This window comes from Snodgrassella sp. M0351 (genome assembly GCF_016100575.1).
Taxonomy (GTDB): domain Bacteria; phylum Pseudomonadota; class Gammaproteobacteria; order Burkholderiales; family Neisseriaceae; genus Snodgrassella; species Snodgrassella alvi.
This window is the reverse complement of the sequence record NZ_JACFSG010000001.1, coordinates 1078445-1539817: the sequence shown is the minus strand read 5'-3', so window position 1 is coordinate 1539817 and position 461373 is coordinate 1078445. Positions and strand designations below refer to the sequence as shown.

The 461373-nt window shown below is 40.9% G+C and carries 377 protein-coding genes, 12 tRNA genes and 3 pseudogenes (1 of these 392 running past the window's edge); 206 read left to right on the top strand and 186 right to left on the bottom strand.

Going from position 1 to position 461373, the window contains the following annotated elements:
* Positions 1-110, bottom strand: a pseudogene (locus H3V01_RS06840) (hypothetical protein) (its annotated part extends 241 nt beyond the left edge of the window); the annotation flags it as partial.
* 305 nt (positions 111-415) lie between these two features.
* On the opposite strand from H3V01_RS06840, the gene rplU reads away from it, so the two are divergent.
* From rplU to obgE, 3 genes are all read left to right on the top strand, one after another.
* Entirely contained in the window at positions 416-724 is a 309-nt protein-coding gene (rplU, locus tag H3V01_RS06835; RefSeq protein WP_025331258.1) for a 50S ribosomal protein L21, read from the top strand.
* A gap of 20 nt (positions 725-744) precedes the next feature.
* Positions 745-1017, top strand: a complete 273-nt coding sequence (rpmA, locus tag H3V01_RS06830) for a 50S ribosomal protein L27 (protein WP_025331257.1) — start codon at positions 745-747, stop codon at positions 1015-1017.
* A gap of 176 nt (positions 1018-1193) precedes the next feature.
* Entirely contained in the window at positions 1194-2327 is a 1134-nt protein-coding gene (obgE, locus tag H3V01_RS06825) for a GTPase ObgE (RefSeq protein WP_198186329.1), read from the top strand.
* Between the two features lie 88 nt (positions 2328-2415).
* Here obgE and H3V01_RS06820 read toward each other — a convergent pair whose 3' ends face one another.
* Positions 2416-2970 (bottom strand): hypothetical protein, encoded by a 555-nt coding sequence (locus tag H3V01_RS06820; RefSeq protein ID WP_084552083.1) that lies wholly within the window; start codon positions 2968-2970, stop codon positions 2416-2418.
* 322 nt (positions 2971-3292) lie between these two features.
* Here H3V01_RS06820 and H3V01_RS06815 point away from each other — a divergent pair, with 322 nt between their 5' ends.
* The 6 genes from H3V01_RS06815 (at position 3293) to argJ (ending at position 9759) form a co-directional block, all read left to right on the top strand.
* Entirely contained in the window at positions 3293-3802 is a 510-nt protein-coding gene (locus H3V01_RS06815) for a HugZ family pyridoxamine 5'-phosphate oxidase (RefSeq protein WP_025331254.1), read from the top strand.
* Positions 3803-3888: 86 nt separating this feature from the next.
* The gene (gene ubiB, locus H3V01_RS06810; RefSeq protein WP_198186328.1) at positions 3889-5418 is read left to right on the top strand and encodes a ubiquinone biosynthesis regulatory protein kinase UbiB; all 1530 of its coding nucleotides are present in this window, start codon (positions 3889-3891) and stop codon (positions 5416-5418) included.
* A gap of 237 nt (positions 5419-5655) precedes the next feature.
* Positions 5656-6417, top strand: a complete 762-nt coding sequence (locus H3V01_RS06805) for a phosphatidylserine decarboxylase (protein WP_041878867.1) — start codon at positions 5656-5658, stop codon at positions 6415-6417.
* Positions 6418-6492: 75 nt separating this feature from the next.
* The gene (gene hflX, locus H3V01_RS06800; RefSeq protein ID WP_198186327.1) at positions 6493-7671 is read left to right on the top strand and encodes a GTPase HflX; all 1179 of its coding nucleotides are present in this window, start codon (positions 6493-6495) and stop codon (positions 7669-7671) included.
* A 27-nt stretch (positions 7672-7698) separates the two neighbouring features.
* Positions 7699-8481: a CDP-diacylglycerol--serine O-phosphatidyltransferase gene (gene pssA, locus H3V01_RS06795; protein WP_041878862.1), complete on the top strand. Its 783-nt coding sequence runs from the start codon at positions 7699-7701 to the stop codon at positions 8479-8481.
* 60 nt (positions 8482-8541) lie between these two features.
* Positions 8542-9759: a bifunctional glutamate N-acetyltransferase/amino-acid acetyltransferase ArgJ gene (gene argJ, locus H3V01_RS06790; RefSeq protein WP_084587133.1), complete on the top strand. Its 1218-nt coding sequence runs from the start codon at positions 8542-8544 to the stop codon at positions 9757-9759.
* Between the two features lie 52 nt (positions 9760-9811).
* Here the strand turns inward: argJ and H3V01_RS06785 are convergent, their stop codons facing one another.
* A complete protein-coding gene (locus H3V01_RS06785; protein WP_110414466.1) occupies positions 9812-10171 on the bottom strand; it encodes a RidA family protein in 360 nt (119 codons plus the stop codon).
* Between the two features lie 259 nt (positions 10172-10430).
* Here H3V01_RS06785 and ybaK point away from each other — a divergent pair, with 259 nt between their 5' ends.
* Entirely contained in the window at positions 10431-10919 is a 489-nt protein-coding gene (ybaK, locus tag H3V01_RS06780) for a Cys-tRNA(Pro) deacylase (RefSeq protein ID WP_198186326.1), read from the top strand.
* A 67-nt stretch (positions 10920-10986) separates the two neighbouring features.
* Here the strand turns inward: ybaK and H3V01_RS06775 are convergent, their stop codons facing one another.
* Together H3V01_RS06775 and H3V01_RS06770 are read right to left on the bottom strand one after the other, a co-directional pair.
* Entirely contained in the window at positions 10987-12024 is a 1038-nt protein-coding gene (locus H3V01_RS06775; RefSeq protein WP_174832080.1) for an NADH:flavin oxidoreductase/NADH oxidase, read from the bottom strand.
* A 244-nt stretch (positions 12025-12268) separates the two neighbouring features.
* The gene (locus H3V01_RS06770; protein WP_370570117.1) at positions 12269-13453 is read right to left on the bottom strand and encodes a class I SAM-dependent methyltransferase; all 1185 of its coding nucleotides are present in this window, start codon (positions 13451-13453) and stop codon (positions 12269-12271) included.
* 253 nt (positions 13454-13706) lie between these two features.
* Between H3V01_RS06770 and mraZ the strand changes: the two genes are divergently transcribed.
* The 20 genes from mraZ (at position 13707) to H3V01_RS06670 (ending at position 38381) form a co-directional block, all read left to right on the top strand.
* The gene (mraZ, locus tag H3V01_RS06765) at positions 13707-14162 is read left to right on the top strand and encodes a division/cell wall cluster transcriptional repressor MraZ (protein WP_025331245.1); all 456 of its coding nucleotides are present in this window, start codon (positions 13707-13709) and stop codon (positions 14160-14162) included.
* Entirely contained in the window at positions 14159-15103 is a 945-nt protein-coding gene (rsmH, locus tag H3V01_RS06760; RefSeq protein WP_198186325.1) for a 16S rRNA (cytosine(1402)-N(4))-methyltransferase RsmH, read from the top strand. Before mraZ ends, rsmH begins: the two co-directional genes overlap by 4 nt.
* Positions 15104-15127: 24 nt before the next feature.
* Entirely contained in the window at positions 15128-15403 is a 276-nt protein-coding gene (gene ftsL / locus H3V01_RS06755) for a cell division protein FtsL (protein WP_084552075.1), read from the top strand.
* Positions 15404-15469: 66 nt separating this feature from the next.
* Entirely contained in the window at positions 15470-17212 is a 1743-nt protein-coding gene (locus H3V01_RS06750) for a peptidoglycan D,D-transpeptidase FtsI family protein (protein WP_198186324.1), read from the top strand.
* Positions 17213-17288: 76 nt separating this feature from the next.
* Complete coding sequence (locus H3V01_RS06745) at positions 17289-18767, top strand: UDP-N-acetylmuramoyl-L-alanyl-D-glutamate--2,6-diaminopimelate ligase (RefSeq protein ID WP_198186323.1); 1479 nt, start codon at positions 17289-17291, stop codon at positions 18765-18767.
* A gap of 22 nt (positions 18768-18789) precedes the next feature.
* The gene (locus H3V01_RS06740) at positions 18790-20148 is read left to right on the top strand and encodes a UDP-N-acetylmuramoyl-tripeptide--D-alanyl-D-alanine ligase (RefSeq protein ID WP_198186322.1); all 1359 of its coding nucleotides are present in this window, start codon (positions 18790-18792) and stop codon (positions 20146-20148) included.
* 150 nt (positions 20149-20298) lie between these two features.
* Entirely contained in the window at positions 20299-21384 is a 1086-nt protein-coding gene (gene mraY / locus H3V01_RS06735) for a phospho-N-acetylmuramoyl-pentapeptide-transferase (protein WP_198186321.1), read from the top strand.
* 64 nt (positions 21385-21448) lie between these two features.
* Positions 21449-22795, top strand: a complete 1347-nt coding sequence (gene murD / locus H3V01_RS06730) for a UDP-N-acetylmuramoyl-L-alanine--D-glutamate ligase (protein WP_198186453.1) — start codon at positions 21449-21451, stop codon at positions 22793-22795.
* Positions 22792-23946, top strand: coding sequence for a putative lipid II flippase FtsW (gene ftsW / locus H3V01_RS06725; protein WP_174833859.1), 1155 nt, complete (start codon positions 22792-22794; stop codon positions 23944-23946). The genes murD and ftsW overlap by 4 nt, the downstream gene beginning before the upstream one ends.
* Before the next feature lie 37 nt (positions 23947-23983).
* The gene (murG, locus tag H3V01_RS06720; RefSeq protein WP_198186320.1) at positions 23984-25051 is read left to right on the top strand and encodes an undecaprenyldiphospho-muramoylpentapeptide beta-N-acetylglucosaminyltransferase; all 1068 of its coding nucleotides are present in this window, start codon (positions 23984-23986) and stop codon (positions 25049-25051) included.
* Between the two features lie 78 nt (positions 25052-25129).
* Positions 25130-26542 (top strand): UDP-N-acetylmuramate--L-alanine ligase, encoded by a 1413-nt coding sequence (gene murC / locus H3V01_RS06715; RefSeq protein WP_232332607.1) that lies wholly within the window; start codon positions 25130-25132, stop codon positions 26540-26542.
* Positions 26543-26607: 65 nt separating this feature from the next.
* Positions 26608-27519, top strand: a complete 912-nt coding sequence (locus H3V01_RS06710) for a D-alanine--D-alanine ligase (RefSeq protein ID WP_198186319.1) — start codon at positions 26608-26610, stop codon at positions 27517-27519.
* Entirely contained in the window at positions 27503-28279 is a 777-nt protein-coding gene (locus tag H3V01_RS06705; RefSeq protein WP_198186318.1) for a cell division protein FtsQ/DivIB, read from the top strand. Before H3V01_RS06710 ends, H3V01_RS06705 begins: the two co-directional genes overlap by 17 nt.
* A 42-nt stretch (positions 28280-28321) precedes the next feature.
* Positions 28322-29557 carry a cell division protein FtsA gene (ftsA, locus tag H3V01_RS06700; protein WP_198186317.1) on the top strand — a complete coding sequence of 412 codons (1236 nt, stop codon included), beginning with the start codon at positions 28322-28324 and terminating at the stop codon, positions 29555-29557.
* 114 nt (positions 29558-29671) lie between these two features.
* Positions 29672-30850: a cell division protein FtsZ gene (gene ftsZ, locus H3V01_RS06695; protein ID WP_025331232.1), complete on the top strand. Its 1179-nt coding sequence runs from the start codon at positions 29672-29674 to the stop codon at positions 30848-30850.
* 345 nt (positions 30851-31195) lie between these two features.
* Positions 31196-33514: a DNA topoisomerase IV subunit A gene (gene parC / locus H3V01_RS06690; protein ID WP_198186316.1), complete on the top strand. Its 2319-nt coding sequence runs from the start codon at positions 31196-31198 to the stop codon at positions 33512-33514.
* Between the two features lie 6 nt (positions 33515-33520).
* Positions 33521-35095 (top strand): two-component system sensor histidine kinase NtrB, encoded by a 1575-nt coding sequence (locus tag H3V01_RS06685; RefSeq protein WP_198186315.1) that lies wholly within the window; start codon positions 33521-33523, stop codon positions 35093-35095.
* Complete coding sequence (locus H3V01_RS06680; protein WP_198186314.1) at positions 35088-36572, top strand: sigma-54-dependent transcriptional regulator; 1485 nt, start codon at positions 35088-35090, stop codon at positions 36570-36572. The genes H3V01_RS06685 and H3V01_RS06680 overlap by 8 nt, the downstream gene beginning before the upstream one ends.
* On the top strand, positions 36572-37333 hold the full coding sequence (locus H3V01_RS06675) for a class I SAM-dependent methyltransferase (protein ID WP_096766172.1): 762 nt from the start codon (positions 36572-36574) through the stop codon (positions 37331-37333). The genes H3V01_RS06680 and H3V01_RS06675 overlap by 1 nt, the downstream gene beginning before the upstream one ends.
* 70 nt (positions 37334-37403) lie before the next feature.
* Complete coding sequence (locus tag H3V01_RS06670; RefSeq protein WP_198186313.1) at positions 37404-38381, top strand: hypothetical protein; 978 nt, start codon at positions 37404-37406, stop codon at positions 38379-38381.
* A 70-nt stretch (positions 38382-38451) separates the two neighbouring features.
* Here H3V01_RS06670 and amgK read toward each other — a convergent pair whose 3' ends face one another.
* Entirely contained in the window at positions 38452-39456 is a 1005-nt protein-coding gene (amgK, locus tag H3V01_RS06665) for an N-acetylmuramate/N-acetylglucosamine kinase AmgK (protein WP_084565505.1), read from the bottom strand.
* 59 nt (positions 39457-39515) lie between these two features.
* Between amgK and H3V01_RS06660 the strand changes: the two genes are divergently transcribed.
* The 12 genes from H3V01_RS06660 (at position 39516) to H3V01_RS06605 (ending at position 49888) form a co-directional block, all read left to right on the top strand.
* Positions 39516-41852, top strand: a complete 2337-nt coding sequence (locus tag H3V01_RS06660) for an LPS-assembly protein LptD (RefSeq protein ID WP_198186312.1) — start codon at positions 39516-39518, stop codon at positions 41850-41852.
* Positions 41852-42811, top strand: a complete 960-nt coding sequence (locus tag H3V01_RS06655; protein WP_025331224.1) for a peptidylprolyl isomerase — start codon at positions 41852-41854, stop codon at positions 42809-42811. Before H3V01_RS06660 ends, H3V01_RS06655 begins: the two co-directional genes overlap by 1 nt.
* Positions 42812-42946: 135 nt before the next feature.
* On the top strand, positions 42947-43939 hold the full coding sequence (pdxA, locus tag H3V01_RS06650; protein ID WP_198186311.1) for a 4-hydroxythreonine-4-phosphate dehydrogenase PdxA: 993 nt from the start codon (positions 42947-42949) through the stop codon (positions 43937-43939).
* A 75-nt stretch (positions 43940-44014) separates the two neighbouring features.
* Positions 44015-44815, top strand: coding sequence for an ABC transporter ATP-binding protein (locus tag H3V01_RS06645; RefSeq protein ID WP_084552135.1), 801 nt, complete (start codon positions 44015-44017; stop codon positions 44813-44815).
* Entirely contained in the window at positions 44815-45591 is a 777-nt protein-coding gene (mlaE, locus tag H3V01_RS06640) for a lipid asymmetry maintenance ABC transporter permease subunit MlaE (protein ID WP_078475685.1), read from the top strand. Before H3V01_RS06645 ends, mlaE begins: the two co-directional genes overlap by 1 nt.
* A 24-nt stretch (positions 45592-45615) precedes the next feature.
* Entirely contained in the window at positions 45616-46125 is a 510-nt protein-coding gene (gene mlaD / locus H3V01_RS06635; protein WP_084547255.1) for an outer membrane lipid asymmetry maintenance protein MlaD, read from the top strand.
* A 57-nt stretch (positions 46126-46182) separates the two neighbouring features.
* Positions 46183-46779 (top strand): MlaC/ttg2D family ABC transporter substrate-binding protein, encoded by a 597-nt coding sequence (locus tag H3V01_RS06630; RefSeq protein WP_025331219.1) that lies wholly within the window; start codon positions 46183-46185, stop codon positions 46777-46779.
* Positions 46780-46781: 2 nt separating this feature from the next.
* Positions 46782-47066 (top strand): STAS domain-containing protein, encoded by a 285-nt coding sequence (locus tag H3V01_RS06625; RefSeq protein ID WP_084547256.1) that lies wholly within the window; start codon positions 46782-46784, stop codon positions 47064-47066.
* A complete protein-coding gene (locus tag H3V01_RS06620; protein ID WP_025331217.1) occupies positions 47063-47983 on the top strand; it encodes an MlaA family lipoprotein in 921 nt (306 codons plus the stop codon). The genes H3V01_RS06625 and H3V01_RS06620 overlap by 4 nt, the downstream gene beginning before the upstream one ends.
* Positions 47984-48061: 78 nt before the next feature.
* The gene (locus tag H3V01_RS06615) at positions 48062-48424 is read left to right on the top strand and encodes a hypothetical protein (protein WP_025331216.1); all 363 of its coding nucleotides are present in this window, start codon (positions 48062-48064) and stop codon (positions 48422-48424) included.
* 222 nt (positions 48425-48646) lie between these two features.
* A complete protein-coding gene (locus H3V01_RS06610; RefSeq protein ID WP_084547259.1) occupies positions 48647-49270 on the top strand; it encodes a lytic transglycosylase domain-containing protein in 624 nt (207 codons plus the stop codon).
* An 84-nt stretch (positions 49271-49354) separates the two neighbouring features.
* Positions 49355-49888, top strand: a complete 534-nt coding sequence (locus H3V01_RS06605; RefSeq protein ID WP_174832060.1) for a single-stranded DNA-binding protein — start codon at positions 49355-49357, stop codon at positions 49886-49888.
* A 252-nt stretch (positions 49889-50140) separates the two neighbouring features.
* On the opposite strand, the gene H3V01_RS06600 is transcribed toward H3V01_RS06605, so the two are convergent.
* Positions 50141-50575, bottom strand: a complete 435-nt coding sequence (locus H3V01_RS06600) for a hypothetical protein (protein WP_084586104.1) — start codon at positions 50573-50575, stop codon at positions 50141-50143.
* 648 nt (positions 50576-51223) lie between these two features.
* Here H3V01_RS06600 and greA point away from each other — a divergent pair.
* A complete protein-coding gene (gene greA / locus H3V01_RS06595; RefSeq protein ID WP_025331212.1) occupies positions 51224-51700 on the top strand; it encodes a transcription elongation factor GreA in 477 nt (158 codons plus the stop codon).
* A gap of 86 nt (positions 51701-51786) precedes the next feature.
* Here greA and yhbY read toward each other — a convergent pair whose 3' ends face one another.
* The gene (gene yhbY, locus H3V01_RS06590; RefSeq protein ID WP_041881436.1) at positions 51787-52077 is read right to left on the bottom strand and encodes a ribosome assembly RNA-binding protein YhbY; all 291 of its coding nucleotides are present in this window, start codon (positions 52075-52077) and stop codon (positions 51787-51789) included.
* A 298-nt stretch (positions 52078-52375) separates the two neighbouring features.
* On the opposite strand from yhbY, the gene H3V01_RS06585 reads away from it, so the two are divergent.
* The 6 genes from H3V01_RS06585 (at position 52376) to H3V01_RS06560 (ending at position 59706) form a co-directional block, all read left to right on the top strand.
* Positions 52376-52930, top strand: a complete 555-nt coding sequence (locus H3V01_RS06585; RefSeq protein WP_143555283.1) for a hypothetical protein — start codon at positions 52376-52378, stop codon at positions 52928-52930.
* 178 nt (positions 52931-53108) lie between these two features.
* Positions 53109-53729 carry an RlmE family RNA methyltransferase gene (locus H3V01_RS06580; RefSeq protein WP_041880460.1) on the top strand — a complete coding sequence of 207 codons (621 nt, stop codon included), beginning with the start codon at positions 53109-53111 and terminating at the stop codon, positions 53727-53729.
* A gap of 85 nt (positions 53730-53814) precedes the next feature.
* A complete protein-coding gene (ftsH, locus tag H3V01_RS06575) occupies positions 53815-55857 on the top strand; it encodes an ATP-dependent zinc metalloprotease FtsH (protein WP_084552053.1) in 2043 nt (680 codons plus the stop codon).
* A gap of 749 nt (positions 55858-56606) precedes the next feature.
* The gene (folP, locus tag H3V01_RS06570; RefSeq protein WP_198186310.1) at positions 56607-57467 is read left to right on the top strand and encodes a dihydropteroate synthase; all 861 of its coding nucleotides are present in this window, start codon (positions 56607-56609) and stop codon (positions 57465-57467) included.
* Positions 57468-57650: 183 nt separating this feature from the next.
* Positions 57651-58994: a phosphoglucosamine mutase gene (glmM, locus tag H3V01_RS06565; RefSeq protein ID WP_198186309.1), complete on the top strand. Its 1344-nt coding sequence runs from the start codon at positions 57651-57653 to the stop codon at positions 58992-58994.
* A gap of 37 nt (positions 58995-59031) precedes the next feature.
* Positions 59032-59706, top strand: coding sequence for a DedA family protein (locus tag H3V01_RS06560; RefSeq protein WP_025331204.1), 675 nt, complete (start codon positions 59032-59034; stop codon positions 59704-59706).
* Positions 59707-59776: 70 nt separating this feature from the next.
* Here the strand turns inward: H3V01_RS06560 and plsY are convergent, their stop codons facing one another.
* On the bottom strand, positions 59777-60379 hold the full coding sequence (plsY, locus tag H3V01_RS06555; RefSeq protein WP_078475673.1) for a glycerol-3-phosphate 1-O-acyltransferase PlsY: 603 nt from the start codon (positions 60377-60379) through the stop codon (positions 59777-59779).
* A 58-nt stretch (positions 60380-60437) separates the two neighbouring features.
* On the opposite strand from plsY, the gene folB reads away from it, so the two are divergent.
* Positions 60438-60797, top strand: a complete 360-nt coding sequence (gene folB, locus H3V01_RS06550; RefSeq protein ID WP_198186308.1) for a dihydroneopterin aldolase — start codon at positions 60438-60440, stop codon at positions 60795-60797.
* 33 nt (positions 60798-60830) lie between these two features.
* Positions 60831-61451: an NAD(P)H-hydrate epimerase gene (locus H3V01_RS06545; protein ID WP_198186307.1), complete on the top strand. Its 621-nt coding sequence runs from the start codon at positions 60831-60833 to the stop codon at positions 61449-61451.
* On the opposite strand, the gene H3V01_RS06540 is transcribed toward H3V01_RS06545, so the two are convergent.
* Together H3V01_RS06540 and hemN are read right to left on the bottom strand one after the other, a co-directional pair.
* Complete coding sequence (locus tag H3V01_RS06540; protein WP_198186306.1) at positions 61448-61939, bottom strand: NUDIX hydrolase; 492 nt, start codon at positions 61937-61939, stop codon at positions 61448-61450. The two genes, H3V01_RS06545 and H3V01_RS06540, sit on opposite strands and share 4 nt — an antisense overlap.
* 567 nt (positions 61940-62506) lie before the next feature.
* Complete coding sequence (gene hemN, locus H3V01_RS06535; protein ID WP_198186305.1) at positions 62507-63892, bottom strand: oxygen-independent coproporphyrinogen III oxidase; 1386 nt, start codon at positions 63890-63892, stop codon at positions 62507-62509.
* Positions 63893-64155: 263 nt separating this feature from the next.
* On the opposite strand from hemN, the gene fnr reads away from it, so the two are divergent.
* Entirely contained in the window at positions 64156-64896 is a 741-nt protein-coding gene (gene fnr, locus H3V01_RS06530; protein ID WP_025331198.1) for a fumarate/nitrate reduction transcriptional regulator Fnr, read from the top strand.
* Between the two features lie 128 nt (positions 64897-65024).
* Here the strand turns inward: fnr and H3V01_RS06525 are convergent, their stop codons facing one another.
* The 5 genes from H3V01_RS06525 to H3V01_RS06505 form a co-directional block, all read right to left on the bottom strand.
* Positions 65025-65807 (bottom strand): hypothetical protein, encoded by a 783-nt coding sequence (locus H3V01_RS06525; RefSeq protein WP_025331197.1) that lies wholly within the window; start codon positions 65805-65807, stop codon positions 65025-65027.
* A 67-nt stretch (positions 65808-65874) separates the two neighbouring features.
* Complete coding sequence (locus tag H3V01_RS06520) at positions 65875-67191, bottom strand: NAD(P)/FAD-dependent oxidoreductase (RefSeq protein WP_232332606.1); 1317 nt, start codon at positions 67189-67191, stop codon at positions 65875-65877.
* A gap of 77 nt (positions 67192-67268) precedes the next feature.
* Entirely contained in the window at positions 67269-68150 is an 882-nt protein-coding gene (locus tag H3V01_RS06515; RefSeq protein WP_025331195.1) for an ABC transporter permease subunit, read from the bottom strand.
* Entirely contained in the window at positions 68143-69111 is a 969-nt protein-coding gene (locus tag H3V01_RS06510) for an ABC transporter permease subunit (protein ID WP_078475665.1), read from the bottom strand. Before H3V01_RS06510 ends, H3V01_RS06515 begins: the two co-directional genes overlap by 8 nt.
* Before the next feature lie 19 nt (positions 69112-69130).
* Complete coding sequence (locus H3V01_RS06505; RefSeq protein ID WP_025331193.1) at positions 69131-70261, bottom strand: ABC transporter ATP-binding protein; 1131 nt, start codon at positions 70259-70261, stop codon at positions 69131-69133.
* A 539-nt stretch (positions 70262-70800) separates the two neighbouring features.
* On the opposite strand from H3V01_RS06505, the gene coaBC reads away from it, so the two are divergent.
* Both coaBC and dut read left to right on the top strand, forming a co-directional pair.
* Positions 70801-71982 (top strand): bifunctional phosphopantothenoylcysteine decarboxylase/phosphopantothenate--cysteine ligase CoaBC, encoded by a 1182-nt coding sequence (gene coaBC / locus H3V01_RS06500; RefSeq protein WP_198186451.1) that lies wholly within the window; start codon positions 70801-70803, stop codon positions 71980-71982.
* 82 nt (positions 71983-72064) lie between these two features.
* The gene (gene dut, locus H3V01_RS06495) at positions 72065-72526 is read left to right on the top strand and encodes a dUTP diphosphatase (RefSeq protein ID WP_198186304.1); all 462 of its coding nucleotides are present in this window, start codon (positions 72065-72067) and stop codon (positions 72524-72526) included.
* Between the two features lie 146 nt (positions 72527-72672).
* On the opposite strand, the gene ppk1 is transcribed toward dut, so the two are convergent.
* The 9 genes from ppk1 to aroQ all read right to left on the bottom strand — a co-directional run bounded on the left by ppk1 (position 72673) and on the right by aroQ (position 81385).
* Positions 72673-74733 carry a polyphosphate kinase 1 gene (ppk1, locus tag H3V01_RS06490; protein WP_084586115.1) on the bottom strand — a complete coding sequence of 687 codons (2061 nt, stop codon included), beginning with the start codon at positions 74731-74733 and terminating at the stop codon, positions 72673-72675.
* A gap of 86 nt (positions 74734-74819) precedes the next feature.
* Positions 74820-75434, bottom strand: a complete 615-nt coding sequence (locus H3V01_RS06485; protein WP_198186303.1) for a serine acetyltransferase — start codon at positions 75432-75434, stop codon at positions 74820-74822.
* Between the two features lie 6 nt (positions 75435-75440).
* Positions 75441-75713 (bottom strand): oxidative damage protection protein, encoded by a 273-nt coding sequence (locus H3V01_RS06480; RefSeq protein ID WP_078475662.1) that lies wholly within the window; start codon positions 75711-75713, stop codon positions 75441-75443.
* A 62-nt stretch (positions 75714-75775) separates the two neighbouring features.
* Complete coding sequence (gene argA / locus H3V01_RS06475) at positions 75776-77113, bottom strand: amino-acid N-acetyltransferase (RefSeq protein ID WP_198186302.1); 1338 nt, start codon at positions 77111-77113, stop codon at positions 75776-75778.
* Entirely contained in the window at positions 77110-77910 is an 801-nt protein-coding gene (locus H3V01_RS06470; RefSeq protein ID WP_084547888.1) for a hypothetical protein, read from the bottom strand. Before H3V01_RS06470 ends, argA begins: the two co-directional genes overlap by 4 nt.
* A gap of 121 nt (positions 77911-78031) precedes the next feature.
* Positions 78032-78928, bottom strand: a complete 897-nt coding sequence (gene prmA, locus H3V01_RS06465) for a 50S ribosomal protein L11 methyltransferase (RefSeq protein ID WP_198186301.1) — start codon at positions 78926-78928, stop codon at positions 78032-78034.
* 91 nt (positions 78929-79019) lie between these two features.
* Positions 79020-80378 (bottom strand): acetyl-CoA carboxylase biotin carboxylase subunit, encoded by a 1359-nt coding sequence (accC, locus tag H3V01_RS06460; RefSeq protein WP_198186300.1) that lies wholly within the window; start codon positions 80376-80378, stop codon positions 79020-79022.
* 45 nt (positions 80379-80423) lie between these two features.
* Positions 80424-80885, bottom strand: a complete 462-nt coding sequence (gene accB / locus H3V01_RS06455; RefSeq protein ID WP_025331183.1) for an acetyl-CoA carboxylase biotin carboxyl carrier protein — start codon at positions 80883-80885, stop codon at positions 80424-80426.
* A gap of 41 nt (positions 80886-80926) precedes the next feature.
* Positions 80927-81385 carry a type II 3-dehydroquinate dehydratase gene (aroQ, locus tag H3V01_RS06450; protein ID WP_198186299.1) on the bottom strand — a complete coding sequence of 153 codons (459 nt, stop codon included), beginning with the start codon at positions 81383-81385 and terminating at the stop codon, positions 80927-80929.
* A gap of 253 nt (positions 81386-81638) precedes the next feature.
* Here aroQ and queA point away from each other — a divergent pair, with 253 nt between their 5' ends.
* From queA to pntB, 6 genes are all read left to right on the top strand, one after another.
* Positions 81639-82679, top strand: a complete 1041-nt coding sequence (queA, locus tag H3V01_RS06445) for a tRNA preQ1(34) S-adenosylmethionine ribosyltransferase-isomerase QueA (protein ID WP_025331181.1) — start codon at positions 81639-81641, stop codon at positions 82677-82679.
* A 22-nt stretch (positions 82680-82701) separates the two neighbouring features.
* Positions 82702-83088 (top strand): lactoylglutathione lyase, encoded by a 387-nt coding sequence (gene gloA / locus H3V01_RS06440; RefSeq protein ID WP_078475657.1) that lies wholly within the window; start codon positions 82702-82704, stop codon positions 83086-83088.
* Between the two features lie 239 nt (positions 83089-83327).
* On the top strand, positions 83328-83645 hold the full coding sequence (sugE, locus tag H3V01_RS06435; protein WP_198186298.1) for a quaternary ammonium compound efflux SMR transporter SugE: 318 nt from the start codon (positions 83328-83330) through the stop codon (positions 83643-83645).
* Positions 83646-83787: 142 nt separating this feature from the next.
* Complete coding sequence (locus H3V01_RS06430) at positions 83788-84729, top strand: siderophore ABC transporter substrate-binding protein (RefSeq protein WP_198186297.1); 942 nt, start codon at positions 83788-83790, stop codon at positions 84727-84729.
* Positions 84730-85076: 347 nt separating this feature from the next.
* Positions 85077-86612 (top strand): Re/Si-specific NAD(P)(+) transhydrogenase subunit alpha, encoded by a 1536-nt coding sequence (locus H3V01_RS06425; protein WP_096765349.1) that lies wholly within the window; start codon positions 85077-85079, stop codon positions 86610-86612.
* 12 nt (positions 86613-86624) lie between these two features.
* Positions 86625-88004: a Re/Si-specific NAD(P)(+) transhydrogenase subunit beta gene (pntB, locus tag H3V01_RS06420; protein ID WP_198186296.1), complete on the top strand. Its 1380-nt coding sequence runs from the start codon at positions 86625-86627 to the stop codon at positions 88002-88004.
* A 213-nt stretch (positions 88005-88217) separates the two neighbouring features.
* On the opposite strand, the gene mog is transcribed toward pntB, so the two are convergent.
* The gene (gene mog / locus H3V01_RS06415) at positions 88218-88793 is read right to left on the bottom strand and encodes a molybdopterin adenylyltransferase (RefSeq protein ID WP_025331175.1); all 576 of its coding nucleotides are present in this window, start codon (positions 88791-88793) and stop codon (positions 88218-88220) included.
* Between the two features lie 71 nt (positions 88794-88864).
* Between mog and moaC the strand changes: the two genes are divergently transcribed.
* The gene (gene moaC, locus H3V01_RS06410) at positions 88865-89350 is read left to right on the top strand and encodes a cyclic pyranopterin monophosphate synthase MoaC (protein ID WP_174830514.1); all 486 of its coding nucleotides are present in this window, start codon (positions 88865-88867) and stop codon (positions 89348-89350) included.
* Positions 89351-90630: 1280 nt separating this feature from the next.
* Positions 90631-91392: an XRE family transcriptional regulator gene (locus tag H3V01_RS06405; RefSeq protein ID WP_198186295.1), complete on the top strand. Its 762-nt coding sequence runs from the start codon at positions 90631-90633 to the stop codon at positions 91390-91392.
* Positions 91393-91614: 222 nt separating this feature from the next.
* Here the strand turns inward: H3V01_RS06405 and H3V01_RS06400 are convergent, their stop codons facing one another.
* The gene (locus tag H3V01_RS06400; protein ID WP_037475833.1) at positions 91615-91887 is read right to left on the bottom strand and encodes a DksA/TraR family C4-type zinc finger protein; all 273 of its coding nucleotides are present in this window, start codon (positions 91885-91887) and stop codon (positions 91615-91617) included.
* Between the two features lie 448 nt (positions 91888-92335).
* On the opposite strand from H3V01_RS06400, the gene H3V01_RS06395 reads away from it, so the two are divergent.
* On the top strand, positions 92336-92665 hold the full coding sequence (locus H3V01_RS06395) for a four-helix bundle copper-binding protein (protein WP_025331171.1): 330 nt from the start codon (positions 92336-92338) through the stop codon (positions 92663-92665).
* 180 nt (positions 92666-92845) lie between these two features.
* Here the strand turns inward: H3V01_RS06395 and dapB are convergent, their stop codons facing one another.
* Both dapB and H3V01_RS06385 read right to left on the bottom strand, forming a co-directional pair.
* Entirely contained in the window at positions 92846-93658 is an 813-nt protein-coding gene (gene dapB / locus H3V01_RS06390; protein ID WP_025331170.1) for a 4-hydroxy-tetrahydrodipicolinate reductase, read from the bottom strand.
* A 3-nt stretch (positions 93659-93661) separates the two neighbouring features.
* A complete protein-coding gene (locus H3V01_RS06385) occupies positions 93662-94021 on the bottom strand; it encodes an outer membrane protein assembly factor BamE (RefSeq protein WP_025331169.1) in 360 nt (119 codons plus the stop codon).
* Positions 94022-94150: 129 nt separating this feature from the next.
* Between H3V01_RS06385 and fur the strand changes: the two genes are divergently transcribed.
* From fur to dapD, 3 genes are read left to right on the top strand one after another with little or no spacing between them, the layout of a single operon-like run.
* Positions 94151-94585: a ferric iron uptake transcriptional regulator gene (gene fur, locus H3V01_RS06380; RefSeq protein ID WP_025331168.1), complete on the top strand. Its 435-nt coding sequence runs from the start codon at positions 94151-94153 to the stop codon at positions 94583-94585.
* 29 nt (positions 94586-94614) lie between these two features.
* On the top strand, positions 94615-95403 hold the full coding sequence (aat, locus tag H3V01_RS06375; RefSeq protein WP_198186294.1) for a leucyl/phenylalanyl-tRNA--protein transferase: 789 nt from the start codon (positions 94615-94617) through the stop codon (positions 95401-95403).
* A gap of 15 nt (positions 95404-95418) precedes the next feature.
* Positions 95419-96237: a 2,3,4,5-tetrahydropyridine-2,6-dicarboxylate N-succinyltransferase gene (gene dapD / locus H3V01_RS06370; protein ID WP_084547880.1), complete on the top strand. Its 819-nt coding sequence runs from the start codon at positions 95419-95421 to the stop codon at positions 96235-96237.
* 73 nt (positions 96238-96310) lie between these two features.
* Here dapD and H3V01_RS06365 read toward each other — a convergent pair whose 3' ends face one another.
* The 3 genes from H3V01_RS06365 to H3V01_RS06355 all read right to left on the bottom strand — a co-directional run bounded on the left by H3V01_RS06365 (position 96311) and on the right by H3V01_RS06355 (position 97412).
* Positions 96311-96598: a hypothetical protein gene (locus tag H3V01_RS06365; RefSeq protein ID WP_198186293.1), complete on the bottom strand. Its 288-nt coding sequence runs from the start codon at positions 96596-96598 to the stop codon at positions 96311-96313.
* A complete protein-coding gene (locus tag H3V01_RS06360; protein WP_198186292.1) occupies positions 96595-97011 on the bottom strand; it encodes a phage holin family protein in 417 nt (138 codons plus the stop codon). Before H3V01_RS06360 ends, H3V01_RS06365 begins: the two co-directional genes overlap by 4 nt.
* A gap of 86 nt (positions 97012-97097) precedes the next feature.
* Complete coding sequence (locus H3V01_RS06355) at positions 97098-97412, bottom strand: DUF883 family protein (protein ID WP_025331163.1); 315 nt, start codon at positions 97410-97412, stop codon at positions 97098-97100.
* Positions 97413-97634: 222 nt separating this feature from the next.
* On the opposite strand from H3V01_RS06355, the gene H3V01_RS06350 reads away from it, so the two are divergent.
* The 6 genes from H3V01_RS06350 to H3V01_RS06325 all read left to right on the top strand — a co-directional run bounded on the left by H3V01_RS06350 (position 97635) and on the right by H3V01_RS06325 (position 102847).
* The gene (locus H3V01_RS06350) at positions 97635-98498 is read left to right on the top strand and encodes a phosphoribosylaminoimidazolesuccinocarboxamide synthase (RefSeq protein ID WP_198186449.1); all 864 of its coding nucleotides are present in this window, start codon (positions 97635-97637) and stop codon (positions 98496-98498) included.
* Positions 98499-99075: 577 nt separating this feature from the next.
* Positions 99076-99873: a polyamine aminopropyltransferase gene (locus tag H3V01_RS06345; RefSeq protein WP_198186291.1), complete on the top strand. Its 798-nt coding sequence runs from the start codon at positions 99076-99078 to the stop codon at positions 99871-99873.
* 64 nt (positions 99874-99937) lie between these two features.
* Complete coding sequence (locus H3V01_RS06340) at positions 99938-100273, top strand: (2Fe-2S) ferredoxin domain-containing protein (RefSeq protein WP_198186290.1); 336 nt, start codon at positions 99938-99940, stop codon at positions 100271-100273.
* A 5-nt stretch (positions 100274-100278) separates the two neighbouring features.
* Positions 100279-100914 (top strand): alpha/beta hydrolase, encoded by a 636-nt coding sequence (locus tag H3V01_RS06335; protein ID WP_198186289.1) that lies wholly within the window; start codon positions 100279-100281, stop codon positions 100912-100914.
* Between the two features lie 186 nt (positions 100915-101100).
* Positions 101101-101979, top strand: coding sequence for a helix-turn-helix transcriptional regulator (locus H3V01_RS06330; RefSeq protein WP_198186288.1), 879 nt, complete (start codon positions 101101-101103; stop codon positions 101977-101979).
* A gap of 10 nt (positions 101980-101989) precedes the next feature.
* On the top strand, positions 101990-102847 hold the full coding sequence (locus tag H3V01_RS06325; RefSeq protein WP_174832039.1) for an FRG domain-containing protein: 858 nt from the start codon (positions 101990-101992) through the stop codon (positions 102845-102847).
* Between the two features lie 148 nt (positions 102848-102995).
* Here the strand turns inward: H3V01_RS06325 and purM are convergent, their stop codons facing one another.
* The 5 genes from purM to rpsP form a co-directional block, all read right to left on the bottom strand.
* A complete protein-coding gene (gene purM, locus H3V01_RS06320) occupies positions 102996-104030 on the bottom strand; it encodes a phosphoribosylformylglycinamidine cyclo-ligase (protein WP_198186287.1) in 1035 nt (344 codons plus the stop codon).
* A 382-nt stretch (positions 104031-104412) separates the two neighbouring features.
* Positions 104413-104778, bottom strand: coding sequence for a 50S ribosomal protein L19 (rplS, locus tag H3V01_RS06315; protein WP_025331156.1), 366 nt, complete (start codon positions 104776-104778; stop codon positions 104413-104415).
* A 13-nt stretch (positions 104779-104791) separates the two neighbouring features.
* Positions 104792-105538, bottom strand: coding sequence for a tRNA (guanosine(37)-N1)-methyltransferase TrmD (gene trmD, locus H3V01_RS06310; protein WP_025331155.1), 747 nt, complete (start codon positions 105536-105538; stop codon positions 104792-104794).
* On the bottom strand, positions 105538-106050 hold the full coding sequence (gene rimM / locus H3V01_RS06305; RefSeq protein ID WP_078475139.1) for a ribosome maturation factor RimM: 513 nt from the start codon (positions 106048-106050) through the stop codon (positions 105538-105540). Before rimM ends, trmD begins: the two co-directional genes overlap by 1 nt.
* Positions 106051-106066: 16 nt before the next feature.
* The gene (gene rpsP / locus H3V01_RS06300; RefSeq protein WP_025331153.1) at positions 106067-106315 is read right to left on the bottom strand and encodes a 30S ribosomal protein S16; all 249 of its coding nucleotides are present in this window, start codon (positions 106313-106315) and stop codon (positions 106067-106069) included.
* 405 nt (positions 106316-106720) lie between these two features.
* Between rpsP and H3V01_RS06295 the strand changes: the two genes are divergently transcribed.
* From H3V01_RS06295 to groL, 5 genes are all read left to right on the top strand, one after another.
* Positions 106721-107680 (top strand): acetyl-CoA carboxylase carboxyltransferase subunit alpha, encoded by a 960-nt coding sequence (locus H3V01_RS06295; protein ID WP_025331152.1) that lies wholly within the window; start codon positions 106721-106723, stop codon positions 107678-107680.
* Complete coding sequence (tilS, locus tag H3V01_RS06290) at positions 107658-108971, top strand: tRNA lysidine(34) synthetase TilS (protein ID WP_198186286.1); 1314 nt, start codon at positions 107658-107660, stop codon at positions 108969-108971. Before H3V01_RS06295 ends, tilS begins: the two co-directional genes overlap by 23 nt.
* A gap of 80 nt (positions 108972-109051) precedes the next feature.
* Positions 109052-109648, top strand: a complete 597-nt coding sequence (locus H3V01_RS06285; RefSeq protein ID WP_025331150.1) for a sigma-70 family RNA polymerase sigma factor — start codon at positions 109052-109054, stop codon at positions 109646-109648.
* Positions 109649-110145: 497 nt separating this feature from the next.
* Positions 110146-110433: a co-chaperone GroES gene (gene groES / locus H3V01_RS06280; protein WP_025331149.1), complete on the top strand. Its 288-nt coding sequence runs from the start codon at positions 110146-110148 to the stop codon at positions 110431-110433.
* 61 nt (positions 110434-110494) lie between these two features.
* Positions 110495-112141: a chaperonin GroEL gene (gene groL / locus H3V01_RS06275; RefSeq protein WP_078475142.1), complete on the top strand. Its 1647-nt coding sequence runs from the start codon at positions 110495-110497 to the stop codon at positions 112139-112141.
* Between the two features lie 624 nt (positions 112142-112765).
* Here groL and H3V01_RS06270 read toward each other — a convergent pair.
* Positions 112766-114040, bottom strand: coding sequence for an MFS transporter (locus tag H3V01_RS06270; protein ID WP_198186285.1), 1275 nt, complete (start codon positions 114038-114040; stop codon positions 112766-112768).
* Between the two features lie 143 nt (positions 114041-114183).
* On the opposite strand from H3V01_RS06270, the gene H3V01_RS06265 reads away from it, so the two are divergent.
* Positions 114184-115065: a LysR family transcriptional regulator gene (locus H3V01_RS06265; protein ID WP_198186284.1), complete on the top strand. Its 882-nt coding sequence runs from the start codon at positions 114184-114186 to the stop codon at positions 115063-115065.
* Between the two features lie 50 nt (positions 115066-115115).
* On the opposite strand, the gene H3V01_RS06260 is transcribed toward H3V01_RS06265, so the two are convergent.
* From H3V01_RS06260 to H3V01_RS06240, 5 genes are all read right to left on the bottom strand, one after another.
* A complete protein-coding gene (locus H3V01_RS06260; RefSeq protein WP_198186283.1) occupies positions 115116-116645 on the bottom strand; it encodes a class I adenylate-forming enzyme family protein in 1530 nt (509 codons plus the stop codon).
* A complete protein-coding gene (locus H3V01_RS06255) occupies positions 116645-117451 on the bottom strand; it encodes an SDR family NAD(P)-dependent oxidoreductase (protein ID WP_232332646.1) in 807 nt (268 codons plus the stop codon). Before H3V01_RS06255 ends, H3V01_RS06260 begins: the two co-directional genes overlap by 1 nt.
* A 331-nt stretch (positions 117452-117782) precedes the next feature.
* The gene (locus tag H3V01_RS06250) at positions 117783-118244 is read right to left on the bottom strand and encodes a hypothetical protein (protein WP_084547868.1); all 462 of its coding nucleotides are present in this window, start codon (positions 118242-118244) and stop codon (positions 117783-117785) included.
* A gap of 451 nt (positions 118245-118695) precedes the next feature.
* Positions 118696-119130, bottom strand: coding sequence for a ribonuclease HI (gene rnhA / locus H3V01_RS06245; protein WP_078475184.1), 435 nt, complete (start codon positions 119128-119130; stop codon positions 118696-118698).
* 31 nt (positions 119131-119161) lie between these two features.
* Complete coding sequence (locus tag H3V01_RS06240; RefSeq protein WP_198186281.1) at positions 119162-120568, bottom strand: FAD-binding oxidoreductase; 1407 nt, start codon at positions 120566-120568, stop codon at positions 119162-119164.
* Positions 120569-120697: 129 nt separating this feature from the next.
* On the opposite strand from H3V01_RS06240, the gene H3V01_RS06235 reads away from it, so the two are divergent.
* The 6 genes from H3V01_RS06235 (at position 120698) to purF (ending at position 126216) form a co-directional block, all read left to right on the top strand.
* Entirely contained in the window at positions 120698-121057 is a 360-nt protein-coding gene (locus tag H3V01_RS06235) for a hypothetical protein (protein WP_078475149.1), read from the top strand.
* Between the two features lie 6 nt (positions 121058-121063).
* Positions 121064-121549 (top strand): protein YgfX, encoded by a 486-nt coding sequence (locus tag H3V01_RS06230; RefSeq protein ID WP_110414416.1) that lies wholly within the window; start codon positions 121064-121066, stop codon positions 121547-121549.
* A 4-nt stretch (positions 121550-121553) separates the two neighbouring features.
* The gene (gene folC, locus H3V01_RS06225; RefSeq protein ID WP_198186280.1) at positions 121554-122858 is read left to right on the top strand and encodes a bifunctional tetrahydrofolate synthase/dihydrofolate synthase; all 1305 of its coding nucleotides are present in this window, start codon (positions 121554-121556) and stop codon (positions 122856-122858) included.
* Positions 122859-122901: 43 nt separating this feature from the next.
* Positions 122902-124083 (top strand): SPOR domain-containing protein, encoded by a 1182-nt coding sequence (locus H3V01_RS06220; protein WP_198186279.1) that lies wholly within the window; start codon positions 122902-122904, stop codon positions 124081-124083.
* Positions 124084-124097: 14 nt separating this feature from the next.
* Positions 124098-124595, top strand: coding sequence for a CvpA family protein (locus tag H3V01_RS06215; protein ID WP_025331135.1), 498 nt, complete (start codon positions 124098-124100; stop codon positions 124593-124595).
* 85 nt (positions 124596-124680) lie between these two features.
* Positions 124681-126216, top strand: coding sequence for an amidophosphoribosyltransferase (gene purF, locus H3V01_RS06210; protein ID WP_198186278.1), 1536 nt, complete (start codon positions 124681-124683; stop codon positions 126214-126216).
* Between the two features lie 180 nt (positions 126217-126396).
* On the opposite strand, the gene H3V01_RS06205 is transcribed toward purF, so the two are convergent.
* Together H3V01_RS06205 and H3V01_RS06200 are read right to left on the bottom strand one after the other, a co-directional pair.
* Positions 126397-127467 carry a zinc-dependent alcohol dehydrogenase family protein gene (locus H3V01_RS06205; RefSeq protein ID WP_198186277.1) on the bottom strand — a complete coding sequence of 357 codons (1071 nt, stop codon included), beginning with the start codon at positions 127465-127467 and terminating at the stop codon, positions 126397-126399.
* A gap of 305 nt (positions 127468-127772) precedes the next feature.
* Positions 127773-128354: a ferritin-like domain-containing protein gene (locus H3V01_RS06200; protein ID WP_025331132.1), complete on the bottom strand. Its 582-nt coding sequence runs from the start codon at positions 128352-128354 to the stop codon at positions 127773-127775.
* 619 nt (positions 128355-128973) lie between these two features.
* Between H3V01_RS06200 and H3V01_RS06195 the strand changes: the two genes are divergently transcribed.
* The 4 genes from H3V01_RS06195 to H3V01_RS06180 all read left to right on the top strand — a co-directional run bounded on the left by H3V01_RS06195 (position 128974) and on the right by H3V01_RS06180 (position 134568).
* Entirely contained in the window at positions 128974-132006 is a 3033-nt protein-coding gene (locus H3V01_RS06195) for a S8 family serine peptidase (RefSeq protein WP_198186276.1), read from the top strand.
* A gap of 242 nt (positions 132007-132248) precedes the next feature.
* The gene (locus tag H3V01_RS06190) at positions 132249-132704 is read left to right on the top strand and encodes a YcxB family protein (RefSeq protein WP_198186275.1); all 456 of its coding nucleotides are present in this window, start codon (positions 132249-132251) and stop codon (positions 132702-132704) included.
* 753 nt (positions 132705-133457) lie between these two features.
* A complete protein-coding gene (locus H3V01_RS06185; protein WP_198186274.1) occupies positions 133458-134159 on the top strand; it encodes a phosphoadenosine phosphosulfate reductase in 702 nt (233 codons plus the stop codon).
* On the top strand, positions 134146-134568 hold the full coding sequence (locus H3V01_RS06180) for a hypothetical protein (protein ID WP_198186273.1): 423 nt from the start codon (positions 134146-134148) through the stop codon (positions 134566-134568). The genes H3V01_RS06185 and H3V01_RS06180 overlap by 14 nt, the downstream gene beginning before the upstream one ends.
* 78 nt (positions 134569-134646) lie before the next feature.
* Here H3V01_RS06180 and hrpA read toward each other — a convergent pair whose 3' ends face one another.
* The 9 genes from hrpA to H3V01_RS06135 form a co-directional block, all read right to left on the bottom strand.
* Complete coding sequence (hrpA, locus tag H3V01_RS06175) at positions 134647-138669, bottom strand: ATP-dependent RNA helicase HrpA (protein ID WP_198186272.1); 4023 nt, start codon at positions 138667-138669, stop codon at positions 134647-134649.
* A 286-nt stretch (positions 138670-138955) separates the two neighbouring features.
* Positions 138956-139195 (bottom strand): hypothetical protein, encoded by a 240-nt coding sequence (locus tag H3V01_RS06170; RefSeq protein ID WP_037475112.1) that lies wholly within the window; start codon positions 139193-139195, stop codon positions 138956-138958.
* A gap of 11 nt (positions 139196-139206) precedes the next feature.
* Entirely contained in the window at positions 139207-139965 is a 759-nt protein-coding gene (locus H3V01_RS06165) for an iron ABC transporter ATP-binding protein (RefSeq protein WP_096765594.1), read from the bottom strand.
* 59 nt (positions 139966-140024) lie between these two features.
* Complete coding sequence (locus H3V01_RS06160; RefSeq protein WP_051506563.1) at positions 140025-140981, bottom strand: iron chelate uptake ABC transporter family permease subunit; 957 nt, start codon at positions 140979-140981, stop codon at positions 140025-140027.
* A 7-nt stretch (positions 140982-140988) separates the two neighbouring features.
* Complete coding sequence (locus H3V01_RS06155; RefSeq protein WP_198186271.1) at positions 140989-141957, bottom strand: ABC transporter permease; 969 nt, start codon at positions 141955-141957, stop codon at positions 140989-140991.
* A gap of 92 nt (positions 141958-142049) precedes the next feature.
* Positions 142050-143018: a siderophore ABC transporter substrate-binding protein gene (locus H3V01_RS06150; RefSeq protein WP_198186270.1), complete on the bottom strand. Its 969-nt coding sequence runs from the start codon at positions 143016-143018 to the stop codon at positions 142050-142052.
* Between the two features lie 81 nt (positions 143019-143099).
* Positions 143100-143906, bottom strand: a complete 807-nt coding sequence (locus tag H3V01_RS06145) for a siderophore-interacting protein (protein ID WP_198186269.1) — start codon at positions 143904-143906, stop codon at positions 143100-143102.
* A 1-nt stretch (position 143907) separates the two neighbouring features.
* The gene (locus H3V01_RS06140; protein WP_198186268.1) at positions 143908-144849 is read right to left on the bottom strand and encodes an alpha/beta hydrolase; all 942 of its coding nucleotides are present in this window, start codon (positions 144847-144849) and stop codon (positions 143908-143910) included.
* Between the two features lie 316 nt (positions 144850-145165).
* Positions 145166-147394 (bottom strand): FepA family TonB-dependent siderophore receptor, encoded by a 2229-nt coding sequence (locus tag H3V01_RS06135; protein WP_198186267.1) that lies wholly within the window; start codon positions 147392-147394, stop codon positions 145166-145168.
* A gap of 415 nt (positions 147395-147809) precedes the next feature.
* Between H3V01_RS06135 and H3V01_RS06130 the strand changes: the two genes are divergently transcribed.
* The 5 genes from H3V01_RS06130 (at position 147810) to H3V01_RS06110 (ending at position 152038) form a co-directional block, all read left to right on the top strand.
* Positions 147810-148571 (top strand): hypothetical protein, encoded by a 762-nt coding sequence (locus H3V01_RS06130; protein WP_198186266.1) that lies wholly within the window; start codon positions 147810-147812, stop codon positions 148569-148571.
* 281 nt (positions 148572-148852) lie between these two features.
* A complete protein-coding gene (locus H3V01_RS06125; RefSeq protein WP_084585931.1) occupies positions 148853-149302 on the top strand; it encodes a pilin in 450 nt (149 codons plus the stop codon).
* A gap of 151 nt (positions 149303-149453) precedes the next feature.
* Positions 149454-149915, top strand: coding sequence for a pilin (locus H3V01_RS06120; RefSeq protein WP_110414402.1), 462 nt, complete (start codon positions 149454-149456; stop codon positions 149913-149915).
* A 147-nt stretch (positions 149916-150062) separates the two neighbouring features.
* Positions 150063-150524: a pilin gene (locus tag H3V01_RS06115; protein WP_084552005.1), complete on the top strand. Its 462-nt coding sequence runs from the start codon at positions 150063-150065 to the stop codon at positions 150522-150524.
* A 524-nt stretch (positions 150525-151048) separates the two neighbouring features.
* Positions 151049-152038 (top strand): sulfatase-like hydrolase/transferase, encoded by a 990-nt coding sequence (locus tag H3V01_RS06110; protein ID WP_198186265.1) that lies wholly within the window; start codon positions 151049-151051, stop codon positions 152036-152038.
* 186 nt (positions 152039-152224) lie between these two features.
* On the opposite strand, the gene waaA is transcribed toward H3V01_RS06110, so the two are convergent.
* The 3 genes from waaA to H3V01_RS06095 form a co-directional block, all read right to left on the bottom strand.
* Positions 152225-153514 (bottom strand): lipid IV(A) 3-deoxy-D-manno-octulosonic acid transferase, encoded by a 1290-nt coding sequence (gene waaA, locus H3V01_RS06105; RefSeq protein ID WP_198186264.1) that lies wholly within the window; start codon positions 153512-153514, stop codon positions 152225-152227.
* A gap of 135 nt (positions 153515-153649) precedes the next feature.
* Positions 153650-157129, bottom strand: coding sequence for a chromosome segregation protein SMC (smc, locus tag H3V01_RS06100; RefSeq protein WP_198186263.1), 3480 nt, complete (start codon positions 157127-157129; stop codon positions 153650-153652).
* Between the two features lie 125 nt (positions 157130-157254).
* Positions 157255-157662, bottom strand: a complete 408-nt coding sequence (locus H3V01_RS06095) for a MerR family DNA-binding protein (RefSeq protein WP_096765990.1) — start codon at positions 157660-157662, stop codon at positions 157255-157257.
* A 110-nt stretch (positions 157663-157772) separates the two neighbouring features.
* Here H3V01_RS06095 and H3V01_RS06090 point away from each other — a divergent pair, with 110 nt between their 5' ends.
* The 4 genes from H3V01_RS06090 (at position 157773) to H3V01_RS06075 (ending at position 164031) form a co-directional block, all read left to right on the top strand.
* The gene (locus H3V01_RS06090) at positions 157773-157979 is read left to right on the top strand and encodes a heavy-metal-associated domain-containing protein (RefSeq protein ID WP_025331110.1); all 207 of its coding nucleotides are present in this window, start codon (positions 157773-157775) and stop codon (positions 157977-157979) included.
* Positions 157980-158017: 38 nt separating this feature from the next.
* Complete coding sequence (locus H3V01_RS06085; RefSeq protein ID WP_198186262.1) at positions 158018-160228, top strand: heavy metal translocating P-type ATPase; 2211 nt, start codon at positions 158018-158020, stop codon at positions 160226-160228.
* A gap of 294 nt (positions 160229-160522) precedes the next feature.
* Positions 160523-162274 (top strand): ABC transporter ATP-binding protein, encoded by a 1752-nt coding sequence (locus H3V01_RS06080; protein WP_198186261.1) that lies wholly within the window; start codon positions 160523-160525, stop codon positions 162272-162274.
* Entirely contained in the window at positions 162274-164031 is a 1758-nt protein-coding gene (locus H3V01_RS06075; RefSeq protein WP_198186260.1) for an ABC transporter ATP-binding protein, read from the top strand. Before H3V01_RS06080 ends, H3V01_RS06075 begins: the two co-directional genes overlap by 1 nt.
* A gap of 423 nt (positions 164032-164454) precedes the next feature.
* Here the strand turns inward: H3V01_RS06075 and H3V01_RS06070 are convergent, their stop codons facing one another.
* On the bottom strand, positions 164455-165060 hold the full coding sequence (locus H3V01_RS06070) for a TetR/AcrR family transcriptional regulator (protein ID WP_025331106.1): 606 nt from the start codon (positions 165058-165060) through the stop codon (positions 164455-164457).
* A gap of 205 nt (positions 165061-165265) precedes the next feature.
* Here H3V01_RS06070 and H3V01_RS06065 point away from each other — a divergent pair, with 205 nt between their 5' ends.
* The gene (locus H3V01_RS06065; protein WP_100126227.1) at positions 165266-166276 is read left to right on the top strand and encodes an SDR family oxidoreductase; all 1011 of its coding nucleotides are present in this window, start codon (positions 165266-165268) and stop codon (positions 166274-166276) included.
* Positions 166277-166745: 469 nt separating this feature from the next.
* On the opposite strand, the gene bla is transcribed toward H3V01_RS06065, so the two are convergent.
* Positions 166746-167600 carry a class A beta-lactamase gene (bla, locus tag H3V01_RS06060; RefSeq protein ID WP_198186259.1) on the bottom strand — a complete coding sequence of 285 codons (855 nt, stop codon included), beginning with the start codon at positions 167598-167600 and terminating at the stop codon, positions 166746-166748.
* Between the two features lie 421 nt (positions 167601-168021).
* On the opposite strand from bla, the pseudogene H3V01_RS06055 reads away from it, so the two are divergent.
* The 3 genes and pseudogenes from H3V01_RS06055 to H3V01_RS06045 form a co-directional block, all read left to right on the top strand.
* Positions 168022-168108, top strand: a pseudogene (locus H3V01_RS06055) (ATP-binding protein); the annotation flags it as partial.
* 355 nt (positions 168109-168463) lie between these two features.
* The gene (locus H3V01_RS06050; RefSeq protein WP_198186258.1) at positions 168464-169603 is read left to right on the top strand and encodes an MFS transporter; all 1140 of its coding nucleotides are present in this window, start codon (positions 168464-168466) and stop codon (positions 169601-169603) included.
* 840 nt (positions 169604-170443) lie between these two features.
* Positions 170444-171538 (top strand): SIR2 family protein, encoded by a 1095-nt coding sequence (locus H3V01_RS06045; RefSeq protein ID WP_198186257.1) that lies wholly within the window; start codon positions 170444-170446, stop codon positions 171536-171538.
* Positions 171539-171569: 31 nt separating this feature from the next.
* Here the strand turns inward: H3V01_RS06045 and rimL are convergent, their stop codons facing one another.
* On the bottom strand, positions 171570-172121 hold the full coding sequence (rimL, locus tag H3V01_RS06040; protein WP_086309040.1) for a 50S ribosomal protein L7/L12-serine acetyltransferase: 552 nt from the start codon (positions 172119-172121) through the stop codon (positions 171570-171572).
* A 138-nt stretch (positions 172122-172259) separates the two neighbouring features.
* Between rimL and H3V01_RS06035 the strand changes: the two genes are divergently transcribed.
* Positions 172260-172418, top strand: coding sequence for a hypothetical protein (locus tag H3V01_RS06035; RefSeq protein ID WP_174833757.1), 159 nt, complete (start codon positions 172260-172262; stop codon positions 172416-172418).
* 134 nt (positions 172419-172552) lie between these two features.
* Here the strand turns inward: H3V01_RS06035 and H3V01_RS06030 are convergent, their stop codons facing one another.
* The 6 genes from H3V01_RS06030 to H3V01_RS06005 all read right to left on the bottom strand — a co-directional run bounded on the left by H3V01_RS06030 (position 172553) and on the right by H3V01_RS06005 (position 180430).
* Positions 172553-176383 carry a DUF3683 domain-containing protein gene (locus tag H3V01_RS06030; protein ID WP_198186256.1) on the bottom strand — a complete coding sequence of 1277 codons (3831 nt, stop codon included), beginning with the start codon at positions 176381-176383 and terminating at the stop codon, positions 172553-172555.
* 295 nt (positions 176384-176678) lie between these two features.
* Positions 176679-177365 carry a DUF799 domain-containing protein gene (locus H3V01_RS06025; RefSeq protein WP_025331100.1) on the bottom strand — a complete coding sequence of 229 codons (687 nt, stop codon included), beginning with the start codon at positions 177363-177365 and terminating at the stop codon, positions 176679-176681.
* Positions 177365-177721 (bottom strand): DUF4810 domain-containing protein, encoded by a 357-nt coding sequence (locus H3V01_RS06020; protein WP_198186255.1) that lies wholly within the window; start codon positions 177719-177721, stop codon positions 177365-177367. The genes H3V01_RS06025 and H3V01_RS06020 overlap by 1 nt, the downstream gene beginning before the upstream one ends.
* A 32-nt stretch (positions 177722-177753) precedes the next feature.
* Positions 177754-178416: a CsgG/HfaB family protein gene (locus H3V01_RS06015; protein ID WP_198186254.1), complete on the bottom strand. Its 663-nt coding sequence runs from the start codon at positions 178414-178416 to the stop codon at positions 177754-177756.
* Positions 178417-178529: 113 nt separating this feature from the next.
* Positions 178530-179276, bottom strand: coding sequence for a pseudouridine synthase (locus H3V01_RS06010; protein ID WP_198186253.1), 747 nt, complete (start codon positions 179274-179276; stop codon positions 178530-178532).
* Positions 179273-180430, bottom strand: a complete 1158-nt coding sequence (locus tag H3V01_RS06005) for a THUMP domain-containing class I SAM-dependent RNA methyltransferase (RefSeq protein ID WP_198186252.1) — start codon at positions 180428-180430, stop codon at positions 179273-179275. Before H3V01_RS06005 ends, H3V01_RS06010 begins: the two co-directional genes overlap by 4 nt.
* Positions 180431-180631: 201 nt before the next feature.
* Between H3V01_RS06005 and H3V01_RS06000 the strand changes: the two genes are divergently transcribed.
* The gene (locus tag H3V01_RS06000; RefSeq protein ID WP_198186251.1) at positions 180632-180916 is read left to right on the top strand and encodes a YciI family protein; all 285 of its coding nucleotides are present in this window, start codon (positions 180632-180634) and stop codon (positions 180914-180916) included.
* A gap of 121 nt (positions 180917-181037) precedes the next feature.
* Here H3V01_RS06000 and H3V01_RS05995 read toward each other — a convergent pair whose 3' ends face one another.
* On the bottom strand, positions 181038-182096 hold the full coding sequence (locus H3V01_RS05995; protein WP_198186250.1) for a bifunctional transcriptional activator/DNA repair enzyme AdaA: 1059 nt from the start codon (positions 182094-182096) through the stop codon (positions 181038-181040).
* A gap of 334 nt (positions 182097-182430) precedes the next feature.
* Between H3V01_RS05995 and H3V01_RS05990 the strand changes: the two genes are divergently transcribed.
* The 6 genes from H3V01_RS05990 (at position 182431) to H3V01_RS05965 (ending at position 191010) form a co-directional block, all read left to right on the top strand.
* Positions 182431-184029 carry an SEL1-like repeat protein gene (locus H3V01_RS05990; protein ID WP_198186249.1) on the top strand — a complete coding sequence of 533 codons (1599 nt, stop codon included), beginning with the start codon at positions 182431-182433 and terminating at the stop codon, positions 184027-184029.
* 6 nt (positions 184030-184035) lie between these two features.
* On the top strand, positions 184036-184509 hold the full coding sequence (locus H3V01_RS05985) for a tetratricopeptide repeat protein (RefSeq protein WP_304944968.1): 474 nt from the start codon (positions 184036-184038) through the stop codon (positions 184507-184509).
* Positions 184510-184677: 168 nt separating this feature from the next.
* A complete protein-coding gene (locus H3V01_RS05980; protein WP_025331090.1) occupies positions 184678-186072 on the top strand; it encodes a tetratricopeptide repeat protein in 1395 nt (464 codons plus the stop codon).
* Between the two features lie 269 nt (positions 186073-186341).
* Positions 186342-187415 carry an A/G-specific adenine glycosylase gene (gene mutY / locus H3V01_RS05975; RefSeq protein ID WP_198186247.1) on the top strand — a complete coding sequence of 358 codons (1074 nt, stop codon included), beginning with the start codon at positions 186342-186344 and terminating at the stop codon, positions 187413-187415.
* A 440-nt stretch (positions 187416-187855) separates the two neighbouring features.
* Positions 187856-190546 carry a magnesium-translocating P-type ATPase gene (gene mgtA, locus H3V01_RS05970; RefSeq protein ID WP_232332604.1) on the top strand — a complete coding sequence of 897 codons (2691 nt, stop codon included), beginning with the start codon at positions 187856-187858 and terminating at the stop codon, positions 190544-190546.
* Positions 190547-190767: 221 nt separating this feature from the next.
* The gene (locus H3V01_RS05965) at positions 190768-191010 is read left to right on the top strand and encodes a helix-hairpin-helix domain-containing protein (RefSeq protein WP_198186245.1); all 243 of its coding nucleotides are present in this window, start codon (positions 190768-190770) and stop codon (positions 191008-191010) included.
* Positions 191011-191111: 101 nt separating this feature from the next.
* Here the strand turns inward: H3V01_RS05965 and H3V01_RS05960 are convergent, their stop codons facing one another.
* From H3V01_RS05960 to H3V01_RS05925, 8 genes are all read right to left on the bottom strand, one after another.
* On the bottom strand, positions 191112-192380 hold the full coding sequence (locus tag H3V01_RS05960) for a glycerate kinase type-2 family protein (protein ID WP_198186244.1): 1269 nt from the start codon (positions 192378-192380) through the stop codon (positions 191112-191114).
* A gap of 31 nt (positions 192381-192411) precedes the next feature.
* Complete coding sequence (locus H3V01_RS05955) at positions 192412-193269, bottom strand: LysR family transcriptional regulator (RefSeq protein ID WP_198186243.1); 858 nt, start codon at positions 193267-193269, stop codon at positions 192412-192414.
* 572 nt (positions 193270-193841) lie between these two features.
* On the bottom strand, positions 193842-194294 hold the full coding sequence (locus tag H3V01_RS05950; protein ID WP_198186242.1) for a hypothetical protein: 453 nt from the start codon (positions 194292-194294) through the stop codon (positions 193842-193844).
* 582 nt (positions 194295-194876) lie between these two features.
* Complete coding sequence (locus H3V01_RS05945) at positions 194877-195275, bottom strand: DUF3592 domain-containing protein (RefSeq protein WP_025331083.1); 399 nt, start codon at positions 195273-195275, stop codon at positions 194877-194879.
* 219 nt (positions 195276-195494) lie between these two features.
* Positions 195495-195692, bottom strand: a complete 198-nt coding sequence (locus H3V01_RS05940; protein ID WP_198186241.1) for a hypothetical protein — start codon at positions 195690-195692, stop codon at positions 195495-195497.
* Between the two features lie 154 nt (positions 195693-195846).
* Positions 195847-196296, bottom strand: a complete 450-nt coding sequence (locus tag H3V01_RS05935) for a DUF3592 domain-containing protein (RefSeq protein WP_198186240.1) — start codon at positions 196294-196296, stop codon at positions 195847-195849.
* Between the two features lie 149 nt (positions 196297-196445).
* Positions 196446-200339: a translocation/assembly module TamB domain-containing protein gene (locus tag H3V01_RS05930; protein ID WP_198186239.1), complete on the bottom strand. Its 3894-nt coding sequence runs from the start codon at positions 200337-200339 to the stop codon at positions 196446-196448.
* Complete coding sequence (locus H3V01_RS05925; RefSeq protein ID WP_232332603.1) at positions 200339-202222, bottom strand: autotransporter assembly complex protein TamA; 1884 nt, start codon at positions 202220-202222, stop codon at positions 200339-200341. Before H3V01_RS05925 ends, H3V01_RS05930 begins: the two co-directional genes overlap by 1 nt.
* Before the next feature lie 293 nt (positions 202223-202515).
* Here H3V01_RS05925 and kdsA point away from each other — a divergent pair, with 293 nt between their 5' ends.
* Positions 202516-203355, top strand: coding sequence for a 3-deoxy-8-phosphooctulonate synthase (gene kdsA, locus H3V01_RS05920; protein WP_198186447.1), 840 nt, complete (start codon positions 202516-202518; stop codon positions 203353-203355).
* 81 nt (positions 203356-203436) lie between these two features.
* Here kdsA and H3V01_RS05915 read toward each other — a convergent pair whose 3' ends face one another.
* Positions 203437-204003, bottom strand: coding sequence for an adenine phosphoribosyltransferase (locus tag H3V01_RS05915; protein WP_025331077.1), 567 nt, complete (start codon positions 204001-204003; stop codon positions 203437-203439).
* Between the two features lie 195 nt (positions 204004-204198).
* Here H3V01_RS05915 and H3V01_RS05910 point away from each other — a divergent pair, with 195 nt between their 5' ends.
* Positions 204199-206409, top strand: a complete 2211-nt coding sequence (locus tag H3V01_RS05910; protein WP_084586664.1) for a RelA/SpoT family protein — start codon at positions 204199-204201, stop codon at positions 206407-206409.
* A 129-nt stretch (positions 206410-206538) separates the two neighbouring features.
* On the opposite strand, the gene H3V01_RS05905 is transcribed toward H3V01_RS05910, so the two are convergent.
* Positions 206539-207315 (bottom strand): N-acetylmuramoyl-L-alanine amidase, encoded by a 777-nt coding sequence (locus H3V01_RS05905; RefSeq protein WP_084553019.1) that lies wholly within the window; start codon positions 207313-207315, stop codon positions 206539-206541.
* A gap of 433 nt (positions 207316-207748) precedes the next feature.
* Between H3V01_RS05905 and H3V01_RS05900 the strand changes: the two genes are divergently transcribed.
* Positions 207749-209659 carry a phosphoethanolamine transferase gene (locus H3V01_RS05900; RefSeq protein WP_096765879.1) on the top strand — a complete coding sequence of 637 codons (1911 nt, stop codon included), beginning with the start codon at positions 207749-207751 and terminating at the stop codon, positions 209657-209659.
* A 1784-nt stretch (positions 209660-211443) separates the two neighbouring features.
* The gene (locus H3V01_RS05895) at positions 211444-211611 is read left to right on the top strand and encodes a hypothetical protein (protein ID WP_198186238.1); all 168 of its coding nucleotides are present in this window, start codon (positions 211444-211446) and stop codon (positions 211609-211611) included.
* Positions 211612-212127: 516 nt separating this feature from the next.
* Here H3V01_RS05895 and uvrC read toward each other — a convergent pair.
* Both uvrC and H3V01_RS05885 read right to left on the bottom strand, forming a co-directional pair.
* On the bottom strand, positions 212128-213990 hold the full coding sequence (gene uvrC, locus H3V01_RS05890) for an excinuclease ABC subunit UvrC (protein WP_198186237.1): 1863 nt from the start codon (positions 213988-213990) through the stop codon (positions 212128-212130).
* Between the two features lie 104 nt (positions 213991-214094).
* Complete coding sequence (locus tag H3V01_RS05885; protein WP_198186236.1) at positions 214095-214541, bottom strand: DUF4124 domain-containing protein; 447 nt, start codon at positions 214539-214541, stop codon at positions 214095-214097.
* A 181-nt stretch (positions 214542-214722) separates the two neighbouring features.
* On the opposite strand from H3V01_RS05885, the gene guaB reads away from it, so the two are divergent.
* The 4 genes from guaB (at position 214723) to carB (ending at position 221657) form a co-directional block, all read left to right on the top strand.
* Complete coding sequence (gene guaB / locus H3V01_RS05880; RefSeq protein WP_198186235.1) at positions 214723-216183, top strand: IMP dehydrogenase; 1461 nt, start codon at positions 214723-214725, stop codon at positions 216181-216183.
* 308 nt (positions 216184-216491) lie between these two features.
* Positions 216492-217625, top strand: a complete 1134-nt coding sequence (gene carA / locus H3V01_RS05875; protein WP_198186234.1) for a glutamine-hydrolyzing carbamoyl-phosphate synthase small subunit — start codon at positions 216492-216494, stop codon at positions 217623-217625.
* Between the two features lie 57 nt (positions 217626-217682).
* On the top strand, positions 217683-218363 hold the full coding sequence (gene leuE, locus H3V01_RS05870) for a leucine efflux protein LeuE (protein ID WP_198186233.1): 681 nt from the start codon (positions 217683-217685) through the stop codon (positions 218361-218363).
* 72 nt (positions 218364-218435) lie between these two features.
* Positions 218436-221657, top strand: coding sequence for a carbamoyl-phosphate synthase large subunit (gene carB / locus H3V01_RS05865; RefSeq protein ID WP_198186232.1), 3222 nt, complete (start codon positions 218436-218438; stop codon positions 221655-221657).
* 178 nt (positions 221658-221835) lie between these two features.
* Here carB and H3V01_RS05860 read toward each other — a convergent pair whose 3' ends face one another.
* The 3 genes from H3V01_RS05860 to H3V01_RS05850 form a co-directional block, all read right to left on the bottom strand.
* Positions 221836-227658, bottom strand: coding sequence for a calcium-binding protein (locus H3V01_RS05860; RefSeq protein ID WP_198186231.1), 5823 nt, complete (start codon positions 227656-227658; stop codon positions 221836-221838).
* 12 nt (positions 227659-227670) lie between these two features.
* Entirely contained in the window at positions 227671-228486 is an 816-nt protein-coding gene (locus tag H3V01_RS05855) for a hypothetical protein (protein ID WP_078474742.1), read from the bottom strand.
* Between the two features lie 325 nt (positions 228487-228811).
* On the bottom strand, positions 228812-229636 hold the full coding sequence (locus tag H3V01_RS05850) for a hypothetical protein (RefSeq protein WP_198186230.1): 825 nt from the start codon (positions 229634-229636) through the stop codon (positions 228812-228814).
* 274 nt (positions 229637-229910) lie between these two features.
* Here H3V01_RS05850 and H3V01_RS05845 point away from each other — a divergent pair, with 274 nt between their 5' ends.
* The 4 genes from H3V01_RS05845 (at position 229911) to H3V01_RS05830 (ending at position 232699) form a co-directional block, all read left to right on the top strand.
* Positions 229911-230663, top strand: coding sequence for a Nif3-like dinuclear metal center hexameric protein (locus H3V01_RS05845; protein WP_198186229.1), 753 nt, complete (start codon positions 229911-229913; stop codon positions 230661-230663).
* 158 nt (positions 230664-230821) lie between these two features.
* A complete protein-coding gene (locus H3V01_RS05840; RefSeq protein ID WP_025331062.1) occupies positions 230822-231427 on the top strand; it encodes a glutathione S-transferase N-terminal domain-containing protein in 606 nt (201 codons plus the stop codon).
* A 24-nt stretch (positions 231428-231451) separates the two neighbouring features.
* A complete protein-coding gene (locus H3V01_RS05835) occupies positions 231452-231901 on the top strand; it encodes a ClpXP protease specificity-enhancing factor (protein WP_198186228.1) in 450 nt (149 codons plus the stop codon).
* A gap of 510 nt (positions 231902-232411) precedes the next feature.
* Entirely contained in the window at positions 232412-232699 is a 288-nt protein-coding gene (locus tag H3V01_RS05830; protein ID WP_025331060.1) for a hypothetical protein, read from the top strand.
* A 122-nt stretch (positions 232700-232821) separates the two neighbouring features.
* Here the strand turns inward: H3V01_RS05830 and H3V01_RS05825 are convergent, their stop codons facing one another.
* On the bottom strand, positions 232822-233421 hold the full coding sequence (locus H3V01_RS05825; protein ID WP_198186227.1) for a DUF2238 domain-containing protein: 600 nt from the start codon (positions 233419-233421) through the stop codon (positions 232822-232824).
* 430 nt (positions 233422-233851) lie between these two features.
* On the opposite strand from H3V01_RS05825, the gene ahpC reads away from it, so the two are divergent.
* Both ahpC and ahpF read left to right on the top strand, forming a co-directional pair.
* Positions 233852-234418, top strand: a complete 567-nt coding sequence (gene ahpC, locus H3V01_RS05820; RefSeq protein WP_025331058.1) for an alkyl hydroperoxide reductase subunit C — start codon at positions 233852-233854, stop codon at positions 234416-234418.
* A gap of 158 nt (positions 234419-234576) precedes the next feature.
* Positions 234577-236145: an alkyl hydroperoxide reductase subunit F gene (gene ahpF / locus H3V01_RS05815; RefSeq protein WP_198186226.1), complete on the top strand. Its 1569-nt coding sequence runs from the start codon at positions 234577-234579 to the stop codon at positions 236143-236145.
* A gap of 266 nt (positions 236146-236411) precedes the next feature.
* Here ahpF and cueO read toward each other — a convergent pair whose 3' ends face one another.
* The 10 genes from cueO to gmk form a co-directional block, all read right to left on the bottom strand.
* Positions 236412-237962, bottom strand: a complete 1551-nt coding sequence (gene cueO, locus H3V01_RS05810) for a multicopper oxidase CueO (protein ID WP_198186225.1) — start codon at positions 237960-237962, stop codon at positions 236412-236414.
* A gap of 171 nt (positions 237963-238133) precedes the next feature.
* A complete protein-coding gene (locus H3V01_RS05805; protein WP_198186224.1) occupies positions 238134-244769 on the bottom strand; it encodes an autotransporter outer membrane beta-barrel domain-containing protein in 6636 nt (2211 codons plus the stop codon).
* 969 nt (positions 244770-245738) lie between these two features.
* Positions 245739-245814, bottom strand: a tRNA-Ile gene (locus tag H3V01_RS05800).
* Positions 245815-245915: 101 nt separating this feature from the next.
* Positions 245916-247871, bottom strand: a complete 1956-nt coding sequence (rpoD, locus tag H3V01_RS05795) for an RNA polymerase sigma factor RpoD (RefSeq protein ID WP_025331054.1) — start codon at positions 247869-247871, stop codon at positions 245916-245918.
* A gap of 60 nt (positions 247872-247931) precedes the next feature.
* The gene (dnaG, locus tag H3V01_RS05790; protein ID WP_078474752.1) at positions 247932-249716 is read right to left on the bottom strand and encodes a DNA primase; all 1785 of its coding nucleotides are present in this window, start codon (positions 249714-249716) and stop codon (positions 247932-247934) included.
* Positions 249717-249798: 82 nt separating this feature from the next.
* On the bottom strand, positions 249799-250242 hold the full coding sequence (locus tag H3V01_RS05785) for a GatB/YqeY domain-containing protein (protein ID WP_198186223.1): 444 nt from the start codon (positions 250240-250242) through the stop codon (positions 249799-249801).
* A gap of 173 nt (positions 250243-250415) precedes the next feature.
* Positions 250416-250628 carry a 30S ribosomal protein S21 gene (gene rpsU, locus H3V01_RS05780; protein ID WP_025331051.1) on the bottom strand — a complete coding sequence of 71 codons (213 nt, stop codon included), beginning with the start codon at positions 250626-250628 and terminating at the stop codon, positions 250416-250418.
* 278 nt (positions 250629-250906) lie between these two features.
* Positions 250907-253435 carry a RelA/SpoT family protein gene (locus H3V01_RS05775; protein WP_198186222.1) on the bottom strand — a complete coding sequence of 843 codons (2529 nt, stop codon included), beginning with the start codon at positions 253433-253435 and terminating at the stop codon, positions 250907-250909.
* Positions 253436-253450: 15 nt separating this feature from the next.
* A complete protein-coding gene (rpoZ, locus tag H3V01_RS05770) occupies positions 253451-253654 on the bottom strand; it encodes a DNA-directed RNA polymerase subunit omega (protein WP_025331049.1) in 204 nt (67 codons plus the stop codon).
* Positions 253655-253704: 50 nt separating this feature from the next.
* Positions 253705-254316: a guanylate kinase gene (gmk, locus tag H3V01_RS05765; protein WP_025331048.1), complete on the bottom strand. Its 612-nt coding sequence runs from the start codon at positions 254314-254316 to the stop codon at positions 253705-253707.
* Between the two features lie 157 nt (positions 254317-254473).
* On the opposite strand from gmk, the gene H3V01_RS05760 reads away from it, so the two are divergent.
* The 3 genes from H3V01_RS05760 to H3V01_RS05750 all read left to right on the top strand — a co-directional run bounded on the left by H3V01_RS05760 (position 254474) and on the right by H3V01_RS05750 (position 257391).
* Positions 254474-256099, top strand: coding sequence for a CTP synthase (locus H3V01_RS05760; protein WP_084547392.1), 1626 nt, complete (start codon positions 254474-254476; stop codon positions 256097-256099).
* A 146-nt stretch (positions 256100-256245) separates the two neighbouring features.
* A complete protein-coding gene (locus tag H3V01_RS05755) occupies positions 256246-256743 on the top strand; it encodes a DUF3465 domain-containing protein (protein ID WP_232332601.1) in 498 nt (165 codons plus the stop codon).
* Between the two features lie 72 nt (positions 256744-256815).
* Complete coding sequence (locus H3V01_RS05750; RefSeq protein ID WP_198186221.1) at positions 256816-257391, top strand: HdeD family acid-resistance protein; 576 nt, start codon at positions 256816-256818, stop codon at positions 257389-257391.
* A 98-nt stretch (positions 257392-257489) separates the two neighbouring features.
* On the opposite strand, the gene H3V01_RS05745 is transcribed toward H3V01_RS05750, so the two are convergent.
* The 9 genes from H3V01_RS05745 to pilM form a co-directional block, all read right to left on the bottom strand.
* Entirely contained in the window at positions 257490-258683 is a 1194-nt protein-coding gene (locus tag H3V01_RS05745) for an amino acid aminotransferase (RefSeq protein ID WP_198186220.1), read from the bottom strand.
* 108 nt (positions 258684-258791) lie between these two features.
* Positions 258792-259499, bottom strand: coding sequence for a tRNA (guanosine(46)-N7)-methyltransferase TrmB (gene trmB / locus H3V01_RS05740; protein WP_174833726.1), 708 nt, complete (start codon positions 259497-259499; stop codon positions 258792-258794).
* 61 nt (positions 259500-259560) lie between these two features.
* Positions 259561-260643 carry a 3-dehydroquinate synthase gene (gene aroB / locus H3V01_RS05735; protein ID WP_198186219.1) on the bottom strand — a complete coding sequence of 361 codons (1083 nt, stop codon included), beginning with the start codon at positions 260641-260643 and terminating at the stop codon, positions 259561-259563.
* A 6-nt stretch (positions 260644-260649) separates the two neighbouring features.
* Positions 260650-261192, bottom strand: coding sequence for a shikimate kinase (locus H3V01_RS05730; protein WP_037394431.1), 543 nt, complete (start codon positions 261190-261192; stop codon positions 260650-260652).
* Positions 261193-261438: 246 nt separating this feature from the next.
* Positions 261439-263622: a type IV pilus secretin PilQ gene (pilQ, locus tag H3V01_RS05725; protein ID WP_198186218.1), complete on the bottom strand. Its 2184-nt coding sequence runs from the start codon at positions 263620-263622 to the stop codon at positions 261439-261441.
* A gap of 36 nt (positions 263623-263658) precedes the next feature.
* Complete coding sequence (locus H3V01_RS05720) at positions 263659-264198, bottom strand: pilus assembly protein PilP (RefSeq protein ID WP_110414359.1); 540 nt, start codon at positions 264196-264198, stop codon at positions 263659-263661.
* A 51-nt stretch (positions 264199-264249) separates the two neighbouring features.
* The gene (locus tag H3V01_RS05715; RefSeq protein ID WP_025331038.1) at positions 264250-264900 is read right to left on the bottom strand and encodes a type 4a pilus biogenesis protein PilO; all 651 of its coding nucleotides are present in this window, start codon (positions 264898-264900) and stop codon (positions 264250-264252) included.
* 14 nt (positions 264901-264914) lie between these two features.
* Positions 264915-265562, bottom strand: coding sequence for a PilN domain-containing protein (locus tag H3V01_RS05710; protein ID WP_025331037.1), 648 nt, complete (start codon positions 265560-265562; stop codon positions 264915-264917).
* Position 265563: 1 nt separating this feature from the next.
* Entirely contained in the window at positions 265564-266610 is a 1047-nt protein-coding gene (gene pilM, locus H3V01_RS05705) for a type IV pilus biogenesis protein PilM (RefSeq protein ID WP_179300415.1), read from the bottom strand.
* Between the two features lie 180 nt (positions 266611-266790).
* Here pilM and H3V01_RS05700 point away from each other — a divergent pair, with 180 nt between their 5' ends.
* From H3V01_RS05700 to H3V01_RS05640, 13 genes are all read left to right on the top strand, one after another.
* The gene (locus tag H3V01_RS05700; RefSeq protein ID WP_096766094.1) at positions 266791-269139 is read left to right on the top strand and encodes a penicillin-binding protein 1A; all 2349 of its coding nucleotides are present in this window, start codon (positions 266791-266793) and stop codon (positions 269137-269139) included.
* A gap of 338 nt (positions 269140-269477) precedes the next feature.
* Positions 269478-270404, top strand: coding sequence for a polyphosphate kinase 2 (ppk2, locus tag H3V01_RS05695; protein ID WP_025331034.1), 927 nt, complete (start codon positions 269478-269480; stop codon positions 270402-270404).
* Between the two features lie 161 nt (positions 270405-270565).
* Positions 270566-271825: a glutamate-5-semialdehyde dehydrogenase gene (locus H3V01_RS05690; RefSeq protein ID WP_370570116.1), complete on the top strand. Its 1260-nt coding sequence runs from the start codon at positions 270566-270568 to the stop codon at positions 271823-271825.
* Between the two features lie 221 nt (positions 271826-272046).
* Entirely contained in the window at positions 272047-272901 is an 855-nt protein-coding gene (gene htpX, locus H3V01_RS05685) for a protease HtpX (protein ID WP_198186217.1), read from the top strand.
* Positions 272902-273247: 346 nt separating this feature from the next.
* The gene (locus H3V01_RS05680; RefSeq protein WP_198186216.1) at positions 273248-274435 is read left to right on the top strand and encodes an acetylornithine/succinyldiaminopimelate transaminase; all 1188 of its coding nucleotides are present in this window, start codon (positions 273248-273250) and stop codon (positions 274433-274435) included.
* A gap of 11 nt (positions 274436-274446) precedes the next feature.
* Positions 274447-275163, top strand: a complete 717-nt coding sequence (locus H3V01_RS05675; RefSeq protein WP_084552907.1) for an SIR2 family NAD-dependent protein deacylase — start codon at positions 274447-274449, stop codon at positions 275161-275163.
* A gap of 78 nt (positions 275164-275241) precedes the next feature.
* Positions 275242-276174, top strand: coding sequence for a hydroxymethylbilane synthase (gene hemC, locus H3V01_RS05670; RefSeq protein ID WP_037394410.1), 933 nt, complete (start codon positions 275242-275244; stop codon positions 276172-276174).
* Positions 276171-276899, top strand: coding sequence for a uroporphyrinogen-III synthase (locus H3V01_RS05665; protein WP_198186215.1), 729 nt, complete (start codon positions 276171-276173; stop codon positions 276897-276899). Before hemC ends, H3V01_RS05665 begins: the two co-directional genes overlap by 4 nt.
* Positions 276900-276955: 56 nt before the next feature.
* Positions 276956-278335: a uroporphyrinogen-III C-methyltransferase gene (locus H3V01_RS05660; RefSeq protein WP_232332600.1), complete on the top strand. Its 1380-nt coding sequence runs from the start codon at positions 276956-276958 to the stop codon at positions 278333-278335.
* Entirely contained in the window at positions 278332-279534 is a 1203-nt protein-coding gene (locus H3V01_RS05655) for a heme biosynthesis HemY N-terminal domain-containing protein (RefSeq protein WP_198186214.1), read from the top strand. Before H3V01_RS05660 ends, H3V01_RS05655 begins: the two co-directional genes overlap by 4 nt.
* A gap of 60 nt (positions 279535-279594) precedes the next feature.
* Positions 279595-280659: a uroporphyrinogen decarboxylase gene (hemE, locus tag H3V01_RS05650; protein ID WP_198186213.1), complete on the top strand. Its 1065-nt coding sequence runs from the start codon at positions 279595-279597 to the stop codon at positions 280657-280659.
* Positions 280660-280860: 201 nt separating this feature from the next.
* Positions 280861-282354 carry a cardiolipin synthase gene (cls, locus tag H3V01_RS05645; RefSeq protein WP_198186212.1) on the top strand — a complete coding sequence of 498 codons (1494 nt, stop codon included), beginning with the start codon at positions 280861-280863 and terminating at the stop codon, positions 282352-282354.
* Positions 282355-282617: 263 nt separating this feature from the next.
* Complete coding sequence (locus H3V01_RS05640) at positions 282618-284714, top strand: TonB-dependent receptor (protein ID WP_198186211.1); 2097 nt, start codon at positions 282618-282620, stop codon at positions 284712-284714.
* Between the two features lie 76 nt (positions 284715-284790).
* Here H3V01_RS05640 and H3V01_RS05635 read toward each other — a convergent pair whose 3' ends face one another.
* The 6 genes from H3V01_RS05635 to H3V01_RS05610 form a co-directional block, all read right to left on the bottom strand.
* Entirely contained in the window at positions 284791-285906 is a 1116-nt protein-coding gene (locus tag H3V01_RS05635) for a Tim44 domain-containing protein (protein ID WP_198186210.1), read from the bottom strand.
* A gap of 498 nt (positions 285907-286404) precedes the next feature.
* A complete protein-coding gene (locus H3V01_RS05630) occupies positions 286405-287046 on the bottom strand; it encodes a trimeric intracellular cation channel family protein (protein ID WP_078474362.1) in 642 nt (213 codons plus the stop codon).
* Between the two features lies 1 nt (position 287047).
* The gene (locus tag H3V01_RS05625) at positions 287048-287746 is read right to left on the bottom strand and encodes a 16S rRNA pseudouridine(516) synthase (RefSeq protein WP_198186209.1); all 699 of its coding nucleotides are present in this window, start codon (positions 287744-287746) and stop codon (positions 287048-287050) included.
* A 37-nt stretch (positions 287747-287783) separates the two neighbouring features.
* Entirely contained in the window at positions 287784-289241 is a 1458-nt protein-coding gene (locus H3V01_RS05620; RefSeq protein WP_198186208.1) for a sodium:proton antiporter, read from the bottom strand.
* A 163-nt stretch (positions 289242-289404) separates the two neighbouring features.
* A complete protein-coding gene (locus H3V01_RS05615; protein WP_198186207.1) occupies positions 289405-289980 on the bottom strand; it encodes a DUF1415 domain-containing protein in 576 nt (191 codons plus the stop codon).
* 103 nt (positions 289981-290083) lie between these two features.
* Positions 290084-290566, bottom strand: a complete 483-nt coding sequence (locus H3V01_RS05610) for an Lrp/AsnC family transcriptional regulator (protein ID WP_025331019.1) — start codon at positions 290564-290566, stop codon at positions 290084-290086.
* A gap of 633 nt (positions 290567-291199) precedes the next feature.
* Between H3V01_RS05610 and H3V01_RS05605 the strand changes: the two genes are divergently transcribed.
* The 3 genes from H3V01_RS05605 to H3V01_RS05595 all read left to right on the top strand — a co-directional run bounded on the left by H3V01_RS05605 (position 291200) and on the right by H3V01_RS05595 (position 295071).
* Entirely contained in the window at positions 291200-292387 is a 1188-nt protein-coding gene (locus H3V01_RS05605; protein ID WP_198186206.1) for an MFS transporter, read from the top strand.
* Positions 292388-292689: 302 nt separating this feature from the next.
* Complete coding sequence (locus H3V01_RS05600) at positions 292690-293871, top strand: FAD-dependent monooxygenase (RefSeq protein ID WP_198186205.1); 1182 nt, start codon at positions 292690-292692, stop codon at positions 293869-293871.
* 42 nt (positions 293872-293913) lie between these two features.
* A complete protein-coding gene (locus H3V01_RS05595) occupies positions 293914-295071 on the top strand; it encodes an FAD-dependent monooxygenase (RefSeq protein WP_232332599.1) in 1158 nt (385 codons plus the stop codon).
* 620 nt (positions 295072-295691) lie between these two features.
* On the opposite strand, the gene H3V01_RS05590 is transcribed toward H3V01_RS05595, so the two are convergent.
* From H3V01_RS05590 to msrAB, 7 genes and pseudogenes are all read right to left on the bottom strand, one after another.
* A tRNA-Leu gene (locus H3V01_RS05590) sits at positions 295692-295782 on the bottom strand.
* A gap of 42 nt (positions 295783-295824) precedes the next feature.
* Positions 295825-295899, bottom strand: a tRNA-Cys gene (locus H3V01_RS05585).
* 19 nt (positions 295900-295918) lie between these two features.
* Positions 295919-295992 (bottom strand) — tRNA-Cys (locus H3V01_RS05580).
* 44 nt (positions 295993-296036) lie between these two features.
* Positions 296037-296112 (bottom strand) — tRNA-Gly (locus H3V01_RS05575).
* Between the two features lie 32 nt (positions 296113-296144).
* Positions 296145-296220, bottom strand: a tRNA-Gly gene (locus H3V01_RS05570).
* Between the two features lie 107 nt (positions 296221-296327).
* Positions 296328-296900, bottom strand: a complete 573-nt coding sequence (pgsA, locus tag H3V01_RS05565; protein ID WP_041879843.1) for a CDP-diacylglycerol--glycerol-3-phosphate 3-phosphatidyltransferase — start codon at positions 296898-296900, stop codon at positions 296328-296330.
* 238 nt (positions 296901-297138) lie between these two features.
* Positions 297139-298131 (bottom strand): annotated as a pseudogene (gene msrAB / locus H3V01_RS05560) (bifunctional peptide-methionine (S)-S-oxide reductase MsrA/peptide-methionine (R)-S-oxide reductase MsrB); the annotation flags it as partial.
* A 146-nt stretch (positions 298132-298277) separates the two neighbouring features.
* Between msrAB and H3V01_RS05555 the strand changes: the two are divergent.
* From H3V01_RS05555 to rfbD, 5 genes are all read left to right on the top strand, one after another.
* Positions 298278-298766 (top strand): GNAT family N-acetyltransferase, encoded by a 489-nt coding sequence (locus H3V01_RS05555; RefSeq protein WP_037394376.1) that lies wholly within the window; start codon positions 298278-298280, stop codon positions 298764-298766.
* Positions 298767-299163: 397 nt separating this feature from the next.
* Positions 299164-299619 carry a transcriptional regulator NrdR gene (gene nrdR, locus H3V01_RS05550; RefSeq protein ID WP_025331013.1) on the top strand — a complete coding sequence of 152 codons (456 nt, stop codon included), beginning with the start codon at positions 299164-299166 and terminating at the stop codon, positions 299617-299619.
* 105 nt (positions 299620-299724) lie between these two features.
* Positions 299725-300321, top strand: a complete 597-nt coding sequence (locus tag H3V01_RS05545; RefSeq protein WP_143555239.1) for a cytochrome C — start codon at positions 299725-299727, stop codon at positions 300319-300321.
* A gap of 3 nt (positions 300322-300324) precedes the next feature.
* Positions 300325-301467, top strand: coding sequence for a bifunctional diaminohydroxyphosphoribosylaminopyrimidine deaminase/5-amino-6-(5-phosphoribosylamino)uracil reductase RibD (gene ribD, locus H3V01_RS05540; RefSeq protein WP_198186202.1), 1143 nt, complete (start codon positions 300325-300327; stop codon positions 301465-301467).
* A gap of 175 nt (positions 301468-301642) precedes the next feature.
* Positions 301643-302503 (top strand): dTDP-4-dehydrorhamnose reductase, encoded by an 861-nt coding sequence (gene rfbD, locus H3V01_RS05535; protein ID WP_084584993.1) that lies wholly within the window; start codon positions 301643-301645, stop codon positions 302501-302503.
* Positions 302504-302559: 56 nt separating this feature from the next.
* Here rfbD and H3V01_RS05530 read toward each other — a convergent pair whose 3' ends face one another.
* Complete coding sequence (locus H3V01_RS05530; protein WP_198186201.1) at positions 302560-303003, bottom strand: DNA polymerase III subunit chi; 444 nt, start codon at positions 303001-303003, stop codon at positions 302560-302562.
* A 10-nt stretch (positions 303004-303013) separates the two neighbouring features.
* The gene (locus tag H3V01_RS05525; protein WP_198186200.1) at positions 303014-304423 is read right to left on the bottom strand and encodes a leucyl aminopeptidase; all 1410 of its coding nucleotides are present in this window, start codon (positions 304421-304423) and stop codon (positions 303014-303016) included.
* Positions 304424-304556: 133 nt separating this feature from the next.
* Here H3V01_RS05525 and lptF point away from each other — a divergent pair, with 133 nt between their 5' ends.
* Positions 304557-305666 carry an LPS export ABC transporter permease LptF gene (gene lptF / locus H3V01_RS05520; RefSeq protein WP_041879817.1) on the top strand — a complete coding sequence of 370 codons (1110 nt, stop codon included), beginning with the start codon at positions 304557-304559 and terminating at the stop codon, positions 305664-305666.
* Positions 305666-306754 (top strand): LPS export ABC transporter permease LptG, encoded by a 1089-nt coding sequence (lptG, locus tag H3V01_RS05515; RefSeq protein WP_198186199.1) that lies wholly within the window; start codon positions 305666-305668, stop codon positions 306752-306754. The genes lptF and lptG overlap by 1 nt, the downstream gene beginning before the upstream one ends.
* Positions 306755-307401: 647 nt before the next feature.
* On the opposite strand, the gene H3V01_RS05510 is transcribed toward lptG, so the two are convergent.
* The 3 genes from H3V01_RS05510 to H3V01_RS05500 are packed head-to-tail and all read right to left on the bottom strand — an operon-like array spanning position 307402 to position 312348.
* Positions 307402-308721 (bottom strand): TolC family protein, encoded by a 1320-nt coding sequence (locus H3V01_RS05510; protein WP_198186198.1) that lies wholly within the window; start codon positions 308719-308721, stop codon positions 307402-307404.
* Complete coding sequence (locus H3V01_RS05505) at positions 308721-310148, bottom strand: HlyD family type I secretion periplasmic adaptor subunit (protein WP_198186443.1); 1428 nt, start codon at positions 310146-310148, stop codon at positions 308721-308723. The genes H3V01_RS05510 and H3V01_RS05505 overlap by 1 nt, the downstream gene beginning before the upstream one ends.
* Positions 310149-310182: 34 nt before the next feature.
* The gene (locus H3V01_RS05500; protein WP_096766112.1) at positions 310183-312348 is read right to left on the bottom strand and encodes a type I secretion system permease/ATPase; all 2166 of its coding nucleotides are present in this window, start codon (positions 312346-312348) and stop codon (positions 310183-310185) included.
* A gap of 470 nt (positions 312349-312818) precedes the next feature.
* Here H3V01_RS05500 and H3V01_RS05495 point away from each other — a divergent pair, with 470 nt between their 5' ends.
* The 3 genes from H3V01_RS05495 (at position 312819) to H3V01_RS11200 (ending at position 322975) form a co-directional block, all read left to right on the top strand.
* Positions 312819-315485, top strand: coding sequence for a calcium-binding protein (locus H3V01_RS05495; RefSeq protein WP_198186197.1), 2667 nt, complete (start codon positions 312819-312821; stop codon positions 315483-315485).
* 350 nt (positions 315486-315835) lie between these two features.
* Positions 315836-316747: a hypothetical protein gene (locus tag H3V01_RS05490; RefSeq protein ID WP_198186196.1), complete on the top strand. Its 912-nt coding sequence runs from the start codon at positions 315836-315838 to the stop codon at positions 316745-316747.
* Between the two features lie 84 nt (positions 316748-316831).
* Positions 316832-322975, top strand: coding sequence for a calcium-binding protein (locus tag H3V01_RS11200; RefSeq protein WP_198186195.1), 6144 nt, complete (start codon positions 316832-316834; stop codon positions 322973-322975).
* Between the two features lie 435 nt (positions 322976-323410).
* Here the strand turns inward: H3V01_RS11200 and H3V01_RS05480 are convergent, their stop codons facing one another.
* The 4 genes from H3V01_RS05480 to H3V01_RS05465 all read right to left on the bottom strand — a co-directional run bounded on the left by H3V01_RS05480 (position 323411) and on the right by H3V01_RS05465 (position 328575).
* Positions 323411-324931 carry a catalase gene (locus H3V01_RS05480; protein ID WP_198186194.1) on the bottom strand — a complete coding sequence of 507 codons (1521 nt, stop codon included), beginning with the start codon at positions 324929-324931 and terminating at the stop codon, positions 323411-323413.
* A 292-nt stretch (positions 324932-325223) separates the two neighbouring features.
* Positions 325224-325571, bottom strand: a complete 348-nt coding sequence (gene erpA / locus H3V01_RS05475; protein ID WP_025330995.1) for an iron-sulfur cluster insertion protein ErpA — start codon at positions 325569-325571, stop codon at positions 325224-325226.
* A gap of 54 nt (positions 325572-325625) precedes the next feature.
* Complete coding sequence (gene argC / locus H3V01_RS05470; RefSeq protein WP_198186442.1) at positions 325626-326672, bottom strand: N-acetyl-gamma-glutamyl-phosphate reductase; 1047 nt, start codon at positions 326670-326672, stop codon at positions 325626-325628.
* A gap of 31 nt (positions 326673-326703) precedes the next feature.
* Entirely contained in the window at positions 326704-328575 is a 1872-nt protein-coding gene (locus tag H3V01_RS05465) for a potassium transporter Kup (protein ID WP_232332596.1), read from the bottom strand.
* Between the two features lie 441 nt (positions 328576-329016).
* On the opposite strand from H3V01_RS05465, the gene rimP reads away from it, so the two are divergent.
* The 4 genes from rimP (at position 329017) to rbfA (ending at position 334421) form a co-directional block, all read left to right on the top strand.
* The gene (rimP, locus tag H3V01_RS05460; protein ID WP_084585112.1) at positions 329017-329499 is read left to right on the top strand and encodes a ribosome maturation factor RimP; all 483 of its coding nucleotides are present in this window, start codon (positions 329017-329019) and stop codon (positions 329497-329499) included.
* A 47-nt stretch (positions 329500-329546) separates the two neighbouring features.
* Positions 329547-331034, top strand: a complete 1488-nt coding sequence (nusA, locus tag H3V01_RS05455) for a transcription termination factor NusA (RefSeq protein WP_037392462.1) — start codon at positions 329547-329549, stop codon at positions 331032-331034.
* Positions 331035-331044: 10 nt separating this feature from the next.
* A complete protein-coding gene (gene infB / locus H3V01_RS05450) occupies positions 331045-333969 on the top strand; it encodes a translation initiation factor IF-2 (protein WP_198186193.1) in 2925 nt (974 codons plus the stop codon).
* A gap of 80 nt (positions 333970-334049) precedes the next feature.
* Positions 334050-334421 carry a 30S ribosome-binding factor RbfA gene (gene rbfA / locus H3V01_RS05445; protein WP_025330989.1) on the top strand — a complete coding sequence of 124 codons (372 nt, stop codon included), beginning with the start codon at positions 334050-334052 and terminating at the stop codon, positions 334419-334421.
* A gap of 76 nt (positions 334422-334497) precedes the next feature.
* On the opposite strand, the gene H3V01_RS05440 is transcribed toward rbfA, so the two are convergent.
* Positions 334498-334983 (bottom strand): YbhB/YbcL family Raf kinase inhibitor-like protein, encoded by a 486-nt coding sequence (locus H3V01_RS05440; protein ID WP_038648930.1) that lies wholly within the window; start codon positions 334981-334983, stop codon positions 334498-334500.
* A gap of 217 nt (positions 334984-335200) precedes the next feature.
* On the opposite strand from H3V01_RS05440, the gene H3V01_RS05435 reads away from it, so the two are divergent.
* Entirely contained in the window at positions 335201-335893 is a 693-nt protein-coding gene (locus H3V01_RS05435; RefSeq protein WP_198186192.1) for an alpha/beta fold hydrolase, read from the top strand.
* 78 nt (positions 335894-335971) lie between these two features.
* On the opposite strand, the gene H3V01_RS05430 is transcribed toward H3V01_RS05435, so the two are convergent.
* From H3V01_RS05430 to eno, 3 genes are all read right to left on the bottom strand, one after another.
* Positions 335972-336349 (bottom strand): STAS/SEC14 domain-containing protein, encoded by a 378-nt coding sequence (locus H3V01_RS05430; protein WP_084564504.1) that lies wholly within the window; start codon positions 336347-336349, stop codon positions 335972-335974.
* A gap of 291 nt (positions 336350-336640) precedes the next feature.
* The gene (gene ftsB / locus H3V01_RS05425; protein ID WP_078474718.1) at positions 336641-336961 is read right to left on the bottom strand and encodes a cell division protein FtsB; all 321 of its coding nucleotides are present in this window, start codon (positions 336959-336961) and stop codon (positions 336641-336643) included.
* Positions 336962-336991: 30 nt separating this feature from the next.
* Positions 336992-338275, bottom strand: coding sequence for a phosphopyruvate hydratase (gene eno, locus H3V01_RS05420; RefSeq protein ID WP_198186191.1), 1284 nt, complete (start codon positions 338273-338275; stop codon positions 336992-336994).
* 459 nt (positions 338276-338734) lie between these two features.
* Here eno and H3V01_RS05415 point away from each other — a divergent pair.
* A tRNA-Ser gene (locus H3V01_RS05415) sits at positions 338735-338827 on the top strand.
* 303 nt (positions 338828-339130) lie between these two features.
* Positions 339131-341110, top strand: coding sequence for a ligand-gated channel protein (locus H3V01_RS05410; RefSeq protein WP_198186190.1), 1980 nt, complete (start codon positions 339131-339133; stop codon positions 341108-341110).
* A gap of 207 nt (positions 341111-341317) precedes the next feature.
* Here the strand turns inward: H3V01_RS05410 and H3V01_RS05405 are convergent, their stop codons facing one another.
* From H3V01_RS05405 to leuC, 12 genes are all read right to left on the bottom strand, one after another.
* Positions 341318-342085 (bottom strand): TatD family hydrolase, encoded by a 768-nt coding sequence (locus tag H3V01_RS05405; protein WP_025330982.1) that lies wholly within the window; start codon positions 342083-342085, stop codon positions 341318-341320.
* Between the two features lie 44 nt (positions 342086-342129).
* Positions 342130-342567, bottom strand: coding sequence for a ProQ/FINO family protein (locus tag H3V01_RS05400; protein WP_025330981.1), 438 nt, complete (start codon positions 342565-342567; stop codon positions 342130-342132).
* Positions 342568-342668: 101 nt separating this feature from the next.
* The gene (gene aroC, locus H3V01_RS05395) at positions 342669-343784 is read right to left on the bottom strand and encodes a chorismate synthase (protein ID WP_025330980.1); all 1116 of its coding nucleotides are present in this window, start codon (positions 343782-343784) and stop codon (positions 342669-342671) included.
* 253 nt (positions 343785-344037) lie between these two features.
* Positions 344038-344292 carry a hypothetical protein gene (locus H3V01_RS05390; protein ID WP_038648923.1) on the bottom strand — a complete coding sequence of 85 codons (255 nt, stop codon included), beginning with the start codon at positions 344290-344292 and terminating at the stop codon, positions 344038-344040.
* A gap of 401 nt (positions 344293-344693) precedes the next feature.
* Positions 344694-345230, bottom strand: a complete 537-nt coding sequence (locus H3V01_RS05385) for a PqiC family protein (RefSeq protein WP_025330978.1) — start codon at positions 345228-345230, stop codon at positions 344694-344696.
* On the bottom strand, positions 345230-346867 hold the full coding sequence (gene pqiB, locus H3V01_RS05380; RefSeq protein WP_198186189.1) for an intermembrane transport protein PqiB: 1638 nt from the start codon (positions 346865-346867) through the stop codon (positions 345230-345232). Before pqiB ends, H3V01_RS05385 begins: the two co-directional genes overlap by 1 nt.
* Positions 346854-348191 (bottom strand): paraquat-inducible protein A, encoded by a 1338-nt coding sequence (locus H3V01_RS05375; RefSeq protein ID WP_232332595.1) that lies wholly within the window; start codon positions 348189-348191, stop codon positions 346854-346856. The genes pqiB and H3V01_RS05375 overlap by 14 nt, the downstream gene beginning before the upstream one ends.
* A gap of 108 nt (positions 348192-348299) precedes the next feature.
* Positions 348300-349370, bottom strand: coding sequence for a 3-isopropylmalate dehydrogenase (gene leuB / locus H3V01_RS05370; protein ID WP_037392326.1), 1071 nt, complete (start codon positions 349368-349370; stop codon positions 348300-348302).
* 91 nt (positions 349371-349461) lie between these two features.
* Complete coding sequence (leuD, locus tag H3V01_RS05365; protein ID WP_198186188.1) at positions 349462-350103, bottom strand: 3-isopropylmalate dehydratase small subunit; 642 nt, start codon at positions 350101-350103, stop codon at positions 349462-349464.
* 66 nt (positions 350104-350169) lie between these two features.
* Positions 350170-350310 (bottom strand): entericidin A/B family lipoprotein, encoded by a 141-nt coding sequence (locus H3V01_RS05360; RefSeq protein WP_051506459.1) that lies wholly within the window; start codon positions 350308-350310, stop codon positions 350170-350172.
* Between the two features lie 18 nt (positions 350311-350328).
* Positions 350329-350454: an entericidin A/B family lipoprotein gene (locus H3V01_RS05355; protein ID WP_078474712.1), complete on the bottom strand. Its 126-nt coding sequence runs from the start codon at positions 350452-350454 to the stop codon at positions 350329-350331.
* Between the two features lie 95 nt (positions 350455-350549).
* Entirely contained in the window at positions 350550-351956 is a 1407-nt protein-coding gene (leuC, locus tag H3V01_RS05350) for a 3-isopropylmalate dehydratase large subunit (RefSeq protein ID WP_084548021.1), read from the bottom strand.
* Between the two features lie 606 nt (positions 351957-352562).
* On the opposite strand from leuC, the gene gshA reads away from it, so the two are divergent.
* The 11 genes from gshA to H3V01_RS05295 all read left to right on the top strand — a co-directional run bounded on the left by gshA (position 352563) and on the right by H3V01_RS05295 (position 361996).
* Positions 352563-353921 carry a glutamate--cysteine ligase gene (gene gshA, locus H3V01_RS05345; RefSeq protein ID WP_198186187.1) on the top strand — a complete coding sequence of 453 codons (1359 nt, stop codon included), beginning with the start codon at positions 352563-352565 and terminating at the stop codon, positions 353919-353921.
* A 95-nt stretch (positions 353922-354016) separates the two neighbouring features.
* The gene (gene trpS / locus H3V01_RS05340; RefSeq protein WP_084562248.1) at positions 354017-355027 is read left to right on the top strand and encodes a tryptophan--tRNA ligase; all 1011 of its coding nucleotides are present in this window, start codon (positions 354017-354019) and stop codon (positions 355025-355027) included.
* 70 nt (positions 355028-355097) lie between these two features.
* Positions 355098-356069 (top strand): glutathione synthase, encoded by a 972-nt coding sequence (gshB, locus tag H3V01_RS05335; protein WP_198186186.1) that lies wholly within the window; start codon positions 355098-355100, stop codon positions 356067-356069.
* A gap of 50 nt (positions 356070-356119) precedes the next feature.
* A complete protein-coding gene (locus H3V01_RS05330) occupies positions 356120-356527 on the top strand; it encodes a diacylglycerol kinase (RefSeq protein ID WP_084553459.1) in 408 nt (135 codons plus the stop codon).
* A gap of 147 nt (positions 356528-356674) precedes the next feature.
* Positions 356675-357601, top strand: coding sequence for an AEC family transporter (locus H3V01_RS05325; protein ID WP_198186185.1), 927 nt, complete (start codon positions 356675-356677; stop codon positions 357599-357601).
* Between the two features lie 162 nt (positions 357602-357763).
* Complete coding sequence (locus tag H3V01_RS05320; protein WP_096765951.1) at positions 357764-358696, top strand: DMT family transporter; 933 nt, start codon at positions 357764-357766, stop codon at positions 358694-358696.
* Between the two features lie 27 nt (positions 358697-358723).
* Positions 358724-359281: a LysR family transcriptional regulator gene (locus H3V01_RS11155; RefSeq protein WP_198186184.1), complete on the top strand. Its 558-nt coding sequence runs from the start codon at positions 358724-358726 to the stop codon at positions 359279-359281.
* Complete coding sequence (locus H3V01_RS11150) at positions 359242-359640, top strand: LysR substrate-binding domain-containing protein (protein WP_370570115.1); 399 nt, start codon at positions 359242-359244, stop codon at positions 359638-359640. Before H3V01_RS11155 ends, H3V01_RS11150 begins: the two co-directional genes overlap by 40 nt.
* Positions 359641-359934: 294 nt before the next feature.
* Positions 359935-360792, top strand: coding sequence for a diaminopimelate epimerase (gene dapF / locus H3V01_RS05305; RefSeq protein ID WP_198186182.1), 858 nt, complete (start codon positions 359935-359937; stop codon positions 360790-360792).
* Positions 360789-361442: a DUF484 family protein gene (locus H3V01_RS05300; protein WP_198186181.1), complete on the top strand. Its 654-nt coding sequence runs from the start codon at positions 360789-360791 to the stop codon at positions 361440-361442. The genes dapF and H3V01_RS05300 overlap by 4 nt, the downstream gene beginning before the upstream one ends.
* Positions 361442-361996 (top strand): hypothetical protein, encoded by a 555-nt coding sequence (locus tag H3V01_RS05295; RefSeq protein ID WP_025330963.1) that lies wholly within the window; start codon positions 361442-361444, stop codon positions 361994-361996. The genes H3V01_RS05300 and H3V01_RS05295 overlap by 1 nt, the downstream gene beginning before the upstream one ends.
* Before the next feature lie 109 nt (positions 361997-362105).
* On the opposite strand, the gene H3V01_RS05290 is transcribed toward H3V01_RS05295, so the two are convergent.
* Positions 362106-362321 carry a hypothetical protein gene (locus H3V01_RS05290; RefSeq protein WP_198186180.1) on the bottom strand — a complete coding sequence of 72 codons (216 nt, stop codon included), beginning with the start codon at positions 362319-362321 and terminating at the stop codon, positions 362106-362108.
* A gap of 1066 nt (positions 362322-363387) precedes the next feature.
* On the opposite strand from H3V01_RS05290, the gene H3V01_RS05285 reads away from it, so the two are divergent.
* Positions 363388-365043: an electron transfer flavoprotein-ubiquinone oxidoreductase gene (locus H3V01_RS05285; RefSeq protein ID WP_198186179.1), complete on the top strand. Its 1656-nt coding sequence runs from the start codon at positions 363388-363390 to the stop codon at positions 365041-365043.
* Between the two features lie 77 nt (positions 365044-365120).
* Here H3V01_RS05285 and H3V01_RS05280 read toward each other — a convergent pair whose 3' ends face one another.
* Complete coding sequence (locus tag H3V01_RS05280) at positions 365121-365372, bottom strand: NGO1151 family protein (protein WP_078474237.1); 252 nt, start codon at positions 365370-365372, stop codon at positions 365121-365123.
* A gap of 142 nt (positions 365373-365514) precedes the next feature.
* Between H3V01_RS05280 and H3V01_RS05275 the strand changes: the two genes are divergently transcribed.
* A complete protein-coding gene (locus H3V01_RS05275; protein WP_198186178.1) occupies positions 365515-366450 on the top strand; it encodes a hypothetical protein in 936 nt (311 codons plus the stop codon).
* Positions 366451-366616: 166 nt separating this feature from the next.
* On the opposite strand, the gene H3V01_RS05270 is transcribed toward H3V01_RS05275, so the two are convergent.
* The 3 genes from H3V01_RS05270 to H3V01_RS05260 form a co-directional block, all read right to left on the bottom strand.
* Complete coding sequence (locus H3V01_RS05270; RefSeq protein WP_198186177.1) at positions 366617-366949, bottom strand: carboxymuconolactone decarboxylase family protein; 333 nt, start codon at positions 366947-366949, stop codon at positions 366617-366619.
* Between the two features lie 100 nt (positions 366950-367049).
* The gene (locus tag H3V01_RS11195; protein ID WP_257012146.1) at positions 367050-367211 is read right to left on the bottom strand and encodes a sigma factor-like helix-turn-helix DNA-binding protein; all 162 of its coding nucleotides are present in this window, start codon (positions 367209-367211) and stop codon (positions 367050-367052) included.
* 62 nt (positions 367212-367273) lie between these two features.
* Positions 367274-367564 (bottom strand): RNA polymerase sigma factor, encoded by a 291-nt coding sequence (locus H3V01_RS05260; protein WP_198186175.1) that lies wholly within the window; start codon positions 367562-367564, stop codon positions 367274-367276.
* Positions 367565-368132: 568 nt separating this feature from the next.
* On the opposite strand from H3V01_RS05260, the gene H3V01_RS05255 reads away from it, so the two are divergent.
* Positions 368133-368208: transfer RNA gene (locus H3V01_RS05255), tRNA-Thr, on the top strand.
* 290 nt (positions 368209-368498) lie between these two features.
* Here H3V01_RS05255 and H3V01_RS05250 read toward each other — a convergent pair.
* A complete protein-coding gene (locus tag H3V01_RS05250; protein ID WP_198186174.1) occupies positions 368499-369476 on the bottom strand; it encodes a bile acid:sodium symporter family protein in 978 nt (325 codons plus the stop codon).
* Positions 369477-369778: 302 nt separating this feature from the next.
* Positions 369779-371374 carry an inorganic phosphate transporter gene (locus H3V01_RS05245; RefSeq protein ID WP_198186173.1) on the bottom strand — a complete coding sequence of 532 codons (1596 nt, stop codon included), beginning with the start codon at positions 371372-371374 and terminating at the stop codon, positions 369779-369781.
* Positions 371375-371491: 117 nt separating this feature from the next.
* Between H3V01_RS05245 and thiE the strand changes: the two genes are divergently transcribed.
* Positions 371492-372118 (top strand): thiamine phosphate synthase, encoded by a 627-nt coding sequence (gene thiE, locus H3V01_RS05240; protein ID WP_037392130.1) that lies wholly within the window; start codon positions 371492-371494, stop codon positions 372116-372118.
* 214 nt (positions 372119-372332) lie between these two features.
* Entirely contained in the window at positions 372333-373340 is a 1008-nt protein-coding gene (hemH, locus tag H3V01_RS05235) for a ferrochelatase (RefSeq protein ID WP_198186172.1), read from the top strand.
* Positions 373341-373413: 73 nt separating this feature from the next.
* Here the strand turns inward: hemH and trhP are convergent, their stop codons facing one another.
* A complete protein-coding gene (trhP, locus tag H3V01_RS05230) occupies positions 373414-374781 on the bottom strand; it encodes a prephenate-dependent tRNA uridine(34) hydroxylase TrhP (protein WP_078474241.1) in 1368 nt (455 codons plus the stop codon).
* 179 nt (positions 374782-374960) lie between these two features.
* On the opposite strand from trhP, the gene recO reads away from it, so the two are divergent.
* From recO to tssH, 9 genes are all read left to right on the top strand, one after another.
* Positions 374961-375692, top strand: coding sequence for a DNA repair protein RecO (gene recO, locus H3V01_RS05225; RefSeq protein ID WP_198186171.1), 732 nt, complete (start codon positions 374961-374963; stop codon positions 375690-375692).
* Positions 375693-376269: 577 nt separating this feature from the next.
* Positions 376270-376773 carry a type VI secretion system contractile sheath small subunit gene (gene tssB, locus H3V01_RS05220; RefSeq protein ID WP_025330951.1) on the top strand — a complete coding sequence of 168 codons (504 nt, stop codon included), beginning with the start codon at positions 376270-376272 and terminating at the stop codon, positions 376771-376773.
* A 21-nt stretch (positions 376774-376794) separates the two neighbouring features.
* The gene (tssC, locus tag H3V01_RS05215) at positions 376795-378327 is read left to right on the top strand and encodes a type VI secretion system contractile sheath large subunit (RefSeq protein ID WP_038648915.1); all 1533 of its coding nucleotides are present in this window, start codon (positions 376795-376797) and stop codon (positions 378325-378327) included.
* A 65-nt stretch (positions 378328-378392) separates the two neighbouring features.
* On the top strand, positions 378393-378656 hold the full coding sequence (locus H3V01_RS05210; protein WP_025330949.1) for a PAAR domain-containing protein: 264 nt from the start codon (positions 378393-378395) through the stop codon (positions 378654-378656).
* Positions 378657-378683: 27 nt separating this feature from the next.
* The gene (tssK, locus tag H3V01_RS05205; protein WP_096765962.1) at positions 378684-380027 is read left to right on the top strand and encodes a type VI secretion system baseplate subunit TssK; all 1344 of its coding nucleotides are present in this window, start codon (positions 378684-378686) and stop codon (positions 380025-380027) included.
* Positions 380017-380658 (top strand): DotU family type IV/VI secretion system protein, encoded by a 642-nt coding sequence (locus H3V01_RS05200; protein ID WP_025330947.1) that lies wholly within the window; start codon positions 380017-380019, stop codon positions 380656-380658. Before tssK ends, H3V01_RS05200 begins: the two co-directional genes overlap by 11 nt.
* Positions 380659-380666: 8 nt before the next feature.
* Positions 380667-382277 (top strand): OmpA family protein, encoded by a 1611-nt coding sequence (locus H3V01_RS05195; protein ID WP_025330946.1) that lies wholly within the window; start codon positions 380667-380669, stop codon positions 382275-382277.
* Between the two features lie 34 nt (positions 382278-382311).
* Entirely contained in the window at positions 382312-382797 is a 486-nt protein-coding gene (locus H3V01_RS05190; protein ID WP_025330945.1) for an Hcp family type VI secretion system effector, read from the top strand.
* A gap of 61 nt (positions 382798-382858) precedes the next feature.
* Positions 382859-385549, top strand: coding sequence for a type VI secretion system ATPase TssH (gene tssH / locus H3V01_RS05185; RefSeq protein WP_198186170.1), 2691 nt, complete (start codon positions 382859-382861; stop codon positions 385547-385549).
* A 455-nt stretch (positions 385550-386004) separates the two neighbouring features.
* Here tssH and H3V01_RS05180 read toward each other — a convergent pair whose 3' ends face one another.
* Positions 386005-387234 (bottom strand): hypothetical protein, encoded by a 1230-nt coding sequence (locus H3V01_RS05180; protein ID WP_198186169.1) that lies wholly within the window; start codon positions 387232-387234, stop codon positions 386005-386007.
* Positions 387235-387539: 305 nt separating this feature from the next.
* On the bottom strand, positions 387540-388727 hold the full coding sequence (locus tag H3V01_RS05175; protein ID WP_084553424.1) for a hypothetical protein: 1188 nt from the start codon (positions 388725-388727) through the stop codon (positions 387540-387542).
* A gap of 289 nt (positions 388728-389016) precedes the next feature.
* Between H3V01_RS05175 and H3V01_RS05170 the strand changes: the two genes are divergently transcribed.
* Positions 389017-389232: a DUF4177 domain-containing protein gene (locus tag H3V01_RS05170; RefSeq protein ID WP_025330941.1), complete on the top strand. Its 216-nt coding sequence runs from the start codon at positions 389017-389019 to the stop codon at positions 389230-389232.
* Complete coding sequence (locus H3V01_RS05165; protein WP_198186168.1) at positions 389225-389440, top strand: hypothetical protein; 216 nt, start codon at positions 389225-389227, stop codon at positions 389438-389440. Before H3V01_RS05170 ends, H3V01_RS05165 begins: the two co-directional genes overlap by 8 nt.
* Before the next feature lie 323 nt (positions 389441-389763).
* Here H3V01_RS05165 and xerD read toward each other — a convergent pair whose 3' ends face one another.
* The 8 genes from xerD to rph form a co-directional block, all read right to left on the bottom strand.
* Positions 389764-390663, bottom strand: a complete 900-nt coding sequence (gene xerD / locus H3V01_RS05160) for a site-specific tyrosine recombinase XerD (RefSeq protein WP_198186167.1) — start codon at positions 390661-390663, stop codon at positions 389764-389766.
* Positions 390657-391115 carry a methylated-DNA--[protein]-cysteine S-methyltransferase gene (locus H3V01_RS05155; protein WP_041880394.1) on the bottom strand — a complete coding sequence of 153 codons (459 nt, stop codon included), beginning with the start codon at positions 391113-391115 and terminating at the stop codon, positions 390657-390659. The genes xerD and H3V01_RS05155 overlap by 7 nt, the downstream gene beginning before the upstream one ends.
* Positions 391108-391554: a peroxiredoxin gene (locus tag H3V01_RS05150; protein ID WP_198186166.1), complete on the bottom strand. Its 447-nt coding sequence runs from the start codon at positions 391552-391554 to the stop codon at positions 391108-391110. The genes H3V01_RS05155 and H3V01_RS05150 overlap by 8 nt, the downstream gene beginning before the upstream one ends.
* 36 nt (positions 391555-391590) lie before the next feature.
* On the bottom strand, positions 391591-391974 hold the full coding sequence (locus H3V01_RS05145; RefSeq protein WP_037392960.1) for a hypothetical protein: 384 nt from the start codon (positions 391972-391974) through the stop codon (positions 391591-391593).
* A 73-nt stretch (positions 391975-392047) separates the two neighbouring features.
* Entirely contained in the window at positions 392048-393286 is a 1239-nt protein-coding gene (locus H3V01_RS05140; RefSeq protein WP_198186165.1) for an MFS transporter, read from the bottom strand.
* An 8-nt stretch (positions 393287-393294) separates the two neighbouring features.
* Positions 393295-394227 carry a tRNA 2-thiocytidine(32) synthetase TtcA gene (ttcA, locus tag H3V01_RS05135; RefSeq protein WP_084563865.1) on the bottom strand — a complete coding sequence of 311 codons (933 nt, stop codon included), beginning with the start codon at positions 394225-394227 and terminating at the stop codon, positions 393295-393297.
* A gap of 109 nt (positions 394228-394336) precedes the next feature.
* Positions 394337-395578, bottom strand: a complete 1242-nt coding sequence (locus tag H3V01_RS05130) for an aspartate kinase (RefSeq protein ID WP_198186164.1) — start codon at positions 395576-395578, stop codon at positions 394337-394339.
* A 203-nt stretch (positions 395579-395781) separates the two neighbouring features.
* On the bottom strand, positions 395782-396519 hold the full coding sequence (rph, locus tag H3V01_RS05125; RefSeq protein ID WP_041880383.1) for a ribonuclease PH: 738 nt from the start codon (positions 396517-396519) through the stop codon (positions 395782-395784).
* Between the two features lie 162 nt (positions 396520-396681).
* Here rph and H3V01_RS05120 point away from each other — a divergent pair, with 162 nt between their 5' ends.
* Positions 396682-397554 carry a YicC/YloC family endoribonuclease gene (locus H3V01_RS05120; protein ID WP_198186163.1) on the top strand — a complete coding sequence of 291 codons (873 nt, stop codon included), beginning with the start codon at positions 396682-396684 and terminating at the stop codon, positions 397552-397554.
* Positions 397555-397658: 104 nt separating this feature from the next.
* Here H3V01_RS05120 and dapC read toward each other — a convergent pair whose 3' ends face one another.
* Positions 397659-398846, bottom strand: coding sequence for a succinyldiaminopimelate transaminase (gene dapC, locus H3V01_RS05115; protein WP_198186162.1), 1188 nt, complete (start codon positions 398844-398846; stop codon positions 397659-397661).
* A 153-nt stretch (positions 398847-398999) separates the two neighbouring features.
* Complete coding sequence (locus tag H3V01_RS05110; RefSeq protein ID WP_025330929.1) at positions 399000-400169, bottom strand: NAD(P)H-dependent flavin oxidoreductase; 1170 nt, start codon at positions 400167-400169, stop codon at positions 399000-399002.
* 340 nt (positions 400170-400509) lie between these two features.
* On the opposite strand from H3V01_RS05110, the gene H3V01_RS05105 reads away from it, so the two are divergent.
* The gene (locus H3V01_RS05105; protein ID WP_174833642.1) at positions 400510-401040 is read left to right on the top strand and encodes a C40 family peptidase; all 531 of its coding nucleotides are present in this window, start codon (positions 400510-400512) and stop codon (positions 401038-401040) included.
* Positions 401041-401095: 55 nt separating this feature from the next.
* Positions 401096-402301, top strand: a complete 1206-nt coding sequence (locus H3V01_RS05100; protein ID WP_025330927.1) for an acetate kinase — start codon at positions 401096-401098, stop codon at positions 402299-402301.
* A gap of 127 nt (positions 402302-402428) precedes the next feature.
* Here the strand turns inward: H3V01_RS05100 and H3V01_RS11025 are convergent, their stop codons facing one another.
* Both H3V01_RS11025 and hemG read right to left on the bottom strand, forming a co-directional pair.
* Complete coding sequence (locus H3V01_RS11025) at positions 402429-407366, bottom strand: calcium-binding protein (RefSeq protein WP_304944967.1); 4938 nt, start codon at positions 407364-407366, stop codon at positions 402429-402431.
* Positions 407367-408297: 931 nt separating this feature from the next.
* Positions 408298-408867 carry a menaquinone-dependent protoporphyrinogen IX dehydrogenase gene (hemG, locus tag H3V01_RS05060; RefSeq protein ID WP_198186161.1) on the bottom strand — a complete coding sequence of 190 codons (570 nt, stop codon included), beginning with the start codon at positions 408865-408867 and terminating at the stop codon, positions 408298-408300.
* Positions 408868-408991: 124 nt separating this feature from the next.
* Between hemG and H3V01_RS05055 the strand changes: the two genes are divergently transcribed.
* The gene (locus H3V01_RS05055) at positions 408992-410710 is read left to right on the top strand and encodes a proline--tRNA ligase (protein WP_198186160.1); all 1719 of its coding nucleotides are present in this window, start codon (positions 408992-408994) and stop codon (positions 410708-410710) included.
* 149 nt (positions 410711-410859) lie between these two features.
* On the opposite strand, the gene nadE is transcribed toward H3V01_RS05055, so the two are convergent.
* Complete coding sequence (nadE, locus tag H3V01_RS05050) at positions 410860-411651, bottom strand: NAD(+) synthase (protein ID WP_084587088.1); 792 nt, start codon at positions 411649-411651, stop codon at positions 410860-410862.
* A 144-nt stretch (positions 411652-411795) separates the two neighbouring features.
* On the opposite strand from nadE, the gene H3V01_RS05045 reads away from it, so the two are divergent.
* The 4 genes from H3V01_RS05045 to H3V01_RS05030 all read left to right on the top strand — a co-directional run bounded on the left by H3V01_RS05045 (position 411796) and on the right by H3V01_RS05030 (position 415909).
* Positions 411796-412182 (top strand): gamma-butyrobetaine hydroxylase-like domain-containing protein, encoded by a 387-nt coding sequence (locus H3V01_RS05045; protein ID WP_232332592.1) that lies wholly within the window; start codon positions 411796-411798, stop codon positions 412180-412182.
* Between the two features lie 69 nt (positions 412183-412251).
* Positions 412252-412989, top strand: a complete 738-nt coding sequence (gene ubiE / locus H3V01_RS05040) for a bifunctional demethylmenaquinone methyltransferase/2-methoxy-6-polyprenyl-1,4-benzoquinol methylase UbiE (protein WP_025330921.1) — start codon at positions 412252-412254, stop codon at positions 412987-412989.
* Positions 412990-413061: 72 nt separating this feature from the next.
* Positions 413062-414504, top strand: coding sequence for an aminoacyl-histidine dipeptidase (locus H3V01_RS05035; RefSeq protein ID WP_198186159.1), 1443 nt, complete (start codon positions 413062-413064; stop codon positions 414502-414504).
* Between the two features lie 217 nt (positions 414505-414721).
* Positions 414722-415909, top strand: a complete 1188-nt coding sequence (locus tag H3V01_RS05030; RefSeq protein WP_100125374.1) for an LD-carboxypeptidase — start codon at positions 414722-414724, stop codon at positions 415907-415909.
* A 41-nt stretch (positions 415910-415950) separates the two neighbouring features.
* Here H3V01_RS05030 and H3V01_RS05025 read toward each other — a convergent pair whose 3' ends face one another.
* Entirely contained in the window at positions 415951-416400 is a 450-nt protein-coding gene (locus H3V01_RS05025; protein WP_198186158.1) for an RrF2 family transcriptional regulator, read from the bottom strand.
* A gap of 87 nt (positions 416401-416487) precedes the next feature.
* Positions 416488-417705 (bottom strand): NO-inducible flavohemoprotein, encoded by a 1218-nt coding sequence (gene hmpA, locus H3V01_RS05020; protein WP_198186157.1) that lies wholly within the window; start codon positions 417703-417705, stop codon positions 416488-416490.
* Between the two features lie 306 nt (positions 417706-418011).
* Here hmpA and lgt point away from each other — a divergent pair, with 306 nt between their 5' ends.
* A complete protein-coding gene (gene lgt / locus H3V01_RS05015) occupies positions 418012-418863 on the top strand; it encodes a prolipoprotein diacylglyceryl transferase (protein ID WP_198186156.1) in 852 nt (283 codons plus the stop codon).
* An 86-nt stretch (positions 418864-418949) separates the two neighbouring features.
* Here lgt and H3V01_RS05010 read toward each other — a convergent pair whose 3' ends face one another.
* From H3V01_RS05010 to H3V01_RS04990, 5 genes are all read right to left on the bottom strand, one after another.
* Positions 418950-421310, bottom strand: a complete 2361-nt coding sequence (locus H3V01_RS05010; protein WP_198186155.1) for a DNA translocase FtsK — start codon at positions 421308-421310, stop codon at positions 418950-418952.
* A gap of 112 nt (positions 421311-421422) precedes the next feature.
* A complete protein-coding gene (locus H3V01_RS05005; protein ID WP_198186154.1) occupies positions 421423-422538 on the bottom strand; it encodes an anhydro-N-acetylmuramic acid kinase in 1116 nt (371 codons plus the stop codon).
* Entirely contained in the window at positions 422538-423302 is a 765-nt protein-coding gene (gene xth / locus H3V01_RS05000) for an exodeoxyribonuclease III (protein WP_198186153.1), read from the bottom strand. The genes H3V01_RS05005 and xth overlap by 1 nt, the downstream gene beginning before the upstream one ends.
* 75 nt (positions 423303-423377) lie before the next feature.
* Positions 423378-424709: a M23 family metallopeptidase gene (locus H3V01_RS04995; protein ID WP_198186152.1), complete on the bottom strand. Its 1332-nt coding sequence runs from the start codon at positions 424707-424709 to the stop codon at positions 423378-423380.
* Between the two features lie 79 nt (positions 424710-424788).
* Positions 424789-426015, bottom strand: coding sequence for a YihY family inner membrane protein (locus H3V01_RS04990; RefSeq protein ID WP_198186151.1), 1227 nt, complete (start codon positions 426013-426015; stop codon positions 424789-424791).
* A 126-nt stretch (positions 426016-426141) separates the two neighbouring features.
* On the opposite strand from H3V01_RS04990, the gene wrbA reads away from it, so the two are divergent.
* Both wrbA and nfsA read left to right on the top strand, forming a co-directional pair.
* Positions 426142-426741 (top strand): NAD(P)H:quinone oxidoreductase, encoded by a 600-nt coding sequence (gene wrbA, locus H3V01_RS04985; protein WP_198186150.1) that lies wholly within the window; start codon positions 426142-426144, stop codon positions 426739-426741.
* A gap of 20 nt (positions 426742-426761) precedes the next feature.
* Entirely contained in the window at positions 426762-427502 is a 741-nt protein-coding gene (nfsA, locus tag H3V01_RS04980) for an oxygen-insensitive NADPH nitroreductase (RefSeq protein ID WP_198186149.1), read from the top strand.
* Between the two features lie 76 nt (positions 427503-427578).
* Here the strand turns inward: nfsA and H3V01_RS04975 are convergent, their stop codons facing one another.
* From H3V01_RS04975 to H3V01_RS04965, 3 genes are read right to left on the bottom strand one after another with little or no spacing between them, the layout of a single operon-like run.
* Complete coding sequence (locus tag H3V01_RS04975) at positions 427579-428739, bottom strand: SGNH/GDSL hydrolase family protein (protein WP_198186148.1); 1161 nt, start codon at positions 428737-428739, stop codon at positions 427579-427581.
* The gene (locus tag H3V01_RS04970) at positions 428729-429937 is read right to left on the bottom strand and encodes an SGNH/GDSL hydrolase family protein (protein WP_198186147.1); all 1209 of its coding nucleotides are present in this window, start codon (positions 429935-429937) and stop codon (positions 428729-428731) included. The genes H3V01_RS04975 and H3V01_RS04970 overlap by 11 nt, the downstream gene beginning before the upstream one ends.
* A complete protein-coding gene (locus H3V01_RS04965; protein WP_198186146.1) occupies positions 429924-431429 on the bottom strand; it encodes an MBOAT family O-acyltransferase in 1506 nt (501 codons plus the stop codon). Before H3V01_RS04965 ends, H3V01_RS04970 begins: the two co-directional genes overlap by 14 nt.
* A gap of 704 nt (positions 431430-432133) precedes the next feature.
* Here H3V01_RS04965 and H3V01_RS04960 point away from each other — a divergent pair.
* Genes H3V01_RS04960 through H3V01_RS04950 form a run of 3 tightly spaced genes read left to right on the top strand, consistent with a single transcriptional unit; the run spans position 432134 to position 434545 of the window.
* On the top strand, positions 432134-433123 hold the full coding sequence (locus tag H3V01_RS04960; RefSeq protein WP_198186145.1) for a cation diffusion facilitator family transporter: 990 nt from the start codon (positions 432134-432136) through the stop codon (positions 433121-433123).
* A gap of 44 nt (positions 433124-433167) precedes the next feature.
* On the top strand, positions 433168-433821 hold the full coding sequence (locus H3V01_RS04955; RefSeq protein ID WP_198186144.1) for an HAD family hydrolase: 654 nt from the start codon (positions 433168-433170) through the stop codon (positions 433819-433821).
* 25 nt (positions 433822-433846) lie between these two features.
* Positions 433847-434545, top strand: coding sequence for an aspartate/glutamate racemase family protein (locus tag H3V01_RS04950; RefSeq protein WP_025330903.1), 699 nt, complete (start codon positions 433847-433849; stop codon positions 434543-434545).
* Between the two features lie 188 nt (positions 434546-434733).
* Here H3V01_RS04950 and H3V01_RS11020 read toward each other — a convergent pair whose 3' ends face one another.
* The 10 genes from H3V01_RS11020 to H3V01_RS04900 all read right to left on the bottom strand — a co-directional run bounded on the left by H3V01_RS11020 (position 434734) and on the right by H3V01_RS04900 (position 448100).
* On the bottom strand, positions 434734-435399 hold the full coding sequence (locus H3V01_RS11020; RefSeq protein WP_198186143.1) for a tyrosine-type recombinase/integrase: 666 nt from the start codon (positions 435397-435399) through the stop codon (positions 434734-434736).
* Positions 435400-435517: 118 nt separating this feature from the next.
* The gene (locus tag H3V01_RS11260) at positions 435518-435673 is read right to left on the bottom strand and encodes a 2Fe-2S iron-sulfur cluster-binding protein (RefSeq protein ID WP_370570123.1); all 156 of its coding nucleotides are present in this window, start codon (positions 435671-435673) and stop codon (positions 435518-435520) included.
* Positions 435666-435917, bottom strand: a complete 252-nt coding sequence (locus H3V01_RS04935) for a hypothetical protein (RefSeq protein WP_198186141.1) — start codon at positions 435915-435917, stop codon at positions 435666-435668. Before H3V01_RS04935 ends, H3V01_RS11260 begins: the two co-directional genes overlap by 8 nt.
* An 11-nt stretch (positions 435918-435928) precedes the next feature.
* Entirely contained in the window at positions 435929-438574 is a 2646-nt protein-coding gene (locus H3V01_RS04930; RefSeq protein ID WP_232332591.1) for a heavy metal translocating P-type ATPase, read from the bottom strand.
* Positions 438575-439189: 615 nt separating this feature from the next.
* Positions 439190-440074: an NAD(P)H-hydrate dehydratase gene (locus H3V01_RS04925; RefSeq protein ID WP_198186140.1), complete on the bottom strand. Its 885-nt coding sequence runs from the start codon at positions 440072-440074 to the stop codon at positions 439190-439192.
* Between the two features lie 23 nt (positions 440075-440097).
* A complete protein-coding gene (glnD, locus tag H3V01_RS04920) occupies positions 440098-442662 on the bottom strand; it encodes a [protein-PII] uridylyltransferase (RefSeq protein WP_084550226.1) in 2565 nt (854 codons plus the stop codon).
* A gap of 2 nt (positions 442663-442664) precedes the next feature.
* The gene (locus H3V01_RS04915; RefSeq protein WP_198186139.1) at positions 442665-443903 is read right to left on the bottom strand and encodes a multifunctional CCA addition/repair protein; all 1239 of its coding nucleotides are present in this window, start codon (positions 443901-443903) and stop codon (positions 442665-442667) included.
* 253 nt (positions 443904-444156) lie between these two features.
* Entirely contained in the window at positions 444157-445470 is a 1314-nt protein-coding gene (locus tag H3V01_RS04910) for an SLC13 family permease (protein WP_198186138.1), read from the bottom strand.
* Between the two features lie 338 nt (positions 445471-445808).
* Entirely contained in the window at positions 445809-447137 is a 1329-nt protein-coding gene (locus H3V01_RS04905) for an SLC13 family permease (RefSeq protein ID WP_198186137.1), read from the bottom strand.
* A 780-nt stretch (positions 447138-447917) separates the two neighbouring features.
* Entirely contained in the window at positions 447918-448100 is a 183-nt protein-coding gene (locus tag H3V01_RS04900; protein WP_084563753.1) for a hypothetical protein, read from the bottom strand.
* Positions 448101-448407: 307 nt separating this feature from the next.
* Between H3V01_RS04900 and H3V01_RS04895 the strand changes: the two genes are divergently transcribed.
* Complete coding sequence (locus tag H3V01_RS04895) at positions 448408-449112, top strand: hypothetical protein (protein WP_198186136.1); 705 nt, start codon at positions 448408-448410, stop codon at positions 449110-449112.
* A 5-nt stretch (positions 449113-449117) separates the two neighbouring features.
* Complete coding sequence (gene ribA, locus H3V01_RS04890; RefSeq protein WP_096766269.1) at positions 449118-449741, top strand: GTP cyclohydrolase II; 624 nt, start codon at positions 449118-449120, stop codon at positions 449739-449741.
* A gap of 376 nt (positions 449742-450117) precedes the next feature.
* Here ribA and H3V01_RS04885 read toward each other — a convergent pair whose 3' ends face one another.
* Positions 450118-453546 carry a PilC/PilY family type IV pilus protein gene (locus H3V01_RS04885; RefSeq protein WP_198186135.1) on the bottom strand — a complete coding sequence of 1143 codons (3429 nt, stop codon included), beginning with the start codon at positions 453544-453546 and terminating at the stop codon, positions 450118-450120.
* A gap of 393 nt (positions 453547-453939) precedes the next feature.
* The gene (locus H3V01_RS04880) at positions 453940-457299 is read right to left on the bottom strand and encodes a PilC/PilY family type IV pilus protein (RefSeq protein ID WP_198186134.1); all 3360 of its coding nucleotides are present in this window, start codon (positions 457297-457299) and stop codon (positions 453940-453942) included.
* Positions 457300-458180: 881 nt separating this feature from the next.
* On the opposite strand from H3V01_RS04880, the gene H3V01_RS04875 reads away from it, so the two are divergent.
* From H3V01_RS04875 to H3V01_RS04860, 4 genes are all read left to right on the top strand, one after another.
* Positions 458181-458256: transfer RNA gene (locus H3V01_RS04875), tRNA-Val, on the top strand.
* Between the two features lie 32 nt (positions 458257-458288).
* A tRNA-Asp gene (locus H3V01_RS04870) sits at positions 458289-458365 on the top strand.
* A gap of 28 nt (positions 458366-458393) precedes the next feature.
* Positions 458394-458469 (top strand) — tRNA-Val (locus H3V01_RS04865).
* Between the two features lie 290 nt (positions 458470-458759).
* Positions 458760-458844 (top strand) — tRNA-Leu (locus tag H3V01_RS04860).
* Between the two features lie 402 nt (positions 458845-459246).
* On the opposite strand, the gene argS is transcribed toward H3V01_RS04860, so the two are convergent.
* Positions 459247-460968 carry an arginine--tRNA ligase gene (gene argS, locus H3V01_RS04855; protein WP_198186133.1) on the bottom strand — a complete coding sequence of 574 codons (1722 nt, stop codon included), beginning with the start codon at positions 460966-460968 and terminating at the stop codon, positions 459247-459249.
* Positions 460969-461373: the final 405 nt, after the last annotated feature.

Genomic DNA, 461373 nt, shown 5'->3' with positions numbered 1-461373 from the left:
GGCTGCGATAAAGCATCATGATAGTGAGTATCTAGTTGGTGATTATCCGGTAAGGTAAAACCGGTATTTGTCATATTTAAGGGAATGGTTATGGTGCTTTTTATTATTTCTTCTAATGACTGTTAAGTGACAGCAGTTAATACGCCATCTAAGACATCTATGCCATAGTTTGAGCGGGCTTGCTTTGGCTGTGACCAGTCAGTGAATGTAACGGGTCTTGCATATGCCCGGCGACACTATAAATAGCTTTCGGCGGGGCTTAATTTTTAATTGACTTAATTAATCTGAGCTATATATGCCATGAGATATTTATTATTGTTTTGACAGTAAAATCATGCGTTGATATAATCGCGAATTCCGTTTTTTGCGGAAATTTAATTTTTGTTTTTTAATTGAATTCCTATTGGAGTTGAGTATGTACGCGGTCGTAAAAACCGGCGGTAAACAATATAAAGTTGCCGTTGGCGAAAAATTAAAAGTAGAACAGATACCAGCAGAACTCGACAGCCAGATCGAACTGAATGAAGTTTTGATGATTGCTGACGGTGAAGCGGTGAAAGTGGGCACGCCTTTTATTGAGGGCGCTAAAGTAACCGCTAAAGTGGTTGCACATGGCCGTCACGATAAAGTACGTATTTTTAAAATGCGTCGTCGTAAACACTATCAGAAACGTCAGGGTCACCGCCAGAATTTTACCCAGATTGAAATCGTGGCGATTGCCTAATTGAGTGAAGGAATAACAGAATGGCACACAAAAAAGCAGGCGGTAGCTCCCGCAACGGTCGTGATTCAGAAGCCAAACGCCTGGGCGTTAAAGCCTTTGGTAATGAGCTGATTCCGGCTGGTTCAATTATTGTTCGTCAGCGTGGTACCCGTTTTCACGCAGGTGAAAATGTAGGTATGGGTAAAGACCACACTCTGTTCGCTAAAGTGGATGGTTATGTGGAATTTGCCGTTAAGGGCGCGCTGAACCGTAAAACCGTAAGTGTGCGTCCGTATACCGGCGCAGACGAGTAAGTTTTTACTGATGTTAAGCCCTGCCTTGTCTGGCAGGGCTTTTTTGTTATCAGGTCAGCTGGTGTGAAGAGGCAGCACAGATATTCTGTACTTTGGCTATAATCATGCTATGAGGTGTTCACAAGGGTATTACTGAGACTGGTTGCCCGGCATAAATATTGCAAACTGAGAATGATATGAAGTTTATTGATGAAGCAAAAATCGAGGTAGTTGCCGGCCGCGGCGGCAATGGTGCGGCCAGCTTCCGCCGCGAAAAATTTGTGCCTAAGGGCGGCCCCGATGGCGGTGATGGCGGCAGAGGCGGCAGTGTCTGGGCTGTAGCCGATGAAAATATTAATACCCTGGTGGAGTATCGTTTTGTTAAACGCTATCAGGCCAAAAACGGTGAAAAAGGTCATGGTTCAGACCGTTATGGTCGCGGGGCTGATGATATTGAGTTGAGAATGCCGGTAGGTACGCTGATTCGTGATGTTGATACGGAACAGGTTGTGGCGGATTTAACTCATCATGGTCAGAGGGTATGTCTGGCTAAAGGTGGTAAAGGCGGCTTAGGTAATATTCATTTTAAATCATCAGTAAACCGTGCTCCTAAGCAGGCCACACCCGGTGAAGAAGGTGAAGCACGCAGTTTATTGCTGGAGCTGAAAGTACTGGCGGATGTGGGTTTGCTCGGTATGCCGAATGCAGGAAAATCTACGCTGATTAGTGCAGTTTCGGCTGCACGGCCAAAAGTGGCTGATTATCCGTTTACAACGCTGCATCCTAATCTGGGGGTAGTACGCAGTGATGACAATCACAGTTTTGTTATGGCTGATATCCCCGGTTTGATTGAAGGAGCTGCTGAAGGTGCCGGTTTGGGGCACCGGTTTCTGAAACATTTGTCGCGTACCGGTTTGCTGCTGCATGTGGTGGATCTGGCTCCTTTCGATGAAGGTGTGGAACCGGCAGCAGAGGCGCTGGCGATTATTGAAGAGTTACGCCGTTATGATGAGGCTTTGCACGATAAGCCGCGCTGGCTGGTGTTGAATAAAATTGATATGCTGGCTGATGATGAGCGTGCCAAACGTGTGGCTCAGTTTCTGGCAGATATTGGCTGGGATCACCCGCAGCCGGATGATCAGTTTGAATTTGATCTGACAACCCCGCGGGTATTTCAAATCAGTGCACTGGCACGTGAAGGTACGCAGGAGCTGGTGCAGACCATACAGCGTTATTTGGATGTGAAGCATGAATTACTGGCAAAACAGCAGGCTGAACAACCTGTTGTGGCGGAAGTGCCGACTACAAACGGGTTGATACAGCCGGAATAATTATGCTATTCGGCTAATTGATGTAGCCACCTGTTACAGGTGGCTTTTTTGTATTGGAATGAATCAGAAAATTGATGGTACTGAAAAATTAGTTTGTCTTATTTCTGAAAGAACGGCGGCGGATAAAACGATATATCAATTGCAGGAGCAAGACGCTGACTAATGCCAGAACGGCAGCCATTGATATCTGATCTATTGTATATACCGTTGATTTTATCGGTGTGACTGTGCCGGCGGTAGCCTGATAGGTGGCAATGGTAATGCTGCGTGATGTACGCAGGCTGGTTCGTATCAGCTGTTGTTGTGCGTTTTGTTCAATAACTTTATAACTAAAGGTATCGTTATCATTTTTCTGTTTGCTGCCGTCAGGCTTTTTAGCCAGAAAAGTGGTATTGGCCAGTGTGTACTGCTGAACGTAAGAATAGGGCAGGGCAAGAAAGGAGCCGTCCGGTTCAAAGGCTGCAATAGTCAGATCGCGGTGCCATGGTTTGTGATTGGCCGCAGTTCTGCTGTCCTGACCGGCAAGCAGGAAAATAAATAAAATAAAGAAGCCGCAAAATAAAATCAGTTTAAGCAGTCGCTGTTTAAACTGACCGGAACGCTTCTGAGGCTGACTGGCTGCCGGATTATGCTGAGTACTCATGTAACTAACCACTGCTGATTGATTAAATTCAGTCTGAATAATGTCTGAAAGGTAATTTTACCTAATTTTTGGCCTGTGAAAGCTTATTATATTGTTATTAATACTCTGATACGGGTAAATAATTACCGATTTTATTGATTTTAATGGCATTCTGATTTGATGATTTATTTGTGTTCATCTTTTTTTCCGTGCCCGGTATGTTTGATAATGATGCCTCGCCGATGATAAATAATGGTATGACGGTCAAATGGAATTTGAATTTTCAGATGGAAATTATTATCATTAATTTTGGTTATTGTTAATCTGATACAGGAATGAGTGTATGAGTGAGCAACAGAATGTCGCTGAGCTTCAGGCTGCTGTAACACGTTTACAGCAATTAAATTCTCTGGTTCTGGCTACGGTAGCACAGGATGGTACCCCTCAGGCAAGCTATGCGCCTTTTGCTGAATATGATGGTTGTTTGTATATCTTATTATCCGGTCTGGCACCACATACACAGAATTTGCAGCAACAGGAGCAGGCTAGTGTGATGCTGATTGAAGATGAAGCTTCGGCACGCAATATTTTTGCCCGTGCTCGGTTGAATTATACGGTATCGGTTACGGTAATTGAAAAAAACACAGCTGATGGCATTGCCGCTTTACAGGCAATGAAAACAAAACTGGGCAATACAGTAGATGTGCTGTCTGAATTGCCGGATTTCATGCTGTTTCGTCTACAACTTGAAAAGGCTCGCCTTGTAACTGGCTTCGGCCGCGCTTATGTCTTTATGCCGGGTAAGGTTGATGGAGCAATACAGCTGACTGAAAAGAATGCTAAAACAGTGTGATACCGCTGTGCGCAGCGATTGCTCGGTAAAAATGGTTAAAATCCCGTACAATAGTCGTTTTATTCGGACAAACCGGAGCTGCGTGCATGTGGTGTTGGCCTAAACGAATTTGGGTAATTATCCATACGGTGTATGTATATGGTCTGCTGGATCTGGTTCAGCAGCATGTACATCCGTCATGGCTGCAAAGGCTGATACGTTTACTGCCGCGCGGACGCAAATACCGGCAGCTGGATGCAGCGGTACGGTTGCGTCTGGCTTTGGAAAGTCTGGGTCCGATTTTTGTTAAATTTGGTCAGGTATTATCCACCCGGCCGGATTTAATCCCTGCTGATTACGCGCGTGAGCTGGCCTTACTGCAGGACAGGGTGCCGCCGTTTGCCAGTGATGTGGCAATCCGGGTGATTGAAACTGAGCTGGGCAGGCCGCTGGCAGAAATTTACGCCCGCTTTAATCCGCAGCCGGTAGCCAGTGCGTCTATCGCTCAGGTTCATGAAGCCTATTTATTCAATGAGACCGGCGGTATCGGTCAAAAGGTTGCAGTAAAAGTTCTTCGTCCGGACATCGCGCCGGTTATTGATCAGGATTTAGCTCTGATGGCTGTAGGAGCGCGCTGGGTAGAATGGCTGTTTGCAGATGGCAAACGCTTAAAGCCACGCGAAGTAGTCGCAGAGTTTAAGAATTATCTGCATGATGAGCTTGATCTGATGCGGGAAGCCGCAAATGCCAGCCTGCTCGGGCGGCAGTTCAGTAAAAGCACTATGCTGATTATTCCGGCTGTTTACTATAATTATTGTGCGCGTCGGGTGCTGACAATTGAATGGATGGACGGTACTCCGGTTGCCAGTACCGATAAGTTGCGTGAAAAGAATATAGATTTGCACCAGCTGGCACGCTATGGGGTAGAAATATTCTTTACTCAGGTATTTGACAACGGTTTTTTCCATGCGGATATGCATCCGGGCAATATTATGGTCGCAGATGACGGCAGGTATATTGCACTGGATTTTGGTATTGTCGGCACGTTAACAGATTATGATAAGCGCTATCTGGCAATTAATTTTCTGGCGTTTTTCAATCGTGATTATCATCGGGTGGCTACTGCGCATGTGGAATCCGGCTGGGTACCGGCAGATACGCGGGTAGAGGAGCTGGAAGCAGCAGTGCGTGCTGTATGTGAACCGATTTTCAATAAACCGCTGGCAGAAATTTCTTTTGGTATGGTGCTGATGCGGTTGTTTGAAACCAGTCGTCGTTTTAATGTAGAAATTCAGCCGCAGCTGGTGCTGCTGCAAAAAACATTACTTAATATAGAGGGGCTGGGAAGACAGCTGGATCCTCAGCTGGATTTATGGGCAACTGCCAAACCGTTTCTCACCCGCTGGATGCATAACCAGATTGGTCTGAAAGCGCTATGGAAAACGCTAAAACAGGAAGCACCGGACTGGGCGCAAATGCTACCTGCACTGCCGCGTAAGCTTAATGCCCTTGTAGATGAAAAGCGTCAGCTTGAATGGCGTGATGCCTATATTCATCTGCTGCGTACGCAGCGGCAGCAGAATTTCTGGCTGGCGGTAATTGCTCTGGTGATGCTGGCAGTTTTTCTTTTTAAATAAAATTTAACTGTGTTTTCAATGTGAAGTTGTCGGGTATCAGCTTGCGGTGCTGAGATGGTAACCGTTATGGTTCAGCTGGTCTTTGGTTAATAATTGTACTGTTTTTATATTGTTCTTATGCTGAAATCTGCTTATAGTTATATGCGGTGCTTTAAGGTACGGATTTCGGGTTATAATTTTGTCATTGTTTTAGCTCGCGGTTCATCCGCATTATCTCATCTGTAAAGGAGTAGCCTTGTGTCGCGTGTGTATCCTTATCCTTTGATTGCTAAGGAAGGCTGGCCGTTTATTATTGGTAGCCTGGTGCTGAGCATATTAACTTTTTTCTGGTGCGGATGGTGGTCGCTGCCTTTATGGGTGCTGACAGCATTTGTGGTGCAGTTTTTTCGTGATCCTGCCCGTGATATTCCTGCAAATCCCGAAGATGTGCTGAGTCCGGCAGACGGACGTATTGTGGTTGTGGAAAAAACTACCGATCCTTACCGTGGTGTGAATGCTCTTAAAATCAGTGTATTTATGAATGTATTCAATGTACATTCTAACCGCAGCCCTATTGATGGCAAAGTGGAACGTGTAGATTATTTTAAAGGCAGTTTCCTGAACGCTGCGCTGGATAAAGCCAGTGCACAAAATGAACGTAATGCAGTTCTTGCGGTAACCAAAACCGGCCGGCCGGTAACATTTGTACAGGTTGCAGGTCTGGTAGCACGGCGTATTCTGTGCTACGTAAATGCGCATGATTTATTACATCGCGGTGACCGCTATGGTTTTATCCGCTTTGGTTCAAGGGTAGATGTTTATTTGCCGGAAGATGCTACTGCGCTGGTGGCTATTGGTGATAAGGTCAGTGCCAGTAGTACAGTACTGGCAACTTTGCCATTGCAGGCTCCTGATATCAGTGCTGAACCGCAAAGTAATACTGAAGAACATGCAGATCTGGTCACAGAAGCTGCTAATCGGGCAGCAGCTGCCGCACGGCATGTACTGTCTCAGGAATAAAGGCTATTAATTGTTATACAGGCTGTTTGTCCTTTGTAAGGTCAGGCAGCCTGTTGTCGTTCAAACCGGTAAATGATGAGCAGATTCGATAAGACCAATTTATCTGAGCAGCAGCCAGAACGGGTGCTGCTGGTAGGGGTATTGCTGGATAAGGATTTTCCGGTTGCTGCCGAGCGCCGGACAGTATTGTTTGAGTCGGCACTGGCTGAAGCTGAGGAGCTGGTACGTGCTACCGGAGCAGATTTAGTGGAAGTTGTTCCGTGTAAACGTCTTCAGCCGGACAGTGCATTGTTTGTGGGTAAAGGCAAAGCAGAAGAACTGGCACAAACAGTAGCTGAAGCCGGAATTGATCTGGTGGTCTTTAACCATGCGCTGACGCCTACGCAGGAGCGTAATCTTGAAAGGCTGCTCCAGTGCAGGGTATTGGATCGGGTTGGCCTGATTCTCGCTATCTTTGCCCGGCGTGCACAAAGTCAGGAGGGGCGCTTGCAGGTGGAGCTGGCTCAGCTGGTTCATTTATCCAGCCGGCTGGTGCGTGGTTATAGTCATTTGCAGAGCCAGAGAGGCGGTATTGGTTTACGCGGCCCGGGTGAGACACGTCTGGAAACTGACCGCCGTCTGATCAGGCAGAAAATTACCCGTCTGCGCCAGCAATTGCAGCAGGTGCGCCGGCAGCGGGCAACTCAGCGTAAAAGCCGGTATCAGGGTACACTGCCGGCCTTTGCGCTGGTGGGCTATACCAATGTAGGCAAATCCAGCCTGTTTAACCGTTTAACCAAAGCTCAGGTCATGGCAGAAGACCAGCTGTTTGCCACCCTGGATAATACAGTGCGCCGTTTGTATCTGAATGACCAGACCAGTGTTTTATTATCCGATACTGTGGGTTTTATTCGCGATTTACCGCACGGACTGGTAGCTGCTTTTGCGGCGACACTGGAGGAAACTGCGCTGGCTGATGTGCTGCTGCATGTGGTGGATATTACCCATCCGGAATTTGAGCGGCAAATAGATGCTGTAAATACGGTATTACAGGAAATTGATGCAGAAAACATACCGCAGCTGATAATTTATAATAAAATTGATAAATTGCCTGCTGAACAAAGAATGCAGGGGATTGTGCGTGATATACATGGTCGTCCGCAGGCTGTTTATATATCGGTACAGGATGGCAGCGGACTGGATGATTTACGTACAGCTATGATAGAAATGGCAGGTATGAAAAATGCACAACATAATAAACAGGATGAGTATTAATATTGCCTGTTGAGGATTTAGCTGAATATGACTCAAGAAAAAAATGATGTAATTAAACCAAATCGCCCCCATCGTCCGAACCGGCGCCGCCGGCTGCGTGATAACAGTATTTATTTGCTGCCTAATGCATTTACGCTGGCAGCACTGTTTGCCGCTTTTTATGCCATTACTCAGTCGATGCATGGTCATTATGAAGTTGCAGCGATTGCGGTATTTATTTCTATGCTGCTGGACGGTATGGACGGGCGGGTTGCCCGTCTGACTAACAGTCAGAGTGCTTTTGGTGAACAGCTCGACAGTCTGGCGGATATGGTAAGTTTCGGGGTGGCACCTGCCTTGATTGCGTATAAATGGCAGTTATTTCATTTTGGTAAAATCGGTTACTCGGTAGCATTTATTTATTGTGCCTGTGCGGCCTTGCGGCTGGCATTGTTCAATACTCTGATTGGTAAAGTCAGTAAGAAATGGTTTATCGGAATTCCCAGCCCGACGGCAGCTGCACTGGTAATCGGCTTAATCTGGGTAAGCCATACTTTTCAGGGTTTACCTCATGTAGACTGGCTGTGCCTGATTATTACTCTGTTTGGCGGTTTATCCATGGTGGTTCAGATACCTTTCTGGTCATTCAAGGAAATCAATGCTTATCGTAAAGTACCTTTTTTTGTAATGATTCTGGCTGTTATTGGCTTACTGGTAGTGACATGGGAACCATCAGTAGTACTGTTTGCCTTTTTCCTGCTCTATAGTTTGTCCGGTTATGTGATGTTTATCTGGCGCGTGCTGACTAAACGCAAATTTCAGCCAGAATAATGATGAGCACTTTCTATTGCTGAAAAAATAAGCTGATATATTGATTAAAGGAGAATAGTAATGGCAGTTAATTTGTCCGTGCCTGGTGATGAGCAGATTTTAGCCATTGACGGCGTGCAGGTATTTGTCGGACAGGCCGGAATCAAAAAACCGGAACACGATGATTTAACGCTTATTGTGCTTAACGGGATAAACAGTATCGGCGCTGTATTTACCCAAAACCGTTTTTGTGCTGCACCGGTACAGATTGCTAAACAGCATCTGGCTACAGACGCCGGAGTGCGTGCACTGGTAATCAATACAGGTAATGCCAATGCCGGTACAGGCAAACAAGGGCTGGATGATGCGCAGTTGATATGTGACAAGGTTGCACAGCAGATTGGTTGCAGTGCATCAGAGGTTTTACCGTTTTCTACCGGTGTGATTCTCGAACCCTTGCCGGTAGATAAAATTGTGGCTGCTTTGCCGAAAGTGAAAGTTGTACACTGGCCACGGGCTGCTGCTGCCATTATGACTACGGATACTGTTCCTAAAATGGCCAGCCGTACGGTTTATATTGACGGGCATAAAGTACGTTTCACCGGTATTGCCAAAGGTTCCGGCATGATTCATCCGAATATGGCTACTATGCTCGGATTTGTGTTTACTGATGCGGCTATAGCTCAGCCATTGTTGCAGCAAATGGTAGCTGAAGTGGCGGCTACATCTTTTAATGCGATTACTGTTGACGGAGATACTTCTACCAATGACAGTTTTGTGGTGGTAGCCACAGGTAAGTCTCAGCTGGGGCGGATAGAGTCAGTAGCCGGAAAAGATTACTTAGCCGTCAAAACTGTACTGGCTGATCTGGCACTGGAACTGGCACAGGCGATTGTACGTGACGGTGAGGGCGCAACCAAGTTTATTACTATTGATGTACGCAATGCTCTGACTGAAGCAGAGGCCAGACAGGTAGGCTATGCTGTTGCCCGTTCACCATTGGTAAAAACAGCTTTTTATGCCAGTGACCCGAATCTGGGGCGTATTTTGTGCGCAATCGGTTATGCAGGTATTGCTGATTTGGATGTGGCAGCAATTAAGGTATATCTGGGTGAAGTGCTGGTGGCAGAAAATGGAGGCCGGGCTGCCAGCTATACAGAAGAGGCTGGTCAGCAGGTAATGGCACAGAATGAAATTACAGTAACCATTGATCTGGCACGTGCGGAAGCACGGGCAAAGATTTACACCTGTGATTTATCCAGAGAGTATGTGACGATTAATGCTGATTATCGCAGCTAAGCTGTGCTGAATCAGCAATTACTGAACCCGCGTTTAACGCGGGTTCAGTGCTTTAAAGGATTTCTTTTTGTACAGCTGTTAGTTTGATTTCTACTTTCCAGTCAGGGTTAGCCAGCGCAGCCTGTATACAGGCTCGTGCCGGCGCTCTTCCCGGTGTAACCCAGCTATCCCATGCCTGATTCATGCCTTCATATTCCTGCATATTGCTCAGGTAAATTACTGCTTCACAAATATGTTGCTTGTCACTGCCACATGCTTCCAGAATAGTATCTATCTGTGCCAGAACATTGGCAGTTTGCGCTGTGATGTCGGCATCTTCATTAGTCGGAACTTGTCCGGCAAGAAATATCAGGCCGTTAACAATGGTGGCTTCTGCCAGGCGGTTACCGCTCTCGTAAAATTTAATACTCATAAAATTCAATACCCATATACTGGTTCTTGTGAAAATAGCCTGAACTACAATGTTATCTGTTAATGCAAGAATTTATTTTGTGGCCGAGCAATACTGGCCTGAAAAGAAAAAACAGACAGCAAAAGAATATAAGCAATGCCTTTTTATATCAATACTATCTTCTGAATTTATCGAGATATCGCTATATGATAACCATCATTTTTCACTAAGTAGTAAAATAATAATCCGTTATCTTTGCCTGAGTTGATGAGAATAATTGATGAGTAAAAGTAAATTTCCGGTTACTCCTGCTATCCGTTTTTTGCGTGCTCACCAGATACCGTTTGAACCGCGTGAGTATGCTTATGTTGAGCATGGCGGAACAGCACAGTCAGCATTAGCGCTTGGCGTAGACGAGCATGCAGTGATTAAAACCATTGTGCTGCAAAATGAGCATAAGCAAGGTCTGATTGTGCTGATGCATGGCGACCGGCATATATCTACCCGTCAGCTGGCACGTGAGCTGGGTATGAAGCATATAGAACCAGCCAGCCCGCAGCAGGCTAATAAATGGACTGGTTATCTGGTTGGTGGAACCAGTCCTTTTGGCAACAAGGCCGGATTACCGGTGTATGTTGAAAAAAGTATTTATTCTTTGCCATTGATTTATATTAATGGGGGTAAGCGTGGATTTCTGGTACAGATGCAGCCAGAATATCTGGCCTGCCTGCAGCCGCAATTAGTGCAGGTGGCAACAGAGACGGAATAATATTGACTAATGAACACAGGCCGGACGTGAAAGTCTGGCCTGTTTGTTTGCCGGCTAATAAAAATTTTTATTTAATTAGTCCGCGCTGATAAGAGTTATTAAAAGGCTGATAATTATGATCATGCAGCAGCTGGGCTGCTTCGGTTAACCAGTTGGTATTACGTAATAACACCCTTCCTTCCATAATCAAATCTGCCTGACCGGTTTGTAAAATATATTCAGCCAGATCAGGGCTGTCCAGCAGGCCAACGGTTGCTACCGGAATATTGACTACTTGCTTCATGGCAGTCGCAAAAGGTGTCTGATAACCGCCATGCACAGGGATATCCGGAGCATAATCCATAACACCGCCAGTGGAAACATCGATAACATCTATGCCGTCACGTTCTAGCCACTGACATATTTCCTGCCAGTCTGCAATACTGTTTTGCTGACCGGTTTTATCATAGTCGGATAAAGACATGCGTACCCATAATGAACCGGAAAATACTGCACGCATTTCGAGAGTAATTTCGTGCAGCAGACGATAACGATTCACTAAAGAACCGCCATATTCATCGGTACGCTGGTTGCTCAGCGGTGAAAGAAATTCACTGATTAGATAACCATGTGCAGCATGGATTTCAATTACATCCACACCGGCTTGCCGGGCTCGTCTGGCTGCAGCAATAAAATCTTCTTTGATTTGTGTGATTTCCGGTTTACTCAATGCTTTTGGCGTTTTCGAGCTGCTATTAAAAGGAATAGCACTGGGTGCAACCGGCTGCAATGCATCTGAAGCTTTGCGTCCGGCATGTGCCAGCTGCACACCTACTTTGCTGTTCAGATAATGTAGTGAATCAACCAGCTGAGAGAATTTTTCTGTCTGACTATCATCCCATAAACCTAAATCGTGTTTGGTAATCCGTCCGTCCGGCTGTACGGCAGTGGCTTCTATAATAATCAGACCGACATTGGCAATGGCACGTGCGCCATAATGTGCAAAATGAAAAGGTGTAACGATACCGTCTTCCTTTTTTACTTCATACATGCACATTGGTGCCATAACTACTCGGTTTTTCAGATTTAAATTACCAATGGTTATAGGAGATAATAATAATGACATTGATTGTTCCTTTTGATTATCTGATTCCTGATTGGGTGCAGTAAGTAATGTATAAAAACAATATTCAGATTATTTTTATTGATTTATTACTTCTTATCCAGTTCTCTGAATGATATCTGACAGGCAAATACAGCCTGCTATCAGCAAATATTTCATCAAGTTCATCATATAATAATATCTTGTTTGATAAACATAATTAATTATTATTTACTTACAAATAAAACTTATTTGTAATTTAAATTATTTATAATTTGTGACACAAATCCCCATACATGAATCCCTGCCAGTCTGCATCAATATCTTTTCCAAACGCGATGACTTTAAATAACTCGCCCATTTCATGTGCATCCAGCAGGGTATGACAGACCGAAGCAGTCTGAATGTATGCATTTTCTTCCGGTTTGCCGGTTTTTGCGAGTAATTCGGTTATACCCAGATTAAGCAGAAATGTTGACTGATTGGTATAACCAATTAAGTCCAGATGATTATCAATGCCGGCATCAGCAATACGGGTGAAATTAACATGAGCGGTTAAGTCAGTGAGTCCGGGATAAAAGAACGGATCATGAACGGTATGATGCCGGTAGTGGCCGATTAACGTACCCTGACGGCGCTGAACATGATAATACTGTGCTGCGTCAAAACCATAATCAATCCATATCATTGCTCCGCGTTTCAGCTTTTGTGCCAGTGTTGCTACAAAGGCATATTGTTGCGGATGCAGCTCAGACTGATAAGATTCTGCTGTATCAGGGAAAGTTTCCATGACCTGTTGTATTGCTGCGCTGGTAGCAGGTTTATCCTGCCAGACAAACTGGTTATTCAGCCAGCTAACGCCCATTTCTGTTATCTGATTTGCCTGACGGCGATAGACCGGAACAGGCATGGCATCCAGAACTTCGTTGCCTATCAGGATACCGTCAAACTGTTCAGGCAACTGAGTCAGGTGTGTAACTTTATGTATCTGATCAGGTGCATGAGTCTGAATATATTCCCTCTGACGCTGCGCCAGTTCTGCAGAAAGTTCAATAATGTAATAGTGCTGAAAGTGCTGGCTGTGCAGAGCTGGTAATACAGATGCTGCCAGATGACCGGTTCCTGCACCGAATTCATAAATATTGCCTGCTGTTTGTGGCAATAGTGCATCTAATTGATGCGCCAGCGTCTGCCCGAACAAAGGAGTCAGAACAGGTGCAGTAATAAAGTCGCCATCACGACCGAATTTTTGTGCTCCGCCGGTGTAATAACCATAGTCAGGTGTATACAGTGCCATTTGCATGTAGTCGGCAAAAGAAAGCCAGTTATTTTGCTGCCGGATTTTCTGCTGAATAAGTTCAGACAATTTCTGCGAACTGATTAATGCGGCATTTTCAGGAGTGGGTAAATTATCCATAGGATAGATGGTGGAAATTGTAAAGAAGATGGTCATTATAAACGCTGATTTTGGCTTATGTTGACCCTGGTCAAGTATCTGAAAAGGTACATAGGGACTGGATTGGATGATTAGTAAAATAATGATTTGATTTAAATATATTTTTGTATTTTAGATTACTTTTATTCGGCTTCGGAATTTGACTGGATTACATTGACCCTGTATGCAAAATTGCCTTATAGTGTGAATAAGTGTGTAAAGGTGTGGCGAAGTGGGGGATAATCCCGTTATATTGAATAGGAGCTGAACAGTGTTTGGCGGCGCGTATGAATTAAGTATAGACAGTAAAGGACGATTGGCGATTCCGGCCAAGTTTCGTGATTTGCTGGCGCGTCATTTCACTCCGGTACTGGTTGCCACACTGGAAAAGCGCACACATTTGTTACTGTATCCCGAGTCATCATGGCGCAGTGTGGAAGCTCAGCTGTTACAGCTTCCTGTGGCAGGCAACAGAGTATTACAGGCCTATCAGAATTTACTGTTGCATAATGCGGATACTTTGGATTTAGACAGTGCCGGCAGAGTATTGCTACCGGCACATTTGCGTCGTCTGGTGAATTTTGAGCGTGAAGTTTATGTTGTGGGTCGTGCCAACCGCATTGAAGTGTGGGGCAGGGCGCTATGGGAAGAGCAGAATAATGCTGCACTAGATATGGATGAAGATATGCTGGCGGCAGAGTTGGGTAAGACTCAACTGCAATTATGAGTGAACAGATAAATAATGGCGGTCATGTTACCGTTTTACTGAATGAAGCAGTTGCCGGTTTACAGGTACAGCCGGCCGGCGTGTATGTTGACGGAACTTTTGGTCGTGGCGGTCATTCGCGTTTGATTCTGTCTCAGCTCGGGAAAGACGGGCGGCTGGTTGTTTTTGATAAGGATCCGCAGGCGATTGCTGTAGCACAGGAACTGGCAAGGCAGGATGCACGGGTACTGGTTGTACATGAAGGTTTTTCTGCATTAAAGCGGTCGTTACAACAGCTGGGTATCAGCCGGATAAATGGCGCCTTGTTTGATCTGGGTATTTCCTCTCCTCAGATTGATGATGCAGGTCGCGGTTTCAGCTTCCGCTTTGATGCACCGCTGGATATGCGTATGGATACTACGCGCGGACAGTCAGCAGCCCAATGGCTGGCCGTGGCAGAAGAGCAGGATATACACGAGGTAATTAAAAATTATGGTGAAGAGCGGTTTAGTCGCCAGATTGCACGGACAATTGTGGCGCAGCGGGAACAAAGCCCGATTACCACAACCGGCCAGCTGGCGCGCCTCGTCGCACAGGTCGTCCGTACTCGTGAACGCGGACAGGATCCGGCCACACGTACCTTCCAGGCCATTCGCATCTTTATTAACCGTGAACTGGAAGAAATAACTGTGGTACTGCCGCAAGTGATGGAATGTCTGGTTGCCGGCGGACGGATGGCGGTGATTTCATTTCATTCACTGGAAGACCGGATTGTAAAAAGATTTATGCAGCAGCACAGCAAGCCAGCTCCTTTACCACGCTGGGCAGTAGTTAAAGAAGCAGAACGTGAGCAGCCGCCGTTGCGCCTGATAGGCAAGGCGCAAAAACCTGCTCTGGCAGAAATTGAAGTAAATCCGCGTGCCCGTTCAGCGGTATTACGGGTAGCCGAACGCAGTTATTAAACTAAGATTAATGATTGATTAATTATGAATAAAATCAACATTATTTTGCTTATATTGGTACTGGCTTCAGCTTTTGCTGTTGTAACAGTACAGGATCGTTCGCGTCAGTTTTTTATTGCGCTGGATAAAGCGCAAAAAGGGGAAAGTCTTTTGAACGAAGACTTTAGTCGCTTAAAGTTAGCGCAGGCAAAGTTATCTAATCATCAGTTGATTCAGGATGCTTCAGCCCGGCAGAATTTGCATTCGCCGTCATTGGCTGAAACGCAGATGCTGGATGCGCCGCGTTTGGTTAAGCAGTGATGTGAAGGGTCAGGGATTAATGGAGTACTGCTTCAGGCAGTATTTCCGGCAGTGGAACAAACTACTATGTTAATTAAAAACGATTATAAGCCACGCATGCTGCCCCGTGAGGTAAAACAGGCTAAGCCTGTAACCACTAATGGGCGGATTGTATTGGTATTAGGTGCTCTGGCTATAGCTTTTGCTATGCTAATCGGACGTGGTATCTACTTGCAGACTGAGAAACATGAATTTCTGAAAGAGCAGGGTGATCAGCGTTTTGTCCGTACTCTTCCGCTTACTGCTACCCGTGGCACAATTACTGACCGCAACGGAGCTGCACTGGCCATCAGTGCACCCGCAGATTCTTTATATGCTGTGCCCTCTGCCATGGAGCAGATGCCGACAGATACTCAGATTCAACAGTTATCTGCATTAATTGATGTACCGGCGGCAACCATTAAAAGCCGCCTTAGCCGTAATAAAGACTTCATTTATCTGAAAAGGCAATTATCGCCGGAGGTTGCTGAAAAGGTTGCTGCACTGAATATTAAAGGTCTTGCCTTTCAGCATGAAAGTAAACGCCATTATCCGATGGGACCGATTTTTTCCCATATTATCGGTTTTACCAATATTGACGGTAAGGGGCAGGAAGGACTGGAATTATCGCGTGAAGACAGTCTGCATGGTATTGATGGTGCTAAAGTTGTTTTGCGCGACAATAAAGGTAATATTGTTGATAGTCTGGATTCTCCGCGTAACCGTCTTCCTCAGAATGGTACGAATATGGTGCTGTCTCTGGATCAGCGGATTCAGTCAATTGCATATGAATCGTTAAATAAAGCAATGCAGTATCACACTGCATCAGCTGGTTCAGTTGTGGTTCTGGATGGTAAAACCGGTGAAATTCTTGCTCTGGTAAATTCACCGGGATATGACCCTAATAATCCTGGTGCCACCGATAGTGATGCACGCCGTAACCGTGCGGTAACTGATATGATTGAACCGGGTAGTGCGATGAAACCGTTTACCATTGCTAAAGGGCTGGATAGCGGAAAAATCAAACCAGGCAGCGGTTTTAATACTTTACCGTATAAAATCGGACCGGCGACAGTACGGGACACGCATAATTATCCTTATCTGGATGTGGGCGGCATTATTCAGAAATCATCTAATGTTGGTACAAGTAAAATTTCTGCAATGTTTACGCCCGAAGAAATGTACAACATGTATACTTCTGTCGGTTTCGGACACCGGATGCATTCCGGTTTTCCGGGTGAAACACCGGGAGTAGTACGTGACTGGCATAACTGGCGGCCGATTGAGCAGGCTACTATGTCTTTTGGTTATGGTATACAGATGAGTCTGCTCCAGCTGGCACGGGCATATACTATCTTTACCAATGACGGTGCGCTACTGCCAGTGAGTTTTCTTAAGCTGAACAGCGCCCCGCAGGGTGAGCAGATTATCCAGCCAAAGACTGCAAAGGCAGTACGCCATATGATGATTGCTGTAACGCAGCCCGGTGGTACCGGTTTGCAGGGAGCAATTGACGGGTATGATGTAGCCGCTAAAACAGGTACTGCGCGAATGCTGGTCGACGGACACTATTCTGATTCCAAGCATATGGCTACATTTATTGGCTTTGCACCGGCAGACAATCCGCGTGTTATTGTGGCAGTCAATATTCAGAATCCTACTACTAACGGTTATTACGGAGGGCCGGTTGCCGGTCCGGTATTCCATGATGTAATGGTTGGTACTCTGAATGTGCTTGGTGTTTCTCCGAGCAGACCGGTAAAATCCGCGCCACATTCTGAAACGCATTAATCTGAAGACAATCTGTGTGTTTGCACAGATTGTCTGTCTGTTTGTACCCGATAAAAATGTTTGAATCGACAGTATTATGTTTTCCCTGAAAAAAATTTTGCCTGAATATCATTTAAGTGCTGAAACAAGCCGGCTGATTGCTGGCCGTACACTGCGGGTGGATAGCAGAAAGGTACAGCCCGGAGATGTATTTGTAGCCTGTCAGGGTGAGTATAGTGATGGTCGTGATTTTATACAGGCTGCTATTGATAATGGTGCAGAATTTGTTTTCTGGGATGATGATGGTCAGTTTGTATGGCAGACCGGCTGGAAAGTAGCGAATGAGGCTGTAAAAGATTTACGTCAGCGTGCCGGACTGGTGGCTGCTGCCTGTTATGACTATCCGGGCAGAAAGCTGAGTGTCTGGGGAGTGACTGGAACTAATGGTAAAACGTCAGTGTCACAATGGCTGGCGCAGGCTTCCGATATTCTTGGCAAAAAATGTGCCATTATGGGTACGGTAGGGAATGGATACTGGCAACAGCTGAAAGATACTACCAATACTACTATAGACGCGGTATCTAATCAGACATGGTTACGTGATTTTGCTGAAGATAATGCTGTAGCCGTTGCCATGGAAGTGTCCAGTCATGGTCTGGATCAGAACCGTGTCGTTGGTGTCCCTTTTACCAGTGCTGTTTTTACCAATCTGACCCGGGATCATCTGGATTATCATCATAGCATGCAAAGTTACGGTGATTGCAAGGCTTCATTGTTTTACTGGCAGGGGCTGAAACACGCCATTATTAATATTGATGATGAGTTCGGCTATCGGTTATGGCAGGATTTATGCCGTGATTGTCCGCAGTTAACTGTACTGGCTTATGGTTTTCATGCTGATGCAGATATTCATATTAGTCAATTTCACGCTTCAGCAAGTGGTATGCAGGTGCATTTGCGTACGCCGTGGGGAAACGAAGTAGTACATACACGTTTACTGGGTCGGTTTAATGCTCAGAATCTGGCAGCCTGTATAGGTGTATTGTGTGCTAATGGTTTTACTTTTAATGAGGTAATTGCTGTCTGGCCGCAGATTAAGCCTGCTACCGGACGTATGGATTGTCTGATGGGAAGTAATCAGCCGTTAGTGGTGGTTGATTATGCTCATACACCGGATGCACTGGAAAAAGCATTATCGACTTTGCAGGAAATTAAACCTGACGGAGCGCATTTGTGGTGTGTTTTTGGCTGTGGCGGAGACCGTGATGCAGGTAAAAGACCATTAATGGGAGCCGCAGCCGCTGCAGGAGCGGATTATGTTGTCGTAACCAGCGATAATCCGCGTACAGAAAATCCTCAGGCAATTATTAATGATATTTTGCCGGCTATTGCTGAACCGGCACTGGTAGAAGCAGACCGTAAAGCTGCGATTAATTATGCTGTAAATCATGCAGCAGTTGACGATATCGTTCTTATTGCAGGAAAAGGTCATGAAACCTATCAGGATATCGGTGGTCAGAAACAGCATTTTTCAGACTTTGAAATAGCACGGTCAGCTTTGCAACAGCGAGTCTAAAATTTTGTAATTGCTTAATAATATGCCAAATTTAGATCTTAATTTTATTTATCAGACTTTTGGACAAGTGTTACCTGATAATAATCAGCCGGTCACACGGGTAGTTATTGATAGTCGCCAGATTCAGCCTGGTGATGTATTTGTAGCCATTCAGGGTGAACACTTTGATGGTCATGATTTTGTTGATGAAGTGCTCGCTCAGGGAGCACAGTTGTGTATTGTTAGTCGCTCAGAGTGGCAAAATAAGGCGAAATGTCTGGTAGTTGCAGACACAGAAAAAGCGTTGGGAAAGCTGGCACAGACATGGCGAATGCAGGTTAATCCGGCATTGCAGGTGTTTGGTATTACCGGTTCAGCCGGTAAAACTACGGTAAAAGAAATGCTGGCTGCAATTTTGCGGCATCATGCAGGTACTAGTGCGGTTCTGGCTACTGCCGGTAATTTTAATAATCATATTGGTTTACCGCTGACATTATTACAGTTAAAGCCGCAGCATCGCTATGCTGTGATTGAAATGGGTATGAATCATACCGGAGAACTGAGTTATTTAACTGGTCTGACCAAACCGGACTATGCTCTGGTTAATAACGCACTGCGTGCTCATATCGGCTGTGGCTTCTCAGATGTTGCTGATATTGCCCGCGCTAAAAGTGAAATTTATCAGGGTCTGAATGCGAATGGAACTGGTTTTGTTCCTACTGATGATGGTCAGTCAGAAATTTATATTTCAGCTTTGCAAGGTAAGCAATGTGTCCGCTTTGGTACAGAACAGGGTGATGTATATGCCAGCAATATTGTACTGCAGCCATTAAATATCAGTTTTGATTTGTGCAGCCCGCAAGGGGTGGTTAATTTACAAGTCCCGGTTCCGGGATTGCATATGGTACATAATGCTGTGGCCGCTTGTGCACTTGCTTTGGGTGCCGGTTTGCCCTTGGCAGCATTACAGGGATTGAATTCATTTGAGAATGCTAAAGGCAGATTGCAACAAAAGCGCAGTGTGCATGGCGCGTTGGTAATCGATGACACTTATAATGCTAACCCGGATGCCTTTAAGGCAGCTATCGATGTTCTGGCGGCTTTTCCTGCGCCACGAATTATTGTGATGGGTGCTATTGGTGAGCTAGGCAGTAATGCTTCTGCTCTGCATGCAGAGGTAGGTACTTATATACGGGCACGCGGTATTGATGCAGCATTTTTTATTGGTGACGAAGCGCGGTTTGCAGCAGAAGCTTATGGTGTACCGGATGCTTTTTATACGGATCGAAACAAACTAATTGATGATTTACGTGCATGGGATCAGCAGACAGCTACCATTCTGGTAAAAGGTTCAAGGTTTATGCATATGGAAGATGTAGTACAAGCAATAACACAGAAATAAATTATTGCTAACTCTCGTCAAGTAGTGCTGAACGACTTAAAATAGCCGTTTTTATCCGGCTCAGGCTATCTGGGTGATTATGCATCATTCATATAGCAATAAATTATTTAATAACGGTTATGGCTTTGGCTGTGACAAGGGAAAACAACCATGCTGTTGTGGTTAGCAGAAATTTTTCACTATTGGATAAATGGTTTCCATTTATTTCAATACACTACTTTTCGTGCCGTAATGGCGGCACTGACATCCATGGGGCTGAGTCTGGCATTCGGTCCGTGGATGATTCGTAAATTAACTCAGCTCAAAGTAGGGCAGGCTGTTCGCGATGACGGTCCCAAAACCCATCTGGTGAAAACCGGTACACCAACTATGGGCGGTACACTTATTTTACTGGCTATCACTGTTACAACATTATTATGGGCTAATATGGCCAACATTTATATCTGGATACTTTTGCTGGTTATGCTGAGTACCGGAGCTTTGGGTTTTTATGATGACTGGAAAAAGGTAGTTTACAAAGATCCGCACGGGGTTTCAGCCAGATTTAAAATGATCTGGCAGTCTGTAGTGGCTCTGGTAGCCGGTCTGGTGTTGTTTTATGTGGCACACTTAAGCTCTACAAATACTTTTATTGTACCTTTTTTCAAGGAAATTACTTACCCGCTGGGTGGCATTGGTTTTGTTATTCTGACGTATTTTGTCATTGTTGGTACTTCTAATGCAGTAAATCTGACTGACGGACTGGACGGACTGGCTGCTTTTCCTATTGTGCTGGTTGCTGCCGGTCTGTCAATTTTTGCTTATGTCAGCGGTCATGCTGAATTTGCTCATTATCTGCAGTTGCCGCATGTCCCCGGTGCGAATGAAGTTATGATTTTCTGCGCCGCTATTTGTGGTTCTTGCCTGGGATTCCTGTGGTTTAATGCTTATCCGGCACAGGTATTTATGGGAGATGTTGGTGCACTGGCTTTAGGTGCAGCTTTGGGTACGATAGCTGTGATTGTGCGTCAGGAAATTGTACTGGTAATTATGGGCGGCTTATTTGTTGTTGAGGCAATGTCTGTCATGCTGCAGGTAGGTTCATATAAATTACGGCGTAAACGTATTTTTCTGATGGCACCGATTCATCATCATTTTGAACAAAAAGGCTGGAAAGAAACTCAGGTTGTAGTACGTTTCTGGATTATTACCATGATTCTGGTACTGGTTGGTTTAGCTTCCCTGAAAATCCGTTAGTAGTCAGATAAGCAGGATCAGACGATATACATTTGGGTTAAATTTAGTGTAGGACTTAACCATGATTGACTGGCGTAATCAAAAGGTTTTAGTTGCAGGGCTGGGGCGTACCGGAATTTCAATGCTGGAGTTTTTAACTCAGGCAGGTGCTGATGTAGCTATTTATGATGTCCAGCCTGATGCAGAACAATTGCAGTCTTTAACTGAGCGTCATCAGGTTGCCGTATATACCGGAGAGCTGGCAACAGTGTTTGAACAGCACCAGTTTGATATTCTGGCTTTAAGCCCGGGAATCAGTCAGCGTCAGCCTGCTATTGTTGATTTTAAACGTGCCGGCGGTGTCGTACTGGGTGATGTGGCTATTCTGGCTGATTTACTTGAAAGCAGTAACAGTAAAATTATTGCAATTACCGGTTCAAACGGTAAAACCACTACTACCAGTCTGGTGGGTTTTTTATGTGCGCAATGCGGACTTGATACAGTGGTGGCAGGTAATATTGGTACCCCAGTACTGGAAGCCTATCTGGAGCGAGCAGGTAAAGCAGCAGATGTATGGGTTCTGGAATTATCGAGTTTTCAGCTGGAGACTACTCCCTGCCTGAATGCGACTGCTGCTACAGTGCTGAATGTATCAGAAGACCATCTGGATCGCTATGATGATTTTCTGGATTATGCACATAGCAAAGACCGTATTTTTCGGGGACAGACCATACAAGTGTTAAATGCCGATGATGTTTTTTGTCGCGCTATGGTACGGCATAACCGGCCGGTAAAATGGTTTTCTTTACAGCAAAATACTGATTTCTGGTTGAATAAAGATGTGTTGTGTGCCGGCAATGAACCATTGCTGGCCTGTGATGCCCTGTCTTTACAGGGTACACATAATGCGGCCAATGTTTTGGCTGCATTTGCTTTATGTGAAGCCATTGGCTTGGCGCGTGCACAATTGCTTCAATATGTATCCACTTTCAAAGGTTTACCGCATCGTGTGGAAAAAGTAGCCGAAGTGAAAGGTGTGACATTTATTGATGATTCTAAAGGTACTAATGTCGGTGCTACCTGTGCTGCATTGCTCGGGTTGGATAAACCTATTGTGCTGATTGCCGGCGGACAGGGTAAAGGTCAGGATTTTACTCCGTTGCAGGCTGCATTACAGGATAAGGCACGTGCAGTTTTACTGATTGGTGTGGATGGTCATCAGCTTGGAGCAGTTCTCGGACAAGCCTCCTATCCGGTAGAGTACTATGATGATTTGCCGCATGCTACTGAACGTGCTTTTGAACTGGCTCATCCGGGAGATATTGTGCTGCTTAGTCCGGCTTGTGCCAGCTATGATATGTTTAAGGGTTATGCACATCGCAGTGAGGTATTTATTGCCAGCGTCCGTCAATTGCAGGGTAGCGCAGCATGATAACTGAATCACGTCTGCTGGATCGCAAGCTATTACGACGCGGATATACTTTTGATCAGTCACTGTTATGGATGGTGGTATTGATGGCCAGTTTCAGCCTGATCATGGTTTACTCGGCCTCAATTGCGTATGCAAAGCATGATGGCGGCAGTACTTATTTTTATCTGATTCGTCAGGCTATTTTTCTATTGTGCGGCGGCGTACTTGGTTGTGTGGCTGCACGTATTCCTTTGCGAACATGGAAAAAGCTGACACCACTGGTGTTGCTGTTCAGTATCGTGCTGCTGATTCTGGTGCTGGTAATGGGAAGAGAAATTAACGGTGCCAAACGCTGGATTAATGTTGGGATGGTTAATATCCAGCCTACCGAAGTTTTTAAACTGGCGATAATTTTGTATTTATCCAGTTTTTTTACCAGACGTGCTGAAATCTTGAAAGAATTCAAAAAAGTCTGGTTTGCAGGTATTCCGGTAGGACTTGGTCTCGGGCTGATTATGCTGGAACCAGACTTTGGTTCATTTGTAGTGGTTTCTGTTATTGCGGTAGGCTTGCTTTTTCTGGCTGGTTTACCATTTCGCTGGTTTATGGCTGTAGTAGGTTTTGGTTTGCTGGCCATGGTTATGCTGGTGCTGTTTGAGCCTTACCGTATGGCACGTGTAGCCGGTTTTCTTGATCCGTGGGCAGACCCTCTGGGTAAAGGTTATCAGCTTACGCATTCATTAATGGCAATTGGGCGCGGTGGCTGGTTTGGTGTCGGATTGGGAGCCAGTCTGGAAAAACGTTTTTATTTACCTGAGGCTCATACGGATTTCATTCTTGCGGTCATTGGAGAAGAATTCGGTTTTGTCGGTATTCTGGTATTAATGTTTTGTTATATCTGGCTGGTAGTCCGGGCTTTTTCCATTGGTAAACAGGCTCGCGATTTAGAGTTGTTTTATGGTTCTTTCGTCGCCAAGGGTATTGGTATCTGGCTGGGTATTCAGAGCTTTTTTAATATTGGTGTGAATATCGGCCTGTTACCCACTAAGGGGCTGACTCTGCCTTTACTGTCATATGGTGGTTCAGCTGTTATGATTATTTTAATCAGTGTGGGTTTGCTGTTGCGAGTGGATTATGAGAACCGGCGTGTGATGCGTGGATTCAAAGTATAAATAATCACAGAACTCTGATAGTTTTGACGGGAAAATAATGAGTGTAAAAACTTTCATGGTCATGGCCGGCGGAACGGGCGGACATATTTTTCCTGCGCTTGCAGTTGCTCAGGCATTACAGGCACAGGGTCATCGTATTATCTGGCTGGGTAGTGACGGGGCAATGGAAACCCGTCTGGTTCCGCAGTATGACATACCACTGGAAACCCTGGCAATCAAAGGAATACGCGGTAACGGGCTAAAGCGTAAGCTAATGCTACCTTTTACCTTATTAAATACCATTGCGGCAGCACGTCAGATTATTCGCAGGCATCAGGTAGATGCAGTCATCGGTTTTGGTGGTTTTGTTACTTTTCCGGGTGGTATAGCCGCAAAGCTATGCGGTTTACCCTTGATTGTCCATGAACAGAATGCGATTGCAGGTTTATCTAATAAAGTGTTGGCTCGTTTTGCCAATCAGGTAATGTATGCATTTCCACAAGTATTCGCAAATGAAAACGGACTGGTAGGTAATCCGGTACGTGCTGATATTGCTGCATTACCACTACCGCAACAGCGCTTTAACGGTAGAAATGGTGAGCTGAATATTCTGGTAGTTGGTGGAAGTCTGGGTGCTGATGTATTGAATCAGATTGTGCCGCAGGCTGTGGCTTTGTTACCGGCTGAACAGCGTCCGCGACTGCTGCATCAGTCCGGACGAAATAAACTGGCACAGTTACAGCAGAATTATGCTCAGTGTGCAGTAAAGGCACAATGTGTTGAATTTATCACAGATATGGTATCAGCCTATCGTGATGCCGATTTGGTGATTTGCCGGGCAGGTGCACTGACAATTGCTGAATTAACCGCCGCCGGAGTCGGGGCAATTCTGGTGCCTTATCCGCATGCGGTAGATGACCATCAGACAGCTAATGCACAGTTTATGGTTAAAGATGGTGCGGCAATATTATTACCGCAGACGAATCTGAATGCAGAGACATTAATGGCTACGCTGGCCGATTTATCGCGCGAACGCTGTTTAGACATGGCGATTAAAGCACGTGCGCTGGCTCAGCCTGACAGTGCGGCTAAGGTTTCGGCAGCAGCCCTGGCGAGTATCCGTTAAATTTTGATTGAGCCGGATGAATTGTTGCAGACTCGAGCTGTCAATCGCAATTCAGACTGGCAGGAAAAGTTATAAAGTATGAAAGAAAACATGAAAGACCGTATCCGCCATATTCATTTTGTAGGGATTGGCGGAACCGGTATGTGCGGTATTGCAGAAGTTTTACATAATGAAGGTTATCAGATAAGTGGATCTGATTTGGCTGATAATGCCGCAACCCGGCATTTACGGGCAATCGGAGTGCATATTTGTTCTGGACACAGTGCTGAAAATATTACTGGTGCAGATGTAGTAGTGACATCAACAGCCGTTAAAAAAGATAATCCGGAAGTGGTAGCGGCGCAAGAACAAAAAATTCCGGTTATTCCGCGAGCCATGATGCTGGCTGAAATCATGCGTTTTGGTCGCGGTATTGCCATTGCCGGTACACATGGTAAAACCACAACTACCAGTTTAGCTGCTTCAGTACTGGCAGCAGCAGAGTTAGATCCGACTTTTGTTATTGGTGGTCGGTTAACTGCGGCCGGAACCAATGCCAAGCTGGGTAAAGGTGAATATATTGTTGCTGAAGCAGATGAATCAGATGCTTCGTTTCTGTATCTGACACCATTATTTACGGTCGTTACCAATATTGATACCGATCATATGGATACATATGATCATGATGTAGAAAAACTACATCAGGCGTTTGTGGATTTTGTGCATCGCATGCCGTTTTACGGCAAAGCCTTTTTATGTATTGACAGTGAGCATGTGCGCCAGATTTTACCGTTGATTCAGAAACCTTTTGTTACCTATGGTTTGGATGAAGGTGCTGATTTATATGCAACTAATATTGTTGCCGATGGTGCACAAATGCATTTTGATGTCCATACGCGTAAAAAAGGCATAAAACCGTTTAGTGTGACGGTCAATATGCCAGGGCGGCATAATGTTCTGAATGCACTGGCTGTCATCGGGATTGCACTGGAGATTGGTGTCTCAGTACCGGCAATTCAGCTTGGGCTGGAAAGTTTTGCAGGTGTGGGTCGCCGTTTTCAGCAGTACGGTGAGATTGCATTACCGAATGGTGGCGAAGCGTTACTGATTGATGATTATGGTCATCATCCTGTTGAAATGTCTGCAACCATAGCTGCTGCACGAGGTGCCTACCCTCAGCGTCGTCTGGTCGTAGCATTCCAGCCACACCGGTATACACGTACACGGGACTTGTTTGAAGATTTTGTTCAAGTTTTGAGTAAAGCTGATGGCGTGGTTTTAACGGAAGTATATTCTGCTGGTGAAGACCCGATTGTGGCTGCTGACAGTAAGGCATTAATGCGTGCGATCAGAGTGCTGGGTAAAGTTGAGCCGATTTATGTGGCAAACGTAGACGAAATGGCGCCCACGTTATTAAATGTCTTGCAAGATGGTGATGTTTTGCTCAATATGGGTGCCGGCAGTATTAACAAAGTACCTGCTATGCTTACCGGAATGTCTGCTGCAGTATAATGACTACAGTTTAATTATTTCACATACTGTTCTTATTAAAAGAAAAACAGGATTAATGACAAACAATGAGTGATTTTGGTAAAGTTGCCGTACTGATGGGCGGTTTCTCCAGTGAGCGTAAAGTCTCACTGGCTAGTGGTGCATCAATTCTTACTGCATTGAAAAGCCGAGGTATAGATGCACATGCATTTGATCCGTCTGAGCGGCCATTGTCTGAACTGGTCAGTGCCGGCTTTGAACGGGCTTTTAATATTCTGCATGGCTCTTATGGAGAAGACGGAGTTGTACAGGGGGCATTGGAAGCATTTGGTATTCCTTACACCGGTTGTGGAGTTGCGGCCAGTGCGCTGGGTATGGATAAATTCCGTAGTCGTCTGGTCTGGCAGGGAGTTGGTTTGCCTTGCGTACCATTTATTGTGCTGCATGATGATAGTGATTTTGCTGCAGTAGAAGAAGAATTGGGTTTACCTTTGTTTGTTAAGCCGGCAGCAGAAGGCAGTAGTGTGGGTGTGGTGAAAATCAGGCAGACTGGTGAGCTGGTACAAGTTTATCAGCAACTGAAACAGTACCATGGTGAAATTCTGGCTGAACGGGCAATCGAAGGTGGTGAATATACGTGTGGTATTCTTGGTGAACAGGTATTGCCAAGTATTCGCATCGTACCGGCAACGGAGTTTTATGATTATGAAGCTAAATACCTTCGCGATGATACCGAGTATCTGTGTCCGGCTGATCTGACACCGGCGGATGAGCAGTATATGCGTGATTTGACAGCCCGTGCTTTTAAAGCATTGGGCGGTCGCGGATGGGGGCGAGTAGATTTTCTGCGTGATGCGGACGGTACAATCTATATTCTGGAAGTTAATACTGTACCCGGTATGACCGGACACAGTCTGGTGCCTAAAGCTGCACGTGAAATTGGCTTGAGTTTTGAAGATTTGTGTGTTGAAATTTTAAGTCATGCGACTTTGGGATAATGCACAAGCCTTAAAACGGCTTTACCGGTGGTTATATGTATGTGTATTGTTCTGCCTGATGGCAGCAGGCGGATCGTGGCTGGTGCATTCGCCATATTTTCCGGTCCGGCAAATTCAGGTAATACATCCGTTGAAGCATTTGCAGTCGGCCGAAATTGAACAAATCAGCAGACAGTATTTGCAGGGTAATATTTTTACTGCAGATGTGAGTGCGGCACAATCTGCACTGGCTAAACTACCCTGGGTATATAAAGTACAGGTAAAACGAATCTGGCCGGATACGGTACAGCTTGATATCAGGGAACGGGACCCTGTTGCACGCTGGAATGACCAGCAGCTGGTGGATACTGACGGACAGATATTTAATGCAGTAGTTCATGAGCAGCTGCCGGTATTTGTTGGAAGCAGCGGTTCTGCTCGCTACATGACCGTACATTTGTTAACATTCGAAAATTTGTTGCAATCAACAGGTCTGCATATTCAGCAGTTGCAGTTAAGTAATCGTTCTGCCTGGCAGCTGACCTTAAGCAACGGAATAACCCTGAAACTGGGGCGGGAAAAGGTAGAACAGCGTTTGGCTCATTTTGTCTGGGCATGGCCACAGGTTTTACAGAAACAGGCCAGTAATATCGATTATGTAGATTTGCGTTATCCGGATGGTTTTGCGTTACGGTACAAAAATAAGGCTAATTCAGCTGCAAGTACCAGAACAGTAAATGCATCTGAAGTGGCGGATCAGTATGAAGCAAATCTGGATTGATCCGGACAGACCGATTGATTATTTGATTTTAAAGTGATGACCATGGTTAAAGGTAAAAAATACATCAGTGCACTGGATATCGGCACTTCAAAAGTAATCGCTCTTATTGGTGAGGTTCAGGAAGATAATGAAATCCACATTGTTGGTTTAGGACAGGCTCCGTCGCGCGGTTTGAAAGCAGGTATGGTGACCAATATTGAAACCACTGCACAAGCAATCAAGCAGGCCATGGAAGAAGCGCAGATGATGGCTGATGTACAGGTGGACTGTGTAACAACCGGTATTGCAGGTAATCATATTCGCAGTTTCAATTCACAGGGTGTGGTTAAAATCAAGGACGGAGAAGTCAGTCAGGCTGATATTGACCGTGCAATTGAAACGGCAAAAGCTGTCAATATTCCGCCGGATCACGATATTTTACATACAGTGGTACAGGAATTTATTATTGATAATCAGCCGGGTGTGCGTGAACCCATTGGCATGAGCGGGGTTCGTCTGGACACGCGCATACATATTATTACCGGTGCTATAACAGCGATGCAGAATATCCAGAAGTGTGTCAATCGCTGTGGTTTGCAAATCAATAAAATGATATTACAGCCACTGGCCAGTGGTCAGGCAGTACTGACTGAAGATGAAAAAGATCTGGGTGTCTGTGTTATTGATATCGGCGGCGGCACGACAGATATTGCCGTATATACTAACGGAGCTATCAGGCATACAGCCGTTATTCCGGTGGCAGGGGATTTGATTACCAAAGATCTGGCACAAGCGTTGCGTACACCCCACAGTGCAGCTGAATACATCAAAATCAATCATGGAGTGGCACTGGCAACCATGGACGGTCTTGATGATATGATTGAGGTGCCCAGTGTGGGTGACCGTAATCCGCGCCAGATTTCGCGTCGGACACTGGCAAGTGTAATTGGTCCGCGTGTGGAAGAGATTCTGGAACTGACACTGAATGAATTGCGCCGTTCCGGTTTTCCTGAGGATGTGCTGACTTCAGGCATAGTTCTTACCGGCGGAGCATCATTATTACCTGGAATGGTCGAGCTAGCAGAGGATGTATTTAATCTACCAGCCCGAATTGGTGTGCCGCAGGAAATGGGTGGTGTCTCAGAACGGATTCGCAATCCACGTTATGCTACTGCTATTGGTCTGTTACAGTCTGCCTGTGAAGAAGAAAACAAAACAGACATGCCTGTGGCAGCAGCTTCTGAACCGAAAGATTCATGGCTTAAAAAATTACAGACTTGGTTTAAGAACAATTTTTAACTCAACTCAAACATTAAATGACAGAACTTTTGCGCATTGTATATAACTGTCTATATAATGATAGCTATACAAGGGCAGATGACGTTTATGCATAGGTTTTGTCAGGAGACATAAATGCAATTGGTATATGATGTTGTGGAGACGGTAGTCGGTGCTGCAGTTATCAAAGTCATTGGTATCGGCGGTGGTGGCTGTAATGCTATTAACAATATGGTGGAAAATGCGGTTGCCGGTATTGAGTTTATCAGTGCCAATACTGATGCACAGTCTTTACAAAACAGTAAAGCATCTAAACGCATTCAGCTAGGCAATAATCTCACCCGTGGTCTCGGCGCAGGAGCCGATCCTGAAATTGGCCGTAACGCCGCAATGGAAGACCGCGAAGCATTATCTGATGCTATTCGAGGAGCGAATATGCTGTTTATCACCACCGGCATGGGTGGTGGTACAGGTACAGGTGCGGCGCCGGTAGTAGCTGAGCTGGCAAAAGAGATGGGTATTCTGACTGTTGCTGTTGTTACCCGTCCGTTTGAATATGAAGGAAAACGTATTCACGTTGCTAATAACGGGATTGAGATTCTTAAAAATACCGTTGATTCACTCATTGTGATTCCGAATGACAAATTAATGTCGGCACTGGGTGAAGATGTGAGTATGCGTGAGGCTTTTCGTGCGGCAGACAATGTATTGCGTAATGCAGTAGCCGGAATTGCTGAAGTCATCACTAATCCAGGTATTATTAATCTGGATTTTGCCGATGTGAAAAATGTCATGAGTATTATGGGTATGGCTATGATGGGTTCAGGCAGTGCACATGGTGTTGACCGTGCCCGTATTGCTACTGAACAGGCTATTGCCAGCCCGCTTCTGGATGATGTGACTTTAGATGGCGCACAGGGTGTGCTGGTTAATATTACTACCGCACCAGGCTGCCTGAAAATGTCTGAATACAAAGAAATTATGTGCATGATTGATGAATATGCACATGATGATGCCGCCCTGAAATACGGTACTTCTGAAGATGCCAGTATGGAAGAAGGCGAAATCCGCGTAACCATTATTGCAACCGGATTGCAGGAACAGAAAGTTTTACATCACCAGCAGCCGAGCAGTTTGCGTGTTTTGCAAACCGTACAGGCCACTGGTACTGAAGATGCCTATCCGGATATCGGAAGTGTGGTACGTTCAGGCCGCAGTGCCCGCGGGATGAATCTGGCTGCTGCTGATTTCTCAAATCAGTCTGTGCTGGATGACTTCGAAATTCCGGCAGTCATTCGCCGACAAGCTGATTAATTGATTAAAGTTATTAAAGCTGTCCGGGCTAAGCTCCGGACAGCTTTTTTATTTTAAAATCAATATATATAATTTAAATACGATATTGCTGGTATACGAAAATTTTTTTAAAAAATTAGATAATAGAGTCTATTCTTTAGAAAAAAGTGCAATTTCTGCAAAGTTTGTTTTGTACTAAAACCAACAATATTTTACTGAAATGATAATAGTTTTTATAACATGAATATCTTTTTTGTTATTTCATCAAACCAGAAACAGTAGTTTTGGGAATAAAAGCAAAATCCTTTACAATAGGTAGCTTAGATAATCTGTTTCACAGAAAAATTTAATTAAGTCAAAATAAGTATGAGTGAATCTATTCAACAATCAGACCGCAGTGATGATCACCTGTTACTTGGTCAGTATGCAGAACGTGCTTACCTTACCTATGCCATGAGTGTGGTAAAAGGGCGGGCATTACCAGATGTGGCTGACGGGCAGAAGCCGGTTCAGCGACGCATTCTGTATGCTATGAAAGATATGGGTCTGGCTCATGGTGCCAAACCGGTAAAATCTGCCCGCGTGGTTGGTGAGATTCTAGGTAATTATCATCCGCATGGTGATTCATCCGCTTATGATGCGATGGTTCGGATGGCGCAGGATTTTACCTTACGTTACCCTTTGATTAACGGTATTGGCAATTTTGGTTCACGTGATGGTGACAGCGCAGCAGCTATGCGCTATACCGAAGCCAGTTTAGCACCGATTGCTGAATTGCTGTTATCGGAAATCAATATGGGGACTGTGGATTTTGTACCCAATTATGATGACAAATCTTTTGAACCCTCTGTATTACCGGCACGCCTGCCAATGATATTGCTTAATGGCGCCTCAGGTATTGCAGTAGGTCTGGCAACTGAAATTCCTTCACATAATTTACGCGAAGTCAGTGCAGCTGTTGTGGCTCTGTTGAAAAAGCCTGAGCTGGATTCAGCAGCCTTAATGCAGTATTTACCCGGTCCTGATTTTGCCGGTGGTGGTCAGATTATTACTGCACCAGAGGATATTCAGGCAATTTATGCACAGGGTAAAGGCAGTATACGTGTACGTGCACGTTATGAAATTGAAAAACTGGCACGCGGACACTGGCGGGCTATTGTCACAGAATTACCTCCCGGTACCTCTGCGCAAAAAATTCTGGCTGAGATAGAAGAACAGACTAATCCCAAACCGAAAACCGGTAAAAAAAATCTCACTCAGGAACAGCAGAATACGCGCACATTAATGCTATCACTGCTTGATCGGGTGCGTGATGAATCAGATAGTCAGGCACCGGTGCGTCTGGCGTTTGAACCGAAATCCAGTCGTCTTCAACCTGAAGAATTTATGAATACTTTGCTGGCACAAACCAGTCTTGAAGGGAATGTGCCGGTCAATCTGGTTATGATGGGGCGGGATAATAAACCGGCACAAAAGAATTTATATCAGATTCTGCGTGAATGGCTGGATTTTCGGATACTTACTGTTACGCGACGTTTGCAATACCGTCTGGAACAGGTGGAAAAACGTATTCATATTTTGCATGGGCGGCAAACGGTATTTCTTCATATTGATGAAGTCATCAGGGTTATCCGTGAATCAGATGAACCCAAAAATGAATTGATGTCTGCATTCGGTTTAAGTGAGATACAGGCGGATGATATTCTTGAAATCCGTTTACGTCAGCTGGCCAGACTGGAATGGATTAAACTGGAAACAGAACTGAATAAACTACAGCAGGAACGTGATCAGTTAACCACCCTTCTGGAAGATGATAAAGCTAAAAAACGACTGATTATCAAAGAAATTGAGTCTGATACCAAAATCTATGGAGATGACCGGCGTACACTGATACAGCCGGCAGAGCGGGCTTCGCTTACCCGAACTACTGCAGATGAACCAGTTACGCTGGTATTGTCACAGAAGGGCTGGCTGAAAACGCGTGTCGGACACAATCTGGATTTAAGCCAGACTACTTTTAAGGAAGGTGACGGTCTGCTTCAGGCAGTAGAGGGACGTACAGTTTGGCCGGTAGTTTTACTCGATTCGCACGGGCGAGCATATAGTGTGGATGCTGCCAGTATTCCGGGCGGACGTGGTGATGGTGTGCCTGCAGGTTCATTGGTTGATTTAGATAAAGGTGCCAGAATTGTAGCTATGCTCAGTGCCTTGCCGCAACAGCATTATGTACTGAGTAACAGTGGCGGATATGGATTTGTGGTTGCATTTAAAGATATGGTCAGCCGTACTAAAAACGGTAAAGTTGTTATGACAGTTAATAGTGATGAGACATTGCTGCCGCCGCTTCCTGTACCGTCTGCCTGCCTGTCTGTAAACGGGCAGACTCAACTTATTGCCATTTCCAGTGCCAATCGCCTGCTGGCCTTTCCATTACATGAATTGAAAGTTATGGCTAAAGGCCGCGGTCTGCAAATTATGAGTTTACCGGCTAATGAGAAACTGCTTTATTTTACTCTGACAAATAAATCGGAATTTAAACTGGAGACTCAGGGTAAACGTGGCGGACGCTATCAGGAAACCTTACGCGTTCAGGATATTTTTAATAAACGCGGACATAAAGGTAAGGAATTAAGCGTTTCGGGTGATATCGTTGCCGTCTATGGTGATCTGGATAACGGAAACTAAGCCGGTATGAAAACGCATATAAATGGCTGGCCGCAATATCTGGACAGGCTTTCAGCTTTGCTGAATATTGCGCGTATAAGTCTGCTGTTTTCAATTATGACGTTTTATTTGCTGACCCGCAGCATGGATGAGCCCGGTCTGGCTGTACCCATATTCAATAAAATTGAACTGTATAGCTGGGCAGCGCTCTACGGTATTCTGATTGTCTTTTCCATGCTGGTGCCACGCTGGCAGAATCAGCCGGATGCACTACCAAATGTTAATTCTGCTGTAGACATTACCATGATAGCCTGGCTGATGAATATGGGTGGAGGAGTGGATAGCGGTTTTGGTATTTTACTCCTGCCATTTGTCGGTTCGGCCTGTTTGTTCAGCCGTGGCCGGTATCCGATGATTTATGCCGGTTATGTAACTTTACTGATTGTCATCATTACCTGGACGCAGCTAAGCCGTAATGGTTTTGCTAATCACAGTATGCGGATATGCATTATTGCCATCATGCTGATTGCCGCTGTCTTTCTTGTGGCCGGTCTGACTGCCTATGCCGCTACTTTACTGGCGCGTTCACAAAGTTTGCAAGATCAGCAGTCAAAAATGCTGGACAGTTACCGGAATTTGCTCGACCGTGCTTTTAATTATGTACAGGAAGGGGTAGTTGTACTGGATGAAAGCGGTCTGGTGTGGCTGATTAACCGGAAGGCGCAGAATTATTTCCCGATGCTGCTGGTTGATAAACAAACTGCTTTATTTCGTCAGGTTATGCATTACTGGCATACTGAACAGAAAAATATTTTCGAAATAAACTGTACACTGAATAATTGGCCGATGAGGGTGCATGCACGCTTGTTACAGGAAGCAAATACACCTTTACTGATGTTATCAATGCGTTCGCGTACTGAAATTGATAAGGAGGCTATGGCCATTAAACTGGCCTCATTAGGCCAGTTAACGGCTAATCTGGCTCATGAAATTCGCAATCCGATGTCTGCAATAAGACAGGCCAATGAATTGTTACAGGAAGAAAAATATGATTCGACACGACTGCGGCTGTTTAATATTATAGAAAATAATATCAGTCGTATTGATAAAATGCTTGAAGATATCAGTATGCTGAACAAGCGGGATAAAAAAAATAAGCAGGCAATTGATTTGCGGGTATTCTGGACTGCCTTTTTGCAGGAATTTATACTGATCAGGCAGCAGGCCGTAAATTGTATTGAACTACAAGCCGATAAAGGAGATTTAATCGTCTGGTGTGATTCGGTACATTTGCAGCAGATTATATGGAATCTGATGAATAATGCATGGCGTCATAGTTTGCAGAATAAAAATGCTATTCGTGTTATTTTTTGCATAGAAGAGCAAAATGAAATTTCCATTACTGTAATTGATAATGGGGCTGGTGTCAGTGCGGAAAATCAGTTGCAATTGTTTGAACCATTTTTTACGACTGAACCCAGTGGCACTGGTCTTGGATTGTATGTGGCGCGCGAGCTGGCTCAGGCTAATCATGGTCAGTTAATTTATCGCCCTGAAGTTAATGGATTTGAATTAACCTTGCCAAGGATGGTTGATGAATAATAATAATCAGATGGACTTAGAAAAGCCGGTACTGATAATAGATGATGAAGCCGATATTCGTGATTTAATGGAGTTAACCCTGATTAAAATGGGTTTGTCCGTAAAAACTGCCGCTGGCGTAGCTGAGGCAAAAAAGGCTTTACGTACGCATGCTTTCTCTCTGGTGCTAACGGATATGCGTATGCCGGATGGCTCTGGGCTGGAGATTGTTGATTATATTACTGCCCATAATCTGGATATTCCGATTGCAGTTATTACCGCTTACGGAAATGCAGCGCAGGCTGTACAGGCACTGAAAAATGGTGCTTTCGATTACTTACAAAAACCCATTACTCTGGCGCAGCTGCGTACTCTGGTTAAATCTGTTATTACAATCAATAATACTGCCGAAACCGAAATAGATAATAAAATGGTAACCGCATTTAAACAGTCTGAAAATAAACAAAAAAATGAAGATACTTCCGCAATGGTTAACGAACAGCAGGTACGTGAACGTTTACTGGGTAATTCTCCGTTAATAACAGAAGTACGTCAGTTGATCAGCAAGCTGGCTAAAAGTAACGTGCCGGTATACATCGCCGGAGAATCAGGCAGTGGTAAAGAGCAGGCAGCGCGCAGTATTCATGAACAGTCAGAACGCAGAGACAAGGCATTTGTTGCTGTAAATTGTGGTGCCATACCTGAAGCATTGATGGAAAGTGAGTTTTTTGGTTATAAAAAAGGCAGTTTTACCGGAGCAGAATCAGATAGGGCTGGTTTTTTTCAGCATGCGGACGGCGGAACATTATTTCTGGATGAAGTAGCTGATTTACCTCTATCGATGCAGGTTAAATTATTGCGGGCCATTCAGGAACGTGCTGTACGCCGGATTGGCGAAATGGAAGAAAAGCAGGTTGATGTCCGTATTATCTGTGCAACCCATAAAGATTTAAATGCTCTGGTTGAATCAGGTCAGTTTCGTCAGGACTTGTTTTATCGTCTGAATGTTGTATCTATTACCATGCCGCCATTACGTGAATTACGTGATGATTTGCCGCAGTTAATTCGGGTTTTACTGCAACGAATTTTGCATGATGAAACCATGACATTAACACCGGAAGCAAAAAAAGCACTGTTGCAATACAGTTATCCCGGTAATTTCCGTGAATTGGAGAATATTCTGGAACGTGCTATTGCACTGTCGAAAAATCATATTATTGAGGTAGATGATTTACAGATTCATAGCTATCAGCTGGATAATCCGCGTATTGAATCTGCAGAGAATGCCGGCAGTAATCTATCCGCAGATAGCAATGAGGAAATTGAGGATTACCAGTTCGGAAAAACTCAGATACAGGATTATCTGGATGAAATAGAGAGAAAAATCCTGGAACAGGCTTTGGCGCAAACCCGATATAACCGAACACAGGCAGCCAAATTACTGGGTATCAGTTTTCGTTCTATGCGTTACCGGATGGAACGGTTAGGGATTGTCTGATGGTAAAGCCTCTGATTTTAACCGGTCAGATAGCAGATAAAACTGATCTGATCACTCCTTTACAGAAATTGCTGGCCAGTAAAAATCTCTGTTATCAGCAACAACCACCCGAACAGGGATTATATCTGATATACGAAAATGACAGTCTTGCTTTAGCTAAAGCCGGGCAAAAAGGGGTCGTGCGGGTTGATTTTGTAGAAGGTACTGCACGACACCGGCGGCTTTTTGGCGGGGGAGAATTACTGGCACGTGCTATTCAGGCCAAAAACCGGCCGCTTGTCTGGGATGCTACCGGAGGTTTAGGTCGGGACGCTTTTGTAATGGCATCATTGGGACTGGAAGTTGTGGTATTTGAACAGAATCCTTATGTATATGTTTTATTTGCGGATGGACTGAAACGTGCGATGGTTGATGAACAGACTGCGCATATAGCACAGCAGATTCATCTGCATTATGGCAGTATCACTTTACCAGACGCGGAACAAAAGCAGATACCATTGCCTGATGTGGTCTATCTGGACCCGATGTATCCGCAAAAGCAAAAAGCAGCAGCAGTAAAAAAAGAAATGGCTTATTTTCATGAATTGCTGGGTAATGCAGATATAAATAATGATCAGGCTTTATTACTCGCAGCACAGAAATTAGCCCGAAAACGGGTTGTGGTAAAAAGACCAGCTAATGGGACAGTTTTAGCAGGAAAGACGCCGGCATTTCAGTATTTTGGTAAAACGACTCGATTTGACGGGTATATGCCTTTGTAGCTTTAAAAAGAAGTCAATTTTGTGAATCTGAATTATTTTATTTAAATTTAATACAGGGGGAGAATAACAAATGGCTAGAAAAGTCTGGGCATATGCTAAAGATAAAAATCAATGTTTTATCTGCGAAAATCAATCTTTGCAACCAAAAATTTTTTATATCTGGGATGTTCTGAGATTAAAAGAACAAAATTTTAAAAAATATCTGGAATTAACGTTTTATTCAACGGAACACGATGAAATTAATCGTCTGGAGTTAATTCCAACTGAACATGGCTTTTTTCGGTATAGATCCGACGAAATTGATGAAAACAATAAAGAGTCTATTTATCATTCTGCAGCGACAGTGATATTACTGGAAATGCCTGTAATTAAATTTACTATTGATAAAAATAAATATATTTTAAATTTTTCAAAATTTTTAGTTGAGCCGTGTCTTCGATTTAAGCATTTTGATCAAGATGAGGAAAAATATTATCCCGACCTTGTTGGCTATTTTTCTTCTGAGTGTGAATTGCAGGAAAAATGGAAAGGATGTCTGGCTATAGAGGTTGTTTATACTAATGCTTGTTATTCTAAAAAAATACACTCTTTTGAAAAGAATCATATACCGATCATTGAAGTGAGTATTTCAAAAAAATTAAAATTAGAGACAGAGTTTGGCGGTGAAATAAAATTTACAGTTGCAGATGTTGAAAACTATTATTTCTCACTAAAGAAGATTTTTGAGAAAAATGTATATGGCAAAATACGTTCAGATCCGGTGAATCATAAATTTTATACGGATAAGATTATTTCTCTTGAAGACGCATATAAGCGTGAATTAGAAAATAAGCAGCTATTAAATGATAATGAACAAGCAAATTTAAAAAGAGAGCTTAATTATATAAATCTAAAGTACGAAGAAATGAAATCTGAAGTATCACATTTACACAATTTACTTGAACAAATGAAACAACAGGAATGGCACTTAAATAACCGGTTAAATAATTATGCAGCAATGGGATTTTGGCAGAAACTAAAATTTTTATTTAATATTTCTGCAGATTAAATAATAAAGCTGCTTAGAAATTAAGGCAACTTTATTATTTTCTGGCAGATATTTAATCATTTTGATTTATTTAGAAGGTATAACCTGTCTGAACTTCTTCTGAGCCAATTAATTCAGTAATTAATTGCAGTAGCGGGCGCAATTCACCATAACGGCGGCTGGTTTTGCGTAAATATTTCAGGAAGCGATGAATTTCACCGCGATATTTATCTTTACCATCGCGGTAATATAAGCGGGCAAAGATACCGGCAACTTTCAGATGGCGCTGTACACCCATCCATTCAAAATCACGGTAAAACTGATCAAAATCGGTACGTACCGGTAATCCGGCAGCTCTTGCTTTTTCCCAGTAACGAATGACAATATCAAGTATAAATTCTTCGTCCCATTCGATAAATGCATCACGTAATAGTGATACCAAATCATAAGTAATCGGACCATACAATGCATCCTGAAAATCAAGAATACCAGGGCGGTCGCGGGTCAGCATAATATTTCGAACAATAAAATCACGATGTACATAGACCAGTGGCTGTGACAATATTACCGGTAATATATTGTTAACTGTCTGCTGCCATAACTGTTGCTGTTTCTCAGTTAATGATAAACCAAGTTCTTTCTGAACATACCATTCAGGAAAAAGTTGCATTTCCCTTTTTAGTACGGCTTCATCATATAATGGTAGTTGCTCCGGCTGGCTTGAAAGTTGTAGTTTGATGAGTTCATCAATGGCTTCCAGCAGCAATACTTTGTGTACTTCAGTACGTTTATCTTGTTGCAGTGCGGCCAGATAAGGGGTATTACCAAAATCTTCCAGAGCCATAAATCCTTGCTGTGTATCCAGATGATAGATTTCGGGAACATTAAGAGCCTGAAAAAGCTTTTGTACCTTAATATATGGCAGGATACTCATTTTATCCGGTGGGGCGTCCATACAGATTACTGTACGGTCGTCAGTAAAAGTAGCGCGGAAATAGCGTCGGAAATCAGCATCAGCAGCTGCAAAGCTAAGAACAAATTCCTGTTGCGGATAGCAGGTATGAAACCATTTTTTTAATTCAGATTCTCGTTGCATGACATTTTTCAGGTTAAAATAAACACTATTTTAACTGGCAAAGCCGTTTAGGTGATACTTTGTCCTACTTATTCTCTCCAAAACCATTAGCTCTGGCCTTAACAACGGTTTTTTGTACTTTGCCCGGGTTTGTTCTTGCGGCCTCACCTTTGTCTATGGGCGAAGGAAATGTTTGTACAGCGCCACAGCGTCCGAAAAATTTTGTTAAACCTGTACAAAGCAGCGGTGAAGCTAATCCGGGTACTGATGTTACCCGGGTTGTGGCTGACGATGTCAACGGGCAGTCACAGGTTCAGGTACATGCAAAAGGGAGTGTCATTATTGAGCGTAATGATGTCACTTTGAATTCAGACTGGGCTGATTATGATCAGGAAAGCCAGATTGTTAAAGCTGGTGATCACTTTACTTTAGATAATGGTAAGGGACGTGTTACCGGTGAACATGTTACTTACGACATGGCTAAAAGTACGGGTGTCGGTGATGCCGGCCGCTTTGAAATGGAAAATGATAACCGGCGTCTGCAAGGTGTCGGGGACGAGATACAGATGGGTGGTAAAAATCGCTATCGTCTGCAAAGTGCTAAATTCAACACCTGTAATCCGGGCGATGACAGCTGGTATATCCGTTCAGGCAGTATTGATCTGGATTATGATAAAAATGTCGGGGTAGCCCGTAATGCAACGCTGGTATTTGGCGGTGTTCCTCTGTTTTACACACCATGGATCGATTTTCCGTTAAACGGCAATCGTAAAAGCGGGTTTCTGACGCCTACACTTAAAGGAGGATCTGACGGTTTTGAAATAATGACTCCTTATTATCTGAATCTGGCTCCTAATTATGATGCAACTATCCGGCCGCATTTTATTAGTAGCCGTGGCATACAGCTGGGCGGTGATTTTCGTTACCTGCAGCCGACTTATCAGGGGCAGATTAGTGCTGACTGGGTGCCGAATGATCAGAAAAGCAGTCACAAAAATCGTGCAGAAATTGATTTTACCCATTCCCAGAGACTGGCAAAGGGATTAACCGGCGGTATTGACTATCATCAGGTCTCAGATGATGATTACCGGCGTGATTTTTGGAGCGGAGATAATGGCAGTTCTAATCTGAACCGGCAGGCATGGCTGAATTACCACCGGGATTTATGGGGCGGGACATTTGATGGCAGTTTAATGGTGCAAAAATATCAGACACTGGCCTCAATCAGTGGATATAAGGATCAGCCTTATTCACGTTTACCCCGTTTATCTGCTACGTGGAACCGTTATTTTGGTAATCATTACGCAGTCAATGTCTATGCTGAAGCAACCCGTTTTGAGGGCAGGGAAACTGGTCATAAAGACTGGTGGATACATAAATATCCCAATGGTACCCGTCTGGTGTTATTGCCAACATTTACTGCTGACTATTCCAATAACTGGGGGTATATCCGGCCAAAACTGAGTTTTCATGCCACTCATTATGATATGAACCGGCAGGATAATCAGGATAGCCGCAGTATGGATCGTGCCGTACCTTTACTTAGTGTGGATTCAGGCGTGACCTTTGAGCGTTTATGGAAAAACAATCGATTAAACAAGGGATATATTCAGACACTGGAACCACGTCTGTTTTATACCTATATACCGCGACGTAATCAGAATGATATGCCTTTGTTTGATACAGCCGAAAACAGTTTTACTTATGATCAGTTATTTCATGAAAACCGTTATTCAGGACAGGACAGAATCAATGCGGCTAATTTTATGACAACGGCGCTGCAATCTCGGATATATGATAGTACTAACGGTATTGAACGTTTCGCAGCCGGTATTGGTCAGCGCTTTTATTTCCGTGATGATAACGTCAAACTGAATGACAACACGCCTAAAAATAAAGAACGCAAACGCTCTGATATGGTGGCTTTTGGACGTGCTGCCCTGAGCGAGCACATCACAGCTGAAACTAACTGGCATTACAATCAGGATTTAAAAACATCTGAAAGTTATAACTTTGGCATCCGCTATACACCGAATGCAGGTAAAACTATCAGTGTTCGCTATAAATATGGTCGTTATGAAAATTTATACGATGATGTTTATGGCAAAATGCGTACAATAGATGTTGGTATTCAATGGCCGCTAACCCGTAATTACTATCTGGTTGCACGGCAGGATTATGATTTTAATAGTAGTACATCTCTGAATCAGACAGTAGGGATAGAGTACCAGAGTCCATGTCATTGCTGGAGTGCCGGACTGGTAGGTTCCCGCTATACAGATGATTACAAAAAACGCAAAACCGCCGTATTATTCCAATTGCAGTTGCGTGACCTGACAGGTATGGGAAATGGTTCCCTAAATCAGCTCACTTCACAAATTCCTGGTTACAGCAATACTTATGAGGTAAAACATTAATGAAAAAGATACATTCCTGGCTGGCAGCAACTATGCTGGCTGTAGTATTGCCTTCGGCAATGGCATTGGATATCAAACCAGTTGATAACATTGTGGCAGTTGTCAATGATGATGTAATAACACGTCGCGAGCTGGACTTAGTAGCAGCCCAGATGCGTTCACAGTTACCAAAAGGACAAAATATCAGTAATGCAGATTTACACGAGCAGGCACTTGCACAGCTGATACGTAAGGATTTACTGGTGCAAGCTGCCAAGCGCTCCAATATCCGCCTGACTAATGCCGATGTAAACGAAGCAATTGAACTGTTTGCTTCACAACGCCATATGACAGTTAAAGAGCTGATTCAGCGCATTGCTAAAGAAGGTGTGAATGAAGATCAGCTGCGCCGCACCATAACGGAAAACCTGCTGGCACAGAAAATTGAACAAAGTGAAGTAATGGGCAAAAGTCAGGTCAGTGATGCAGAGGTAGATGATGCTATTGCACGTGCCCAGCAGGAAGGACGACCTCTGCCGCCACCGGTTACAGCCTATTCCTATCATGTGCAACATATTCTGTTGAAAAACGATAACGATATCACACGAAAACTGATTGAACAGATTGCTCAGCAGGCACGTTCCGGTGCCTCATTCGATCAGCTGGCACGGCAGTATTCTCAGGATGGCAGTGCACAAAATGGCGGAGATCTGGGCTGGATTATCGATGGTGAGACTGTGCCGCCATTCGAAGCTGCGGTGAAATCATTGCAGCCGGGTCAGATATCCATGCCGGTGCGTACTCAGTTTGGCTGGCACGTAATCCGTCTGGTGGCTGTCAGAAGCAATGACAGCCCGCAAGAACGTCAGCGTAACGGGATGCGTGCAGTACTGGTACAGGAAAAACGCGAAATTCTACTGCAGAATTTCCTGAAACAGTTACATGATCAGGCCTATATCAGTATTCGTCCTTTGGATTAACTGCATAAAAACAACTTTTCTGCAATGCGTGCAGCCTGTATCAGTGTCGAAATGTCGAGTTTGTATATTCTGATAGCTAAGTATTTTTTATTGATTTTTCTGTGAAAAATATCATTATAATTCTGGCTTATTTTTATGAAGAATCAGTTAATTATTGCTGTTACTAGCGGAGAGCCGGCAGGTATCGGTCCGGATATCTGTCTGGATCTGGCCAGCCAGGACTGGCCGCAACGCATTGTGGTATTGGGAGATATGCAATTATTGCAGCAGCGTGCGGCACAACTGAATAAAAAAATTACCATACAGGCTTATCAGCCAGATAGTAACAAACCTGTATCCGGAGTACTGGAAGTTTGTCATATTCCAGTTCAGGTATCTGTTCAGGCAGGAAAATTAAACGTACAAAATGCTGCTTATGTATTGCAATTACTGGACAGAGCATATACTGGCATAGAACAGGGTGAATTTGCTGCTATAGTCACTGCTCCGGTTCATAAAGGAATTATCAACGATAGCGGTATTGCTTTTAGCGGCCATACGGAATATCTGGCTGCTAAAAGTGCTACTTCTCAAGTAGTAATGATGCTTACCGGTGGCGGTCTGAGAGTGGCTTTAGCCACTACTCACTTACCACTGCGGGCAGTAGCAGATACCCTGACACTTGAATTATTAACCGAAGTACTAACTATTCTGCATCATGATTTGCAGACAAAATTCGGGCTGATACAGCCGCGTATTCTGGTTGCCGGTCTCAATCCGCATGCTGGTGAAGGCGGTCATCTTGGAAATGAAGAAAATGATATTATTATTCCGGTAATCAGCCAGTTACAACAGCAGGGTATGCAAATAACCGGACCATTTCCGGCAGATACACTGTTTCAGCCTTTCATGCTTGAACAGGCTGATGCTGTTCTGGCTATGTATCATGATCAGGGATTGCCGGTATTAAAATATGCAAGTTTTGGAGAGGGCGTTAATATCACTCTGGGACTGCCTTTTATCCGCACCTCAGTGGATCATGGTACTGCGCTGAATCTTGCCGGTACTGGTGAAGCAACCTGCAGCAGTTTATTTGCAGCAATTCATGCTGCAGTGGATATGAGCAGACACTGGAAAGCAGAGCAGTAATTACGCACTTGTATTTGATAAATACCAACAGACATCATAAAATCTAAGTTGCTATACGGCATGGGAATTCTCAATATGGCTACGCCGTTTATTGAAATGAAAAATGTGGTTTTCGCTTATGGCGACCGACCCATTTTAAAAAATATTAATTTTAAACTGGAGCAGGGCAGTTTTACCGCTATTATGGGTAGTTCTGGAAGTGGTAAAACAACCTTGTTGCGTTTAATTACCGGTCAGATCAGTGCACAACAGGGGCAAGTATTGATCAATGGTCGTGATATTGCCGAATTCAGCCGCGAAGAACTGTATTACCATCGCCGTAACATGGGCGTACTGTTTCAGTTTGGTGCTTTGTTTACGGATTTATCAGTATTCGATAATGTTGCTTTTCCAATGCGGGAACATACTGATTTGCCGGAAAGCATGATACATGATCTGGTGGTCATGAAACTGAATGCAGTTGGTTTACGCGGGGTAGAGCAATTAATGCCGTCCGAGCTTTCCGGTGGTATGGCAAGACGAGTAGCACTGGCTCGTACAATTGCACTTGATCCGGCATTATTGCTATATGATGAACCATTTACCGGCCTGGATCCGATTTCACTCGGGGTAATAGCCAGTCTGGTGAGTAAGGTCAATAAAGCCTTACAAACTACCAGTGTAATGGTGACACATGATATCCAGCAATCTCTGGATATTGCCAGCCATGTGGTTTTTCTGGCACACGGTGAAATTATTTTTTCCGGTTCACCGCTACAAATGCGTGAACTGGATTCACCATGGATAAATCAGTTTATTCATGGTCAGGCAGACGGCCCGGTAGCATTTCGTTATCCGGCTACCACCACCTTACAACAGGATTTAGACATCGCGTGATGAAAGCAATCGAGCAACTGGGTGCAAAAACCCTGAGTTTTGTCCAGCATCTGGGGCGAGCAGCATTATTTCTGCTTGCCGCCTTGCTGCGCAGCGGAACAGTTTTACGCCGTCCGCGCCTGATGATCCGGCAAATGTATTTTTCCGGTGTTCTTTCTATTGTCATTATCGCAGTATCAGGACTGTTTGTCGGAATGGTACTGGGGTTACAGGCCTATACACAGCTGGCTAAATTTAAATCTGCTGATATTCTTGGTTATATGGTGGCTGCCGCCATGCTGCGCGAACTTGGTCCGGTACTGGCTGCAATACTGTTTGCCAGCAGTGCCGGTGGTGCAATGACCAGTGAAATAGGTTTGATGAAAACCACTGAACAACTGGAAGCCATGAATGTCATGGCTATTGATCCGGTGGCGAGAGTTATCGCCCCACGTTTCTGGGCAGGTGTACTTTCCATGCCTTTACTGGCTTCAATATTTAATGTGGCCGGCGTTTATGGTGCTTATCTGATTGGCGTAAAATATTTTGGCATGGATAACGGCGTATTCTGGGGTCAAATGCAGAATAATCTTGATTTTTACTACGATGTTGTAAATGGTTTAATTAAATCATTGGTATTTGGCGTAGTTGTTACTCTGATAGCTGTTTATCAGGGTTTTTATGCAAAACCGACATCAGAAGGTATTTTGCGCGCCAATACACGTACTGTTGTATCCAGCTCACTAACTATTCTGGCAGTGGATTTTATGCTGACCGCTCTGATGTTTACCAAATAGGGTGCAGATTAACAAGGTAATGATATGAAAAAAAACAGTCTGGAAATGCTGGTTGGTCTATTTGTTTTAATAGGCATAGTGGCAATTCTATTTTTATCTTTTCGGGTAGCCGGCGGTAATGGTATCGGCTCTTCCCAGCCTACATATACTTTATCGGCCTCGTTCAGCGATATTGGCGGTTTAAAAACACAGGCGCCTGTCAAAGCAGCCGGTGTTGTGGTTGGCCGGGTAGACAAAATTGTACTTGATCCGAAAACTTACTGGGCTAAAGTGACTTTAAAAATTGATAAACAGTACCAGTTTAGTACTGACACTTCAGCGCAGATTCTGACTTCAGGTTTGCTTGGCGACCAGTATATCGGACTGGAGCAAGGCGGCGACCCGGATAATCTGGCCGATGGGGATAATATTACTATTACCAGTTCAGCTTTGGTGCTGGAACAGTTAATTGGTAAATTTATGACCAGTTTTGCTGAGGGTAATGCCAAAAGCGATAATAAAAAAACAGATACTGCTGCTTCTGCAAGTGAATAAGTAAAAGTAACAGTAGATAAACAAATTTGATTTAATTAAAGGAATATATTAATGAAACTGAATAAATCTTCATTTTTCGGGGCGGTAAGTATTGCGATTATGAGCATTAGTATGGCATTTGCTTCACCACAGCAGGCAGTAAGCCAGCTTAAAGACAATGCTACTCAGGTATTGAATATTTTAAGTTCAGCCAATGGTAAAAATGATAATCAGGTACGCCGTCAGGCTGAAAACTATGCTATTCCGTATTTTGATTTTGAGCGCATGACTGCACTGGCGGTAGGTGCTCCGTGGCGTACCGCCAGTACTGCACAGCAGCAGGCATTAACTCAGGAGTTTAAAACCCTGTTAATCCGTACTTATTCCGGCACTATGCTGAAATTTAAAAATGCTCAGGCAAATGTATACAGTAATCCTGTCGTTAATAAGGGCGGACGCGAAATCATTGTGCGTGTAGATGTTACAACACCTAACAGTAAACCAGTACGTATGGATTACACCCTGTATCAGGCTGGCAATATATATCGTATTTACAATGTAGCTGTAGAAGGTGCCAGTCTGGTGACTGTATACCGCAACCAGTTTAATCAGACTATCAGCCAGAAAGGCATAGATGGTTTAGTAGCGGATTTACGTGCCAAAAACGGTAAATAATCATGCAAACCAACGTGCAGGGTAAAACCCTGATGATTCATGATAAGGTAACTATGGGTACAGTAGGAGAAAACGATTTCAAACGTTTCTGTGACTGTATCCAAACCGGACAAATAGAAAAAGTGGACGTCAGTGGTGTAACCGAAGCCGATTCTGCCTGCGTGGCATTGCTCGTGGCGGCTAAGCGGCTGGCGCACAGACAGAAATTTATGTTGCACATCGCCGGTGTGCCGGCGGGACTCATTACCCTGATGGCACTTTACGGTGTAGAGGAATCATTACAATGAGTAGTAAGAAAAAGTTGCTAACAGGCTGTGTATTGCTTGTGCTCAGTCAGGCTGGCTGGGCGGCAGCAGAACAGACCTATACTTATAAAGATCCGTATGAGGGTTATAACCGGGTGATGTTCAATATTAATGATCATCTTGATCGTTATATCATGACACCGGTTGCCCGCGGTTACCGAAAAGTCACTCCTTCACCTGTGCGTACAGGCGTCAACAACTTTTTCAATAATCTGCGCGATGTAGTAAGTTTTGGCAGTAATCTGCTGCGACTGGATATTGAGAAAGCCAGTACAGATTTCGTGCGCGTTGGTATTAATACTACATTTGGCCTGGGCGGTTTACTGGATATTGCTGATGCAGGCCGGATTCCGAACAACAAAAATACCCTTGGTGATACCTTTGCCTCATGGGGTTGGAAAAACAGTAATTACTTTGTTTATCCTCTTTTAGGTCCGTCGACAGTACGTGATAGTATCGGAAGTACCATTACTGATGTATTCCCGATAGAAAATGCTATTTTCAAGGAAGATGCTGTACGCTGGAGTCTTACCGGCCTGAATGGAGTGGCCTCGCGTGAAGCATTGCTGGATGTAACCGATAGCTTGAATGATGCTGCACTGGATCGCTATACATACATGCGTGATGTATATATGAAATTGCGTAACAATCAGGTAGGCGGCTCATTGTTTCCGGCAGATGATGACGATGATGACGATATAGATAATCTGGTAGCTCCGGGTAGTGATAATGCCGTTACCCAGCCGGCTTCTGTATCATCAAGTCAATCTGTTAAAAAAGTAACTGAATCAGATGATAATGTTCCGGCAACAACTGATTCAACACCAGATAAAAATACAGGCGACAACTTGACTGAATCTCCGGTTTCAGCAAGTCAGTCCTATTGGAATGTGCATTAAACGTTAGTATTTTATAACAGTAAAAAGTATCATTCCGAAAACTGAAATTCAGATCAGTATAAAACAAGGAATAAGACTATGTATGAAGTTAACCGCAGTGTATTTTTGCTTGTTCCGCTTGAACCATTCTGGGCCTGGTTGCAAAAATTGCCTGATATTGATCTGGAACAGTTATCTCTGGATATTCTGCAACAGGATGCCAATGCCTATCTGACTTCCGCCAGTGAAGATATAGATAGCTTGTGGGTTGAAATCGAACAGCGTTATGAGGATATCTTTGCAGCAGAACTGGCTGACTGGTGTGAGGATGAAAACTTGTGGCCTGATTTGAGCTTTGAAAATTTCAGAAACTGGTTTGGTGTACAATTTTCCACAGTAGTAACTGATCTGGCACAAGAAGAACTGGCGCGTGAAGCTTTTGTACCGATCGCCCTGAGTTAAGCAGTTCAGCTGTTATATCATGAAAAAAGCCAATATTGATATTGGCTTTTTTCTTTAAAACAGTTGTCTGATATGGATTCTGTGAATTGAAAAACTCATATTGTCATAAAAATTACTGTATAAATTTTAAAATATCTAACTATATTTAATATAATCAATTAAAATTACCTATCGTATTCTTGCAATCAGTTTGTATATGATGCACAAACGGAATTAAATTATATGCCGTACAGAAATAAATCTGTCTCGCGACGCCGGCTGTTACAGGCAGGCAGTGCTACCTTACTGGGGATAGCTGTGCCGCGTATAGTGCTGGCAGGTGCACAGCGTGAAGAAACCCTTTCTGATGATGTTGCTTCGATCATGCGCAATGCTGTTAATAATGCCAATCCTCCGCGCCTGATTTTTTCTTCGCCCGCAGAGGCCAGCCGCTGGCTAAATGCAATGTCGGGTCGCCTTGCTTCACATATTCCTGATGATTATGCACGTAAACGTTTATTAACCAATATTCAGTATGAATCAATGCGTGCCGGTCTGGATACACAGGTTATACTTGGCCTGATCGAAGTAGAAAGCCGTTTTCGTCAATATGCTATCTCCGGAGTAGGCGCCCGCGGTTTAATGCAGGTAATGCCTTTCTGGGTAAAACAAATTGGTCGTCCGGAACATAACTTATTCGATATTCGCACTAACTTACGTTACGGATGTACTATCCTGCGTTATTATCGAAATCGTGAGAATGGTAATATGGTAAGAGCGCTGGCGCGTTATAATGGTAGCTTAGGGCGTAGTACTTACTCGAATGCTGTTATCAATGCCTGGCAACGGCACTGGCAATGGGCCTGAATTCCCAGCATTTTGCGATATTTGTAATCTTTTAATTATGGGTTGTCATCTTGGACAGCCTGTATTCATTATTAGGAAACCACCATGTCTGTTAATAAAGTCATCCTGGTTGGCCGTCTGGGTCGTGATCCTGAAACACGATATATGCCCAGCGGAGATGCAATAACCAATTTTTCCATAGCTACCGATGAACAGTGGCGTGACCGTAATGGTGAACGCCAGACTCGTACTGAATGGCATAATATTACTCTGTTCGGTAAATTGGGTGAGATAGCCAGCCAGTATTTGCGTAAAGGCAGCCAAGTGTTTATTGAGGGCAGGATTCAAAGCCGTAAATATACCGGTAAAGATGGTATCGAACGCACCGCATACGATATTATCGGCAGTGAAATGAAAATGCTGGGTAGCCGCAATGACGGGGCTTCCGGCTCAGGTAATAGCTATGATCAGATGAATGGCGGAAATAACTATGCACAGGGAGGTAACTATAATCAGGATGGTTATGATGCTGCACCTGCTGCTTCCAGTCCGCCACCGGCAGCTCCACGCCGTCAGGCACCACGACCGGCTCCTACTCCTGCTCCGGTAGATGATATTGATGACGATATTCCGTTCTAATAACAAAGAATAGCATTGAATCTACTTTAAGCTGATAAAAACCTGATGATTTTTATCAATCAATTTTATACCTTTCAGAGAAATATCTTTGAAAGGTATTTTATTTAATGAAATATTAATACTTAGATTGGATAGTATATATTTTTATGTTGATTGGATACCGATCAGATGAAATAATTAAATTTAGCTCTTAAGATATAGTCTGGACTATTATTTATATAATAAATTAATATTTATTGATTAAGTAAATGTTTAAAATAAAGCATCTTTATGCCAGATGAAATGGTCTACCAGAACCCATTGATCCTGTTTTTTCTCATACCAGATAGTTAAATTTTCATCTTTATTGCTAGACCATGTAACTTCTCTGATTAGAATGTCTCTGTTTTCAATTTCTTTTTCTGTAAATGTGTTTCTTAAACCAATTCTGAATTCTGAAATCACACCATCTCCTTTGCCTAAAATAAAAGTACTATCTGTTAATGGCGGGTATTTTGATACTAAAGTATTAACTGGTATCTGTTGTATTTGATTTAAATTTATATTTTTTTCAGTAATAAATTCTGTATTTACATTCAGAGTATCTGTTTTATAGCTTTCTTCTAATGATTTGGTTTTATTACAGGCAGATAACAATATTACTAATAGCATAGCTACAAAATTTTTATTTGTTTTAAATAGATTCATATTGAAATAATTTTGGATTTTTAAACGGGATTATTTGATTAGATATAAAACAAGAGCGAAAGGATATACTAATAGCCTAATTTAAATCTAATTAGCGTAGTGATGTTGAATATTTTATTAACAAGCCAATCAATGTATATATTTTTTAAATGGTTAGCAGCAGTATTCTTTTGGTAAATTTGTTCTGATGAATTTTAGCAAAAAATTTATATCTGAGTGATTTTCCTTATCGGGCGAAACTGAATTTTTTAAACTTCATAAAAGCAAGCTGAATTGATTTACTGTATGTTATGAAATAACTAAAAGATTAGATAACCGAGGCATAAACTAATAAAATAATTAAAATATGTATATTTTTATTAAAATATATTTAAATGAAGTTTAGACTTCAGATAAATCTGGTGATGATTGGTTCGATTAATCAGATTAATGAACATACAAAGCCGCAGTATTGATGATGAATATTATGGCAAATTAAATTAGCTGATTATTCTATGAAATAGTCGTTATAAACGTTGCTATTTTATACCGGTCTGCTAAAATAGCACCTATGGAACAGCGCAAGCCGCCAAAATCGGGCGGCTTGCTTTTTGTTATTAATACGAAATACCGTTGATGCATTCTGCAGCGGTATCTTGGAGAAATATGATGCAAAAAATTCCGTTGACCGTAATTGGTGCTAATTTGCTGAAACAAGAGCTACAAGAGCTTAAAAGTGTAGCTCGGCCGGCTGTAATTGAAGCAATTGCTGAAGCACGTTCGCATGGCGATCTGTCGGAAAATGCAGAATATGAAGCTGCTAAAGAAAAACAGGGCTTTATTGAAGGCAGGATTGCTGAAATTGAGCACAAGCTTTCCCTGGCGCATATTATTGATCCAAAAGAAACCAATGCTGATGGTAAGGTGGTTTTTGGTGCTACAGTGAAAATGCAGGATCTGGAAACCGAAGAAGTAGTGAGTTACCAGATTGTGGGTGAAGATGAGGCAGATATTAAACAGGCTAAAATTTATGTCGGTTCACCTATAGCACGTGCTCTGATTGGTAAAGAAGAGGGTGATGTGGCAGAAGTTCAGGCACCGGGCGGTATTCGCGAATATGAAATTCTTGAAGTGTTTTATATTTAATTTATCTGCATTTAAAAAATTGTTTACTGTTTTACAGAAACTAGCCGGATAAAATAAAAGCGATTCATGTAATGAATCGCTTTTATTTATTCTGCCGGATTCTCTTTGCGGCGGAATAATATTAGTTGTTTGCCAATATGCTGAATTAATTCGGCATGAGTAGCTTTACATAGTTCTTCTGCAATGGCTATACGCGCTGCACGATCGTCACCTGCTACCTGTACTTTAATCAGTTCATGTGCATCAAGATTACGATTGGTTTCGGTGATTACTTCAGTAGTCAGTCCGTGCTGACCAATCAGTACTACTGCATGTAATTGATGTGCACGAGCTTTTAATGCCATTTTTTCTTTACTGTTTAATTTATCTGTTGCCATTTTACTTTCCGGATTAATTACGATCTGATTAGCCTGTTATTCAAGTTAGATTCAGAGTTGAGCTATTTTAAATGAGACAGACGATTTTTTATAGTTGAGAGGTCTTGTATATTTGTATTGAAAATAAAAATTCAAAATCAGTATATTAATAAGATATTTCTTATTTTAATTAAAATAGTAATTTATAAAACATTCAGGTATATTTAATTTCTGTGATATTTGTTTATTGTTGGTAATATTTATTCTATTTTAATTAGTTAGCAAAAATTAATATCTTTTTCGTTAAGTCATTATAATTATGAAATTTTCGCAGATTTTGTGCCTTGGCATACTGAGAGTTCTGGATACCTTTATTTTCAGATTAGTTGCAGGGCTTGGGTTGTGCGTGGTTTGTCTGCATTTAGTGTCGCATATATATACTAGAAGCAGCATCAAAAACCAATCTCATTATCCTTTTGAAGTTGCGGTATTTCAGTCTGATGGTACTTTTACTCAGGTAAATTATAGTACTAATAGAGATTTTAAACCGGAAAATACGTCATTTCTGGCCAAATTCCCCAGTGGGCAGGATAAATCATCAGATGGTAATTATTCCTTCAGTTATAAGGTACTTAAAGAGGAGCCACAGCTTCAATTGATTGAGATTGAAACTATTGACCTGGAAAATGATAGAAATACATGGGCAACATATGTTGCTACGGCCGATACTATCATGCCATTGAGTACCAGAATTGAAACCCCTGCTTATCTGCCGCTATGCGCTCTTATAGCTTTTATTCTGGTGCAGCTAATGAAACAATTTATCAGATATGTGCGCTGGTGTTTCACTATGTCAATCTATTCAGATGAATAACTTACACTACAAAAAAAGATTTGGAATAAAACCTGAGGAACAGGTCTGATTAATTGCTGAGTATAGCCGGCGGATAAAATTATTTATGCTGATGAATTTATCTTTTATATAAGGGGAAATGCTGTATTCTGCATCAATTTCACGATACAATGTGGTGATTTTTTCAAGAATTTGCATCATGGGTGTTCGCTCTAAATCTTCCAGTGCATGGCTCAACGAGCATGTTAACGATCATTATGTTCATCTGGCTCAAAAAGAAGGCTACCGTGCACGCGCAGCCTATAAGTTGCTGGAAATCAATGATAAGGATCATCTGATACGACCGGGTGCGGTAGTGGCTGACCTTGGCAGTGCTCCGGGTAGCTGGTCGCAGGTTGCGGCCAGGCTGGCTGGTGCGGCAGGACAGGTATTTGCACTGGATATTCTGCCTATGGAACCAGTGACGGGTGTACGTTTTATTCAGGGTGATTTTCGCGAGAATGACGTGCTGGCAAAGTTTGAAACTTTGCTGGATGGTTGTGAATTGGATCTTGTAATTTGTGATATGGCACCCAATATGTCTGGCAATAACATTACTGATCAGGCACGCAGTTTTTATCTGGCAGAATTGGGTCTGGAGTTTGCTCAGGCACATCTCAAACCGGGTGGTGATTTTCTGGTGAAGGTGTTTCAGGGAGCAGGTCTGCAAGAGTTTCAGCAGGCTATGAAGGATTGTTTTGCTCAGGTAATGGTTCGCAAGCCGAAAGCATCCCGTGACCGCTCGAGCGAAATTTATTTGCTTGGTCGCGGTAAAAAATAGTAGTTATAGCCAATGCTATGTGAGATGTTGGCTATATTAACTATTCTGAACAACAATTAATTAACCTCCTTAGGAGTTTCTGACAGTGCGGAATACCGTAAAGAATCTTTTGGTCTGGCTGGTGCTGGCGTTAGTATTAATGGCCGCATTCAATGCCATTACTGAGAAAAAAGAGAGTAAACAGCAAATTGAATACTCTCAGTTTATTCAGCAGGTTAACAAGGGTGAGATTGCCAGTGTAAATATTGAAGGTTCGGTGATTAATGGTCTGCAGCTGAAGGGCCAGCGTCATGATAAATCTTCTTTCATTACCAACGCACCGACACCGCTGGAAAATAATTTTGTTAGTAATCTGATAGCGAAAAATATTCGGGTTAATGTGATTCCGGAAGAAAAACCGGGTATTTTGACTAATATGTTTATCAGCATATTACCTATACTGTTGCTGATTGGTGTGTTTTTCTATTTCATGCGCTCCACACAAGGCGGCGGAGGCAAGGGTGGTGCCTTTTCTTTTGGTAAAAGCCGTGCCCGATTACTGGATAAAGAGTCTAATAAAACAACCTTTGCTGATGTAGCTGGTTGTGATGAGGCTAAGGAAGAAGTGCAGGAAATTGTGGATTATCTGCGGGCACCACAGCGTTATCAGACGCTTGGCGGGCGCGTACCGCGCGGTATTCTGATGTGTGGCAGACCGGGTACAGGTAAAACTTTACTGGCTAAAGCAATTGCCGGCGAAGCTCAGGTGCCGTTTTTCAGTATTTCCGGTTCTGATTTTGTAGAGATGTTTGTGGGTGTGGGTGCATCGCGTGTTCGCGATATGTTTGAGCAGGCAAAAAAGAATGCTCCCTGTCTGATTTTTATCGATGAAATTGATGCGGTAGGCCGCCAGCGTGGTGCCGGTTTGGGTGGCGGTAATGATGAACGTGAGCAAACACTGAATCAGCTGCTTGTGGAGATGGATGGTTTTGAAAGCAATACAACAGTTATTGTGATTGCGGCAACCAACCGTCCGGATGTGCTTGATCCTGCTCTGATGCGACCTGGCCGTTTTGACCGTCAGGTAGTGGTACCGTTACCGGATATCCGCGGACGTGAACAGATTCTGAAAGTACATGCTGCCAAAGTGCCTCTGGATAAATCAGTGGATTTACCTGTGCTGGCACGTGGTACACCTGGTTTTTCCGGTGCTGATTTAGCCAATCTGGTAAATGAAGCTGCTCTGTTTGCAGGTCGTCGGAATAAGACCAAAGTAGACATGAGTGACTTTGAAGATGCTAAAGATAAGATTTACATGGGTCCTGAACGTCGCTCCATGGTTATGCATGAGGATGAGAAAAAAGCCACTGCTTATCATGAATCAGGTCACGCTGTTGTTGCTGAGACACTGGATTTTACAGATCCGGTACATAAAGTAACGATTATGCCCCGTGGGCGTGCACTTGGTCTGACCTGGCAGCTGCCGGAACGTGACCGCATCAGTATGTATGAAGATCAGATGCTTAATGAGATTTCAATTCTGTTTGGTGGTCGAATAGCTGAACAGTTGTTTATTGGTCGTGTGTCTACTGGTGCTTCTAATGACTTTGAACGTGCTACTCAGATTGCGCGTGATATGGTAACCCGTTATGGTATGTCCAAAAAAATGGGACCTGTAGTATATGGTGAAAATGAAAATGAAGTGTTTCTCGGGCGCTCTGTAACGCAATCGAAAAATATTTCTGAAAAAACCATGCAGGAAGTAGATGCTGAAGTACGTCGCATCCTTGATGAGCAGTATGAAATTGCTTATAAAATTCTGGATGAGAATCGCGATAAGATGCATACCATGGCTAAGGCTCTGATTGAATGGGAAACCATTGACCGTGATCAGGTGCTGGAAATTATGGCCGGTAAGCAGCCTAGTCCGCCAAAAGATTTCAGTGAAAATATAGTTAAGGATGGCGATACTGAGCAGCCGTTAGCTGAGACTGAAACTGAAGCTAAGACTGATGCGGTAGCTGAAACCGAAACAGATGCTAAAGCGGATGGAGCAACTCAATCTGAAACTAAAGCTGATGCTGTGGCTGAGGATGTGGATAATACTGAATCTAAAGCATCTGCACCTGAACAGAAATCACAGGACTAATTAATGTAGTTATATGATTTTTAACGGCAGCAATAGCTGCCGTTTTTTCTATGTTTTATCTTAAAATAAGAGGCACAAAATATAATAGTAATATTGAAAATAGTTATTCTGGTATATAGGTATATGCTATTTTGGTTTATCTGAATTGTTGAAAAGCATGGTAATTTAAGGCAGGAAGATTCTGTATTATGTAAATGATAAAATACTGGTAAAAGCTGGTGTGATAAATTCAGCCAAACGGTTCATTCATGAAAGTAGTAAATCAATATTTCCCATGAGGCAAATATTCTTTCATTAATTAATTTGGCTGGCTTTAAAATAGGTGAATTTATAAATTGAATATTTCTTCATTATTATCAGTTATAAATGTGAAATCAGAGCAATTATGATGGTTATATTGGAGTCTGGATTATTTATATAACTCAGATAATGACAGGGTATTTAAATCTTGAGATTTATCAATTTATTTTACATCAAGGTATTCTGTCTTAGTTCTGATAGCAATTCTGGTTGTAGTTCAATATATCTTTGTTAATTTCAATATTTTTTGATTTGCAACGATTTTTAATAGATTTTATGTTTTTGTTATTTTAAGTGAGTCTGAATTTGTACTTTGCGGATAAAAAAATCAAGATGTGAAGAGAAATATCTTTATCTGGCTGAGCAGAATTTATTGCTAGTATTATGGGTTTAACCACAAATACAGGCTGTATGATTATTTGATAAATGTTAAGGGATTATGATTGAGTATGAATAATTCTGGTCAAAATTACTGGCAGTGCGGGCGTTTTCAAATTGATTTGGCGCAGCCGAAAATTATGGGAATCGTCAATTTAACGCCGGATTCATTTTCAGATGGTGGTAGTTACAGTACTTCTCTGACTCTGGCATTAAAGCATGCAGAACAGTTATTAAAAGATGGGGCGGATATTCTGGATATTGGCGGAGAGAGCTCCCGTCCCGGATCTGATTTTGTTTCACCTCAGGATGAGTGGAAGCGTATTGAGCCGGTATTAACAGAGTTGGTTACCTGGAATGTACCATTAACTGTCGATACACGCCGCACTTGGGTAATGCGTCAGTTACTTGAGCAGCAGCTGGCTGACGGAATAAATGATATTCAGGCACTGGAAGATGCTGGTGCAGTGGATTTACTTGCGCAGCAGCAGAATATTGGTGTGTGTCTGATGCATATGCAGGGACAGCCGGAAAATATGCAGCATAATCCTGAATATCAGGATGTGGTTACTGAAGTTGGTCAGTATTTGCAGCAACGGGTATCTGTGTGTGAACAGGCTGGGATTGAACGTTTGCGTCTGACAATAGATCCGGGTTTTGGTTTTGGTAAGAGTCTTCAGCATAATATTGCATTAATGCAGCACTTTGCAGACTGGCATGCGGCCGCGGGTTGTCCGGTACTGATTGGGGTATCACGTAAAACTATGATTGGTTTACTGACTGATGAAACTGAACCAAGACAACGGGTTGTTGGAAGTGTGGTGGCGGCAGTAGCAGCAGTGGCACGTGGTGCAGCAATTATACGGGTACATGATGTACGTGAAACACGTCAGGTTTTACAGGTATGGGCGGCCCTGGGCGGAAGTATTTAATAAGATAGGTTGCAGATTGCCAGCAGACGCGGGCTGCGGTTTTTATTATGTAATCTGAGTGGAATTTAATCGGATTCAGATTTATTGTGAACCGGATAGTTTTCAAATAACATTTTATTTACTGACTGAACAGCTATGCCTGTTCTACAATAATAGTCTTGAATTAATCGGTCGGAGCAGGTGATGGCAAAAAAATATTTTGGTACTGACGGGGTGCGTGGTGAAGTTGGTAAGTTTCCGGTAACCCCCGAATTTGTACTGAAATTAGCGTATGCTGCCGGACATGTACTGGTACAACATGGAACTGATCATCAGCCTACTGTGCTGATTGGTAAAGATACAAGAATTTCCGGTTATATGCTGGAAGCAGCAATGGAAGCGGGCTTTACAGCAGCAGGCGTAAATGTACTGCTTACCGGACCATTACCTACACCGGGTGTGGCTTATTTAACCCGTGCACTGCGTTTGGATTGCGGGGTGATGATATCTGCTTCACATAATGCTTATCATGATAATGGTATTAAATTTTTTGCAGAGGGCGGAGTCAAGTTAAGTGATATTCTGGAACTGGAAATTGAAGCAGAGCTGGAAAAGCCGGTAAAAACTGTCCCCTCCAGCGAGCTTGGCCGTGCACGGCGCATAAATGGTGCTGTTGACCGTTATATTGAGTTTTGTAAATCTACTTTTCCGAATCATTTGAATTTGCGTGGTTTGAAGCTGGTGGTAGATACGGCAAATGGTGCGGCATATGCTGTGGCACCTAAGGTGTTTCATGAGCTGGGTGCAGATGTGGTCTGCATCGGCGATCAGCCGGATGGTTATAATATCAATCTGAAAATCGGTGCGACATATACTAAGTCACTGCAGGCAGCAGTGTTACAGAATGAAGCCGATTATGGTATTGCGCTGGATGGTGACGGCGACAGGCTGATGATGGTGGATAAATTCGGCAAAGTCTATGATGGGGATGCGCTGATTTATGTAATTGCCAAAGCTCGTGCTGCAGCAGGCTGTCTGGATGGCGGTGTAGTGGGGACGGTTATGACCAATCTTGCTATGGAACTGGCGTTTAAGCGGCTGGGCATTGACTTTGTCCGCGCTAAAGTAGGTGACCGTTATGTTCTGGAACAGCTGCATCAGCATCAGTGGTCACTGGGAGGAGAAGCTTCCGGTCATATAGTTTGTCTGGATAAGCATAATACCGGTGACGGAATTATTGCAGCTTTACAGGTCTTTGCAGCCTTACAGGTTTTACAGCAGGATTTAGCCAGTATACTTACTGACTGGCAGCCTTTTCCGCAAACTATGATTAATGTTCATATTAAGCCTGATCAGGACTGGCAGAGTATTGCGGCGCCGGTAGCTGATGAGGTGATGAAACAGCTCGGAGATAATGGACGTGTGGTACTTCGCCCGTCAGGAACAGAACCGGTGGTGCGGGTTATGGTAGAAGCTCGTCAGACTGAAGTGGCACGTCAGGCAGCTGAAAAAATTGCCAATGCAATTAAGACAGGTTTGGCAGAATAAATCTGTCTGACAGGAATAAAAGAAGAACGGGCATTTTATGTTTGCATTGCTGGAAGCTTTTTTTACTGAGTATGGCTATGCAGCGGTATTTCTGGTATTGGTTGCCTGCGGCTTTGGTGTGCCGATACCGGAAGACGTAACGCTGGTTGCCGGTGGTGTTATTGCCGGACTGGGACATGCGCATATTCATACCATGTTTATGGTAGGTATGGCCGGTGTTCTGGTAGGTGATGGTATGATGTTTAGTGCCGGACGCGTATTTGGGCATCGTATTCTGAAATTTCGTTTTGTTCAGCGGGTAATGACGCCCAGGCGCTATGCTCAGGTACAGGATAAATTTGACAAATATGGTAGCTGGGTATTATTTATTGCCCGTTTTCTGCCCGGTTTGCGTACCCCGATTTATATTACCGCCGGTATCAGCGGGAAAGTTTCTATACCGAAATTTTTGCTGATGGATGGTCTGGCTGCAATGATTTCAGTACCCGTGTGGGTGTATCTGGGTGAATATGGTGCGGAAAATATTGACTGGCTGATGCATAAGGTGCATCAGTTCCAGGCAGTTGTGTATGTTGTGATTGGTGTTGGTGCACTGGCACTAGTCTATTACTGGTGGAAAAAGCGTCAGCGTATCCAGTTTTTTAAACGTAAAATTGCTGAAATTCGTCAGCGCAGGCGCAATCGTAAGCAGCAAAAACAAAATTTGAAGTAATACGCCTGAAATAAAGAAAAAGACAGTTGAGAAAACTGTCTTTTTTATTTATGGTCGCTATGTCAATTTATTATTTAGTTTCGCCAATTTTACCTTCACGACCGCTGAACAGGTTTTTGATATTGCTTTTATGCCGGTAAAGAACCAGTATATCAATCACTATAACAGCAATTACCCAGCTTAACTGAGGCATAAACCACCAGGCAGCAAACGGGCTGATCAGAGTAGCTATTAATGCGGCCAGTGAAGATACTTTGAAACCAAAGGCCATAATCAGCCATACTGCTGCACAAATAAGTGCAGTAGGCCATGATAAAGCCAGGAGTACACCCAGTGCAGTAGCTACGCCTTTACCACCTTTAAATTTGAAAAATACCGGCCACATGTGGCCAATGAGAACCACTACGGCAATTATGGCAATGGTATTGCTGTCCAGTTGCCAGACCGTCTGATAGTGTTTTGCCAGCCAGACGGCCAGCCAGCCTTTGAGTGCATCGCCTAACAGTGTAAGAGCAGCAGCACTTTTTTTGCCTGTACGCAAAACATTGGTAGCACCGGGATTGCCGGAACCATAGCTGTGCGGATCAGGCATACCCATACAGCGTGAAACAATAACGGCAAAAGACAGGGAACCCAGTAAATAGGCACCGATAATTGCAAGGTAATTGACCATAAAGCGGTTTCTTTAGTCTACAATCTGAGGGTTTGCATTTTAGCTCAGTAGGTTGGACATGGATACTATCTTTTTACACGGCATGACTGCGCAGACGCTGATTGGGGTATATCAGTGGGAGCGGCAGCAACAGCAAACATTGTTGCTGGATGTGGATATTGGTACAGATTTTCAGCAGGCAGCGCAAAGCGATAATATTGACGATACGATTCACTATGCCAGAGTGGCTGATGATTTGCGAGAGGCACTTGCTGAACAGGAATTTTTGTTACTGGAAGCACTGGCAGAGTATGTGGCGCAGTTTATATTGGACCGTTACGGGGCATTATGGGTGCGGGTAAAAGTGGTGAAGCCGGGTATTCTTGCTGGTATTAAGGAAGTGGGTGTACAGATTGAACGCCGGAATACCCAAGTATGATAATAATCTGTTTTTCCTGCTAAAGGACAAGATATGAATACGCCGGTCTGGACTGTGGCACAGATGAAAGCATGGGAGGATACACAGAATCGAAAAGGGTTGAGTTATGCCCGAATGATGGAACATGCAGGAAGTCGTGCAGCGAAGGATTTATTATGTCGGTTTCGTTCCCCGCAGCATACACTGATACTGTGTGGTAAAGGGAATAATGCAGGTGACGGGCTGGTATTAGCCAGAGTGTTGTCTTTACATGGCTGGCCGGTAACGATTATGTTTTTACAGGAACAGCAATTATCAGCTCTTGCAGAAGCCAACCGGAAATGTCTGCCGGTTACTGTAGATTGTATTGATGTTTCGCAATTGCATACTGTGCTGCCGTCTGTGCATCTGGTTGTGGATGCTGTTTATGGTACTGGTTTCCATGGTGAGTTGCCTCAGGCTATTGCACGTTGTTTTGATGCAGTCTCTCAGGCAGATGTGTTTAAGGTGGCGCTGGATATGCCCAGCGGTGTGGCTGGAGATGGCGAAGAAATAGCTGCCGGAAGTTTTCAGGCACAGCTTACTTATGCTTTTCAGGCCCTGAAACCGGCACATTGTCTGGAGCAGGTAAGACAGTTATGCGGAGAAATAGTACGAATTGATTTACTGGATTAGTGTTGATGGTTTTGCCTGCTCCATACCTGATAGCACTGAGCCAGGTGTAATAGCATGCATGCAGTAGCTCCCCAGATATGCCGGTTCTGATAGTGTAAATGATAAACCTTAAGCTTAAGCTGCTGATATTGAGTAATACTATGCTGGTATAGCTTGCTATCCAGAACAACAGGTAAGGGTACCGGGAATATTTCTCTGACTTCTGACGGGTTGAGCTGCCAGTGCAGAGATGAATTGGTCCAGGCCAGAACAGGAACAACTTTGAAACCGCTGGGCAGATAACATTGAGGTAAGGTTCCGACCAGCCGCCACTGATTACGGATTAGTCCGGTTTCCTCTTCGCTTTCGCGAAATGCTGCATTGATACTGCTTTCATTATTTTCCAGTTTGCCTCCGGGAAAAGCGATTTGTCCGCGGTGCTGGCGTAGTTGCTGACTGCGCTGAGTAAGCCAGATTTGCGCGTTACCATGATTCCAGTCAACAGGCATCAGCACCGCAGCGCAGCGAAAATTAACGGGCAGATGCTGTAATGCATCCTAGCGCTGATTAAGTATAGTAGGCAGTGTACTAGTGCATGTGTAATGTAAAAACTGTTTCAGCTTATCAGGTGTAGTAAACATTTCAATGATGCCAGACTGTTCTTTTTTCAGGATACTAAGTAATTTATATATCGTTCAGGCATAAATGACCAGAATAATTATAAAGAGGATTAACCAGTGGTTACCAGAGGGTGATTGAAGCACTGAAGTACTTAGGCGGAGTTGGCTGGCTAAGGATGTCAGTAAATAAATATGAGCAGGAGTTGAAAGCATCCGGAAGTATGCTTTAGACCTGGCAATATGATTTACGCTGGGCTGCTCAGCAATTGCGTAATGAGAAAAATTAAAACCAGTTCATAAACGGTGTGATTTACCGTGGGAACTGGTTTAATTTTAAACAGTAAAATTGGTTTGCAGTTAAGTAAATGGCGATGACGGACAGTTGCAGTATTTATTAATTTTGGCAACGTTATTTATCTTGCTGATAAAACGATGGTAACTGTTGCGGTTTGATTATTATAATGTACGCGAATACTGGGCTTCGGTGCGCTTCTGGCGCAAATAGCAGTCAAATACCATGGCGATATTGCGAATCAGCAGCCTCCCTTTGGGTGTTACCTGTAAATTCTGATCAGTAAGATTGAGCAAGCCAAGCTGTTGCAGGTGCTGTAAATCAGCCTGCTCAGCAGCAAAGTAAGTTTGAAAAGGCTGCTGCATGGCATGGCTATAATCAATGTAATTAAGCTGGAAGCGGCACATTAAATCCTGAATTACACGCCGGCGCAGTAAGTCGTCTGCATTAAGCTGGTAGCCGCGCATAACCGGCAGGCGGTTTTCATTCAGAGCCTGATAGTAGGCAGACAGTTCTTTTTCATTCTGGCTGTAGATATTGTTGATTTTGCCGATGCTGGATACGCCGATGGCGATTAAGTCACAGTCTGCATGGGTTGAGTAACCCTGAAAATTGCGTTGCAGACGGCCTTCAGATAAGGCAATGGCCAGTTCGTCATCAGGTTTGGCAAAATGATCCATGCCGATGAAGATATAGCCCTGCTGTAACAGATATTGAACGGTATTTTGCAGAATATCCAGTTTAACACTGCTGTCGGGTACGGCTGATGTGTCAATACGCCGCTGTGGTTTGAACAGATGTGGCAGATGTGCATAGTGATACATGGCAATGCGATCCGGCTGCAGAGTCAGTACGTGATCCAGTGTGCAGCGCATAGAGGCTTCAGTCTGGTGCGGTAAGCCATAGATTAAGTCGACACTGACAGAGTGAAAACCATTAGCTCTGGCTGCCTCAATAACTGTCCGGGTTTCAGCTTCGCTCTGGATGCGGTTAACGGCCTGTTGTACCGCCGGATTGAAATCCTGAATACCGACGCTCATCCGGTTAAAACCGAGTCTGCCCAGATGAGCTACAGTTTCAGCTGTTACTTTACGCGGATCGATTTCAATCGAATATTCACCCTGCTCTGACAGGGTAAAGTAGCGACTGATACTGGCAAAGATGTGACTGAGCTGGTCATCATTCAGAAAGGTTGGTGTACCTCCGCCGAAATGTAATTGTGCCAGCAGCGGTTTACCCTGCCAGTTTTGTGCCAGCAGTGCCAGTTCTTTATCCAGATACCGGATATATATATCGGCACGGCTGGTATCTTTGGTAATAATTTTATTACAGCCGCAATAGTAACAGATGGTATTACAGAAAGGCACATGTACGTACAGGGAGACTGGTTTGTCACCAATATTTTGCTGTAAAGCAGTTTGTAACTGAGTTGCGGTGAATGAAGTATTAAAACGGTCTGCTGTAGGGTAGGAAGTATAACGCGGGCCGGAAGACGGTAAGGAAGCAATAAGGGTACGGTCGAATTCTATGTTGATGCGTGGTGTGTTCATTGGATAATGATGGTTATTCTTGTGTTGGTCTGGTGAAATAGATAGGAGTGATAACTATTTATGGTAGAATACATCCGGCAGTAAAGTAAAGCAGTGAAAACATAATAAGCCAATTTTTTTATTAAATCAGGGTCTGAAGGAAATTCAATTCACTTTGTCTATAACAATACTATATTGGATAGTTTTTAAAAAATTGATTTATATCAATATGTTTGTTATATGATGTTCTGGGCAAAGTGTAATCAGTAATTATTAAATATATTATGATTAGATTGTATAAACAGGGTGAAATAGTACAGAAATTATGCGAAAAATGTTCTTTGCATATTCTCTGTATGCCGGTAATGCTTAAAGAGCGGGAACTAACCGATTTAGGAGCGATTATTCGTCAGAGTCGTCGTTTAAAAAAAGGGGAGTATCTGTTTCGTGCCGGTGAACCGTTTGATGCAATATTTGCCATACGAACCGGTTTTTTTAAAACCATGGTTAATAGCCGGGACGGACGAGATCAGGTAACTGGTTTTTTTATGTCAGGTGAATTGTTGGGGCTGGACGGTATTTGTCATAATGTTCATGGCTGTGATGCAGTAGCTCTGGAAGATAGTGAGGTATGTGAGCTACCATTCACTAATATGGAAGATGCCGGTAATATTTTGCCTTCATTACAAATACATTTTTATCGTCTGATGAGTCAGGAAATTCTGCGTACTCAGGAGCTGATGCTGATGCTGGGTAATATGCGTGCAGAAGAGCGTCTGGCTGCGTTTCTGGTGAATTTATCTCATCGTCTGAGTTTTCGTGGTTTTGCTGCAAATGATTTTATTTTGCGTATGTCACGTGAAGAAATTGGCAGCTATCTGGGGCTAAAGCTGGAAACAGTAAGCCGTACTTTGTCTAAATTTCAGCATGAAGGCTGGATAAAAGTTGAGCACAAGCATATTCAGTTATTAGAACCATGGATGTTGCAGAAAATGGTGATGCATTGTCAGCGGGCTGCAAGCTGAATTCAGTTAATGCTTAAAAAAGCTGTAGCATGTTATTGTTGCTACAGCTTTTTTGCTTGATGAGAAAAATTATTTTATATACCTGAGTTTGCAATATCGATCATGATTGTGCGTTAGCCGGGCTTATTTCAGGCGTATCCGGCCATCGCGGCAAGCTTAAGTGTGTCTTTACCATAAAATTTAGCCTTTAGATGACGCATCCAGCGGATTTTATGTAAGCTTTTGTTGACAATACTGCTTACTTCATCAGGTTGATTATGCAGTACGCTATGCCATAATTCTTTAGCCGGAACAGTTACGCCGAATTCCTGCATTAAACGTGCACCTGAGTGCAGATAGCATAGCCAGTCGCGGGAATGGCATTGCGTTAATGTCATCGCGGATAAAGGATCATCTTCGAAATCGATAAAGCCTATGCTGTCCTGATTAATGTAAATCATATTGCGCGCAAAAGTTTCACTCAGGTATTGCTTGCGTTTATGTACATCTTCGATGGCGTTAAGACCAAGCTGCCAGCGTTGCAACAGAAGTTCAGGCTGATGCTTACAGTGTTTCCATTCTTTTTCCAGATTGTGATCGCCAATATGACTAATCATCAGTGCATCCGGTTGTTGCGCCAGAATGGCAGGAACCCGCACTCCTGCTGAGGCCAGAGCCCGCAGACGGGATGCTTCGGTTTGCAGTGCAGGTATTCCACCCAAATTGGGTACAGGTTGCAGCATGTGAATACCACTTATTTTCTGAGCTATTTTTAATAAGTGATAGCGCCAGGCACTATTGCGTGCACCAGCTTGCCGTACCCATACTTTTTCGCCGTTAGTCAGTATATGGCTTTGCATCAGGCCGGTTTGTATGAGCAGGCACTGTTGTAATGCATGCTGATAAAAGGCAGAAGAGTCGGAAGCAGTCATGAAGCCTGTTGCTTGAATTCAAAAACGGGTATTGATTGTACTATAGTTAAGTTTATAACTCTTAAAATTAAGGTAATAAATCTTTTAGACGGTAATAACCTGTTCCTACCCATTGTATGGGCAGGCGCAGTAAACTGCCACCGGGAAAGTTGTGATGTATAATTTTTTCAAACATGCACAGGCGGCTGTCATCGCCGCTGATTGCCTCAGCAATAATTTGCCCGCTCATACCGGCAGCAGCCACGCCATGTCCTGAAAATCCTTGTAAAAAATAGAGTTGCGGGTTAAGACGCCCGAAATGGGGCAGGCGGTTCATGCTGATATCAACCAGACCTCCCCAGGCATAATCAATTTCTGCATCAGCCAGCTGTGGAAATACTTTAAGCATATCACGGCGCATACTCTGAATGAGTTGCTGCCGGCCGGGTTCACGACCGGAATAATTGACTTTACCTCCGAATAACAGACGTTTGTCTGCACTCAGGCGATAATAATCAAGTACAAAACGGGTATCACATACTGCCATGTTATTTTTGATGAGTTGCTGACCACGTTCCCCAAGCGGCTGGGTTGCAATCATATATGTACCTACCGGCAGGATTTTGGCTTCGAGCGCCTTTATAGGTGCCTGCCGGAGGCTGCGGGTGAAGGCATTGACGGCAATCACGAGATTTTTAGCAATGATATTTCCGTTTGGTGTGGTAATCCGGTATCCGTGCTGCCATGTTTCCAGCGAAAGCATAGGGGAATGTTCAAACAGCAATGCTCCGGCACGGGCAGCTGCACGAGCTAGTCCAAGTAAGTAGTTTAGTGGATGTAAATGTCCGGCCTGATGGTCAAAAATCGCGCCGGTATAGCGTTCACTGGCCAGTTGCTGTTGCAGCTGATTGGAATTCCATACTTCATAATCATGAAAATGATAGTGTTCGGCAGCTTCTTTCACCCATTCAGTTAAGGCACGCAGCTGGCGTGGTCGGATGGCTGCATGAGCGTAACCGCGTTGCCAGTCACAGCTGATTTGGTAGGTTTGAATCTGTTGTTCAATCAGAGTGACAGCTTCACGGCTCCACTGCCAGAGTGTTTGTGCGTTTTTCAGTCCGATCATGCCGGCCAGATTGCTCATTTCAGCAGCGTAACCATAAATGACCTGACCGCCGTTACGGCCGGAGGCGCCATAACCGATTCGGGCGGCTTCGATAAGTGCTACACTATGCTGCTGCTGTGCCAATGGCAATGCAGTACCAATTCCGCTCAGCCCGCCACCAATGATGCAGGTTTCAACTTCAACAGTACCTGTTAAACTTGGATAGTGGCTGTGGTCATTACAGCTGGCTGTATAGTAGCTGTCAATGCGTTCTGTATCTGGTGGCATATGGGTAGACATAGTTACATGATTAAACTGATTAGGAAGATGAAAAATTGGCAGCTAACCGAAATCAGATAGCTGCCATGTATGCATTTTTATTTGTTAGCCTCAAGTAACTGACTCTGTCGATAGGCTTCTGCCATTTCCCGTTCACGTCGGGTATTTTGCCGCATCATAAAGTAATTAATACCAATAACCAGTGTACCTACCAGTGCAATGATGATGGTGGCCAGTACATTCATTTGCGGATCCAGACCCAGTTTGATTTTTGAAAATATAATCATTGGTAAGGTTGAGGAACCCGGACCGGACAGGAATGATGTAATGACTAAATCATCCAGCGACAGTGTAATGGACAGCAGAAAGCCAGATGCAATAGCCGGAGCAATTGAAGGCAGTGTAATCAGAAAAAATACCTTTAATGGCCTTGCACCAAGATCCTTGGCTGCTTCTTCCAGTGACTGATTAAGCTCAGATAAACGTGAGCGGATAATAACAGTTACATAGGCCATACACAGGGTGGTATGACCAAGCCAGATAGTAAAAAAGCCGCGTTCAAAATACAGAAAGCTAAAAACACTGTTTTGCAACAATATCTGTACCTGAATAATTAACAGCAGCATGGACAAACCGGTAATGATGTCCGGCATAACCATTGGTGCAGAAACCATACCGGCAAACAAGGTATTACCACGGAAACGTTTGATGCGGGCTAGTGCATAGCCGGCAAGTGTTCCCAGAATGACTGCGGCTGCCGCCGAGCACAGAGCAATGCGTACTGAAAGCCACGCAGCATCAAGTATCTGTTCATTCTGTAATAATTTACTGTACCACTGAGTGGAAAAACCTCCCCAGACAGTGACCAGTCGCGAATTGTTGAATGAGTAGATAATCAGGACAACCAAGGGTATATACAGAAATGCCAGCCCCAGAAACAGCATTACTCTGAGAAACCAGGATGATATGTTTTTATGCATGGCTGGCTCCTTCTTCAATTTCCCGGTTTTCATAACGATGGAACAAGGTAATCGGAATCACCAGTAACAGCACCATAATGACAGCAACTGCTGACGCCAGCGGCCAGTTATTCTGATCGAAGAAAGCCTGCCACAGTACTTTACCAATCATCAGATTTTTTGGTCCGCCTATCAGTTCGGGTATCACAAACTCACCAACTGCCGGAATAAAGACCAGCATCGAACCGGAGATAATCCCGGCTTTGGATAGTGGCAGAGTAATGGAAACAAACGCTTTAATAGGACCGGCACCGAGATCGGCAGCGGCTTCCAGCAGGCGGTTGTCCAGTTTTACCAGCTGAGTGTACAGAGGCAGAATCATAAAGGGCAGATAGGTATATACCATAACCAGATTCAGTGAGAATGAGTTGTATAGCATATTCATCGGGTTGTTGATGAGTCCCCATTTGATCAGATAAGTATTAATAATACCGTTATGGCCGAGCAGGCTCATCCATGCATATACGCGCAGCAGAAATGATGTCCAGAAAGGCAGCATAATGGTAAGCAGCAGACCGTTACGGATTTTTTCCGGTGCCCGGGCGATGGCATAGGCTATCGGATAACCTGCCAGCAAACAGATAAGTGTCGTAGTGAAAGCTGTTTTAATTGATAACCAGTAAGTCAGCAGGTAAATATTATCGCCTAGATTGCCAATAAACATTTGTCCGAGAGAATGCCAGAAATCATTGAAAATGTCGGCATAATTCTGGTAGCTGACCAGAATATTTACCCGTCCCATTTCAGCATCTACATGATACAGCGGAGTATAGGGCGGGATAGCAATATCCTGTTCGGCAAAGCTGATTTTAAGTACGATAAAAAACGGGATAAGGAAAAGTACCAGTAGCCAGATATAAGGGATGCCGACAACCAGTCCCTGTGTCGGGCGCAAGCCTTTGAGGCGGTTAAACCAGTTCATGTTTAAGCTCCCGCGCCAATTAATGGGTCAGAGGACTGACCTGATTATCCGGCCAGCTGATGTAAACTTTTTCTTCCCAGGTGGGCATAGGAATGCTGTATTGTTCCCAGTATGAGGATAACACCTGACTTTTAATAATTTTGCCGGAAGGCAGCTGGATATGAAAAATACCAAAACTGCCCAGATAAGCAATTTCTTTGACAATTCCGGCTGACCAGTTATATTCCTGCTGAGGTTGCTCGCGATAGATGTTGATATCTTCAGGACGAATAGACAGCCAGATTTTCTGATCTTCCGGTCCGCTGATACCGTGACCAAGATAAACCAGTTGCTGCATTTCGGGGCAGTGAATAATGGTATGGTCGGCACCGTCTTCAGTCACTTTGCCTTCCAGAATATTGGTTTCGCCCATGAATTCAGCTGTAAAGCGGCTATTCGGATAGTCGTAAATATCAGAAGGTGTGCCAACCTGTTGCAACTGTCCGTCCGACATGATGGCAATACGTGAAGCCATTGTCATGGCTTCTTCCTGATCATGGGTAACCATAATACAGGTAGCGCCTACTTTTTCGAGAGTATTCACCAGTTCCAGCTGGGTTTGCTGACGCAGTTTTTTGTCCAGAGCGCCCAGAGGCTCATCCAGTAACAGCAATTTAGGGCGTTTTGCCAGACTGCGTGCCAGCGCAACGCGTTGCTGCTGACCACCGGAAAGCTGGTGAGGTTTGCGTTTGGCGTATTTGCTCATTTGTACCAGACGCAGCATTTCTTCCACCCGCGCACTGATTTCATCTTTGGGCAGTTTATCCTGCTTTAATCCGAAAGCGATGTTTTGTTCGACCGTCATATGCGGAAACAGGGCATAGCTCTGAAACATCATATTGATAGGACGGTCGTAGGGTTGCAGTTTAGTAATATCTTCACCATCAAGGATAATCTGTCCCTGAGTTGGTGTTTCCATACCGGCGAGCATGCGTAATAAAGTCGATTTACCGCTGCCGGAGCTGCCGAGCAAGGCGAATATTTCGTTTTTTTTGATGGTCAGATTAATATGGTCTACGGCGTAATTATCGCCATAGGTCTTGACGATGTCTTTAATCTGTAAGTAATGTGCTGGATCGGCACCGGGTCTGGTGATTGCGTTTTCGCTCATAATTAAAGGTTACTCCAGAAAAATCGTTCCAGCCAATGCTCGGCATATGGATGTTTACTGTAATGTTTAAAGAACGGTGCAAAAACGATTCTGCTCCTGCTTTAGGGGACGCATTGTATGCAAGCATTTAGTATGGGGCAATGAAATTTAAGTGTTAATACGTTTAAATTCTCCACTTAGAGTATAACTTTGTATGTAAACAGGGATTTAGCGGTACTTTTTAAATTGAATAAAATTTTGTTAGGATTGAGCTAAAGTACGGTCTGACAGAGAACATGCTGTCTGGCAGGCTGAATATTGCCTAGTGTATCATGTAATTATTGGCTGCTATATTCATTTAAACCTGATCTACTCAGCGGTTGTATCTGATAATGAGATTGTACTGATTTCAATTATAAAATGTGAATATGAGTATAAATGGATTATGCAAAAAATTTTCCTTATAATCAAATAGTTTGTTTTATTTTTTTCTGACTGGGTTAAATGAAAATTCGGTAGATATCTGTTTACGGCCGGTCATGACGATGGATGTAAAAGTAATGAAGAAAAAGGTGTTGCTGGGTATTTGTGGTGGTATTGCCGCATATAAATGTTGTGAACTGGTGCGGCTGCTTAAAAAAGCAGGACATCAGGTTAATGTTGTGATGACACAGGCAGCTACTGATTTTGTCAGTCCCACTACTTTTCAGGCACTGAGCGGAGAACCGGTATTGCTGGATACCCATGATGCTGCCGGCGGCAACGGGATGGCTCATATCAATCTGAGTCGTCAGGCAGATGTGATGCTGATTGCGCCGGCTTCTGCCAATACGCTGGCGAAAATTGCGCACGGAATGGCTGATAATCTGCTGACAACTCTGATAGCAGCCCGTACCTGTCCGCTGGCTGTTGCGCCGGCAATGAATGTACAGATGTGGAATAATCCGGCTAATCAGCGCAATCTGGCTTTATTACGTCAGGATCAGATAAAAATACTCGGACCGGCAGTCGGTGAGCAGGCCTGCGGCGAAACTGGCAGCGGACGCATGCTGGAAGCGGCTGAACTGGCGGAATTGCTGGCAGATGTCTGGACACTGCCGGTGCTGGCTGGTAAACGTGTGCTGATTACAACCGGGGCAACCTTTGAAGCCATTGATCCGGTACGCGGTATTACCAATATTTCCAGCGGACAGATGGGTATGGCTCTGGCACGTGCCTGCCGTGCGGCCGGAGCAAGTGTATCTTTGGTTTACGGACAGATTAATACGTCAGTGGCAGCAGGGCTGGCTTACACTGAACAGGCTGTCAGCGCAGATTCTATGCTGAATGCAGTCGAGCGTTTATTGCCACAGCAGGATGTGTTTATTTCTGTAGCAGCAGTGGCTGATTACAAAGTAAAAAACCGCAGTGTACAAAAACTGAAAAAACAGCCGGGGCAGGCTGTTCCTGTAATCGAACTGACTGAAAATGCCGATATACTGGCAACTGTAGCCGGCCGGCCGGATGCTCCTTTCTGTGTCGGCTTTGCAGCAGAAAGTGAGCATGTTCTGGAACATGCGCGTGTTAAACGGCTGAAAAAAGGTGTGCCGTTACTGGTAGCCAATGATGTGAGTCAGGCTATGGGTAAAACGACCAATCAGGTAATTTTACTTGATGACGAGCAGGAAACGGCTTTACCGCAAATGAGTAAAGCGGATACGGCTGCGGCTATTGTTGAACGGCTGGCACAATTATTGCCGTGACAGTAAAAGGCTGTTACTGATGTGTTATAAGGGCGTGCTGTCCTGATATTTTTAATGATCTATTATTTAAAGACTGGTTTTTATGAGTGCTTCTGAGTTATCTGTACAAATTAAAATATTACATCCGTCAATGGCAGAACAATTACCTGAATATGCGACGATTGGTTCGGCCGGGCTGGATTTACGTGCCTGTATTGAAGCACCGGTTACTTTGCAGCCGGGAGAAAGCTTTCTGCTACCGACCGGACTGGCCATACATCTGGCTGATCCGGGATATGCAGCTCTGATATTGCCGCGTTCCGGTCTGGGGCATAAACATGGAATTGTACTGGGTAATCTGGTTGGTTTAATTGATTCGGATTATCAGGGAGAATTAAAAGTATCGTTGTGGAATCGCAGTCAGGAAGCGTATGTGATTGAACCTCTGGCACGGATTGCTCAGATGATTATTGTGCCGGTTATGCAGGCAGCTTTTACTGTGGTTGATGAATTTGCGCAAACCAGCCGCGGAGAAGGCGGTTTTGGTAGTACCGGACATCAGTAATTTTTATTTAAGCAAACGAAAAGCAAGGTATCCGGATGGATAACCTTGCTTTTTTTTGCCATGGCACTGGCTAAAACTGCTTACTACACAATTAATTCAGCATTCTGACCGGCCATTCGGTAGTTTTAGGTTTGAAACCAGGATTATTACTGGCGATAACGCTCAATAAGCATATTCTGCATATTGGTTATTGACTCTTTCTCTGCTGGTTTAATGCGCTCATACTGACCATCCGGCTGCATCAGCCATGCACACTGATTATCAGCCAGCGCAAGCATCAGAGTTTCCTTGATTATACGTTGTTTTAGCTCAGGTGTTTCAATCGGTGTGCAAATTTCTACACGACGGAACAGATTTCTTCCCATCCAGTCGGCGCTGGATATCCATAGTTTAGAATCACCGCCATTTTCAAAATAAAATACCCGTGCATGTTCCAGCAGCCGGCCGACTATAGAACGTACCCGGATATTTTCTGATAAGCCTTTAACACCCGGACGCAGCACACATATTCCGCGTACTATCAGCTCAATTTGTACACCGGCCTGACTGGCTGCATACAGGGCATCGACAATAGAAGGCTCAACCAGTGCGTTCATTTTAGCAATAATACGAGCTGTTTTGCCGGCTTTTGCCTGCTCAATTTCGTTATTAATGCTGTTGAGAAGCATTTTGTGCAGAGTAAACGGGCTTTGCGCTATTTTATGCAGATTATTGGGTTGTCCCAGACCGGTGATTTCCATAAATACGGTATTAACATCCACGCTGATATCCTGATTGCAGGTCATCAGACCCAGATCAGTATAAATACGGCTGGTGCCCTGATGATAATTACCTGTACTGACATGAGCGTAGCGTTTCAGCCTGCCGTCTTCACGTCGGACTATCAGTGCCATTTTGGCATGAACTTTATAACCGAAGACTCCGTATACGACATGGGCGCCGGCAGCTTCGAGCTGACCTGCCCAGTTTAGATTAGTTTCTTCATCAAAACGGGCCATCAGCTCAACCACCACAGTAACCTGTTTGCCTGTCAGTGCTGCTTTCATCAGTGCTTTTACCAGGTCAGAGTTACTGCCAGTGCGGTAAATGGTCATTTTTATTGCAATAACCTGAGGGTCATCAGCTGCCTGCTGAATCAGACGAACTGTAGGTTCGAAAGACTGATAGGGATGATAGAGTAAAATATCGCGCTGGCTGATAATGCTAAACATATCGCGATTTTTATTCAGAATGGCCGGTGTGCCGGGAATAAATGGCGGAAATTTTAAATCATTGCGTTCAACCATATCCGGTACGGCCATTAGTCGTACCAGATTTACCGGACCGTTTACCCGGTACAATTCGTCGCGCCCCAGATGAAAATGACTAAGCAGGAAATCGTAAACGTGTGCTGGACAATTATCGGCTACTTCCAGCCGGACACCATCTCCATATTGTCTTCCCTGTAATTCACCGGCAATTGCCGTGCGCAGATTTTCCAGATCTTCTTCATCAACACTTAAGTCGCTGTCGCGGGTAAGGCGAAACTGATAGCAGCCTTTAACGCTCATTCCAGTGAAGAGTGTATGCACATGAGCATGCAGGATTGACGACAGAAATACAAAACCATCATGCCCGTCACATAATTCCTTAGGCATTTTCAGTACTCTTGGCAAAATACGCGGAGCCTGAACGATGGCCATGCCGCCGGTACGCCCAAAAGCATCTTTACCTTCCAGTTCTACTGCAAAATTCAGTGATTTATTCAGTAAGCGCGGAAAAGGGTGAGAAGGATCGAGTCCGATAGGGGTCAGAATAGGTAACAATTCATGCCGGAAGTAATCAGCCACCCACTGGCGTTGTGCCTCACTCCATTCACTGCGCGGATAAAAAGATATGCCTTCACTGCGCAGTGCCGGAATCAGCTCATCGTTAAATAATCTGTATTGTTCGGCAATAATGGCGTGAGCTTCTTCGGTTACATTGGCAATAACTGTATCCGGTAGTTCGCCATTGGCCAGAGGAATATGTGGTGAGAGTTCACGGGTACGCCGCAGCCATGCCATCCTTACTTCAAAAAATTCATCCAGATTGGAAGAAACGATACATAAAAACCGTAAACGTTCGAGTAAGGGTACCTGTGTATCCTGCGCCTGTGCCAGAACGCGACGATTGAAAGCCAGCAGGCTAAGTTCACGGCAAAGTAGATGTGGCTGAATTTCGGACATTGGCTATACCTGTAACTGTCATTAAGGGTAAGAATTTGTCAGTCTGGTGTTAATGTTACTAACATTGGCACTGTTTTGCTGTCAGGTCAAGCTTCATTTGTATTTTCTGGTGGCCAGCGGTTGTGGATATATTGTCCCGGGTTCTGGTAGTTCAGTACTTTAGCGTAATTGCCGGCAGCAGTGGCATTTGCCGGAATATTTTTAGTCACAACACTGCCGGCGCCAATAGTGGCATTGTCACCAATCTGTACATTTTCAATCAGATTACAGTTGGGTCCAATGTAGACGTTATTACCGATACAGGCTGCGGGTCCGTTGTTAGCGCCAATTACTGTGTAGGGAGAAAGATTGACATTGTTACCCAGTTGGGCACTGCTATTGATAATCAGCGGGCCGCCATGACCAATGTACAAACCATAACCCACTGCTGTGCGCGGGCTGATAATGATGCCGCTGCGGCGTTTTTGCCATGCATACATGGGATAGGCAAGTTTGCGCCATATTCCCGGTACGGAGGCCAGCCTGAGCCAGAAAGTAAAGCGGAAACCCCGGTTGAACAGATAATGACGAATAAAACTAGACCAGTCTGTACGGCCGCTATAACGAAACAAATCACTTTTAATAAGCTGGATAACCATAAAACAGTGCAAAAATGTCGGGAAAATAAAAGGCTGTTCGTCTCTGTGAAATCGAACAGCCATTAGTTTTTATTCCTGAGGCGGTGTATAACCACTGATTTGGTCGGCACCTTCGCCGAAGAAATAATTTTCCATTTGCTGAGTAATGTACTGACGGGCGCGGGGGTCGGCCAGACTAAGGCGGTTTTCATTAATAATCATGGTTTGATAACGTAACCAGCCATCCCATGCTTCCTGTGATACGTTATCGTATATGCGTTTACCAAGTTCATTGGGAAATGGCGGAAATTTCAATCCGGGCGCTTCTTTGCCCAGTTTAACGCAATGCACCATATGGCTCATGTGTTTTCCTTTGTGTCATTCAGGGAAAAATACAGATTGTAAAATATTTTGCAGGAGTTGGTTTAAAGCTGGCGGCAAAATATTTTCGACTGGCGTTTGTTACTGGTGTACTGTTGCTGCCGCTCTAATGGTAACTGTTCCAGATGAGCACTGATAAATCCGCGTTCGACAAACCAGTCACCAGTATGTGTGCTCAGAGCAAACAGTTCTTTTAGCTGTAATTGCTGTGCCTGTTTAATAACATGAGTCAGCAGCAGTTCTCCGTAGCCGCGGGCGCGGGCATTCGGTGAAACAATCAGACAGGCCAGCTCACCGGCATTTGCTTCAGGATAAACATGTAAAGCAACACAGCCATAAACATAACAATCCTGCTCAAGCACAGAAAATTCATGAATATGGTTTTCCATGTATTCACTGTCGCGCGGTAATAAAATACCGGCTGCTTCCAGTGGCGCAATCAGTTGCAGGATATCACCGATATCTTTATTAGCAGCCGGCCGGATACGCATAAAGGGCGCTTTAGCCATGGCTGTGCCGCTGCCTTCACGGGTAAATAATTCCTGTAACAGGCTGCCATCCTGTAGACCGGACAGTACATGCACCCGCTGAACACCGTGTTCAAGTACATGTGCTGCTGTCTGTAACAGCTCTGTCTGGCGTCTGCTTCCGGTGTTTTGTGCCAGCAGACTGGCAATTTCAACACAGTTCAGTTCACTGATGGTTTGTTGCTGTTCATCCAGTAAACCCTGCTGTGTGCCCAGAAAGATGAGTTTTTCTGCGCTGATGGCTTCTGCCACAGCCTGTGCAACTTCATTTACCTGCAAACGATATGACTGACCGCTAAGCGAATGACCGATCGGGCTAATTAATACCAGCTGATTGTGAGTCAGACGCTCTTCGATAGCGGCCGAATCTACTTTGCGAACACAGCCGCTGTAGCCCATATCTGTTCCGTTAATTACGCCCAGCGGCTTGGCGCGCAGGAAATTGCCGGCCGCAATACGCAGGTTCGGAGTGCTGTGCTCCATAACCTGTGTAGGTATCATAGATAGAGCTGCTTCCAGATTGAAGCGTGCAATTCCGCTGGCCTGTTTGACTAATTCCAGAGCAGCATTATCCGTAACCGGATTTTCATCTATGCTGATTGCAGTATCACTGCCGGCTATGGCCTGAATATACTGGCTGCACCCGTGAATAAGAACCAGCCTCATACCGAGGCTGGTTAATAAAAGTATATCGGCGGCCAGTGCTGCGAGTTTGTCGCTTACCAGAACATGGCTACTGATTGCTAAAACAAGCGTTTTACCATTCAGATGGTGGATATAGGGTGAAGCCTGACGAAAATCGTGAACAAACTGGTTACTTTTAAAAATTTCTTGATTACCTGCATGAATGTTCATTTTACTGCCATTAAATAAAATAACTGCATCATCAGTACAGTTAACGCAACAATGGTTGCCAGAGTCCAGTTAAATTCTTTGGACAGTTTATCCTGCTGATGATGTAAAAATTCGGTTTTGGCATGGATGGCATCGGTTTTTTCGATTGCATCATTAAGCAGCAATGGTACATCTGCCTGATTTGGATTGTCATTAGGCAGTAAGGTAAAAACAAGATTATTCAGGTTATTCACATTACTGTTCATGGAGATGCTGGTGGTGTTTTCTTCAGGCACATGGACTGGTGTATTGACTATTGGCGGAGCTTCTTTTACCGGCTCTGCTACAGGTGGCGGGTTGCGCAGTAATTCACTGCTGGCCAGCTGTGGCTGCGGCGCAGACGAGTGTTCCGGTTCCGGTTCAATTACCGTTGGCACGCGGATTTCAACTTTATTGGCTACTTGATTTAATAAAGTATTCAGATTCGGTCTTTTATCAATAACCGCAGTATTTTTTGGTGTTGGTGCACTGGTAAATATCTGACTCTGGGCATTTCTGCTGTTGGTCTGATTTAAATTCAGAGCATTTTGCAGTAAATCCATTACTTCACTGGCACTGGGTACCTGTTGTCCGGAAGCTGCCGTATTATTTTTGCTTCCGGCCGGCGGGGTGACATTTTTATTCGTACGGATTTTGGATACAACTGTAAATCTGTGCCGGCATTGTTCACACACAACACGTCCTCCGTCACGTGGCGGTGTTGCTACGATATTTTCTGCATGGCATTTAGGACAAATAACAGTAATTGTTTTAGACATGATTTTTCAGCAAACCAAATAGTTAAAAAGGAGGCAATTAAGTACTGTCAGAAGCAGATAGCCGTGTTATCGCATTAGTATGTCATGCCGGTATTTTCAGATAAATAGCAGAACCGGACAATTATGCTCTTTTACGACCACTAATACATACCCACCCGTCCAGTGTTTTAGGTGAGTTCAAATCAAACCACTGACGATATATTCCACTGAGTTCTTCTGTTTGTTCTGCCAGAATACCTGACAGGACAATTTCACCGCCGGTACGGGTACGTTCTGCCAGCATTTGAGCCAGCATGCGTAACGGATTAGCCAGAATATTTGCAACAACGATGTCAAATTTCTGACCGGCTGGCAAATTATCCGGAAGATAAAATTCAGCACTAACCTGATTTTGTGCAGCATTATCCTGACTGGCACGGATTGCCTGCGGATCAATGTCTACACCACAGGCACGGCCGACACCCAGTTTCAGTGCGGCAATCGTCAGAATACCTGAACCACAGCCATAATCCAGCAGAGTTTCACCGCTGCGCACATGCTTATCCAGCCATTGCAGACACAGCCGGGTAGTGGGGTGACTCCCGGTACCGAAAGCCAGTCCCGGATCCAGTTGCAGATTGATGACCCCCGGTTCAGTTGGCTGGTTATGCCATGATGGCGTAATCCATAAGCGTGAAGAAATCTGAATCGGATCGAACTGAGACTGGGTCAGCCGTACCCAGTCCTGCTCAGGAATGTTTTCAAGATAGTACTGTGGTTTAGCAATAGCACATTCCTGTGCCGCTGTAGAGACAACGGAATCAATATCAGTATTTTCATCAAACAGTGCCACAATGTTACTTTGCTGCCACACCTGTTCAGTGGGCATATCAGGTTCGCCGAAAATCGGCTGTTCATTATCATTGCCTGCATTGGCATCTTCAATGGCTGTACTTAATGCGCCGTTTTCAATCAGTGCATCGGAGAGCTTATCCACCTGATCTTGTGTAACTGTAATAACAACTTGTTGGTAGTGCATGGCTTTTTTACCGTAACTGGATGTTTTATAAAACTTCAGGCAGCCACCGCGGCTGCCTGCAAACAAAAGCGCAATGTATGCTTATTGTAAATTATTTTTGTGATTCTTTGTGTTTTTGTAACCATTGTTCAAGATAATGAATACTTTCACCACCATGAATGAAACCCGGATCAGCAAAAATATCACGGTGCAGGTTGGTATTGGTTTTAATACCGGTGATGGCCAGCTCCTGCAGGGCAACACGCATTTTGGCGATAGCTTCATTACGATCACGCCCGTGGGTACACACCTTACCAATCATGCTATCGTAATAAGGAGGTACGGTATAGCCCTGATAAATATGGCTGTCAATGCGTACTCCGTTACCACCTGGCTGGTGGCAGCTGGTAATCAGCCCGGGGCTGGGAACAAAAGTATACGGGTCTTCGGCATTAATCCGGCATTCAAAAGCATGTCCTTGTAAACGGATATCTGCCTGAGTGTAGGATAAGGGCAGACCGGAAGCTACACGGATTTGCTCCTGCACAATATCCACACCGGTAATCAGCTCGGTAATAGCATGCTCAACCTGTACACGGGTATTCATTTCAATGAAGAAGAACTCACCATCTTCATACAGAAACTCAAATGTACCTGCACCACGGTAGCCGATGCGCTGACATGCGGCTACACACGCGCTACCAATACGTTCGCGTTCTTCAGCGGTGATAAATGGTGCCGGTGCTTCTTCAATGACTTTCTGATGGCGGCGCTGCATTGAGCAGTCACGCTCACCCAGATAAATGGCATTGCCATGTTCATCACACAGTACCTGAATTTCAATATGGCGCGGTTTCTGCAGATAGCGCTCCATATATACGGCAGGATTACCAAAAGCAGCCCCGGCTTCAGTACGGGTCATTTCTACTGCGGCCAGTAAATCCTCAGCCTTTTCAACTACGCGCATACCGCGACCGCCGCCGCCGCCTGATGCTTTAATAATGACCGGATAGCCTACCGCAGCACCGATTTTTTCAATTTCCTGCGGATCTTCCGGTAATGCACCATCTGAACCGGGTACACAGGGGACACCGGCGGCCTGCATCGCCTTTTTCGCAGAAACTTTGTCACCCATCTGACGTATGGTTTCCGGACGCGGACCAATAAAAACGAAACCGGACTGCTCCACCTGTTCTGCAAAACCATCATTTTCTGCCAGAAATCCATAACCGGGGTGAATGGCATCAGCATCGGTAACTTCAGCAGCGGAAATCAGAGCAGGGATATTCAGGTAACTTTGGGTGGAACTGGCCGGACCAATACAAACAGATTCATCAGCCAGTTTAACGTGCAGAGCATCACTGTCGGCTTCTGAATGCACAGCCACGGTTGCAATACTCATTTCATGGCAGGCGCGCAGAATGCGCAGCGCAATTTCGCCACGATTGGCAATAAGAACTTTTTTTAACATGAGGCAGTACCTTGTAAAAAAGGGGAGTTATGACTGATATTAAGATTACTCAATAATAAACAGCGGTTCACCAAACTCCACAGGCTGCCCGTTGGATACGAGAATTTCTTTGACCACTCCACTGTGATCAGCTTCAATTTCATTCATCAGTTTCATGGCTTCGATGATACACAGAGTATCGCCGGCATTAACGGTTTGTCCCACTTCAACAAACGGTGCAGAAGTCGGACTTGCTGCCCGGTAAAAAGTTCCGACCATCGGTGATTTCATCGCTTTGCTCAGATCAGGACCGGCTGCCGGTACGGCTGCTGCGGGAGCAGCTTCTGCCGGAACTGCTGCTGGTGCAGCCATAACAGCCGGCTGTTGTTGTACTGGTGCAGAATATACTGGCTGAGCAGCAGTAGTGCGGGTAATGCGTACCTTTTCCTCACCTTCGGTCACTTCGATTTCAGCAATGCCTGACTCTTCTACCAGATCAATGAGTTTTTTAAGTTTACGTAAATCCATATTATGAACCCTTGTGTGATTGGACCTGATCGCAATAGGTATTAGTGTTGGCGATCTGTCTCTTGAATGTATTCAATTGCGCGGTGTAACGCTGCCTCATAACCATATACGCCCAGACCACAGATTACCCCCATGGCAATATCGGACAGATAGGAATAGCGCCGGAACGCTTCGCGTGCATGTACATTTGAAATGTGTATCTCAATAAATGGTTTGCAGGCAGCTGCAAAAGCATCACGAATGGCTACGCTGGTATGAGTAAATGCACCCGGATTAATAATAATAAACCGGGTATCATCAGTTAATGCAGCCTGAATGCGTTCTGTCAGAACATGTTCGGCATTACTTTGCAGTGTTTCCAGTGTTAGGCCGGCTGCCTGTGCCTGTACAAGCAGTTTCTGATTAATGTCTGCCAGTGTGGTATGGCCATATATATGCGGCTCCCGTAACCCTAAAAGATTCAGATTGGGGCCGTTTAAAACCAGAATTGAGGCACTCATAAATTAATTGTTTATCGCAAAATTGCGCCATTTTTGCCGAAAATGCGCGCAAATGTCCAGTATTTTCGTAAAAATTCACTATATAAACTACAACTGTTTTCCCGTATAACAGTCTGGCAGCCTTATTTTGCGTGCTTAATAAACTGATAAGCCGGATATTTAAACTGTGGCTGATAAGGGTAATATGCTACTGCTTCGCAGTCTGTGCAAGCCGGCTTATAATACGTCTTTTGCCTTTTTCGGGCACATATACATGCATATTAATGATTTTGATTTTGATTTGCCACCGGAACTGATTGCCCAGCATCCTCCGGCTGAGCGCGGCAGTAGCCGTCTGCTGGTGGCTTTGCCCGGGCAGTCTCCGGCAGACAGTGAATTTATCCGGCTGGCAGATTATGTGGCAGCCGGTGATGTTCTGGTATTTAACAATACCCGTGTAATGAAAGCCCGCCTTTTTGGCCGTAAAGCCAGTGGCGGTCAGATTGAAGCATTGATTGAACGAGTGCTGGATAACCATACTGCTCTGGCGCATGTGCGTTCGTCTAAGTCGCCCAAACCGGGTACAGAACTGATTTTCGAAGGCGGATTGCATGCACAGATGCAGGCGCGACAAGGTGAGTTATTTGTACTGCATTTTTCCGGCGACAAAACTGTATGGGAGCTACTGGAAGCGCACGGCCATTTGCCATTGCCACCATACATTACCCGTTCGGCTGATCATGACGATGATGAGCGCTATCAGACGATTTATGCTAAATATGAAGGAGCAGTAGCTGCCCCTACCGCCGGTTTGCACTTTACCGATACTATTTTGCAACAATTGCGAGATAAAGGCGTACACCTGACCGAAGTAACTTTACATGTGGGTGCAGGCACCTTTCAGCCGGTGCGGGTAGAAAATATTGCCGAACATCATATGCATAGTGAGTGGTATGACGTGAGTGAGGAAGTTGTAGCAGAGATTGAAGCGGCACAGGCGCGAGGAAATAAAATCTGGGCGGTAGGCACAACAGCAGTTCGCGCACTGGAGTCTGCAGCACGCAGCGGAAAATTACAGGCAGGCCAGGGCGATACCAATATTTTTATTACGCCGGGCTATGAGTTTAAGGTTATTGACCGCATGATTACCAATTTTCATCTGCCTAAATCAACTTTACTCATGCTGGTAAGCGCATTTAGCGGTTATGATGAAATTCGTGCCATTTACCAGCATGCCATTGGTGCCGGATACCGCTTTTTCAGTTATGGCGATGCCATGCTGCTGGGTAATCTGGCAAAAACAAAAACAGAATAAGATAAGATATAAGGAACATAACATGAGAATGTTGCATACTATGCTGCGAGTAGGTGATCTGGATAAATCACTGGCGTTTTATCAGGATGTGCTCGGTATGAAACTGCTGCGGCGGGAAGATTTTCCCGGCGGACGTTTTACTCTGGCTTTTGTCGGCTATGGTGAAGAATCTGACAGTACCGTACTGGAATTAACCTATAACTGGGATACGCATACTTATGATCTAGGTACAGGATACGGACATATTGCTATTGAGGTAGATGATGCTTATGCTGCCTGTGATGCTGTGCGCGCCAAGGGCTGTCGTGTAACCCGTGAGGCCGGACCCATGCAGCATGGCACTACTGTCATCGCATTTGTGGAAGATCCTGATGGCTATAAAATTGAATTCATTCAGAAGAAGAAATAAGTTCTCAGCATTATATTGATTATAACTGTGGCAGACTGAACTGCAATCAGTATCAATATCCTGACAGATGGTTTATAGCCATCTGTTTTTGTTCCAATGGAGTTTTGATTGCTTGACGCTGATTCAGACTGCCTATTATGATGCCATTATTCATATGCTTATTTATGCATCCGTTCGGGACGACCCGACCGGTAGATTCTCACGCAGGACGGCCTGCATCAGCCTTAACAGGAATCATTATGGCCTGGGTGTCATTATTGCTGGCCGGCATACTTGAAATAGTCTGGGCAATTGGTCTTAAGTATTCACAGAATTTTACTAAATTCACCCCGAGTATCATTACATTAGCTGCTCTGGTTGGCAGCTTTTTTCTGCTGGCACAGTCCATGCGTTCATTGCCGGTAGGTACAGCTTATGCAGTCTGGACTGGTATTGGCGCTGTTGGAGCAACCATTGTCGGTATCATTGCTTTTAAAGAACCGGCTGGTGCCATGCGTCTGATTAGCCTGACACTGATTATTGCCGGTATTATTGGTCTGAAACTGGGCGCACACTAAATTCATACTGTCCGGCAAGTTATAACATCCGATTATTAAATTTATATTAAGCCGGATTGTATTGCAAAGCTGGACATTTATATTAAATAATGATAATAATTATCATTATTTAATAATTTAAAATTCAAGGGGTAATTCAGTTATGAAAAAAATAATAACGCTGGCTGTGGCATCGGCTCTGATGATGGGGTTAAGTGCCTGTCAAAGCACTGCACCGTCAATTAACCTTACTCAGGCTGGCGAAGAAATTAAGATACCGGTACAACCGCAAAAAATTGTTGTGATGGATTTCGGTGCTTTAGATACGCTGGATGCGCTGGGTGCCGGCAACCGAGTTATTGCTGCGCCGGTAAGTAATATTCCGGCTTATCTGCAACAATATCATCATGCACAGGTACAGGATTCAGGCAAAATGAAGGAGCCGGATATTGCCGGTATTAAAGCTGCCAGTCCGGATCTGATAATCATGAGCGGAAGGCAGAATAATTTCTATAAAGATTTAAATGCCATTGCACCTACACTGAATTACTCAGTTAATGCCGGTGAAAATTATTATTCTGCGGTCAAGAATCAGATCAGAATGCTGGGGAAAATTGCCGGTAAAGAAGTACTGGCGCAGGAGCAGTTGAATGCACTGGATTTAAAAATGGATGCAGCCCGTCAGCTCGCACAGCAATCCGGTAAAAAAGCCATCGTGGTATTACATAATGATGGAAATGTGATGCTGATGAATCAGGGTAGCTATGCTGCGCTGATCTTCGATGAATTACATGTAAAACGAGCTGTAAATGCCAATGATCTGCCTGTACCGGATAAAGCTGAAAATGGCCGGCCGGCACGTATAATGGTTGATAATCAGTTTATTGCTCAATATCATCCAGATATTATTTACGTTGTTGACCGCAGTAAAGCAATAGGTAATACACCAATGCGCAGCGATTATTTTGATAATAAAGTTATGCAGAATGCAGGTACGCAAATCGTTAATCTTAGTGCTGACTTGTGGTATTTATCCGGCAATGGGCTGGAAAGTCTGAATCGTCAGATTGATGAAGTTATCCGGCCGCTGAACAGCATGAATTAAATTTTGTTCCTGTCAACATTACAGCCAGCCGTTATTACTAATGGCTGGCTTTTTTGTTGAAAACAGATAATAGCCTATCCTGATAATAGACATTACTGATAAAGACATATTATATGTAAATGTAATTGTTAAATTTTTTAAATCAGACACAAATAATGACCTGAATAAAGGTTTTATTGCTGTGTTTTCGATAATATAGTGGTTGTAAACAACAGAAAATATTATCTTCTGATAGTTATGAGTTAGGCAGGCAGTCTATACTGATTAACTCTGACCAAATATATCAGAGCAGATAAATATTTACAGTTACAACTATTTTACGGCACCTTCCTCGGAAAGGAATAAGAATGAAGATAGGTATTCCACGCGAATCTCTTGCCGGTGAAACCAGAGTAGCGGCTACGCCGAAAACCGTTACCCAGCTAATTAAATTGGGGCATGAAGTTGTTATTGAGCATGATGCCGGTAAGGCAGCCAGCTTGTCTGACGGTTTGTATCAGGAAGCAGGCGCAACAGTAGCCGATGCAGACACTGTCTGGCAGTGTCCGCTAATATTTAAGGTAAATGCACCGAATAAAGAAGAAATTGCCTCCATGCAATCCGGTACGATACTGGTCAGCTTCATCATGCCGGCGCAGCAGTCAGAGCTGGTACAGCAGTTACAGGCGAAAAAAATTACTGTGCTGGCAATGGACATGGTACCGCGGATTTCACGTGCACAGGCAATGGATGCATTGTCGTCAATGGCTAATATCAGTGGCTATCGGGCGGTAATTGAAGCTGCTGAAAACTTTGGCCGTTTCTTTACCGGTCAGATTACTGCTGCCGGTAAAGTTCCTCCGGCAGAAGTGCTGGTGATAGGTGCAGGGGTGGCCGGTCTGGCCGCTATTGGTACAGCCCGTCAGCTTGGTGCCGTGGTTAATGCATTCGATACCCGTCCTGAAGTTGCTGATCAGATTGAGTCCATGGGTGGTAACTTTCTGCAACTGGACTATCAGGAAGAAGAAAGCAGTAGTGGCGATGGCTATGCTAAAACCATGAGTGCTGCTTATATTGAAGCAGAAATGAAACTGTTTGCCGAACAAGCCAGACAAGTTGACATTATCATTACAACTGCAGCGATTCCGGGCAAACCTGCTCCCAAACTGATTACCCGGGAGATGGTAGACAGCATGCGTGAAGGTTCGGTAATCGTGGATCTGGCTGCTGCTACCGGCGGTAACTGCGAATATACCGAACCCGGTAAAATTATTACTACCGCCAATGGGGTGAAAATAATTGGTTATACCGATATGGCTAACCGTCTGGCCGGCCAGTCTTCACAGCTTTATGGCACAAATCTGGTTAATCTGGCACGCCTGCTTACACCAAATAAGGATGGTGAGCTGGCATTAAACTTCGAAGATGTGATTATCCGTAACATGACTGTTACTCATGAAGGCAACAGCATGTATCCGCCACCACCGATTCAGGTATCCGCCGCGCCAAAAGCAGAACCGAAAGTTGCAGCTCCGGCTCCTGTTGCGACAGCACAGCCGGCATCAGCAAACAAAAAAATCATCTGGGCAGCAATTGCAGTCATACTGATGTTGTGGATAGGTGCGGTTGCTCCGGTGGCTTTTCTGAATCACTTCATGGTATTTGTACTTGCCTGTGTAGTGGGTTACTTTGTGGTATGGAACGTTAACCACGCCCTGCATACCCCGTTAATGTCGGTAACTAATGCCATATCGGGCATTATTGTAGTAGGTGCATTGCTGCAAATCGGGCAGGGACATGGTTTTGTATCGTTGCTGGCCTTTATTGCAGTAGCGATAGTCAGCGTTAATATCTTCGGTGGCTTTGCTGTTACCCGCCGTATGCTCAATATGTTTCGTAAATAAAGGGGAAACGGTATGTCTCAAGGTATCGTAACTGCTGCATACATCGTTGCTGCAGTATTGTTTATTCTGAGTCTGGCCGGACTCTCACAGCAGGAAAGTGCCAGACGTGGCTGTTATCTGGGCATAGCAGGTATGGCTATTGCGCTGATTGCTACGGTTTTCAGTGAAAATGCGCACGGTCTGGGCTGGGTGATTATTGCCATGGTTATTGGTGGTGCAGTGGGTCTGCAACAGGCTAAGAAAGTGGAAATGACCCAGATGCCGGAGCTGATTGCTATGCTGCACAGCTTTGTCGGATTAGCTGCCGTACTGGTGGGTTTCAACAGCTATATCGACCCTCATGATGTAGACTCAGACATGTTCACCATCCATCTGGTTGAAGTATTTCTGGGGGTATTTATTGGTGCAGTAACCTTTAGTGGTTCATTAGTAGCATGGGGAAAACTGAATGGTAAGATTGCCAGCAGCCCCCTGCAACTGCCACACCGGCACCTGCTCAATCTGGGCGCACTGGTATTGTCATTTTTACTGATGCTGTGGTTCGTAGGTGTTGGCGGTTCCGGTTTTGCCCTGATTGTTATGACTCTGATTGCACTGGTATTCGGTTATCATCTGGTCGCTTCGATTGGCGGAGCAGATATGCCGGTAGTCATTTCCATGCTGAATTCTTATTCAGGCTGGGCTGCTGCTGCTGCCGGTTTTATGCTTGATAACGATTTACTGATTGTTACCGGTGCATTAGTCGGTTCGTCCGGTGCGATTTTGTCATATATCATGTGTCAGGCGATGAATCGCAAATTTCTGTCTGTAATTGGCGGTGGTTTCGGCTCAGCGCCGGTAGCCGCAAACAGTGACAATGTACCAGCCGGCGAAGTTCAGGAAATCAAACCGGAGCAGGTAGCAGATACACTGAAAAATGCACATAGCGTCATTATTACGCCGGGATACGGTATGGCGGTGGCTCATGCACAAAATGCAGTGGCCAGTATTACCGCCAAACTGCGCCAGCAAGGTATTAATGTCCGCTTCGGGATTCATCCGGTAGCCGGACGCCTGCCCGGACATATGAATGTATTACTGGCTGAAGCAAAAGTACCTTATGATATTGTACTGGAAATGGACGAAATCAATGATGATTTCAGCGATACTGATGTGGTACTGGTGATTGGTGCCAATGATACGGTCAATCCGGCAGCAGTAACCGATCCGAATAGTCCTATTGCCGGTATGCCGGTATTGCATGTCTGGGAAGCTAAAAACGTGATTGTATTTAAACGTTCAATGCAATCCGGTTATGCAGGCGTAGATAATCCACTGTTTTATGAAGAAAATGTCAGAATGTGTTTTGGTGATGCCAAAGCTACCCTAGATGAAGTGGATAAAAATATTTAACAGTGAAAAAACAGTCTGGTCATTTACCAGACTGTTTTTTTATAAAGCTCGATCAATACAAATCTTAAGAAATTCAAAATAAATCTAAATATTATCCTATCTGCTAAAGATTACAGAATGTTATTTATTGAATAAAGAATCACACCTTCCCCTTTTCCGCCAATCATATTCATTGCCAAATTAACTGGTCTGTGAACATCAGGCATTATTCAATCAGCGCTTGGGTAATACTACCGGACAAAAATCGGAATCTGTACGGATAAGCGGGCCGCCAACTGCATCTACTGCAATAGGTATTGAAGCAAAAATACCCGGTATCAGGGTTTTCCCCTGTTCATCTTTTACGCCCCCCAGCGTTTCTGCAATTGCAGATGGTTTACCGGGTAAATTCAGAATAAGACTATTGCCACGCAGTACCCCTACCTGACGCGATAAAATAGCAGTAGGAGTGAAATGCAGACTAATTTGCCGCATTAATTCACCAAAGCCCGGAATTACCCGATCGGCTACTGCCAGCGTTGCTTCCGGAGTTACATCGCGTAAATAAGGGCCAGTACCGCCGGTAGTCAGAATCAGAGGGCAGGCATCTTCATCGGCAAGCTGAGTCAGAATACTTTCAATCAGTGGCTGTTCATCCGGAATCAGGTGCTCAACAAATTCCAGAGGATTCAATACCGCACGCTGTAACCATTTTTTCAGTTCAGGCAAACCCTGATCCGTGTAGACGCCAGTAGAAGCCCGGTCACTGATAGAAACCAGACCAATTTTTAATAAAGACAATGTATCCATTTTCAGAGCTCATCCAGCATTACAAAGACAATTATTGTAATATAGACCCTTTAGCATGTCAGTGAAGCAAGATGAATTCAGACGAGTTAACTCATTTCAATAACCGTGGCGAAGCTCATATGGTAGATGTGGGAGCCAAACCCCACAGTAAGCGCATTGCCATTGCAACCGGTATTATCAGTGTCAATGAAACTGCGTTTAATAAAATACGCAATGGTGACAGTAAAAAAGGGGATGTGCTCGGTATTGCACGGATTGCGGCAATACAGGCATCTAAACAAACCAGTAATTTAATACCTTTATGCCATCCGATAGCACTTACCCGGGTTAATGTTGATTTCAGTCTTGATAATGAAAAACGCAGTATTACTATTTGTGTACAAACAGAAAATACGGGGCAGACCGGAGTTGAAATGGAAGCATTAACTGCTGCCAGTGTCGGACTGCTTACTATTTATGATATGCTCAAAGCAGTAGATCGCAGTATGATTATCAGTAATATCTGTCTGCAACACAAAGAGGGTGGACAGTCCGGTACCTGGCATCGCCTGCCCTGATACTGCTAAAATAAATGTAAACGAATAGTCACTGAAAAATAAATAGTTGCCTGAGCAATTTAGTCTCAGAAATATTCTGTCAGTGACTTTAAATAAGCAAAGTTACTATTAACAAAATAGCTGTGATGATAAACTATACTCAGATCGTCTATGACATTGAAGATAAATTGTCTTAGATCCTATTCTGCTACGGATGAATTGCATCAGTATTATCATTAAATCCGGCAAAGCCAATAATATATCTGTAAGTCACCTAAATTAATTCTCTGCTATTTGAAAGCTTCACCTGTCTTTTCGTATCTAATTTAATCATTATTAAATACAAAACGTGTTGATTAAACAGAACCCTGAATAAAAAAATTTCCGCTTATCTGAATCTTCAAATTTATACTGATAATGAGTTAATAGTTTGATTTCGCTATGATTTATCTATGCATTTGTAGGTTGTAACTTGATTTATAGTTACACATTAAAAAATTAATATAAAAAGTGAAGTGTTAACTTTATATATACTTTTTAGTTATAATAAAAAAATTTAATAGTATAATCAAAATCAATGAAAAATAAATGAATTTGCTGTTTTTGTTTACAATTTAATTTTCCAAAAAATTTTTGAAAGTTTTATTTGTATATTAAAGAAAATTTTAGTATTGGAAATATAAAACTATAAATATAAATATAAATTTACTGATTGAAATTTATTTAAAAATTAATCAAAAATTAAGTTTTAAAGGATTTTTATGGAGGTTTATTTTAAGAGTATTTATTTTGAAATAATAGTAAAATACTATATGTTTAACAAAAAATTCACATATAATGACTTGAAAAATATTGCCTTAGGTTAAACAATTGTTTCAGAAAATGTGATATTTTATTTTATTTGGTCATTTTTTTATACAAAAAAAGTACAAAGACACGAAGTCACCCATTTTCTGGCATTTCCTTGCGCATGACAAAATGGTATTATCCATTCCGTGCCAAGCAAGCAAAGTGAATGTTTAGCCAATGTGCGTTATTTAATATTAAATGCAATACTGTAAGTAAATAGTATAGCATTAACGTTAAAAAATTAACGTTTACTTTATTTATATTAAAGTAATTAGTTAATGCTCCTAATATATTTACAGACTAAATTATATAGTAAAAGTTATATTTTGCAAGTTTTAATTTAAAGAATGTACCAAAATGTTGCTTTTTTATAATTTTAAAATTGTAAATTATTGTTTGCAAATATATTTTAAATTTGACCTTACATATTTTTATTTGAAGGTAATTCCCATATGGAAAATTTTAACGTCGGCTTTGCCTCTAGAATGCAGGAAGTAGTAGATATTCTGAAAAGTGTTTCTGAATTAGCAAGAAGAGTAGGGGTTGCTTATCCGACTGCATCTAAATGGGTTAAAGATGGTGCGGAACCAGGTACCAAAAATTTAATTAAAATAGCTGATGCTGCACAGGTAAGTCTATTATGGTTAGCAAAAGGTCAAGGACCTAAATTTGAAAAGGACAGAGAAAATAATCAAAAAGATTGCTATGCAACGCTGTCCAATCCTTTATCTGTGAATACCGGTGCTCACCTCAGTGAAAGCAGTTGTGATTATGCCGGCCGCTCAAATGAAATATATGCCGGAGATTATGCATTTATTCCAGAGTATTCTTTGCAGAATTCATATGAAATCAATGCAAGTGAGAGTAATGTTTTATGCACATTTGCATTTAATCGTATCTGGCTGAAAAATATCCTGAATGTAGATCCGCAAAAACTGAGTACCTTTATTATCAAAGATGACAGTATGGCCGGAATACTTAATCACGGAGATCATGTACTGATTAATCATGATAAAAAAGAAGGTGGTGATGGTCTGTATGTATTGCGTATAGGAAATAATATACAGGTTAAACGTACGCAGCTAAAACCGAATAATCAATTACTGGTTACTTCTGCTAATAAAGAATACGAAGCATTTACTATTGATCTGAATAATCCTGAGGAAAATTTTGAAATCATTGGTAAAGTAGAATGGTACTGCAGAAAAATCTGATTGGTACTGATAATTCCGGCATTGAAATGCGGTGTTATTGTCCGACTCAATTTATATGGCGGTATTAATACAGAATCAGACCATCACCGGCAAAAAACTCTGTAAGAGGATTAAAATAGACAAACTGCTTTATTCTTACTTTTAATATCCAGTGCTATTTATTTTGTTCAATCAAATATACAAATTGGCAAATGTATTTTCATTGTGTTATTTATACTGAATTTAGCGTAACTGACTGTCTTTGCTGCCACGCCGGTTATATAAACTGAATGTTTTCTGCATTTCCTTATCCCGTTCGGCCTGACAGTGAACACAAAAACGAACGCCCTGAATAGCCTGACGACGCCCGATAGGAATTGCTTCGCCACATTCTTCACAAAATTCTGCGCTTTCATCTGCGGTATCTATTTGCTGGCGAACATGATTGATGGCATCTTCTATTGTGCTTTCAATCTGCTGATTTACCGCATCATCTGATGCCCAGCCGCTGGCCATAATAAACTCCTTCAAAATAATAGATTATTAATATGGAGTTATATTGTCTTATTTCAATATATTACTGATTAATATAGATATTTATTGATAATGTGAAGAGGGAACGAATCTGGATTACTGGATTTTATGATCAAACATAAAGTTAATCATTGAAACGGTTTTAATATTTTACTTTGAAAATAATCAATCTGCTTTATGAATGGCTAATCAGAAAATAAAAATTTATATTCTGAAATTATTTTTCTATTATATTTTGCTTACTTACGAGAATAAACAATTTTCACCTGTTATTTGGCATATGAAATACAGATTCGGATAAAACTTAAATTAATCTATCTAAATCATAATTTTATTTACCTGTAAATGGATTGCAATATGCGCTATGGTTTTATAGACTGATTTTGATTTCTCTTGTTAAATCAAAATATTGCTGAATAGGATATCAACCATGGATGCCCAGAAATTTAAAGAATGTATAGAAGCCTGTAACCGCTGTATTGCTTTATGCCAATATTGTTCTACTGCCTGTCTGCAGGAAGATGATGTCAAAATGATGGCTAAGTGTATTCATCTGGATATGCAATGTGCGGCGATGTGCACACTTGCTGTTAATTTTATGTGCATGAACAGTGCTTTTATCGTACAGGTGTGTCAGCTGTGTGCTGAAGTTTGCCGTGCCTGTGCTCAGGAATGTGGTCGTTTTAAGATGGATCACTGTCAGCGCTGCGCTGAAGCTTGTAATGCCTGCGCGGATAAATGTATGGCTATGGCTGCATAAATAATGAAGTATGTATTGCAAAATTTTTTAAGCCATTGTTTCTGACAATGGCTTTTTTATGGTTGTTATGTTATTGAAAATATAATTAATTTTATACCGTTTTTAGCTCTAAAATGTCTAAAATAAACAGGGTTAGCCAGATAAATAGCTAACCCTGTTTACTGTGTTAGTCAGATAGCTTTATTTCAGACCAAGTACATCCTGCATATCAAACAAACCATGTGGGTGCTGACGCAGCCACACTGCCGCCCGGACAGCACCATTAGCGAAAGTAGCACGGCTGGAGGCTTTATGGCTGATTTCTACGCGTTCACCATCAGTAGCAAACAATGCCGTATGTTCGCCGACAATGTCACCAGCGCGGATAGTTGAAAAGCCGATTGTCTGCGGGTCACGCGCTCCGGTATGTCCCTCGCGCCCGTAAACGGCACAGGTTTTTAAATCACGACCTAGTGCATCGGCAATTACTTCTCCCATGCGCAGAGCAGTACCAGAAGGAGCATCAACTTTATGGCGATGATGTGCTTCGATAATTTCAATATCGTAGCCTTCATTTAATACTCGAGCAGCGGTATTAAGCAGAGCAAAGGTCAGGTTGACACCTACACTGAAATTAGGGGCAAATACAATGCCAATTTTTTCAGCGGCTGAGGCAATGCGTTGTTTACCTGTTTCATCGAAACCGGTCGTGCCGATAACATCATTGACACCAAGCCGTTCACAGATAGCCAGATTATTCAGTGTGGATTCCGGTTTGCTGAAATCAATCAGTACATCGGTATTGTCCAGTACTTTTTCCGGGTCGTGACAAATACTAACACCCAGCTCCAGACCGATAGCAAACCCGGCATCTAGACCGATAGCAGGGGAAGCGTCGTGTTCCAGTGCGCCGCTCAGAACACAATCCTGGCGCTGACTGATGCTTTGAATAAGGGCTCTGCCCATACGCCCGTTGGCACCGGCTACAGCAATTCTTAAACGTGATGTAGACATGTTTTACTCCGTTACAGGTACAGGCTGAGCAGTTAAAGCATCACCTTCGGCATGTATCAGTTTTCCGTTGGCATCAAAGTAAAGAGTCAGCTTCTTCTCTTCCTGAATTTCATTAGCACGGGTTATAACAAACAGATAATCCCAGCGGTTGGCATGAAACGGATCACGGAGTAAAGGAGTGCCAAGCAGCATTTGTACTTGTTCACGGCTCATACCGGGCTGTAAAGAGTTCACAACATTCTGGTCCAGCTCGTTACCCTGAATAATTTTCAGTTTGTACGACGGAATTTGTGTCAGTTTTGCTGTGGAGCATGCGCTCAGGCCTAGAACGGCCACTGCCAGCAGGCAGTATATTTTTTTCATACTGATACCTCTGATCCGGGACGAAACAGTTAGCAATGGCGATGGCGACATTGTATGACACCCAGTGGGCAATTGCCTTAAAAGTGCGTATTATAGCGAGTATTATTACTTAGTGGTGAAATAAGCATCATGAATAGCAATGTAGCTCAATTAAAAGATAACGGTTTAAAGGTTACTGGCCCCAGACTGAAGATTCTGGAGCTATTTGAAGCCCAGCCTGAACTGCATATGAGTGCAGAAGATGTATACCGGCGCCTGCTTGATGAAGGCGTGGAAATCGGTGTGGCCACCATTTATCGTGTGCTTACCCAGTTTGAACAGGCCAATATTCTGTTACGCCATCATTTTGAAACCGGTAAAGCCGTATATGAATTAAATCGCGGCGGTCATCATGATCATCTTGTATGCATTAAATGCGGTAAGGTAACTGAATTTTGCAGTGAAGAAATTGAAAAGCTGCAAAAGAAGATTGCTGATGATAACGGCTACCGTATTGTTGACCATGCTTTGTATATGTATGGTGTATGCACTGAGTGCCAGCAGTTTGACAATAAATATCTCTGAAACTGAAATAAAGGGCAGGATATTCAAGTATGAACCAGCCTGAATACCGCTTACGTGTTCCGGTTCTGAGCAGGAATAATCTGGATTTTCCGGATATTGAAACTGCACAGCAACAACGTGACGGATTGGTGGCTGTTGGCGGCGATTTATCTCCTGCCCGAATACTGGCTGCATACCGGCAGGGTATTTTCCCTTGGTATTCACCTAATGAGCCTATTATGTGGTGGTCTTTTGCGCAGCGGATGGTACTATTTCCGGCAGAGTTGAAAGTCAGTCGTTCTCTGGCGAAAAATTTGCGCAATAAGCCTTATGCCGTGACCATGAACTATGCTTTCCGGCAGGTGATTGCCAACTGCGCCCAAACGCCGCGCCCCGGGCAGAACGGTACATGGCTGAGCGCAGAAATGCAGCAGGCTTACTATTCGTTACATCAGCAGCAGTATGCTTGTTCATTTGAATGCTGGTATCGGGATACAGATGGCAATACTATTCTGGCTGGAGGCTTATACGGCGTGCTGATTGGGCAGATATTCTATGGTGAATCCATGTTTGCTCATGCTTCGGATGCTTCCAAAATAGCTTTTGTGCATGCCGTGCATTATTTGCAGCAACAGGGCGTACCGCTGATAGATTGTCAGGTTTACACTGACTACTTAGCCAGCTTTGGTGCCCGTAAAATTCCTTATGCTGAATTTGCAGCTTGTCTGCATGAGTTTAATCCACGTTCACTGGCACAGCCAGACTCTTTCAAATCACAGATACTGGCAGATAATGGTGTTATACCCTTACCCAGAGATAATCCAGAACTGAATTATTGATTATAGGAATATTGTATGTCTTTACAACAAGTAATTGAAACTGCTTTTGAAAACCGCGCGGAAATTACTCCGGCTTCTGTAACTGCCGAAGTAAAGGAAGCTGTAGCTGAAACTTTACAGCAACTGGACAGCGGACATCTGCGTGTGGCTGAAAAACAGGGTAATCAGTGGCTGGTAAATGAATGGGCCAAAAAAGCAGTATTGCTGTCTTTCCGGATTAGTGACAATGTATTGGCAGATGATGCAGTCAATCGCTATTTTGATAAAGTACCTACTAAATTTGCCAACTGGACTGGCGCAGATTTTCAGCAGGCAGGCTTCCGTGCAGTTCCAGGTGCAGTAGTACGTGCCGGCAGTCATATTGGTAAAAATGTAGTACTGATGCCTTCATTTGTTAATATTGGTGCATTTGTTGATGAAGGTACGATGGTTGATACATGGGCAACGGTAGGTTCCTGTGCTCAGATTGGTAAACATGTTCACCTGAGTGGCGGGGTAGGCATAGGTGGTGTACTGGAACCTTTACAGGCAGCACCAACAATTATTGAAGATAACTGTTTTATCGGCGCCCGTTCTGAAATTGTTGAAGGGGTAATTGTCGAAGAGGGCAGTGTAATTTCGATGGGTGTATTTATTGGTCAGTCTACTAAAATTTATGACCGTGAAAGCGGTGAAATCAGTTATGGCCGGGTACCAGCCGGTTCTGTTGTGGTTTCAGGCAGTCTACCGGCAAAAGATGGCAGCCATAGCCTGTATTGTGCAGTAATTGTCAAAAAGGTAGATGCCAAAACCCGTGCTAAAACCAGTGTTAATGATTTACTGCGTGGAATTTAAGTTTATTCAGGTTTTATAAATAAAAGCCTCTTACTTGCTGGTAAGAGGCTTTATCTTTATTATCTGTTGTATTTTAACGTATATTGCGGCTAATTTTATTGGCTATCAGAGTAGCCGCTGTTAATACTGCACCCACCAGCAGCTTGTTGCGCCAGCGTTTGGGTTTGTTCGCCAGCTTAAGTGCTAAACCTCCTGCTGGAATTTTATCCACAATATTCAGCGAGCACTGCCATAAACGTGATTTATGGGTATTATCGCCATTCCTGAGCTGCTCTGCGAGTAATTTTAATCTCGTACCTTGTGCCTGTATGTCCAGCAATTCGCGTTGTTGTGCGATATTCAACTTATCAGATTTACTCATGGTCGTCTGTGTTCTCCATTGGCTTCATGCTTGCCGGTGTGTCTGAGATAGCTTAGATCTTCACTCATTGCATCCAATGTTTTTGTCATAAACTGGCTTTGCTTGCGTAACAATTTAATAATTAATATAGTCAGAAGCAGAATCAAAAGTAAAAACAGAATGGCAAGACCAAAAAATACCCATACTTTAGCCTGAGGGGAAAGTACAGTATTCAGACCGAATAATAAACTGATAAATCCCAGAAAAAACATTACTCCGGCAAGTACAACAAGTACCATCAGTACAATAATACTTTGCAGCTGGACAATCGCATCCAGACGCAGCATACGTAAGCGAATCCATAATAACTCAGTGCCGTAAGTCAGCCAGATTTTCAGCTGGCGCAGGTCACGACCAAGATTGCCTATACTCATGGTATATTATCCGTTAAAAAGTAAATTATATTCAGGCAACCGATCGTTAGACCAGATTGCCTGAATGAACTTATGCCGTAAGTTGTTTAGTGTCTGCAACGTCCCAGCAACACTCCGGCAAGAAAGCCGACTGCGGCAGCAACACCCATAGCATAGTATGGTTGTTCATGTACCAGCTCATCAGTGCGTTCTGCTGTAGCACGGGCTTTTTCTGCCAGTGTACTTTCGATATCGCACAGTTTGGATTTGGTATTGCTTAGTTTTTTACGAAACTGATCTTTCAATGCTTTGGCCTGATCAGACCCGTTGTCGCCGGCGTTTTCATATAAATCTTCAACTTCATCCAGTACAGAACGTACTTCTTTCATTAAATCTTTTTTTTGTGAATCAAAATCAGCCATGGCAATTCTCCTTCCAATTGGCGTGGAATTTATCTACGATTTAACATCAGCAACCGGCTTAACCCTTGCAGTACGGCAAACAGACTGTCTGTTGTATTGCAATATCGGTTAAAATAATCATTGGCTGCTAACATTTGTTGCACAATGATTACCTTAGCACAAGGTTATTGATTTGCACAGGTATATTATATTGGCGATTAACCGCTTGAATAGAGGTAGATGATGACTGAGCTGGCGCTGGAAAAAATATATTCGGGTAAAGTACGCGATTTGTATGCAATTGACGAGAAACGCATGCTGATGGTAGCTACAGACCGCTTATCGGCTTTTGATGTAATTTTACCTGAACCTATAACAGGAAAAGGCGAAATTCTTACCCAGATATCAAATTTCTGGTTTAAAAAACTGCAACATATTATGCCTAACCATTTTACTGGTGAAACAGTTTATGATGTGCTGCCACGCCAGCAGGCTGACAAAATTGCCAAACGGGCAGTTGTGGTAAAAAAATTAAGCCCGTTGAAAATAGAAGCTATTGTTCGCGGTTATCTTTCTGGCAGTGGCTGGCGTGATTACCAGCAAACCGGAGCTGTTTGCGGAATTAAATTACCAGCCGGATTGCGTGAAGCTGAACAGTTACCAGAGGTAATTTTTACTCCATCAAGTAAAGCTGCTGTAGGCGACCATGATGAAAATATCAGTTTGTCACAATGTGCTTCTCTGTTGGGAAAAGAACTGTCAGAGCAGGTAAGTGCTAAGGCGATTAAGCTATATTCAGAAGCCGCGGATTATGCACGCAGTAAAGGTATCATTATTGCCGATACCAAATTTGAATTCGGTTTGGATGAGAATGGTGTTTTAACGCTTATGGATGAAGTGCTTACCCCGGATTCCAGCCGTTTTTGGTCTGTAGACAATTATCAGGTTGGTAGCAATCCGCCTTCATTCGATAAACAGTTTATCCGTGACTGGCTGGTAGAGTCCGGTTGGAATAAACAACCACCGGCACCACATATACCGGCAGACATAATTGCCAAAACACTGGCTAAATATGAAGAAGCTCTGCATCTGATTGCCGGAGCATAAAATATTATGAATGGCAGGCAAGCGGTCCTGCCAGTATCATCCTATGTATATCAGCTCATACTTTTTCCGACAGGAATATTGAGTAGTGGGGATGGTTTGCCTGCTTTTATTGCTGATTTAGAGCACTATTATCTGATTGTGCTTTGCTTGTGATTTTGCTTATAACAGCACTAATCAGTCTATTGACCTTATTCTGTATCTGTACTTGTTAAATCTTACAACACAGATAGTTATTAAATTACCTCTTGGATATTTTACAAATCTCATGATAGGTAGTTTGTGATTCAGCAATACAAATGGAAACACCGGATTTATAGGTTGCAGTACCAGAAAATTGATTCAATAAACCATTTGCTATCAAAAGTGACATATTACTTTATAAAACAAAAAATCTGTTATAACTATATAATACACCACCAACTGGCCTCACTGTATTTGCTGTTTATTCCAGTCTTATCAGTGAGGCTAATATTATTTTTAAACGGTTTACTGCTAATCTGATATTGAATATTATCAGACTGCATATTAGCCATCCGGCCAATTGCTACTTTATTGTTATCTGATGACGGAAATTACTATGCCACAACACCCCTATCGTCGTTTACGTCCTGCGCACTATGAGTTACCCGAAGTAGGCATATCCGAATCAGGCAATATACGTTCTCTCCATCTGGGTACGTCTACTATACAAAGTTCTATGAATGTCGATGATCCGGCAGAACTGGTACTATCGTATAGCCGGGCTATGATGGCATGGCTATTGTTTGCCGACAGTATGCCCCGGCATATTACCCAAATAGGTTTGGGCGGTGGCTCATTTGCACGCTGGATAGATGCTTACCTGCCTGATACCTGTCAGACTGCTGTCGATATCAACCCTCAGGTTATCAGCATTGCCCGCAGTATGTTTGAGCTGCCATTTGAGGGCGAAAAATTCGAAATTATTGAAGACGATGGTGCCGAATACATCAAGATACTACGGGGTAATACAGATATCATTCTGGTTGATGGCTTTGATGGTGAGCAGATTATTGACAGTCTGGTTGCTGAACCTTTTTTTGAGGATTGCCGTCAGGCACTGAGTGAGCATGGCATCTTTGTTACTAACTGGTGGCAGGGTGACAAACGGTTTCAGACTTTTGTGCGCCGGTTGCGTAGTGTATTTGACAACAGAGTACTAATGGTGCCGGCTGAAACTCATGGCAATATTGCCGTACTGGCCTTTCAGCAGCCTCCTTCAGTACGTGACTGGGATAAACTGAAAAAACGGGCTGCACAGCGTGCAATTGAATTTAATCTGGATTTGCCTGCTATGCTGGCTTCAGTTAAAGCTCAGCAATCAAACAGTAATCGTGTGCTGACATTTAATGATTAAATATTTCATACTGGCAAAATGGATATTGCCGGTGTGAACAGAAACAAAGAATAAAGGAAAACCCGTGAGTTATTATGCTAAACATCTTTTTGTCTGCACCAATCGCCGAGATAATCCGTGTCGCCAGAGCTGTGGAGACGATGATGTTGGTGCAGATGCAGTTGATTATCTCAAAGGTCATGCTAAGGCCATGGGGCTGATGGGAGTAGGTAAGCTGCGTATCAGTAGTGCCGGCTGTCTTGGGCGGTGTGATGAAGGGCCGGTTATGGTGCTTTACCCGCAGGGGCGCTGGTATACCTATGTAGACGAAAGTGACCTGCAGGAAATATTGGATGAAGAACTGGCAAACGATCGTGTTGTTACCCGATTGTTAATGGATAAACCTGAATGTAATGAGTAAATCTGATGCTGAAGCAACAACCGAACATCTGGATTAACGGGCCGGCAGGACGGCTTGAAACTATTTATTTACCTGCGCAGGGTACCGCATGCGGTGTGGCTGTAATTAATCATCCCAATCCTTTACAAGGTGGGCTGAATACCAATAAAGTGGTACAGACAGCAGCAAAAGCACTTACAGGAATGGGTTTTCACTGTTATCTGCCTAATTTGCGTGGCGTGGGTAAAAGCGAAGGAGAGCATGATTATGGTCGCGGTGAAGTGGCAGACTGCCTTGCCGTGGTTGACTTTGCCCGTGCTCAGCATCCGGAAGTTAGTAAACTGGTATTATCCGGTTTTTCTTTTGGTGGCTATGTAGCCTTGTTCAGCGCGCTCACTGCAAGACCGGATGCCTTATTGCTGATGGGTCCGGCTATAGGTATGTACACTATTGATGCACCCAGTGCCTATAATCCGGCTACTACATTACTGATTCATGGTGAAAAGGATGAAGTGGTACCGTTGCAGAACAGTCTGAACTGGGCTGAAGGGCAGGACTTGCCTGTATTGGTTGTACCCGGTTCCGGCCATTTTTTTCATGGCAAACTGATTTTACTGCGTCAATGGATTGAAAGGCTATTCCCTGCATTATTGACGAAATAAACGATAATATGTCTTTTGCCGGCAATTATCTGATGTTGGCAAAAGGCTATATTTAATTATTACAGTTTTTAATAGAAATATAAGCCATTGCCATTGTTTTAATTAGCTTAAATATGTAAATATAACAATAGAAATATAAATTGTTCACTATTTTATTTAATTAATTTAACTGCTATTCGTACTTATATGGAAAAATTAAAAATTTTAAGAAAATCATGTAATTATACACAAAAATATTTAGCTGATCTTCTGGGGGTAAAAACGAAAGATATAAGTGATTGGGAATCGAATAAATCTCAACCAGAATTAAAAACACTAAGGGATCTTGCGGTAATTTTTGGTACAAGCGTTCTTGATATTTTAAGTAATGACACAGTTTCAACAACACATTGGCAACCATGGCAAAAAGAAAAAATAATTGATTCTTTTTGGGGGCATATTGGCATTCTTTTATGCAATTCTACTAATATTAAATGGTATCCGATTACCTCTGCTACAGCTCAAAGAATTCAAGAAAGCTTGTGTTATGATCAAGATATACATGACCAATTACTTTCTGTTGATACACTAAATAACCACTTCCTTATTATTAATACTAAATCAATAAAAAAAATTTCACTTCTCGATGATTCATGCGGTGCCCCGGAAAATTGGGAAATACCTTGGGATGGATATCAAGGCTTAGGAGCTGAAGAATATTACAACCTTATAGAAGAATATTTTTGGGATGAGGAGTACTTTTATGAGAATACTTCAGAAAAATTACAATTAGTTATTAAGGATTTGATCGAAGAGAATAATTTTACTGAAGAAAATGTTGATGAGATAACACACAATATAAATATTTATTTTTCTGATAATACATCCGAATCCATCTCTATAGAATATGATTCTAAATTTGTTGATACTATTATGGATATTGAATTAGGAGTCAGTAGTAGATTTCGTTGCTTTGAAGATTTAAACGGTGAAAAACATTTTATATCTGAAGAAAATATTGGGTTAATTGATATACCTCTTTATTTATATAAGAAACAGCTTCAGCAATTTTTTGATAATGAATAGGTAATTTATTATGTATACACAACAAGAGAGAAAAGATATTTATATTGGGGAAATATTCGAATTTATTCAGCAAATTTTGGATTTAAAAAAACACAAAAAACATATATTTTATCGCGGACACTCAAGTGAGCGGTATCGCTTAGTACCCTCACTTTTTAGAAAAAATAGTCAAGGTCGTTCTATATATAGTTCGCAAGAACATATTTTATATCGAGAATTGTACATGTCTGAATATAAAGAATTTATCAATGATAGATATACATTAGATAAATTGGTTAGAATGCAGCATTACTCAATGCCGACACGATTACTTGATTTAACTACTAATCCACTTATAGCCCTTTATTTTGCATGTAAATCAAGTGTAGATATGGATGAAGGTATAGGGGAAGTGATTATATTTTTTATAGATGATAAGCATGTCAAATATTATGATTCTGACACGGCGAGCTGTATTGCAAATTTGGCAAGATTATCCGATCAAGAAAAAGAATCAATTAAGTTTAACTTTGATCGTGAACGTTTTAATCAACAGACCAGTATAAAAAAACTTCTTCATTTTATTCGAGACGAGAAACCTTTTTTTGAACCGAGAATTGATAAATACGATTTACAAAATATTATTTGTATTAAGGGAATTAAAAATAATGAAAGAATAACTTCTCAGTCGGGTGTCTTTCTTTTATTTGGTTTAAATGCTAGTTTAGAAGAAATTGGAAATGATTTTATTCAAATCAAAAGAATTAAAATTAAGAATAGAAAAAAAATATTAAACGAACTAGACTTACTTAATATCAATGAAAGTACAGTTTTTCCAGGTATCGAAAGTTCTGCTAGATATATTTCTTTCAAAAATAAAGTTGACTAAAAATTTGAATCTGAACTCGTTATTTTAATTATAAATTTTTAATTGATAGATAATTATATAATTTATTAATTGTAATGAAAAGCTTAGAATAATTAAATTAATTCTAAGCCTTTATATATTAATATTGGAATTAATTTTTAATTACTATCTAATTTACTTGGGTTTGATGTTCATCCCCTTGACGAGAACGAATACGACCTATCTGATAAACAATTTCGCCTTGTTGCTGCAAAAATTTCTGTATCGCATCTGCATCTTCTGCATTCACTACCAAAACCATACCAATACCGCAATTAAAAGTGCGGTACATTTCCTGAGTTTCTACATTTCCAGCTTGTTGCAGCCATTGAAAAAGTTTGGGTAATGGCCATGATTGAGAATCAATGGCTGCAACGGTGTTTTCAGGAAGAATGCGGGGTACATTTTCACTGATACCGCCACCGGTAATATGAGCCATACCTTTGATGGTAAATTGTTTTAGTGCCGCCAGAATAGGTTTTACATAAAGCCGGGTCGGGGCAATGATTGCCTGGCGCAATGTTTTACCCTGATTAAATTCAGCATCAAGTTCAGGCTGGGCACGTTCGATAATTTTACGAACCAGTGAGTAGCCATTGGAGTGAATACCGTTTGAAACCAGACCTAATACAACATCACCTGCAACAATGCTGCGTCCGTTAATTACCTGTTCTTTTTCTACAACGCCAACTGCAAAGCCGGCCAGATCATATTCGCCATCGGGATACATGCCCGGCATTTCTGCAGTTTCACCACCAATCAGTGCACATCCGGACTGTTCACAACCGGTTGCAATGCCTTTAATAACAGCGGCGGCACGTTCAACATCCAGTTTGCCGCAGGCAAAATAATCCAGAAAGAATAATGGTTCTGCCCCTTGCACCAGAATATCATTGACACTCATGGCTACCAGATCAATGCCTACGGTGTCGTGCTGATCCCATTCAAATGCCAGTTTCAGTTTGGTACCTACACCATCGGTACCAGAAACCAGTACTGGGTGGCGATATTTCTGGCTGATTTCAACCAGGGCACCAAATCCGCCCAAATCACCTAATACTTCAGGCCGCATGGTACGCTTAGCAAATGGTTTAATTCTTTCAACCAAAGAATCACCAGCATTAATATCAACACCGGCATCACGATAACTCAGGGACTGGCTCATTTGGTGTGTTTCCTTTGGGTAAGACGAAGCAAGTTAAATTAAGATGGAGTAAACTAAAAACCGGATAATTTTAACATTTTTCACCTTTTGCCGGTGTGTAAATTATTAGAGTTTGTGAGCAGAGGATAGGCGTGGCTGGCATTCACAGATTTGGATTATTTCTGTCAGAGAAATTAATTTTTAAAAATTCAATTATCTATTCAGTATTTTTTATATAACACTATTTCAATAAGTATTTATTGATTATTTCATGCTATTTACAAGCTCTGATATTTTCTGTTTTGCCAGTTTGACCGAAAACATAAAGAAAAAGGCCGAATCTGATGATTCGGCCTGAGTATTAGCTCTGCCGCAGGCAGCTAATAGTAATTGTAAATACTGCTTAGGCTTTACGAGCCGGCAGTTTTTCACGGATACGGGCAGCTTTACCGGTTAAGCCACGCAGGTAGTACAGTTTGGCACGACGTACATCACCACGACGTTTAACTTCGATTTTTTCAACGGCTGGAGAATATAACTGGAATGTACGTTCTACACCTTCACCGCTGGAAATTTTACGAACGATGAAGTTACTGTTCAGACCACGGTTACGACGGGCGATTACAATGCCTTCATAGGCCTGTAAACGGGTACGGCTACCTTCAGTAACACGTACAGAAACAACCACGGTATCACCTGGTGCAAAAGCCGGAATTTCTTTATTCAGGCGAGCGATTTCTTCTTGCTCTAATTGTTGAATTAAGTTCATATTAAGCTTCCTATTATAATGGGATATCCCGTTCCTCTTGTCTGATCGTCTGCAAGAGTCTGGATTCCTCTGGGGTTAATTCACGATCGGCCAGTAAATCCGGACGGCGTGTCAGTGTGCGCCTGAGCGCCTGAGTTAATCGCCACTGTGCGATTAAAGCATGATTACCGCTACGTAGAACGTCGGGAACTGTCTGCTGACGAAATTCTACCGGACGGGTGTAGTGTGGGCAATCAAGTAAACCATTGGCAAATGAATCTTCTACTGCTGAGCGCGTATCGCCAAGTGTGCCGGGTAACAAACGGATTACTGCATCCATTAACATCATTGCCGGCAATTCACCGCCGGAAACCACAAAGTCACCAATACTGATTTCGGTTACTTCGTTGCTGGTCAGGATGCGTTCATCAATACCTTCATAGCGGCCGCACAGTACAATCAAAGCTTTTTCTCTAGCCAGATTTGCTGTCTGTGCATGATTCAGTGGCTTGCCCTGCGGACTCATATAAATCAGCCGTCCTTCGGGACAAGTCTGTCTGGCTGTATCAATGGCTGCCTGTAAGGGCGGAGCCATCATAATCATTCCCGGGCCACCACCAAACGGCCGGTCATCAATATAACCCAATGGGTTATCAGCGAACTGGCGCGGATTAATGGTAGCAAATTCCCATATACCTTTTTGTAATGCACGACCGGTTACGCCACTGCCGGTAAGGGCGGTAAACATTTCCGGAAACAGGGTAATGGCCTGAATGTGCATCAGTAATCACTGCCCCAGTCAACAACAATTTGCTGTTGAGGCAAGTTAACTTCATCAATGTACTGTGAGACAAAGGGAATCAGTTTACGGCCAAAAGCACCATCTACTACCAGTACATCATGCGCACCGGTTTGCATTAATGAACTGACAGTTCCCAGATTTTCCTGTGTACGGTTATGTACCTGCATTCCGATCAGGTCTGTCCAGTAATATTCATTGTCATCGGTTTCGGCAAAGCTGGCGCGGTCTATTTCGATGGTAAAGCCGCGCAGTAATGCTGCGCTGTCACGATCGGTTATGCCGTCAAATCTTACCTGTAATTCATCGCCGCTGATTTTGCTTTCGGCTATGCTTACAGTTTTAATCTGGCCATCTTTACTCAGCTGCCATTGCGGATAGTCGAGCAGGCTATCGGTATATTCAGTATCAGAATGGACTTTCACCCAGCCTTTTACTCCGAACACACCTTTTATATAGCCCATTGCTACCCATTGTGGCTGTGTACTATTCATTTGCTTTACTGCTAAATCAGGCCGCAGCCTTTTGTTCTTTAACCAGCTTGGCAACAGCTTCGCTTAATTGCGCGCCCTGACCAATCCAGTGGTTCAGACGGTCTGCGCTCAGACGTACGCGTTCCTGTTTCTCATTGGCAACAGGATTGTAAAAACCAACGCGTTCGATAAAGCGGCCGTCACGACGGTTGTGAGAGTCTGCTACGACAATGTTATAGAAAGGACGGTGTTTAGAACCACCGCGAGCCAAACGGATAACTACCATAGTGTATTCCTTAGTGAAAAAATCGAAGTAATTTTATTCTGCCAAGATAACAGAAAATCGCTAATTTTAGTGGGTAATTCCTAGTCTTGGCAAGCTGTTAATGCATATTTGTTGCGTATATAGTGTTTCGAATCTGCTTGTTATCGGATGTTTATTTAATTAGCATTGCTGCTGAGGCATGTGGTTTAAGTTGTTGCTATATCTGTTTAAATTGATAGAAAACGCTAAAGTGTGATTCGGATGCGCAGGTGGCTGTAGAGATGTTTTTTTATAATTATATTATATAAATCATATTGTTATTATTATAATCTATAATTGTGCTATCAGGTTTTTATTAATAAGGGCTGCATAGCTTCATTTCTTCGCGTATCATAGCTGATACATGTTTTTGCGGATATTTTAACAATGAAACAGATTTTTTTGGATTTTGAACAACCTATAGCTGAACTGGTACAGAAAATTGATGAATTGCGCTTTGTACAGGATGAATCAGCTGTGGATATATCCGAAGAAATCGCGCGCCTGAAAAAGAAAAGCGACGATTTAACCAAAAATCTTTTTGCCAAACTGACGCCGGTGCAAATTTCGCAGGTATCCCGTCACGCACAGCGTCCGTATACCTTAGATTATATTGATGCTCTGTGTACAGATTTTGAAGAATTGCACGGGGATCGTGCGTTTGCTGACGATGCCGCCATTGTTGGCGGTTTGGCACGCTTTAATGGTGAAAGCGTAATGGTTATTGGTCATCAGAAAGGCCGTGATACCAAGGAAAAAATTCGCCGTAATTTTGGGATGCCTAAGCCCGAAGGATACCGTAAAGCTTTGCGTCTGATGAAGCTGGCAGAAAAATTTCAAATTCCTCTGCTAACCTTTATTGATACACCGGGAGCTTATCCGGGCATCGGAGCGGAAGAAAGAGGGCAGTCTGAAGCCATCGGCCGTAATTTATACGAGCTGGCACGGCTGCGTGTACCGGTTATCTGTACAGTGATTGGTGAAGGCGGTTCCGGCGGGGCTCTGGCAATCGCTGTAGGTGATTACATCAATATGCTGCAATTTTCGACTTATTCAGTGATTTCACCTGAAGGTTGTGCATCTATTCTATGGAAAACGGCTGAAAAAGCTCCGGAAGCTGCTCAGGCTCTGGGGATTACTGCCAAACGCCTGCATGATTTGAAATTAATTGATACTGTGATTGAGGAACCTCTGGGAGGAGCACATCGTAATTATCCGGAAATTATGCAACGGGTAAAATCGGTGCTAACCCGTCAGCTGCAAGATGCTAAAGGCAAACAGTTGTCGACATTGCTAAGCCGGCGTTTTGATCGTCTGATGAGCTATGGTCAGTTCAGCGGTAAGTAAATTATGTGAGAGTATTGCACAACAATGGTCAGCCTCTATGGCTGACCGTTGTATTTTGGCAGTAGGTCTCAGCGGCGGGTTGGATTCAGTGGTATTGTTACACGCGCTGACTCAGTTGCGTGATAGTCTGCCGATACAGATATCTGCAATTCATGTGCATCATGGTTTAAGCAGATATGCGGATGAGTGGGCTGCATTTTGTGAGCAATTATGCGCATTGTGGTCAGTTCCGCTGCAACTGGTCAGAGTAGATGTGCGTGCGGCCGGAGAGGGATTGGAAGCCGCTGCGCGTAAAGCACGTTATCAGGTTTATGCTGATAGTGAAGCTGATGCGGTAGTACTGGCGCATCACAGAAATGACCAAATTGAAACCTTTTTTTTGGGGGCTCTGCGCGGTGGCGGTTTACGTTCGCTTTCAGCTATGCCGGCGATACGTTCATTAACTGAAAATACTGTTATCTGGCGTCCGCTATTGCATTTTTCCCGGCAACAGCTCAAGGCATATGCAGATGCCGCAGGACTTGGGCATATTGAAGATGACAGTAATAGTAATTGTGCCTATTTACGCAACTGGCTGCGTCTGGACGGTTTGCCATACTGGCGCACACATCTGCCACACCTGGATACCCAGATAGAAGCGGCAGTAGAACGTTTACAGGATGAACTGTCCTTATTAAATGAAATAGCTGAAGCTGACTGGACTATGCTGCATGCACAGCAAAGGGGGTTTCAGATACCTTTATGGCGTAATTTAAGTGAATCACGCCGTCGGCAGCAATTGCGTTTATTTACGCAAAAGCATTGTTTGGGAATGTCTACGTCTGCGGCTCTAACAGAATTTGCACGACAGTTGATGGAAGGCAAAACCGGTGCACAATGGGCTTTACCGCATGCACGTGTGGTCTATTATGATTCCAGATTATGGATTGATAAGTATGATGTAAGCGGGCAGTGGCACTGGTATGGATTGTTACCGGTATCCAGTCAGAAACTGGTTACTGCCCGTTATCTGCAATGGAACCGGCATCCTTTTGGTTTGGCGGAAACTGATGCTGCGTGGATAGTGCGTCAGGCAGATAATGAAGATACTATTGTTCTGAGAGGAGGAAGAAAAAAAGTTAGAAAATTATTACAAGAAAGGAAGATCCCTCCTTTTATGCGTGCTGTCTGGCCGGTTTTATGTGACTCAGACAATCAGTGTGTCGCTGTTATTAATGTTGCTGTTGATATTGACAGAGGTATAACTGACGGATGGATGCCAATTATGGAGGACTTGCCTCTAAGGCTGTAAAACTTTAAGGCAGATACTAGATTTATCGCAGATTCAGCTGCTGATTGATGCAACAACAATAATGACTAGAGGATAACAAAATGCATGATGATTCTACCCGGCAGGTGGAAGAGCAGGTGTTGGTGCGAAGGGCTCAGCAGGGTGATGCTCAGATTTTTAGTTTGCTGGTCAGAAAGTATCAGCGTCGTTTAAAACACTTTCTGCGTCGTTTTACTCATGATGAGCAAACAACGCTGGATGTGGTACAGGAAACATTTCTTAAAGCTTATAAAGCTATGCCGCAATTTCGTGCCGGAAGTCAGTTTTATACGTGGCTTTGCTGTATCGGTATGAATACGGCTAAGTCTATGGCAGCTGTTTACGGACGTGAACCGCAAATGATTACTGAGATTATGGATGAGGACGGAGATGAAACTGATGTACTGGAACATTTGTCAGATTATCAGACTCCGGAGGATTTATTACTTAATCGTGAGCTGATTGATGCTGTTGATGAAGCAATTAATCAATTGCCGGCCAATCTGCGTCAGCCGATTATTTTATCAGAGATAAATGGTCTGACCTATGAAGAAATCGCTCAGGAATTAGGCTGTCCGGTAGGTACAGTGCGTTCACGTATTGCACGTGCCCGCGAAACGTTATCAGCCCAGATTGATACCAGATTTGAAAGAAAATAAGTCCCTCTGTAAATTGAAATTCTGATTTTCAGAATTTGGTAAAATAATTCTGGTAATTAAGTTAATCAGCATTATTTGGCATTTCGCCACTTATATTTTAATCTGGTATATATACTTAATATTATGCAAAAAACAGTTTATCTGTAATTAGCAGATAAACTATCTTTTTTCTTGATGTGTTACCTGTGTCCGGAATCTGTCCGGCGGGCTGAGGTAATATATTTGCTCTGTCTCAAATTAATTTATCGGGTCGAACTGGGATGCAGGAGATTTGCTTGTAATTGCAGCTATCTGTCTGTAATGACTAAGATAATTTGTCAAATTTGCTAAGTATTTGTAAGAGTAAGGAAAAAAATTATTTCACTTACTCTTGAATTGCGGCGAGCCAGCCCTACTTTAAGTAACGAATAAATTTATATTTACGCCCCGCTGAAAATGCGGGTTTGTATTAACCAACTTTGCTGTGCCTCGGGCACTAAAGATGTGGAGAAGATAATATGACTATTCGTCCTTTGAATGACCGCGTTGTCGTAAAACGTCTGGAAGCTGAAGAAAAAACTGCTTCTGGTATTGTGTTACCCGGTTCTGCTGCTGAAAAACCTGATATGGGTGAAATAATTGCCGTAGGTAATGGCAAACTGCTGAAAAACGGTGACCGTCAGAAACTGGATGTTAAAGTTGGCGATAAAGTAATTTTCGGAAAATACAGCGGCCAGACTGTTAAAGTAGACGGTGAAGAGTTGCTGGTAATGCGCGAAGAAGATATTTTCGGTATCGTTGAATAAATTATTTATCCAGAAATTTAATTTTATTGCGTAATTAATTATTAAAGATTAGGAGTTGCAAATGGCAGCAAAAGACGTGAAATTCTCTGACGAAGCCCGTCAGAAAATGGTTGCTGGTGTCAATGTATTGGCTGAAGCAGTAAAAGTAACTTTAGGCCCTAAAGGTCGTAATGTATTGCTGGATCGTGCCTTTGGCGGACCGCACATCACTAAAGACGGTGTGTCTGTTGCTAAAGAAGTAGAATTGAAAGACAAATTCGAAAATATGGGCGCACAGCTGGTTAAAGAAGTGGCTTCTAAAACCAATGACGTGGCTGGTGACGGTACCACTACTGCAACTGTTCTGGCTCAGGCTATTGTTACTGAAGGCATGAAATACGTTACTGCCGGTATGAATCCGATGGATTTGAAACGCGGTATCGATAAAGCTGTTGAAGCTGTTATTGCTGAACTGAAAAATATTTCTAAACCGGTTCCGGAAAAGTCTAAAGAAATTTCTCAGGTTGCTTCTATTTCTGCCAATGCAGATGAATCTATCGGTGAAATCATTGCCAAAGCCATGAATGAAGTGGGTAAAGAAGGCGTGATCACTGTTGAAGACGGCAAATCACTGGAAAATGAAGTAGAAGTTGTTAAAGGTATGCAGTTTGACCGCGGCTACCTGTCTCCTTACTTTGTTACTGATGTAGAAAAACAGATTGCCGGTCTGGACAGCCCGTATATTTTGTTGTTTGATAAAAAAATCTCTAACATCCGCGATTTGCTGCCTGTTCTGGAACAAGTGGCAAAAACCAGCCGTCCGTTGCTGATTATTGCTGAGGATGTTGAAGGTGAAGCTCTGGCTACTCTGGTAGTAAACAACATTCGCGGTATCCTGAAAACCGTTGCTGTTAAAGCTCCGGGCTTTGGTGACCGTCGTAAAGCCATGTTGCAGGATATTGCTATCCTGACCGGTGGTACTGTTATTGCTGAAGAAGTTGGTCTGTCTCTGGAAAAAGCCACTCTGGAAGATTTAGGTCAGGCTAAACGTGTAGAAGTTGGTAAAGAAAATACTACTGTGATTGACGGACTGGGTGACAAGGCTGCTGTTGAAGCACGTGTTGCTGAAATCCGCAAACAGATTGAAGTGGCTACCAGCGACTACGATAAAGAAAAATTGCAGGAACGCGTGGCTAAACTGGCCGGCGGTGTGGCAGTAATTAAAGTTGGTGCTGCTACTGAAGTTGAAATGAAAGAGAAAAAAGATCGCGTGGATGACGCCCTGCATGCTACCCGTGCTGCGGTAGAAGAAGGTGTGGTAGCCGGTGGTGGTGTTGCCCTGCTGCGTGCCCGTGCTGCGATTAAAGACCTGAAAGGTGCTAATGCCGATCAGGAAGCCGGGGTGAAAATCGTACTGAAAGCAGTTGAAGCACCATTACGCCAGATTGTTGCTAATGCCGGTGATGAACCAAGCGTTGTAGTAAACAATGTGCTGAATGGTTCTGGTAACTACGGCTATAACGCAGGTACCGGTGAGTATGGTGATATGCTGGAAATGGGTGTACTGGATCCGGCTAAAGTTACCCGCACTGCTTTGCAGCATGCTGCTTCTATCGCTGGTCTGATGCTGACTACTGACTGCATGATTACTGAATTACCGGAAGATAAACCTGCTGCTCCTGATATGGGTGGCATGGGCGGTATGGGTGGCATGGGCGGCATGATGTAATAGTCGTGTCTGGCTAACTAGTCAACATATAGCTAATAGTGAGCATAACTGGTGTTATGCTCACTATTTTTATATTGAATGGTTTAACTATAATAATGGCCAGATGCTTCAGATTTTATCACCCACATATCAGACAAAGTAATCATTCTTTTGCTGTTAAATGTGTTGAGGATGATATTGTGTAAAAGTATAGTATTAACCACATTTCTTTTGTTAGTAATTGCTTATTATTAATTTTTCAATGTGTTAACTATGCTTTAGTTTAAAGCAGATTTATAAGCTTTATACCTTTTATTGTAGCTATTAGTTTTTTACGTCTGTGGAAAATATCTTTATTTCGATTTGATTTTTTCAATAAATCTTAGTCAATAAGAATGTTATATAGCTGAAATATTGTTAAATGAAACTTTTATCAATATTTCAGCTCATTTCATAAAATGACTAATTATCATAATGTGAAAAATGAAATTTCAAATCTAAAAAACTGTTTGGCTATTTTCAAAATAATCTTCATAAATCAATTCAAAATTTGATAAATTAAATTTATTGGTAAAATCACCAACAAAGAATTCAGTCTGTTTTATGCAGAGTAAAGCAGGGTGATACATTCCTATGAATAAAAAATTATTTTTCAGATGATGGATTTTCAAATAAGAAATAGCTTATTGCGCAAATAACAGCCATGACTACCCAAACGCCAACCCAAGAGAATTGATGTAATAGCCATGGAATTATGGCTGGGGTTGCAAACAGAATGAAAAATACTACTGTATTAGCCATGGCTAATACAGTTGCAACACTCTTTTGTCCGGCAACGGTAGCCAGTTCGGTATATCCGATTCCATGCCAGGAAGAAATTGATATACCAGATATAAGAATAATGAAACTAGCAAAGTAGGCAAAATGATGTATATTGAATTTATATGAAAAATAAGTAAATACGGTAAGGGCTGCGAATAAGATGAATGAAAGGGCTGTAACCGCTTTCAGAAAAAATTTTCTATTTCCCTTTTTATCTGTATAAAAGCCACTACCGATACGTGTTGGTATTGAACTGATTTGTATGAAAAATAGTAGGATACTGATATATCCAATACTTAATCCGGCAAAATCGTGCAAGAAAAGCATTGAAAATGTCATCAATGCAAACTGTGGCGCACATAAAATACCCACAGCTAATACGATGCGCCATACTTTCAATGATTTCATTGGCTGAGTTGATTTATTTTTTAGTGATTGTGTTATATCCGGTGTTTTGCGTTCACTCTTACTATCCGGATCAATAATCCATAGATAGCTGAATAATGCAGCCAGAATACAAATAAATGCCGATATAAATAGTGTGGTCGAGAATCCATAATGAATTGATATATAAGGGTAGAATAATGCTCCTAATGCATAACCAAGTGGTACAGCTGCCTGCCTTACACTCATTGCTAAGCCGCGTTGCTGTGGTTTAAACCATTGTATGATCGCTTTGCCACTGGAACCATTTACACTGCTCCCAAAAAGACCGACTACTAGTAAACCGGCACATAAGATGATACTTATTGAATTGTGTGATGATATTCTTGCAAAATAAGCAAGGATGAAAAGAGCTATGGCAGTCGTAGACAATCCTGCAATTAATATCGGCCGATCTCCGAAGCGATCGGTGGCAATTCCCCAGGGTAATTCACTTACAGCAATTCCAAAACCTACAATTCCCATTAAAAGCCCTAATACAGATGTTGGGATATGGTAATCATTACGTAGAATAATGGATGCAGCAGGTACGCCCCCGATAACAAAGGTAAAGCATGTATTAGCGAATGCACCTGTAAATAAAACTTTCCATTTATGGTTATCAGAAAAAAAATTTTTATTTTTATCCGGCAATTTGTTTGAATTTAAAGACATTGATGAACTCCTGTTGTTTTTCCAGAAAATAATAGCTAGAATTTTTTATATCTGTAAAACAGGATTTTTTGATTTATTTATAACGGAAAATCCGATATATTAAAGAAATCTAATGACACTAACTGATGAAGACTGATTACACTATGGAAAAACTTGATTTAGAAATTCTTCACACATTTGTTGTCATTGTAGAAATGGGCAGCTATACAAAAGCTTCGAATATTTTATTTAAATCTCAATCGGCTATCAGTGAACAAATCCAAAAGCTTGAGGTATTTTGCGATGCACAACTGCTACATCGTGGCAGATACGGCGCGAAACCGACAGCTATCGGTGAAAAAATGTATAAGCATGCAAAAAAGATATTATCTTTAAATGATAATATCATAGCTGATATTAGAAACCATGATTCGGTATATGAGCTGACACTTTCAATTACGGATTATTTTATGCCTGCCACGATAGCATCTGTATTAAGAGGGCTACGTGACCAATGTCAGAATATTCAATTTAATGTCTCAATTCAGAGCAGTTCAAAAATGCTTCTTGAACATACTCTGGAACAATATGATATCGCCTTATTTATTCATTTAAACGGACAGCGATTACCCGATAATGATAATTTTATGGTTGTAGGGCATGAACCGCTCTGCTGGGCTGGCTCGAAAGATCTTAGTATAACCGGATCTGTTCCGCTGCCAATTATAACTTTGCCAAAAGGCTGCTTATTACAAAAATCAGCTATAGATAAATTAGAAAATAATAAAATATCTTATAATTTATCTCATTATGCTTCCAGTGTTATTGGTATGCAGTCTGCTATTGAGGCTCAATTAGGCATAGGCTGTCTGAACAGATCGTCAATGTCTAAGAAATTTATCGATTACACCGATATCCTGAAACTTCCGACATTACCAGATATTGATTATATTATGTATTATAAATCGGAGAAAAATCCTTTTATAAATACGATAAAAGGATTAGTTGAGCGGGTAACAAGCAATGATAATGCTTTCGAAAAATAAAAATTTTTAAAAATATTATTATGCTTATCAATACTGGTGTTTTCGCTAACTCAGATCTTAGATAATTCATAATATCGATTGATAAGTTGTTTTCTGTCAACTTTGCCAATATGAGTCATGGGTAATTCGTCAATGATATATATTTTTTTTGGCATCTGGTAACGTGCAATTTGTGGTTTTAACCAGTCTATTAAAGTATCTTCGGTTTGTTCAGTATGTGCTGCTAATACCACAAATGCCACTAATCTCTGTCCGAATTCCTCATCATTAACACTAATAACGGCTAAGTCGTTAATGTCAGGATGGTTAACTAAACATTGTTCGAGTTCGAATGGGTAAACATTTTCACCGCCTGAAACTATCATGTCATCAGCCCGGCCATTTAGATAATAATTATTTGTACTGTCTTTTTGAACTATATCACCAGTAGCTGTCCAGTTTTTGCCCTGAGTGGACCACGCACATTTGATATAGAGTTCACCTTTTATCGCATCCTCTTTGCCATTGTTCATTAATTTGGCTGATAGTCCTTTAACCGGCTTACCTAGAGTTGATGGGTGAGTGATCAAATCATCCGGCGTTGCAATCAGGCATATTCCAGCTTCCGATGTGCCATATAAGTTAAATAACACTTTACCAAGTTGATTAATTGTTCGTCGAACCAGTGTGACAGCAATTGGTGCACCGCCGGTGATGATGCATCGTAAACTGCGTAACTGCGTTACAGAATGGTTCATCATTCGACTGAGCATTAAGGGAACGAGGGTGATCACTTCAATGTTATGTTTGTTAATAAGTTGACAAATTTTGGCGGCATCAAAGCGTTTATTGATAAATATAGTGGCACCTAATAGTACCGACATACACAATGTCGCAATACCAAAACCATGGTAAATCGGTGTTGCTATATAGATTCTGTTATATTTGCTCAGGTTTAATTTCATCAGCAATTGATAAAAAGGACTGATAAAATTTTGTGCTTTACTATTGCGTCCTGCCATTTTAAAACGTCCAGTTGTACCACTGGTTAACACAGTAAGTTTATTAAAATGGGTAACTTTAAGATTGCCGGAATTGGGAGGCATCTTATCATTTAAGAGCGAGTAAATGGAAATTTGCTCCGGATGATCTGTCGGTAATGATTTGACATCAATTAAGATAGGAATTTGAGGATCATGTATGATCCAATCAAATTTTACCGCATCTTGTATATTTTGTAATTGCTTGGCTGATAGTTCTGTATTGAGTAAGTAAATATCTGCACCTAGCCGGGCAATAGCAAAGAGAGTTTGAATCATAATAGTATGATTACTTGCCATTATGGCTATTTTTTGATGCGGTTTTATGTCACAATGCGCTGCTAATTTTTTGGCTAAATGCTGTGACTGCGTATAAAGTGTACGATAATTTATACAATTGTCATTTTCATTAATGGCGATTTGGTCTGGGCTCAGCTTCTGACGTACATAGAGCAACGCCATTAAATTCATTCCAACCGAACGAAAACTCATTAATAAATAAAAAATTCCTTTAAATGTCAAAAGTTTAATGGTGTAAAGCGCTTTGATTGTTTTTATCATCATTTTCTCTTAATGTAATAACAATTTAATTTAAACCAGATGCCATTAAACAGGACGCCGGCCAATTGCACTATCATCGCCCACCATGGTTTATATTGGCGTTTTTGTGTTTGTAATAAATAACTTATAATTGTAGCAGCTTGCTTTGGCTGTAATGCAGGTAAGTTCTGATAAGCTCTGGTCGGCTCGATCATCCTTGTTTTTACTAAAGGTAAATATGCTGTCGATACTTTAATTTGCCGGTTTTGTAATTCAGGCATTGCTGAACGCAGCCATTGATCGAATGCCGTTTTTGAGGCTTGATATGCTGACCAATTCACCGCTGGCGCAAACAACACATTGACAGCCGAAACGTTAATGATATGTCCTTTACTTTGCTGTAATTTGGGGATAAGTGCAAGGCATAATTGTACCGGAGTCAGGTAGTTTAATTTTATGGTTCGTTCAAAATCATGCTGGCGGTCTAACGATTGCATGACCGGGCGACAAATCGATTTACCGGCATTATTAATAAATATGTCAACAGGTAAATTTTGTATATATTTTATGAATCCATCAAGTTGTTCCTGATCACGCAAATCAGCTGCATAAATGTCAATTTTAGCTTTGCTCATAGTAAGCCGTTGCTTTAATTCGCGCAGTTTATCAACTGTGCGCGCAACCAATATTAAGTTGCAATCAATATCGGCTAAAAGATAACAAAGCGACTCACCAATGCCATAACTGGCGCCTGTTATAATGATAGTTTTATGTTTTAACCGCTGTGTTAAACGGCGGATATTAGGTTTATGTACATAAAACAGCAAAAAGTTAAGCAGTTTAATCAAAGCAACGGATTTCAATTGTAAATAATATGAACAGCAGCATGAAGGTAGTAATTAATAAATCAATAGGTTATTTATTTTTGTTACGTCATCATTTTAATTTCATATGTTAAATAATTAGTATGGTTAAACCTTGTCCTTAGCATGGATCAATAAAGCAGGCTATCATCATGACAGAATAAATAGCGGGAATGTAAATCATCCTGGAATATCATATATTCCAAAAAGATAAACAAACCTTGCCAAAGATACAATAAAAAATTAATGCTACAAGTTTAATTGATAAATTTTATAGATTTAGTAAATGAAAAAGTTATATGCCTATAATATAGAATGAACCATACTTTTGTATAGTTACATCAATCCAGACTATAAAATCGATAATCATCTGAGAAAGCAAAGGTTTGGATTTAGAAAACTTGTGAGCCGTTTCTTTTAAATAATCGTCTTCCAGCATACAGACAAAACGAAAATCAAATAAATCACTTTTAAGTTCTTTTAAATTCTGGGCTTGATCAACTCTGGTCTTAAGCCTTAATAGTGCCGGTTTTATAAGTAGCCATTGTTCTGTATTAACTTCGGTGATTCCCCAATGCCCATATTCCCCGTATTTAGGAACATACTCGTATATAATGCCCTCAATAAAGCTGAACGCTCCTTCTGTCAGGTATTTAGATGTAGTACTGTAGACGGCTTTTTTATTAGGAGGTATGGCGAATTCAAAAATAAGCCCGCCTATGTTTTTATAATATGATTGTAAATTAAAATTAATCATGCACACACTATTATAATTCTCAAATAAGATTAAAACTGTATTAAATACAGGTACACTGAATATATTTTTAATTCAATTAATATATTATTTTAAATGGAAATTTGATTTATTTTAAAAAAAATCAACTAGATACTAAGTTATATTTTAGGTAAAAAATTAGGTATTTTATACATGTATTTATAGCTTAATTATAAATAATCATTGCAGTTGTGTTATTGTCTTTTCAATAATATTAGAATATTTTAGCATGAAATAAAAAAAACGGTTTAATTGAATTAATCTGTTTTTTCCATAAAATTTCTTCTCATCCACAGCTACCGGTTTAGGCTGAGTATTAAATTTTTCTAAGCCGATACCAAAACTTACCAAACAGTATGCTTCTAGGCATGATAGCACTATTATGGTAGCTGAGAAGTGGGTAGTTGATAATAATTTATAAAAAATTAAAGCTTTATTTAACCAGTTCTACGCCGCGATTAGCCAGTTCATCAGCTTTTTCATTTCCCGGATGTCCGGCATGGCCTTTAACCCAGTGCCAGTGTACCTGATGCTTACTTACTTCGCTGTCCAGTGCCTGCCACAGTTCAGCATTTTTTACCGGCTGTTTTGAGGCAGTTTTCCAGCCGCGTGCTTTCCAGTTATGAATCCATTCCTGCATGCCGTTTTTAACATATTGTGAATCTGTATAGATGTTAACAATACACGGGCGTTTTAATGCTGCAAGTCCTTGAATTACAGCTGTGAGCTCCATGCGGTTATTGGTGGTATTAGCCTCTCCGCCGAAAAGCTCTTTACTGTGGCTGCCGGATTGTAAAAATGCCCCCCAGCCACCCACGCCGGGATTGCCTTTGCAGGCACCGTCGGTATACAGAGTAACTTCACTCATATTCATAGTTGATTTAAAAATGCTTACTATATCACGTATGCACAGGTAAAACTTTTCCGGGATTCAGGATACCTTCGGGGTCGAGGTTATGCTTTTGTGCCTGCATCCATTTGATTTCTGCATTACTGCGAACACGTGGCAGCCATTGATTTTTTAACTGACCGATGCCATGTTCGGCAGCTATACTGCCATGGTAATTTAATACCTGTTCATATACGACTTTATTGATGTTTTCTTCATATTGATAAACATCATTATTCATAATATCAGCAATAAAAACGTTGTAATGCAGACTGCCATCACCGAGATGGCCGAATAAAATGGTCTTGGTTTGCGGAAAGGTTTTAATCAGTTGTTGCTGGCAGTTTTCGACAAAGTCAGCAACATGTTCAATCGGAACGACAATATCATGCTTGATACTGGCTCCGAGACTGCGTTGTGCAGCAGATATGTTTTCACGCAAGCTCCATAAATGCTGACGTTCTGTTTCAGACTGAGCAATAACTGTATTAAGCCAGTTACCTTGTTCCAGTACGCTGATTAAGGGATCGGTTAAATTTTGTGCCGGCAGGCTATCGCTCAGTTCTACCAGAATATGCCAGCTCGCATGAGTTGGTTCGCGTAACTGACTATAGCTGGCTGACAAACTCAGAGCCGCTTGACTGATCAGTTCAAAGCTGGACAGGCGCTCGGCAAAGTAATTTTTCAGTGCGGCTAACAGACTGGTGGCAGCGTGAATATTGTCTACGCCAATCCAAGCTGTTAATACACTTTGCGGCGGAGCAAACAGTTTTAGTGTGGCTGCGGTAATAATCGCCAGTGTGCCTTCACTGCCAATGATTTGCTGACGCATTTCATAGCCACTGGTGTTTTTATGCAGTGGATACAGGTGACTGACCAGTTCGCCATCAGACAGGACATATTCCAGACCCAGTACCAGATCACGCATTGTGCCATAACGCACTACATTCAGACCGCCGGCATTACAGGCAATATTTCCGCCTATCTGACAGGAGCCTTCACTGGTCAGACTCAGGGGAAAATAGCGATTGGCAGTTTGAGCGATTTTCTGTACTTCAGCGAGTATCATGCCGGCTTCTACAGTAATGGTGTTGTCAGCCAGATTGAGTTTGCGTATGCGGTTAAGTTTACTTAACGACAGGATAATTCCTTTACCGGCAACAGAAGCATGCGGTGTAGCACCGCCGCACAAGCCGGTATTTCCGCCTTGCGGAGTAACAGGAATATGCTGCTGATGGCAATAGCGCATAATTTCCTGTACAGCGCTGACAGTATGCGGTTGTAATACTGCAAAAGCCTGTCCATGATAACGGCCGCGCTGGTCGGTACAAAATGGTTCGATAAGCTGATTGTCAGTGAGGATTTCATCAGGCGTAAGGATTTGCTGAAACCGGGCTAGATGAATGGTGTGAGGCATGGCAGTTAACCCTGTAGACACAATAAGCTGATTGTACGGTAATTAAAAATTGCGGGGCGGTAAATATACGCTATCGCTGAACGTTTACAGTACAATATGGTTATTCAGTAATATTAGTAAGGATAGGGCATGTATTTTGTTGATCGCAGTGCTGTTGTGCTGAAACCTGCTCAGGCTTTTCTCGACTGGCTGAAAAGTACCAGTGATGATTTGCCTGAGTTAACTTTGTCACAGCTACAGAGTAATTGTACTACATTGCTGGTACCGGAATTTGAAACTCCGGAACAGGTCATTGGTTATATTGGTGAACGCTTTAATCTGATTTTTGAGGCAGAGCTGTCTGCATGGGAGGTTGAGCGTAAGCTGTGGCCGGTATTGGATATTGATCAGTTCTGGAATTTTTTTACAGTAGAAGTACATGATATGGTACTGGATCTGGTAGATACAGATATACATATATCTCCGGTATATGGTGAAGAACAGGTTTAGTATCTGATGATGGCGTGTGTTGTGCGGCTGAAGCCATCCCGATGTGCTTTTTATCTGGCGGTGATTATGCATGTACTGACACTAGTGGCTATTGTGTTCTACAGCACAGGCTGGTTGTGTCTGGTATGGCTGCTGGTATGGTTATTATCTGCATTATGGGCAGGTTATGGCTTGCGGCAAGGTAGAGTCAAAAAAATTGAAATCAGTCCACAGGGGCAGGCTTCACTGCTATTTACACAGGGCAAAGCTGCTGTACCGGCTAAACTGTGTTGCAGTGGTATTGTTATCAGAGCAAATATGATGGCTTTACACTGGCAAACTTCGCGCGGCTGCGTATACCAGCTTTTGCTACCGGATATGACCGATGCGCAGGCATGGCGAAGATTACAAGTATGGGTACGTTGGTGTCAGCCAAACAATACACAATCTGTTTTGAGGCAATCAATCTTGAATAAGGTAATCCGCAGGCTCGGGCTGAAGGATAAGAATTAAAATAATGGCAGAAAAATTTCATGCAACTGGTTTGTCTTCATGGCTGCAACATCTGGAAAATGGTGTGGCCGGCGGCGAAATTGAAATGGGGCTGGCCAGGGTAGGCGCTGTTCGTGACCAGATGGGTTTAAAGCCGGTATGTCCGCTGATTGTTGTTGGCGGAACCAATGGTAAGGGTTCTGTGTGTGCCTATCTGACACAGATTTATCATGAAGCCGGTTATCGGGTTGGTACCTTAACCAGCCCGCATTTGTTACGTTTTAATGAACGTATTGCGATTAATGGTGAAGCTGTTGCTGATGATTTGATTGTCAGTGCGTTTGAGCATATAGAGACAGCACGGGCTGAGATACCGTTAACCTATTTTGAGTTTAATACGCTGGCTGCCGTAGATGTATTTATACGTCAGCAGGTAGACGTAATGATACTGGAAGTAGGGCTGGGCGGGCGGCTGGATGCTGTCAATATATTTGATGCCGATGTGGCAGTGATTACCAGTGTTGATTTGGATCATGAGGCATTTCTTGGTGATACAGTAGAAAAAGTGGCATTTGAAAAAGCAGGCATTATGCGTGCTGGAAAGCCTGTAATTTGTGCTCAGATTCCTGTACCGCACAGTCTGTCATCGCATGCGGCAGAGGTAGGAGCAGATTTACTTTTGTTTGGCCGAGATTTTGATTGCCATAAGATGGAAATGCAGCAGTGGTCGTATCGTTTTCATCCACAAGAAAGTAGTTTATATACAGGTGAACATGCCCGTCATGCTTTACCGATACCAGTATTGCGCGGTAATTTTCAGCTTAGTAACGCGGCTTGTGCATTAACTGTACTGGAATGCTTGTCTGAACGTTTGCCTCTGGATATTGGTGCAATTAAACGCGGCTTGTTGCGCGTACGCCATCCGGGAAGATTTCAGGTGTTGCCCGGACGACCGGTTACGGTACTGGATGTGGGGCATAACCCTCATGCAGCAAGGGCATTGCGCAGCAGTTTAATTGCTTTACCCTATGCAGAAAAACGCATGGCTGTATTCAGTATGCTGGCTGATAAAGACATTGATGCGGTTCTGGAAATTATTAAAGATCAGTTTGATTGCTGGCTGATAGCTCCGCTTGCTTTGCCGCGCGGTATGACTGTACAGGCTTTACAACAAAAATTTATTCAGCATAATATTACTGCTGTGACAGCTTATCCTGATGTTAAAGAAGCTTATCAGGCTGCTTTATCAGAGGCCGGTGAGAATGATAGAATTGTTGTATTTGGTTCGTTTCATACAGTAGCAGAAATAATAGATTTATCTTCAAGGTAAATTCTGAAAATAGAAACGATAAGGTCAGAGGAGTTAGTGATTAATGAATGCACAGGAAAATTATGAACAGCTGAAACGGCGCAACAGGCGCCGTTTGGTAGGTGCATTAATTATGGTAGTCATTGCTGCTATATTGCTGGTTATTATGCTGAGCCGTCGCACGCCTCAGTCTGTACCGGCACCGCAGCTTGAAGTCAGAACTGCTTCGTCAGAAACAGCTTCCGGCACAGCAGGTATGGTGTCTCAGGCGAGTGTTGTGGCGCAGGCACAATCTGCTTCAGCTATAGTACTGGAACCGGTAACGGCGGCAAGATCATCTGCGGTAAATACAACTGTCGGTTCGGGTAATGCATCTGCGGCATCTGAACATAAACAGGAAAACAGTATATCCAGACCTGTGATGCGTGAAGAAACAACACATCCTAAACCTGTCTTGCCGGCTAAAATAAATGATACACCGGTAAAAACTCCGGTACCGTCAGAGCGACGGCCAAATGATACTGATTCAGCAGGTATCAAACCGTTTTCTGAAAGAAAGATTGTTGAAAAAAATAACAGACAACAAGTACATACTGAAGCAGCACCAGTTGTTAAACCAAAACCGGTTATTAACAGAACTCCGGTAGAAACAACAGAAAAAACTAAACAGGTTCCTGTTAATACGGTAAGCAGTAACCGCCCTAAAACTGAACCTGTAACAGTAAAGCCGGTGAATAAAACACCAGCCAGTACAGTTGATACTACACCTGTAGTAAAAAACAGAAGCGAAGTTGCTAATACAGAAAAAAAACCTGTGTCTGCAACACCTAAACCAATAAATAAAAATCCAGTACCCGTAAAACCGGCATCGACAGCAAAACCGGCAAATAATACGGCAGGCGGTAAACTGACACCGCAGCAGATATTGGAAAATAAAGCTGCCGGTACGGTATCTAAAAATTCTGCTTCCGGTCAGAATCGAGGCAGTGCTACCAGTAGCAATAATAAATTGCCTGTTGAAAGAACGGTGATTCAGATTGGTGCCTATACCACTGAGGCGCAGGCTAATCTGGTACAGCAAAGGCTGGCTGTTGCCGGTGTCACTACCAGTATCAGTAAAAGTCAGACTAGTAAAGGCACACTGTATCGGGTACGTAGCCAGGTTTATAATAATCGCAGTCAGGCTTTGCAAAATCTGGATAAAGTGCATGCTGCAGGACTGGACGGACTGGTAATTGGTTTATAGGAAGTTGGTATTGCATGACCCTTTTTGATGTGCTGGCTCTCGGCCTGATATTGTTAACAACTCTGGTTGCTATGATGCGCGGGCTGGTGGGCGAAATAGCTTCACTGTTATGCTGGGTGGTCGCTTTTGTTGGAGCCAAGTTGCTGGCCGCACCTGTGGCTGATATGGCTTTTACGACTATGCAGCCACGGGCACTGGCTGTTTCATTATCATATGTGATGGTATTCGGTGTTTTGTGGATTATTCAGCGCCTGATGCGCACAGTGATTACTTCAGCATTGAAATCAATCGGGCTTGGCGGAGTTAACCGTATGCTGGGCGCCTGTTTCGGTGCAATTAAAGGAATTATTATTGTCACTTTGGTGGTGCTGATATGTTCTTTTACTGATTTGCCGAAATCTCCTGTGTGGCGGGATTCATTTACAGCAGGCATGTTTGAAAGGCTGGCGATGGTGGCGGTGCCTTATCTGCCGTCTTTTCTTGCTGATAAGCTGAATTCACCATCGGTATAACAGCATGAACATAAGTAACCGAATACAACGCGCGTTTTTAATAACAAAAAACGCGCGTATTTATTTGTCTTGAATGGAGAAAGTAATGTGTGGTGTATTGGGTATTGTGGCACATGAACCGGTAAATCAGCTTTTATATGATGGTTTACAGATGCTGCAACATCGCGGACAGGATGCTGCCGGAATTGTTACCGCTGAGGGTAATATGTTTCACATGCATAAAGGTCGCGGTATGGTACGTGATGTATTCCGTACCCGTAATATGCGTGAACTGATAGGTAATGTTGGTATTGCTCATGTCCGTTACCCGACAGCCGGAAATGCCAATTGCAGTGCTGAAGCACAACCTTTTTATGTAAATTCCCCTTTCGGAATTGTGCTGGCACATAATGGTAATCTGACCAATACTGAGGAGTTATTTAAAAATGTCTGTTTTACTGAATTACGCCATGTAAATACCCGCTCTGATTCTGAAGTGCTACTTAATGTATTGGCACGAGAGCTGGAAAATCAGGTTGGTAATCGTACTGCACTGGCTTTATCGGATATTTTTGCTGCTGTGGCCGCACTGCATAAACGGGTACATGGTGCGTATGGTGTGGTGGCATTAATTGCCGGTTATGGTTTACTGGCTTTTCGTGATCCGCTTGGTATCCGGCCTCTGTGTCTGGGTAAAAGGGAAGAGAACGGTCATACAGATTATGTCGTTGCTTCTGAATCTGTGGTTTTCCCTAGTCTGGATTATGAGCTGGTAAGGGATGTGGCACCCGGTGAAGCTATTTTTATCAGTAATGAAGGCCAGTTATTTTCACAGCAGTGCGCACAGGAACCTCATCTGATGCCCTGTCTGTTTGAATATGTATACTTTGCCCGCCCGGACTCTGTAATCGACGGAGTATCGGTATATCAGGCTCGTCTGAATATGGGGGTAACACTGGCAGAAAAGGTAAAACGGACACTGGATTTAGCAGATATTGATGTAATTATGCCTGTACCGGACACCAGCCGTCCCAGTGCTATGGAGCTGGCTTTGCATCTGAATAAGCCTTACCGGGAAGGACTATTTAAAAATCGCTATATCGGCCGGACATTTATTATGCCCGGGCAGGCTGTGCGTAAAAAATCTGTGCGGCAAAAGCTTAATCCGATGAATTATGAGTTTAGTGGTAAAAAAGTTCTGCTGGTAGATGATTCTATTGTACGCGGGACAACCAGCCGGGAAATTGTGGATATGGTGCGTGAAGCAGGAGCGATAAAAGTTTACTTTGCTTCTGCTGCGCCGGCTGTATTGTTTCCGAATGTTTATGGTATCGATATGCCAACCCGGGAAGAATTGATTTCATACCGGCGTAATGCAGAGCAGGTGGCTGCGGAAATTGGTGCCGATGGTGTTGTATTTCAGGATCTGGATGATTTGAAAGAGGTAGTTTTAAAGCTGAATCCGCAAATTGAAGGTTTTGACAGTTCTTGCTTTGACGGCCGTTATATTACGGGTGATGTTGATGAAGCTTATCTGCAACATCTTTCTGAGAATAAAAATGCATTAGCCACTTCTTTTGTGGTTCCCGGTTTGATTGAACACAGTGTCAGCGTGCAGGAAGATGAGGATGAAGAAGAATAAACTGATATTTTAAATTTTGCGGCTAATCGGATAAATAACAGAATTGCTGAATATTCGATTTTTCAGCGGATTTAAAGAGATAATCATTTTATAAACAGACAGTAATCAATAAAGCAGCCTTAATGGCTGCTTTATTTAGTAGGGCAGATTTCATTAAAGCTTTTATCTGCTCGGCAGTATTTAATAATCAATAATAACTTTCATGGCTTTTTCATCTGCAGCATGCTTAAAGACATCATAAGCTTTTTCCAGTTCATTAAAGTGGAAGTGGTGAGTAGCCAGCTTTTCCATCGGCAGTTTGCCTGAGCAACAGGTTTTCAGCAACATGCCGGTAGTGTTGGCATTAACCAGACCTGTGGTAATGGTAAGATTTTTAATCCAGAGTTTTTCCAGCTCAAAGTTGACTGATTGCCCATGTACACCTACGTTAGCCAAGTGTCCGCCTTCTTTTACCACGCGCTGACAGATATTCCATGTGGCTTCAAGCCCGACAGCTTCCATAGCGCAGTCTACTCCGCGGCCGCCGGTGTATTCCAGAACACGCGCCACCGCGTCTTCACTGGCAGAATTAATGATTTGCGTGGCACCCAGCTCTTTTGCCATTTGCAGGCGGTTATCATCCATATCAATCATGATAATCTGGGAGGGAGAGTATAATTGTGCGGTTAATAAACAACTCATTCCTACCGGGCCGGCACCGACAATGGCTACTGTATCGCCTGGTTTAACATCACCGTATTGCACGCCGATTTCATGTGCAGTAGGTAAGGCATCTGACAACAAAACAGCCACATCTTCATTTAAATTTGCCGGTAATCGGTAAAGTGAATTATCTGCAAAGGGAGTACGTACGTATTCAGCCTGAGTACCATCAATCATGTAGCCCATAATCCAGCCGCCACCACTCTGGCAATGTGCATAAAGCTGTTTCTGACAATTTTCACAAGTACCGCAGCGGCTGACGCAGGAAATAATGACTTTATCGCCTTTTTTAAAGTTTTTAACCGCACTGCCTGTTTCTTCAATAATACCAATCCCTTCATGCCCGAGAATACGACCGTTGAATTGACCGTCTTTTTGAATGGCGGTTTGTTCAATTTCCGGATTTTTTCCTTTCCAGATACCCAGATCGGTACCGCAAATAGTTGTCCGGGTTAAACGAATGATTGCATCAGTTGGTTCGATAATAACTGGTTTAGCACGTTCTTCAAAACGAATGTCACCTGCTCCGTAGTACACCATTGCTTTCATGTTGTTTACTCCATAAACTATTGAAAAATAATCCAGATATCTTTCTGGAAACCTCTTAATATGATTGTAGTGCAAAGAGATTCACACCACAATTTACCTGAGTATTTTCTTTAAAAGGTTTATCTGATTATTAATCTGCCTCAAGTTTGAGCGATTTATTGCTATAAAGATAAATAGAATTATGTCATAATAGATAGTTTGAAATAATAATAAATATAAAGTTCAAACATACACTAATGGCTGGAAAAGCAGTCTGAAAAAATCCGCAGACTAACTACGGATTTTTATGTTAAATCACTAAATTATTAAATTATTTTTTTCGATACGGGTTTACCATCCAAACCTTCCATCATGTCGGATAATTCGTCTGCATGATCTTCTTCTTCAGCAAGAATATGTTCGAGTATGCGTTTAGTAGTAGTGTCATAATCGCTGACATACATAATGGCCTGCCGGTAAAGATCAATCACAATACGTTCTGCAATCAAATCTGACTCTACCATATCCCGTAAAGTTTCTCCCTCAATATATTCTGTCGGTGAACGCTGAATAAACACATCCGGATTCAAATCCGGTTCACCGCCAAGCTGGGTGATACGTTCAGCCAGCATAGCTGCATGTTTTTGTTCCTGCTCTGCATGTTCCATAAATTCTTCTTTAACGGCATCCATAAACAGGCCGGTTGCCATGTAGTAATGTCGCAGATAACGCAGTACACACACCCATTCTGAAGCCAAAGCTATATTAAGCAGTTCGATTACCCGTTCTACATCCAGCTCATACGTAGAAGTAATCGGTCCGTCTTCATAATTTTTGCGTGCATTTTCCCTTAATTCTTCAGTTGTGCTGAATTTAATATCTCTTTTTAGCGGTTTGCGTTTGTTCATGCTTATCTCCTTATTTATCTAAACAAGTTACGGTTTGTTGCCTTGTGTTCCTTTTATAACGGTAACTGATTGTGTAAGTTGTTGTCTATGAAAGTATTTTTAATATAAGTAATAATTAGCTGAATTTAATCGCATATTGTTTATTTAAATGTTTTCTTCTAAATATTTAATATATCAAGTCAAATATAATTAATTTATAAAGCATATATTTATGTTTTATGAGTAAAAAATTTTAAAAATATTATTCTTTATGCGTAAAAATTTTATTTTTTTTAATGAGATACTGCATTAATGCCTTTCAGAGCCTGTATTTCGCCGGTTTAAATCAATATTGTAAATAAAGCTATAAATTATTTATTTGGTATATTTTTTTATAATTTACCAATCTGAAATTAAATACATAATAGTACGGAATATTAAAATAGATAAAAAAAATCTTATTTGGTTAATAAATATATAGACAAGTAAATCAGTAATTTAGACCCTGTATCATGCCTGAATGCTAAACCCGAACTGAATAAGCAAATCAATGTTCATTAAGGTTATCAAGAAATATTAATAAAAATGAAATTTAAATTTTTATATTTATTTTTCAAATTAAGATAAAGGAACAGCCAGTATGAAACATTCAGCTTTAATGCTTAAATCAATAGTGATTGCTGTTTCATTTGCTTTAACTGCATGTGGTGGCGGTGGCAGTGGTGTTCATTCTAATTCTACAGAAACTGGCGGTAAACCGGGCGGAACCGATCCCGGTACCGGAAACCAGACACCGGGAGACGGAGAAAATACACCGAATGTGCCTTCACCAGTTACTCCTCCTCCGGTTACTCCTCCTCCGGTTAATCCAGATCCAGACAAACATGAGCCGGTTAATCCGACTCCGATAGATCCGGCTGATAATATTCCTGTTCCTTCATCCAATCCGTCGAGAATGGACAGTACCGAATCAGCAATAAAAGTTCCGTTGAGTAAAAACCAGTATCCCCGCAGTGTATACGGTGAGGATAATACACAGGCTAACCTACTAAATCTGAAAGATGCACGGGATCAGGGGCTGGATGGTAAGGGGGTGAAGGTCGGTATTGTTGATTTGCCAGTCGATGTTAATCATCCGGCTTTACCTGACAATGTTGTTGATTTGGGACAGTTCGGGACACCTTATAATGGTAAAGCTTACCCGCATGGTGATGCAGTAGCTTTAAATATTGCTGGTAAAGATGTCAGGGGTAAAAAAATTGGAATTGCTCCGGAGGTGCAAATTTATTCAGCCAGTGCAACAGATAGCCGTGGGCCGGGATTAATCAATTTACTGGCTACCATAGATTCGTTTAACGCGCTTGATAAGGCTGGCGTGAAAATCGTCAATAATAGTTATGGCGCTAATTATTATAGTAATAAGCAATGGTACACTAATGTAGCTAAAGCTTATTTAAATGCAAATAATCCTGCTGATAAATCTGCATCCTATATCGGTCGTTTTGTTTCTCTGGTTCGGGATGATATGCTGTTTATCTGGGCAGCTGCCAATGATGGGCAAAGTCAGCCCAGTATTGAATCGTTATTTCCTTTAATTGAACCTGAATTGCAGAAAGGCTGGATCGTTGTTGCTGGTGTAAATAGCGATAATACAATTCAACAGTCTTCCAACAGATGCGGCGATACTAAAAATTGGTGTATGGTGGCTTATTATCAGTATGAGATTGCTAATTTATACGCAAAGCCCGGCGATGATATTAATGCATTGCCACTAACCTATATCACGGGCACTTCATTTTCTGCTCCGCAGGTTACTGCTGCTGCGGCACTGGTTAAACAAAAATATCCCTGGATGACCAATAATAATTTACGAACCACATTACTGACGACGGCCACTGACCTGGGCGCTAAAGGTGTAGATTCGGTATATGGCTGGGGACTGCTGAATATTGGTAAGGCGGTTAACGGACCGGCACAATTTGCCTTCGGTGATTTCTCAGCAAATGTAACCGACGGCAGCTATGTATTCAGTAATGATATCAGCGGGCAAGGCGGGCTAATCAAAGATGGTACCGGAACACTGATATTGCAGGGTAATCATACTTATCAGGGTAAAACGCAGATTAATTCCGGTACGCTGGCTGTAAATGGCAGTAGCCAGTCTGCAACGCAAATTGGTAAAGATGCTGCTTATCTGGTTAAAGGCTTCACTGGTTCAGTAGATAATTCAGGTACATTTATTAGTCGGGATGCCACTGTTAATGGTAGTTTTAACCAGACGGCAGCGGGTACTTTTCAGACCAGCCTTGGTAGCCGAACTACTGTCAATGGTACTGCCAGTCTGGCCGGTAGATTATATTTCGATGCGCTTAAAGCCGGTTTTGTGCCTCAGACAGGGATAAAAGTAGCTGTTATTAATGCACAAAAACGCTTGGGTGAATTTGACTCAACTGAATTTTCCGGCGGAATTCTGCTAGATGGTAAAACGGTTTACGATGACAATAACGTAGATTTTGATATTACCCGTATTTCTGCACAAAAAGCTGTTATGGATAATGGTCTGTTAACCCGCAGTATTGCCGATCCGGCAATAGAGTCCGCTGCCAGAGCTGTGGATACGGCTTTCAGCCAGCTGGATGGTATACCCGCAGCGGACCAATATAGTGAACAGGATAAAGAATTATTCGATGGTGCGGCCAGAATTCAGAATGTACAGTCCGCTCAGAGTTTAAGGCGGTCGTTATATTCTTTATCCGGTGCGGTTTACAGTAACGCTAATATGGTCAGCACTCTGACATTAGGAAAACTGAATAGTGACTTTATGTCTTCAATTCAGAATAACTCTGATGAGGTTAACGTGATTATGGAATTTAATCATTCACAGAATCGCTGGAATCCCACTGTCATCAGAGGAAAACAGAATACTAATAGCGGTATATTCGGTATCAGTAAAAAATTTGGTAACGGATTATCTGCAGCGATGGCCTATACTTTTCAAAATACCGGCTGGAATGAACAATATGGCAATGCTGATATTAAAACCAATGGTTTAACAGTAGGTTCATTTTATGCGCCAAACCGATGGAACGGCGCCTACATATCCGGCAGCTTTGGATACAACCGTTTTTCCAATGATGTCAACCGGCGAATATGGTTGGGTGAGTCGTCAGAAGCCACGGGAGCAAAAGCCAAAGGTAACGTATGGCAACTGGCTTTTAAAGGAGGTAAAGCATTTTATCTGAATCAATTGATTCTGACACCGCAGCTCGGTCTGAGATATGATTATTTACAACAGAATCATTTTAGTGAAAACGGGGCAAACGGTTATGGTTTATATGCCCGAAAGCTTAATAAAGGTGTTGTAGCTGGTTTGGCCAGTATTCTTACTCAATATCGTTTTGGTATACGGGATACTGTGTTTGATATTTTCGGACAGCTGGGTATTGAGCATGATTTTCGCGATAGAGAATATGCAATGAGCGGAGGTTTTGCCGGAATACACGGAAATGAACGTTCCGGTAAATGGGCTTCAGCAAAAACACGCTGGAATGCTGCTGTAGGTGGAAACGTACAGATCAGCCATAATCTGAAAGCAGGTATTCAGTATCAGTATGAAAATGGCAGCCACTGGCACAGTAATTCAGGAATGGCAAACTTAAAAATCACTTTCTGATTATGATAAGTAGTAAAACGGATAATCAACCGGATTTCAGGCTAACTAAAATTCTTTTTTAAGAAATTAAAATTTTAATTTAACAGAATGCTGTCTGACTTGAGGATTTATTGTCGATGTTAAGTTAACAAATAAATGTATAATGTAATGGCTAAAATGAAAAAATCAGGCGTTAAAAAAAATTTATATAGTGGTAAGTAAAACATCAGTAATTATAAATTTATTTTTACCGGATTAATCCTATGATTATTAAAATAAATACTAAAGCCTTTTATGCTTTTATTATGACACTTCCAATATTGATTATAGTAATTGGTATTGATGCTTATAATATTTATATAAATAGAATAACAGTTTCTCTGATAATTCTGAATATTATAACTATTTTCTATCCGATATTTAAAATCAAGGATGAATTTGAAAAAATAGGAGGATTTGGCAATTATATTATTGAAATTACTTCTGAGTGCCTGACAAAAGAAAAAAAAGGAAATAAGACATACTTTGAGTGGCAGGATTTTTATTCAGTGATTAAATTTCACAATAGAATTTATTTGTATTTAAAGAGAAAAAACTCTATCAGATCATATAGACGTTTAATATATTTGGATAGAAAAGACTTTAGCAGTAAAGATGAATTTGATGCCTGCTTCGAAAATTGTAATACCTATATAAAAAAGCAAAGTATAAAAATTTGATTAATTTGTAAAAAAACCACAAATAATTTACTTAAAATTAACAGTTATTTATGAGGAAATTTTTTTATTCTGTTTTTTAATGAAGTGAGAAAAATAGAATAGATAAAAAAGAATAAAATTTTAGTAATGTAAATTGATTTCTGACTATATATAAAAAAAGAACCCGGCATTTAAAAATTTATAAGCCGGAATGTAGGAGAAAAGCTTATAAACAAAATGACCGGGTCAGGGAAATAAATAGCTTAGATATTCAGATATTAATAATATCAGTCAAATTAATTTATGTCTACAAATATTTTCTTATTATTACTGAAATATACAAAATATTTTGAATATAGTTTTGATATATATATAAATATTTTTAAAACTGTGTTATGAATGATGTTAAATCAGAAATTAATGTAATGTCTAATATTGTAAATTACTGATTTTTATTATAATTTTTTTATATAAGCCGACTTATTAATATGTGCTGGGAAATAGCTTTTAGTGTCAAGAAGCTGGTTGAAGCAGGAAACAAAAACTTTACCAGATATATCATTAGGTATTTATTTGCATAATAAGCTGAATGCCAGACATAAATTTATTCAAATAAGGTTAGCTATGCTTTTTTATTGCTGTTTTAATGAGTATGTAGCTATTTTTTATATTTTTTAATATTTTAGGGTAATTGTAAGATATTGAGTATTTAAATTTATTTTGGCTATACTGATTGGATTATGCAATATTGGTTTATAAGGGAATTTTGCGAATATGGCTATTTTATCTGGAGCCAGAACAGTCCAGAAGGTGGCCTGTGATCATCGTCAGAGTATTCTGGCATTTAGCACAGGTAAGAATGCTGTTGCTGCGTATCTGGCAATCAGGGATAGTTTTACTAAGATTTATCCCTATTATTTGTATCTGGTGCCCGAGCTGGAATTTGTAGAAGAACAGCTTGATTTATATGAACGCCAGTTTAATTTCAAAATTACCCGTTTGCCGCATCCTGCACTGTATCAGATGCTCAGTGCACATGTTTTTCAGCCACCATCTAATATATCTGTGATTGATAAGGCAAATTTGGTGAATTTTGATTTTGCCGATATCCGCCGGATGATGTGCAGAAAATTTAATTTACCGTCCAATACACCGGTAGCGAATGGTACCAGAGTGGAACATAGTTCCAAACAGCGCCTGAGTATGCAGAGACACGGATCGATTGTGAAGAGTCAGAGTCAGTATTATCCAGTATGGGACTGGAAAAAAGGGGATTTGCTCCGCTGTTTTAAGCAGCATAACATCAGGCTGGGAAGTGATTACAGGGTGTTTGGCTGCTCATTTGATAGTCTGGATTTACGTTTTTTGTTACCTGTTAAAGAACTCTATCCGAAGGATTACCGAAAAATTCTGGAGTATTTTCCGCTGTGTGATTTAGAAATTTATCGCTGGGAATGTGCTAATGGAAAAAGATAAAACAATGAAAATTAAAGTATCTGCACAATCTGTTTATAACAGAGGAAGGCAGAGAGGTAAATCCGAACCAGTTTCATGTTCAAAGCATGCTGACAGGAATACAGATGCAGATGCATTAGAACAGATGAGAGAGCTGAAAGAAGAATTTCAACAGGTTAAAAAAAATCCTGCGCAGCTCAGACAAAGGGTGACTGACAGTGAATACTGGTGTGCTGTCTGTTTTCAGACCTATGAACAGTTGATGGTTTTTCTTGGTGAAATAACAGTACCGGTTTTTGAAAATAAGTATATTGACGGGCAGTTACTGGCACAGAAAATGGGTATTGAGCTGCCCCCTGGCAAAGTGAGATTTCGTTTGCCCGGTTATATTGATAAAGATTTCCAGGAGTTAGCAGAAAAAGAGAAATAGAAATCTGTGACATATAACTGCCGTTGGAACCGGATAACAGCTCTGTTTTTCTGAACAGAGCTGTTTTATTGAGTACATTTATACAATAGCCGTGCGTTTATCCCATTCTTTGCTCAGACGTTTTGCTGAAACCGGATAGGGTGTTTTCAGCTCCTGAGCAAACAGGGAGATGCGAAGTTCTTCCAGCATCCACCGGAATTCGGCAATGGCTGCAGGTACTGGCTGATTTTGTTGCCGGTATTGCTGTACTTTTTTTTGCCAGGTATCAGTAAGTTCCTGAATGTCGTTTTCCCGTGCATTATCACGTGCCGGATTACTGCCGTATTTATCCATACGTCTGAGCATGGCTTGCAGATAAACCGGCAGACGTGGCCACTGCTGCCATGGTGTGGCACTGGCAAAACCCGGATAAACCAGACTGTTCAGATGCTCACGCAGAAGCGGGGTTAACGGGTGTTTACCCAGATGGCTGCTGACTTCAGTATAAGCCTGCGCTGTTTGCAGGGCATATTGATTAACAGCTTCTTTAACTGCCGGTAAACGGCTGCGGGCACGTTTTATCTGTTCTTTAAAAGCTCTTTCATCACGCGGCAGTTCATCTTCACCTATCAGAGCCCGATCCAGAACGGCATGAGTCAGGTCTTCACGCAAAGTATCAGTACCCAGGTGTTTAAGCAGCATGGCGATTTGGGTGAAGTCGGGCAGACCTTTATTCAGGTCTTTAACCTGTTCTTTCAGTTGCAGACTCATCAGAGCAAGTACGCCGCTGCGGTGTGCCTGTTCGGCAGCCGCCGCTGTATCAAACAGCCTCAGGGAAATACTGCCGTTTTTTTGCAGTTGCAGGCCGAGATAGCCGGTAAGCTGTTGCTGAGCACGGGCAAACTTGATGCTTTCCGGTAGTTTACCTATATCCCAGCTGGTAATGTTATCTCGCTCAAACTCATTGCTGTTGTCACGGAAAGTAACCGCAGCCGCCTGTCCGAGCTGTTGTTGCAGGCTGATAAGATCACGGCCGCTGGCCAGCTCTGTGCCGCTGTCATCAATCACCTGAATATTGAAATAACAATGTGCCGGTAGTTGCTGGGTTTGCCAGTGTTCGATGTCTATCTGGTTAAGCAGACGCATGTCTCCGGCCTGACGGGCAATGGCATGTGCCAGCTGAGGCAGTAAAGGCGCATTGATATCGGGATGATTGCTGAGAAATGTAGTGATGAAATCAGGTACAGGCACGCAGATCCGGCGAATTTGTTTGGGTAAAGCTTTTATCAGTAACTGCAGCTTTTCTCGAATCATGCCGGGAACCAGCCATTCCAGTCTGGATGCATTGATGCGGTTAAGCAGTGGCAGAGGCACAGCTATAGTGACACCGTCAAACGGATGATGGGGTTCGAAACGGTAGCTGAGCGCACAGCGACCGTCTGTAGTATCAAGGTATTCCGGAAACTGGCTTTCAGTAACATTACTGGCTGCATGTTGCATCAGGTCGTCACGGCTCAGATACAATAGTTTCGGATTTTCTGCCTCTGCCTGTTTACGCCACATTTCAAAGGTACGGATATCAGCCAGCGGCAGAATACGGCCTTTGTTTTCTACATTTGCCGGCAGACGCTGGTCGTAGAAACTGAACAGTGCTTCTTCATCTACCAGTACATCCTGCCGGCGTGATTTATGTTCCAGTTCGGTGATTTCTTCGATCAGTTGATGGTTATGCCGGTAAAAAGCTGCTTTAAGATCGCATTCCTGCGCTACCAGTGCACTGCGAATAAAAATTTCGCGTGCTTCTTTGGCATTGATGCGCCCATAGGCAACCGGGCGGCGGGGCAGAACAGTGAGGCCATAAAGAGTAATGCGTTCACTGGCCACCACTTCACCGCGTTTCTGTTCCCAGTGTGGCTCAAAATAATGATAGCGCAGAAGATGAGGTACTTCGCTTTCAATCCATTCCGGTTCAATCTTGCCGACATCACGGGCATAAAGTCGTGAGGTTTCGGTTAGCTCAGCAGCAATAATCCATTTAGGCTTACTTTTAAACAGAGCGGATGCCGGAAAAAGGTGAAAATGAATTCCTCGTGCACCGGTATAGTCGTGGCCTTCGGGGCTTTTCAGTCCGACATTGGCTATTAGTCCGGTCAGCAGGGCACGGTGAATTTGTTCGTAGCTGGCTTCTTTTACCTGTTGCCGTTGCTGACGCTGCTGCCGGCGGACGATTTGCTGCTGTTTGAGTTTTGCGGATAAGTCCTGATCACTGCTGTCAGTTATGGCTGGACGGGGATGATTGTCTGGTAATTGCCGGTAAGCACCGGCCTTATCGGTAAGTTCCATATCTATGGCAATCTGTGCCAGCTGGTGATGCAGCTCGCGCCATTCGCGCATACGCAGATGAGAAAGAAAATATTGATGACACCACTGCACCATCTGACGATTGGATAACCCTTTGTCACGTTCGCGCTGATAGGAATCCCAGATATTCAGATAGGCGAGAAAATCCGACTGCTTATCGTTAAAACGTTCATGTGCTTTGGCAGCAGCTTCACGAGCTTCCATTGGTCGTTCACGCGGATCCTGAATCGACAGCGCAGCCACAATAACCAGCATTTCGGCAACGCATTGCAAGCGTTTCCCCGCCAGCAGCATGCGGCTGATACGCGGGTCTACTGGCAGACGTGCCATTTGCTCACCAAGTTTGCTTAGCTGATTATGTTCATTTACTGCGCCCAGTTCGAGCAATACCTGATAGCCGTCATTGATATAGCGCTGGTCAGGTGCTTCGAGAAAGGGGAATGCATTAACATCGCCGAGTTTCAGGCTGATCATGCGCAGGATTACAGCCGCCAGATTACTGCGGATAATTTCCGGATCTGTAAAGGCAGGGCGCTGATTAAAATCCTGCTCGCTGTAGAGGCGTATACAGATACCGGCGGCAACGCGACCGCAACGGCCGGCGCGCTGATGAGCCGCAGCCTGACTGATAGGTTCGATATGCAGTTGTTCGACTTTAGCACGGGCTGAATAGCGTTTTACCCGCGCCAGTCCGGTATCGATAACATAGCGGATACCGGGTACGGTGAGTGAGGTTTCGGCAACATTGGTAGCCAGTACGATACGCCGCTGACGACCATTGGGATGAAAGATTTTATGCTGTTCGGCTGCTGACAGGCGTGCAAATAGAGGCAGAATCTCATCATTGCGACGCAAAGGTGATTGCTGTAATGCATGTGCTGCTTCGCGAATTTCTCTTTCACCCGGCAGAAAAATCAAAATATCACCTTCACCTTCTCGTGCCAGCTCATCTGCGGCATCGACGATGGCATCATTGATTTCTATTTCAGCTTCGTCTGCATCTGTGGTGTGCAGCGGACGGTAACGTACTTCTACCGGATAGGTACGTCCGGATACTTCAATCACCGGTGCTGCTACACCGTTCTGTGTGAAATGTTTACTAAAACGTTCGGCATCAATTGTAGCAGAGGTAATGATGACTTTCAGGTCTGGGCGCCGTGGCAGCAGTTGTTTGAGATAACCAAGCAGGAAATCAATGTTCAGGCTGCGTTCATGCGCTTCATCAATGATGATGGTATCGTAAGCACTGAGAAAGCGGTCGGTCTGGCTTTCTGCCAGCAAAATGCCGTCAGTCATCAGCTTGATGTAGCTTTCCGGCGCGGTTTTATCATTGAAACGCACTTTATAGCCGACATGCTGTCCGATCCGGCTATGCAGTTCTTCAGCAATTCGTTCGGCTACTGAGCGTGCGGCTAGCCGCCTTGGCTGAGTGTGACCAATCAGTCCGGCTACTCCACGGCCTAGCTCAAGACAGATTTTCGGTAACTGGGTGGTTTTACCGGAACCGGTTTCACCACAAACGATAACGACCTGATGCTGACTGATTGCCTGCTTGATTTCTTCACGTCTTTCATGCACTGGCAAAGTGTTATCGTATTCGGGTACAGGCAGTCCGGCCAGACGTTGCAGATAAGCCTGATGAGAACGCTGGTAACGGCTGTTTACTTTTTCCTCGCCACCGAAACGGGCAGGATTTTTACAGGCTTGATACAGATAATAGCGGTCTTTACTCAGGATTTGGTTAAGTTCGTATACAGACATGGCACAGAGATTGCCGGAAAATTAGTAGTATGTGTATTATACCAAATCTGCCAAAACTGCTTTTTTACAGGCATTCCATGGCAGATTTATTTCTCAGAATCAGATAAACAAAGATTTAAATGAATAACCAGATAATAAGAATACAGATTTTTAATTGCTATGCGGAATAATTATTAAGTCTGGGCCGGAAAGCAGCAGAAAAATTATTTTAATAAACACGCTGGTACTAAGTTATGCGGATTAGCATAACTTTCAGTTTGGCTTTTGGCTTTGAATCTATGCGTTTCTAGTGATGCGGGTGTTGCCGGCGCCAGATTTTCGCGCCAATCATAATAAATACGCCAAACAGAAAAGTACACACCAGCCCCATAAAAATGAGCATAATCCGTGCCATTGACATCCGTACGGCAGCATCATCTCCCAAAAACAGCCAGATAAACCATGCAGCCAGTACGACAAACAAAGCAATCATGGCAGTAATCAGCCCCGTCATTTTGCGTGAACCGGGGGTATTATTGTTTTGCATAATAAAGCCTGCTAGAAGTGATGGATAACAAGAGGTTTCCCTTTATGGCTGACAACTTCTGTATCCAGATTAAATATGGTTTGAATATGGTCTACAGTAATAATATCTTCTGGTGTACCTTGCATAACAATCTGCCCGTCTTTAAGAGCAACAATATGATCAGCATAGGCTGCTGCCATGTTGATGTCGTGAACCACCATAATGGTAGCCAGACCTTGTTCGCTGGTCAGCTGGTGTAACAAACGCATCAGCTCACGTGCATGATACATATCCAGATTGTTAAGCGGTTCATCAAGAATAACATGTTTGGTTTGCTGGCAGAAAGTCATGGCTACCAGTGCGCGCTGGCGCTGTCCGCCGGAAAGTGCACTAAGATAACGCTGTTGCAATGGTTCCAGCTCAAAGCGCTGTAAAGCCTGATCAACAATTTGCTGGTCTTCTGCTGTGATGCGTCCCTGATTATGCGGATAGCGGCCAAACAGTAATAAATCACGTACGGTAATACGGCTCTGTATGTTGTTCTCTTGCGACAATATAGCCAGTTTTCTGGCTATGGCAGTTGATTTGCTGTGGCTGACTTCAAGTTCATCAATATGGATATTGCCTTCCTGTAAAGGTTGCAGGCGGGCAATCAGCGAGAACAATGTAGATTTACCTGCACCATTGGGACCAATCAGCGCAGTAATGCTTTTATCCGGAATATCAAGATTAATATCGCGGAGAATGGGTGTGCCGTTGATGTGGTGGTTAACATTTTTTATGGTAATCATAATGCTGTCAGGTTAAATCGGTGCAAAAAATGGTGATGATAAAAAGCTACTGTTGCAGCTTAGCGTTTGCGTTTTAATACCAGCCACAGAAACACAATGCCGCCGCAAAATTCAATAACCGCACTCAGTACGCCCTGCATACCAAGCAGCTGCTCAAATATCAGCTGGCCGCTGACCAGTACCAGTGCTGCAACCAGAAATGCTGCCGGCAGCCGCAGCTGATGTTTCATATCGGGGGTGCAGGTATTAACCAGTGCGCATATCAGTAAACCGAAAAAACTGACCGGACCGACCAGTGCAGTGGAAACCGAAACCAGCAGAGCAATCCATAACAAAATGCTGTGGCTCAGCCGTACATAGTTAATACCCAGAGCAATAGAGGCATTGCGTCCGAGCATAAGAACATCGAGCTGATAGCGCATCCGCCAGATCCAGACTGTACTGAACAGCATGATACTCATGCCGATAATCAGCATAGTGACATTCACGGAGGTAAACTGAGCAAAATAGCTGGTTTGAGCAACCGTAAACAGAGTAGGGTCAATCAGGCGTTGCAGCAGACTATTGAAACTGCGAAACATGACTCCGAATATCATACCGGTAAGTATCAATCGGGCCAAATCACCGTTACTGTTCCGGGTTAAAGTGCGAAACAGCAGGAGCGAGGCAACCATCATTATTGGTGCTTCGATAACAAATTTGCTCAGCACACTCATACTGGTGAATCCCACTGCACCGAATACAAACAAAGTAATGGTTTGCAGCAACAGATAAAGTGAATCGTAGCCAAGTAATCCCGGTGTAAGAATAGGGTTATGGGTCAGAGTCTGGAAAAGTAAAGTGGATACACCAACTGCGTAGGCAACAGTAAGCAGCATCAGCAGCTTTTTACCGCGCAGTTGCAGTACAAAATCCCAACTTCCTTTAACGCCATATGTCATAAACAGAATACTGGCAATAATTAACAGAATACCGAGCACACCGAAAAAACGTGCACCGGAGCGATGTGACGGCATGGTGGAATTAAACTGCATGTACAGAAGGCTTTCTAAACAGCAAATACAGGAAAATCACGGTTCCGACGATACCGAAAATCAGAGACACCGGTATTTCATAAGGCGGGTCGATAGTGCGGCCGATAATGTCACAGATCAGCAGAGCGTTGGCACCCAGGAGTGCAACTGCAGGCAGATTCTGACGTAAACGGTCACCTGCCAGCCGGGAAATAATATTAGGTACTACCAGCCCGATAAAAGGAATCTGTCCGACTGTTACCACGACAATGGCAGTAATCATGGCCACGGTAATCAGGGAAATCCACATCATTTGTGCATAGTTGATACCGAGGCTGGTACTGATATTCTGTCCCAGTCCGGCAATGGTAAGCCGGTCAGCCAGAAAATAAATAACTAATGTCATCAGACCGGTAATCCACAGCAATTCGTAACGTCCGGCGAGTACTGCAGAAAAATCACCGGCAAACCACACCGCCAGCAATTGCAGGGTATTGGTTTCCACGCCGATAAAATTCACCAGTGCTTCAATAATACTGCCATAGATTATGCCGATTAGCGGAATCATCAGTTGCCGGTGTGCAGGCAGACGCCGAAATAAAAATAAAAACAGCGTCATCCCCAGCAAAGCAGCCAGACTGGCGCAGCTCATTTTGGTCAGCTGACTGGCCTGCGGCAACCAGATGGAGACCAGTAATACCCCAAGTGCTGCACTTTGGGTAGCACCAACCATACCCGGTTCCAGAAAACGATTGCGCAATACTATCTGTAACACCATACCCGCTACGGCCAGTGTGGCTCCGGTGAGAATAATCGCCAGAGAGCGGGGTAGACGGCTATACAAAAGCAAAGAACGGGTATCACTACTGATAAACAGATCACCCCAATGAAAAGAAGCTGCACCAATACTAATGCTGATAATCAGTAAAATAGGTAACAGCAAAAAATTGATTGCATTAATCTGAGAGGAACGAAGCATATGACAGAAAAAAATACAGACAACAGGTTTACGCTAATACTGCATATTTATGCAGCATAGCGAAACCTGATTATCGTGAATAAAACTCCGGCTTAGTGTGACATTGCCGCTTTAATATTGGTCAGATCAGTTTTCATTTGCTGTACACCGCCTGCGGCCAGATAAGATGCGCTGCTCAGATAAATAATGTGACCTTCTTTCCATGCTTTAGACTGACGTACCAGATCATTATTCAGTACAGCCTGAGCGGTTTTACCTTCTTCGCCGATGGCAGCAGTACGGTCAATAACGAATAACCAGTCGGGATTGATTTTCTGCACGTATTCGAAAGAGACAGACTGACCGTGCGGAGAAGCCGGAATGCTGGTATCTGCAGCCGGTACGCCAACCTGAGTATGAATCCAGCCAAAGCGAGAGGAAGAACCAAATGCTGAAAGTTTGCCGGCATTAACCATCAGAATCAGACCAGTGCCTTTTCCTTTAGCTGCCTGCTGAGTTTCATTAAGCAGATTCTGGATATCATCATGCAGTTTTTTCGCTTCTGCTTCTTTCTTGAACAGTTTACCGTAGCTATCAAGCATTTTCATGCCATCGCCAATTAAATCTTGTCCGCTGTCAGACATATCGATAGTAGGAGCAAGAGCAGCGAGTTCATCATATTTCGGAGCGGTACGACCTGCGATAATAATAAGCTGTGGTTTTAGCGCATTAAGTGCTTCCATATCCGGTTCAAATAAAGTACCGGTATTGTTTACCGTTTCCAGAGTTTGCTGCAGATACGGTACCAGCACTTTTTTCGGGGCACCGATAACCGGCACTTTCAATGCCTGTAAATCATCCAGTGTAGCCATATCAAATACCACAACTTTAGACGGATTCTCCGGTACGGTTATTTCTCCGCGGGCAGTATTTATTGTCACTGTTGGTCCGTTAACAGCAGTTGCAGCAGCAGACGAAGCATTACTGGCAGTGTGATTCTCATTGGTTTTTTCGCCACAGGCAGAAAGCAGAGACAAAGTTAAAACAGACAAAGCAAGAGGTTTCCAGCAAGATTTAATCATTTTTCAGTATTTCCTATCATTATCGTTTGCATTAATTATACCGCCTGAACAAGGCTAAAGTTAATTTTCTTGAGCAGGTGCCTATTTATCAATAAATCTGTGCCGTGCTTCATGATAACTTTCTTCATTTTCTCCCTGACGCCAGTAGGGGACGGCATAATGGCGCTGAGGCGGTACTTGCCACTGTGTACGCAGCAATTCACGCAGTGGCTTAACCAGTGCTGCTTCACCGGCAACCCAGGCAAAGTCATCATCATTCAACGGGGCAAAACTGCTTATATGCTCTACTACAGCAGGAATCTGGCTCAAATCACCAAAAAAGGTATGCAGATGCATTTTTTCAGGTAACGGGAGTGATGCAGGCAGATCTTCTGCCTGCGGTAATAACAGCACAACGTCGCCGCTCGCATCTGCGGCAATATCTGCCAGCAGAGATTCAATTGCCGGAAGAGCTGTAATATCACCGGCAAATAAATAGCGTGATGCTGTTTTCAGCATCGGATTCGGTCCGCCGGGGGAAGAGATTCCAAGAATATCTCCAGCCTGAGCATGCTCGGCAAAAGATGAAGCGGGTCCGGTGTCTCCGTGTTTGACAAAATCGATACTTACCGTACACGACTGTGCATCATAATTGCGAATGGTATAGGTACGCACAATCGGTTTATTATCCGGCTCAGTCCAGTTAAAACCATGACCGGAAAACTGGGGTAATTGTGGTGTTATCTGACCATCCGGTGCCAGAAATATTTTGATATGGGCACCATTGTACTGATGCGGATAATCGGTCAGCTCCGGACTATGCAAAACCAGCCGGCGTAAATTCGGGCTCAGATCGATAATATCCTGAACGCGTGTCAGATAAGCCTGATGTGGTGAACGTTTATTCATTTTATTGCCTGATTACTGGATAAAATAATGCCTGCTGCAGGCTTTTGCCAAACAGGCTGCCATGATTTTCCTGCGGATAATGCTCATATCTGATAGTTAAATCAGTTTTTTGCTCTAATTCGTTAATCAGTTTGTTAATCAGACCGGCATATCTGGCTGTCTGCTCATTGCGTATGCGGATACGTGCGGCCGCCTGAGGATTTTTCGGTAATTTACCGGCTTTGAGTTTACTACTGAAAACCCACAGACTGCTGCCGGAAAAAGCCACCTGACGTTTAAGCATGGTTTCAGCTTCCTGCTGTAACAAATCGCCGTGTAACCAAACGGACGGATCGGCAGCAATATAGTGCTGAAAAAGATTAGGCTGAGTAAACAAAGTATGCATAACCATCAGCCCGCCGTAAGAGTGCCCCCACAGAGTTTGTGCATTGGGATTAATCCGAACCTGTTGATTTACTGCCGGCATAATTTCATTCTGAATTAAATCCAGAAATATATCAGCCCCGCCGTTTATTCTGGTTGAATCAAGAGGATCGGTATTGTCATTATCCGGCGCAATGGTGTAATCGTAGGCCCGTGCCTGCGCATCAAAGCGTTTATCTGTGGCATAGCCAATCAGTACCAGCACCGGAGGTTGAGGCTGTGCAGACAGTGCCCGCATATTTTCCGGCGTCAGAAAATCCAGTGCAGCATTTCCGTCCAGAATATAGAAAGCAGGAAAACCCTCTGCAGGAGCTCTGCGGTCGGGGGCTGCTATATAAACCCGGTAATGACGCTGTCTGTCTGCAGAAGTAAACGCAAGCGTATTAAACAGATAGCCGCTGTCTGATTGCTTTAATGCAGCAAAATTAGCTGGTTCATTCAGATTAGGCTGAGCTTTGGCTGTGTTGTGCAAGATTAAGGCCGTAAAAAACAATAAAAGAAAAATAATAATCTGGCGCATATTTAATCTTTCCGTCAGTTGATTGGTGTTACAGAACATATGGAGACAACAGGACGGATGTGCGGTAAGATTTTGTTTCTGCATGGTAAAATTAATCGAATACCAGTTAAAAATATTGCCGGATCAAGCGGTTTGGTTAAAGTACAGTCAGATTGAATAACCTTTGTCTGTTTACTTAATAAAGTTGCTCATTATGTGTAAACAATAATCATTACTATTTATGATGGTAACTGAAATTGATTGATAAGTCACGGTGAAAAATAATTTGCTTGTAAAAAAACAGGCTGCCTGAATGGCAGCCTGTTTGCAGAAAGCATCAGAAAGAAACTTTCATACTGCCCCATACTGCTCTGCCGCGTTCATTGTATGTATATGCAGTGCCGCGCAGTGTAGAGGCGTAGATACGTTTATTGAATATATTTGACATTCCGGCTCTGATATTAATATTTTTATTTACAGCGTAGCCGGCGGAAATACCCCAGATACCATAACTGCCGATTTCTTCTCCGCTCAAACCGGTAGTTCCTTTTCCTCCGTTACCGATACCTGCCTCAACAGGATTTACCGGTACTGTACGCGGTTTCTGGCGACCATAGTAAGTATAGGTAAGTAATGTGTCCCATTTTTCAGCAGGATTCCAGGCCAGAGACGAATTAATCGTATATTTAGGGATGACAGATAAAGGATTGCCGGTTTCCTTATTTTTGGAGTTAAACATATAAGTAAAATTGTTTACCCATTTCCATTTACTTGAAAAAGGCAGGGTTAAATTGCCTTCCAGTCCTTCTACCAGCGCTTTGCGGGTATTGGTCCATTCAAAATAGTCATATCCGCCCGAGCGAGAGTTCGTGCCAGTACTATCCGTGAATATAATCTGCCGGCCGGCTTCAATCTTATTTTTGTAATCATTGCGGAAATAAGCCAGAGAAGCCAGATAACCGTTTTTATTAAATTCAAAACCCAATTCTTTATTAATACTGGTTTCCGGTTTGAGATTACTGTTACCTATCAGATAGCAGCCACGGCCGCCTCCGGAAGAGGTGGCACAACCATTGCCTTTGCTGTACAGCATATAACTGTCTGTACTCTGGTACAGATTCGGAACTTTGTAGGCACGTGCTATTCCGCCTTTAATCAGCCAGTTCGGATGAAGCTGCCATGACAGATTAACAGCGGGGCTGACATTACCGCCCGTTTTATTATTGTGATCATAGCGCAGCATTGGTACCAGTTTTAAATAGTCGGTCAGGCTGATATTGTCTTCCACATAGCCGGCCCAGCTGCTTAGTGACGGTGTGTGGTTAGCCGGAGCCGGATAAACTGCCCCGGGAAGAGGTATACGGCGCAGACCATCCGGATCATCCAGTTTATCGTGCTGATATTCTGCACCCATAGTCAGCACGTGGGACACACCTAATGTAAACGGAAAGTGTATTTCACCCGTCAGACGTTTTGTTGTCAGTGTACTGTCTTTATAAGTAATATCTTTGCTGCCCAAATCCTGACACAAGCCTTCAGGACCACCTGACAGCGCTTCAGAGCAGTGGCTGTTGGTAGTTTTATCGTATTGTGCTACCAGCTTGCTGTCGCCCCAGTCCCATATACCTTCATGAGTCAGTGCAAAACTCTGGCGGTATACTCGGCGGGTTTCCTTACCATATAAACTTTGGGTGTAATCAGTCTGTACATTATTGGGACCATCACCGTTATAACGATTGCCCTGCCGGCTGTAGGTAGTATCCAGTGTCAGAGTTTGTGCCGGAGAAAGGCGCCATGCTAGCCGTCCGCCAATATCTTTATTAATCAGACCTTCCTGTCCGGCAGCCAGCGATTTGCTGCCTTTATCATTCGAACGCTGATTAATAAATGGTGAATCTGCATCAGTACTATTCAGATTGCCATATATCCGAAAACCGAGTACATCCTTAATAACCGGACCGGACAAATCAAAGCCGATACGATGTGTATCTCCTTCTTCTTTATCTGCCGGCAAATTCATAAACGCATTGATAGAACCGTGAAACTCATTACTGACTTTTTTTGTCACAATGTTCACTACACCGCCAGCTGCACCAGAACCATAGCGTGCGGCAGCCGGTCCGCGAATAACTTCAATTGATTGAATTTCTGCTGCCGGTACCCAGTTGCTGTCGCCAATGGTGTCACGCTCACCGCGCCAGCTCATGCGTGCACTGTTACGCGAAGTAACCGGCCGGCCGTCAATCAGTATTAAGGTATTTTCCGGACCCATTCCGCGAATATCAATCTGGCGTTTATTGCCATGCTGACCGGAAGCAGTATTACCGGTCAGATTGACACCGGGCATTGTACGCACCAGCTCAGAAATATCATTGACCGGTGTTTTGCGTTCAATATCCTGACTATCAAGTTTAGAAACACCGAGAGACTGTTTAACCTGCTGTTCGGCGGTGACGTAAATATCGTCCAGCTTTGCTGTATTATCCTGAGCATAAACAGTGCTGCCGGTAAGAAGAATGAACGGAATCAATGCCAGTTTAAAAGAAGGAAAAGGGTGATCAGACATACTATTGAGCTACGAAAAGAGATAAATTGATAAATCTGCGAATAATAATGAATACCATTATTATTTTCAACTAAAACCATACTGATTAAACAAAAAATACAAATTCATACTTAATCAGTATAATAACTATCGGTACTTACATAATTCAGTTTAATGTGACAAAATTTGACACATTTGGCAAATAATCTTTTCAGTGAGATGATGAGAAATGTGTATTGATAAATTAAGAAATTGATTTATTGAAAAGAAATTAACAGAGAATTTTGTTTTCAGGCTGGATATTCAGCAGAAAATGTAATTCTGACAGGCATATCTTTATCAAAATAAAAATACATACAAAGAATTGAAATTAAAATAGAAAATAATCAGCTAAATGAGAAAATCAACTTTTTATATTTGTCAGTATATTTTTTTATTGTTATTGATTACAGGTGTCTTACCTGCGTATGCAGAAGATTTTGTTTCAAATTCCTTTAATACAACCGGACAAGTAAAAATATTGCCGGTGACTCAGACTTGTAAGGGTACACCATGGCAACATATTGTATGGGTGCATGTACATGATAATGAAGAAACTGCACGTCAGACCGCATTAATGGCATTAAACCAGATTCAGCAGGGCTGTTTGCTGGATTTTCGCCATGGTGGCAGCCGGGAAATCAGGATACAAACAAATGAAGTAAATTATCACTTTGATCCAAATAGAATTTTTACTGAAACCGGCCGGAAGAACGCGTTAAAATGTCTGCGCGGTAATTGTGCTCAGGCAAGAGAAGAGTTAACTCAAGAGGTCGACAGTTTTCTGAATCAGTATATGATTCACGCCAAATTGATTGTTGCTTTGCATAACAATCATCCAAGTGGATTATCCATACGAAACTATGTGCCTGGTGGCTCAATGGCGCATGGAATGAGCCAGGTAGCGGTCAGCCCTGATAAAGATCCTCATGATTTTTTCTATGTTACTAGTCAGCGAGCCTTTGAGTTTTTGTCCGGTCGGAGTTTCAATGTCGTTTTACAGAATAATCAAACTGTTCGTGATGATGGTTCATTATCAGTATGGGCCGCCCGGCAACAGATTGATTATATTAATTCTGAAGCCGGTACCGGAAATCTGGCCAGTCAGATGGTTATGCTTGCAGCAGTATGGGCGTATATGCAGGAATATTACCTGTAATTTTCTGGATTTAGCAAGTCTGGACAAAGTTATCTGATTTACAATTATATACGTCGGATATAATTGTCTGACTATTAATAATAAAAAACTTAATTTAAAAATTTTGTCAAAAAATTTATTAAAAATATATAAATAAATCAATTTATTATGAAATAAAAGTACATATCTGATTTTTTAATTAAAATAAATAAATTTTTGTATTGAATAATCAAATATAATAATAAATATTACATTTGCAAGTTAGTCGGAAAATCAATCAAATTTAAACATATAAAAACATCATGAGTTTACATCACCAGGGTTTTACATTAATTGAAATAATAATTGCTATAGCAATAATAGGGATACTGACTGCCATTGCCGTGCCTACTTATATGGATTACAGTGCAAAAGCTCAGCTTGCTGAAGCAGCAGATCTGGCAGGAAACCTGAAAGCGCAGGTTTTAGATAGTTTACAGAACCAAAAATGCCGGGCACAAAATCCATCAGAGTATAGCTATAAAGGAAAATACGGAATTGCAGAGATTACGACAGAATTTCCTGTCGTGAATGCTCAGCATTCTGCTACTGCCAGAACAGGCTGTTCTATCCGATATACGGTATATTCGCAGAATGCTTCATTTGTTCTGGTAAATAAATATCTCGAATTGGATGTACTGAGGAACGGAACATTAAAACTCAATAACGGCACTATAGAACAAAAGTATTTGCCTAAAGCTTTGGTTATTTAATCAGCCGCAGCATCATTGTTGAATTTAAATGAGTCTGTATACAAAATTTTGGATAATTCAGATTTAATATTCTTTCGAAAAATACATGTTATTTTAAGAAAATGGTATGTGTTTTGCTTTCATTTCTGTAAATATCTGATCTGGTCGGACAATGAAAATATATCTATTAGAAAAAGGTTTTACTTTAATTGAGTTAATGATCGTTATTGCTGTAATCGGGGTGCTGGCGGCTATAGCGCTTCCTGCTTATAATGATTATATAGCTCGGACGCAAGCTAGTGAGGCTTCGAGTATGGCAGGGGTATTGAAATTACAAATTTTTGAAAACCTGCAAAATAATACATGTTTTGATTCAGGAACCAATTCTGTTGTGAGTCAGACCGGTAAATACGGTACGGCTACTATTGGTGGTAATGCATCAATATCATCAGGGGCTTCGGCTAATTCGGTTACGGGATGTACAATTACTTATAAAGTAAAAAGTACAGAAGTCTCTGCTGCTATTGCAAATAAAATACTGGTAGTGGATGTTTTGAAAAACGGATCCTTACGTAAAAATAGTGCTTCAACCATAAATAATAAATATATTCCAAGAGCATTTCTAAATATTTAAAATTTAAAAATCAAAATATTATCTTACAGATACATTTTTGTATTTAAAAAATAATTAAATTTTAAAACTTGGCATGAAATTTGCTCCAGTATTATATAAATTGATGTATTAATGAATTTTCAACCGTTTTGTAAGATGGAGAATAATATGAAAGCATTCCAAAAAGGTTTTACTTTAATTGAATTGATGATTGTAATTGCAATTATCGGTATTCTTGCTGCAATTGCCGTACCTGCTTACTCTGATTATATTGCCCGTTCTCAGGCTTCAGAGGCTTCCAGCCTTGCTGCTGGTCTGAAAACTCAGATTATTGATAATTTGCAGAATAATAATTGTAAGTCAGGTGACAATAATGCACTTGATGCCACCATTGACGAACAAACTGGTAAATACGGTAAAGCAGAAATCGGTGGTAGTGCTAAAGACGGCAGTCTTTCTGCTAACGCTCCAACAGGCTGTACAATTACATATACAGTAAACGGAACTAAAGTATCTGCTTCTATTGCTGGTAAGAAATTAGTATTAGATGTATTGAAAAATGGTTCACTGAAGAAAAATGCAGGCTCAGATATGCCTGATAAATATATACCTAAAGCATTCACAATCTAAATACTCAGGAAATCTATACATACAAAGCCGCGGTAGCGGCTTTTTTTTTCATTAAGCATATATACATATGAAACGAATTAAGTATGAGTTTTGATAAGAATTTTCCAACAATTATTAAAATAGCAAATCTGTTAAAGTTTTATTTTCCATTACGATTTTGGATTTTTTTATTACTTTATTTATTAATAACCAATGGGTTGTTCTGGCTGGCTCATATTTTTGTTTACTCTGAAAGATATATTATTGTTTTAGAGTATATATGGATTTTGCCCTTAATATTCCTGCGCAGACGCTGGTCATTAATATTATTTGCTCTGGCATACACGGTAGTATATATATTTGATATTCTGTACTGGATTAAACAATTTTATCATTATGATAATATTGTCGAGTTTATTGAGATTTTACGTTTTATTCCTCATGCCCCGAAATTATACTGGTTATTTATAGCAATATTTGTTCTGTATTTAGCAATAAGTCTGTTTCTCATACTTAAATATATTGTTCGGCTATGTTCAGGCAGAATGATATGGTCATTGGGCTTACTGTATCTGATTTTTGCAGTTTTCTTCTTTGATTATCGCGGGGTCAATCTATCCAATCGTTATCAGACAACCGGCTGGTGGGGAAGTTATTATGAAACGATTCAAAATCTGAAATTTAATCATGAATTTTTCTGGCGAGGTACGGTTAAACCGGAATTTTATGACTGGCCGCACGGCGGTGTATTGCAAAAGCAGATTGATATGCAGAATCCGCCTAAAAAAATATTGTTCATTCTGAATGAGTCGTGGGGAACGTTTATACCTGAACACGGAGCTGTTAATCCGTCTGTTGATGCCCCGTTAATAAATATTCCGAATGTGCAGTTAATTGCACAGGGAGAAAATCCCGCACTGCACAGTACTATTATGGGAGAACTGCGTGAGTTATGCGATTTAAAAGCTAAAAGTTCTAATTTTGTTCTGGGTCCGTTCGATAAATTCAAACAATGTGTTCCTATACACCTGCAAAAAAAAGGTTATCTGGTTCAGGCTTTTCATGGTTCATATTCTAAAATGTATGACCGTAAAGACTGGTATCCGCATATGGGTCTGCAAAACGCCCGTTTTTTCCCGCAATTCAGTAATATCAAACAATGCCATTCATTTCCCGGCGCTTGTGACTATAATATTGTGCATGATGTGTCTGCCGCAAATAAAGCTGCGCAGGACAAATCATTTATCTATTGGCTGACACTCGATACTCATCATCCGTATTCTGAAAAGGATATACTTGGTAATTATACTTATGATTGTAAACAGCCGATATTTGACGGCCGGCAGGAGGCATGCCGGAATCTGAATTTACAGCATCAGTTTTTTACTATGCTTGCCAATGAAATTAAGGCCGGAGGTTTTAAAGACACAGACATAGTGGTTGTTGGTGATCATAGCCCGCCAATTATCCTGGATAAATATAAGGACAGTTTTAAGGAAGATTCTGTGCCATTTATTCATGTACGTGTACATTAATGTAGCTTAGCATTAAAAAAGCCGGACAAATTTCTATTGTCCGGCCTTTTTTATATGCTTAGAAAATTCAGTATGCAGTTTATCGGCCAAATATAAAAGTTGTTAATTGATATTAATAGAAATCAGTATTTATCTAAAATTTTCTATGATCTCAATTTAATTTTAAATCTCTGATTTTTTTTAAATTCAACTAGCTGATGGTTTATTGGTATGGCTGGTCAGACAATGATAAATGGTTTGTGCTATGCGTTCACTTGCTCCCTGATGCTGCCGGATAAAGGCTTGCGCACTGGCAGACATCTGCTTTCTTTGCTGTGAATTATCCAGCAAAGCTAGGGTTGTTGCTGCCCAGTCTTCTGCAGACTGAATTTGCCTGGCTGCTCCTGCGGCAATTGCTTTGGGTGCGGCGTCGGCAAAATTATAGGTAGAAGGACCAAACAGAGTAGGGAGTTTACACACAATCGGTTCGATAATATTATGGCAGCCGCTGTCGACCAGACTTCCGCCTACAAAGGCAATATCGGCACATTCATAGTAGGCAAACAGTTCGCCGATACTATCACCTATCCAGACCTGAGTCTGTTCGGCGATATTCTGGTTATCACTGCGTTTTTGGGTAATAAAATTCAGTTTTTCGGCATATTCATAAGTTGGCTCAAAGCGCTCAGTATGACGCGGAACGATAATCAGCAGGATATTGCCGGTTTTTTGTTTTGCCCATGCATCAAGCAGTAACTGTGCTTCGTCTGTGCCGTGATAAAAGCGGGTACTGCTGCACACAACTACCGGTCTGTTACCAATACGCTGTCTGAATGTTTGTGCCAGTTCAGCCATTTCTGCCGGCGGAGTAATATCATATTTGGTATTACCACAGACCTGAATATTGGCAGCACCGATTTGTTTAAGCCGCTGAGCATCCGTCTCAGTCTGAGCGTAACAGCCGGTTAACGTGGCAAGTGCCGGTGCAACCAGTGAGCGTACTCTCAGATAACCATGCAGAGACTTTTCGGATAAGCGCGCATTAGCCATAAACAGCGGAATCTGATTGTCGGCGCAGACATTAATCAGATTCGGCCAGATTTCTGTTTCCATTAATACGCCGAATACAGGCTGGTGATCCCGGATAAATTGTTTAACCCAGGATTTTTTATCATAGGGCAGATAACGGCATTGTGCTTCAGGAAAAAAATGCTGTACTGTGGTACGACCGGTAGGTGTGGTTTGCGTCATCAATAATGGTTTATCCGGAAAATACTTTTGCAGCGCACGGATAAATTGTAATGAAGCGCGTGTTTCACCAACAGAAACCACATGAACCCAGATGCCGTGTTTTACCGGATCGGGATAAGGTTTACCGAAACGTTCAGACCAGTTAAGCGCATATGCCGGTGCCAGCGCAGCACGCCGGCGTAAATACCTGCGTAAAAAAGGGGGTGCTATCTGCCATAAGATTTGGTATAAAAAATTCAGTAGCATAGGTATTGCTTGTAATGGTCTGTTGCAGAGAATTATAAATTAAAAAAAGCTGATTATCAGGAATGATTCAGCAGCCATAAGTCGAAAAAGCAGAAGCTGTATTTTGCGGTTAGTGCCATTCTGTTATCTGCGCACTTAAGCTTCAGCCATATCCAGTGCCTGGCGAATATTGACTTCAACAATACGCGAAACACCTTTTTCCTGCATAGTTACCCCTACCAGCTGCTCGGCCATTTCCATCGTCAGCCGGTTATGGGAGATATACACGAACTGAGTCTGTGCCGACATTTGCTGAACCAGATTGCAAAAACGGCTGGTATTGGCATCATCCAGTGGAGCATCTACTTCATCCAGCAGACAGAACGGAGCGGGATTAAGGCTGAACAGGGCAAAGACCAGACTCATGGCAGTTAAGGCTTTTTCTCCGCCGGAAAGCAGATGAATAGTGCTGTTTTTCTTGCCCGGCGGGCGTGCCATAATGGATACGCCGGCGCTGAGTAAATCATCGCCGACCATATCCAGTCTGGCCTCACCACCACCAAATAAGGTAGGAAAGTAGCTTTGTACTTTTTCGTTTACCGCATCAAAAGTAGTTTTAAAGCGGGTTTTGGTTTCTTCATCAATTGTACTGATGGCTTCTTCCAGTAAGGCAATAGCCGCCTGTACATCTGCTGTTTGTGTCTGATAATACTCAGCGCGCTCATGTGCTTCTTCCAGCTCCTGTAATGCCGCCAGATTAACCGCACCCAGTGCATTGATTTTCTGTGCCAATGCCGCAATTTCCTGATTCAATTCCGGTACAGCCTGCTGTGACTGATTAAACAGCTCTGCTAATGCCTCCAGATCAGCCTGATTCTGTTGCAGGGTTTCGTGAAAACGTCTGGCATTCAGCAAGGCTTCCTGTTGCTGCAACAAGGCAGTCTGAGTATCGGCCTGTAACTGCGGAAGCTGGCTGTTGAAATTGTGCTGCTGTTGTTGTATGTGCTGTAATTGCTGCTGGAGCTGTTCAAGCACTTGCTGTGCAGTTGTACACTGTTCAGTAGCTGCATCGATTTGGGTATTCAGTTCTTCGGTTTGCAGGGTTTGTTCATCTTCCATTTCCTGCTCGGCAATCCCGAGTGCAAGCTCGCTCTGACGTTCCTGCCAGCGTTCCGTTTCGCGTGCAATACGCTGCTGTTCCTGTGTGGTAGTCTGAATCCGCTGTTGCAGGCGTACTATAGCCATTTCTACCAAACCCTGCTGCCGTCGCGCTTCCAGCAATGCCAGCTGGCTCTGTTTCAAAGTTTGCTGCTGGTTTTGCTGGCTGGCAGTATGATTTTGTAATTGCGGACGCAATTGTTCTACCGCGAGTGTAAGATTTTCAGTATCAGCCTGCGTTTGCTGCTGCACATGCTGTTGTTGTGCCAGCTCACTGATGATTTGTGCGCTTTCCTGCTGAATATGTTCCTGCCGCAGTTGCCCCTGGCTGGTGCGTGCCAGTAACTCAGTAGCCTGAGCAGAGGCTGTCTGCCAGCGCTGTTGCTGCTGTTTAAGCTGTTGCTGACACTGATTCAGCCTTTCTTCCGTGTTCTCAAGGTTGCGCTGTGCCAGCTGCATGGTTTCTGTAGCCTGCTGTAAAGGTTGCTCCAGTGCAAGCAGTGCCTGTTGCTGTTCGCGCAATTGCTGCTGCTGTTGCAGCAGACTGGTACCATTATCTTCAGCATACAATGTCACACTGATGGCATCTATGCAGTGGCCTTCAGGAGTAATAATAAGTTGTTGTGTCTGTAAATCAGCCTGTTTGAGCAAAGCCTCTTCCAGTGTTTCTGCACAAAATACCTGTCCGAGCCAGTATTGTATGGCTTCGGAAAATGGAGCCTGAACTTCTATATGCTGTAAAAGGGCATTTGTTGCCCATTTTTGCTGGTTGATTTCAGCCGTCTGATTGACCCAGACGGTTGTGCGTTCTGGCAGAGTATCTCCAGGTTGCAGCTGTTCGGTATACTGTGCCTGTAGTCTGTGTCCGAGGACAACGGTTGTCGCATGCTGCCATTTTTTGGCAACCTGCAAATGTTGCCACAATAAAGGAATATTACTGTCGGTTTCGTTTTCTGTACTGCTGCGCTCAGCTTGTGGAAGCATGGCTGCTAACGCTTCTACCTGCGCGTTAAGGGTAAGCTGCTGTTTTTCCAGCTGCCGGTATTGTTGCTGAGCCAGAAGCAGTGCTTCCCGTGCGCTTTCACGCTGCTGTTCATATTGCAGCAGGTTCTCTTCCAGCGTAGTTACAATCTGTTCCAGCTCTGCTGCTGTCTCACGGGCGGTTTCCAGCTCTCCGTTTTGCGGTAAGGCCAGTTGCGTCAGCTCTTCTTCCAGACGCTGCCGGCGCTGCTGCAATTGAGCAATGGCCGCTGTCGCATGCTGGTGCTGTTGCTGTCTGATGGCCAGTTCACGTTCCAGACGTGCCAGCTCATTTTGCTGGTTCTGACGTGTGCGCTCGCCCTGATGAGCCAGTTCTTCCAGTTCCGGCATGCGCGCTTCATGTTCCGCGGCCTGTAAAGCCCATTCTTCACGCTGTAATTGCTGTTCTTCCAGCTCTGAACTAGCCGATTCCAGCTGTTGCTGTTGCTGAATATTTTCATTGTGCAGACGTTGCAACTCAGTTTGTGCCTGAGTCTGTTCCCGGGCAATACGCTGCTGCCAGTCGCGCCGATGGCGAATCTGTTCTTCCAGCCGTGCCCATTGTTCGCGCAGGCCGGCACGCTGCATCTCAGCTTCGCGTACTCGCTGTTGCTGTTGCTGTTCCTGTTCGCGCAGCTGCTGTAATTGTTGTTCCAGTGTTTCCAGTTGCAGCTTCAGTGATTCCTGTGCATTGCCATGCTGCTGGTAAAGTGCTGTGGCACTGTCTGCCTGATGCAGAGCCTGCTGCCACTGGCTGTAATCAAATAAATTCTGTTTATCGGCTATCTGAGTTTTCAGCTCCTGATAGCGCTGTGCGGTATTTGCCTGTCGCCGGAGTTTTTCTACTTGACGATCCAGCTCGCTTTGTAAATCGGCCAGTCGCTGTAAATGTTCACGGGTATCGGCAAGACGATTTTCGGTTTCACGGCGGCGTTCCTTGTATTTAGACACGCCGGCGGCTTCTTCGATATGGGCACGCAGCTCTTCCGGCCGTGCTTCAATGATGCGGGAAATCATTCCCTGCTCAATGACGGCATAACCGCGGGCACCGACGCCAGTACCGAGAAACAAATCGGTAATATCACGGCGGCGCACAACCTGATTATTAATGAAATAAGTAGAATCGCCCTGACGGGTCAGCTGGCGTTTTATCGCCACTTCGGCATATTGTCCCCATGCTCCCTGAAGCTGGCCGTCACTATTGTCAAATACCAGCTCCACACTGGCACGCGGTGCCGGCCGGCGGGTATTGGCACCGTTAAAAATCACGTCCTGCATGCTTTCGCCGCGCAACTGCCGGGCGGAAGCCTCTCCCAGCACCCAGCGCACAGCATCAATCACATTGCTTTTGCCACAGCCGTTTGGTCCGATTACCGCTACCAGTCTGCCCGGTACAGCAATCGTGGTGGGATCTACAAAGGATTTAAAGCCGGAAAGCTTGATATGGGTTAGACGCATAGCAACAATAAAGCCCGGGAAAAGTGCCGAAAAGCGACTATTTTAGCCTGTTTTAAGTAAAAAGACAGTTTTAGTTATCATGAATAACAACCAGTCCTGAACGGATAACACAAACCGGAGCCGGCTTAATTGTGATTACCGGCATACCCATGCTTATCCAGCCCGTCGATAATCGCACAGTGTGGTGAAGCATCACCGCCACAGCGGTTGTACCAGTTTTCCAGAGTCTCTTTCATGCTGGATAAATCATTTATTTTCTGGTTAAGACGCTGTATGTGCTCGCCTGCCAGTGCTTTGACATCAGCACTGGTGCGTTGCGGATTGTTGCGTAATGCAAGCAGCTGGGCAATCTGCGCCAGCGAAAAATCTACTTCGCGGGCATGTCTGATAAAGCACAGTGTGGCAATATCGGCTTCACTGTAATCGCGATAGCCGTTACTCTGGCGTACAGGCTGAATCAGTCCGGCAGCCTCATAATCACGGATGGTTTTACTGGATAAACCGGTTAATTTTTCTGCGGCACTGATATTCATAAGATTAAAATCTGAATTTGCATATGTAAAGCTTGACTCTATCACAGTGTTAAGGTTTAAGCTGTACTTTATCTACTTTTTATTAAACCCGAATCCATAAGGAGACAGAAATGCAAATGGTTCAGTTTAAAATTGACGGCATGACCTGCGAAGGTTGTGCCAAAAGTGTGACATCAGCACTGCAGGGCAGCCCGGGTGTGGAAACTGTGGCGGTTAATTTTGCAACCGGTATTGCCGATATTGGCTTTGACGACAGCCTTACTAACGTAGATACCCTCAAAGCCGCGGTTGAAGCTGCCGGTTTTGATGTAGTTTAATCCTCAGATATGCGGCTGGAAAACAGAAGGACAGAACCATGGAACAAACTCAGCACACCAACGGCAATACAGCCGAAACAGCGCGCTTTGCCATTGAGGGCATGGACTGTCAGGCCTGTGCCAACCGCATAGAAAAAGTATTGCGCCGGCAGCAGGGTATTATTGCTGCCGATGTAAACTTTGCCAGTGATGAATTACAAACCTGTTTTGACAGTAAGCTGCTGAGTACAGACGATATAGTTCAGATAGTGGCAAAAACCGGATTTAAAGCCACAGCCGTAACCAGCGCCAGTATAGAAGCACTGGCTGAAATGCAGAATGAGGAGCATAAAACGACAGCGATACCGTGGCGTCTGGCAGTTATCTGGATCATTGCTCTGCCTTTTGTTATCGGTATGCTGGGCATGCTGCTGGGACAGCACTGGATGCTGCCGCCATGGTGGCAGTTTGTTCTCGCTTCGATTATCCAGCTTGGTCTGGCGTGGCCGTTTTACAATAGTGCGATTAAATCCCTGCAAGGCGGCGTAGCCAATATGGATGTACTCGTGTCTCTGGGCACGGTCGCTATCTGGCTCTATTCCAGTATTATGCTGTTTAATCATCAGCATGATGCGCATCAGTTTATCTATTTCGAAGCCAGCGTGATGGTAATTGCCTTTGTTTCGCTGGGCAAATATCTGGAACAGCGGACTAAAAAGCAAAGCCTTAACAGCATGAGCATGCTGCTGCAACTGACCCCGAAAATGGTGCGCAGACAAACAGACAACGGCTGGCAGGAAGTACCGCTCAGCCAGATACAGAAAGGTGACATCCTGCAAACCAATGCCGGCAACCGCATCGCTGCCGATGGCATTGTGCACAGTGGTGAGGCATGGTGTGATGAAAGCTATCTCACCGGTGAATCTAAACCATTACTGAAACAGGCTGGTGATAAAGTACTTGCCGGTGCATTACTGAGCAACGGCAGTATCACCTATCAGGCACAGACCCTTGGCAGTCAGACTCTGCTGGGTGACATGATGCAGGCACTGGCGCAGGCACAGGGCAGTAAAGCACCGATTGCACGGCTGGCTGATAAGGTATCTATGGTATTTGTGCCTGCCGTAGTTACCATAGCCTTATTAACTTTTATTCTGAACTGGTGGTTCAGTGGTGATTTTAACGAAGCAGTGACCCGCGGCGTAGCCGTACTGGTAATTGCCTGTCCGTGTGCGCTGGGGTTGGCCACACCGGCCGCGATGATGGTGGGTATGGGGCGCTCGGCGCGGTACGGAGTATGGTTTAAAGATGCAGCCTCACTTGAGCGTACCAGTCAGGTCAATACGGTTGTACTGGATAAAACCGGCACTCTTACTCAAGGCAAACCCCAGATTGTTGCCCAGTGGCGAAATCCTGCTTGTCAGTATGATGCGCAAACTATTCTGCAACTGGCTGCCGCCGCTGAACAGCTCACCACTCATCCGCTGGCGCAAGCAGTGATTCAGGCTGCTGAACAGCAAAACCTGCCGGTACTGACCGCCAGCAATAGCCACAGCGAAATCGGGCAGGGTACACAGGCGCAGGTAGACGGTTATGGCGCGGTAAAAGTCGGTAATCCTGCATGGTGCGGTTTCAGCATACCCGGGCAATTACAGCAGCAGGAAATCTGGCAGATTGCCAGTATTGTGGTTGTCGCTATTAATAATGAAATAGCAGGTGCATTTGCTATTGCTGATGCTTTAAAAGAAGACACTGCCAGTGCAATTAAACGTTTACAGCAGCAAAATATTGATATTCATATTATGAGCGGTGACCAGCGCAGTGTAGTTGAATATATTGCCAGACAACTGGGTATCAGCTATTATCAGGCAGAAATGAATCCGCGTGCTAAAGCCGAAGCGGTGAGAGTGCTGATGCAGCAGGGCAAGGTGGTAGCGATGGTCGGCGACGGTATCAACGATGCGCCGGCACTGGCCGCGGCGGATGTCAGCTTTGCCATGTATGGCGGGGCAGATGTGGCCACCAATACTGCTTCAGCTACGCTGATGCGCCATTCGGTGACTCAGGTAGCCGATGCCCTGGCTCTGGCTCACGCTACTGTACGCGTTGTTAAACAAAACCTGTTTTTTGCTTTTTTCTACAATATTCTCGGTATCCCGCTGGCCGCAATTGGCTGGCTCAGCCCGGTAATCGCCGGCGCGGCAATGGCGATGAGCTCGATTTCAGTATTGCTTAATGCTTTGCGACTGCGAAAAAGCAGGCTGGACTGAATAATAAATTTTCTGTACAGGCAGATAAATCGCTGCTTGCATAACAATAAAAATAAAAATAAAAATATCAGTTTCTTAACCCTACCAAAAAAATCTGCAACTAAAGTAGTAGTCTACTTTGGCAATGTATTTTTTTATCTGTCTGATTGTAAATAATTTATCAGATGATAATCAATTGCCGGATATATGATTTAAAAGAATCATAACTTAACGAATAATCAGAAAAAAAACAGCTTTTTTTCTATTCGGATTTTCTTATTGCATGATAGATATGGGCTAAGGAGAAACTTAATTATGAATCATACGGATATATTTCTGCCAGTAAAGAATAAAGTATCTTATTCTATATTTTTGGCATCAATTGCTCAGGTGCTTAAACTGAGTATCTGGCTAATGTTGATCTGGGTCCTGTACCAATTAATGTTGGATGCCAGTGTCTTCCCGGGACTGCCCATTCTCTCTCTGCTTGTGCTGAGCATTCTTTTTTATACGCTGAGAACTTATGCCCATGATAAATCTCACTATGCGGCATTTGAACTAGAAGAAATATTACGAACCAGGCTTATCAAAAAAATCAATCAATTGCCAATTGAAACGGTTAGAAACATGGGCAGTGGGAATCTTGTTAAAACATTAATTGATGATATTAAAGAATTACATGCTTTTGTGGCTGATGCTCCACCTTTAAAAGCTGAGGCATTCGTTACCCCAATTTTTACCTTACTCGTTTTATTTATCTTTAATTGGGTCTTTGCAAGTATTGTATTTGCAATCACTTTAATTACTTTTCTGCTGCTGAGTTTTATCATGAAAAAAGCTAAGCTTTTAAAGGAAAGCTATAACAATGCAACTATTCAAATCAACGGTAAAATCATTGAATATATTCAGGGAATGAGTGCAGTAAGAACATTTGATGCCGGGGAGGGGGCATTCGGTCAATATCAAAAAGCGCTGGAAAATTATAGTCAGGTGGTCTTTCATTGGTTGCAATCTATGCGATTGTCTACAAAAATTGCCCGCAGCCTTTTCTCTGCTATGCCGATGAGTATCATATTAGTTGTTGGATTGAGCATAGCCCAGCTAAATGACCAAATCTCTTTTATCACGACGTTCTGTTTTTTATTGCTGGCGATCGGTATTGCAGAAAGTGTTTATCCTGTGATGAGCCTGTTTCAGATATTACAAAAGTCAAAGGCAGCAATAGAAAGGATATTTGAAGTTGAAAATCTGCCAATTTTAAAGGCTCCCTCCAACCCGCTATTACCTGACAATAATGAGATTATTTTTAAAAACGTTGGGTTTTCTTACCAGAATTCTGGCACTGTTTTATCCAATATCAATATCAAAATTCCTGAAAATTCATTTACTGTTCTTATTGGTTCATCTGGTTCTGGCAAGACAACGCTGGCTAATCTCATTCCTCGCTTTCTTGATACAACCTCTGGAACGATAACTTTAGGTGGCGTGAGTATAAAAGATATTGAATACGCTGAACTTATGTCGAGAATTTCATTTGTTTTTCAGGATAACTTTTTATTCTCGTGTTCGATCGCAAATAACATACGCTATGGGTTAAACGGTATCTCTGACGATGACGTTATTGAAGCCGCCAAAAAAGCTGAAATTCACGACTTCATTCTGACCCTTCCTGAACAGTATAACACTCTGGCAGGAGAAAGAGGGCAGCTATTATCAGGTGGTCAGAAACAGAGAATCACCATTGCCCGGGTTTTTCTGCAAAATCGACCAATCGTTATTTTAGATGAACCGACGGCTTTTTCTGATGCCCGAAATGAAGCTTTGTTGTTAAAAGCCTTTAACCGTCTAATTGATAGAAATAAAACTGTCATTATGGTAACTCACCGCTTATCGACGATTGTTAATGCCGACCAAATAATATTATTGGATAAAGGGATGATTAAAACTCATGGGACACATAATGATTTAATCGAAAATTCTAGTGACTATAAATTGTTGTGGCAAGAGTATAACAAAGCAAAAAGTTGGTCGATTCCAGTCAATAATTTGGCTGATGGAGAAAAGTGATGAAAGAGTATCTTAATACACACACACGCACAACAAAATCATTGCTGACAACGTATACTGGCTTAATTAATGCGGCAGGTAAGCAAAAGAAAATATTGATCCGCAGTCTGATTTATACTGTGATTTCCTCTTGTCTGTTTGGCATTTCGCTGGTTTTACTATATCCCTTATTTGCTGCGCTAGAAGCCAAAAGTATTACTGCAACACTCACTCATTTAATTATTGTCGTTGTTCTACTGGTGGGTAGTTTTATTTTTAAGGTGCTTTGTGAACGCTATGATGCGGATGGTTATTCGACCTTAGCCGTTACCGAGCTAAGGGAAAAATTAGGCAATAAGTTACGTAATATTTCCTTAGATTATTTAAGTCAGTTTAGATCTGGCGAAATAAATCACCTTATGATGCAAAGCGTAAATGAAGCGGCAGTATTTACATTTATGCTACTCAATATCATCATTACCGGCGTGGTTATACCACTGTCAGCTGCAATTGCCTTGTTATTTTACAGTTGGCAACTTTCTTTGATGATGCTTTTGGTTTTTCCAATGGCAATTCCACTCTATCTGTGGCGCAGGAAGGCCTATCGCAGAGGTTTTAGCATTCTGGCAGAGGCCAATGCAAAATTAAAAGGTGAAGCTGTCGAGTTTGTACAAGGACTTGATGTATTAAAATCGACAGGCCAAACCGAAGAAAAGATGACAGAATTTGTTAAGGTAACAACAGATGTAGCAAATATACTGCGCATTGGCACGAAAAAAGGGGAAAAACCTAATTTAATTATAACCATCGTGATTCAAGCTGGTTTAATCCTTATTATCTCGTTAGGTGCGTATTTGGTGAATGCTGCAACCATTTCTTACCTCTTGCTAGCCTGCGTGTTATTAATCGTTGCTCGTTCCACAGATGTATTAAACTTTTTTGTACAAATGTCATCGATGCTTGAATCATTGGTTATAGGGTATGAAAAATTGCAGGAACTGTTGAATGCACCGTCATTACCAGAAAAAAAGGCAGAGATTATGCCTGAGCATTATAATATTGAATTTGAACGAGTTAACTTTTCGTACCGGGGTCAGGACAAGTACGTACTTAAGAATATATCCCTTCATATTCCGGAAAAAGCATTAACCGCTCTGGTCGGTGCCAGTGGCTGCGGTAAGACTACAATAACCAAGCTTATTCTCCGGTTTGCTGATGTAATATCAGGCAGTATTAAAATCGGTGGTATCGATATACGAGATATGTCTCAGAGGCAGTTAATGAGTCTAGTCTCTGTCGTATTTCAGGATGTTTATTTGTTTCAGGACACCATTATTAATAACATCAGAATGGCAAAATTATCCGCTAGTGACGAGGAAGTCATCGAAGTTTGTAAACAGGCAAATTGCCATGAATTTATCCAGAATTTCCCCGACGGTTATCAAACACAACTGAATGATATTGGCAAAAGTCTTTCTGGTGGGGAGAGGCAACGTATCTCTATTGCCAGAGCCATTTTGAAAAACGCGCCTATTCTTATCCTCGATGAGCCAACTGCCGCACTCGATACTCAGAATGAACTGGCAGTGCAAAAGGTGATTAATAAGCTCGTACAAGGGAAAACAGTATTAGTTATTGCCCATCGGCTTTCAACTATCATCGGAGCTAAGCAAATTGTAGTAATTGATAAAGGCGAAATAGTGGAAAGTGGTACTCATCAGCAGTTATTGCAACAAAATGGGATTTATAAGGAGTTTTGGCATCTCCAGCAAAATTAACCTCATCTGCTACCTTCTGCAAATTATGAAGTTATACAACTTAATGTTTTGCAATATTCTTAGTCGTTTGCTTATTGACTTTGAAATTGGGTAGTAAATTTTTAGAAAATTCCTTATTGTAAGTTTGATATGCAAAAGAGGATATTGTCTTTATCGTTTATTTGTTTGTTGATAATGGTTTTTCAGACCAGATTGGTTTATTTCTTATCTATCCGAGTATTCCTTCTTTTATTAACGTCTAGGTAAGAGCTCACAACGATCAAAAAACTATCTACGGTTAAAATTCCATGCGCATATTGAATTGATGATGAGTTTACCTTATCCATTCGCAGAGTAACTGAAGGCACTATGGTAGTGAAGATTTAAATATGACATGCTTTAAGGAAATATCAACGGAATATCGATGCTCTTTTAGTGTCTATATTAGAGAGTTTTAATAGCATATTTTTCTTTTTCGATTAGTGAGTAAAGTACATGCTTAATTTGCTCACCAGGATTGCTGGCATTTTGTAAGATCAGTCCTTCGGTGAGGGCTATAAATATTTGAGCTAAAGATTCATTAGGTAAAGAGGGTTGTACTCCTTCTGATTTGAAAACAGCGCATATGATTTCACCTAGCGATTTATTGTTTTCCCGTTGCAGTTGGTTGTAGTACTGTTTGAAGTTTTGATCTCTGCTGGCAATAAGCTGCATTTCTATGTCTAAAATAACACAAATGGTGTTATTTTTTATTTGATCAACATAGCTGTTTAATCCATTTATCGAGATGGTATTATTTTCATTATCAATAGCAAGCGCTGATTTTAAGCTTAACCTTTCTTCTGATTTAAGTTTTTCTGTGAGTTGTAGTAATAAATCGTATTTATTTTTAAAATTTGAGAAGAAAGCACCTTTTGAAAAACCTGCGCCTTCACTTATCGAGTTAATGCTTGTTTTATCAAAACCAAATTTAATAATTTGTTCTATTGCAGCTGCAAATAACATTTCTTTAGTTTCTTGCTGTTGCTGTGCTCTCGTTTTTCTTTGCATACTTTATATACTTCGCTACTTCATGTATTCCAAATATTTATACACTTTAAAACTGTTTTAAAAACGATAAATTATTTGATTAATAAATATTGCCATTTCTAAAAGATTAGAATAACATATATTTTTTGAGATACCAATTGGTATTTGAATTCTGTCTGGTATTTTACTTGTGCCGAACTAGGGCTATTTAATAAGGATTTTAGAAATGAACGTAGTGTTTGTAACAGGTGCAACAGGATTATTAGGCAGTAGTATTGTAAGAATTTTGATTGATCGCAATATTAAAGTAAAAGTATTGGCAAGGTCGGTAGAAAAAGCTAAAAAGCAATTTCATAGTCCTTTAGTTGAGATAATTGAGGGAGATATGTTAAACATAAAAGGCTTTACTGCGCATTTAAAAGGATGTGATGCTTTATTTCATTGTGCGGCTTTTTTTAGAGATAATTATAAAGGTGGCAAGCATTGGGATGAACTTTTTAATACGAACGTAAAGGGTACAGAACAAATATTAGAAGCAGCCTATGCAGCAGGAATCCGTAAGGCAGTTTATACCTCATCTATTGCAACTTTGTGTGGTAAAGAAGAGGAGTTAATTGATGAAACCATGCAACGCCCTGTAGAGGGTAGTGATAATTATTATAAAAGTAAAATTTTAGCAGAAGAAAAAGTTAAAGAGTTTTTAAGTAATCATCCTGATATGTTTATAACCATTGTATTACCTGGTTGGATGTACGGTCCTTTTGATATGGGACCAACTTCATCTGGGCAATTAGTATTAGATTATGTTGCTGGAAAAATGCCAGGTGTATTACCTGCAAGTTTTTCAGTCGTTGATGCTAGGGATGTTGCAGAACATCATATTGCTTCTTTAGAAAAAGGTAGAAGTGGTGAAAAGTATCTTGCAGCAGGGTGTTATATGGAAATGAAGGATATTTTTAAATTACTTGAAAAAAGCACGGGTGTAAAAATGCCAACTAAGCTTATCCCTTTATGGTTATTAAAGGCTATTGCAATGGGGCAGGAAATTTATCACGTATTTACACGTAAACCTATTTTATTAAGTTATTCGTCCGTGAATTTGATCGGAAATGAATACAAGCGCACACATTTTAGTCATGAAAAGAGCGCTAAGGAATTAGGCTGTCAATTTAGACCTTTAGATGAAACGTTTACAGATGTTGTCACTTGGTACAAAGAAAATAATTACATTTCTTAATAAATTATTAGGTACTATATTATTTCTGTTGGGTTCATCTCTCGTCTATTACCAATTTTGGGGCTGTATTAGGACCAGTTTGTACAAACCGTATGTCTTGCTTCACGGTTAATCAACCCTTACCAAATAGCGATGGTTACCCATTTACTTTTTCAGCAATCCTGGTATTGATATGCTTAATCCCGCTCTCTACAGGATTAAAAATAGCAATCGCTGGACATAATTAATCTTTGTCACGTTGAGGTTTGTAATAAAATGTCCCATAAAGAGATCAAAAACATCCCCAAACAGATTCAGAAATTATTTTTTACTTTTTTTAGTGTTTATTTATAAAATATACGTATAACCATTGGTATGCAACGCAAGTAGAAAAATATTGATAAAGCTTGCATCAGTAGATAACTGAGTTTTCAAACAGTCTGTGCCAAAAGCTGATTTTGTTGCAGTTGGGAAGAGTGTTAGATTTTTGTTACCAGTACTGTATCAGTGAAGCGCCTATCTCTGCTATCTGTTTATTTCGCTCATCCATAGTTGCACTGCTTCCAGTTAAGTAGATAATGACGATACGAGAAGGTTTTCCATCAGGTCCCAATACTGCGACAATACCACGAGAGCCCTGTTCACCTGCTCCCGTTTTATCAGCAATAAACCAACCCTTAGGAAGTACAGAGCGTAAAAGAGGATCGCCTACTTTATCTGCTTCCATCCAATTGATTAATTGCTGTTGAGAGCTTGCCGTAAGCGCCTTTCCTGTTAATAATGTAAATAATGTTTTTGACATCGCTTCAGGAGTGGTCGTATCACGTTCGTCTTCAGGTAAGGATTCATTCAACATTGGTTCCCAGCGATCGAGGCGGGTAGTCTGGTCATTTACTTTGCGCAAAAACTTGGTTAATTCTTTTGGCCCACCAATTGAAGACAATAGTAAGTTAGCAGCGGTATTATCACTCATTGTTATGGTAGCATTGCATAACTCAGCTACGGTCATACCCTCAGAGAGATGTTCTTTAGTAATCGGTGAGTATTCAATCAGGTCACTCTGGCGATAGCGTATGCGGCGATCAAGTTGCTCTAATCCTGAGTCAACACGTGACAACACTGCACTACAGAGTAAAACTTTAAAAGTACTCATCATCGGAAACCGTTCTTGGGATCGATAACCTTCAATGAGTAAACCATTACTGAAATCAAGTTGCGCATAGCCGACACGTGCATTAAGTTGACTCTCAATTTCTTTAATTTTATCTAGGGTCGTTGGTACAGCAAATGCTGGCAAACAAAGTGTAGAAAGTAAAAGAATAAGAAATATACGAAAATGTCGCATATAGACGCCCTGTTAAAGTTTGATTTTTATAGCTATAATAACAGCATATTGAATGATGAACAACAAAAAAATAAACTAATAGTGATAACTGATTATTTTTAGCTATACTTGAATTTATAGTTCAATTAATGACATCTTAATTTTTGCTTCAAGTATGAAGGCAGCCTTAGGGCTGCTTTAGTATTTTAATGATATATTGGTGGTAAAATACAATGTATTTATTATTCACAAAATTTTAGCAACTCAACACTGTTTTTGCCTGATTAAGTCCTTTGAGAGATCATTAACAAAAAAAATTATACAAAATATTTTTATTTAAAAAGCAGAGGTTTGTTTAGCTCATGTAAATGATATTTAGTCTAAATAATATAAATTTGATAAGGATATACGAAATTCTTACGACAATGAAAATGTAACATTTACTAATGCGCTTCTGGATCGACTGGTTCATCATTGTGATATGGCTGAAACAGGCAATGATTCTTATCGGTTTAAAAATACTTCATAAATTAAAGATAGATAATATATTTATATGCCATTAAAAGTGGTTTATTTTCGCTCTAGCACTTTGGTATATTTTTACATTAACATTGATAACTACTCAGATTTTGCACACTTTAATCTACGTTTTATTTTGAACCGCACATGTATTTATGCTCAGGCTGGATGAAAACTAATAAATACTTTCGACTTAATGGGTATTTTATATGATCAACCATGTCATGACGTAGCAAGCAAATATGGCTTAATCCTTTGAAAATAAGTGATCGTAGAGCTTTTTAATTATTGTTAGCAATCGTAAAGTATCTATACAGAAAATTAAAAGCACTTTATATTACACGAGGTATATTGGCTCTGGATTTTTGGCTGGTGGTTTGTTTTTAATTTTACGCAATAAAGGTATTGCGCTGGATAAATTAAGCCTTATTCCACTCATGTCTTTGCCACTTAGCTTTAAAGTGTTATGGGCGCCGTTTATTGATAAATATTTAAAAACATCTTCAGGCCATTATCGGAACTGGCTGTTGATTGCGCAATTTTTGATGATATTGGGTTTATTTGCGATTGCTTTTATTGATCCGGTTAATAATTATTTATTAGTTTTGTTGGCCATTTTATTTTTTTCATTTATTATCCTCACGCAAGATTTGGCGTTGGCAAACTTAACCAGCAACATTTCTGAAGAGCATGAGAGAGGTCTTATTGCTAGTCTAGATGTTAGCGGTTTTATGTACGGCAATATTATCGGTGGGGCCATTGTGTTGGTGCTATATTCTTACACAAGCTGGAGTGTCTGTATAATTTTTCTCTCTGGGTTTTTGGCATTTTTATTTCCATGGAGGCAAATATGGTTTTTTAATGAGTATAAGTTCAGTAAAAACAGTCGTATTTCTGAGACTACTGACAAAAATTATTGGAAGAATATTGTTTCAGTCTGGGAGGGAAAGAAAAGCTGGTGTGCTTTGCTGGTTATTATCTCTTTTGGCAGTTCTCCCTCTTATAATCTGATGCCTCTAGCGCTGCTTGATAGCGGCTGGTCGTTAGCTAATACTGCCCTTTTGCTAAAATTATTCGGTACGATGATTTTGGTGATAACTATTTACGTTGGTATTCGTCAGCTTAGAAAATTGACCCGGAAACAAAGCTTGTCGTTTTCTATTATATTCCATGCTTGCTGTTTATTGTCATTTATCCCTATCTCGCTTGGTCATAATAATGCCTTGTTAGTTTATTTTTCATTTTTCCCGTACTTTGTTAGTTTGCAGTTTGTTCGTACCTGCCTATATACCATTATTTTGGATAATGCTGCCAGTAGTGTAGCACCGACTACAGCCGCCAATGCTCAGATGGCAATTTTGGGGGGGTTTGATTTAATCGTTACATCCTTAAGTTTTTATTTTGCTCAAAAGTGGGGATATTTTGTCATAATCACTGGTTCTGTTGCGATTGCTTTTTTTGCCGCATTTTTGGCAACCAGAGTCGTCCAAAATCAGTCCGATTAGCATTAACGCTATAGCTATTAAAACATTAAGTAACACGATGACATTCAATCAACAAAATTTTTCTATCAAAAAAATTATTTGAACCGTCCGTTACTTATTTGCAGCAATAAATTATTTAGCGTATTAGGAAATTTACTGAGCAAAAAGATGTGGCTAACTCTTATAACAAAAAAGAAGAGTCAGATAATATCTTTTCGACTTTAATCATTCCTGAAACGCCCGCAAGTATCGAATCCTATATTGATAATGTAAAAAATACTATCATTCCTATTTGGTCTCATTGAGCAAACCCAACGTATCCAGGGCATATGACCAGCCCCATGCCATCGTTAATTCCAGAAATGGGTCGATTAATTCAGACATTAAATCAAATTATAGTTAAGCTGGAAACCAGCAGAGGATTAACACTGCCAGAGCATCAGTTGCTTAAATTATTGCATAAGGCAGTATTTAACTATAATGATGATTTTTAAGCGGATATTAATCAGGGTTTTAGTATAACACCGAGGATTTTTACTAATAACCAGTTTGATTGCGATGCTTAATTTTTTTAAAACTAAGCTTGTTTATGCAAGCTCGAAATTATTTCTTAGCTTCTGCTAACCCATGTTAAATTCAAGCAGCCGGAATAGGGATATTGACAGCTATAACAGTGTTTTTTAGAGTAAAATTACACTTTATTGATGCTGATTACACTATAGATAAGCCGTGTTTGTTTGATTAAGTCAGTTTTGAAATTTACAGCAGCTATTTTGCTGAACTAGCAGTAAATTCACTTAACAGAAAATGTCCAACATGGTTTCTCAATGTATTAATTGATTTCTCAGGGGGAAGCAGACTATGACTAAAACAGAAATAACCAAAATAACAGAAATAACTGATTATCCCTTAATTCAAAAGCTGGCACAGGCATTGTGGCAGAGTGAAGATTATGGTCATGGGGTAGCCATTATGGTTGGGGCGGGCTTTAGCCGCAGTGCAGCTACAACACAGGATATCAATAAGAAAATGCCAGTTTGGGCAAATTTGGCTGAAAAAATTGCTGAAGAACTTGGAGAGGAGGAGCATACAGATGCTTTACGTCTGGCACAGATATATCAGGATTACTTTGGTAAGCAGACGCTATATGATTTATTGAAAAATGAAATTGATGATGAGATATGGCAGCCGGCAGAGCTTTATCAGCAGTTATTAACCTTACCCTGGACTGAAGTATTAACCACAAACTGGGATACATTGCTGGAGCGTGCGGCTAGAGATATACATGAACCTATCTATGATATTGTCAATAAACAGGAGGATTTAGCCTGTTGTCATTCTCCCCGGATTGTAAAATTACATGGCACAATTAATCTCAGTAGCGATTTGATTTTTACCCAGGAAGATTACCGTCATTATCCGCAGAAATACGGCATTTTTGTTAATTTTGTCCGGCAGGTGTTTTTAGAAAACGAATTATGTCTGATAGGCTTTTCTGGAGATGATCCGAATTTTCTCCAATGGATAGGCTGGGTAAGGGATAATCTTCAAAGCAATGCACGACGTATTTATCTGGTAGGAGCATTGAATTTATCTTTTGCTAAACGGAAGTATCTGGAAAGTTTAAATGTAGCTCCTATTGATTTATCTGAGCTTGTTGCCGATATCGATGATAGAGATTTAAAACATAAAACGGCAATTGAATTGTTTTTAACACAACTGTCAAACTTAGAGGTAAAGAAAGTCTGGGATTGGTTTCCTAAACAATTCGATGAAATTATTAAGCTTTATTCACGTAACCAAGGAGAAATAAAATTAGATGAAGCTCTTTCCGCTTTAAGAAAGGATAGAGAATCATATCCAGAATGGATTATTTGTCCTAATTTTTTAAGATTAAGTTTAATAGTACAAATATATAGATTCTGGTTTTTAATCCCTGATATTTATAGACAATGAGTAATCATTTTGTTACAGCTTGGTGAAAATTTTAAATATATGTTGAAATTAGACCATAAATATTTTGATCATGATAAATTCCATTTAAGTATTCAGCCTGTTTTAGAGTTCCTTCATAACTAAAACCGCATCGTTTAGCAACCGCATTACTTTTAGGATTATCCACTGAGCATTTAATAACAAATCGTTTAATTATTTTTTGTGATGCATAGTAATGAGTAAGTGCTTGAATTGCTTGTGTCATAACACCTTTACCTTCTGCTTGGCTATTGAGCCAATAACCAATATAGGCTGTCTTATTGTTTTTATCTATTCGATTGAAAGACAGTAAGCCGACAGGGTTATTATTTAGTAAAATTACATAAGTTTTGGTAATATCTTTTTGATGCTCGACTGAACAATTATCTAAAAAATTTGATGTGTCTGCTTCATTATTAACAAACTTAGGCCAAGCCATAAATTGACTAAAACTATCACGATTAACATCAATAATATTGTATAACTTAGTTGAGTATTGTCGATCTGATGGCACTAAATGAATATGTTCATTGACAAAGATACTTTGTTGATTGGTATTTGTCATTAATTATTCCTTTAAGAGAGTATAACCAATTCTGAGTTAATATAAATTGAAGTATATGTTAGAAACAAGTTACTTTATGAATTAGTGTGGAGATATGGAATAATTTTTTATTATGATATTCGTAAAAATATTCAAACCATGTTACTGGAAATATGTGACCCTGCTATGGATATTCTGAATCGAAGCCAGCAACCGATTACAGAGTTACAAAATATTCTGGAAGAAGCTAAAAATGATGCATTGCCAGAGGTACGTTTTGCCGAAACTGATGAATTTTATAAATTACGAATAAATTAATCTGCTAAACCATATTAATTAAAGTGCCAATGAATAAAATATTTAAATTTTAGTGCTTTATTTTCAGCTATAGAAATCAGACTTAATAAAAAAGGTTGCTATTTAGTAAAGTAGCAACCTTTTTTTAATCCTATTTACAGTAACACCCGCTCAATCCCTCCGTTACTGGCTTTCTGCACAAATTCATCCTGCCAGTTTTCGCCCAGTATATGTTTGGCCATTTCAATCACTACATAATCGGCCTTGATATTTGCATCATCAGTATAGCGACTCAAGCCTTGCAGGCAGGCGGGGCAGCTGGTAAGGATTTTTACCGGTTCGCCCTTAGGCAGCTTGGCTTTGCCTTTTTCGATTTCTTCCTGTTTGCGGAAGCGTACCTGTGTGGCGATATCCGGCCGGCTGACGGCAAACATGCCGGATTCACCGCAGCAGCGGTCTGACAGAGGTACGTTCTGCCCCATCAGCTCATTCACAACTTTTATCGGCTGTGTGGTTTTAATCGGGGTATGGCAGGGGTCGTGATACAGGTATTGCCGGCCTTTTACGCCGTTCAGTTTCAGGCCTTTTTCCAGCAGGTATTCATGAATATCGAGTATGCGGCAGCCGGGGAAAATTTTATCGAAGTGATAATCTTTGAGCTGGTCGTAACAGGTTCCGCAGCTTACAACTACGGTTTTGATATCCAGATAGTTCAGGGTATTGGCTACACGATGGAACAGTACGCGGTTGTCCATGGTGATTTTATCGCCTTTGTCTTTATTACCGTCGGCAGTTTGCGGGTAGCCGCAGCACAGATAGCCCGGCGGTAAGACGGTTTGGACGCCCACATGCCAGAGCATGGCCTGAGTAGCGAGACCTATCTGGCTGAACAGTCGCTCGGAGCCGCAGCCGGGAAAGTAGAAAACAGCTTCGGCTTCATCGCTGATCTGCGGATTGCGGATAATCGGTACGGTGGTGCTGTCTTCGATATTCAGCAGGGCACGGGCTGTTTTAATCGGTACGTGGCGCGGTAAAGGGCGGTTGATAAAATGTATTACCTGTTCGCGGATTTCCGGCTTGGCGGTGGTGGCACGCGGTGCGGTTTTCTGGCGCTTCAGCCAGCCAAGGCTAAAGTGCTTACCCATTTCATAGCCCCAGTTTTGCAGTCTGAAGCCGGCCTTAACGACGCCTGTACGCAGGGCTTTGATGGTTCTGGGGTCGGTGGCGTTAAGAAAGGCCATGCCCATGTAGACGGTGGGATTGAATTTCTTTTTACCGGCTTTGCGCAGGTAGTTGCGCATGGCTACGGTGACGTCGCCAAAGTCGATTTTTACCGGACAGGGTTTTATGCAGCGGTGGCACACGGTACAGTGATCGGCCACGCTGTTCAGTTCATCAAAATGTTTCAGGGAAACGCCGCGGCGGGTTTGCTCTTCGTACAGGAAGGCTTCGGTAAGCAGACCGACACCCAGAATTTTATTGCGCGGTGAGTACAGCAGGTTAGCGCGCGGTACATGGGTACTGCACACGGGTTTACATTTGCCGCAGCGCAGACAGTCTTTGATGGAGTGGGCAATTTTACCCAGCTCGGACTGTTCCATAATCAGGGATTCTACGCCCAGCAACTCAAAAGAGGGAGTATAGGCTTTGTCGAGGTTGGCACCGGGCATCAGTTTGCCGCGGTTAAAATGGCCGTGCGGGTCTACCTGCTGTTTGTAATCCCAGTAGGGCTGCATTTCTGCCTGTGTCAGGTAGTCGATTTTGGTAATGCCGATGCCGTGTTCACCGGAAATAACGCCATTAAGGCTGCGCGCCAGTGCCATGATGCGGTCTACGGCATGATGGGCAGTTTGCAGCATGTCGTAATCGTCGGAATTAACCGGTATGTTGGTATGGACATTGCCGTCACCGGCATGCATATGCAGGGCAACGAAGACACGGCCGCGGATGATATGGCGGTGAATTTCGTCGAGTTTTTCCAGTATCAGGGTATCGGTTTTGCCGCTGAATATTTCGGCCAGTGGCTGCATGATGTCGCGTTTAATGGATACGCGCAGATGAAAATCACGCATGGCGATAAAGCAGCTCTGGTCGCCAGCCGGTTCGTTGTCTTCAAGTTTTTGCGGAAACTGCTGCAGATAGTCGGCCAGTGGTGTGTCGAGATGGTTGAGCAGCCATGTCCAGCGGGTCTGAATGCCGGTGATGTAATCAAGGGCATGCTGTTTGCGAAAGCCGAGCAGCTCGGCGCTGGAAAGGTCGGTATCGAGTTTATCTACCGGCAATTTGGTTTGCAGATATTCGATGATGGCAGCGCACAGGGCAAGTTTGTTCTGAATCGACAGCTCAATGTTGATGCGTTCGATACCGTCGGAATAGCTGCCAAGCTGTTCAAGAGGGATAACAACGTCTTCATTGATTTTAAACGCATTGGTATGGCGGGCGATGGCGGCCGTACGTGAGCGGTCGAGCCAGAAAGTTTTGCGTGCTTCAGGGGTAACGGCGATAAAGCCTTCGCCGCAGCGGGCGTTGGCCAGCCGCACGATATGAGCTGCTGCTGCCTGTACTTCATTTTCATCATCTGAAACGATGTCGGCCAGTAATACCATTTTCGGGCGGCCTTTGCCAGCTGCTTTGGTGGCGTAGCCTACGGCGCGCACGTAGCGCCAGTCGAGATGCTCCAGTCCCGCCAGTTTGACGGTTTTATGGTTAAGCATGTAGTTGCGCACTTCGACGATAGACGGGGTGGCATTGGCTACGGTGCCGAAAAACTCCATACAGATGGTACGGGTGTATTTAGGCATGCGATGCAAAACGAAAGCAGCAGAGGTGATGATGCCATCCGTGCCTTCTTTCTGCACACCCGGTACGCCGGCAAGGAATTTATCGGTGACGTCTTTACCCAGACCCACTTTGCGGAAACGCTGCCCGGGTACTTCGAGACGCTCGGTTTTAAGGATGCTGTAGCCGTCGTTATCAAGGGTATGTATGTCAAATATGGCGGTGGTTTCGTCGTGGATTTTGCCGAAATTATGGCGTACACGTTCTATTTTCAGCCATTGCCCCTGAGGGTTGACCATTTTCCACCACGCCAGATTATCCAGAGTGGTGCCCCACAATACGGCTTTTTTACCGCCGGCATTCATGGCTACGTTGCCGCCGATACAGCAGGCATCGGCAGATGTCGGGTCTACGGCAAAAACCCAGCCGGCAGCACTGGCCGCTTCTTCTACACGGCGGGTAACTACTCCGGCACCGCAGGTAATTACCGGATAAGTGCCTTCCAGCCCGGGCAGTTGCTGTAAGGCAACCGGGCTGTACTGGTCGAGTTTTTCGGTATTGATTACGGCGCTCATGGCGTCCATCGGAATAGCACCACCGGTATAGCCGGTACCGCCGCCGCGCGGAATGATGGTGAGCTCCAGCTCAATTAAAGCGCGTACAAGCGGTGCAACTTCTTTTTCGTGATCCGGGTTGATAACTACAAAAGGGTATTCAACACGCCAGTCGGTAGCATCGGTAACGTGGCTAACGCGCGCCAGCCCGTCGAACATAATGTTGTCTTTGTGGGTGATTTTACGCAGGCGGTTGAATACCTGTTCGCGTTTGCTGCGGGTTTTGCCAAAGCTGCTGTCAAAATCGCTGATGGCCTGCTCTGTACTTTTTATCAGCTGCTCGACCATCTGGTTGTTGTCGCGCCGTTTCTGAATTTCGCTGAGGCGGTGGCGCATTTCTTTAACCAGCGCCTGCTGGCGGTGCTGGTGTTCGAGCAGGTCGTCAATCAGATAAGGATTGCGGATAACTGCCCAGATATCTCCGAGTATTTCAAACAACATTCGTGCTGAGCGGCCGGTTCGTCTTTGCTCGCGCAGCTGTTGCAATAAATCCCATGAATGGCTGCCGAGCAGGCGGATGACTATTTCCCTGTCGGAATAGGAGGTGTAGTTATAGGGGATTTCGCGTATACGCTGACTGGCTTGTGTGCTCATTAAACGTGTTCCGTTCCGCTCTGCTGGCGTTAAATTGGTAAGGCTGTAAATTGGTTATTTTAACTGTTTACTTTACTTTTCGCAGTTTTGTCTGATAACAATTTAGGTGAAAACAGTGGTAATGGCAATGGAAAAATCTGCTGGTTTGATGGTATTTTGTTTCATGTACCCGTTTTTAAAGGTGCATTTTATTATTTGGCCGGATGCTTTCCGGCTTTTGGGTACTTACAGTTTAAGTGCAGAATAATTGATTGGCATGTAAGTCTGTAAAGATGCTTTTATTGAGAGAGGTAAGTTAATTTACGGATTCAACGGGGATAACCGGTTTTTTATATCCGGGGTTGTAAGGTCCGAAGAGTATGCCATTAGTTTCCTCAGCTGACAGTAAACCGGTATCTACTGCACCGGCAACGATATAAGCTTTATCGGAGACTTTATTTGAAATCTGTGTAATCACAGCATTGACCATCAGTGAAAAAATATCATTGTTGCTATTATTACTGGAATCTATAGTGATATTTTTTTCTCCGCTCCAAATAATCGAACCGTTTTTAGCATCTATCAGTTTGGCTTCTACGGTAACTGTGGTAACGCTACTGATTACTTTGTATTTTGTGCCATAGTCTTTTACGTTTAAGTACAGGATGGCATCAGGATTGTAAATCTGTCTGATTTTGTTTATGTCTATTGCCTGAATTTCAGCTCCATCATTCAGACCATTGTCTTTAAATGTTTCATTAACCAGAGCTACAGGAAAAACATAATAACCTGATTCAGCTAATGGTTGTGTTGTCTGAGCTAATACAGCATATGGTGCTTTTGTATCAACTGAGGAGCTGGTGGGCAGTAATACCAGAATAGAATGCGGATCACTTTGCCGGAATTTGCTGTAATCATGCGGTTGTGGCTGGTAATGAGAGGTGGAACAGGCGAAAAGTAAAGTAGTAACCGCCAGAGAAAGCAGTAATTTGAAAAAGCGCATTATGATTTATCTTTGTCAATATTTTTTAACAGGAAATTCATATAAGTTGCTGATTCGGGAAAAGCAGCTTTTTCTTTTTCAAACTGAGCTTTAGCACCGGAGCGGTTGCCGGCCTGTGCATAGAGCATCCCCAGATGTGCATGGGCTCCCGGTGCCGGCTTACTGTGATGATTGGCGGCATCAATAAAATATTTTTCCATACCGGCAATCTGTTCTTCCAGTGAGGTTTTACCGTCCAGTGCCTGATATTGCAGTTTGTGATAATCACCCCAGTAGTAAAGTGTGGCAGACTGACTCTGATGAGCGCATACAGCCAGTATCAGGGTCGCGATGGCGGTTGTTATTATTTTTTTCATTTCGGATTTGATGTGTGCAGAAAGGTTTTATGTTAAGGCTGAGGATTCCATTGTCCTGATTCAATGCCATTAACCAGATTGTTTACTGCTTCTCGAATGGCTAAATCAAGCACTTTTCCGTTAAGGGTTCCGTCATAGCTGGCATAGCCGCCGGTACCGAGTATTTCGCGTGTGGAAAGTTTGAATTCTCCGGCACCCTGACTTGAATAAACGATTTCTGCTGTTTGCACATCAATGATGTTAAGGGTAACTTTGGCATAGGCTACCTGAGTTTTTCCATGACCAAGAATGCCGAATAACTGTTCATCACCTATATTTTTACGTCCGAATTCTGAAATATCACCAGTTACAATGTAGCGCGCGCCCTTGAGCTTTTGTTGCATACCGTTGATATTGGCTTCATTACGGATTTCATCCAGATTAGTACGATCCAGAACAATAAAACGACCTGTTTGCTGTAAATCAGTCATCAGAATGGTTTTCGCCTGACTGGTAAGCTGATTATTGCTGTTGCTGAAAATACCGCCGCCCAGATTACCACGGCTGTCAAACTTCCCTACAGCCAGCTGAGTTTTTATGCCGTTGTATGCTTGCTGATAAGTGGCTACTTTGGGAGTGTTGATTACTTGTGATGTTTCTGTTGCACAAGCGGATAGCAGGCTGGCACTCAGCAGGGTAAGATAAATTTTTTTCATATTGAGCTGCATATATTATTTCTTCAGCTTGTATCTGGGAAAATATTGATGTTAAAAGATATTATTAGTATTTTCAATTAAATATAATTTATATCCGTTCAGGATGCAGAGTATCAGAATTTTTCCTGCGGGCTTAAATAACGCCATTGCCCCGGTGGCAGGGCACCCAGTTTGATTTTACCCATGCGTACCCGTTTCAGACCGGTTACACGTAAGCCTACCAGTTCACACATGCGCCTGATTTGGCGTTTTTTACCTTGTTTAAGTATAAAGCGCAGCTGATCCTGATTTTGCCAGCTGACTTTAGCCGGCCGCAGTTTTTCACCGTCAAGACTTAATCCGTGGTTCAGCAGCGCCAGACCGCTTTCACTCAGTTTGCCGGTTACGCGTACGAGATATTCTTTTTCGATACCACTGTGTTCACCGATCAGCTGTTTGGCAATACGCCCGTCCTGAGTAAGTACCAGCAAGCCTACCGAATCGATATCCAGACGGCCGGCCGGCGCCAGATGGCGTGTATGCTCCGGTTGAAACTGAATCCGGCTTTTGTCTTCCTGCCAGTGGTTGGCTTCGGTAATCAGCTCAACGGCCGCACGATAACCTTTTTCCGGTTGCGCGCTGACAAAGCCTACTGGCTTATTCAGTAGAATGGTAACGCGTTCGGCTTGCTGACGGTGCGCCTGCCGGTCGAGGTCGATGCGATCACTATTAAAAACTTTTTGTCCGAGTACGGCAGTTTTACCATTAACTTTTACCCAGCCTTTTTCAATATAGCTGTCTGCTTCACGGCGTGAGCATAAACCCAGTTGCGCCATGCGCTTTGACAGACGCTGAGCTTCGTTTTGTTCTGAAGTTGTCATGCTTTATGCTCTTTTTGTCGATTAGAACCGGCTACCATATCCAGCAGGAACAGGCGGCAATCCAGATTACCGTTAAATAATGGGATTTTACGTTTTGGCGACAGACGCATCAGTTTGGGCATATCACGGTCGGCGCTGAACATACCGATCAGCCAGCCGGCAAAATGTTGTTTCAGCCAGCTGCCTAATTGAGGATATAAAGCGTGTAAGAGCTGAATTTCAGAAAGGCGGACACCATAAGGCGGATTGCTTATCATGATGCCGTTATTCCCGTTCGGACGGGTATCCAGAGCATCAGTTACCTGCCATTGAATATATTGCTCCATACCGGCATAGCGGGCGTTGTCCTGAGCCAGTCTGATTAGTCTGCTATCAATATCTGCTCCGAAAATCGGTGCAGATGGTTGGTGTATGGCTGCCTGAGTAGCGCGACGCAGCTGCTGCCATAAATTATCATTATAATTATTCAGCTTTTCAAAACCGAAAGCACGTTCCAGCCCGGGTGCTGTGCCGGTGGCAATCAGTGCGGCTTCAATGGCAAGGGTACCACTGCCGCAAAAAGGATCCATAAAGGGCTGGCTGCCGTTATAGCCGGCCAGTAACACTAAACCGGCTGCCAGATTTTCACGTAATGGTGCTTCACCGGTGTCACTGCGGTAGCCACGTTTGAATAAGGCTTCACCACTGCTGTCCAGATAAACAGATATTTCGTTTTTCTCAATAAAGACATGAATGCGGATATCCGGACGAAATTTTTCTATACTGGGGCGGCGGCCAGTTTTATCGCGAAATACATCGCAGATAGCATCTTTTACTTTGAGGGCAGCAAAATTAAGGCTGTTGATTTGTGCCTGTTTGCCTTCGATATGAATTTTGAAATTTTTATCTACGTCAAACCATTCAGGCCAGCAGATTTTCCGGGCCAGTTGATAAATTTCGTTTTCGTTGCGAAAGTAGCCGGTAGTCAGACGGATAAGTACCCGGCTGGCTACACGGCTGTGCAGATTAATTTTGTATACGCTGGCTAAATCACCTGTAAGTGCGATCCCACCGTCACGATTATGAATCTGCTCACAGCCCAGAGTAACCAGTTCCTGATTTAATATGGTTTCCAGCCCGCGCGGACAGCTTACGAAAAGAGAATATGAATTCATGCAGTACTTTATTTAAAGAAGATAGGACATGCTAAATTGGTTTGCGCATGTATAAATAGTATGATTGTAATATTGAAGTTTATGTGCTGACTATTGTTTATGTTTTCGGGCTTGCAAATTTGAGTGATTAAGCGTGAAGATAACCTTAAGATGAAAAGGGATAAGAAGCTGTATATGTCTAATTAATCGAGGATAAATACCATGTTTATTTTTAAACTGCATTATTTGAAGCCGATAGAAGAAGTGGAAAAATATTTGCCTGCTCATCGGAATTATTTGCAGGAACACTATGATAGTGGTGATTTTATTGCTTCCGGCCGCCAGGTACCGCGCATCGGCGGAGTTATTCTGTGCCGGGCGGCCAGTAAAGAATCGGCGCAGTCTATTATGGTTAAAGATCCGTTTTACATTCATCAGATTGCCGAATATGAACTGATTGAATTTATACCGACAAAATATGCATCAGGTTTTGAAGCGTTTATTTAAAAAATATTTTCAGAATGATGTTTACTTGTTTTTTGTGTTACAGGCAGATAAACGGTAAATCATCATTATGCTGACGCTCAAATCGCATTACTGGTTTTATTAGCCTGATGTGTAAACAATTTTATGATTTAAGATTACTTTTTTCATGGTCAATCAGCCATTTTTTACGTTCCAGCCCTCCGCCGTAGCCGGTTAATTTACCATTGGAGCCGATTACTCTGTGACAGGGAATAATAATAGCAATACGATTAAAACCATTGGCATTGGCTACCGCCCGGACAGCCTGAGGATTATGCAGTTTTTCTGCCTGTTGTTTATAGGTGGTGAGTTCTCCGTAGGGGATCTGTTTGAGACAATTCCAGACTGCCTGTTGAAAATCAGTGCCGGGAGTATGTAGTGGAATAGAAAAATATTTTCGTTTTCCTTCAAAATATTCCTTAATTTGAATTCTGGTCTGAATGATATGTTCATTTTCACCAAAAATAATTGTGGCATTCAGTAATTGCTGTAATTGTTTAAACTCTGTTTCTAACATCCGCCGGTAGACAAATTCCAGCAAACAGACTCCCTGTTGCGTGGCGCAGACAAACATCGGACCTATAGGCGTGGTCAGCCGGTTAATAAGTATGATGTTGTTGTTTAAATGGCCGGATGGTGAGTTTTTAGCAATTTTTTTATAGATATAGCCAAAGCCGCTTAATGATCCATAACCATTATCGAAAGCGACATCTATTATTTTTTTACCGGTTTTCAATTCCTGATATGCCTGATTAATCCGGTACATTCTCTGATATGCCTGAAAAGTAATTCCATAATTTTTTTTAAACCAGCGGCGAACAATTTCCGGACTGATTTCATGTGCTCTTAATACGGAATCAGAAATTTTTATCTTTGGATTCTGAGTAATCATTTTTATGGCATTAATAATCTGTTCGGGTGCCTCATTGGCATTTTCAGTCGGTCGGCAAATTTTACATGGGCGGTAACCTGCATTCAGAGCTTCTTTGACTGTATAAAAAAATTCTGTGTTTTCTAATTTAGGCTTTTTTGCTCTGCATGTTGCGATACAAAATATTGAGGTGGTTTTCACACCTGCATAAAAAATACCAACATAACTTTGATCTTTTGTGAGTAAGGCCTGATAGTATTTTTTGATTTCATTTATCTCTGTAACTGGCATTTAAAATATACTTTCCTGTATTTTGTGAACACTGTAAACCAATTCATCTGCCTGCAATGGTGTAGTTAAATTACTTTTTTTGCATAATTTAATTAGGCGTTTTTAAGCTAAAAGATTATGTAATTAGGTTCTGGAATGAGCATAGTTAAATTTGCTCCAATGTAGTTTCTGTTGATGTAGCAGTAAATAAAAAGATATTAAAAATTAATGCTGACAATAACAACCGAAAAATGGATAACTATTTTTATAATTTGAATTATTAGATTGTATGATTTAATCTCTTTGTAATTTAAAATAAAAATATTGTGAAAATAATATAAATCGGTTTTGCAAAATGAGTAATGAAAAGATGGAAACAAAAAAATCAGATAAGTTTTTAAGTACTCTGGAAGCGGCTCAAAAAGGAGATGCGGATGCCCAATTTAACCTGGGTGTTATGTATGAGAACGGAGAAGAAACAGAGCAAAATTATGCAGAGGCATATAAATACTATAGGCTGGCTGCCGAACAGGGAAACATTGGAGCACAAGTCAATTTAGGTTTATTTTATAGCGAGGGTTATGGCGTAGAGCAGAATTATGAAAAGGCAGCTGAATATTATGCAGCTGCAGCTGCACAGGGAGATGCTATTGCTCAGTATAATTTAGGTCTATTGTATGAAAATGGTGATGGTGTAGAACAGGATTATGCAAAAGCATTTGAATGTTATGCAGCTGCGGCTAAGCAGGGAGACGCTATTGCTCAGTATAACTTAGGTGATTTGTATTATTTCGGTAAAGGTACAGAACAGAATTACGCTAAAAGCTTTGAGTATTGTCAGTTGGCTGCGCAACAGGGTGACAGTGATGCCCAATTTACTCTGGGTATCATGTATGAGAAGGGTAAGGGAACAGAGCAAAATTATGCAGAAGCATATAAATACTTTAAGCTGGCAGCCGAGCAGGGAAATAGTGATGCACAAGTTAATTTAGGTATTTTATATGAAAACGGTGATGGTGTAGAACAGAATTATGCAAAAGCATTTGAGTGTTATCAGGCTGCCGCTGAGGAAGGAAATCCTATCGCTCAATATTATGCAGGTAGTATGTATTATTATGGTAAAGGTGTAGAACAAAGCTTGATTAAAAGTATTGAATATTATAAGTCAGCTGCGGAACAGGGAAATAGTGATGCCCAATTTACTCTGGGTATCATGTATGAGAAAGGTAAGGGAACAGAGCAAAATTATGCAGAAGCATATAAATACTTTAAGCTGGCCGCTGAACAAGGAAATATTAGGGCACAAATTAATTTAGGCACTTTGTATTATGAGGGTAAGGGTGTAGAAAAGAATTATGCAAAAGCAATTAAGTATTATCGATTAGCTGTGCAACAAGGTGATAGTGATGTGCAATTTCATCTGGGTAATATGTACAGAGATGGAGAGGGGACAGCACAAGATTATACTGAAGCATATAAATACTATAGACTGGCTGCTGAACAGGGAAATATTGATGCACAAATTAATTTAGGTATTTTATATAAGTATGGTTTTGGTGTAGAACAGGATTATGCAAAAGCATTTGAGTATATTGCAGCAGCTGCTGAGCTTGGAAATGCCACTGGACAGTGTAATTTAGGTGATTTGTATTATTTCGGTAAAGGTGTAGAACAGAATTACATTAAAAGTATTAAATATTATAAATTAGCTGCGCAACAGGGTAATAGCGATGCCCAAAATAAACTGGGTGTTATATATGAATGTGGACGGGGAATAGAACAAGATTTTGCAGAAGCATACAAATATTATAAGTTTGCAGCAGAACAGGGAAATATTGATGCACAAGTTAATTTAGGTGATTTGTATTATTTCGGTAAAGGTAGAGAACAGAATTACGCTAAAAGCTTTGAATATTTTCAGTTAGCTGCGCAACAAGGCAATAGCGATGCATAATTTGCTCTGGGTCTTATGTATGCAAAAGGAGAAGGAAAGGAGCAAAATTATACAGAGGCATGTAAATATTATAAGCTGGCTGCGGAACAGGGAAATAGTGATGCACAAATTAATTTAGGTATTTTATATGAAAACGGTGATGGTGTAGAAAAGAATTATAAAAAAGCATTTAGGTATTATCTGGCTGCCGCTGAGCAAGGAAATCCTATCGCTCAATATTATGCAGGTAGTATGTACTATTATGGTAGAGGTGTAGAACAAAGCTATATTAAAAGTATTGAATATTATCAGCTAGCTGCGGAACAGGGAAATAGCGATGCACAATTTTCTCTTGGCCTTATGTATGAGAATGGAAAAGGAACGGAGCAAAATTATACAGAGGCATATAAATACTATAAGCTGGCGGCAGTACAAGGACACTATAAAGCTCAGAATAATCTGGAGTTTATGCAAGAAAATGGTTTTGGAATAAAGAAATAAAAGTATTTTCAGAAAATTTATAAAAAAAGTAATACAAAAATCTTTGATGATGTCTGAATGCTACATAACTTTTTTATTATTGATCTCTGTGATTGAGGTTATTTATATTTGCAGATAAAAATATTCTTAAAAAGTTTAAAAGCTTACTGTAAAAGGGATAATAAGAAGATGGAAACAAAAAGTTCAGATAATTTTTTATGTGTTCTGGAAGCGGCAAAAAAAGGAGATGTTAATGCCCAATTTACTATTGGATTAATGTATTACAAGGGTGCAGGCGTTGAGCAGAATTATATTAATGCTTTTAACTATTTTAAGTTAGCATCTGAACAAGGTGATAGTGGTGCTCAATATAATTTAGGCGTGATGTATTACTATGGAGAAGGAGTAAAACAGGATTTTACAAAGGCATTTTATTATTGCCGGTTATCTGCTGAACAAGGGAATGAAGATGCTTTGCTCAGTCTGGCAAACATGTATGAAAAAGGTAATAGTCTTCAGCAGGATTATGATAAAGCTATATATTATTATCAGCTAGCCTCTGATAGAGGAAATATAAATGCACAGTTTCATTTAGGATATGTTTACTATAATGGTATAGGGGTAGAACAAAATTTTGCGCAGGCATTTAAGTATTATCAACTGGCTGCTAAACAAGGACATGCCGATGCTCTGACTAATCTGGGTATGATGTATAGCGAAGGTTCAGGCGTCAAACAGAATCACAAACAAGCCTTAAAGTACTTTCATATTGCAGCTTTAAAGAACAGTCCGGAAGCACTATTTAATCTTGGTGCATATTACAGATATGGCTATGGTGGTATTGAACAAAATGATACCGAAGCTATTAAATATTATAAATTAGCGGCTGATCAGGGTAATGCAATTGCACAATATAATCTGGGCGTAATTTATGAGTTTGGTCAGATTGTCCCGGCTGATTATTCTAAATCAGTTAAATATTATAAACTGGCAGCCAAAAAAGGGTATTCTTACGCTATCTATAATTTAGGGCTGATGTTGTTTAATGGTAAGGGTATTGAACAAGATTATCAGAGAGCTGCTCAGTGTTATCGTCTTGCTGCTAAAAAGGGCTTGGCAGCTGCACAATATAATATGGGATTAATGTATTTCAAAGGTACAGAGATAGAACAGAATTATGAAGAGGCTGTCAAATATTTTCAATTAGCGGCAGATCAGGGAAAAATTGGTGCTCAGGCTCATTTGGGGTATTTGTATAGTGAGGGAGAGGGTGTTAAACAAGATTATATAAAATCATTAAAATACTACCAATTGGCTGCCGACCAGGGAGATTCGTTCTCACAAAATAGCTTAGCTAATATGTATGAGAATGGTGAAGGAGTGAAACAGGACTTTGCAAAAGCAGCCAGATATTATCAGCTGGCGGCTAAACAGGAAAATGCAGATGCTCAGTATAATCTGGCCTATATGTTTTTGAATGGTACCGGTGTCAAACAAAATAAACGGATAGCTAAAGAATTATTCGGTAAGAGCTGTAAAAATGGTAATCAGGAAGCTTGTGAAATATACAATCAATTGAAATAAAACCATATTGGTTATCATGGATATTATTTTTCATTTTAAAACTATGAATTCTGAAATTTTTTTACAGTAGATTTTAATAAGTAGTCACTGTTATTTAAATTTTATATCATGAAATTTAACACTATTGATAATATTTCTCTGTTTATGATTATGAAATAATTTTGCTTTTCTAAAGCAGATTCTTGTTTTATGTCTATAATTACCCATATTAGTTTATTACCTGAATTATTCAGGCTGATCATGATTTTTTTATGTTAAATTAGGGTGTTATGAATAAACAAGCAGTGCAGGAGGCGGAGTTTGCTTCTCGCCTGGTAAGCTGGCAGCGTCAGCATGGCCGGCATGGTCTGCCATGGCAGTGTCGTGAACCATATAAGGTATGGTTATCGGAAATTATGTTGCAGCAAACGCAGGTGTCCACGGTACTTGATTATTATCAGCGCTTTCTGGCTGCATTTCCTGATGTCCGGGCACTGGCGGCGGCTGATGAAGATGAAGTGCTGGGTCTGTGGCAAGGGCTGGGCTACTACAGTCGTGCACGCAATTTGCATAAGGCTGCCAGGCAAGTTATATCTGAATTTTCAGGAAATTTTCCACACAGTCGTGTGGAATTACAAACTTTATGTGGTGTAGGTCGCAGTACGGCAGCAGCGATTGCTGCATTTTGCTTTGATGCACGCGAAACCATTCTGGATGGTAATGTAAAGCGGGTATTGTGCCGGGTTTTTGCTCTGGACGGTGATATTGCGAATAAAGCTTTTGAAGATAAGCTCTGGCGCAAAGCAGAAGCCTTGCTGCCACTTAATGCAGCAGATATGCCGGCTTATATTCAGGGGCTGATGGATTTGGGAGCAACGGTATGTAAGCGCAGTAAGCCAATATGCTGTTCATGTCCGATGAACGATCTGTGTCAGGCATATGCCCAGAACCGTATTGCTGAATTACCGCGTAAGAAAAAAGCTGTAAGTGTAAAAAATTTATCGCTATATTGGCTGGTTTTACGTAACTGTGATGGTGCAATATTTTTGCATAAACGTCCTGCTAAAGGAATATGGGGTGGTTTATGGTGTGTACCATGTGCAGACAGTCTGGATGATTTGTATAAACTTGCTGCAAAGTTTGGTTGTACTGCTGAAGATTTAACTGAAGGTATTGAATTCAGTCATCGTTTAACTCATCGTCAATTGCTTATTCTGCCTTTTGCTGCTCAGATAAATACCGGGCAGGATGCTGCATCTTGTGCAATAACTGGTGAATGGGTATCAGCCAATAATCTGAATGCATATGGTATCCCTAAACCGTTATATGATTATCTGAACGTAAAACAGAGCAGTCTTTTTTAATTTGATTATTATGTTAATAGCATAATTTTTAACCGCTATTTTGCTGCGTATATTTATTTTTAAATTTGTCTGTTTTATGTGCATATTATCGTTATTAATATTATATATTGTGAATAATATTGTTTTTTAATTTGTATAGCGTAAATATAATTGACACTGACATCACAAATATGTATAAACGCTATCTTGCTGAAATATTGCTGTCTTTCAGATGTTTTAGTTATTCAGACAGAATAAAGAAGAGAAAGCTGTTGTTTCAGTAAGGTGTGCTTAATTCTATGTATTAAGTATCTGATTATTTAACCGGGAATAAAACAATGGAAGAAGATTCGAGTCGACCGTTTATTTTATTAAAACAACAACTGCAACAAGGCCGTTGATGTTTCCGGGTTAACAGTATCTGCCGACCGGGAAATATCATGGTCGGTGAGGTACTGTTTATGAAAAAATTCAAAAAAATCATTTCCCAACCAGTGGTAATCAAGGCTGTGCTGGAGTCTCGCAACAGTCTTGACCGTACACTGTCTAATTTACAGACCAGTTTAAATGGTCTGACTGAGCAGGATGTTAAAGAAAGACTGATCAGTTTTGGCAATAACGATGTAGTGCACGATAAAGCACCATCAGTCTGGCTGCAATTATTACTAGCCTTTAAAAATCCGTTTATTTTTGTTTTACTGGCGCTGGCTTTAGTAAGCTTTTTCACTGATTATCTGATTCCTTTGCATAATGGTGAAGAAACCAGTGTGAGCGGTATTACAATAATTCTGGTAATGGTTCTGCTCAGTGGTGTACTCAGTTTCTGGCAGGAATATCGTTCCAATAAGGCTGCACAGGCGCTGAAATCTATGATCAGCACCACTGCTACAGTAGTGCGCCGCAGCCATAGAGATATCAATGCAGAACAGCTTGAAGTACCGATTAAAGAAGTGGTACCGGGAGATATTATTTTGTTATCTGCCGGCGATATGGTACCGGCTGATGTGCGTCTGATTGAATCACGTGACTTGTTTATCAGTCAGGCTGTACTGACCGGTGAGTCTATTCCGGTAGAGAAATCTGATACTCTTGGTATGAATAGCACGCTTGCTATTGAAGAGCAGCCATTATCAGCTGATCCGCTGGATGCAGAAAATATCTGCTTCATGGGTACTAATATTGTCAGTGGTACGGCTAAAGCCGTGGTTGTGGCAACAGGAAATGATACCTATTTTGGCTCTCTGGCCAAATCAATTGTCGGTACACGCAGCCAGACTGCGTTTGATCGCGGTGTAAACAGTGTTAGTCATTTGCTGATTCGTTTTATGCTGGTTCTGGTGCCGGTGGTGTTGCTGATTAATGGCTTCACTAAGGGAGACTGGGGGGATGCTGCTCTGTTTGCACTTGCTGTTGCTGTCGGGCTGACTCCTGAGATGCTGCCAATGATTGTCAGTGCCAATCTGGCTAAAGGTGCTATGGCCATGGCACGGCGTAAGGTAGTGGTAAAACGCCTGAGTGCTATTCAGAATTTCGGTTCAATGGATATTTTATGTACAGACAAAACCGGTACATTAACTCAGGATAAAATTATTCTTGAGCATTACACGAATATTCATGGCAATAATGATAGTGAAGTTTTGCAACTGGCCTGGTTAAACAGTTCCTATCAGAGCGGTATGAAAAATCTGATGGATAAAGCCATTGTGCGTTTTGCACAGGAGCCTGAAAACAGGGCAGGTATCAGCGATGGCAGCTATCATAAAATTGATGAATTACCGTTTGATTTTATTCGCCGGCGTTTATCTGTGGTTTTACAGGATGAAGAACAGCGCCATGTGCTGATTTGTAAGGGCGCAGTGGAAGAAATGCTGTCTATTTCCAGCTGTGTTTATGAGCACGGAGAATATCTGCCATTAGATGCAGCGCGGCGGGAACAATTGCTGGCTTTAGCTGAAAGCTATAATAAGGAAGGTTTCCGGGTACTGGCGATTGGTAAAAAATACATTAGTACTGAAGCTCAGAAAGCACAATATGCAGTTGCTGATGAAACTGAGCTTACTCTGTGCGGCTTTCTGACTTTTCTAGATCCGCCGAAAGACAGTGCTGCACAGGCTATTGCTGCGCTGAGTGAAAATGGTGTGACTGTTAAGGTTTTAACTGGTGATAATGCGATTGTTACCCGTAAGATTTGTTATGAAGTCGGAATTGAAGCCGGACAGCCTTTACTAGGTAGTGAAATTGAGGCTCTAAGTGATGAGGTACTGAAACCTCTGCTGGAAAAACATACTGTATTCGCCAAACTAACACCATTACAGAAATCACGGATTATTCGTCTGCTTCAGGAAAACGGACATACAGTCGGTTTTCTTGGTGACGGTATCAATGATGCTCCGGCTCTGCGCGATGCCGATGTCGGTATTTCTGTGGATACGGCTACTGATATTGCCAAAGAATCGGCTGATATTATTCTGCTGGAAAAAAGTCTGATGGTATTGGAAGAGGGCGTAATCAAAGGACGTGAAACTTTTGGCAATATTATTAAATATCTGAATATGACTGCCAGCTCTAATTTTGGCAATGTGTTTTCAGTATTGTTTGCCAGTGCGTTCCTGCCATTTCTGCCTATGCTGGCTATTCAGTTACTGATTCAGAATCTTCTGTATGATTTTTCTCAGCTATCATTGCCGTGGGATAAAATGGATGAGGAATTTTTGCGTAAACCGCGTAAATGGGATGTATCCAATATCAGCCGTTTTATGCTGTTTATCGGTCCTATTTCCTCTATATTTGATATCAGTACTTTTGCGCTGATGTGGTTTGTGTTCCATGCTAATGCGCCGGAAGTGCAGAATCTGTTTCATTCCGGCTGGTTTGTAGAAGGTTTATTGTCACAGACTCTGGTAGTACATATGCTGCGTACCCGCAGAATACCGTTTGTACAAAGTACCGCTGCTTTACCGGTATTGCTGATGACAGGGTTAATTATGGCTATTGGTATTTATATTCCGTTTTCGCCAATTAGCAGCTGGATCGGGCTGGTACCGCTACCATGGCAATATTTCCCCTGGTTGGTACTGACACTGGGTTGTTACTGTGTTGTAACTCAGATAGTGAAACGCTGGTATATTCGCCGTTTCGGACAATGGTTCTGAATATTATGTAAAAAAAAAGCGAGTTGAGTACTCGCTTTTTTCAGGTCTGAATCAAATAAGGACAAGCTAAATACTGATTTTATTGCCTGAATAATTTTATCAGGATGAGTATAAGAACTGGCAGTTTTAAGATTGAATGATTATTTTCAGTTTGCTTTATGACTGATATTTATAGTATTTTAAATCATATTGAAATTATTATATTCAGAAAAGAGAAATAAATGGCATTTACTGAAACTGAAAAAGCGGCTTTGCTTACTGTAAAAGGGGTAGGAGAAAAGGTAATTATGCGTCTGGAGCAGATGGGTATTGACTCATTGGATAAGCTTGCTTTTGCAAACCCACAGAATATTACTGAGCAGGCAGCCAGTTTGGTTGGCAGTAGCTGCTGGAAAAATAGTCCGCAAGCCAAAACAGCTGTCACTATGGCAGTAGATTTTGCGCGTGGGAAAGTTCAGAAATGAGTAAATCTGTATTGTTTAGAGCAATTAACTACTGTATGTCTGATAAAAATATATTATTTATTAACAACAATTTATCAGGTTGGTTTTTACTATTATTTAATTTACAGCACTAAGATTGCACGAAAGTCATTGATATTGGTTAATGTCGGGGTTGTCACCAGTAGTTGTCCGGTTGTGCTGAAAAAATCATATGCATTATGATTATTCAGCATATCTTGTGCTGATATTCCGGCCTGTTCAGCACGGAGTAATGTATCAGGTGTTATCCATGCTCCGGCATTATCTTCGCTGCCATCAATACCATCTGTATCGGCCGCCAGTGCATAAATATTGTTTGCTCCATTCAGAGCAATAGCCAGTGCCAGTAAAAATTCAGTGTTACGACCTCCGCGTCCTTGTTGCCGGTTCAGGGTAACAGTGGTTTCTCCACCGCTGAGAATCAGCAAAGGTTTACTGCGCTGATGCCGGTTTTGCTGAAACAGAGCGATTCCGGCCATCACCTGAGCCACCTCCCGTGATTCGCCACCTATACGGTCTCCCAGATACAGTACTTCAATTTCCTGATTGATTGCCCAATTTTGCACGGCAGTAAATACCTGATCAGGGTTAATAATTATGTGAGCACTGCTGTTTGGAAGATTTTTAGGTGTTTCTGCATCAGCTTTATTTAAATAGGTGATAACACTTGCGGGGAGATCGATTTGGTATTGATTTACGATACGTTTAATATCAGCCAGTGTGGTAGGATCGGGCACACCTGCGCCGGAGCCTATGGTACTGATATCATCACCAACTACATCTGAAATAGCCAGAGTGGTGATATGTGCTGGTGCTGCTGCGGCAGCCAGTCGACCGCCTTTGATGCGAGAAAGATGTTTCCGCAGTGTATTCATAGCGTCTATGGGAACACCATTACTAAGTAACTGGCGGTTAATATATTGCTTATCAGCCAGTGTAATGCTGCTAACAGGCAGTGTGGTCAGAGCGGAAGCACCGCCGGAAACGAGATAATATACCTGATCGTGCGGATTTAGTCCGCTAACAGCATTAAGTAAGGCCTGAGCAGCAGCCTGTCCGGCAGTGTCCGGCAGGGGATGACTGGCTTCGAGTACTTTGATGTGCTTTGTAGGGGTGGTGTGTCCGTAGCGGGTAACAACGACACCGGATAATGGCGGATAGTCTTGTGGCCAGATTCTTTCCCATTCAGCCGCCATGGCAGCAGCAGCTTTGCCTGCACCGACAACTATCACTCGTCCGCATGGATTGGTCTGTGGTAACCAGTTACTCATTTTATTCACCGGACTGGCTTCTTCGATAGTATAGCGAAATAATTGCTGTAAAAAGCTGATGGCATTATCGTGGCTGAGCATACTGTTCTCCCCTTAGATTTTTTACTGGATTTTAGCGGTTTTTAGCAGTTTCAAATTTTTCTGCCAGAAAATCAATAAAACTACGCACTTTAGCGCTGAGAAATTCACGATTCATATAGGCTGCATACAGTGTATGGCTTTCCGGACAAGCGATGTGTTCGATGATTTCTAAACGTTTTTGTTGTATATCTTCTCTCACCATCCATTCAGGCAAGTATGCCAGTCCCATATGATTAAGCGCCATCTTGTGTATTAGCAGAGCACTGTTACTGGTACAGGCAGGAATAAGCGGTAAATCAAGATGAACGTATTGTGGTAACAGACCATAATGCTGTTTCAGGTCTGCTACAGTATGCGGCATGCCGTATTTTTCCAGATATTTCGGGCTGGCTACCCATAAAAAATCAATGCGGGTAATGGGTTTAACAATGAGATTGGGTTCAGGGTTATTGGTGACACGTAAAGCAAGATCGATACCCTCTGCAACCAGATCGGTACGCCGGCTGTCCAGGTTGATGGATAAACTTACTTCCGGAAATTGCTGCCGGTATTCTGATAGAATTTCACCAAACTGGCGTGAAGCACACCAGTTAGGAGCGGTAATTTTAAGTAAGCCCTGCGGTTTGACCGTACCAGCCTGTGCAACACGTTTGGCTTCGGTAAGTGTATCCAGTGCTTCTACACAGCGATGATAGTATTCCTGTCCGGCTTCGGTAAGGCTGATGCGACGGCTGGTACGGTTGAGTAGTTTAGCCTGAATGTTTTTTTCCAGATGATGCAGGTGTTTACTGGCCATCGCAGTAGAAATATCCATAAATTCAGCAGCTTTAGTGAAGCTGCCTAACTCTACTACGTAACGGAAAACCCACATGCTTTGTAATGTGTCCATTCTGTTTCTTTAAAGGAAATAATTATTTAATAAAAATGATATCGTTTCTTTTTAGTAAATTCAATACACTATTTTCATGTTTTTTATGAATGAATGGCAGAAATTACTATGTTTGAGATAGATAAGATTCATACTATGGGGGCTGAGTTTGCTTTGGGGTTACTACGTATAGTCGTAGCTTTTTTATACATACAGCATGCCACGGCAAAATTTTTATAGCGGCGATTTTCAATGACTGACGGGAATGGATCAATAGTGTTATTTTTGATAATAAGTGTTGCCGGTATGCAGGAATGATTGGGAAGTATTCTGTTGCCGGCGGTGGTCATTTTTAAGACGGAAAATCGGTTTCAATAATTGCAGATTGTTACTTAAATGGCATTTTAAGCAGATGCCGGTGCTAGCGATAATTTTATGTATCTGCTGAAATAATTATTATAAACCTGGATTTATGTCTGATAAGAGTTATAAAGGTTTAATTGGAATGGATTGGATTTTTTAGGAATATATGCCAATTTCATTAGAAAAAAGATTATTTATTTTGTACTAAATTTTTTTATTTAAAACTAATGCTAATATCTTTTTTTAGATTTCCAATAATCCGGAGTTGATTTAGATTTTCGATAATAATAAATTGCAGTAATAATAATCATAAAAGATAAAAATAAATAACAATAAAACTCAAATTTACGGCTATGATTGCCTTTGATATCTGCTACTTTAGGAAAAAATTTACTATAGATAATTTTAATTGTATTACCAGGAGATAAGTGATAATCGCTACGAATATTTGTAATATAAGTTTTATTGTGTTTGTCGGTATATATAACTGTCAGTATATAGACTTCCCCAGTTTTTCTTGAGGAAAAGATAGATTCTTTGGAATCTATTACCGTAGCGAATGTTTCTTCACTGTATCTGGAAAGTATGAAAAGTAATTTTGCATCATATAAAGTTGTACCTATAATCTTAAAGCTAAAAAATATGGCAACCACTAATAAGAGGATTTTTTCTATTTTACTCATAATATAAAGAATAATAATAAATATTTACATATTAAATTAATTAAATAATATAATTTATTTATTTTTACAATTCAAGCAATATATAAAATGTTCAGAGTATTTCAAACCATGTGTCGGTTGTGTGCTCTGAACATCTTTATCAGTGATGACTTAATCAAAACGGCGGATATAACGAATTTCATTCCGGCTGATTCGGTACCTATGCGCACAATATTCTGATAATGGCGATTTTTATAACTGACGAGACTGGATCAATAGCATTTCGATAATTGGTGTTGCTGATATGCTGGAATGATTAGGAAGTTTTCTGTTGCTGACGGGTCTGTTTGTGCGGGCTGAGTGGTTTACTGTTGTTGGTCGTTTTAAGACAGAAAATAGGTTTAAATAATTGCAGATTGTTACTTAATTGGCATTTTCAGTAGACACAGGTGTCAGTAATAAGTTTATGTATCTGCTGAAATAATTATTATAAACCTGGAATTATGTCTGATAAAAGTTAAATTGGAATAGATTGGATTTTTTTCAAGAATATAAGCTAATATCTTTAGAAAAAAGATTATTTATTTTGTATTAAATTTTTACTTAAAGCTTATGCTTATATTTTCTTTTGGATCTCCAAAAATTTGGACTGGATTTGAATTCCTGATACCCTTGAATTGTAAGAATAATAAAAATAAAGCAAATATATAAATTTATATTAAATTTCTTTTTGCGCAAACTGTTGTCTTTGCGATCGGCAACTTGAGGAGAAAATTTATTATAAATAATTGTAATTTTATCGCCAGGCTTCAAGCTATTTTCGGTTTTGATAGTATTTGTAATATAAGTTTTATTATATTTATCAGTAAATTCGGCTGTTACTAAATAATATTCACGATTTCTATAGACATAGGATTCGCTAGTTACTATCGTAGCTAATGTTTCTTCCCCATGTCTGGCAAGTCCGAAAATAATTTTCGCATCGGAGAAAGTTACAGCCATATATAGTGCGGTAAGGACTATAAAGCTGATATAGCAGGATATTATTATTATTTTGTTTATTTTTTTCATAATAAGGAGCTAATAACAGATATTTATATATAAAATTCATTGTACTAATATAAATTATTTATTTTTACAATTCAAGTAGTATATAAAATGTTCAGAGTATTTTAAACCATGTACCGGTTGTGAACTCTGAACATTTTTATCAGTGATGACTTAATCGAAACGGCGGGTATAGCGGATTTCACCTCCGGCCGATCCGGTACCTATGCATACAATGCTTTGCAGTGCACGGCTAATCTGATAGGTGATGCTGATGATCTGGGTCGCACTTTCAATTCCATACAGATAACAGATATAAAGATTATCAGACAGATGTTTGTCGATTGTGATGACCTGTTCTGCAGGATTCATTAGTAAAGCTGCTCTGTCTCTACTAGGTAACCAAAAACCTACACATTTTGTAATGTGTTCATTCTGTTTCTTTAAAGGAAATAATTATTCAGTAAAAAAGATATTGTTTCTCGTTAGTAAATTCAATACACTATTTTTTTATCTAAAACTGATACTAATATCTTTTTTTAAATTTCCAATAATTTGGATTGAATTTAAATTCCTGATAATAATAAATTGCAGCAATGATAATCATAAAGGAGGCGAATAGTTCTGCAGAAAAATTATTTTTACGGTTATGGTTGCCTTTGATATCGGCTACCTGAGGAGAAAATTTATTATAAATAATTGTAATTTTATCGCCAGGATTTAAGTTTTTATAGGTTTTAATATCATTTTTGATATAGGTTTTATTATAGTTGTCGGTGTATTCTACTGTCAGTATATGGAGGACTATCCCACGTCCTTCGTCTTGGGATTTGGTATCTATTACCGTAGCTAATGTTTCTTTTCCGTGTCTGGTAAGCCCGAAAATAAATTTCGCATCGGATAGAGTTAAACCTATAATCGAAACGCTAAAAACTATGGCAGCCACTGACAAGAGTATTTTTTCTATTTTTTCCATAATAAAATTATTATAACAAATATTTACATATAAAATTAATTAAATAATATAATTTATTTATTTTTATAATTAAAGCAATATATAAAATGTTCAGAGTATTTTAAACCATGTGCAGGTTGTGTACTCTGAACATTTTTATCAGTGATGATTTAATCAAAACGGTGGGTATAGCGGATTTCACCTCCGGCCGATCCGGTACCTATGCGCACAATGCTTTGCAGTGCACGGCTAATCTGATAGGTAATGCTGACGGTCTGGGTCGCACTTTCAATTCCATACAGATAGCTGATATAAAGATTGTTAGACAGATGTTTGCCGATTGTGATGGCCTGTTCTGCAGGATTCATTTCGCCAGTCTGACTATTTCGGGTTTGCTGGCTGGTAAGGCCGATTTCGTCAAGTAAACCAAGCTTGTCATTCAGGCCTCCGGCAAGCCAGGCACTGGCCGCAGCTGCAATGGCGGCTTCGTCACCGGCGCTGCCGCTACTGGGACGATTGAGTATCAGCCACGATAGTTTGTCTTTTTCACTCATGGCTTCATTGGCTATCAGATTAATACGCGGGCTATCCAGCCGTCCGAGTGCTTCAACACCCGCACCAACTTGTGAATAACGGCGTTTGGCACGTATTTTCAAATTGGGATTATCCATCGGACCTACGAAAGAAATGGTACTCCCATGCTGAATAACCAGATCCTGTCCGTAAGCTTTGTATTGTCCGCGAACAACGTTTACTGTACCAACAATTTGAACCGTGCTGCCCGGATTGGCAGTAGCAGTAAGCTGACCGCCAAGCAGAACGTCAATCCCTTCAGCACTGAAACGGAAAGCATCATTCATGTCTAAATCGAGATTGAGCCGGATAGGTGTAGGGCGTTGCTGTTCTGCTGTCTTTTCGCGACCCAGTACGACAACGTCGTCATCTAACTGTGGCATTCCTGATTTTTGCATACCAAAGAGACCTTTATCGACTTTTAGTTTGCCGTTCAGAACAATTCCGTGTGCAATAGTATACAGTAGCTGAGTATTTCCGCTTATGGTAAGGCGACGGTTTATCTGATCAAAAATATTGTAATGGTCAAAGTGGGCAGTAACGTTAATATCTGGAGTGAGTTTGGTCATATCTACTACGCCACTGAGTTTAATAGTTCCGTCACGGCGCGCAAAACTAAGATTGTCAATTAACCAGCGCCGCCCCTGAAAGTGGCTTTTAAGGTTGCCGTTTTCAAGAATAGTGCCGTTGGCCTGATCTCGGTAGTAAAGGTTATTACCGGTAAGCGTACCATTAAGCAGAGGTTCATTCAGATGTCCGCTGATGCCGGCTTCGGCATGCATATTGCCCTTAAGCTGCATACCAATGGGCAGAAGATTGCGAATAGTGCTCAGATCAGGGCTATCAAGTTTTATACGTCCGCTGATGGGGGCAGTACTGACTTTGCCGTTATTGTCAGGAGTAATAACCAGTGTGGCATCTGTAGTTCCATAACGGGTAATACCACTCAGATGATTATTGATATGACCGTTCTGGAATTGTGCATCCAGACGTACATTTTGTAAGCCAAGTTTCTGCTGATGCTGTGGCAGGGTAATGTCACCGCCCTGCTGGTATAGTTTCAGATAGCCCTGCATGTGGCGACTGTAACTGAAGTTCCAGTCACCACCAATGATCAGGTTTTGCTCAACGGGTAATTCTATGACGTTGTGTAATTCGTGCAAAGCCAGATTGCTGGCTGAACCACGGGTAATCAGACCTTTATTTTTATCCCAGTTCAGATTATTCAGAGTTAAGTTACCGTTCAATGCAGCCCAGCGTGCATTTTGCATGCTGACATGCTCGGTTCCGGCCTCAAGCTGAATAGGATTGAGCAGTTTCAAATTAAGTGCGCCACTTATATCCAGAGCATTAACTCGTCCGCGCCACTGATAATGCTGGTCCAGACCACCATGCGTACTGAGATTAAAATGGTAAGCTTTGCCATCCAGAGTCAGATTGCTGCTACCCTGAAGCTGATGCTGGCTGCCGCGGCCATTGATTTTAATGTCGGTACTGTTAATGACCGTGGGTTTTTCGCTGGTGCTGCCAGCGATGCTGATATGATCTGCATTCAGGTTAACCAGTAATGGCTGATTAATATCAGGTGAACCAACAAGTTTAAAATCCAGCTGATTAATGTTAAGTAGTTGAGTAATTTGCAGGTTGCGTGCCGCACCAGTAAGATTTGCTGTAATTTTTTTTGGTTCTCCGGCGATAAAGCCTTTGGTGCTGAGCAAACCTTTCATGCCTAATCCAAATAATCCCAGATTGGGTGCATTGATATCAAGATTGAGCTTGTCACCTTTTTTACCAAAACTGCCATTGGTAACTATCCGGTTCGGGCCGGCATTGAGGTTAATATTGGCCTGTTCCAGATGCTGATTGCGATAGCGGATGACAGCTTTGCCTGAAAGAGGTGCACCGGAAAGAATGCTGTTATGCCAGAGCATGTCTGCCTGAATGGCAGGTTGTTGTCCCAATTGTCCGTTAACGTTGATATGTCCGTTGATACTGCCTGCCGGAAAATCTGAATTAACTTTGGCGGGATTAAAATTGTTGCTGTTGATGGCCAGCTGGATTGCTTTATTCTGATACAGTGCCAGACTGCCTTTGGCATTAAAGCTGCCGCCGCCATTGGGGGTGATGTTCAGTTTATCGAGTATCAGGGTTTGCTGATGTTTCTGTTCATCAGTAATAATCTGAATCGAACCTTCGCTGTTGCCTTTTTCACTGGACAGAAGCCATTGGGTAATCAGGCCGTTGAAACTACCGGATACACGAATATGACCATTAAGTGAACCGGGTAGTGGTGTAGCCAGAGCATCGCTGGCGTAAATACGTAATAATTGGCTGTTGATATCGAGTTGTCTGGATGCACTATCGATATTTCCGCGGGTGATGATTTGTCCCTGCTGAAGCAGACGTGTGGTTAATGCCGGTAAGATAAGTTTGCCGTTATTATCGATGTTAATGTCACCTTCAATACTGCGTACAGGTAAACCGCCATGTTTGGCATCGTTGTAGGCCAGTGGCTGTTCATTCCCAAGCTTAATATGTCCGACAAGCTGACCTTTGCCGTTGTTTACGGGTGCCAGATCTAAATTGAGATTCAGATCGGCAAATGGTAAGTTTGCATTAAAAGCAGCCGGATTAATATGGCGGCTTTGAAGATTCAGGCTGATGATTTTATGATTGAGTTGCAGTGCATACGGTCTGATGATGGCATGGGTACGGAAATGAATATTTCCGCCGTCCAGGCGGGCAAATATATCTGGCTGTTGCAGACTGCCTTTGATGAGCGCAGCACTTTCAACCGCAGTTTTATCAATGGTGCCGCTTCCGTTCAGCTGTCCGCTCAGTATAAAGGGTGTCTGAGTGGTAATGGCTGCATTGCCGTGGATGCTCTGCCATGGTGTATTCAGCTCACTGAGAATAAGCTGATGTTTGTGATAGTCAAAAGTGTAACTGGCCTGGCTGGCAAGCAAAACTGGCGTTTCTTTTTTACCCAGTGTGAATCCACCAAGCTGAATGTTATCAATAATAACTTGTAATGGCAGACTGATGCTGTTGGGTAGGGTAGGAACGGGCTTGGGTTTGGGTACACTATGGTCTATATAATTAATTTTACCAACATCGAGCAGCCGTACGTGGAAGCGACGTCGCCATAATTCACGATTATTCCAGTCAAGACGTACTTTATCTATGGATAAATCAAAATCGCGATGGCTGACGTGAATATCTGTGCCGGAAAACCCGCGCCAGATAGTGCCGGTCAGATTTTTTGTCTGGATGTGCACCCCAAACCATTTCGGGACAGTATGTACACCAAAACGCAGACCGGATTCTGTACCAATCAGCCAGCATAATAGTGCCACAATAATAATAAACAAAGCCAGCAGAGAATACAGACTGGTTTTCAGCCATGATTTCCAGCGTGGTTTACGCGGGGGTACGGAAGGCGGCGTGGCGGGAACAGGTGTTTCGCCTGAGTTGATGGTAGTTTCAGCCATTAGAATTTAGTTCCCAAACTGATAGACCAGCGCCATTTTTCATCATGATGGCCATAGGCTATATCAAAGGCAAACGGGGCAACCGGATTAAACCAGCGTACTCCGAATCCACTGCCATGACGCCATTGCATGTCGCTGAAGTTTTTCGATACCGAACCGGCATCATGAAAAAGCGCCAGAGAAAAATCTTTATACACTGGAATCTGGTATTCAACACTGGCTACAGCCAGCGTACGGTTAGGTAACACTGAATTATGTGAGCTTTTAATACCGATACTGTCTATTTCATAACCACGTACGCTATTGGCGCCACCGGCACGGAACATCAGCACAGAAGGTACGTTTACAGCATCACCGGTATGTACATAGCCAATCTGGCTGCGTAAAAACCATGTTCCGTATTTTTTATTTTCAGGGGTGAAATAGTAGCCGCCACTAGCTGTAACTCTTTGCATGGATGCTGATGATATCAGTTTACCCAGAGTGGTACCTACCTTACCTTCCAGATAATAACCATTAGCCGGTCGCAGCTGGGTTTCTATGTTCTGCCGCTTCCATGAAGCTGTCACCATGGTGGCATAGCTGTGTCCGAGATCAGGTCCATTTTCAATTTTGCTGCTTTCAGTAACGTATTCAATCCCGATTCGCGAATCAATTCCGTCACGGTCTCGAACCTTCCACATCCCGCTGGATAAGGCGCGGCTTTCCAGATGCTGGACAGTAGAGTAGGTATAGTTAAGATTGCTGGTCCAGTAGTGACCGCGATTGTCACGAGGCTGGCTCAGACCTAAACCGAAAGTAGTCTCATAGCGGTCTGTATCCAGCAAGGTTGAGCCGACAAACCCTTTATGAAAAACATTATAGTGGTCATACCCACCACGAAAACCCGGACCGTTTTTGGTGTCATAACGTAAACCAAAGGTCAGCTTCTGGCGCCGCATTTCACTGACTTTCACCAGAACCGGCACCTGATTATTTTCCATATGGTCAAAATCTGCACTGACTACGGCATTACCATAATGGCTGTCCTGTTCCAGTGCCTGCTGATAGTCCAGAAGTTTGTCCAAATCATAGGGAGAGCCGGAAGCAAAACTGGCCATACCAGTGACGATTGAAACAGGATATCGTTCATTTCCGCTAACGTGAATATCACCAAAATATACAGGCTGCTTACTGTCAATTGTGAGAGACAGTTCAGCCTTATTTTTTTGCGGATCAATAGTTGCACGGCTGGCGCTAATGGTTGCCAGCGGGTATTTTTTGCGCACAATAGCGCTGAGAACAGAAGATTTACTTGCTGACCAGTTACTCTGAGTAAACGGGTCGCCTACAGGCAGCACCCAGTTATCAATAGCAGTTTTGTAATAGTTGGTCAGATTATCGTCACTGGTTACATCACCAATCAGAGAAACGTCGACATTTTCAATATGGGTCAGCGGACCGGGCTTTATATGGATAATGTAACTATTGCTTTGTTTCTCCAGATTAACTTCAGCATTGAAGTATCCCTGAGTTTCCAGCATGGTTTGCGTTTGCTGCGGTGCTTCTTCTGCCAGAAAACTGAGCTGCTCATCATCCAGATCTTCAATCAATTGCTGAGTAATCAGAGGCAGATGATCATAAATCAGTTTTTTTAAGGATGAATTGTTAATATCTATGGTTACAGGAACTCGCGGACTTTTTGGTGTCTGAGGCTGTTTTTTTTCCTCAGATTCCTGCCCGTGCAGTAATCTGTGCAGCAGGCCGGTTTTGGGTGGCGGAACATCATCATCAGTATCATCACTGTCTGCTGGCAGGCTCACAGCCCACACCATGGAGGTAATGGACGACAGTAACATACTTAAAAACAGCCATTGCAAGCGCTTCTGCGTGAAATATACCAAAATCAGTCCTGTTTCAGAAAGTTAAAACATATGTCAGTTTTTGCAGTCTGTTTATGTCTGCTATTGTAGCGTGAAACTGAAATTTCATCCTATGCCTTGAATGACACAGATATTCTATATTAATGTACAAACAAATTTAAAGTCATGATAACAGGTTTAGTGAAATGTTAAATCATCAAAGCTGTTTACTGACTTGGACGAATGTCGGACATTTTTGTAGAATAAATAATTTAGGTTAATATGGATTGTGTTATCCATTCACCCGAATTTACTGAGGATTAATTGTGGCCGGAATTATTCATGTAGGCAATATTGAAGTAGCCAACCATTTACCGTTTGTACTGTTTGGTGGTCTGAATGTACTGGAAAATCTGGATTTAACAATGCGCACATGTGCACATTATGCAGAGGTTACCCGTAAACTAGGCATTCCGCTGGTTTTTAAGGCCTCATTCGATAAAGCCAACCGCTCTTCTATTCATTCCTATCGCGGAGTAGGGCTGGAAGAAGGAATGAAAATTTTTGCTGCGGTTAAACAGGAATTCGGTGTGCCGGTAATTACTGATGTTCATGAACCCTATCAGGCTGCACCGGTAGCTGAGGTTGCCGATGTATTACAGTTGCCGGCGTTTTTAGCCCGTCAGACTGATTTAGTGGTGGCACTGGCACAAACCGGTAAAGTAATTAATATCAAAAAACCTCAGTTCCTAAGCCCGCACCAGATGAAGAATATTGTTGAAAAGTTTTATGAAGCCGGCAATCAGCAGCTTATTCTGTGTGAGCGTGGCAGCAGCTTTGGTTATGATAATCTGGTAGTTGATATGCTGGGTTTTGGTGTGATGAAAAAAGTTTGTGCTGATTTACCGGTTATTTTTGATGTAACCCATGCATTGCAGCAACGTCAGGCTGATGCTGCCGCTTCAGGCGGGCGTCGCAGTCAGGTACTGGATCTGGCATTAGCCGGTATGGCTACCCGGCTGGCCGGTTTATTCCTTGAATCACATCCTGATCCGGATAAGGCACGTTGCGATGGTCCCAGTGCTTTACCTTTGAATTTGCTCGAACCATTTCTTGCTCAGCTTAAAGCTGTGGATGAGCTGGTAAAAACCATGCCGGTACTGGATATTAACTAAATAAGTATATTTTTGCATAAAAAAGCAGAGCGTTTTGCTCTGCTTTTTTGTTGATCAGGTAAAAGTTCAACCAGAAGGATTTTATTGCTCAACAGAACCGGAATTCTGGTACAGCGTAAACAATGGTACTCCTTCATCTCGAATTTTTTTGCCGCCGGGCAGGTCTGTAAATTCGATAATTGCAGCTGCCTCTACTACTTCAGCACCCAGTTTACGAATCAGTTTTACACCGGCATTCATCGTACCTCCGGTGGCAACCAGATCATCTACCAGCAGCACACGAGTCCCCGGTTTTACCGCATCAGTGTGCATTTCGATGGTTGCATGTCCGTATTCCAGTTCGTAACTTTCCGCAATAGTAGTAAAAGGAAGCTTGCCTTTTTTACGGATGGGAACAAAACCGACATTCAGCTGATAGGCAAGAGCAGCACCGATAATAAAACCGCGTGCATCCAGACCGGCCACAACATCAATTTTCTGATCCATATACCGGTAAACCATTAAATCTACCAGCAGACGGAAGTACTGCGGGCTTTGTAATACCGGAGTAATGTCGTGAAATAAAATTCCTTCCTGCGGCCAGTTCGGAATTTTGCGAATTTTTTCGGCCAGCGCGTCAACACCTATGACTTCGGGATGAGTCTGCATTATAAATCCTTTAAAAATAAAGACTATATGCGAAAGTTATAAACGCGGGACGAGCGAAGTTATTTGCATATAGTGTATGCGAAAGTTGCGCATAATAGCACTATTCCTGTTTTTCTACAGCCTAATATGAAGCATAAAATGGTCTGTTTTGGTAAAATGGTCGCCATAATTTACACAAATCAACAGGTTGATAACATGGTTAGCACGCCTGATCAAGCTCTTGTCACCAATCCATGCTTACCGTGTGTCTGGTTAGATGATTATATTGCCACCTTACCAGCAGCGATGGGAGTAATGCTCCGGCATGCCCAGAGTTTGGTAAATAACAGCTATCCGAAAGACGCGGTAACCTTTGCCGGTGAAGATCTGTATATCAATTTAATGGCTGCTGCTAAATCGGTAGCAGATATGGATTTGATGGCCGATGCTGTTGCCGCCACAATGCTGAGCTGTCTGCCCAATTATGTCACTGACTGGAAAAATATTGTCAAAGAAGAATGTGGTGACAGTGTAATGCAGCTGGTTGCAGGTTTGTATCAGGTACAGAAGCTTACTTATTTTGTCAGCATCAGCCCTCTGGCTACACAGGAGGAACGGCAGCAGCAGGCTGAAGCAATGCGACAGATGTTACTGGCGATGGTATCGGATATCCGGGTCGTACTGATTAAACTTGCCATGCGCGCCCAGACCATGAGCTACCTGAGTAAAGTCACAGACGAAAAATTAAAAAAGGACGTAGCTAAAGAAACCATGACAGTTTTTGCCCCTCTGGCCAATCGCCTGGGAGTATGGCAGCTGAAATGGCAGCTTGAGGATTTAAGTTTTCGTTATCAGAATCCGGATGAATATAAGAAAATTGCCCGTCTGCTGGATGAAAAGCGTACTGAGCGTCTGGACTATATTGAACATTTTGTTGATACCCTTAGACAGCAACTGAGCCGCCTGAATATGCATTTTGAAGTGGCCGGACGGCCAAAGCATATCTATTCTATTTACCGTAAAATGGTAAAAAAGAAACTGAGCTTTGATGGTTTGTATGATATACGGGCAGTACGCATTCTGGTGGATACAGTAGCAGACTGTTATGCCACTCTAGGGATCGTGCACAGCTTATGGCAGCCTATACCGGGTGAATTTGATGATTATATTGCTCATCCTAAACCCAATGATTATCAAAGTTTGCATACTGTTGTCGTCGGACCTGAAGACAAAGGCGTGGAAATCCAGATTCGAACTTTTGATATGCATCGTTATGCAGAGTTTGGTGTAGCCGCTCACTGGCGCTATAAAGAGGGTGGCAAGGGTAATGAAGCCTATGAACATAAAATCGCATGGTTACGTCAGTTGCTCGACTGGCGCGAAAATATCGCCGAAAACGATAGTAGCCGTGAAGATCTGTCACGTGCTTTCCAGACAGAACTGTTTAACGACACTATTTATGTTCTGTCTCCGCATGGCAAGGTATTCTCTTTACCGGCTGGTGCCACTCCGATTGATTTTGCCTATGCATTACATACAGATATTGGTAACCGTTGTCGCGGTGCCAAAGTAGACGGGCAGATTGTCCCGTTATCCACACCATTGGAGAATGGTCAGCGGGTTGAAATTATTACTGCACGCGAAGGTAAACCATCGGTTAACTGGCTGCATGACGGTTGGGTGAAAAGTAATAAAGCCATTAGTAAGATTCGTGCGTTTATCCGGCAGCAGAACGGTGAATCCATACGGGAATCAGGACGTGCTGCGCTGGAAAAACAGTTAGTAAAAATGCAGGTGCAGCCAAATATTCATAAACTGGCTGAAGCTCTGGGATTTTCCAGTGCAGATGATTTTTATCTGTCTATGGGGCATGGTGAAGTTTCCGGCCGCATGATTCAGAAAGCAGTCGATACTTTACTGGAAAAACCGGAAGCACCGGTAACAGAAAACCATTTAGTCAAACGCAGTAAAATCAAGAAAAATTTTGGTGGTGTTCTCGTTGATGGTGAGGCTGGTTTATTTACGACACTGGCTAAATGCTGCAAACCGGCATTCGGAGACAAAATTATTGGTTTTGTAACACGGGAACGTGGTATCTCAATCCATCGCAGCAATTGTTCTTCGTTTCAATATCTGGCTCAGATTTCTCCGGATAAGGTATTACCTGCATCCTGGGCAAGTGATTCAGCCGGGCAGGTTTTTGCTATTGATATCGAAATTCGTGCCAGAGACCGCAGTGGATTATTACGCGATATTTCTGAAACACTGGCACGCAACCGGCTTAATGTTACTGCGGTACAGACGTTATCACGTGATATGGAAGCTCAGTTGCGATTTACTGTTGAAGTACAACAGGTAAATGATTTACCCCGGGTACTTAGCCACCTGAGCGATGTTAAAGGTGTACTCTCAGTAACTCGGTTATAAGCAATTGCTATCCGCTGCGGATAAATTATCAGCTTATTTATCATTTATCTGAACAAGCCACGGACTTTGTACCTATGTTCGTGGCTTGTTCAAACTGCTTAATATCTATTTCTTTTAAGTAAGAGAGTTTTATGCCTCCGGAAAATATTTTTCAATTAAAGCGTATAAGATAGCAACCGTTTCGCAATCCACTCTTCCACTATAGTCAGTCGGACGGAAATGCAGTTGAAAAGCACGTATCAGTTTGTTGAATTGTTCAGCATCAGCGTCAGCACCGGTGATATCGTAACCATAACGATTTAATTGTTTTAAAATGGTTGCATTATCAGGTATCCCTTGCTTTGTGAATTGGATTAGATAATTTAATTTGGTTTTTGTATCAAACCAGGCGCCAATTCCAGCTTTGTACAGTTCTTTCCATGGAAAGGCCGCACCCGGATCACTTTTGCGTTGTGGTGCGATATCTGAATGACCGATAACATGAGTTGGCGTAATGTCCGGATAACGCTGGAGAATATTCAGAGCTAGTTGTTTGAGCGCTTTAATCTGATTTACTCCATAGGATGGAAAAGTAAATATACCGTTATTATCGGTAGCCAGATTAACAACTTCTATACCTATGGAAGTATCATTCAGATTACTACGACCTTGCCAGCTACTGACACCTGCATGCCAAGCCCGGTCTGTTTCTGCCACCAGATTAAAAATACGCAGTTCTTTAAAGCCGGCTGCCTGATAGCTTGCTTCTGCTTCATCCGGAATCAGATAATGAATACTCGTATTTGGACCGGTGAGTGATTTGATCGAATCAGCAAAATTTTCAGCAGTATAATGCAATATTAAAAAACGTACACGCTGGTTAAAACTGTTTATAGAGCGATAGCTATTGTAGTCAATATTATACATATTATTTTCTCCTTTATATTATATTGATAATTTGTTTAATTTTGTATGAATAAGATATTGGTAATTAAAGATTTGTTATTTACTAATCTAAATTTATAGATAATGCTAATAAAATTTATTTTTAAATTAAATATTTATTTAAGCTTTTATGTATGGATAATTATAACATTATTAATATAAAAAGTAAATGTTAATTTATTAGTATGTTAATTATATTGTTTTTATATGTAAAGGATATTGAATGATATGCTATCTTTACCATATATATTCAGGTATAATTAACCCAGTCAAATTTTATTTAAGAAAAGATTTATTTGATTGATTATTTTGAAAATTTTTATTGATTGTTATTTTTATTACAAAATAAAATAATTTAAAGTTTATATGAAAGTAAAGATTAATCTTTCTTTGTTCAAAGAGTAAAATTTTTATTATGTTACGAAAGAATATATTATTATATTTTCTATATATTGTATCATCTATCATTTTATTATTCGGACTTGGTTATACAAAAAATTGGGAAAATAAAGATATAATTGTTGGTTTTATATTTTTGGGTTGTTATATCTTTGGTACTAAATACAGATTTACATCAATAATTTTATTGGTTACTTTTTCTGTTTTATCTTTTTATTTTCCAACTGGAATTATTTATGGCAAGCCGACAGAAGCAATATTAATACCCTTAATACAAACCAATAAATTAGAAATTATTGGTTATTTAATGGTTATAAAATATAAAATATTTTTATCTGTTTTATTTATAATTATCCAATTTTTTATATATCAAATATCAAAAAAAGAAAAACATAAATTTAAATACTTTATTATATTCGCATTTATATTTTTATATATAGTTAGTTTATTCGGAATCTCAGTTAATCATCATGGTATAAATAGAAATGCCTTTTTAAAAAATTCAATAGATTCATGGAAAGCTATCCGTAAACAAAAAGAAGAACAACAAGTAAGTTTAGGTGATAGTAGTGCAATTAAAATAGAAGGTAAAATAGACGACAATGATGATACAGAAATAAGGGTAGTTATTATTGGAGAGTCGGTACGTAGAGATTATATGTCGGTATATGGTTACCCTCATAATACAACGCCTTTTCTCAACACTTCAAATGGTATATTTATTAATGGATTTGTATCAGCCGGGCCAAGCACAGTTTTATCATTATCACGAATGTTATTTAAAGCTGATCCAAAAGAAAATCAAATTTTATGGGGTATTAATGTCATTTCTCTTGCAAATAAATCTGGATATGAAACATACTGGATTAGTAATCAAGGAATAAATGGATGGGGTGATGATTTACTTTTTAACTTATCCAAATTAGCAAGTGAGGCACATTTTTTAAAAAAAGGCGATTTTGATTCTGGTGCAAATGATGATATTGAAATGTTACCCGTGTTTTCACAAATAATAAATAAAAATCAGAATTCGAAAGTTATATTTATTCATATGATGGGTTCTCATGAACCAGTATGTAAAAGATTAGGAGAATTTAAACCTAGTTTTAATATAAATAGTGAAGCTGGTTGTTATGCAGCTACAATAGAAAAGCTTGATTCATTTATTAAACTCATAACTGAAAATTTAAAAGGGAAAAAATATAAATTGATGTATTTTTCTGATCATGGATTGTCTGTTGAAAAAAAACATTCTTTTCATGACGTAGATTTATATGAAGAGTATCAGGTTCCTTTATTTTATTTAGATTCAAAAGAAGAAAAACATATTAATTTTAATAAAACGATAAGTGGTATAAATTTACTAGATATATATTCATCATTTATCAATGTAAAAACAAATGTTACCAATAGTGATTATAGTTTTAAATTATTAGATCAGATACAAAATGATCCAGACCCAATCATATTCTGGGAAAAATACAAACCTATTTCAAGTATACAAAAGAAACAAGCGGCTATAACTGATATTAACGCGGGCATTATATTGAAAAATGTTAAAAAATTGAATAAAAATCTTCAACTTTCAGATAACTGTTCTGGTTATATTGAGGATGTGGAGATTGCATTTCCATCAAATTCGCGAATTTATAAAATATTTGGATGGGCTGCTTCTAATAAAGTAAAAGAACCCTTATCTGGAACAGTAGGTAGTTTTATCATAAGTAATAATAAAATAATTTTTGTAGAGGGCGAACCTGGATTTAGACCTGATGTACAGCAACATTTTGGAACCCCGAAAGAAAAAGGTAGCTATTATGGAATAGTAAGTTATTTAGATAAGAAATATATTGATCCACAAAATAAAATCTATTTTGGTTACAAAAATGAGAATGATAATTATACTATTTGTAAACCATATAGATAAATATAAATTTAAACAAAATAACCTACTTTTGTAGGTTATTTTGTTTTTAAAAAGCTAGAGTTTTTCCATTAAACTTCTTTTAAAACAGTAGAATTGATAGATATTTTAAATTAATTTTGGCATTGAAGAAAATATGTTTGCTAGTAGAATAGAAAATTATTTTCTGATAATTCGATTATTCTTATACTTAATATTTAGATTATTGACTTTAAAAAATTATTTACTAATTAATTTTATTATATTTGCGGAATAAAACAAAAGTAATTTGAATATTTTGGCAAAAAGTAAAATAAAAAAACGAATAAAGATACACAAGCAGAAAATTTCACCTGAAATGAAAACAAGTTGTATAAGTTGTGAAGATTCTATAAAAAATAATATACCGTTAATAAAAAACAAAAAGAGGCAGTTTATCAGAGATAATCCGGAGCTGCTAAGTAAAGAATTAAATGAAAAGGATTCACTATTTTCAATATTAAAAAAAATATATTTTACAGGTTTAATAGTAGAAACAGATATAATCAATATAAAAGTTAAAAAATTAATTCCGAGCAGAATTAAGTTTAATTTTCCGATTCCAAACAAAAGCTTGAATTGGTAAGTATAATCACCAATAGAATAGTAAAATCCAATCATGCAGATTATAACTAATGAGTAACTAGTTAAAAACATAAATAAATCTTCGGATACAAGTCTATAAGAAGAAATCTGAACATTTTTTTCTGCCCGTAAAAAATATTTTATGATTTTTATATTTATTAGTATAAAAAAACTGACTGCCCAGCAATATAAAATGAAATATATCATTAAACCATAAATAGTGTACGCTAAATCTCTGTCGATACCTAATAAATAAACAACAAAGTGAAATAGCAAAATCAAACCAATGTTAAGTGCTAATTTAAAAAATAAAGATTTAAAAGAAGATGATTGATTTTTGCTGTTGCGAATGAAAATAGTTTTAGTCGTTTTGAACAAAAAAAAGAAGTATAAAAAGAGAATGAAAGTTATTTCCATCAGACCCAAAACTGACTCTCGTGTAAAAAATTCATTAATATCTCTAAAACCGCTAGGGAGTTCGAGTATAATGAAAAAAACTATTGTAAATATTAAATAGTTAATTAAAAATCTGATCAATTTTCTGAGATTTAAGTAATGCTGAATCATATTTAAATTTTATTGTCAATAAAAATTATTTTATTATATATAAATTTTTCAAATTAAATATATTTAAATGTTGTGGTTTGATTTAAATCATATATACAATTGATCATTATATTGATGAGTCAGTTATCATAATTGCCTTAAATTACAGCGACTGGAAAATAATATTATCTGCTGCTGAACTCATTAAAATATTCAGATTTATCACTAGCTGTTTGTATATTATGAATGACTGTTTAAAAATTAATTCTGGCTCGGGCTATTACATTTCTGATTAAAATGCTGCATTTGGTACTGATGTTATAAATAATGGAACACGGAATAAGTATATTGGTTCATAATTAAATATATAGCGATACAAGTCATCATATTTATTTTGCAGTAAGTATTGAGTGAAGTTCATCTACTTTTTTCCGGAATTAATTAGTTAATATTTTTATCATTAAGCTGAACGTAAGAAAAGCCATTTGATTATTTTGGCGAAAAATAAAATTAAAAAACAGATAAAGATACAAAAAGAACAGTAGAGAATATTAAGTAAAACAATATCTGTTTGATTATAATAGGTACTTAATAATCTATAACCAGAAATACTGATAAAAAAGGTAATAAGAAATAGTGTGAAATTAAACAGTAAAAATTTAAATGAAAGTGATTGTTTATTTTCAGTCCGGGAAAAAATTGCCTTTAAAGCTTTAATAACTATAGAAAATAAAAAAACCAAAAAATTAATCAGTGCTATTAAACCTAAAAAGAAACATGCACCTGATCGTTCACATTCATCATAAAAATAAAATAAGAGTGCTCCAACTGAACACAGTATAAATATGAAATAACTGACAAATAATATTAAAAAATTTCTAGATAATTTTTTATGTAAAGAAATTTGAACTATTTCTGTCATTTTATTATTCCATTTAACAAATTCAGAGATAATTATATTTATGTATTCTTTTTAATGTAAAGAAAAACAAATATTTAAGCTGGATTCTGATTAAAATTTTCTGCCTTCTGTACGCTGTCTGTAAGCTGGTAGCACTGGTAACATTACTGGAAATTATTAATAATATCCGGTATCTCTGGTTTCCGGTCATCAGCATGTAGTCTGATGAAGAGATAAATATTGTTTTGACACATTTCTGAAAATACCCAGTATTATCTAAAAAAGATATTTACCCAGGCAGCAATGTTTCAGGCATTCTATAATTGTATATTCAGTATTGTAAATAAAATTTCTGAATATTCCGGTATTGTTTATTGGTAATATTAATATAACTGATAGTAATCAGATTAATTTATTAGTATTAATGTAAAGCATCATATATCTTTTCGGCCAGAGCAAGGCTAATACCTTCCGTCTGACTTAAATCATGCACACTGGCGGCAACCACGCCGCGTAACCCCCCAAAACGGGTTAATAGTGCCTGACGCCTCTTGCTGCCAATACCCGGTATGTCGTTGAGTGAAGAAGTGACTCTTGCTTTGGCACGTTTCTGCCGATGGCCGGTAATGGCAAAGCGGTGGGATTCATCCCGGACAGTTTGTAACAAATGCAGGGCAGGATTGTGCGGTTCTATCCGGATATTGCGCTGCTGATGCGGAATAATCAGTTCTTCCAGACCGGCTTTTCGTTCCGGACCTTTGGCAATACCGACTATCGGAATATGAATACCCAGCTCCTGCCATACATCCAGAGCCATATGCACCTGACCTTTACCTCCGTCTATGAGCACCAGATCCGGCCACGCACCGATACTGTCATCATTATCTGCCAGTCGTCCGTAGCGACGGGTTAATACTTCGCGCATGGCGGCATAATCATCACCGGCCTTTGCGGTTGTAATATTATAGCGACGATATTTAGCAGGCTGCATGGCTTCATCTTCATATACGACACATGAAGCAATAGTAGCCTCGCCCTGAGTATGGCTGATATCAAAACATTCAATCCGGTTGAGATTTTCTGCATCCATATCCAGCAGTTGAGCCAGCGCTTCAATACGGTGTTGCTGGCTATGCTGCTGTAAACGATGCTGTTCAATAGCCATATGTGCATTGCGTTCCGCCATATTCAGCCACACGCGCCGTTCACCTACAGTTTTATGGATAAACTGAATCTGTTTACCGTTTTCGTTGTTCAGTGCTTCACACAGGCTTTTGGGCAGCTGAAAATTACTGATAATGATATCCGGCTTATTTTTACCCAGATAGTGTTGTGCAGCAAATGCCTCTCCATAGTGATTGAGTTTTTCGGCAACACGGTAGCGGGTATCCGGAAAAAAGTTTTTATCCCCGACATGCCGGCCGCCGCGAATGCTAACCCAGTGAATACATACAATATCATTTTCTTCAGCCAGCGCAAGAATATCAATGTCATTGTGACGAGCCTGTTTGCTGTCGATAAATTGCTGAGACTGCATTAGCCCCAGTGCCTGAATCTGATCTCGCACCTGTGCTGCCGTTTCAAAATCCAGCTGTTCAGCAGCATGTTGCATTTTGGTATGCAAAGAAGCAGTCAGCTCACTGGTTTTTCCCTGCAGAAAGCTGATCGCAGCTTTAACACTGCTCTGATAATCTTCAACTGTGATATGCCCTGTACATGGACCGGAACAACGCTTAATCTGATAAAGCAGACAGGCACGGTCGCGATGCTCAAACACACTATCTTCACAAGTACGCAGTCTGAATACTTTTTGTAATGTCTGGATGCTGTTACGTACCGCATAGCCATTAGGATAAGGACCGAAATACTGGTTATTTTTTTTCAGACTGCCGCGGTAATACGCCATTTGCGGGAACTGATGTCCGCTCAGCATCAGATAAGGATAGCTTTTATCATCCCGGAACAGAATATTGTATTTCGGCGATAATGCCTTGATAAAGTTATTTTCCAGAATCAATGCTTCTGTTTCTGAATGAGTGGCTGTAATTTCAATTCGCGCCACTTGTTTCACCATAAGCTGAATCCGGGGCGATAAATCGGTTTTCTGAAAGTAGCTGCTGACACGGCGTTTCAGATTCACTGCTTTGCCCACATATAATACTTTATCATTTGCATCGAGCATGCGGTATACACCCGGCACTAAAGGCAGGTTTTTAAGAAACAGAGCTATATCAAATTTATTACTGTCAGCATTGCTGGATGATGTGGCTGTGGTATTGGTCATAGTAATGGTATATCTGGTTAACAACTATGTATGCAGCCATAAAAAAGTCCATAAGCTGCGTAAACAACTTATGGATAAGGAGTAAAATAGTCAAGAGTAAAAATTTATTTACAATTCAGTCGTACATCTTCATCATAACGTTTAATCAGCGCATCGCGATTATTGGTGCGCAGACTGTCAGCCATTTGACGGTTCATCTTCGAAGTTTTGCAGGCGGCTTCACGGTTTTTCTTGTTTTGTTCTTCAATTTTTTTGTTCCGCTCATCTGTCAGCTTGTTCTGTTCTTCAATTTTACGGTTAAGTTTTGCCTGCTGTTCTGCTATTGAATCAGAACTGGCTTCAGCATTAGGCTGAGGTGCTGCTACAGGCGTGGCAACCTGTGTGCGCACGTTAAAACGCTGAGTTTTAGCAGGTGAAAGATTAACCGGGGTGTCTGAGTATTCATTTACGCCTTTGTTATCACGCCATGTATATACCTCCACAGCACCTGCTATTAATGTGCTGCCCATCAGTACCATTGCCAGTGACATTTTCAGTATTTTGTGACGCATGTTTACTTTTCCTTGGGTTTGAAATATATGTTTTGACTATTATACGATAAAAAAAACCAATGTTTGCCAATTGACCGGTTTATGTAAAAGTATATTTTGCGAGTGTGTCGTATATTTGTTAAAATTGCCCGCCAATTCCCTTATCTGAATTTCTTCTCATCCTCTAAAAAGAAGCCCTAAAATGCGTATAGTCGAAAAAGCTTACACTTTTGACGACGTGCTGCTCGTACCTGCTCATTCTGAAGTACTGCCGCGCGACGTTATTCTGAAAACTCCGCTTACCCGCCGGATTAATTTGAATTTACCCCTGGTTTCAGCGGCGATGGATACGGTTACTGAGGCTAAGCTGGCTATTTCCATGGCTCAGGAAGGCGGTATTGGCATTATTCACAAAAACATGAGCGTTGAACGACAGGCACGTGCCGTAGCCAATGTTAAACGATATGAAAGCGGAGTGGTCAAGGATCCGGTAACCATTACACCTGATACGCTGATTGGCGATTTAATCGGTCCCGGGCGTAAATACAAAGTTTCCAGCTTACCGGTACTGGAAAATGGCAAAGTTGTCGGTCTGGTTACTAACCGGGATTTACGTTTTGAACGTAATCTGCAGCAAAAAGTATCCAGTATTATGACCCCGCGTGAGCGTCTGGTTACAGTAAGTGAAACTACCAGTATCGATGATGCCCGTGAATTAATGCATACACATAAAATTGAGCGTGTGCTGGTAGTGAATGAAGACTGGGTGCTGAAAGGTCTGATTACAGTAAAAGACATATTAAAAAACACAGCTTTTCCTAATGCCAATAAAGACAGTGAAGGACGGCTGAGAGTAGGCGCAGCAGTAGGAGTCGGAAAAGACACAGACGAGCGGGTAGCTGCTCTGGTACAGGCCGGAGTAGATGTACTGGTGGTGGATACAGCACATGGACATAGTCAGGGCGTAATAGAACGTGTACGCTGGGTAAAACAGCATTATCCGGATGTAGATGTCATTGGCGGTAATATAGCAACAGCCGCTGCTGCGCGTGATCTGGTTGCAGCCGGAGCGGATGCAGTTAAAGTCGGCATCGGGCCGGGTTCTATCTGTACAACCCGTATAGTAGCCGGTGTAGGTGTGCCGCAGTTAACCGCGATTCATAATGTGGCTGCAGAACTTGCCGGTACCGGTGTGCCGCTGATTGCTGACGGTGGTATACGCTTTTCAGGTGATCTGGCTAAAGCACTGGCAGCCGGCGCCTCTGCGGTAATGCTGGGCGGTATGTTCGCCGGTACTGAAGAAGCACCGGGTGAAATTGAGCTCTATCAGGGACGCTCTTATAAATCCTATCGCGGTATGGGTTCAATGGGAGCCATGAGCCAGGGCTCATCTGACCGCTATTTTCAGGATAATGTCTCCAGCGCTGATAAATATGTGCCGGAAGGCATTGAGGGACGGGTACCTTACAAAGGACCAATCAGCCAGATTATCCATCAGCTCGTAGGCGGATTACGCTCCAGTATGGGCTATCTGGGCTGTAAAACCATTCATGATATGCATGATAAGGCAGAATTTGTTGAAATTACCGCAGCGGGTATGAGTGAGTCGCATGTACACGATGTGCAAATCACCAAAGAAGCACCGAATTATCATGTACGCTAAAATAATGTTGTAAAATTTGCAGTCAGTCTAAAGGGCAGCCGGCGGGCTGCTCAGCAGATTAATAAAAATTTTCTTTTTTATTTAGTAATATCTGCATTGCCAAAGCAGAGAAGATTAGCTAAAATGCATTGCTTTCATGGCAGTGTCAGATATTATGTCTCTGCCATAATCAAGCACGTAGCTCACGCTTTTTGCGTGAAGTGGCGTGTTTTTTTTTGCCTGCAACTGGTAACTGGAAGCACGATTATTAATCCATAAAAAAACAGATTGTCGTTATTGACGGTCTATTAAATACACAGGACTCATCCATGACTACAAGTGCAATTCTGGTGTTGGCTGACGGTTCCGTATTTCATGGTGTCAGCATTGGAGCAGCCGGGCAGGCAGTTGGTGAAGTAGTCTTCAATACCAGCATGACTGGCTATCAGGAAATCCTCACTGATCCGTCTTATACTCAACAGATGGTGACTCTTACTTATCCGCATATCGGCAATACCGGTATCAACAGTGAAGACACTGAGAGTAAACAAATTTATGCTTCCGGGTTAATTATTCGCGACTTACCTTTATTGCACAGTAATTTTCGTGCGCAAGAAAGCCTGTCCGATTATCTGAAACGTCAGCATACTGTGGCAATCGCAGATATAGATACCCGACGCCTTACCCGTTTGCTGCGTGATAAAGGTTCACAGGCCGGCTGTATTCTGACTGGCGCTGATGCAAATAAAGAACAGGCTCTGGAAATGGCACGTGCTTTTGGCAGCATGGCCGGAAAAGATTTGGCACGGGAAGTAAGCTGTTCTGCAAAATATAAATTTACTCAGGGTGAATGGCAGCTGGGACAGGGTTATGTTCAACCGCAAGAAGCCAGATATCATGTGGTTGCCTACGATTTCGGGGTAAAAACCAATATTTTGCGTATGCTGAGTGAACGGGGCTGCCGTCTGACTGTGGTTCCTGCTACTACACCGGCAGCTGAAGTACTAGCATTGAATCCTGACGGCGTATTTTTGTCTAACGGGCCGGGTGATCCGGAACCTTGTGATTATGCCATTAAAGCTGTACAGGAAATTCTGGCACATAAACTGCCACTATTCGGTATTTGTCTGGGACATCAGCTGCTTGGTCTGGCTTTAGGGGCGAAAACCCGCAAAATGCCTTTTGGTCATCACGGAGCCAATCATCCGGTACAGGATATGGATACCGGCCGGGTTGTGATTACCAGTCAGAATCATGGTTTTGAAGTAGATGCAGATACTTTACCGGAAAATGTTCGTATTACTCATAAATCGCTGTTTGACGGTTCACTACAAGGTATTAGCATGAACAGTCAGCCGGCTTTTTCATTTCAGGGACATCCGGAAGCCAGTCCGGGCCCGCACGACGTTGCCTACCTTTTTGACCGCTTTATCGAACATATGCAGGCGGCAAATAAAAATTAATTGCGTGATATTACGAACTACATTTATTGAGAATAGTAAAAAAGTACAGGAATCCCCATGTTTGGTATTACTGATCTGGGAACGTATATTGTCGGTGCCATAGCAATTGTTCTGCTGCCGGGACCAAATTCAATGTATTGTCTGGCCATGGCCGGAAAATATGGAGCACGGGCTGCTTATTGTGCGGTTGCCGGAATATTTCTGGGTGACAGTATTTTGATGTTGCTTTCAGCCTCAGGTGCAACTTCAATTATCAAAACCATACCTGCATTGTTTTTAATACTGAAACTGGTCGGTGGCTTGTATTTGTTTTATCTGGGCTGGCAGTTGCTGCGTTCAGCTTTTAAGCAATGGAACAGACGTCAGCAGGCTGCTGCAGATGTTTTCAGACAATCATTGTGTGAGCCGGCACAAGCCAGTAAACCGCTTCCGGCACGCCATTACTTTCAGCATGCTTTGCTGCTCAGTTTGTTAAACCCGAAAGCAATTTTGTTTTTTCTGGCTTTTTTTGTTCAGTTTGTTGATCCGCATTACTCACATCCGGCATATAGTTTTCTACTGCTGGCTATTATTTTGCAAATTTTCAGCCTGTCTTATCTAAGCGTACTGATATTCAGTGGTTTATCGCTGGTCAAGTGGTTTCGTCACTATCAGCGTCTGGCTGCCGGGGCAGTAGCCACAATCGGGCTGATGTTTATTGCGTTTGCACTGAAATTATGGACGGCAAGTATCGACTAACCGATTGACTGTCAGAAAATCAATCCTGCCGTACCGCTAAATTAACAGATAATTTTTGATAAAGGTATCAGTATGCCTAAGCGCACAGACTTAAAATCTATCCTAATTATTGGTGCCGGTCCTATTGTAATTGGTCAGGCATGCGAGTTTGACTACTCTGGAGCTCAGGCATGCAAGGCATTGCGTGAAGAGGGCTATAAAGTCATTCTGGTTAATTCCAATCCGGCTACGATTATGACAGATCCGGATATGGCTGATGTTACTTACATTGAGCCGATTATGTGGCAGACAGTGGCAAAAATTATTGAAAAAGAACGTCCCGATGCAATTTTGCCAACGATGGGCGGGCAAACGGCACTCAACTGTGCTCTTGATCTGGCGCATAACGGTATTCTGAAAAAATATCAGGTAGAGCTGATTGGTGCATCCGAAGATGCAATTGATAAAGCAGAAGACCGCGGCCGTTTTAAAGAGGCAATGAATAAAATCGGCCTGCATACCCCGAAATCCTTTATTTGCCATAGCATGGAGCAGGCTCTGGATGCACAGGCACAGGTTGGATTTCCTGCATTAATTCGCCCGTCTTTCACCATGGGCGGTAGTGGCGGTGGTATTGCCTACAATAAAGATGAATTTATTACTATTTGTGAACGTGGTTTTGATGCTTCACCTACTCATGAATTACTGGTCGAACAGTCTGTACTGGGTTGGAAAGAATATGAAATGGAAGTGGTGCGTGACCGTGCCGACAATTGCATTATTATCTGTTCGATAGAAAATTTTGATCCGTGCGGTGTACATACCGGTGATTCGATTACAGTAGCTCCGGCACAAACACTGACGGATAAAGAATATCAGCTGATGCGTGATGCTTCTCTGGCAGTGCTGCGTGAAATCGGTGTGGATACCGGTGGCTCTAATGTACAGTTTGCCGTTAATCCGCAAAACGGCGAAATGATTGTGATTGAAATGAATCCGCGTGTCAGCCGTTCTTCTGCTCTGGCTTCTAAAGCTACCGGTTTTCCGATTGCCAAAATCGCAGCTAAGCTAGCAATAGGCTATACACTGAATGAATTGCAAAATGATATAACCGGCGGACGCACACCGGCTTCCTTTGAGCCTTCCATTGATTATGTGGTAACTAAAGTTCCCCGTTTTGCCTTTGAAAAATTTCCGTCCGCAGATGATCGCCTGACGACACAGATGAAATCAGTCGGGGAAGTAATGGCTATCGGTCGTACATTTCAGGAGTCTGTTCATAAAGCTCTGCGCGGTCTGGAGGTTGGTCTGAGCGGCTTTGATTGCCGCAGCAGTGACCGTGCAGCCATTCAGCGTGAACTGGCTAATCCCGGTCCTGAACGGATACTGTATGTCGCTGATGCATTTCGTGCCGGCTTTTCATTAGAGGAAATCTATACAATTTGTGCTATTAATCCGTGGTTCCTGGCACAGATTGCTGATCTGGTTAGCGAAGAACAGAAACTAACAGCGATCAGACTGGAAGATATCGATTACAGTTATCTGCGTAAACTCAAACGCAAAGGTTTTGCTGATAAACGGCTGGCGCAATTGCTTAATCAGGATGAAGCCAGTGTCAGGCAGCATCGTTATGCCATGAATCTGCATCCGGTTTTTAAACGCGTAGATACCTGTGCAGCTGAATTTGCTACCGATACTGCCTATCTGTACTCAACTTATGAAGAAGAATGCGAAGCGGAACCGACACAGCGAAAAAAAATTATGATTCTTGGTGGCGGACCAAATCGTATCGGTCAGGGTATTGAGTTTGATTATTGCTGTGTACATGCTGCATTAGCATTGCGCGAATCCGGTTTTGAAACCATTATGGTGAACTGTAATCCTGAAACAGTTTCGACAGATTATGATACTTCTGACAGATTGTATTTCGAGCCGCTTACCCTTGAAGACGTACTGGAAATCTGTCATACCGAACAACCTGACGGTCTCATTGTGCATTATGGCGGCCAGACGCCTTTAAAACTGGCTAATGAACTGGTAGCTAATGGTGTCAATATTATCGGTACCTCAGCTGATGCCATTGATGCAGCAGAAGACCGTGAGCGTTTTCAGCAGATTCTGCATAAACTGGGATTGCGTCAGCCGGAAAACCGTACAGCACGTACAGAGGCAGAGGCACTGCAACTGGCTGAAGAAGTTGGTTATCCGCTGGTAGTACGGCCATCTTATGTACTTGGCGGACGAGCTATGCAGGTAGTGCATTCATCTAATGAATTACAAACCTATATGCGCGAAGCTGTACAAGTATCGAATGATAGCCCGGTATTGCTTGATTACTTTCTCAGTCACGCTATTGAAGTAGATGTAGATTGTGTATGTGATGGCAAACAAGTAGTTATTGGCGGCATCATGCAGCATGTGGAACAGGCAGGTGTCCATAGTGGTGATTCAGCATGTTCCATTCCGCCTTATTCGCTAAGTGAAGATATTCAGAATGAAATTCGTCGTCAGACAGCAGCCATGGCAATGGCTTTAGATGTAGTTGGTTTGATGAATGTGCAGTTTGCGGTACAGGATGATATCGTTTACGTACTTGAAGTCAATCCGCGTGCTTCACGTACTGTTCCATTTGTATCTAAAGCCACAAGTGTATCTCTTGCTAAAATCGGAGCAAGGGTTATGGCCGGTATTTCATTGGCCGAACAGGGTTACACACAAGAAGTTATTCCTGAATTTTTTGCAGTTAAGGAAGCCGTATTTCCTTTTATTAAATTTCCCGGCGTAGATACCATTCTTGGGCCGGAAATGCGCTCTACCGGTGAAGTAATGGGTGTCGGTGAAACATTTGCCGAAGCATATTTAAAAGCCCAGCTCGGAGCGGGTGAACGTATGCCGACTATTGGTAAAGTGTTTCTGGCTGTACGTAATGAAGACAAACCTGCTGTTGTTCAGGTGGCAACCAATTTTCAGTCGCTCGGTTACGGACTATGTGCCACTCGCGGGACAGCAGCTTTTCTGGCTGAGCACGGAATCAATGTGCAAGTGGTGAATAAGGTAACTGAAGGGCGCCCGCATATTGTTGATGCCATTAAAAACGGTGAAATTGCTCTGGTTGTTAATACTGTTAGCAGTGATGTACAGTCTATTAAAGACAGCCATTCAATCCGCCGTAGTGCACTGAATATGCGTATTCCTTTATACACTACTGTTGCAGGTGCTTTAGCGATGAGTGAAGGAGTAAGCCGTTTATCCCGTACTGATGTTTATAGTATTCAGAATTTACATCAGCGCATAAAGACAGCACTGCAAAACTAATTATTTCAAGGTAAAAAGCTGCTGATTGCTAATAATGCAACCAGCAGCTATTTTATTAATAAAAAAACAAAAAATTTACTTTGAAATCATTAGAAAGTAATAGCTTTAGTCTTTTACCAAATTCAAGTATGAACAAAGCCTGAAATCAAATTGCAGGCTTTGTTTTAAAGTACAGTTGTTAATTACCCCAATATGCAGCTACAGTATTATGCTGATGAGGCAATACTGTCTGCTCAGGAGCCATAAAACCAGTTATATTACCGGCAGACATATCTGTCATTGCTGTAATCAGCTGATTTACCTGATTAGCAATCTTGGCTTCATGTGTACTGTTCGTGACAAAGTATCCAGTTTGGTTGATATTCTGTCCCTTATTACTATTTGTATAAACACTCCTGTCGCTGATTTCCGTAAATTTTTTGCGTTTGATTAAAGTGTTAATCTGATTCAGCTTAAGCTCCTTACAATCTATGCTTTTATCTTCGAAATTTATAGTTTGTATAAGCTGTTTTTTGCCAAAAAAGTTTTTGATTAAAACTGAATCAGTATCAGAGTATCCGGAAATTATCAGATTAGACCCTTCTTTGCGATAAATGACTTCATCAGATCGAATATCAGTAAACTGGATGATATTTGTATCCTGTTCGAACTGATTACTTTCAACTATTGTATCATGACCATGACCACGGCTGATTACATAGGTATCATTGCCTATACCACCTTCCAGATAATCATTACCCAAACCTCCTACAAGAATGTCGTTACCTTTACCTCCATATAAGTAATCATCCCCGATGCCTCCATTCAAATAATCATTACCCTGATCGCCATATAAGCTATCATTACCGGCACCTCCTTCGATATAATCATCTCCGCCTTTGCCATGAATATGATTATTCAGATTGTTTCCGATAATAACATTATTCTTATCATTTCCATAACTGGTTTTGTTTTCCGCAAAAATCGTATCAGCTGGTAAAATTTCAAACTCAATTTGTTGAATTGCCTGTTTACCAAATTCGTCAGTAGCGACTAACTGTACAGTAAACCAACCACTTTGAGATGGAGTACCACTTAGCTGATTAGTTATTGGATCAATAGTCAGCCAGCTGATATCATCTTTGGGGTTAACTGCTTTTAGAGTATATTGCAGTTTATCGCCGTCTTGGTCAGTAAATAGATGGTCGATTTTTCCAAAAGACCATGATTGTTTTGCAACCAGTCTTTGATCTTGTATATGTCCGACAGCTTCTGGTGTATGATTAGCTTGAATATTTAGGTGAAGCGGTATATGAGCACTTAAACCGCCAGTATCTGTTCCTGTAATCTGAATAATGAATTCACCATTTAAATCTGCATCAGGTGTACCATATAAGGTTTGAGTATGTTCATCATAATTTAGCCAGTCAGGCAAACCATCTACGCTAATAAAGATTTCATCTGATTGATTTGGATCTTTAAATAAATTATATGGTAGCTGATAACTAAAGAAACGACCTCCTCGGGTATTTAAAGGATCAATATGCTGTGCTACTTCTGGTGCTAGATTACGTTCAGGTAGATTAATATCTAAATCACCATCATGATAATCATGAATAATAATGCTTGAATTAAAATCACCAGTTATTATCAGATTACTGCCATTTTTTTGCAGCTTCAATTTCCCTGAATACCATACAGTATCTTTTACTGCATCGATAGTCCATTTTAAATTATTTAGACGAACATTATCGATACTGATATAACCTAATCCGTCACTGTCGGTAATATGATTAACAGATTCTCCTATTAAATCCGTACGAGAAAATACATAACCATCAATTCCTTTACCGCCATCAAGATAATTATTTCCTGTACCACCCATTAAAATGTCATTACCATCATTACCATATAGTTTATCGTCACCATCGCCACCAATTAAAATATCACGACCATTGGCACCAAATAGTGAATCATTACCAAGACCACCATTAAGTACGGTGTCTTCATTACTGTAAGCATAAAGCTCGTCATCACCATCAGTACCGGTTTGGGTTAATTTTTTAATATCCTGCACATTTAACCGGGTACCGTCAGCAAATTCAATGAAATCAACCCGATAATTTCCTTTTGCTTCATTCAGAAAATAATTCTGAACAATAATACTGTTATCACCCTGAAGGGTTCTGATAGCCAGATTATTGCCGGTACGCCGGAAAATTAAATCAGCCTGACTGATATTATCGGTAAAGCGGATAATATCTTCGCGATTACCGGATGAATCATAGTTATTAATAACATCATGACCGAAATTGCTGCCAAATATATAAATATCAGAACCGGCACCACCTTCCAGATAGTCGTTTCCTGTGCCGCCGGTCAGAACATCATTACCGGCACCACCATAAATACGGTCGTTACCGTCGCCGCCAATCAATGTATCATTACCGTTTGCGCCAAATAGTGAATCATTACCAAGACCACCATTAAGTACGGTGTTTTCATTACTGTAAGCATAAAGTTCGTCATCACCATCAGTACCGATTTGGGTTAATTTTTTAATATCCTGCACATTTAACCGGGTACCGTCAGCAAATTCAATGAAATCAACCCGATAATTTCCTTTTGCTTCATTCAGAAAATAATTCTGAACAATAATACTGTTATCGCCCTGAAGGGTTCTGATAATCAGATCATTGCCGGTACGTCGGAAAATTAAATCAGCCTGACTGATATTATCGGTAAAGCGGATAATATCTTCGCGAATACCGGATGAATCATAGTTATTAATAACATCATGACCGAAATTGCTACCGAATATATAAATATCAGAACCGGCACCACCTTCCAGATAGTCGTTTCCTGTGCCGCCGGTCAGAACATCATTACCGGCACCACCATAAATACGATCGTTACCGTAACCGCCAATCAATGTATCATTACCGTTTGCACCATAAAGCTGGTCATTGCCTTTCCCGCCATTCAAATATGTATCTTTTGTACCATATGCATACAACTCATCATCACCATCAGTTCCGGTTTGAGTAAGAGTACGAATATCTGAGATATCCAGCCGGCTGCCATCTGAGAATTTAATATAGTCTAGTTGATTTTCACCGGAAGCACGGAAGAAGTTGATAAGTTGTAATGAATCAGCTGAATTTTTAGCCACAATATAAAAATCCAAACCCTTGCGATAATAGATAAAATCATCTTTTATCCAATTATTAAAGTATACAGTATTAATATCCTTACCTGAGGGATTGAATTCGAGTAACTTGTCGTTGCCAAAATCTTTGTCGAAGATGAATAGATCTGAGCCTTCACCACCTTCCAGATAATCATTACCGGTACCACCAATAATAATATCATCGTCATCGCCGCCATAAAGAATATCATTACCGGCACCACCGATTAATACATCATTACCAGCACCGCCATCAAGGTTATCATTACCATCTCCACCGTCAAGCAAGTCATCCCCGCCATGACCTTTCAAAGTATCATTGCCAGCAAGGCCCATCAGCGAATCATTTGATTCATAACCATGAATAATATCGTTATTATCTGTCGCCTGTAACAATAATGCTTTGATTTCCTCTACATTAAGCTGTTTTCCATCAGCAAATTCAATCAGATCAATTTCATATCCGCCGTGACCATCTTTAATGAAGAAATTTTCTATTTTAATTTGATCGGTAGTATTTCTGATTTTCAGGAATAAATCATTACCTTCGCGAACAAATATCACTTCACTTCTTAAAATACCGTCAGTAAAACGTATTTTATCTATTTTATCTGTACCGGTATCATGATTGTGAATAACATCCTGACCAAATCCGCGTGCGAATTCATAAATATCTGAGCCAGCACCTCCATCCAGGTCATCGTTGCCTATTCCGCCGATAAGAATATCATTACCGGCACCACCTTTAATAATATCTCTGCCATCACTCAGAAGATTGGTACCAATCAGAATATCGTCGCCATCACTGCCTGAGCATACACTCAGTTTATCCTGTGCCGTCTGCCCCAGATGATTACACCATTGTTCATATACACCATGAGTTTTAGCATAATCAATATACTGATTTAAAAGATTAAATCCTTCCGGCCAGAAACCATCGTACTGATAGGCAAGAAATTCTCCTAAGTCAACAAAAGCTTTTTCCGGATTATGCTGGAAAACCTGATTGAAAGCCGCAGTAGTATCTGAAAAATCTATAGATATCTGATCATTTTCTAATTTGAATGTTAGCTTCTCCAGATATGGTTTCAGACGTGTCTGGAATAGCAAACTTTCATACAGGCTATCACGGATACTGTTATAAGTATCATCAATAGTATCCAGAAGTTTCTGACGTTGCTTTGCGGTGCCTGCATAAAATAGTTTAGAAGATTCACCTGTAAAAGCATTCAGAATGTTCAGCTTATTGCTGTAAGTATCAAATTTTTTGAGCCATTCCGGATCTGCAACTTTTAAGCCACCTTCTTGTGAAGGTGTAAAACCTGAACCGCCACTATTTGAGCTAACTCTTATCCAGTCTGTACCCAGAGAATATTTAGCATTCTCATCAAACTGAGGATCGGATTTTGCCCATTCCAGCAATAATTTATCTAGTAAAGACAATTGTCCGGCCCGCGTTTCGGTATTCGAATAAGTATTTAAAAGCTCAGCGAGTTTATCTGAAAGCGCTGCTGCATCGCGTAAGTCACGCACCCGGCCTGTACCTTTTAAATTCGGTGCCTGTTTTTGCTGTTCTGTCAGTTTAACTTCTTCGGCATACTCACTGAAAATCGGCTTATGCTCAAAATTGACATCACCCATTTCATGGGTACGCCCGTCTGTAGTTTCATAACTTCCGATTTGCGCTAAAGTATTGCCGTTACCCAGATTAGTATTTGTATTTTTATTAGCCAGATTCAATGCTTTAACACCAACTTGTTCCAGCGTAAACAATTCATTAGTCTGGCTGATGCCGTCCTGATTCAGATCTCGCCATACACGTAACTGATTGAAATGTTTATCCTGCGCATCTACTCTACCATCACCATTACTGTCAAATTCACGTAATGCAGCATAACCGTCTTTTGCTTTAGTGCCGTCAGCCAGCAACGTACTGTCACCAAACAGTTCAGTACCGTCATTAATGATACCGTCACCATTACGGTCAACAACCAGCAGACCGTCATCAGCCTTTACCCAGCCTGTAGCCGTGCGGATACCATCTCCGTCATGATCGAAGACAGCCCCGTTTAATTTTCTGGAACCAACTGTTTCAATACCATCTCCGTCAAGATCCAGTACCAGAGGATCATAGATATAATACTTACCGTCACGATTCCAATTTAACCATTCTCTAGTATGTTCACATATCCAGTTTCCGAAATTAAAAGGATCTAGGGTAAAATGTTTATATCCGAAATAAAGATTACCTAAAGTTTGTACAAAACCGAGTGGATTTAATGCACCTAGATTATCAAGATTATGCCAGTCCAGTGCAGAACCGGGCCAATCTGAAGGTGTTAAAGATTCAGGATCAAAACGGGTAAAACCCTGTGCGTCTGATTTTAAAATTCCGTCTAATGAGACTTTTCCTGATTGTGCTATATTAGTCAGCAACACATCAGCCATATTATTAGAAAAATGGTTATAGTTCTTATCATCATACTTCGATAGTCTTGAGCGCATAATTACATCAGTAGCAAAGCGCAAAGCTTTATCAATAACATTATTCAAAAATCCGCCAGCTCCGCGGCTATTAGTAGCTACTGCCACGTCTAACCAAGTATTTAAGCCTGCAGCATCTGGATTACCCTGTGGTATAGTTGATTTTAAATATTCATATGCTTTTGAATAATTTGCATCCTCACCATTAGCTATTTTTTCTCTAATATCATTTAAAATTGATGTTAATTCTTTTTGTTGAGCTTCAGTTAAATCATAGGACGCATTTTCGGCTAAATATGCCTCTAAGTTTAAATATCCCTTAAAATCTTCACCTTTAGTAAAACAGTTCATAAGTTCTCCCAATTAATCAATTACTTTACTATGTTTTTGAATAAAATTAACAACACGATTATTATTTTTAACAAAATCTCTTACAATTTCTGGATGATCAAGTAGACTTTCATTATTTTTATATATATTTATTAAAGCATCGGCAAAATAGTTCTGATCGTCCGGTTTATTCTTCCCATGTAAATATCTTGAAGAATATATCGTATAACTTAAACCAAACTCTTCGTATAATACAGAATGTATATCAGTCTGATGTGGATAGGAATCATCTTTATTATTGGAATCAAAAGGCCAAAATTCAATGCTAATATCTTGTTGACTACTATCAGATTGATTAGCAAATATGGCTAATTTCCTATCAATGCCAGCACGATATAGTGCCAAATTATTTTTTTGTTCTTTAATAGAAAATCTAAAGTATTGCTGTTTTAACCAGTAATTTCCATATTCCAATTCAGTTTTGCCAACTATGGGAAACAATGGGAAAATACCTAATGTTGTAATTGGTTTAGAAAAATCAGGACATTGATAAATGGCTTCTTCATTATTAGGGAAATCGGAAAATGTAGGTAACTGGTACATAATGCTAACAGCAATTTCTTCAACCTTTCCATCAATAATTTGATGTTTCAGATTTGTACCAAAGAAACAGCGAGGAAGTGTAATTTCTAACTTTTTATCTGATACTTTTGACGGAATACGGACAGTAATCTCTGTGGTGTCTGTCATTATCTTTTGTTCCTCCAATTTTTTAATTTTGTCCTGTTCACTGTTGCCATTAAAGCAGCCGGTTAAGCATAAAAGCAGTATACAAAGCCAATATTTCATATTTTTCCTTGTACTGTCTGGTTTAAATATTTATTTAAAATTCCCCTTACTTTTGATAAAATCAACCGAAAAATAACATTTAATCAGATAAATAGCAAAAGCATAATGCATTCAAATATTGTGTATTGAAGATTTAAATTGAAAAAAAATTCTTTTTATTTAGTCAGAATATGATATTTATTGTACTTTAAATATTCATTAAAGCACAAAATTGCTAAATCGAAATTTTAATTATGATTAATTAATATATATATTAATTGTTTTCACTACCCAAAAATTATATTTAAGTCTGTCTTATTGTAAAAATCTTTAGCTAATGCACTAGCTAATCAACGACTTTACTGTGCTGATGGATATAATCCAGAATACGGTTATTATTCTGAATAAAACCCAGTTGAATTTCCGGGTGGTCAAGTAAACTTTCATTGTGCTTATATATTTGAATTAATCCATCAGCAAAATAGTTCTGGCTTACTGGTGGTTTATACTTTCCATGTAGAAATCTCGAGGAATATACAGTGTAAGCAACACTAAACTCTTTATCTAAAACAGAATAAATATCAATTTGATGAGGAAAAGCATTGTATTCATCCTTAACATCAAATGGCCAGAAATCAATTCTTAAATCTTGTTGATTGGTTTCGGATTTATTAACAAACATAGTTTGTTTTCCTGAAATATCAATATAATACAATTCCTGATTATTTTTCTTTTCTTTTAAACGGAATCGGTAATTTTCCCGTTTGAACCAATGATTTCCATATTCCAGTTTTTCTGCTTTTATATTACGATATAACGGCGCAAAACTAAGACCTACAACAGGCTTAGAAAAATCAGGACATCGATGAATTGCTTCTTCATCATTGGGAAAACCTGATAAAGTAGGTAAGGCAAATATAATTGCTGCTGCCTTTTGCTCGACTATACCATCAATAATTTTATTTTTTATACTAAAACCAAACATGCAGCGCGGCAGGGTAATCTCCAGTTTTTTACCTGATACTTTTGATGGAATACGGACAGTAATCTCTGTGGTGTCTGTCATTATCCGTTGTTCCTCCATTTTTTTAATTTTGTCCTGTTCACTATCATTGTTGCTGTTAAGACATCCGCTTAAACTTAAAATTAATAACAAAAGCAATATTTTCATTTTGATATTCCAAAAATCTGCGAGCGTTTAAATTTAATACTACATTATTTTAATAAATATTAACATAAAATAACATTTATTTAGTTAATCACAAAGCATATAAATATTTTTATTTAAAGATAATGATTTTTTATAATTTCATATTCACTCAGCTGTATTCAGACATTTTCAGCTTTCTCCCTGTGCTTGTTAGTATAATGACTTTATTGTAATAAGAATAAAGCTATGTATTAACAATGCAGACTGCTATATCTTGCACGATTAAAGGAAATTTATGGCTTTCAGAAAAGAAATTTTAGACTGGTGCGCTCAGGAGCTGGCGGTTGCTCAGTTTCGCGATTTCAGCCCGAATGGGTTACAGGTAGAAGGCAGGGATGAAGTTAGCACTATTGTTTGTGCTGTCACTGCCAGTCAGGCTGCTATTGATTTTGCCGTAAAGCAGCAGGCAGATATGCTGCTGGTTCATCATGGTATGTTCTGGAAAAATGAAGCGGCTGTGATTACAGGCTGGAAAAAACGCCGTATTCAGACATTATTAACCAATAATATTAATCTGGCTGGCTATCATTTACCGCTGGATGCACATCCGCGCTGGGGGAATAATGTGCAGCTGGCTCAGCGTTTAGGCTGGCAGATTACTGGCTGTGGCGGTGAACAGAATTTAATTCAGTACGGTGCTTTAACCTATGAGCAAACTGCAGAACAGCTGGTTCAGCAGATTGAGCTAGGCCTGAATCACAAACCCATATTGCTATGTGCCGATAAACAACAACCAGTACGCAGGCTGGCTTGGTGTACTGGCGGCGGCCAGAGTTTTTTTCAACAGGCTATTGATGCCGGGGTTGATGCATTTATTACAGGTGAAATATCCGAACCGCAATACCATCTGGCGCAGGAATGCGGAGTGGTATTCATCGCGGCAGGGCATCATGCTACCGAAAGATATGGTATTCAGGCACTTGCCTGTGCATTAGCCAGTGAATTCGGGATTACTCAGCAGTTTTTTGATGAGCCTAATCCGGCTTAAATGAATTTTGTGTGATTGGTGGTAATTTATATAATAAAAATTTTAATAAACATAAACTTAAGCTATTTTTCTGGTAAAAATAGAGTCATTTGTCTATAATTGAATAATTTTTAAACACCACACTGTATTGATTATACAGTAATTCTGGGAAACTAATTATGATGACATTATATGCGGGCATCACTTGCCCGTTTAGTCAGCGTTGCAGCTTTGTGCTGTATGAAAAAGGCATGGATTTTGAAATTAAAGATGTAGACGTTTTTAATAAGCCGGAAGATCTGGCTGTGATGAATCCGTATAATCAGGTTCCTGTTCTGGTTGAACGTGACCTGATTTTGTATGAATCCAATATTATTAATGAATATATTGATGAGCGGTTTCCGCATCCGCAGCTAATGCCGGCAGACCCGATTATGCGTGGTCGTGGCCGTCTTGTTTTATATCGTCTGGAAAAAGAACTGTTCAGTCATGTACTGGTGCTGGAAAATCCTGAATCAAGTAATAAGGAAATGAACAAAGCCCGCGAAGCCATTACTCAGGGCTTAACAATGCTGGCTCCTGCATTCACTAAAAACAAATATATTATCGGTGATGATTTCTCCATGATTGATGTGGCGCTGGCTCCGCTTTTGTGGCGTCTGGATCACTATGATATTAAGCTGCCAAAATCAGCTGCACCATTGCTTAAATATGCGGAACGTATTTTTCAGCGTGAAGCGTTTATTGATGCCTTAACACCAGCCGAGAAAGCAATGCGTCGTTAAATTATCCTGACAAAGGGGAGCACAATGAGCAAGCTGAACACCAAACCGTATATTCTGCGCGCATTGTATGAATGGGCGCTGGATAGTGGTTATACACCGCATATTGCTGTATGGGTAAATGATAAAACTCAGGTACCGCTTCAGTATGTAAAAGACAATGAAATTGTGCTTAATATCGGGCCTGTAGCCGCACATAATCTGAATATAGATAATGAATGGGTTAGTTTTTCTGCCCGTTTTGGCGGCGTTTCCCATGATATATGGATTCCGGTTGGTCATGTAATCAGTCTTTTTGCCAGAGAAACTGGTGACGGCATGGGGTTTGATGTAGAACCTGTTACTGAAAACAGTGAACACCCGACAGCAGGCGAGGATAACACCGTATCTGAAAGCCAGCCTTCTGTGCCAGAGAGTTTACCTGCAGATGACAGTAATAAATCTGGTGCGAAAAAAGGTTTGAAGATAGTTAAATAACGATTGTTATTAATAGAATATCTTCTTAGCAAATAAGAAGTAATTTGTTTATTGATAAACAAGGCTGAAACTGACTGATGGTTTCAGCCTTTTTAATTTTTTAAGATTCAGACTGATAACATTTTATTCTATTTATACCTAATAAAGTGTGGCAAATAAATCAGTTCTTATAGCTAATAAGTATATATAAATTTGATGAAAAATTAGCCGTAATCTGAACAGACAGTAAATAAAAATTTTGAAGCTATGCAATTTTAAAACTATATATATATTTGAATATTAGTTATAAATTAAAAATATTTACAATATGTCATATATATAAATTAATAATTTTGCGGATGTATATCTGATTAAATATGCGTTAACAAAATTTTTTCAGAGTTATTCTCTTATATCAAATTGTTAAAATAGTACTTCATTACGAGTGTAATACCGGTTAAAATAGCCTTGTCTTGAAATTTGACATTACAATAATATTCATTAGCTTTACATTTACTGGAGTTTGAACACATGAACCAAACTGCTGAATTTGCAACAAACAGTAATGAACTAAGTGTACAGCTTGCACACAAAGAGCAAAAATTTAAAAGAGTAAAGTTCTATTTTAATGTCATATTTGCTTTGTGTTTTCTGGTATTTGCTGTAGGGTTGGTATGGATGAATACCATGGCAATTGCCAGCTCATTCATTACGGCTATGATGTTTGGTATGGCCTATCTGGGCGTAATTATGATATTTGAAGAAGATATCAAAGAATTAAAAATCAAATTGGAAAAAACACAATCTGTTTCAGCCTGATTTTCTGAGCGTTAAGAGATGGCAGCTTTAGTCAAAGCTGCCATGCAAGATTAATCAGATACTTTGCTGTTATCAGTTGGATCCGATCTGATTTTTACTTGTAATGGTAACTGCCTGCGTTTTTAACGTGATGGTCTCCGTAAGTGCTGTTTACTAAAATAAAGATAGATAAGCATGGTACTGCAACCTATCAGACACCAAAGCATGTCTTTCTGTGTATCCCATACATCGCCCTGTGTACCAAGAAAAGTAACTGCTTCCTGATTACTCAGTGTTGCTACCAGCCACTCGAACAATTCGTATATGGCACTAATTGTCATACATACACACCCACTCAAAAATACCACCCAGCCGCGATAGCGTATAATTTGTAATCTCCATAGTAATTCACTGGCTATAATAGCTGGTGAAAAGCCTTGAAAAAAATGTCCAAGCTTATCGTAATTATTACGTGACCAGCCAAATACACCGCGCAGATAATTAAATACCGGCTCTTCGGCATAAGTATAATGTCCGCCAATCAGTAATATAATTGCATGAATTAAAACTACCCAGTACATAAGCTGACTGAAACGAAAGCGGGAATAGGTGAATACAAGAAGTATCAATCCTAGCAATGCCGGAAAAACTTCAAGCCACCAGGTAGGGTAGTCATGCGGCTGATAAGCAGACCATATGAGTACCAGTGTAAATATTATCAATTGCAGAATATGCGTTTTCATACCATACAACACCTGCAAATATTCAGTAGCAGAATTAAACTGAAACTTAAAAGTGAAAAAATTTTTACCGATATCAATCTTAATTTGGCTTTTTTTATAATAATCTGTATATTAATCTTGATAAATGCACAGGGCAAATATCAGTAATGTGCAGCATACAAGCTGTGACCGGTTTAGTTACAGCAATTTTAGATTTTGGCAGAGTAACTTCCATACAGCTAATGGCTGTTTATAATAGTTTTTATATATGAATTTAGTGTATTTATCTGGTTTGTAAGTTATTTTTATAATCCTGAAAATATAATAAATTGTTTTTTATGAAAAATAAAAACTATCGATTACATAAAATCATTTGATTATATTTATTGAGTAAATTTGTGTACTATACATCCATCGATTAATTCAACCTGTACATTCAAGGAGATATTTCATGGTTGCTAATGTTAACACTGAAATCAAACCGTTCAATACCACTGCCTTTCATAATGGTAAATTTGTAGACATCAGTGATGCTGACGTAAAAGGTAAATGGTCTATATTCTTTTTCTATCCGGCAGATTTTACTTTTGTTTGTCCTACTGAATTAGGTGATCTGGCTGACCACTATGAAGAATTGCAGAAACTGGGCGTAGAAGTTTACTCTGTTTCTACCGATACTCATTTTACTCATAAAGCATGGCACGATGCTTCTGACACAATTGCCAAAATTAAATACTTTATGCTGGGTGACCGCAATGCTACCCTGACAACTAATTTTGGTGTACTGCGTGAAGGTCAGGGTTCCGCTGACCGTGCTACATTCCTGGTTGACCCGCAGGGTATTATCCAGTGTGTGGAAGTAACTGCGGAAGGTATCGGTCGTGAAGCTTCAGATCTGGTACGTAAAGTTAAAGCTGCACAATATGTTGCTTCTCATCCGGGTGAAGTTTGTCCTGCTAAATGGAAAGAAGGCGAAAAAACTCTGGCTCCTTCTCTGGAACTGGTTGGTAAAATCTAACACACTTAAATACACACATCAAAAACTTACTGTTAAATAAACAGTCATTCAGCCCGAATACCGGCTGCGGTATCCGGGCTTTTTACTAAAACAAAAATGTAGGCTATCAAAAACAGAATATCTATAGTTTATTTTTATTAATGTAATGGAGCAGTAAAATGTTAGACGACACTTTGAAAAACCAACTAAAAGCTTATCTTGAATATGTAACCAGACCGGTTGAAATTATTGCTACGCTGGACGAAAGTAAAGGTGCTCGCGACATGCTGGCACTGTTACAGGAAGTAGAGGCGTTAAGTGATAAAGTCAGTCTGCGTACCGATGGTCAGTCTGAACGTAAGCCATCTTTTGAAATCACTAATCCCGGTGTGCATACAGGACTGGTTTTTGCCGGTAATCCGATGGGGCATGAATTCAGTTCACTGGTACTGGCTTTATTGCAGGTAGGCGGTCATCCATCTAAAGAAGCAGAATCATTACAGCAACAAATTAAAAATTTGCAGGGCAGTTATCACTTCGAAACCTATTATTCTATTACTTGTCACAATTGTCCGGATGTTATACAGGCATTGAATCTGATGACTATTCTCAATCCGAATATCAGCCATACAGCTATTGACGGAGCATTGTTTCAGGAAGAAATTGAAGCGAAACAGATTATGGGTGTGCCGGCAGTTTTTCTGAATGGTGAACCATTTGGTCAGGGCAGAATGGAACTGGCAGAAATTGTTGCTAAACTGGACAACAATGCTGCAAGTGCGGCAGTTGATGAACTGAATGCAAAAGCACCGTTTGACGTGCTGATTGTGGGCGGGGGACCTGCCGGTGCTGCTGCCGCTGTATATGCAGCACGTAAAGGTATTCGTACCGGTATTGTGGCCGAACGTTTTGGTGGTCAGGTTCTCGACACGCTGGATATTGAAAATTACATATCTGTTTTGCGTACCGACGGTCCGCGTTTTGCCCATGATTTAGAAAGCCACGTACGCAGTTATGATGTCGATATTATGAATTTGCAAAGAGTCAGTGCGCTGGTACCGGCTAAAACTACAGGCGGACTGATTGAGGTACATACAGAAAGTGGTGCTGTTTTAAAATCGCGTACCGTTATCCTGTCTACAGGTGCACACTGGCGCTCAATGAATGTGCCCGGTGAACAGGAATACCGTACGAAAGGTGTGACTTATTGTCCGCATTGTGACGGTCCGTTATTTAAAGGCAAAAATGTAGCCGTAATTGGTGGTGGTAATTCCGGTGCAGAAGCTGCCATTGATCTGGCTGGCGTTGTTAAGCATGTTACTCTGCTGGAATTTTCCGACAAAATGCGTGCTGATGAAGTATTACAGCAAAAATTGCATAGTCTGCCTAATGTTCAGATTATTATGAATGCTCAGACTACCGAGGTAACCGGCGAAAACGGCAAAGTTAATGGTCTGAACTATTTGGACCGGGTAAGCAATACAGAACATCATCTGGCATTGGAAGGTATTTTTGTTCAGATTGGTTTATTACCAAATACCGGATTTTTGCAAGGTACAGTAGACTTAACTGAGCCAATGCACGAGATTGCAATTGATGCTTTTGGTAAAACCAGTGTGCCGGGTGTTTTTGCTGCCGGTGACTGTACAAACGTACCTTATAAGCAGATTATTATTGCTGCTGGTGAAGGAGCTAAAGCAGCATTAAGTGCTTTTGATTATCTGATTCGTACCAGTGCAGCTAATTAATAACTGACATAAAAAACCACTCAAAACCAATCGTTTTGAGTGGTTTATATTTTTATCGGGATATTTACAGACTTGATACGATGACATTTATGGAATATTTTTGAAAAAATTATATATTTTCATGCCAGAATTTCATTGTTTATGCTAATCCGGCTTATGGAAAAATATTTATTGGCGCAGCTAATTTAACGTTTTATTAATCCATACGTATTATTAAATTCAGTTTTTAAGTATCTGAAAAAATTCAACTTATAACGAGCGTATATTTAGACAGTAAACCCCAGCATCATTCCCGTATCTTCATGTTCCAGTATGTGGCAATGAGCCATGTAAGGAAAACTGGCTGGCGCACTGTGGTTGAATTTCACCAATACCTTACTTACACCACCTTCTACCCGTACCGTATCTTTCCAGCCTGAGCGATGAGCAGCAGGCGGTTGTCCATTTTCATTAAGAATGCGAAACTGAGTACCATGAATATGAAACGGGTGCAGCATCATATCGCCTAAACCGGATATTTCCCAGCACTCATATTTCCCTTTACTGGCGGCAAATGCCGGTTTATTCATATCAAAAGTCAGTCCGTTAATCCTGTTGGCATGCATTAAATCTAATGCGTTTTTATCCGTGTGCATATTATGCATCATTTCCATATGAGACTGATGCATAGACATATGCTCCATTGGCATAGCTGATTTTCCCGCCAGTTGCTGTAAAGCCTGCATACCCATACTGTCCAGCTCAGGATCCATAGACAGCTGAAAATGGCGGTGTACAAGCTGAGACAGAGCCGGTAATACAGGCAGAGAGCTGGTAAGCTGATCGGGTAAAGATGCATCATTACGCGAAGAAAGTACAGACACACGAACTATCGGGCAGGGCTGATCAAAAGGCGGCAGATTCATGCCCATCTGTTTTACCGGTAAAGTAAGCAAATCAAATGCTTTACCGTTACTGGTGTCAACCATTACTTCAAAACGTTCACCGGGCAATACCGACAGGCCGGACACCGTTACCGGCTGAGGCAGAAAGCCACCGTCACTGGCAATAACATATAAAGGGCGGCCATCACTACAGGCAAAGTTCAGTGTTCTGGCATTACAGCCATTAAGCAGACGTAATCGCAACCAGCCACGCGGCGCGTTATGCTGAGGATATATCTGACCATTACACAGCAGAGTATCTCCAAACCAGCCTATGGCAGCACTCATAACATTAAGCTGATAATCAATTTGTCCGGCTGTATTAAATTTTTTATCCTGTACGATCAGAGGAATATCATCTAATCCCCAGTTTTTGGGGATAGGCAGACCAGTACTGACAGTATCTTCCAGCAAAAGCAAACCTGCCAGCCCCATTGCCACCTGACGGCCGGTCTGCCCATGCTGGTGCGGATGAAACCAACATGTTGCAGCAGGCTGGCTTGAGGTAAATTCAATTACTCGTGCTTGTCCGGCTGGTATACAGGCCTGAGGTCCGCCATCTACTTCACCCGGTACTTCCAGACCATGCCAGTGTACTGTTGTGGCTTCAGTTAATTGGTTTTGCAGTTTTATCTGTACCGGTTTGCCCCGGAAAATACGTATAGCAGGACCAAGCAAAGCACCATTATAGCCCCATGTCTGCGTCTGATAATTGCCAAAACGGCTGGTGCCCTGCTGAATAGTGAGCTGAATCCTATTATCTTTACCGGTATCTAATAATGGCGGAATAGCCAGTACCGGTAAATTCAGAGTATTCAGAGCATAAGCAGAAAGCGGTAGCGTAGCTGCGGCGCTTACCATGGCCGAATATCTGAGGAAGTCTCTTCTGTGCATAATGATTCTTATGAAGAAAAAGAACAGCTTAAACCTTCACCTAAGTTGAATGTCAAGCCTGTTTTGCTGAAAAGAAAACCAAAGAATATTTAAACAGAAACAGGGCACAGCATTAAATGCTGTGCCCTGCAGAAAGCAGCAGTAACCATATGGCTACTGCCGGATAATGCATTATAACCAGGTATATTTATAACCCATAGTACCTTTAAAGCCTTTGCGTTTATCACTGCCAAAGTTTTTCTCGTAACGGATATCGCTGTAGAAATCACTTTGACGGGTGATTGGCAACTGAATACCCAGACCGAGTTCGCCCCAGGTTTTCGCATACTCTTCTTTCAGACTGTCACGACCAATATCAACTGATTTCGGATTAACAAAATCATGCCAGATATTCGCGATACCATAGAAAGAGGATGACGGCAGGTTATCACGGGTATCACCATTATAGCCGAAACGCATACCTACACGACCGCGCAGTGCAGACGGATCATGCTGGTCAACATGGCGGATTCTGTCATTAAAATCATCCAGAGACAGATACTGGTATACCAGCTGAGCCTGCGGCTCTACAAACCAGTTATTTCCATAAACAATAAATGATTTACCTGTTTCAGCTGATAAAGCTGCGCCCCAGCCGTTCTGATGTACAGATTCGTTCGAACGGGCATTGTATTTATTGCGCAGATAAGTTACCTGGCCAACAAGATCCACATAACCGCCATTATTGCCGTAGAAGGTACCATAACCGCCAACACTTACTGCATCCGTACGGCCTTTACCTGTGTAATGGTCATCAACAATATAACCATTCTTAGCACGATACTCATCGCGGAAATCATTTTCATTATGGCCATAAGCTACATAGCCACCAATATGCCGACGTATTCCGGTTTTCTCATTTTCATCCAGAATAAAATCATGACCAATCTGTAATACAGATTGATTACCTGCGGTATCCAGACGTTTTTTACCATCTTTATCCAGATGTTTAACCAGAACTCTGCCCCATGTCTGCTGCTGATCATCACCAAGAGCAGTATTATTTGAGCCGGTGATATTGTAAGTCTGGTTTTCACCGCGGCGCTCATGTAATGTGCCAATCGTGGTAAAGCCAAGTTCCATATCTGCTGTAGGCATCTGCACATAACCGGAAACCGGTTCTGCATAAATTGGTACTTCTTTTATGGGTGGTGCTGGCAGAACAGGCTTATCAGAAACAGTAGGTCCGGGCGGAACAGGCACAACAGGATCAGGTGTTTTAGGTTGTGCAGTTAAAGTCCATGCATAATCAGTTCCTGAAGTAGTATCTATTTTTTTAAGCTGAGCTTCGCCGGCATTAGTAGTCGGAGCGGAACCGGTAAAATCATTGCCGCTACTCTTACCGGCTACATGTACCACTACTGCAGAATGAATAGGAATCTCTTTCAGAGTTACATCGCCATAGATACCTTTTTCGTTTAATGTACGCACTGTTGTAGGGGCACCGTCTACATCGCCATGAATATCAACGCGGTCGCTATAAGAAGTGCCATCCTTATTCCATACAGTATTAACACGCATCAAACCGCCACCGGTATAGTTACCATTAACAGTGATAGTATGGTACTGGTCTTTGTCTCCGGCATTAACTTCAGATACTTGCGGAAATATAATTGTCCCAGTTTTGTTTTCCAGCTTTGTTAATACAGAGTTTCCGGTATTGTTCCAGATACCCTGATTATCCAGATCTAATATCCCCGAACCGGAATTTGTTGTCACGCCGGTAAAGGTTCCGGTATTTGTGGCAGAAATAGATCCTGAGTTAGCGTTAATCAGCTTACCTTTGAATTCCTGTTTATTTTTAAATGTAATTCCGCCTTTACTGCTTTCAGTATTATTGGTTATATCCGTTTCCATACTACTGTTATTGGTTATATCAATAATACCACCACTAGTATTGCTGATTGGTCTGTTCAAAGTTTTATTATTGATAATAGTAATCGTGCCATTACCAGTATTCTGAATTTGCCTCAGACTAGTATCGTTAATCCTTACACTGGTATTATCATTAACCACATTAGCTTCTACATCACCATTGTTAGTAAATGTAATGGATCCGGAACCATCATTATTAATATTGCTGTTTAATACAGCTTTATCCTGATTCGTAATGCTGATATTAGCAGCACCAGTATTAGTAATATCACCAGTATTTGTGATAGAGCCGTCAAGGGTACCGTTATTGGTAATATTGATAGCACCAGCGGCTCCATTAAGAATATCGCTGGCTATCTTACCATCATTGTTTAAGATGATAGTACCGGTATTGTTATTAGTAATATTACCGGTTATACGGCCGGTATCTTTGGTATTGCCAATATAGATACTGCCTGTTCCCTTATTTTCGATAGAGCTAGTTAACTCCTTATTGTTGGTGATCTTAATATTATAGTCGCCAGTACCTTTATCACCGGTATTGGTGATAGTGCTGTTAAAGGTTTTGTCATTAGTAATACTAATAGTACCAGTATTCTGATTGGTAATAGTGCCGTTAAAGGTATTTCCACTATTGGTAATATTAATGAAGCCGGTACCGGTTGCATCATTATCAATGTTACCTTGAAAATCGCCTTCATGCATATTATCAATGTTAAGATGACCACCGGAATTAGTAATTTTAGAGTAATTAGCCTCACCGCTGTTTTCGATATTAACCCTACCGTTTATATTAGTAATATCACCCTTAATAGTAGAAGTTTTTGCATTGTTGTTAACAGTAATCTCACCAGTGTTATTATAAATATCGCCGGTAAAAGAAGAGCCTTCTTCATTGTTGTTAACAACAATACTACCATCGCGATTTTCAATAGTGCTGTTTAAAATTTTATTGTTATCAATCCAGATATTATCAGGATCATTTTTATTTACTTTAGAACCGGTATTGGTGATAGAGCCATTAATGGTACCGTTATTGGTCAAGGATATCCCGCCTGTACCATTATTTTCGATATAGCCGCTAACGGTATTTTTATTTTTTAAAGAGATCCCGCCTGTACCTTTATTTTTGATATAGCCGTCAAAGGTACCCTTGTTATCCAGAGTAATATTACCATCCTTAGTATTAGTAATATTACCGTTTATAACAGAGCTGGCTGTATTATTTTTAACAACAATACTACCATTGCCATTATTATCAATATTGCCGTTTAAATTTTTATTGTTATCAATCCAGATATTATCAGGATCATTTTTATTTACTTTATAACCGGTATTGGTGATAGAGCCAACAAGGGTATTGTCATTGGTAATTTTAATAGAACCAGTATTCTGATTGGTAATAGTACTATTAACAGTACCCTTATTACCCAGAGTAATCATGCCGGTACTGGTTGCATCGTTATCAATGGCACTTTCAAAATTACCGCTCTCAGTATTGATAATGCCAATCTTACCAGCATTGGAATTAGTAATTTTTTTAGAGGGATCAGTCTTACCGCTGTTATTGATAGCAATATTACCATCCTTAGTATTAGTAATATTACCGGCAATAGTAGAGGCAGAATCTTTGTTGTTAACAGTAATATTACCATCCTTAGTATTGGTAATATCACCATTAATAACAGAGCTGGCTTCATTGTTGTTAACAACAATAGTGCCACTACCATCATTATTAATAGTGCTCTTTAAATCTTTATTGTTTTCAATCAATATATTAGCAGTAGTATCATTTATTTTATCACCGGTATTTGTGATAGAACCGCCAAGGGTACCGTTATCGTTATTGATAATATGAATAGTACCAGTATTCTGATTGGTAATAGTACTATTAACAGTACCCTTATTATCCAGAGTAATTATGCCGGTACTGGTTGCATCGTTATCAATGGCACTTTGAAAATCGCCAACCGCTGTATTGATAATGTTAATCTTACCATCTTTGGAATTAGTAATTTTTTTAGAGGAATCAGTCTTACCGCTGTTATTGATAGCAATAGTACCATTGCCATCATTATTAATAGTGCTGTTTAAAACACCATTGTTGGTGATATCAATATTGTTGGCGGCGACAGTACTTGTATTACCGGTATTGGTGATAGAGCCACTAATGGTACCATCATTGGTAATCTTAATAGCACCAGTATTCTCATTGGTAATTTCACTATTAACATTACCGTCCTTGTTATTGGTAATGTCAATCTTACCAGTATTGGAATTAGTAATTTTAGAGGAATTAGCCGTACCGCTGTTATTGATAGCAATATCACCATCCTTACTATTAGTAATATCACCATTAATAACAGAGCCGACTTTATTGTTGTTAACAACAATAGTGCCACTACCATCATTCTTAATAGTGCTGTTTAAAATATGATTGTTATCAATTACGATATTATCAGCTGTACCTTTATTACCGGTATTAGTAATAGAGCCGTTAAGGCTATTCTCATTGGTAATCTTAATAGCACCAGTATTCTCATTGGTAATATCACTCTGAACCAAATTATTATTATTCAGAGCAATAACACCCTTGCCTTTATTCTTAATAGTGCTATTTAAAATATGATTATTATCAATTACGATATTATCAGCGGTACCTTTATCACCGGTATTAGTAATAGAGCCGTTAAGGGTATTCTCATTGGTAATTTTAATAGAACCAGTATTCTGATTGATAATAGTACTATTAACAGTACCCTGATTATTCAGAATAATCATGCCGGTACTGGTTGCATCGTTATCAATGGCACTTTGAAAATCGCCAACCGCTGTATTGATAATGTTAATCTTACCAGCATTGGAATTAGTAATTTTAGAGGAATTAGCTTTACCGCTGTTATTGATAGTAACTATACCGTTATTTTTATTAAGAATATCGCTGTCTATAGTACCAGTATCGGTATTAGTAATATCTATCAAACCTGTACCGGAATTTTCAATCTTATTCCGTGTATTATCATTCTGGATCTTACCGCTGTTATTGATAGTAACTGTACCGTTATCTTGATTAGTAATATTACCGGTAATAGTAGAGGCAGAATTTTTGTTGTTAACAGTAATATTACCATCCTTAGTGTTAGTAATATTACCATTAATAACTGAGTGAGCTTTATTATTGTTAACAGTCATAATACCATTAGTATTAGTAATATCACCATTAATAATAGCCTCTTTATAAACAATTTTATCTTCAGTTTTATTTTTATCCTTAATAACGAAGATGGTTTCATTATTGTCGACAGTAATATTACCATTGTTATTATTAATAGAGCTGTTTATATTTTTATTGTTGGTAATAATTATATCACCGCCCGCATTGTTATTAATTGAACCATTATTAATAAGACTATCATTATTTTTAATGATCTCATTAATTGAATCCTCAGTAGAATCCTCATTATAATCTACATTAATAAGATCATAACCATTAGTGATATTTATTTTTCCTGAGCTATCATTATTGACATTACCTGAAAGTGTTCCAGGACCAGTATCAGTACCAGTATTTTTAACGATAACTGTACCGTTAGCTGTATTTTTGATAACCGAATATTCATCTTTATTTTCAGGCAACGGTGCAGATTCCAGTGTACCTTTATTATCAATAGTAAATATACCGCTTCCATTGTGAACAACAGTATTTACCTGACTAGAAGTTGTGGCTGTTTTACCATTATTGAAAGCTACTGAACCGCTCGCACTTTGATCTGAAGCAATTACAGAGTTTTTCCCGCCATTTACAGTTAGCTTTCCCACATTATTATTAAAAGTGCCATTATTTGTAAGTATTATTCCGGTTGTAGTTGTATTTTCTTCTCCCGTGTCTTTATCCGTAACAGTAATTGTGGTATCACCATTTGTCGTGTAGGTACCGCCTCCAACATTAATAACGGATGGATTTTTATTATTACTATTAGTAGACATGTTAATAGTTGTATTACCGTCAACAGTGATTGTTCCTGACTGAATATCTATGGCTGAGGCATTACTTTCAGGGGCATATGTTGTTATATTGAGATCTTTTTTAATATGGATTTCAGGATTTTTATTAGATGAATTGTCATCATCATCATCGTCATCACTTAATTCTTGTATTTGTTGAATCGCACTATTTTTTCCACCTTGATAAATTGTTACAGTGTCTGCTTCAATAGTCCCCCCATTATTTATAATTGCTGAAGTGCCTTTAACAACATTTTTATTTCCTGTTATCGTTATATTATTAGCGGTAATAGTACTATGATCATTCAAAATGCCAGCATCGCTTGCTCCTCCTTCATCGGTAATAGTTATATCATTGTCGACATCTAACGTAGAGTCATTTTTAACTGAAATAATTTGTGCCGAAGTACCTGTATTAGTGTTAGTAGCATTAAGATCATGCTTAACAGTTACAGTGGAACCATTATTTACCAAAAGAGCACTACTTTGATTATTTTTTTTATTATTTGTAGTAGTTATATTATCTGCTGTTAATGTGCTATTACCCGTTATATTTATTACTTTTTCAGTGGCAGCACTAACGGGGCTTCCAACAGCAGTTATGTCCGTACCCGTTATTTCAGAAGATTTCTTTGCTGTTATTGTCGCATAATTAATAGAACCATCTACATTGCATGTAGAGCCAGAAACATTAATATTTGGATTAGCAGCACCATTCGCTGTTGTAGTAACGCAATCTGCCGCATATGAATTTATGCTGATCATGGCAAGGGCAACAGCTGCAGCGATTTTGACACAGTTATTTTTAGTTTTACCACGTACTAGTTCCGAGCAGGCTACCCATGTCTGTGTTGCTTCACTCCATTTGGATTTATAAATGTTATTCATCGGTTTTCCTTGATTATGCAGGTATTTAAAAATAAACAGTAGCTATAAATTTACAAATTTGTTTTATTTGCACGCTAATTGCTAATTAACAAATAAAAATAATCCTATACGAAATAATTATAGAAGATATGTTATATCCTATTCAAATAAGGTTAACTTTATGATAATAACATTAGCGGATAGCAGTGTCGGAAAGTTGATCAAAATATTTTAGAAAAATAAGTGTTTTCATAAAAATACAAAGCAAATATGCTATATGATATTTTGATGTGTAAAAGAGCAGGTTTTATATTTCATAAATTAACATTCTCCAGATTAATAAAGCCGGATGTTACGGGTAGAATTATAAATGTTAATAAAAGTTTTTGTTATTTATTAGTTTTTGTGTTTTATGCTTAACTAATATTACCGGTTTTAAAGCCAGTACTGACGTGAGATTTACGGATAATTAAAAAAAATATAAAAATCAGAAATAAGTGTATTAATTGTGCAACTATATGCATGTAAAAAGGATTTTATTCTAATATTTATTATATTTATGTTAATTTTTAAAATATGATTAGTTAATTTGCCAAAGCTAAATTCGGAGAAATGTATTTGTTATAAAGTATAATTAACCAATTGCTTTTTTATGATGAATAAATGTTAAATGAAAATTACTGTTTTAATGTAAATATATCATTCGGACTGAGATATATTCAGCTAGACAGATGATAAAAATCATAATTAAACAATTATTTGGTAGCTATAGTTTAAAATATTGTTTGCAGAATATTATAAATATAATTTTTAGCTCAGGATTTTTACAGGATGTGTTTACAGTGATTATTGAATGAAAATGCATGCCTGTATAATAAAATTATAGTATTTATTATTTATGCAGATTATTTTATTAAGCTATAAAAAAGCCGCTGAAAGCGGCTTTTTTTAATAAAAACTCTGTTCTGATACAGAATTTTATGGGTTATCTGGTGGGTCCAGTGGGGTTCGAACCCACGACCAAGGGATTATGAGTCCCCTGCTCTAACCCCTGAGCTACAGACCCGTAATCTGTGTATTGTAACCAATACGGATGGGTATTGCAAGGTTTTACATAAAAAATCACCCGCTCTTGGCGGATGATTCTGGTTTTAAACAAAAAAATGTTTATTGTTTGTTTTCGTCACTATCAAGAAAGCTTTTCAGCCGGTCAGAGCGGGTAGGGTGGCGCAGTTTGCGCAGGGCTTTTGCTTCAATCTGACGGATGCGTTCACGGGTAACATCAAACTGTTTACCCACTTCCTCAAGTGTATGATCGGTATTCATGTCGATACCGAAGCGCATGCGCAGTACTTTGGCTTCGCGCGGAGTCAGGCTTTCAAGTACATCTTTGGTTACTTCGCGCAGACTGGAATACATGGCTGCATCTGCAGGTGCGACGTTGTTTGCGTCTTCGATAAAGTCGCCCAGATGAGAATCATCATCATCACCAATCGGAGTTTCCATTGAAATAGGCTCTTTGGCAATTTTCATGATTTTGCGGATTTTGTCTTCCGGCATTTCCATCAGTTCAGCCAGTTTGGCAGAATCAGCTTCTTCGCCGTTTTCCTGCAGATACTGGCGGGAGATACGGTTCATTTTGTTGATGGTTTCAATCATGTGTACCGGAATACGGATGGTACGAGCCTGATCGGCGATAGAGCGGGTAATCGCCTGACGAATCCACCATGTGGCATAGGTGGAAAATTTATAGCCGCGGCGATATTCAAATTTATCTACGGCTTTCATCAGGCCGATATTACCTTCCTGAATCAGGTCGAGAAATTGCAGACCGCGGTTGGTGTATTTTTTGGCAATGGAAATCACCAGACGCAGGTTGGCCTGAATCATTTCCTGTTTGGCTGCGGCAGTTTCCTGCTCGCTTTTCACCATATTTTTGTTAATCTGTTTAAGCTCATCCAGTGAGATCTGGGCAGACTGCTCCAGATTGGCCAGTTCGGTCTGTTTTTCGATGATGGCATACTGAAAACGGCGCAATGCTTCATTCCATACGCGGTTCAGGGAGAGTTCTTCATCTACCCAGCCCAGGTCGGTAGTACGATTGGTAAAGCTTTTAATAAAATAGTCGCGTTCCATGTGGACGCGGTTCAGGGCAATATCGCGAATCTCGCGTTCAAGCTGTCTTACCTGATTAACACGCATACGCAGATTGTCGCACAGGCTTTCAATCTGACGGGTAGCGAAACGCACCTGTAGCAGTTGTTCGGCGATTTCCTGCTGTAATTTCAGGTAATCGTCATGGTGACTACCTTTTTCCTGTAAGGTGGCAACCATAGTATCGTACAGGCTTTGAATACCATCAAAATGTTCGAGTGTTTTCTGGCGCAGTTCTTCAAGGTTGGCTGAAGCGGCCAGTGCTGCACTCTCTTCATCATTTTCTTCATCATCAACGTCTACACTGTCATCACTGTCATCAGTAATTTCGGTGTCTTCGTTTTTGGTATCCAGACCAATGCCCAGTTCATCCAGCAGCTCTTCATGCGGGTCGACAATGGCTTCGACTATTTCGTCTACTTTGATTTCGTCTTTGCGCACGGCATCAATCAGAGCAAGTATTTCTGCTACTGATCCCGGACATGCGGAAATGGCCTGAATCATGTTACGCAGGGCATTTTCGATTTTTTTGGCGATGATGATTTCATCTTCACGGGTCAGCAGGTCTACCTGTCCCATTTCACGCATATACATGCGTACCGGATCGGTGGTTCGTCCAAATTCGTTGTCGGCATTGGATAGTGCTGCTTCTGCTTCTGCTACTGCATCGTCATCGGTCATGTTGGCGGTGTTGTCGCCCATGAGCAGGCTTTCGGCATCAGGAGCTTCTTCTGTAACCTGAATACCCAGACCGGAGATCATCGATACAATGTTGTCAATCTGATCGGCGTCAGACATTTCGTCGGGCAGGGCATCATTGATTTCGGCGTAGGTAATATAACCACGCTCTTTACCCTGAATAATCAGCTGACGCAGGCGGGCACGCTGTTCTTCTGCGGTTAACGGGCGAGTATCATCCTGTTCCTGACTGGTATCAATAGTGGATTTCTTAGGTGTGGAGTTTGCCATATTTTACTCGATGTATTCACAACGACTTTGTCGCTGCAAGCGTTTACAATAACCGCCGGTTTATACTGACGGCATTTTGGACGGACTTAAAAGTAGCAGTAGTAACTGTTTTTCGTCGGCACTTAGTCGCTCATGCTGGAGTTTGCGCTTCAACGCATCAATCTGCTGTGTTTTAAGGTTGTCCAGTAATTTTTGCATGCCCTGTCTGAATGTGGTGCAGTCATCTTCATTGCCTGGCTGCATGACATCCGGTGAGTCCATATAATCATGAATAATCTGCCGGATAACGGGTTCAAATTCAGTATTACGCATCAGTTCCAGCACGGCACCACTGTTTAACGGGGTAACGGAGGCTTGAATACGTTCAGCCAGCGCGGCGAGGCATGCATAATCGCCGTGCAGGTCCAGATATTCTGGTAGTTCTATATATACGGCCCATTGCGGATTTATCAATAGCGCACGTATCTGCTTTTGCACTAATGACATGACTGGCGGTTGCCGGAAAGTATTGCGGGGTAATTGATAACTTTTCTGTCTGATAGTCTGAGGTCTGGGCAGTTCCTGCCCGAGCAGTTGTGCCAGATTGTGTTCATCAATACCTACTTTCCGACTAAGCTCCTGACGCAGCAGAAAAGAAAGTGCAGGTGCTTTGATTTGCGCCAGTAAAGGACTGGCGGTTTTAATTAGCTCCGCTTTGCCTTCCTGTGTATCCATATCAATATTTTCTGTCAGTACCTGCCAGAAATAGGCTGATAGTGGCAAACTCTGATTGAGTAATGCATCTTCAAATGGTTTTAATCCATAGCTGCGTACATAACTGTCAGGATCGTGTTCGGCCGGTAAGAACAGAAAGTGTAAAATTTTGTCGTCTTTTAACTGCGGTAAGGCATTTTCTAAAGCCCGCCAGGCTGCTTTTTTACCTGCGCTGTCGCCGTCAAAGCAAAAATAGATATGGTCGCTTTGCCGCATCAGTAAGCGCACATGTTCGGCGGTGGTGGCTGTACCGAGTGCGGCTACTGCATAGCCCAGACCAAACTGTGCCAGGGCAACTACGTCCATATAACCTTCTACTACCAGTACACGCTGTGCTTCTTTAATGGCGGCACGTGCTTCATACAAGCCATACAGATTACGACCTTTATCAAACAAGGGAGTTTCAGGTGAATTAAGATATTTAGGTTCGCCTGAATCCAGAATGCGCGCACCAAACCCGATAATCTGACCGCGGGTACTGCGGATTGGAAACATAATACGGTTACGGAACCGGTCGTAATGGCGGTCGTCTTTGGTGATGACCATACCGCTGTTTACTAGTGCATTGCTTGGATAGGGCTGGAATACTTTTGCCAGTGCCTGCCAGTCATCAGGTGCATAGCCCAAACCATAATGAAGAATGATTTCATCGCTCAGCCCTCGCTGCTGTAAGTAATTCTGAGCACTTGGCGAGGTTTTAAGTTGTTGCTGGTAAAAGGTGGCGGCATCAGCTGTGGTTTGTTCCAGTGTCTGCTGTTGCTGTTTAAGGGCTTTATGTGCCTGTGAGTTGCTGTTGCCGATCTGTCTGGGTACGGTCATTCCGATCCGGTCGGCCAAAAATTGCACAGCTTCCTGAAAGCTTAATCCTTGATATTCCATGATAAAGCCAATGGCTGAACCATGTACACCGCAGCCAAAGCAATGATAAAACTGTTTGCTGGGACTGACAGAAAAGGAAGGAGATTTTTCTTTGTGAAAAGGGCAGCAGGCCATGTAGTTGGCACCGCTTTTTTTTAACGGTACAAACTCTTCAATTACATCGACGACATCAATTTTATTTAATAATTCGTCAATAAATTCACTGGGAATCATGCCAACTATGCCTGCTATCTTCAATATGAAAGATTGGAAAACGGTCTTTCTGATCTGCTGTTATGGTTAATGCAGATAACTTTTAGTTTAAAAGCTGTTTGATTTTTTTGCTGACTTCACTCATGTCAGCTTTACCGGCCAGTGTTTTTTTCAGTACACCCATAACTTTACCCATATCACTTGGCTGCGTAGCGCCTGTGCTGGTTATGGCTTCTTTAATTGCTGCGTCAATTTCAGCTTCGTCGAGCATTTTGGGCAGATAATTCTGCAGCAGATCGATTTCTAACTGTTCTTTTTCTGCCAGATCAGTTCTGCCAGCCTCGGTATACATGCGTACAGACTCTTTGCGCTGTTTCACCATTTTGCTGATAATAGCTATGAAGCGGGTATCGTCTACTTCGATTCGTTCATCTACTTCGATCTGTTTTATTGCAGCCAGTGCCATTCGAATGGTGGACAGGGTAGCTGAATCATGATTGCGCAAGGCAGTTTTCATATCTTCTTGCAGTTGTTGTTTCAGGCTCATAATAATGCTCGCAATAAATAAAAATTAAATTAGTTTAGTATGATACTGCTAAAATTGCGGTGCTTCAGATAGTTATTTCTGTAAAATGCAAATACCGCAAGCAATAGCCTGCGGTATTGTTTTCAATTGTATTTATTTCCGGTTACCAGAAAATGATAAACCGGAGCTACCAATTAATAGAATTTTGGTGGCAATTGCTGGCTGCGCAAGCGTTTCTGTAAACGTTTTACGGCTGCTGCTTTTTTACGTTTACGTTCAGTAGTTGGTTTTTCGTAAGCTTCACGAGCACGCAGTTCGGTCATCAGACCGGTTTTTTCAACAGAGCGTTTAAAGCGACGCATCGCAACTTCAAAAGGTTCATTTTCTTTTACACGTACAGAAGGCATGTTTTTTTCCTGAATAAATGAGTTCTGATGCTGATTACTTATTAATCAGCTAAATATTTAAATATTGCCACTTAGGGCTAGGGCGGTGTTTACGGTACCGCATAACCGTTTACAACATCACCTCCTAAGGTGTAAATAATGGCTATATCTGTGATAAACAAAGTAATAACAGACATAGGTTTATTTTAAAAATAAGGCAGAATTATGTCTGATTAAATATCGTTCGTCAAGATGATATTTAACAGATATATATATGAATATTTATCAGGAAAGATTGTTCAGACGCGGTTTACGCGGCGAATCTGAGGTACAGAGTGCAGATCCCGGGTAATCTGGTTCAGCTGGTCTAGATCTTTTACCTGTAAAACAAAGCGAAATTCGATAAATCCCTCAATGCCTTCAAGCTTTTTCGATGTTGTTTCAACCGACTTGATATCTCCGCCATTAGAGGAAATGGCCTGAGCAATAGTGGCCAGTAAGCCATGACTGTCGATTGCATTCAAACACAGTGTTGTTTGATAGTTGCTTGCCTGCATAATATCCCAGTTAGCATCAAGTTGAAGCTCAGGATCTGTTTTCAGAATGGTACTACAGGTATCACGATGGATGATGATTCCCTGATCTTTGATTAATAGGGCTTTAATAGTATCGCCGGGAATAGGGTGGCAGCATTTGGCCAGATGAATATGGGTAGATTCATTGCCGGTAAGATTAATGGGTGCCAGTTTAATAGTGTTGTTAAAGTGTTCTCCAGCCAGCTCTGCGATGTGCATGGCTATAGAAACCGGTTGCAACAACCCCATACCAACTTCGCACAGGATATTTTCAAAGGAAGTATTTTTCTGTTGTAAATCGGCCAGATATTTATCTTTCAGGCTGTCTGAAAGTAAAACGTTTTCCGGTAACAGGCTGGAGAGTGCTTTTTGTAATAATTTCTCACCCAGACGGATAGCATCTGAGCGATTCATTTTTTTAATCTGGCTGCGAATGGCGCTGCGTGCATGGCTGGAAACGGCAAAATCAAGCCATGCCGGGGTAGGATGACCATTGCTGGAGGTAATGATTTCTACTGTATCACCAGTGTGCAGTCGGGTGCGTAATGGCATAAGATTGTGATTAATACGTGCTGAAACAGTGCGATTACCAATGCCGGTGTGAACTGCATAAGCAAAATCCACCGGTGTGGCACCTTCCGGTAAGGTAATGATTTTGCCTTTAGGGGTGAAAACGTATACCTCGTTTGGAAACAGATCAGTTTTTACATGTTCAAAGAATTCAATGGCATTGGCACTATGCGCCTGAATATCAAGTATGCTTTGCAGCCATTGATTAGTACGCATCTGAGCCTGATCAAAGCTATTCTGTTCACCATCTTTGTGCATCCAGTAACTGGCTATACCGCGTTCGGCAATGGTATCCATTTCATGTGTACGAATCTGTACTTCAATTGGCAGACCATACGGACCTACCAGTATGGTGTGCAGACTCTGGTAACCATTATTTTTGGGGATGGCGATATAGTCTTTGATTCTTCCCGGCTTAGGCTTGTAAAGATTATGCAGTACGCCTAAAGCGGTATAGCAGGCCGGTATATTATTAACGATAACTCTGAATGCATATATATCCATTACGTCGGCAAAATGGAGATTTTTCCGGCGCATTTTTTCATATATGCTATAAAGATTTTTTTCCCGGCCTCTTACCTGTGCCTCGATATTGGCACTAACCAGACGCTGACTGAATGCGCGCAGTACTTTTCCTACCACGTCACGCCGGTTACGCCGGGATGACTGAATAGCTTTGGCGAGTACTTCATAGCGATGCGGATACAAATGCTTGAATGCCAGGTCCTGTAATTCGCGGTAAACATGGTTTAATCCGATGCGATTGGCCAGCTGCGCATAGATTTCCATGGTTTCCTGAGCAATACGTCTTCGGCTGGCTGGTTTTTTTGCTGACAGTGTGCGCATATTGTGCAGCCGGTCTGACAGCTTGACAATGATCACCCGTACGTCCTGTGTCATTGCCATAATAAGCTTGCGGAAACTTTCAGCCTGTGCTTCCTGCTGGCTGTTATATTCCAGTTTTTCCAGTTTCGATAGACCGTCAACCATATTGGCTATGGTTTCTCCGAATACGGCAATAATTTCTTCTTTGGTGGTACCGGTATCTTCCAGTACGTCGTGTAATACACCAGCGCATAAAGCCTGAATGTCTACATGCCATTCAGCCAGTTGTGTCGCCACTGCTATGGGGTGGGTAATATAGGGCAGACCACTATTGCGAAACTGTCCCTGATGTGCAGTTGCACCGAATTCACAGGCTTTGCCAAGTAATTGCAGATCATCTTTTCCGAGGTAAGAAGCGGTGTGCAATAATTTATTCTGTGCCTCGGTAATAATGGCATGATAGCTGTTTTCTATTTGCTGCTCACAGCATTTAAATTGTGAAGCAATATCGGTATATGCTGAAGTATTAATTTCGTTTAAAATTTTCATCCCCACCTGTCCTAATGCATGACTTGGCAGATGAGAATCTGAAGTACCTAAATCTTCAAAAGCAATTTTGATTAAAACGGCAGCAAGAGCTTGTACTCTGTGCAGATTTTGCGCAAGAGATATAGTAATGGCAAAACTGCGTTCCAGTAATGCAGTTTTGCCAGTTTTGTCTGCAAGAGAATATATATAGGCGCATGCCTGTTCCAGCAATTCCCAGCGTTCCTGTTTATTCAGATATTCCGTATGTGCGAAAAGATTATCCCGCCATTGATTTACTGGTGGTTTATAAGGCACGCTGGGGGGGTACATGGCTGTTTGCCTGTATTATTTTTGCTGGTTAAGTAATTCTGTTCCGATTTGTCCGCCGGCAATTTCGCGTAAGGCAATGACAGTCGGTTTATCATGATCTTCTTCGACCAGTGCAGTAGCGCCGTTGGCAAGCTGACGAGCGCGTAAAGCAGCTATCATGGTCAGGTCAAAATGATTCGGAATACGTCCGATACAATCTTCTACAGTGATACGAGCCATAATCTGAGTTCCATTCCTGATATCAGGATAAGTAATAAAAGTTAAATAAATTATTTTTCGGATAAAATTTGTATAATTGTCTGGCTTTGTGCTTTGGCACGCAAGCCAACTGAGCGAATAATCGCCAGCAGGTCATTTTCTGCCTGTGTAATCTCTTCATTAACAATCACATAATCGAATAACAGGCTTTGCTCTATTTCTTCACGTGATTTTTCCAGCCGGTAGGCTATTACATCTTCACTATCTGTGCCTCTGTTTCGCAGACGTTCGTTCAGTTCAGCCATTGACGGAGGCAGAATAAAAATGCTGGTGGCTTCCGGTAATAAACGGCGGATCTGTTCAGCACCCTGCACATCTATTTCCAGAATAACGTTATAGCCCTGTTTTGATAATGACTCAACAGCTTTTAAACTGGTGCCGTAATAATTACCATAGACATTTGCATGTTCTATGAAGGCATTGGCAGCAATCATTTGCTCAAATTCATCACGGCTGACAAAATGGTAATGAATGCCATTTTGTTCTCCATCTCGCGGCATTCTGGTGGTGTGGGAGATAGAAATACGGATATCAGGCTGACAGGCACTCAGACGTGAAACCAGAGTGGTTTTGCCTGTTCCGGAAGCGGCGGAAACAATGAAAATATGTCCAGATTGCAACATAATAAAAATTTAGCGGTTACGGTGATTAATTATGCCACAACCGTGATTATTGCGCCAATCTGGAGATAATATTCTTACTCTTTATGTGACTGGACAGTATCTTTCATTTCATGCTGTTTTCGGCTAAAATGCTCAATTCAATTTCCTGCTGATTGTCATGACCAAGTTTATTTTTGTAACTGGCGGTGTGGTCTCTTCACTGGGTAAAGGCATTGCCGCTGCGTCTACTGCTGCTATTTTAGAATCCCGTGGTTTAAAAGTAACCATGCTCAAACTGGATCCGTATATTAATGTTGATCCGGGTACAATGAGTCCTTTTCAGCATGGGGAAGTATTTGTTACTGATGATGGTGCTGAAACAGATCTGGATCTCGGGCATTACGAGCGCTTTATTGATGCTACGATGCAAAAGCGCAATAATTTTACATCCGGCCAGGTGTATGAAAGTGTAATTCATAAAGAACGCCGTGGTGATTATCTGGGGGGCACTGTTCAGGTTATTCCCCACATTACTGATGAAATCAAACGCAAAATTCATGAAGGTGCTGCCGGTTTCGATGTGGCGATTGTCGAAATCGGGGGTACGGTAGGTGATATTGAGTCTTTGCCTTTTCTGGAAGCCATCAGACAAATGCGCAGCCAGCAGGGGCGAACCAATACCCTTTTTGTTCATCTTTCCTATGTACCGTATATTGCGGCCGCAGGTGAGATAAAAACCAAACCGACTCAGCATTCCGTTAAAGAATTACGTGAAATCGGCATTCAGCCGGATGTGCTTATCTGCCGTATGGACCGGCCGATGCCGGAAGAAGAAAAACGTAAGATCGCTTTGTTCTGTAATGTTGAAGAGCGTGCAGTTATAAGCTGTTATGATGTTAATAGCATTTATGAAGTGCCGGCAATGCTTCATGATCAGGGTATTGACAATATTATCTGTGAGCAGCTGCAACTTAATGTTCAGCAGGCCGATCTGACTGCATGGAATAAGATTGTTTATTTAGTACAACATCCGAAACACAAAGTAAAAATTGCCATGGTCGGCAAATATGTCGATTTAACTGAATCATATAAATCTTTGTCGGAAGCTTTAAAGCATGCCGGTATTCAGACCGAAACTGAAGTAGATATTCATTATATAGATAGTGAAGCTTTGGAAACAGAAGGAACGGCCTGCTTAGAAGATATGGATGCCATACTGGTTCCTGGTGGTTTCGGTACGCGTGGTGTTGAAGGAAAAATCGCTGCTGTTCGTTATGCGCGTGAAAAGCAAATTCCTTATCTGGGTATCTGTCTGGGCATGCAAATCGCGCTGATTGAATATGCACGTGATGTGGCTAATCTGGATGGAGCTAATTCAACTGAATTTGATCTGAAAACCCAGCATCCTGTTGTTGCTTTGATTAGTGAGTGGCAGGATAGGGACGGGCAGATTGAAAAGCGCGATGTTAATACTAATCTTGGCGGTACGATGCGTTTAGGCGCACAAGAGGTTAAGCTGGCTGACGGCTCATTGGCAAGAAACATTTATGGTAATGAGTTGATTCGCGAGCGTCATCGTCATCGTTATGAAGTTAATAACTATTATGTGCCACAGTTAGAACAGGCTGGTTTGGTTATTGGTGGTGTATCTACCGGGCATGAGCATTTGGTTGAAACAATTGAATTACCGAATCACCCTTGGTTTTTCGCTTGTCAGTTTCATCCTGAGTTTACTTCAACACCAAAAAATGGCCATCCTTTGTTTACAGCCTTTATTAAAGCAGCATTAGCTTATAAAAAATAAATTATTATAGTTTTTATTAGAATCAGGCTATCCGGATTTCCAGATAGCCTGATTTTTTATTTATATCAACATTAATTTTGCTATCACTGATTACATTTTGTATGATGAATTAAATTATTACTAACTGCACATCAAAATTTTTACTTATGAAGAAAGTTATTTTGCTGGTTATTGTGGCACTGGGCTTATGGTTATGGTTGCAAAGCACAACAGACGAGCAGCCAAAAAGCCAGGCACAGGAACAGGTAATTAATTCCTTTAAATCTATGCGGCATAGTTTTACTACTGCACCTGTTGCAAGTAATCCAAAGGAAAGTGTGTCGATTGAGCAAGCTCAAAAAGAAAATCTTGATAAAGTACAGGTATATGGAGAAGGTAAAGTTATTAAAACATTACCTGATGATAATAAAGGCAGTCGTCATCAGCGTTTTATACTGCGTACAGGCACAGATAGTACGGTTTTAATAGTGCATAATATTGATATAGCGCCGAGGCTGAATGATTTGCAGCGTGATGACACAGTTGGCTTTTCTGGTGAGTATATCAGTAACAACCGTGGCGGATTAGTCCATTGGACACACCATGATCCAAAGCATCGTCATCATGATGGCTGGCTGTTATATAAAAATAAGCGTTATCAATAGCAATCGTTTATTGATATCTTATCCATTAATATTTTATCATTTAGAAATGGACATTTAATTAAAGGAAATATTGTGAATAATTTTACATTTCGCAGTCCGTTAGCTAATTTACTTTCAAAAAATTGGTGGATAGTACTTTTACGTGGGATTGCTGCATTGATTTTTGGGTTGCTAACGTGGTTCTATCCATTCATAACTATAATGGTCATGGTTATATTCTTCGGTGTTTATGCTTTAATAGATGGTGTAATGGGCGTAATCATTTCTATTAATGGTCGAAAAAGTCATCAGGATTGGTGGTTAATGCTGATTTGGGGTATTGTAAGTATTCTGGCCGGTATCCTGACATTTTTTGTTCCGGGAATTACCTGGCTGGTTTTAATTACATTTATTGCTGCTTGGGCTTTGATATCCGGTATATTTCAAATTATAACTGCAATACGTTTACGCAAGACTATTCAGGGTGAATGGTGGATGATTATTGCCGGTATCTTATCGGTTTTGGTGGGTATTATTCTGTTAATTGATCCAGTGCAGGGCGGTATAGCATTAACTTGGGTAATTGGTGTTTATGCAGCATTATTCGGTGTCATGAATATTGCATTGGCTTTCCGGTTGCGCCGGTTTGCTATCCATCCAATCAATTAAGAAATTTATTTTGTAATTGAATTTATTGTATTGGTAATACAAATAATGAAACTGGCTGATTAATTAATAATCAGCCAGTTTCATTGTTCAGACACTAATTACTTTAGTACAGCAACCATTGCATTAGCTACGTATTCTATATTACTGCTATTTAATCCAGCCATGCACATACGACCATTTTCAACCATATATACACCAAATTCGCTTTTCAGACGTTGAACCTGCTGCGGATTTAGACCAGTGAAGCTGAACATACCCCGTTGTTTTACAAAATAGCTGAAATCGCGTTCTGGGAATTTTGCCTGTAAAACTTCATGCAAACGGCTGCGCATAGCGCGAATACGATCGCGCATCATATAGACTTCCTGTTCCCATTGCTTGAATAACTGATTATTGTTCATTACACGGTCAACGACATGACCGCCGTGTGCAGGAGGGCTTGAATATAAACGGCGTACAGTAAATTTAAGCTGACTTTGTACAAGACGGGCTTCTTCAGCTGTCGGGCAGACAATACTTAGACCACCCACTCGCTCGCCGTACATTGAAAGATTTTTAGAAAAAGAGTTGCTGATATAAACACATAAGCCTAAATCAACAGCTTTACGAATAGCATAGGTATCGGTTTCTATATCGTCACCAAAGCCCTGATATGCTATATCCATAAAAGGGATAAGCTGTTTTTGTTTGATAATCTCAAGCAGCTCATCCCATTGTTCTTGGCTTGGGTCTACACCGGTAGGATTATGGCAGCATGGATGTAACAAAATAATATTGCCTGCATCCAGTTGCTGAAGGAATTGTTTTAATTCTGTGAATTTAATGCCAATTGTTTCAGGATCATAGTAGGGGTATTTTAGTACTTCTATGCCTGCACCCTCAAAAATACTGATGTGGTTACCCCAGGTAGGATTGCTGACATAGACTTTTGCCTGAGGAAACCAACGGTAAATAAATTCAGCACCGACGCGCAGGGCACCAGAACCACCAAGGCTGGCAATGGTAGCAACTCGTGCACTTTTAATAGCTTCATGTTCACTGCCAAGTAATAATTTCTGGCAGGCCTGGCGATAACCGGGCAGTCCGTCCATAGGCAGGTAATCATGTGGTAAATTTTCTTTAACCAGTTGCGATTCTACGGTGCTAACGCATTCCAGTACTGGGACATGGCCGGTATCGTCATAATAAACACCAACACCCAAATTTACTTTCTGATTACGTGAATCTTGTTTGTATTGATCCATCAGACCCAGAATGGGATCGCCCGGATAGTATTCGACATTCTGAAACATCTCAGTTCCTTAGAAGACAGCAATATTATTTAACAGAAAAAAGAATTGCCGCAATGCAATCAGGTTGATTGTACCTTAAATGTCTTTACTTTTTATTAATTCTTGATGTTATTTTTTTACAAAAATCAAATCCCACACACCGTGTCCCAGACGTTTTCCGCGTGCTTCAAATTTAGTTTCCGGCCGGTAGGCCGGAGTGGCAGCAAAATTATCAGCAGTATTTTGTAATTCAGGGAAGTTGGATAACACTTCAAGCATCTGATCGGCATATTCCTGCCAGTCGGTAGCCAAATGGATATAGCCGTTTTGCTTCAGTTTGGGAAGTAATTGGGCAATAAAAGGTATCTGAATCAGACGTCGTTTATTATGGCGTTTTTTATGCCATGGATCAGGAAAGAAAATATGAATCCCATGCAAACTATTATCATGGAGCATGTAATTGACGACTTCCACCGCATCGTGGCGCATCACCCGTATATTCTGAATATTTTGTTCCTGAATCAGCTTTAGCAGATTACCTACGCCCGGGCCGTGTACATCAATAGCCAGAAAATCACACTCAGGCAGGTTTTGGGCAATTGCAGCTGTTGCTACTCCCATCCCAAAGCCAATTTCCAGAATTTTTGGTGAAGGACGATTGAAGATGATATCTAAATCAATTTGATTTTGGTTAAAATCAATACCAAACAGTGGCCATTGAGTATCAATGGCACGCTGCTGGGCAGCTGTCATATGGCCTTGACGAAGAACAAAACTGCGGATGCTGCGCTTATGATCGTGATTATTTTCCGCCTGGAGATCGGATTGATTAGTCATACTTTATCTTGTGTTTAATGTAAAAGTCGATAATAGAATTAGGCGCAGATTCTAACATGCTTCACAAGATATAGGGTTTCAGAGTTGTGGCTAGTGTTTCGGTTACAATATTATCAGCTATCATTGCCTGCCCAAGTTGTTTGAGTGCAACAAAACGTAATTTTCCATCAATTACTTTTTTATCATGGCTCATATGTCCAAGCCATGCCTTAAGTGACATCGCCGGAGGGAGAACGGGTAGCTTGGCCTGATTTAATAATGCAATAACACGCTCCGTATCTTTTTTGTTCAAATAACCCAGTTGCTCAGATAAACGGCAGGCAAGTACTGTACCGGCAGCCACAGCTTCTCCATGCAGCCAATTACCATAACCCATTTCTGCTTCGATGGCATGGCCGAATGTATGTCCCAGATTTAAATAAGCACGGATACCGGCTTCTTTTTCATCGGCACCCACAATTTCAGCTTTCATCTGACAGCAACGATAAACGGCTTCAGCTAGTATTGATGGATTCTGTGCCATTAATGCGGTGATGTTATTTTCCAGCCATTGAAGAAATTCGATATCACCCAATACGGCATACTTGATTACTTCTGCTAAACCGGCAGAAAATTCACGTGCTGGTAATGTTTGCAAACTGTTTAAGTCAATAAATACGGCTTGGGGCTGATAAAACGCTCCAATCATATTTTTACCTAAAGGATGATTGATTGCTGTTTTACCGCCAACTGATGAATCTACCTGACTGAGCAGTGTTGTAGGAATCTGGATAAAAGGTGCGCCGCGCTGATAGGTCGCAGCGGCAAAACCTACCATATCGCCGATTACACCTCCTCCTAAGGCCAGTAAGGTGGTTTGGCGTTCGGCACGGTTTTGCATCAGACCATCATAAATTAAATTGAGAGTTTCCCAATTTTTATACCGTTCTCCGTCTGGTAGAATAATACTGAAATATTCATAACCTGCCTGATTCATGATTTGCTGCCATTGAGGTAGATACAATTCAGCAACGGTTACATTGGTAACAATGGCAATCTTATGATTTAAATAAGGAGCAAGAATATTTTGTGCGGATTCCAGCAGATCACTGCCAATAAATATCGGGTACTGGTGTGAAGCAGTTGCAACAGAAAGGGTATACATGATGGGTTATAAAAGAGAGAGTTGTTGAGAGGGGTATCGTAATAATCGAATTAATCGATTAATAGTCCTGGAGCTATAAGGACTGTCTACATCTATTATGGTATGGGCTGTTGCACGATAGATAGGATCACGTACGGTATATAGTTCTTGCAATTTTGCCAGAGGATCAGAAACTTGAAGTAGTGGTCGATTTTTGTCGTGCTGAATTCTGCTTAACAGTATTTCCGGTTGTGCATGCAGATAAACAACGTGACCATTTTGTTGCAGTTTAAGTCGGTTTTCGATTTGTAAAATAGTACCGCCACCAGTGGCAATAACAATATTTTTTTGCTGCACTAGCTCGCTGATAATGGCCGCTTCCCGAAACCGAAAACCGGCTTCTCCTTCAACTTCAAAAATAGTGGGAATAGATACGCCAGTACGTTCACATATTACTTGATCGCTATCATAAAAATCGCGATGTAATTTTGTTGCCAGTTGTTTACCAAGAGTAGTTTTACCTGCTCCCATCAAACCGATCAGAATCAGATTGCCAGCTATATTATCCATGTCTGTTATTGTAACTGAGAGCCGTAGTTTATGCATTAGTAAACTGATGTAGATACTTGATGAATAGCATAATCTGTAAATGAGTATATTTCTGTTTTTCTAACTTTAAAAAATAATAGCGAGAAAAGTAGTTATATTTGATAAATAGAAAATATAACTTTAATAAATGTTTTTCCTTGTTGATATTTAATAATTAAAAAGCCAGCCTGTTTTATAGGCTGGCTAAATTTTTGGAGGGAAAGTTAATTAATATTTCAAAGGTGCGCTGGCAGAATCAACTACCCGGGGTGTAATGAAAACAAGTAATTCATTACGTTGCTGGGTATTCTTTCTGTGTTTAAACAAATTACCAATGCCCGGAATATCACCTAATAAAGGTACTTTATCCACACTGTTTTCATTATTTTCATTGTAAATGCCGCCAATGATTAATGTTCCACCATTTTCAATCATGGTCTGGGTAACAACATTGCGTTTTTGCATACAGATATCGCCTGAACGAAGTACATCCGGTGCGACATTCGAACATGCAATCGGACGATCATTCTGTACATTCAATGTCATAATGATATTGCCGTCAGGAGTAATCTGTGGTGTTACTTTCAACCCTAAGACTGCATCTTTAAAACTGGTTGAGGTAGCCCCGCTTGAAGTAGCTTCCTGATACGGCACTTCATAACCTGATTCAATTTTAGCTTCTTTACGGTCCTGAGTTAATACACGGGGTGAAGAAATAATTTTGGTTTTACCTTGAGCCTGAGATGCTGAAAGTTCCAAGGCAAGTGCACCTGATGCAAAATGGTGTACCCAAGAAACTACAGAAGTAGGATTAGTCACTCCAAGATTAACATTTGGAAATCCATATTGAAAATTCGGATAACGGGTTGAACCATTATTTTCAGAATTCACGCCGACAGCACCGCCAATTTCAGTTCTATTAGTTCCTCTGGTGTAACCGAACTTGGTACCTAATTCACGCGCGAAACTATCTGTAGTTTCAACAATTCTTGCTTCAATTAATACTTGCTGAGAAGAAATATCAACCTGAGCTATCAGTTTTTCAAATTTTTTAATTACACTACTAATATCAGTGATAATTAAAGTGTTAGTTGCCGGATCGAGTAAGGCACTACCACGAGGGCTCAGAATACTTTTACTATCGCTTGAGCTACCGTCATCTGACAAATGCAATATTTTCTTAAAATCCTCTACACTGCGGTATTTAAGCTGGAATGTCTGAGAAATTAACGGACCTAAATCATCCAGTTTCCTTTGTTGTTCAAGAGAGGCAGTATCTCTGGACATGAATTCATCACGCGGAGCAATGTTGATAACATTTCCTTCACGACGCATATCAAGATTTCGTGTTTCCATAACCAGATTCAGAGCCTGATCCCAGGGAACATCTTTCAATGAAATGGTCATTTTGCCTTGAACGCTGTCACTGGCGACGATGTTCATGCCAGATTCTTTTGCCAGAATTTGTAAAATAGTGCGGACATCAATATCCTGAAAATCCAGAGATACGCGTTTACCTTTAAATGATTTATTATTAGCTTGTATTCCCTTATTTTCTACATCAAATTTGCGTGAAATCTGCAGGACAAGATTATTGCCACTTGTCATTTGAGTATAGTCCCAGTCACCCTGCATCTGAATGCTAACTTCAGTGTCGTTACCGATTCTGCGTAAACGTATGGCTCGTACCGGTGTACTGAAATCGGTAACATCTAAGTTACGTTGCTGTTCAGTTAATAAGGGAACATTTTTATAGGTTAAAGTAAGAGTCGCAGCGTTACTTTTAATGGTTGGCTGTGCTTTGCCATTCAATCCGATAATGGAAACCACACCATTACCGTTTTTACCTTTTTGAAAATCTACATTAACCGGAACCGGATCAGCAACATTGTAAGCATTATCAGCTACACTGGAAGTCTGACGGTTAACTACTTGTTCAGTTATATTAGGTGCCGGATAAGGTGCATTGAATACCGGAGCAGAATCGGTAGGAACAGAAGCTTGTTTATTTTTTGCTTTGTTTTTAACCGGAAGCGGGTCTTGTACATAAACCCAGACTTCATTACCTTTTATGGTTGCATTATATTGTGCTGCTTTTGATAGTGAAAGCATGATGCGTGTTCGGTCAGCTGTCTGACCAGCTTCAATCTGCTGTAATACAGGATCATCAAATTTAAGCAGATTCTGTGGTACGGTTAAACCGGTACTCGCAAAATCCAGTGCAATACGTGCAGGATTTTCGGTTGTAAAACCACGTGGTAGAGCCGGGTCTTTATCAAAATGAATTTTAATCAATCGTTGTTGATTTTGCAGTGCACCAACATTAATAGCAGTAATATTTCCTGCCATTATACTCTGACTCAGTAAACCCAGACCCAGAGTGGATAAAATAGATATGGTTTTAATTTTCATATTTGGTACCTTTTATTCTTAAATGGGTTACTTGTATCAGTCGTCTTGCTCGGTTGTTTCCGTGGAGGTGCTGTCTGCAGCCTGTAAAGGTAAGCTGGCACGATGTGTTGTCCAGTTACCGTATGAGTCTTCAACTAATTCTGAAATTACAATTTCATCTTGCGTTATTGCCGTAATACGTCCGAAACTTTGTCCGAGATAATTTCCCACATTAACGGTATAAACATGTCCGTTTACAGAAATAAATGCAGAAGGAGCTTTACCTGCACCCTTTATCAATCCAACGTAATGTAATTCATCTAATGAAAAATTTTCCAGAATTTGTTTAGGCCGGTTTAAATCTGGTGCATTCGAACCCTGAACCCCGGCCTTAAATCTTGCCGGATCAAAAATATTCAGTTTTGGTTGTACAGGTGGCGTATAAGTAGGCTGAATATTTAACTTGGTTTCATTGGGTTTAACATTCTGAGTTTTTACCTGCTGTCTGGTGTTTTGCATCCATTCATCTAAATCTTCATTTGCTGAAGAACAGGCACCTAATGCAAAAAGACCAAGAAAAAGTAAATATTTATTCATAATTTATCCGTTGCATATATGTTATAAAGTACTGTTTTACAGAAACTAGGCTTATTTTTTATCATTGTTCTGTGCTTTTATTTCTGCATCGGTTAGTGCTTTATAGGTATTGGCAACCGCGTTCAAAGTAAGCGTATTATCTTTTTCATTCCGTTTGATAACAATTGAGTTCAACGTTACGATTCGTGATAATTTTCCTACATCGCGGAGAAACTGGCTAATCTGATTGTAATTGCCTGTCAGGGTAATGTTGTAAGGTAATGTTTGAATTACCTGCAGTTCAGACTTTTTGTCAGTTTGATTATCTGATTCAGTATTTTGGACCTGAGCAGGTGTTACACTGTCCATATTTAGTCCGTTTTTGGTTGCGCATTCATGTAATTCCTGAATCAGATTCGGAATTTCAGCCTGTGTTGGCAACTGCTTTAATAATATATTAAATGAGCCATTAATAGAATCCAGTTCTGCTTTTAAAGCATCCAGATGAGCTGCCTGTCTGCTTTTTTCCGTATATGTCTGTTTCAGTGTTTCTTCTTCCTGCCGCAGCTGACTGATTTGTTCATTTAAACCACTGTAAACAAAGAAGTAGGCGAGAATTAGAATAATAACAATGATTGCTCCGGCAATACCTAATTGTATAGGCTTACTTTGCTGAGGTAGGGAGTTTAAATTAATTGCTTTCAAATCAATATTTTTTGCCATGTTCAACTGCTCCTTCAGTTTGATGCGGCTGCTGCATCAGACGCTGCCTCATTTTGATCTGCAGTATCTCTTGGGATTGGATTAGTATTCTGATTTGCCTGAGTAATGTCATATGGTTGCCCAATATTGCTATTCAGAGAAATACGAATGCTGAATTCTTGTACATTATTTACCCGTTTAATATTGAGTAATTCTGGAGTGCTGAATAATTGTCCTGGTATTGCATTCATAAATGCAGCAGTTTTAGCATCACTGAATGCTTTACCATTGACTATGTAGGTAGAGGAATTCTGAGCTTCAATACTGGTTATGTACAATCCCATAGGTGCTACGGTATTTAATGTATCCAGTATACGCGCGGCTTCAAATCGTTTGTTTGATAGTTCTTCAACTTTTTCCTGTCGCGCGATAAAGTTCTTACGTTCTTCCTGCAACTTGGAAATTTCTGCTATTTCTGAATCCAGTTTTTTAATACCGTTCTCTAACACCAGATTACGGCTTTCCTGACTGCTTACTCTGCTTTCAACAGCCAGATAGCCGAGGAAAGCCAGACCGAATCCAATCAGGGCAGCTCCGGCTAATAATGTCTGAAATTGCTTTTTTTGCTTGGCTTGTAATGCTTCGCGGTAAGGCAGCAGGTTAATTTTTAATAAAGGTAACATCTTATAATCCTCTTATAGCCAGACCAAATGGAACGGTTAATAAACTGCTGTCTTGAAGTAATTTCGCTTGTGTGATGTTATCACTTGGCTGTGCTAGTAATACAGGGTTGATTTGCTGTGCAGGTATACGTGTTTGCTGAGTAATATTTTCAGTAAATTCATTAGCACCTTTATTGCCATAGCCGAAAATCAGGATTTCATCAATTTCATTTTCCTGACTGGCTGAAGTAAAGTAAAACTGTAATACCCTCTGTATTTCCTGAATAAACTGTTGCTGGAACGGCTGTGCCACAGCTGTATTGTAATCTTCAGGTTTGGATGGATTATAAAGCATGTCCCATGCTTCTTCTTCGGTAAACTGATAATTGCGTCTTAAAGACTGCATCAAATGATCATAGCCAAGATTAATTTCCTGTTTGTAGAGTAACTTACCGTGGCACATGATAATTGCCTGAGTTTCACTATAATCAATGTTGAAGACAGCAACACATTTATTGGTAAGTTCCGGTTGTCTAAAATTAATCCATGTGATGGCACTATTCATTATCGCCATTAAATCTACATCCATTTGGCTGGGTATTATTCCGGCATCAGTATAGACATCCATCAGTATATTTACATCATCCCGCTTACCATTAACTAGTAACAGACATTCTTTTCCCTGATCGTTTGTATCAATCTTCTGATAATCATAACTGACTTCATCCAGAGAGTCATATTGACTCAGTTCAGCCATAATTTGTTCTTCTTCGGTATACTCTGTATCCAGATCACGGTCGAGGAATTGGACTGACACCTGCTTTTGTGAAATTGCCGCTGTAATGTTCCGGCAATTACTTTGTAGTTTTTGTTTTGCCTGTTGTAGGTAAGCAACAAGTTCTTCATGATTTTCTATACTGCCATTACCTACAATATTTTTTGGTAGAGGGACAACAACGTATTTTTCGAGACGAAATTGATTTAAACTGCGTGCATTTAATAGCACCATATTAATGCTTTTATCAGTAATACTGATACCAAGACTTTGTCTCGAGGATGTTGTGGCCACCTTCTTATTCTTTGAATTTATTTTGAAATTATTCAGTTTCATGAAAGGGCTTTCTGTCTGTTTATCAAACGGGTAATGTCGGGTGTTGAAAATTACTGTTCTGTGTTGCTAACAAAATTAAGACCAAAGTTTACTTTATTTTGGATATATTTCGCAGCCTTAAATGAAAATTAGTTGATTATGATTAGAAAATTATTACTTTCAACCGTAGGTTTGCTTGCCGGGCTGGCGCTTTTTGCTGTCGGTTTGCTGGCAGTAGCGATTATGGTTACCTATCCGAAGCTGCCTTCTCTGGAAGCAGTGACGCATTATCAACCCAAACTGCCGCTTACAATTTATTCGGCAGATAATAAACTGCTGGGGCAGTTTGGAGAGGAAAAACGTGCTTTTACAAGAATCAATGACTTTCCTCAGGTGCTGAAAGATGCAGTGGTAGCCGCTGAAGATAAACGTTTTTATGATCATGGCGGAGTCGATTTTATTGGTGTAACCCGTGCTTTGATTACAAATCTAACTGGTGGTGTGCAATCTGGTGCCAGTACGATTACTCAGCAGGTAGCACGTAATTTTTATCTGACTAATGAGCGCACCTATACGCGTAAATTTAATGAAGCGCTTCTTGCTTACAAGATTGAACAGAAATTAAGTAAAGATCAGATTCTTGAGCTTTATTTTAATCAGATTTATCTGGGGCAGCGTGCTTATGGGTTTGCTGCCGCTTCTCTGGTTTATTTTAACAAGCCGGTACAAAAACTGGACTTGGCAGAAGCAACGATTTTGGCTGGTTTACCTAAGGCTCCTTCCACCTTTAATCCTGTTGTAAATCCGCAACGGGCTAAAATGCGCCAGCGTTATATTCTCAATAATATGGTGGAAATGGGCAAAATTACACAAGCTCAGGCTGATGCTGCTTTTGCAGAACCATTAAATTACGTTCATTATCAACAACCTATAGATCAAAATGCGCTCTATGTTGCTGAAATGGTTCGCCAGCAAATGTATGAAAAATATGGTGATGCAGCCTATACACAGGGATTTCGCGTTTATACAACAGTCAATTCACAGGATCAGGCTGTAGCAACTGAAGCATTGCGTAAAACATTGAATAATTTTGATAGAGGTTCGGCTTACCGTGGAGCGGAAGGATTTTTTGACCTGAGTAAAATCCCAGAAGATATTCGTGATGAGCAGATAGAACAGTATCTGGCAAATCGTTCTGCTGTAGACGGTATGTTGCCGGCTGTAGTAACTGAACTTGGTTCAAATTCAATTGTGGTGTACATAGGTGGTGTAGGTGAAAGTAGAATTAGCGGTAGTAGTTATAACTGGATTAAACGTACCATTAATAATGCGAAACTGGATGATGCTGCCATACGTGTGGGCTCAGTAGTACATGTGCGAGGTGATGGTAAGAGTTATCGAATTGTACAGCAGCCGGAGCTTCAGGGGGCGATTGTTGCTCTGGATGCCCAGACTGGAGCTGTAAAAGCTTTGGTTGGTGGTTATGATTTTTATCGTCGAAGTTTTAACCGTGTGACTCAGGCCAAACGTCAGCCCGGTTCTTCTTTTAAGCCTTTTATTTATTCAGCAGCTATTGCTAAAGGCTTCACGCCGGCGACAGTAGTAAATGATGCCCCGATTGTTATGCCGGGAATGGGTGCAGGCGGGCGTGCTTGGACACCTAAAAACTCAGACGGTCGTTATGCCGGATTTATCACGTTACGTCAGGCCTTAACTGCATCCAAAAATATGGTTTCAATCCGTATACTGATGGCTATGGGTGTTGACTATGCCAGACAATATGTCCAGCATTTTGGTTTTCGTCTGGATCAGATTCCGAATAGTCTATCTATGGCACTTGGCAGTGGTGAGGTAACGCCAATGCAGATGGCTGAAGGTTATGCTATTTTTGCTAATGGTGGTTTTAAAGTTTCCAATTATGTCATTGACCGGATTTATGACAGTCGTGGTAACCTGCGTGCACAAATGCAGCCATTAGTTGCCAAGCAGAATGCGCCACAGGCTATTGATCCGCGCAATGCATTCATTTTATATCACATGATGATGGATGTAGTTAATCATGGTACAGCTTATAGTGCACACGCACTCGGGCGTAGCGATATTGCAGGTAAAACGGGTACAACTAATGATAATAAGGATGCTTGGTTCGTAGGCTTTAATCCGAACATCGTTAGCGCAGTGTATATAGGATATGATCGTCCTCGCAGTATGGGACGTTCAGCCTTTGGGGGTACAATTGCTGTACCAGTATGGCTGGAATATATGCGTTATGCATTAAAAGGCAAACCTATTGTGAATACACCTGTTCCAGTCGGTATTGTTCAGAAATCCGGAGAATATTTTCTTAAAGAACATCAGACAACTAATCCTGATTTACCACTGGATAATCGTGCTGACGGACCGGTAACTGCCAAAACGAACGGTAAAAGTGGTGATGTTGATGATGCTGGAGAAGTACCAGTTGTCCCCAAATCTGGTACTAATAGTCAGTTAGACTCATTATTTTAAAATTTTGTATTAATAAAATTGTAATTTACTAAAATGGGCAATCATTCGGATTGTCCATTTTTATTAACTGTTGAAATATAAATATATTAAATCATTAATATTTAATTAATTAATAATGTTCTTAAAATTCAATGTGTAAAATATATTTTTAAATATATAAATTTGAATTTGGGAATAGTATGTCTATAAATATATAAAAATTATATCAATAGTTTGTTTTAAATTTGTCATATTGTTTGGTGTAATTGCATAACATTGAGTTACAATGTTTAAACGAATTATCACAATCTTTAAAATAAATTTTATGCCTGATTTTGGTTTAAAAAGAAAGGAACAATATGAGTGAGCAACAATCACAGACTGAGCAGTCTGATGAAATTAGTACGAATGATAAAGAAGCAAGATTGAAAGTTTTTGAGAGAAGTGTATTGGAAGGCAGGCATACTGATGAAGATTCATCTACAGCGCCTTTACCTTCAAATTATCCTTATCGTACCCGGATGAGACGTTCAACATATGAGCGAGAAAAAGCCAAATTGCAAATTGAACTCTTGAAAGTGCAAAACTGGGTTAAGGAGTCGGGTCAGAAAATTGTATCTTTATTCGAAGGCAGAGACGCAGCGGGTAAAGGGGGAACGATTAAACGCTTTATGGAGCATCTTAACCCTCGTGGTGCACGGGTAGTGGCTCTTGAAAAGCCTACTGAGACTGAAAAGGGTCAATGGTATTTTCAGCGTTATATTGAGCGCTTGCCTACAAGTGGTGAAATGGTATTTTTCGATCGCTCCTGGTATAACCGTGCCGGTGTGGAACGTGTAATGGGCTTTTGTCAGCCTCATGAATATTTGCAGTTTATGCGCCAGACTCCGGAATTGGAACGTATGCTGGTAAATAGTGGTATATATTTGTTTAAATTTTGGTTTTCTGTTTCCCGTGAAGAGCAGTTACGTCGTTTTATTTCACGGCGGGATGATCCTTTAAAGCACTGGAAACTTTCTCCTGTTGATATTCAGTCTTTAGATCGCTGGGATGATTATACCGAAGCTAAAAACGATATGTTTTTCCATACTCATACCGGCGATGCGCCATGGACAGTAATTAAATCTGACGATAAAAAACGCGCACGACTCAATTGTATACGCCATTTCCTCACTGAACTAGATTATCCGGGCAAGGATATTGCTGCAATAGGTGCAGTAGATAATTTGATTGTATTAAAACCTCAGACTCAGTTTAAAGATTCAACAGATACGCATATTGATTAATTGTTTCGTTGTAAGACAATTTCGAAAGAGGATTTAATTAACATATCATATAATTTTTAATGGGTATGCAAGGGTTGTTTTAGTTGGGTAAATGTATCTTGTGTGATTTTATATGAGAATACGAATGATTTTTGTGTTGTCTTTGTAGAAAGTAGATTTGCGTGGAATTAACCAAGTATATTACTGAAATGGCTAAAGCAGCCAAAGATGCTTGTTATGCTCTTAATATGGCATCTACTGCACAGAAAAATCAGTTATTGTCATTTATTGCATCGGGTCTGTCTGCTGAACGAAATAGGATTCTTGCTGCCAATGAAACTGATATAAGTGCAGCACGAAAACAGGGAATAGATACTGCTTTACTTGATCGGTTGCAACTTAATGAAAGCAGGATAGCGGCAATGATTGATGGTGTACATCAGGTTGCTGCATTAGCGGATCCTGTGGGTGAAATGGATGAGTTTCGTGTACTGCCTAATGGTATTACGCTCGGTAAAATGCGTGTGCCGTTAGGTGTAATAGGTATGATTTATGAATCTCGCCCGAATGTGACTCTGGACGCAGCCATATTATGCCTGAAAACAGGCAACAGCTGTGTGTTACGGGGTGGCAGCGAAGCAATCAATACTAATAAGGCAATCGCTTCGGTCATTACATCATCATTAAAGCAAGCCGGTTTACCAGAAAATGCTGTTAATCTGCTGACTAATACTGATCGTGCCGGTGTGGATATACTGGTGGGTTTATCTGAATATATTGATGTAATTATTCCGCGGGGCGGTAAAGGTCTGGTGCAGCGAGTAAATGAAAAAGCACGTATACCGGTTATCAAACATTTGGACGGTATATGCCATGTGTATATTGATGCTTCTGCAGAGGCAGAAATGGCGATTAATATTGCTGTAAATGCTAAAACATCGCGTTACGGAACGTGCAATACTATGGAAACTTTGCTGGTTCATGTTAGCCGTGCAGCAGAGTTATTACCTGTACTTCAACAAAAATATGCAGAAAAGGGTGTTGAGTTACGAGGCTGTAAACTTACTCAGAAAATTTTGCATAATGATATTATTCCAGCTTCAGAAATTGATTGGTCCACTGAGTATCTGGCTCCGGTTCTTTCAATAAAAGTAGTCAATGATGTCAGTGAAGCCATCAGTCATATCAATTACTATGGTAGCCATCATACGGACAGTATTATTACAAATGATTTATCTCATGCGCAGTTATTCTTACGTATGATAGATTCATCTAGTGTTATGGTGAATGCATCAACTCGTTTCGCTGATGGATATGAATATGGCTTAGGCGCAGAAATTGGAATTTCTACTGACAAAGTCCATGTACGTGGTCCGGTGGGTTTATATGGTTTAACCAGTCAGAAATGGATCGTTATGGGGCAGGGACAAGTACGTCTTTGAAATTTCAGCGCTATAATATTATTTAAGCATATACTGATATGTCATTATATGCTTATTATTATAATTTCAGGTTTTGATTTCCAAAACTTTTAAATAATTGATTTATGAACTTATAAATAAAATATTAGTTTTCAGATTAAATGAAAATTGAATATTATTATTTTTTATGTCACTGATATTATTGTACTGATGAATTTTTACAGAAATTAAAAGGGCATAATGTGAAACGTATTGTATTGTTTATTGCTACCAATCTTGCAGTCATCATTGTTATTAATGTTGTTCTGAATATTCTTTGTGCACTTTTAGGTATTAATATTTATAGTAATGGCAATGGTATTTTGTTATTACTGGCTGCTGTTGTTGGTTTTACCGGTTCTATTATTTCTTTGATAATGTCCAAAACGCTTGCACTTAATTCAGTTAATGGGCAGATTATCGGTCAGCCGCAAACAGCTGCAGAGGCATGGCTGTTAAATACAGTTGCCAGTCTGGCCAGTCAGTGGAATATTGCTATGCCCGAGGTGGCTATTTATGATTCTCCTGAACCTAATGCTTTTGCTACCGGAGCTACACGTAACAGCTCACTGGTGGCGGTAAGTACTGGTCTGCTGCATAGTATGTCGCAGGATGAAGTAGAAGCCGTGCTTGCTCATGAAATGGCCCATATTGGCAATGGAGATATGGTGACAATGACATTGTTACAGGGAGTGGTTAATACTTTTGTTTTTTTCTGGGCTAACCGTATTGCTGATGTTGTAGCCAGAAAAGAAAATGGTGAGGTGTCTCATGGTACTTATTATCTGGTAAGTATGATTTTGCAGACAGTGTTCGGTTTTCTGGCAAGTTTAATTGTTATGTGGTTTAGTCGCCAGCGCGAATATCGTGCAGATGCCGGAGCAGCGCGTCTGGTGGGTGCGCCTAAAATGATAGCAGCGCTGCAAAGATTAAAAGGTGAAACCAGTCATTTACCTGCTGGTATGCAGGCTTTTGGAATTGCCAGTGAAACTGCTGATGCTCTTTTTAGTACTCATCCGACACTGGATAACCGGATTAATCGCTTACGTCAGATGTGATATTAATATGATAGAAGTAGTTTTTGTCTATATCAATCTGACAAATCTGAATTTAATCAGGACTGTTTTTTAAACACCTAGTTTAATCCATGGCTTGTACTTGTATCTGTTTTAGTGAAAAGAATTTCAAATTTAATTATTAAGCGGCAAAAGATATTGATATATTTTGGTTAAATAGCATACATATTTAAATTTATTATTATCTAAGTGGTAATCTTGTATTGTTTATACAAAATTTAGTTGTTTTGTGGCTATATTTTAATTCATTAGACTTTAATTCATGATTGCTGTAACAATATATAATTTTACAAATCAAATTATGTTTTTATAATAAATAGAGAGAAAAATGCACAACTACTTAACCCCGAATTTTACTTTTGCACCTATACTGCCGGATCATGCACAGGGCAGTCGGGTGTGGGATGATAATGGTCAGGAATATATAGATTTAGCCGGCGGTATTGCTGTTAATGCACTGGGGCATTGCCATCCTGTGTTAATTCAGGCACTGACTGCACAGGCACACAAGCTTTGGCATATTTCTAATATTTATACAACACAGCCGGCACAGGATTTGGCAAAAAGACTCGTAGATAATACCTTTGCCGAGCAAGTATTTTTTTGTAATTCCGGAGCAGAAGCCAATGAGGCTGCTTTCAAGCTGGCTCGCAAGTATGCACGAGATCATTTTGCCGGAACTGAAAAACATGAAATTATAGCTTGTGTAAACGGATTTCATGGACGTACTTTGTTTACGGTATCAGTAGGCGGGCAACCTAAATACAGCAATGATTTTGCACCTTTACCTACCGGAATTAAACATATTCCGTTTAATGATTCCTCAGCCATTGTGGCAGCTGTTAACGATAAAACCTGTGCAGTTGTCATTGAACCTATTCAGGGGGAAAGCGGAGTATTGCCGGCAACTGAAGAATTTTTGCAGGCAGCCAGAGAGGCTTGTGACCGGCATCAGGCTTTATTGATTTTTGATGAAGTACAAACAGGTATGGGGCGGACGGGAAAGCTGTTTGCCCATCAATATTATGATGTTCAGCCGGATATAGTTTCCAGCGCCAAAGCTTTGGGTTGTGGTATTCCTATTGGTGCAATGCTGACCACAGCTCAGATAGGAAACAGTTTTACACCGGGCAGCCATGGCAGTACTTTTGGTGGTAATCCGTTGGCCTGTGCCGTCGGCTGTGCTGCATTTGATATTATTAATACACCGGAAACAATGCAGAATGTGCTTCAGCAAGGGAAAAAATTACAGGCAGGTTTGCAGGAACTTGCTGAATCAACTGGCGTATTTTCTCAGGTAAGGGGTCAGGGATTACTACTTGGCTGTGCTATGTCTGAGGCATATTCAGGAAAGGCTGCTCAGTTAATGCAATTGGCTTTACAACATGGTTTGCTGGTTTTGGTTGCCGGTAATAATGTCTTGCGTCTAGCTCCGAGTTTGTTATTGAGTGATGCTGATTTACAAGCAGGATTACAACGACTGAAAGCAGCGATTACGGCTTTTATACATATCTGATGATGGAATTTATGCCCAACTCAAACAGACAGCATATTGTTGTATTAACCGGATCCGGTATTAGTGCTGAAAGCGGTTTACAGACTTTTCGTAATCAGGGAGGTTTGTGGGAGGGTGAACGTGTAGAGGATGTGGCAACACCGGAGGCATTTAAGCGTCAGCCATTATATGTGCTTAATTTTTATAATCACCTAAGACGTCAACTGCTAAAAACCGAACCCAATTCTGCTCATGTTGCTCTGAAACGTCTGGAAGATGGTTATGATGTAGATATAATTACTCAAAATGTAGATGATTTGCATGAGCGAGCCGGAAGTACTCATGTTTTACATTTACATGGTGAGTTATTAAAAGCCAGAAGTTGTGTTGATGAAAATTATATTGTGGATTGCCCGGGGGATCAGAAAGTAACAGATGTTGATGTTAATGGTTTTCCGATGAGGCCGCATATTGTCTGGTTTGGTGAGGCGGTGCCTATGATTGAACAGGCTATACAAGTGATGCGTTCAGCTGATATTGCAATTATCATTGGCACTTCCTTGCAGGTTTATCCGGCCGCTGGTCTAATCCAGTATATACCACCGAACGCTGAAATTTACCTTGTTGATCCCCAGCCGATTGATGGCTTGCAAAATGTACAGATTATTCGCGCACCGGCTCAGGCTGGTGTATCTAGTCTGGTTAATGAATTACTGCAACGTCCTGAAGCACATTCTTTATCCTGCTGATATGGGTGGTATATCAAAATCAAATTTTAGTTAGTGCTAAAATTTCTGTTCTGATTTTCTAGATTCTTGTAAATTAATATGACAAAAAATGATTTAGTCATTGCCAGCCGCGAGAGCACTTTGGCTATGTGGCAGGCTCATTATGTACAGCAATGTCTTCAGACTGCATATCCGGGGTTATCTGTTGAAATTCAGGGTATGACAACCCGGGGTGATCAGATATTGCATCAGTCTTTATCCAAAATAGGTGGTAAGGGATTATTTATAAAAGAGCTTGAGTTAGCCTTGCAAAAGGGAACAGCAGATATTGCTGTGCACTCTCTTAAAGATGTTCCTATGCAACTTCCGGATGGCTTTATCTTGGCAGCAATAACTGAGCGGGCTAATCCGTTTGATGCATTTGTTTCTCATCAGTTTAGCTGTTTGGCTGATTTACCAGCTAATGCCATAGTCGGAACTTCAAGTCTGCGTCGGGAAGCTCAGATTAGGTTGCTGTATCCTGATTTGCAGGTAAAGCCTCTGCGGGGTAATGTGCAAACACGTCTGGATAAACTTGACAGACAGGAATATGCTGCAATTATTCTTGCTGCAGCCGGTCTTGAGCGACTGGGTTTAGAGCAGCGAATTCAGTGTATATTATCTCCAGAAATATTGCTGCCAGCTGCCGGTCAGGGGGCGCTGGCTATAGAGGTTGCCGCTCATCGTGAGGATTTACTGACTTTATTACAACCATTACACCATCCTGTTACAGCAGCCTGTGTTACTGCAGAACGTACTCTGGCACGTGTACTTGGTGGTAGCTGTCAGGTACCGCTGGCAGCGTATTGTACTGAGAAATCCGGCATGCTTGAGTTACGTGGTTTAGTGGCATCTGTAGATGGTGTAACAGTGTTGCGAGCCAGTGAAAAGGCAAATATTAGTGAAGCAGAGCAGCTGGGTTTGATGGTTGCACATCAGCTAGCTAATCAAGGTGCGCAGCAGTTAATTAATGATGTTTTATCTACCCGATGAATACTTTACCATGTCTGGTGCTAATGCGTCCGCAGCTGGCAGCTACTGCCGATATAGACTGTTGCATTCGTTATGGCTGGCAACCTATTTTACTTGAATATCTGCAATTACAGACACAATCAGCGGCTTTAAACCGGCTATCTGGTCAAAGCCAGAGTCAGAATATTATTTTCTGGGTTAGCCCAAGTGCCGTACATATTGCTGCAAATTATGTTTCACGTTCTGATAAATTAATACATGTGGCAGTGGGTGCTGCTACGGCATCAGCATTATCCGGTTATGGATTTAAACAGATTGTTTATCCGGAAAATGGACATGATAGTGAAGCAGTTTTACATTTGCCTGTATGGCAGCAGCGTAAAGGTAAATTGCTATTTATTAGAGGTATAGGCGGCCGTGACTGGCTGATTAAGCAACTGCATCAACTAGGATGGCAAATTGAGGTAGCAGAAGTATATCAGCGAAATCCGGTACCTATAAACTGGTCAGTTATTTCAACACAGGCTGAACAGGGAAATTTGAAGGCAGTGTATATGACGACAACTGCCGCAGTCCAAGCGTGGTTTACTCAATTACCTCCGGATTTGTACGCAGTTAGCAAAAGCTTGTTATACTTAGTTCACCATCCGCGCATAGATTCTGCGTTAACCGGATATGGTGTCCAGACACTTCATGTTCCGGACTTATGTCGCGGACTGGCACTTTTGCATTCACGCAGCACCTGATGCTATTTTCTTCAGTAGTGCTGTTAACCTATTATATAAAGTAGGGAGTATACCGAATGAGTGAACAACAGAATGCACAGGCTGGCCAGCCTCCTGAACAGGAAAAGCAGCCATTGCTGGTGAATAAACAAGGCGAAGTTAGTGCTCCGCCCGAATCGGCTACTTCTGCGGTTACTGAAGCTACCAATAAAGATCTAAACACGACACATCAAACTATGAATTCCCAAAAAAACAACACAGTATCAGATGCTTCTGCATCTAGTATTCCTGTTCAGCCATCTCCGGCAAAACAGTCGCAATCCGGCTCAGGTAAGGGAATTGCTCTGGGCGCGCTGGTATTATCATTACTGGCTCTGGGAGCCAGTGGGTTTTTATTTGTTGAAGGGCAGAATCAGCTTAAAAACCAGCAGATACAATTTGATCAGAAAATCGACAATGCTGGAATTAGTGCCAGCAAAACAGCTGTTTCGATAGAAACCAGCCTGACACGCATTGATGAGTTAAGTCGTCAGTTGCAGGAAATTCAAACCCAACAGAAAACTCAGGGTGATAATGTAGACCGGCTTACCCGTGCCTATCAGGAGCTGGTAAAAAATCGCACTGACTGGCTGGTTGATGAAATAGAAGCTACATTGAATCTTGCCTCTCAGCAGTTGCTGATTTCCGGTAATGTTCCTGTTGCAGTTAATGTACTTGAAAGTCTGGATGGCCGGCTATCTCGCTTTGACCAGCCGCAATTGCTGCCTATCAAAAAGGCTATAAGCAGTGATTTGGAAAATCTGAAAAACCGGCCTTATCTGGATGTTGCCAGTGTTTCATTGCGTCTAAATCGTCTTGAGTCTGCTATAGCAGGTCTGCCGTTAGTAATTGAAAATCAGTTACAGCCCGGAGTGACAAGTAATACACCGATAAATCCAAATGCTTCATGGTGGCAGCGTACATGGCAAAATACTTTGCACTCTTTACGCAGTATGGTAGAAGTGCGTCACATTAATCACAATGATTCAATGCTAATGTCGCCTGAACAGATATATTTTGTACGTGAAAATCTGCGGCTGCGATTGCTGGATGCACGTATTGCTCTGATTCAGCGTCGCGGAGAAGTCTATGTTGCTGATTTAAATGGTGCAGAAGCTGCTGTTAAGCAATATTTTGACAGTGGTTCAGCAGCAACGCAGTCGTGGCTGAAAGAATTAACTCAGTTAAAGACACTTAACGTGCAAACTAGTCAGGACAATAGTCTGTCAGCCAGCCTGGCTGCTGTACGTGAATACCAGAATCAGTCTGGAATGGATATGTCAACGGCGTTGCCGGATTTAAGTGCATCATCTGCCAGCAATGTACCGGTACATACCGAACAACAACAGGCTAGCCCTATAAACAGTAATAATGCTTCTGCAGCGTCATCTTCCAGACAGGGAGACCATTCATTATGAGATCTCTATTATGGTTGATTGTTCTGTTTATTGTTGCAGTGGGTGTCGTACTTGGTGCGAAATATTACAGTGGTGATGTGTATATTGTAGTTGAGCAAACTCTGATACGTATCAATCTGCAGCTGTTTATTGGTCTTGTGCTGCTAACGGTAGTGCTGTTGTATATATTTTTACGCATTGTTATGGGTTTTGTGCATTTACCCGGTCACTGGCATCACTGGCGTATCAATCATCAGCGCCATCAGGTTGAAACAGCATTAAATCATGCTGGTTTAGCCTACTTTGAAGGTCGCTATCAGTTTGCTGAGCGTGAGGCTGAGCGGGTCTTACGTAATAAACAGGGGCAGCACAGTCGTGCTCTGGCCTTATTACTGGCTGCGCACAGTGCTGATCAGATGGATGACAGTACAACACGAGACCGTTATTTAGATGAAATTGCAAAGTTGCCGGAAAAACAGCAGCTTTCCCGCTATTTGCTTCTGGCTCAATCAGCTTTATCACAGCACAATAATCAGCAAGCCAGAAGTGCACTGGAAGCAGCAGCCAAAATCAATCCGAATTTAACCCAGCTTGTTAAGCTGCAGTTACGATATGACTGGGAAAAGCATGATGCTCAGGGTGTTTTGGAAGCAGTTGATAAATTAAGCCACGCAGGAGCGTTAAGCAAAAGCGAACAGCATAATTACCAATATTGGGCTTATCGACAGTTACTGGCAAATGTTAAAGAGCCGAGTGAGCTGAAAAGTAGTCTTAATTTGATTCCGGTAGATGAACGTGAAAGTACACTTAGTGCAAACATTGCAGAAAAATATCTTCAGCTAGGTATGTATACTCAGGCATTGAAATGGGTAAAAAAATATTATCCGCGCACTCATGATGCTTCACTATTACCTGCATTTAATCAGGCCAATCAATATCTAAGCAGTAAAGAACAGCAAAAAAATATGGTAACCGTCGATAAGTGGTTACAACAAAATCCGCAAGACCCGGACTTACTATTGTTGATGGGTGAGTTAAGTTATCAGCAACAACTTTGGGGAAAGGCAAAAACTTATCTCGAAGCCAGTTTGCAGGCCAGTAATAATAATGTAACCAGATTGTTATTAGCTAAAGTACTGGAGCAATCCGGTCAGAGCGAGGCTGCCGAGCAGCAGCGTAATGAAATTCTGGCCACAATTGGTAATAATGATGAGTTGTAATTTTTAGTTTTTATTTAACAGGCAGTTGGTACTGTATGTACTAACTGCCTGAGGTTAATTATGGCAGTTTTACATAACGATACTTTTTTACGTGCTTTACTAAAGCAGCCGGTTGAATATACGCCGGTATGGTTAATGAGACAGGCTGGACGCTATTTACCGGAATACAGAGAAACACGGGCGAAAGCCAGCAGTTTTCTCGCACTTTGTCATAATCCAGAGCTGGCTACAGAGGTGACTCTTCAGCCATTGGAGCGTTTTGCACTGGATGCTGCTATCTTGTTTTCCGATATTCTCACTATACCGGATGCAATGGGGCTGGGTTTGCATTTTGTCGAAGGTGAAGGACCTAAATTTACTCATCCGTTGCAGTATGAAAAGGATGTGACACGTTTACAGGTTCCTGATATGAACCGTTTGCGCTATGTGTTCGATGCTGTTCATAGTATACGTAATGCTTTGAACGGTCGTGTACCGTTAATTGGTTTTTCTGGCAGTCCGTTTACACTAGCCTGTTATATGGTTGAAGGAGAAAGCAGTCGGGATTTTCGTTTATTGAAAACCATGCTTTATCAGCGACCGCAATTGTTACACCGGATACTGGATATTAATGCGCAGACAGTAACAGCTTATTTAAATGAACAGATAGCTGCAGGTGCACAGGCCGTACAGATTTTTGATACATGGGGCGGAATTCTCAGCGATAAAGCTTTTCAGGAGTTTGATTTACGCTATTTGCAACAGGTCGTTTCAGGCTTACAGCGTGAAGCAGATGGTCGTAGGGTACCAGTCATTATATTTACTAAGGGCGGTGGCCAGTGGCTGGAACAGTTAGCTGCACTGGGTGCTGATGCGTTAGGCGTGGACTGGACTGTCAATTTACAGCAGGCACGTCAGTTGGTCGGACAGCAGGTGGCATTACAGGGAAATCTTGACCCGCTGGCTCTATTTGGTGATTCAGAAAGTATTACAGACGAAGTTAAGCGTTTACTTGCTGCTTACGGAGCTGGCAGCGGACATGTATTTAATCTGGGTCATGGTATCAATCAATATACTAATCCGGAAATGGTGAAATGTGCAGTAGATGCGGTACATCGCATTTCTACAGAATATCATCAGAATTAATTATTTTTATTTCAGAGAATATTAATTAATTCTGAAACAAATAAATGATGTGAATAATTACTTGCTATTTCTGGCAGTCACAGACTTAGTTTTCTGTACCTGCCAGAATTTTTATCTGATATTTATCTCAATTCATTATATAGATTATTTATCCATTTATAATCTACTATATTCTAGACATTAAATAATTGGTTTACTTATATGTTACATGATATACCCTGGGCTGAAATTCTTGTTGTATTACATGTGATTGTGGTTACTGTTCTGGTAGTGAGAGTGTTATACCATCAGCGTAATACAGGAGTTTCCGTTGCTTGGATTCTGATGTTAATGGCTTTTCCTTTAGTCGGGGCTGTAGGCTACTTGTTAATTGGTGAACCCAGGCTGGGTTCACGCCGGCTACGTCGTCAGAATGAACTGGTGAAATTTTATCAGGGATTCAGTAATAAATATCTGCATAATTTCAATCAGCATGCTTGTAGTGGTCTGAATGAACGTTATCATGGTATCAGTTTGATTGCAGCCGATAAAACCGGATTTGAGGCTACCGAATACAATCACTTAAAGCTTCTTACCAATGAAGAAGAAATCATTGCTGCCATTCGATATGATATTCAGCATGCGAAAACAAGCTGTTTACTGGCTTTTTATATTGTTGATCCGCAGGGAGAAATTATTGAACTTCTGAATGATGCCATTGCAGCAGCACAACGAGGTGTGGTTACCAGTATGCTAGTTGACAGTATTGGTAGTGTAAAATTCTGGCGTAGTGACTGGCCTCAGCGTTTACGCAATGCGGGTATTACATTGACTGAAGCTTTACCCGTTCAATTATGGCGCACTTTTCTTGTACGTGCAGATTTGCGTAACCATCGTAAAATTGCGGTTATAGATCAGAAAATTGGCTATACCGGCAGTTTTAATCTGGTCGACCCGCGTTTTTTCAAAAAAAATGCCGGTGTCGGACAATGGGTTGATGTGATGATGCGTTGTGAAGGAAGTCTGGTACAACCTCTGGCAGCAGTATTTGCCGGTGATATGGCAGTAGAAACTGAATCTAATTTAATGCAGGTACAGCAATGGGTAGACAGTTACGGTAAACAGGCGCTCATGCATAATCTGCAAGTTGCACAACAGGAACAAAGTGGTGTAGTAGTTCAGGTGATTCCTTCAGCACCTGAGCAAGGCAGTCCGGTTATTTACGACACTATTGTTAATGCAATTCATGCCGCTACACGACGTATTATTATTACGACGCCTTATTTTGTTCCGGATGATGCTTTGCTGCTGGCTTTAACTACAGCTGCTACCAGGGGAGTGGATGTAACTCTGATAGTACCGGAAGCAGTGGATTCAATGCTGGTGAAATATGCTTCACGTGCATATTATCCAAGACTATTACAGGCTGGGGTGAAAATTGCTTTGTTTAAGGGTGGGCTGTTACATGCTAAAACTTTAACTGTAGATAGTGATTACACTTTGTTTGGTACTGTAAATATGGATATGCGCAGTTTTTATCTTAATATGGAAATTAGTCTGGCTATTTATGATGAAAGTATGACTGAAACAGTAGTGGCGTTACAGAGCACTTATTTGAAAGCTTGTGAATATATCGAACTGAAAACATGGCAGGCTCGTTCAAAGTGGTGGGGGCTGGTGGAGAATACAGTGCGTCTGGTTGGTCCGTTGTTATAAATTTTAATAATGAAAAAACTGCCGGCTAAAACCGGCAGTTTTTTTACCTGATTATTTTTCTATCAGTGTTGAAAAAGTATTTTCAGAATGTGATGTTTTAAAATGTTAATAAGATAATATTATGTTTAGGAAAATATAAATTAATCTACAAGCCATATTTTTAATAGTTTATTGACAGTAAATATTCATAAATGTTATTTGTCATGGTTGGTTAATTTTATAATAATTTTATATTAATATTTTTAATTTTAAGAATAGTAGTTATGATACACACACATCTGAAAATATTAGCTCTGTCACTGACAGCGCTGCCATTTATGGCTTATGCCAATGATAAAAAAGATGAAGCAGATTTGCCGGATATCGAAGTCACTGCTTTACGCACTAATTCAAAATGGCTAAATACTACAGCTTCTGTTTATACTGTAAATGCAAATACAATCAAAAATACGCCTAAAACTAATATCTCTGACGCTTTGAAAGCTATTCCGGGTTTACAAGCTCTCGAAAGAGAAAATTATGCTCAGGATGTGCAAATATCCATGAGAGGTTTTGGTGCCCGTTCGACATTCGGTGTTCGCGGAATCAGGATTTATGTTGATGGAATTCCGTCTTCTATGCCCGATGGACAGGGGCAGACATCCAATATCGATTTAAATTCTCTGGAGAAAATTGAGGTACTTGGCGGACCCTTTTCTTCTTTATATGGTAACTCTTCTGGAGGAACTATTCTCGCGACAACCCATGAGGGTACAGGTAATCCGAGTGTCAGTGTTGGTTTTAACACAGCGCGTTTCGCTAAGCAGCAAACTTCATTTCAGTTACAAGGCGGAAGTAAAGCAGCGAGTTTACCTGCATATAATATAAGTTCAAGTTACTTTGATACCAATGGTTACAGGGAGCATAGCGACGCAAGAAAAGTCCTCAATAACGCAAAATTTACTTGGGATTTAAATGATGGCAGTACATTGAATTGGGTACTAAATCAGGTTCGTATCCGTGCTGCTGATCCCGGAGGACTGACACGTAAACAGTGGCAAGAAAATCCGCGTCAGGTAGTTCAGAATGTCAGAGATTATAATATGCGTAAAGAAATTGACCAGAGTCAGACCGGTCTGACGTGGGATAAATCAATTAATGAGCATAACAGCTTATATGCTATGGCGTATGCAGGCAGGCGTCACGTTGTGCAGTACCAGTCAATTCCGGCCAAAGCTCAGACAGCTCCTAAACATGCCGGAGGTGTTATCGATTTTACCCGTCATTATTATGGAACCGATATTCGCTGGCTGAATACAAATACAATACCTAATCTAACTTTGATTGGAGGTGTGGCGTTTGATAAGGAAAATGAGGACCGGCAAGGTTATAATAATTTTAGTGGTCCGCATTTAGGGATTAAAGGAAAATTACGCCGTGATGAGGATAATACCTTATGGAATTTAGATCCTTATATTCAGTTTTCATGGAAATTTTTACCTGAATGGTATTTGGATGGCGGGTTACGCTATAGCAATGTGCATTTCAGAACACGTGATCATTATCTGGCTAATGGTGATGATAGTAGTACTATGCGATACCATAAACTGTTGCCCGGTATTTCACTAGGCTGGAACTTTAGTAATCAGGCAGCAGCCTATGTTGCTTATGGTAAAGGTTTTGAAACACCGACATTTACTGAAATGGCATACAGACCGGATGGACAGGCTGGTTTTAATCGTAATCTTAAGCCTTCTAGCAATGATACAGTTGAAGCAGGACTAAAATTTGAACAGCTGTGGGGCCAACTGATAGCTACAATTTTTCATACTGAAACTCACAATGATATTGTTTCTGCGGTTTCATCTGGCGGCAGAAGTACGTTTCGTAATGCTGACCGGACGAAAAGATATGGTAGTGAATTAGCTTGGCAAAAGAAGTTGTGGCAGGATTTACAAGTTCAGGCGAGTTATTCCTATGTGAATGCGAAGTTTGATAGTGAAATAGCAGCACAAGGTAAAGCAGCCGCTGTTAGCAAAGGTAATAAAATTCCGGGAGTTGCTCAAAACCAGTTTTATTTAGGATTTCAATGGCAACCTAAGCAAGGATGGCAGGGGGGTATGGATATCCGCTATATGGATAAAATATATGTTAATGACAGTAACAGTGATTATGCACATGCTTATGCTCTTGCTTCAGCGAATATCGGCTATGAATGGGTTCATCGTGGCTGGATGGTAAGCAGCTATGCACGTATAGATAATATATTTAATCGCCATTATGCTGGATCTGTGATTGTCAATGATAGTAATGAGCGATATTTTGAACCATCACCTAAACGTACATTCAGTACCGGAATTAATATTCGTAAAATGTTCTGATTGAAAAAAAGCACTGATATTTCAGTGCTTTTTAATATTTAAATATAATTGCTAGTTAAATATGTGCAAGTGAGAATTAATCCTGTTGTATACCGGCAATCAGCCAATCCTGCTGACTACCCATAGGTTTAACAAAATGCCATACTTCACTGAATGGTTGCTGTGCACTACCCAGCTCTTCACTCACTAATCCACTAAAACGTACACTGGCAATATACTGACCATTTTCCTGAGTGCTGTCTACCAGTTCGGCATTAAGATTACTGAATTCAGCAGTTTCATGATTATTTATAATATCATTACGGATAGCTGCGAACATATCTGAAGTAAAGTAACGGCGGATTTCTTCCAGATTCGAGGCATTGTTCATTGACTGAACATGATTAAAACGTTGGCGTGCGAAACGCAGAAATGCGTCTGGATTACTTCCGTCTGCCATGCCAGATAAATTGTTTGTCATTAAATTATTATTGCTTCCAATATTTTGTCCGAAAATATTGGTACTACTACTGTTGCTATTATTGTTTAATGAAGTGAAATTATTAGGCTTGGTATTTCCGGCATAAGGTATATTTGACTGATTATTCCTTTTAGCGGCAAAACGACGATAAAGATAAACACCACCAAATACAATAATGAGTAACCATAACCAGCTAAAGCCACTTTTAGGTTCCGGTTGTGATTGTTGCTGTACCTGTGGCTGATCAGAATTGGTAGATTGAGTAGCGGCTGCATTATTACTATCAGTAGCATTCTCAGTATAATTACCGTCAGCATTTGTCACAGGTGCATTGGTTTGTTGCTGGTTATGATTAGCCATTGCATGACCTGCAAGTGCCCCAATGGCGGCACCAGCTACTCCCGCACCAATTACCCGACCGGTATTGCTACCGCGCGGCTGTGTCTGACCAGAATAATTGTTCTGATTATCAGAGCGATAATCATTACGTCCGGAGTTAGAGTAAGAACGTGACATACCTGCATTATTGCCACCGCCAAGCCGGCTGGAAGAAGAGTTTGCATAGCTGCCGCGATTGGATTGGTAGGATGAGCCAGAATAAGAGCTAGAGTAACCTGAACGGGACATTCCACGGTTACCGCCACCGCCAACTCGTTTGGCTTCAGCCAGTGGACTCAGTGTCAGGCTGAGAATAACTGCAGAAGCAATATAACGTAATTTTCTATTTTCCATCACTTGGATACTTTCTTATCTATAATATTAAAACTAACTTTACCGTACATAGCGCTGAAAAATAAGATTTCAAGCAAAGAAATAGTTATTATTTAATCTCTTTTACGGTTTTATGGTTGCTTTTGCAAATAAAAGACTGCATTGTAGCGCATGAAAGAATGATAGTCATATTGGGTTATCAAAATATTTATCATTAAATCATGGTATGAGTTCAGAAGAAGATTAATAAAATAGTGACAATTTATCAGAACTAATATTTTGTTTGTATTTATCTATATATAAAATAACTTCTTCTATCGGTAAAAATGACTGAGAAAAATTGCGGATAAAAAGAACCCTCTGTGCCAAGGGGAGAAGCAGCAGAGGGCCAAAATAATGTTTCGACAAGAGAATACTGAAAAACCATTTTAAATCTTTAATTTATACGCTTGTAGCTGCGTATGAACATCATCTTAATGACTTAGACTGTTTTTTGCAGCGAAAGTTCTTGTAGTTTTGTTATATTTTGTAATTTTTCTTCTTTTGAAATCCCGGCAGGGTAATGTTGTAATGATAAGCAAGTAAACGGCTTAGTACACCACCAATAAACAGCAAATTAATACTTAATGGTGTAACCATTTTCCAGTGATCCAGCAGGCACAGAAGTAAACCAAGTAAAATAGCAATGGTACCGTAAATATCACTACGTAAAATAATGGGTACTTCATTTACTAGTATGTCGCGCAGTATCCCACCGCCTACAGCTGTTACAAATGCCAGTGTGATTACACCAAACCAGTTTAATTCAAGATCCAGACCAACTTGCGCACCAGTCAGACTGAATGCTGCCAGCCCAAGAGCATCAGCAACAACAAACCATACCGCAAGTACACGATGACGATGATATTGTAAATGGCATACCCATGATATTACTAATGTAATAAAAATAGTCCACAATGCTGTATTACTTTTAAAAATCATAGGAATGTGACCGACCAATGCATCACGCATCATGCCGCCGCCTACCGCAGTAAGTAAAGCTACAATGACCACCCCGAGAATATCAAGTCTTTTGCGAAAACCAACCAGATAACCTGATACGGCAAAAGCGACTGTTCCGATAATATTGATTAATTGGAAAATAAAATCTGTATTAAGCATGTTACATTAAGCCGGACTCAGGTTGAAAAAAACGCCATCCGCCAGCAGGTAAATCTTTAGTCTGCCATAGTCCGAAAGCACTGCGATGCAAGGCAGTAACACGATTGCCGGCTGCAGCTATCATCCGTTTTACCTGGTGGTATTTACCTGAAGTAATGGTAAGCTGTAAGGTATGCGGATCAATTAACTCAGCGGCCTGTGCGGTTACCGTTTCGTTATCATCGTGTAACAAGACCCCGTTTTTTAAAATAATACATAGTTTTTCGTCTGCAGCATGCTTCAAACTAACACGATAAATTTTTGGAAGTTTATGTTTTGGTGACGTGCAACGGTGATTAAACTGACCATCGTTAGTCAGGATTAATACGCCTGTTGTATCTGCATCTAACCTGCCTACAGCCTGCATCTCCAGATGACGCAATGGCTCTGGTAATAAACTAAAAACACTCGGATAAAATTGTGGTTTATGCGAAGTTTCATAATCAGCGGGTTTATTGAGCAGAATATAAAAATAAGGAAGAGGTACTGGAATCAGACTCACGTCATCAATATATAAACTGCTTACCGCTTTCGGGTCGATATCCATTTGAGCATGATTGCAGAGCGTATCATTAATTCGTACGGCATCGTCGTCAATTAATGCCTGACATTGCTTGCGACTGCCCAAACCTTGTGCTTGCAGGTATTTCAATAATTGCATAACTAAATAAACCTTAATGGCCGGCTATTACGATAAGTTAAAAAAACAATAAAGTATCCAGTAAAAAAACCGGAATAAGCAGAGTAACAGACCAACCCATGTAGCCAAAAAAGCTTGGCATAGTAATTCGGTGTTGCTCGGCAATAGATTTAACCATGAGATTAGGAGCATTACCAATATAACTGAGCGCTCCCATGAATACTGAACCCATAGAAACCGCCATTAATGTAAAAGGTAAATGTTGCATAAGTAAAGCAGCATCACCTCCGGCAAGATTGAAAAACACCAGATAGGTAGGCGCATTATCCAGAAAGCCGGATAATAAACCACTTAGCCAGAAATAGAGAGTGTTTACAGGTTCTCCATTTTGCTCAATTAAATTTATCAGTATTCCGAAACTTCCTGACTGTCCGAGTTGTAATATAGCCATTACAGGAGCAATAGTTATAAAAATTCCGATAAATAATTTACCTACTTCAACCATGGGTGCCCAGTTAAAGTCATTTTGTCTGCGTAATTGTGCTGGTGTTAATTTTAGCGAGCATAAAGTAATGATGAGCAGTAAACCATCACGTATCCATGCAACTAAATTGGTTTCGATTCCGTAAATATTCCATACCGGTAAATTTTTACATAATCCAGAAACCAATATTACTCCAGTAACTGCAAATAATAACAATAAGTTGGCTTTACCCTGAATAGACCATGAAGAAATACTGTTCTGAACTTTATCATTGGTAATAATTTCACGTTGCCATAAATAGTAATCAATACAAAAGAAAATAAATAGTAAAATCAGAGTATTGATAATTACGGGTAAAAGCATGTGAACGAATGTCCACTGAAAACCAACACCTTTCAGAAAACCCAGAAATAATGGCGGGTCTCCAAGCGGGGTTAATCCGCCACCGATGTTGGCCACTAGAAAAATAAAAAATACCACAAGATGAGTTCGATGGCGTCGCTGAGCATTGGCCCGCAATAAAGGGCGGATAAATAGCATGGCAGCACCAGTTGTACCCATGATTCCGGCCAGAAGTGTACCTGCTGCCAGAATCAGTACATTGAGTTTTACACTGCCATTACCATTATGCTGAATAAGAATACCACCGGAAAGTGTATATAAAGCCAGTAGTAAAAGCATAAATGGAATATATTCCTGTAACAATGCATGTATGGTAATAGATAAACCAGCTGAAACGTTATAGTAGCAGCTCAGAGGTATCAGAAATGCAGCACACCATACACCGATAATTTTTCCACTATGACTATGCCATGTTTTAGGTATCAATATCGGACACAAAGCTATAGATAAAAGCAAACCGATAAAAGGAAAGCACCACCATAAACTCAATTCATGGGCAGGTAAGCCGGCAGCCAGTACAGGAAATGGTAATAAACTAAAGATAAATAAAAATATTAATTGCAGTATTCGATTGCTTTGCTTTAATAAAGAAAAGGCAAACTGTACAACAGAAGGGTTAACTGGCGTCATTCTTGATAGTTTACTATTTAAGCAAATAGAGATTTTAACAATAATTTCGTATGGTGTTAAAAAAGTAAGCTCGATAAAAAGTGAGCTATTAATAAAAGATTTAGCATGATAGTTCAGAGGAAAGATTCGAATTTTACAGTTTGATATGAAGTTTAAGATTAATTTATTTTGATTTTTGCAACGGGTATTCGATTGCTAATTTTGTCCAGCCTTCCATTCCCATTTCCCGTAACAATGCTTTGTTACGTTCATATATGGTTGCAGCATCAGGAAATGCCGCAATCGCTTGATCAATACTACTTTCACGTATCAAGTGTAAAATAGGATAGGGACTGCGATTAGTATAGTTACTGATATCATCCTTAGGTTCATCAGCAAACTGAAATTCAGGATGAAAAGGGGCTATTTGTATGATGCCATTTGCTCCAATCTCCTGAAGTACATCTTCTGCTAAAGTTACAGCATCCAGAAACGTCTCAAAATCTGTAAATAATGAAGGTTCGACAATTAAAGTGGTTTCTGTTTCGTGAGCCGGCGTTTGTAACAACAACTGAATTTCCTGCTCTATGAATTCCAGAAATGCATCAAGATGTCTGGCATGGCTTATGCTAAACCGCAATCTTTTTAAATTGTAGGGTTTTCTGGCAAAAGGGCAAAGATTAAGTCCGATTACTGCCTGTTCCAGCCAGTGGCGGCAAATAGCAATAATTTCTTCATCCTGATTATAAATGACAGACATATGTATTTATCTATGTAGATAACAGACGCTTAAGCGTAGCATGAATTCTTAAACAATTAAAACATTCTTTACTATTAGTTTATTAAAACTAATTTTGAGTTTTTTAGCCTACATTTAAATGTTCCAGCGGTAACGAAGTAGTTGTTTTAATCTCTTTCAGTACAAAGCTGGATTTGGCATCTTCCACTCCCGGAGTTGCCAGTAAAGTTTCCAGTACGAAGTGCGAAAAAGCATTCATATCTGAGAAAAAAGCCTGAAGAATGTAATCAGACTCCCCAGTGAGTGCAAAACAATTAAGCACCTGAGGCCAGCTTTGAACAGCAAGAGTAAACTCATCACGGGACTGTTTACTTTTATTAACTCTGACCCGAATAAATGCCTGCAAACCCAGTTCTACATGATAAGGGTCCAAAAGAGCTGCATAACGGCGAATAATCCCCGATTCTTCAAGCTGCTTTAACCGGCGCAGACATGGCGATGGTGATAAAGCTACTCGCTCGGATAGCTCAACATTAGTAAGACGACCATTATCTTGTAAAACTTGCAGGATTTTCAGGTCGGTTTTATCTAAAAAACTTATTGCCATGATACAAGGATCCTGAGGATTATTGTCGCAGCGATGAAACAGGCGGCGATAATAAATTAAAGTTAAAGTTTATACAATTTATAAGATTGCACTTAATTACACAAATTTATTTTATTTTGACATTAATTTAAAATTAATACTAGTTATTCCAAATGCTTTTTAAATATCTAATCCCCTTATTACTATAAAAAATGTTGATACTATTCTACTTTCTTGAAATATATTATTCAGTTTAAAGTTGTAATATCTGTATATTATTGCTAATTGAAGTTTACACGGATAATAACCATTAAATGCAATAAATAAAATGATATTGTTTAATTAATTGATTAATATAAATATTTTTATACATGTAATATTTATTCATATTTTTATAAGCGTATAAACTCAATTTATTAACAGTTTATTTTTTAAGAAATAAATAATTAATAATAACTATATAAAGAATAAAGTGATATTATCCAGAAGTTTAAATTACTGCAAATCTGAAAAGCTATAATTACATTGAGAGGTATAATAAATAAAATACATAATATAACAAATTTTAAAATATTTTGTTTAACCCTTATTTGAAATAACCAGATTAATTATTATATGTTATTCAGATAATTCTAATAAATAGTTTGCATTATCATGAGTAAATCACTTACACCTTCAATCACTCCAAAACTGAATCTGGCCTTAATTATCACTGTGCTGATTACCGGTGCTCTGGCTTTTATTCAGGTTTACGCTATCCAGTCAGTATTACCTGTATTGATGCAGGAGTTCCATGCCAGTGCTGCCGCAATAGGTTCAACTGTAGGAGCGACAATTTTGGCTGTCGCATCAACGTCTCCGTTTTTAGGAATGATTTCAGATGCTTTCGGACGCAAAGCTTTTATCGTAGGTTCGGTTTTTTTTATTGCTATTCCTACTTTAGCATTGTCTTTTGTGCATAGTATCAATTGGCTATGGTGGTTGCGCTTTGCTCAGGGTGTTGCAGTACCCGGCATAACTGTCGTTTTACTGGCTTATTTAGGTGAAGAATTTTCTGGTAATACACGTATCAAACTGATGAGCTTTTATGTTTCCGGTACGGTATTGGGTGGTTTCCTTGGCCGGTTTCTAATGGGATACCTCACAGACTTTATGGGCTGGCGCCATGCTTTCTTAATAATGGGTATTATCAGTATATCTGGAGCGGTTCTGGTATGGAAAAATCTTCCTGCATCGCAAAAATTCGAAGCTAAACCACAGATTTCAATAGCATTAATAACTTTATGGCATCATTTACATAATCGGTATATTCTTGCAGCTTGTGCATTGGGTTTTTGTGTTCTGTTTTCCTTGGTTGGTTGTTTTACCTATATCAATTTGTATCTTGATCAGCCGCCATATAATCTGAGCAGTTCACAATTAGCTAATATTTTTGCCGTATATCTGATTGGTATGATTATTACTCCATTATCAGCTCGGTTAATTGTCAAATTTGGTACCAATCTAACTGTATTAATAGCTATGAGTTTATCCATTTTTGGTGTGCTGATAACCCTGATGCATCCGTTATGGGTAATTGTGCTCGCACTGGCTATTATGAGTAGTGGTATTTTTATTACTCAATCGTCTACTATCACCTATATATCTGCCAATGTAACAGAAGGCCGTTCACTGGCTTCCGGCCTGTATTACATGTGCTATTATGCAGGCGGTTTTGCCGGCTCATTATTATGTGGTCATGCCTTTGAGAGTGGAGGGTGGTTTATGACTGCTGTTGTACTAATTAGTGTACAGCTGCTGGCAATGCTGATTGGTGGTGTGTTGATGCGAAAAAAAGCATAAACAGAAACATTGAAACCATATAAAACACCATTTTTATAATGGTGTTTTATTTTGCATATTTTTTCGATCTGGTAATTGTGTCTGTCGAAATAAATTTTATCAATTTATAAACTATTAAGTAAAAGAGTAATATTTATTTCATTATCAGGCTGAAGAAGTTGGAGTAGAACTTTAGTGCTTGAAAAAAGAATTACATATTAGCTTAGCAAGAATTTTATTTAATCTGACTGGTAAATAAGATTTATGTTTCTATATGGATAAATTACGTTAGAATTTGACTGTCTTGATTAAGAGTACTGCTTATGCAGCCATTATCACATTATCCGTTTATTATTATCGGTGCAGGCCCTGTTGGCATGCTTGCTGCTTTGTTGTTAAAACAGCAGAATCAATCGGTTTTATTACTGGAGGCCAGAGCTGCTGACAGTAATCTGAATGATCAGCGTACTCTTGCTTTGTCATATCATAGTATCCAGACTTTCCGGCAGGCCGGAGTATATCTGCCTGATGAAATTTTGACTTTTATCCGGCAGGTACATGTTTCACGGCAGCATCATTTTGGTCGTGTACTGATGTCAGCACAGGATATAGGATTACCTTATCTTGGAGCGACGATTGATTACGTCAGATTATTACAGGCTTGTGAAACAGCATTACAAAAAAATAATGTACCTGTGCAATGGCAAACAACTGTTGAACAGGTACAAAGTACAACTCATTGGGCTTCAGCACAGTGTTTTTATCAGCAACGAAGGCTTAACTTAACTGCACAATGGCTGATTCTGGCAGAAGGAGGCGAACTGGCTGCCGGCTTGCCGAATATAAAAGTACACACCCATGATTACCGGCAGCTGGCTTTAGTTAATACTCTAAAGTTCGAGGCAGGCAATCATGCTATTGCCTATGAACGTTTTACTGAAAATGGACCACTTGCTTTATTACCTTATAGAAATGATTTTCGACTGGTCTGGACATGTACTCATGAAGAAGCACTGCAACGAGAGCAGTGGAATGTAGAAGAATTTAATCAGCAGTTACAGTCTGTAATGGGAGATCGATTAGGTCATTTAGAGCAAATGGGAACTCCGGCAACTTTTCCGTTGAAATTACGTCAGCTTAACCAGGTATATAGTCAGAGAGTAATTTGCATTGGAAATGCCGCCCAAACTATGCATCCGGTTGCTGCACAAGGATTGAATCTCGGTGTTCGTGATGCCGAAATGTTAAGTGCAATATTTGGTAAGACAGATAAGATTACTCTTAATGATAGTTCTTTAGCCGGAAAATATGCACGAATACGTGCTTATGATGCTCGTGCAGTTGTAGGCTTTACGCATATTCTGGTACAACTGTTTGATCATGCTCATAGCGGGCTGGCATATGGACAAAGTATGGGTATGAGTATTTTGGGATCAGTGCCTGCTTTGAAGCATAAGTTTATCAGACAACTGGTTTTTGGAGTAACTCCGCATCCCGATATCTAGAATAAATACTATTGTTTAAACAATATGGAAAGCAAAATGAGCATGAACACACAATATGATTTTGATGTCATTATTCTAGGGGCAGGGTTGGTTGGTGCAACTTTGGCTTTAGCTTTACAACAGCAAGGTAAAAAGATTCTTATCATTGAAAAAAAGCCACCTCAAACAGATTTGCTCAGTCTCTCTCAGTCTTGGGATGCCCGTATTTATGCCATTAGTCCGATTAATCAGCAATTTTTAAATAGTTTAGGCGTTTGGCCGGAAGAAAGAGTACAAAAAGTACGCCATATGGAAGTTTATGGTGATGGTAATGGATGCATTAGTTTTGACGCCTCCAGTGTAAATGTACCTTGCTTAAATTCTATGGTTGAAAACCGCTATTTACTGGCAAAATTGTGGCTAGCATTGGAGGAAGAGGGGGTAGCAATAGTCAGTAGTTGTCCTCAATCGGTGATTACCGATGTATGGTCGGCAAAAATAACACTGGAAAATGGTCAAACTTATTGCAGTCAGCTAGTGGTTGGTGCAGATGGAGCTAATTCTTGGTTGCGTGAACAGGTTGGCATTGAAGTAAACGCTTCTCCATATCAGCAACAAGGTGTTGTTGCTAATTTCAACACGGAAAAACCACATAATGGATGTGCTTATCAGTGGTTTCGTGGTAGTGATATTCTTGCTTATTTGCCTTTGCCGCAGCAGCAGATTTCTATCGTATGGTCGACATCTGACCCAGAAAGTCTGACGAAGCTGGATAAAGAAAGTTTTGCACGGGAAGTTGCTTTAGCAGGTAATCAAAAGTTAGGTGAATTAACACTAACCACCTCGGTGTTCAATTTTGACCTGATAATGCGACAGCCTAAAAAAATTGTCAGCCAAAGAATTGCTCTGATTGGGGATGCAGCTCATACTATCCATCCATTGGCCGGTCAAGGCGTAAATCTGGGTTTTGCTGATGTGCAATGTCTTAGTAACTTACTGACAAATGCCAGTGATTCAGGTGCATGGTCTATTCTCAGACAGTATCAGCGATCAAGATTATTAGCAGTACGGCTGATGCAATATAGTTGTGATGGTTTATTCAAATTATTTGCCAATGACTATTTTCCTGCAATCAGCTGGGTTCGTAATCAGGGATTGAATCTGGTGAATTATTCAGGCTTAATTAAAAAAAGAATGATTCGGGAAGCAATGGGTTTATGATTTAATAATAAAGATTTGTTGCTAAAGATAGAGTAATAATGACTGGATTAAGCCATAATGAAATTATTTTTATATTCTCAATTTATATTTCAATTTATAGCTAATCATAATTGAGAATATAGATTTGTATAAAAAATTTTGGTTTATACGATAGTAGTATTGAATAAAAAACATTTATCTAACATTGGAATTTCGCTAATTTCATTGTTACCAATATAAATTAGATAAATTTGCTGGCTTTTTATCTCTGTAGTTCTTTATCAGTTTTGCTATTGGCTGCATATGCCTAAGGTATTAGCTACTTCGAATTCAGAGCCTGTTTTAGAGTTCTATACGCTTCACCCCAGCTTTAAATTCATGTTTTTTAAAATGCATGGTTATTAAAAATAATAAGCATAGTTTGATTACTGCTTTTCTAAATTTTATAAAATATGTTAGAGCATGTTCTTTATGTATAGGAATATATGTAAGAGGTAGAAAATCATTAATAGAATTTCAGGTATCAATTTGATGTTTTGTATGTCATAGAGCAGTTGAAGAAGCAAATATACAAGTAAGTATTTCTTGAAATATAAATGTAATAAATCCAGATACATCTAAGTGTATCTGGATTCAATAAATGGTGCCCGGGGCCGGAATCGAACCGGCACGGCCGTTTTAAGAGCCGACGGATTTTAAGTCCGTTGTGTCTACCAATTTCACCACCCGGGCGGGTAGTTTTTAATGCACTTTTGTGCATATTTGTGTGCTGTATGGAGGCGGGGGCACGGATTTAAACCGGCCTGCACAGCTTTGCACACTGTGGCATAGTCACTCTGCCACCCCGCCATGAAACTCTAATATAATCTGGAGGCGGGAGTCGGAATCGAACCGGCGTACACGGATTTGCAGTCCGCTGCATGACCACTCTGCCATCCCGCCTTATATATTTACTCAATCGGGTAGAGCAACTAATACATCAAACTTGGAGCGGGAAACGAGTCTCGAACTCGCGACCTCAACCTTGGCAAGGTTGCGCTCTACCAACTGAGCTATTCCCGCAAATTCACTTTATACATGTGAGCATGTTTTTTTGGAGCGGGAAACGAGTCTCGAACTCGCGACCTCAACCTTGGCAAGGTTGCGCTCTACCAACTGAGCTATTCCCGCGTTGTTCATTCGTACTGAATGAAGAAGCAACATTATATCGATGAAAAAAAATGTGTCAAGATTATTAATACATCTGATGAAGTATTTTTTGCTTTCACTATGATTTTTTAGGATTTAAATTCTTTCGTTGCCATCTTTAAATAATACAGCATGGACCAGATAGTAAGGATACAGGCTATAAGCATAAGAATATTTCCAAGTATCCATAACAAATTGGGTTCTGCTAATGGTGGGGAAGTGAGTAGTAAAAGAAAAATAGCTGCCATTTGCGCTGCGGTTTTAAATTTTCCCAATTTGGCTACGGCAACACTATTTCGTTTGCCAAGCTGAGCCATCCATTCCCGTAAAGCAGAAATGGTAATTTCACGACCGATGATAATCATGGCAAATATGGCATAGGTGCGGCCAGTTGCTACAAGTAATATCAGAGCAACAGCTACCATTAGTTTATCTGCAACCGGGTCAAGAAAAGCACCAAAATTAGATGTTTGTTTCCAGCGACGTGCCAGATAACCATCAAACCAGTCAGTTATAGCAGCTACGGCAAAAAAGCCTGCTGCAAGCCAGTTAATGATCTGGCGATCACTAATCCAGTCTGCTGGCAAATAAAATAATAAAGTAAATATTGGAATGATGAGGATACGCAACCAAGTGAGCAATATCGGAAAATTCCATGGCATAACGGGGTGTCCCTGACAAGTTATGATTTGGTTGCTTATATGATACCGCTTTGAGCGCTTTAAGGTGATTTTTTATTATTGATTGATGAATGTATCTCTGGATAAATTGTTGTGATAATTTTATATTTTTATTTAAATATTTAATTATTAATTATGTTTTGATAGTAGTTCATACTATTGGAAACTACAGCATCGGACAGCAAAGATAGTTTATATATCCTGTCCGATGCTGAGGAAGTTACTTCACCATGTCTTTATAGGCAGCATAGCCGGCTGCATCCATCTCTTCATAGGGAATAAACCGTAAACTTGCTCCGTTGATGCAATAACGTAATCCACCGCGATCTTGCGGACCATCTTTAAATACATGTCCTAAATGTGAGTCTGCATGCTGACTACGCACTTCAGTACGCTGCATCCCATGACTGTTATCTTCATGTTTACTCACTGCTTCGGATTGTATTGGCTGACTGAATGCCGGCCAGCCGCAACCGGAATTAAATTTATCCCGTGAGCTGAAAAGTGGCTCTCCACTGACAATATCTACATAAATGCCAGGGACAAACAGTTCATCATACGGATGACTATACGGGCGCTCAGTGCCTGCATTCTGAGTAATTTGATAAGCTTCTTCACTCAGTTGCTGGTGTAAAGTGGCTGCATCAGGCTTATGGAAAGCGTTTGCATCATATATTGTTGTGGAAGTCTGAGATGGAGGCAGTTCAGGGAGAGGCTCCCGGGCTTTTCGTAAATCAATATGACAGTAGCCTTGTGGATTTTTGTCCAGATAATCCTGATGATATTCTTCGGCAGGAAAAAATTGTTGTAAAGGCAAGTTTTCTACTACGATAGGTGCAGTATAACGCCCTTGTTCAGCTTTAATCATTGCCTGAATGACATCATGGTCAGCCGGATCTGTATAGTAAATACCGCTGCGGTACTGGGTGCCTGTATCGTGTGCCTGACGATTTAGGGTAGTAGGGTCTACAATCCGGAAAAAATGCCGTAGGATATCGGTTAAAGAGATGATATCTGCATCATATTTAACCTTTATCGTTTCAGCATGGCCTGTGTCCTGATTACATACTTCTTCATAGCTTGGATTATCAGTATGACCGTTGGCATATCCGACCTCGGTTTCAATCACGCCATTTAAACGCTTAAAATAGCCTTCCATACCCCAGAAGCAGCCGCCAGCTAGATAAATAGTTTTTAGATTCATGATGTTATTCCATATATTTGTGTGGTTTATTTGTACATGCTAACACCAGCATGTGTTGAATAAAAGATGTTGTTTTGCTTAAATATGTTTAGGTGATATAAAATCTCTGCCTTATTTTGATAAATTGATGCATCGTCATATTGGTTAAAGATCATATGAGTATTATTACTTATTTACGTCCTGCGAGACCGGAAGACTGTGAAGATATTTATAATGCTCATCGCTATGCTGTTCAGTATACCTGTGCACGTAAATATGATGAAACAGTATTGAAAGCATGGTTGTCATTATTAAATATACAAAGCTATTTGCATACGTTGGCAGATGCTAATAAAGCTTTATGGGTGGTTGATTATAAAGGCCATATACAAGGCTTTTTTCAGATGGATTTAGTAGAAGCTCAACTGGATGCTTTATATATCCATCCTTTCGTACATAATCAGGGTTTGGGAACTGCTTTGTTGCAGCGTGCTGAAGATGTTGCCAGTCGTGCAGGGCTGGGTATGCTGAAGCTCTATGCATCGCTTAATTCAGTAAAATTTTATGAAATTAATGGTTATACTTCATTAGGTGAATGTGCATTGCCACTCAATCTTGACGTTACCGTTAACTGTTTACTGATGCGCAAATATTTAATTGAGTGATTTGCTATAAACAATTTTGTCCAAATTTAATACTTAATACAGAAAATGAAAATTAAAAATTAATGGTTTGAATAATTGTTTAATTTATTTTTATTAATTGTTTGTTTAACTAAATTGTTGATAGTAAATTTCAATTTCTCTTTTTTTGAGAGTATTGGATTATACAATAATTATAATGTGCCTATTTTTTAATCAATAAAAAATAATTAATATAAATCAATATTATATTGTACTTATCCCCATATTTTACCTAAAGTTTTGCGCTGAATTTTGTGTACAGGTGGATAAGTTATCTATGAGTGATTAAATCATTTGAATTTACAGAACAAAGAAGCTTGCCAGCAGTGGTACTGCCTGCCACAATAGCTATTCAGTTTAATATTTATTTTGTATTTATATGAAATGTCCTTTTTGCCAGCATAACAATACACAGGTAATTGATACACGTCTGAGCGAGGGTAATAATAGTATTCGCCGACGTCGTCGCTGTCTGGCTTGTGATTGTCGGTTTAGTACGTTCGAAGTAGTTGAAATGCGGATGCCATTAATTATCAAACGTACCGGAGAAAAAGTTTTGTTTGATCCGGCTAAATTGTATACCAGTATCAGCAGGGCATTACATAAACGGCCAATGGATCGGGAAAGTATTGAAAATGCAGTGGCAGAAATAGAAACTAATCTTTATCACATGGGGGTTAAAGAAGTTCCCAGTCAGATGATAGGAGATATGGTCTTGAGTTTACTGGCTAAGCTGGATGAAGTTGCTTATGTGCGCTTTGCTTCTGTATATAAAAGTTTTCACGATGTTTCGGAGTTTACTCAATTAATTGCTACTTTAAAAAATACGAATTAGTCATATCAGCCCTTGAGAAGAGTGTTGTTTTGTTCGCTGCATTCGGCGCTAATTCTTGTTATACTTTGTAACTATTATGCCTTGTCATGAAAGCTTAAATATATCATGTTGAAATCTCGTATAGGGTTGTGTGTAATACTATTTTTATTGGGCTTATCTGCTTGTACAAAACAGGATACTTCTGTAACTATGGATGCAAGCGATACTCAGACTGCCAGTAGTAGTGCTGCATCTGCTGATGAACCTGCTGCTGCTTCTGCTACTCAAACTCTGACCAGTAAAGACAGTAAACTCAGTATAGTAGTAGACGGAGATTTTGCTGATGTACTGGATAGTGCAACAGACTGGGTAGATCCGGCAGAATTAAATAATCTTACTTTATTACAGCATGATGACAGCAGTAATATCACTTTGGCAGTAAATAACTTAGGTACATTAAAAATTAAACCAGATGAATATTTTAAAAATCTGGCTGACAGTCTCGAGCATAATAGTAGTATCAGTAATATCAAAGTAGGTGTTGCTACTGTAAACCGTATGAATTATCGTTTCAGTCATCAGCAAAATGGTACGTTGCTAAATGAAAGCTGTGTTGCACTGATTGTGGATAATAATCTTTATTCAGTATGCGCCAGCAGTGAGAGTGCCGACTATAATGCACTTGCTGGTACTTTAAAAACCATAAATGTACAGAATAATTAAAAAATGAGCTTTTCTGAGCTTGATGCGAAATTTATGCAAACCGCCCTTGAGCTAGCCTGGCAAGGGCGGTTTTCTACCAGTCCTAACCCGCGTGTAGGCTGTGTTATTACTCATGGCGAACAAATTGTGGGTCAGGGATTTCATGTCTGTGCAGGACAGCCTCATGCGGAAATACACGCATTACATCAGGCCGGATATCTGGCAAAGGCTGCTACTGCCTATGTAACCTTGGAACCATGCAGTCATACAGGCCGGACAGGACCATGTGCTCAGGCATTGATTGATGCTCATATTAAGCGTGTTGTTGTTGCTATGAGCGATCCAAATCCATTGGTAAAAGGTAATGGGTTACACATGCTGCAAAAGGCAGGTATACAAGTCGACAGTGGTTTGTTTGCACAACATGCGCGTGAACTGAATTCTGGTTTTTTATCCAGACAGGAAAGAAATAAACCTTATATCAGATTGAAGATAGCAGCGAGTCTGGATAGTAAGACAGCTCTAAGTAATGGTTTAAGCCAGTGGATTACTGGAGAGGCAGCGCGTGATGATGTGCAGACATTACGTGCTGAAAGTTGTGCCATATTAACTGGTGTTAATACTATACTGGCAGATGATCCTCTGTTAAATGTACGTCGTTTTTCGACATTAAGACAACCGTTGCGTATTATTCTGGATAGCCGCTTACGTCTTACACCTGAATATCAGGTAATTCAGGACACTAAAAGTCCTACACTGATCATTACTACTGTCACAAACAGCGCTAAAAAAGCCATTTTTGCATCTTATCCGCATGTTTCTATTCTTAATGTACCTGCAAATTTGCGAGGACAGATTGATTTACAAAAACTTTGGGCGATTCTGGCCAAACGTGATATTGGTTCGATATTGGTGGAAGCAGGTTCTATATTGAATTCAGCATTGCTGACAGCTGATGCAGTTGATGAAATCATTTACTATCAGGCTCCCAAAATACTCGGAGCTAATGCGCGCAATGCTATTGAAATATCGGAAAATCCAAATGCTTTAACAGAGCAGAAATGGCAGACTGTTGATGTAAAAGTTTTAGGTCAGGATTGTCGCTGGTTATTGCGTCATCGTGAAAGTGCCGAATGGTTAGCGGGTAAAGCTGCTTCAGAAGCATAGTTAGCTGCATATCAAATCAATTCTTCTGAGTAAAAATTTTTTTGGTGCTGAAAATAAACTTTCAATATGTAACAATAAGCTTGTTTTATGTAAGCATAATTTTTAAGCGTGATTTAACATTATCGTTGTAAATATATTCATTTTCTATTGGCAATTTAAAATAAAAGGTTTCGCCATGCGTATTTTATTAACAGGTTCAAAAGGTCAGGTAGGTAGTTGTTTAAGAGACAGATTACCGGAAAGCTGGGAGCTGATTGCCAGTGATTCTCAGACTCTGAATATTACTGATGCACATAATGTGCTTAATATGGTGAAAACTTTTGAACCGGATGTGATTATTAATGCGGCAGGGTATACCAAAGTTGATGCTGCGGAAGCAGATATAGACAGAGCTTTTGCTGTAAATGCAACAGGAACACTGAATCTGGCTCAGGCTGCGCATTCCATTGGTGCACGTCTGATTCATATATCGACTGAACAGGTATTTGATGGCCATCATCATGTCATTCTCACGGAAAATATGGCACCTAACCCTTTGAATGTATATGGACATAGTAAACTGGCGGGTGAACTGCTGGCTTTAAATGCTCATGTAGATGCTGTGGTTATTCGTACTTCATGGGTTTATAGTGAATACGGACATAATTTTATGAAAATTATGTTACAAAAAGGATTAGAAACACCCAATATGCGGGTTGTTGATGATCAGATTGGTTGTCCTACCTATGCCGGTGACTTGGCTGAGGCCATTATACGTCTTGCAGCATTACCTCATTCCCCGCGCGGTTTATTACATTTTGCAGGAAGTCAGCAGATGAGTTGGGCAGAATTTGCTCAGCGTATATTTACTGAAGCGGCAAAAATTGACGAAAGGTATAATCAGGTTAAGGTAGAACGTATTGCCACAGCTGATTACCAGTCAGCTGCCAGAAGACCTGAATTTGGTATTCTGGATAGTCGTACCTTGCAAAATATGCTTCCGCAACCGGTTACTGATACACCTTTAGCTCATATTGTTGAAAAATTGATGAGATAAAAATCATAAAAGAAAGCGGGTTAACTGATAACCCGCTTTTTTGATAACTGCTACTTTTAGTTTTGCATACGCATATCAAAATGCTCAACTTTAAATCCGGCACTCCGATAAGTGCGAAAACGTTGCCGTGCAGCTGCGATTTCATCCAGATCATTACTTACCAGTTCTAATACACGTTCTGGTTTCCGGGGGGCATTACACCAGTATGCATCTGCAAGATTAATAACAACATAATCTTTTTCTATTACTGGTAAATCTTCACCATAAGCCAGTAATACTGCCTGTAAACCAATTGGTTGAACATGTTGTGGTGACCAGATTTCATGTGGAATAAAACTTGCGGGTTGAAATGACCATAAAGCATGATCCAGTTGATTAACACGGCTTACATCATCACACCAAATCAAAATATTTGAACCACTTTTAAATACTTTATGCGTCAGCCGGCATGTAAATGAAACGGGGTCTATAATGTGAGTATAAAAAGTAGTTGTGGCCATATCTTTTTTCTCAGGATTGCTGAATCAGATACTCAAGCAGAAGCGGAACAGGACGACCTGTCGCACCTTTATTATTGCCGGAATTCCATGCCGTACCGGCAATATCAAGATGTGCCCAGGAGTAAGATTCAGTAAAGTATGAGAGAAAGGCAGCAGCCGTAATCGTTCCCGCAGGACGACCGCCAATATTTTGTAAATCAGCAAAGTTGGATTTTAATTGTTCTTTGTATTCCTCAAATAATGGTAGTTGCCATGTTTTATCATTAATACTGTCTGCTGCCTGTAATAAGTGATCAATTAATTGCTGATTGTTACCTAATACACCTTGTGCAACATGTCCTAAAGCGATGATACAGGCACCAGTAAGGGTAGCAACATCGATTACTGCTTTAGGCTGGAAGCGTTCAGCATAGATAAGTGCATCACATAATATCAGTCTGCCTTCTGCATCAGTGTTTAAAACCTCAATATTTAAACCATTCATAGCCTGAACAATATCGCCTGGTTTAACAGCATTCCCTGAAGGCATATTTTCACAAGTTGGGATTATTGCAACGAGGTTTAATGGTAGATTGAGTTTTACTGCAGCTGCAAAAGTACCAATAACCGAAGCCGCACCACACATATCAAATTTCATTTCATCCATGGCAGCACCTGGTTTAAGAGAAATACCACCAGAATCAAAAGTAATACCTTTGCCAACCAAAACTACCGGCTTATCTTCGTTATTCGAAGCTCCATGATATTGCAATTCAATAAGATAAGCTCCGGCCATGCTTCCCTGTGCAACAGACAGTAAAGCATTCATACCCATTTCCTGTATTTCGGTTTCGTTTATGATTCTTGCACTGGCACCTAAATCATTGGCAATCTTGGCAGCAGAAGAAGCCAAATAGGCCGGAGTACAGATATTTCCCGGTGCATTGCCTAAATCTTTACAGATATTCATACCATAGATGATAGCTTCGGCCTTGCTAAGGTGGTTATTGATAGGATGAATAGTTTGATAATTGATTTTTTCAAGTAAAACTGGCTTAGAATCTTTTTTGAATTTATCAAAGCAATAGACCGCTTCGCCAACAGCAATTGTAAAAGCCTGTACCCATTTCTGGGCAAGTATTTCCGGTAATTTGCTTAAATCTATATTGAGTGATGATTGCTCTTTGGACCAGCTGGCAGCTTTTGCGGCCAGTTTCTGGATACTGGCATAATCATCTTTATCGATATTTACTACAGCTAAAGCCTGTAAAAATTCATCTTTTACGGTGTGTGTCGCAATAAAATCCTTTTGCTGCTGTTGTAATTGAGTTAACAAAGTATTAGCCAGATGTTGTTCTGGTTTGCTTTCTTTGCAATACACAAATAGTAAAGAACTGTTGTTTTGCGGCTGCAATTGTTCCGCATTTATGCTAAATTCCATATTTTCCTATCCTATTTTATAAGGGCATTATATATATTCTGTACGAATCATGCGTTAAGCAGAACCGGATGCACTTATTGTAACGCAGGCTGCCGCTAAAGTAAGGACAGTCGCAAATGTGTTTAATTATCTTATGATTTATCAACGCCAATTTATTAAAGAATTATCATGGACTGCCGTAGGCATATTCGTGATCTTATTGGTAGTACTGGTAGCTACACAGGCAATCAATCTGCTGGGTCGTGCCGCCAGTGGCCGTGTAGCCATTGATGCAGTGTCTGCGTTAATTGGATTCTGGACAATTGGCCTGACACCTGTACTGCTTATTCTGACAGCTTACATCAGTATCATCACGGTACTTACACGTTATTGGCGTGATAGCGAAATGGTGATCTGGCTATCCAGTGGCTTATCATTAAGAAACTGGATTATTCCTTTAATGAAATTCGCTATTCCGTTTGCAGTTTTGGTGGCAATAGTTTCCATGCTCATTCAGCCTTGGGCAGAGTGGCGCAGCCGTGAGTTTGCGGAGATACTGAAACAAAAACAGGAAATGTCATTACTGGAACCCGGGGTATTCAAAGAAATTGGCAAAAGCCATCCGCGAGTTTATTTCATTGAAACATTTGACCCTGATAGCGGTCGTGCCAGTAATCTTTTTGTTCGTGAAAAAGAAAAAAATGGCAAGGAAAGTTCGATTTTTGCGAAAAAAGGCGAATTTAAACAGGATGGAGAGAAACGTATTCTTACTCTTGAAGACGGTTTTCGCTACTATGGAAAGCCTGGACAGGCTGATTATCAAAGAGCTTCTTTTGATAAAATGACACTGATTATCAGTGTTAATACAACCGTTATTGATCCAAAACAGAACCGGCATACTATTCCTACTTCTGCATTATTTGCCAGTAACAAACCCATTTACAAAGCAGAACTAATGTGGCGCTTATCATTACCGATTAGTGTTATTTTACTTGCTTTAATGGCTTTACCATTATCTTATTTTAATCCCCGTACCGGACATACATACAATATTCTTATTGCAATTGCAGTATTTTTAATTTATCAAAATGGCCTGACCTTTTTGCGAGATCTGGTAGAAAATGGTCGTATACCTTTCTGGTTAGGCATATTTCCAATGCATCTAATGATGTTTATGCTGTTTCTATTCTTATTACGCTGGCGTGACTTCCCATCAGCTTCTTTTAAAACAGCGTTTACATCATTACTGGGAGGACGGTCCTGATGCGTTTGCTTAATCGTTTTGTCATCAGCCAAATGACTGTTTATACTTTATATGCATTATTGGCACTGGTAAGCTTATACAGTTTTTTCGATATTATGGGTGAAATCAGCCATGTTGGTGACGGACGTTATACTGCCGATAAAATGCTATATTATGTTCTTATGCTGATTCCGACACATGCTTATGAGCTTATGCCTCTGGCTGTACTGGTTGGTGGTCTTGTTTGCCTTAGTCAAATGGCCAGCAATAGTGAATTTACTGTAATCAGAACATCCGGAGTCAGTTTGTCTAACATTATTAGTATGATGCTGCAATTTGGACTATTCTTTGCAGTCATTGCTGCGCTGCTTGGTGAATATGTCGTACCTAGAGTAGGTCCTTATGCAGAACAGTATCAATTACATGCACGTCAGAACAGCATCAGTGCCGGGGACAGTGGTATATGGTTAAAACAAGGAAAAGACATTGTAAACGTAGCTGAAATGCTTCCGGATGGCAGCTTAAGAGATATCAATATTTATCGACATGATGAAAATTTTCAACTGACTGAAACTTTACATGCTTTCAGTGCTAAAGTAGATGTTCATTCTACTGAAGGTAAAAAATCTAAATGGCATTTGAATCAGGTAGATCAGTCACTATTGGGAAAAAATCAGATATCTGTAAATCATATTGAAAATCTGGATTGGAAAATGTCTGTTAATCACCAGCTTCTCAATATATTGCTGGTAGCACCAGAACAAATGTCAGCTATAGCACTTTCAACTTATATCAAGCATCTGAAGCATAATCATCAACAGACAACACGCTACGAACTTGCCTGGTGGAGAAAGATTGCCTATCCATTGGCGTGTATGGTTATGGCTTTGGTAGCGCTGGCATTTACGCCTCAACAAAATCGGCATGGGAATATGGGTTTGAAACTATTCTATGGAATATGTTTAGGACTATTATTTCATTTTTCTGGAAGACTGTTTGGATTTACCAGTCAGTTATATGGAGTGCCGACTATAATTGCTGCATTTTTGCCTACACTTCTTTTTCTGTGTCTGGCTGTTTATCTGATTCGAAGACAGGAAAAACGTTAATATCCATTTTTGTATTTAAACTTTATACGCCTGAACCGTAAAATGTTAAGTGATAGTTACTAATTTCAATAAGAAAATTAAATGGATATTGTTTTTATGGTAAGTCTCATTAAACAATTTATTAATTGCTAAGAAAAATATTGATGAATTAGTTTCTAAATATTATTCAATAGAATTTCAGCAAATAATTGACGGTAAAAAATTTGGTTATAGTGAGTTTATTTCACATATAAAAATTCTAAGCAAATGAGGAAATTATATTTATATTTACCATTTTGTAAAAAGTTACCATACCTGAAAATAGCTTTAGTGAATTTGAGATTTTTGCTTTATTTATAATCGAAAATAAAAGATTATCGCCTGTAAAGAATTGACTCAACAATTAATAGATAATTTAAATGATTGCGATTTTAATTCAATACATTAAATTTTAGGAAACTCTAAAAATTAAATAATATTTTTTATTTAAATAAAAATTGATTTAACATAAAAATGAAAATTCAAATAAAGTAACAAATTTTTCTTAAGTAGCTATCAATAAAATATCAGAGAAATTGATAGCTACTTAATCTAAGGTACTTAATAAGATTAATTGATGTTAAATCAATATTTAAAATAATTATAATTATTTAAATGAATAGAATTACCTAATACAGCAATTTATGTAATTTTTTTTGTTCTGCGGGTTGAGTCAAAATCCCTGCGCTTTGCAGAAGCTGAATATACTTTGTTATATAACCATACTGTGCTTCGGCTAATTTTTGCTCAGCATCAGCCTTAGCCTGTAAAGCCTGTAATTCATCCAGATTACTGCGTATACCTACTTTACGACCTAATTGGGTAGCTTCTAGTTTTACAGAATTCGCTTTTAATAATTGTTGCTGTGCCTGAATCTGATAAAGATTGCCTAATGTAGTCTGATAAGCCTGATTAACATTAAGTTCAATTTTACGTTCAGTAGCAATTAATAAAAATTTATTTTGTTGCTCTTTTGCAGCTGCTTCTTTAATTTTACTGTGGATTAATCCACCAGTAAATAAAGGCATTGAAAGCTGGACTGTAACAATCCCGCCTTTACTGCGAGTACCATGATCCAAACCATAAAATTGTTGAATCTGATGATTGTCCTGATAACCGCCATTAATCGTTAACTTCGGCCAGTTTTCTGCTTTAGCTGCGATATAAGCTTGTTTAGCATTTTCTAAAGCCAGCTTTTGCTGCTGCCATTCTGGATTATTTGTTTGTGCTGTATTTATCCAATCTGCTTTGCTTGTTTTGCCCAGTAAGTCGCCAAAATCTGTATGTCTTAAACGTTTAATTTTCTTCGGATCAAGTCCAGTAATATTAGCCAGATTATTTTGAGCTACCAGCAGATCGGTCATTGCACTAACTTTTTTTGCACGCGCTGCTTCATACCCAGCCTGAGCTTCGTTTGTATCCAAAATGGTGGCTGCACCTTTTTCGAATAGAGCTTTGGACTGTCTGATTTGCATTGCATAGGCTTCTTTTTCTTTTTCAATTGAAACCAGTTTATCTTCAACGAGTAAGACCTGAAAATAAGCCTTAGCAACATTAAATAGCAAATCTTCTTTTACATTCTCCAATTGCCAGTCAGCCATATTGGCAGTAATTTTACCTTGCTGGTATTGTGCCCATTTAGTTTTATCAAACAGAGCCTGACTTGCCTGAACATTCCAGCCATGAGTCTGGGTTGTACTAGATAGAGAGGGGGGCTGCTTCTGATAGATATAATTGCCATTTACCTGCGGGAGCAGAGCAGCACGTGTTTGTGCCAGTTGTTCTTTTTGAGCATCGCGTTCACTTTGGGCTGCTGAAAAATCTGCAGAATAGTTTATTGCAGCCTGCCAGGCATCAAATAAATCGAATGCCTGTACAGGAGCAGAAATAACACTGTATCCAATACAAATACAGAAAGCTTTCCAAATAGTAAAAGTATATTTTTGCATCAGCGTTCTCGCATACTTTCATCAACTTTAGTTTGCAGCGGGCTTAACAAATAGGTGATAACGCGACGCTTCCCGGTTTTAATTTCTGCGGTTACATTCATACCGGCTGTTAAATTCACTTTTTTACCATCTATCATCAGATAATTTCTGTCCAGAACAATAGTAGCAGCAAAAACCAGGCCCAACTTTTCATCTTCAATTGCATCAAAGCTTACATTTTTTACTTTACCGGTCAGGTATCCGTAGCGAGTATAGGGAAATGACTCAATTTTAATAATGGCACTTTGTCCTGCTTTAACAAAACCGATATCTTTATTTGGAACAAGTGCTTCGATTTCCATCTGATCCTGATCCGGCACGATAACCATAATTTGCTGAGCAGCTGTAACGACACCGCCTATAGTATGTGTGGCCAGTTGCTGCACCGTACCGTCGACAGGTGATTTCAATGTCATTAATTGTTTGCGCTGTAACGCTTTATCAGTTGCTTCTGTTAGTTGTTGAATTTGTTCATTGGCCTGACGCAATTGATCGAGTGTATCGCGTCTAAGGGTATTAGTCTGTAACAGTCTGTTTTGCTCAGCTTCGCGTATGCTTTCCTGAATTTGACGAAGCTGACTACGCTGGCTGGCTAAGTCATTTTTATTTTGAATAAACTTGCTTTCCTGCTCGTAATAAGCATGTTTGGATACAAAATTTTGTGCCAGTAAGTCCTTATAATCAGCTGTACGATGTTGCTCAATGGCTGTAGTTTGTTCAAGTTTACTTACCTGTGACTGGGTTCCCTGTAACTGTGCCTGATGTTCTCGCAATACAGTCTGCAATTGGGCATCCTGAGTAAACCATGTTTGGAACTGATTTATAGCTAATGATTGTGCTTCCATAATCTGATCAGGAGTCAACTGCCATTTTGTTGCTAGTTCATGATCCAATACAGGAGGTTGATGTGTATCAACAGCACGAATAACCGCTTCCAGACGTAATTTATTTAAACGTGCGGCCTGCAAGGATTTTTCTGACTGAGCATAATCACTGTCAGAACCAATACCACTTAGCTGAACTAATACTTGTCCGCTTTTTACATGATCACCATTTTTGACTGCAACTTTATCGACAACAGATGTTTCAAGCGGCTGGATAACTTTACTGCGTCCGCCTGGGGTAGTTTTACCCATTGCTACAGCAACAATATCCAGTTTGCCAATTAATGCCCATAATAGTGCCAGCACGGCAAACAGAATAATCAGCCTTGCCGTCCATTTAGGTGCGACAGAAACAGGTGTTTCAGTTAATTCAAGATGCGCCGGTAAAAAAGCACGTTCGTCTTCATCTCGTTTAGGCGGATCCAATTGAAAACGTATCGCCCAGATATTTTTCCAGACCGTGCTATATCGTTGTAAAAAATCTTTAAAAGCTTGAAAGCGAATGCCCATATCTTATTTTCTTATTTTGAATTTAATGTCAGCTGTTTTGCAGTTGATATAAATAGCGATAATAACCATTTGGTTTTTCCAGTAACTCCTGATGAGTACCTTGTTCTACTATGCAGCCTTTGTCCATGGCTATAATACGATTGGCCATACGGACTGTAGACAGACGATGTGCAATAATCAGTACAGTACGTCCTTTGCAGATAGCCTGCATATTTTTCATAATAGCTCGTTCGGATTCATAATCCAGAGCACTGGTTGCTTCATCAAGAATCAAAATACGCGGATTGCCTACCAGAGCCCGGGCAATTGCTACTCGTTGTCTTTGACCTCCTGAAAGGCCAGCGCCCTGTTCTCCAACTATAGTGTCATATCCTTCCGGCAACTCCATGATAAATTCATGTGCGCCGGCCATTTTAGCAGCATACATCACTCTTTCCAGCGGCATGCCCGGATCAGCAAGAGCAATATTGGCACGGATACTCTGATTGAGCAGAACGTTTTCCTGAAGCACCACACCTACCTGACGCCGTAACCACGCCGGGTCAGCCAGTGCCAGATCATTACCATCAACTAAAACCCGCCCCCGCTCCGGTGTATATAAACGCTGTACCAGCTTGGTCAGAGTGGATTTACCTGAACCAGAACGACCGACAATTCCCAGAATTTCTCCGGGCCGGATATTTAAACTCAGATCCCGTAATATTTCTGCACCATCAGGCCGGTAGCGAAAAGAAATTTTTTCAAATTCAATTTGTCCTTTAATATTGGGGAGAGCCATGCGCGAAGTTGGATTTTCGGTCGGAGTATTCAGAATATCTCCTAACCGTGATACCGATATCCCCACTTGCTGGAAATCCTGCCATAGTTGTGCCAGCCGGATAACAGGAGCTGCTACTTGTCCTGCAAGCATATTAAATGCGATTAACTGACCTACAGTCAGATCACCCTTAATTACCAGATGCGCACCAAGCCACAACGTGACAACTGTAACCAGTTTTTGAATAAACTGCACACCTTGTTGTCCGATAGTAGCCAGCCGGGCAACACGGAAACCGGAATTGACATAAGCGGCCAGTTGCTGATCCCAGCGTCTGGTCATCTGTGGTTCAACGGCCATTGCTTTGATGGTACCGACAGCAGTTACTGATTCAACCAGAAAAGACTGATTATCGGCATTGCGGGCAAATTTTTCATTCAAACGAGCACGCAAAATCGGGCTGATAGTTGCAGACCAGATGGCATAGCAGGGCAGGGAGATAACAACTACCAATGTTAGCCAGCCACTATAAAACCACATAACCAGCAAGAAGATAAAAGAAAAACATAAGTCCAGAACAGAAGTTAATGCCTGTCCTGTTAGGAAATTCCGGATTTGTTCCAGTTCACGCACCCGTGCAACGGTATCTCCCACTCTGCGATGCTCAAAATAAGCCAGAGGCAGACTTAACAGATGTCTGAATAATCGTGCACCTAATTCAACATCAATACGTGATGTGGTATGAGCAAATATATATGTACGTAATCCGCTTAGCACGACATCAAAAATAATGATCACCAGCAATGCAATAGTAATAACATCAAGTGTAGAAAAGCTGCGGTGAACTAGAACTTTATCCATTACCACCTGAAAAAACATAGGTGTAACAAGTGCAAAAAGCTGAATAAAAACGGATACAACCAGTACTTCCAGAAAGATACGCCGGTATTTGATAACAGCCGGAATAAACCATGTGAAATCAAATTTGGCCAGTTGACCAAGTATTGATGCACGGGAAGTAACCAATATAAGCTGTCCAGAATAGCGTTGGGTAAATTCTTCTTTCGTAAGGATAACCGGTTTACCCTGTTCAAGATCCTGAATTAAATAGCGATCACCATCTATTCTAGCCAGAACAAAATGCTGTCCGTCATCCCGCCAAACAACTGCAGGCAAAGCCACAAGATGCAGACGTTCAACATTATGCTTTACCAGCCTGGCTTTTAATCCCAGGTCTTTGGCTGCCAATAGCCATTTCTCACTGTTTAAATCCCCTTTTTCAGCATATTTATGGGTAATATCGGCAGGATTAACTGCCAAACCATGAAAATGGGCAATAAGTACGAGTGCAGTAACCGCTATATTGGGTTTTTGAAAACTATCTGATTTTTTTAAAGAATCAGATTTTGAAGGCAGAGACTCAGGTGATAATGACATAGGTATTAAAAATATCTTAATTTAAGATGACAAATTAACATAAATAATAACAAAAATACACACAAAAAAGACAATAAAATCCAAATATTTAATATTTAATTATATTGTATAAAATTTAAAATATATATAAATAATATGTATATATTTGACTTAACATCAAATAATGTTAAATTTAATTGTTATCAATTCAGGATTTTAGTAGTCTGTTTTAAATCAGATTTTGTTGATTTTATATAAAAAGGATAACTAAGTTCATATAAAAATATTTTTAAACATGAATTAGTATTTTATTCCTTATTAATATAAAAATGATATCCGGATAATTTTATTTAATAAGTTAAATGTAGAGTTGTATTTATTGTTTTGTTTATAAAGTAAAGGGGGATTTTATATAAATAGAAATTAATTATTAGAATGCAAATATTAAATTTAACTTTTGTATTAATTTTTTTTAATTAAGGATTAGCTATATGAATGCGTTAATAAAAGAATACCAATATCAGAATACCAGTTCAATATTGTCAGATAATGTGAACCTAATTGAAGGAAGTGATAAAGATGATAATTTATCAGGAACAAGTCAGGATGACACTCTGATAGGAGGTGCTGGAAATGATAATTTATATGGAGGAGAGGGTAACGATACCTATGTCTTTGCCAAAGGACATGGTAAAGATTATATTTCTGACAGTGCAGGAAAATCAGATACGATCCAGTTTTTAGATGTCAATTTCAATGAAATTAAGTTCAGAAAAAATGGAAATAACCTGATTATTTATGGTTATAACGAAGGAGATTCAGTAGAAATAAAAGATTTCTTTAATGGATGGGTAAATTATTCAATAGAAAATTTTGTATTTAAAGATAGAACAGTTACATTAGAGCAGCTTCGGAAAGAAGGAATGGTGTTGTACGGAACATCAGGAAATGACAATATCAATATATCAAAAGGCAGAGGAATACTGCATGGCGGAGATGGTAATGATACTCTTAAAGCCAGTCAATATGATATTGCAAATGACATACTGGATGGTGGTGCAGGAGATGATACATTATGGGGATATAAAGGAGATGACATCCTGATAGGAGGTGGAGGAAATGATAATTTATATGGAGGAGAGGGTAACGATACTTATGTTTTTGCTAAAGGACATGGTAAAGATCTGATAAGTGACGAGGCAGGTGAAGCAGATACGATTCAGTTTTTAGATGTCAATTTTGAAGAAGTGAAATTCAGGAAAAAAGACAATACACTGTTTATTTATGGTTATAACGAAGGAGATTCAGTTGAAATAAAAGATTTCTTTATTGGCTGGGGAAATCATTCAATAGAGAATTTTGTATTTAAAGATAGAACAGTTACATTAGAGCAACTTCAGAAGGAAGGAATGGAACTGTACGGAACATCAGGAAATGACACTATCAATATATCAAAAGGCAGAGGAATACTGCATGGCGGAGATGGTAATGATACTCTTAAAGCCAGTCAATATGATATTGCAAATGACATACTGGATGGTGGTGCAGGAGATGATACATTATGGGGATATAAAGGAGATGACATCCTAATAGGAGGTGGAGGAAATGATAATTTATATGGAGGAGAGGGTAACGACACTTATGTTTTTGCTAAAGGACATGGTAAAGATATTATAAGTGACGAGGCAGGTGAAGCAGATACGATTCAGTTTTTAGATGTCAATTTTGAAGAAGTGAAATTCAGGAAAAAAGGCAATACACTGTTTATTTATGGTTATAACGAAGGAGATTCAGTTGAAATAAAAGATTTCTTTATTGGCTGGGTAAATCATTCAATAGAGAATTTTATCTTTAAAGATAAAACTGTTATGTTAGAACAGCTTCAGAAGGAAGGAATGGAACTGTACGGAACATCAGGAAATGACACTATCAATATATCAAAAGGCAGAGGAATACTGCATGGCGGAGATGGCGATGATTTGCTCCAAGGCAGTACATTTGATATTGCGAATGACATACTTGATGGTGGGGATGGTAATGATACCCTTTATGGATATAAAGGAGATGATATCCTGATAGGAGGTGCTGGAAATGATTGGCTATATGGCGGAGAGGGTAACGACACTTATGTTTTTGCTAAAGGACATGGTAAAGATATTATAAGTGACGAGGCAGGTGAAGCAGATACGATTCAGTTTTTAGATGTCAATTTTGATGAAGTAAAATTCAGGAAAAAAGACAATACACTATTTATTTATGGTTATAACGAAGGAGATTCAGTGGAAATACGAGATTTCTTTTATCCGCATGGAGGGTATGCGATAGAAAATTTTGTATTCAAAGATAAGACAATTCCGCTGGAGCAGTTTCAGAAAGAAGGAATGGTAATACACGGTACTGCTGGCAAAGATGAAATTTGGCTTGATACAGGCAGAGCAATATTATTCGGAGAGGATGGGGATGATATGCTTAGTGGCGGAAAATATAATGATGTTTTAGTTGGTGGTAACGGAAATGACGTTTTACAAGCTTATGGAGGAGATAATACATTAATAGGAGGGACGGGTAATGATAATTTAAGAGCAGATGATGGAAAAAATATATTTGTGGGCGGAGCTGGTGATGATTATCTTTCCGGCAGAGGTGGTGATGACATATATATTTTTTCAAAAGGACATGGAAATGATTTTATCTGGGATGGAAATGTATTATTACAAAATAATAATAGTACAGAAGATACTATAATATTTACAGATGTGAATATGAGTGAAGTTATTTTTAGAAAAAAAGGAAATTCATTATTTCTTCTAGGTTATAATCAAGGTGATTCCATTGAAATAAGAGATTGTCTTTCTAAAGGTGTTGGAAATTGGGCTGGAGTTGAGAAGTTTGTTTTCAAAAATCAATTAATTACATTATCAGAAATTTTTGCTAGTTTTGAACGAAATGGAAATAAAGATGGTGATTACTATTTTTATACTGAAAATAATGTAAATCATAATGACATAACCGGTCATCCTCAGGTCACACAACAAGTTCAACAGCTTGTTAATGCAATGGCAGGATTAAATACAAATGCAATAGATGATGTGCAAATGTGTGAATTATTAGAACAAAACAGATTACTGGGTAATATTGCAACCAGTTTTGATAAATAATTGAAATTTAATTATTAAAGTCTGTGTAAAATAACCTGTGATTAATATTAATCACAGGTTTATAATATATTTGACAAAGATATTGATATAAAATAAAAGCCTGATATTAATTATAAAAATTTTGAAAAATATAAATCCAATATCTTATTAAAGATTATTTTATATATAGCAAATATAACAATTATACTCGGGTAAATATTAATTTTAAATATTTTATTAAATGGTTTATTATTTGATTATTTGAAAAATTTTTCTAAAGGGATATATTAGCAATGTTTAAACTTATATTGATATTGGATCAGCTAGGTACGATCATAATCATTTTACCATTACTATATTGTCTAGTAAATATGATAGATAAAGTACTGATTATTGCAAAAAATAATCAAAAAAAAACAAAATATATAGTAATAGTTTTATCCATGATATTAATTATTGCAGGAGGATTTAAAATAAAAAAGCTATATTATGAAAGACCCCCTTATCACTTTTGGTATGAATTATTAAAAAAGAATTCTAAACCTTTTTACATTTCACAAAACGAGTTTGAGGAAAAGAATAGAGAAGGCTACTGCTGGCGAGACAGGAAGTATTACACCAAAAAAGAGCTTTGGCATAAAGCAATGAAAAGTCTGATAGGAAAAATCATATATGAAAATAAATTATATTGGGAAAATCGGACAAAAAATATGGATGGTAAATTTTTACCTACTTATGGTCTATGTACTAGCTCAAATAATTGCAGAATATGGCAAGTACCAATTGATCTAACAAATCAGAAGCTTAATAATTATATAGGTGTTCAAGATAATTATTTGAGTAATATTAATGAACTTATTAAATTACCAAAAGTACAGACTTTTATATATGACTCAGATAAAAATTATATTAATTATAATTTTGGATTAGAAAAATTTATTTTAATACACCGAAAAACAAGTGAAGATTCTATTAAATTATATGGGAGTGATTGTTGTACAGTATATAATAAATCTGAATGGCAATTAATGAAGAAAAGAAAAAATTATGTCTTAGCATATAAAGAATCGATTTTTGATACTTTTGTAGAAGAATCAAGAATTCCTCCAGATGAAGATATAAATTCATTGGGAGTAGGTAATTATTATTTTGGTATAGATGGTTTTTTACCAAAAACCAAAACAAACTATTATCCGATAAATTATCCGTATGAAGTATTTTATTTAAATAATTGTGGCGATATTTTATATAAACCATATTTCTATAAAATAAATAAAATGTAATTATATGACAAATGTGATATATTTTGTAAAGCTTATTAATAATAAGTTTTATTAATCTAAAATTATGTATGAAAGTATAAATATATGGCTTATGAATTAGAAAATGGGAAAGATTTAGTTAGTGTTGATGAAATTCTGGCTAGATATATTTGGAATCAGGAAAAAGCACCATCACGCACAGAATTAATTGATGATAAATGGATAAGAGAGACTAATGCCGTAGGTGAAGCATTAATTATAGACGCAAATGAATTTATGTGTCATGGGGGAGGACGTTTTGTTTCAGCGGCGAATTTTGGTATGTTTGAAAAATTTTTTGATTATAAAAGTAATATATTAGCCGGAAGCTATAATTTCCTGAATATGTGTAAGTTAATATACAAAAATGATAAAGATTATAAAATTGATGAAAGTGATCCCAACTGGCGGGAAAAACATCAATATTTTAAAGATAAAGTTTTTAAAAGACACATAAGTCAATATGATACTGGTTTTAGTGCAAGTGATTTTATCACACGTGCCTTTATTTTTGGCTCAACAAGCTTCACTATAGATTTTGATTCAATAGAATTCATTGTAAAAGAGGATGGTTCAAAGGAAATACGAGGATTAAAAATAATCCCAAATGCAGATAATTTTGATTTTGAAGGCAAAGGATTAAAAGCAGATATATTTAACTCTCTATACAAAAATAAAATTGATCCGTCTGGAATAGGTAGACAAGTTCCTATTGTATTTTCAGGTAATATTTCTGCTATTACTGTAACAGAGGCAGATTTTGCTCAATTGCGTTTACAAAAAAAAGAGCTTGAATCGAAAGACGGTCTGATTGCAAAATCAAAGGCATATGCAAATGGTTTATTTGAGATAAATAATTTGATTAGAAACTCTCCATCTATTAATTTTAAAGATTCCTTGGGAAGAAAAGTTATTTATGATGCAGATAGTAAATTTCACAATGGTATTTTAGAGGCCGAATCTATAGATGATATGGGAATGGTATTTAATGGCCCTGGATCTGTATTAATTGGTGGTGGTGGTGAAGATGATTTAATAGGTAGCGATGGTGATGATTTGTTAATGGGCGCCAGTTCCTACTCATATGAAAAAGATCTACTTAATGGAAAAAACGGATATGATACTTATATTGTTGATACCATGGATGTTATTGAAGACTCAGATGGTTCTGGAGAAGTATATTTAAGAGATGGCAGAAATAAATGTCTTGCACCAATCAGCAGCTATAAAGGTAATAAATTAACCGGTGGTGTTCATGCTGAAAATGATCCTGAAAATACTTACTATGGTGGCGGAATTAAGTATTTTTGGGAAGGCGGGGATTTAATTATTAATGATGGATTGATCATAAAAAATTTCAGAAATGGAGATTTAAATATCCGGCTGAGAGAAGAAGATGATACTAGGCCGGATTTCAAGGATGCGGAGGATATCAGATCACCTATTATCATTGATATGAATGGAGATGGTGTAAAAACTACTGCACAAGGTAAGCATACATATTTCGATCATGATGGAAATAGTTTTGCAGAGAATACGGGCTGGGTTGATAGTAATGATGCACTACTGGTTTTAGACCGTAATCAAAACGGATTGATTGATGACGGAAAAGAGTTATTTGGCAGTAATACTTTATTATCTTCCGGTAAAAAAGCACAAAATGGATTCGAAGCTCTGGCTGAATTTGATGAGAATCGAGATGGTGTAATTGATGCTGCTGATTCAGTGTGGTCGAGATTACAATTATGGCAAGATAAAAATCAGAATGGTTTAGTTGATGAGGGAGAATTATTGTCGCTGAGTAATACTCAGATTACAGCTATAGGACTTAATTATCTGAAAGGTGATAAAAAAGATGAGAATGGTCATGAGCACAGAGAAACATCTCAAGTTACCTGGGCAGACGGGCATCAGACAGATGCAACAGATGTATGGTTTAAAGTAGATAAAGGAGATACTTTTAATACTGATAACTTGGCAATTGATAAAGATATAGCGAAATTACCTTATATACAAGGCTTTGGTAATGTATCAGATCTGCATACTGCTATGCAGAAAGATGCTGTTCTAAAGGAAATGGTTAAAGCTTATCTGACAGCTGATACTAAAACACGTGAATCATTACTGAACAATTTGATTTATAGATGGACTGGTTCTGAACAGATTGATCCCGTAAGTCGAGGAAAATATATTGATGACGCACGGAAGTTGGTAACTTTAGAAAATTTAACCGGCTCAGATTTTTTAGGTATTTGGTGCTGGGGAGAAATTGATTCAGATCCTCATTCAAAAGCAGCACCTATACTTATTGCGGAGTTTAATAAATTTGCAGAATATGTTTCCGCCAGTTTATTGGCTGAAGGAGTATATAAAGAGCTATTTTCTCCGATTATTCTGGCGCAGTGGAATGCTGAACAGCAAAATATTGGATATGATTACTCTAAGCTAAATCAAGAGCTTGTAAAATTAGTTGAAAATAATCAGCTGGCCGAAGCTAGAGAATTGATGCAAATTGATAAGAATCTTGGTAAATATAATAGTGAGGCAAAAGAAAGAAGGCTGAATAATATCAGAAAATTCACTAAAGAAGCCAATAATGAAATGGTTTCTAAACTATTTGGAGAATTAGATAATATTTTTTTCAGTACGTCTGGAAATGATGTTTTTGTCGGCCAGTGGAGTCAGAAAGATCAGTATATATTTCGCATAGGTCATGGTCAAGATGTAATAGAAGACAGAGGTTATGAAAGAGGTGATTATAATGAATTACATTTTGAAGGAGCAAAATCTTCAGATGCGCTATTTTTGCGGGATAAAAATAATTTAATTATAAAAGCTTATGGAGCGAATGACTCAGTAATATTACCTGATTACTTTTCATATTGGAATATAAGGGATTTTTTTAAATTTGTATTTGAAGATGAAAGTGTTTCTGTGAAAGATTTAAAAAGTAGGTATATTATTACACAGAATGGTGATGATAAAGATAACAGAATTAATGGTTGGGACGGTAAAGATCTGATCAAGGGAGGAGCAGGAAATGATATTTTAGAAGGAAAAGGTGGCTATGATATTTTGATAGGAGGTGCAGGAAACGACGAATTATATGGAGGAGATGGTCATAAAGATCGTTATGAATTTGAAGCCGGACATGGAGCAGATATAGTTTATGATAAAGGTAATCAAGATATTAACTCTAAAAATGAACGCAATGATCTAGTATTTAAAGGTGCTAAACTCACAGATACAAGATTTATTTGTGTTAATGGAAAAGACTTAGTTATTCAGGCATATGGTGCTGCGGATTCGGTGACTTTAACAGATTTTTTTACTGCTGATAGTTATGGAAGCAGAGAATTCAACTTCATATTTGATGATCAAAGTATTACATATGAAAATCTTTATGAATATCCTTTGTTAGGAAGTAATAAAGATGATGTTCTGGATGGAGGAAAAGGTAATGATATTCTGAATGGAAAAAACGGCAACGACATTCTTAATGGTAATGATGGTAATGATATTTTAGTTGGCGGATACGGGAACGATATTCTAAGCGGAGGAGCTGGTGACGATATTTTATGGGGAGGTAAGGGTTATGACATTCTGAATGGCGGTACCGGAAATGATGTTTTAAACGGCGGTGATTTTGATAAAGACTGTTATGAATTTGAAGCCGGGCATGGTAAGGACATAGTTAATGATTTAGGATATATGGATAAACGATATCAGGATGAGTGTAATGATCTGATATTTAAGGGAGCTAATCTGGCAGATGCTAAATTTATCCGTTCTGGTACAGATTTGGTTGTCTATGCATATGGATCAGATGATTCGGTCACTTTACCTGATTATTTTATTAATCTCGATAAAAACAGAGCTTTCAATTTTATATTCGATGATCAAAGTATCACTCTTGAAGATATTGAGAGAAATTTTCCTTTCACTCAAAATGATGATGAAAAAGATAATGTTATTTTGGGCTGGCTAGGAATTGATATTTTAAACGGTGGGGCTGGTAATGACACGCTCAAAGGTGAAAATGGCAACGATATTCTGAATGGAGGAGCTGGTGACGATATATTATGGGGAGGTGAGGGTTATGATATTCTGAATGGCGGCACCGGAAATGATATATTAAACGGCGGTGATTGGCATAAGGACCGTTATGAATTTGAAGCCGGGCATGGTTACGATGTAATTGATGATAGAGGGGAAAGCTCTATAAAATATATAGAACGTCGTAATGATGTAGTATTTAAAGGTGCTAATTTCGCGGATGCTGAATTTATCTGTTCAGAAGGCAATCTGATCATAAAAGCATATGGAACAGAAGACTCTGTAACTTTACTAAATTATTTTGCTTATTCCAATTCTAACTTTTCCCGCTATTATAGGAATGCATTTAATTTTATCTTTGATGATCAGACGATTACTTACGAAGATATGATAAATATTAAGACTTACATTTTCGATGGAGATGAAAATGACAATTCAATTTCCGGTACATTTGCAAATGATATCATAAACGGAAACGCTGGTAATGACTGGCTGTATGGTGAAGAGGGCGATGATATTTTGAATGGCGGTGCTGGTAATGACAGACTTTACGGAGGTGAAGGTTATGATATTTTAATCGGCGGTACCGGTAATGATGTAATGAGGGGTGGTGATAATCATAAAGATCGTTATGAATTTGAAATCGGACATGGACAAGATACAATAATTGATTGTGGTCACAATCGTTATGTAGATAATAATGAATTAGTGTTTAAAGGCGCAATATTAGCAGAAGCAAAATTTATGCGATCTGGAAATGATCTAATTGTTCTGGCGTATGGAACAGAAGATTCAGTTACACTAAAGGATTATTTTTATAATGGAGGACTAAGCACCGCCGCATTTAATTTTATTTTTGATGATCAAACTATTATTCAATCTCAACTTAGAGAAAAATTTACTATTACTCAATATGGAGATGAACGTGATAATGCGATGTTTGGCTGGGAAGGAGATGATGTTTTAATTGGAGGCGCAGGCAATGATACTTTATCAGGAGGTTTTGGCATTAATATTCTAGACGGGGGAGAAGGCGACGATATCCTTAATTCTCAGGGAAAAGGCGATATTTTAATCGGTGGAACAGGAAATGACATACTTAACGGATGCAAGCGAGATGACCAATATGAGTTTGAGATAGGACATGGTCAGGATGTAATTAATGATTTTCATACTTCGACTGATCTTAAATGGAGCCGTAATAAAGTTATTTTTAAAGGTGCTAATCTGGCAGATGCTGAGTTTATACGATCTGGCAAAGATATGGTTATTCGGGCATATCGATCTGAAGATTCTGTAACTTTCTCTAATTATTTTGATGATAGCTTTGAAGGTAAGGCATTCAATTTTATATTTGATGATCAGAAGATTACTTATGAAAATTTTATTGATAAATGTTCCGTGATTCAGAGTACAGATGAAAAGAATAATATTATTTTTGGATGGGAGGGAAAAGATATTCTACAAGGAGGAGCTGGTGATGATACATTATGGGGTGAAAAAGGCAATGATATTTTAAATGGTGGTGCGGGTAATGATATTCTGAATGGAGGTTCAGGAAACGATGTTCTGATTGGAGGTGCTGGCAACGATATTTTAAATGGCGGTGATTGGCATAAGGACCGTTATGAATTTGAAGCCGGGCATGGTCAGGATATGGTGAATGATTTAGGAAATATGGGTAAAAAATTCCAGTATCAGCGTAATGATCTGGTATTTAAGGGGGCTAATCTGACTGATGCTGAATTTATCCGTTCTGGTAAAGATTTGGTCATTTATGCCTATGGATCAGCAGATTCAGTGACCTTACCTGATTATTTTGATACTAAAAATAAAAATAGCCGGGCTTTTAATTTTGTGTTTGAAGATAAAAGCGTTACCTATGAAGATATGAAGAAAAATCCTTCTTTTGGCGTAACTAAAGTTAAAAATGGAAATAATATTGCTAATCTACGGAAAATTGCTTCCAGTGATTTGACAGATAACTCACCACTTAAAGGTAAATTTATTTCTAATCATAGTAATGATCCTTCAGCACAGATTCAGAATTTACTTTCAGCCATGGCAGGATTTACTCCCGCTATTGATGATAGATTAAATTCGGTGGAGCCGATACAGCAATCTATGCATTTAACAAGTGCCCCTGCTTATTGAATAAATTGGTTTATTTATTAATTAAGCCCAGGTAATAAAAATACCCGTAATTGCTGATTACGGGTATTTTTATTGTGCATGAAATTATCTGTGGAAAATTTAGAATAAAGATAAATGTTAATTTAATGCAGAATTTGAAGGTTTAAAATAAGTCGATGATCGATGAATAGTCATTAAAGAAATTCAGGTAATTAATATTATGAATTTTAAATATTAAAATATTTTGATACATTTTTATGTTGTAGTTTAATTTATAGTTTTTCATTCCCTTTATATAGAACATTTTTCTGATTAAATTATTGTAATGTTTTAGTTGTTTATGAATCCGGATTAATAAAGATTTTAGCTTTAATAAATTATCTAACGGAAATATATTTCTATATAAAAATCCTTAAACGTTATTGTTTAAGGATTTTTATCAATTAATGATAAAGTTTAAATCAAAACAGCGCACCCTTGTGCTGGGTCACTGCTGCGTGCTGCTATGGCTGCTTCTACTGTCATGCCCAGTGCTTTGGCTACGCCTGCACCATAGTCCGGATGGCAGGCATTGCAGTTACGAATATGTCTGTATTTGATAAAGTCAGGTGCATCACCCATAGCTCGTGCTGTGTTTTCAAACAGTACCTGCTTCTGGTTATCATTCATTAAGTTAAATAAGGCGCGGGGCTGGCTGAAATAGTCATTATCGTCTTCGTGGAAATTCCAGAAATCAGCATCACCATGTATTTTAAGCGGAGGTTCACGAAATTCAGGCTGTTCCTGCCATTGATGAAAGCTGTTAGGCTCGTAATGGGGCAGACTTCCATAATTGTCATCTACCCGGGTTGTACCATCACGATGGTTACTGAAAACGGGACAGCGTGCTTTATTAACGGGTATCTGATGATGATTGACCCCTACACGGTAGCGGGCAGCGTCTGCGTAATTATACAGGCGTGCTTGTAATACTTTGTCAGGAGAAACGCTGATTCCCGGCACCAGATTACTAGGAGCGAAAGCAGCCTGTTCAACGTCAAGATAATAGTTATCCGGGTTGCGGTTTAGTTCGAATTCGCCCACCTCGATAAGCGGATAATCGCCATGCGGCCATACTTTAGATAAATCAAACGGATGATAGGGTACTTTTTCTGCATCGGTTTCCGGCATGATTTGGATATACATTGTCCATTTAGGAAAATTACCGGATTCGATAGCATTGTAAAGATCGCGCTGATGGCTGTCGCGATCTTGTCCCATGATAGTGGCGGCCTCTTCATCGGTAAGGTTTTTAATTCCCTGTTGAGTGCGGAAGTGAAATTTAACCCAGAAGCGTTCTTTTTTAGCGTTAATGAAACTAAATGTATGTGAACCGAAACCATGCATATGCCGGTAACTGGCTGGTATGCCTCTGTCGGACATGGTAATGGTTACCTGATGAAATGATTCCGGCAGTAAAGTCCAGTAGTCCCAGTTATAAGTAGGGCTGCGCAGATTGGTACGGGGGTCGCGTTTGACGGCTTTATTAAGGTCTGGAAATTTACGCGGATCACGCAGAAAAAAAACAGGTGTATTATTGCCTACCAGATCCCAATTGCCCTGCTCGGTATAAAAGCGCATGGCAAAGCCACGGATATCGCGCTCAGCATCGCCACCACCGCGTTCAGCTGCTACTTCGGAAAAGCGTACAAACATTTCGGTTTTTTTGCCAATCTGGCTGAATAGTTTGGCACATGTATATTGGGTTATATCGTGGGTAACTGTGAAAGTACCAAATGCACCTGAGCCTTTAGCATGCATCCGGCGTTCAGGGATAACTTCACGGACAAAATTGGCCAGTCTTTCGTTCAGCCATAAATCTTGAGCCAGTAAAGGACCGCGTGGTCCGGCTGTAAGACTATTCTGATTATCAGAGACAGGCGCCCCCTGATCTGTTGTGAGATGGGTTACCGGGCATTTTTTTAAATCATGGTTCATGGTAAAGCTCCTTGTTAATTTGTTATTAAAAAAGGCCTTTACTGCTTTCGGCTACCCAGATGATTATAGGCTTTTGAATAAAATATGATGTTAATATTTTGTTATTTTATGTTTTATTGTAAATGGAAATTATTTTTAATATTGTGTGAAATTTTTACTGTATTGGGTTTTAAAGTGAACAATTTTTGGTTATTGCTGGTTGTTGCTCATAAATAAACCAGCCTGCTTTGGCTGGTTTAGAAAATTAATTCAGTTGTTTGAGTAAAGAAATCTTGCTATATAGTCGATTCACTTAAACAGAGAAAGACGAGCCACAGCCACAGGTGGTAGTTGCGTTAGGGTTGCGGATAACAAATTGTGAACCGTGCAGACTTTCAGAATAATCGATTTCTGCACCAACCAGATACTGATAACTCATTGGATCAATCAGAAATGTTAAGCCATCTTTCTGGATTTCAAAATCATCATCATTAACGATTTCATCAAAAGTAAAACCGTACTGGAAACCTGAGCATCCCCCACCTGTTACGAATACGCGCAGTTTCAGGTCCGGATTGTTTTCTTCTGCAATTAAATCTTTTACTTTGGTACAACAGCTTTCAGTAAAGATAATCGGTGTTTCAATATCGGTTTCTGACATGGTGTAGTCCTTTTAATAATATGTGCATACTTGATTGTCTATCCTGCTGACCGGTTATGGCAAGAGGGGAATAAGATTTAATCCGCTTTTTTCATCAAACCCGAACATGATATTCATATTCTGTACAGCTTGTCCGGCTGCACCTTTTACCAGATTATCAATTACAGAAAGAATAATCCAGGTATTATTCTGCGGCGCAGGTTGTATACTGATGCGACAGAGATTTGCTCCGCGGACTGAGCGGGTTTCAGGCGTGCTGCCAGCAGGCATGACATCAACAAACGGGCTGGATTGATAATAATCGGCAATCAACTGATATGGGTTGCAACCTTCTTTTACCTGAATATATATGGTGGCATGCATGCCGCGAATCAAGGGCGTCAGATGAGGTACAAACACCAGACTGTTACCTGAATCTGGTTGTAAAAGATTCAGTGTTTGCCTGATTTCCGGTAAATGTCTGTGTCCGCTGATACCATAAGCTTTGAAATTATCGCTGCATTCTGCAAACAGGTTACCGGTATTTGCTTTGCGACCGGCACCAGATAATCCTGATTTACAATCGGCAATAAGCGGCATGTCATGAATCAGACATTGTTGCTGCAACAAAGGTAACAAAGGAAGGCTGACACAAGTCGGATAGCAGCCCGGATTGGCTACCAGCTGCGCCTGAGTAATGGCAGTACGGTTCAGTTCCGCCAAACCATAAACAGCTTTTGCGATCCATTCGGGGCTGGCATGAGTAAACGGATACCATTTTTGCCAGACTGCTACATCTTTGATACGGTAATCTGCAGACAGGTCGATTACTTTAACTTCCTGTGTCAGTAATATTGGAGCCTCATGCATGGCTACACCGTTAGGTGTTGCAAAAAATACTAAGTCACATTTACTTAAGTCGGCCTGATCGGGATGTTGGAAAATCAAATGATCATAGATGCCGCGCAAACTGGGAAAATAATCGCTTAGCGTTGTTCCGGCAGTGCTGCGGCTGGTAACGGTGATGATTTCAGCTTCCGGATGCTGTGCCAGTAAACGTAATAGTTCTACACCAGTATAACCTGTGGCTCCGACTATGCCGATTTTAATGCTCATATGGATCTCTCATGAATTTTTTGCAATTGCTGTGTAGTTAAATCACGACCTGAGCGCCGAGTTCGACGACGCGGTTAGCCGGTATATGATAGTAATTACCGGCTGAAGCACTGTTTTTATATAACCATTTGAAAAGGCGTGCACGTAACCGCCCCATATTGCTATGTTTGGTTTTGGCGGCAACAACAATGCTGTCGTGTGACAGAAAAAAAGAGGTATCCATGGTATCAAGTTTAATCCCTTGATCAGCCATCAATTTCAGAATATGGGTGATATTGGCTGTTTCCTGAAAACCATAATTGGCGATGACTCTGGTAAAGCGGGGACCAATCTGTTTCATGGCAATACGGTCATTATCGGCTACATAGGGTATTTCTTTGGTTTTGACGCTGAGCAATACATTATAGCTATGCAGTACTTTATTGTGTTTCAGATTATGCAGGAGTGCTCGTGGAATGCTGAACGGGTCGGAAACCATGAATACTGCATTGCCGGAAACAATCTGAGGCGGGTAGTCGTGCAGGTTTTCAACAAAATTATCCAATGAAAATTCCTGATTTTGCTGTGCCTGTAGCAATTGTGCCTGTCCGCGACGCCATGTTGAGAATAATGTAACCACAATCAGGGCTACCATTACCGGGAACCAGCCGCCATGAATTAGTTTTAGCAGGTTACTGCTGAAGAAAACCAGATCAAAACACAGAAAAACCGAAGTAAGCAGTAAGGCAAGCGGGATTGGCCAGCGCCAGTTTTTAATCATTACTACGCAGAACAGACATGAAGTAATAACCATAGTACCCGTAACCGCAATACCGTAAGCTGAAGCCAGATGTTCTGAATCGTGAAAAGCCAGTACTACTAATGTGACTGCTACCAGTAACAGCCAGTTAACCAGCGGCAGGTAAATCTGACCAACTTCTTCATTATTGGTATGGATAATATTCATGCGTGGGGCAAAGCCAAGCTGTATTGCCTGACGGGTAAGCGAGTAAGCTCCGGCAATAACGGCCTGACTGGCAATAATAGTTGCAAAAGTAGCCAGAATAATTAATGGAATCAATAGCCAGTGCGGTGCGCTGAGAAAAAACGGGTTATTAATTGCATTCGGATTATGCAGAATCAGGGCACCCTGACCCAGATAATTGATAATCAGACTAGGTAAAACAATTTTTATCCATGCTGTCTGGATTGGTTTACGACCAAAATGTCCCATATCGGCATAGAGGGCTTCTGCACCGGTTACAGCCAGTACAACGCAGCCCAGCCCGATAAAACCGTCCCAGCCATGATTAATGGCAAAATTAATTGCATAGAAAGGGCTGAAAGCAAGAATAATTTTCGGAGCCTGAACTATCTGATACAGACCTATCAGTGCAATAGCACTAAACCATATCAGCATAACCGGACCAAACAGTGTACCGATTTTGTGTGTACCTTTTTTTTGAATGAAAAAAAGTCCGAACAGGATAATCAATGCTATAGGCATAACATAAGGGCGGAAGTTTTCACTGATTACCGTTAACCCTTCTGCAGCGGATAAAACCGATACGGCCGGCGTAATCATGGCATCACCGTAAAAAAGGGCGGTGCCGGTAAGCCCCATCATCATCACAATCCATACAGGTTTACCCTTAAGATGCTGCATTGCCTGCTGCATCAGTACAACAACGCCGCCTTCACCATTATTATCGGCTCGCAGAATAAACAGAACATATTTCAGAGTAACGATCAGGAGTAATGACCATACAATCAAAGAAACAAAGCCCAGTACATTAGTTTCTGTGGGAGCGATTGTAGAAGCGCGGAAGCTTTCTTTTAAGGCATACAGAGGACTGGTTCCAATGTCACCGTAAACAATACCCAATGCAGCCAGTGTCATTGCGGTATTGGCAGAAAACTGTTTACGCATTTATTTACCTCTAGTGATTATAAGGGAGTGCAGTTTAGTCTTAACGTCAACTTTAGCCAATCCCTTAAGTGTGAGTTTCTTTAGTTTTTTATTCAATAGTCATAGCAACTTATAATTAATTCATATTAATTTTGTGCTTTTGGATATGATACAGATGCATCATTTATCAGTATATCTGAACGAAACGGTAAATTGTTGACATTATTTCATAATTTGTTATGAAAAATTTACATAATGTTAATTATTATGACTGATTTCAGACAGTGATTATACAGTGCCGATGACGCAATTAATTGATATGTTTGTGCTAATCGGTATTAATTTTAAATTTGAATAATGGCAGGTGGTTTCTTTTTTTTCAACAATGAGTTAAAATAAAGAAATTTTTCGAATTATTGAGAAATGGCCCTAAGGCCATTTTTTTGTTTTTATGGAGCACAGATGGATATTCAGGGCATTTTAGAAAAAACTTTGCCGGGTCTGGGCTATGAGCTGGTTAATTATGAGCTGACTGCTCAGGGGGATTTACGCGTCTTTATTGATAAGGCAGAAGGCGGTATTTCCCTGGATGATTGTGTTGCGGTCAGTAATCATTTAAGCCGGGTATTGGCTGTAGAGGATGTGGATTATCAGCGTCTGGAAATTTCCAGCCCGGGCTTAGACCGTCCTTTAACCAAACCGGCAGATTTTACGCGTTTTACCGGGCAACTGGCCAAGATTAAGACACGTTTGCCTATAGACGGGCAAAAGAATTTTATTGGCCGGATTAATGGTATTGATGAAAACGATTTAATCAGTATTACGCTGGAAGAAATTAATGAAGCGCGTCGGGCCAAACGTGCTGCTGTGGCAGCCGGTAAGACAGTTTTAATAGAATGGCAGAATATTGATAAAGCACGTTTAAAACCAGAATTTGATTTTTAAATTGAAATTTCATATTTTTGTAAGCAAAGGCTTACAAGGAGAATTAAATGAGTCGTGAAATTTTACTACTGGCCGAAGCTTTGGCGAGTGAAAAAAATGTAGATACAGAAGTAGTATTCAGCGCGCTGGAATTTGCTCTGGCCAGTGCGGCAAAGAAAAAAACTGAGCGTGAAAATATGGATGTGCGGGTGGTGATTAACCGCAATACCGGCGATTACAGCAGTTTTCGCCGCTGGCTGATTGTGGCTGATGAGGATTATACCTATCCCGATATTCAAAAAACCATTGAAGAGATTCAGGAAGAAATTCCGGGAACTACGCTGCAGATTGGTGAGTATTACGAAGAACCAATCGAAAATGTAGAATTTGGCCGGATTGGCGCACAGACAGCCAAACAGGTTATTTTGCAGCGCATTCGCGATGCAGAGCGTGAACAGATTTTAAATGAATTTTTACAGCGTAAAGATAGCCTGGTTCTGGGTACGATTAAACGTGTGGAACGACACGGTGCAATCGTGGAAATTGGCCGTCTGGAAGCACTGTTGCCGCGAGATCAGATGATTCCGCGTGAAAACTTCCGTAATGGTGACAGAGTACGAGCTTTGTTTTTACGGGTAGACCAGATTGGTAACCGCAGTCAGGTTATTCTGACACGTACTTCGCGAGAATTCCTGTTAAAACTGTTTGAAATGGAAGTGCCGGAAATTGAAGACGGTCTGCTGGAAATCAAGGAAGTAACACGTGATCCGGGTTTACGTGCCAAAATTGCGGTGAAATCCAATGATGCACGTATTGATCCGCAGGGTACCTGTATTGGTGTACGCGGTTCGCGTGTCAATGCAGTAACGGAAGAGTTAGCAGGTGAGCGTATTGATGTAGTGCTGTGGTCGCCTGAAACTGCACAGTTTGTGATTAATGCGCTGAGTCCGGCCGAAGTAACCCGTATTCTGATAGATGAAGATCATCATTCTGTTGATGTGATTGTGGCAGAAGATCAGCTGGCCCTGGCAATCGGACGTGGTGGACAGAATGTACGTCTGGCAGCCGAACTAACAGGCTGGCAGCTGAACATCATGACTGTGGATGAGGCTCAGGAACGCCACGAAGCTGAAGATAAAGCCGTACGTGAGCTGTTTATCAATAACCTGGGTGTTGATGAAAACGTAGCTGAGGTACTGGTTCAGGAAGGCTTTACCAGTCTGGAAGAAGTGGCTTATGTTCCTGTTCAGGAAATGCTGGAAATTGAGGGTTTTGATGAAAGTACGGTAGAAGAATTGCGTAATCGTGCCCGTGATGCCATTTTAACCCTGGCCATTGCCTCTGAAGAGCAGTTAGAGCACATGGACGAAGATTTGAAAAATCTGGAAGGTGTTGATCAGGAAATGCTGCATGATCTAGCCAATGAAGGAATTAAAACCCGTGATGATCTGGCTGAATTGTCAGTAGATGAACTGATTGAAATTACAGGCATTGATGAGGAAACCGCCAAGAAAGTGGTGATGGCAGCACGCGCCCACTGGTTTGACGAAGTATGAGGGTACGCGAATGAGTAATCAAATAACTGTAGAACAATTTGCCTCGGAACTGCACTTATCAACCTCAAGGTTGCTGGAACAGTTAGCCGAAGCAGGAGTACACAAACAGGCGGCGTCGGATAAATTGACAGCTGCAGATAAAAAACAGTTGCTGGTTTATTTAAAGCAGTCTAATGGTAGTCAGTCTGCCGGTACCATCACACTGAATCGTAAAAAACCAGCTGAAAAAAGTACTGTTGGTGGTGTTGAAGTTGAAACCCGCCGGCGGCGGCGTATTGCTGTACCGCCGGAAGAACAGGAAGCCAGACAGGCAGAAGAAAAACAGAATCTTCCGCAGCCTGAATCCGAACCGGTGAAAACAGTAGTAGATACTGAGGCTGAAGAACTGGCAAGAAAAGCTGCTGAAGAGCAGGCTGAAGCGCGACGCAGAGAAGAGTCTGCTGCGGCAGCAGCTGCAGAAGCAGCGCGTCTGAAAGCAGCAGCAGCGGCTAGTAAAACCGAACAGAAACCTAAAGTGGAGTCTGTGCAGACAGAAGTGGTAAAACAGGAAGTGAAACAGCAACAGAACGCAGCAGCTCAACCTGCAGAAGTACCTGCTGATAAAAAGCCAGCAGCAGACAAAACTGAGCAGCCTAAATCCAAGCGCAACAACCGTAACCGGAATGCGAAAAAAATTGATTTGGCTGCACTTAAGGCTGAAGCAGCTAAGCCGATTATCAGTCCTGAAGAGCAGGCTCAGCGTGATGAAGAAGCCAGACGTGCTGAAGCCATGCGAGCCCATCGTGAAATGTTACTGAAACAGAAACAAGAACGTCAGGCACGGCGCGAAGCAGCTAAACAGCAGGCTAAGGAAGAAAGTAAAGCAGTTAGTGAGCAGAAAACTGCTGAAGTGCGTTCGGCTAAGCCAACTGAGAAAAAGCCGGTGAGCAGTAATGCACCGAAAGCAGCAGAAAATGTCTCTGAATCAGCAGGCCGGCGTAAAAAGGATGAACAGCGTCATCAGCGTGAAGACGATATGCCAAAAGGTAAATCAGCACGCGGTGGTAAAAACCGGCGTTCGGTAGATGCGGCTAACTCTGAAGAGGGACGCAGCAGCAGACGAGGCAGCAAAAAAGGTGGTAAGAAACAGCTTAAACTTGAACCAAATCAGCATGCCTTCCAGGCACCTACTGAACCTGTAGTACATGAAGTGCTGGTGCCGGAAACCATCACGGCTGCTGAGCTTGCGCATAAAATGGCTGTTAAGGCTGCAGAAGTGATTAAAACCCTGATGAAGATGGGTATGATGGTGACCATCAACCAGTCACTGGATCAGGAAACCGCCCTGATTGTAGTAGAAGAAATGGGGCATATCGGTAAGGCTGCTGCAGCTGATGATCCTGAAGCCTTTCTGGATGAAGATACTACCGTTACTGAAGCTGAAGAATTACCCCGTCCTCCGGTGGTTACTGTGATGGGGCATGTAGACCATGGTAAAACATCCTTACTGGACTATATTCGCCGTGCCCGTGTTGTGCAGGGTGAAGCAGGTGGTATTACACAGCATATTGGTGCCTATCATGTGGAAACACCGCGCGGTGTAATTACCTTCCTGGATACTCCGGGACATGAAGCATTTACTGCTATGCGTGCCCGCGGTGCACAGGCTACCGATATTGTGATTCTGGTGGTTGCCGCTGATGATGGAGTAATGCCTCAGACTATTGAAGCCATTGCACATGCTAAAGCTGCAAAAGTACCTTTAGTGGTGGCTGTAAATAAGATTGATAAAGAAGGCGCCAATCCTGAACGTATTCGTCAGGAACTGACAGCACATGAAGTCATCCCTGATTCATGGGGTGGTGATGTACAGTTTATTGATGTTTCAGCCAAACAGGGCACCAATATTGATGCATTGCTGGAAGCAGTATTGCTGGAAGCAGATGTTCTGGAGCTGAAAGCACCTGTAGATTCTGCTGCTAAAGGTATTGTTGTCGAGTCACGTCTGGATAAAGGGCGTGGTGCGGTAGCAACCTTACTGGTACAAAGCGGTACGTTGCGTAAAGGTGATGTTGTGCTTGCCGGTACAACTTTTGGTCGTGTACGTGCCATGGTAGATGAGAACGGCAAAACCATTACTGATGCTGGTCCGTCTATTCCGGTAGAAATTCTAGGGTTGTCAGATGTACCTAATGCCGGTGAAGATTTTATTGTACTGGCTGATGAGAAAAAAGCACGTGAAATTGCTCTGTTCCGTCAGGGTAAATATCGTGATGTACGACTGGCTAAACAGCAGGCCGCGAAACTGGAAAACATGTTTAACAACATGGGTGAAAATCAGGCGCAAAGCTTGCCGATTATTATTAAAGCAGATGTTCAGGGTTCTTATGAGGCCTTAGCAGGAAGTTTGCGTAAACTGTCTACTAATGAAGTACGGGTTGATGTATTGCATAGTGGTGTAGGTGGTGTGACAGAATCTGATGTGAATCTGGCTATCGCCTCGGGCGCAGTAATCATCGGCTTTAATGTACGTGCTGATGCCACTGCACGTAAACTGGCTGAACATGAAGGTATTGAGATCCGGTATTACAATATCATTTATGATGCTATTGATGATGTGAAGGCAGCTTTAAGCGGTATGCTGGCACCAGAACAAAAAGAAAATGTGATTGGTACAGTAGAAATTCGTCAGGTTATTAACGTATCAAAAGTGGGTAATATCGCCGGCTGTATGGTAACCGATGGTTTAATCAAGCGTGATTCTCATGTTCGGTTAATCCGTAATAATGTGGTTGTACATACAGGTGAACTGGCTTCATTAAAACGCTTTAAAGATGATGTTAAGGAAGTACGTCAAGGCTTCGAATGCGGTCTGATGCTGAAAAACTTCAATGAAATTATGGAAGGTGATCAGCTGGAAGTCTTTGAGGTAGTTGAAGTTGCCCGTAAGCTTTAAAATGATTTAGGGTATAACAGGCAGCCAGAGAAGTTTCCGGCTGCCTGAATTTACTGGCCTGATCACAGAAAGGAATGATTATGCGTAAACCTCAGCGTGGTTATGCTCGTCAGGATCGTGTTAAAGAGCAGATTATGCGTGAACTGGCCGAACTTGTACGTGTTGGTCTCAAAGATCCGCGTGCCGGTTTTATTACGATTAATGAAGTAGAAGTAACCCGCGATTATAGTCATGCTACTATTTATTACACTGTGCTGGATGACAGTACCCGTGCTGTAACCGAAGAAGCACTGGAACATGCTAAGGGTTATTTGCGTAGCGAACTGGCTCGTCGAATAACTTTATTCCGTACACCTGAGCTGACGTTCATTTATGATGACTCGCTTGAACGAGGTATGAGTATTTCGCATTTGATTGATAAAGTTTCTAAAGAAAAACCGGTTGAAGATTAAATGAAGCTTAAAAAAGAGGTTGTCCAAGATTGGACAACCTCTTTTTATATTATTTAACCTGATTTATATTATGAATTTAGCGGCCATAGTGAACCATTACTGAGGCTTTGGCAATGGCATGACTATTCACTACAAAACCCGTATAACTAGTAGTTGCATCCTCGGGTAAATCAATTTTATCAGTATTCAGAGCATAAACAGTAAAAATATAACGATGGGGCGGATGACCTTCTGGCGGATAAAAACCCGAATAACCTAAAGTTCCGCTATCGTTACGTAGCTGACGTGTTCCGGCAGGTAAATTCTGCCCACCTTTTGCACCAGCATTTCTTTTCAGTTCAGTTAAGTCTTTTGGCAGATTAATCGCCATCCAGTGCCACCAACCTGCACCTCCTGTAGGGGCATCGGGATCATGGCATTGAATTGCAAAACTTTTGGTTTCGGCTGGCGCATTTTCCCAAATTAAGGCAGGAGACTGGTTATCACGATCACTTTGATAAGAGGAATCGACAGTGTCGCCGTTTTTGAATTCAGGACTGGTTAAAGTAAATGTATTTGGCATTATATTTCTCAATGTCATTAGAAGATAAGATATGTGGTGATTTAATTTTGCTGGATAAGGTTAATTAAGTCAACGCAATGTAAGAATAATAAATAATAATGAAATTAGTTAAAAGGGTTTTAGATTGGTAGCAAAATAATTGCAAACATTAATTTGGCTGATTGATAAACTGTTATAGAATATCAGGCCAGTGGTTTGCTCTATTGAGACTATCAAGATGAAAGAAATATTACCTTGGGTATGCATTCCTGGTTTTATGCTGGATGAAACATTATGGGATGATATGAAAGCTAATTTGGCTGAATCCCAGCCGGTATTATGTGCATCACTGGCAAACGGAGACAGTATTGCTGCTATGGCAGAAAATATTGCTGTTTCTGCTCCTGAACGTTTTGTGCTCATTGGTTTTTCGCTTGGCGGCTATGTTGCAAGAACACTGGCCGCTCAGTATCCGCAGCGGGTTGCTGCCCTTGTCTTAATTGCTACTTCATTGCGTGAGGATACACCACAGCAATATGCAGCAAAACAAAATACTTTAAAAATTCAGCAGCATCTAAATTTTCGTGGTTTGGGGCATAAAGCTATAATTCAGACGTTGCGACCTGATAATCAAAATAATCAAGAGATGATTAGCAGAATCCGGCAGATGAGTGAACGTTTGGGTTTTGATGTGTTAAGCAGACAATCTTTGCTAAACCGTAAAACTCCGACAGGTCAGAAAATTTCCTGCCCGACTTTGATTATTGCTGCTGAGCAGGATCAGATGCGCTCTATCGATGAAGCTAAGGAGTTGCAGGAATTTATACCACAGGCTAGTCTGAAAATAATCGAAAATAGCGGGCATATGTTGCCACTGGAGCAACCGGAAATATTGGCTGAAACGATATCCTGCTGGCTCAATCAGCTTTGATGTAATTAAATTTAATTAAAAAAATTCCTGGTTTTATCAGGTAAATATATTAAGCATGCTTACTGATAAATCAAGCGGTTAATTATTGCGGATGACATTTGAATTCTGTGTATTCTGTTCCAGCCATTTTTGTGCTGTAGCTGTATCACTAAAATATCTAGGTCGTTGCAAAGTTAGTAAATTAGCAAGACGTATACCTATACGAATCCAAATATCGTCAACGACAATAGCAGTGCGACCAAAATCATGAGCATGCTGACGCAGAAATCTGAGATGTTCTAAAGCCATATCTATAGTGAAATCTTTCATCTGACTTAGATCAAGTAACAAATTAGGTAAATGGATGTGTTCAATGGCTTTTAACAAAGCTTCTTCCAGCTGATGAAAGTCTTCCAGTGTAAATTCATTGTATAGTACAACGTCTAAACCGTAACTTTTCTGATGGATAGAAATCATATATTTGCCTTTAATGCCCTGAACAATTTATCTTAGCTGATTCAGCAGATTTTAAAATATCATACTAATTGATTAATACATTGGCTATGATTCTTTTAAGTCTATTCTGATATTGATTAGAAAATTTTAAAAGCTGTGGTTTTGATACAACCAAGCTATAGGTTGATGGATTTTGTTTGTCAAATTAAATCATCTGTTGGAAATAGAATATATTGCATTTTATTGCTATAAAATAAAACCAGCAGTTTTTAGTACTAAAAACTGCTGGTTTGGTAATGCCAAAGTGTTTTTTTATCTTTGAGGAATATTATTCTGATTACTTGTAGTAGTTACAAGTGTGCCTGAAGGTACAAAACGATAGAAAACTTCGCCATCCTGTATATAACCCAGTTTATCCCGGGCCATTTCATTTATCGCATCTTTTCCATCAGCAAGATCTTTAATTTCGGCGGTAAGAGCACGATTACGCTGTATCAGGGTTTCATTACTAGCATTTTGATTTATGACGTTGTTCTCAAGATTCCACATATCGTGCCAGCCGCCATGCCCCATCCACAAGTCGTATTGTAAACCGGCCAATGCAAATAACAGTACCCAGGTTACCCACTTCATTTTATTTGCCTATAATATTCCATATCAGAATTAGCTAAGCTGATAAAAAGCTTTTTTACCCGGATAGTAGGCTGCAGAACCAAGTTCTTCTTCAATTCGCAGCAACTGATTATATTTGGCAATACGATCAGAGCGTGAAAGTGAACCAGTTTTAATTTGCATGCAGTTTGTACCTACAGCCAGATCAGCTATGGTGCTGTCTTCGGTTTCGCCAGAGCGATGGCTCATTACGCTGGTATAGCCAAAGCGTTTGGCTAAATCTACTGCTTTAAGTGTCTCGGACAATGTACCAATCTGATTGACCTTAACCAGAAGTGAGTTAGCCAGACCCTGGGCTATACCTTCGCTTAAAATAGCCGGATTGGTGACAAACAGATCATCACCAACCAGCTGTACTTTTTTACCCAGACGTTCTGTCAGAAGTTTCCAGCCTTCCCAGTCATGTTCGCTCATGCCGTCTTCAATAGACACAATAGGGTATTTGTTAACAAGGTCAGTCAGATAGTCAGCAAACTCGGCACTGGTCAGGCTCAGATTTTCTGCAGTTAATTCATAATTCCCGTTTTTGTAAAATTCACTGGAAGCGCAATCCAGAGCCAGTACGATATCTTTACCAGGAATATAGCCTGCTGCCTCTACAGCAGACAGAATCAGCTGAATGGCTTCTTCATGGCTTGCTAAATCTGGCGCAAAACCGCCTTCATCACCAACACTGGTAGACATACCTTTATCATTACATAATTTTTTCAGATGGTGAAATACTTCAGCGCCACAGCGCAATGCCTGACGAAATGATTCTGCGCCCACCGGCATAATCATGAATTCCTGAATATCAAGGCTATTATTGGCATGTGCACCGCCATTGATAACATTCATCATGGGAACAGGCATGGACATTGGCCCGGCACCGCCTATATAACGATATAGTGGCAAACCGGCATCTTCTGCTGCAGCACGGGCAACTGCCAATGAAACTGCCAGCGTAGCATTGGCTCCAAGGCGACCTTTATTATCAGTACCGTCCATATCAATCATAATCTGATCGATATAGCTTTGTTCACTGGCATCAATGCCGATAAGTGCCTGTGCAATTTCATTATTAACATTCTCTACAGCCTGTAATACACCTTTGCCCAAATACCGCTGTTTATCGCCGTCACGCAGTTCCAGTGCTTCTTTTTCACCGGTAGACGCGCCAGAAGGCACGGCAGCTCTGCCCATTACCCCAGATTCAAGCAGAACATCACATTCAACTGTCGGGTTACCGCGTGAATCCAGTATTTCACGCGCAAAGATGTCAATAATTGCACTCATGCAAGTCTCCAGAATTTTAAATTTTATATTGTTATGCGATAAAGACTACAAACAATAATTTTGCCAGTCATCGGGTTGACTAGATGGTTAAACTTTGTATTATACCGGAGGCTGAGTATGAGAAAAGGGTAATTTACACTTGATTTTTTGAGTGGTAAATTAAATAGAACAATCAGGTAGCATATGTTTATTATATAAAGTAAACAAATTGATTTCTGTTAAAGGTGCTTTGGAGAATCAGCTAAAACTCTCAGGAACTTATGGTGGCTATATATCAGCTTTATCTGAGACCTGAATTTTAGTAAAGCTCAGGTTTGTATCCGTCAGTGGTTTATAGGCGTAAAGAAAATATTGTTTACTGCTATAGTGTTAGCAAATAGGCCATCATTTCGGAGATTTTTTTGTATATTTTTGTTTGACAGTTAAGAGTTGATTAGGTATAGTTCGCAACTTCTCTACGGAGAGTTGGCCGAGTGGTCGAAGGCGCTCCCCTGCTAAGGGAGTATACGGGCAAAACCTGTATCAAGGGTTCGAATCCCTTACTCTCCGCCATATTACAAAAAATCCCTGAATTAAATTTCAGGGATTTTTTATTTACTGGTTTTAAAATGAGAGTATGTATCGCTATTGGTAAATCTTATTTTAAAATCATTTAGTTATGTCATTACTTGCCATGACATAATACCTACCCCAACTCAAATGGTATTCTTTTTTATATTTTGTCAATAAATCTGATGCTTTTTAGGTATATTTATGTTAAATTATATAATGATTACTATTATCATTTAAATGAATTTAACTAAATAATTTATTTAAATTTTATTAAAATAAATTCGTCAGAGGTCCGTCTTCATTATGCGTAAACTGGTTCATCATTCGTTTTCACTGGCATTACTCTCAACTTTAATATCTCCGTTATATGCTGCAGAAGCAGAACTGGATGATGTAGTGGTAACAGCTTCAGGATTTAAACAACAGGCAAAAAATGCAGCAGCATCAATAACTGTGATTAATGCCAAAGAACTCGAAACTAAGGAATATCACGATGTCACTGATGCTTTGCTGGATGTGCCAGGAGTGGTAGTAACCGGTGGCGGCAGTACGAAAGATATCAGTATCCGTGGGATGTCGGGTGCTTATACTATGTTGCTGATAGATGGCAAAAGGGTAAATTCGCGCGGGGTTCGTCCTAATTCTGATGGTCCGGGAATTGAGCAGGGCTGGATGCCACCAATTTCAGCGATTCAGCGGATTGAGGTGATTCGTGGTCCTGCTTCAGCTTTATATGGATCAGATGCAATGGGTGGGGTGATTAATATCATTACCAAAAAAACAGCTGCTGACTGGACTGGTTCAATTAAGGCAGATGCTACTATACAACAGCATAGTAATAGCGGTAATACTCTGCAAAGCAGCGTTTATCTTTCCGGTCCGTTAATTCAGGACAAATTAGGTATCCGTGTTAATGCAGGATATTCTCACCGCGATGAAGATAAATTTATCGGCGGCTATAAAGAACAGCGTATGCGCAACGGTGATCTGGTTCTGTCCTGGACACCGGATGATAAAAATACAATTGATTTTGAATTAAACCGAAGTTTACAGAATCGCAATGGTAAAGTAGGTAAAACAATTGATACAGCACCGCGCAGGGGTGTAAAACCTACAGACGATTACACGCTGTATGATCGCAATCAGTATAGTATTACTCATCGGGGTTACTACGATAAAATTGATACACAGACATATGTTCAGCGTGAGGAAAATGATAATCCGTCACGTGATATGCATGAAAAAAATACTATTTTTAATACCCAGACTCAGTTTCGCCTGAATAAGCATACTTTGAGCATCGGCGGCAGATGGCAGCGGGAAGAGCTGAATGATACGGGTAACCAGCTTGTTATTAATGGGCGGCGGTTAACTCATCTGGAGCGTGATTCCTGGGCAGTTTTCGGACAGGATGAATGGCGTATCGTACCAACATTTGCACTGACTGGTGCAGCACGACTGGATCATGATGAAAATTATGGTTCTGAGATAACTCCAAAGCTTTATGGTGTATGGACGCCTAATAAAGAATGGACAATAAAGGGTGGTTATTCTCGTGGTTATAAAGCACCGGCACTGCGTGCAGCATCAGATGGCTGGGGGCAGGTAACTGGTGGTGGATATTCCAATGGTATTATTATAGGTAACTCAAATCTGAAACCGGAAAAATCAGATAATTTTGAAATCAGTTTCAACTGGGATAATAACCGTAATCTTTCTGCTGGTTTAACTACTTATTATACAAAGTTTAAAAACAAAATAACGGAAGTACGTACCTGTCAGGGTAAGGCCGGTTCGAATGCCTGTTCTTGGCGTAATGAGTATTTTGACTTTATCAGTCAGCGCGAAAATGTGGATAAAGCAGTTATACGCGGTATAGAAGCAACATTTGGCTGGAAAATTACACCAAAAGTAGACTGGTCTGCGAATTATACCTATACACATAGTGAGCAGAAGAGTGGTCAGTTTAGTGGTAAGCCATTAAATGAAATGCCGAAAAATATGTTTAATACCACGCTTAACTGGAATGCGACGGAAAAATTATCTACATGGGCCAGATGGAATTTCCGCAGCAGAACTTCAGATTATCTGTCACGGACCTCAATGGCAATTGGTAAGCCATCATATGGTTTTGTAGATACAGGATTGGTATTTAAACCGAAAAAAGATCTGATTTTAAGTGGCGGTATTTATAATATATTTGATAAAAGAGTTGATCAGAAAGATTATGGTCGTACTCTGGATGGGCGCCGTTATAGTATCAGTGCACAAGTTAATTTCTAATCCGAAGTTATTGCTGTTTCAAAATAATTTCTTATTATTAATTTTTGAAAAAGTATAAATCTGCCAGCTTTCAATTATTGAAAGCTGGCAGATTCCTAATGATGAATAGTTATTTAAATTTCTGTATATGAGTACTAAGCAAAAAACATTCTAGTGTTATTCATGCCTTTCACCAATGATTCTTTCAGTTAATAAATAATACTGAGACTAAGTTTTTTGTGAAATAACTTGAAACGTATTTTTGCTAGTAATGGAAGCTATATCCTGCCAGTGACTATTGCGCAAGCCGGCTATGATTTCAGCAATCTGGCGTAAATTATCAGGAGTGTTATTCTGATGCGGCAGAGGAGACATATAAGGTGCATCAGTTTCGATTACTATATGTTGTAAAGGTAGCTTTTCGGCAATGTGCCGAATTTTTTTTGCCTGTGTTCGTAATAATAAAGAACCAACACCAATAAAAAAACCATGCTTAATCCAAGCCTGTGCTTCTTCCATACTGCCGGAAAAGGCATGAGCAATCCCGCCAAAAGTAAATTGGCAACGTTTAATACTGTGTATGCAAGCATCGGTAGCATGGACGTTATGAATAATGACAGGACGCTGCAGAGATTTGGCCATTCTTAGTTGGGCTTCAAAACAGTTAATCTGCAAATTTTTGTCTGCTGTGTTATTTATTCGTGCAAAATCCAGACCAATTTCTCCCATCATAATATCTGGATGTGTATGTAGTAATGATTCGAGTTGATTGAGTGCAGAATCATTGTGACTGTTGATATACCAGGGATGAATGCCTATTGCCGCATATATGCAAGAATAAGCTTCTTGCAGTTCGATGGTTGTCAGCCAGTCAGCAGGGCTGGTAGCGGGTACGAGAAAATGACCAATATGTTTATCAGCAGCCTGTTGCAGTACTTGGGTTAAATTTTCTGTCAGGGGGCTGTGATTGAGATGGCAGTGGCTGTCAAATAGCATGAGAATAAAAAACACGAGCTTGAGGGCTCGTGTATCTGCTGGTATCAGTTCTGTGATGATTCTTCGCTGCTACTGCTATGATCAGTTTCAGCTTTTGCAGAGGGGGTTTCTGCGACTTCAGTTGCTGATGCCGGTTTTGCTGTCTGCATAGAGGGATGTTGTTTAGCAATAGCCTGCTCTTCTGGTGAAACTTCACCTTTAAAGCGGTTATTCAAATCAAAACGCTTTCCTCCGCGTGCCAGAGATTTGATATATCGCGGCCGGCGGCAGTGATTGGCCAGAACGCGTGCTATAAGAGCAGGATCATATTGTGGTAATGCAGTAATTAAATCCTGATCAATGCCGATTGCCAATGGTTTAAAATGCTTAAATACATCATATTTGCGATAGATATGTTCGGCAATCATATCAGTTTGCTTTTTTTTGCTCATGGTCTGTACAGCTGATTTCAGGGCTGCACCCAAAGCGGTTTCTTGACTCATAAAGTTACTTCCTTGTGGGTTTATGGCCATTTCAATGAAATAATAATGAATTAAATCATTGATACAGATGATAACTTTGCAGTTATGGCTATAAAAAATATTCAGATATTAGCTTCATCAGATAAATAATGAGCAATATCAGGTGTATCTACGTGAATATCAGCATTTTGTGCACGCTGGCGTAAAGCATGATCCATGAGAACCAAAGCAAGCATTGCTTCGGCAATTGGCGCTGCGCGCAGTCCGACACAAGGATCGTGACGACCTTGGGTCGATAGTAGAACCGGCTTGCCATGAATATCTATTGAATGACGAGGTGTGGCAATGCTGCTGGTAGGTTTAATGGCCAGATTAATGTGTATGTCCTGACCACTGCTGATGCCTCCTAATATACCGCCGGCATTATTAGATCTAAATCCTTCAGGTGTCAGCTCATCTCCATGTTCACTACCTTTTTGGCGTATACATTCAAAACCTGCACCTATTTCTACGCCTTTAACTGCGTTAATGCCCATCATGGCATGAGCTATATCGGCATCAAGACGATCGAAAACCGGTTCACCCAGTCCGACCGGAACATGACGAGCAGTAACATGCAGTTTGGCTCCGATGGAATCACATGCTTTACGTATGCTATCCATATATTGTTCCAGTTCTTGAATCTGGCTTTTATTGGCGACAAAAAAAGGATTATTGTTTATATAGGCATAATCTTCAAAAGAGATATTTTTTTCACCAATCTGGGTGATATGGGCAATTATTTCAGTATTAAAATGCTGACGTAACCATTTTCTGGCTACTGCGCCTGCTGCTACCCGGGCAGCTGTTTCACGAGCTGAGCTACGTCCGCCGCCGCGATAATCTCTGATACCGTATTTATGCCAATATGTGTAGTCCGCATGTCCGGGGCGGAAACTCTGAGCAATATCACTATAATCTTTACTGCGCTGATCAGTATTTCTGATTAATAAAGCTATCGGTGTGCCGGTGGTTTTTCCTTCAAATACGCCGGAAAGAATTTCGACAATATCTGCTTCACGACGCTGAGTAACATGGCGGCTGGTACCGGGTTTACGTCTGTTCAGATCATGCTGAATATCGGCCTCATTTAAAGCCAGTCCCGGCGGACACCCGTCTATGATACAACCAATTGCAGCACCGTGGCTTTCACCAAAGGTGGTAACAGTAAGGATTTGTCCGAAAGTATTGCCGGCCATAAGTTTTACTCTTACATTTTCAGTATCAGAAATAATTTTGCTGTTGAGTTTAGCATGGTTTATACGGTTTAGGCATAATTTGTCTGGCAGTTCGTTTGTTTTTGGCGCAGATGCTTTGATATGGTTATAAATTTACCTTTTTTACCAGAAATTTTTGTCTCTTATCAACAGAAATAAGGATGTGATAAGCCTGATAAGTAAAAAATATGTTAAATGGATAGTAAAATTTAATAATGAATCAAATGTAATATTTTTATTTATTGATAGGCTGTTTTTTCTGATCGGTTGTTTTTGCTGCCGGTTTTTCAGGCTGGCCGGATGGTTCTGTACCGGCTATAACGGGTGGTTCTGATGGTACGGGCTTGGTTCTAATCGGAAAGTTAATTGTCGTACCAAGACCAAAATTGTGATTGCCACCACCAATACCGACTGCCACATTAGAAGGCATGCCAATACTGCATGCTCCAACTAGAAGTAAAGCAATAAGGGAAACGAGTTTTAATCTCATAATTCTCTTCGGATAGAAATATTGTTTTATTATAAATCTTTCTGGTTATCTGGCGAATTAATTTATGGTGTCATTAGTGTAATTTTGTTATCTGGAGATTATAGAATAAAAAATCATTTAGCTGAAAGTATCATTATTAATATAGAGAATATCAATATTTTTACTGATTTATATTATTGTTTTATCTATATTTATTAAATATGGCATTAAAAGAATAATTTTTTATTATTATAAATGATGGGGTATTGATAAATTCCCCATCATAGCTCATCTCATCTGCATTTTCATTTACTGAATTGCCATCTTATGCACTTGAATTAGTAACGATATGTCCCGTTTAGAAAAAAATTGTCAAATGTGCTTATTAGGCCAAACTGCGATCCTGGTTAGTATTGCAATAATTAATTATATGGAGCAATGCTTTTGGCTACATTACTGAGTCCTTGAGCCAGAGCATTAACCATATTATTGTAGCCATTGCCTTGCTGAGGTAGCCGGACATTAAAATTCTGACCTTGTTCATTATTAATACCCTGCCAGCTGCTGTAACCACTGATGTAGATATAACCATCATAGCTACCTTGAAAAGACTGTATATATACAGTTAGTGTGGTTTTAGTTTTATTTTCAGGAGTAAACAGATAGCGAATACTTTGTTTATTAAGTTCATTGGCCAGTGTCTGACTAATTTCATCGCCAAGATCATCAGCCCATAGATGCTGCTGGGCAAAGTGCAGAGTTGTCGGACTGTCCTGATAAACTAAATTCCCCTGATTAAGGCGCTCAGCCAGTACCACTTTAAGTTGTACCGGAATTCTCTGGCTGCCGGCCGGTAATTGATAGTTACTGCCGGGTAGCTGATAGTAGGTAATCGGATTACCGGCACATGCACCAAGCGTCAGACTGACAGCACAGACAAGTGGTAACAAAATTTTCATTATCTGGCTCCTTTTGGCTCCGGATCATGCCCGCGACGATTAAAAATCAGGGCATTGGGTTGTTGTTTCAGGGTTTTCAGTGTTGGCTGTGCATCTTTCAGGGTGCTGTCAATACTTTTCAGAGTTTGCTGAATATCACCATATAGAGGTGAGGTGCTGGATACACCTTGTAATGTAGTCCGTAATTCTTTCAGAGTAGCCGCCAGCTCAGCAGGTAGTTGCTGAGTTTTATTTTGTGATAACAAGCGGTCTGCACTGGCCAGAGTCGTTTTTAATTGCGCCAGTGTCATATCCAGCTGTTTCATGGTGTTTTCTATAGGCAGCTTATTCATTTTGGCTAATAGTGCAGTCAATTGATTCTGAATCATATCAAGTCCGGTATGGGTGCTGCTGATAACGGTATATCCCTGATATTGTGCTACTGGTTTAAACAGTGATTCTCCCGCTTGCGCCTGAGATAAACTAATATACTGATTACCAGTAATCAGATTGTCTTTTTCCAGAGATGCAGATAACCCCAGATTAAGTGCCTGCTGGATTTGCTGCTGCCAGATTTTATCATCTTGTTTGCCAGCATTTATTTCCATACGTCCCGGCTCAATACGTAAACGTACTGGTATCCAGCCATGCTGGAAGAGTTTATGGCTGTCATTCGGGGCAAAGTAAGGTACATCTGCAACAGAACCGATATTAATACCCTGATATTCTACCGGAGCACCAACGCTGAGTCCGCGTACAGACTGCTGGAAGAATACAACATAGTATTGAGCACGGTTTGTCGGCAGGTTATCCAGCTCCCGTTCGCTATTGTAGAGAGTAAATTCGGTATTGTTGGCAACAGGATTGCCTTTACCCTCAAACATGGTTTTGAATACGATTGCACCGGAGAGCAGTGCGGGTATGGGAGCTGAATCAATATGTACACCGCCGCCAGAAGCAGTAACCTGCAGGCCGGTCTGCAGCCAGAATTTAACTTTGTCGCCTATCAGGCTGTCATACGGACTATTGATGTAGACCTGATAATGTACACTGTTGTCTTTAGGGTCAAAATAGGCTTTTTCAATTTGTCCGGCACTGATATCTCCGTAAAGTACCGGGCTGCCCGGATTAAGCAGTTTGTCACTGTGGCCTTTCAGACGCAAACGCATACCACTTTGCGATATGGCAGTAACAGGAGGTAAATCAGCTACGGTAAATGTTTCTGCTCTTTCTTTGCTGTGCCCCGGAGTGAAAGCGATATATGAACCGGAAACTAAGGTATTCAGACCGGTAATACCACTCTGATCTATGCGTGGTTTAACAATCCAGAACTGAGTGTCTTTACGTAACATATTTTTGACGTCAGCGGTCATCTGCGCTTTGATTTGTACGCCTTTTTCATCCGGGCTGATTCTGATTGCAGTAACTTTACCGACGGTGACGTTCATGACTTTAATGGTAGTCGTGTTAATTTCAAGCCCGTCCGCGTCTTTTATATACAAAGTAATTTCCGGCCCTGTATGGCGAAGATGCTGAAAAAGTAGCCATGCCCCGGTTAATAATGCCAGCACCGGAATAATCCACACCAGTACGTTAAAGGGTGGATTACGTTTTACTGTGGCAGTTGCCTGCGGCGTCTGATTGTCAGATTGACTCATGATGAGAATGCCTTTTACTGCTGTTTTTATAATGAGGTTTATGGTGTTTTCTTTGTTGTACTGCTTCATCCCAGAGTAAACGCGGGTCGAAACTCAGTGCAGAAACCATGGTCAGGATGACAACTGCACAAAAATAAATGGTGGCAGCACCCGGGGTTACATTGGCCAGTGGTGTGGAAAATGCCGACATGAGAATGATAACGACAAATATATCAATCATTGACCAACGCCCGATTGATTCGGTAATGCGGTAGAGTATGGTTAATTTGTGTGCAGACATTAATGGACGGTAAGCAGCAGAATACAGTAAAACCAGCATAGAAATAATTTTCAATATGGGAATGGCCATACTGGCACTAAATATAACAACTGCAATTAAAACGTCACCATCATTCCACATGTATTCTATACCATCAAGAATGGTACTAGAAAGATTGGTGCCCGGCGAGCGGGTAATCATCATCGGCAATAAATTAGCCGGTATATAGAAAATAATGGCTGCCAGCAGAAAGGACATACTAATGCTCAGACTTAACGGTTTACGGCGGCTCAGATACGAACCGCAGACGCTGCATACATTCAGGCTGGCTGGTTGCTCAAAAAGACAATAATTACAGTTGATGGTATCAGCACCATTGTTCTGTAAAACAGGGTCATTGCCGGTAAGGCGCTGTATCTGATAAAAAATCCAGTGTTCAGGTACACCCTGGGAAGTACGGATAAGTAAAATGGCCAGTACCATCATCAGCCAGAAAGCAAGTCCGAAATGAATTTGTGCCATACCACTGATTTTAATATAAGCTACCAGTGTGGCAATATAAAATACATCGACCATAATCCAGTGGCGCAGACGAACCAGTGTACGGGTAGCGTATAGCATACCGGGTAATATCTGCCGGTAGCGCAAACCTGTGTATACGTACAGACACAATAACAGAAACAGTACCGGCGAACCAAAAGTTAACAGGAACATGACTTCCGCCAGCAAAGAATAATCCTGCTGGGCCAGTGTCTCAACCATATACGGAATAGTTAGCTCTACATGTATGCCAAGTAAATCTATGCTCATGTATAACTGTGTATACACAATTAACATGATAATTAATGAAGCAATAGCATAAGCTGTTGGCGTATCCAGTGGATGATGTTCAATTCTGACCAGATGCTGCCTGCAACGGGGGCAATGAGCATATTCGCCGGGAGTCAGCGAAGGAATAGACAGAGAAAGACCACAGCAGGGGCAGCCAACATGATGTGCCGGCAGGCTGCCATCTGGCAAGTCAGTTAATGAAGTTTGCGCCTGTTGTGTGGAACGGTAGCTCAAGATATCAAATTTCAATTATAAAAATAGCTATATAAAAAATAACTTAACAGAGATATAAATTCTCTGTTAAGTTTAATATACGTAATTTAATGATAATGTGCAATTATCTTATAACGCAGCAAGTACGGCATCACCCATCTGGCTGCATGAAATACGCGTACAACCTTCTTCAAATATATCACTTGTCCGCAAACCTTGTGCCAGCACTTTGCCTACAGCTGCTTCGATTCGCTGAGCTGCATCTTCGTTATTCAGGCTGTAACGTAAAAGCATCGCTAAAGAAAGTATAGTAGCCAGTGGATTAGCCAGATTCTGACCGGCAATATCAGGAGCAGAACCATGTGAGGGTTCATACATGCCCTTACCGGTTTCATTAAGAGAAGCGGAGGGCAGCATACCAATAGAGCCGGAAAGCATTGAAGCCTGATCAGAAAGAATATCACCGAAGATGTTGCCTGTTACGATAACGTCAAATTGCTTAGGTGCTTTAACTAGTTGCATGGCGGCGTTGTCTACGTACATATGGCTAACACTGACATCAGGATAATCTTTACTCATTTCTGTAATGATTTCACGCCATAATTCTGTTGTTTCCAGAACATTAGCTTTATCAACGGAACAAAGTTTTTTGTTGCGTTTTTGTGCTGCTTCAAACGCAATTTTACCGATACGGCGAATTTCACTCTCACTGTAACGCATGGTGTTGATACCTTCGCGTTCACCGTTAGCTAATGTATGAATTCCGCGCGGTTCGCCAAAATAAATATCGCCGGTTAATTCACGCACGATAAGAATATTCAGTCCGGAAACTACTTCCGGTTTTAATGTAGAAGCATTGGCCAGCTCTGGATAGAGAATTGCCGGACGCAGATTGCCAAAAAGATTGAGGTCTTTGCGTATGGCCAGCAGACCGCGTTCGGGGCGTAAAGAACGTTCCAGTTTATCGTATTGAGGACCGCCGACTGCGCCAAGCAATACTGCATCTGCCTGACGACAGATATTCTGAGTAAATTCAGGGTAAGGATGTCCGTATTCATCATAGGCTGCTCCGCCCAATGGTGCATACTGATAATCTGCATCCAGCCCCTCTGCAATCAGTTTGTCCAGAACGCGTACGGTTTGTCCGATGATTTCCGGTCCGATACCGTCACCGGGAAGAATAGCAATATGTTTGCTCATTTTATTCTTTCTGCTTATCGATTAATGACTGATAATTTTGAGTTGTCAGTTAGTTTTTCAGATTATAAATGATTGAAAATTTCTGATTCAGTCAGGACTGATACAGCCATGGTTGTTGTTGCTTATGTTTATTTTCATATGCTTTGATAGCATCAGCATGTTGCAATGTCAGTCCGATTTCATCCAGACCGTTAAGCAGACAGTGTTTGCGGTGTTCAGTAATCTCAAAATGATAATGTTTTCCGTCTGGCGTGTTAACAGTTTGTTCCGGCAGATTAATATTTAGCCGATAACCTTCGTGAGCTGTCACATCATGAAATAAGAGATCAACAGTTTCTTCAGACAGAACGATAGGTAATAAGCCATTTTTGTAGCAGTTATTGAAAAAGATATCAGCAAAAGAAGGTGCAATAATGGCACGGAAGCCATAATCATCCAGAGCCCAGGGAGCGTGCTCACGGCTGGAGCCGCAACCGAAGTTTTTCCGTGTGAGCAGAATATGCGCGCCCTGATATCGTGGCTGATTAAGCACAAAATCAGGATTTAGCGGACGTTTACTGTTATCCATACCTGGCTCACCATGATCCAGATAACGCCATTCATCAAATGCATTCGGCCCGAAGCCGCTGCGTTTAATGGATTTAAGAAATTGTTTGGGAATGATTGCATCAGTATCTACATTAGCGCGGTCAAGAGGCGCTACGAGTGCAGTAAGAGTAGTAAAAGATTTCATGCGGTATTTCAGTATTTTGTAGTTTATGATTGAATTCTATGCAAGCCCTTGCGGGCTTGCATGCAGTTACATTTCTGAACGTACGTTGTCAGAAGCATTACTTACAGCCTGACCGCCGGCAGAAATATCGCGGCCTACACCGGAAACAGTATGACAACCGGCCAGAAAACCAACAATAGCAAGACTCAAAAGCATTAATTTTTTCATGATTTTATCCTTGTATTGTTATCTGTTGGCAGCATTGGATAAATGTTGACCACCAGCTTTGACATCCTGTCCCACGCCATGAATTGTGTGGCAACCAGTAACTACGGCCATAACCATTGCAGCAATTAACAACATTTTTTTCATACCGTACTCCTTCAACAAAGATAAATATTAACAAATTCAATCAGAACTACATGCTTATCATGCACTTGCTGGATTAAAACTGCAAGTTATTCACTTTATATCTGTCGCACATCGGTAAAATGTCCGGTAATGGCAGCAGCCGCTGCCATGGCCGGACTAACCAGATGAGTACGTCCGCCGTTGCCCTGTCTGCCTTCAAAATTCCGGTTAGACGTTGAGGCACAGCGCTCCTGCGGCTGTAAACGGTCTGCATTCATGGCCAGACACATTGAGCAACCCGGTTCACGCCACTCAAATCCAGCTGCTGTAAAGATTTTATCTAGTCCTTCTGCTTCTGCCTGCTGCTTAACCAGACCGGAACCGGGTACAATCAATACCCTTTTTACATTATCTGCTTTGTGATGTCCTTCTGCGACACTGGCAGCAATGCGTAGGTCTTCAATTCGTCCGTTTGTACAGGAACCAATAAAAACAACATCAACCGGAATCTCATTAACTGGAGTACCAGCTGTTAATCCCATATATTGTAATGCGCGTTGCATACCTTCCCGTTTAACCGGATCAGTTTCTGCAGCAGGGTCTGGTACTTGCTGATTGACTGCAATCACCATTTCTGGTGATGTTCCCCATGTTACCTGTGGTTCTATATCAGCAGCATTAAAGTGGTAGGTTTTATCAAAATGTGCGCCTTCATCGGATACTAAAGTGTGCCAGTAGCTGACAGCCTGATCCCACAGCTCACCCTGAGGTGCAAAATGACGGTTTTTAATGTAATCAATAGTTGTCTGGTCGACGGCAACCAAACCGGAGCGGGCACCGGCCTCAATGGCCATGTTGCATAAGGTCATGCGACCTTCCATAGAAAGATTACGAATAGTCTCGCCGCCAAATTCAATTGCATAGCCTGTACCACCGGCTGTACCTATTTGCCCGATAATATATAAAGCAATATCTTTGGCTGTGATACCTGTTTTGAGGGCGCCATCGATTTTAATCAGCATGGTTTTTGATTTTTTCGCAGTAATACACTGTGTTGCCATCACGTGCTCTACTTCTGATGTGCCAATACCATGAGCAAGTGCCCCGAATGCACCATGTGTAGAGGTGTGTGAATCACCGCATACTACAGTCATCCCAGGTAAAGTTGCTCCCTGTTCAGGTCCGACAACATGCACAATACCTTGATTGATATTTTTAAACGGATAATATTTCTCTACACCGAATTCGCGAATATTTTTATCCAGTGTATTGACCTGAAGTTTGGATATCGGGTCAGTAATTCCTTCATCCCAGTGATCGGTCGGTGTGTTATGGTCAGCAGTGGCCACAATGCTTTGTTCACGCCAGAGCGGACGGTGAGCAAGTTTCAGTCCCTCAAAAGCCTGCGGACTGGTTACTTCATGTACAAGATGGCGGTCAATATAAAGTAAAACTGTACCATCAGCCTGTTCTTGGACAATATGGCTATTCCACAGTTTTTCATACAAGGTTTGTGCATTCATTGTAGTAGCTTTGTTTTGTTATGTTTTATGTGTGATGCATCTTAATACTGTTAAGGTGGTTTTACAAGTATTTTGTCTAAAAAATAAAATTTTGGACTAAAATAAGCAAAATTGTCGAATATTTTAGACTAAATGTCTAATTTACCTGTTTGAATTCTCCATAAATCATTTGATTTAAGCTGGTTAATCTGAATCATGTGTGGTGAAGACTATAGATAATAGTTGCTGTTTTATAAAGATTAGAAGTTACTGGTTTCAAGCTGGCTGGCACTTTTTCAAATAATAGTAAGCGATGCTTTTATCTGGATATCTGTGTTAACTTAATAAAATGTGTTTATATATTCGGTAGTAATCAGAAAAAAGTATGTACAAAGGATAGTTTATCTGTCGATATCTAAATTTTTATATTAAAAAATAATATTTTCAATATGTTATATTCTTGTAGCTGGTTTGGTTTATATTTATGGCTGCCTGCTTGAATCTGTCTGAAAATAAAACCTTTAGTTGAGCCAAACTTAAAAAGAATACCCTCTGAACCGGCAAAATTATATAGAATACCGCATGTGCAGCAAAAATGCTGGGTATGAATGTAGAAAGGAATGAAATATGAGTTTACCTGATGTAGCCTCAGCGCATCGTGAAGAATTGCAGGATTTTGAACGTGCAATTTTAGCCAGTCAAACACAGATTGAATCATGGTTTCGTGCTCAATGGCGACATCACCACGCTCCTTTTTACGGTTCTGTGGATATTCGTAACAGCGGATATAAATTAGCCAGCATAGATATGAATCTGTTTCCGGGCGGATTTAATAATCTGAATCCCGTTTTTCTTCCGCTGGCATCAGTAGCAGCACAGGATGCCGTAGAACGTGCCTGTGCAGATGCACAATCAGTTTTACTGATTCCCGAAAACCATACGCGCAACACTTTTTATTTACAAAATGTCTATGCGCTGTATTCTATCTTGCGCCATGTCGGATTAGATGTTCGTATCGGAACCCTGAATCCTGAGATTACAGAGGTTACCACGCTAGAAACAGCGCTGGGTGATCACATTACGCTGGAACCTGTACAGCGACAGGGCAATCTTTTACAGCTGGCCGACGGTTTCACCCCTTGCATGATTCTCCTGAATAATGATTTATCTGGCGGTGTGCCGGAAATATTGCAGGGTTTGGAGCAAACATTATTGCCTCCGTTAAAAGCAGGGTGGACTACAAGGCGTAAAAGTACACATTTTCAGGCCTATAATCAGGTAGCTTCTGAGTTTGCACAATTAGTAGGTATAGATGAGTGGACAATTAATCCTTACTTCGAAGTATGCAGTGGTTTGGATTTTACCAGTCATGAAGGAGAAAACCGGCTGGCTGAAACTGTCGAAAGATTATTGCAGCGTATTCAGCACAAATACGATGAAATAGGTATTCAGGATAAACCATTTGTTATTGTTAAAGCCGATGCCGGTACTTATGGTATGGGTGTCATGAGTGTGCATTCTGCTGAAGAAGTACGCGGTTTAAATCGTAAAAAACGCAATAAAATGGCTAAAATCAAAGAGGGCCTGGAAGTAAGCGAAGTAATCGTACAGGAAGGAATTTATACTTATGAAACGCTGAATGGCGCAACAGCCGAGCCAGTGGTATATATGATGGACCGGTTTGTTATTGGTGGTTTTTACCGGGTACATCAGGATCGCGGACCGGATGAAAATCTGAATGCTGTTGGTATGCATTTTGTACCATTACAATGCAATATTGCTTCTCTGGATACTCAGAGTGCTGAAGAAGCAGCCAGTAAACGGGAATTTAAACCATGGGAACAGCTGGGCATACCGCAAACAGAAAATGTCACTCAAGCCAGAGATTGCGAAAGTATCCGCTTATATGTTTACGGAGTGCTGGCCAGACTGTCACTTTTGGCCGCAGCCATTGAGTTGGAAAATATGTCTGAACCGGCGGTTTAATTTATCCAGATTGATTAAATGATTTGCTGAATGTTAAAAGTATGAAAACCGGCCTCAGTATTAATAAAAATTTATTTTTAAAGTAAGTGTTTATAATGAAAAAAATTCGTGTTTTAACTGGTGTAACGCCAAGCGGAGTTCCGCACCTGGGTAATTACGTAGGGGCAATTCGTCCGGCAATACAAGCAAGTATGAACTCAGAAGTAGAATCTTTTCTGTTTTTATCTGATTATCATGCGCTGATTAAATGTCATGAACCTGAAAAAGTACATGAATCTACCAAAGCTGTAGCAGCAACCTGGCTTGCCTGCGGTCTTGATCCGGAACGGACAACTTTTTACCGTCAGACGGATATTCCTGAAGTAATGGAATTGAACTGGATACTTACCTGTAATACAGCCAAAGGTTTGATGAACCGGGCACATGCCTATAAAGCTGCGGTACAGGAAAATGCAGAAAAAGGGCAGGAAGATCCGGATCACGGAGTTGAAATGGGACTGTTCTGTTATCCGATGCTGATGAGTGCGGATATCCTGATGTTTAATGCGGATAAAGTACCGGTAGGGCGTGATCAGATTCAGCATCTTGAAATGGCGCGTGATATTGCCGGACGATTTAATCATCGTTATAAACCGTTATTTACGTTACCGGAAGCTCAAATTGATGACAACGTTGAAACTCTGGTAGGGCTGGACGGCCGGAAGATGAGCAAAAGTTATGGCAATACCATTCCATTGTTTGAGTCTGAGAAAAAATTGCAGAAAGCTGTTAATAAAATTGTTACCAATCTGAAAGAACCCGGTGAAGCCAAACAACCGGATGAAAGTCCGCTGTTTGATATTTATAAGGCATTTGCAACTCCGGCAGAAACTTTACAGTTTACTCAGATGCTAGCTGACGGGCTGGCCTGGGGTGAGGCTAAAAAAATTCTGGCTGCAAAAATTAATGAAGAACTGGCTGAAAAACGTGAACGTTTCGAGCAGCTTAACGCACAACCATCCTTAATTGAGGATATTTTGCAGGCTGGAGCAGTAAAAGCACGTCAGACAGCAAAACCTTTGCTGGAAGCGGTACGTGAAGCTGTGGGTATCCGTTCACTCAAATAAATAATGTGGTAATTATCCGGACGGGAATAATTTTATCCTGACCGGATAAAAATTCTAACAGGTAAATTCAATGAAAATCTTATTTATTGCAGACCCGATGGCGAGTTTCAAAACTTATAAAGATACGACTTATGCCATGATGCGCGAAATGTCTCAGCGGGGCTGGAAACTGTTTCACACCTTAGCGGGTGACTTGAGTGTGCAAAATGAGTATGTGACAGCAAAGACAGATGAATTTGATTTTATTGGAGCAAAAGATAAATATGACCATGCATGGTTTAATGTTTTATCTCAGCAGCAATGTACCTTAAATAGTTTTGATGCAGTAATCATGCGTACAGATCCGCCTTTTGATATGCAGTATCTGTACGCTACTCATTTGCTGACATTGGCTGCTACTCAGGGTGCGCATGTATATAACAGTGGTCAGGCTATGCGTGATTTTAATGAAAAACTGGCTATTCTGAATTTTCCTGAGCTTACCGCACCAACACTGGTTACTACCCGCGCTGCAGACATACGTGAATTTTTAACCCGGCATCATGACATTATTATTAAGCCTCTGGATGGTATGGGAGGAATGGGTATCTTTCGTCTGACGCTAAGTGATCCCAATATCGGCAGTATTCTGGAAATGCTGATGCATCTGGATAGTCGAACTATCATGGCACAACGTTATATTCCGGAAATTGTGCATGGTGATAAACGTATATTGGTTATTGGCGGAAAAGTCGTTCCGTATGCGCTGGCTCGTATTCCGCAGCAGGGGGAAACGCGCGGAAATCTGGCTGCCGGTGGAAAGGGTGTGGCTCAGCCATTGAGTCAACGAGATCAGCAGATTGCAGAAACACTTGCTCCGGAACTGGTACGCAGAGGGATTTTACTTGCCGGCCTGGATGTTATTGGTGATTACCTCACTGAAATTAATGTAACCAGCCCGACGGGTTTTCAGGAAATTACCAGTCAAACTGATTGTAATGTACCGGCACTTTTTGCTGATGCAGTGGAAGAAGCCGCCCGCTTATATGGCTCTCCGGTTTGATACTTAAAAACTCAATTAAAAATTCGATATAACAAGGATAATATTTGATCATGCCTGAAAATAATCAATCGTTTGCAACATCGATTAAAGGTAAAAAGGGCTTACGCCGTATATTCAATGCCTATGGTTATTCTCTGGCGGGTTTGAAGGCAGCTTGCAGTGAATCGGCTTTTCGCCAGCTGCTGGCATTAAATAGTGTATTGATTGTACTTGTATTTGTACTGGATTTTGGTAGCCTGACACGAATGGTATTAATCATGGCATCGTTTTTAAGCTGGATTGTGGAATTATTTAATACTGCTATTGAAGCTGCAGTAGATCACACTTCGCTGGAAAAGCATCCTCTGGCAAAGCGAGCCAAAGATACGGCTTCAGCAGCTCAATTGTTAACCATGCTATTGCTGGCTATATTATGGTCAATGGCATTGTGGCGCGACTATTTTGTAAACTGGTTATAAGTCACAATTAAATTTAGGATCCGGGCAGAATAATTACATAATAATGACAGCCTGATTCTGAAAAATATTGCCAAACTATTTACATTTTCTTCATATAGCAGAATATATACATATCTGGCAGATATACTGAGAAGGAAAGGGCAGACAATGCATTTTTTGCTGATTTTATTACCGGTGTTTGGTATTTTCGTCACGGGTTTTATCGCTCAGAAGACATTGAAATTTGATATTGCCGGTTTATCAAAAATGTCTTTGTATATTCTGTCTCCCTTTCTGGCTTTCAAAACTTTCTATAATCACCCGCTAACTAGTGCTTATGTTTATTATGCTTTTTATGTTCTGGCATTGTGTGTCGGGCTGATTATACTGGTTTATCTCTGGTCGGCATTTTGTCATTATAAAAATCAGGATAATTGTACTCTGATTCTGGCTTCATGCTTTATGAATAACGGTAATTATGGCACTCCGGTAATTCTGGTATTTTTTGGTAGTGCCGGTTTTGATATTGCTGTTATTCTGATGATATTACAGCAATTTATTATGAGCACCATCGGCACTTATTATGCTGCTAAAGGCAGTAGTGATGTTGATGGTATTAGCCAGAATACCGTACTGAAAAAAGTCTTAAGAATGCCGATTATTTATGGCGCATTGTTCGGATTAATATTTCAATTACTGCATATTCCTTTAAGTAAGGAAATTATGCTGGCAGTGGGCATGATCGGGGATTCATCTATTCCGGTAATTATGCTGATTCTGGGCATGCAGCTGGCTACATTGCATATCAGGCAGATTGAAACAGCCAAAATCAGTTTTGCGCTGGTTATCCGATTACTGATTTCACCACTATGGGCAATGTTGCTCGTATATTTTATGCCAATAGATCTGATGGCTAAAAAAGTGCTTATAGTGCTGGCGGCAATGCCTACCGCGGCTAACACTACATTACTGGCTGTCCAGTTCAATACCAGACCACAGCTTGTATCTACAGCTACCTTTATCAGCACGGTTTTAAGTTTAATTACTTTGCCTGTTGTTCTGATGCTGGTTCAGCCTCCGGTTATGCATTTATAAATAATATAAATAAAATTCTTACAAATGCTTCTGGTTGGGATATCTGTATTTAATAACAGTTATTACCTGATGTAATAACTGTTATTACGGCTGCTGTAATGCACTTTTACCTGAGAACTGCTATAAAAATAAAAAATTTAATACTGAATCAGGTTTAATGATATGAAAGTCAGTCAGCTGCAAAATTATAAAAGTATCTTGTATTTATTAATCACGGTTGCAGGCTGGGGAATTATGTATCCTGCCTCAAAACATGCTGTTTCTTCTGGTATTGATGGTTATTATCTTACCTGTATTCGCTATGTGCCTGGTGCCCTGCTGGTTAGTCTGGTATTGATTATTCAGGAAGGAAAACAGAGTTTTCGGACAGAAAATAAAACTTTGCAGCTTTGGTTTTTCGGTAGCGTCGGTTTTGCCGGATTGAATTTTTTTACATTTATCGGTATAGGATTCTCATCAGCTGAACATGCAACGATTATTCTGGCTTTAATGCCTTTATTATCCCTGATTTTATTTTCAATAATTCATCGCATTTTGCCGGATTTTCGCACAATCATCTGCATGCTATTGGCTTTTACTGGCATTGTTCTGGTGATTACCGATGGAAATTTTAACCATTTACTTGCCTCATCAAGTTTTATCGGCGACATATTATTACTCACAGCAACTGTTTGCTGGGTAATATATACTTATTTTGCCAATACGATGATTTCAAAATATGATTGGAGTGCATTGCGTATAACCGCTCTGAGCTCTTCATTAGGAATGTTAACCATCATAGCAATAACTATGATTGCGACTTTGCTGGGATATGCCGGCAGACCGGAAATGAAAGCCATATTAGCAAGCAGACTGGATATTTTTATACTGATTATCACTGCGCTGGTTATCATTAGCTGGAATGCCGGTATTAAAGGTCTGGGTGCAGTTAATGGTATTTTGTTTGTTAATCTGGTACCGGTTATTTCGTCTGTTATCGGAATTTTTCAGGGGCATAAAATTTCTGTAGTGGAAATGTGCGGTATGGCTATAACTTTGGTCGCGTTGGTGCTAAATAATATTTTTATGCGAAATAATCAACAGACTAATGATTAGATTCAAATGATTTAAAGCATTATCAGAATGAAAAAACGTTTAAAAAGCATGCATATAGCTAGTCTTGAATTGTTTTTGACGGCTGCTGAAAATGAAAATTTTTCTACAGCTGCACAATATCTGAATATTACACCGGCAGCAGTTAGTCGTTCAATTAAGCGTCTTGAGGAAAGAATAGGGGTTGAATTATTTAGTCGCAATACTCGTAAAACAAAATTAACGCCAGAAGGACGAATTTATTATACAAAATGTACTGAAGTTCTGGAGTCATTAATCAGTACCGAAAAGGCACTGAAAGTAAACAAGGAGGCAATTTCCGGTAAATTGAAAATAAGCGTTCCGGAAACTTTTTTTAATTATAAAATAATACCCTATGTAAAATGCTTTTGTGCACAGTATCCGCAGCTTAAGCTTGACTTTCATGTAACAAACCGCAATATTGACTTTGTAACGGAAACTTATGATATTGCTGTAAGACTGATTCAGCCGGATACCAGACTGGAACCATTTTTAGTTAAAAGGAATTATATTGTGCCACATCCGGTTTGTTTGCCAGTCCTGAATATTTGTCTGAGAATAATATAATATATGAACCGGCTGATATTCAAAATCATAAGTGTATCAATTTCAGTATCAGCCAGAATAATAAAAAATTTTCATGGAAATATATAGATAAAAGCACAGCACACAGTAATGGAACTGATCAGATACACGTATTTGACAGTATGCTGGCAACAAAATTTCTGGCCATTAATGGCAATGGTATTGTTCAGCTTTTTCGATTTGCTGTTCAGGAAGAGTTACAATCCGGCAAGCTGGTCGAAATATTACCGGAATGTTCTCAGGATAATCAATGGGAGTTTTGTTTTCTTTATCCGCAAAGCAATAAAAATTCGGCAAAACTACGGGTTTTTATTGATTATTTCAGTAAACAAATAAAATAATCAGTTTTTCTGCATAATTTATATAAACAGATTTATTTATCTGGATAGGTTCTGTTTGATAAATTGACAAAATCTTTTGCTGCTGTTTTCTCTTGCCGGCAAAATAATCGGACTATTCAGGTTAATTGTAAATAAAATAGCTGATTTAGTGATCAGTAACGCCTGTTTTCAAGATAATTGTATTTTTTCCGGATAAAGATATTTGCTAATTAGTTCAGTGCAGAACTTATCGTTACGGTGATAAATCGGTATCATAGATGCTTAAACCAGTTGTGATGACAGACTGAATGGCATATGACTAAACTAAAATTTACTAAAATGCATGGTTTGGGTAATGATTTCATGGTGATAGACGGAATTAGCCAGAAATTTTATCCGGATACAGCACCAATCGCTGCCTGGGCTCAGCGCCATACAGGGGTGGGATTTGATCAGCTTCTGCTGATTGAAGCACCGCAGACACCGAACGCTGATTTTCGTTATCGTATTTTTAATGCAGATGGCTCCGAAGTAGAGCAATGTGGTAATGGTGCACGCTGCTTCGCCCGTTTTGTTTATGATAAAGGATTAACCAGTAAAAAACAGATTGTGGTAGAAACTGCCGGTGGAATAATTGTGCCGCGATTGAATGAAGATGGGCTGGTAACAGTGGATATGGGTATACCGCTGTTTGCACCGGAACAGATTCCGTTTGAGGCTATTGATGAAAATGATGCCAAGAGTATCAGCCATGAACTGGTTGTCGGAGCTGATACCGTTAGTGTGACCTGTATCAATATGGGTAATCCGCATGCAGTGGTGGTTGTAGAAGATATTAATCATGCGCCCGTGCACCGGCTTGGTGCAGCCATTGAAAGTCACAGACAGTTTCCTCAGCGGGTTAATGTCGGATTTATGCAGATAAAAGCCCCACGAGAGATTTATTTGCGTGTGTTTGAACGAGGTGTCGGAGAAACACAGGCTTGCGGTACCGGTGCCTGTGCTGCGGTTGTAGCCGGAATCAGTCTGGGCTTACTGGGTGATGATAAACCGGTACAAGTGAATTTACCTGGCGGGCAGCTATCAATAAGCTGGCAGCAGAAACCTGATGCGCATGTCTGGATGACCGGGCCGGCAGAAACTGTATTTGAAGGAGAGATAAATTACTTATGAGTATTAAGGAAGCTGAAGTACTAAAATTTTTACATGCACAGCCACAGTGGTTATACGAACATGCTGCTGAATTTAATCTGCGCCCGATTGAAAGCAAAATATTGTCATTTCAACAGGGCAAAATGCAGGTAATGCAGCAAAAAACTGAAAAAATGGCCTCACAGCTTATTCAAATGCTGGGCGATGCTGATGCTAACCATACATTAATGGCCAAATTTATGGCGTTTACTCAGCGTCTGCTTATCGTCAATACACTGGCACAATGGCAGCGAGCCATCAGCGATGGATTAAACAATGAATTTACTTTACCTTATCATGCACTAATCATCACTGCGGATATTCCTAAAAATGTTCGTGTACCTGTAAATTTACATGTGAATGAGAAATTTAAGGTTATTAGTAAAAAATTAACTGCTCCTGTTTGTGGCGCTTTACCAGTTGCTGCTTTACTGGAATTATTGCCTGAACAACCGCGACTGGAAAGCTTTTTGCAATTACCTTTACGCTGGAAAGAACAGACGCTGGCTATTCTGGTAATTGGGCATGAAGATGAAGCACATTTTTCCCCTGATATGTCTACTGAATGGGTCGCAGCTATAGCTGATAATATGGCGGCTGTGCTTGCACGTTTGCTGAAACTGGTGCGTTAATGGGTACGCTAATCAGTTATGCAGTTGTATTGGTATATACAGGAGTATTTGTCTGGCAATGCTATAAATACCGTATTTATGGCTGGCTGGTTGTTTCACTAGTACTCTGGATAATTCTGGCCGCAATGAGTAGCCTGATATTACCGGGTATTGCTGATTTATTTAAGCCACTAAATCTGTATTTGATGCCAGTGTATATCTTACTCGGTTCATGTTTTGCTCTGCATCGGCGCGATCAGCTGAAACAAAGTGCATATTTAACTGCGTTGCTGTATGGTGGCTGGTTGCAGTTTAGTGCCTTGGTTGTTTGTTTGGTTTTGGTATTATGCTTAGTGAAAAATGTTATCCTGCAAATTCCATTACTGGTCACTTTATTCCAGATGTTTGTCTGGCAACCGGTTTTCTGGATAGGAAGTCAGTGGATAATAATGCTTCTGCTATTTTTACGCAGTACAGAAACTGAAAAACCTCTCTGGAGTGTACGAACTGTATTATTTTTCTGTTTATTTGAACAGTTGTTATATTTGATGATGAGTTTCAGAGGCAAACTGTAAAAAAATTTTAATCAATATAGGTTGCTTGAATAATTTTATTATATTACTTGATATGATTAAGCAACAAAAAAGCCAGACTGGAAAGTCTGGCTTTTTTGATTTCTTGTGCTTAGTTAGAAGCAGCAGAAGCTTCAGAAGCTACAGCAGGAGCAGAAACTTCAGATGCCGGAGCTGGAGTAGGTTCAGAAGCCGGAGCTGCTTCAGAAGCTGTAGTAGGAGCAGAAACTTCAGATGCAGCAGACGCAGCCGGAGTTTCATTTTTATCATTGCAGGCAGCCAAGAACAAAGACATCAGAGCTGCAGCAACTAATAAAGATTTTTTCATGATTATGTACCTTAACTTGTATCAAAAAGTATTACTTTAGTGATGGAAATCCAGTTTTTGCACACTATATCATTCGTCAATAAACAGCTATAGTGCGCATAACTTGTGCAAAGCGAATTATGCCCCGCCTTGCAAACTAATGCAATCAGCCAAGTGTGTATTTTCGTTAAATAAGTAGTTTCTTTGATACATGTATATAGTCTATATAGTCGAAAACATGGATTGATAGTGTATTTACTTCTACCCGCGCCCATAGAAAGGTGTTGTAATTTAAAATATAAAGTATTGATAAATTTTAATAAAAATAAATATTAAGCAACAATATTGTTATTAAAAAGTAATTATGTGATTAAATTATTAGTAATCGAAAAAGTTGCTTTTTTACAACAAATTTACATGTTTGTTGTTTTATATACTCAATATCTGATTAGCATTTACTAACAGTGGTGATATTTGATGAAAAGTAATAGAAAAAATCAGCTATATTTTACTGATGGGTTTAATTTATACATAACTATATAATATATATATTTTTTATTTAAATATAAATTATTAATATCGTTGTGACTGTAATTCTACGATGGATAATTTACATAGATTGTTGAAGAGCATATCTGATAACAGATATATTTTGTTTCTTTCTTGAAGGCTTGAAGGGCTGATTAATTTCTTGCTGTTATATTTATAGTTTTTACGGTTTTTATTGTGAAGTATTAATAGTTAGCAATGATGCAAGTCGTTTAAACTTTTTTAAGTAGAGTGAAAAACGGCTCCAAATCAACAAAATTTACATTAAATACTTTTATAAGATAGTGGTAATTACGGGTAAGTTTAATTTACCTGCTTTCATCAATATTTATTATTTGATCAAAAGTGTTCGAAATTAATTCTATATATAATATTTTATCTGTTTGATTACTAAATTAATATATAAATTCGTTAATCAGTGTAGTCGATATATCCAGTCATTGTTCGATATAATGCCAGTTTTTATTATACGGTATATATATATTGTTTATGTCTGCCGTAGATTTAGTTATTATTGTTTCAATGCAGGAAATCGACCATGACAGAATCCATAGAACGTGAAAGCATGCATTATGATGTTGTGATTGTTGGTGCCGGACCGTCTGGATTAGCTGCTTCCATACGATTAAAACAACTTGCAGCTAAAGAGCAACGTGACATTAGTGTATGCATTGTCGATAAAGGTTCTGAAGTGGGGGCGCATATTCTTTCAGGAGCCGTCATTGACCCGCGTTCATTATCTGAACTGATTGAAAACTGGCAAGAAAAAGGCGCACCTTTAAGCTGTGCAGTTAAAGAAGACCGGCTGCTGTTTCTGACTGAAAAAAAAGCTTATCGTTTACTTACTCCGTCCAGCTTTAATAATCATGGTAATTATATTATTAGTCTGGGGTTGTTTTGTCGCTGGCTGGCTCAGCAGGCTGAGGAAATGGGGGTAGAGATTTATCCCGGTTTTGCTGCTGCAGAAGTTCTTTATCATCCTGATGGTTCCGTACGCGGAATTGCTACCGGTGATATGGGACTGAATAAAGACGGACTACCGGGAAGTAATTATCAGCAGGGTATGGCGTTACTGGCAAAACAAACTATATTTGCTGAAGGATGTCGGGGCTCGCTTACCAAAACTTTAATTCGGCAGTTTCAGCTGGATAAAGATTGTCAGAATCAGACTTATGGAATTGGTATCAAAGAATTGTGGTCTGTTGCCCCGGAAAAATCCAAACCGGGCACCGTCATTCATTCAATTGGCTGGCCGCTAGACCGGAAAACTTATGGTGGTTCATTTCTTTATCACTTAAATGATAATAAAGTTGCTGTTGGGTTTGTGGTCGGACTGGATTATCAGAATCCGTATATGTCACCATTTTCTGAAATGCAGCGCTATAAAACCCATCCGGCTATCCGGGAGGTGCTTGAGGGTGGTACCCGTATTGCTTATGGGGCACGTGCATTAAGCGAAGGTGGATTGCAAAGTTTGCCTAAACTGACTTTTCCGGGTGGTTTGCTTGTCGGTGATACTGCCGGTTTTCTGAATGTTCCCCGAATCAAAGGCATTCATGCTGCAATGAAGTCAGGTATGCTGGCAGCAGAAGCTATTGCTGAGGTGTTAAAAGAGGAACATGTCAGTGATAATAGTAATACTGAAGCAGTGAAATATAGTGAATTGTTTCGAGACAGTTGGCTGTATCATGAGTTACATAAAGTACGAAACATCCGGCCGTCATTTAAATGGGGGCTGTTTGGCGGTCTGGCCTATAGCGGACTTGAAGAATATATTTTCAGAGGTAAGGCACCGTGGACGCTACGTCATCAAAGTCCGGATTATGCATCTTTACGAAAAGCACAAGAATGCCGGCCTATTGATTATCCCAAAGCCGATGGTAAATTAACCTTTGACCGTACGAGTAGTGTTTATCTTGCCAGTATCAGCCATGATGAGAATCAACCCGTACATTTAAAATTGAATAATCCTGAGCTGGCGATATCTGTCAATTATCGTGAATATGGCAGTCCGGAAACACGCTATTGTCCGGCTGGTGTTTATGAAATTGTAGATCAGGCCGGTGAACCGCATTTACAGATTAATGCGCAAAACTGCGTGCATTGCAAAACCTGTGATATTAAAGACCCTGAGCAGAATATTAACTGGGTTTGTCCTGAGGGTGGAAGCGGACCCAATTATGCAGAGATGTAAGAAAATAATAATTTATTTTAACTGAATCTATTTAATTAAACAGGCTGGCAATTATACTATTGCCAGCCTGTTTAGGTTTAATGTTCACGTTCGTGAAAAAATGCATAAGTGGCATCGTGAAATAATTCTACTTGCGGATTTTCCTCATACTGTAATTCCGCAATTTCATTATCAAAAGCCGCGCGTATGGACTCAGTAGCCAACTCAGCTATGTCTGCAGGCAGGGCTCGCAGCAGACCTTTAATTGCGGTGGCCAGCACCCGGTTTTGCATAATCAGAGCCTCGTTGCTTTCTTCCAGAAACTCTATTCGCTGTTCAATGGTACTCATGTGTTATTCCTAATTTAATTGAACACTATGTAGTTTATTTTAGCATTTTAACCTATAAAAGTTGCTATAATTACTCAGATATGGCTTACATAAAAATATGCATAGCCAGTTAAAATATACCGGACTGATCAGAAGTGGGGGCATGGTGAAAAATCAGTATGAACAACAAAACCAATTTGTTTTTACTTTGAGTGATGATCTGCCTGAACAGCAATCTGTCGCTAATTCAACTGTCAGCTCTGCAAAAATGACTACAGAGACTATGCCCGAATGGGAGCGCAGTCTTGAGCAGTTGCGCCAGCACAAAAAAAAGCAAGATAGCCGGTCAAACCGTCAGGAAGAAGTTATATCAGATGCACCGCCGTTATCTATACCTAAAACCAGAAGACGTTCGCATGATTTCAATGTGCCTCCGATAGTTACCAATACGATAAAAAATCGTAACAGACAAACTGAGCCAGAGCCGAAAACGGTATCCACATCCCAGCCTGCTGAAGTTTTACTTGATCCAGTACAGCGTGAGCGGGTTTATCGGGCTTATCTGAAACAATGGCAGCAGCAAAGTACACTAGAAGCGCAAAAGCAGGAATCTGCATTAAATGATACAGCCTTGCTTATTCAGGAAGACTGGCTGGCCGCACAAAACTGTTTACAAAGCGCTCCTGTTGATGAAAATCTACCTTCAAGCTGTACTATCCAGCTAAAAGGCAAACAGTCTACTGTTATACCAACAGAAGTAAGCCGGCAAAATACAGAAGATGAGCTTTCTGCTACCAGCGATAATGGCCAGCCGATCATTCATGTACATATGCATGTCATAGAACCGCGAGGTACAGCTAACAGGGCAGTAACCTGTATTTCCGAGCAGGCTTTACTGCAACAGTTAACTGAAAAATTACGTCCGCATCTTACTGATGTATTAGTCGGTATGGTTCGTGTTGCTGTACAAAAGCATACGGCCGGTCTGGTAACCACATTACAGCGTGAATTAATGGCCGAAGTACCCGGAGCAGTAGAGGATGTACTGCAACATAATCTGACACAGGTTATGAATAATTTTAAGAAAAAACAACGCTAACTCAGGCCTTGCTTTAATCTAATATTTATTGATAATGTAACTGAGTACACTAGCCATTCGAGTGTACTCAGTTTAATAAGCTAGTTACAAATCCAGAAAATTTAAATAGCTGCTCCTACAAGGTATATACATAAGTATTTATTATTGTTTTACTAAATCAACTATTTTATTGCTCAAATAAACGCATTGCCAGCAAACCATGTGCCATGGTTGCGCCTGCTTTTACAGAAGCTGAAATTGAAATTAATTCTGCTAATTCTTCTTCACTTACTCCTGCTTGTTTTGCTCCTTTAATATGAACATCAATACAATATGCGCATTGTGTAGTGAGTGCTACAGCTAAAGCAATTAACTCTCTTGTTTTTATCGGAATATTTCCTTCTCTGCGTTTGATGGTTTTATGGTCAAAATCTATAAATGCCTGTGTTTCTTCGGGTGCATATTTTAATAATGCAGTAGTGTATTTAAAATCATTGCTTGATTGATATTGATTAGTCATTTTATCTCCCAGTTTAAACGTAAAACTAACATTCCTGATAAATTCTCTACGAAAAGAACAAAGCTATTATGTTGTTTATAAATTATTGAATTTAAATTTTTTATAAATTAATTTTTTCTTTTACCATTAATCTGGCACGGTATAAGCGACTTTTAACTGCTTCAACTGTGATGCCAAGCTTTTCAGCTACTTCCGGCGTGGAGTACTCCTGAATATCCCGCAAAATCAACACCTGCCGGTAAATCAAAGGTAAAGAAATAATTGCATTAGTTAGATCTATTTTAAGATCGATATCTGCAGAAGATGCAGACAGCTCATCAATATCTACCCGGCCTTCAATGTTTTGGATTGTCTGACTTTAAATAAACGATAACATTCTCGTTCTATAATTCGAAATAACCAACTTGTAAAAGAAGAGATAGTTTTCAGCATACCGATTTTTCTATGTAACTGCCATAATGTGAATTGCACAGCATCTTCAACATCTTCTGTTGTAGAACATGTTCGTCTGGCAAATCTTCTGATGTCTGGCTGATATACTAACAATAACTGATTAAGTGCATGTGCATCACCCAGACAGGCACATTTAATAAGTTGCTCTCTGTTTTGTTTCATTTTTTATCCACTGCATCCGGCTTAAAATTAATACTGAATAAGCCTGAATAAATATCTATTTTTATCAACACATCTGAATAGAGTGCTAAATATACAGAATGGATTCAAAATATTTGATTAAATTTGTAGAACAAAGTTTATTAGTCAAGCTGAATTAGAAAAATCTAATATTGAAAGAACATTGATTATTAAAATTTTTTTTATAAATATCTGTTTAAAAATAAATTTAAGAGAAGATAATTGATTATGTGGTTTGACCGAAATGCGGCTAAATCAATTTTTAAATCTTCTATTAATTTATTGAGATACAAAAATTAATCTCGAAGAAGAAAATAAAATATAAATTATTTTAGATAAAATCCGAATATTTTTAATATTCAATTCAATTATTAAAAGCCCGATTAAAAAATTCACGTATAAAGCGCAGAAATAACTTAAGGCTTAATTAAACAGATATTATATTTATGACCAAAATATTATATTAATAAATAAATAAAATTGGATAGCAATGGTGAGTATAAAGCGATTATGCTATACTGCGCGCCATTCAGAGTATTCTGAATTGGAAGCCAGTATAGCTCAGTTGGTAGAGCAGCGCACTCGTAACGCGAAGGTCGTAGGTTCGATTCCTATTACTGGCACCATAAGATAAAATAAATTAATTAGTTAAAAATATTTTGTCCCTAACTCGTGACTACCAGTCTATTCACAGCAGCTACTTTTAAACCTAATTGTTTCAGCTTATGGTATACCTATATTTTTGATTTATGCCATTGTATCAAAATCTAGTAAATACCATATTTGCAACATTATTGAATGATTTGATGTAAATAGATTAAGTGCCAGAAATTTTATTGCTGGCACTATGATATAGAGATTATAAAAAACCAAATAGTAAGCTTTATTAGAAATAAAACCTACACTCGAAGGTAATCTATTCCGTTTTATTCAAACGTGCATAGCGTTGCGCCAGTACTGCACAGATCATAAGTTGTAACTGATGAAAAATCATCAGTGGTAATAACATAATGCCTACTATACTGGCAGGAAAGAGTACATTGGCCATGGGTACGCCATTTGCCAGACTTTTCTTGGAGCCGCAAAAGACAATAGTAATTTCATCAGCACGGTTAAAGCCCAATGAACGGGCAACCAGTGTATTAATGCTGATAACCAGAAACAGAATCAACAGACTCAGAATCACAATCATACCAATTGAGCCTAGATTAACTTTGTGCCATAGTCCTTCAACAACAGCATCACTGAATGCTACATAAACGACTAAAAGAATCGAGCCCCGGTCAGTACGGTTTATCCATACTTTATGTTTATGAATCCAATTTGCAATTAATGGCCTGGCCAAATGGCCTAAAACAAATGGCAGCATTAGTTGTAATAAAATCGATTCGATAGCAGCTGTTGTGTCGACACTATTGCCACTGGTGGGCATCATTAGACCAACCAGTATAGGTGACAGGAAAACGCCCAGAATGCTGGAAGCAGATGCACTGCAAACTGCTGCTGCAACATTTCCGCCGGCAACAGAAGTAAAAGCAATTGCGGACTGTACTGTAGCCGGTAATGCGCACAAATACAGAAAGCCCAGATACAGTTCGGGAGAGAGCCAGTGGGGAACCAGAATACGCAAACCTAAACCGATTAGCGGAAATACAATAAATGTGCTGCAAAATACAACTAAATGTAATCGCCAGTGTCTGATACCTTCTGTAATCGCCTGCCGTGATAGCTTTGCACCATGCATAAAAAATAGTAAGGCAATGGCAACTGTGGTCAGATAGCTAAAGAATGTTTTTGTGCTGCCCTGACAAGGCAAAACAGTAGCTGTACCTACAACAGTCAGCATTGCCAGCAAAAAGGGATCTATATAAAATTTTTTTAGCAGGTTATTCATTGGCAACAATCAGTTTGTGCTGAGTTTGTGACAAAAGTCATCATTTTAGCTTAAATGGTTCAGAAAAAAACAGCCGGTGATTAAGTTAAAAAAATTTAATCTGATTTTAAAATTACTTTTTAAATTTAAGAAATCTGGAAAAAAAGTATTAAAAGAAATTTAATAACGACTATTTGTAGTGTCATTCAAATCAGGGTAAATTTATTTTATAAAATCTTTGAAAATTTACTTTAGACAATCGCTTTAGTCATAATAAAACCGGATAAGCATATTTATCCGGTTTCATTATGATAATTGTTAATTTAAAAAAATGAGTTGAGTCCCAAAAATATCAATACAGATAAAACTGCAGCAGAGGGCAGGGTAATCACCCAGGCCAGTGCAATTGGTTTCATCAATTTCCAGTTAGCATTACGGTTAACCAGTCCGATACCCAGAACGGCACCAACCAGAATATGTGTACTGGATACCGGCAGCCCCATCAGTGTAGCCAGCATCACAATAGCTGCAGAGGAAAGCTCTGCTGTGAAGCCGGATGCAGGATGCATTTTGGCCAGATTGGTACCAACAGTCTGGATTACTTCTTTGCCGATAAACCATAAACCAACAATCAGTGCCACACCAAATGTTATCATCACTGGAGCCGGAATCATGGCATTGGCATCTATACCAATATCACCGGTACGGATAATATCCATAATGGCGGCAAACGGGCCAACCGCATTGGAAATATCATTAGCGCCGTGACTGAAAGCAAAGCCGGCAGCCGTAAATACCTGCATCCAGCTGAACATCAGAAAGGTTGATTTGCTTAAATCTTTGCGCCTTAAGGTTTTGGCGTAAATGAATGTGGCCATCCAGATTAATGCGCCAATCATGATGATTAACAGGAAATTGGTAATCACAGATAAACCAAGATGCAGATTAGTCAGCCCTTTAAATAACATCATAGCGGTAATCATCATGCCGCCACAGGCTGAAATTAAGGGTACCCAGCTATGCAGTGCCTTAAATGCGTCGATGTTATTTTTACGGCTTTCGATATCTGCCAGACCTTTATAGTAATCTGATTCGAGCTCTTCGACGCTATAATCAGGATCACTGTAATTTTCGGCGTCACGGGCTATAGCAGAGGAAATGCGAATTTTTTCGGTTTCACTTAGTTTTTCAAACCAGATTTTGTGTTTTTCTTTATATGCTTTTTTTTCCTGCTTAATTTCTTTCAGTGCTATAACCATTCGGTCGTTGTAGTCCAGTACATGCTTTTTTATCTGGCTGAACAGGATATAAGAAAAGGCACCTCCTAAAACAGGTGAGATAATCCAGGACAGACCAATTTCTCCCATTTTGTCCCATTGAATTAAATCCAAAGCGCTGCCATTACCCGTTATCAGATACCCCAGACACAATCCGCCACCCACCAGTCCGCCTATCAGCGAGTGTGTTGTTGAAACCGGTAAACCTTTTTTGGAAGCAATTAACAACCAGATTGCCGCCGCCAGTAATGCTGCCAGCATGACATTAATGCATTGTGAAGGTGTTAAATGCATGGCACCAAGGTCTATAATGCCGTGACGAATTGTTTTTGTTACTTCGCCGCCGGCAATGACCGCACCAGAAACCTCAAAAACAGCCGCTATACCCAATGCCTGCGGTATTGTAAGGGTTCCGGCGCCTACACTGGTACCAAAGGAGTTGGCAACATCATTGCCACCGATGTTAAATGCCATGAAGGCGCCAAACAGAGTGGCAATAACAAATAATAATGGAGAATGATGGTTGGTATATCCAAGCCCCCAATAAATAAAGTATGCAATTGTGCCGAATAATAATGCAGCAAAAGTATAATTAACCCGGGTGATCAGGGGAGAGCGAACAGAGGATGCGTCTGAGGCCATAATATATTTGTAAAAGTGGAAAATTCAGTACAGACATCCGCAAACATTATTGTGTGTATGCAGTGCTGCGTGAAAAAACTATCATTATAAAGATTTTTATTTCAAAAGGAATATTTTATGTATGCAAATTCGTTTTTACCTATAGTTGCTCCGCTGAAATTCTATACTGTTGTTCCTACTGCGGATTGGGTAGCGCGGATGGTCGATGCAGGGGCCAATACTGTGCAGCTGCGTAATAAAACTCTGATTGGTTCAGCATTGTACCGTGAAATTCAACGCAGTGTCGCTTATGCAAAAGATACACCTACACAACTATTTATCAATGATTTCTGGTGGGAAGCTGTAGATTGCGGTGCGTATGGAGTGCATCTCGGACAGGAAGATCTGGACAGTGCTGATTTAGTGATGATTCAGAGTTCAGGCTTAAGGCTGGGAGTAAGTACACATTCCCCAGCAGAACTGAGTAAAGCATTAGCAGTAAAGCCAAGCTATGTAGCCTGCGGGGCAATTTTTCCTACTACAACCAAAACTATGCCTACTGAACCTCAGGGACTGGACAAATTAAAGCAATACGTGATTCAAGCCGGAAATACACCTACAGTTGCTATTGGTGGAATTGATTTAAATAATGCACGCGATGTACTGGCTACCGGCGTAAGCTCTCTGGCTGTAGTTCGTGCTGTTACTGAATCAGCTGATCCTGAAAAAGTAGTAAAAGCCTTTCAGGCGCTTTGGGATAAATAAAGATTTACCAGTCTTTTGTAAACTAAAGTAGTTTTATCTGGGTGAGCAGGGGATTAGGTTAAGCACAGATAATCGCTGCATCAGGTCTGTTGCAGAGGTAATGCCTGATGTCAGTAAAGTATATAACTGGTGAAATTGCTAACAAGCAGAAGATATAGGCTATACTCGCAGTACTTTTATCTGATTGACTGATAATTGATTGCTGCCAAATATTATGTCAAAAATTTTTCTTTCTGAACCAAAAACTTCTAAACCGGCAATTGGTGTTTTATTGCTGAATCTCGGTACACCTGCTGCACCTGCACCTCAGGCTGTACGACCGTATTTACGCGAATTTTTATCCGACCAGCGTGTAGTCGAATTACCGCGTTTTTTATGGCAGTTAATACTATGCGGGATTATTTTGCCTGTTCGCGGGCGTAAAAGTGCCCACGCATACAGCACCATCTGGCAGGAAGACGGCTCCCCTTTATTGACCGGAACACAACTGCTTAGCACTTCTTTAGCCAGTGCTATGCCAGACGGTGTTATTACCCGTTTTGCTATGACCTACGGACAGCCCAGCGTAGTTAATGTTATGCAGGAAATGAAACAGCTTGGCGTGCAGAATTTGCTGGTGTTGCCGTTGTATCCGCAATATGCGGGTTCCAGTAGTGGTGCTGCACTGGATCAGGTATGGCGGGTAATGCTTAAGCAACGTGTACAAATGGCAGTACGAAGTATCACCAGCTTTTATGCAGATGACAATTATATAAAAACACTGGCCAGACATATTCAGACATACTGGCAAAAGCATGACAGAGGACAGTGTTTATTAATAAGCTTTCATGGTATACCAGAGGCTCAGCATCAGGCTGGCGATAGTTATGTAGAGCATTGTAAAACCACGACCCGTTTACTTACTGAAGAGCTTGGGCTGCAAGCAGATGAATACCGGCTGGCATTTCAGAGCCGCTTTGGCTATGCACCCTGGGTCGGACCAAGTACTCAGGATTTGCTTATCCAGCTTCCTAAGACCGGAATCAGCAGACTTGATGTCGTATGTCCGGGTTTTGTTACCGATTGTCTGGAAACACTTGAAGAAATCAATATTCGTGGTAAAGCAGACTTTCTGGCGCATGGCGGAAAACAGTTTCAGTACATTCCCTGTATGAATAGTGAGCATGAATGGGTTGAAATACTGGCTCCGCTTGTGAAGCAGCATTTACAAGGCTGGCTGTAAAGTACACAAATATCAGAAACGGATAATAAAAAAGCCATAGTGTAATATCACTATGGCTTTTTCAGCAGCTTATTTAATTAGCTTCTGCCTGGGGAATAATTCGTGCAATCAGTGCATTATCTTTGCCGAGCATCTGTGGAATTTTTACTTCAATTCCGTTTCCGGAAGCTACTTCTACCGGATAGCCCTTACGTGTCATTGCTTCAAGGCGGATAATCTGATTACCGCCCGGATGAATAATTTCCAGCTGGTCACCAAGGCTGAATTTATTTTTTACCTCAATGGTTGCCCATCCTTCAGAATCAACAGCCGTAACTTTGCCTACATACTGACTTTGTTTTGATAAAGAATGTCCGGAAAGGTAATTCTGGTACTCTTGTGTCTGATGCCGTTCCAGAAAACCAGTTGTATAACCCCGGTTGGCCAATCCTTCGAGTTCTGCCAGTAGGCTATAATCAAAAGGTTTACCTGCAACTGCATCATCAATAGCACGCCGGTATACCTGCGCTGCCCGCGCTACGTAATAGACTGATTTAGTCCGGCCTTCAACTTTTAAAGAATCTACACCGATTTCTGCCAGTTTGGCGACTTGTTCTACTGCACGTAAATCTTTGGAATTCATGATATAGGTGCCATGCTCATCTTCCATTATGGGCATCATATCACCAGGCCGGTTTGCTTCTTCAATCAGATAGACTTTATTTGCAAGCGGGTGACGTTGCTGGTCATTTAAGCCATATAATGCATTATCAGCCAGACTTTTCGCCTGATTAAAGTCAAAATCGGGTAATAATTGAGCATCGCCGCTGTCGCTATCAGCCGTATTATGTACTTTATAATCCCAGCGGCAAGCATTAGTACAAGTACCCTGATTAGGATCACGATGATTAAAATAACCGGAAAGCAGGCAGCGGCCTGAATAGGCAATACACAAAGCTCCGTGAACGAATACTTCCAGCTCAATATCCGGGCATTGCTGCCTAATTTCGGCAATTTCATTAATACTAAGTTCGCGCGACAGAATAATACGTTCTATGCCGATACTCTGCCAAAACTGTACACCCCATGCATTGGTGGTATTAGCCTGAACGGATAAATGAATCGGTATTTCCGGCCATTTTTCACGCACTTTCATAATAAGACCCGGATCAGCCATAATCAGCGCGTCTGGCTGCATAGCTATAATCGGTTCCATATCGGCCAAGTAAGTTTTCAATTTTGCGTTATGTGGCAAAATATTACTTGCCAGAAAAAATTTCTTTCCGCGTGCATGTGCTTCAGTAATACCCTGTTCCAGTACTGGCAGATGTGCAAATTCATTATTACGTGCGCGCAGAGAATAACGCGGTGTGCCGGCATAAACAGCATCTGCGCCATAATCAAAGGCTGTGCGCATCCGCTCCAGTCCACCAGCGGGCAATAATAATTCTGGTGCTTTCATGGGTATTTAAACTTTCCTGATTATTTCGAATACATTCAGGCAGCCGGCTTTGAAATAGCCGGCTGCCTGAAAAATATAGTCTATATTGTTAATAGAATTATCCGCTTTTTCCTGAACATGGTCAATTGCATGCCATAACCAGCTATAATTGAAAAATCTACATCTGACATAAAACGGCTATGTCTAATAATCGCATCAATCATCAACCTGCTTTCTTGCTTACCTCCCGTCCATGGAGTGAAAGCAGTCTGCAAATTGAAGTATTTTCCCGGGATTATGGCAGAGTAGTGATGCTGGCGCGCAGTGCGAGGCGCCGGCAAAGTGAATTGCGAGGTGTACTCGTTCCTTTTGTGCCGCTACAGCTATCCTGGTATGGGAATAATGAATTGAAAACTCTGCACCGGGCAGAATGGATAGGCGGCTGGCCTCAGCCTCAGAATCAGGCGTTATTCAGTGCCATGTATGTAAATGAGCTGGTACTAAAACTAACAGCCCGGGAGGATCCGTTACCTGATGTTCACGCGGCACTACATACCGTACTACAACATATTTCAAACGGTGAACACTTATCTGCACTGCGTTATTTTGAGTGGTCATTACTGCGTGCTTTAGGTATTGCTCCTGATATTAGTCAGGATAGTCAGGGGGAGGAGATCATTAATCATGAACGCTACTGGCTGCGCGCCGAACATGCCCCTGTTTTATTGATGCAGGCACAGATGTCAGTGCAGGAAAATGGTATTGTTGTTCACGGGCACACTCTTAATGCATTAAATAACCGCTCACTAGCTGAACAGCCTGAATGGCATACCGAGGCCATACGACTGACACGTATGCTTCTGGACTTTCGTCTGCCTGAAGGTATCCTTAGCCGGCGAGTATTAAAACAATTGCAGCAATATACCTTATAGGAATAAAGAAACCAGGTTTGAAAAATAAAAAAAATGAAATCACAATTAGATTATAGTTTTTTTCTATAAAATTTTATTTTATGATCAATAAAATAATCGTGTTTTGTTTAGTTGAATTGAATAAAAAATGTTCAGAATATTATCAGCTAAATATTATATTCATTTAGAAAATAATTATTTATATATATCTAATTAAATTAATAATTATAATTTTTCAAAATCTAATATTTATTATGGCTAATATTTAACCAATTTTAAAATAGATAAAATCTATGGAAAAATTTGTTAATAAACGACAGGTGATATGATTTTTATAATCAATATAGCATTAAATTTTATAAAATTATTTACTTGGTAACCAAAATAAGTCAAAATAAGTTAAAACATGTATATATGGGCAGAATACAATTTAATTTAACTTTCAATTAATTTTAAGCTGTTGTAACTTAATTATTATTAAATTTTTAAAACAAAATTTATTGAAAATTTTCATTTTGCTATATATTCCGTATCAAAACGCAGTAATGCAATGACTCTGATTTTATTATCAGTATTCAAATTTCAACAAGGAGTAATCATGTCAGAAAGTTTTCAGAACGAAGTACCACCAGCACGTGTCAATATTAAACTGGATTTACATACAGGAGGCGCTAAAAAACAAGTTGAATTACCTTTGCGTTTATTAGTGGCTGGCGATTTCAGCTTCAAAGAAAGCGATACTCCGCTGGCAGAACGTGAAAAAGTTTCAATTAATAAAAACAACTTTGATGCAGTGCTTGCTGAAATGAATCCAGCCGTAAAACTGTCTGTTCCAAATGCTCTGGCTGATGATAATTCCGAAATTCCTGTGAATCTTGAATTCAAATCAATGAAAGATTTTCATCCTGAACAGATTGTTCAGCAAGTACCTGAACTGAAATCGCTGCTAGCTATGCGAAATCTGCTGAGAGATTTGAAGTCCAATATTCTGGACAATGCAGTTTTACGCAAAGAACTGGAAAAAATTCTGCAGGACAAAAATCTTTCTGATGAGTTGCGCAAAGAACTTGAAGCAATCTCACCAATCATTTCTAAAGAATAAATACCGCAGAGGAAAATTAGTATGCAAAAAAATATGCAGAATGCTGGTTCCGTTAAAAAAGAAAATGCTGTTCAACAGTCTGTTTATGAATCATTATTTGATAAAATAAATCTGAATACCGTCTCTACAGCTCCGACTTTTGACCATTACACCAATAATACAGCATTATCTGAATCTGCTACCAATGAACGTATCTCAGTAGCAATCAACGTATTCCTGAAAATGATTCAGGACAGTGCCCAAACTGTAGACAGACTGGATAAATCCTTACTGGATTTCCATATTGCTAAGCTGGACAAATTAATCAGCAATCAGTTAGATAATATTCTTCACCATCCTGAATTTCAGGCAATTGAAGGTACATGGCGTGGTCTGAAATTTTTAGTAGACCGTACCGATTTCCGTCAGAATGTCAAAATTGATGTACTTGATGTTTCTAAAGATGCTCTGATTCGGGATTTTGAAGACTCACCAGAAGTCATCCAAAGCGGTCTGTATAGCCATACTTACATCAACGAATATGATACCCCGGGCGGACAGCCTTTTGCCTCAATCATTTCGGCTTATGAATTTGACCGTTCCCCTCAGGACATTGAGCTGCTCAGAAATATTTCAAAAGTTTCCGCTGCTGCACATATGCCATTTATTGGTTCTGTAGGTCCTCAATTCTTTGGTAAAGAAACAATGGAAGAAGTTGCCTCAATCAAAGATATCGGCAACTACTTTGACCGTGCTGAATACATCAAATGGAACAGCTTCCGCAATACTGATGATGCCCGCTATATCGGCCTTACTTTACCGCGCTTTCTGGCACGTTTGCCTTATGGCAGTGAAACAGTACCGGTACGCAGTTTCAATTACAGTGAAGAAGTTAAAGGTCCTGATCACAATCGTTACTTGTGGGCTAATGCCACCTTTGCATTTGCAGCCAACATGGTAAGAAGCTTTATTAAGAATGGCTGGTGTGTTCAGATTCGTGGCCCGCAGGCTGGTGGACTGATTGAAAACCTGCCGATTCATTTATATGATCTGGGTTCCGGCGCACAAATGAAAATTCCGACGGAAGTATTAATTCCTGAAACACGTGAATTTGAATTTGCCAATCTGGGTTTTGTGCCATTATCGTTCTACAAAAATCATGATTTTGCATGTTTCTTCTCTGCAAATTCAACACAAAAACCAGCCCTGTACGATACTAAAGAGGCGACAGCCAATAGCCGTATCAATTCACGTCTTCCTTATATTTTCCTGCTGTCACGTCTGGCTCATTATCTGAAACTGATTCAGCGCGAAAATATCGGTATGACAAAAGACCGGCGTGTTCTGGAAGTGGAAATGAATAACTGGATACAGAATCTGGTTACAGAAATGACTGATCCAAGTGATGAGCTGCAGGCTTCACATCCGTTACGTCAGGCAAAAGTAGTAGTAGAAGATATTGAAGATAATCCGGGTTTCTTCAAAATTAAACTATTTGTCATTCCGCACTTCCAGATTGAAGGTATGGATATTAATCTTTCATTAGTATCTCAAATGCCAAAAGCTAAAAAATAATCCGGTATAAGCGAGAAAATCTACCGATAGTTCCCTATCGGTAGATAACAATAAAGGATTGCTAAATGTCACGCGCTATTATTTGTAAGGGAGATACCACTACCCATGGTGGGGTAGTACTTGAAGGTGATCCTATCGCAAAAATTGAAGGAAGACCGGTAGCACGTAAAGGCGATAAAGTTAGTTGTCCGAAATGTAGTGGTACTCATTACATTGTAGAAGGTGATCCCAAGCTAACAGTAAAGGGGCGTCTTATGGTTCTCGAAAACATGAAAACCAGCTGCGGTGCTCGATTGTTATCCAAACAATCATTAGCTAAATGTGAATAATCTATCTAATTTAGAACAGGTTGTAAGTTGAAAATCATCAATCCGATTTGGTACGAAGGTACCTTACTGCTGCCACAAATTTTCCAGCAACAGGAATTACTGCAACAGGCAAATGCCTTTAGCATAATGCAGTGTACGCGAATTATGCCATGGGGCGTAATGCGTATGGAAATAGACACTAATAGTCTCGCTCTGAAAAAGCTTAAATTATCGGATTGTGCAGTATCATTTCAGGATGGTACTTGGTTTGATTCACAGCAAATGCAGTTTCTGCCACCTGCCCGTGATTTGTCACAATTACCGGATGACATACTCGAAACAACAGTATACTTAACATTACCTGAACTAAATACCGTAGGCAGTAATCTGCTTGAAAACAGCAGTAATGCACCATTACGATTTTCTAAACAATTTGTTTCGGTTACTGATCTTTACGGTAGCCAGCAAACAGAAATTGCAGAAAAAAGATTAAATTTCAGCCTGAAATTCTCTCATGAAAACCGTCAGAATTTTTTGGCAATACCCATTCTTCGTCTGATTAAAAATCAAAATAATATCTGGCAGCTTGATGCACAATACATACCGCCAGTATTCTTTATTGGCAGCAATATTTTTCTAATGGAGATGCTGTCAAGACAGATACAAATTCTGCTTAATAAAAGTCAGCGTCTTGGTTCATTACGAAAAGAACGTAATCAGCAATCAGCAGACTTTCTTGTATCTGATATTTCATTATTCTGGTTGCTGAACATACTCAATCAGTCTATACCGGAAATGGTGCTGTTACAAACACATAAAAATATTGCACCAGAAAACTACTACATTTTACTGGCACGTTTGGTTGGAAGTCTGCTGTCGTTTTCAATTGAATCCAGTATCAAAGACATACCGCAATACGATCCGTTTAATTTAGGTACAACATTCATCCGGTTAAATGAAATGCTTATAGAGCTGCTGGATACTGTTATACCTACAGTACTGGTACTGGTGGATCTTGAAAAAGTTGGTAATACCCGATGGATTGGTCATCTGTTAGATGCACGTCTGGATGAAAACACAGATTACTATATTTCCGTTCGTGCCAGTGTTCCGTTATATGAACTTCAGGAACGCTTTCCGAAACTATGTAAGATTGGTTCGCCTGATGATGTTGAGCGAATTCTGCCGTCAGCATCCAATGGTATTCCATTAAGAATGATGCAGCGTTTACCCAGCGCGTTACCCATGCGTTCAGAAGCTACCTATTTTGCATTAGATAAGTCGCACCCGGGCTTTAAAGCCATGATAGCAGCCAGATCATGCTGTATTTATTCACCTAATTCATTTGATGGATTAAATATCGAATTATATGCGGTGCCAAATGAAGAATAACGAAATTCCAGATTACGTACGGGAAAATTTACGTAATTATATTTTATTTGTAACGCGCTTAAGCATGGGGCATGCCATTCAGGATATGGATGAAGTGCAGTTGCTTGCTATTCATTTTGTTTCAGAGTTTGATCAGAAACTGAGTGAAAATCACCTGCCTGAGCATGTGCGAAAACAGATAAAGTATGCATTGTTTGCACTTGTTGACGAGCTTGCATTACGCTTTTTGGACAGCAAAAGTAAATCAATTTGGGAAAGCAGCCCGTTACAGGTATCCCAATTTGGTGAATATGATGCCGGTATACAATTATTTGAAGATATTCAGACTGAATTGCATAAACCGGATCCGTCATTCTGGCTGTTAAGTGTCTGGCAGCTGGTATTTGCTCTTGGATTTAATGGTAAATATTTATTCGAAGAAACACATGCTCGTAATGAACTCATCACCAAAATTGATTCGCATCTGCCTGAAATAATTATTCCTTCTCTTCAGACTGATCGAAAATTGCGCCCGATTACTATACGGTCTTTTTCAACAGTGAGCTGGTGTTTAGCTTTTCTGGTGTTCACAATAGTTATATATCTGGTGCTTAATAAATATCTCAGTAATCTGGTTGCCAGTATTGGATAAGGTACCAAATGAGTAAACGCATTTATTACACATTACTGCTTGTCTGGATTGTTTGCCTGTCGCTATATTTTATCTGGCAAATTTGGGATATATACTGGGTAATCAAAATATGCCTCAGTATACTCATAGTACTGGCATGCGGATTTCTGTGGTATCAGAATCAATTCTGGTTTCGCAAGCAAAGTGCAGTAAGTCTATACAATATACCTAAATCCCAGCGCATCATTCTCGTAGCAGGCGATGATATATCTGATTGGATAGAATCTTCTGAACGCTGGAGACTGTTGCGTGATTCAATGTGGATCAGGGTCGAAGACTGTGCGCAGTTAATCAGTATTTATCAGAATCTGGATGAACAGAATAAAATTGCTAACGGTATATTTTTGATACTTAATCCAGATAAATATCCTCATGTGGCAGCACTGGAGCAGCGTATTTCACAATGGCGGCAGGAAATCGAAACCATTCAGGCTTCATACAAACGCCGCCTGCCGCTGACATTGGGTATCCATACCGATCTGCTTAATGAAAATCTTGATTACTGGCCTGAAAACAATAGTAATCAGCTTTGCAGGGAGCGTACTGATGTGCAAGAGTATTTTTCCTGTTTACAAAAACAGCTGGATAGCAGAGCAGCTTTGAATGCCCAACAGCCGGAACATCTGGATTATAGAACCACATCCACACTTTATCTGAATCAGCAATGGCTCAGTAAATATGTGATTAAAAATTTGTTGCCGGAAAAATCATATCGTCATTCTCTGTATATGATGTCATGTGTCTGGTTAAACAGTTTCAATACTAATCAGCAAGCAGACTGGCGTAAATTTGAAATTGAAAAAACAGGATTTGTTAGTCCGGTTCATACTTTTATAGTTAACGGTCTGAAAAATTTTCCGGTTATTGAGAATAGCTTTGTACGCCAGCACTATTTAAGTAAAGGTGCAAAATATCTGTGTTACGCAATTGACTGTTTCCTGCTGTTCATTCTCATTGGTACTGGGTATTCGTTTGTTCAAAATAAAAAATGGCTGCAGGAAGTTATTGCTGCTCATCAGCAATATATAGCGATACCTCAGCACCTTGAAAATGAACGTCTGGACAGTATTAAAAATTTAAAAATCATTCAGCAGACATTACAGGACTATAAGACATTCGGTGAACCCAGAAGAATGGGATTCGGTTTATATCATGCTACCGAATTATTAGCAGTTATCAATAAAGACATAAATTCTTTCCAGATGGAGAAGCAGAAAAAACAAATTATCCGTTTAGATACCACAGCATTGTTTGACGTAGGTCAGAGTCAGCTTAAAGCGGATGCCAAACTGGTTTTACAAGGGGTATTAACCTGGGTACAGGCGAACCCGAATAAAAGAGTACTAATAGATGGTCATACCGATAACACCGGAAATGCTGCCAGCAACAAAACTCTGTCATTTCACAGAGCTGAAGCTGTACGTGACTGGCTAGTGAGTGCATCCACCTTTCCGGAAGACCATTTTACTGTACAGGGATATGGGGATAGCAAACCCATAGCAACCAACGACGACCCGCAAGGGCGTAGTAAAAATCGTCGTGTCGAAATTACCTTGGTTGATATGAATCATACCGACTAATGTAATATTTATTAACTAATTAAAGGATATTCATATGGCAATTCCTGCTTATTTATGGATCAAGGATGACGGTGGTTCAGAGGTTAAAGGCTCTGTAACTGTACAGAATCGTGAAGGCTCAGTAGAAGTATTGGCATTCGATCACGAAGTTTATATTCCTACTGACGGCAATACCGGTAAACTGACAGGTACTCGTGTACACAAACCTATTTCCTTTGTAAAAGAATATGATGCTTCTTCACCATATCTTTACAAAGCAGTAACTAATGGTCAGAACCTTAAGTCCCTGGAATTTAAATGGTATCGCATTGACGATGCAGGTCAGGAGAAAGAATATTTCAACACCCTGCTAGAAAATGTGAAAGTAGTGGCTGTGCGTCCTAAAATGCACAACATTAAAGAAACCAGTAAAGAACGCTATAACCATCTTGAAGAAGTGGAATTGCGTTACGAAAAAATCACCTGGGCTTACAAGGATGGCAATATTGTTCATTCCGACAGCTGGGTTGAGAACCGTTAATTTTAATTAACTCAAGGCGCACGCATCTGTGCGCCTTTTTATGTATTTAGCCGGAGCCGTAATGAAAGATTCAATGCAATTATTAAGAAAACTCAATGAAAATTGTGCACGGGCACTGAATGAGGCTGCTAACTTCTGTTTAAGCCGTGGTCATCATGAAATATTGCCTGAACATTTTCTCGTCAAATTACTTGAAACAGATAATAATGACCTGAATCTCTTATTGCGCCAGAACGAAATCAACGTCAACCGTTTGTGGGATGATTTGCTGGCCGGACTGGATAAATTGCCCTGGCAGCGAGTACCTCAGAAACCTGAGCTTTCACGCGCATTACTTAAATGGATAGAGCAGGCATGGATGCTGGCATCTATTGAACACGGACAGGAAGAAGTCCGCTCATTGCATTTGCTTGAAGCTATCCAGAAAATTCCTAGCATCTTTACACTTACAGATTTATGGCAGTTACTGATATTCAGAGCAGGACAACTGGCTGAAGCAGGACGATGGCTGGATAAATACTCAGTTGAAGCAAACACAGAAAATGATGCGATCTTCACCAAGAGAATAGATGCCGATAGTAAAACAGCAGAACCTGCTGAAACACCGGCCACACAGAATATACTCAATACCAGTAACTTACAGGATAAGCAATCGCCGGCAGAACAGGAAGCCTTGTCGCGCTTTACCATCGATCTTACTCAAAGAGCCAGAGACGGATATATTGATGCAATTTTCGGGCGGGATGAAGAAATCAGCCAGATAGAAGATATTTTGAGCAGACGGCGTAAAAATAATCCAATATTGGTTGGCGAACCGGGAGTAGGTAAAACAGCACTTGTTGAAGGGCTGGCATTGAAAATCGCCAATGACGAAGTTGGCAGCCATCTGAAAAATACCCATATTCTTGCTCTTGATATGGGACTGTTACAGGCTGGTTCCGGCTTGAAAGGTGAATTTGAGCAGCGCCTGAAAACGGTAATCGAAGCCATTCAGCATGCTTCTGAACCAACCATCCTGTTTATAGATGAAGCTCATACCATTATTGGTGCCGGTAATCAGGCCGGAGGGTCTGATGCAGCCAACTTACTCAAACCTGCACTTGCCCGTGGTCAGTTGCGCACTATCGCAGCAACCACCTGGTCTGAATACAAACAATATTTTGAAACCGATGCTGCTCTTGAGCGCCGTTTTCAGCCAGTAAAAGTAGATGAACCGGATGATGAAAAAGCCTGTCAGATGCTGCGCGGTATTGCTAAACTCTATGCAGAACATCATCAGGTGCATATTAAAGATGATGCGATTAAAGCCGCTGTTACATTGTCACGCCGGTATTTACCGGATCGTCAGCTTCCTGATAAAGCCATCGATTTACTGGATACCGCTGCAGCTAAAGTCAGACTTGGTATGCAAACATTACCACTGAATCTGATTAAAAGAATCTCCCTGCACAGCGCACTTCAAGAAGAAATCGACCGTCTGCAACAGGATATTCTTCTCGGACACCAGATAGATAACGAAAGAATGGAACAGTGCCGGCAGCAGCTAAAGCAATTAGACCAGGAAATAGAAGAAGAAAAACAAAAATTTGTTCAGGAGCAAGAAGCTGCTCAGGCAGTACTGGATGCGCGTACAAAAGATGAGCACGAAAGCAATCTGCATACACATAATCAGTCTTTTCAGCAATTGCAGCAAAACATTAGCCTGGATGTAGATCAGCAAGTCATTGCCAGTGTAATTAGTGAATGGACAGGCATTCCTGCCGGTCGCATGCTGGATGATGAAATTGAGCGTCTGATGACCTTATCTGAACAACTTAACAGTGAAGTAATTGGTCAGGAAGACAGCGTTAGTAGTATTGTTAATCATATTCGTACCCAGAAAGCCGGACTTGGCGAACCCAACAAACCACTTGGTGTATTCCTGCTAACAGGTACATCCGGCGTTGGCAAAACTAGAACAGCCAAAGCGCTGGCCAGATCACTTTTTGGTAGTGAAGATACAATGATTACCATCAATATGTCTGAATATCAGGAATCACATACAGTAGCTCAGCTTAAAGGTGCGCCTCCGGGATATGTGGGCTATGGCAAAGGTGGAGTCCTTACTGAAGCAGTACGTAAGCGTCCTTATTCAGTAGTACTGCTAGATGAAATAGAAAAAGCCCATCCGGATGTGCTTAATATTTTCTATCAGGTATTTGACCAGGGTGTTATGCGAGACGGAGAAGGGCGCATCATCAACTTCAAAAACACCATTCTGTTGATGACATCCAATCTGGGCAGCGAAGCTTTACAAAATGCTCCTGATGCCGATTTACCAACCCGACTGGAACTGGTCGATCAGCCCATCCGGGAAGTTCTTGCTCCTGCTTTGCTCGGGCGTATGAATGTACTGGCTTTTCGTCCGTTATCTGCTGACGATATGCAGATTATTATCCGTCAGCAACTAGACCGCATTGCAGCCAAAATTGCAGCTCAGTTTGCTGTTACCTGTGAGTATAGTAATACACTGGTAGCGGCGCTGGCGCAAACAACAGCCGGTCATGATTTGGGCGTACGCTATTTTGAACAGATGTTGCAGCAGCAAATTGTCCCCGAACTGGCCAGACAATTATTGCTGGAAAAGCAGCAAGGTCAGAATAGTGCCTATATCCAGCTTGATTTGGGAGAGCAGGGTGTAGTCATCACTTTGAGTGATGAACCAATAAAAGAGGTGGCAGCTGAAACAAATAGCGAAAATCAGCCAATATAACTGTTAATCACCGAATATAGTAAAAAGGGCAGATTTAAATAAGTATATGTCCTTTTTACTATTCATATATCAGCATATTAGTTTTTAATTTGGCTATACTTTAAAACTAATCAGCTACAGATTGAATTATTATCGAATAAAAATTGTGTTTGAATTAAAATTACCCAGATTCTTTGTTTATATTTTGTTTGTAAATAGATGAATTTATATTTGCCAAAATGTGTACTGAGCCATTTAGGCATATGTATTTGCAGTCGGTTTGTTATATATTGAACGTGTAGAGTAGTTTATTATGAATAACAATAGAAAAATCAGTTAAAGTATACCCTGCGTGATTAATTCAGTCTTTATCCATATTTTGACATAACATTAAGAAAAAAATTATCAATATAAAATAGCCAGTAAATTTTAGTATACTGGCTAAAAATACTTGAAACTGATAAATTGAATTTTAATTAATTGAGTTCAGGTCGAGACATTATATTAATTGAATTCTGCGGCGTAGGTGGCTGCATAGTAAATTTAGGGTTTGTTGTGTATTTTAGGTGGATTTTGGTATCTATTTTTACTGTTCCATCTATACTCTCCACCTCCTTAGGAAATGCTAGCTGTTCACGGATGCCTATAATTCTTCCTTTTAAATCAAAATAATAATTATATTGTATGGGGATTTGATTATTTTTGAATTGCTTTATAACACTAAAATAGGGATTTTTAAAAACACCGCTGTCATCAGAATCATGTTCATCAAAAAAATAAGAATTAAAAGTAGAAGTGAATTCGTCAATTATATTTTGTAATGCAGCATAATCCTCAGGTTTATATTTACTATTCTGATCAGCTTTGTCTGCAGCCTCTTTTAAAGCCTTTGAAAGGCTTTCAAGCATTGTATTATCAATTTTCTGCATTAAAGCGTAGTCTACATTCAGATTAACCTGATACTTTGCTTTCAGTGTTTTTCCATACTCATCAACGTTGACTTTTTTGAATGCATCGCGATCAATTGCTGCATAACCATCATCAATTAATTTTGGTAAGCTTTTTAACAGATCGGATATAGGCAGGTTTTTTATCTGGGATTTTGGTACAGCTAATTGTAAATATTTGTCACCAATTACCATTCTAGTATGAGGTATTTTATCTAGTAAATGTGTAATAGCAGAAACATCTGTGTATAAAGATAGATTTTTGAAGTCTATATAGGTAGGAAATTTAAAAGAAACCAGTACATTTTTGTTTTCATAACGAACTTCCGGAATTATTTCCATTTGCCCTTTTCGTATATCTATAGCACCGGTAAAGGGTACAGAAAAAGATTGACTGAGTTGCTCAAAAAAGGGCGCCAGGGAATTTTTTTGTTTTGGTTCATTATCATCATCGTCGTCATCTGCTTCTGTTTGAGGTAGTGGTTTTGATGCAGTATTTAAAAGCTTTTTATGTGTTTCATTAGTTTTGTTTATTTCAGATGTATCAGAAGAAATTTCATCTTCATTGTTTGTATTAGGATTAATATGATATTCTCCTTGAAAAGAACCACTGAAGTTCAAGCGATTATCTTTTAAAATCATTTGCTGGACACCAGCACGCACCATTTTATCCGGTGAATTGTCATTTATGTGGCTGCATGCTGAAACTATTCCTGCTAGAGTCAATGCTAATATTATTTTTGTAAAATTTAACCCCATAAAATTCCCTTTAAATTAACTGATTTTTTGTTATTTTATTTGCAAATATATTAACTTATGTTTGCCAAATATATTGAGTTGAGCTTATGGTATCTGTATTTGCAGACAATTTGGTATATATCAAATGAGTAGGTAGTTTGTTATGATAGGACTATAAAATTCACTCAAGGTGTACTTGTCGTGATTAGTTCTGTCTGGATTTATGTTTTTGAATTAACATATAATAAATACCTTATCAATGAAAAAAAAGCCAGTATGTAAAACATACTGGCTAAAAAATTTAAATCAGATAAGAAAATTAATCATTACCAACCAAGCCGAGCCCCTATATTGATTGAGTTTTGTGGTGTAGGCTGCATGGTAAATTTAGGGCTTCCGGTGTAATCCATTCGAACTTTATAATCTATTCTGATTGTTCCTTTTGGCTCTTCCATACCTGTTATTGCCATTGGAAGGTCAGTCTTAAAGCGTACACCAATAATGCGACCTTTTGAATCAAAGTAGAAATTATTTACCATTAGATTAGATTTATTTTTGAGCTGCTCCAAATAAGCACCCATAGGAGTATCTGCAAGAGCATTATCACTATCGGAATAAATTGAAGCTAAAGCGTCAATTATATTCCCCAGTAAAGCGTAATCTTCTGGTTTATATTTATTATTCTTATCAGCCTTGGCTGCTGTCTCTTTTAGAGCCTTAGAAAGACTTTGTAGAAGTACAGTATTATATTTAAGGCTTGAAGCATAGTCTGTATTCAGATTAACCTGATATTTTGCTTCCAGTGTTTTTCCAAATTCGTCGACATTTACTTTTTTGAATGCGCTCGGAGCAATTGATGCATAACCGTCATCTACAGATTTAGGTAAGCTTTTTAATAAATCTGCTACAGGTATGTGTTGTGCTTTATCTTGCGGTACAGCGAATTGCATATATTTATCACCAATTACCATTTTATTGTTAGGCATAGTGTCTGACAAATGTGTAATTGCAGAACCATCGAGATATAAGGACAAATTATTAAAATCTAAATAGGTAGGAAATTTAAAAGAAATCAGTACGTTTTTATCTTCATAACGGACTTCAGGAATCACTTCCATCACCCCTTTTTTCATATCTACAGCACCAGTGAAAGGTACGGAAAAAGATTTACCGAATTGTCCTAAAAATTGCCCTATAGATTTGTTATACAAATCCATTTGTTTGCGGTGATACTCTGTTAATTCTGAAGTATCATCATCATATTCTTCTGATGCAGAAACTTCTGATGCAGTTATTGGTTCGGTTATTTCTGAAGAACTTTTATTTTCATTATTCTGAATAATAAATTCTGTCTGATAAGAACCGCTAAAATTAAACTGATTGTCTTCTGTCATAATGCGCTGAATACCAGTGCGCACCATTTTGTCAGGGGATTTTTCAGTTTTATTACCACATGCCGAAACCATACCGGCAACAGCCAGCATTAATATTATTTTTGTAAATTTCAATCTCATAAAAGTCCCTTAGTTTAATAAGCAAAATATATTGTTAATAATTGTATTTTAATTGTAATAAAATGACCAGAAAAAATTAATAAATTACAATTCTAATCAGATATTATAACGAGAACATTATCTATTTCAAGGTCTTAAGCTGAGCATCTGTTAAAACCATTTTAAAAAAGTTATTGCAAAAATAAATCAAATTAATGATAGTAAATATAAATTATAAATTGTTTTGTTGAGAAAAATAATTTATAATTCATAAAATTTTTATAAATTTGGTTTAAATTTTGGAGTTTTTATGAAAGAATATAAAGTTGTTATTTATCAGGAAGGTGCTCTGGCTTCTATGTTTCTGGGCGCGGCAAATGCAGATCCTGTAAAATTTTCCAACTTTCTAAATCGAAATGCTAAAGAAGGATGGCGTGTAGTAACAATGGAAAAAGATATGCGTCGTCTATTTTTATTGTGGAGAAGAGAAGCTTATTTATTAGTAATGGAGAGAGATATTGGTTAAAAAAGCCGGATTAGGATGCCTTTATATTTTCATATTCTGGTGTGTCTTATTGATGCTGGAATTATGGTGGGACATTTTTCCTGCTGAAATTTTTCTAAAAATATCTATATCTTTAGCAATTTTATTCTTTGCTTTGTTGGCGATAGCCGTGGTTCTTGATCAGTTGAACTCAGATAAAAAGCTAAAAGATAAAAATTATTTAGAATAATATTTATTTTACACTTGAAAATCCAAGTTTAATATTAAATAAACTAGTTGAAAATTTAAATGATTTCGAATCTTTTAAATTAAGTATAAATATTAGTTAATTTATTATTTCACTTGGTTTATCTTTTTCTAAGTGGTTAATATTTTTGTTTTAAAATTAAATAGCTTTGTCATTTAATTTGATTAAGCTTATAAAGTGTTATTCATTTGCGCAGCATATACCAAGTTGTGAACAGTTTTTTATTACTTCTTCAATAAATAAAAACAAAATTTCTGGATTTATAATCTCTTACTCTATACAAAGCAGAATAAACAAATAATTTTTTATCCACGCGGATGATGCTGATGCACAATCTGTTTTAGACGTTCATTGGCAACATGTGTGTAAATTTGTGTTGTGCCGATATCAGCGTGTCCCAGAAGCAATTGCACTACACGTAAATCTGCACCATGATTCACAAGATGTGTAGCGAAAGCATGACGCAAACCATGCGGGCTAAGATGATGGATGCCGGCTGCACTAGCATATTTGGTCACAATCATCCAGGCCAGCTGCCGAGTGATGGCTGTTTTTTTCTGACTGACAAATACTGCATCACAAGCACGTCCTTTTAGTAAAGCAGGGCGGGCATCTGTAAAGTAATTTTCCAGCCAGTCGGTTGCTTCTTCCCCTAATGGAACCATACGCTGTTTATTTCCTTTTCCGATGGTACTTAACAGGCCGTTTTGTAAATCGATTTCATTGATTCGTAAGTTAACAGCTTCGCTAACTCTCAATCCAGTAGCGTACATAAGTTCCAGTAAGGCTTTATCACGCAGACCCAGAAAGGTTTTGGTATCCGGGGCTGCTAATAAAGCATCTATCTGTGTTTCGGAAATAATATCCGGCAAGTATTGCCCTTTTTTAGGCATTTGCAGCTGTTCGGTTGGTATATCCTGACGGCGGTTATATTCATGCATCCAACTGAACAGACGTTTACAGGTTGATAATGCCCGTGCCTGTGAAGATGGTTTTTCACTGGGGATAAATACAGCAGATGCAAGTGACAAAGGGTCTACATTCAGCCAGTTCAGATGTTCGGCTTGTATGCGACGAGCAATTTTATTCAAATCCCGCCGGTAACTTTCCAGTGTATTGAATGCCAGCTGTTCACTAAGCCAAAGATGTTCGAGCAATGACTCGATTGGTTCGAGTAGTTCTGCCGGTAAAGTATCATTTACCATGTTGCTCCTTCGTGTTTAAGCAGCCAACGCTTTATATTTAGTTCAAAAGCATTAGTACTGAGGCTGAACCCTCCCAGACCACTGGCTGATACAACCCGATGACAAGGAATAATAATTGGTAACGGGTTTTTACCACAGGCCTGACCTACGGCTCTGGGTGAACTGTTTAGCACACGCGCGATATCTCCGTAAGTGGCAATCTGACCATAGGGGATATCGGCAATAACCTGCCAGACTTTTTGCTGGAATGCAGTGCCGTCAGTGGAAGGAGGATAGTTAAATTTTTGCAGGCTGCCATTAAAATAGGAGTCAAGCTGTTTTGCCCAGAATCCAGTCAGGTCAGGTAAGATTTCTGAAAAGGGTGTTTGCCAATGGATAGCCTTTAATTTTTGCTCAGGACTGAATTCCAGTTTTAATGAGCAGCAGGGCGCTTGATATGAGTAACTAGGCATACTGTTGCAGTGTATTTAAAACAATTTGGGCGTGACCGGCCGCTTTAACTTTACGCCATTCCTGTGTAATTTGCCCATCCTGATTCAGGATAAAGGTACTTCTTTCAATACCGAATACCTTTTTACCATACATGTTTTTCTCTTTAAGTACATCAAATTGTCTGCATACTGTTTCTTCACTGTCTGAAAGCAGGGTAACGTTGAGTTCATATTTGCAGATAAAATTATGATGGCTTTTCATACTATCACGGGAAATACCAATCACATGGTAACCCAGTTGTTTGAATTGGGGCAGTAAAGCACTGAATTCCTGTGCTTCGGTTGTACAGCCTGGTGTGCTGTCTTTCGGATAGAAATAAACCACAGCTGGTAAATGTTCTGCAATATTAAAGTTATTGCCTTCGGTATCTGGAAGTGTAAACAGCATAGATTGAGACATTATTTATTTTCCTTTGTATGTAATGATTACTTTGATTTAATCGCGAATAAAAGCCGTAATCAAAGGAACATCGCCAATTAGACGGCTGCAGTGTCCATGAATATTTGAGTCGAAGGTAATGCCTTCAGGTAAAGTGTCGGCAGAATAAAAATGTTCTCCGGCACTAAAGCGGCGGGTACTACCATCGCGTAGTCCGATTTCCATCACTCCTTGTAATACTATCAGCCATTGTGGTTTACCAGTGCAGTGAAAATCACTTTTAAAACCAACCGGACTGTAACGTAATTGTAACCCTTCTGCTTTGAACCAAGGTGATAACTGGCTTTTTTCATTACCTTCGTTTAATTCAATTTTTTCTTCTTTGAATCGGGCAAAACCATCACTTCCGGTATATAAAATTACTTTAGTAAATGTTGTCATAATTTCTACTCATGGCCTAATGGTAAAAAAATCAGTGCAGAGATATATATATCTGCACTGAAAGAATAATAAATCAGCCTATAACACCAAGATTATCATCATTGGACGGGGTATTATTGTGTTTGGGAAGCAGCCATAAAGTGGCAATGATGTCCAGAAGGTAAATAGATGCCAGTAAACATAAGGCAACATAAAATGACCATTCTTTGACCAGAAAACCGATAACCAGCGGCCCTAATCCGCCAATGCCACGACCCAGATTAAATAATACATTCTGGGCAGTTGCACGCACATGCGGGGGGAAGTTATCAGAAATCAGTGCTCCATAGCCGCCAATCATGCCATTGACAAATAAGCCCATAATGGCACCGCATATCAGTAATGCAGTGGGGTCCTGCAACTGTGCATATTGTGCCACCATAATAAAAGAACCAATCTGGTAAATCAGAAAGATTTTCCAGCGGGCAAAATGGTCAGCCAGAAAACCGAACAGCCAGATACCCATGATCATGCCAATAACGGTGACCGCAGTCCAGTTGCCGGAATCTGTAAGGCTGAATCCGAGTTTTTTGGCAAGATAACTGGGCATCCAGATCATTAAACCGTAATAACCGAAATTTTGTACAGCGCAAAGGATAAATATACCCAGACTGGTTTTAGCAGTCTGCCGGTCTTTAACCAGTAATTTAAGACGTGCAGAAAATGATAACTCACCATTTGCTTTATGTTCGCGGGTAAATTGTTCCGGTTCGTTGGTATCATGACGAATAAAATAGGATACGATTGCCGGAAATAATCCTACGACAAACATGCCGCGCCAGCCGATATGCTGAAGCAGAAATGGTGTAATAAAGGTAGCCGCCAGTACGCCCAGCTGCCAGCCGATACCGACGAAGGCTGATGCGCGATTACGTTTTGATGCAGGCCATACTTCTGCAATCATAGCCATACCGATACCGAACTCTCCGCCCAGCCCCATACCGGCCAGAGCCCGGTAAATAAGCAGGTCGTAATAACCTTGTGCAACCGCACACAGACCAGTAAAAACGGCAAACATGAGAATGGTTAGCGATAACATGCGTATCCGGCCGAAGCGATCACTTAAATGTCCGAAAACGATACCGCCGATAACAGAACCGATTAATGTCCATGTTACCAGTGAACCTGCCTGAGAAGTATTCAGTCCGAGATCAGCACTGATGGCGCTGAGCATAAAACCGAGTATCAGCAGGTCAAAACCATCCATGGCATAGCCACTGATAGCGGCAACCATAGCTTTTGCAGGAGTTAATTTTTTTCTTGGTTGTTTCATAAGGGGACTTACAATCGAGAATCTAAAATGTTAATAACAGTTTTGCCTGCACCGGCAGGCTGATTAATATCACCGGTCTGTGCTGGTGTTGTAATTGGAGAAAAATGTTCACGGTCAAAGGCAATATCGCCGCCATGTGGTAGTTGTTGTCCGCGTTGCAAGCCGGCAAAATTGAATAAATGATAATCAGCCAGATGCGAGGGTACGATGTTTTGCATGGCCGAAAACATGGATTCAATGCGCCCGGGAAACTGTTTGTCCCATTGCCGGAGCATGTCTTTGATAACCTGCCGTTGCAGATTGGGCTGTGAGCCACACAGGTTGCATGGAATAATTGGAAATTCCAGCATTTGTGCATACCGGATCAGATCTTTTTCTTTAACATAGGCTAATGGTCTGATGATGATATGCTCACCGTTATCTGACAGTAGTTTGGGCGGCATGGCTTTAAGTTTGCCTCCGTAAAACATGTTCAGAAACAGGGTTTCCAGAATATCATCGCGATGGTGACCTAAAGCAATTTTGGTACAGTTATTTTCTTTGGCTACCCGGTATAAAATACCGCGTCGCAAACGGCTGCACAGGCCACAGGTAGTTTTGCCTTCATCTATTACCCGTTTGACTACGCTATAGGTGTCTTCTTCAATAATTTGAAACGGAACGCCAAGACTTTGCAGATAATCCGGCAGTATATGTGCAGGAAAACCCGGTTGTTTCTGGTCGAGATTAACTGCAAGAATTTCAAATTGTACTGGTGCAGATTTTTGTAATCTGAGCAGGATGTCCAATAATGCATAGCTGTCTTTACCACCGGAAAGGCAAACCATGATTTTGTCGCCGTCTTCAATCATCTGAAAATCATTAATAGCAGAGCCAACCTGATGACGAAGTCTTTTAATCAGTTTATTGTTTTCGTATTCGCGTTTTGGTGTATGAGACATGGATACAGCACTAATTTATGCAAATACCTGCAATTGTACAATAATTAAAGGCCGGCTGATGTGACTTAGCCGGCCTGTGTTAATTTTTACATGAATTAAAAAGGAGTTTTCAGCCTTTTTTTACTGGTTCTTTATCAAGCTCAAACACTTGGTGCAGTACACGGGTGGCCAGCTCCAGATATTTTTCATCAATTAACACGGACACTTTGATTTCAGAAGTAGAAATCATCTGGATATTGATATTTTCTTTAGCCAGAGTACGGAACATGGTAGAAGCAATGCCAACATGTGAACGCATGCCCATGCCGACTATTGATACTTTACATACGGTATCATCGCCGCAGACTTCACGAGCTCCTATTGTTTTCTGCACTTCATGAAGAATATCCAGCGTATTCTGATAATCGCTGCGTGGTACGGTAAAGGAAAAGTCTGTGGTTCCTGCTGAGCCGACATTCTGAATAATCATATCCACTTCAATATTGGCATCGGCGACAGCTCCCAGTATCAGTGAAGCCATTCCCGGCGTATCCGGTACCCCGCGCACATTAATTCGTGCCTGATTTTTATCAAAAGCAATACCGGATACTGCCGCATGTTCCATCATATTCTGATCCTCTTCAAATGTGATTAATGTGCCATTACCGCTGTTTTCCAGACTGCTTAATACGCGCAGCCGCACTTTATATTTACCGGCAAACTCTACTGAGCGGATTTGTAATACTTTACTGCCCAGACTGGCCAGTTCCAGCATTTCTTCAAATGAAATGGTATTGAGACGACGCGCTTCCGGTACGACACGCGGGTCGGTGGTGTATACGCCATCCACATCAGTATAGATCTGGCATTCGTCTGCTTTCAGTGCTGCTGCCAGTGCTACTGCTGAGGTATCCGAACCGCCGCGACCCAGAGTGGTAATATCATTGTTGGCATTAACACCCTGAAAACCGGCTATGATAACAACTTTACCGGCATTGAGATCTGTGCGGATGCGTATCTCATCAATCGCATCAATGCGTGCTTTGGTATGAGCACAATCGGTTTTAACGGCTACCTGCCAGCCTGTATAGCTCTTTGCGTCTACGCCAATGCTGTGCAAAGCCATGGCAAGCAGACCGATAGTGACCTGTTCACCCGTTGATAAAACAACGTCAAGTTCACGCGGATTGGGCTTTTCCTGAATTTCATGTGCCAGTGCAACCAAACGGTTGGTTTCTCCGCTCATAGCGGATACAACCACTACTAGATCATCACCATTGGCTCTGGCTTGTGCTACACGACGAGCTACATTTTTTATACGTTCAACTGTTCCAACTGATGTACCGCCGTATTTCTGTACGATTAACGCCATAATACTGCTTGCTTTCCGGGTTGTTATAATGTCAAAAAAGGACAGGTTGTGTTAACCCTGCCTGCTTAAATATCCTGTCGGACATTCTTTTTAGCATTTTTATCATGCAAAAACAAGCTGCTGAGTCAGTATTTTGTCAGGTTCAGGCAGCTTGTTTTAAATAATGTTTAAATTCGGAAAATAGGTGATTGTATTTTTGTGAATTAATTTTCAGCCAGTGCTTGTTGCTGAGCAGCAAGAATTTGTTTAATTCCTTTTTGTGCCAAGGTGATTAAATCATTTAACTGACCGATACTGAAAGTAGCTCCTTCGGCTGTACCCTGAATTTCAACCAGCTGTTGTGAGGCGGTCATCACTACATTAATATCTGCATCACAGGATGAATCTTCCGGATAATCCAAATCGAGCAGGAGATTACCGTCAATCATACCGACAGAGATAGCAGCTACAGCTTCACGAATCGGATTTTCACTGATCAGCCCTTTTTCCAGTAATTTTCTGACTGCCAGAGCAAGTGCAACATAAGCGCCGCTGATACTGGCGGTGCGTGTGCCTCCGTCGGCCTGTATAACATCACAGTCAATCAGTATCTGGCGGCTGCCCAGTTTTTCTAAATCTACAACTGCCCGTAAGGAACGGCCAATCAGGCGCTGAATTTCCTGAGTTCTCCCCGATTGCTTTCCTGCTACTGCTTCGCGGCGCATACGGCCATTGGCAGAGGCGGGCAGCATGCCATATTCTGCTGTTACCCAGCCACGACCCTGATCTTTTAAAAAGCCGGGTACATTTTCATCAATAGTTGCTGTGCAAATTACTTTAGTATTACCGCAGCAAATCAGTACAGAACCGTCTGCCTGTGCGAGGAAATCAGGCACGATACTAAGATGACGTGGCTCATCGTCAGCACGTCCGGAACGATTGGATAGAGGTGTGTTTTTCATATTTAGAGACTTTGTCGGGAGATGAATGCAGAATTATATAACCAGTGTGTTGCGATTCATATCAATTAAACCTTTTATGGATTAAGTCGTTTTCGTTATACTTGATTTAATTGCCAGTTTGAATATAACCCGGCAGGAATAAACGGTTTAAGGAAAATATATATGTTATACAGTATGACTGGCTATGCAAATGCTTCAGAACAATGTGGAAATCGCCAAATCAATGTTGAGCTCAGAGCAGTTAATCATCGTTATCTGGATATCCAGTTTAAAATTGCAGAAGAATTACGTCCGTTTGAAGGTAAGATGCGTGAATTAATCAGTTCTCAGGTGGCACGGGGTAAACTGGAATGCCGTATTCAGATTCAAACTCTGCCCAGCGAAAGTACTGATGATTTACCGGTTAATCATAAACTGGTAGAACAACTGGCATCATTTAATCAACAGTTGCGTCGTAAGTATAAAGATTTAGGTAAATTAACTGTTGCAGATATTTTGCATTTCCACGGTGTTATTGTGGCGCCAACGGAGGACGATGAAATATTACATAACGGTGTACAGACTTTACTGGGACAAGTCCTCACCGAATTTAAAGCAGCGCGGGCTCGTGAAGGTGAAAAGCTGCAGCAGCATTTGCTGGATCGTCTGAATGATATGACAGATATCGTGGCAGCTATGCAGCAGTTGTTCCCGCAATTATTGCAGGACTATATGAATAAGGCTGAAGCCCGTTTGCGCGAAGCAGTGGCTCAGGTAGATGCAGAGCGCCTGAAACAGGAATTTGCATTGTTTATGCAAAAAGCCGATGTAGATGAAGAACTGAATCGTTTAAATACGCACATAGCTGAAGCACGACGTCTGATAGAAGAACATCGCGGCAGCGTGGGTAAACGTCTGGATTTTCTGATGCAGGAACTAAATCGCGAAGCGAATACGCTTGGCAGTAAAGCAATAGCCATTGAATGTACACAGGCATCAGTAGGGCTTAAAGTACTGATTGAACAAATGCGCGAGCAGGTACAGAACGTAGAATAAACAATAGCTGTTTATGCCATACTATTAAAAACCAGAATTACTTTTCGAATTGAAACTGGCAATTCTGGTTTTGTCTTAATTCCAGTATCTGGTTGAAACCAATTCTAAAAAGCCAGTTTGACCATACGATTGGCAGCTTCAATACATTCTTCGACACTGGATACCAGTGCGATCCGCACAAAGCCTGCCCCAGAGTTACCGTATGGTGTATTACGGGCAAGATAACGTCCCGGTAATACACGAATCGCTGCTTTTTGCCATAATTTCTGTGTAAAGGCCAAATCATCACAATCGGGAACATTCAGCCACAGATAGAATGAAGCATCAGGTTTATGCAGGGCAAATTTTTGCTGTAATATCGGAATTACTTTATCAAATTTTTCCCGATACAGATTACGATTGGTAATGACGTGTTCTTCATCATTCCATGCAGCAATACTGGCGTATTGTGTGGGCAGGCTCATGGCACTGCCATGATAGGTGCGGTAGAGCAGAAAATCAGCCAGAAGTTTACTGTCACCTGCTACAAAACCGGAACGCAGACCGGGTGCATTAGAACGTTTTGACAAGCTGGTAAACATAATCAGACGGTCGAATGTCCGGCCTAACTGAGTAGCCGCCTGTAATGCACCCAGAGGTTTATTATCATCATCAAAGTAAATTTCTGAATAGCATTCATCTGACGCAATCACAAATCCGTATTTGTCCTGTAAGGCAAATAGTTTTTTCCATTCGTCCAGATTCATTACCGCGCCACTGGGGTTGCCCGGAGAACAAACGAAAACCAATTGTACCTTTGGCCATGTATTCTGATCGATTTCCTGCCATTGCGGCATAAAATGCGGAGCGCGGCAATTGACATATTCTACCCGCGCGCCAGCCAGCAAGGCTGAACCTTCATATATCTGATAAAAGGGGTTCGGGCTGACAACTACAGGCTGATATTCAGTACTGCTGTCAATTATGGTTTGAGTAAATGCAAATAATGCTTCCCGGCTGCCCAGCACGGGTAATACTTCAGTATCAGGATTAATTTTTACCCCTGAATAGCGGCGCATAAGCCATTGAGCACAAGCCTGACGAAGCTCAGGAATGCCGGCAGTAGCCGGATAGGCTGCAAGTCCATCCAGATGCTGAATCAGTGCATCAGTTAAAACTGACGGAGTAGGGTGTTTGGGTTCACCAATATGTAAAGATATAGGCTGGAGATCAGCCGGTGGTTCCAGACCATCCATTAATTTACGTAATCTGGCAAAAGGATAGGGCTGTAATAATTCCAGTTTCGGATTCATAATCGTAAATACAAATTATTGTAAATGCTTTGATACTACCACCAATCAAATTACTGCGGCAGTAAGTATTCATTTTTAGCTCCGGAAAATACCGGTTACAGACAAATAAAAAACCACATGCATGCATGTGGCTTATGAAATTATTCAGCATTTTCAGGCAGATTTCTGGACAGCCTGAATTTCGCCGGTCAGTAAATATTCAATGGTTTCTTTAACAGTGCGCATCGCTGAACCGAATGGCAGCGGATCTTTACCACGGAAAAATAAACCTTTGTCAGTTTCTCCGCGCCAGGCTGCAGCAAGTTTCAGATCAATACAGAATTGTCCGACTTTTTCCAGACCATCACGTAAACCGCATACAGACAAACAGTTAATCCCCTGCGTACAGCGCCGCGGGTCTGCTTTGGCATTAGCCTGTAATACGCTTTCACGTTTCAGATAGCTATCCAGAAATTTAGTTTTAACGCCGCGTGCCGGCAAGCCGGCTACCGACATGAATTCTACAATTTGTTCGCCTTCGGCACCAGCGAGAGTTTTCTTAAAATTGATATGTGCATCACCTTCCTGAGTCACAGCAAATGCTGTACCAATTTGTACAGCAGCTGCACCCCATTCTTGTAAAGCTACAGTGATTTTCTGAAAATTAGCCATTCCGCCAGCAATGATTAAAGGAATTTTTTCCCGTTCCAGATCAAGTTTTTTAAATAATTCGAATGTTTCAGTCAGTACGCGTTTAAATTCAAAACGTTCATCATTAACACCGGCAACAGTTGCTGCACCAAGATGTCCGGCAGCATGGGCGGGATGTTCGATTACAATTGCATCAGGCAGACGGTTCTTTTTCATCCAGCGTTTAAGAACAATACCAATACCGCGTGATTCAGACAAAATAGGCAGTAAAGCTACATCAGGAAAATTTTCAGTCATATCCGGTAAGTCGAGCGGCAGACCGGCTCCCATTACAATTGCGTGTGCACCTGATTCGCAAGCCTGCTGTACCATCGCATGATGGTCTTTAACCGCTTTCATCACATTAACGGCGATCATTCCGCGTCCTTCAGACTGGGCAAGTGCGGATTTGATTTCACGATCAAGTGCAATCCTGTTTAAGGTATCGTATTTTTCCTGCGTAGGATTTTCTTTGGACTGCTCAAGTAAATCGGGATGCAAATGACGTAAATCCACGCTGGCGATCGTTCCTACTCCATTTTCTCGTGCTACTGCACTGGCCAGACTTGAGGCAGAAACACCTACGCCCATACCGCCCTGAACAATCGGAATGAGATGATGATTGCGAATAACTAGTGGTGCAAATTCCTGCATATTGCTTCCTGTATTTTGTTTAGTAAGCGATGCTTTAAAGTATTGCTTATAATAAAAGCCTGTAATTACAGTAAAAAAATCTGGAAAGCACTTTCATTCGGCTGGCTTTTATCAATTAGTGCTTCTACTCTATTCTTGCACAAGGACACTGTCAAGAGATTAAAACTTCTCAGAGCGATATAGCTTTCACAAAGTGGTAAAATTTGTATGATTTGTACGACAAGGTTAGTTAATGTAATGATTGTCATTTAAGCCTTAATGCTTAGAGAAATTATTACCAACTCATGTTATATTCACTCAGTAAGCATGATTCAGGTAATCACAACAGGGTAAATAACTAATGGTTACATGTAATGCACAGCGGCGTGCTGTTTTAGGTGCGCTTGTTTTATTTCTTTCTGCCTGCAGAATTAGTAGTCGAAAAATAATAGTACAGTCTGGTACCCAACCCCGTCTGGCTCCTATTCGGATTACTAAAGTCAGTCATCAGGTAGGGAGTCAGGAATTGCTGTTGCATAGCATGAGTCTGATAGGTACACCCTACCGTTATGGCGGCAGTAGCCGGGGTAGCGGATTTGATTGCAGTGGTATGGTGCAATACGTTTACCAGCAGGCATTGCAGGTAAATCTGCCTCGTACCGCACGTGATATAGCAGCTGTTTCCGCCCCGATCCGCACAAAAGATTTGCAGGTTGGGGATTTGGTGTTTTTCAACACTTCGGGACAGGCTTATTCACATATGGGGCTGTATATTGGCAACGGTGAATTTATTCATGCGCCTTCCAGCAGCGGTGTTATTCGCACGGCCAGACTGGACCAGCCCTATTTTAGCCAGCGTTTTACAGGTGCACGCACGCTGTTTGCCCGCTGAATAAAATTAATTATTCATTTTGAATTTAATAATCACGATATAACAGGACAACAACATGAGTGAGCAGGATTTAGTATTGGTACTTAACTGTGGCAGTTCTTCAGTAAAAGCCGCAGTCATGGATTTAGCCGAAAAAGAAGTTTTAATGAGCTGTCTGGCTGAAAAAGTAGGTAATACTGATGCTTTTATCACCTTTAAAATCAATGGTGAAAAACATAAACACGCCTTAACCGGCAATCATGATCACGTTGCAGCTGTAATGGCTTTGCTGGAACAGTTAAAAGATCTGGGTTTATATGACCGTGTCAAAGCTATCGGCCATCGTGTCGTACATGGTGGCGAACGATTTACCCAGTCTACAGTGATTACTCCTGAAGTAATGCGTGATATTGAAGCCTGTATTGTACTGGCTCCGTTGCATAATCCTGCTCATATTCTGGGTATTCAGGCAGCACAGCAGGCGTTTCCCGAGCTGCCGCAGGTAGCAGTATTTGATACAGCATTCCATCAGACTATGCCACCGCATGCTTATCATTATGCTATACCGTCAACACTGTATACCCGTTACGGTGTACGTCGTTATGGTGCGCATGGTACCAGCTACCGTTATGTTGCTCAGGAAACCGCAGCATTTTTGCGCCGTGATATTAATGAAATGAGCATGGTGATTGCTCATCTGGGTAATGGCGCCTCTATCACCGCTGTTAAAAACGGTCGTTCACAGGATACCAGCATGGGGCTGACTCCGCTGGAAGGTCTGGTTATGGGTACCCGTTGCGGCGATATCGATCCGAGTATTTTCTCTTTCCTGGCCGCGAATGCCAAAATGAGCATTGATGAAATCACCGAAATGCTGAACAAAGAAAGCGGTATGCTGGGTTTATCTAATCTTTCTAACGATTGCCGTATGCTGGAAGAAGCTGCTGCTAACGGACACAAAGGTGCCGAGCTTGCTCTGGATGTATTTGCCTATCGTCTGGCTAAATATGTGGGCGGTATGATGGTTGCCTGCGGCAGTCTGGATGCATTGGTATTTACCGGTGGTATTGGTGAAAACTCAACTACAATGCGCGAAAAAGTAGTTAATTATCTGAATGTATTTGGCATGATTCTGGATCATGATGCCAATATGGAAGCCTGCTTCGGTACACCGGGTGTGATTAGCACAAAAGATAGTAAAGCAGCAGTTTTGGTTATTCCGACTAATGAAGAGCTGATGATTGCTCAGGATACTGCCCGTTTAACAGGGATGCATGTTTAAATAGGTGATTCAAAATTGTGAAAAACTGGCTTTGTATCATTACAAAGCCAGTTTTTGATATTAAGCATTACCAGATGCATGAATAATAAATAGACACAACTTTATTTTATTCAGTTGCTGAATATTTTTACTGTTTGCTGATAATATTACGCACATCTTTTAGAGTAATGGTTTGATCCTTAAAGACAAAATTTTCTATTGTATAGTAATCATAACTACCATAGAAAAAGTCCTTGACCCGGATTGAATCATTTTCGTTGTAGCCGTAAATAATTAAATCATAGTTTTCTTTCCTGAATTTTACTTCAGAAAAATTAACATCAGTAAACTGAATGGTATCATTACCGCCAGCTTCATCAATAGTGTCCTGTCCATGGCCTTTGGCAAAAACATAAGTATCATTACCATACCCGCCTTCCATGTAATCATTACCTTCACCGCCAATCAGGATATCATCACCTTGATAACCATGTAATTTATCATCACCGGCACCGCCATCCAGAACATCGTTAGTGCTACCGGTAGTAATGGTATCGTTACCGTCGCCACCATATATAAGAGCACGACCGTTAGTAAGAGTAATAATATCATCACCGCTGGTACCAAATAGTTGCATACCGTTTTTACGCAAATCAGCTAAAGTAATGGTTTGATCCTTAAAGACAAAATTTTCTATTGCATTATAATCATAACTACCATAGAAAAAGTTCTCGACCCGGATTGAATCATTTTCGTTGTAGCCGTAAATAATTAAATCATAGTTTTCTTTCCTGAATTTTACTTCGGAAAAATTAACATCAGTAAACTGAATGGTATCATTACCGCTAACTTCATAAATAGTGTCCTGTCCATGGCCTTTGGCAAACACATAAGTATCATTATCATAACCACCCTCCATGTAATCATTACCTTCACCGCCAATCAGGATATCATCACCTTGATAACCATATAATTTATCATCACCGGCACCGCCATCCAGAACATCGTTAGTGCTACCAGTAGTAATGGTATCGTTACCGTCGCCGCCATATATAAGAGCACGACCGTTAGTAAGAGTAATGATATCATCACCGCTGGTACCAAATAGTTGCATACCGTTTTTACGAAAATCAGCTAAAGTAATGGTTTGATCCTTAAAGACAAAATTTTCTATTACATTGGAATCAAAACTACCATAGAAAAAGTTCTCGACTCGGATTGAATCATTTTCGTTGTAGCCGTAAATAATTAAATCATAGTTTTCTTTCCTGAATTTTACTTCAGAAAAATTAACATCAGTAAACTGAATGGTATCATTACCGCTAACTTCATAAATAGTGTCCTGTCCATGGCCTTTGGCAAAAACATAAGTATCATTGCCATAGCCACCTTCCATGTAATCATTGCCTTCACCGCCAATCAGGATATCATCACCGTAATTACCATATAATTTATCATTACCGGCGCCACCATCGATAATTTCATTATTTGAAGAACCTGTAATCACATTATCATTATCATCGCCATTTAAAATAAGCATGAGGTTATTTATAATATCTTTTTCATCAGCAGTTTTATCTTCAAAAATAAAGTTGAATCCACGGCTGTTAACGTTGTTAACGTTAAAATAGTCAGGCAGAGTTACAGAATCTGAATTGCCATAAGCTTTAATAATAAGATCATTACCGGAACGGATGAACTGAGCATCAGCAAATCGGGCATCTTTAAATACAACATCATTAAATGTATTTTTTTCACTTGAAGAGGCTGCATCATTAATAATATCCTGTCCATGGCCGGCTTCAAATTCATAGCGGTCTTTTTCATAATCGCCGCCATAAAGCTGATCGTTACCGGGACCGCCAATCAGGATATCGTAGCCGGGGCCGCCAATCAGAATATCATTATCATCACCGCCGTCTAGTGTATCGTCTCCTTCATCCCCATTCAGGATATCATTGCCGGCATTGCCATATAAGGTGTCATTACCTTTACCTCCATTGATAATTTCGTGCTTTGAAGAGCCGGTAATCACATTATCATCATCATCGCCATTTAAAATTGGCGTAAGATTATTTTTAATATCCTCTTCGCCAGCAGTCTTATCTTCGAAAATAAAGTTAAATCCGCGGCGGATATTTTCCTTAAAATAATCAGGCAAGGTTACAGAGTCTGAAATTCCATAAGCTTTAATAATCAAATCATTACCGGAACGGATGAACTGAGTATCAGCAAAACGGGCGCCTTTGAACACAACATCATCATGTCGATTTGTCTCATATGAGTATGCTCCATCATAAATAATGTCCTGCCCATGGCCGGCTTCAAATTCATAGCGATCCTTTTCTTGATTACCGCCTTTAAGAGTATCATTACCGGGGCCGCCAATCAGGATGTCATAGCCGGAGCCGCCTTCAAGGTAATCATCCCCGTCGCCACCGGCAAGAATGTCGTTACCATCGCCGCCGTAAAGGGTATCATTACCTTCATCACCGTATAATTCATCATCACCGGCATACCCATATAAGGTATCATTACCTTTACCGCCGCTAATAATATCCTTGGTATTCCAACCATGGATGAAATTATCACCATCGTCACCATTCAGAGTAAATGTAATTTCGTTGATGATATCCTGTGCACTGATGGTTCTGTCTTCAAAAATCAAGTTAAATCCACGGCGGATATCTGCGTTAAAATAATCAGGCAGGGTTACAGAGTCTGAATCACCATAAGCTTTGATAATCAAATCATTACCGAAACGGATGAACTGAGCATCAGCAAAAAGAGCGCCTTTGAACACAACATCATCATGTCGATTTGTCTCATATGAGTATGCTCCATCATAAATAATGTCCTGCCCATGGCCGGCTTCAAATTCATAGCGATCCTTTTCTTGATTACCGCCTTTAAGAGTATCATTACCGGGGCCGCCAATCAGGATGTCATAGCCGGAGCCGCCTTCAAGGTAATCATCCCCGTCGCCACCGGCAAGAATGTCGTTACCATCGCCGCCGTAAAGCGTATCATTACCTTCATCACCGTATAATTCATCATCACCGGCATACCCATATAAGGTATCATTACCTTTACCGCCGCTAATAATATCCTTGGTATTCCAACCATGGATGAAATTATCACCATCGTCACCATTCAGAGTAAATGTAATTTCGTTGATGATATCCTGTGCACTGATGGTTCTGTCTTCAAAAATCAAGTTAAATCCACGGCGGATATCTGCGTTAAAATAATCAGGCAAAGTTACAGAGTCTGAATCACCATAAGCTTTGATAATCAAATTATTACCGAAACGGATGAACTGAGCATCAGCAAAACGGGCACCTTTGAACACAACATCATCATGTCGATTTGCCTCATATGAGTATGCTCCATCATAAATAATGTCCTGCCCATGGCCGGCTTCAAATTCATAGCGATCCTTTTCTTGATTACCGCCTTTAAGAGTATCATTACCGGGGCCGCCAATCAGGATGTCATAGCCGGAGCCGCCTTCAAGGTAATCATCCCCGTCGCCGCCGACAAGGATATCATTACCATCGCCGCCATAAAGCGTATCATTACCTTCATCACCGTATAATTCATCATTACCGGCTTCCCCATACAAGGTATCATTACCTTTGCCGCCGCTGATAATATCCTTGGAATCCCAACCATGAATAACATTATCACCATCGTCGCCATTCATGGTAAATGTAATTTCCTTGATGATATCCTGTTCTCCAATAGTTCTGTCTTCGAAAATAAAGTTGAATGCACGTTTGGTGAAATGGGTAAAATAACTAGGCAGAGTTACAGAGTCTGAATCACCGTAAGCTTTAATAATCAGATCATTACCGGAACGGATGAACTGAGCATCGGCAAAACGGGCATCTTTGAACACAACTTCATCCCAAGTATTTTTTTCACTTAAATATGCTTCATCATCAATAGTGTCCTGACCATGACCGGCTGCAAATTCATAGCGATCTTTTTCACGAATCCCGCCTTTAAGAGTATCATTACCGGGACCGCCAATCAGGATATCATAGCCGGAGCCGCCTTCAAGGTAATCATCCCCGTCGCCGCCGACAAGAATGTCGTTACCATCGCCGCCATAAAGCTTATCGTTACCTGCACCACCACTTAAATAATCATTTCCGTTTCCTCCGTACAGCTCATCATCGCCTTTACCGCCAAAAAGATTATCGATACCATCGCCGCCATAAAGCTTATCATTGCCCGGCCCTCCGGCAATTACATCATTTGAATCCCAGCCTCTGAGTACATCATCTCCTGCTGTGCCGCCTATAGCAAAAGACATGGCTGCAATATCATCAACACTTAATACTTTATCTTCAAAGACAAAGTTAAATGCACAATTGTCGGTATAGCTTAGATCGAAAAAATTTTGTATGGTTACAGAATCATCATTTCCATAAGCCTGAATTACTAAATCTTGTCCGGAACGGTCAAAAACAGCATCAGTAGATTTAGCTTTCATAAATACCACATCATTATATTGTTCTTTTTGATTCCGATAACCTTTATCAACGATAGTATCTTGCCCGTGCCCGGCTTCAAACACATAGCGGTCTTTTTCATAATCACCGCCATAAAGTTTGTCATTACCGCTACCGCCGATGAGGACATCATATCCAGAACCGCCTTTCAGAATATCGTCACCGGCATAACCATTTATGGTATCGTTTTTGTCTGATCCGTTAAGCGTATCATTTTTCTCTGTTCCATTTAATACATTTGTGTTATCTATGAAATATTTCGAATTTAATGTTTTATCATCGAAGATAAAAATAAAGTTACCGGCATAATTATTTTCTGAGCTGAAAAAATCTATGATAGTTAGAGAATCCTGATTGTTATATGCCTGGATTACCAGATTGTTATCTAATTGAAAAAATCTGACATTTGCAGAATTGGCCTGTTCAAATGTGATTTCATATTGTTGATTTTGATTATTTTCACTGGCATTGTGATTAATCATTTCCTGGCCATGGCCTGGTTTATATATATAACGGTTTATTTTTTGGTTATTTTCATTGGAAATATTGCTGTCTGTTTGTATCATTATTGAGTCCTTGTAGAAAATTTTTAAAAGTTAAATAATAATTTTTATCTAAATTAATTTATATGGAATATTATCAGAGTGAATATTTAGTTAAATGTATGAATTTTTATAATAATTTATTAATTTTATGAGTTTGTATGTACTGTTTAAGTAAGTAACTAATTATAAAATAATATATGTAAAAATATTCAATATATGAATTTAACGTTAAAAATAAATGTTTTACTATAATAAATATATTGCATTGGATTTCAATATCTATCTGTTTTTATGAATTTAAATATTATTTCTCCTTGATTTAATATTAATGTTAAAGTAATAAAAATTATATTTGTGTTTTTTAATTGAGTATTTTGTTATGAAATTGAAATGAAAAATGTCAGGTGCATTAGGGTATGATTCTCCTTGTAAATATAAATTGATGATATTTTCTGAAGTTAATATTTTAAATGTAATTTTTCTACTGTTTAAAAAATAGAAACAAAGTATATGATTGATTGTGATTTAATCAGTTTTTATTTCTTTAAATTTAAAGCAAATTTAAATTCACCGGTTTATACTGGTTTAATTAAGTTATATTTATTTAAATATATAGGATAATATTATAAAATAATTTTACACTAAGATATGAATATTATCAATTATTTTTTATTTGATTGGTTAATAATTTTAATATAAATATTTTTACTAGCTATTAATACGATATTGACATAATAAATTGTGTACAAAAAATGCTTAATCAGCTTATTGAGTCTGATTTGATTTTACTAATCACTGATATTTTCTGATTTATTAAATTAAATTTGAAAAAGTTTATTTTTTCTGATACTTAATAGTTAATATCTGTTCATGAAAATGCCAGCTTAAAATAGTTTAATCAATCGCTCATTTACAATTTTTAAGACAGTAAAAATTAATATTTAATTTCGATTTATTTTTTAAGTTGTAAAGTCAGTACTTCTTCACCGAAATCCCGTACCCTTTGCCAGTCGGTATATTCAATATGGGCATTCAGGCGGGTTTCGCCTTTGTTCAGTTTCATAACCAGACGCATCATGTAGCGGTCGAGCAGGTTATATTTGGCATAGTGCAGCTCTCCGGCAAAAATTCCAATTAACTGAGGGCGCCATGGGCTTTTGGTGAAAAATTTACGTGTGTAGGTATGTGTTTGCGGTGTACTGCGATGAGGTTTGTTTGCCAGTATGCTGACGCTGAAAAAGGCACTTGGGGTGTTGTTGAGGATTTGCTGATGGCGTTCTATCCAGGGTGCCAGCTGAGAAGCGTAGTGTCCGTACCGGATAGAGGCACCAATAATAATTTTATCGTATTCTCCCTGCTGAATAAACGGCTCATCTGCCAGATTAACCATATCAACCGTGATACCGGCAGCAGTCCATTGCGCTTCAAGTGTCTGGGCAATTTTAAGGGTATAGCCAAAACGGCTGCTGTATACAAGCAGATATTTCATGGTGCACGGATTCAGATAAATAAGACTTATCATATCACGTCTGCCGGTTTTTACTCAGGGTAATTATTTAAAGCTGATTTTGTTTATTCAGGTACAAGATATTGGCTTTTTTACTGCGCGGAGGCTGGTACAATGGCGGCTGTTTTTGGAGATATATATGAAAGCCAGTCAGTTTTATATTTCAACATTAAAAGAGGCTCCGGCCGAAGCGGAGTTGGCCAGCCATAAGCTTATGCTGCGTACCGGGATGATCCGGCGTCTGGCCAGCGGATTGTATACTTGGATGCCGATGGGGTTAAGGGTACTGCGCAAGGTTGAACATATTGTGCGGGAAGAGATGAATCGTGCCGGTTCGATTGAATTGCTGATGCCGGTAGTTCAGCCGGCTGAATTGTGGCAGGAAAGCGGCCGCTGGGCATTTTATGGTAAGGAATTATTGCGTATTACTGATCGTCACGAACGTGAGTTCTGTATGGGGCCGACTTGTGAGGAAGTAATTACGGATATTGTGCGCAGTGAAATTCGCAGCTACAAGCAGCTGCCACTGAATTTTTATCATATTCAGACTAAATTCAGGGATGAGGTACGGCCACGGTTCGGGGTAATGCGTGCCCGTGAGTTTGTTATGAAAGATGCTTATTCATTCCATACCTCATTTGAATCATTGCAACAGACTTATCGGGATATGTTTGATGCCTATTGCCGCGTTTTTGACCGGCTGGGACTGGATTATCGTCCTGTGGCAGCAGATACCGGCAGTATTGGCGGAACGGGTTCGCATGAGTTTCAGGTTCTGGCGGAAAGTGGTGAGGATGTTATTGCCTATAGTGATACATCTGACTATGCAGCTAATGTTGAGCTGGCTGCTACTTTGCCATTATCAGGAGAGCGCCGGAGTGCAGGGCAGGCTTTAAGCAAAGTTCACACGCCGAATGTACGCAGTATTGAAGATTTAGTGGCATTTTTAAATATTCCGGTTGAGCAGACTCTGAAATCGCTGGTTGTTGAGGGTGAAGAAGAGGGGACGGTAGTATTGCTGCTGGTTCGCGGAGATCATCATCTGAATGAAATTAAGGCTGAGAAGCTGGCAGGGGTAAAAGCACCGTTAACTATGGCTTCTGTGGCAGCTATTGAAGCTGCTTTCAATGGCGCACATGGTGGTTCGCTTGGTCCTGTGGGCTTTAAGGGTAAGGTATACGCCGATTTTGCTACTGCAAAATCTGCAGACTGGGTAATTGGTGCTAATGAAGACGATCATCATTACACAGGCTTTAATTTTGGCCGTGATGCAGCAGAACCGGAATTTGCTGATTTACGTGAAGTAATCGCCGGTGATCCTAGTCCGTGCGGAACCGGAAGTCTGAAGCTGGCTCGCGGAATTGAGGTTGGCCATGTATTCCAGTTACGGACTAAGTATTCTGAGGCTATGCAGGCTACTGTTCTGGATCAGAACGGTAAAAATGTTGTGCTGGAAATGGGGTGTTATGGTATCGGGATTACGCGTGTGATTGCTGCGGCAATTGAACAGAATAATGATGAACGCGGTATTATCTGGACAGAAGCTATGGCACCGTTTACGGTGGTGATTGTGCCGATGAATTATAAAAAGTCAGCTGATGTAAAAGCTGCCGCAGATAATTTGTATGCGCAATTGCAGCAGGCCGGAATAGATGTACTGCTGGACGATCGTGATGAACGTTCCGGTGTATTACTGCATGATTCTGAGCTGATTGGTATTCCGCACCGGATTGTGATTGGTGACCGTGGTCTGAAAGCAGGTAAAGTAGAGTATCAGGCACGCAGGGATACTGAAGCTACTGAGCTGGCCGTTGATGCAGTAGTGCCGCATATTTGTGCTTTATTCAGCCATAATTAATATTTTAATGTGTATAAACCGGACATTGTGCGTCTGGTTTTGGCTAATTATTATTAGAAAATAATAATCTGATTTGATAATGTAATTATGGTTGCAGTTTGAAGATTAACGAATAAAAAACCAGATTTTGCAATCTGGTTTTTTTTCTATTATTTAAGTAATTCGTCCGGAATCTTGCATACTGGAATCGGGTTGATTTTATGCTGCATGGCACGATGATAACGTTCATAAATAGCAAATACTTCGCGCTCGCGGCCAGTAAAATCGTCTATTTTATGGGTATCGTAGACACTCATAGCCCATTCGAGCTCAGGATAGGTTGCACCAATCTGTTCTTCATCGGTTTTATCGGCATCCCATAATCCATCCGTAGGCGGGGCATCAATAATATTCTGATCTATGTTCAGTTCTTCAGCCAGTGTATATACCTGACTTTTAAGCAGATCAGCAATCGGGCTGAGATCTACGCCGCCATCGCCGTATTTGGTAAAGAACCCGACGCCGAAATCTTCTACTTTATTACCGGTTCCGACCACAAGCAGGCCGCGTTCCTGAGCGTAGTAATATAGTGCAATCATGCGCAGGCGGCTGCGTGCATTGGCCAGTGCCAGCTGGGTTTGTTCATCTTTATTGTCACCAATGTCTACCGCCATGGTAAATGAGTCAAAGGTGCGGGTAAGATCTACCCAGTGTTCTTCTATGTTGTTATAACGGCTTTTCAGCTGACGAATATGCTCCTGCGCCCGTGCTATCTGATTAACTTTCTGATGAATAGGCAGTTCCAGTACTAATGTGGGCAAGCCTGTTCTGGCAGCAAGAGTTGAGACTACGGCAGAATCGATACCGCCGGAAACGCCTACAACAAAACCTTTGCATTTTGCCTTAGTGGCATAATCACGTAACCAGTTAACAATATATTCAATGATGGCTGTTGTTTGCATGGTGTATTCTTTCGCTGATTATTGAGCAGGATTAATATACTTCTTTAAGCTTTGCCTTGCAAAGGGTCTGTTGCTGCCGGCTTATGTATGTAATCTGATTGGGCAGTAAGTGGTATATTAGGTTAGAATAGGTATAGTTTGTTAATGTCTTGTGACGGAAAAAATAGTTATATGCAGGATATGGTGCCAGCTGAAATCCGCTTAAGTCAGAACCGGCAGAGATTACGGCTGGTCTACGGAGCAAAAACATATGAGCTTGAGGCTGAGTTTCTGCGGGTATTTTCACCCAGTGCTGAAGTGCGCGGTCACGCAGCGGGGCAGGAAGTATTACAGACAGGTAAGCGTGATGTAACGATTACTGCTTTGTCTCAGGTTGGTAATTATGCTTTGCGTATTGCATTTTTAGACGGACATGATACAGGGTTGTACGACTGGGATTATTTGTATGATCTGGCTGTTCGTCAGGCAGAACTCTGGGCTGGTTATGAAAAGCAGTTACTTCTTGCCGGCGCCAGCCGTGACCCCGACTGATTTGCGGTTATTCGGATGCAGGCAGCCGGATAAGTTTATTTGGGCAATATTTAATTCTGAAAGTGTGGTATGAGCGATCACAAAACTCATTTTGGTTATCAAACTGTTGATGAAGATGAAAAAGCGGGTCGTGTTGCCGGTGTATTCCATTCGGTGGCCAAAAACTATGATGTGATGAATGATGTGATGTCCGGCGGTTTACACCGGATCTGGAAGCACTTTACCATTACCACAGCTCCGGTACGTAAAGGCGATAAGGTACTGGATATTGCCGGTGGTTCAGGTGATTTGTCGCGCGGCTGGGCCAGACGGGTAGGACGCAGCGGTGAAGTCTGGCTTACTGATATTAATTCTTCTATGCTGACAGTGGGCCGGGATCGTTTACTTAATGAAGGGCTGGCATTGCCGGTGGCGCTGTGTGATGCAGAAAAACTGCCTTTTCCGGATAATTATTTTAATCTGGTGTCGGTATCGTTTGGTTTGCGTAATATGACGCATAAAGAAGTGGCACTGGCTGAAATGTATCGCGTTTTACAACCCGGCGGTACTTTGCTGGTGCTGGAATTTTCGCATGTATTCAAGCCGCTCAAGCCGGTTTATGATTTATATTCATTTAAGATGCTGCCGCTGATGGGTAAGCTGATTGCTAAAGATGCAGACAGCTATCAGTATCTGGCAGAATCAATCCGTATGCATCCTGATCAGGAAACGTTAAGAAAAATGATGCTGGATGTAGGATTTGATAGTGTGAATTATCATAATTTAACCGCTGGTGTGGTGGCTTTGCATAAAGGGGTTAAGTTTTAGTTTGTCAGTTGACACTGTGTTCAGGCTGCCATATGGTGGCCTGATTTGTTTTATATGTGACTGGGTAATGTTATGAGTGAAATTGAACAATTACAGCCGCAGCCGGTATGGCAGTGGTTTGCGCGTTTGTGTGCGGTACCGCGTCCGACATTTCATGAACAGGCTGTGCGGGAAATGCTGGTTAAGGCAGCACAAGAATATAGTCTGAAAACAGATATTGATGCTAAGGGAAATTTGCGTATTTGCAAACCAGCCACTGCGGGTATGGAAAATTGTGTGCCGGTAGCCATTCAGGCGCATATGGATATGGTGGCACAAAAAGGTGCTGATTCGCAGCATGATTTTCAGCGTGATCCGGTGCAGACCCAGATTAAAGAAGGCTGGGTTTGGGCTAATGACACGACCCTCGGTGCTGATAATGGTATCGGTCTGGCTATGGGGCTGGCAGTAATATTCAGTGAAGATATTGCGCATCCTGAATTAACGCTGATTGTTACGGTTGAAGAAGAAATCGGTATGGGCGGAGCAGAAGCGCTAAGTGCGGATTGGTTGCAGATGCCCTATCTGATTAATCTGGATACCGAAGAAGCGGGTGAGATTTTTATTGGTTGTGCAGGTGGTCGTGATGCCAGTATGACCTTACCTCTGAACTGGCAAGCCGGTAAGCTGTCTGCATGTACTGTTCGGGTGTCCGGTTTGCGCGGTGGTCATTCAGGCGTGGATATTGATAAAAATCATGCCAATGCTAATGTATTGCTGGCACGGGTGCTGTCCGGTTTGTATGCACAGATACCTTTTGCTCTGGGTTCATGGCAGGGTGGCGAGCTGCGCAATGTAATCACGCGTGAGGCTCAGGCTGTGATTGGCCTGGACGCTGATACAGCACGTACAGCTGTTGCACCAATTGCTTCTGTTATTGCTGAAGAATGGGCAGAAGAAACACAGTTGGATATTGAAGTTTTACCGGCAGAGGATCTGACTCAGGCCGCTACTTTGGAAAGCACTCAGAAAGCGCTTGATTTGCTGCTGGCTGTGCCCAATGGTGTAATGCGCATGAGTGAGCAGTTTAAGGGGATTGTGGAAACTTCTTCTAATATGGGGGAAGTGAAAACCGGAACCGATGGTTTACTGATACATTGTCTGATGCGTTCGCTTCTGGAAACACCTAAAGATGAATTCAGTTTGCGTCTGGCTGCATTAGCGCGAATGGCCGGGGCAAATCTGGAGTTAACAGCAGATTATCCGGGCTGGGCACCGAATGCAGACTCTTCTTTACTGAAACTAACCAGCACTATTTTTGCCCGTCACTATGGTAAACAGCCACCGTTGCAGATTATTCATGCCGGACTGGAATGCGGGATTCTCAGTGGTAAAGCACCTCATCTGGATATGGTGTCATTCGGACCGACAATACGTGCAGCACATTCTCCTAAAGAGCGGGTAGAAATTAAAGCTGTGGCTGAATGCTGGTCTGTTTTGCTGGATTTACTCAAATCTATACCGCCACGGCAGTAATCAGGTTGTCGGTTGGTACTGAAAAGGCATGGCAGTGACATGCCTTTTTGCTATTTTTTTGCTGCTATTCTTTGTAAACAGGGATATAGTAAGCCTTAGCCGGTTTGTACCGGCATAAATAATTTTGGTTCTGACTATTGTTAATCAGAATGAATTACTTTTACAATGGCCCATATATTTTTGTCCGGACAATCTGCCGGATCAGGAAGTGAGTTTTATGGATACTCAACAAAATAGCCGTCGTAATTTTCTGCGTGCCGGCGCTGCTTTTGCAGGTGCCGGTCTGTTGCAGGCTTGTCGCAGCAATCCGAAGCCTGACGTCAAAACAGCATCAACACCTAAAGTACCTGTGCAAACCAATAATAATCTTAATACTATGCGTATTTTTGCCTGTTCCGGATTTGGTGAAAGTGTCAGCCGGAGTGAGCTGGCAGCCCAGCGTCTGGCTATAGCCGGTTTTGCCGTGAGTAATCAGCAGGCGTTTATGCGTCGCTATCAGCGTTTTTCCGGCAGTGATGCTGAGCGCGCTGCAGATTTGCAGGATGTTGCTATCGGCCGGGTACCTGTACCGAAGGTGCTGATGGGACTGCGTGGTGGATACGGGGCGATGCGTATTTTGCCTCTGGTTAACTGGTCTTCTCTGGGTGCAAGAATGCGTGAGCAGGGTACATTACTGTATGGCTACAGTGATGTTACTGCTGTGCAACTGGCATTGCTGGCTCAGGGGAAAATGTGCAGTTTTGCTGGACCAATGCTGTATAGTGAGTTTGGTAAACCACAGATGAGTTTATTTACCACTCGTTCTTTTATTGAGAACAGCTGTAATCCGAAAATGTCAGTTACAGTTGCCGATATACAGAATTATCAGATACGTGCTGAGGGTATTTTGTGGGGAGGCAATCTGAGTGTGTTGTCTGCGCTCGCCGGCTCTCAATTTATGCCACAGGTGAATGGCGGCATTTTGTTTATTGAAGATGTGGGTGAACAGCCATACCGGATAGAACGCATGCTTCAGACATTGTATCTGAGCGGAGTACTTGCACGACAGCAGGCAATTATTCTGGGTAATTTCCGTATGGGCTCGATTCGTGATGTCTATGACAGTAGTTATACTTTAAATTCTGTGATTCAGACGATGGCAAGGCTGACAAAGGTTCCGGTACTAACTGGATTTCCTTTCGGGCATATTACCGATAAGGTTACCTTTCCCCTGGGCGCCAAAGCAAGTTTGTATTCTACCAATAATGGTGGTTATCAGATTGATTTCAGTGATTATCCGGTTTTGAATCCTTCTGTACTGGCTTTAAATACGCTGCTTCCGCAACCGCCTGCCGTTGAGGGACTACTTAACGGATCTACTGCGCCTGCTAATGATTCTTCATCTGAAACCGAAGATACGATGTAATTATTCTGGCAGTAATTTGTCAGCTTGAGTTTTCAGCTGATTTATTCTGGCTGCTCCAGCCATTTGATAATTGCCTGATTGTCAGCCGGAGCCTTGAGCTGACTGAGGGTATAGCGGTTCATGGAATGATAAAAGGCTTGCTGCGCTTCGCTGAATAGTCGGGGAAGATAGCAAAACTCTGCCATTGAGCATGGGGGTTGCCGGCAGTTGATTAAATGAGGGGTCTCTGATGAGGCCAGCTCCAGTGCCTGAACAATATCACCCAGTTTGAGCTGATAGCTGGAGTCAGCCAGTTTTATACCGCCTTTTCTGCCCTTAAAGGAATCAATCCAGCCGCTCTGCGCCATGAAATATACAATTTTTACCAGATGATTTTTAGATACGCTGAGCTGTGTGGCCAGACTTTCTACGGTAGAAAGTCTGTTCTCAGGCAGGTATTGTAAAGCTAATAATACGCGTAAGCCTAAATCGGTAAAACGGTTTAATTGCATGGCAGACTGTCAGACTAATGGAAAGTCAATTTTGCCTGTTTTCAGCTGCCATGAAAAGATTTCGTTTAAATAATTTCAAAATGGTTATTATGCTGCCAGCTGGCTGAATCCGCCTGTACCGAACAATTCCATGAAAATCTGGTTTTGTGGTATTCGTAAATCACGCAGAGCCTGATATTGTGCATGCATAAATTCTATCGGGCCGCAAATATAATAGTCTGCATCAGCAGGCAGCAGTGAGCTGTCCAGTTCGGATAAATTCAGACGACCAATTTTATCAGCCGCTAATTCTTTACCCGGGTTTTCACAGGCCAGATAGCTGCGCAGGTTAGGCATGCTTTGCTGCAATTCGGTGATATGCTGGTGCATCGCCAGTACATTACTGTTGCGGCAGGCATGAATAAAACTGATATGCTGATGCGGATTTTTTTCTGCAGCAAGGGTATTCAGAATAGCAATCATGGGTGTGATACCAACACCTGCGCTAATCAGAACAGTATTTTTATGCGGATGGTGCAGTATAAAAGTACCTGTCGGGTTGGTTACTTCCAGTTCATCACCGATTTGGTAATGCTCATGCAGAGTTGTAGACACATAACCTTCAGCATGTTGTTTGTCACCAATTTCTTTTTTGACGCTGATGCGGAAATAGCTCGGGTGATTGCTGTCGGAAAGTGAGTACTGACGCGGTTGCCGGATGCCTAGCTGAGGTACCATAACCCGAACGGAAATATACTGACCGGGCTTATACTCCGGCAGCGGGCTGTTGTCTGCCGGTTGCAGATAAAAGGAGGTAATTTCGCTGCTTTCAATCTGCTTATCAACTATTTTAAATTTTTTCCAGCCATTCCAGCCGCCTTCAGTTTTATCTTGTTTCTTATATAGATTTGCTTCTGTGGTAATAAGAATGTCGGCCAGTTGCTGATAAGCGGCAGTCCATGCTTCTATCAGTTCACTTTCCATGGGGACGTTCAATACTTCACTGATAGAGTGCAGCAGATTGGTACCAACAATTGGATACTGATCCGGCTGAATATCCAGACTGACATGCCGGTGAGCGATCTGACTAACTGCATCGCCGAGATTCTGTAATTTGGTAATGTTTTGAGCATAAGCCAGTACTGCACTGGCCAGTGCATGTGGTTGCGCATCATTGCGCTGGTTGCCAAGGTTAAATATTTCTTTCAGGTCGGGGTTATTGGTGAGCATCCTGTTGTAAAAGTAGCGGGTTAGTTCAACACCGTGTTCCTGCAGGGCTGGAATAGTAGACTGAATCAGTTCGATTTGTCTGGTAGTAAGTTGCATGATTGTTCTCCCGAAAATTTTGTATAATTTAATATGTATATAAAATACATATTTTATATTAGGCTGCTTAATAACGGCTGTCAATAAATACTGAATCAATTAAATGAATAATTTTCTATTCCAATCTGTTCGGTATTGCTTTCAAGGGATGAAATGCGGAAAGTGGCGCATAGATTGGCTAATATGAGTTAAACTGTCTGCTATTTTGGTTGTGGTATTTCTGGTCATTCCGGCTGTTATCCAGAATAGGGTGACTGGCTGTTGTGACTGATGAAATAAGCAGGATATCTGAGGAATGCTAAATTTATGATGATCCATCCGAATTTTGATCCAGTATTGATACATCTGGGTCCTCTGGCCATTCGCTGGTACGCATTAAGTTATATTGTTGGTTTTTGTTTGTTTATCTGGCTGGGACGCAGACGGATTAAAAGTGGGCAGACCATATTTACCAATGAATTGCTGGAAGATTTATTTACCTGGGGTGTATTCGGCGTGATACTGGGCGGGCGTCTGGGCTATGTGTTGTTTTATCAGTCTGCGTACTATTTCAGTCATCCACTGGATATTCTGAAAATCTGGCAGGGTGGTATGTCGTTTCATGGCGGCTTTATCGGAGTGCTGGTCGCCATGTGGCTGTTTTCCCGCAAACACAAGGTTAAATTCTGGGCGGTAGCCGATTTTGTGGCGCCGCTGATACCGCTTGGACTGGCATGCGGTCGTATCGGTAATTTTATTAACGGCGAGCTGTGGGGGCGTGTTACCAGTGCTGATGCTTTCTGGGCAATGGGTTTTCCGCACGCGCATGATGATGATGTTGCGCTGGTGATGCAGGATCCGCAACAATGGCTGCCGGTATGGAATAAATTTCAGATGCTGCCGCGCCATCCTTCACAGCTGTATGAATTTATGCTTGAAGGAATTGTGCTGTTTGTGATTATGTGGCTGTTTACCAAAAAACCTCGTCCGCTGGGGCAGGCATCTATGCTGTTTTTACTTGGCTACGGTTTATTCAGGTTTATTGTTGAGTTTGCGCGTGAACCTGATGACTATCTGGGTTTGCTGGCGATGCATATGTCTATGGGGCAATGGCTTAGTCTGCCGATGATTGTGATTGGCGCAGTCGGATTCGCTTATACTTGTAAAAAAGCAGCTTAAACTGAATTTATAAAGCTGTTAAAGCCGCAATAAAATATATTTATTGCGGCTTTAATTACTGGCAGACCGAGAAAGGTAATTAATCTTTACAGGCTGTCTTTGTGTGCCAGAATCCGCCGGCTGCCACCCAGCTCAGCAGGTGAAACGATACCTGCGGCTTCGAGTGCTTCCATCAGATTTGCTGCACGGTTGTAACCAATGCGCAGATGGCGTTGTAAAGATGAAATAGATGTTTTACGGGTTTCCAGTACAAAGGCTACCGCCTGGTCGAATAATTCGTCACTGTTGGCGTTCGGATTAACCTGATTAACATTGGTCTGAGCAGCCTCTCCTGATAATAAGCCTTCTACGTATTGGGCAGGAGCCTGCTGTTTAATGAAGTTAACGATGGCATGAACTTCATCATCGGAGACAAATGCACCATGCAGACGGGTAGGTTCTGCCTGACCGGGCGGTAAAAACAACATATCACCTTTACCCAGGAGGTTTTCAGCACCCATCTGATCCAGAATGGTACGGCTGTCAATTTTACTGGATACCTGAAATGAAAGCCGGGTGGGAATATTGGCTTTAATCAGTCCGGTAATCACATCAACACTCGGGCGCTGTGTTGCCAGTATCAGGTGGATACCGGCAGCACGGGCTTTTTGTGCCAGCCGGGCAATCTGCTGTTCTACTTTTTTGCCTTCTACCATCATCAGGTCAGCCAGCTCATCAATAACAACAACGATATAAGGCAGTTTATCCAATGGTTCCGGATCGTCCGGATTGGTACTGAATGGGTTAACCAGTGGCGTTGATGCTGCTTTGGCAGCTGCTACTTTGTCATTAAAGCCGGTAATGTTGCGTACTCCGACATGCGCTAACAGCCGGTAACGTTTTTCCATTTCGGTAACACACCAGTTGAGTGCCTGAGCTGCTTCTTTCATATCGGTAACCACCGGAGCAAGCAGATGCGGAATGCCGTCGTATACACTTAATTCCAGCATTTTCGGGTCTACCATGATAAAGCGCACTTCGTCCGGCTGTGCTTTGTATAAAATCGACAGAATCATGCAGTTAACACCGACAGATTTACCAGAGCCGGTAGTACCGGCAACCAGTAAATGCGGCATTTTCGCCAGACTGGCAATCACGGGTGCACCGGCAATATCTTTCCCCATAGCCATGGTTAATTTATCAGTGGCTTCATGAAAGATTTTTGCGCCCAGTATTTCTGACAGCAGAACGTTTTGGCGTTCTTCATTAGGCAGCTCAATGCCCATTGTGGTTTTACCGGCGATGGTTTCTACAACACGTACGCTTTGTACTGAAAGGGAGCGGGCCAGATCTTTATTAAGATTGACTATCTGGCTGCCTTTTACTCCCTGTGCCGGTTCGATTTCATAGCGGGTAATAACCGGGCCGGTAGTGGCACTGGTCACTTCTACTTCAACGCCGAATTCTTTCAATCGGGATTCGATGTGTGCAGCCGTTTGCTGCAAAAGCTCGCTGTTAACCACAGCAGGCTGACCGGAGGGTTTGCTGAGTAATTCTGTATCCGGTAAATGAATCAGACCATTATCACTTTTTACTATAGGTTCAGATACCGGTGCCGGTTCTGTTAAATCCTGTGCGACGGGTACTTCTGTACGTACAGCCACGGTTTTACGGTTGCTGGTGGTAAGCTCGGGTGGTTCGATATTTTTTGCTGTAATATTTTTGGCCTGTTTGACTACACGCCGGACGGTTTTGTTGTTTGGAAATTCGGTAATTAACCGCTGCGGCCGGCGCAGTAATTTGCACCAGAACCATTCAAACTGTGCACCAAGTTTTTCGATTACGGTTAACCACGATACCTGCAATAACATTGACAGCCCGATCAGCATCATAAATATACTGATAATCAGACCGCCGGTCATACCGAAGAACTGATGTAATAGTTTTCCGAAACTCTGCCCGGTTAAACCTCCTGCACCAATAGGCAGAGTATTCTCAAGCATACTGGTAAATACCAGATTTTCTAGAGTAGGGCTGAATACCAGAAGTACAGCTAAACCACTCAGAGCCAGCCAGCTGCTGTAGGGTTTACTGTCAACGCTGGTGTTAAGAGAGCGTGCATTGAGCGGACGAAAGCTTTTATACAGGGCGATAATGGCAGCAATAATTAACCACCAGATAGATAAACCGAAAATGTAGTAGCCGATATCAGACAGCCATGCTCCGGTAAGACCGGCCAGATTATGAGTTTTATTAATTTGTGCAATACCGCGTGACCATGCCGGATCAGCCATATCAAAGCTGGCTAATGACAGTATGACAAACAGGGTAATCATCAGTGCCAGCAGCCAGAAAATATCATTAATGAGGTTCATTAACCATGGCTGTCTGGGTTTGCTGATTTCCTGTGGTTTGAGTTTTTTCGGTAACTGCTTGCTCGGAGCAGTTTTTTTTCGTGTTGTGGCCATAAATGTTGCAGCTTAATTTGGTATTTTTATCAGAAATTAACTGGTTATTATACGTTCTGTCAGGCTCTGTATCTGATATTAGTAACAGGATTTAACGGTTTTTTGCGGAGTATCAAACCCAGTAACCGCAGCCGGGTATACGTGCACCATGAGCACCCGTAGCATGATGAGTGGCTACAGGCTGACGCTGATACCAGCATGCCGCCAGCCAGGCAAAAGCAGAAGCCTCAACCAGTTGTGCCGGAAGTTGTAAAGTATCGGTGCTGTATAGAGATATCCGGTGTAATTCAAGCTGCTGTGCCAGTGTTTGCATCAGAAGCAGATTTTGCGCCCCGCCGCCACATGCATATACGCTGCCGGCATCAGGTGCGGCATTTATAATGGCGTTTACAGCACTGTGTGCGGTTAGTTCAAGCAGAGTGCGTAATACATCTGCGGGATTTTCCTGTCCGTTAAGATACTGGCTGAGCCAATCGGAACTGAATAAATCACGGCCGGTGCTTTTGGGATAAGGCTGGCTGAAATAGGCATGGCTGAGCATGGCTTGCAGCAATGGCTCAATTGTCCGGCCTTGTGCGGCCAGTGTGCCGTTAAAATCAAATTCTTGCTGCCAGTTTTGCTGTACCCATGCATCCATCAGCATATTGGCCGGACCGGTATCGAAGCCGAATGCCGGCTGGTGTGGTTGCAGAACGCTGATATTGGCAATGCCGCCCAGATTCAGAACCACACGGCATTGCTTTTCATCAGTAAAAACTGCCTGATGGAAGGCCGGTACCAATGGCGCACCCTGACCACCGGCAGCCAGATCGCGACTGCGAAAATCACCTACTGTTGTGATGCCGGTAAGTTCGGCCAGTAGTGCCCAGTCCATTAGCTGAATACTGTAATGCTGTTCCGGTACATGACGTATGGTCTGACCGTGACAGCCCAGTGCTGTCACGGTCCGAGCTTCAGTTTGTGCTGTACTGAGCACTGTACTGACAGCCTGAGCATTCAGGTGTGCTAGCTGCTGTGCCAGTACCGCTGCCTGTGCCAGTTCGTTCTGCTGTGGTATTTGTAATGATAATAGCTGCTGCCTGAGTGTTTCCGGGTAGGTGACGAATGCATGTGCACAGACACCTAGCCATTGAGTACCGGAAAGTTTGGCCAGTACGGCATCAATACCATCCATGCTGGTGCCTGACATCAGGCCGATATAGTATTGAAAAGAAGGTGTGCTGTTCATCAGGCGAAAGTAGCCATTACCGGTGCATGATCACTGGGGCGTTCCCAGCCGCGGGCTTCGCTGTCTATCTGTACTTCACGCAAAGCCGGCAATAACGCATTGCTGATCAGTATATGATCTATGCGTAAACCAAGTTTGCGTTTAAACATATTCATACGGTAATCCCACCATGTATAGTTTGTGCTGTCCGGATAAAGATAATACAGACTGTCTGTTAGTCCCAGACTCAACAACTGCTGAAACCAGCTGCGCTCCTGTGCTGAACACAATACTTTGTCCTGCCATTTTACCGGGTCATAAACATCTGTATCATGTGGTGCGATATTAAAATCGCCCAGCAATATGGTTTTGGGATGTTGTGCCAGCTCAGTGTTGATATAGTTATTCAGTGCCGCAAACCAACGCTCTTTATAGGCAAATTTTTCGCTGCCTACAGCCTCACCATTGACGCAATAAGCACAGATAATTCTGACATCATTAACCGTTGCCGCAATAATGCGTTTTTGCGGTTCATTCAATTCGGGGATATCAACTGTTACGTCCTCAAGAGGCTGTCTGCTGAGTATGGCAACGCCATTATAGGTTTTTTGCCCGTTCCATGCTGCATGATAGCCAATTTGGGTAAATTCAGTTTCCGGGAATTTATCCTGCTCAAGTTTCAGTTCCTGCAAAGCCAGTATATCCGGCTGGTTTTCTTCGAGCCAGCGCAGCGTATGCGGCAGACGCACATTGAGGGAGTTGACATTCCAGGTGGCAATTTTCATGATGGATTCTGTTTCAGCAAAACGGGTATTGTATGCGTAAAGTTTGGTGAGTTCCAGAGCAGATACCGCTATCAGTTAATCCAGCTGGGCAATGGTCACATTCAGATTACGAAAGCCGGATAACTGCTTATCCCAGTGATGCTGTTTCTTTTTGAAGTCAGCCAGTTCGCGTGCATTCAGTGTGCGGGTCGGCAGGGCAACGCTGGTCGGATTTACCGGCTGTCCGTTAATCCGGACTTCGTAATGCAGATGCGGGCCGGTAGAAACGCCGGTACTGCCTACGTATCCGATAATATCACCAGCCTGTACATGCTGACCAACACTTAGATTAGCAAAAGCACTCATGTGTCCGTACAGAGTTTGCATGCTGTCGTTGTGTCGCAGCACAACTGCATTGCCATAGCCCCCTTTGACACCAAAGCTTTCAACAGTACCATCCGATGGGGCATGTATGGGTGTTCCGCTGGCAACAGCATAATCGATACCGCTGTGCATGCGCAGAGTTTGCAGTATCGGATGAAAACGTGTACCAAAGGGGGAAGAAATCCGTGCACCATCGACTGGTACACTGGAAAATCCTTTGCGCAAAGGTTTACCGTTTACATCATAGTACTGGCCGTTACCATCATTACCGGTATCGTAATAATAGGCATGATAAATATTGCCATTGTGGCTGAATTCTGCTGCGCGTATATCACCTGTTGCCAGTTCCTGACCGCGATAATACAGGCTGTCGTAAATCAGGCGGATAGTATCGCCACTTTGCAGCGAGTTAATATCAATTTTGTCTTTGAAAATTTCACGCAGTGATTCTCTGATTTCTACCGGAATACCGGCTTGTGCCAGTGCTCCTCGTGCAGAGGTTTTAACGACAACGGCTTTAAATGTCGGCAGAGTTTCAGTATCCACTGCGCTGATATCGGCATTCCAGTTATTACCGGTTTTTTTCAGTGCCACCAGATTTTTTTCGCCATTATCATCATCATTAAAAAACTGGATATCGGTAAGGAGGCCATTGTTATCGGTGCGGATACTGAAAACCTGATTGACCTGTAAATGCTGTACCTTATTTTTGATGATGTTAAGACTGGTAATGCGCTGAATTTCATCTGCACTGATACCAAAGCGGCTTAGTACCATGTTAATCGTATCGCCGGGCTGGACGATTTCGTCCCGCCAGAAATTCTGTACAGGCGCCTGGGTTTTAATGTTAACCGGAGCCAGTTTGAGTGTTATATGCTTTGGCTGATAACGATCTGAATTGTGTTTACGGCCGGATATGAGTACAACCAGTATAATCAGAAGCAATACGATTGCCACGGCAATACCACACCAAAGTTTTGGTTTGGCGGCTATTTTCTGTTTGAACTGCTTTAACAAGGCTGATGATTGAGTTAACAGGGACATGGTTGTGTATCGGGCAATCCATCCTAAAACAGGTAAATGTAAAACTATTTATCTGAAATTACCAGTGTCAGAATAATTTTTATGATTGATTTTGTGTTTGCTGTTGTAGTTGTCTTGCCCATCGGGACAGACTGATATTCAGTTGCTGTAAACATGGCTGTAGCAGGGTGTTTACGGAAGTAGCTACGGCTGAATTGTGATTAGGCTGATAAATAAATAGTTGATACAAATCTGACAGCATGATTTTATCCGGATCTTTTTGCAATATCCAGCCGTCACTACAGTAAGCAATATAATGCTGCTTTTCGAGTTTAGAAAGTATCTGGTCTAAATGTTTATCACTGATTCCGAGCTTTTGCTGCAACAGACAGGATTTGACAGCCTGTCCTTGTTGCTGAGCTGTTACCAGCTGATACAACAGATCAAGTGCATTTTCAAATGGCTGATACTGACGCAGATGGCGAAATCTGTCCTGATGCCAGTAGGGCAAAGAAGAGGTAAGTACAGCACCGGCAAGTAACAGCAACCATAATAAATTCAGCCAGATTAAAAATACCGGTATTGCTGCAAATGCACCATATACTTTCTGATAATTGCCAAAATAGGTAACAAAAATAGCAAAGCCGCGCCGCAATAAATCCAGCCCCACTGCTGTGATAAAAGCACCTAGCAGAGCATGCTGCCATCGAACAAAACAAAATGGTACCAGTTTATATAATAAAAACAATAAAATGGTGAATAGCGCCAGATTGGTGATAATTTTAAAAAGTGTGCTGTAAAACGGTATCTGATTGGCCATATTGGCCGGATTAGATAATAAATTAATAAAAGACAGACTCATTCCCAGCACGACCGGTCCCAGGGTTAGCAGTGCCCAGTAAATCAGAATACGAATCCATAGTGGTCGCTGATCGCGTGCTTGCCAGATTTGATTAAATGCATGCTCAATTGTCTGTATCAGCATCAGTGAGGTAATAATCATAAAACTGATACCGACAGCAGTTAATCCGCTGGCTTTATCCCGGAAGTCATACAGATAGTCACCGACAGAATCGGCACCGGCAGCCGGTACAATAATATGGGTCAGAAACTGATTAAAGCGTGTGGCCATATCTGCAAACATGGGAAACGCATTAATGACAATAACAGTAATAGTAAAAAAAGGTACCAGTGCCAGCAGCGTAGTAAATGTCAGGCTGGCGGCAATAAGCGGCAGCTTGCAGCGCTGATAGTTATGCGCAACAAACAATAAAAACTGTGGCAGGCGCTGCTGTAAATATTTGCTTTTAAATAATTGTATATTCATGGCGACTCCTCACATGGCTGATTGTAACCAAAAAGAGCAGACGGCGCAGACTTTCCGTGCAGGCTGGTCAATTTATGACACTTACGGCACAATAATAGCCTTCAGACAATCTTTAAGGAGCAGTATATGGCCGATTTACCTATTCTGGTGGTGTATTACAGCCTGTCAGGCAGTACCCGTAATCTGGCACTGGCACTGGCTCGTGGTGTAGACAGTGTAGAAGGGTGTGAAGCTTTGTTACGCACTGTACCGAAAGTGTCGGCTGTATGTGAAGCAACAGCAGCGGAGATTCCGGATGAAGGAGCGCCTTATGTTACTCTGGATGAAGTTCAGAACTGTGCAGCACTTGCTCTGGGCAGCCCGACGAGGTTTGGAAATTGTGCTGCACCGGTTAAATATTTTCTCGACAGTACCAGCAGCTTGTGGCTGGCGGGTAGTCTGATTGGCAAACCAGCCTGTGTATTTACCAGTACCACCAGTTTGCATGGTGGTCAGGAAAGTACGCTTTTAAGTATGATGACTCCGCTTTTGCATCACGGGATGCTGTTGTGCGGTATTCCGTTCAGTGAACCACAGCTTAATGGTACCCATAGTGGCGGAACACCTTACGGTGCCAGCCATGTGGCCGGTCATAATAATAATACTCAACTAAGTGCTGAAGAAGAGGCACTGGCTTTTGCCCAGGGTAAACGGTTGGCTGAACTGGCGCTGCGTCTGAAAAGCTAAAATTAATATCAGGAATAATCATGAGTTACCACACCAATCTAAAGAGTGAAGCTACTTTACCGACTATTTACCGTCATCGCTCCATCCGTAAATTTACTGAAGAAGCTTTAACGGATGAGCAGCGTGAAGCGGTCTGGGAAGCCGGTCGTGCTGCTTCTTCATCCAGTTTTATGCAAAGTACCCAGATTATTCGCGTTACAGATGCGGAAAAACGTGCGGCTTTATGTGAAGTTGCAGCCAATCAGAAATACGTACGTACTGCTGCAGAATTCTGGGTATTTTGTATTGATTACACAAAACACAAGCAGGCTTTTCCTGAAGCCCAGCTGGACTGGACTGAAGGATTAATTCTCGGTGCTGTGGATGCCGGTATCATGGCACAAAACTGTCTTCTGGCAGCTGAATCAATGGGCTTGGGTGGTGTGTATATTGGTTCTCTGCGTAATGATGTCGCCCGTGCGGCAGAAATACTGGCGTTGCCGCCATTAACTTTTCCGCTGTTCGGCATGTGTATCGGGCATCCGGCTCAGGATCCGATGTATCGTCCCCGTCTGCCTTTGGAAACACTGGTGAGTGAAAACAGTTATAAGGCACTTGATGCAGCCAAACTGGCTGCTTATGATGAACAGCTTACTGCTTATTATAAAGAGCGCAGTGGTCTGGATCTGAACTGGAGTAAGGCTGTGACTAACAATTTTTCTCAGCCTTTACGTCCGCAGATTCTGCCATTTTTGCATCAGCAGGGGCTGGCGAAACGCTAAACAGACTGAATAAAAAATAACCGGTTTTGCAGGATATAATTACCCGCAGAACCGGTTTTTTTATTTAAATACAGAATTACCGCTGCTGACGCATGGATAAAATACTTTCACCCAGTGCCTGACCAAGCCGCTGATAACCTTTTGAGGTAAAGTGAACACCATCATTCCGGGCCAGTCCCTGATTAATCCATGGTTTCATACTGCATTCACCCCCCATTACTGCCTGCCAGTCCCAGAAAAATACCTGCTGGCTTTGTGCCACTTCTTTTTGCATCTCCTGTAATTCAGTGAGTTTTTCCGGTCGTACGCCGCATGAGCCAGCTGTACTTTTCAGACTTTCCGGCGCACCAAGAATCATAATGGCACTGTTGGGAGAGGCTGCACGAATGCGGTTAATAGTTTCAATCAGATTTTGTTTAACGGTTTCAATCTCAACTCCGTTATAGGCTTCGTTGGTACCGTAGGCAAGAATAATCAGGTCGGGAGCAATAACATTCAACTCCTGCTGCCATGCCTGAGTATTCCAGCGTTGCCACTGAGTAAGCTGGGCACCATTAATCCCCAGAGCAGAAAATACCACACCCTGACGGTTTTGATTACGTACCCACCAGCCGCCTATGGCTGTCTGAAAATTCATACCGGCGGTAACGGTAATCGGAAAATGTGCGTTAAACTGACTGAAATGCCATTGATTATCTTTGGGTTGTGCGCCAAGAACAATCTGTTTACCGTTACTGTCGGTAATCGTTAAATCTTCATCATTTGGTCCCTGACGGATAGTGACGGTAACTGTTTGTTCGACTTCGGGCTCACGTGTTTTGATAGTCATTACTGACCCCACGGAAGGAACAGCTACCAAACCGCCAAGTGCATAATTCTGGCTGGTATCGGTACGGCTGGAAATAGCCTGCCAGCCCTGATTCTGGTAGGTAAAACGCGCCAGACGTAAACCCGGAAACTGAGTCGGCATAGCCCATCCGGGACCGCCATTACCTAATTGCTGCTGTAAGTACACACGGGCAGCGTCTGTAAGGTAATCCGCTGCTGTATGTGAATCACCGATTTGCACTATATTGATACTTTTTTTCTGTAATGCCTGGGCAATCTGTGCAGCATGATTATTCTGCGAAGATGCTGATACCTGTTTGCGGGCAGATTGTGCCGGAGCCGGATCTGCTGAGCAGGCCATAATGAAAAGGCAGCAGCCCAGAATGGCAAGATGCTTTTTACTGTACATTTGTTGTATCGTTATCCGTAATTTGTGCTGGCAGATTGAAGCGGTTAAAAATATTTCTGGCAATAATTTTTTGCCCAGAAAGTGTGAAATGAATCCCGTCTGAACTGCGGGTTTTAATTTTCTTTCCATCAGCTTGTGTTACCGTATCATAAAATTGATCACCATTACTACCCAGCATTGCACGGGTATCTACGACATATCCATGATTTTTGCTTACTTCATCGGCAGTAATCTGACGCAGATAAATCATTTGTTCATTCAGTTTTTGCTTTCTCATATCCGGCGGAGTCAGCCACAAAACGGTGACCTGATGCTGTCGGGCGCTATCCATAATGGTTTTGATGTGGCTGCGGTAAATACTTTCCCATTGAGGAGATGCGAAGCTGACAAATCTGCTGCCGTTATGCGGATCAGGAATATCCCATGGATCATTCGGTCCGAGAAACATAACCAGTATTTTGATATGCGGATTATTTTCCAGCGTATTTGCAATAGTCTGCGGCCAGTTAAAGAAGCCCGGATAGGTTAATCCGGTACTCTGTTTGCTCAGGTTGATACTTTTAATACCATAAACTTCACTGAGCCATTTTTGCACATGCGGTGCCACCCCCTGCATTAATGAATCACCGGCAAAAAACACTTCATCAGCAGCTGTAAGCGTAAAGGCTGCCTTCATATCATTTTCTATTGCTGCTTTTTTCTGGGCTAACCGATGCTGTTCCTGTGCAAGTTTTAGTTGTTGCTGCAATTTGGCTTTATAGCTGTCCGTATAGGCGTAATTATCATTAAAAGCAGTGATGGTGCTGAGGTTAGCAGACTTGATTGACTGATTAAGCTGGTTGACACCGTTATTAAGTGCTTCACCAGCACGGCTGCCTGTTTGCCACCATGTATACTGTTTTAGTTTCGTTAAAATACTGTTGCTATGGTAAGTTTGCTGATAATAGGCGATAATTGAGTTTTGCATCAGCCATAATGCAATACCGGCAGTAATGATGAAAACAAGCAGGACAAAACGAAATTGCTGTTTATTGCTTTTCTTCGGCTGCTCTTTGGTTTCTGTTTCTTCACTCTCAACAACAATAGGCATTGTTGTAATGGTTTTTACACTAACCACAGGTACTTCCTCAACATGAGGATACTTTTTTTTCTGTTTATTGTGGTAAGAAGGCACGCGGCGGTATTTAGAAGTTGGCATAAATGAATCCCGGAATACCTGTTGGCGCGCAAATTAATACCAGAACCACTAACAGTAATAAAGGAAGAATCAGACGGTATCGTGGCAGAGAATCCGCGCGCTTGTATAACATATTGGTAAATTTTGCCAGAAATGGATACAGTATCCATGCCAGCAATAACAAACTAAAAAAATAAAACGGATTGGTACTCAGAGGTACATTGATATTGTTGTAAAACAGTGCGTGTAACAAAAGCAGAGCATCATTAAGTGTAGGTGCGCGGAAAAAAATAAAACAAAAACATACAAAATGTACAGTCACAACTATGCTGATAATTTTAGCTGGCCGGCTGCTTTTACTCAAAGCATCGCGAGCTTTATTCAATTCACAATGACGCAGACGACTGTACAGCCAGTCGCCCAGATTAAGCAAGATCATCCCGGCTGCATGCAATAAGCCCCAGATTAAAAAATGCCAGCCTGTCCCGTGCCAGATTCCGGATAATGCCATGGCTATCAGCAGGTTAAGCTGGGTGCGCGCCATTCCATGTCGACCGCCGCCCAACGGGATATAAATATAATCCCGTATCCAGGTTGATAAGCTGATGTGCCAGCGCAGCCAGAATTCGCGGATATTATGTGCCAGTAATGGTGCGCGGAAATTCACCGGAAGGCGAAATCCCAGTAGCAACCCAATCGCGATCATCAGGTCACTGTAACCGGAAAAATTAAAAAACAGCTGAACAGTATAGCCATATATGGCAGCCAGTATTTCCAGACTATGATATTGCATGGGATTAGCGAATACCGGATCTACCCAGTTGTCGGCAATCCAGCCGGACAGCCACCAGTTTTTCATTAAAGCCATTACAATCAGACACAATGCCAGAGTAGGTGCCAGAATTCTGCGGGGTTGCGGAGTATAGATTTGTGTTGCCATACCGCAGGCCTGTTTATATATATCCGTTAACCCGCGTGCATCGTAGGCGCGTGCAATCGGGCCTGCAGTAATAGTAGGGAAAAAAGCCAGATGCAGGGCCAGACCCGGTAATGTAAAAACTTTACCGGCAGGCTGATTGTGGCATCGCTCCTGATAAAGCGAAACCAGATAGCTGATGGCCTGAAATGAGTAGTAGGACAGTCCCAGCGGTAATATGATACCCGACAGCCAGTCGGAACTCAGTTTCAAACTATCCAAGCCATAGCTGACAGAGGTGCGGAAAAAATCAAAATATTTCCATAATGCCAGATTCAGAATAGTGCATATGATTGCAGTTATCAGCCATATTCTGGGTTTAGCGGCATGAACTATTCGTACAGATGTGGCATAAATAAATACCGTAAATAGCAGTAATGCAATTAGTGCCTGTATTTTTCCGCACAAATAAACAATCAGATAACTGGTGCACAGTAAAAGCAGATTTTGCAGTTTCGGTTTGCTGCCCAACAGCCAGTAAAGACAGAAAAAGGCAATAAATGAAAGGCCGAATTCAATAGATATAAAACTAAACATGAAACAGATAAACAGTCAGAAAGTAGTGATTGTTAAACCATGCCAAACATAAATAATAAGAAAAGCAACAGTTGAGAATCAGTTAATTCATGTTTTTGCTTAAATCCGGATTATTTCCGGCAGCTAATATATGCATACAATATTCGTTTTGTAAAAGCATATAATCAATCAATGATCCGGTATTATGAATAAGCTTGCAAAAAATCTCACATTACCAGAATAAACAAGTATTCTCAGTGTGAATGAAAACTACATATTCATAAAATATAAACACTTCAAACCGGAATATGTATTCTTTTCGCTTAATCTGAATTGGCTGTCAATTCTCAAGTCTATTAATGATTCAGTAGCTCACTGAACATGACTTGTACAAACAAGTATTTTACCTCGATATGTGAAACAATGTAAGGAAATTAATAAATAAAAATTTATTATTTAAATAATAAACATATTAAAAATATTTATTGCTTTTGCTGATATCGATATTTGTCAGCACAAAGCCTGAGTAAACATCGGCAAAATTTCTGTGTTTTCTGCTATTATCAACTTACGTAAAAAATTTATTGCCGGTATGTATAAATATTAACTTTAACTATGGATTCCAGAATGTTCTGAGCTGAAATCTGCTGATATTCACATTTGACTTTTACCATATGTCAGGGTTTAACGTATTAATGGTATCAGACAATATTTAAAGGAATACTATGCACGAACATAACCATACACATGAGCATGAACATGATGAAGCTCATCATCACCATCACCATCATCATCTTGGTGCACACAGTGCAGATAAAAAAGTTTTAAGTATTTCACTGCTGATTATCGGTGCATATATGGTGGTAGAGATTATTGGTGGTTGGTTAACCAATAGTCTGGCACTGCTGTCGGATGCTGGTCATATGTTTTCGGATGCACTGGCACTGGCACTGTCGTTAATCGCATTTCACCTGAGTGAGCGACCGGTAAATGGTCGGCAGACCTTTGGTTATAAACGCTTTGAAATTATTGCGGCGGCAGTAAATGGTCTGGCGCTAATGGTAATTGCAGTTATGATTGTTTATGAAGCCATAGGTCGTTTTGTTAATCCGCCGGATATTGCTACCCGGGGCATGCTGATTATCAGTACGATTGGTTTACTGGTAAATATTATTATTGCCTGGTATATGCACAGCAGTAGTGAGACAGAACATAATGTAAACATGCGCGGGGCGTTTCTACACGTACTGGGTGATTTACTCGGTTCTGTGGGTGCTATTGCCGCAGCTGTACTGATGATGCTGTTTGGCTGGCGCTGGGCTGACCCGGTAGCAAGTATAGTGGTAGCCTGCCTGATTGCTTACAGTGGAATCGGAATCTTGAAAACCACTTTGCGTATTCTGATGGAAGGCACACCGGATGCAATTGAGCTGGAACAGCTGGGCAGAGTGATTCAGGATATGCCGGGAATTAAAGCTGTACATGATTTACATGCCTGGACTATTACCAGCAATATGAATGCTTTGTCCTGCCATATTGTTGTTGATGGTACATTAACAATAACGGAAGCAGAGAAACTGGTTAATGAACTGGCAGAAGTATTGCTCAGACATGATATACATCATGTTACGGTACAGACAGAAAGCGCAGCCCATAAACACAGCAATAATCTTTTATGCTGTATCCCTTCTGTTGCCGGTCAGCATGTTCATTAATACAATATAATCAGATTATCAGACCATTTTTCAGGTAGAAAATCATGATTAAAGCTGTGTTATTTGATCTGGACGGTACCCTGGCCGATACGGCGCCAGACTTAGGGATAGCCCTTAATAATGTGCTGCAAAAGCAGAATTTACCGCCTAAAACTATGGCAGAGATTCGTCCGGTTGCCAGCCATGGTGCAGCAGGACTGATTAAACTCGGTACAGGTATGCAGCCTGATAATCCTGCGTTTGCAGCTTTGAGGCAGGATTTTATGGATGAGTATGAACTGCATTTTACTGATCAGACCGTTTTATTTGGCGGCATCAATGAGTTATTAGAAAAACTGGCTGAACAGAACATAGCCTGGGGGATTATTACCAATAAGCCGCATGTTTTTACTGACCGTCTGGTACCAAAACTCGGATGCAGTATTGAACCGGCTGTAATCGTAAGCGGAGATACCACTAGTGCGCCGAAACCCAGTACCGAACCCATGTTCTATGCATGCCGTCACATTGGCGTAGCTCCCGAAAACTGTCTGTATATCGGTGATGCAGAGCGTGATATGCAGGCAGGACGCAATGCCGGCATGATTACTGTGCTGGCGAACTGGGGATATATCGGTGCAGAAGATAACATATCGCAATGGCCAGCCGATTATATTGTTGAGCAGCCAAAAGAAATTCTTCAACTATTAAATAAATAATTTTTTAAACGAACAAGGGGAAAACATGAAAACCATTGGGTTGCTCGGTGGCATGAGCTGGGAAAGTTCTGCTGAATATTACCGCATGATTAATGAACAAGTACGTGAGCGTCTTGGTGGTACGCACTCAGCCCGCAGCATCATGTTATCTGTAGATTTTGCCGAAATCGAAGCTTTGCAGCATCAGGGACGATGGGATGAACTGGCAGAAAATATGTGTACAGCTGCACGTCAGCTGGAGCAGGGCGGAGCACAGTGTATTGTAATTTGTACCAATACCATGCATCGTATGGCTGAACAGGTACAGAATAGTATAACAATACCTTTGCTGCATATCGCTGATGCAACGGCTAAGCAAATTTGCAGCCAGAAGCTGCAAAAAGTTGGCTTACTGGGTACCGAATTCACCATGAAGCAGGATTTTTATAAAGGCCGGCTTACAGAAAAATTTGGTTTAGAGGTATTGATTCCTGACGATAAAGATTGTCAGACAGTACATAAAATTATTTATGAAGAGCTGGTATCAGGTATCATACGTGAAGAATCACGCCAGCAGTACCGGCAGATTATCCGGCGTCTGGCTGATAAGGGCGCTCAAGCCATCATTCTTGGCTGTACCGAAATTATGTTACTGGTTTCGCAGGATGACAGTCCGGTACCGGTATTTGATACTACGGCAATTCATGCTACTGCAGCAGTAGACTGGGCTTTAACAGATAAATAATGCAGTTTCCGAAATATAAAAGCGGATAAGCTGATAAAACAGATGGTTAAATAATCATCTGTTTTGTTTTTCAGTCAGATTGAAAAAATAATTAATTAGATTAAAAGTGTTGTTTTATTTAATAAAAAATATAAATTATAATTTGTCTGTTCCGCAATTATTTTACTTGTTCCGCAATTCGAGCAACATCATTTATTTTTATTAACTACACCTTCTTCAAATGGATCTATCTCTTTGCTGCGTCTGATATATACTCGTTTCGTTATATTTACGCTGGAATGACCTAATAATTTTTGCGCTGCCTCTTCACTAGATACTAATGATTTATCTGTAGCTGACTTGGCGCGTAAATCTCTAAACTGAGCTTGTGCTAATTCTTCGGCGTGTTCTGGGTGCTTTTGAATAGCTATAGCCTGTGCTTTCTTGTAGCGCTCCCATAAGTTACCTACAGACATTTTGCGCTTACGCGAATTTAAAAATAAATATCCTCCATAAGGTGCGCGGCGCGTGATTATTTCTTGTAAACTCTCAGTAACTTTAAAGCGCAAAGGATTGCTTGTTTTATTTTGTTTAAAACTAAGTATGCCATTGTGAATAAGGCCAGTATGGATTTTTAGCATATCGCTTGGTCGTTGCCCTAACATCATCGCCATTCGCATTGCATCCTGTAAGTCTTGCGTGCCATATCTGTAAAGAAGTTCATATATATAGTCTTCAACATATACGTCCCTTGGTTTTTCTTTGTTTTTTTTAATACCTTTAGATGGACATTCTTTGTTAATATAATTCCAGTTTGCAGGGCTGCACATTGTCCATATTGTGCTAAATAATGCTAAATCCCTATTGGCTGCCACAGGTGTTTGAGGCGTAGTTAAGTTATTAGAAAGTAAAGCCAGCTAGATGCTGGCTTTGTATTTGTTTATCAAAACAAACAAACTCATTAAATTTATTATTATTTCTATAAGCTACTAATTAAGCATCAATAATAATATCTCCTGTAGGAATGGCAACACAAGTTAAGCAACAACCTTCATCTGAGTGTTCGGCCCCATTAAGATGCGTCGTTGAACCTTTTATAACTTTAGTTGAGCAACTTTCACATTGCCCTACACGGCAACCACTAGGCATTTTGATACCCAAACTTTCTCCAAAAGTCAGCAGCATCTTTAGGGTTAGTCCTTTTCATTGGGTAAAAAATGCGATTAGCACTATATATCAGTTCAGGTGCTGCCTTGCCTTTCATACACATGGCATGACCATTTGGATGAGTTGGATTCGGTATAACTTTAATCAAGCGATTGTTATCAACTTCATTTAATGTACCACAGCGTGAGCGGCAAAGTGTGCAGTATCCTGCAATTAACGTAGACATTTGATAACTTCTTATTTACGCATTGCTCTCAAACCATTGATAATCACGGCTAAAGATGCACCTACATCAGCGAAAACAGCCATCCACATTGTTGATAAACCCATAAAAGTAAGTACAAAGAATATCGCCTTAACCCCTAGGGCAAATGCTATATTTTGTACTAAAATCGCATAGGTAGATTTAGACAATCCTATGAACTTAGGAATTTTTTGAAGATCATCATCCATTAATGCCACATCAGCAGTTTCTATGGCCGTATCTGTACCGCCACCGGCCATTGCAAAACCGATATCTGCTTTAGCGAGAGCAGGTGCATCGTTAATCCCATCACCTACCATACCTACAATTTCATTATTTGTTTGCAATTGTTTGACTATCTGAAGCTTCTCTTCTGGCAATAAATTTCCTTTGAAGTCATCTACACCTACTTGTTCTGCAATAGCTCTGGCAGTATGCTCATTATCACCAGTAAGCATCAGTGTTTTGACGCCCTTTTTTTTCAATTCACGTATGGCTTCAATACTGGATTCTTTCAATGTATCAGCTACTGCAAAAAGCCCTTGAACACCTTTTTCCCCTACTAAAGCCACAACCGTTTTTCCCATTTTTTCTAAATTAATAATTTGAGATTCAAGTTTTTTCGAGCATTTTTTTAGTGCTTCAACCATGCGATGGTTACCCAAATACCACGTCTGCCCATTAATAACGCCACTAACGCCTTGACCAGGTATAGCGATAAACTCATCAACATCTTGTAAAATCAAATCATTTTCAATTGCATTGTCTGCAATAGCCTTAGATACTGGGTGATCTGAACGGGCAGCAATACTGGAAGCAATAGTTACGATCGTATTTCTCTCAAGATTGCCGGTCTTCACAAAATCAGTTTGGCGAGGCTTACCATGAGTAATAGTTCCAGTCTTGTCTAAAGCCAACCAAGTTAGTTTGCGACCTTGTTCAAGGAATGTTCCTCCCTTCACTAAGATGCCATAGCGTGTTGCGGCGGCCATTCCTGAAACAATACTAACAGGGGTTGATATGACAAGTGCGCAAGGACAGCCTATAACTAAAATGACCAGAGCAGTATAGATTGACTCATCCCATTTGCCTCCCATAATCAGCGGTGAAGCAATTGCTACTAAAATGGCTGTTATAAAAACAGCAGGCGTATAGTATTTTGCAAATTGGTCAACAAACCTTTGCATAGGTGCTTTAGCTCCTTGAGCCTCTTCTACTGCATGGATAATACGAGCGAGAGTTGAATTATTTGCTGCTGCAGTTACTTCAAACTCAAAAGAACCTGATTCATTAATTGTGCCTGCATAAACCATGCCATCCACTGTTTTTTCTATGGGCATGCTTTCACCAGTAATAGGTGCTTGGTTAATCGTAGACTGACCTGTTTTAATGACACCATCTAAGCCAATTTTTTCGCCAGGCTTTACTCGTACTCGACTGCCTATAGGGATTTGGCGAATATTAATTTCTTGCCACGTCCCATTTTCTTGTAAAACGGTTGCTTTCTCAGGTGCCAAAGCAAGAAGGTTTTTAATTGCATTTCTAGCGCGATCAAGTGCTTTTGCCTCAATAGCTTCTGATAAATTAAATAACACCATGACCATCGCTGCCTCTGGAAACTGCCCGATAAAGATCGCGCCTGTTACAGCAACAGACATAAGTGCATTGATGTTTAAATTGAAATTCTTGACTGCTAACCAGCCCTTTTTATAAGTAGAAAGACCTGCTAAGGCAATAGCTATTACAGCAAATATTAAAGGTAAACATTCTACAATTTCAATTCTGCCAATAGTCCAAGCTTTGAGATTAAGACCAAATGGACTTATTCCCCATTCATTAATCAGTTCAAAAGTTTCAGATAATCCAGCAGCTATTCCTGCTATTGCTAATTTTCCCCATGGTATTTTAGGTGAAGAGATAGTATTACTTTCTCCAGACTCAGTATTTAGAAGTTTTGCATCCATATTTAATGAAAATAATGCTTCTGATATCGTAGATAAAGCAGAAGTCTCATGATTTATTTTCAAAGTACGTTGTATTAAATTAAATTCAAGATCAAAAATACCTGATACTGTAGCGAGCTTACTTCGGATTAAGTTCTCCTCAACTGGGCAATCCATACCATTAATTGAAAACACCGTTATTACACCTTTATTATTAGGTATTAGCTCTGGTGTCATATCGATTGATTTTAGTGCAGCAATAATTGATTCAGTAGATGAAAGCTCATGATCAACAGTGAGAATACGTTGCATTAAATTAAACTCAAGATGAGTAATCCCTTGAATGCTGCCAAGTTTTTTTCGAATAAGCGCTTCTTCCATTGGGCAATCCATTTTCATGATGCGGTAAACAGCTCGAGTATCAGAAGCATCACTAATAGGGGATATGTCTAATAAAGGAGAGGTTACATGTTCATGCCCACAACATCCTCCACTGGAGTGTGCACTGTCCGAATCATCTTCTCCATCATCATCTGTTTTCGCGCAGGTTGCATGATGGTGCTCATTTGGTGTTTTATTTTTGTTATCAGAGCTAGAACAACACTTTGTTTCTTGTTTATTCTTATTTGTCTGTTCACATGAATGATTAGCCTCATGCTTTGTTTTGCAAGAACAGGTTTTTGAAAAAGATCTCATTGTCCGTCTCCTATAATAATTAAATAAAAAAGAATTTTGCTCTTTGGGTTTAACAATGGATTAATTATTAACCTTGATGTAACGTTAATGTCAATAGTTCTTATGATTTTTATGAGCAATAACTGTTTTTTGCACTAGCTATAAATTCTAATTACTAAATACTAAATTCGATTTTATCAAAGGGTTTTACGCTGATATTGAGAAGAGAATAAGGTAGTTAATAAGAAATAATCATGACAACCTGAAATTTTTATTGGAATTTTTCTTAATTGATTTGACCTGAACTGTATTCAGTAAGCCTTTTTCAACCGTGGTGGAGATCACCACAGTTGAATTTTGGCATTGGTTAATCAGTTGTGGTGCTATTTACCACAACTGGAGTTCGTGAATTACATTCAGTCGTTGTGATGTACACCATAACTGGATTTTAGAAATTTTACCCAACCGTTGCGATCTCCACAACGGTTGAATTTTAGAATGCTAATTGCATTTTTCTATTCCGCAGAAAAAAAACAGTATTTGATTTTTCAGCATTTATTTTCAAGTAAAAAAGCATGTTTGCGGAACAGAAAATAAGCTAAAACCCCCGTAAAATGGGGGTTTTTATTATGTTTTTCAGACAGATTCAGTTAAACGGTTGCGCAGCCAGCGTGCAGCCGTAGCTATTTCACCGGCGCATAAACCTATAGGGCCGGTATCATTGGCAGCAAGAATATCTGCCGCAGCACCATGTAACCATACTCCGGCTGATACTGCCTGCTCCGGTGGGATTTGCTGAGCCAGCAAACTGCCGATTATGCCGGCTAAGACATCACCGCTACCTGCTGTTGCCAGTCCCGGATTGCCGGTTTCATTTTGCTGTATCTGTCCATGAGGTGAAACAATCAGACTCTGATGACCTTTTAAAACTATCCATGCTGAATATTTTTGCGCCAGCTGGCGTGCGGCCTGATAACGGTTACTCTGAATTTCACTAATACTGCATTGCAGTAAGCGTGCTGCTTCTCCCGGATGCGGTGTTAAAACAACATTTTGATTATTATGCCTGCCAGTCAGCAAAGTAGGCTGCTGAGCAAGTAAATTCAGTGCATCGGCATCGACTACCATCATATGCTTCTGTTGCAGACATTCAGTCAGTGTTGCCAGTGCCGTAGTTGAGGTACTCAGACCACAGCCAATCACCCATGCGGTAATATCGGAACGGTGTAAAAGCCGTTCAGCGGTATTTAACATAATTTCTGGCTGCTGGCTTAGTATTGGCATTGGTAATGCCGGTTGCTGAAAACCAAGCCATACTTTACCGCAGCCACAATGCAGTGCAGCTATTCCGGCCAGAATAATCGAACCGGCCATGCCTTCTGAACCACCCAGAATACCCAGCGTGCCAAACGTACCCTTATGGCTCTGAGACGGACGCTGCTGACATAATGCAGGATACTGTCTGTTTGCCTGCCGTTGCCACTGGCTGAGAATATTTTTATCAATCTGAAAACTGTTCATTATCTGTTTCCCGTTATCACTGCTTAGCGCAGTAATTGATCCAGCAGAGCATTTTTAAGCTGCAATTGCTGTTGAGTATCGGCCAGTTGAGGCGCATATACCAGAAAACTGTCTTCTACCCGTTCATCCAGAGTAGTGATTTTGGCAAAGCGAATACTGATATTTAAATCGGATAAAACAGCAGCAATGTTGGCAAGTAAAAAACGCCGGTTTGCTGTAATAATGTGCAGGCTGTACCAGCCGGGATTATCTTCTTCATCAATACTGATTCGCGGTGCAATCGGAATATGACGGCTACGCCGGCTCAGACTGGCCGGATTGCTCGCAGACATCGGCAATTTACCATTTACAAACTGATTAAGCGCCAGCTCGGTTTTATTCTGTATGGTGAGATAATCATTCGGGTTGAGATTCGGCGGAAATTGCAGAATAAAAGTATCCAGAATAAAGTTGTGTTCGGTGATATAGGCACGGGCAGTCAGAATGTTCATTCCTGCTTCACTGAAAACCGAAGCCAGCTCAGTGAAGAGTTTCGGGCGGTTAGGCATATAAACCATCACCTTCAGGGTATCATTATCCGGCAGCATCTGGCTGTGTGCCTGAGCCTGCTGTTCATAATTAATAATTTTTGATAAATGCCATAAAATATCCTGCCACTCATGGCGGGCAAAATAAGCCTGACCGAGAATATGCCACAATTGGCGCTGCTGTGATTCGCTGATGTGATATTGATTTAACTCATGCATTGCCTGTTGCCGGCGGTCAAGAATAGTCGTGTGCCGGTTGCTTTGTTTACCATTGAGCTGATGCAGCGTGGCTTTATATAAATTTTCCAGCAAACTGGCTTTCCATGAATTCCAGATTTTCGGATTGGTGCCCCGGATATCTGCTACGGTCAGCAGATATAAAGCAGTGAGCCGTTCAACAGTTTTAACCTGTTTGCTGAATCGGGTAATCACTTCAGGGTCTTGAATATCTTCTTTCTGCGCTGTCATAGACATTAGCAGATGCTGTTCTACCAGCCACGCCAGTAAATCGCTTTCTTCACTATCCAGAAAATGATCTTCGGCAAAGGAGCGGGCATCGGCTACGCCTTTTTGTGCATGGTCACCACCACGGCCTTTGGCAATATCATGAAACAGTGCAGCCATATACAAAATATGTTTGCGTGCAAAAGTATGCATTAATGTTGCGGCAAAAGGCAGTTCATGGCTGTGCTGTTCCATAGCCAGACGCCGCATATTGCGTACAACCATTAAAATATGATCATCTACCGGATAAATATGAAATAAATCATGTTGCAGCAGACCGACTATTTTTCCCCATGCCGGCAAATACCGGCCGAGCACACCATACAGATTAATAAAGCGCAATAAATGAGTCAGACCCTCTCCGTGTTTGAAGAATCCGGCAAAGCATTCGCGATTTGCTGGATTCTGATAAAACTCTTCATTCACTAGCTGGTGTGCAGCTGCCCACCATACACGCAGGGTTTTTGGTGCCAGACCAATTATGTCATTGTGTTCCTGAGCAACACGTAAAATGGTAAATATATGCTCAGGCTGTTGCGAGAAAAGTTCAAGATTATGCACTGCCAGCATATTACCTACCTGATAATAATGCTGATCCAGATTAACCACTACACGCGGCAGAGAAGCGTAAACACGGTCGCGCAGCATAGGTACCAGAATACCACTGAGTTGTTTCACGCCTTTTAGTGCACGATAAAAATCATGCATTAGTTTTTCACTGGCCCGGGAATTTGCATCATCGCGATAGCCAAGATTCTGTGCTACCTGAGTTTGTAAATCAAAAATCAATCTGTCTTCAGCCCGTCTGGCAGTCAGATGCAGCTCAATACGGATTCTGGCTAGCTGTTTCTGGCAGCTCAGTAACAGCCTGGCTTCAGTTCGGTTCAGAATAGCATTTTTCATCAGCTGATGAATCTGAGGAGGTAATCCCTGAACTTTTGCCAGCCACAATAAAGTATGAATATCGCGTAAACCACCCTGAGTGGTTTTTACATTGGCTTCCAGCAGACTGGCTTCACCGGCCGCTTTGGTATATCGTTGCCGCTGTTCCAGTATTTTACCTTCGATAAAAGCAGCCACATCCCGCTGTAAATCAAGCTGATGAATCAATTCAGCAGCCAGATCCTGCCGGCCGCATAAATACCGGCTTTCCAGTAAGGCTGAATCACCCGTTAAATCAACCCGGGCACTTTCACATAACTCATTAATTGTTCCCACCTTAGGGGCGGGCTGTAAATGGATATCCCATAATATTTGAATAAAAGCACCAATTTTTTGCTGAATATCGTCATCAATCGGATTCCTGCTGACAATAGCAATATCCATATCCGAATACGGATACATTTCGCCGCGTCCGAATCCACCTATTGCCAGCAGACACATTTCTTCGCCGGCAAACAATTCCTGCCACAGTGTGGACAGCACATCAGCAATTATTCCGGTATGCTGGCGAAAATAGACAAACGGATGCCTGCGCTGCCGGTATATTTCTGCCGCTTGTTGTTTGTGCTTGTGTAGCTTGTCCGACAACTGAGTAATAAGTGCTGAAGATGACATAATTAATAGCCGTGTGATTGAGATTGACGATATACGTTCTGTATCGGGCGAATCTGATTCAGCCTTGCCTGATCAATTGCCTGAGCTATCTGCTGCGGTTCAGCCACTGTCCGGGCAATTGATGCTGCATCAATTGCCATTGCCGCAGACTGTAAATTTAGCCAGTGCTGTTGCTGAGGATATGGCTGATGTTCAAATCTGAGGCGTCCGCGTATATCAGCGAGGCATACACGCAAAATTTGCCTAAATCGATCTGGACGGCGCAATGCATCGGTTTTTTTTAGAATATCCAGTGTCGTTTTGGGTTTAAGCTGGCTGACACTATGTAACCTGATATGATATTCACATACCAGTAATGCCAATTGCGCACAGGCTTTGGGTACCTGCCAGCGCCGGTTTACCGCTTCTACGGGTTTTATTCCGGCATAATCATGTCCGGGGTGGCGTGGTAATTTATCTACCGGAGTCAGTGCTTTGCCTAGATCATGAGTGAGAGCAGCATAACGTTCTTCCAGTGAATAATCATTTTCAGCAGCATATTGCAGACACAGTAAAGTATGCTCACCGGTATCTATTTCAGGGTGGAAATCAGCGCGTTGCGGTACGCCGAATAACGCATCAACCTCTGGTAAAATTACTTTCAGCGCACCGCAGGCACGTAAAACGTCTATCATCAGCCGCGGATTCTTTTCCATCAGCCCTTTAGCCAGTTCCTGCCATACCCGTTCGGCAACCAGAGCATTTACCTCACCATTATTTACCATCCGACACATCAGTGCCATAGTTTCATCGGCTACTTTAAATCCATAACGCGCTGCAAATCGGGCAATGCGCAAGATACGTACCGGGTCTTCTGCAAAAGCAGGGCTGACATGACGTAATATACCGCAGCGTAAATCAGCCAGCCCGTTATACGGATCAATCAGATTACCCGATGCATCTTCGGCCATAGCATTAATGGTTAAATCGCGTCGTTGTAAATCCTGCTCCAGCGTCACATCTGCCGCTGCATGAAAAGTAAAGCCATTGTAACCGGCAGATACTTTACGTTCGGTACGTGCGAGCGCATATTCTTCATGAGTTTGCGGATGCAGAAATACCGGAAAATCCTTGCCTACAGGCTGATACCCGGCTTCCAGCATTTTTTTTGCATCTGCGCCAACCACTACCCAGTCGCGGTCGACCACCGGCCGCTGCAGATACTTATCTCTTACTGCACCACCAACCAAATAAATTTGCATATAAAATATAAAAAAGTATTAACAGAAAATAGATGATTATTGTGCCGCAGTCCAATCAGCTTGTTAACTGGTTTTTTGCAAATAGGCAGCTGGCAGTTCCGTCAGCCAGCATTAATAAGCAAAACAGCCTTTGGAAAAGAGCAGGCTGAATCCAAATCATCTTAAAGAATATTTAACAGGCAGATAAATATCTGCTGTACGGAAATATAAAACGCTCTGCTTTAAAGCAGAGCGTCTTTAAATAATATTAATATTACATCATCAGAGCCGGAACAATCATAGCTAGTCCGGGAAAAAACGGTACTGTAGCAAAGGCAATAATCAGTAAACGTTTAAACATCATTTCCTGCTGTTTTTCTTCGGTTACACTTACCACCAGAGTACCGGCAATATGAATCGGGTTAACGACACTGAGCATAGCTGGTGCCGCACAGGCAGTCAGAATCAAAGAGATTTGCGGAGAATCGCCAAAAATCGTAAATACCATCGGAATCATCAGGCTGATAACACCCAAAGTAGAGGATTCCACATTACTCAAGAACGTAGTCAGGTAAGCGAGCATAAACAATAAAGCAATTTTACTGCTGGTCATACTGAGCAGACCTTGCTCTACCGCTTTCATTGTATCTACTTGCATCATGGTGCCGATGAAAACCAGCAGACCACTAATAACCACTACAGCATTCCATGGGATTTTTTTCACAAAATCTTTACTTTGCTGCGTAAAAAACAGCATCATAATTACTGCCAGCGTCAGAGCAGTCAGACCGACATTGGCTTTAGCAAATATCACTAATATCAGAAAAATCAATACCGCAATAGTAGAACAGATTGCATAAAATGGCTGTAACTGATGGTTATCACCATTTTCCTGTTTAATTGGTTTTAGCAGTACAAAGCCTTTTTCAGGCGCTTTAGAATCACTTGTTTCGACTACTCTTTTATCCTGAAATACAATTTGCAGTGCAATAACCAGCACAAAACTGATTAACATTCCCGGAAACCAGACCAGCCACGGACTATACTCAACATGTGCTTTTTTTGCTGCATCCAGAATAACCTGACCAGTAGGATTAATAGGTGAAAGTGCACCGGTATTGGCACCAATAATTGCTGCCATTTCACAGATGAAAAATAATCTGGGATGTTTTCTGCCTAAAGCAGCAATAACCGGAACCAGCAACGTTATCGATGCCGTAGAAAAGGCACCGGCTGTCGAAATCGCAAATCCGATAAAATAGCCAATCCAAGGAACAATATTAGTGCGATGCCCCATTTTTGCGTAAATCTGATCTGTAAACCAGCTTAAGCCACCGCTTTTTTCCAGATGAGCAAAAAGTAAGGACACACCGATTAACAGCGTTACAATGGCTCCGGGAAAATGGCTGAGTACATCCTTGCTGCTCAAGACTGTATTTGTATCAGAACCCTCAGCAATTACAGTTGTCGCCATAACCATTATCGCCGCAGCACTAAAACCTAAAAGACCAATATTGACATGTCGCCAGACTGCCAGAACCAAAATCACAACCAGTAATATAAGCGATAAAATTTGTGGTAAGTTCATAAAGTGTCCTGAATGGTTATTGTTTCAGAATGAATATGCTGAAAATCGCACAATAAATAACATTTGTATTTATTTCGGATTCAGAGAACTCTTCAGCCTGCAGCTAATATACGGATATCATTAAATTGTCATATAATTAGATTTAAAAAATATATATTCTTTATAAAATAATATAAAAAATCACTTTTTATGTAAAGTAAAGTATAGGATATCTTTTTTAATGTTAAATCAAGAAGAATAAATCTGTTAGTCTGAATTCAGATATCTATATACAGTACTGCCATGAGAATCCTGTAACCGGCCTTAACAGGAGCCAAACGGCAGCATTTAACTTAAAGCTAAAGCATCACCGCCGGCAAAATCATTGTTAATCCCGGAATAATCGGAACAATGAAAAAAGCAATGGTTAGCAGGCGCCTGAACATTGCATCCTGCTGCTTTTCATCGGTATAACTTACCACCAGCGTACCGGCAATATGAATCGGATTAATCACACTGAGTAAAGCCGGTGCTACACAGGCAGCCAGAATCAGCGACATATGCGCTAAACCGCCGAATATCGTAAAAATCATAGGTGTCATCAGACTGATCACACCAATAGTAGAAGATTCAACATTACTCAGACTGGTAGTTAAATACGTAATAATGAATAATAAAATTATCTGATTGGTAGTCATACCGAGTAAACGGTTTTCTAATGCATCCATGGTATGTACCGACATCATCGTACCAATAAACACCAGTAAACCACTGATTACTACCACAGCATTCCAGGGGATATTTCTGGCTAAATTTTTACTATATTCCGGAAACAGTAACAGCAATAATACAGCCAGAGAAATTGCTGTTAATCCCACGTCAGTACCTGCAAATACCACCAGAGTGATAAAGAGCAATACAGATAATGTTGAGCAGATTGCATAGGCAGGATTCAGTTGTCCTTTATCATTATTATCAATAGCAACTGGTTTCAGTAAAGCCAGACCACGAGCCGGTTTTTTTCCATTCGTACTGTCCTGCATGCGACTAGGACTAAAAATTATTTGCAATACCAATACAGTACTGACACTAACTATTGTGCCCAGTAACCATAACAGCCATCCGTTAAAATTGACCTGGGCATGATTTGCAGAGTCACGAATAACCGTACCTACCGGATTAATCGGAGATAAAGCACCAGTATTGGCACCCACAATTGCAGCGACTTCACTGATGAAGAAAGTTTTTGGCATACGTCTGCCTAAAGCCGCAATAACCGGTACCAGTAATGTAATTGTTGCAGTAGAAAAAGCGCCGGCTGTAGAAATAAACAAACCAATCATGTAGCCAACCCACGGAATCAGTAAAGTATGTTCACCAATTGCCTTATATACTTTATCCGTTAGCCAGCTCAGACTTCCGCTGCGTTCGAAATGCCCAAAAAGCAGCGATACACCAATGAGTAAAGTAACAATTGAACCCGGAAAATGCTCGAATACTGATTTAGAAGTCAGTAGGAGTGTCGAGTCTGGTGCTGTCGCTGAACCAGTTACCGCATAGAACTGTGTTGCTGTAACCATTACTGCGGCTGCACAAAAACCCAGTAAGCCAATATTTACATGCCGCCAGATTGATAATACCAATATCAGTACCAGCAATACTAAAGATAGTATTTGTGGAAAAGTCATAAAAAATCCGTAACTTATAAATTATTTAATAAATTAAATATTTAAAATGTTTAAGTTTTAATGGATCAGATTAATCATGTACTGTATTTCTTCATGGATTAATACCTTCGATGTGTGTGAACAATATATTATTTTTTCTTTAACTTTATAACTATTATCCATAACAAATATTATTATCAATTAATTAGCTTTATTCAGCCAAAATAATAATGATAAAAACAATATTGATGCTTATAGTTAATATAGGTATTAAATATCTGTACAGCCGTAAAGTAAAGTAATTTATCAGACAAACTTAAAAATTAAATTTTGATTCAGATAGTGTTTGAAATCGGATATTAAAATTTATTAATAAAAAACATAAACTAAGCATAAAAATAAAATAAAGTACATCAGTTTCGGTGTTGCATATTTATGCAGAACGTTTATCCGGATTCGGAGCAAAACCAGTTTAGTTTATCGTTTTAAGCGGAAATATTGAATCAGAGAATAAAAATAGCTTGATATTCAAAGAAGATTTGATGATTCAGACGGAACTATGATAAAACGAAATAAACAGATTAATATCAAAGTATTCAATCAATTCGGACTGTTGTAAGATTTTTTTCTGAAAAAAAGCGGCAAATAATATCAACTGATATAAGTTTGATTTTTATAATCAAGTAACATGATCAGGATTAAAGAAAAAAAAGCTGCCTGATTACATTGATACAGGCTGTAAATATAGTTTATCCGAAAAAATACATACATATAATCAGGCAGCTTAATAACAGAAAATATTTAATGTTTACCGTCTGGAGTCCTGTTTTTTAATTTCCAGGTATTACCCGGATGCTGGGTTGGAGGTGCTTTCTCATGGTCTTTAATCGTGGTAAAATTTTCCAGCTCATGACCATGCTGATCAACTTCCTGATAAATCCCGCCATTGGTTCCGGAGTTATCGCCGGGTTTAAGATTGCTCATATACAACTCCTTTTCAATAATTACCGTGAATCTACGGTAGCTTTATTATTCTTTTAAATTTTAAATAATACAAGTACTTAACTATAATTTAATTAGTTAGAATTAAATTAACACAGTAAATTCTATTTTGGTAATGAAAAGTAAATTACTTAGTGCCAATACTGCCATAATAATGTCGGTTCTGCTTATACCGGATAAAATGAATAAAAAATATAAATTGCTTAAAGACGCTTGAGCTTTTGCTATCCGGTATCTGCATCGTTTTCGGTTACAATACCTGTTTGCAAAGAAAAAAGTAAGGAAGTGTATGACATGCGCTCAGGTGCGTGATTACTTGCAAACGCAAGGCTTGGAATTACCAGAGCAGGAAGTCCGGATGGCAATGCTGGTTGCGCAATCTGTACTGGAGCTTGCTCAGGCAGAAATCGATATGTCTGTGCTATGGTATGAAGAAAACGGATTTAGTCTGGCTCGTAAATTCAATTTAAGTCCAGATTCACTATACCAGATTCATCCGGCAGACTTATTTACAGCCAATGAGAACAGTGCATATACCTTGCGCCAGCTATATCTGGCTTTAGATTCAATATCAAGCCGGCATCATAATGATGTATTTGCTTTATATTTATATGAAGGAAATAATGAAGCAGGGGAGTTATGCCGGCTACTGGCACGCGGGTATCATTTTCCCGCTGTATTAAGCTGCGATCAGCAGCAGGTAAATCAGTATTTATTTGCACGTACAGCTTCTACTGGCTGGCTGAATCAGATAAATAATGTACAAATGTGGATTAATGACAGCAGTCTGACAGGAGAGCAAAGCGGGGCTTCACAGCTGGCTGTTCCTGTTACCGGTGAAGAAGGGCAAGTACTGGGTGTATTGTTTGCTGCTCATCAGCAGCAAGATGCCATTACCGATACGGAACTTATCGACTGGATTGCTCTGGCAATGGTAATTACACCACTGATGCATAATTTGCATAATGCTGCCACAACACATACCAAGGGATAAATATTATGTCAAAAATATATCAAAACCAAATACAAGATAATAGTCCTGTACGCTTTATTGCTTCCTGCCGTTTACCAACGCAATGGGGTGAATTTATCATGCACGGATTTGAAGATGTACGCAACAGGCAGGAACACATTGCTCTTACCGTAGGTGATATTTCTACAGGAGAAGATATACTCGGACGAATTCATTCTGAATGTCTTACCGGTGATGCTTTATTTTCCAAACGCTGTGATTGCGGCCCTCAGCTTGAAGCTGCGATGAAAGCAGTACAGGAGGCAGGAAAAGGTGTAATTATTTATTTACGTCAGGAAGGCCGGGGTATAGGTTTACTGAATAAAATCCGGGCTTACAAACTTCAGGATGAAGGGCTGGATACCGTAGAAGCAAATCTTGCTTTAAATTTACCCATCGATGCCCGTGATTTTTCTTTGGCCAAACATATTCTTGATCATCTTGGCATACAGTCTGTACAGTTAATGACCAATAATCCGCAGAAAGTCGATACACTAAAAGCACTCGGTATTCATGTAACTAATCGTGTTCCCTTACATGTCGGACAAAATCCTGAAAACCGGCATTATCTGCATACTAAAATGGAAAAACTCGGACATTTTGCGGATTAATCTGATTAAATGACATCGAGGATGTTCTCCATAATATTTTTGCAATTAGTTAAATATTATGGATTAAATTTAAAATCTTAGAAAACAGTTACTGTGAAAACTGCAATTGTCTGCGGAAAATGAAATAAAGGCAAAAATTGCAACTGAATGTTTTCAAAAGCTTTAAATATTACGTGAATCACAATCTGAATTATTTTTGAATGTAGCATATCATTCTGTTAATACTCTTTGATTCACATCTGGTGATATCACCAAATACAATCAACTCATCAGTATCATTACCCATAAATAATAAATTATCCCCTGAAATTTTATACAGGTAAAATTTCAGGGGATGAGTGTAATGTTTATGTTCAGATGAAGTTTATGAATCTTCTTAGCTTAAATAACCAGTTTTAATTTCTCTCCATGATAAACGATTGATGCTGACAGGGCACATAACAACCCCCTCAATCTCAAATTTTTCACCTTTATCATTCATCCCAAAAGGTTTTTTTCGAAAACAATTATTTGGTTGTCTTCGCTTTTTAGGATCTTCCTCTTTACCTGAACCTCCGGCATCCAAAGCATCAACAAATCCATCATTTGTATTTGAAACCATCATTCCAATAGCTTCATCCATTTTAGAACTGTTAGCAAGTGAAAAGTCTGAGTTTACTACAATGTGTGCGTCGTTTTCGGTTAATGCTCCGCCTGTAAGTGCATTAAACTGAGTAAGACGACTAACAAGATTTGTTTTTTCAACCATTGTTGAATCTTCACAAGGATCATTCAATTTACCATTTTGGCTAACGGAGTATGATTTTGTCATTACAATACCTGTTGTTATTAATTTTTGTACTGACTCTGTTACGCGTTCTCCGTCTTTATTCAGGTTAAAATACCAGCCCTTATCTTTTTCTGATGAAAAAGGTTTGTTGGTCAGATAACTATAATCATCCTTATATGTCATAACCTGTTGCACTAACGAACTTTTGTTAATTAACATATTTGTTTGTTCGTTGTAATTATCGTAAATTCCATACATGGTTTGTTGCTGCAAACTATCACGATCAGACTGATAAATATCACTTCCTGTTCCAAATACAATGACCAGTTTGTTTTTTGCTAAGGGATCTTTCAGGTTTTCGGCAGCTCGATAGACAGCCGGAGCAACCGTTATAGGTGCATTAGCTGAAAAAATCTTTTTTACAGTCCATTTGTTTGGATTCGGATTTCTGAAATCAAATCTATAAAGATTCCCTTTATAATCACCAGCATATGCAAGGTCGGTAATCCCGTCACTATTGATGTCCACAGCTGTAGGGCTGGACAATCCGCCACCATCTTTTGATGCAATCATTTTACTGATTAGTGTACCTTTAGGATCACCTGTTATTTGATAACTCTCTACGCCTACATCAACACCTAATGCATCATAGATATACAATGCGGATTCATCATTAGAATCTTTAGAGTTATAACCACTACTGATTAAAGCTGTTTGACGAAGATGGTCTGTTATTGTTGTATCTGATGCATTTGTATCTCTGTTAACCCTTATTCTCGCAATCGCCGGCTTACCAATAGTATAGCCGAACTGATTATTTACACCGCTTGGTGTCTGAAACAGCGATACATTGTTATACCAACCAGCACTGCCAATATTATCTGCAGCAATATTGTTACCAGTAACGATATCCTGTCCGCCAATATTAATAGCAAAAGCTCCGCGCCCTGCCTGTCCCATTGTTGATACCATAAATATTTGGTTTACGCCTGGTTTGTCTTCTCTGTCGGAGGTTTCTCTTACTACGATCCCCCCGTTTAATAGATATCTGTGAGGATGTTTAGAATCTTTACCATAATCATTATCTAGCATATCCTTATAATAGTGACCAACTATATCACTTCCATCACTACTGTCCCGTTCAATAGACATTGGCATATAATTAAATTTAAGATCATACGGATGATTCGAATTATCTGCTGCACGGAAAACATATACCATTCCATCATTAGCCGAAGTGACGAGATATTTCTGTTTATTAAACTCAATTCCACCTGCTGTTACAATAGTATTATCAATAATATCACCCATATTACGGGCATTATCCGGTCGCTGACGATAACCTAAAACGAAGCCATCCTGCTTAATTTTGTCATCATCTTTGGCACGGCTCAACCAAGTGAGCAGACCATCAAGCCATTCTTTTTTATTTTTATCAGCATTCGTACTAATTTCAAATGAGTTATTATCCAGGCCTTGATCTGGTGTCAGATTTGAATATAAATAAGTAGTCTTGCCATTATTAATTAATAGCTTTCTATTAGTAAAAGATGGTTGCACTTTACAATCATTTTTATCGACTGTTTGTCCTTTGTCTTTTGAATTTTTATTAGTTAAATCATGTATGCAAATCTGGCTACTCCAGTTACCGGTTTCAATTTTAGCTGTAATGCCCAGATCATTTGTTGATGAGCTTGAAATACCCATACTTGGAGCATTTGTCGTTACATTAATTACATCAGTTTTTACTTCTTTATTAATTTTGTCAAAAATAGTTTTAAATGCTGCTATGATTTCATCTCTAGAATTTGCGTTAAAGAAATTACCTTTAGGATGAAGTCCTTTTGGTGTTGCACCATTTTCGAGATAGAAATAAGCACGATCATCTCTATCATCATCTTTTATTTTATCATCCGGATCGATGTTAGCAAGTGCAAATCCGATAGTATATGTTTCAGCAATTTGATAGAAGGGTTTCTTTGTAATATTATCTATTGAATTCCACGGTTTGCCTGCATCATCAGTTGTGCGCAAATACTTTGAAATCCCCGGCGTTACAGCACCACCACTTCCTGAATAATAATTTTCGCTATATATATACGGACCAAAACCAACTGGAATTCCATCTGGCTTTCCAGTGTCTGTATGAGCTTTTGGGTCTGCTAATTTATCTGTATAAAAACCCAGTCTGTCTATCATCTGAGGCGCATCTCTTTTTCTAAAAAAAGTATCTCTCTCAGCACTTGTAGCGAAATTTTTGTCAAAAAATTCATCTAAATCTTTGTTTGGTTTGTTAGTGAAGTTTTTATCTGAAGTTGAATATTCAGCAGTAGCCAGACCATCACTTAAGAGGATAATATAAGATCTTTGACAACGGTATTTCAATTGATTCATGACCAGATTTCTTGCAACTACAGGGAACTGTCGAGTAGTTGGGGTACCGCATGGTGCATCTAACTTATTTATTTTCTCAATCATTGTTTTAAATTCAGATGGATTAGAAGTATCATGAAAACTATTATTCCACTGGTTTGTTTCGCTGCATAAAGGACGTAATGCGAAATACATTTTATCCCGATTGTCGGTAACTATAGTATTGAGAATTTCTTTAGCCGCATCTATTCTTTTGTATCTCTTACACTTCCATCCTTCGTTTTTAGCAAGAAGTGCTTCTTTTTGATCGAAAGTTAAATTCAATTTCCAGCCAGGTCTGCCGTCCCATAAATCACTCGCTGTTCCTTGAATACATTTATAAAAATAGCGTTTTCTAGCTGGTTTTCTAGTTGGATCATTTACTAATCCTTTCAGCATACTACCAGAATCATCAATAAATAAAGCAATATTAGGCTTTACGTTGTAAGCTTCCTGAGTAATAGATTTTTGCTGAAGTCGTAAAGGTGTATCCGCGAAAGAATTTGCTGTAGCATAAGTATATGGTGCCATAAGAATACCTAAGGCTCCAGTAACAGCTGAAACTAAAACTTTTTTACCTTTAGGAAATCTGGGTTTCCTGTTATTTTTAATCGCAGTATTCATGCTTTACCTTGCTAAGCTGATAATAGATGTTAAATAGATTCAGGCGAAAATTAAATTTCGCTAAAATCAACATACGAATTTTAATGTTATATTGTTTGATAATATAAGTAAAAATAATCTATAAGTCAATAAAATTGAAATGTATTTCATTGTGTAATTAAATCTGTGGTTTATATATATAATATTTCTCTTAAATTGACTTTATATAATTATGTATGTATCTAAAAATTAAAATTTTAAAAAAAATATTAATTTTATTTGGCTACATAAAAGGAATGTTTTCTGATTGAACCGAATTTATTGGTATTTTGTATATTTGTTATAAAAATGCCGATTAAACTATATAGCTTAATCGGCTAAATAAATTAAAAGTTGTAATTAATATAAGTTTGATTAAAGATAACTTTCTTTTATTTCACGCCATGAAATCCGGTGAATTATGATCGGACAACGCGGAACATTAATAGTTAATTTATTCCCGTCTGTTGTCGCTGCTATCACGGCGGCACGCGAGCAGTTTTCCACCGGAGGAGATTTTTCAGTTAATGGCTTCTGGGTATATGAGCCGCCGATATCGATATTATTATTGCCTGAAACGGTAAAACTAAAAGGTCCTTCCGTACTCACGCTACTGCCAGCTGGCGCTGCTTCATCAAAGACAAAATTCGGATCTGTGCTTTGTAATGCGCCCCCGGTTTTTACATTAAACTGAATTTTACCGGTGGTAACGGAGTTACGCTGGACGACAGAAGTAATTTTGCACGGATCAGGCAGTTTATTTTCTTTTTCTACATTATAAGTGCGCGATAGCACTGCGCCAGCATAAGAAACAATTATCGGTTTGGTTACAACACGCTCACCGGTGTTTTCTTTGAGATTAAAATACCAGCCTCGATGAACTGCCGGGTTTAGCGGATAGTTACTCAGTAAACGGTAATTGCCGGCTTGGATAAATTCTTGTTTTACCAGACTGCTTTTGCTGATTTCGTGCACTTCTTGCTGGCTCAGATCGTCATAAATGCCATATACACTTTGCTGATCTTTATTTGTCAGGTCTGACTGATAAATATCGCTGCCTGTGCCAAAAGTAACAATTGCTGTTGGTATTTCGCTATTTGTATGCTGTGCTCCTTTTGCTTTAAGAAGAAATACCCCGGGTGCTGAAGTGATGGGGCCATCAGCAGTAAAGATTTTATACACTTTCCACTTTGACGGATTAGGGGCGCGTAAGTCAAACCGGTACAAATTACCCTGATAATCACCTGCATAGACAATATCAGCTACGCCGTCTCCGTCTATATCGATCACTGTTGGGCTGGAAAGACCGCCACTGCCATTAGGAGCAACCAGTTTGGCAATTAAATCTCCTTTTTTGCTGCCGGTATGGATATAGGCCTGAGTGCCTACATCTATTCCTAGTATGTCGTAAATATATAAAGCTGATTCAGGTGAGGGTTTGGCAGCGATATCCTGAGCCAGGGACGGGGAGTAGTTATAGCCATTGCTGATAAATGCAGCTTGACGTATATGGTCTGTAATAGATGAATCTGAGGCATTAATATTTGAATTGACCCGCACTCTTGCAATGGCAGGTGTACCGACAGTATAACCAAACTGATTGTTTTTTCCGCTGGGTGTCTGGAACAGGAAAACATCCTCATACCAGCGGGACGACTGCATGTTGTCTCCGGCTAATGGCCTGCCGGTAATAATATCGTATCCGCCGATATTGATGGCAAATGCGCCTCGTCCCGCTTGCCCGAGGGTAGAAACCATAAATATCTGCTGTGGCCGCCCGTTGCTGCCGTCGGTCTGCTGTACCGCCATGCCTCCGTTAAGCAGGAAACGATGGGGAAAATTATCATTAGCGCCATATTTTTTGCTGGTTAAATCCTTGTAATAGTGAGCAACCAGATCAGAACCGTCATTACTCTGCCTTTCAATACCCATTGGCATGTAATTAAATTTTAAATCATAAGGAAAATTGGAATTATTGCTTGAGCGGAAAACATAGACCATTCCGTCATTAGCTGATGTAATCAGATACCGCTGGCGGTTATTTTCTATATTGCCGGCTGTAAGAATCGGATTATCTATAATATCTCCTAAATCCCGCGTATTCCCGAAGTCTGGCAAAGAGCGGCGGGTACGATAATCCAATACAAATTCATTTTTTTTCTGAGTATCCGCAGTCAGTGAACGGTTTAGCCATGCTAGTAAGCCATCGTGCCATTCATTACGATTTTTATTATTGTTACTGATTTTGAATGTGCTGTTATTAAAGCTGTTCAGGCTTTCGTTAAAGAGATGTGTATATTTACCATCATTAAGCAATAATTGCCGGTTGCTGTATGTAGGCTGCATCGGGCATGAGCTGCTGTCATTTTTGGTATTGATATCGTAAATACAAATCCTGCTGCTCCATGAGCCGGTTTCAACCTTGGCGGTAATCGACAGATTGCTCAGGTTGGTATTGGAAATGGCTACAGTCGGAGCTGTTGTAGTAGTCTGAATGGTTGATGCGGTCATTTCTCCTTTGATGGTTTTAAATATTTTTTCAAAAGCGCTGATAATTTCATCACGGGAATTGGCGTTAAAGAAACGTCCGTCAGGGTTGGTTGTTTCATTGTATTCGCCACTTGGCGTTGCGGCATTTTCCAGATAAGGAATGGCGATTTTGGCTTCGTTTGTATTACGCTGCCCGAGACCTACTCCGATGGTGAATGTTTGTGCAGTTTGGCGGAAACGTTTTTTTGTTTTTGGATCAACTTCATTCCACGGCTGACCCGCATCATCAGTTTTTTTTCGCACTGGTGAGGCATTAATGGATTTACCGGTTGAGCTATAGTAATCACTGGTGTAGATGTAGTCGCCAAAGTTATAGTTATTGAGCCTGTCTGTATAGTATTTCAGACGCAGCGGTTTATTGGTATTGTGATTGCGGGCAAGAAAATTTAAGCGATCGTTATTAGTTTCAAAATCCCGATCAAAGTAGCTATCGTAGCGTGAATCTGTATTTTTGGTGAAATTTTTATCTGAAATAGAATATGTATTATCAGCTTCACCATCACTTAGCAAAATAATATAAGATTTTTGGCAGCGATATTTCAGTTTGTTTATTACCAGATTGCGCGCAATAACAGGAAACTGGCGTGTAGTGGGGGTGTCGCATGGTGTCTCCAGTTTTTTGATGTTATTTAGCATGCTTTCATAATTGGCCGGATCAGAAGTGTCATAAAATTTATTGAATTTTTTCTGGTCACCGGTGCCGCACATCGGGCGAAATGCAAAGTACATATCATCATGATATTTTTTGATGATATCTGTCAGTACTTCTTTAACGGAATCAATACGCCGGTAGGTATCACAGCTATATCTGACTTCTGAGGTATTTTTGGGTTTTTTTGTAAATCCGTATTCATAACTACCAAATGGTGGCCATTTGCCCCCTTTACCATCCGGATTGGGAATCCATTTACTCACCCGACATTTATAGGTAATCGGTACGATGTTCATAGACATACTGCCTGAATCATCGATGTAAAAGGTAACATTGGGTTTAACGCTATATGACGAAGTAGTAATGGATTTACTTTGCAGATGCAGCGGAATATCAGCAAAGATATTTGCCGCAGCCAAAGCTGACGGAATAGCAAAAAGATTAAAAAAGCCCAGGACTGTGCAGCACAAGGTTCGACCGGATGTGATGTGTTTTGCTCCGGTAATTTGGAATTTATCTTTTTGTTTTTTCATGGAATTCCTTATTCAGTAGCATCTGTTGCTTACTTTTAGTAAATTCTTAGGCAATTAAGCTTTTTATGTGACAGACAGAAAATAAAATATGAATGTGCAGCTGATTGTCAGAGAAAATATAAAGATTCAAATAAAGGGTTATATTTAACTTTCCGGTAATAGTTACTCAGGAAAGCTCTCAGTCATGCTTCTGATTCAATACCGATGGCATTAATATGCTAAATAACTTATTTAGCAATTTTATGCTATTAATGTTTGAATCTGAAAAATTAAAATTTATAGTTTATTTTAGAAGAAGATTGATTAACTTTGATTAGTTTATGCTAATAAATTAGCGTAAAATTTATAATTATTGCTATTTATCTATTTTTATCATTGTAAACTGTTATTTAATTTTATATAAATAATTTTTTTATTTCTATTTAATAAATATTTAAAATCATTATTTTAATGTTATTAATTTATTTTAAAATTAATTTTATGGATTTTTAGCAATTTTATTGCTTAGAATATGATAATAAGCGTTTGTTGCTGTAAATATTGTATTTGGTTTTATATATTTTTTTTAATTTTAGGTGAATATGAAAGTATTGTTTGATATAACAAAAGTTCTATATGCCTTGGTTTGTTTTGCAGGTATATAGAATATCGTTTTCCACTTTCAATATAGAGATAATAGGGAAAGGAACAGAATTTTATATATTGAATATCTGAATCAAACAGGGCATCTAACCCATGCTATTGGTTAATCAATAACAAGTTTCAAGTGCCCTAAAATTTAAATTTAAAAAACAGTAAACTAAAAAAAATGTGCAACATTGCAATAAAAAGGGCTTGCTGTGTTTCTTACTCTGTGATTAAATACGCGCCTCGACAGCACAGGGTGATTAGCTCAGTTGGTAGAGCGTCTGCCTTACAAGCAGAATGTCGGCGGTTCGACTCCGTCATCACCCACCAGTTTTCTGTTTTATGCATTGCATAAAACTTGCGCGGTGGTAGCTCAGTTGGTTAGAGTACCGGCCTGTCACGCCGGGGGTCGCGGGTTCGAGCCCCGTCCGCCGCGCCAATTTCATATTTGCTGTTTTCTTTCTTAGGGGTGATTAGCTCAGTTGGTAGAGCGTCTGCCTTACAAGCAGAATGTCGGCGGTTCGACTCCGTCATCACCCACCAATATTTTTTTCTCCTGATTTCTGATTCAATTAAATTCTTGATTGTTAGTTAGCTATTTGTTTGCTGTTTTTTATATGCAATCAAACTATCTGTGCTGGTGGCATTCATAGCAGATAATCAGTTTGTAATATTCAGGCTGTTATTATTTTATATTGGGCACTAAGAAACCTCCCGGTATTTATGTTCATTCACAGCTCATTTGCATCTGTCTGTATATGCTTAAGATATTTCACTTGGCACAATTTGCAAACTAACCTATAATTCATCGCTCAATCTTTTACTGATTGATTGCGGATATGGCGAAATTGGTAGACGCACCAGATTTAGGTTCTGGCGCTGAAAGGCGTAAGAGTTCGAGTCTCTTTATCCGCACCATCGAATTTTAAAGATATCTTATAAGCTAAGATATCTTTTTTTATTTCTACTCAGTCTGTCTGAACACTAACTAAAAACTATTTAGAAATTTGTTTTATCTGCTGTCAATTTTGTATTTTAAGTATAATTATCTTTGGTAGGATATTCGAATTTGCCAGAATTGGTAGTTAAATTAATTTTATATATATGTTGTTAGCTTTTATTGACAGGTATTGATACAGATATATAGTTTATGCGTAAGGTATGGTTTACGGATAAATAATATTTATCAATAGGTAAAAAAAACAGTATATTGTAGATATTGTCTGACTGATTTTGAGCTTATTTGTCAGTTGAAACAAAAATGCACCATTATATAAATTTAAATGGTGCATTTTTATTTTGCTGATATGTTTGTTTTAGTTACATGGTTTCAAGTGTATCTATACCTAATAATGCCAGACCCTGTTGCAAGGTTTTGCCGGTAAGGCTGGTGAGCTGCAACCGGCTATTGCGAGTGGCTTCGTCTGCTTTCAGTATCGGGCAGGCTTCATAAAAGCGGCTGAACAGGGTGGCAATCTGATACAGATAAGCGGCGAGATAGTGCGGATAAGAGGTATTGGCAACACTATCCAGAACATCTTCAAATTTAAGTAATTCTACAGCCAGTTGCTGTTCCATGGCTTCGTTCAGGGTAATCGCGGCATTGTTATCCCAGGTACCTGCTTTGCGAAAAACACTTTGTACGCGGGTATAGGCATATTGTAAGTAAGGAGCAGTATTGCCTTCGAAAGAGAGCATGCTGTCCCAGTCGAATATGTAATCACTGGTACGGTTTTTGCTTAAATCTGCATATTTAACCGCACCTATGCCTACGACTTCACCTATATGCGCGATTTCATCGGTACTCAGTTCAGGATTTTTGCTGGCAACCAGAGCAGATGCACGTGTTACAGCTTCGTTTAGTAAATCCATTAATTTTACAGTGTCACCGCTACGGGTTTTAAACGGTTTGCCGTCTTTACCCATCATGGTACCGAAAGGTACATGTTCCGCATGCACGGTATCAGGCAGCCATCCGGCTTTACGGGCAACTGTAAATAATTCATCAAAGTGCAGGCTTTGGCGTGCATCCACAACATATAACAATCTGTTGCCGTGCAAGGTATTAATCCGGTAACGCAGGCAGGCTAAATCGGTACTGGCATACAGGAATCCGCCATCTTTTTTCTGAATAATAAATGCTGCCGGTTCATTATCCTGATTTTTAAATTCATCCAGAAAAACAACTTTAGTACCGTCACTGTCAACGGCAATACCTTTGGCAAGAAGTTCATTTACAGTTGATTGTAACTGATCATTATAAAATGATTCGCCGGTTACATCGGCCGGTAAAAGTTTTAGGCCAAGTTTTTTATAGACCGCCTGAGCATGTTGCAAAGAGGTCTGTACAAACTGTTGCCACAATGCCAGAACGCTGGCATCTCCGCTTTGAAGTTTAACTACGTAATCACGTGCTGTGTCGGCAAAGTTTTTATCTTCATCAAAGCGTACTTTGGCATTACGATAGAATTGTTCTAAATCCGCCAGTTCGAGATCTGCACGCCCGTTTTGCTGTTGTTCTATCAGGTAGGCGACCAGCATACCAAATTGTGTGCCCCAGTCACCTACATGATTTTGGGCAATAACTTTATGTCCGAGAAAAGTAAGTACCCGGTTGAGGCTGTCTCCTATGATGCTGGAGCGTAAATGACCTACGTGCATTTCTTTAGCCAGATTGGGTGAGGAGTAATCTATAACTATTGTTTGTGGTTTGCTGTTTCTGGCAATGCCCAGATGCTCATCCTGCAATGAGGTCTTAATATATTGTGCCAGTTTTTCAGGACGAAGTTTTAAGTTAATAAAACCAGGGCCGGCAACTTCTGCTGTGGCAATCAGTGGGTTCTGCTGTAATGCATCGGCAACTCTTTGTGCCAGTTCGCGAGGGTTTTGTCTGGTTTTTTTGGCGGCACCCATGACGCCGTTAATCTGATAATCGCCAAAGTCACGATTTTTGGCTGGTTGCAGAATAATTGGCTGGTCTGTGAGCCCGTTTGCGCTAAATGCTTGTTCAACTTCAGCTGCAACTAGTTGATGTAATTTCATGTTAGTCTGATAAATAGGAAAATGGCTAATTTTCGCATAAATAAGCGTAAATCGCATTAGCGCAGCACAATGAATAAACGGACTTGACGGGAATAATGCCTGAATTAGTTAAGAAAAATTTTCTGTGGTTATAGCGGTTATAAAATAGTTATATAGGGGTTAGGATTGTTGTTTATAATAAATAAATTAAATCAAATATTTATATAAGTATATATAGTTGAATTATCGAACTTTTCATACATAGCTAGATTATCGATAACTCCAAATTAAAAAATTAAATAAATCATAATATTATAAAAATATAGTTGAATTATCGAATTCTTCATACATAACTGAATTATCGATAACTCCAAATTAAAAAATTAAATAAATCATAATGTTGAAAAAATATAGTTGAATTATCGA

Excerpts from the sequence above, each read along its gene's own strand:
- rplU (WP_025331258.1), top strand. The coding sequence starts at position 416 with ATGTACGCGGTCGTAAAAACCGGCGGTAAACAATATAAAGTTGCCGTT.
- rpmA (WP_025331257.1), top strand. The coding sequence starts at position 745 with ATGGCACACAAAAAAGCAGGCGGTAGCTCCCGCAACGGTCGTGATTCA.
- obgE (WP_198186329.1), top strand. The coding sequence starts at position 1,194 with ATGAAGTTTATTGATGAAGCAAAAATCGAGGTAGTTGCCGGCCGCGGC.
- H3V01_RS06820 (WP_084552083.1), bottom strand. The coding sequence starts at position 2,970 with ATGAGTACTCAGCATAATCCGGCAGCCAGTCAGCCTCAGAAGCGTTCC.
- H3V01_RS06815 (WP_025331254.1), top strand. The coding sequence starts at position 3,293 with ATGAGTGAGCAACAGAATGTCGCTGAGCTTCAGGCTGCTGTAACACGT.
- ubiB (WP_198186328.1), top strand. The coding sequence starts at position 3,889 with ATGTGGTGTTGGCCTAAACGAATTTGGGTAATTATCCATACGGTGTAT.
- hflX (WP_198186327.1), top strand. The coding sequence starts at position 6,493 with ATGAGCAGATTCGATAAGACCAATTTATCTGAGCAGCAGCCAGAACGG.
- pssA (WP_041878862.1), top strand. The coding sequence starts at position 7,699 with ATGACTCAAGAAAAAAATGATGTAATTAAACCAAATCGCCCCCATCGT.
- argJ (WP_084587133.1), top strand. The coding sequence starts at position 8,542 with ATGGCAGTTAATTTGTCCGTGCCTGGTGATGAGCAGATTTTAGCCATT.
- H3V01_RS06785 (WP_110414466.1), bottom strand. The coding sequence starts at position 10,171 with ATGAGTATTAAATTTTACGAGAGCGGTAACCGCCTGGCAGAAGCCACC.
- ybaK (WP_198186326.1), top strand. The coding sequence starts at position 10,431 with ATGAGTAAAAGTAAATTTCCGGTTACTCCTGCTATCCGTTTTTTGCGT.
- H3V01_RS06775 (WP_174832080.1), bottom strand. The coding sequence starts at position 12,024 with ATGTCATTATTATTATCTCCTATAACCATTGGTAATTTAAATCTGAAA.
- H3V01_RS06770 (WP_370570117.1), bottom strand. The coding sequence starts at position 13,453 with ATGACCATCTTCTTTACAATTTCCACCATCTATCCTATGGATAATTTA.
- rsmH (WP_198186325.1), top strand. The coding sequence starts at position 14,159 with ATGAGTGAACAGATAAATAATGGCGGTCATGTTACCGTTTTACTGAAT.
- ftsL (WP_084552075.1), top strand. The coding sequence starts at position 15,128 with ATGAATAAAATCAACATTATTTTGCTTATATTGGTACTGGCTTCAGCT.
- H3V01_RS06750 (WP_198186324.1), top strand. The coding sequence starts at position 15,470 with ATGTTAATTAAAAACGATTATAAGCCACGCATGCTGCCCCGTGAGGTA.
- H3V01_RS06745 (WP_198186323.1), top strand. The coding sequence starts at position 17,289 with ATGTTTTCCCTGAAAAAAATTTTGCCTGAATATCATTTAAGTGCTGAA.
- H3V01_RS06740 (WP_198186322.1), top strand. The coding sequence starts at position 18,790 with ATGCCAAATTTAGATCTTAATTTTATTTATCAGACTTTTGGACAAGTG.
- mraY (WP_198186321.1), top strand. The coding sequence starts at position 20,299 with ATGCTGTTGTGGTTAGCAGAAATTTTTCACTATTGGATAAATGGTTTC.
- ftsW (WP_174833859.1), top strand. The coding sequence starts at position 22,792 with ATGATAACTGAATCACGTCTGCTGGATCGCAAGCTATTACGACGCGGA.
- murG (WP_198186320.1), top strand. The coding sequence starts at position 23,984 with ATGAGTGTAAAAACTTTCATGGTCATGGCCGGCGGAACGGGCGGACAT.
- murC (WP_232332607.1), top strand. The coding sequence starts at position 25,130 with ATGAAAGAAAACATGAAAGACCGTATCCGCCATATTCATTTTGTAGGG.
- H3V01_RS06710 (WP_198186319.1), top strand. The coding sequence starts at position 26,608 with ATGAGTGATTTTGGTAAAGTTGCCGTACTGATGGGCGGTTTCTCCAGT.
- H3V01_RS06705 (WP_198186318.1), top strand. The coding sequence starts at position 27,503 with ATGCGACTTTGGGATAATGCACAAGCCTTAAAACGGCTTTACCGGTGG.
- ftsA (WP_198186317.1), top strand. The coding sequence starts at position 28,322 with ATGGTTAAAGGTAAAAAATACATCAGTGCACTGGATATCGGCACTTCA.
- ftsZ (WP_025331232.1), top strand. The coding sequence starts at position 29,672 with ATGCAATTGGTATATGATGTTGTGGAGACGGTAGTCGGTGCTGCAGTT.
- parC (WP_198186316.1), top strand. The coding sequence starts at position 31,196 with ATGAGTGAATCTATTCAACAATCAGACCGCAGTGATGATCACCTGTTA.
- H3V01_RS06685 (WP_198186315.1), top strand. The coding sequence starts at position 33,521 with ATGAAAACGCATATAAATGGCTGGCCGCAATATCTGGACAGGCTTTCA.
- H3V01_RS06680 (WP_198186314.1), top strand. The coding sequence starts at position 35,088 with ATGAATAATAATAATCAGATGGACTTAGAAAAGCCGGTACTGATAATA.
- H3V01_RS06675 (WP_096766172.1), top strand. The coding sequence starts at position 36,572 with ATGGTAAAGCCTCTGATTTTAACCGGTCAGATAGCAGATAAAACTGAT.
- H3V01_RS06670 (WP_198186313.1), top strand. The coding sequence starts at position 37,404 with ATGGCTAGAAAAGTCTGGGCATATGCTAAAGATAAAAATCAATGTTTT.
- amgK (WP_084565505.1), bottom strand. The coding sequence starts at position 39,456 with ATGCAACGAGAATCTGAATTAAAAAAATGGTTTCATACCTGCTATCCG.
- H3V01_RS06655 (WP_025331224.1), top strand. The coding sequence starts at position 41,852 with ATGAAAAAGATACATTCCTGGCTGGCAGCAACTATGCTGGCTGTAGTA.
- pdxA (WP_198186311.1), top strand. The coding sequence starts at position 42,947 with ATGAAGAATCAGTTAATTATTGCTGTTACTAGCGGAGAGCCGGCAGGT.
- H3V01_RS06645 (WP_084552135.1), top strand. The coding sequence starts at position 44,015 with ATGGCTACGCCGTTTATTGAAATGAAAAATGTGGTTTTCGCTTATGGC.
- mlaE (WP_078475685.1), top strand. The coding sequence starts at position 44,815 with ATGAAAGCAATCGAGCAACTGGGTGCAAAAACCCTGAGTTTTGTCCAG.
- mlaD (WP_084547255.1), top strand. The coding sequence starts at position 45,616 with ATGAAAAAAAACAGTCTGGAAATGCTGGTTGGTCTATTTGTTTTAATA.
- H3V01_RS06625 (WP_084547256.1), top strand. The coding sequence starts at position 46,782 with ATGCAAACCAACGTGCAGGGTAAAACCCTGATGATTCATGATAAGGTA.
- H3V01_RS06620 (WP_025331217.1), top strand. The coding sequence starts at position 47,063 with ATGAGTAGTAAGAAAAAGTTGCTAACAGGCTGTGTATTGCTTGTGCTC.
- H3V01_RS06615 (WP_025331216.1), top strand. The coding sequence starts at position 48,062 with ATGTATGAAGTTAACCGCAGTGTATTTTTGCTTGTTCCGCTTGAACCA.
- H3V01_RS06610 (WP_084547259.1), top strand. The coding sequence starts at position 48,647 with ATGCCGTACAGAAATAAATCTGTCTCGCGACGCCGGCTGTTACAGGCA.
- H3V01_RS06605 (WP_174832060.1), top strand. The coding sequence starts at position 49,355 with ATGTCTGTTAATAAAGTCATCCTGGTTGGCCGTCTGGGTCGTGATCCT.
- H3V01_RS06600 (WP_084586104.1), bottom strand. The coding sequence starts at position 50,575 with ATGAATCTATTTAAAACAAATAAAAATTTTGTAGCTATGCTATTAGTA.
- greA (WP_025331212.1), top strand. The coding sequence starts at position 51,224 with ATGCAAAAAATTCCGTTGACCGTAATTGGTGCTAATTTGCTGAAACAA.
- yhbY (WP_041881436.1), bottom strand. The coding sequence starts at position 52,077 with ATGGCAACAGATAAATTAAACAGTAAAGAAAAAATGGCATTAAAAGCT.
- H3V01_RS06585 (WP_143555283.1), top strand. The coding sequence starts at position 52,376 with ATGAAATTTTCGCAGATTTTGTGCCTTGGCATACTGAGAGTTCTGGAT.
- H3V01_RS06580 (WP_041880460.1), top strand. The coding sequence starts at position 53,109 with ATGGGTGTTCGCTCTAAATCTTCCAGTGCATGGCTCAACGAGCATGTT.
- folP (WP_198186310.1), top strand. The coding sequence starts at position 56,607 with ATGAATAATTCTGGTCAAAATTACTGGCAGTGCGGGCGTTTTCAAATT.
- glmM (WP_198186309.1), top strand. The coding sequence starts at position 57,651 with ATGGCAAAAAAATATTTTGGTACTGACGGGGTGCGTGGTGAAGTTGGT.
- H3V01_RS06560 (WP_025331204.1), top strand. The coding sequence starts at position 59,032 with ATGTTTGCATTGCTGGAAGCTTTTTTTACTGAGTATGGCTATGCAGCG.
- plsY (WP_078475673.1), bottom strand. The coding sequence starts at position 60,379 with ATGGTCAATTACCTTGCAATTATCGGTGCCTATTTACTGGGTTCCCTG.
- folB (WP_198186308.1), top strand. The coding sequence starts at position 60,438 with ATGGATACTATCTTTTTACACGGCATGACTGCGCAGACGCTGATTGGG.
- H3V01_RS06545 (WP_198186307.1), top strand. The coding sequence starts at position 60,831 with ATGAATACGCCGGTCTGGACTGTGGCACAGATGAAAGCATGGGAGGAT.
- H3V01_RS06540 (WP_198186306.1), bottom strand. The coding sequence starts at position 61,939 with ATGCCTGTTGACTGGAATCATGGTAACGCGCAAATCTGGCTTACTCAG.
- hemN (WP_198186305.1), bottom strand. The coding sequence starts at position 63,892 with ATGAACACACCACGCATCAACATAGAATTCGACCGTACCCTTATTGCT.
- fnr (WP_025331198.1), top strand. The coding sequence starts at position 64,156 with ATGATTAGATTGTATAAACAGGGTGAAATAGTACAGAAATTATGCGAA.
- H3V01_RS06525 (WP_025331197.1), bottom strand. The coding sequence starts at position 65,807 with ATGACTGCTTCCGACTCTTCTGCCTTTTATCAGCATGCATTACAACAG.
- H3V01_RS06520 (WP_232332606.1), bottom strand. The coding sequence starts at position 67,191 with ATGTCTACCCATATGCCACCAGATACAGAACGCATTGACAGCTACTAT.
- H3V01_RS06515 (WP_025331195.1), bottom strand. The coding sequence starts at position 68,150 with ATGCATAAAAACATATCATCCTGGTTTCTCAGAGTAATGCTGTTTCTG.
- H3V01_RS06510 (WP_078475665.1), bottom strand. The coding sequence starts at position 69,111 with ATGAACTGGTTTAACCGCCTCAAAGGCTTGCGCCCGACACAGGGACTG.
- H3V01_RS06505 (WP_025331193.1), bottom strand. The coding sequence starts at position 70,261 with ATGAGCGAAAACGCAATCACCAGACCCGGTGCCGATCCAGCACATTAC.
- coaBC (WP_198186451.1), top strand. The coding sequence starts at position 70,801 with ATGAAGAAAAAGGTGTTGCTGGGTATTTGTGGTGGTATTGCCGCATAT.
- dut (WP_198186304.1), top strand. The coding sequence starts at position 72,065 with ATGAGTGCTTCTGAGTTATCTGTACAAATTAAAATATTACATCCGTCA.
- ppk1 (WP_084586115.1), bottom strand. The coding sequence starts at position 74,733 with ATGTCCGAAATTCAGCCACATCTACTTTGCCGTGAACTTAGCCTGCTG.
- H3V01_RS06485 (WP_198186303.1), bottom strand. The coding sequence starts at position 75,434 with ATGGCTGTTCGATTTCACAGAGACGAACAGCCTTTTATTTTCCCGACA.
- H3V01_RS06480 (WP_078475662.1), bottom strand. The coding sequence starts at position 75,713 with ATGAGCCATATGGTGCATTGCGTTAAACTGGGCAAAGAAGCGCCCGGA.
- argA (WP_198186302.1), bottom strand. The coding sequence starts at position 77,113 with ATGAACATTCATGCAGGTAATCAAGAAATTTTTAAAAGTAACCAGTTT.
- H3V01_RS06470 (WP_084547888.1), bottom strand. The coding sequence starts at position 77,910 with ATGTCTAAAACAATTACTGTTATTTGTCCTAAATGCCATGCAGAAAAT.
- prmA (WP_198186301.1), bottom strand. The coding sequence starts at position 78,928 with ATGCACTACCAACAAGTTGTTATTACAGTTACACAAGATCAGGTGGAT.
- accC (WP_198186300.1), bottom strand. The coding sequence starts at position 80,378 with ATGTTAAAAAAAGTTCTTATTGCCAATCGTGGCGAAATTGCGCTGCGC.
- accB (WP_025331183.1), bottom strand. The coding sequence starts at position 80,885 with ATGGATTTACGTAAACTTAAAAAACTCATTGATCTGGTAGAAGAGTCA.
- aroQ (WP_198186299.1), bottom strand. The coding sequence starts at position 81,385 with ATGAGTGCCTCAATTCTGGTTTTAAACGGCCCCAATCTGAATCTTTTA.
- queA (WP_025331181.1), top strand. The coding sequence starts at position 81,639 with ATGCATATTAATGATTTTGATTTTGATTTGCCACCGGAACTGATTGCC.
- gloA (WP_078475657.1), top strand. The coding sequence starts at position 82,702 with ATGAGAATGTTGCATACTATGCTGCGAGTAGGTGATCTGGATAAATCA.
- sugE (WP_198186298.1), top strand. The coding sequence starts at position 83,328 with ATGGCCTGGGTGTCATTATTGCTGGCCGGCATACTTGAAATAGTCTGG.
- H3V01_RS06430 (WP_198186297.1), top strand. The coding sequence starts at position 83,788 with ATGAAAAAAATAATAACGCTGGCTGTGGCATCGGCTCTGATGATGGGG.
- H3V01_RS06425 (WP_096765349.1), top strand. The coding sequence starts at position 85,077 with ATGAAGATAGGTATTCCACGCGAATCTCTTGCCGGTGAAACCAGAGTA.
- pntB (WP_198186296.1), top strand. The coding sequence starts at position 86,625 with ATGTCTCAAGGTATCGTAACTGCTGCATACATCGTTGCTGCAGTATTG.
- mog (WP_025331175.1), bottom strand. The coding sequence starts at position 88,793 with ATGGATACATTGTCTTTATTAAAAATTGGTCTGGTTTCTATCAGTGAC.
- moaC (WP_174830514.1), top strand. The coding sequence starts at position 88,865 with ATGAATTCAGACGAGTTAACTCATTTCAATAACCGTGGCGAAGCTCAT.
- H3V01_RS06405 (WP_198186295.1), top strand. The coding sequence starts at position 90,631 with ATGGAAAATTTTAACGTCGGCTTTGCCTCTAGAATGCAGGAAGTAGTA.
- H3V01_RS06400 (WP_037475833.1), bottom strand. The coding sequence starts at position 91,887 with ATGGCCAGCGGCTGGGCATCAGATGATGCGGTAAATCAGCAGATTGAA.
- H3V01_RS06395 (WP_025331171.1), top strand. The coding sequence starts at position 92,336 with ATGGATGCCCAGAAATTTAAAGAATGTATAGAAGCCTGTAACCGCTGT.
- dapB (WP_025331170.1), bottom strand. The coding sequence starts at position 93,658 with ATGTCTACATCACGTTTAAGAATTGCTGTAGCCGGTGCCAACGGGCGT.
- H3V01_RS06385 (WP_025331169.1), bottom strand. The coding sequence starts at position 94,021 with ATGAAAAAAATATACTGCCTGCTGGCAGTGGCCGTTCTAGGCCTGAGC.
- fur (WP_025331168.1), top strand. The coding sequence starts at position 94,151 with ATGAATAGCAATGTAGCTCAATTAAAAGATAACGGTTTAAAGGTTACT.
- aat (WP_198186294.1), top strand. The coding sequence starts at position 94,615 with ATGAACCAGCCTGAATACCGCTTACGTGTTCCGGTTCTGAGCAGGAAT.
- dapD (WP_084547880.1), top strand. The coding sequence starts at position 95,419 with ATGTCTTTACAACAAGTAATTGAAACTGCTTTTGAAAACCGCGCGGAA.
- H3V01_RS06365 (WP_198186293.1), bottom strand. The coding sequence starts at position 96,598 with ATGAGTAAATCTGATAAGTTGAATATCGCACAACAACGCGAATTGCTG.
- H3V01_RS06360 (WP_198186292.1), bottom strand. The coding sequence starts at position 97,011 with ATGAGTATAGGCAATCTTGGTCGTGACCTGCGCCAGCTGAAAATCTGG.
- H3V01_RS06355 (WP_025331163.1), bottom strand. The coding sequence starts at position 97,412 with ATGGCTGATTTTGATTCACAAAAAAAAGATTTAATGAAAGAAGTACGT.
- H3V01_RS06350 (WP_198186449.1), top strand. The coding sequence starts at position 97,635 with ATGACTGAGCTGGCGCTGGAAAAAATATATTCGGGTAAAGTACGCGAT.
- H3V01_RS06345 (WP_198186291.1), top strand. The coding sequence starts at position 99,076 with ATGCCACAACACCCCTATCGTCGTTTACGTCCTGCGCACTATGAGTTA.
- H3V01_RS06335 (WP_198186289.1), top strand. The coding sequence starts at position 100,279 with ATGCTGAAGCAACAACCGAACATCTGGATTAACGGGCCGGCAGGACGG.
- H3V01_RS06330 (WP_198186288.1), top strand. The coding sequence starts at position 101,101 with ATGGAAAAATTAAAAATTTTAAGAAAATCATGTAATTATACACAAAAA.
- H3V01_RS06325 (WP_174832039.1), top strand. The coding sequence starts at position 101,990 with ATGTATACACAACAAGAGAGAAAAGATATTTATATTGGGGAAATATTC.
- purM (WP_198186287.1), bottom strand. The coding sequence starts at position 104,030 with ATGAGCCAGTCCCTGAGTTATCGTGATGCCGGTGTTGATATTAATGCT.
- rplS (WP_025331156.1), bottom strand. The coding sequence starts at position 104,778 with ATGAACTTAATTCAACAATTAGAGCAAGAAGAAATCGCTCGCCTGAAT.
- trmD (WP_025331155.1), bottom strand. The coding sequence starts at position 105,538 with ATGCACATTCAGGCCATTACCCTGTTTCCGGAAATGTTTACCGCCCTT.
- rimM (WP_078475139.1), bottom strand. The coding sequence starts at position 106,050 with ATGAATAGTACACAGCCACAATGGGTAGCAATGGGCTATATAAAAGGT.
- rpsP (WP_025331153.1), bottom strand. The coding sequence starts at position 106,315 with ATGGTAGTTATCCGTTTGGCTCGCGGTGGTTCTAAACACCGTCCTTTC.
- H3V01_RS06295 (WP_025331152.1), top strand. The coding sequence starts at position 106,721 with ATGAAACAGATTTTTTTGGATTTTGAACAACCTATAGCTGAACTGGTA.
- tilS (WP_198186286.1), top strand. The coding sequence starts at position 107,658 with ATGGTCAGTTCAGCGGTAAGTAAATTATGTGAGAGTATTGCACAACAA.
- H3V01_RS06285 (WP_025331150.1), top strand. The coding sequence starts at position 109,052 with ATGCATGATGATTCTACCCGGCAGGTGGAAGAGCAGGTGTTGGTGCGA.
- groES (WP_025331149.1), top strand. The coding sequence starts at position 110,146 with ATGACTATTCGTCCTTTGAATGACCGCGTTGTCGTAAAACGTCTGGAA.
- groL (WP_078475142.1), top strand. The coding sequence starts at position 110,495 with ATGGCAGCAAAAGACGTGAAATTCTCTGACGAAGCCCGTCAGAAAATG.
- H3V01_RS06270 (WP_198186285.1), bottom strand. The coding sequence starts at position 114,040 with ATGTCTTTAAATTCAAACAAATTGCCGGATAAAAATAAAAATTTTTTT.
- H3V01_RS06265 (WP_198186284.1), top strand. The coding sequence starts at position 114,184 with ATGGAAAAACTTGATTTAGAAATTCTTCACACATTTGTTGTCATTGTA.
- H3V01_RS06260 (WP_198186283.1), bottom strand. The coding sequence starts at position 116,645 with ATGATAAAAACAATCAAAGCGCTTTACACCATTAAACTTTTGACATTT.
- H3V01_RS06250 (WP_084547868.1), bottom strand. The coding sequence starts at position 118,244 with ATGATTAATTTTAATTTACAATCATATTATAAAAACATAGGCGGGCTT.
- rnhA (WP_078475184.1), bottom strand. The coding sequence starts at position 119,130 with ATGAGTGAAGTTACTCTGTATACCGACGGTGCCTGCAAAGGCAATCCC.
- H3V01_RS06240 (WP_198186281.1), bottom strand. The coding sequence starts at position 120,568 with ATGCCTCACACCATTCATCTAGCCCGGTTTCAGCAAATCCTTACGCCT.
- H3V01_RS06235 (WP_078475149.1), top strand. The coding sequence starts at position 120,698 with ATGTATTTTGTTGATCGCAGTGCTGTTGTGCTGAAACCTGCTCAGGCT.
- H3V01_RS06230 (WP_110414416.1), top strand. The coding sequence starts at position 121,064 with ATGATGGCGTGTGTTGTGCGGCTGAAGCCATCCCGATGTGCTTTTTAT.
- folC (WP_198186280.1), top strand. The coding sequence starts at position 121,554 with ATGGCAGAAAAATTTCATGCAACTGGTTTGTCTTCATGGCTGCAACAT.
- H3V01_RS06220 (WP_198186279.1), top strand. The coding sequence starts at position 122,902 with ATGAATGCACAGGAAAATTATGAACAGCTGAAACGGCGCAACAGGCGC.
- H3V01_RS06215 (WP_025331135.1), top strand. The coding sequence starts at position 124,098 with ATGACCCTTTTTGATGTGCTGGCTCTCGGCCTGATATTGTTAACAACT.
- purF (WP_198186278.1), top strand. The coding sequence starts at position 124,681 with ATGTGTGGTGTATTGGGTATTGTGGCACATGAACCGGTAAATCAGCTT.
- H3V01_RS06205 (WP_198186277.1), bottom strand. The coding sequence starts at position 127,467 with ATGAAAGCAATGGTGTACTACGGAGCAGGTGACATTCGTTTTGAAGAA.
- H3V01_RS06200 (WP_025331132.1), bottom strand. The coding sequence starts at position 128,354 with ATGAACAAACGCAAACCGCTAAAAAGAGATATTAAATTCAGCACAACT.
- H3V01_RS06195 (WP_198186276.1), top strand. The coding sequence starts at position 128,974 with ATGAAACATTCAGCTTTAATGCTTAAATCAATAGTGATTGCTGTTTCA.
- H3V01_RS06190 (WP_198186275.1), top strand. The coding sequence starts at position 132,249 with ATGATTATTAAAATAAATACTAAAGCCTTTTATGCTTTTATTATGACA.
- H3V01_RS06185 (WP_198186274.1), top strand. The coding sequence starts at position 133,458 with ATGGCTATTTTATCTGGAGCCAGAACAGTCCAGAAGGTGGCCTGTGAT.
- H3V01_RS06180 (WP_198186273.1), top strand. The coding sequence starts at position 134,146 with ATGGAAAAAGATAAAACAATGAAAATTAAAGTATCTGCACAATCTGTT.
- hrpA (WP_198186272.1), bottom strand. The coding sequence starts at position 138,669 with ATGTCTGTATACGAACTTAACCAAATCCTGAGTAAAGACCGCTATTAT.
- H3V01_RS06170 (WP_037475112.1), bottom strand. The coding sequence starts at position 139,195 with ATGCAAAACAATAATACCCCCGGTTCACGCAAAATGACGGGGCTGATT.
- H3V01_RS06165 (WP_096765594.1), bottom strand. The coding sequence starts at position 139,965 with ATGATTACCATAAAAAATGTTAACCACCACATCAACGGCACACCCATT.
- H3V01_RS06160 (WP_051506563.1), bottom strand. The coding sequence starts at position 140,981 with ATGCCGTCACATCGCTCCGGTGCACGTTTTTTCGGTGTGCTCGGTATT.
- H3V01_RS06155 (WP_198186271.1), bottom strand. The coding sequence starts at position 141,957 with ATGCTTCGTTCCTCTCAGATTAATGCAATCAATTTTTTGCTGTTACCT.
- H3V01_RS06150 (WP_198186270.1), bottom strand. The coding sequence starts at position 143,018 with ATGATTAAATCTTGCTGGAAACCTCTTGCTTTGTCTGTTTTAACTTTG.
- H3V01_RS06145 (WP_198186269.1), bottom strand. The coding sequence starts at position 143,906 with ATGAATAAACGTTCACCACATCAGGCTTATCTGACACGCGTTCAGGAT.
- H3V01_RS06140 (WP_198186268.1), bottom strand. The coding sequence starts at position 144,849 with ATGCGCCAGATTATTATTTTTCTTTTATTGTTTTTTACGGCCTTAATC.
- H3V01_RS06135 (WP_198186267.1), bottom strand. The coding sequence starts at position 147,394 with ATGTCTGATCACCCTTTTCCTTCTTTTAAACTGGCATTGATTCCGTTC.
- H3V01_RS06125 (WP_084585931.1), top strand. The coding sequence starts at position 148,853 with ATGAGTTTACATCACCAGGGTTTTACATTAATTGAAATAATAATTGCT.
- H3V01_RS06120 (WP_110414402.1), top strand. The coding sequence starts at position 149,454 with ATGAAAATATATCTATTAGAAAAAGGTTTTACTTTAATTGAGTTAATG.
- H3V01_RS06115 (WP_084552005.1), top strand. The coding sequence starts at position 150,063 with ATGAAAGCATTCCAAAAAGGTTTTACTTTAATTGAATTGATGATTGTA.
- H3V01_RS06110 (WP_198186265.1), top strand. The coding sequence starts at position 151,049 with ATGATATGGTCATTGGGCTTACTGTATCTGATTTTTGCAGTTTTCTTC.
- waaA (WP_198186264.1), bottom strand. The coding sequence starts at position 153,514 with ATGCTACTGAATTTTTTATACCAAATCTTATGGCAGATAGCACCCCCT.
- smc (WP_198186263.1), bottom strand. The coding sequence starts at position 157,129 with ATGCGTCTAACCCATATCAAGCTTTCCGGCTTTAAATCCTTTGTAGAT.
- H3V01_RS06095 (WP_096765990.1), bottom strand. The coding sequence starts at position 157,662 with ATGAATATCAGTGCCGCAGAAAAATTAACCGGTTTATCCAGTAAAACC.
- H3V01_RS06090 (WP_025331110.1), top strand. The coding sequence starts at position 157,773 with ATGCAAATGGTTCAGTTTAAAATTGACGGCATGACCTGCGAAGGTTGT.
- H3V01_RS06085 (WP_198186262.1), top strand. The coding sequence starts at position 158,018 with ATGGAACAAACTCAGCACACCAACGGCAATACAGCCGAAACAGCGCGC.
- H3V01_RS06080 (WP_198186261.1), top strand. The coding sequence starts at position 160,523 with ATGAATCATACGGATATATTTCTGCCAGTAAAGAATAAAGTATCTTAT.
- H3V01_RS06075 (WP_198186260.1), top strand. The coding sequence starts at position 162,274 with ATGAAAGAGTATCTTAATACACACACACGCACAACAAAATCATTGCTG.
- H3V01_RS06070 (WP_025331106.1), bottom strand. The coding sequence starts at position 165,060 with ATGCAAAGAAAAACGAGAGCACAGCAACAGCAAGAAACTAAAGAAATG.
- H3V01_RS06065 (WP_100126227.1), top strand. The coding sequence starts at position 165,266 with ATGAACGTAGTGTTTGTAACAGGTGCAACAGGATTATTAGGCAGTAGT.
- bla (WP_198186259.1), bottom strand. The coding sequence starts at position 167,600 with ATGCGACATTTTCGTATATTTCTTATTCTTTTACTTTCTACACTTTGT.
- H3V01_RS06045 (WP_198186257.1), top strand. The coding sequence starts at position 170,444 with ATGACTAAAACAGAAATAACCAAAATAACAGAAATAACTGATTATCCC.
- rimL (WP_086309040.1), bottom strand. The coding sequence starts at position 172,121 with ATGACAAATACCAATCAACAAAGTATCTTTGTCAATGAACATATTCAT.
- H3V01_RS06035 (WP_174833757.1), top strand. The coding sequence starts at position 172,260 with ATGTTACTGGAAATATGTGACCCTGCTATGGATATTCTGAATCGAAGC.
- H3V01_RS06030 (WP_198186256.1), bottom strand. The coding sequence starts at position 176,383 with ATGAGCACACAAGCCAGTCAGCGTATACGCGAAATCCCCTATAACTAC.
- H3V01_RS06025 (WP_025331100.1), bottom strand. The coding sequence starts at position 177,365 with ATGCGCTTTTTCAAATTACTGCTTTCTCTGGCGGTTACTACTTTACTT.
- H3V01_RS06020 (WP_198186255.1), bottom strand. The coding sequence starts at position 177,721 with ATGAAAAAAATAATAACAACCGCCATCGCGACCCTGATACTGGCTGTA.
- H3V01_RS06015 (WP_198186254.1), bottom strand. The coding sequence starts at position 178,416 with ATGAAAAAAATTTATCTTACCCTGCTGAGTGCCAGCCTGCTATCCGCT.
- H3V01_RS06010 (WP_198186253.1), bottom strand. The coding sequence starts at position 179,276 with ATGACAACTTCAGAACAAAACGAAGCTCAGCGTCTGTCAAAGCGCATG.
- H3V01_RS06005 (WP_198186252.1), bottom strand. The coding sequence starts at position 180,430 with ATGAATTCATATTCTCTTTTCGTAAGCTGTCCGCGCGGGCTGGAAACC.
- H3V01_RS06000 (WP_198186251.1), top strand. The coding sequence starts at position 180,632 with ATGTTTATTTTTAAACTGCATTATTTGAAGCCGATAGAAGAAGTGGAA.
- H3V01_RS05995 (WP_198186250.1), bottom strand. The coding sequence starts at position 182,096 with ATGCCAGTTACAGAGATAAATGAAATCAAAAAATACTATCAGGCCTTA.
- H3V01_RS05990 (WP_198186249.1), top strand. The coding sequence starts at position 182,431 with ATGAGTAATGAAAAGATGGAAACAAAAAAATCAGATAAGTTTTTAAGT.
- H3V01_RS05980 (WP_025331090.1), top strand. The coding sequence starts at position 184,678 with ATGGAAACAAAAAGTTCAGATAATTTTTTATGTGTTCTGGAAGCGGCA.
- mutY (WP_198186247.1), top strand. The coding sequence starts at position 186,342 with ATGAATAAACAAGCAGTGCAGGAGGCGGAGTTTGCTTCTCGCCTGGTA.
- mgtA (WP_232332604.1), top strand. The coding sequence starts at position 187,856 with ATGAAAAAATTCAAAAAAATCATTTCCCAACCAGTGGTAATCAAGGCT.
- H3V01_RS05965 (WP_198186245.1), top strand. The coding sequence starts at position 190,768 with ATGGCATTTACTGAAACTGAAAAAGCGGCTTTGCTTACTGTAAAAGGG.
- H3V01_RS05960 (WP_198186244.1), bottom strand. The coding sequence starts at position 192,380 with ATGCTCAGCCACGATAATGCCATCAGCTTTTTACAGCAATTATTTCGC.
- H3V01_RS05955 (WP_198186243.1), bottom strand. The coding sequence starts at position 193,269 with ATGGACACATTACAAAGCATGTGGGTTTTCCGTTACGTAGTAGAGTTA.
- H3V01_RS05950 (WP_198186242.1), bottom strand. The coding sequence starts at position 194,294 with ATGAGTAAAATAGAAAAAATCCTCTTATTAGTGGTTGCCATATTTTTT.
- H3V01_RS05945 (WP_025331083.1), bottom strand. The coding sequence starts at position 195,275 with ATGGCTGTAACTTTCTCCGATGCGAAAATTATTTTCGGACTTGCCAGA.
- H3V01_RS05940 (WP_198186241.1), bottom strand. The coding sequence starts at position 195,692 with ATGAATCCTGCAGAACAGGTCATCACAATCGACAAACATCTGTCTGAT.
- H3V01_RS05935 (WP_198186240.1), bottom strand. The coding sequence starts at position 196,296 with ATGGAAAAAATAGAAAAAATACTCTTGTCAGTGGCTGCCATAGTTTTT.
- H3V01_RS05930 (WP_198186239.1), bottom strand. The coding sequence starts at position 200,339 with ATGGCTGAAACTACCATCAACTCAGGCGAAACACCTGTTCCCGCCACG.
- H3V01_RS05915 (WP_025331077.1), bottom strand. The coding sequence starts at position 204,003 with ATGCAGACTCATCCCGAAGTCATAGGTGTTGACGCGCTGGCCGAAAAA.
- H3V01_RS05910 (WP_084586664.1), top strand. The coding sequence starts at position 204,199 with ATGGTTAGCACGCCTGATCAAGCTCTTGTCACCAATCCATGCTTACCG.
- H3V01_RS05905 (WP_084553019.1), bottom strand. The coding sequence starts at position 207,315 with ATGTATAATATTGACTACAATAGCTATCGCTCTATAAACAGTTTTAAC.
- H3V01_RS05900 (WP_096765879.1), top strand. The coding sequence starts at position 207,749 with ATGTTACGAAAGAATATATTATTATATTTTCTATATATTGTATCATCT.
- uvrC (WP_198186237.1), bottom strand. The coding sequence starts at position 213,990 with ATGACCAATACCACAGCCACATCATCCAGCAATGCTGACAGTAATAAA.
- H3V01_RS05885 (WP_198186236.1), bottom strand. The coding sequence starts at position 214,541 with ATGCGTCACAAAATACTGAAAATGTCACTGGCAATGGTACTGATGGGC.
- guaB (WP_198186235.1), top strand. The coding sequence starts at position 214,723 with ATGCGTATAGTCGAAAAAGCTTACACTTTTGACGACGTGCTGCTCGTA.
- carA (WP_198186234.1), top strand. The coding sequence starts at position 216,492 with ATGACTACAAGTGCAATTCTGGTGTTGGCTGACGGTTCCGTATTTCAT.
- leuE (WP_198186233.1), top strand. The coding sequence starts at position 217,683 with ATGTTTGGTATTACTGATCTGGGAACGTATATTGTCGGTGCCATAGCA.
- carB (WP_198186232.1), top strand. The coding sequence starts at position 218,436 with ATGCCTAAGCGCACAGACTTAAAATCTATCCTAATTATTGGTGCCGGT.
- H3V01_RS05860 (WP_198186231.1), bottom strand. The coding sequence starts at position 227,658 with ATGAACTGTTTTACTAAAGGTGAAGATTTTAAGGGATATTTAAACTTA.
- H3V01_RS05855 (WP_078474742.1), bottom strand. The coding sequence starts at position 228,486 with ATGAAATATTGGCTTTGTATACTGCTTTTATGCTTAACCGGCTGCTTT.
- H3V01_RS05850 (WP_198186230.1), bottom strand. The coding sequence starts at position 229,636 with ATGAAAATATTGCTTTTGTTATTAATTTTAAGTTTAAGCGGATGTCTT.
- H3V01_RS05845 (WP_198186229.1), top strand. The coding sequence starts at position 229,911 with ATGGCTTTCAGAAAAGAAATTTTAGACTGGTGCGCTCAGGAGCTGGCG.
- H3V01_RS05840 (WP_025331062.1), top strand. The coding sequence starts at position 230,822 with ATGATGACATTATATGCGGGCATCACTTGCCCGTTTAGTCAGCGTTGC.
- H3V01_RS05835 (WP_198186228.1), top strand. The coding sequence starts at position 231,452 with ATGAGCAAGCTGAACACCAAACCGTATATTCTGCGCGCATTGTATGAA.
- H3V01_RS05830 (WP_025331060.1), top strand. The coding sequence starts at position 232,412 with ATGAACCAAACTGCTGAATTTGCAACAAACAGTAATGAACTAAGTGTA.
- H3V01_RS05825 (WP_198186227.1), bottom strand. The coding sequence starts at position 233,421 with ATGAAAACGCATATTCTGCAATTGATAATATTTACACTGGTACTCATA.
- ahpC (WP_025331058.1), top strand. The coding sequence starts at position 233,852 with ATGGTTGCTAATGTTAACACTGAAATCAAACCGTTCAATACCACTGCC.
- ahpF (WP_198186226.1), top strand. The coding sequence starts at position 234,577 with ATGTTAGACGACACTTTGAAAAACCAACTAAAAGCTTATCTTGAATAT.
- cueO (WP_198186225.1), bottom strand. The coding sequence starts at position 237,962 with ATGCACAGAAGAGACTTCCTCAGATATTCGGCCATGGTAAGCGCCGCA.
- H3V01_RS05805 (WP_198186224.1), bottom strand. The coding sequence starts at position 244,769 with ATGAATAACATTTATAAATCCAAATGGAGTGAAGCAACACAGACATGG.
- rpoD (WP_025331054.1), bottom strand. The coding sequence starts at position 247,871 with ATGGCAAACTCCACACCTAAGAAATCCACTATTGATACCAGTCAGGAA.
- dnaG (WP_078474752.1), bottom strand. The coding sequence starts at position 249,716 with ATGATTCCCAGTGAATTTATTGACGAATTATTAAATAAAATTGATGTC.
- H3V01_RS05785 (WP_198186223.1), bottom strand. The coding sequence starts at position 250,242 with ATGAGCCTGAAACAACAACTGCAAGAAGATATGAAAACTGCCTTGCGC.
- rpsU (WP_025331051.1), bottom strand. The coding sequence starts at position 250,628 with ATGCCTTCTGTACGTGTAAAAGAAAATGAACCTTTTGAAGTTGCGATG.
- H3V01_RS05775 (WP_198186222.1), bottom strand. The coding sequence starts at position 253,435 with ATGTACCCCCCCAGCGTGCCTTATAAACCACCAGTAAATCAATGGCGG.
- rpoZ (WP_025331049.1), bottom strand. The coding sequence starts at position 253,654 with ATGGCTCGTATCACTGTAGAAGATTGTATCGGACGTATTCCGAATCAT.
- gmk (WP_025331048.1), bottom strand. The coding sequence starts at position 254,316 with ATGTTGCAATCTGGACATATTTTCATTGTTTCCGCCGCTTCCGGAACA.
- H3V01_RS05760 (WP_084547392.1), top strand. The coding sequence starts at position 254,474 with ATGACCAAGTTTATTTTTGTAACTGGCGGTGTGGTCTCTTCACTGGGT.
- H3V01_RS05755 (WP_232332601.1), top strand. The coding sequence starts at position 256,246 with ATGAAGAAAGTTATTTTGCTGGTTATTGTGGCACTGGGCTTATGGTTA.
- H3V01_RS05745 (WP_198186220.1), bottom strand. The coding sequence starts at position 258,683 with ATGTTTCAGAATGTCGAATACTATCCGGGCGATCCCATTCTGGGTCTG.
- trmB (WP_174833726.1), bottom strand. The coding sequence starts at position 259,499 with ATGACTAATCAATCCGATCTCCAGGCGGAAAATAATCACGATCATAAG.
- aroB (WP_198186219.1), bottom strand. The coding sequence starts at position 260,643 with ATGTATACCCTTTCTGTTGCAACTGCTTCACACCAGTACCCGATATTT.
- H3V01_RS05730 (WP_037394431.1), bottom strand. The coding sequence starts at position 261,192 with ATGGATAATATAGCTGGCAATCTGATTCTGATCGGTTTGATGGGAGCA.
- pilQ (WP_198186218.1), bottom strand. The coding sequence starts at position 263,622 with ATGAAAATTAAAACCATATCTATTTTATCCACTCTGGGTCTGGGTTTA.
- H3V01_RS05720 (WP_110414359.1), bottom strand. The coding sequence starts at position 264,198 with ATGAATAAATATTTACTTTTTCTTGGTCTTTTTGCATTAGGTGCCTGT.
- H3V01_RS05715 (WP_025331038.1), bottom strand. The coding sequence starts at position 264,900 with ATGGCAAAAAATATTGATTTGAAAGCAATTAATTTAAACTCCCTACCT.
- H3V01_RS05710 (WP_025331037.1), bottom strand. The coding sequence starts at position 265,562 with ATGTTACCTTTATTAAAAATTAACCTGCTGCCTTACCGCGAAGCATTA.
- H3V01_RS05700 (WP_096766094.1), top strand. The coding sequence starts at position 266,791 with ATGATTAGAAAATTATTACTTTCAACCGTAGGTTTGCTTGCCGGGCTG.
- ppk2 (WP_025331034.1), top strand. The coding sequence starts at position 269,478 with ATGAGTGAGCAACAATCACAGACTGAGCAGTCTGATGAAATTAGTACG.
- H3V01_RS05680 (WP_198186216.1), top strand. The coding sequence starts at position 273,248 with ATGCACAACTACTTAACCCCGAATTTTACTTTTGCACCTATACTGCCG.
- H3V01_RS05675 (WP_084552907.1), top strand. The coding sequence starts at position 274,447 with ATGCCCAACTCAAACAGACAGCATATTGTTGTATTAACCGGATCCGGT.
- hemC (WP_037394410.1), top strand. The coding sequence starts at position 275,242 with ATGACAAAAAATGATTTAGTCATTGCCAGCCGCGAGAGCACTTTGGCT.
- H3V01_RS05665 (WP_198186215.1), top strand. The coding sequence starts at position 276,171 with ATGAATACTTTACCATGTCTGGTGCTAATGCGTCCGCAGCTGGCAGCT.
- H3V01_RS05660 (WP_232332600.1), top strand. The coding sequence starts at position 276,956 with ATGAGTGAACAACAGAATGCACAGGCTGGCCAGCCTCCTGAACAGGAA.
- H3V01_RS05655 (WP_198186214.1), top strand. The coding sequence starts at position 278,332 with ATGAGATCTCTATTATGGTTGATTGTTCTGTTTATTGTTGCAGTGGGT.
- hemE (WP_198186213.1), top strand. The coding sequence starts at position 279,595 with ATGGCAGTTTTACATAACGATACTTTTTTACGTGCTTTACTAAAGCAG.
- cls (WP_198186212.1), top strand. The coding sequence starts at position 280,861 with ATGTTACATGATATACCCTGGGCTGAAATTCTTGTTGTATTACATGTG.
- H3V01_RS05640 (WP_198186211.1), top strand. The coding sequence starts at position 282,618 with ATGATACACACACATCTGAAAATATTAGCTCTGTCACTGACAGCGCTG.
- H3V01_RS05635 (WP_198186210.1), bottom strand. The coding sequence starts at position 285,906 with ATGGAAAATAGAAAATTACGTTATATTGCTTCTGCAGTTATTCTCAGC.
- H3V01_RS05630 (WP_078474362.1), bottom strand. The coding sequence starts at position 287,046 with ATGCTTAATACAGATTTTATTTTCCAATTAATCAATATTATCGGAACA.
- H3V01_RS05625 (WP_198186209.1), bottom strand. The coding sequence starts at position 287,746 with ATGCAATTATTGAAATACCTGCAAGCACAAGGTTTGGGCAGTCGCAAG.
- H3V01_RS05620 (WP_198186208.1), bottom strand. The coding sequence starts at position 289,241 with ATGACGCCAGTTAACCCTTCTGTTGTACAGTTTGCCTTTTCTTTATTA.
- H3V01_RS05615 (WP_198186207.1), bottom strand. The coding sequence starts at position 289,980 with ATGTCTGTCATTTATAATCAGGATGAAGAAATTATTGCTATTTGCCGC.
- H3V01_RS05610 (WP_025331019.1), bottom strand. The coding sequence starts at position 290,566 with ATGGCAATAAGTTTTTTAGATAAAACCGACCTGAAAATCCTGCAAGTT.
- H3V01_RS05605 (WP_198186206.1), top strand. The coding sequence starts at position 291,200 with ATGAGTAAATCACTTACACCTTCAATCACTCCAAAACTGAATCTGGCC.
- H3V01_RS05600 (WP_198186205.1), top strand. The coding sequence starts at position 292,690 with ATGCAGCCATTATCACATTATCCGTTTATTATTATCGGTGCAGGCCCT.
- H3V01_RS05595 (WP_232332599.1), top strand. The coding sequence starts at position 293,914 with ATGAACACACAATATGATTTTGATGTCATTATTCTAGGGGCAGGGTTG.
- pgsA (WP_041879843.1), bottom strand. The coding sequence starts at position 296,900 with ATGCCATGGAATTTTCCGATATTGCTCACTTGGTTGCGTATCCTCATC.
- H3V01_RS05555 (WP_037394376.1), top strand. The coding sequence starts at position 298,278 with ATGAGTATTATTACTTATTTACGTCCTGCGAGACCGGAAGACTGTGAA.
- nrdR (WP_025331013.1), top strand. The coding sequence starts at position 299,164 with ATGAAATGTCCTTTTTGCCAGCATAACAATACACAGGTAATTGATACA.
- H3V01_RS05545 (WP_143555239.1), top strand. The coding sequence starts at position 299,725 with ATGTTGAAATCTCGTATAGGGTTGTGTGTAATACTATTTTTATTGGGC.
- ribD (WP_198186202.1), top strand. The coding sequence starts at position 300,325 with ATGAGCTTTTCTGAGCTTGATGCGAAATTTATGCAAACCGCCCTTGAG.
- rfbD (WP_084584993.1), top strand. The coding sequence starts at position 301,643 with ATGCGTATTTTATTAACAGGTTCAAAAGGTCAGGTAGGTAGTTGTTTA.
- H3V01_RS05530 (WP_198186201.1), bottom strand. The coding sequence starts at position 303,003 with ATGGCCACAACTACTTTTTATACTCACATTATAGACCCCGTTTCATTT.
- H3V01_RS05525 (WP_198186200.1), bottom strand. The coding sequence starts at position 304,423 with ATGGAATTTAGCATAAATGCGGAACAATTGCAGCCGCAAAACAACAGT.
- lptF (WP_041879817.1), top strand. The coding sequence starts at position 304,557 with ATGATTTATCAACGCCAATTTATTAAAGAATTATCATGGACTGCCGTA.
- lptG (WP_198186199.1), top strand. The coding sequence starts at position 305,666 with ATGCGTTTGCTTAATCGTTTTGTCATCAGCCAAATGACTGTTTATACT.
- H3V01_RS05510 (WP_198186198.1), bottom strand. The coding sequence starts at position 308,721 with ATGCAAAAATATACTTTTACTATTTGGAAAGCTTTCTGTATTTGTATT.
- H3V01_RS05500 (WP_096766112.1), bottom strand. The coding sequence starts at position 312,348 with ATGTCATTATCACCTGAGTCTCTGCCTTCAAAATCTGATTCTTTAAAA.
- H3V01_RS05495 (WP_198186197.1), top strand. The coding sequence starts at position 312,819 with ATGAATGCGTTAATAAAAGAATACCAATATCAGAATACCAGTTCAATA.
- H3V01_RS05490 (WP_198186196.1), top strand. The coding sequence starts at position 315,836 with ATGATAGATAAAGTACTGATTATTGCAAAAAATAATCAAAAAAAAACA.
- H3V01_RS11200 (WP_198186195.1), top strand. The coding sequence starts at position 316,832 with ATGGCTTATGAATTAGAAAATGGGAAAGATTTAGTTAGTGTTGATGAA.
- H3V01_RS05480 (WP_198186194.1), bottom strand. The coding sequence starts at position 324,931 with ATGAACCATGATTTAAAAAAATGCCCGGTAACCCATCTCACAACAGAT.
- erpA (WP_025330995.1), bottom strand. The coding sequence starts at position 325,571 with ATGTCAGAAACCGATATTGAAACACCGATTATCTTTACTGAAAGCTGT.
- H3V01_RS05465 (WP_232332596.1), bottom strand. The coding sequence starts at position 328,575 with ATGCGTAAACAGTTTTCTGCCAATACCGCAATGACACTGGCTGCATTG.
- rimP (WP_084585112.1), top strand. The coding sequence starts at position 329,017 with ATGGATATTCAGGGCATTTTAGAAAAAACTTTGCCGGGTCTGGGCTAT.
- nusA (WP_037392462.1), top strand. The coding sequence starts at position 329,547 with ATGAGTCGTGAAATTTTACTACTGGCCGAAGCTTTGGCGAGTGAAAAA.
- infB (WP_198186193.1), top strand. The coding sequence starts at position 331,045 with ATGAGTAATCAAATAACTGTAGAACAATTTGCCTCGGAACTGCACTTA.
- rbfA (WP_025330989.1), top strand. The coding sequence starts at position 334,050 with ATGCGTAAACCTCAGCGTGGTTATGCTCGTCAGGATCGTGTTAAAGAG.
- H3V01_RS05440 (WP_038648930.1), bottom strand. The coding sequence starts at position 334,983 with ATGCCAAATACATTTACTTTAACCAGTCCTGAATTCAAAAACGGCGAC.
- H3V01_RS05435 (WP_198186192.1), top strand. The coding sequence starts at position 335,201 with ATGAAAGAAATATTACCTTGGGTATGCATTCCTGGTTTTATGCTGGAT.
- H3V01_RS05430 (WP_084564504.1), bottom strand. The coding sequence starts at position 336,349 with ATGATTTCTATCCATCAGAAAAGTTACGGTTTAGACGTTGTACTATAC.
- ftsB (WP_078474718.1), bottom strand. The coding sequence starts at position 336,961 with ATGAAGTGGGTAACCTGGGTACTGTTATTTGCATTGGCCGGTTTACAA.
- eno (WP_198186191.1), bottom strand. The coding sequence starts at position 338,275 with ATGAGTGCAATTATTGACATCTTTGCGCGTGAAATACTGGATTCACGC.
- H3V01_RS05410 (WP_198186190.1), top strand. The coding sequence starts at position 339,131 with ATGCGTAAACTGGTTCATCATTCGTTTTCACTGGCATTACTCTCAACT.
- H3V01_RS05405 (WP_025330982.1), bottom strand. The coding sequence starts at position 342,085 with ATGCTATTTGACAGCCACTGCCATCTCAATCACAGCCCCCTGACAGAA.
- H3V01_RS05400 (WP_025330981.1), bottom strand. The coding sequence starts at position 342,567 with ATGAGTCAAGAAACCGCTTTGGGTGCAGCCCTGAAATCAGCTGTACAG.
- aroC (WP_025330980.1), bottom strand. The coding sequence starts at position 343,784 with ATGGCCGGCAATACTTTCGGACAAATCCTTACTGTTACCACCTTTGGT.
- H3V01_RS05390 (WP_038648923.1), bottom strand. The coding sequence starts at position 344,292 with ATGAGATTAAAACTCGTTTCCCTTATTGCTTTACTTCTAGTTGGAGCA.
- H3V01_RS05385 (WP_025330978.1), bottom strand. The coding sequence starts at position 345,230 with ATGAAAATTTTGTTACCACTTGTCTGTGCTGTCAGTCTGACGCTTGGT.
- pqiB (WP_198186189.1), bottom strand. The coding sequence starts at position 346,867 with ATGAGTCAATCTGACAATCAGACGCCGCAGGCAACTGCCACAGTAAAA.
- leuB (WP_037392326.1), bottom strand. The coding sequence starts at position 349,370 with ATGAGCAAACATATTGCTATTCTTCCCGGTGACGGTATCGGACCGGAA.
- leuD (WP_198186188.1), bottom strand. The coding sequence starts at position 350,103 with ATGAAATCTTTTACTACTCTTACTGCACTCGTAGCGCCTCTTGACCGC.
- H3V01_RS05360 (WP_051506459.1), bottom strand. The coding sequence starts at position 350,310 with ATGAAAAAATTAATGCTTTTGAGTCTTGCTATTGTTGGTTTTCTGGCC.
- H3V01_RS05355 (WP_078474712.1), bottom strand. The coding sequence starts at position 350,454 with ATGAAAAAAATGTTGTTAATTGCTGCAATGGTTATGGCCGTAGTTACT.
- leuC (WP_084548021.1), bottom strand. The coding sequence starts at position 351,956 with ATGAATGCACAAACCTTGTATGAAAAACTGTGGAATAGCCATATTGTC.
- gshA (WP_198186187.1), top strand. The coding sequence starts at position 352,563 with ATGAGTTTACCTGATGTAGCCTCAGCGCATCGTGAAGAATTGCAGGAT.
- trpS (WP_084562248.1), top strand. The coding sequence starts at position 354,017 with ATGAAAAAAATTCGTGTTTTAACTGGTGTAACGCCAAGCGGAGTTCCG.
- gshB (WP_198186186.1), top strand. The coding sequence starts at position 355,098 with ATGAAAATCTTATTTATTGCAGACCCGATGGCGAGTTTCAAAACTTAT.
- H3V01_RS05330 (WP_084553459.1), top strand. The coding sequence starts at position 356,120 with ATGCCTGAAAATAATCAATCGTTTGCAACATCGATTAAAGGTAAAAAG.
- H3V01_RS05325 (WP_198186185.1), top strand. The coding sequence starts at position 356,675 with ATGCATTTTTTGCTGATTTTATTACCGGTGTTTGGTATTTTCGTCACG.
- H3V01_RS05320 (WP_096765951.1), top strand. The coding sequence starts at position 357,764 with ATGAAAGTCAGTCAGCTGCAAAATTATAAAAGTATCTTGTATTTATTA.
- H3V01_RS11155 (WP_198186184.1), top strand. The coding sequence starts at position 358,724 with ATGAAAAAACGTTTAAAAAGCATGCATATAGCTAGTCTTGAATTGTTT.
- dapF (WP_198186182.1), top strand. The coding sequence starts at position 359,935 with ATGACTAAACTAAAATTTACTAAAATGCATGGTTTGGGTAATGATTTC.
- H3V01_RS05300 (WP_198186181.1), top strand. The coding sequence starts at position 360,789 with ATGAGTATTAAGGAAGCTGAAGTACTAAAATTTTTACATGCACAGCCA.
- H3V01_RS05295 (WP_025330963.1), top strand. The coding sequence starts at position 361,442 with ATGGGTACGCTAATCAGTTATGCAGTTGTATTGGTATATACAGGAGTA.
- H3V01_RS05290 (WP_198186180.1), bottom strand. The coding sequence starts at position 362,321 with ATGAAAAAATCTTTATTAGTTGCTGCAGCTCTGATGTCTTTGTTCTTG.
- H3V01_RS05285 (WP_198186179.1), top strand. The coding sequence starts at position 363,388 with ATGACAGAATCCATAGAACGTGAAAGCATGCATTATGATGTTGTGATT.
- H3V01_RS05280 (WP_078474237.1), bottom strand. The coding sequence starts at position 365,372 with ATGAGTACCATTGAACAGCGAATAGAGTTTCTGGAAGAAAGCAACGAG.
- H3V01_RS05275 (WP_198186178.1), top strand. The coding sequence starts at position 365,515 with ATGGTGAAAAATCAGTATGAACAACAAAACCAATTTGTTTTTACTTTG.
- H3V01_RS05270 (WP_198186177.1), bottom strand. The coding sequence starts at position 366,949 with ATGACTAATCAATATCAATCAAGCAATGATTTTAAATACACTACTGCA.
- H3V01_RS05260 (WP_198186175.1), bottom strand. The coding sequence starts at position 367,564 with ATGAAACAAAACAGAGAGCAACTTATTAAATGTGCCTGTCTGGGTGAT.
- H3V01_RS05250 (WP_198186174.1), bottom strand. The coding sequence starts at position 369,476 with ATGAATAACCTGCTAAAAAAATTTTATATAGATCCCTTTTTGCTGGCA.
- H3V01_RS05245 (WP_198186173.1), bottom strand. The coding sequence starts at position 371,374 with ATGGCCTCAGACGCATCCTCTGTTCGCTCTCCCCTGATCACCCGGGTT.
- thiE (WP_037392130.1), top strand. The coding sequence starts at position 371,492 with ATGTATGCAAATTCGTTTTTACCTATAGTTGCTCCGCTGAAATTCTAT.
- hemH (WP_198186172.1), top strand. The coding sequence starts at position 372,333 with ATGTCAAAAATTTTTCTTTCTGAACCAAAAACTTCTAAACCGGCAATT.
- trhP (WP_078474241.1), bottom strand. The coding sequence starts at position 374,781 with ATGAAAGCACCAGAATTATTATTGCCCGCTGGTGGACTGGAGCGGATG.
- recO (WP_198186171.1), top strand. The coding sequence starts at position 374,961 with ATGTCTAATAATCGCATCAATCATCAACCTGCTTTCTTGCTTACCTCC.
- tssB (WP_025330951.1), top strand. The coding sequence starts at position 376,270 with ATGTCAGAAAGTTTTCAGAACGAAGTACCACCAGCACGTGTCAATATT.
- tssC (WP_038648915.1), top strand. The coding sequence starts at position 376,795 with ATGCAAAAAAATATGCAGAATGCTGGTTCCGTTAAAAAAGAAAATGCT.
- H3V01_RS05210 (WP_025330949.1), top strand. The coding sequence starts at position 378,393 with ATGTCACGCGCTATTATTTGTAAGGGAGATACCACTACCCATGGTGGG.
- H3V01_RS05200 (WP_025330947.1), top strand. The coding sequence starts at position 380,017 with ATGAAGAATAACGAAATTCCAGATTACGTACGGGAAAATTTACGTAAT.
- H3V01_RS05195 (WP_025330946.1), top strand. The coding sequence starts at position 380,667 with ATGAGTAAACGCATTTATTACACATTACTGCTTGTCTGGATTGTTTGC.
- H3V01_RS05190 (WP_025330945.1), top strand. The coding sequence starts at position 382,312 with ATGGCAATTCCTGCTTATTTATGGATCAAGGATGACGGTGGTTCAGAG.
- tssH (WP_198186170.1), top strand. The coding sequence starts at position 382,859 with ATGAAAGATTCAATGCAATTATTAAGAAAACTCAATGAAAATTGTGCA.
- H3V01_RS05180 (WP_198186169.1), bottom strand. The coding sequence starts at position 387,234 with ATGGGGTTAAATTTTACAAAAATAATATTAGCATTGACTCTAGCAGGA.
- H3V01_RS05175 (WP_084553424.1), bottom strand. The coding sequence starts at position 388,727 with ATGAGATTGAAATTTACAAAAATAATATTAATGCTGGCTGTTGCCGGT.
- H3V01_RS05170 (WP_025330941.1), top strand. The coding sequence starts at position 389,017 with ATGAAAGAATATAAAGTTGTTATTTATCAGGAAGGTGCTCTGGCTTCT.
- xerD (WP_198186167.1), bottom strand. The coding sequence starts at position 390,663 with ATGGTAAATGATACTTTACCGGCAGAACTACTCGAACCAATCGAGTCA.
- H3V01_RS05155 (WP_041880394.1), bottom strand. The coding sequence starts at position 391,115 with ATGCCTAGTTACTCATATCAAGCGCCCTGCTGCTCATTAAAACTGGAA.
- H3V01_RS05150 (WP_198186166.1), bottom strand. The coding sequence starts at position 391,554 with ATGTCTCAATCTATGCTGTTTACACTTCCAGATACCGAAGGCAATAAC.
- H3V01_RS05145 (WP_037392960.1), bottom strand. The coding sequence starts at position 391,974 with ATGACAACATTTACTAAAGTAATTTTATATACCGGAAGTGATGGTTTT.
- H3V01_RS05140 (WP_198186165.1), bottom strand. The coding sequence starts at position 393,286 with ATGAAACAACCAAGAAAAAAATTAACTCCTGCAAAAGCTATGGTTGCC.
- ttcA (WP_084563865.1), bottom strand. The coding sequence starts at position 394,227 with ATGTCTCATACACCAAAACGCGAATACGAAAACAATAAACTGATTAAA.
- H3V01_RS05130 (WP_198186164.1), bottom strand. The coding sequence starts at position 395,578 with ATGGCGTTAATCGTACAGAAATACGGCGGTACATCAGTTGGAACAGTT.
- rph (WP_041880383.1), bottom strand. The coding sequence starts at position 396,519 with ATGAAAAACACACCTCTATCCAATCGTTCCGGACGTGCTGACGATGAG.
- H3V01_RS05120 (WP_198186163.1), top strand. The coding sequence starts at position 396,682 with ATGTTATACAGTATGACTGGCTATGCAAATGCTTCAGAACAATGTGGA.
- dapC (WP_198186162.1), bottom strand. The coding sequence starts at position 398,846 with ATGAATCCGAAACTGGAATTATTACAGCCCTATCCTTTTGCCAGATTA.
- H3V01_RS05110 (WP_025330929.1), bottom strand. The coding sequence starts at position 400,169 with ATGCAGGAATTTGCACCACTAGTTATTCGCAATCATCATCTCATTCCG.
- H3V01_RS05105 (WP_174833642.1), top strand. The coding sequence starts at position 400,510 with ATGGTTACATGTAATGCACAGCGGCGTGCTGTTTTAGGTGCGCTTGTT.
- H3V01_RS05100 (WP_025330927.1), top strand. The coding sequence starts at position 401,096 with ATGAGTGAGCAGGATTTAGTATTGGTACTTAACTGTGGCAGTTCTTCA.
- H3V01_RS11025 (WP_304944967.1), bottom strand. The coding sequence starts at position 407,366 with ATGATACAAACAGACAGCAATATTTCCAATGAAAATAACCAAAAAATA.
- hemG (WP_198186161.1), bottom strand. The coding sequence starts at position 408,867 with ATGATAAGTCTTATTTATCTGAATCCGTGCACCATGAAATATCTGCTT.
- H3V01_RS05055 (WP_198186160.1), top strand. The coding sequence starts at position 408,992 with ATGAAAGCCAGTCAGTTTTATATTTCAACATTAAAAGAGGCTCCGGCC.
- nadE (WP_084587088.1), bottom strand. The coding sequence starts at position 411,651 with ATGCAAACAACAGCCATCATTGAATATATTGTTAACTGGTTACGTGAT.
- H3V01_RS05045 (WP_232332592.1), top strand. The coding sequence starts at position 411,796 with ATGTCTTGTGACGGAAAAAATAGTTATATGCAGGATATGGTGCCAGCT.
- ubiE (WP_025330921.1), top strand. The coding sequence starts at position 412,252 with ATGAGCGATCACAAAACTCATTTTGGTTATCAAACTGTTGATGAAGAT.
- H3V01_RS05035 (WP_198186159.1), top strand. The coding sequence starts at position 413,062 with ATGAGTGAAATTGAACAATTACAGCCGCAGCCGGTATGGCAGTGGTTT.
- H3V01_RS05030 (WP_100125374.1), top strand. The coding sequence starts at position 414,722 with ATGGATACTCAACAAAATAGCCGTCGTAATTTTCTGCGTGCCGGCGCT.
- H3V01_RS05025 (WP_198186158.1), bottom strand. The coding sequence starts at position 416,400 with ATGCAATTAAACCGTTTTACCGATTTAGGCTTACGCGTATTATTAGCT.
- hmpA (WP_198186157.1), bottom strand. The coding sequence starts at position 417,705 with ATGCAACTTACTACCAGACAAATCGAACTGATTCAGTCTACTATTCCA.
- lgt (WP_198186156.1), top strand. The coding sequence starts at position 418,012 with ATGATGATCCATCCGAATTTTGATCCAGTATTGATACATCTGGGTCCT.
- H3V01_RS05010 (WP_198186155.1), bottom strand. The coding sequence starts at position 421,310 with ATGGCCACAACACGAAAAAAAACTGCTCCGAGCAAGCAGTTACCGAAA.
- H3V01_RS05005 (WP_198186154.1), bottom strand. The coding sequence starts at position 422,538 with ATGAACAGCACACCTTCTTTTCAATACTATATCGGCCTGATGTCAGGC.
- xth (WP_198186153.1), bottom strand. The coding sequence starts at position 423,302 with ATGAAAATTGCCACCTGGAATGTCAACTCCCTCAATGTGCGTCTGCCG.
- H3V01_RS04995 (WP_198186152.1), bottom strand. The coding sequence starts at position 424,709 with ATGTCCCTGTTAACTCAATCATCAGCCTTGTTAAAGCAGTTCAAACAG.
- H3V01_RS04990 (WP_198186151.1), bottom strand. The coding sequence starts at position 426,015 with ATGAATATACAATTATTTAAAAGCAAATATTTACAGCAGCGCCTGCCA.
- wrbA (WP_198186150.1), top strand. The coding sequence starts at position 426,142 with ATGGCCGATTTACCTATTCTGGTGGTGTATTACAGCCTGTCAGGCAGT.
- nfsA (WP_198186149.1), top strand. The coding sequence starts at position 426,762 with ATGAGTTACCACACCAATCTAAAGAGTGAAGCTACTTTACCGACTATT.
- H3V01_RS04975 (WP_198186148.1), bottom strand. The coding sequence starts at position 428,739 with ATGTACAGTAAAAAGCATCTTGCCATTCTGGGCTGCTGCCTTTTCATT.
- H3V01_RS04970 (WP_198186147.1), bottom strand. The coding sequence starts at position 429,937 with ATGCCAACTTCTAAATACCGCCGCGTGCCTTCTTACCACAATAAACAG.
- H3V01_RS04965 (WP_198186146.1), bottom strand. The coding sequence starts at position 431,429 with ATGTTTAGTTTTATATCTATTGAATTCGGCCTTTCATTTATTGCCTTT.
- H3V01_RS04960 (WP_198186145.1), top strand. The coding sequence starts at position 432,134 with ATGCACGAACATAACCATACACATGAGCATGAACATGATGAAGCTCAT.
- H3V01_RS04955 (WP_198186144.1), top strand. The coding sequence starts at position 433,168 with ATGATTAAAGCTGTGTTATTTGATCTGGACGGTACCCTGGCCGATACG.
- H3V01_RS04950 (WP_025330903.1), top strand. The coding sequence starts at position 433,847 with ATGAAAACCATTGGGTTGCTCGGTGGCATGAGCTGGGAAAGTTCTGCT.
- H3V01_RS11260 (WP_370570123.1), bottom strand. The coding sequence starts at position 435,673 with ATGCCTAGTGGTTGCCGTGTAGGGCAATGTGAAAGTTGCTCAACTAAA.
- H3V01_RS04935 (WP_198186141.1), bottom strand. The coding sequence starts at position 435,917 with ATGTCTACGTTAATTGCAGGATACTGCACACTTTGCCGCTCACGCTGT.
- H3V01_RS04930 (WP_232332591.1), bottom strand. The coding sequence starts at position 438,574 with ATGAGATCTTTTTCAAAAACCTGTTCTTGCAAAACAAAGCATGAGGCT.
- H3V01_RS04925 (WP_198186140.1), bottom strand. The coding sequence starts at position 440,074 with ATGAACAGTTTTCAGATTGATAAAAATATTCTCAGCCAGTGGCAACGG.
- glnD (WP_084550226.1), bottom strand. The coding sequence starts at position 442,662 with ATGTCATCTTCAGCACTTATTACTCAGTTGTCGGACAAGCTACACAAG.
- H3V01_RS04915 (WP_198186139.1), bottom strand. The coding sequence starts at position 443,903 with ATGCAAATTTATTTGGTTGGTGGTGCAGTAAGAGATAAGTATCTGCAG.
- H3V01_RS04910 (WP_198186138.1), bottom strand. The coding sequence starts at position 445,470 with ATGAACTTACCACAAATTTTATCGCTTATATTACTGGTTGTGATTTTG.
- H3V01_RS04905 (WP_198186137.1), bottom strand. The coding sequence starts at position 447,137 with ATGACTTTTCCACAAATACTATCTTTAGTATTGCTGGTACTGATATTG.
- H3V01_RS04900 (WP_084563753.1), bottom strand. The coding sequence starts at position 448,100 with ATGAGCAATCTTAAACCCGGCGATAACTCCGGAACCAATGGCGGGATT.
- H3V01_RS04895 (WP_198186136.1), top strand. The coding sequence starts at position 448,408 with ATGACATGCGCTCAGGTGCGTGATTACTTGCAAACGCAAGGCTTGGAA.
- ribA (WP_096766269.1), top strand. The coding sequence starts at position 449,118 with ATGTCAAAAATATATCAAAACCAAATACAAGATAATAGTCCTGTACGC.
- H3V01_RS04885 (WP_198186135.1), bottom strand. The coding sequence starts at position 453,546 with ATGAATACTGCGATTAAAAATAACAGGAAACCCAGATTTCCTAAAGGT.
- H3V01_RS04880 (WP_198186134.1), bottom strand. The coding sequence starts at position 457,299 with ATGAAAAAACAAAAAGATAAATTCCAAATTACCGGAGCAAAACACATC.
- argS (WP_198186133.1), bottom strand. The coding sequence starts at position 460,968 with ATGAAATTACATCAACTAGTTGCAGCTGAAGTTGAACAAGCATTTAGC.